Origin of the sequence: Micromonospora sp. WMMC250 (genome assembly GCF_027460215.1) — a bacterium.
GTDB classification, from domain to species: Bacteria; Actinomycetota; Actinomycetes; order Mycobacteriales; family Micromonosporaceae; genus Micromonospora; species Micromonospora taraxaci.
The window spans coordinates 2635951-3096302 of record NZ_JAPZBJ010000002.1 but is presented as its reverse complement, the minus strand read 5'-3'; the positions used below and the strand labels follow the sequence as shown (position 1 = coordinate 3096302).

At 71.1% G+C, this 460352-nt stretch carries 415 protein-coding genes, 2 pseudogenes and 2 riboswitches (2 of these 419 only partly in view); of the genes and pseudogenes, 223 read left to right on the top strand and 194 right to left on the bottom strand.

The genetic code is table 11. The features are described 5' to 3' along the window. Positions 1-732, bottom strand: the 5' portion of a protein-coding gene (locus tag O3438_RS13485) for a prolyl oligopeptidase family serine peptidase (protein ID WP_269680304.1). Its footprint begins 534 nt before the window's first position; 732 of the gene's 1266 nt are visible here — the first part of the coding sequence; its start codon is at positions 730-732; its stop codon lies off the left edge, out of view. Between the two features lie 214 nt (positions 733-946). Between O3438_RS13485 and O3438_RS13480 the strand changes: the two genes are divergently transcribed. Further along, positions 947-1630, top strand: a complete 684-nt coding sequence (locus tag O3438_RS13480) for a hypothetical protein (protein WP_269680303.1) — start codon at positions 947-949, stop codon at positions 1628-1630. A 120-nt stretch (positions 1631-1750) separates the two neighbouring features. After that, positions 1751-1951 (top strand): hypothetical protein, encoded by a 201-nt coding sequence (locus tag O3438_RS13475; RefSeq protein WP_269680302.1) that lies wholly within the window; start codon positions 1751-1753, stop codon positions 1949-1951. Positions 1952-2011: 60 nt separating this feature from the next. Here O3438_RS13475 and O3438_RS13470 read toward each other — a convergent pair whose 3' ends face one another. The 3 genes from O3438_RS13470 to O3438_RS13460 form a co-directional block, all read right to left on the bottom strand. Continuing rightward, positions 2012-2245, bottom strand: coding sequence for a holin (locus tag O3438_RS13470; RefSeq protein WP_088990712.1), 234 nt, complete (start codon positions 2243-2245; stop codon positions 2012-2014). 150 nt (positions 2246-2395) lie between these two features. Then, positions 2396-3223 carry an SAM-dependent methyltransferase gene (locus O3438_RS13465; RefSeq protein WP_269680301.1) on the bottom strand — a complete coding sequence of 276 codons (828 nt, stop codon included), beginning with the start codon at positions 3221-3223 and terminating at the stop codon, positions 2396-2398. A gap of 162 nt (positions 3224-3385) precedes the next feature. After that, positions 3386-4078, bottom strand: a complete 693-nt coding sequence (locus O3438_RS13460; RefSeq protein ID WP_269680300.1) for a TetR/AcrR family transcriptional regulator — start codon at positions 4076-4078, stop codon at positions 3386-3388. A 53-nt stretch (positions 4079-4131) separates the two neighbouring features. Here O3438_RS13460 and O3438_RS13455 point away from each other — a divergent pair, with 53 nt between their 5' ends. Then, positions 4132-5250, top strand: a complete 1119-nt coding sequence (locus O3438_RS13455) for an FAD-dependent oxidoreductase (protein WP_269680299.1) — start codon at positions 4132-4134, stop codon at positions 5248-5250. Between the two features lie 34 nt (positions 5251-5284). On the opposite strand, the gene O3438_RS13450 is transcribed toward O3438_RS13455, so the two are convergent. From O3438_RS13450 to O3438_RS13440, 3 genes are all read right to left on the bottom strand, one after another. Further along, on the bottom strand, positions 5285-5671 hold the full coding sequence (locus O3438_RS13450; RefSeq protein WP_269680298.1) for a hypothetical protein: 387 nt from the start codon (positions 5669-5671) through the stop codon (positions 5285-5287). A gap of 65 nt (positions 5672-5736) precedes the next feature. Further along, positions 5737-6159: a (4Fe-4S)-binding protein gene (locus tag O3438_RS13445; RefSeq protein WP_269680297.1), complete on the bottom strand. Its 423-nt coding sequence runs from the start codon at positions 6157-6159 to the stop codon at positions 5737-5739. After that, a complete protein-coding gene (locus O3438_RS13440; RefSeq protein ID WP_269680296.1) occupies positions 6152-6478 on the bottom strand; it encodes a GNAT family N-acetyltransferase in 327 nt (108 codons plus the stop codon). Before O3438_RS13440 ends, O3438_RS13445 begins: the two co-directional genes overlap by 8 nt. 229 nt (positions 6479-6707) lie before the next feature. Between O3438_RS13440 and O3438_RS13435 the strand changes: the two genes are divergently transcribed. After that, positions 6708-7427 (top strand): hypothetical protein, encoded by a 720-nt coding sequence (locus tag O3438_RS13435; RefSeq protein WP_269680295.1) that lies wholly within the window; start codon positions 6708-6710, stop codon positions 7425-7427. 80 nt (positions 7428-7507) lie between these two features. On the opposite strand, the gene O3438_RS13430 is transcribed toward O3438_RS13435, so the two are convergent. Then, the gene (locus tag O3438_RS13430; protein WP_269680294.1) at positions 7508-8020 is read right to left on the bottom strand and encodes a MarR family winged helix-turn-helix transcriptional regulator; all 513 of its coding nucleotides are present in this window, start codon (positions 8018-8020) and stop codon (positions 7508-7510) included. A gap of 85 nt (positions 8021-8105) precedes the next feature. On the opposite strand from O3438_RS13430, the gene O3438_RS13425 reads away from it, so the two are divergent. Then, positions 8106-8696: an NADPH-dependent FMN reductase gene (locus O3438_RS13425; RefSeq protein WP_269680293.1), complete on the top strand. Its 591-nt coding sequence runs from the start codon at positions 8106-8108 to the stop codon at positions 8694-8696. Between the two features lie 182 nt (positions 8697-8878). Here O3438_RS13425 and O3438_RS13420 read toward each other — a convergent pair whose 3' ends face one another. Further along, on the bottom strand, positions 8879-10078 hold the full coding sequence (locus O3438_RS13420) for an MFS transporter (RefSeq protein ID WP_269680292.1): 1200 nt from the start codon (positions 10076-10078) through the stop codon (positions 8879-8881). A gap of 92 nt (positions 10079-10170) precedes the next feature. Between O3438_RS13420 and O3438_RS13415 the strand changes: the two genes are divergently transcribed. The 4 genes from O3438_RS13415 to O3438_RS13400 all read left to right on the top strand — a co-directional run bounded on the left by O3438_RS13415 (position 10171) and on the right by O3438_RS13400 (position 12392). Further along, entirely contained in the window at positions 10171-10791 is a 621-nt protein-coding gene (locus O3438_RS13415; protein ID WP_269680291.1) for a CGNR zinc finger domain-containing protein, read from the top strand. 269 nt (positions 10792-11060) lie between these two features. Next, positions 11061-11318, top strand: a complete 258-nt coding sequence (locus O3438_RS13410) for a hypothetical protein (protein WP_269680290.1) — start codon at positions 11061-11063, stop codon at positions 11316-11318. Between the two features lie 262 nt (positions 11319-11580). Beyond that, on the top strand, positions 11581-11901 hold the full coding sequence (locus O3438_RS13405; RefSeq protein WP_269680289.1) for an ArsR/SmtB family transcription factor: 321 nt from the start codon (positions 11581-11583) through the stop codon (positions 11899-11901). Then, positions 11898-12392: an SRPBCC family protein gene (locus O3438_RS13400; RefSeq protein WP_269680288.1), complete on the top strand. Its 495-nt coding sequence runs from the start codon at positions 11898-11900 to the stop codon at positions 12390-12392. The genes O3438_RS13405 and O3438_RS13400 overlap by 4 nt, the downstream gene beginning before the upstream one ends. Positions 12393-12528: 136 nt before the next feature. Here O3438_RS13400 and O3438_RS13395 read toward each other — a convergent pair whose 3' ends face one another. Then, positions 12529-13614 (bottom strand): hypothetical protein, encoded by a 1086-nt coding sequence (locus O3438_RS13395; RefSeq protein WP_269680287.1) that lies wholly within the window; start codon positions 13612-13614, stop codon positions 12529-12531. 268 nt (positions 13615-13882) lie between these two features. Between O3438_RS13395 and O3438_RS13390 the strand changes: the two genes are divergently transcribed. After that, positions 13883-16867, top strand: coding sequence for an MXAN_6230/SCO0854 family RING domain-containing protein (locus O3438_RS13390; protein WP_269680286.1), 2985 nt, complete (start codon positions 13883-13885; stop codon positions 16865-16867). Positions 16868-16903: 36 nt separating this feature from the next. Here the strand turns inward: O3438_RS13390 and O3438_RS13385 are convergent, their stop codons facing one another. Next, entirely contained in the window at positions 16904-17311 is a 408-nt protein-coding gene (locus O3438_RS13385) for a TIGR03618 family F420-dependent PPOX class oxidoreductase (RefSeq protein ID WP_269680285.1), read from the bottom strand. A 299-nt stretch (positions 17312-17610) separates the two neighbouring features. Here O3438_RS13385 and O3438_RS13380 point away from each other — a divergent pair, with 299 nt between their 5' ends. Next, a complete protein-coding gene (locus O3438_RS13380) occupies positions 17611-18840 on the top strand; it encodes a cellulose-binding domain-containing protein (RefSeq protein WP_269680284.1) in 1230 nt (409 codons plus the stop codon). Between the two features lie 120 nt (positions 18841-18960). On the opposite strand, the gene O3438_RS13375 is transcribed toward O3438_RS13380, so the two are convergent. Continuing rightward, positions 18961-19803 (bottom strand): MBL fold metallo-hydrolase, encoded by an 843-nt coding sequence (locus O3438_RS13375; RefSeq protein WP_269680283.1) that lies wholly within the window; start codon positions 19801-19803, stop codon positions 18961-18963. Positions 19804-20293: 490 nt separating this feature from the next. Between O3438_RS13375 and O3438_RS13370 the strand changes: the two genes are divergently transcribed. Then, positions 20294-20878 (top strand): CGNR zinc finger domain-containing protein, encoded by a 585-nt coding sequence (locus tag O3438_RS13370; protein ID WP_269680282.1) that lies wholly within the window; start codon positions 20294-20296, stop codon positions 20876-20878. 27 nt (positions 20879-20905) lie between these two features. Here O3438_RS13370 and O3438_RS13365 read toward each other — a convergent pair whose 3' ends face one another. After that, on the bottom strand, positions 20906-21496 hold the full coding sequence (locus tag O3438_RS13365) for a DinB family protein (RefSeq protein WP_269680281.1): 591 nt from the start codon (positions 21494-21496) through the stop codon (positions 20906-20908). A 96-nt stretch (positions 21497-21592) separates the two neighbouring features. On the opposite strand from O3438_RS13365, the gene O3438_RS13360 reads away from it, so the two are divergent. Next, positions 21593-22312: a VOC family protein gene (locus O3438_RS13360; protein ID WP_269680280.1), complete on the top strand. Its 720-nt coding sequence runs from the start codon at positions 21593-21595 to the stop codon at positions 22310-22312. Positions 22313-22325: 13 nt separating this feature from the next. Here O3438_RS13360 and O3438_RS13355 read toward each other — a convergent pair whose 3' ends face one another. Then, on the bottom strand, positions 22326-22934 hold the full coding sequence (locus O3438_RS13355) for a class I SAM-dependent DNA methyltransferase (protein WP_269680279.1): 609 nt from the start codon (positions 22932-22934) through the stop codon (positions 22326-22328). A gap of 113 nt (positions 22935-23047) precedes the next feature. On the opposite strand from O3438_RS13355, the gene O3438_RS13350 reads away from it, so the two are divergent. From O3438_RS13350 to O3438_RS13340, 3 genes are all read left to right on the top strand, one after another. Further along, positions 23048-23266: a hypothetical protein gene (locus O3438_RS13350; protein ID WP_269680278.1), complete on the top strand. Its 219-nt coding sequence runs from the start codon at positions 23048-23050 to the stop codon at positions 23264-23266. Positions 23267-23287: 21 nt separating this feature from the next. Next, complete coding sequence (locus O3438_RS13345; RefSeq protein WP_269680277.1) at positions 23288-23872, top strand: alpha/beta fold hydrolase; 585 nt, start codon at positions 23288-23290, stop codon at positions 23870-23872. A gap of 121 nt (positions 23873-23993) precedes the next feature. After that, positions 23994-25007 (top strand): LacI family DNA-binding transcriptional regulator, encoded by a 1014-nt coding sequence (locus O3438_RS13340; protein WP_269680276.1) that lies wholly within the window; start codon positions 23994-23996, stop codon positions 25005-25007. Here the strand turns inward: O3438_RS13340 and O3438_RS13335 are convergent, their stop codons facing one another. From O3438_RS13335 to O3438_RS13320, 4 genes are read right to left on the bottom strand one after another with little or no spacing between them, the layout of a single operon-like run. After that, positions 25008-26720 carry an amylo-alpha-1,6-glucosidase gene (locus O3438_RS13335; RefSeq protein WP_269680275.1) on the bottom strand — a complete coding sequence of 571 codons (1713 nt, stop codon included), beginning with the start codon at positions 26718-26720 and terminating at the stop codon, positions 25008-25010. Between the two features lie 32 nt (positions 26721-26752). After that, entirely contained in the window at positions 26753-27577 is an 825-nt protein-coding gene (locus O3438_RS13330; protein WP_145784663.1) for a carbohydrate ABC transporter permease, read from the bottom strand. Continuing rightward, positions 27574-28545, bottom strand: a complete 972-nt coding sequence (locus tag O3438_RS13325; protein ID WP_269680274.1) for a carbohydrate ABC transporter permease — start codon at positions 28543-28545, stop codon at positions 27574-27576. Before O3438_RS13325 ends, O3438_RS13330 begins: the two co-directional genes overlap by 4 nt. 17 nt (positions 28546-28562) lie before the next feature. Continuing rightward, the gene (locus tag O3438_RS13320; protein ID WP_269680273.1) at positions 28563-29801 is read right to left on the bottom strand and encodes a sugar ABC transporter substrate-binding protein; all 1239 of its coding nucleotides are present in this window, start codon (positions 29799-29801) and stop codon (positions 28563-28565) included. Between the two features lie 286 nt (positions 29802-30087). Here O3438_RS13320 and O3438_RS13315 point away from each other — a divergent pair, with 286 nt between their 5' ends. Continuing rightward, positions 30088-31923: an RICIN domain-containing protein gene (locus O3438_RS13315; RefSeq protein WP_269680272.1), complete on the top strand. Its 1836-nt coding sequence runs from the start codon at positions 30088-30090 to the stop codon at positions 31921-31923. A gap of 244 nt (positions 31924-32167) precedes the next feature. Beyond that, positions 32168-33688, top strand: a complete 1521-nt coding sequence (locus O3438_RS13310) for an arabinofuranosidase catalytic domain-containing protein (RefSeq protein WP_269680271.1) — start codon at positions 32168-32170, stop codon at positions 33686-33688. A gap of 82 nt (positions 33689-33770) precedes the next feature. Here the strand turns inward: O3438_RS13310 and O3438_RS13305 are convergent, their stop codons facing one another. Then, positions 33771-35105, bottom strand: coding sequence for an extracellular catalytic domain type 1 short-chain-length polyhydroxyalkanoate depolymerase (locus tag O3438_RS13305; RefSeq protein ID WP_269680270.1), 1335 nt, complete (start codon positions 35103-35105; stop codon positions 33771-33773). A gap of 269 nt (positions 35106-35374) precedes the next feature. Here O3438_RS13305 and O3438_RS13300 point away from each other — a divergent pair, with 269 nt between their 5' ends. The 3 genes from O3438_RS13300 (at position 35375) to O3438_RS13290 (ending at position 40143) form a co-directional block, all read left to right on the top strand. Next, positions 35375-36373, top strand: a complete 999-nt coding sequence (locus O3438_RS13300; RefSeq protein ID WP_269680269.1) for a PaaX family transcriptional regulator — start codon at positions 35375-35377, stop codon at positions 36371-36373. Between the two features lie 426 nt (positions 36374-36799). Next, positions 36800-38266, top strand: a complete 1467-nt coding sequence (locus O3438_RS13295) for an endo-1,4-beta-xylanase (protein WP_269680268.1) — start codon at positions 36800-36802, stop codon at positions 38264-38266. A 488-nt stretch (positions 38267-38754) separates the two neighbouring features. Next, on the top strand, positions 38755-40143 hold the full coding sequence (locus O3438_RS13290; RefSeq protein WP_269680267.1) for an RICIN domain-containing protein: 1389 nt from the start codon (positions 38755-38757) through the stop codon (positions 40141-40143). A 75-nt stretch (positions 40144-40218) separates the two neighbouring features. Here O3438_RS13290 and O3438_RS13285 read toward each other — a convergent pair whose 3' ends face one another. Beyond that, on the bottom strand, positions 40219-40989 hold the full coding sequence (locus O3438_RS13285; RefSeq protein WP_269680266.1) for a FadR/GntR family transcriptional regulator: 771 nt from the start codon (positions 40987-40989) through the stop codon (positions 40219-40221). Positions 40990-41134: 145 nt separating this feature from the next. Here O3438_RS13285 and O3438_RS13280 point away from each other — a divergent pair, with 145 nt between their 5' ends. The 8 genes from O3438_RS13280 to O3438_RS13245 all read left to right on the top strand — a co-directional run bounded on the left by O3438_RS13280 (position 41135) and on the right by O3438_RS13245 (position 49194). Then, positions 41135-42397 (top strand): ABC transporter substrate-binding protein, encoded by a 1263-nt coding sequence (locus O3438_RS13280; protein ID WP_269680265.1) that lies wholly within the window; start codon positions 41135-41137, stop codon positions 42395-42397. Positions 42398-42401: 4 nt separating this feature from the next. Beyond that, on the top strand, positions 42402-43382 hold the full coding sequence (locus tag O3438_RS13275) for a carbohydrate ABC transporter permease (RefSeq protein WP_269680264.1): 981 nt from the start codon (positions 42402-42404) through the stop codon (positions 43380-43382). After that, on the top strand, positions 43382-44209 hold the full coding sequence (locus O3438_RS13270) for a carbohydrate ABC transporter permease (RefSeq protein WP_269680263.1): 828 nt from the start codon (positions 43382-43384) through the stop codon (positions 44207-44209). The genes O3438_RS13275 and O3438_RS13270 overlap by 1 nt, the downstream gene beginning before the upstream one ends. 1 nt (position 44210) lies before the next feature. Next, positions 44211-45431, top strand: a complete 1221-nt coding sequence (locus O3438_RS13265) for a mandelate racemase/muconate lactonizing enzyme family protein (RefSeq protein WP_269680262.1) — start codon at positions 44211-44213, stop codon at positions 45429-45431. Between the two features lie 109 nt (positions 45432-45540). Next, entirely contained in the window at positions 45541-46566 is a 1026-nt protein-coding gene (locus O3438_RS13260) for a zinc-dependent alcohol dehydrogenase (protein ID WP_269680261.1), read from the top strand. Next, the gene (locus O3438_RS13255) at positions 46563-47324 is read left to right on the top strand and encodes an SDR family NAD(P)-dependent oxidoreductase (protein ID WP_269680260.1); all 762 of its coding nucleotides are present in this window, start codon (positions 46563-46565) and stop codon (positions 47322-47324) included. The genes O3438_RS13260 and O3438_RS13255 overlap by 4 nt, the downstream gene beginning before the upstream one ends. After that, positions 47321-48199 carry an amidohydrolase family protein gene (locus O3438_RS13250; RefSeq protein ID WP_269680259.1) on the top strand — a complete coding sequence of 293 codons (879 nt, stop codon included), beginning with the start codon at positions 47321-47323 and terminating at the stop codon, positions 48197-48199. Before O3438_RS13255 ends, O3438_RS13250 begins: the two co-directional genes overlap by 4 nt. After that, entirely contained in the window at positions 48196-49194 is a 999-nt protein-coding gene (locus O3438_RS13245; RefSeq protein ID WP_269680258.1) for an aldo/keto reductase, read from the top strand. Before O3438_RS13250 ends, O3438_RS13245 begins: the two co-directional genes overlap by 4 nt. A gap of 95 nt (positions 49195-49289) precedes the next feature. Here O3438_RS13245 and O3438_RS13240 read toward each other — a convergent pair whose 3' ends face one another. Then, the gene (locus O3438_RS13240; protein ID WP_269680257.1) at positions 49290-52838 is read right to left on the bottom strand and encodes a ThuA domain-containing protein; all 3549 of its coding nucleotides are present in this window, start codon (positions 52836-52838) and stop codon (positions 49290-49292) included. Between the two features lie 524 nt (positions 52839-53362). Between O3438_RS13240 and O3438_RS13235 the strand changes: the two genes are divergently transcribed. From O3438_RS13235 to O3438_RS13210, 6 genes are all read left to right on the top strand, one after another. Continuing rightward, positions 53363-54874: a sugar ABC transporter ATP-binding protein gene (locus O3438_RS13235; RefSeq protein WP_269680256.1), complete on the top strand. Its 1512-nt coding sequence runs from the start codon at positions 53363-53365 to the stop codon at positions 54872-54874. Continuing rightward, complete coding sequence (locus tag O3438_RS13230; protein ID WP_269680255.1) at positions 54871-55842, top strand: ABC transporter permease; 972 nt, start codon at positions 54871-54873, stop codon at positions 55840-55842. The genes O3438_RS13235 and O3438_RS13230 overlap by 4 nt, the downstream gene beginning before the upstream one ends. Positions 55843-55844: 2 nt before the next feature. Then, positions 55845-56828 carry an ABC transporter permease gene (locus tag O3438_RS13225; protein WP_269680254.1) on the top strand — a complete coding sequence of 328 codons (984 nt, stop codon included), beginning with the start codon at positions 55845-55847 and terminating at the stop codon, positions 56826-56828. Between the two features lie 13 nt (positions 56829-56841). Then, the gene (locus O3438_RS13220; protein WP_269680253.1) at positions 56842-58023 is read left to right on the top strand and encodes an ABC transporter substrate-binding protein; all 1182 of its coding nucleotides are present in this window, start codon (positions 56842-56844) and stop codon (positions 58021-58023) included. Between the two features lie 6 nt (positions 58024-58029). Beyond that, positions 58030-58881, top strand: coding sequence for a sugar phosphate isomerase/epimerase family protein (locus O3438_RS13215; protein WP_269680252.1), 852 nt, complete (start codon positions 58030-58032; stop codon positions 58879-58881). An 84-nt stretch (positions 58882-58965) separates the two neighbouring features. After that, positions 58966-61356, top strand: a complete 2391-nt coding sequence (locus tag O3438_RS13210; RefSeq protein WP_269680251.1) for an RICIN domain-containing protein — start codon at positions 58966-58968, stop codon at positions 61354-61356. 139 nt (positions 61357-61495) lie between these two features. Here O3438_RS13210 and O3438_RS13205 read toward each other — a convergent pair whose 3' ends face one another. Further along, complete coding sequence (locus tag O3438_RS13205; protein WP_269683638.1) at positions 61496-62494, bottom strand: family 43 glycosylhydrolase; 999 nt, start codon at positions 62492-62494, stop codon at positions 61496-61498. Between the two features lie 55 nt (positions 62495-62549). Further along, the gene (locus tag O3438_RS13200) at positions 62550-63575 is read right to left on the bottom strand and encodes a LacI family DNA-binding transcriptional regulator (RefSeq protein WP_269680250.1); all 1026 of its coding nucleotides are present in this window, start codon (positions 63573-63575) and stop codon (positions 62550-62552) included. A 410-nt stretch (positions 63576-63985) separates the two neighbouring features. On the opposite strand from O3438_RS13200, the gene O3438_RS13195 reads away from it, so the two are divergent. The 8 genes from O3438_RS13195 to O3438_RS13160 all read left to right on the top strand — a co-directional run bounded on the left by O3438_RS13195 (position 63986) and on the right by O3438_RS13160 (position 75420). Continuing rightward, complete coding sequence (locus tag O3438_RS13195; RefSeq protein WP_269680249.1) at positions 63986-65302, top strand: ABC transporter substrate-binding protein; 1317 nt, start codon at positions 63986-63988, stop codon at positions 65300-65302. Beyond that, on the top strand, positions 65299-66252 hold the full coding sequence (locus O3438_RS13190) for a carbohydrate ABC transporter permease (protein WP_269680248.1): 954 nt from the start codon (positions 65299-65301) through the stop codon (positions 66250-66252). The genes O3438_RS13195 and O3438_RS13190 overlap by 4 nt, the downstream gene beginning before the upstream one ends. Further along, positions 66249-67073 carry a carbohydrate ABC transporter permease gene (locus O3438_RS13185; RefSeq protein ID WP_145784610.1) on the top strand — a complete coding sequence of 275 codons (825 nt, stop codon included), beginning with the start codon at positions 66249-66251 and terminating at the stop codon, positions 67071-67073. The genes O3438_RS13190 and O3438_RS13185 overlap by 4 nt, the downstream gene beginning before the upstream one ends. 3 nt (positions 67074-67076) lie before the next feature. Beyond that, positions 67077-68228: a serine hydrolase domain-containing protein gene (locus O3438_RS13180; protein ID WP_269680247.1), complete on the top strand. Its 1152-nt coding sequence runs from the start codon at positions 67077-67079 to the stop codon at positions 68226-68228. Between the two features lie 465 nt (positions 68229-68693). Beyond that, positions 68694-71021, top strand: coding sequence for a glycoside hydrolase family 43 protein (locus O3438_RS13175; RefSeq protein WP_269680246.1), 2328 nt, complete (start codon positions 68694-68696; stop codon positions 71019-71021). Between the two features lie 174 nt (positions 71022-71195). Next, positions 71196-73619, top strand: coding sequence for a family 43 glycosylhydrolase (locus O3438_RS13170; RefSeq protein ID WP_269680245.1), 2424 nt, complete (start codon positions 71196-71198; stop codon positions 73617-73619). Between the two features lie 27 nt (positions 73620-73646). Continuing rightward, positions 73647-74279: a hypothetical protein gene (locus O3438_RS13165; RefSeq protein ID WP_269680244.1), complete on the top strand. Its 633-nt coding sequence runs from the start codon at positions 73647-73649 to the stop codon at positions 74277-74279. A 58-nt stretch (positions 74280-74337) separates the two neighbouring features. Beyond that, the gene (locus tag O3438_RS13160; protein ID WP_269680243.1) at positions 74338-75420 is read left to right on the top strand and encodes a hypothetical protein; all 1083 of its coding nucleotides are present in this window, start codon (positions 74338-74340) and stop codon (positions 75418-75420) included. Positions 75421-75482: 62 nt separating this feature from the next. On the opposite strand, the gene O3438_RS13155 is transcribed toward O3438_RS13160, so the two are convergent. Next, entirely contained in the window at positions 75483-76811 is a 1329-nt protein-coding gene (locus O3438_RS13155; protein ID WP_269680242.1) for a hypothetical protein, read from the bottom strand. 442 nt (positions 76812-77253) lie between these two features. Here O3438_RS13155 and O3438_RS13150 point away from each other — a divergent pair, with 442 nt between their 5' ends. Further along, complete coding sequence (locus tag O3438_RS13150) at positions 77254-78810, top strand: pectate lyase family protein (protein ID WP_269680241.1); 1557 nt, start codon at positions 77254-77256, stop codon at positions 78808-78810. Positions 78811-78950: 140 nt separating this feature from the next. Here the strand turns inward: O3438_RS13150 and O3438_RS13145 are convergent, their stop codons facing one another. The 5 genes from O3438_RS13145 to O3438_RS13125 all read right to left on the bottom strand — a co-directional run bounded on the left by O3438_RS13145 (position 78951) and on the right by O3438_RS13125 (position 82703). Continuing rightward, complete coding sequence (locus tag O3438_RS13145; RefSeq protein WP_269680240.1) at positions 78951-80261, bottom strand: radical SAM protein; 1311 nt, start codon at positions 80259-80261, stop codon at positions 78951-78953. Between the two features lie 61 nt (positions 80262-80322). After that, positions 80323-80727: a superoxide dismutase, Ni gene (gene sodN / locus O3438_RS13140; RefSeq protein WP_145784599.1), complete on the bottom strand. Its 405-nt coding sequence runs from the start codon at positions 80725-80727 to the stop codon at positions 80323-80325. 72 nt (positions 80728-80799) lie between these two features. Beyond that, positions 80800-81606, bottom strand: a complete 807-nt coding sequence (locus O3438_RS13135) for an inositol monophosphatase family protein (protein ID WP_269680239.1) — start codon at positions 81604-81606, stop codon at positions 80800-80802. A gap of 3 nt (positions 81607-81609) precedes the next feature. After that, complete coding sequence (locus O3438_RS13130; protein WP_269680238.1) at positions 81610-82125, bottom strand: hypothetical protein; 516 nt, start codon at positions 82123-82125, stop codon at positions 81610-81612. Positions 82126-82253: 128 nt separating this feature from the next. Beyond that, positions 82254-82703, bottom strand: coding sequence for an iron chaperone (locus tag O3438_RS13125; protein WP_269680237.1), 450 nt, complete (start codon positions 82701-82703; stop codon positions 82254-82256). 203 nt (positions 82704-82906) lie between these two features. On the opposite strand from O3438_RS13125, the gene O3438_RS13120 reads away from it, so the two are divergent. Both O3438_RS13120 and O3438_RS13115 read left to right on the top strand, forming a co-directional pair. Next, positions 82907-83668: a GNAT family N-acetyltransferase gene (locus tag O3438_RS13120; RefSeq protein WP_269680236.1), complete on the top strand. Its 762-nt coding sequence runs from the start codon at positions 82907-82909 to the stop codon at positions 83666-83668. Between the two features lie 38 nt (positions 83669-83706). Then, the gene (locus O3438_RS13115; RefSeq protein ID WP_269680235.1) at positions 83707-84435 is read left to right on the top strand and encodes a tetratricopeptide repeat protein; all 729 of its coding nucleotides are present in this window, start codon (positions 83707-83709) and stop codon (positions 84433-84435) included. A gap of 23 nt (positions 84436-84458) precedes the next feature. Here O3438_RS13115 and O3438_RS13110 read toward each other — a convergent pair whose 3' ends face one another. From O3438_RS13110 to O3438_RS13100, 3 genes are read right to left on the bottom strand one after another with little or no spacing between them, the layout of a single operon-like run. Further along, the gene (locus O3438_RS13110; RefSeq protein WP_269680234.1) at positions 84459-85160 is read right to left on the bottom strand and encodes an NADPH-dependent F420 reductase; all 702 of its coding nucleotides are present in this window, start codon (positions 85158-85160) and stop codon (positions 84459-84461) included. Between the two features lie 27 nt (positions 85161-85187). Next, entirely contained in the window at positions 85188-86216 is a 1029-nt protein-coding gene (locus tag O3438_RS13105; protein WP_269680233.1) for an LLM class flavin-dependent oxidoreductase, read from the bottom strand. Continuing rightward, a complete protein-coding gene (locus O3438_RS13100) occupies positions 86209-87258 on the bottom strand; it encodes an LLM class flavin-dependent oxidoreductase (RefSeq protein WP_269680232.1) in 1050 nt (349 codons plus the stop codon). Before O3438_RS13100 ends, O3438_RS13105 begins: the two co-directional genes overlap by 8 nt. A gap of 112 nt (positions 87259-87370) precedes the next feature. Between O3438_RS13100 and O3438_RS13095 the strand changes: the two genes are divergently transcribed. The 4 genes from O3438_RS13095 to O3438_RS13080 all read left to right on the top strand — a co-directional run bounded on the left by O3438_RS13095 (position 87371) and on the right by O3438_RS13080 (position 91880). After that, on the top strand, positions 87371-87862 hold the full coding sequence (locus tag O3438_RS13095) for a MarR family winged helix-turn-helix transcriptional regulator (RefSeq protein WP_269680231.1): 492 nt from the start codon (positions 87371-87373) through the stop codon (positions 87860-87862). A 159-nt stretch (positions 87863-88021) separates the two neighbouring features. Next, positions 88022-89983: an ABC transporter ATP-binding protein gene (locus tag O3438_RS13090; protein WP_269680230.1), complete on the top strand. Its 1962-nt coding sequence runs from the start codon at positions 88022-88024 to the stop codon at positions 89981-89983. A 92-nt stretch (positions 89984-90075) separates the two neighbouring features. Further along, entirely contained in the window at positions 90076-91221 is a 1146-nt protein-coding gene (locus O3438_RS13085) for a sensor histidine kinase (RefSeq protein WP_269680229.1), read from the top strand. Further along, positions 91218-91880, top strand: coding sequence for a response regulator (locus O3438_RS13080; protein ID WP_269680228.1), 663 nt, complete (start codon positions 91218-91220; stop codon positions 91878-91880). The genes O3438_RS13085 and O3438_RS13080 overlap by 4 nt, the downstream gene beginning before the upstream one ends. 42 nt (positions 91881-91922) lie before the next feature. Here O3438_RS13080 and O3438_RS13075 read toward each other — a convergent pair whose 3' ends face one another. Further along, positions 91923-92342, bottom strand: coding sequence for a DUF6223 family protein (locus O3438_RS13075; RefSeq protein ID WP_269680227.1), 420 nt, complete (start codon positions 92340-92342; stop codon positions 91923-91925). A 157-nt stretch (positions 92343-92499) separates the two neighbouring features. After that, positions 92500-93261 (bottom strand): hypothetical protein, encoded by a 762-nt coding sequence (locus O3438_RS13070; RefSeq protein ID WP_269680226.1) that lies wholly within the window; start codon positions 93259-93261, stop codon positions 92500-92502. A 345-nt stretch (positions 93262-93606) separates the two neighbouring features. On the opposite strand from O3438_RS13070, the gene argS reads away from it, so the two are divergent. After that, positions 93607-95196: an arginine--tRNA ligase gene (argS, locus tag O3438_RS13065; protein WP_269680225.1), complete on the top strand. Its 1590-nt coding sequence runs from the start codon at positions 93607-93609 to the stop codon at positions 95194-95196. 15 nt (positions 95197-95211) lie between these two features. On the opposite strand, the gene O3438_RS13060 is transcribed toward argS, so the two are convergent. From O3438_RS13060 to O3438_RS13050, 3 genes are all read right to left on the bottom strand, one after another. Continuing rightward, positions 95212-95553 (bottom strand): ArsR/SmtB family transcription factor, encoded by a 342-nt coding sequence (locus O3438_RS13060; RefSeq protein WP_269680224.1) that lies wholly within the window; start codon positions 95551-95553, stop codon positions 95212-95214. A gap of 226 nt (positions 95554-95779) precedes the next feature. After that, the gene (locus tag O3438_RS13055; protein ID WP_269680223.1) at positions 95780-96973 is read right to left on the bottom strand and encodes an endo-1,4-beta-xylanase; all 1194 of its coding nucleotides are present in this window, start codon (positions 96971-96973) and stop codon (positions 95780-95782) included. A 386-nt stretch (positions 96974-97359) separates the two neighbouring features. Continuing rightward, on the bottom strand, positions 97360-98181 hold the full coding sequence (locus tag O3438_RS13050) for a PIG-L family deacetylase (protein WP_269680222.1): 822 nt from the start codon (positions 98179-98181) through the stop codon (positions 97360-97362). A gap of 192 nt (positions 98182-98373) precedes the next feature. On the opposite strand from O3438_RS13050, the gene O3438_RS13045 reads away from it, so the two are divergent. After that, positions 98374-99282, top strand: coding sequence for an alpha/beta fold hydrolase (locus O3438_RS13045; protein ID WP_269680221.1), 909 nt, complete (start codon positions 98374-98376; stop codon positions 99280-99282). Positions 99283-99291: 9 nt separating this feature from the next. Here the strand turns inward: O3438_RS13045 and prfH are convergent, their stop codons facing one another. Both prfH and O3438_RS13035 read right to left on the bottom strand, forming a co-directional pair. Then, positions 99292-99927, bottom strand: a complete 636-nt coding sequence (gene prfH, locus O3438_RS13040) for a peptide chain release factor H (RefSeq protein ID WP_269680220.1) — start codon at positions 99925-99927, stop codon at positions 99292-99294. After that, positions 99924-101087, bottom strand: a complete 1164-nt coding sequence (locus O3438_RS13035) for an RNA ligase RtcB family protein (RefSeq protein WP_269680219.1) — start codon at positions 101085-101087, stop codon at positions 99924-99926. Before O3438_RS13035 ends, prfH begins: the two co-directional genes overlap by 4 nt. 168 nt (positions 101088-101255) lie before the next feature. Between O3438_RS13035 and O3438_RS13030 the strand changes: the two genes are divergently transcribed. Then, entirely contained in the window at positions 101256-101786 is a 531-nt protein-coding gene (locus tag O3438_RS13030; protein WP_269680218.1) for an adenylate kinase, read from the top strand. Between the two features lie 4 nt (positions 101787-101790). Here O3438_RS13030 and O3438_RS13025 read toward each other — a convergent pair whose 3' ends face one another. After that, a complete protein-coding gene (locus O3438_RS13025; RefSeq protein WP_269680217.1) occupies positions 101791-102513 on the bottom strand; it encodes a class I SAM-dependent methyltransferase in 723 nt (240 codons plus the stop codon). A 33-nt stretch (positions 102514-102546) separates the two neighbouring features. Between O3438_RS13025 and O3438_RS13020 the strand changes: the two genes are divergently transcribed. Beyond that, positions 102547-103302, top strand: coding sequence for an SDR family oxidoreductase (locus O3438_RS13020; protein ID WP_269680216.1), 756 nt, complete (start codon positions 102547-102549; stop codon positions 103300-103302). Positions 103303-103311: 9 nt separating this feature from the next. Here the strand turns inward: O3438_RS13020 and O3438_RS13015 are convergent, their stop codons facing one another. After that, the gene (locus tag O3438_RS13015; RefSeq protein ID WP_269680215.1) at positions 103312-105537 is read right to left on the bottom strand and encodes a hypothetical protein; all 2226 of its coding nucleotides are present in this window, start codon (positions 105535-105537) and stop codon (positions 103312-103314) included. A 170-nt stretch (positions 105538-105707) separates the two neighbouring features. Then, positions 105708-106670: an AraC family transcriptional regulator gene (locus O3438_RS13010; RefSeq protein ID WP_269680214.1), complete on the bottom strand. Its 963-nt coding sequence runs from the start codon at positions 106668-106670 to the stop codon at positions 105708-105710. A gap of 82 nt (positions 106671-106752) precedes the next feature. On the opposite strand from O3438_RS13010, the gene O3438_RS13005 reads away from it, so the two are divergent. The 19 genes from O3438_RS13005 (at position 106753) to mmsB (O3438_RS12915) (ending at position 132236) form a co-directional block, all read left to right on the top strand. Further along, complete coding sequence (locus O3438_RS13005) at positions 106753-107721, top strand: SDR family NAD(P)-dependent oxidoreductase (RefSeq protein WP_269680213.1); 969 nt, start codon at positions 106753-106755, stop codon at positions 107719-107721. A gap of 136 nt (positions 107722-107857) precedes the next feature. Continuing rightward, a complete protein-coding gene (locus tag O3438_RS13000) occupies positions 107858-108961 on the top strand; it encodes an FUSC family protein (RefSeq protein WP_269683637.1) in 1104 nt (367 codons plus the stop codon). 91 nt (positions 108962-109052) lie between these two features. Further along, complete coding sequence (locus tag O3438_RS12995; protein WP_269680212.1) at positions 109053-109577, top strand: hypothetical protein; 525 nt, start codon at positions 109053-109055, stop codon at positions 109575-109577. A 74-nt stretch (positions 109578-109651) separates the two neighbouring features. Further along, a complete protein-coding gene (locus O3438_RS12990) occupies positions 109652-110494 on the top strand; it encodes a DUF4097 family beta strand repeat-containing protein (RefSeq protein ID WP_269680211.1) in 843 nt (280 codons plus the stop codon). 31 nt (positions 110495-110525) lie between these two features. Next, complete coding sequence (locus tag O3438_RS12985) at positions 110526-111503, top strand: ATP-binding cassette domain-containing protein (protein ID WP_269680210.1); 978 nt, start codon at positions 110526-110528, stop codon at positions 111501-111503. Further along, complete coding sequence (locus O3438_RS12980) at positions 111500-112288, top strand: ABC transporter permease (RefSeq protein ID WP_269680209.1); 789 nt, start codon at positions 111500-111502, stop codon at positions 112286-112288. Before O3438_RS12985 ends, O3438_RS12980 begins: the two co-directional genes overlap by 4 nt. A gap of 805 nt (positions 112289-113093) precedes the next feature. Continuing rightward, positions 113094-114776: a ribulokinase gene (araB, locus tag O3438_RS12975; RefSeq protein ID WP_269680208.1), complete on the top strand. Its 1683-nt coding sequence runs from the start codon at positions 113094-113096 to the stop codon at positions 114774-114776. Further along, entirely contained in the window at positions 114773-115465 is a 693-nt protein-coding gene (locus O3438_RS12970; protein WP_208745067.1) for an L-ribulose-5-phosphate 4-epimerase, read from the top strand. Before araB ends, O3438_RS12970 begins: the two co-directional genes overlap by 4 nt. A 138-nt stretch (positions 115466-115603) precedes the next feature. After that, the gene (locus O3438_RS12965; protein ID WP_269683636.1) at positions 115604-116599 is read left to right on the top strand and encodes an ABC transporter substrate-binding protein; all 996 of its coding nucleotides are present in this window, start codon (positions 115604-115606) and stop codon (positions 116597-116599) included. Positions 116600-116772: 173 nt separating this feature from the next. Continuing rightward, positions 116773-118311 (top strand): sugar ABC transporter ATP-binding protein, encoded by a 1539-nt coding sequence (locus tag O3438_RS12960; RefSeq protein WP_269680207.1) that lies wholly within the window; start codon positions 116773-116775, stop codon positions 118309-118311. After that, the gene (locus O3438_RS12955; protein ID WP_269680206.1) at positions 118308-119378 is read left to right on the top strand and encodes an ABC transporter permease; all 1071 of its coding nucleotides are present in this window, start codon (positions 118308-118310) and stop codon (positions 119376-119378) included. Before O3438_RS12960 ends, O3438_RS12955 begins: the two co-directional genes overlap by 4 nt. Further along, a complete protein-coding gene (gene yjfF / locus O3438_RS12950; protein ID WP_145784528.1) occupies positions 119375-120364 on the top strand; it encodes a galactofuranose ABC transporter, permease protein YjfF in 990 nt (329 codons plus the stop codon). Before O3438_RS12955 ends, yjfF begins: the two co-directional genes overlap by 4 nt. Before the next feature lie 26 nt (positions 120365-120390). Next, positions 120391-121893, top strand: coding sequence for an L-arabinose isomerase (gene araA, locus O3438_RS12945; protein ID WP_088990628.1), 1503 nt, complete (start codon positions 120391-120393; stop codon positions 121891-121893). A 528-nt stretch (positions 121894-122421) separates the two neighbouring features. Beyond that, positions 122422-124539 (top strand): family 43 glycosylhydrolase, encoded by a 2118-nt coding sequence (locus O3438_RS12940; RefSeq protein ID WP_269680205.1) that lies wholly within the window; start codon positions 122422-122424, stop codon positions 124537-124539. 412 nt (positions 124540-124951) lie between these two features. Continuing rightward, a complete protein-coding gene (locus O3438_RS12935; RefSeq protein ID WP_269680204.1) occupies positions 124952-125938 on the top strand; it encodes a LacI family DNA-binding transcriptional regulator in 987 nt (328 codons plus the stop codon). 362 nt (positions 125939-126300) lie between these two features. Further along, a complete protein-coding gene (locus O3438_RS12930; protein ID WP_269680203.1) occupies positions 126301-127956 on the top strand; it encodes a glycoside hydrolase family 27 protein in 1656 nt (551 codons plus the stop codon). A 271-nt stretch (positions 127957-128227) separates the two neighbouring features. Beyond that, positions 128228-129370: a multiple monosaccharide ABC transporter substrate-binding protein gene (gene chvE, locus O3438_RS12925; RefSeq protein WP_269680202.1), complete on the top strand. Its 1143-nt coding sequence runs from the start codon at positions 128228-128230 to the stop codon at positions 129368-129370. A gap of 80 nt (positions 129371-129450) precedes the next feature. After that, on the top strand, positions 129451-130989 hold the full coding sequence (gene mmsA / locus O3438_RS12920; protein WP_269680201.1) for a multiple monosaccharide ABC transporter ATP-binding protein: 1539 nt from the start codon (positions 129451-129453) through the stop codon (positions 130987-130989). Further along, entirely contained in the window at positions 130986-132236 is a 1251-nt protein-coding gene (mmsB, locus tag O3438_RS12915) for a multiple monosaccharide ABC transporter permease (RefSeq protein ID WP_088990622.1), read from the top strand. Before mmsA (O3438_RS12920) ends, mmsB (O3438_RS12915) begins: the two co-directional genes overlap by 4 nt. 838 nt (positions 132237-133074) lie before the next feature. Here the strand turns inward: mmsB (O3438_RS12915) and O3438_RS12910 are convergent. Continuing rightward, positions 133075-134451, bottom strand: a complete 1377-nt coding sequence (locus tag O3438_RS12910) for a CBM96 family carbohydrate-binding protein (protein WP_269680200.1) — start codon at positions 134449-134451, stop codon at positions 133075-133077. Between the two features lie 353 nt (positions 134452-134804). On the opposite strand from O3438_RS12910, the gene O3438_RS12905 reads away from it, so the two are divergent. The 4 genes from O3438_RS12905 (at position 134805) to O3438_RS12890 (ending at position 139958) form a co-directional block, all read left to right on the top strand. Next, positions 134805-136007: an MFS transporter gene (locus tag O3438_RS12905; RefSeq protein WP_269680199.1), complete on the top strand. Its 1203-nt coding sequence runs from the start codon at positions 134805-134807 to the stop codon at positions 136005-136007. Continuing rightward, positions 136004-136987 carry a TolB family protein gene (locus tag O3438_RS12900; protein WP_269680198.1) on the top strand — a complete coding sequence of 328 codons (984 nt, stop codon included), beginning with the start codon at positions 136004-136006 and terminating at the stop codon, positions 136985-136987. Before O3438_RS12905 ends, O3438_RS12900 begins: the two co-directional genes overlap by 4 nt. Positions 136988-137106: 119 nt before the next feature. Continuing rightward, on the top strand, positions 137107-138633 hold the full coding sequence (locus O3438_RS12895; protein WP_269680197.1) for an alkaline phosphatase D family protein: 1527 nt from the start codon (positions 137107-137109) through the stop codon (positions 138631-138633). Positions 138634-138647: 14 nt separating this feature from the next. Further along, on the top strand, positions 138648-139958 hold the full coding sequence (locus O3438_RS12890) for a hypothetical protein (protein WP_269680196.1): 1311 nt from the start codon (positions 138648-138650) through the stop codon (positions 139956-139958). Between the two features lie 32 nt (positions 139959-139990). On the opposite strand, the gene O3438_RS12885 is transcribed toward O3438_RS12890, so the two are convergent. Continuing rightward, positions 139991-141181, bottom strand: a complete 1191-nt coding sequence (locus O3438_RS12885; protein ID WP_269680195.1) for a low temperature requirement protein A — start codon at positions 141179-141181, stop codon at positions 139991-139993. Between the two features lie 153 nt (positions 141182-141334). Here O3438_RS12885 and O3438_RS12880 point away from each other — a divergent pair, with 153 nt between their 5' ends. Both O3438_RS12880 and O3438_RS12875 read left to right on the top strand, forming a co-directional pair. Next, positions 141335-142498 (top strand): peptidoglycan DD-metalloendopeptidase family protein, encoded by a 1164-nt coding sequence (locus O3438_RS12880; protein ID WP_269680194.1) that lies wholly within the window; start codon positions 141335-141337, stop codon positions 142496-142498. Positions 142499-142562: 64 nt separating this feature from the next. Next, positions 142563-143909 (top strand): N-acetylmuramoyl-L-alanine amidase, encoded by a 1347-nt coding sequence (locus O3438_RS12875; protein WP_269680193.1) that lies wholly within the window; start codon positions 142563-142565, stop codon positions 143907-143909. A gap of 22 nt (positions 143910-143931) precedes the next feature. Here the strand turns inward: O3438_RS12875 and O3438_RS12870 are convergent, their stop codons facing one another. From O3438_RS12870 to O3438_RS12860, 3 genes are read right to left on the bottom strand one after another with little or no spacing between them, the layout of a single operon-like run. Beyond that, a complete protein-coding gene (locus tag O3438_RS12870) occupies positions 143932-144510 on the bottom strand; it encodes a TetR family transcriptional regulator C-terminal domain-containing protein (protein ID WP_269680192.1) in 579 nt (192 codons plus the stop codon). A gap of 52 nt (positions 144511-144562) precedes the next feature. Next, positions 144563-145228 carry a hypothetical protein gene (locus tag O3438_RS12865; RefSeq protein WP_269680191.1) on the bottom strand — a complete coding sequence of 222 codons (666 nt, stop codon included), beginning with the start codon at positions 145226-145228 and terminating at the stop codon, positions 144563-144565. 27 nt (positions 145229-145255) lie between these two features. After that, positions 145256-147664, bottom strand: a complete 2409-nt coding sequence (locus O3438_RS12860) for a PEP/pyruvate-binding domain-containing protein (protein ID WP_269680190.1) — start codon at positions 147662-147664, stop codon at positions 145256-145258. A 147-nt stretch (positions 147665-147811) separates the two neighbouring features. On the opposite strand from O3438_RS12860, the gene O3438_RS12855 reads away from it, so the two are divergent. From O3438_RS12855 to O3438_RS12845, 3 genes are all read left to right on the top strand, one after another. After that, positions 147812-148459 (top strand): M23 family metallopeptidase, encoded by a 648-nt coding sequence (locus O3438_RS12855; protein ID WP_269680189.1) that lies wholly within the window; start codon positions 147812-147814, stop codon positions 148457-148459. A 72-nt stretch (positions 148460-148531) separates the two neighbouring features. Continuing rightward, positions 148532-148762, top strand: a complete 231-nt coding sequence (locus O3438_RS12850) for a DUF2188 domain-containing protein (RefSeq protein WP_088990612.1) — start codon at positions 148532-148534, stop codon at positions 148760-148762. A 173-nt stretch (positions 148763-148935) separates the two neighbouring features. Continuing rightward, a complete protein-coding gene (locus tag O3438_RS12845; protein ID WP_269680188.1) occupies positions 148936-151944 on the top strand; it encodes a fibronectin type III domain-containing protein in 3009 nt (1002 codons plus the stop codon). A 169-nt stretch (positions 151945-152113) separates the two neighbouring features. On the opposite strand, the gene O3438_RS12840 is transcribed toward O3438_RS12845, so the two are convergent. From O3438_RS12840 to O3438_RS12825, 4 genes are all read right to left on the bottom strand, one after another. Next, positions 152114-153031: a hypothetical protein gene (locus O3438_RS12840; RefSeq protein ID WP_269680187.1), complete on the bottom strand. Its 918-nt coding sequence runs from the start codon at positions 153029-153031 to the stop codon at positions 152114-152116. Positions 153032-153107: 76 nt separating this feature from the next. Then, positions 153108-153653: a hypothetical protein gene (locus tag O3438_RS12835; protein ID WP_269680186.1), complete on the bottom strand. Its 546-nt coding sequence runs from the start codon at positions 153651-153653 to the stop codon at positions 153108-153110. 235 nt (positions 153654-153888) lie between these two features. Further along, positions 153889-154911, bottom strand: coding sequence for a DUF4331 family protein (locus tag O3438_RS12830; protein ID WP_269680185.1), 1023 nt, complete (start codon positions 154909-154911; stop codon positions 153889-153891). A 173-nt stretch (positions 154912-155084) separates the two neighbouring features. Next, positions 155085-156341 carry a family 16 glycosylhydrolase gene (locus O3438_RS12825; RefSeq protein ID WP_269680184.1) on the bottom strand — a complete coding sequence of 419 codons (1257 nt, stop codon included), beginning with the start codon at positions 156339-156341 and terminating at the stop codon, positions 155085-155087. A gap of 383 nt (positions 156342-156724) precedes the next feature. Here O3438_RS12825 and O3438_RS12820 point away from each other — a divergent pair, with 383 nt between their 5' ends. After that, the gene (locus tag O3438_RS12820; RefSeq protein ID WP_269680183.1) at positions 156725-157123 is read left to right on the top strand and encodes a hypothetical protein; all 399 of its coding nucleotides are present in this window, start codon (positions 156725-156727) and stop codon (positions 157121-157123) included. A gap of 22 nt (positions 157124-157145) precedes the next feature. Here the strand turns inward: O3438_RS12820 and O3438_RS12815 are convergent, their stop codons facing one another. The 3 genes from O3438_RS12815 to O3438_RS12805 form a co-directional block, all read right to left on the bottom strand. Next, positions 157146-158615: an aminotransferase class V-fold PLP-dependent enzyme gene (locus O3438_RS12815; RefSeq protein WP_269680182.1), complete on the bottom strand. Its 1470-nt coding sequence runs from the start codon at positions 158613-158615 to the stop codon at positions 157146-157148. Further along, positions 158602-160284, bottom strand: coding sequence for an ABC transporter ATP-binding protein/permease (locus O3438_RS12810; protein ID WP_269680181.1), 1683 nt, complete (start codon positions 160282-160284; stop codon positions 158602-158604). Before O3438_RS12810 ends, O3438_RS12815 begins: the two co-directional genes overlap by 14 nt. 111 nt (positions 160285-160395) lie before the next feature. Further along, a complete protein-coding gene (locus O3438_RS12805) occupies positions 160396-161016 on the bottom strand; it encodes a TetR/AcrR family transcriptional regulator (protein WP_269680180.1) in 621 nt (206 codons plus the stop codon). A 115-nt stretch (positions 161017-161131) separates the two neighbouring features. Here O3438_RS12805 and O3438_RS12800 point away from each other — a divergent pair, with 115 nt between their 5' ends. The 3 genes from O3438_RS12800 (at position 161132) to O3438_RS12790 (ending at position 162928) form a co-directional block, all read left to right on the top strand. After that, positions 161132-161848 carry an SDR family NAD(P)-dependent oxidoreductase gene (locus O3438_RS12800; protein WP_269680179.1) on the top strand — a complete coding sequence of 239 codons (717 nt, stop codon included), beginning with the start codon at positions 161132-161134 and terminating at the stop codon, positions 161846-161848. Between the two features lie 29 nt (positions 161849-161877). After that, positions 161878-162117 (top strand): tautomerase family protein, encoded by a 240-nt coding sequence (locus O3438_RS12795; protein ID WP_269680178.1) that lies wholly within the window; start codon positions 161878-161880, stop codon positions 162115-162117. Between the two features lie 139 nt (positions 162118-162256). Further along, positions 162257-162928: a maleylpyruvate isomerase family mycothiol-dependent enzyme gene (locus O3438_RS12790; RefSeq protein WP_269680177.1), complete on the top strand. Its 672-nt coding sequence runs from the start codon at positions 162257-162259 to the stop codon at positions 162926-162928. A 14-nt stretch (positions 162929-162942) separates the two neighbouring features. Here O3438_RS12790 and O3438_RS12785 read toward each other — a convergent pair whose 3' ends face one another. Continuing rightward, entirely contained in the window at positions 162943-163773 is an 831-nt protein-coding gene (locus O3438_RS12785; RefSeq protein ID WP_269680176.1) for an alpha/beta fold hydrolase, read from the bottom strand. After that, complete coding sequence (locus O3438_RS12780; RefSeq protein WP_269680175.1) at positions 163770-164354, bottom strand: TetR/AcrR family transcriptional regulator; 585 nt, start codon at positions 164352-164354, stop codon at positions 163770-163772. The genes O3438_RS12785 and O3438_RS12780 overlap by 4 nt, the downstream gene beginning before the upstream one ends. Positions 164355-164491: 137 nt before the next feature. On the opposite strand from O3438_RS12780, the gene O3438_RS12775 reads away from it, so the two are divergent. The 5 genes from O3438_RS12775 to O3438_RS12755 all read left to right on the top strand — a co-directional run bounded on the left by O3438_RS12775 (position 164492) and on the right by O3438_RS12755 (position 171568). Then, a complete protein-coding gene (locus tag O3438_RS12775) occupies positions 164492-165670 on the top strand; it encodes a glutathione-independent formaldehyde dehydrogenase (protein WP_269680174.1) in 1179 nt (392 codons plus the stop codon). 523 nt (positions 165671-166193) lie between these two features. Beyond that, entirely contained in the window at positions 166194-167741 is a 1548-nt protein-coding gene (mmsA, locus tag O3438_RS12770; RefSeq protein WP_269680173.1) for a multiple monosaccharide ABC transporter ATP-binding protein, read from the top strand. Then, on the top strand, positions 167738-169036 hold the full coding sequence (mmsB, locus tag O3438_RS12765) for a multiple monosaccharide ABC transporter permease (protein WP_269680172.1): 1299 nt from the start codon (positions 167738-167740) through the stop codon (positions 169034-169036). Before mmsA (O3438_RS12770) ends, mmsB (O3438_RS12765) begins: the two co-directional genes overlap by 4 nt. Positions 169037-169089: 53 nt before the next feature. Then, a complete protein-coding gene (locus O3438_RS12760; protein WP_269680171.1) occupies positions 169090-170193 on the top strand; it encodes a substrate-binding domain-containing protein in 1104 nt (367 codons plus the stop codon). Positions 170194-170305: 112 nt separating this feature from the next. Further along, entirely contained in the window at positions 170306-171568 is a 1263-nt protein-coding gene (locus tag O3438_RS12755; protein WP_269680170.1) for an ROK family transcriptional regulator, read from the top strand. Here O3438_RS12755 and O3438_RS12750 read toward each other — a convergent pair. Continuing rightward, on the bottom strand, positions 171565-171903 hold the full coding sequence (locus O3438_RS12750; RefSeq protein ID WP_269680169.1) for a hypothetical protein: 339 nt from the start codon (positions 171901-171903) through the stop codon (positions 171565-171567). The two genes, O3438_RS12755 and O3438_RS12750, sit on opposite strands and share 4 nt — an antisense overlap. A gap of 80 nt (positions 171904-171983) precedes the next feature. Continuing rightward, positions 171984-173594: a hypothetical protein gene (locus O3438_RS12745; protein ID WP_269680168.1), complete on the bottom strand. Its 1611-nt coding sequence runs from the start codon at positions 173592-173594 to the stop codon at positions 171984-171986. A gap of 160 nt (positions 173595-173754) precedes the next feature. Here O3438_RS12745 and O3438_RS12740 point away from each other — a divergent pair, with 160 nt between their 5' ends. After that, a complete protein-coding gene (locus tag O3438_RS12740; protein ID WP_269680167.1) occupies positions 173755-174843 on the top strand; it encodes a DNA glycosylase AlkZ-like family protein in 1089 nt (362 codons plus the stop codon). 69 nt (positions 174844-174912) lie between these two features. Here O3438_RS12740 and O3438_RS12735 read toward each other — a convergent pair whose 3' ends face one another. From O3438_RS12735 to O3438_RS12725, 3 genes are read right to left on the bottom strand one after another with little or no spacing between them, the layout of a single operon-like run. Further along, complete coding sequence (locus tag O3438_RS12735) at positions 174913-175902, bottom strand: ABC transporter permease (protein WP_269680166.1); 990 nt, start codon at positions 175900-175902, stop codon at positions 174913-174915. Further along, positions 175899-176789 carry an ABC transporter ATP-binding protein gene (locus tag O3438_RS12730; RefSeq protein ID WP_269683635.1) on the bottom strand — a complete coding sequence of 297 codons (891 nt, stop codon included), beginning with the start codon at positions 176787-176789 and terminating at the stop codon, positions 175899-175901. The genes O3438_RS12735 and O3438_RS12730 overlap by 4 nt, the downstream gene beginning before the upstream one ends. A 20-nt stretch (positions 176790-176809) precedes the next feature. Further along, entirely contained in the window at positions 176810-177217 is a 408-nt protein-coding gene (locus tag O3438_RS12725; RefSeq protein ID WP_269680165.1) for a GntR family transcriptional regulator, read from the bottom strand. A gap of 217 nt (positions 177218-177434) precedes the next feature. Here O3438_RS12725 and O3438_RS12720 point away from each other — a divergent pair, with 217 nt between their 5' ends. Continuing rightward, positions 177435-178703 carry an Nramp family divalent metal transporter gene (locus tag O3438_RS12720; protein ID WP_269680164.1) on the top strand — a complete coding sequence of 423 codons (1269 nt, stop codon included), beginning with the start codon at positions 177435-177437 and terminating at the stop codon, positions 178701-178703. Between the two features lie 146 nt (positions 178704-178849). On the opposite strand, the gene O3438_RS12715 is transcribed toward O3438_RS12720, so the two are convergent. Together O3438_RS12715 and O3438_RS12710 are read right to left on the bottom strand one after the other, a co-directional pair. Further along, entirely contained in the window at positions 178850-179122 is a 273-nt protein-coding gene (locus O3438_RS12715) for a hypothetical protein (protein ID WP_269680163.1), read from the bottom strand. 74 nt (positions 179123-179196) lie between these two features. Continuing rightward, on the bottom strand, positions 179197-180135 hold the full coding sequence (locus O3438_RS12710) for a hypothetical protein (RefSeq protein WP_269680162.1): 939 nt from the start codon (positions 180133-180135) through the stop codon (positions 179197-179199). Here O3438_RS12710 and O3438_RS12705 point away from each other — a divergent pair. The 4 genes from O3438_RS12705 to O3438_RS12690 all read left to right on the top strand — a co-directional run bounded on the left by O3438_RS12705 (position 180134) and on the right by O3438_RS12690 (position 184409). Continuing rightward, positions 180134-181390, top strand: a complete 1257-nt coding sequence (locus tag O3438_RS12705; RefSeq protein WP_269680161.1) for a hypothetical protein — start codon at positions 180134-180136, stop codon at positions 181388-181390. The two genes, O3438_RS12710 and O3438_RS12705, sit on opposite strands and share 2 nt — an antisense overlap. Positions 181391-181421: 31 nt before the next feature. Beyond that, positions 181422-182471, top strand: coding sequence for an NAD(P)H-dependent flavin oxidoreductase (locus tag O3438_RS12700; protein WP_269680160.1), 1050 nt, complete (start codon positions 181422-181424; stop codon positions 182469-182471). Between the two features lie 67 nt (positions 182472-182538). Next, on the top strand, positions 182539-183624 hold the full coding sequence (locus O3438_RS12695; RefSeq protein WP_269680159.1) for an SRPBCC domain-containing protein: 1086 nt from the start codon (positions 182539-182541) through the stop codon (positions 183622-183624). A gap of 128 nt (positions 183625-183752) precedes the next feature. After that, on the top strand, positions 183753-184409 hold the full coding sequence (locus O3438_RS12690; RefSeq protein WP_269680158.1) for a CG0192-related protein: 657 nt from the start codon (positions 183753-183755) through the stop codon (positions 184407-184409). A gap of 57 nt (positions 184410-184466) precedes the next feature. Here O3438_RS12690 and O3438_RS12685 read toward each other — a convergent pair whose 3' ends face one another. Next, positions 184467-186503 (bottom strand): glycosyl hydrolase family 28-related protein, encoded by a 2037-nt coding sequence (locus tag O3438_RS12685; RefSeq protein WP_269680157.1) that lies wholly within the window; start codon positions 186501-186503, stop codon positions 184467-184469. 219 nt (positions 186504-186722) lie between these two features. Here O3438_RS12685 and O3438_RS12680 point away from each other — a divergent pair, with 219 nt between their 5' ends. The 3 genes from O3438_RS12680 to O3438_RS12670 all read left to right on the top strand — a co-directional run bounded on the left by O3438_RS12680 (position 186723) and on the right by O3438_RS12670 (position 188645). Next, positions 186723-187802: an NYN domain-containing protein gene (locus tag O3438_RS12680; protein WP_269680156.1), complete on the top strand. Its 1080-nt coding sequence runs from the start codon at positions 186723-186725 to the stop codon at positions 187800-187802. Positions 187803-187979: 177 nt separating this feature from the next. Continuing rightward, positions 187980-188201, top strand: a complete 222-nt coding sequence (locus O3438_RS12675) for a hypothetical protein (RefSeq protein ID WP_030335934.1) — start codon at positions 187980-187982, stop codon at positions 188199-188201. Between the two features lie 261 nt (positions 188202-188462). Continuing rightward, positions 188463-188645 carry a hypothetical protein gene (locus O3438_RS12670; protein ID WP_269680155.1) on the top strand — a complete coding sequence of 61 codons (183 nt, stop codon included), beginning with the start codon at positions 188463-188465 and terminating at the stop codon, positions 188643-188645. Position 188646: 1 nt separating this feature from the next. Here the strand turns inward: O3438_RS12670 and O3438_RS12665 are convergent, their stop codons facing one another. From O3438_RS12665 to O3438_RS12645, 5 genes are all read right to left on the bottom strand, one after another. After that, positions 188647-189762: an acyltransferase family protein gene (locus O3438_RS12665; RefSeq protein WP_269680154.1), complete on the bottom strand. Its 1116-nt coding sequence runs from the start codon at positions 189760-189762 to the stop codon at positions 188647-188649. Positions 189763-189986: 224 nt separating this feature from the next. After that, positions 189987-190535 (bottom strand): DUF1062 domain-containing protein, encoded by a 549-nt coding sequence (locus O3438_RS12660; protein WP_269680153.1) that lies wholly within the window; start codon positions 190533-190535, stop codon positions 189987-189989. A 209-nt stretch (positions 190536-190744) separates the two neighbouring features. Next, on the bottom strand, positions 190745-191806 hold the full coding sequence (locus O3438_RS12655) for a Gfo/Idh/MocA family oxidoreductase (protein ID WP_269680152.1): 1062 nt from the start codon (positions 191804-191806) through the stop codon (positions 190745-190747). 102 nt (positions 191807-191908) lie between these two features. Further along, complete coding sequence (locus O3438_RS12650) at positions 191909-192574, bottom strand: response regulator transcription factor (RefSeq protein WP_269680151.1); 666 nt, start codon at positions 192572-192574, stop codon at positions 191909-191911. Next, on the bottom strand, positions 192562-193854 hold the full coding sequence (locus O3438_RS12645) for a sensor histidine kinase (RefSeq protein WP_269680150.1): 1293 nt from the start codon (positions 193852-193854) through the stop codon (positions 192562-192564). Before O3438_RS12645 ends, O3438_RS12650 begins: the two co-directional genes overlap by 13 nt. 148 nt (positions 193855-194002) lie before the next feature. Between O3438_RS12645 and O3438_RS12640 the strand changes: the two genes are divergently transcribed. Further along, the gene (locus O3438_RS12640; protein WP_269680149.1) at positions 194003-194770 is read left to right on the top strand and encodes a TetR/AcrR family transcriptional regulator; all 768 of its coding nucleotides are present in this window, start codon (positions 194003-194005) and stop codon (positions 194768-194770) included. Here O3438_RS12640 and O3438_RS12635 read toward each other — a convergent pair. Then, positions 194767-195588, bottom strand: a complete 822-nt coding sequence (locus O3438_RS12635) for an MmyB family transcriptional regulator (RefSeq protein WP_269680148.1) — start codon at positions 195586-195588, stop codon at positions 194767-194769. The genes O3438_RS12640 and O3438_RS12635 overlap by 4 nt on opposite strands. A gap of 131 nt (positions 195589-195719) precedes the next feature. On the opposite strand from O3438_RS12635, the gene O3438_RS12630 reads away from it, so the two are divergent. The 3 genes from O3438_RS12630 to O3438_RS12620 all read left to right on the top strand — a co-directional run bounded on the left by O3438_RS12630 (position 195720) and on the right by O3438_RS12620 (position 200117). Beyond that, complete coding sequence (locus tag O3438_RS12630) at positions 195720-196661, top strand: SDR family NAD(P)-dependent oxidoreductase (protein WP_269680147.1); 942 nt, start codon at positions 195720-195722, stop codon at positions 196659-196661. Between the two features lie 90 nt (positions 196662-196751). Continuing rightward, a complete protein-coding gene (locus O3438_RS12625; RefSeq protein WP_269680146.1) occupies positions 196752-197942 on the top strand; it encodes a low temperature requirement protein A in 1191 nt (396 codons plus the stop codon). Positions 197943-197948: 6 nt separating this feature from the next. After that, on the top strand, positions 197949-200117 hold the full coding sequence (locus O3438_RS12620; RefSeq protein WP_269680145.1) for a hypothetical protein: 2169 nt from the start codon (positions 197949-197951) through the stop codon (positions 200115-200117). A gap of 41 nt (positions 200118-200158) precedes the next feature. On the opposite strand, the gene O3438_RS12615 is transcribed toward O3438_RS12620, so the two are convergent. The 3 genes from O3438_RS12615 to O3438_RS12605 form a co-directional block, all read right to left on the bottom strand. Then, positions 200159-200554, bottom strand: a complete 396-nt coding sequence (locus tag O3438_RS12615) for a hypothetical protein (protein WP_269680144.1) — start codon at positions 200552-200554, stop codon at positions 200159-200161. Beyond that, on the bottom strand, positions 200551-201000 hold the full coding sequence (locus tag O3438_RS12610) for a hypothetical protein (RefSeq protein ID WP_269680143.1): 450 nt from the start codon (positions 200998-201000) through the stop codon (positions 200551-200553). The genes O3438_RS12615 and O3438_RS12610 overlap by 4 nt, the downstream gene beginning before the upstream one ends. A 355-nt stretch (positions 201001-201355) precedes the next feature. Continuing rightward, the gene (locus O3438_RS12605; RefSeq protein WP_269680142.1) at positions 201356-202234 is read right to left on the bottom strand and encodes an alpha/beta fold hydrolase; all 879 of its coding nucleotides are present in this window, start codon (positions 202232-202234) and stop codon (positions 201356-201358) included. 215 nt (positions 202235-202449) lie between these two features. Here O3438_RS12605 and O3438_RS12600 point away from each other — a divergent pair, with 215 nt between their 5' ends. Next, positions 202450-205767, top strand: a complete 3318-nt coding sequence (locus O3438_RS12600) for an AfsR/SARP family transcriptional regulator (RefSeq protein ID WP_269680141.1) — start codon at positions 202450-202452, stop codon at positions 205765-205767. A 112-nt stretch (positions 205768-205879) separates the two neighbouring features. Further along, complete coding sequence (locus O3438_RS12595; protein WP_269680140.1) at positions 205880-207454, top strand: Na+/H+ antiporter; 1575 nt, start codon at positions 205880-205882, stop codon at positions 207452-207454. 47 nt (positions 207455-207501) lie between these two features. Here the strand turns inward: O3438_RS12595 and O3438_RS12590 are convergent, their stop codons facing one another. The 4 genes from O3438_RS12590 to O3438_RS12575 form a co-directional block, all read right to left on the bottom strand. Further along, positions 207502-208248 (bottom strand): amino acid ABC transporter ATP-binding protein, encoded by a 747-nt coding sequence (locus tag O3438_RS12590; protein ID WP_269680139.1) that lies wholly within the window; start codon positions 208246-208248, stop codon positions 207502-207504. Further along, positions 208245-209018: an amino acid ABC transporter permease gene (locus tag O3438_RS12585; protein WP_269680138.1), complete on the bottom strand. Its 774-nt coding sequence runs from the start codon at positions 209016-209018 to the stop codon at positions 208245-208247. The genes O3438_RS12590 and O3438_RS12585 overlap by 4 nt, the downstream gene beginning before the upstream one ends. 39 nt (positions 209019-209057) lie before the next feature. Beyond that, on the bottom strand, positions 209058-209924 hold the full coding sequence (locus O3438_RS12580) for an ABC transporter substrate-binding protein (protein WP_269680137.1): 867 nt from the start codon (positions 209922-209924) through the stop codon (positions 209058-209060). Between the two features lie 275 nt (positions 209925-210199). Beyond that, positions 210200-210311, bottom strand: a riboswitch (SAM riboswitch). Between the two features lie 86 nt (positions 210312-210397). Then, complete coding sequence (locus O3438_RS12575; RefSeq protein ID WP_269680136.1) at positions 210398-212338, bottom strand: amino acid transporter; 1941 nt, start codon at positions 212336-212338, stop codon at positions 210398-210400. A 189-nt stretch (positions 212339-212527) separates the two neighbouring features. Between O3438_RS12575 and corA the strand changes: the two genes are divergently transcribed. Further along, the gene (gene corA, locus O3438_RS12570; protein WP_269680135.1) at positions 212528-213658 is read left to right on the top strand and encodes a magnesium/cobalt transporter CorA; all 1131 of its coding nucleotides are present in this window, start codon (positions 212528-212530) and stop codon (positions 213656-213658) included. A gap of 15 nt (positions 213659-213673) precedes the next feature. Here the strand turns inward: corA and O3438_RS12565 are convergent, their stop codons facing one another. Both O3438_RS12565 and O3438_RS12560 read right to left on the bottom strand, forming a co-directional pair. Continuing rightward, complete coding sequence (locus tag O3438_RS12565; protein WP_145784350.1) at positions 213674-213865, bottom strand: hypothetical protein; 192 nt, start codon at positions 213863-213865, stop codon at positions 213674-213676. A 178-nt stretch (positions 213866-214043) separates the two neighbouring features. After that, positions 214044-214559, bottom strand: coding sequence for a 2'-5' RNA ligase family protein (locus O3438_RS12560; protein WP_269680134.1), 516 nt, complete (start codon positions 214557-214559; stop codon positions 214044-214046). Between the two features lie 78 nt (positions 214560-214637). Here O3438_RS12560 and O3438_RS12555 point away from each other — a divergent pair, with 78 nt between their 5' ends. Further along, complete coding sequence (locus O3438_RS12555) at positions 214638-215147, top strand: mycothiol transferase (protein ID WP_269680133.1); 510 nt, start codon at positions 214638-214640, stop codon at positions 215145-215147. A gap of 15 nt (positions 215148-215162) precedes the next feature. On the opposite strand, the gene O3438_RS12550 is transcribed toward O3438_RS12555, so the two are convergent. Continuing rightward, positions 215163-216209, bottom strand: a complete 1047-nt coding sequence (locus O3438_RS12550) for an NAD(P)-dependent alcohol dehydrogenase (RefSeq protein WP_269680132.1) — start codon at positions 216207-216209, stop codon at positions 215163-215165. Positions 216210-216354: 145 nt separating this feature from the next. On the opposite strand from O3438_RS12550, the gene O3438_RS12545 reads away from it, so the two are divergent. Then, a complete protein-coding gene (locus tag O3438_RS12545) occupies positions 216355-216762 on the top strand; it encodes an SCP2 sterol-binding domain-containing protein (protein ID WP_269680131.1) in 408 nt (135 codons plus the stop codon). Then, positions 216759-218822: an amylo-alpha-1,6-glucosidase gene (locus tag O3438_RS12540; RefSeq protein WP_269680130.1), complete on the top strand. Its 2064-nt coding sequence runs from the start codon at positions 216759-216761 to the stop codon at positions 218820-218822. Before O3438_RS12545 ends, O3438_RS12540 begins: the two co-directional genes overlap by 4 nt. Before the next feature lie 19 nt (positions 218823-218841). On the opposite strand, the gene O3438_RS12535 is transcribed toward O3438_RS12540, so the two are convergent. After that, the gene (locus O3438_RS12535; RefSeq protein WP_269680129.1) at positions 218842-219345 is read right to left on the bottom strand and encodes a DinB family protein; all 504 of its coding nucleotides are present in this window, start codon (positions 219343-219345) and stop codon (positions 218842-218844) included. Positions 219346-219499: 154 nt separating this feature from the next. Between O3438_RS12535 and O3438_RS12530 the strand changes: the two genes are divergently transcribed. Then, positions 219500-220411, top strand: coding sequence for a DUF72 domain-containing protein (locus O3438_RS12530; protein ID WP_269680128.1), 912 nt, complete (start codon positions 219500-219502; stop codon positions 220409-220411). A gap of 18 nt (positions 220412-220429) precedes the next feature. Here the strand turns inward: O3438_RS12530 and O3438_RS12525 are convergent, their stop codons facing one another. Further along, positions 220430-220801 (bottom strand): hypothetical protein, encoded by a 372-nt coding sequence (locus O3438_RS12525; RefSeq protein WP_269680127.1) that lies wholly within the window; start codon positions 220799-220801, stop codon positions 220430-220432. 199 nt (positions 220802-221000) lie between these two features. Beyond that, positions 221001-221630: a hypothetical protein gene (locus tag O3438_RS12520; RefSeq protein WP_269680126.1), complete on the bottom strand. Its 630-nt coding sequence runs from the start codon at positions 221628-221630 to the stop codon at positions 221001-221003. A gap of 196 nt (positions 221631-221826) precedes the next feature. On the opposite strand from O3438_RS12520, the gene O3438_RS12515 reads away from it, so the two are divergent. Next, a complete protein-coding gene (locus O3438_RS12515) occupies positions 221827-221997 on the top strand; it encodes a hypothetical protein (RefSeq protein WP_167524891.1) in 171 nt (56 codons plus the stop codon). A gap of 42 nt (positions 221998-222039) precedes the next feature. On the opposite strand, the gene O3438_RS12510 is transcribed toward O3438_RS12515, so the two are convergent. The 3 genes from O3438_RS12510 to O3438_RS12500 form a co-directional block, all read right to left on the bottom strand. Then, positions 222040-222903, bottom strand: coding sequence for an alpha/beta hydrolase family protein (locus O3438_RS12510; protein ID WP_269680125.1), 864 nt, complete (start codon positions 222901-222903; stop codon positions 222040-222042). Positions 222904-223006: 103 nt separating this feature from the next. Next, the gene (locus O3438_RS12505) at positions 223007-224263 is read right to left on the bottom strand and encodes a hypothetical protein (RefSeq protein ID WP_269680124.1); all 1257 of its coding nucleotides are present in this window, start codon (positions 224261-224263) and stop codon (positions 223007-223009) included. 171 nt (positions 224264-224434) lie between these two features. Further along, on the bottom strand, positions 224435-225163 hold the full coding sequence (locus tag O3438_RS12500; RefSeq protein WP_269680123.1) for a hypothetical protein: 729 nt from the start codon (positions 225161-225163) through the stop codon (positions 224435-224437). 252 nt (positions 225164-225415) lie between these two features. On the opposite strand from O3438_RS12500, the gene O3438_RS12495 reads away from it, so the two are divergent. From O3438_RS12495 to O3438_RS12485, 3 genes are all read left to right on the top strand, one after another. Continuing rightward, complete coding sequence (locus O3438_RS12495) at positions 225416-227473, top strand: DNA gyrase/topoisomerase IV subunit B (RefSeq protein WP_269680122.1); 2058 nt, start codon at positions 225416-225418, stop codon at positions 227471-227473. Positions 227474-227505: 32 nt separating this feature from the next. Further along, on the top strand, positions 227506-229989 hold the full coding sequence (locus O3438_RS12490) for a DNA gyrase/topoisomerase IV subunit A (RefSeq protein WP_269680121.1): 2484 nt from the start codon (positions 227506-227508) through the stop codon (positions 229987-229989). A 234-nt stretch (positions 229990-230223) separates the two neighbouring features. After that, a complete protein-coding gene (locus O3438_RS12485) occupies positions 230224-230742 on the top strand; it encodes a TrmH family RNA methyltransferase (RefSeq protein WP_269680120.1) in 519 nt (172 codons plus the stop codon). 25 nt (positions 230743-230767) lie between these two features. Here the strand turns inward: O3438_RS12485 and O3438_RS12480 are convergent, their stop codons facing one another. From O3438_RS12480 to pseB, 7 genes are all read right to left on the bottom strand, one after another. Then, complete coding sequence (locus O3438_RS12480; RefSeq protein ID WP_269680119.1) at positions 230768-231403, bottom strand: alpha-ketoglutarate-dependent dioxygenase AlkB; 636 nt, start codon at positions 231401-231403, stop codon at positions 230768-230770. A 68-nt stretch (positions 231404-231471) separates the two neighbouring features. Beyond that, the gene (locus O3438_RS12475) at positions 231472-232533 is read right to left on the bottom strand and encodes a PseG/SpsG family protein (protein ID WP_269683634.1); all 1062 of its coding nucleotides are present in this window, start codon (positions 232531-232533) and stop codon (positions 231472-231474) included. After that, entirely contained in the window at positions 232530-233297 is a 768-nt protein-coding gene (locus O3438_RS12470; protein WP_269680118.1) for a glycosyltransferase family protein, read from the bottom strand. Before O3438_RS12470 ends, O3438_RS12475 begins: the two co-directional genes overlap by 4 nt. Next, positions 233294-235117, bottom strand: coding sequence for a class I SAM-dependent methyltransferase (locus O3438_RS12465; RefSeq protein WP_269680117.1), 1824 nt, complete (start codon positions 235115-235117; stop codon positions 233294-233296). The genes O3438_RS12470 and O3438_RS12465 overlap by 4 nt, the downstream gene beginning before the upstream one ends. After that, positions 235107-235955: a hypothetical protein gene (locus O3438_RS12460; RefSeq protein WP_269680116.1), complete on the bottom strand. Its 849-nt coding sequence runs from the start codon at positions 235953-235955 to the stop codon at positions 235107-235109. Before O3438_RS12460 ends, O3438_RS12465 begins: the two co-directional genes overlap by 11 nt. A 10-nt stretch (positions 235956-235965) precedes the next feature. Then, entirely contained in the window at positions 235966-237123 is a 1158-nt protein-coding gene (locus O3438_RS12455) for a DegT/DnrJ/EryC1/StrS family aminotransferase (RefSeq protein WP_269680115.1), read from the bottom strand. Then, complete coding sequence (gene pseB / locus O3438_RS12450; RefSeq protein WP_269680114.1) at positions 237120-238103, bottom strand: UDP-N-acetylglucosamine 4,6-dehydratase (inverting); 984 nt, start codon at positions 238101-238103, stop codon at positions 237120-237122. Before pseB ends, O3438_RS12455 begins: the two co-directional genes overlap by 4 nt. Positions 238104-238468: 365 nt before the next feature. Here pseB and O3438_RS12445 point away from each other — a divergent pair, with 365 nt between their 5' ends. Further along, positions 238469-240205, top strand: a complete 1737-nt coding sequence (locus O3438_RS12445; protein ID WP_269680113.1) for a hypothetical protein — start codon at positions 238469-238471, stop codon at positions 240203-240205. 103 nt (positions 240206-240308) lie between these two features. Here O3438_RS12445 and O3438_RS12440 read toward each other — a convergent pair whose 3' ends face one another. Further along, positions 240309-240818, bottom strand: a complete 510-nt coding sequence (locus O3438_RS12440) for a GNAT family N-acetyltransferase (RefSeq protein ID WP_269680112.1) — start codon at positions 240816-240818, stop codon at positions 240309-240311. A gap of 100 nt (positions 240819-240918) precedes the next feature. On the opposite strand from O3438_RS12440, the gene O3438_RS12435 reads away from it, so the two are divergent. Genes O3438_RS12435 through O3438_RS12420 form a run of 4 tightly spaced genes read left to right on the top strand, consistent with a single transcriptional unit; the run spans position 240919 to position 243610 of the window. Beyond that, positions 240919-241170: an acyl carrier protein gene (locus O3438_RS12435; protein ID WP_269680111.1), complete on the top strand. Its 252-nt coding sequence runs from the start codon at positions 240919-240921 to the stop codon at positions 241168-241170. Continuing rightward, the gene (locus O3438_RS12430) at positions 241167-242432 is read left to right on the top strand and encodes an AMP-binding protein (protein WP_269680110.1); all 1266 of its coding nucleotides are present in this window, start codon (positions 241167-241169) and stop codon (positions 242430-242432) included. Before O3438_RS12435 ends, O3438_RS12430 begins: the two co-directional genes overlap by 4 nt. Further along, the gene (locus O3438_RS12425; RefSeq protein ID WP_269680109.1) at positions 242425-243171 is read left to right on the top strand and encodes an SDR family NAD(P)-dependent oxidoreductase; all 747 of its coding nucleotides are present in this window, start codon (positions 242425-242427) and stop codon (positions 243169-243171) included. The genes O3438_RS12430 and O3438_RS12425 overlap by 8 nt, the downstream gene beginning before the upstream one ends. After that, entirely contained in the window at positions 243155-243610 is a 456-nt protein-coding gene (locus O3438_RS12420; RefSeq protein ID WP_269680108.1) for a hypothetical protein, read from the top strand. Before O3438_RS12425 ends, O3438_RS12420 begins: the two co-directional genes overlap by 17 nt. Positions 243611-244033: 423 nt before the next feature. On the opposite strand, the gene pseI is transcribed toward O3438_RS12420, so the two are convergent. After that, on the bottom strand, positions 244034-245086 hold the full coding sequence (gene pseI, locus O3438_RS12415) for a pseudaminic acid synthase (RefSeq protein WP_269680107.1): 1053 nt from the start codon (positions 245084-245086) through the stop codon (positions 244034-244036). Between the two features lie 133 nt (positions 245087-245219). Further along, entirely contained in the window at positions 245220-246395 is a 1176-nt protein-coding gene (locus O3438_RS12410; protein WP_269680106.1) for a glycosyltransferase family 2 protein, read from the bottom strand. Between the two features lie 309 nt (positions 246396-246704). On the opposite strand from O3438_RS12410, the gene O3438_RS12405 reads away from it, so the two are divergent. The 6 genes from O3438_RS12405 to O3438_RS12380 all read left to right on the top strand — a co-directional run bounded on the left by O3438_RS12405 (position 246705) and on the right by O3438_RS12380 (position 253052). Next, complete coding sequence (locus O3438_RS12405) at positions 246705-247916, top strand: acyltransferase family protein (RefSeq protein WP_269680105.1); 1212 nt, start codon at positions 246705-246707, stop codon at positions 247914-247916. Positions 247917-248009: 93 nt separating this feature from the next. Next, complete coding sequence (locus O3438_RS12400; protein ID WP_269680104.1) at positions 248010-248396, top strand: hypothetical protein; 387 nt, start codon at positions 248010-248012, stop codon at positions 248394-248396. Positions 248397-248527: 131 nt separating this feature from the next. Continuing rightward, on the top strand, positions 248528-249298 hold the full coding sequence (locus O3438_RS12395; protein ID WP_269680103.1) for a hypothetical protein: 771 nt from the start codon (positions 248528-248530) through the stop codon (positions 249296-249298). A gap of 285 nt (positions 249299-249583) precedes the next feature. Continuing rightward, positions 249584-249725: riboswitch (cyclic di-AMP (ydaO/yuaA leader) on the top strand. 232 nt (positions 249726-249957) lie between these two features. Then, complete coding sequence (locus tag O3438_RS12390; protein ID WP_269680102.1) at positions 249958-250806, top strand: C39 family peptidase; 849 nt, start codon at positions 249958-249960, stop codon at positions 250804-250806. Between the two features lie 134 nt (positions 250807-250940). Next, the gene (locus tag O3438_RS12385) at positions 250941-251687 is read left to right on the top strand and encodes an alpha/beta fold hydrolase (protein WP_269680101.1); all 747 of its coding nucleotides are present in this window, start codon (positions 250941-250943) and stop codon (positions 251685-251687) included. A gap of 60 nt (positions 251688-251747) precedes the next feature. Next, entirely contained in the window at positions 251748-253052 is a 1305-nt protein-coding gene (locus O3438_RS12380) for a hypothetical protein (RefSeq protein WP_269680100.1), read from the top strand. Positions 253053-253086: 34 nt separating this feature from the next. On the opposite strand, the gene O3438_RS12375 is transcribed toward O3438_RS12380, so the two are convergent. The 4 genes from O3438_RS12375 to O3438_RS12360 form a co-directional block, all read right to left on the bottom strand. Further along, positions 253087-254775, bottom strand: a complete 1689-nt coding sequence (locus O3438_RS12375; protein WP_269680099.1) for a CDP-glycerol glycerophosphotransferase family protein — start codon at positions 254773-254775, stop codon at positions 253087-253089. A gap of 33 nt (positions 254776-254808) precedes the next feature. Continuing rightward, positions 254809-256326 carry a bifunctional cytidylyltransferase/SDR family oxidoreductase gene (locus O3438_RS12370; protein WP_269680098.1) on the bottom strand — a complete coding sequence of 506 codons (1518 nt, stop codon included), beginning with the start codon at positions 256324-256326 and terminating at the stop codon, positions 254809-254811. 134 nt (positions 256327-256460) lie between these two features. Next, complete coding sequence (locus O3438_RS12365; protein WP_088991800.1) at positions 256461-257237, bottom strand: ABC transporter ATP-binding protein; 777 nt, start codon at positions 257235-257237, stop codon at positions 256461-256463. Positions 257238-257265: 28 nt separating this feature from the next. Continuing rightward, the gene (locus O3438_RS12360) at positions 257266-258159 is read right to left on the bottom strand and encodes an ABC transporter permease (protein ID WP_269680097.1); all 894 of its coding nucleotides are present in this window, start codon (positions 258157-258159) and stop codon (positions 257266-257268) included. 178 nt (positions 258160-258337) lie between these two features. On the opposite strand from O3438_RS12360, the gene O3438_RS12355 reads away from it, so the two are divergent. The 3 genes from O3438_RS12355 (at position 258338) to O3438_RS12345 (ending at position 263202) form a co-directional block, all read left to right on the top strand. Further along, entirely contained in the window at positions 258338-258976 is a 639-nt protein-coding gene (locus O3438_RS12355; protein ID WP_145784275.1) for a TetR/AcrR family transcriptional regulator, read from the top strand. Between the two features lie 124 nt (positions 258977-259100). Next, positions 259101-261212 (top strand): DUF6077 domain-containing protein, encoded by a 2112-nt coding sequence (locus tag O3438_RS12350; RefSeq protein WP_269680096.1) that lies wholly within the window; start codon positions 259101-259103, stop codon positions 261210-261212. A 226-nt stretch (positions 261213-261438) separates the two neighbouring features. Beyond that, positions 261439-263202, top strand: coding sequence for a CDP-glycerol glycerophosphotransferase family protein (locus O3438_RS12345; protein ID WP_269680095.1), 1764 nt, complete (start codon positions 261439-261441; stop codon positions 263200-263202). Positions 263203-263261: 59 nt separating this feature from the next. On the opposite strand, the gene O3438_RS12340 is transcribed toward O3438_RS12345, so the two are convergent. Beyond that, on the bottom strand, positions 263262-263600 hold the full coding sequence (locus O3438_RS12340; RefSeq protein WP_269680094.1) for a DUF952 domain-containing protein: 339 nt from the start codon (positions 263598-263600) through the stop codon (positions 263262-263264). 112 nt (positions 263601-263712) lie between these two features. Between O3438_RS12340 and O3438_RS12335 the strand changes: the two genes are divergently transcribed. The 3 genes from O3438_RS12335 to O3438_RS12325 all read left to right on the top strand — a co-directional run bounded on the left by O3438_RS12335 (position 263713) and on the right by O3438_RS12325 (position 266210). Beyond that, entirely contained in the window at positions 263713-264024 is a 312-nt protein-coding gene (locus O3438_RS12335; RefSeq protein WP_269680093.1) for a hypothetical protein, read from the top strand. An 83-nt stretch (positions 264025-264107) separates the two neighbouring features. After that, the gene (locus O3438_RS12330) at positions 264108-264764 is read left to right on the top strand and encodes a response regulator transcription factor (protein WP_088990531.1); all 657 of its coding nucleotides are present in this window, start codon (positions 264108-264110) and stop codon (positions 264762-264764) included. 9 nt (positions 264765-264773) lie between these two features. Beyond that, positions 264774-266210 carry a sensor histidine kinase gene (locus tag O3438_RS12325; RefSeq protein ID WP_269680092.1) on the top strand — a complete coding sequence of 479 codons (1437 nt, stop codon included), beginning with the start codon at positions 264774-264776 and terminating at the stop codon, positions 266208-266210. Positions 266211-266220: 10 nt separating this feature from the next. Here O3438_RS12325 and O3438_RS12320 read toward each other — a convergent pair whose 3' ends face one another. From O3438_RS12320 to O3438_RS12305, 4 genes are all read right to left on the bottom strand, one after another. Continuing rightward, positions 266221-267180, bottom strand: a complete 960-nt coding sequence (locus O3438_RS12320; RefSeq protein WP_269683633.1) for a TAXI family TRAP transporter solute-binding subunit — start codon at positions 267178-267180, stop codon at positions 266221-266223. Between the two features lie 74 nt (positions 267181-267254). Then, entirely contained in the window at positions 267255-267932 is a 678-nt protein-coding gene (locus tag O3438_RS12315; protein WP_269683632.1) for a hypothetical protein, read from the bottom strand. 163 nt (positions 267933-268095) lie between these two features. Further along, positions 268096-268893 carry a peroxide stress protein YaaA gene (gene yaaA, locus O3438_RS12310; protein ID WP_269680091.1) on the bottom strand — a complete coding sequence of 266 codons (798 nt, stop codon included), beginning with the start codon at positions 268891-268893 and terminating at the stop codon, positions 268096-268098. 53 nt (positions 268894-268946) lie between these two features. Continuing rightward, on the bottom strand, positions 268947-270599 hold the full coding sequence (locus O3438_RS12305; RefSeq protein WP_269680090.1) for a hypothetical protein: 1653 nt from the start codon (positions 270597-270599) through the stop codon (positions 268947-268949). A gap of 124 nt (positions 270600-270723) precedes the next feature. Here O3438_RS12305 and O3438_RS12300 point away from each other — a divergent pair, with 124 nt between their 5' ends. Then, complete coding sequence (locus tag O3438_RS12300) at positions 270724-271764, top strand: App1 family protein (RefSeq protein ID WP_145784254.1); 1041 nt, start codon at positions 270724-270726, stop codon at positions 271762-271764. Between the two features lie 117 nt (positions 271765-271881). Here the strand turns inward: O3438_RS12300 and glgB are convergent, their stop codons facing one another. Next, positions 271882-273984, bottom strand: coding sequence for a 1,4-alpha-glucan branching protein GlgB (gene glgB / locus O3438_RS12295; protein WP_269680089.1), 2103 nt, complete (start codon positions 273982-273984; stop codon positions 271882-271884). Then, on the bottom strand, positions 273972-276227 hold the full coding sequence (locus O3438_RS12290; RefSeq protein ID WP_269680088.1) for an alpha-1,4-glucan--maltose-1-phosphate maltosyltransferase: 2256 nt from the start codon (positions 276225-276227) through the stop codon (positions 273972-273974). The genes glgB and O3438_RS12290 overlap by 13 nt, the downstream gene beginning before the upstream one ends. A 117-nt stretch (positions 276228-276344) precedes the next feature. Here O3438_RS12290 and O3438_RS12285 point away from each other — a divergent pair, with 117 nt between their 5' ends. The 3 genes from O3438_RS12285 (at position 276345) to O3438_RS12275 (ending at position 278179) form a co-directional block, all read left to right on the top strand. Continuing rightward, positions 276345-276602: an AbrB/MazE/SpoVT family DNA-binding domain-containing protein gene (locus tag O3438_RS12285; RefSeq protein WP_269680087.1), complete on the top strand. Its 258-nt coding sequence runs from the start codon at positions 276345-276347 to the stop codon at positions 276600-276602. After that, complete coding sequence (locus O3438_RS12280; RefSeq protein WP_269680086.1) at positions 276592-277047, top strand: type II toxin-antitoxin system VapC family toxin; 456 nt, start codon at positions 276592-276594, stop codon at positions 277045-277047. The genes O3438_RS12285 and O3438_RS12280 overlap by 11 nt, the downstream gene beginning before the upstream one ends. 184 nt (positions 277048-277231) lie before the next feature. Further along, positions 277232-278179 carry an inositol-3-phosphate synthase gene (locus O3438_RS12275; RefSeq protein ID WP_269680085.1) on the top strand — a complete coding sequence of 316 codons (948 nt, stop codon included), beginning with the start codon at positions 277232-277234 and terminating at the stop codon, positions 278177-278179. Here the strand turns inward: O3438_RS12275 and glgA are convergent. After that, on the bottom strand, positions 278172-279383 hold the full coding sequence (gene glgA / locus O3438_RS12270; protein WP_269680084.1) for a glycogen synthase: 1212 nt from the start codon (positions 279381-279383) through the stop codon (positions 278172-278174). The two genes, O3438_RS12275 and glgA, sit on opposite strands and share 8 nt — an antisense overlap. Before the next feature lie 72 nt (positions 279384-279455). Between glgA and glgC the strand changes: the two genes are divergently transcribed. Both glgC and pgm read left to right on the top strand, forming a co-directional pair. Continuing rightward, positions 279456-280688 (top strand): glucose-1-phosphate adenylyltransferase, encoded by a 1233-nt coding sequence (glgC, locus tag O3438_RS12265; RefSeq protein WP_088990519.1) that lies wholly within the window; start codon positions 279456-279458, stop codon positions 280686-280688. Between the two features lie 31 nt (positions 280689-280719). Further along, positions 280720-282363 carry a phosphoglucomutase (alpha-D-glucose-1,6-bisphosphate-dependent) gene (pgm, locus tag O3438_RS12260; protein WP_269680083.1) on the top strand — a complete coding sequence of 548 codons (1644 nt, stop codon included), beginning with the start codon at positions 280720-280722 and terminating at the stop codon, positions 282361-282363. Between the two features lie 144 nt (positions 282364-282507). Here the strand turns inward: pgm and O3438_RS12255 are convergent, their stop codons facing one another. Together O3438_RS12255 and O3438_RS12250 are read right to left on the bottom strand one after the other, a co-directional pair. Continuing rightward, the gene (locus tag O3438_RS12255) at positions 282508-283431 is read right to left on the bottom strand and encodes an NAD(+)/NADH kinase (protein ID WP_442929722.1); all 924 of its coding nucleotides are present in this window, start codon (positions 283429-283431) and stop codon (positions 282508-282510) included. 133 nt (positions 283432-283564) lie between these two features. Further along, entirely contained in the window at positions 283565-286669 is a 3105-nt protein-coding gene (locus tag O3438_RS12250; RefSeq protein ID WP_269680081.1) for a M14 family metallopeptidase, read from the bottom strand. A 221-nt stretch (positions 286670-286890) separates the two neighbouring features. On the opposite strand from O3438_RS12250, the gene O3438_RS12245 reads away from it, so the two are divergent. From O3438_RS12245 to wecB, 11 genes are all read left to right on the top strand, one after another. Beyond that, complete coding sequence (locus O3438_RS12245; protein ID WP_269680080.1) at positions 286891-288294, top strand: hypothetical protein; 1404 nt, start codon at positions 286891-286893, stop codon at positions 288292-288294. 106 nt (positions 288295-288400) lie between these two features. Beyond that, a complete protein-coding gene (metK, locus tag O3438_RS12240; protein ID WP_269680079.1) occupies positions 288401-289588 on the top strand; it encodes a methionine adenosyltransferase in 1188 nt (395 codons plus the stop codon). Between the two features lie 73 nt (positions 289589-289661). Then, the gene (locus O3438_RS12235) at positions 289662-290816 is read left to right on the top strand and encodes a glycosyltransferase (RefSeq protein WP_269683631.1); all 1155 of its coding nucleotides are present in this window, start codon (positions 289662-289664) and stop codon (positions 290814-290816) included. Positions 290817-290822: 6 nt separating this feature from the next. Next, positions 290823-291935: a glycosyltransferase family 4 protein gene (locus O3438_RS12230; protein ID WP_269680078.1), complete on the top strand. Its 1113-nt coding sequence runs from the start codon at positions 290823-290825 to the stop codon at positions 291933-291935. A gap of 74 nt (positions 291936-292009) precedes the next feature. Further along, positions 292010-292642, top strand: coding sequence for a class I SAM-dependent methyltransferase (locus tag O3438_RS12225; RefSeq protein ID WP_269680077.1), 633 nt, complete (start codon positions 292010-292012; stop codon positions 292640-292642). 33 nt (positions 292643-292675) lie between these two features. Beyond that, positions 292676-293746: a hypothetical protein gene (locus tag O3438_RS12220; protein ID WP_269680076.1), complete on the top strand. Its 1071-nt coding sequence runs from the start codon at positions 292676-292678 to the stop codon at positions 293744-293746. Then, complete coding sequence (locus O3438_RS12215) at positions 293743-295023, top strand: lipopolysaccharide biosynthesis protein (protein ID WP_269680075.1); 1281 nt, start codon at positions 293743-293745, stop codon at positions 295021-295023. The genes O3438_RS12220 and O3438_RS12215 overlap by 4 nt, the downstream gene beginning before the upstream one ends. A 136-nt stretch (positions 295024-295159) precedes the next feature. Beyond that, positions 295160-296200, top strand: a complete 1041-nt coding sequence (locus O3438_RS12210) for an SDR family NAD(P)-dependent oxidoreductase (RefSeq protein ID WP_269680074.1) — start codon at positions 295160-295162, stop codon at positions 296198-296200. Further along, entirely contained in the window at positions 296194-297321 is a 1128-nt protein-coding gene (locus tag O3438_RS12205; protein WP_269680073.1) for a polysaccharide biosynthesis C-terminal domain-containing protein, read from the top strand. Before O3438_RS12210 ends, O3438_RS12205 begins: the two co-directional genes overlap by 7 nt. Further along, positions 297318-298556, top strand: coding sequence for a glycosyltransferase family 4 protein (locus O3438_RS12200; RefSeq protein ID WP_269680072.1), 1239 nt, complete (start codon positions 297318-297320; stop codon positions 298554-298556). Before O3438_RS12205 ends, O3438_RS12200 begins: the two co-directional genes overlap by 4 nt. Then, the gene (gene wecB / locus O3438_RS12195) at positions 298553-299677 is read left to right on the top strand and encodes a non-hydrolyzing UDP-N-acetylglucosamine 2-epimerase (RefSeq protein ID WP_145784209.1); all 1125 of its coding nucleotides are present in this window, start codon (positions 298553-298555) and stop codon (positions 299675-299677) included. Before O3438_RS12200 ends, wecB begins: the two co-directional genes overlap by 4 nt. Positions 299678-299742: 65 nt before the next feature. Here the strand turns inward: wecB and O3438_RS12190 are convergent, their stop codons facing one another. From O3438_RS12190 to O3438_RS12155, 8 genes are all read right to left on the bottom strand, one after another. Continuing rightward, positions 299743-301608 carry a nucleoside-diphosphate sugar epimerase/dehydratase gene (locus O3438_RS12190; protein WP_269680071.1) on the bottom strand — a complete coding sequence of 622 codons (1866 nt, stop codon included), beginning with the start codon at positions 301606-301608 and terminating at the stop codon, positions 299743-299745. 127 nt (positions 301609-301735) lie between these two features. Next, positions 301736-302374, bottom strand: a complete 639-nt coding sequence (locus O3438_RS12185; protein ID WP_269680070.1) for an acetyltransferase — start codon at positions 302372-302374, stop codon at positions 301736-301738. Then, positions 302371-303519 carry a DegT/DnrJ/EryC1/StrS family aminotransferase gene (locus O3438_RS12180; protein WP_269680069.1) on the bottom strand — a complete coding sequence of 383 codons (1149 nt, stop codon included), beginning with the start codon at positions 303517-303519 and terminating at the stop codon, positions 302371-302373. The genes O3438_RS12185 and O3438_RS12180 overlap by 4 nt, the downstream gene beginning before the upstream one ends. After that, positions 303516-304172, bottom strand: coding sequence for a sugar transferase (locus O3438_RS12175; protein ID WP_269680068.1), 657 nt, complete (start codon positions 304170-304172; stop codon positions 303516-303518). Before O3438_RS12175 ends, O3438_RS12180 begins: the two co-directional genes overlap by 4 nt. A 257-nt stretch (positions 304173-304429) precedes the next feature. Continuing rightward, positions 304430-306559 (bottom strand): acyltransferase family protein, encoded by a 2130-nt coding sequence (locus O3438_RS12170; RefSeq protein WP_269680067.1) that lies wholly within the window; start codon positions 306557-306559, stop codon positions 304430-304432. A gap of 211 nt (positions 306560-306770) precedes the next feature. Continuing rightward, complete coding sequence (locus O3438_RS12165; protein WP_269680066.1) at positions 306771-307202, bottom strand: hypothetical protein; 432 nt, start codon at positions 307200-307202, stop codon at positions 306771-306773. A gap of 23 nt (positions 307203-307225) precedes the next feature. Continuing rightward, positions 307226-308107 carry an aminoglycoside phosphotransferase family protein gene (locus O3438_RS12160; protein WP_269683630.1) on the bottom strand — a complete coding sequence of 294 codons (882 nt, stop codon included), beginning with the start codon at positions 308105-308107 and terminating at the stop codon, positions 307226-307228. 328 nt (positions 308108-308435) lie between these two features. Continuing rightward, a complete protein-coding gene (locus tag O3438_RS12155) occupies positions 308436-310865 on the bottom strand; it encodes a Tex family protein (RefSeq protein WP_269680065.1) in 2430 nt (809 codons plus the stop codon). Positions 310866-311020: 155 nt separating this feature from the next. Here O3438_RS12155 and O3438_RS12150 point away from each other — a divergent pair, with 155 nt between their 5' ends. Further along, positions 311021-312532: a deoxyguanosinetriphosphate triphosphohydrolase family protein gene (locus O3438_RS12150; RefSeq protein ID WP_269680064.1), complete on the top strand. Its 1512-nt coding sequence runs from the start codon at positions 311021-311023 to the stop codon at positions 312530-312532. An 88-nt stretch (positions 312533-312620) separates the two neighbouring features. On the opposite strand, the gene O3438_RS12145 is transcribed toward O3438_RS12150, so the two are convergent. The 7 genes from O3438_RS12145 to O3438_RS12115 all read right to left on the bottom strand — a co-directional run bounded on the left by O3438_RS12145 (position 312621) and on the right by O3438_RS12115 (position 320894). Then, complete coding sequence (locus O3438_RS12145; RefSeq protein ID WP_269680063.1) at positions 312621-313763, bottom strand: MBL fold metallo-hydrolase; 1143 nt, start codon at positions 313761-313763, stop codon at positions 312621-312623. Between the two features lie 113 nt (positions 313764-313876). Further along, entirely contained in the window at positions 313877-314881 is a 1005-nt protein-coding gene (locus O3438_RS12140; RefSeq protein WP_269680062.1) for a serine hydrolase, read from the bottom strand. 113 nt (positions 314882-314994) lie between these two features. Then, complete coding sequence (locus tag O3438_RS12135; protein ID WP_269680061.1) at positions 314995-315924, bottom strand: SDR family NAD(P)-dependent oxidoreductase; 930 nt, start codon at positions 315922-315924, stop codon at positions 314995-314997. A gap of 55 nt (positions 315925-315979) precedes the next feature. Beyond that, positions 315980-317164, bottom strand: coding sequence for a zinc-dependent alcohol dehydrogenase (locus tag O3438_RS12130; protein WP_269680060.1), 1185 nt, complete (start codon positions 317162-317164; stop codon positions 315980-315982). 343 nt (positions 317165-317507) lie between these two features. Further along, the gene (locus O3438_RS12125) at positions 317508-318275 is read right to left on the bottom strand and encodes a succinate dehydrogenase/fumarate reductase iron-sulfur subunit (RefSeq protein ID WP_269680059.1); all 768 of its coding nucleotides are present in this window, start codon (positions 318273-318275) and stop codon (positions 317508-317510) included. Next, entirely contained in the window at positions 318272-320209 is a 1938-nt protein-coding gene (locus O3438_RS12120) for a fumarate reductase/succinate dehydrogenase flavoprotein subunit (RefSeq protein WP_269680058.1), read from the bottom strand. The genes O3438_RS12125 and O3438_RS12120 overlap by 4 nt, the downstream gene beginning before the upstream one ends. A 1-nt stretch (position 320210) precedes the next feature. Further along, positions 320211-320894 (bottom strand): succinate dehydrogenase cytochrome b subunit, encoded by a 684-nt coding sequence (locus O3438_RS12115; RefSeq protein ID WP_145784178.1) that lies wholly within the window; start codon positions 320892-320894, stop codon positions 320211-320213. A gap of 83 nt (positions 320895-320977) precedes the next feature. Between O3438_RS12115 and O3438_RS12110 the strand changes: the two genes are divergently transcribed. Next, positions 320978-321910, top strand: coding sequence for a LysR family transcriptional regulator (locus O3438_RS12110; protein WP_269680057.1), 933 nt, complete (start codon positions 320978-320980; stop codon positions 321908-321910). A 40-nt stretch (positions 321911-321950) separates the two neighbouring features. Here the strand turns inward: O3438_RS12110 and hrpA are convergent, their stop codons facing one another. Next, a complete protein-coding gene (hrpA, locus tag O3438_RS12105; RefSeq protein ID WP_269680056.1) occupies positions 321951-326021 on the bottom strand; it encodes an ATP-dependent RNA helicase HrpA in 4071 nt (1356 codons plus the stop codon). A gap of 149 nt (positions 326022-326170) precedes the next feature. Between hrpA and O3438_RS12100 the strand changes: the two genes are divergently transcribed. Further along, positions 326171-326557: a cytidine deaminase gene (locus O3438_RS12100; RefSeq protein ID WP_269680055.1), complete on the top strand. Its 387-nt coding sequence runs from the start codon at positions 326171-326173 to the stop codon at positions 326555-326557. Positions 326558-326569: 12 nt separating this feature from the next. Here O3438_RS12100 and O3438_RS12095 read toward each other — a convergent pair whose 3' ends face one another. Further along, complete coding sequence (locus O3438_RS12095) at positions 326570-326929, bottom strand: YciI family protein (RefSeq protein ID WP_269680054.1); 360 nt, start codon at positions 326927-326929, stop codon at positions 326570-326572. Positions 326930-327045: 116 nt separating this feature from the next. Here O3438_RS12095 and O3438_RS12090 point away from each other — a divergent pair, with 116 nt between their 5' ends. From O3438_RS12090 to O3438_RS12070, 5 genes and pseudogenes are all read left to right on the top strand, one after another. Further along, the gene (locus tag O3438_RS12090) at positions 327046-329019 is read left to right on the top strand and encodes a multicopper oxidase family protein (protein ID WP_269680053.1); all 1974 of its coding nucleotides are present in this window, start codon (positions 327046-327048) and stop codon (positions 329017-329019) included. 60 nt (positions 329020-329079) lie between these two features. Then, a complete protein-coding gene (locus tag O3438_RS12085; RefSeq protein WP_269680052.1) occupies positions 329080-330120 on the top strand; it encodes a FecCD family ABC transporter permease in 1041 nt (346 codons plus the stop codon). Continuing rightward, on the top strand, positions 330117-331244 hold the full coding sequence (locus O3438_RS12080; RefSeq protein ID WP_269680051.1) for a FecCD family ABC transporter permease: 1128 nt from the start codon (positions 330117-330119) through the stop codon (positions 331242-331244). Before O3438_RS12085 ends, O3438_RS12080 begins: the two co-directional genes overlap by 4 nt. A 19-nt stretch (positions 331245-331263) precedes the next feature. Beyond that, positions 331264-332028: pseudogene (locus O3438_RS12075) on the top strand (ABC transporter ATP-binding protein); the annotation flags it as partial. A gap of 206 nt (positions 332029-332234) precedes the next feature. Beyond that, complete coding sequence (locus O3438_RS12070; RefSeq protein WP_269680049.1) at positions 332235-333182, top strand: ABC transporter substrate-binding protein; 948 nt, start codon at positions 332235-332237, stop codon at positions 333180-333182. Positions 333183-333705: 523 nt separating this feature from the next. Here the strand turns inward: O3438_RS12070 and O3438_RS12065 are convergent. Continuing rightward, entirely contained in the window at positions 333706-334350 is a 645-nt protein-coding gene (locus O3438_RS12065) for a hypothetical protein (RefSeq protein WP_269680048.1), read from the bottom strand. 140 nt (positions 334351-334490) lie between these two features. After that, on the bottom strand, positions 334491-335795 hold the full coding sequence (locus tag O3438_RS12060; RefSeq protein WP_269680047.1) for an MFS transporter: 1305 nt from the start codon (positions 335793-335795) through the stop codon (positions 334491-334493). A 52-nt stretch (positions 335796-335847) separates the two neighbouring features. Here O3438_RS12060 and O3438_RS12055 point away from each other — a divergent pair, with 52 nt between their 5' ends. Together O3438_RS12055 and O3438_RS12050 are read left to right on the top strand one after the other, a co-directional pair. Further along, positions 335848-336906 carry a LacI family DNA-binding transcriptional regulator gene (locus O3438_RS12055; RefSeq protein WP_269680046.1) on the top strand — a complete coding sequence of 353 codons (1059 nt, stop codon included), beginning with the start codon at positions 335848-335850 and terminating at the stop codon, positions 336904-336906. 103 nt (positions 336907-337009) lie between these two features. After that, positions 337010-338122 carry an acyltransferase family protein gene (locus O3438_RS12050; protein WP_269680045.1) on the top strand — a complete coding sequence of 371 codons (1113 nt, stop codon included), beginning with the start codon at positions 337010-337012 and terminating at the stop codon, positions 338120-338122. Here O3438_RS12050 and O3438_RS12045 read toward each other — a convergent pair. After that, positions 338100-340613 (bottom strand): DEAD/DEAH box helicase, encoded by a 2514-nt coding sequence (locus O3438_RS12045; RefSeq protein ID WP_269680044.1) that lies wholly within the window; start codon positions 340611-340613, stop codon positions 338100-338102. The genes O3438_RS12050 and O3438_RS12045 overlap by 23 nt on opposite strands. A 104-nt stretch (positions 340614-340717) precedes the next feature. Beyond that, the gene (trmB, locus tag O3438_RS12040; protein WP_442929594.1) at positions 340718-341425 is read right to left on the bottom strand and encodes a tRNA (guanosine(46)-N7)-methyltransferase TrmB; all 708 of its coding nucleotides are present in this window, start codon (positions 341423-341425) and stop codon (positions 340718-340720) included. Between the two features lie 130 nt (positions 341426-341555). Between trmB and O3438_RS12035 the strand changes: the two genes are divergently transcribed. Both O3438_RS12035 and O3438_RS12030 read left to right on the top strand, forming a co-directional pair. After that, positions 341556-342305 carry a hypothetical protein gene (locus tag O3438_RS12035; protein ID WP_269683628.1) on the top strand — a complete coding sequence of 250 codons (750 nt, stop codon included), beginning with the start codon at positions 341556-341558 and terminating at the stop codon, positions 342303-342305. 226 nt (positions 342306-342531) lie between these two features. Then, on the top strand, positions 342532-343197 hold the full coding sequence (locus tag O3438_RS12030; protein ID WP_269683627.1) for a class F sortase: 666 nt from the start codon (positions 342532-342534) through the stop codon (positions 343195-343197). Positions 343198-343325: 128 nt separating this feature from the next. Here the strand turns inward: O3438_RS12030 and O3438_RS12025 are convergent, their stop codons facing one another. Continuing rightward, positions 343326-343550, bottom strand: coding sequence for a GntR family transcriptional regulator (locus O3438_RS12025; protein ID WP_269680043.1), 225 nt, complete (start codon positions 343548-343550; stop codon positions 343326-343328). A 238-nt stretch (positions 343551-343788) separates the two neighbouring features. On the opposite strand from O3438_RS12025, the gene O3438_RS12020 reads away from it, so the two are divergent. Continuing rightward, positions 343789-343992 (top strand): hypothetical protein, encoded by a 204-nt coding sequence (locus O3438_RS12020; RefSeq protein ID WP_269680042.1) that lies wholly within the window; start codon positions 343789-343791, stop codon positions 343990-343992. A 260-nt stretch (positions 343993-344252) separates the two neighbouring features. Here the strand turns inward: O3438_RS12020 and O3438_RS12015 are convergent, their stop codons facing one another. Further along, the gene (locus O3438_RS12015) at positions 344253-345128 is read right to left on the bottom strand and encodes an alpha/beta fold hydrolase (protein WP_269680041.1); all 876 of its coding nucleotides are present in this window, start codon (positions 345126-345128) and stop codon (positions 344253-344255) included. 313 nt (positions 345129-345441) lie between these two features. Here O3438_RS12015 and O3438_RS12010 point away from each other — a divergent pair, with 313 nt between their 5' ends. Continuing rightward, on the top strand, positions 345442-346410 hold the full coding sequence (locus O3438_RS12010) for a zinc-binding dehydrogenase (protein WP_269680040.1): 969 nt from the start codon (positions 345442-345444) through the stop codon (positions 346408-346410). Positions 346411-346432: 22 nt separating this feature from the next. Here the strand turns inward: O3438_RS12010 and O3438_RS12005 are convergent, their stop codons facing one another. The 3 genes from O3438_RS12005 to O3438_RS11995 form a co-directional block, all read right to left on the bottom strand. After that, positions 346433-346753 carry an antibiotic biosynthesis monooxygenase family protein gene (locus O3438_RS12005; RefSeq protein ID WP_269680039.1) on the bottom strand — a complete coding sequence of 107 codons (321 nt, stop codon included), beginning with the start codon at positions 346751-346753 and terminating at the stop codon, positions 346433-346435. Positions 346754-346816: 63 nt separating this feature from the next. After that, a complete protein-coding gene (locus O3438_RS12000; RefSeq protein WP_269680038.1) occupies positions 346817-347614 on the bottom strand; it encodes an exodeoxyribonuclease III in 798 nt (265 codons plus the stop codon). Between the two features lie 37 nt (positions 347615-347651). Continuing rightward, positions 347652-348572, bottom strand: a complete 921-nt coding sequence (locus O3438_RS11995; protein WP_269680037.1) for a proteasome assembly chaperone family protein — start codon at positions 348570-348572, stop codon at positions 347652-347654. 420 nt (positions 348573-348992) lie between these two features. On the opposite strand from O3438_RS11995, the gene O3438_RS11990 reads away from it, so the two are divergent. From O3438_RS11990 to O3438_RS11980, 3 genes are all read left to right on the top strand, one after another. Then, positions 348993-349838, top strand: a complete 846-nt coding sequence (locus O3438_RS11990) for a peptidase M23 (protein ID WP_269680036.1) — start codon at positions 348993-348995, stop codon at positions 349836-349838. Between the two features lie 106 nt (positions 349839-349944). Further along, positions 349945-350091, top strand: a complete 147-nt coding sequence (locus tag O3438_RS11985; RefSeq protein WP_165435705.1) for a hypothetical protein — start codon at positions 349945-349947, stop codon at positions 350089-350091. Between the two features lie 49 nt (positions 350092-350140). Next, entirely contained in the window at positions 350141-350896 is a 756-nt protein-coding gene (locus O3438_RS11980) for an EcsC family protein (protein WP_269680035.1), read from the top strand. Positions 350897-350912: 16 nt separating this feature from the next. Here the strand turns inward: O3438_RS11980 and O3438_RS11975 are convergent, their stop codons facing one another. Together O3438_RS11975 and O3438_RS11970 are read right to left on the bottom strand one after the other, a co-directional pair. After that, positions 350913-351764 (bottom strand): GDSL-type esterase/lipase family protein, encoded by an 852-nt coding sequence (locus O3438_RS11975; RefSeq protein WP_269680034.1) that lies wholly within the window; start codon positions 351762-351764, stop codon positions 350913-350915. A 121-nt stretch (positions 351765-351885) separates the two neighbouring features. Further along, a complete protein-coding gene (locus O3438_RS11970; RefSeq protein WP_269680033.1) occupies positions 351886-352479 on the bottom strand; it encodes an antibiotic biosynthesis monooxygenase in 594 nt (197 codons plus the stop codon). A gap of 121 nt (positions 352480-352600) precedes the next feature. Between O3438_RS11970 and O3438_RS11965 the strand changes: the two genes are divergently transcribed. From O3438_RS11965 to O3438_RS11945, 5 genes are read left to right on the top strand one after another with little or no spacing between them, the layout of a single operon-like run. Further along, the gene (locus O3438_RS11965) at positions 352601-352864 is read left to right on the top strand and encodes a DUF6343 family protein (protein WP_088990477.1); all 264 of its coding nucleotides are present in this window, start codon (positions 352601-352603) and stop codon (positions 352862-352864) included. A gap of 12 nt (positions 352865-352876) precedes the next feature. Beyond that, the gene (locus O3438_RS11960) at positions 352877-354292 is read left to right on the top strand and encodes an NADP-dependent succinic semialdehyde dehydrogenase (RefSeq protein ID WP_269680032.1); all 1416 of its coding nucleotides are present in this window, start codon (positions 352877-352879) and stop codon (positions 354290-354292) included. 42 nt (positions 354293-354334) lie between these two features. Beyond that, positions 354335-355300: a TIGR03885 family FMN-dependent LLM class oxidoreductase gene (locus tag O3438_RS11955; RefSeq protein ID WP_269680031.1), complete on the top strand. Its 966-nt coding sequence runs from the start codon at positions 354335-354337 to the stop codon at positions 355298-355300. A 39-nt stretch (positions 355301-355339) separates the two neighbouring features. Further along, a complete protein-coding gene (locus O3438_RS11950) occupies positions 355340-356911 on the top strand; it encodes a Na+/H+ antiporter (protein WP_269680030.1) in 1572 nt (523 codons plus the stop codon). Further along, on the top strand, positions 356908-357165 hold the full coding sequence (locus O3438_RS11945; RefSeq protein ID WP_145784090.1) for a UBP-type zinc finger domain-containing protein: 258 nt from the start codon (positions 356908-356910) through the stop codon (positions 357163-357165). The genes O3438_RS11950 and O3438_RS11945 overlap by 4 nt, the downstream gene beginning before the upstream one ends. Here O3438_RS11945 and O3438_RS11940 read toward each other — a convergent pair. From O3438_RS11940 to O3438_RS11925, 5 genes are all read right to left on the bottom strand, one after another. Continuing rightward, positions 357141-358415 carry an MFS transporter gene (locus O3438_RS11940; protein WP_269680029.1) on the bottom strand — a complete coding sequence of 425 codons (1275 nt, stop codon included), beginning with the start codon at positions 358413-358415 and terminating at the stop codon, positions 357141-357143. The genes O3438_RS11945 and O3438_RS11940 overlap by 25 nt on opposite strands. Before the next feature lie 101 nt (positions 358416-358516). After that, positions 358517-358750, bottom strand: a complete 234-nt coding sequence (locus O3438_RS11935) for a hypothetical protein (RefSeq protein ID WP_269680028.1) — start codon at positions 358748-358750, stop codon at positions 358517-358519. A gap of 68 nt (positions 358751-358818) precedes the next feature. Beyond that, positions 358819-359436 (bottom strand): HNH endonuclease signature motif containing protein, encoded by a 618-nt coding sequence (locus tag O3438_RS34185; RefSeq protein ID WP_332367458.1) that lies wholly within the window; start codon positions 359434-359436, stop codon positions 358819-358821. Next, positions 359412-360068: a DUF222 domain-containing protein gene (locus O3438_RS34180; protein WP_332367457.1), complete on the bottom strand. Its 657-nt coding sequence runs from the start codon at positions 360066-360068 to the stop codon at positions 359412-359414. Before O3438_RS34180 ends, O3438_RS34185 begins: the two co-directional genes overlap by 25 nt. A 112-nt stretch (positions 360069-360180) precedes the next feature. Further along, complete coding sequence (locus tag O3438_RS11925) at positions 360181-361095, bottom strand: hypothetical protein (RefSeq protein ID WP_269680027.1); 915 nt, start codon at positions 361093-361095, stop codon at positions 360181-360183. A gap of 248 nt (positions 361096-361343) precedes the next feature. Between O3438_RS11925 and O3438_RS11920 the strand changes: the two are divergent. Beyond that, positions 361344-361991 (top strand): annotated as a pseudogene (locus O3438_RS11920) (HAD family hydrolase); the annotation flags it as partial. Between the two features lie 61 nt (positions 361992-362052). Here the strand turns inward: O3438_RS11920 and O3438_RS11915 are convergent. Further along, positions 362053-364662 carry a glycoside hydrolase family 9 protein gene (locus tag O3438_RS11915; RefSeq protein WP_269680025.1) on the bottom strand — a complete coding sequence of 870 codons (2610 nt, stop codon included), beginning with the start codon at positions 364660-364662 and terminating at the stop codon, positions 362053-362055. A 260-nt stretch (positions 364663-364922) separates the two neighbouring features. Between O3438_RS11915 and O3438_RS11910 the strand changes: the two genes are divergently transcribed. Then, positions 364923-365648 (top strand): PP2C family protein-serine/threonine phosphatase, encoded by a 726-nt coding sequence (locus tag O3438_RS11910; RefSeq protein ID WP_269680024.1) that lies wholly within the window; start codon positions 364923-364925, stop codon positions 365646-365648. Between the two features lie 9 nt (positions 365649-365657). Here O3438_RS11910 and hrpB read toward each other — a convergent pair whose 3' ends face one another. From hrpB to O3438_RS11895, 3 genes are read right to left on the bottom strand one after another with little or no spacing between them, the layout of a single operon-like run. Then, positions 365658-368201, bottom strand: coding sequence for an ATP-dependent helicase HrpB (gene hrpB, locus O3438_RS11905; protein ID WP_269683626.1), 2544 nt, complete (start codon positions 368199-368201; stop codon positions 365658-365660). A gap of 28 nt (positions 368202-368229) precedes the next feature. Next, complete coding sequence (locus O3438_RS11900) at positions 368230-368430, bottom strand: DUF397 domain-containing protein (protein WP_088990465.1); 201 nt, start codon at positions 368428-368430, stop codon at positions 368230-368232. A 40-nt stretch (positions 368431-368470) separates the two neighbouring features. After that, a complete protein-coding gene (locus tag O3438_RS11895; RefSeq protein ID WP_269683625.1) occupies positions 368471-369295 on the bottom strand; it encodes a helix-turn-helix domain-containing protein in 825 nt (274 codons plus the stop codon). A gap of 183 nt (positions 369296-369478) precedes the next feature. Here O3438_RS11895 and O3438_RS11890 point away from each other — a divergent pair, with 183 nt between their 5' ends. The 3 genes from O3438_RS11890 to O3438_RS11880 are packed head-to-tail and all read left to right on the top strand — an operon-like array spanning position 369479 to position 372251. Then, positions 369479-370105 carry a GOLPH3/VPS74 family protein gene (locus O3438_RS11890; protein ID WP_269680023.1) on the top strand — a complete coding sequence of 209 codons (627 nt, stop codon included), beginning with the start codon at positions 369479-369481 and terminating at the stop codon, positions 370103-370105. 47 nt (positions 370106-370152) lie between these two features. Next, positions 370153-371664: an APC family permease gene (locus O3438_RS11885; RefSeq protein ID WP_269680022.1), complete on the top strand. Its 1512-nt coding sequence runs from the start codon at positions 370153-370155 to the stop codon at positions 371662-371664. Beyond that, a complete protein-coding gene (locus tag O3438_RS11880) occupies positions 371661-372251 on the top strand; it encodes a GNAT family N-acetyltransferase (RefSeq protein WP_269680021.1) in 591 nt (196 codons plus the stop codon). Before O3438_RS11885 ends, O3438_RS11880 begins: the two co-directional genes overlap by 4 nt. Positions 372252-372347: 96 nt before the next feature. On the opposite strand, the gene O3438_RS11875 is transcribed toward O3438_RS11880, so the two are convergent. Beyond that, entirely contained in the window at positions 372348-373172 is an 825-nt protein-coding gene (locus O3438_RS11875; RefSeq protein ID WP_145784061.1) for a SigB/SigF/SigG family RNA polymerase sigma factor, read from the bottom strand. Between the two features lie 405 nt (positions 373173-373577). Here O3438_RS11875 and O3438_RS11870 point away from each other — a divergent pair, with 405 nt between their 5' ends. Then, positions 373578-374297: a hypothetical protein gene (locus tag O3438_RS11870; RefSeq protein ID WP_269680020.1), complete on the top strand. Its 720-nt coding sequence runs from the start codon at positions 373578-373580 to the stop codon at positions 374295-374297. On the opposite strand, the gene O3438_RS11865 is transcribed toward O3438_RS11870, so the two are convergent. Beyond that, positions 374246-375835, bottom strand: a complete 1590-nt coding sequence (locus O3438_RS11865; RefSeq protein WP_269680019.1) for a phospholipase D family protein — start codon at positions 375833-375835, stop codon at positions 374246-374248. The genes O3438_RS11870 and O3438_RS11865 overlap by 52 nt on opposite strands. A gap of 135 nt (positions 375836-375970) precedes the next feature. Here O3438_RS11865 and O3438_RS11860 point away from each other — a divergent pair, with 135 nt between their 5' ends. Next, the gene (locus O3438_RS11860; protein ID WP_269458274.1) at positions 375971-376099 is read left to right on the top strand and encodes a hypothetical protein; all 129 of its coding nucleotides are present in this window, start codon (positions 375971-375973) and stop codon (positions 376097-376099) included. 100 nt (positions 376100-376199) lie between these two features. On the opposite strand, the gene O3438_RS11855 is transcribed toward O3438_RS11860, so the two are convergent. Both O3438_RS11855 and O3438_RS11850 read right to left on the bottom strand, forming a co-directional pair. After that, on the bottom strand, positions 376200-377186 hold the full coding sequence (locus O3438_RS11855) for a pirin family protein (protein ID WP_269680018.1): 987 nt from the start codon (positions 377184-377186) through the stop codon (positions 376200-376202). Positions 377187-377195: 9 nt separating this feature from the next. Continuing rightward, complete coding sequence (locus tag O3438_RS11850) at positions 377196-377678, bottom strand: MarR family winged helix-turn-helix transcriptional regulator (protein ID WP_269680017.1); 483 nt, start codon at positions 377676-377678, stop codon at positions 377196-377198. Positions 377679-377835: 157 nt separating this feature from the next. Here O3438_RS11850 and O3438_RS11845 point away from each other — a divergent pair, with 157 nt between their 5' ends. Next, positions 377836-378369, top strand: a complete 534-nt coding sequence (locus O3438_RS11845) for a GNAT family N-acetyltransferase (protein ID WP_269680016.1) — start codon at positions 377836-377838, stop codon at positions 378367-378369. 200 nt (positions 378370-378569) lie between these two features. On the opposite strand, the gene O3438_RS11840 is transcribed toward O3438_RS11845, so the two are convergent. Beyond that, on the bottom strand, positions 378570-379058 hold the full coding sequence (locus O3438_RS11840; protein ID WP_269680015.1) for an FBP domain-containing protein: 489 nt from the start codon (positions 379056-379058) through the stop codon (positions 378570-378572). Between the two features lie 60 nt (positions 379059-379118). Here O3438_RS11840 and O3438_RS11835 point away from each other — a divergent pair, with 60 nt between their 5' ends. Together O3438_RS11835 and O3438_RS11830 are read left to right on the top strand one after the other, a co-directional pair. Continuing rightward, the gene (locus tag O3438_RS11835; protein WP_269680014.1) at positions 379119-379688 is read left to right on the top strand and encodes a TetR/AcrR family transcriptional regulator; all 570 of its coding nucleotides are present in this window, start codon (positions 379119-379121) and stop codon (positions 379686-379688) included. A gap of 33 nt (positions 379689-379721) precedes the next feature. Then, positions 379722-380309, top strand: a complete 588-nt coding sequence (locus O3438_RS11830; RefSeq protein ID WP_269680013.1) for a DUF1684 domain-containing protein — start codon at positions 379722-379724, stop codon at positions 380307-380309. A 51-nt stretch (positions 380310-380360) separates the two neighbouring features. Here O3438_RS11830 and O3438_RS11825 read toward each other — a convergent pair whose 3' ends face one another. Continuing rightward, positions 380361-380942, bottom strand: coding sequence for a general stress protein (locus tag O3438_RS11825; RefSeq protein ID WP_269680012.1), 582 nt, complete (start codon positions 380940-380942; stop codon positions 380361-380363). 119 nt (positions 380943-381061) lie between these two features. Between O3438_RS11825 and O3438_RS11820 the strand changes: the two genes are divergently transcribed. Both O3438_RS11820 and O3438_RS11815 read left to right on the top strand, forming a co-directional pair. After that, the gene (locus tag O3438_RS11820; protein ID WP_269680011.1) at positions 381062-382894 is read left to right on the top strand and encodes a glycoside hydrolase family 15 protein; all 1833 of its coding nucleotides are present in this window, start codon (positions 381062-381064) and stop codon (positions 382892-382894) included. Positions 382895-382980: 86 nt separating this feature from the next. Further along, positions 382981-383481, top strand: coding sequence for a metallophosphoesterase family protein (locus tag O3438_RS11815; protein ID WP_269680010.1), 501 nt, complete (start codon positions 382981-382983; stop codon positions 383479-383481). A gap of 135 nt (positions 383482-383616) precedes the next feature. Here O3438_RS11815 and O3438_RS11810 read toward each other — a convergent pair whose 3' ends face one another. After that, positions 383617-383832: a DUF3072 domain-containing protein gene (locus O3438_RS11810; RefSeq protein ID WP_269680009.1), complete on the bottom strand. Its 216-nt coding sequence runs from the start codon at positions 383830-383832 to the stop codon at positions 383617-383619. 310 nt (positions 383833-384142) lie between these two features. Between O3438_RS11810 and O3438_RS11805 the strand changes: the two genes are divergently transcribed. After that, positions 384143-385081: an NAD(P)/FAD-dependent oxidoreductase gene (locus tag O3438_RS11805; protein ID WP_269683624.1), complete on the top strand. Its 939-nt coding sequence runs from the start codon at positions 384143-384145 to the stop codon at positions 385079-385081. Between the two features lie 8 nt (positions 385082-385089). Here the strand turns inward: O3438_RS11805 and O3438_RS11800 are convergent, their stop codons facing one another. The 3 genes from O3438_RS11800 to O3438_RS11790 form a co-directional block, all read right to left on the bottom strand. Next, positions 385090-386385, bottom strand: coding sequence for a cation:proton antiporter domain-containing protein (locus tag O3438_RS11800; RefSeq protein WP_269680008.1), 1296 nt, complete (start codon positions 386383-386385; stop codon positions 385090-385092). Between the two features lie 106 nt (positions 386386-386491). Then, entirely contained in the window at positions 386492-387172 is a 681-nt protein-coding gene (locus tag O3438_RS11795; protein ID WP_269680007.1) for an HAD family hydrolase, read from the bottom strand. A gap of 29 nt (positions 387173-387201) precedes the next feature. Continuing rightward, positions 387202-389340 (bottom strand): ATP-binding SpoIIE family protein phosphatase, encoded by a 2139-nt coding sequence (locus O3438_RS11790; RefSeq protein ID WP_269680006.1) that lies wholly within the window; start codon positions 389338-389340, stop codon positions 387202-387204. A 199-nt stretch (positions 389341-389539) separates the two neighbouring features. On the opposite strand from O3438_RS11790, the gene O3438_RS11785 reads away from it, so the two are divergent. Then, positions 389540-390349: a mechanosensitive ion channel family protein gene (locus O3438_RS11785; RefSeq protein ID WP_145784022.1), complete on the top strand. Its 810-nt coding sequence runs from the start codon at positions 389540-389542 to the stop codon at positions 390347-390349. A gap of 87 nt (positions 390350-390436) precedes the next feature. Here O3438_RS11785 and O3438_RS11780 read toward each other — a convergent pair whose 3' ends face one another. Next, positions 390437-390790, bottom strand: a complete 354-nt coding sequence (locus tag O3438_RS11780) for a DUF6401 family natural product biosynthesis protein (protein ID WP_269680005.1) — start codon at positions 390788-390790, stop codon at positions 390437-390439. 163 nt (positions 390791-390953) lie between these two features. Here O3438_RS11780 and O3438_RS11775 point away from each other — a divergent pair, with 163 nt between their 5' ends. Further along, a complete protein-coding gene (locus O3438_RS11775; RefSeq protein WP_269680004.1) occupies positions 390954-391403 on the top strand; it encodes a hypothetical protein in 450 nt (149 codons plus the stop codon). Here O3438_RS11775 and O3438_RS11770 read toward each other — a convergent pair. After that, the gene (locus O3438_RS11770; protein ID WP_088990443.1) at positions 391400-391609 is read right to left on the bottom strand and encodes a hypothetical protein; all 210 of its coding nucleotides are present in this window, start codon (positions 391607-391609) and stop codon (positions 391400-391402) included. The two genes, O3438_RS11775 and O3438_RS11770, sit on opposite strands and share 4 nt — an antisense overlap. Positions 391610-391767: 158 nt before the next feature. Between O3438_RS11770 and O3438_RS11765 the strand changes: the two genes are divergently transcribed. Further along, entirely contained in the window at positions 391768-393063 is a 1296-nt protein-coding gene (locus O3438_RS11765; RefSeq protein WP_269680003.1) for an MFS transporter, read from the top strand. On the opposite strand, the gene O3438_RS11760 is transcribed toward O3438_RS11765, so the two are convergent. The 4 genes from O3438_RS11760 to O3438_RS11745 form a co-directional block, all read right to left on the bottom strand. After that, a complete protein-coding gene (locus tag O3438_RS11760) occupies positions 393021-393281 on the bottom strand; it encodes a hypothetical protein (protein ID WP_145784010.1) in 261 nt (86 codons plus the stop codon). The genes O3438_RS11765 and O3438_RS11760 overlap by 43 nt on opposite strands. Before the next feature lie 109 nt (positions 393282-393390). Next, positions 393391-393852 carry an SRPBCC family protein gene (locus tag O3438_RS11755; RefSeq protein ID WP_269680002.1) on the bottom strand — a complete coding sequence of 154 codons (462 nt, stop codon included), beginning with the start codon at positions 393850-393852 and terminating at the stop codon, positions 393391-393393. A gap of 51 nt (positions 393853-393903) precedes the next feature. Next, the gene (locus O3438_RS11750) at positions 393904-394320 is read right to left on the bottom strand and encodes a DUF2795 domain-containing protein (protein ID WP_088947320.1); all 417 of its coding nucleotides are present in this window, start codon (positions 394318-394320) and stop codon (positions 393904-393906) included. 91 nt (positions 394321-394411) lie between these two features. Continuing rightward, complete coding sequence (locus O3438_RS11745) at positions 394412-395398, bottom strand: YihY/virulence factor BrkB family protein (protein ID WP_269680001.1); 987 nt, start codon at positions 395396-395398, stop codon at positions 394412-394414. A 166-nt stretch (positions 395399-395564) separates the two neighbouring features. On the opposite strand from O3438_RS11745, the gene O3438_RS11740 reads away from it, so the two are divergent. Continuing rightward, positions 395565-395966, top strand: coding sequence for a ChaB family protein (locus O3438_RS11740; RefSeq protein ID WP_269680000.1), 402 nt, complete (start codon positions 395565-395567; stop codon positions 395964-395966). A gap of 54 nt (positions 395967-396020) precedes the next feature. On the opposite strand, the gene O3438_RS11735 is transcribed toward O3438_RS11740, so the two are convergent. After that, a complete protein-coding gene (locus tag O3438_RS11735; protein WP_269679999.1) occupies positions 396021-397454 on the bottom strand; it encodes an aldehyde dehydrogenase family protein in 1434 nt (477 codons plus the stop codon). A 72-nt stretch (positions 397455-397526) separates the two neighbouring features. Here O3438_RS11735 and O3438_RS11730 point away from each other — a divergent pair, with 72 nt between their 5' ends. After that, on the top strand, positions 397527-399134 hold the full coding sequence (locus tag O3438_RS11730; protein ID WP_269679998.1) for a phytoene desaturase family protein: 1608 nt from the start codon (positions 397527-397529) through the stop codon (positions 399132-399134). Positions 399135-399208: 74 nt separating this feature from the next. Here the strand turns inward: O3438_RS11730 and O3438_RS11725 are convergent, their stop codons facing one another. The 3 genes from O3438_RS11725 to O3438_RS11715 form a co-directional block, all read right to left on the bottom strand. Then, positions 399209-399976 (bottom strand): polyprenol monophosphomannose synthase, encoded by a 768-nt coding sequence (locus tag O3438_RS11725; RefSeq protein ID WP_269679997.1) that lies wholly within the window; start codon positions 399974-399976, stop codon positions 399209-399211. Positions 399977-400144: 168 nt separating this feature from the next. Next, positions 400145-401146 (bottom strand): SDR family oxidoreductase, encoded by a 1002-nt coding sequence (locus O3438_RS11720; RefSeq protein WP_269679996.1) that lies wholly within the window; start codon positions 401144-401146, stop codon positions 400145-400147. A gap of 2 nt (positions 401147-401148) precedes the next feature. Then, a complete protein-coding gene (locus O3438_RS11715) occupies positions 401149-401571 on the bottom strand; it encodes an SRPBCC family protein (RefSeq protein ID WP_332367456.1) in 423 nt (140 codons plus the stop codon). A 172-nt stretch (positions 401572-401743) separates the two neighbouring features. Here O3438_RS11715 and O3438_RS11710 point away from each other — a divergent pair, with 172 nt between their 5' ends. From O3438_RS11710 to O3438_RS11675, 8 genes are read left to right on the top strand one after another with little or no spacing between them, the layout of a single operon-like run. After that, positions 401744-403429, top strand: coding sequence for an HAD-IIIA family hydrolase (locus tag O3438_RS11710; protein WP_442929592.1), 1686 nt, complete (start codon positions 401744-401746; stop codon positions 403427-403429). Beyond that, a complete protein-coding gene (locus tag O3438_RS11705) occupies positions 403426-404400 on the top strand; it encodes a glycosyltransferase (protein WP_269679993.1) in 975 nt (324 codons plus the stop codon). Before O3438_RS11710 ends, O3438_RS11705 begins: the two co-directional genes overlap by 4 nt. Further along, entirely contained in the window at positions 404385-405602 is a 1218-nt protein-coding gene (locus O3438_RS11700; protein WP_088990430.1) for a glycosyltransferase, read from the top strand. Before O3438_RS11705 ends, O3438_RS11700 begins: the two co-directional genes overlap by 16 nt. Continuing rightward, the gene (locus tag O3438_RS11695) at positions 405599-406291 is read left to right on the top strand and encodes a D-sedoheptulose-7-phosphate isomerase (protein WP_269683623.1); all 693 of its coding nucleotides are present in this window, start codon (positions 405599-405601) and stop codon (positions 406289-406291) included. Before O3438_RS11700 ends, O3438_RS11695 begins: the two co-directional genes overlap by 4 nt. Positions 406292-406307: 16 nt before the next feature. Beyond that, the gene (locus tag O3438_RS11690) at positions 406308-407762 is read left to right on the top strand and encodes a PfkB family carbohydrate kinase (RefSeq protein ID WP_269679992.1); all 1455 of its coding nucleotides are present in this window, start codon (positions 406308-406310) and stop codon (positions 407760-407762) included. Further along, complete coding sequence (locus O3438_RS11685) at positions 407759-408460, top strand: SDR family oxidoreductase (protein ID WP_269679991.1); 702 nt, start codon at positions 407759-407761, stop codon at positions 408458-408460. The genes O3438_RS11690 and O3438_RS11685 overlap by 4 nt, the downstream gene beginning before the upstream one ends. Then, positions 408457-409410, top strand: coding sequence for a glycosyltransferase family 9 protein (locus O3438_RS11680; protein WP_269679990.1), 954 nt, complete (start codon positions 408457-408459; stop codon positions 409408-409410). The genes O3438_RS11685 and O3438_RS11680 overlap by 4 nt, the downstream gene beginning before the upstream one ends. Beyond that, positions 409394-410377 carry a DNA topoisomerase IB gene (locus tag O3438_RS11675; RefSeq protein WP_269679989.1) on the top strand — a complete coding sequence of 328 codons (984 nt, stop codon included), beginning with the start codon at positions 409394-409396 and terminating at the stop codon, positions 410375-410377. The genes O3438_RS11680 and O3438_RS11675 overlap by 17 nt, the downstream gene beginning before the upstream one ends. Positions 410378-410530: 153 nt before the next feature. On the opposite strand, the gene O3438_RS11670 is transcribed toward O3438_RS11675, so the two are convergent. Together O3438_RS11670 and O3438_RS11665 are read right to left on the bottom strand one after the other, a co-directional pair. Next, the gene (locus tag O3438_RS11670; protein WP_269679988.1) at positions 410531-411565 is read right to left on the bottom strand and encodes a helix-turn-helix domain-containing protein; all 1035 of its coding nucleotides are present in this window, start codon (positions 411563-411565) and stop codon (positions 410531-410533) included. 8 nt (positions 411566-411573) lie between these two features. After that, the gene (locus tag O3438_RS11665) at positions 411574-412335 is read right to left on the bottom strand and encodes a TetR/AcrR family transcriptional regulator (RefSeq protein WP_269679987.1); all 762 of its coding nucleotides are present in this window, start codon (positions 412333-412335) and stop codon (positions 411574-411576) included. An 82-nt stretch (positions 412336-412417) separates the two neighbouring features. On the opposite strand from O3438_RS11665, the gene O3438_RS11660 reads away from it, so the two are divergent. Beyond that, the gene (locus tag O3438_RS11660; RefSeq protein WP_269679986.1) at positions 412418-414007 is read left to right on the top strand and encodes an MFS transporter; all 1590 of its coding nucleotides are present in this window, start codon (positions 412418-412420) and stop codon (positions 414005-414007) included. Here the strand turns inward: O3438_RS11660 and O3438_RS11655 are convergent. The 4 genes from O3438_RS11655 to O3438_RS11640 all read right to left on the bottom strand — a co-directional run bounded on the left by O3438_RS11655 (position 413997) and on the right by O3438_RS11640 (position 417463). Next, entirely contained in the window at positions 413997-414500 is a 504-nt protein-coding gene (locus O3438_RS11655; RefSeq protein WP_269679985.1) for a hypothetical protein, read from the bottom strand. The two genes, O3438_RS11660 and O3438_RS11655, sit on opposite strands and share 11 nt — an antisense overlap. An 88-nt stretch (positions 414501-414588) precedes the next feature. Then, positions 414589-416220, bottom strand: coding sequence for a RecQ family ATP-dependent DNA helicase (locus O3438_RS11650; protein ID WP_269679984.1), 1632 nt, complete (start codon positions 416218-416220; stop codon positions 414589-414591). A gap of 77 nt (positions 416221-416297) precedes the next feature. Further along, the gene (locus O3438_RS11645; RefSeq protein WP_269679983.1) at positions 416298-417248 is read right to left on the bottom strand and encodes a TIGR03557 family F420-dependent LLM class oxidoreductase; all 951 of its coding nucleotides are present in this window, start codon (positions 417246-417248) and stop codon (positions 416298-416300) included. Between the two features lie 89 nt (positions 417249-417337). Then, positions 417338-417463, bottom strand: coding sequence for a hypothetical protein (locus O3438_RS11640; RefSeq protein ID WP_255421242.1), 126 nt, complete (start codon positions 417461-417463; stop codon positions 417338-417340). 216 nt (positions 417464-417679) lie between these two features. On the opposite strand from O3438_RS11640, the gene O3438_RS11635 reads away from it, so the two are divergent. Next, positions 417680-419170, top strand: coding sequence for a glycoside hydrolase family 3 protein (locus O3438_RS11635; RefSeq protein WP_269679982.1), 1491 nt, complete (start codon positions 417680-417682; stop codon positions 419168-419170). An 83-nt stretch (positions 419171-419253) separates the two neighbouring features. Here the strand turns inward: O3438_RS11635 and O3438_RS11630 are convergent, their stop codons facing one another. Together O3438_RS11630 and O3438_RS11625 are read right to left on the bottom strand one after the other, a co-directional pair. Next, complete coding sequence (locus O3438_RS11630; protein WP_269679981.1) at positions 419254-419541, bottom strand: GNAT family N-acetyltransferase; 288 nt, start codon at positions 419539-419541, stop codon at positions 419254-419256. Beyond that, entirely contained in the window at positions 419538-420764 is a 1227-nt protein-coding gene (locus O3438_RS11625; protein WP_269679980.1) for a cysteine desulfurase-like protein, read from the bottom strand. Before O3438_RS11625 ends, O3438_RS11630 begins: the two co-directional genes overlap by 4 nt. A gap of 76 nt (positions 420765-420840) precedes the next feature. On the opposite strand from O3438_RS11625, the gene O3438_RS11620 reads away from it, so the two are divergent. From O3438_RS11620 to O3438_RS11590, 7 genes are all read left to right on the top strand, one after another. Further along, positions 420841-421206 carry a hypothetical protein gene (locus tag O3438_RS11620; protein ID WP_269679979.1) on the top strand — a complete coding sequence of 122 codons (366 nt, stop codon included), beginning with the start codon at positions 420841-420843 and terminating at the stop codon, positions 421204-421206. Positions 421207-421266: 60 nt separating this feature from the next. Continuing rightward, complete coding sequence (locus tag O3438_RS11615; RefSeq protein WP_269679978.1) at positions 421267-422088, top strand: DUF1206 domain-containing protein; 822 nt, start codon at positions 421267-421269, stop codon at positions 422086-422088. Between the two features lie 83 nt (positions 422089-422171). Further along, positions 422172-423359 (top strand): mechanosensitive ion channel family protein, encoded by a 1188-nt coding sequence (locus O3438_RS11610; protein WP_269679977.1) that lies wholly within the window; start codon positions 422172-422174, stop codon positions 423357-423359. A 308-nt stretch (positions 423360-423667) separates the two neighbouring features. Then, the gene (locus O3438_RS11605; RefSeq protein ID WP_088990414.1) at positions 423668-424102 is read left to right on the top strand and encodes a phage holin family protein; all 435 of its coding nucleotides are present in this window, start codon (positions 423668-423670) and stop codon (positions 424100-424102) included. Next, the gene (locus O3438_RS11600) at positions 424099-424461 is read left to right on the top strand and encodes a DUF3618 domain-containing protein (protein ID WP_269679976.1); all 363 of its coding nucleotides are present in this window, start codon (positions 424099-424101) and stop codon (positions 424459-424461) included. Before O3438_RS11605 ends, O3438_RS11600 begins: the two co-directional genes overlap by 4 nt. Then, positions 424458-424730 carry a DUF4235 domain-containing protein gene (locus tag O3438_RS11595; RefSeq protein WP_088990412.1) on the top strand — a complete coding sequence of 91 codons (273 nt, stop codon included), beginning with the start codon at positions 424458-424460 and terminating at the stop codon, positions 424728-424730. Before O3438_RS11600 ends, O3438_RS11595 begins: the two co-directional genes overlap by 4 nt. 286 nt (positions 424731-425016) lie before the next feature. Then, positions 425017-425220 carry a cold-shock protein gene (locus tag O3438_RS11590; protein ID WP_030338233.1) on the top strand — a complete coding sequence of 68 codons (204 nt, stop codon included), beginning with the start codon at positions 425017-425019 and terminating at the stop codon, positions 425218-425220. A gap of 104 nt (positions 425221-425324) precedes the next feature. On the opposite strand, the gene O3438_RS11585 is transcribed toward O3438_RS11590, so the two are convergent. After that, positions 425325-425519 (bottom strand): hypothetical protein, encoded by a 195-nt coding sequence (locus O3438_RS11585; protein ID WP_269679975.1) that lies wholly within the window; start codon positions 425517-425519, stop codon positions 425325-425327. A gap of 88 nt (positions 425520-425607) precedes the next feature. Continuing rightward, positions 425608-426591 (bottom strand): aldo/keto reductase, encoded by a 984-nt coding sequence (locus O3438_RS11580; RefSeq protein ID WP_269679974.1) that lies wholly within the window; start codon positions 426589-426591, stop codon positions 425608-425610. Positions 426592-426674: 83 nt separating this feature from the next. Here O3438_RS11580 and O3438_RS11575 point away from each other — a divergent pair, with 83 nt between their 5' ends. Beyond that, positions 426675-427523 carry a trans-aconitate 2-methyltransferase gene (locus O3438_RS11575; protein ID WP_269679973.1) on the top strand — a complete coding sequence of 283 codons (849 nt, stop codon included), beginning with the start codon at positions 426675-426677 and terminating at the stop codon, positions 427521-427523. Then, positions 427520-428542 (top strand): adenosine deaminase, encoded by a 1023-nt coding sequence (locus O3438_RS11570; protein ID WP_269679972.1) that lies wholly within the window; start codon positions 427520-427522, stop codon positions 428540-428542. The genes O3438_RS11575 and O3438_RS11570 overlap by 4 nt, the downstream gene beginning before the upstream one ends. Positions 428543-428792: 250 nt before the next feature. On the opposite strand, the gene O3438_RS11565 is transcribed toward O3438_RS11570, so the two are convergent. From O3438_RS11565 to O3438_RS11555, 3 genes are all read right to left on the bottom strand, one after another. Next, entirely contained in the window at positions 428793-430193 is a 1401-nt protein-coding gene (locus O3438_RS11565; RefSeq protein ID WP_269679971.1) for a HAMP domain-containing sensor histidine kinase, read from the bottom strand. Between the two features lie 29 nt (positions 430194-430222). Next, positions 430223-430912: a response regulator transcription factor gene (locus O3438_RS11560; protein ID WP_088990407.1), complete on the bottom strand. Its 690-nt coding sequence runs from the start codon at positions 430910-430912 to the stop codon at positions 430223-430225. Between the two features lie 227 nt (positions 430913-431139). Further along, positions 431140-432081: a DUF1775 domain-containing protein gene (locus O3438_RS11555; protein ID WP_269679970.1), complete on the bottom strand. Its 942-nt coding sequence runs from the start codon at positions 432079-432081 to the stop codon at positions 431140-431142. A gap of 176 nt (positions 432082-432257) precedes the next feature. Between O3438_RS11555 and thrS the strand changes: the two genes are divergently transcribed. Beyond that, positions 432258-434267 (top strand): threonine--tRNA ligase, encoded by a 2010-nt coding sequence (gene thrS / locus O3438_RS11550; protein WP_269679969.1) that lies wholly within the window; start codon positions 432258-432260, stop codon positions 434265-434267. Between the two features lie 44 nt (positions 434268-434311). Here thrS and O3438_RS11545 read toward each other — a convergent pair whose 3' ends face one another. After that, the gene (locus O3438_RS11545; protein WP_269679968.1) at positions 434312-435040 is read right to left on the bottom strand and encodes a D-Ala-D-Ala carboxypeptidase family metallohydrolase; all 729 of its coding nucleotides are present in this window, start codon (positions 435038-435040) and stop codon (positions 434312-434314) included. Between the two features lie 178 nt (positions 435041-435218). Here O3438_RS11545 and O3438_RS11540 point away from each other — a divergent pair, with 178 nt between their 5' ends. After that, positions 435219-435731, top strand: coding sequence for an HIT family protein (locus tag O3438_RS11540; RefSeq protein ID WP_269683622.1), 513 nt, complete (start codon positions 435219-435221; stop codon positions 435729-435731). A gap of 34 nt (positions 435732-435765) precedes the next feature. Here the strand turns inward: O3438_RS11540 and O3438_RS11535 are convergent, their stop codons facing one another. Further along, complete coding sequence (locus O3438_RS11535) at positions 435766-435927, bottom strand: hypothetical protein (RefSeq protein ID WP_269679967.1); 162 nt, start codon at positions 435925-435927, stop codon at positions 435766-435768. Positions 435928-436030: 103 nt separating this feature from the next. Here O3438_RS11535 and O3438_RS11530 point away from each other — a divergent pair, with 103 nt between their 5' ends. After that, positions 436031-437089 (top strand): aldo/keto reductase, encoded by a 1059-nt coding sequence (locus O3438_RS11530; RefSeq protein ID WP_269679966.1) that lies wholly within the window; start codon positions 436031-436033, stop codon positions 437087-437089. 427 nt (positions 437090-437516) lie between these two features. Here the strand turns inward: O3438_RS11530 and O3438_RS11525 are convergent, their stop codons facing one another. Continuing rightward, the gene (locus tag O3438_RS11525; protein WP_269679965.1) at positions 437517-439673 is read right to left on the bottom strand and encodes an elongation factor G-like protein EF-G2; all 2157 of its coding nucleotides are present in this window, start codon (positions 439671-439673) and stop codon (positions 437517-437519) included. A 251-nt stretch (positions 439674-439924) separates the two neighbouring features. On the opposite strand from O3438_RS11525, the gene pgsA reads away from it, so the two are divergent. From pgsA to O3438_RS11490, 7 genes are all read left to right on the top strand, one after another. Continuing rightward, complete coding sequence (gene pgsA, locus O3438_RS11520; protein ID WP_269679964.1) at positions 439925-440554, top strand: phosphatidylinositol phosphate synthase; 630 nt, start codon at positions 439925-439927, stop codon at positions 440552-440554. Between the two features lie 43 nt (positions 440555-440597). Continuing rightward, positions 440598-441530, top strand: a complete 933-nt coding sequence (locus O3438_RS11515) for a phosphatidylinositol mannoside acyltransferase (RefSeq protein ID WP_269679963.1) — start codon at positions 440598-440600, stop codon at positions 441528-441530. Between the two features lie 114 nt (positions 441531-441644). Continuing rightward, positions 441645-442805 (top strand): glycosyltransferase family 4 protein, encoded by a 1161-nt coding sequence (locus tag O3438_RS11510; RefSeq protein WP_269679962.1) that lies wholly within the window; start codon positions 441645-441647, stop codon positions 442803-442805. Positions 442806-442886: 81 nt separating this feature from the next. Beyond that, positions 442887-443390, top strand: coding sequence for a hypothetical protein (locus tag O3438_RS11505; RefSeq protein WP_269679961.1), 504 nt, complete (start codon positions 442887-442889; stop codon positions 443388-443390). Between the two features lie 134 nt (positions 443391-443524). Then, on the top strand, positions 443525-444442 hold the full coding sequence (gene pdxS / locus O3438_RS11500) for a pyridoxal 5'-phosphate synthase lyase subunit PdxS (protein WP_145783934.1): 918 nt from the start codon (positions 443525-443527) through the stop codon (positions 444440-444442). A 7-nt stretch (positions 444443-444449) separates the two neighbouring features. Then, on the top strand, positions 444450-445052 hold the full coding sequence (gene pdxT, locus O3438_RS11495; protein ID WP_269679960.1) for a pyridoxal 5'-phosphate synthase glutaminase subunit PdxT: 603 nt from the start codon (positions 444450-444452) through the stop codon (positions 445050-445052). Between the two features lie 259 nt (positions 445053-445311). After that, on the top strand, positions 445312-446064 hold the full coding sequence (locus tag O3438_RS11490) for a YebC/PmpR family DNA-binding transcriptional regulator (RefSeq protein ID WP_145783932.1): 753 nt from the start codon (positions 445312-445314) through the stop codon (positions 446062-446064). 320 nt (positions 446065-446384) lie between these two features. Here the strand turns inward: O3438_RS11490 and O3438_RS11485 are convergent, their stop codons facing one another. Next, positions 446385-447041: a TetR/AcrR family transcriptional regulator gene (locus O3438_RS11485; RefSeq protein ID WP_269679959.1), complete on the bottom strand. Its 657-nt coding sequence runs from the start codon at positions 447039-447041 to the stop codon at positions 446385-446387. Between the two features lie 57 nt (positions 447042-447098). On the opposite strand from O3438_RS11485, the gene O3438_RS11480 reads away from it, so the two are divergent. The 3 genes from O3438_RS11480 (at position 447099) to O3438_RS11470 (ending at position 449004) form a co-directional block, all read left to right on the top strand. Then, positions 447099-447929, top strand: coding sequence for an SDR family NAD(P)-dependent oxidoreductase (locus O3438_RS11480; protein ID WP_269679958.1), 831 nt, complete (start codon positions 447099-447101; stop codon positions 447927-447929). A gap of 58 nt (positions 447930-447987) precedes the next feature. After that, positions 447988-448311, top strand: a complete 324-nt coding sequence (locus O3438_RS11475; protein WP_269679957.1) for a nuclear transport factor 2 family protein — start codon at positions 447988-447990, stop codon at positions 448309-448311. Positions 448312-448377: 66 nt separating this feature from the next. Next, on the top strand, positions 448378-449004 hold the full coding sequence (locus O3438_RS11470) for a DUF402 domain-containing protein (protein ID WP_269679956.1): 627 nt from the start codon (positions 448378-448380) through the stop codon (positions 449002-449004). A gap of 12 nt (positions 449005-449016) precedes the next feature. Here the strand turns inward: O3438_RS11470 and O3438_RS11465 are convergent, their stop codons facing one another. Beyond that, positions 449017-450078, bottom strand: coding sequence for a helix-turn-helix domain-containing protein (locus O3438_RS11465; protein ID WP_269679955.1), 1062 nt, complete (start codon positions 450076-450078; stop codon positions 449017-449019). A 250-nt stretch (positions 450079-450328) separates the two neighbouring features. On the opposite strand from O3438_RS11465, the gene O3438_RS11460 reads away from it, so the two are divergent. Beyond that, positions 450329-451396, top strand: a complete 1068-nt coding sequence (locus O3438_RS11460) for a peptidoglycan-binding protein (RefSeq protein ID WP_269679954.1) — start codon at positions 450329-450331, stop codon at positions 451394-451396. Positions 451397-451571: 175 nt separating this feature from the next. Here O3438_RS11460 and O3438_RS11455 read toward each other — a convergent pair whose 3' ends face one another. The 7 genes from O3438_RS11455 to O3438_RS11425 all read right to left on the bottom strand — a co-directional run bounded on the left by O3438_RS11455 (position 451572) and on the right by O3438_RS11425 (position 457919). After that, positions 451572-452633 (bottom strand): ABC transporter permease, encoded by a 1062-nt coding sequence (locus tag O3438_RS11455; protein WP_269679953.1) that lies wholly within the window; start codon positions 452631-452633, stop codon positions 451572-451574. After that, entirely contained in the window at positions 452630-453523 is an 894-nt protein-coding gene (locus tag O3438_RS11450) for an ABC transporter ATP-binding protein (protein WP_269679952.1), read from the bottom strand. Before O3438_RS11450 ends, O3438_RS11455 begins: the two co-directional genes overlap by 4 nt. A gap of 80 nt (positions 453524-453603) precedes the next feature. After that, positions 453604-454299: a response regulator gene (locus O3438_RS11445; RefSeq protein WP_269679951.1), complete on the bottom strand. Its 696-nt coding sequence runs from the start codon at positions 454297-454299 to the stop codon at positions 453604-453606. Beyond that, complete coding sequence (locus tag O3438_RS11440; RefSeq protein WP_269679950.1) at positions 454296-455627, bottom strand: sensor histidine kinase; 1332 nt, start codon at positions 455625-455627, stop codon at positions 454296-454298. Before O3438_RS11440 ends, O3438_RS11445 begins: the two co-directional genes overlap by 4 nt. Positions 455628-455805: 178 nt before the next feature. After that, the gene (locus tag O3438_RS11435; protein ID WP_269679949.1) at positions 455806-456753 is read right to left on the bottom strand and encodes a permease prefix domain 1-containing protein; all 948 of its coding nucleotides are present in this window, start codon (positions 456751-456753) and stop codon (positions 455806-455808) included. Then, the gene (locus O3438_RS11430; protein ID WP_088990384.1) at positions 456750-457091 is read right to left on the bottom strand and encodes a PadR family transcriptional regulator; all 342 of its coding nucleotides are present in this window, start codon (positions 457089-457091) and stop codon (positions 456750-456752) included. Before O3438_RS11430 ends, O3438_RS11435 begins: the two co-directional genes overlap by 4 nt. A gap of 258 nt (positions 457092-457349) precedes the next feature. Then, positions 457350-457919, bottom strand: coding sequence for a hypothetical protein (locus O3438_RS11425; RefSeq protein ID WP_269679948.1), 570 nt, complete (start codon positions 457917-457919; stop codon positions 457350-457352). 122 nt (positions 457920-458041) lie between these two features. Between O3438_RS11425 and O3438_RS11420 the strand changes: the two genes are divergently transcribed. Further along, positions 458042-459433: a serine/threonine-protein kinase gene (locus tag O3438_RS11420; RefSeq protein WP_269679947.1), complete on the top strand. Its 1392-nt coding sequence runs from the start codon at positions 458042-458044 to the stop codon at positions 459431-459433. A 17-nt stretch (positions 459434-459450) separates the two neighbouring features. Here the strand turns inward: O3438_RS11420 and O3438_RS11415 are convergent, their stop codons facing one another. Next, the gene (locus tag O3438_RS11415) at positions 459451-459999 is read right to left on the bottom strand and encodes a hypothetical protein (protein WP_269679946.1); all 549 of its coding nucleotides are present in this window, start codon (positions 459997-459999) and stop codon (positions 459451-459453) included. Between the two features lie 41 nt (positions 460000-460040). Next, on the bottom strand, positions 460041-460352 hold the 3' portion of the coding sequence (locus tag O3438_RS11410) for an RNA polymerase sigma factor (RefSeq protein ID WP_269679945.1). The gene runs 234 nt beyond the window's last position; the window shows 312 of its 546 coding nt (coding positions 235-546); the start codon falls outside the window, past its right edge — the gene reads right to left on this strand; it ends in the stop codon at positions 460041-460043.

The window sequence follows — 460352 nt, the reverse complement described above, 5'->3', positions numbered from 1 at the left end:
CGGGGTGGCGAAGCCCAGCGCCCCGCGGTTGGCGCGCAGCGTGGTCTCGTTGTCGTAGTAGTCGTCGGGCAGTGACGCACCCTCACCGGCGCCGTGCAGCCAGAGGATCAGTGGCCGACGGCCGTGGTGGGTGGAACGCTCGGGGGAGTACAACCGGTACTTCATACCCGAGCCCGAGACGTGGTGGCTGAAGGCGTCCACCTCGGGGTTCGACAGCCGCCCCTGCCCGAAGCGGGTGATGGTGAGCGGCGAGCCGTTACGCCGGACGAGCGGGGTGTTCTGCGTGATGGTGTAGACGAGGTCCAGCTGGACGTTACGGCCCCTGCTCAGGATGTAGCCGAGGGTGCCGCCACCGGGTTGACCTTCGGCGTGGCTCAACTCCAGCACGATGTTCCCGCGCCGGTCGAGCCGGGCGGCGGTCACCGTGCGGTCCAGGTCGTACTCACTGAAGATCAGATCGCCGGGAGCGATCGGGATCGGGCTGGTGGCCTTGGCGTGCACGCTGAACGTGCCGGGGGTGAGCCCGGCGGGGTCGATCGGCCCGAGCCGGCCGGTGTCGAGGGTGACCGAGGTGACCTGCTCACCGCCGTCGAGCGTTCTCGCGTCCAGAGTGAAGCTCACCCGGCTCTCGTGGTGGCCGCCGGCGAGGGCGGCGGAGCCGGGCAGCGCCAGGCCGATGGCGGCACCGGCGCCACCGGCCAGGACGGTGCGGCGAGTGACAGACGCGGACATGCGGGCCCCCGACCTAAGGATCTCGATGTTCATCGATGGCCTTTCAACCTAGCCCGACAAAGATCCGCCGGCAACCGGCGCCGCCGAGAGTGGTCAGGGTGCCCCGGCTCGTCGGATCAGTCGGGAGGGTGCCCTTGTCGATCACCGGCAGCGAGCGGAGATGCCGGACGATCAGGTAGTCATGCATTTCGTCTGGGGGTGCCACCATGGGGCCGTGGAACACGAGGCGTTCTATTCGACCACGGCGCAAGTCCTACCGACGATCATGATTGCCTTGGCGGTGGAGGCGAATCTGTTGCTGCAGCGACAGCGGAAGGATCTCGAGGATGCGCACGGCGCGCTTGCCTCCGAGTACGAACAGGCAAAAATGAGAGCCGAGGCTGAACGTGAGCGCCAGCATCCGACCTCGCGTGGGACCAGTGGTAGCACCGTGGGCGCGGGCCGAGCCAGCGTAGGCATCCCCTCGCTTCCGGCACCGTTTTACGAGCATCACAAGAGGCTGTACGAACAGCAGAAGAAGATCTTCAGTAATCATCAGGCGGCGCTGGAGCGGCAGCGCAACGTCGCCATCGTGACCGGCCTCGTGTTCCTGATCGGCGAGATGGCCGCAGTCTCAGCTCTCCTGCTCGGGCCGGGCACGGTGATACCCGTAGAAAGCCGCCTCACAGTGGGGCAATTGTGCGTCCCCTTCGCTGGCTTCGCCATCGTGGCGCTGTCCATCAGCGTTATTGTCCTGCCGGTGCTGCGGTTCCCCAAGCATGACGATCTCACCGCCCCGTATTGGAGATTGAGTCAGAGCGCATCGTTCAGCGGCGCAAAATTTGCACCCCCTGGCCGCGCGAGCGTGGACAGGGGCCTTGTCCCTGCACCGGAAAAACCTGGTGGCGGTCCTCCCTAAACCTGATCCGGCGCGACCACCGTGTTCGTGCCGCTGGTCCACGTCAGATGGACTGCCGACCAGCGGCGCGGATCTTGAAATATCGTTGTGTGCGGTCGCGTCCCCGCGAGGGTGGTGGACGTGACGGATGTGCTGAGGGTCCAGGACCTTCGCCGGGTTTGCGGCAAGCTGCTGGATGTCGTGGCGGAGTTGCATGCGCTCCTGCGCCGGTCGGCGGACGACGACGTGCTGGTGCTGTGGCACGACCTGCAGCACCTCGCCGGCGTCCTGCGCCTGCTCGCCTACCTCGACCTGCCGACTGTCGACGCTGACGACAGCTGACGCTGAGACGTCCCCGCAGGCCGAGGCCGGCGGGGACGAACCGTTCGCAGCGACGTGAGGTTACTGTTCGGCACCGACAAGGCTGGGGGAGTCGCCCTCTCCCGAGACCTTCGCACTCACCAGTGAGGTGAGCACCGACAGCACCGCGGCACCGGACGCGATGCCACCCGCCGCAGCCCAGTCCGCCTGCCAGGCGTTGAACACGACGTCGGCGCCCCAGTAGAGCAGCAGACCCTGTGCGGCACTCTTCACCGCCCGCTCGGCGGTGGCCTTCCAGAACTTCGTGGTGAACATTGTGCTGCCTCCATGGGTAGGTTCCTCGGCTGGTCCATAAGCCAAGAATGCCTGCTCAGGAGGGGTAAGTGCTTGTCGTCTTTCCGGGCTCGCGGCTCGTCCGTCGGCGGGGAGCACCCCGCCGACGGACGTCACCGGAAGGCGAAGCGCCTACGGTTTGCGCGCGAGGAGGCCAACGAAGGTGTGATAGGTGTCGGTCTGCGTCGGAGCGGGTGCATCAGGCTCCGGACGCCACTCGGCCAGCGGCACCAGCCCTGGTTCCAGCACCGTCAGCCCGTCGGCGAACGAGAGGATCTCCTCGTCCGTACGCCAGCGGCCGGTGCCCAGCGACTCGTTGAAGACCCGCTCGACCTCGCGGGCCTTGCGGGAGCCCTCCGGGTCTCGCTCACCCGGGTCGCGGAAGTGGGAGATCGCTACGTAACTGCCGGAGGGCAGCGCCTCGATCAATTCCGCTGCCACCGCTCGCGGGTCCTCGTCGTCGCCGAGGTGGTGCAGGATCGCGAAGAGCAACAACCCGATCGGCCGGTCGAAGTCGAGGAACCGACGTACGTCCGGATGGTTGAGGATCTCCTGCGGCGTCCGGATGTCCGCCTGGATCACCGTGGCGGTGCCCTCCGCGGCGAGCAGAGCCCGCCCGTGCGTCAGGACGATCGGATCGTTGTCCACGTACACCACCTGAGCCTTCGGGTTCTGCTCGGTGGCGACCTCGTGCACGTTGCCCTGGGTGGGCAGCCCTGATCCGATGTCGAGGAACTGGTCGATGCCCGCCTCGCTGACGAGGAAGCGGATCACTCGACGCAGGAAGGCCCGGTTGGCCTGGCCGGCTGCCGGCCCGTCTGGCGTGATCCGCAGCGCGTGCTCGGCGACCTTCCGGTCGACCTCGAAGTTGTCCTTGCCACCCAGAAAGAAGTCATAGACCCGTGCCACGCTGGGAATGCGGGGGTCGATGCCGGGGGGGACCGCTTTGTCGCGGGTCACAGGCGTCTCCATTCGATTCGGACCAGCGCAGGCTGAGGTCTGCGGGGCGGCGGTGCCGGTGCTGCGGCGAGTGTAGCGATCGGACGGTCTGAATTTCCGCCCTGCCTGGTACCGCTCCCAACAAACAGTTCCCTGCGCAGCGGACTCGTGCCGGGCTGACCGTCACGCTCGGGGTGGGGTGATCTTCGCGGCTACGGCATCGAGCACCCACTCCAGGCCGGCGGTGAAGGACGTCTCGGCATCCACGTGCGTGCCGTCGTGCACAGCCCTGGCCAGCGCCGGGAAGCGGCCCGTGGCGAGCATCCTCGTCACATGGGGGCCGGAGGCGCGTTGCCAGTCCTGCTTGGACAGACCCGTGGCGCGCTCGGCCCGAAGGTTCGCGACCTCGCGCCTGATCGCGCCGGTGAAGTAGGCGCTGACGGTCTCCACGGCCCGCATGACGGTGTCGATGTCGGCGAGCCCGTCGAGGGTGGCCAGCGTTGCCTCGGTCACGGCGAGGGCGTTCGGGCCGAGGGCCGGGCGGCCGCCGAGCAGGTCGGCCAGCCAATTGTGTCGAAGGGCGGTCTGCCGGGTGCGGTGTGCGAGGACGCGCAGCGCCTCCCGCCAGTCACCGGGTTGCTCCCCGGGAAGGATCTCGGAGTAGATCTCGTCGACCATCAGGTCGAACAGTTCGTCCTTGGTGGCGATGTACCCGTACAGCCGCATGGGCCCGGCGCCCAGTCGGGCGGCGACCTTGCGCACGGACACCGCATCGAGGCCGTCCTCGTCGGCCAGCGCGATGGCGGCGGCGACGATCCGCTCCCGGTCGAGCGGCACGAGTCGGTTCGGCGGCTCCGGCCGGTCCCACACAGTCATGATCACACCCGTTCTGTTGCCAGGCATCGTATGGGCCGATACGGTGTATCGACATGAGACAGCGTATCGCCGTCGTCGGCGGCGGCCCCGGCGGACTCGCCTTCGCCCGAGTCCTGCACCGCCACGGTCACCCGGTCGCTGTCTTCGAGCGCGATCCCGCCCCCGATGCCCGTCCTCCCGGTGGCACGCTCGACCTGCACGAAGGGCTGGGTCAGCTCGCGTTGGACAAGGCGGGTCTGCTGGCGGAGTTCCGAGGGCTGTCCCGCCCCGAGGGGCAGGCCATGCGCATCCTGGACACCGACGGCACGGTCCTACGCGACTGGCGACCGCGCCCGGATGGCCGGGCCAATCCCGAGATCGACCGCGGGCAACTCCGTGACCTGCTGCTCGGCCCACTGGACGTCCAGTGGGGTCGGGGCGTGACCCAGGTGGTGCCAGGGGTCCGGGACGGCGTGGTGGTGCACTTCGCCGTCGGACGACAGGAGACGTTCGACCTCGTTGTCGGCGCTGACGGCGCCTGGTCGCGGGTCCGCCCGGCGGTCTCGTCGGCGACGCCGCACTACACCGGCGTCACAGTTGTCGAGACCTCCCTCGACGACGTCGACACCCGCCACCCCGCCCTTGCCCGGCTGATCGGCGACGGCGCCCTGGGTGTGTACGGGGTGAACCGGGGGCTCGTCGCCCAGCGCAACAGCGGCGGCCACGTCAAGGTGTACGCCCAGTTCCGCGCACCGCTGGACTGGCACACGCACGTGGACCTGGCAGACGGCGAAGCCGTGCGAGCGAGCCTGCTGGCTCTGTTCGACGGCTGGGCCGCTCACGTACTCGACCTCCTCCGCCACGGGACGGCGTTCGTGCACCGCCCCCTCTACGTCCTTCCCGTGTCCCACACCTGGACCCACACCCCCGGGGTGACGCTGCTGGGCGACGCCGCCCACCTGATGCCCCCGCTGGGGGCCGGTGCGAACCTCGCGATGCTGGAGGGCGCCGAACTCGCCGAGTCCATCGCCACCGGCGCTGACGACCTGGACGAGGTCGTCCGCGCCTTCGAGGAGCGAATGTGGGTGCGGGCCGGCCAGTGGGCGACGATCACGGCGGCCGGCCTGGAACGCCTCGTGAGCCCGAACCCGGCCGAAGCCCTCGCCCTCTTCGATGAGGTCCAGCCCTCCTGAGCGCCGCCCGTGCGGGCCGACAGCGCAGTGCGGATCAGCAGGTTCGCGGCTGCCACGTCACCTTCGTCACGAACATGGGCACGTAGAAGTTCCCTCCGCCGGGGCGAACGCACTCCGCGCCGGTGTGGATCGTCCCGAGGTAGTTGTAGGACCACGTGATCTCGGCGTTCCGGGACGTGTGGTTGTAGTAGTTGAAGGCCGGGACGTTGCCGGACCACTCGCTGCTGGTCACCAGGGACGGCGTCGCGGTGGGGCCCTCCGCCGGGTGGTCCCAGTTGGGCCAGACGCAGAACGTGCCCTGCGGGCAGTTCCCGGGCAGCCAGCCTCCGTCTGCTGCTTGGGCAGATGCCGCCGAGGCGGCGGGGGCGGTGGCCAGCACACCTGCGACGGCTGCGGCGAGAGCGATGGATGTCAACGGCACGATCTACCCGCTTCCATAGATAACAATGGATGGATGTAGAAGCTACCGTGTGGAAAGTTGAGCCGTCAAGCAATGGGGTCGACTCGACGGTCCGGTCGGGTGCGGCAGGCGTTGTCGCAGGATGGTCGCCTGGACGACCGGCCGCAGGCGCAGAGAGCCATCCGGGTCTCCCGGCCGCGGCCGGTCACCGTCAGGTCGCCGTGCAACAGGATCGGTCCGCCCTCCACGGTGGTGACGACTGTCGGGTGGGGCGGGGACTCCTCTGCGCCGTTACGAAGGGCGTACCGCAACGCGCCACTGGGGCAGCGTTCCACCACCTCGGCGACCGCGGCCGACTCGGCGTTGTCCGGGGTGATCCACGGGCGCGCCCTGACGTCGAAGACCTCCGGTAGCCCGCGCAGGCACTCGGCGAAGTGCAGGCAGCGGCGTCCGTCGAAGGTGACGGTGATGTTGGCCCCGTGGTACGACTTCGGCTGCGGGTCACCCATCGTGCCCACCCAGCACGATGCGCTGGTGGGCGCCGGCGCGGACCAGGTCCTGGTACTCCGGGTGCTTACCGATGAACCTCGCGTAGAACGGGCACAGCGGCAGCACTCCGAGGCCCCGGCTGCGGATGTCGTCGAGGGAGTGGCGGGCGAGGGTGCTGCCCAGGCCTCGTCCCTCGTACTCGGGCGCGATCTCGGTGTGGATGAAGGCGATCGACTGCCCTTCGGCGTAGTACACGGCGAAACCGGCGAGTTGGTCGTCCACCGTGATCTCGTAGCGGTGCCGCGCGGGATTGTCGTGCGTGTCGACGTTGTCGTTCACTGGTTCTCCTTTCGTGGGCTCAGCCGAACCAGATGTCTCCGATGTGGCCGTCGCAAGTGCGGCGGCGATCGTCGGGGCGGGAGGATCGCCCTCTGGCGCTATTACATGAAGTTTCACATATTGCTGCCACCCTACCCGGCACACGGGGATCCACGGAGATGGCCCTGGCTCGGATCAGGGCGCAGCCGTACCGGTGCCACTCCTGGACGCCGCAGGTCACAATGCCGGCATGGGTAGATGGCAGCGCCCGTACTCCCTGGACGCCGCGACCGGCTTCGCGATGGTGGGCCTGGTCGTGCTGGTTGGTTTCGCCACGTTCCTGTCGATCATGTACGTACGCCAGCGACCGTTCCCCCTGCCCGTCGCGATCCTGTTGGGGGTGTGGCTGGCAGTCTGCCTCGCCGTCGCCGTACGGCAGGCGATGCTCGGGGTCTACGTCAGCGCGTTCGGTATCCGGTCCAGGACCCTTCTGCGCACGACCACGGTGCCCTGGCGGTCGGTGGCGTCCATAGACAGCGGCATCGCCACCATCGCGGGCCTGGACATGGGTCGCTCGGCGATCATCATCGAGCGAACCGACGGCGTGCCGATCCAGACCGCGCTCCAACGCGGTGACCTGCTGCGGCCGTTCACGTTCCGACCCGAGTTGGGGCGATTGGCCACCTGGCCGGAGCACTACGACGAGATCCTGGCGACGCTTCGGGCTCACCACGGTGACGCGCAGCCCCGGCCTGGCGCACCAATCGGCGGGTCGACGCTGCCTCTCGCTGGCGGTGCCGGACCGACGAGCCCGTCCGCCCGAGTGCGCCGGCAGCGCACCGCCAGCAGTGTTCCCGGTGCTGATCAGCGGCGGGACATCCACGCGCTGGCTCGGCAACATCAGCGTGGCGCGCTCACCGACGCCGAGTACGCGGCGGCGCTGGCGAAGATCCAGCGCGCGAACGGTTGAACTGCGACGCGCTCTACGCGACGGCGCCAGGTGCTGCCGCGAACTGGGCGGTCAGTCAGTGACATGCGAGATGGGGCGGGTCACTCCGGCGGGCGGATGGCCTTGCGGATCGTTGGCGGAAGAGGCAGGTCCGTCGTGCCGAGGGCGGCGACGATGCGGTCGGCCGTGTTCTGGAGCTCCCGCAGGCCGGCGGCATCCAGACCGTCGAAGAGCAGTTTGCGTACGGTCGCCACGTGTGCGGGCGCGGCCAGCTTGACCGTTTCCCAGCCCTGCTCGGTGAGGACGGCGTTCGTGTAACGAGCGTCGTCGGGATCCGGCCGGCGCAGAACCAGGCCGCGCTTCTCCAGCCGGGCGATCAGGTGGGAGATCCGGGACAACTCTGCCCCGGTGAGGATGGCGAGATCACTGAGGCGCAGCGTGCGGTCGGGGCGATCGGACAGGCCGGCCAGGGCGTAGTACTCCAGATGGCTGAGTTGGGCGTCGCGCTGCAACTGCACCTCCAGCGCGACCGGCAGCACGACCGCGACCGCGTGCAGAGCGCGCCAGGCGCGCATCTCGTCCGCAGTCAGCCAGGTCGGGTCTTCGGTCGCCACGGTGTCGAGTCTAACGTCACATGAAAGTTCATGTACCAGCCTGCTAGCGTCTTACATGAAACTTCATGTAACCGAAGGAGTAGACATGTCCACCCTCAAAATCGGTGTGATCCTCGGCAGCACGCGTCCCGGCCGCAACGGCAAGGTCGTGGCCGACTGGGTGCTGGCCCAGGCTGCCGGTCGCACGGCCGCCGAGTACGAGCTGGTCGACCTGGCCGACTACCCGCTGCCACACCTGGACGAGCCGGTCGGGGCGAAGGCGGGCCCAAGCCTGTACTCGAAGGACCACACCAAGGCGTGGGCCGCCAGGATCGCCGAGTACGACGGCTACGTGTTCGTCACCCCGGAGTACAACCACTCCACCTCCGGCGTCCTCAAGAACGCGATCGACTTCCTCTACCACGAGTGGACGAACAAGGCGGCCGGGTTCGTCAGCTACGGGGCCGTCGGCGGGGCCCGGGCCATCGAGCACCTGCGCGGCGTGCTGAGTGAGCTGCAGGTGGCGCACGTTCAGCAGCAGTTGAGCTTCTCGATGTTCACCGACTTCGAGAACTTCGCCGACTTCAAGCCGGCCGAGATGCACGCCGGCAGCGCCCAACTGCTGTTCGACCAGTTGGAGAGCTGGGCCGGAGCGCTGCGCATCATCCGCGAGGCCGCGCTCTCGCCGGCAGCCTGATCCGGCGGCCGGCCGACGGCGTTGCGGTCTCGCCCCTGATACGGCAGCCGTATCCGGGGCGAGCCCGCGCCGTGCCGGATCGCCGCCTCGGCTCGACCGTCCTGACGGGACACGCCCTGGTTGCCGGCGCCGTAGGTCCGCGCCCAGCCGGTGCCGGCGGATCGGCATTCCGGAAATGGTGGTCACTGCGCCATCTGGATCGACTCCGTCTGGCGTCGTCCTTCCAGTGCGGCGGGCGTCGGCCGGACGAGTCGTTCGCCGAGGGCCAGCAGCAGGGCGACGACGCCGAGCAGGGCGCCGATCAGGACCGCGGCTCGCACACCGTGGCTCGGTAGGACGAGTCCGCCGAGGAACGCGCCGGCGGTGATGCCGACGTTGACCGCGGCGGAGACCGTGGCGGCGGCGAGGTCGGAGCGCCCGGGCGCCACCTGCAGCACGAGGCCGCCGAGCGCTGCGGTGAAGGCGGTGAACGCCAGGCCGGCCAGCGCGATCAGAGCGACGGACACCGAGGGTCGGTGACCGAATGCGTACAACCCGAGCAGCGCCGCCGACTGCACCGCGACGGTGATCAGCAGAGCGTTCCACGGGCTGCGGTCCAGCAGTGGGCCGATGGCCAGGATGCCGAGCACGCTGGCGATGCCCCGCGCGAACAGGATGGCCCCGACGGACGAGGCGGCGAATCCGCTGACCTCGGTGACGAACACTGCGACATAGGTGTACGCGGCGATGGCCCCGGCGGTCGCCAGGACCGCCACCGCCACCAGCAGCCAGAAACGTCGGGCGTCGGGCGCCGCACCTCGGGCGGCGTGTCCCTCTTCCGGCCGCGTCGAGGGCAGCAGCGCGGCCACCACGGCGAGCACGAGCGCACCAAGCCCGGCCACCGCCAGGAAGGAGGCTCGCCACCCAGCCCGCTCGCCCAGCCAGGTGCCCGCGGGCACCCCCAGGGCCAACGCGACGGTGCCGCCGGCGAACACGACGGCGACCACCCGCCCGCGTAGCGCGGGCCGGAACAGCTCAGCCGCGGCCGGCACCACCACGGCCCAGAACAGCGCATGGGTGGCTGCGGTGACCATCCTGGCCGCCAGGAGCAGCGTGAAGGTGCTCGTCAGCACCGTGACCGCCGTGCTGAGGACGAAGCCCGCCAGAAGCGCCGACAGCAGCCACCGGCGAGGAACCCGCCGGACCAGGGCCGTCAACGGGACCGAGGCGACCATCACCACCGCGCCGTACGCGGTCACGAGCATGCCCACCTGCGATGGCGAGACGGCCAGGTCCGTCGCCATCGGGAGCAGCAGCCCGATCGGCAGCGCCTCGGCGGTGGTGTAGAGGAACGTTCCGCCGGACAAGCCGATCAGCGCCCCCACTGCCCGAGCACGACCCATCAGACCCTCCCGATGTTACCGGTTAAACCGTCTACGATGGAAACAGGCTAGTGGCGTCCTTCGATGGTGGTCAACTGGTAAAGTGGGTTTCGATGGAAACACTTGCGGGCGTCACGCGGATGCGCCTGGTGGGCGGCGACCTCGCCCTGGATTTCCTCAACACCCGTACCGGTCCGCCCGTCGGCCCCCCTGACGACGACGTGCTGACCGGCTACCCGGAGCTGGTCGCCTGGGGCGTGTACGCGGGCGCGCTCAGCGAGCCGGAGGCGAAGGCGTTGCGCCGGCGGTCCCGCGACGATCCGGCCGGCGCCCAGGTCGCCTTCACCCGATCGCTGCGCGTCCGCGACGACCTCGACGAGGTGTTCCGAGCCGTGGCCGCCGACCGCGACCCGAGCACGGCAGTGCTGGCCCGGCTGCGAGACGACGAAGCCGACGCGCTCGGTCACGCACGGCTCGATCGAGGGCGCGCGTTCACCTGGACCTGGCAAGACGACAGGACGCTCGCCCGGTCGCTGCGGCCGGTGGTGCACGCGGCGGTCCAGCTCCTGACCACCGGCGCGCTGGACCGGATCAAGGGGTGCGGAGGCTGTCGCTTCCTCTTCCTCGACGAGAGCAAGAACCGCAGTCGCCGCTGGTGCAGCATGGACGACTGCGGAACGTCCGAGAAGATCCGCCGCTACGTCGCCGCCCGGCGTACCCGTGCGACGGGCTGAGCTGTGCCGGGCGTGGATCTCCAGGAGTGGGGCCGGTTGCTCGTCCTGGGTGTGACCCGACGACGAGACTGCCCGAGTTGACCCCGTGTCGGCAGGGCGGATACCCGTTCGGCGGAGATCCCCCTGGCGGATCATCGCGAGGGCGTCGCCCAATGTCGTGACCCGAACCGTGCCCACCCGTGCAAGCCTTACTTTCACGAACTTCGATGCCTTGGGCCCGGCTCGGTGTGGAGCCGCTGTGCGCCCCGGCAGTGACGTAAGGAGGCTCCGTGCGCGGACGCAGATGGAAGACCCTGTTGGTGACGATGGCGCTCGCACTGGGTGGACTTGTCGGAGCCGCCGCCACTCCGGCTGCGGCGGATCCGCCGGGCGGCACGCTGCGCGGCGTCTACTACGACGGCCAGTTCTGCAACAGCTACGGCAGCGAGGGCGCCCGGACCGGCCTGTGGAGCTGGTACTACTGCGAATACCGCCAGTCCGGCCCCACCGGTCCCGGCTTCTACTTCCTCTGGACCTTCACCTACTAGGCAGCGCTCCACGCCGGCGCCTCGAGCCGCCGGTGGTGTGGAAGTGGACGTACCCCCGTCATGGCCGCCCTGGGCGGGCCGCACGCGCCGCCGCCCCGGCGCGCGCCGGCCGCTGTGGCTGACGCTGTGGCGCGGAGCACCCGAGACCGGCCGGACCCGGATAGCGGGGCGAGATGGCATGGGCTGCTCGTGGTCGCCGGGAGCGGCAGGCCGTTGAGCGATTCGTCTTGACGACGGCAACCGTAAGTCGTAGCTTACGTTCGTGGTGACTTACGGAGCGCACCCGGGGTGGGAGGCGCTGGGCGACCCCAGCCGACTCGCCATCGTCCAGCGCCTGGCAGATCGGCCCCTTGCCGTGGGGGAGCTGGCAGACGAGCTGCCGATCAGTCGGCCAGCCGTGTCACAACACCTCAAGGTGCTCAAGAGCGCCGGCCTGGTCGTCGACCAGGCACGGGGAACCCGGCGCGTCTACCGGCTCAGTCCGGTGGGACTGGCTGCGCTGCGGGACCAGCTCGACACGTTCTGGCGTCGGGCTCTGCACGGATATCAGGACGTCGTTGAAGAGACCGAGGAGAACTCGTGACGCAATCCGCTACGGCAGTGGTCCGCCGACACATCGTCGTCAAGGCGTCGATCGAACGGGCCTTCACGGTGTTCACCGAGCGGTTCGGTGACTTCAAGCCGCGCGAACACACGCTACTCGACGTTCCGATCGTCGAGACCGTCTTCGAGCCCCGGGTCGGCGGTTTCATCTACGACCGGGGCACCGACGGCAGTGAGTGCCGATGGGCCCGCATCCTCGCGTACGAGCCGCCGACCCGGGTCGTCTTCAGTTGGGACATCGGGCCCACCTGGCAGATCGAAACCAATCTGGACCTCACCAGCGAGGTCGAGGTCACCTTCGTCGCCGAGACGCCGGACCAGACCAGGGTCGAGCTGGAGCACCGGCACATCGACCGGCACGGCCCCGGCTGGGAGTCGGTCCGGGACGGGGTCGACACCGATTCCGGATGGCCTCTCTACCTCGACCGGTACCAATCACTTGTCCTTGAGGGGGCGGCCGACGACGCGTGATCGCGCCGCTGCACTCCGCACCCACTGTGGAGTTCGTCGACAGGAGCTGGGTGCGGGCCGGGTTCGTCCGGTGGCGCGTCGTGCGCCGCCGCACCGGCGGTGACCTGTGTACGGCCACCGCCGACGCGGCCCGGCGTCAGAGCCGGGAGGTGAAGGTGGCCAGGAAGCGGTGCGGGGTGACCGCGCCGGTGTTGTCGAAGCAGATGACGTCGACGTCGGCGTTCGTGGTGTACGTCCACGGTTGGGTCAGGTGGCAGTAGTTGCTGCCGGCGCCCTGCGCCACGACCTGGGCGTGGGTCTCCTTGAGACCGATCTGCGGGAAGGTCGCCAGGTAACGGCCGGAGGGCACCAGCGGCGCAACCGTGTTCGCGCCGACGCCGAGCACCGAGTTGTCGTTGGTCGGACCGCCGACGGCGGTGCCCAGGTAGCCGAAGTACGACGGCGGGCCGAGGGAGCCGATCACCGGCCGTCGACGGTGGTACGAGAGGGCGAAGTCGGTGTTGACGAACGCGCCGGCCTGGTCGTAGCAGAAGACGTACACCTGCACGTCGCTGCCGACCGCGCTCCAGGAGTAGACCTTGCACCGGCGGGGTCCGGCGTTCGGCTGTACGGCGGTCACCTGCACGTTTCCGGCGAGCACACCGGCCAACCCCACCCCGGGCAGCCGCACCAGGTACTGCCCGACGCCCACCGGCCCGACCGCGTTCACCGCACCTGTGGAGTTGTACGACTGCACCAGCGCTCCGCCGCTCCACTGCGTGTACGCGTGGGAGGTGCCGACCGGCAGCACGCCCGAGCTGGTCGTCCAGAGCACCGTGAACGGGGTGTCGTCGCGGGTGCCGCCCGGCTTGTGGCACTGCACGTCGACGATCTCGTCGGCGCCGGACTGGAACCAGCGGACCACCTCGCAGTAGTGCCCGGTCCGGTTCACCGGGGTCACGTGCGGCACGCCACGCGAGCTGGCACCCACCTGCGGGAAGCGAACCTGGAAGCGGCCGGGTGCGAGCTTGATGCCGTCGGCCCAGGCGGCCGGGAACGCGGTCTTCCAGCTACCCCACTGCCGGCTGGTGTCCAGCACGGTCCAGACCGCGACGGTCGGGTCCTTGACGTACGCGAACCCCCAGCGATCGGCGGTGGCCGCCGCGGCCGGTGCCGTCGGCGCGAGTGCGCTGGCGGCCAGGACGGCCGCCAGTGTTGCGGTGACGAACGATCGGAGACGCATGTGTTCCTCCATCTGACAGGGACGTGTCGGAGAGGAGTGTGCGTCTGGTGACGTCGCGGTCACAGTCGGCTACCACGTGAGTCGGTGTCGGGTGTACGGCACGATCGTCCGGACCGTCCTCGGACTCGTAATCGGGGTGACGTGTCCGCCGTGCTCCCCATAGGATCTTGCCCGCGGTGGGCGGCTCCCCGCGGTGCTTCCTTCTCACTTCTCCGGCGAACTAGCGTCGCGACCCTCCGCCCACCGCTTCCTTGGGGAGGACGCGAGCATGGATGCGCTGGCAGTGGTGCTGCTGCGCCGTACCGCCCGGGTTTCGGTGGTGGGCTCGGGCGGCGCTCCTGCGGACGGCGCCGCGTGGGTGGCCGCCCTTGAGGCGGACCTGGCCGATCGCGGCTGGTTGCTGCGGCAGGACCTCCGTGCCGGGGCGACGAGGCTGCCACCGGCGGTGCGGATCCGGTGGGCCGACTGGCTGCTGGCTACCGTCGACGAGCTGGTCGGCGCGGACCGTCCCCTGCTTCCCCTCTACCGTTCGTTTCCCAACACCCCGCGCGATGTCGAAGCGGTCTACGTGCGGCGGCTGCTCACCCACCTGTTCGCCGTGCCCGACGCGCCCTGCGTGCTGTGTGGCCGCGAGAACGTGGGCGAGCCCCTCGACCCGTGCGGTCACCTCGTCTGTCCGGCCTGCTTCCCAGCGGAGCAGGTCACGGGGTGCGCGGTGTGTGGGCGTCGGCTGTCGGCGGACAACACGTACCTCACCATCGTCGAGCCTTCGTCCCCGGTACGCAGCCGGCCGCGGCGGGTCGGCACGCCGACTGAGGACGCGGACGAGCGCACCGTTCGCGACGCGCCGCCGCTCCCGATGCGGATCGCCGGGCTGGAGGTGGACCCGATCGGTGCCGCGATCCGGATCAGGGACCAGCTCGTCGGTCAACCTGCCGCGCTGAGCGAGACCGACCGGGCCGACCTGAAGGTGCTCGTCGACGCCACCGCGCCGGGCCGCCTCGACTGGCTGCCCGACGTGGTGCCAGCCCGGGAGACCCTCGCGCAGGTCATCGCCTGGGCGCTGCATGCCGCGGCACTCACCCCCGGCTACCGCGACCTGGTCGACGCCGCCGCCCGACGGTGGTCGACGGCGACGGATGCGGCGCGGACGCTGTGGGCGTACTCCGGTGGGGACCCGGGGCTCGTCCTGCCCCGACGGGACGACGAGCCACCGGGCGCGACGGGGCGTCCGTCGCGTGAACCGGCCGTGCCGGTGCCGGTCGCCCGGGTACGGGCGCTGCCCAGGCCGTTGCGACGCGCGGTTCTCGCGCACCTGGACGCGCTCGGTGCCGTGGTCGCGGCCGAGGATCTGCGCCGGCACCCGACGGTGTGGAAGCGCCTCGGGGAACGGCTGCACCCCTACGAGAACGTCGCCGCGCATCCGGCCGCCGCCGTCGCCTTCGCCACGCTGCGCGGCACCCGCGCCGCCGTGGAAAGCGCCCTCGGCGTCGCGATGGTGACCTCCTGCGCCCGGGCGCCCCGGCACCTCCTTCTCACCGACCACTTCGACGGCACCGCGTCGGTTCGGGTGCGGACCCACGCGTCACTGGTGGAGGAGGCGCTGGCAGCCGGCGACGTGGTCGAGGCCGCGCGGCTGCTCACCGAACGTCCGGGCGAGCTGTGGCGTCGGCTCGACCACCTGCTGCGGGCGGCGGGCGACGACCCGGCGGCGCAGGCGGCGATCGAGGAGGCCGCGCGCAGCACGGCGGCCCGGGTGGCACCGGGCGTGCTCGCCTCGGCGGCAGCCCAGCTTGCCGGCCGCGACGACACGACGACGGCGACGGACGCTCAGCTCGCGGCGACCGCGCGGGCGCGGGCGGCGGCAGCGCAAGCCCGTGCGTCGGCGAAGGCCACCACCGAGTCGGCGTCCGTCGGCGGCCTGGGTGACGCCCTGCGCGCCGCGGCGCTGCGCATCGGCCGTGACGGGCCGGCCGTCCTGCGGGAGGCGTTCCGGTCCGGCGCCCGGACGCCCGCCCCGGCCGAGGAACCAACCGCAGACGAGGCCGCCGGGGCGGCAGGCATCGTCGGTGGCCGGCCGGGCCCCGGGATGCCCCGGCGCGTCTTCTTCCCCCGCGGCAGCGTCGTCACGACCTGGACCGAGCCCGAACGGCGGCCGACGCTGCCGGCAGCGGCGATCACCGGTGTACGCGAACTCGTCGACGGTGAGCTTGCCACCAGAGCCGCCCGACTCGGCCGGTACGACGTGGCCGTGCTCGACGCCGCCCTGGCCGAGGTGCCCGCCCCGATGCGGGAACGGGCCGCCTCGACACAGTTGGCGGGATGGCCCCGGGGCAGCGTCCGGGCGCTGCCCGACGCCGAGGTGCTGCGGCTCTTCCTGCACTGGGAGGAACCTGACGCCACCCGTGTCGACCTCGATCTGTCCTGCGTGTTCTTCGACCAGGACTGGCAACGGGTCGGCCACTGCGACTACACCCAGCTGCGTTTCGCCGGTGACGGCGCGATCCACTCCGGAGACCTCACCTCCGCCCCGGCCCCCCTCGGGGCCACCGAGTACCTCGACCTCCACCTGAACCGTCTGGTCGAGCACGGTGTCCGCTACGCCGCGCCGACCCTGCTCAGCTACAACGCGGTTCCGTTCGAGAACCTCACCGAGGCGATCTCCGGTGTCATGCTGCCCCTCACCCGCGGTGAGCAGTTCGACGGTTCCCGGGTGGCGCAGCGGTTCGACCTGCGCGGCAACGCCCGCATGCTGCTGCCGATGGTCGTGGACCTGCGTACCCGACGACTGCTCTGGACCGACCTGACCCTCAACGGCCGTGGCGACAACCACAGCGTCGGGCGGCACGGCGACCAGCTCGCCCGAGCCGCCGCCGACCAGTGGGAGCACTTCCTCGGCGGCCACCGCCCGACGATCCTCGATCTGTTGGCGTGGCACGCGGTCGGACGCGCCGATCGGATCCTGGTCGGCCACGCCGACCACACCTACACCGAGGTGCCGGCGGACGCCGCTGCCATTCGGGCGGCGGCAGTGGCGAAAACGGGAGGGACGCGGCAGCTACCAGACCTGGCCGACCGTACGGTGCTGGCCGGTGTCGTCGATCCGGAGGCCCTCGATCGGCTGATTCCCCGCCTCGGCGCCCCAGCCCCGGTGGCGTCCGGCTCGACGGTCGTGACCGTGACCGGCACACCCGACACGTACTGGAGGGTGCTACGCGCCGTCGACCTACTGGGCCAGCTCGGCGCCGGGTGAGGCCGGTGCGGGCCGGGGTCTGGCACGGGATGCGGCCTACTGCGCCGTGCCGGCGAGCAGCCACCGCCGGACCTGGATCTCCAGCAGCACGCGCTCGCCTCCGGGGCTGACCTGCCGGCCGACGTCCCATCCGTCGTACTTGCCGGCGAACGCCTCCACGACCGTGTTCGGGAAGTCGTCTCGGTGCACCCGGGCGGTGCCCTCCGCCACCACGGGGGCGTCGCCGCCTTCCAGGGCCAGGGACACCCGTGGATCGGCCGTGATGTTGCGGACCTTGACGTTGCGGCTGCCGGAACCGATCCACCAGGTGCCGTGGACGTAGACGAACCAGACCGGCGTCAGGTGTGGGGAGCCGTCCCGCCGCAACGTGCACAGCCAGACGTTCGGCTCTTGCGCCAGGCGTGCCTGGACGTCCGTCGGTGGGGTGGTGAGTGGTTCGGTCACCCCACCAGTCGATCACGACCGGAGTCGGTGGGCCAGCGAGGGCCGCGATCGAGGCGGCGGGCGCTTGATTAGATAGAGGTCTGTGAATAGATTGGGTGCGGGCGCCGCCGGGGTCCGGGTGATCGGGCCGCCGGCGGCTGAAGGTCCAACCCCGAGCCGGGCATTTCGGTCGTACGCGCCGACCAGCCGCTGTGGCGCACCGCTGCGCCGCACCCACGGTGCGTTGCCGCGCCTCGTCCGTCCAGGACGCGCGCCGCCGCGCCGCCTTCCCAGAGCTCGATGGCAGAAGGACCTCTCTCATGACGATTCTCCGCGCCCGCCCCGCCCTGACCCTGGCGGTCGTCGCCGCGCTGGCCGCCGCCGCCAGCGTGACCGGCTCAACCCTGCTCACCGGTCCGGCGACGGCAGCCCAGGGCTGCCGGGTCGACTACACGGCCAACCAGTGGCCCGGCGGATTCACCGCCACGGTCAAGATCGCCCCGGGGGACACGGCCGTCTCCGGTTGGACCGCCACTTGGACGTACGCCGGGGACGAGCGCGTCACGAACGGCTGGAATGCCACGGTCAGCCAGTCCGGATCGACGGTGACCGCCCGCAGCCTGTCGTACAACGGCAGCATCCCGGCCGGTGGCTCGACCGAGTTCGGTGTGCAGGGCACGTACGGCTCCAGCGGTGGCACGCCGACCGGCTTCACGCTGAACGGCGTACCGTGCAACGGCGCCACACCACCTCCGACGACGCCGCCTCCGACGACGCCGCCTCCGACCACACCGCCTCCGACCACACCGCCTCCGACGACGCCGCCTCCGACCACGCCACCCCCGACGACGCCGCCACCGGCCGGGTGTGCCGGCGCTGTGCTCTGTGACGGCTTCGAGAACCAGACCGGGTCGACGCCGTCCGGCGACTGGGCCGTGGTGAGCCCGGACTGCTCCGGCGCCGGCACGGCCACCATCGACACGGCCACCACACACAGCGGCAGCCGCGCGGTGCGGGTCAACGGCGCGGCGGGCTACTGCAACCACGTCTTCGTCAGGTCCACGAAGAACCTCGGCAGCGTGGGCAGTGTCCGGTACGGCCGGATCTGGATGCGGCACACCACCGCCCAGCCCACCGAGCACACCACGATGGTGGCGATGGCGGACTCCGCCGACGGCAACAAGGATCTGCGGCTGGGCGGCCAGAACGGCGCGTTGCAGTGGAACCGCGCGTCCGACGACGCGACCCTGCCCGAGCAGAGCCCCGCCGGGGTGGCGCAGAGCCTGCCGCTACCCACCAATCGGTGGGTGTGCGTGGAGTTCATGGTGGACGGGCCGGCCGGTCAGCTCCGTACCTGGGTGGACGGCACCGCCGTCACCGGGCTGACCGCGGACGGCACACCGACGCACGACATCGACGGCCAGTGGTACAACCGCACCTGGCGTCCGCAGCTCACCGACCTGAAGCTGGGCTGGGAGAGTTACGGCGGCGGAGCCGACACCCTCTGGTACGACGACGTCGCGCTCGGGTCCAGCCGCATCGGCTGCTGATCTTCCCTGTTGCCCGCACCGCGTCGCTGTTCTGTTGAGCGGTATACCTCAGAGTCATATTTATGCCTCTGAGGTATACCGCTCATTACCGCATCCGCCCCGACAGGAGCGGCCGACTTGTCACTGCGGGGCGGGCTGCTTCGCCCGCTGCGCGGCACTCCACAGCGAACCCGGGTTGATCCGACGCGGATGCCTCTCGAGCATCGCGCGGTACAACTCCTCGGCGGTCGTGGTGTCGGCGTCGAACTGGTTGAACTCGCGAAGGTAGGCCGCCGTCTCGGCGAGGATCCGGGGATCGTCGGGCCGGTCCGGATTCTTGTGGGCGGCCACCACAGCGGCCGGGTCGAGCTCACCGAGCCGGTCGAGCGTCTCGGCCCACTCCCGACGCGTCGCGGTGGTGCTCTCGGCCAGGTACGGGTGGGTGTCGTTGTACGCGACGTCGCCGGCCGCGATCAACCGGAGGGCCGGCACCCAGACGACTGTGCTTCCTGTCGTATCGGTGAAGCCCGTCTCGACGATGTCCAACCGCTGTCCTTCGAGTTCGAGGTGGTCGTCACCGAGCGGCTCCGGGACAGTCAGCCGGTCCGGGATCTGCCCCGGGAACAGGCGCTGCCAGAACGAGGTCAGCATGTCCGGCGTCACCTGGGCCTCGGCCCCCGCCACCGTCGCGTCGGTGCCCACCGCGCGTACACCGGGAAACGCCTGCGCGATCTGGCCCAGGCCGAAGAAGTGGTCGCCGTGGCCGTGGGTGACGTAGACGTGGGTCAGCCGGCGCCCGAACGACCGGACCCAGTCAATCAACTGCTGGTTCTGCTCCGTTGTGACGAAGGTGTCGATCAGCACCGCGTCCTGCTCACCCATCACGAGGGTCGCGGCGTTGCTGACCCAGAAGAGGTCCTCCGGGCCGTACGGCAGGTCCCGCGTCAGACCCGGCCGGCGTATGTGATGAACGGCGTACTGCATGAGGATCCTCCAGGGATGATGGTGTGGTTCAGGTGGTCTGGGGTGCGAGCCGTGCCACGGCGTCCTCGGTGATCCGAGTGGTGTCCCGGGTCGGATCGTCGTTGGGGTTCATCAGGTTCTGCCTTCCGCTGTCGGATGTGCGTCCGGTCCGGATGCGGTTGGGCGCCGACTGGTTCGAGGAGTCGACTTGACTGCGAGGTGCTTCACACCGCGCGCGGCCGTCCTGTCGGCGGGACATCGCGGCGGTGGAGTGCGGTCCGCGACCCTCGTGGGCCGGAGAGTCGAAGACGCTGTCGGCTCGGACCTCGCCTGTTCGGCCAACTCGGCCAACTCGGCGAGTTCAGCGTAGATCCGGGTCAGCCGACCGCGCGGGGTGTTGCGAATCCGGTAATTATCTAATGGTGAATGACCATTACGTTCTATCGCCCGAGACCGACCCTGTAAAGGTCTTTGTTATCTAGGTCATTTCAGAGGGGGTAGTCTTCTGCGGATGGCCACGAACCAGAGTCCGAATCCGGAACCGGCCGACCCGCGGATCCCCGCGTCGGCAGCCGCGGTCGTCGACCTGCTCAACTCCCGGCCACACGCCACACCGGCCCTGCCGGACACCCTTGACGACCCCGGGCGGGCGGGCGAGATCCTCAGCCCGTTCGACCCCGCCGGGCACCGCGTCCCGGCCCCCGAGCGGATCGAGCGGGTCCGCGCTGTCCGTGATCATCTCGTGGCCGTGCTGGCGGCTGGCACACCGGCACAAACCGCCCAGGCGTGGGCGCTACTGACCGAGGACGGGAGCGAACTCACCTTCCAGCAGACCTTCACGGCTGCCGGACCACAGCTTCAGCAGGTGGCCGGCGATCCCGTCGTCGGCCGGATCGTGCTCGCCGTCGCCGACCTCGTCACGGGGGACACCTGGTCGCGGCTGCGCATCTGCGGTAACGAGAGGTGTGCCCACGTCTTCTACGACACGACCCGCAGCCGCACCCAGCGCTGGCACTCCTACGAGGTGTGCGGCAACCGCACGAACGTCGCCGCCTACCGCGCCCGCGCCCGCAGCGGCCGTGCCAGCGACGGGTAGGTCGGCGCCGCCGCCGCGCCGGGCGGGCTAGCCGAAGCGGTCCGCCAGTTTCGTCAGCTTGCTGACGTACGCCGGCCAGTCGTAGCCGTCGGGGACACCGGCGCTGTCCGGCCGCCGGCCGATCACCGCGTCGTGCTGCTCGCGCATCACGTCCATGTGACCGGCGTGCCGGGCGAGGTCGCACGTCACGTGGATGATGATCTGGTGCAGCGTGGTGGCCTGCCTGCCGGGCTGCCACCAGGGCACCTGCCCCGGCGCGTCGAGCGGAAGTTGGTCGATCGTCTGGTCGGCGAACATCCCAACCCGGCGATACAGGTCGATGAGCCCGTCCTTCGTCTCGTCCTCGCGGGCGTACCAGTCCGCCTGCGGGTCCTCGTCGAAGGCGTGTATCGGCACGAGATCCTCGGGCGTCGGGAACTCGCGCCCGAAGGTGAGCCCGAAGTAGCTCGCTTCGACGTTGAGGCAGTGCTTGAGGGCACCGAGCAGGTTGTTGCCGGTCGCGGTACGCGGGAGCCGGGCATCGCGTTCGCTCAGCCCTTCCAGCTTCCAGATCAGGGCCCCGCGTATCTCCTTGAGGTAGTGGTGCAGCGCAGCCTTCACATCGCCCGGGTCAGACATGCCGGCCAGTCTCCCGGATCAAAGGCCAGGCCGCTGACCCGTGACCGAGTCGTAAATGCGTTGGTGGCGTGCCGGGGCGATACCTACCATCCGGTGATGCGTTCGCACCTACTGGCAGTCACCGTCGAGTCCGCCGATCCGGTTGCTGCGGCGCGGTTCTGGGCCGCTCTGCTGAATCGGGACGCCGTCGAGGACGCCGGCGGCGTGCTCCTGCCCGGCGACGACACCCAGCTCGGCCTCCGGTTCGTGCCGGGCCGCCCGGGCCAACTCGGCGCGAACCGCATGCACCTGCACCTGACCAGCGCCGATGTCGACGAGCAACAGCACACGATCGCGACGGCGCTGAAGCTGGGTGCCGACCACCTCGACGTCGGGCAGCTGCCCGAGGAGGGGCACGCGGTTCTGGCCGATCCGGCGGGTTACGCGTTCTGCGTGATCGAGCCCGGCAACTCCTACCTCGCCGGCACCGGCTTCCTCGGTGAGCTGACCTGCGAGGGCACCCGGGACGTGGGCCTGTTCTGGAGCAGGGCGCTGGGTTGGCCGCTGGTGTGGGACCAGGACGAGGAGACGGCGATCCAGTCACCGCGCGGCGGCACCAAGATCGCCTGGGGTGGCCCGCCCGTGGCGCCGAAGAACGAGCCGAACCGGCAACGCCTCGAACTCGTCCCGACCGCCGACGACCAACAGGCCGCGGTCGACGAGTTGGTTTCCCTCGGTGCCACTCGACTCGACGTCGCCGAGGACGGCGCGGTCGTGCTGGCGGATCCGGACGGCAACGAGTTCCGCGTGCGGGGTGCCGGTCACCGCGCTGCGTGACAACGCGTCCGGCTCAGCTGTTTCCCGCGACCGCCGCGAAGGCGGTGTGCGGGCGCTGGTCGCCCTTCCTGGGCCGTCGGAGGCGTTCGACCTCAACGAAACCGGCCCGGGTGAGTCGTTCGGAGATCTCGTCGACCGGCCAGCGGTAGGCGGTCACGACCTTGTGGTCGAAGGGGCCGACCTCGTCGTGGTCGAACATGCCGAGCACCAGCGGTCCGCCCGGGGTCAACGCCCGCCGGAACTCGACGAGCACCCCGTCGAGTTCCTCGGGCGGCAGGTGGATCAACGAGTACCAGGCGAGGATGCCGTCGACCGAGCCGGTGACGACGTCGAGGCTCTCCAGCGATCCGCTGTGGAACTCGACGTCCGGGTGGGCCGCCCGCGCGTGGGCGAGGAACTCGGGGACGAGGTCGATCCCCGTCGCGTCGACGCCCAGCGACCGGAGGTAGCCGGTGAGATGGCCGGGGCCGCAGCCCAGGTCGAGCACCCGGCCCGTCCGGCCCGCCAGGTGTCGCCTGATGAAGGCGAGGTCGTCGGGGTCCACCTGCTCGCGCGTGCCGAACAGCCCGATGTACAGATCCGCGACGGACGCGTACGCCTGCCGGACCTTGTCCCTGTCCACCCCGGCACTATACGAGTCCCGCACCGTCTGCTCGGTGCGCCGGGGCCGGCCGGGACGCGGGCACCACGCCGGCGACCCGTTTGCGGGACGCGCGCGTCGGGCAGAGAAACACCATGACGAATGGACGGGGCAAAGCAGTCGGCGGTTACTTCCTGCGACTTCTCGGCGGAGTGCTGGTCATCCTCGGCATTCTGGGGTTCTTCAGCAGTCTGGCGCAGGGCAATCCGGTCGGGTTGATCCTCGCCGTCATCTTCGTCGCCGGCGGAGCGGTCATGCTCAAGCGCTCCGGCGGGGCACGCCGACCGGCCTCCACGACACCGGGTATGCGCTGACACAAGGCGGGGAGGATCGTCATGCCGGGACGCACCCAGGTTCTGTTGATCCAGGGCGGCGGCACCGGCGTGCACGACGAGTGGGACGACAAGCTGTTCGACAGCTTGAGTCGGGAACTCGGCGACGCCTACGAGGTCCGCTACCCGCGTATGCCCGAGGAAGCCGACCCCGGTTACGCCTCCTGGAGCGTGGCCATCCGGCGGGAGATCGCTTCCCTGGACGACGGGGCGATCGTGGTGGGCCACTCGGTGGGCGGGACGATCCTCGTCAACACGCTCGCCGAGCGGCCGCCGGAGCGGCAGCTCGGGGCGATCGTGCTGGTCGCCGCCCCCTTCGTCGGCGCGGGCGGCTGGGACGCGGGTGAGTTCGAGGTGCCGTACGACCTCGGTGCCAGGCTGCCGCGCGACGTGCCGGTGCACGTGTTCCACGGCCTCCGGGACGAGACCGCCCCACCGTCGCACGCCGACCTGTACGCCGGCGTCATCCCGCAGGCGCGGCTGCATCGGCTGCCCGGCCGCGATCACCAGTTGAACAACGACCTGGGCGAGGTGGCGCGGGTCGTCGAGGGTGCCGCCCACGGGTCTGCTGAGCAGCCTCGTCGCTGACGGCGGCCAACCTGCACCCGGCCCGCCCGGGCCGACAATTGGCGAGCTCGCTGTGGATATGCTCGTCCGCGAAGCCTGGCGCGTCCCCGTTCCGGGGCAGGATGTGATTCGAGGGCGGTCCATGAACATCGGCGAGATCGCCCGCCGGGCGGGGGTGTCCCGCAGCACCGTGTCGTACGTGCTGAGCGGGAAACGGGCCGTGTCGGAGGCGACCCGGCAGCGAATCCAGGCCGTCATCGACGAGCTGGACTACCGGCCGAACGCCAGCGCCCGTGCGTTGAAGGAGGGGCGCACCCGCACCCTCGGCCTGGTCATCCCGCCGGCGAGCCAGCGGCTGACCGACATGCAGTTGGGTTTCGTGGCCAGTGTCGTCGAGGCGGCAGCCCGCCACGACCTCGATGTGCTGCTGTCCCCGTCCGGCGGCGACCACGACAGGTCGTTCGAGCGGATCGTCACCGGGCGTCGGGTCGACGGGGTGATCCTGATGGAGATCCGACTGGAGGACGACCGGGTGACCCGGCTGTCCAAGGCCGGGCTGCCGTTCGTCACGATCGGTCGGACGGCCGAGCCGCACGGCATGAGCTGGATCGACATCGACTACGCTGGCCTGATCGCCCGGTGCGTGCACCACCTGGCCGACCTGGGGCACCGGCAGGTGGCACTCGTGAACCGCTCCGCCGAGTTGGTGGCCGCGGGGTACGGCCCCAGCCACCGCGCGCTGGCCGGTTTCCGGGCGGCTGCGGCGGAGCGCGGCCTGGTCGGCGTGGAGGTCTGCTGCGGCGACGACACCGCCTCCGGCGAGGCGTGCGTGGAACAGTTGCTCGCGACGCATCCGGACGTTACCGCTGTGGCGACGATCAACGAGGCCGCCCTGCCCGGGATGCAGCGGGCGTTGACCAGCGCCGGGATGTCGGTGCCGGGTGACTTCTCCGTCACCGGGGTCGCCGCCCAGCACTGGGCGGAGGATTTCCGCCCCCCGTTGACCGCCGCCGACGTGCCGATGGTCGAGATGGGTGCCGAGGCGGTGTCGCTGCTGTTGGAGACCATCGCCGAGCGCGGTGCCGTGCCACGGCACCGCCTCTACACTCCGCCCATCTCGTTGCGGTCCAGCACCGGCCCGGTTCCGGCGCGCTGACTACCCGCCGGTGCCACGCCGTTGCTCCTGGGCGGCCGCCAGGATGAGGTAGCTGCTGGCCGTCCAGGTGTACGCGCGGTCCCGGAGCCCGGCGCCGGTCTCGGCGTCGAAGTTCTCCGCGAACCCGGACTTCTCGCACAGGGCGAGGAACCGTCGACTGATCTCGTCGGCGATCCTGGTCTGCCCGGCCCGCCGCAGGCCGTCCTCGACCAGGACTGTGGAGGGTGCCCAGATCGGGCCACGCCAGTAGCCGTCGGCAAGGTAGTGGGCCGAGTCGGTTGGTTCGGTGGCCAGTCCGTGCGTGGTCAGGTGTGTTTCGGCGCCTCGCGCCAGGGCGGCGGCGACCGGCGCGGGCAGGTCGGCGCCGAGTGCGATGGGCATCAGGTCGAGCAGGCTGCGGCTCGCCCGCCGCTGACCGGTGTGCGGGCTGCGGGCCAGGAACCGTTCGCCGTCCCACAGGTCGTGCAACATCGTCGCGCAGATCCGGTCGGCCTCCCCGGACCACTGCTCGGCGGGCTCGCCCAGTTCGACCGCGAGGTCGGCCAGGCAACGGAGCTGGGACACCAGGAACGCGGCGAGGTCGGCCGTCTGGAGGACCCGGTCGCCGTCGAAGGTGGTCGCGTTGTCCCAGCCGCTGTCGTTGCCGTGCTGGTAGTGGGGCAGGTCCTGACCGGGCGCTCGACGCGCGTCGAGCCAGAACCGGGTCCAGCGGGCCAGCCGGTCGTACGTCTGGGCCAGCGCCGTCCGGTCCGGCGGCTGGGGAAGGAGTCGACGCAGGTGTCGCAGCGCCCAGCCGTGGATGGGGGGCTTGACGTAGTTGTGCAGGACCTCGGAGTGGGTGACCGAGTCGGGTAGTGCGCCGGCCTCGTCCTGGTGGTCGAAGGGCAGGTGGAACTGGTGCCAGGCCAGTTCCGGTTCGCCGGCGGCCAGGGCGATCGCGTTGAAGCAGTGGTCCCAGCTCCACACCTTGTCCATCCAGTGCTTGGACATGAGGACGGCCGGGCGGGTGACGAAGCCTGCCGGGGCCACGGTCGCCGACCACAGGACGTACGCGGCCAGTTCGGCGGCCGGCGTGTCCGGGCCACGCCACGGGGCGATCGCGTCGACGAACGCGGTGAACTCCGCCGTCCGGTCGCGGCACAACTGCGCGAACGGCACGGACCCGTCGTACCGGCGGCGGGCTGTCGCGTACTCCTCGATCGCGATTTCCCACTGTCCGTCGGCGGGGAGGTCCAGGGACCGGTCGGCGGTGCCGAGCGCCTCCACGCCGTCGGTCCGCGCGAGGGTGCCGGAGAGCACCGTGACCCGGTAGCGGCGACCGGTCTCGTACGAGGTGAACACGTGTGACCCGTCGACCGGGTCGAGGTACAGATAGGTGCCGCTGAACGGGGTCAGGGTGCCGGCTGCCGCGGCCACCCGCAGACCGAGCCGTCGGCCCCGGATCCGCAGGGTGTCCGGCCCGTCGTAGACGGCCTCGATCCGGTCGGCGCCGTTGCGCCAGGTCAGCAGCGTGGGTGTGGCGACGATGGTGGTGTCGGCGACGGTGGGGGCGAGACGCAGGACGGGGTGCAGGCCGGTCTGGTGTGAGACCAGGTGCAGATCGTCGGCGTACGTCTTCTCGGCTACCACCGGGGAGATGTTGAACCAGGATCCTCGGTAGCTGAACGGGATGTCCTGGATGGGGAACTCCGGACCGGACGGGGCGACGGTCATGGGTGGCGGGTGCCTTTCTGTGGTGCGGGTGGTCAGTCCTTGACGGCGCCGGCGGTCACGCCCATCGAGACGTAGCGCTGGGCCAGGACCAGCAGCACGGCGGCGGGGATGGAGGCGACGACAGCGGTGGCCATGATGGCGTTCCACTGTTGGTTGTTGTTGCCGATGTAGTGGTAGATGCCGAGGGTGATCGGCTGGTGGTCGCCGCCGCCGGTGAGGGTCGAGGCGAAGATGAAGTCGGACCAGGACCACAGGAACGCGAACAGCGACACCGTGACGATCGAGTTGCGGCTGACCGGCAGGACGACGGACCAGAAGGTTCGTAGCCGGCTGGCGCCGTCGACCACCGCGGCCTGGAGCAACTCGTCGGGGATGCCGGACATGAAGGCCGTGAAGATCAGGACGGCGAACGGCACCGCGAGTGTCGTGTCGGCCAGGATCAGGCCGGGCAGTGTGTTCAGGACGCCGAGGCTGAGGTAGATGGCGTAGAAGCCCATCGCCATGATGATTCCCGGGATCATCTGGGCGATCAGCAGCACGAAGCTCAGCGCCGGGCCGCCGGGTGGTCGGAGCTTCGCCAGCGCGTATCCGGCGGGGGCGGCCAGCGCCACGGTCAGCGCGACGGTGCCGAGGCCGACGAGAAAGCTGGTGCCGAGGTAGGGCAGCTGTTGGTCGAGCACCGCTCGGTAGCCGTCCAGGGTGCCGTTGGTGGGGATCAGGTGCGGGGGACTGGCCCGCATGTCCTGGTCCCGCGTGAACGACACGTTGATCATCCAGTAGACGGGGAAGAGCATCAGCCCGGTCAGCACCAGACCGACTCCGGTCTTCCACCAGGCGCGCGGCGTGGAGGTGGTCATCGTAGGTGCTGCCTTCGCTCGATGCGGATGTAGACGAGCCCGGCGATCAGGGCCATCACGATGAGCAGGTTGCCGACGGCCGCGCCCGGCCCGAACTCGGGCAGCAGGTTGCCGAAGCCGAGCCGGTACGACCAGGTGGCGAGCGTCGCGGACGAGCCGGTCGGTCCGCCCTTGGTCATGATCCAGATGATGTCGAAGACCTTCAGGGTGTAGATCAACCCGAGCAGCAGCGTGATCGCGGAGACGGGGCGCAGCAACGGAAACGTGATCGACCAGAACCGTTGCCACCCTGTCGCGCCGTCGAGGGCGGACGCCTCGTACACCTCGGCCGGGATCGCCTGTAGGCCGCTGTAGAGCACCACCAGGTTGAACGGGATGCCGATCCAGATGTTCGCGATGATCACCGAGGTCAGCGACCAGCCCGGCGAGGTGAGCCAGTTGACCGGGTCGACGCCCACCACTGCTAGCGCGGAGTTGACCAGGCCCGAGTCGCTGTTGAGCAGCCACGACCAGGTCGACGCCGAAACGATCAACGGCAGCAGCCACGGTACGAGGAACAGCGCGCGCAGTGTGCGCGACAGCGGGAAGTGCTGGTGGAAGAAGAGCGCGAGGGCCATGCCGATGGTGAACTGGAAGGCGAGCGACGCGCCGGTGAAGATCACTGTGTGCGTCAGCGTCGGCACGAAGGCCGGATCGGTCAGCACCGTCCGGTAGTTGTCCAGACCGGCGAAGGGCGCACCGCCCTGCACGAACGAGCGGACGGTGTACTCCCGCAGGCTCAACTCGATGTTGCGGTAGAGCGGGTACGCGTAGAAGGCCGCCAGGTAGAGGGTCACGGGTGCGAGGAAGCCCCAGGCCAGCCACCGGCGTGGCCGGCGAACTCGGGGCGGGGGAGACCCGGGCGGTGCGGCGGTCGCCGCCTCACCCGGGCCCCGTACGTCGGTGGAGGTCTCTGTCGTGGGGACCATGCTGTCGCTTCGGCGCCTTACCGGTTCGCGGCGGCGGCCTGCGCTGCGGCCAGCGCCTCCTGGGGGGACTTCCCGCCACTGAGGGCGGCCTGCACCGCGGTCCACAGTGACTCGGAGATCTTCGGGTACTTCGTGCCGAGGTTGTCGCCGGTGCGGCCCTTGGCGGCCCGGACCGCCTCGACCCAGACCTTGAGCTTGGGGTCCGCGGTCGCCTGCCGGTCCTGGACGGCGGCGACGGGTGCGACGTAGGAGAGCGTGGTATCGGTGGTGAGAAGGTTGTCGGCACTGGTCAGGCAGGTCACGAGCTTCTGCGACGTGTCGTACCGTCCGGTGTTCTTCTGCACCGGGATGGAGACGAACTCACCGCCGGTGGGCGCCGGGGCGGGCCCGCCCGAGCTGGCCGGGATCGCGATGGTGCCGTACGCGAAGCCGAGCTTCTCCGCGTTCGCCAGCTGCCAGGTGCCGTTCTCGGCGAAGGCGTAGTCGCCGGTGGCGAACTCCTGCCAACTCGTCGTCTGGGTGTTGTTGATGACCGAGTTCGGAGCGTGGCCCTGCTTGAGCCAGTCCGTCCAGAGGGTCAGCGCGGCCACCGCCTGCGGGGAGTCCAGACCGGTCAGTTGGGCACCGGAGCCCCAGAACCAGGGCAGGAACTGGAAGCTGCCCTCCTCGGTGCCGATCGCGGAGAAGGTGATGCCCTTCTTCCCCTTGGCCTTGACCTTGCCCAGCGCCTCGTTCAGCGACGTCCAGTCCTTGACGGCGGTGGGGTCGACACCGGCGGCGGTGAGTACGTCCTTGTTGTAGTAGAGGGCGAGGGTGTTCGCGCCGATCGGCACCCCGTACGTCTTGCCCTCGCTCTGTCCCGCGCCGAGCAGGTTCTTCTCCATGGCCGACACGTCCAGCTTGTTGTCGTCGGTGGTGGTGAGCGCGCCGGCCTCGGCCAGTGTCGAGATGACCGGGTTGTCGACGATCAGCACGTCCGGCGAGTTGCCCTGCTGGGCGGCGAGCAGCGCCTTGTTGGTCAGGTCGGTGGTGTCGTAGCCGGTCCGCTCGACAGTCACGCCCGCCGAGGTGCCGCACTTCTTGAGCAGCGCGACCCACTCGGAGTCGTCGGCGAACTGTGGATAGGGGTCCCAGACGAGGTAGGCGCCGCCGTCGGCGGACTTGTCCGAGGATGACGAGCAGGCGCTGCCGGCCGCTGCGACGAGGGCTATCACGGCGACGGCGGCCAGGCGCCGCCGACGACTGAGTCCGGTCATGTGGTGCCTCACTTCGAGTCGATCGTCAGGGGTGGGGTGGTGTGACAGTCGCGGGCCGAGCGGAGCCCGGCCATGAGGCGAATCGATTCGACGAATCGGTTCGCACGAAGATAAGACGGTCCGGATCCGGTGGTCAAGAGACTGGCGGCCGAGCGCGGAAACATGGTCTTCATGCGGCTGTCAATTCATTGACACGGTTCAGTGCCCGGTCCTACGATCCGTGCGAATCGATTCGCAAGTGCTGCCCTCCGGAGAGCGTCCCCCACGCCCCACCAAGGAGCCGCCCGTGAAAACCCCGTCCCGTGGCAGGTCAGGACGAGCCGGTGCGATCGTCGCCCGACTCGTGGTCGGCCTGCTCGCCGCCACGACCGCCGTCGCCGTCGCCCCGTCCCCTGCCCAGGCCGCCGACGAGTCGATCAGTGTCAACTTCTCCTCGACCAGCGGTGCGCCGACCTACCGCGCCTCCGGCTGGATCTACGGCATGACCGAGAACGCCAGCGGTCCGGCCGACCACTTCTACCGGGACGTCAAGTTCCAGTACATGCGTGCCGGCGGCGCGCAGCTTCCGGGGAGCGGTTGGGTCGGCGGGACCTACGACCGCCGCTGGAACTCCACACTCGCCCAGGCGCGTCGCACCAACGCCCTCGGCGGGCAGTTCATCATCCTGCCGCACGACCTGTGGGGTGCCGACGGCGCCGGGATCTCCCGCTTCCCCGGCGACAACGGCAACTGGACCGACTACGACAACTTCCTCACCCGCCTGATCGGCGACGTCCGGGCGTCCGGGCTGTCGGTGCAGTGGGACATCTGGAACGAACCCAACATCACCATCTTCTGGAACCGCCCGATCTCCCAGTACCTCGAACTGTGGCGCCGCACCTACCAGCGCATCCGGGCGGAGTTCCCCAGCCAGCTCATCGTCGGGCCGAGCTGTGCCTGCGTACCGTCGACCAACCACGCCTTCTGGAACCAGTACCTGGACTTCGTCCGCTCGACCAACACGGTGCCGGACATCGTCAGCTGGCACTCACTGCCGGGCGACCCGGTCGCCAACGTCGCGGCGGCCAACGCCACCCTCGACCCGCGCGGCATCGCCCACCCGCGTCCGTACCAGATCAACGAGTACGGTGCCCCCGACGAGCAGAACCCGGCCGACGGCGCCTGGTACATCGCTCGTCTCGAACGGGCCCGGGCGGACGGCCTGCGGGCGAACTGGGCCAGCGGGGGCAGCCTGCACAACGACCTCGGCAACCTGTTGATCCGCAACTCGGCCGGTCAGCACCAGCCCAAGGGTGAGTGGTGGAACTACCGCTTCTACGCCTCCCAGACCGGACAGATCGTCGGGGTGACCCCGAGCCAGTCGTTCGACGCGTACGCCACGAAGGATTCCGGCTCGGCGAAGGTCCTGGTCGGTGGTGGTCGGACCACCGGGAACCTGACCGTCAACCTGCAACGCCTGGACACGACCAGCGGCATCGTGCAGAACAACCAGGTCCGGGTGCTCACCCAGCGCATCCCGCACAACAACGGCGGCGCCGTGCAGGGGCCGGTCACGGTCTCGAACAGCGTGGTGAACGTGTCCAACAACAACGCCACGGTGACTCTGCCGTACTCCAACCAGACCGACACCTACACGCTCACGGTGCTGCCTCCCTCGGAGGCTGGCTTCCAGTCGGTGGCCGTGGCGCAGCACTCCCAGCAGTGCCTGAACAACGTCGGCCTGAGCACGGCCGACGGCAACGTCCAGCAGCAGAACTACTGCGACGGCGGTGACCAGCAGCTCTGGAACTTCCGGCCGGTCGCCGGGGTGGCCAACACGTACACGGTGGTCAACCAGCAGAGCGGGAAGTGCCTCGACGTCAGCGGCGTGTCCACCGCCGACGGCGCGGCCGTGCACCAGTGGACCTGCCTGAACAGCTCCAACCAGCAGTTCGCGCTGCGCAAGGTGACCTACTCGGGTAACGACTCGCACGACTACCAACTCGTCGCCCGGCACAGTGGCAAGTGCGTGGATGTCAACGCGGTCTCCACGGCGGCCGGCGCGCTGGTCCACCAGTGGACCTGCCGAGCGGTCAGTCAGGGCAGCCCGTTGAACCAGACGTGGCGACTCCTGGGGCGGTAGCTGTCTCGGGAGAGGTGATGCGCTGGCCGCTCGTCGGGTGGTCAGCGCATCTCCCACCCACCGCATTCATTGACATGAATAAAACAAAGATCCTACCATTCGTTGCGAATCGATTCGCCGACACCACCCTCGCCCGTGGCGCGTCGACCATCCGCACCTCCGCGACTCCGAGGAGTACCTCGTGCGAACCCCGTCCCCCGGAGGGCCAGGAACGGCCCTCGATCCCATCCCGAGACGCCGCCGCGTGCGACGTCTGACAGTTCTGGCCGTTGCCCTGGTCGGCGTCCTCGTCGGCTACGGCACCACGCCAACCACCTCACCCTTCGCCGCCGAAGCCGCCGCAGCCGTGTCCGCGGCGATCGAGCCCGGGCAGAGCACCACGATCGTCGGCACCCAGTCCGGTCGCTGCCTGGAGGTGCCGAACTCCAGCACCACCAACGGCACCCAGACCCAACTCTGGGACTGCAACGGCAGCGCCGGCCAGACCTGGACCTGGACGTCGAGCAGACAGCTCACGGTGTACGGCAACAAGTGCCTGGACGCCAACGGTCGGGGCACCGCCAACGGCACGCAGGTGATCATCTGGGACTGCAACGGCCAGAACAACCAGCAGTGGAACGTCAACAGCAACGGCACCATCACCGGCGTGCAGTCCGGGCTCTGCCTAGACGCCAATGCCGCCGGCACGGCGAACGGGACCAAGCTCATCCTCTGGGGCTGCAACGGCGGCGCGAATCAGCAGTGGGCCTCGCCGAGCACTCCGCCGACGACCCCGCCGCCGACCACCCCGCCGCCGAGCGGCGCGCGCCCGTGCGACATCTACGCCTCCGGCGGCACGCCGTGCATCGCGGCGCACAGCACGACGCGGGCCCTCTACGCGGCGTACACCGGCAACCTCTACCAGGTGCGTCGCTCGTCGGACAACACGACCCGCAACATCGCGGTGTCCGGCGCCGGCGGCACCGCCGTCGCCGCGACGCAGGACTCCTTCTGCTCTGGCACGACCTGCGTGATCACCGTCGTCTTCGACCAGTCCGGGCGCGGTAACGACCTCTGGTACCAGGGCTCCAGCGTCGTGCCGGGCTCGCCGCAGAGCAAGCCGGCGATCGCCACGTCGGAGTCGCTGACCGTGGGTGGGGCGAAGGCGTACTCGCTCTACATCAACCCGGGCAACAGCTACTGGCGCGACGGGCACCTCACCGGAGTGCCGACCGGAGCCGCGCCCGAGGGCATGTACATGGTCACCAGCGGCACCCACGTCAACAGCGGCTGCTGCTTCGACTACGGCAACAGCGAGACGACCAGGAAGGCGGACGCCGCCGGCGCGATGGACGCCATCAACTTCAGCAAGCAGTGCTGGTTCGGCGGCTGCTCGGGCTCCGGCCCCTGGGTGCAGGCGGACCTGGAGTGGGGCCTGTTCCCGGGCGGCAGCCAGACGTGGAACCCGAACCAGCGTGCGTTCACCAGCAAGTTCGTCACCGCGACGCTGAAGAACAACGGCACCACCCGCTTCGCGATCAAGGGCAGCGACGCGCAGTCCGGCAGCCTGTACACGCTGTATGACGGCTCGCTCCCGCCGGGATACAGCCCGATGAAGAAGCAGGGCGCGATCATCCTGGGCAGTGGTGGTGACTGCTGCAAGCCCGACGGTGGCGCGAACCTGAGCGCCGGCACCTTCTACGAGGGGGCCATGGTCGCCGGCTACCCGTCCGACGCGACCGAGAACGCGGTGCAGGCCAGCGTGGTGGGCGCCGGTTACCGCTGACCCGGCGACGCCGGAACGAGTCGTGCGCCGGTCACCACGGAGGTGGTGACCGGCGCACGGTTTCGTCGACGTCGGCCCGGTCTCAGGCGACAGTGCAGGGCGCGCCGTTGAGGGCGAACGCGGACGGTCGGGCGTTGTTGCCGCTGTGGCTGGCCTGGAAACCAATGGTCACCGAGCCGTTGACGGGGATGCCCCCGTTGTAGGCGACGTTGCGGGCCGTCACCTGCCCGGAGTTGGGCGAGTAGGTGGCGTTCCAGCCCGAGGTGATGGTCTGCCCGCTGGGCAGGGTGAAGACCAGGGACCAGCCGTTGAGAGCGCTGGTGCCCGTGTTGGTGATGGTGATGTTCTCGGTCAGGCCGTTGTTCCAGGCGTTGACGGCGACGGTCACCCGGCACGCGCCGTTGGTCGGCGGCGGCGTGGTCGGTGGCGGCGTGGTCGGCGGCGGGGTGGTCGGTGGCGGGGTGGTCGGTGGCGGCGTCGTGGGGTTGGTCAGGCCGAAGAACTGCAGGGCGGCGGCGGCCATACCGCCGGACGGCAGGCTGTGCCCGGCGCCCTGGATGCTGTACGCCTCGACCTGGACGGTGCCGCTGGTGTCGGCGTACCGACGCCGGTTCCAGTTGGCCTGGGGTGTGTCGGTCGAGGTGGGTGTCTGGCTCAGGCCGAACACGTTCGTCCACTGCTCGATCGTCTCCTGCAACAGCGAGTACGGCACGAGGGTGTCGTTGGTGCCGTGCCAGAGCTGCACGCGTGGACGGGGTCCGGCGTAGCCGGGGTACGCCTGGCGCACCGCGTCGCCCCACTGTTGCGGTGTGCGGTTCATGTTCCCGCCGGTGCACTGGCTGCTGCCGGGCGGGTAGTCCGCCGCGTTGGCGAAGCAGTTGAACGGCACGCCCATGAACGCGGCGCCGGCCTTGAACACGTCGGGGTAGAGCGCCAGCATGTGGTTGGTCATCATGCCGCCGGACGAGCTGCCGGTGGCGTAGACCCGGTCCGGGTCGGCCGCGTACTGCTGCTGCACGTACCGGATCATGGAGATGATCGAGACCGGGTCACTGCCCCCGCCTCGCCGCTTCGCGGCGTCCGACCAGGTGTCGAAGCAGTTGCCGAAGCCGGCCTGCTGGGTGGCGGACGGGTAGATCACGATGTAGCCGTAGCGGTCGGCGAGGCTGGCGAACTCGCTCCCGGAGTAGAACCCGGGGCCGGATCCGCCGCAGCCGTGCATGGCCACCACCGTCGCCGGCTTGGCCGGGCGGTTGTCCGGCACGTAGACGTGCATACGCATCCGCCCCGGGTTGTCCCCGAAGCTGGTCACCTCGGTCAGCGACGCCGCGTACGCGGCTCGGAACGAGGGGACCACCAGGCCGGCCGTCACCAGTGGCACGGCGAGCGCGAGCAGCAGTTTTCTCTTGATTGTCAACGGACGACTCCTTCGATTGCCGGTGCGGCTGGGATTGGTGGCGCGATTCGGTGGCGGGTGCGCCCGGTGCCCGCCTGATCACGCCTGCCCGCTACCTGTGGTCTGCCCTGTCCCTGCCCGGCTCCGGGCGGCATTGCATGGCAATTAGTGTTCCCCTCGGGCCGACAAGTGTCAATCGAAGTCTTTCTATCGTCTGTCGATCCCGGGAGCCGGCAGCGCGGTGCTCCGTCTACAGTCGTCACACCGTCCCTGAAGAGCACGGAGCGCCTGTGGCAAGCCCGTTCGACATCGACGAGATCTATCCGGACGACGGAGATCACGAGCTCCGGCTGCCCCGGCGGCAGGCGGGCAACTCACCCCAGGGGGTCGCCGTGACCCTGCTGGCGGACTACACACTGCGGACCCGCGTCCCACTCCCGTCCGCCGCCATCGTGGCGTTGCTCGGGGAGACCGGCGTGACGACGGCCGGTGCGCGCACCGCGATCAGCCGGCTGGCCCGCCGCGGGGTGCTGGAGGGCAGTCGACTGGGACGCCGCAGCTCGTACCGGCTCAGCCGCGGCGCGGCCGCAAGCCTGTCCGCCGGAGCCCACTGGATCCTCACCTCCACCACCTCGACGGTGCCATGGGACGGGTGCTGGACGGTCGTCGCCTTCTCGCTGCCACAAGAGTTGAGCGGGCAGCGGCGGGCCCTGCGGGCCCAGCTGCGGTGGCTCGGCTACGCGCCGTTGTACGACGGGCTGTGGATCTCGCCGCGCGACCTGAACGCCCCGGCTCGTGCCCGTCTCGACCAGCTCACCCTCGGTGCCGTGACGGTCTTTCGCGGGCGGCAGACCCCCCTCGGGTCGGCCATCCACCGTCCCCCGATCGAAGCCTGGGACATCGAGGCGATCAGCCGGAGCTACGACGCGTTCCTCCGGCGCTGGACGCCGCTGCTGCCCGCTGTGGTGTCCGGGGAGGTCGACGGTGCCGCCGCGGTGCGGGCCCGTACCGAGGTCATGGACACCTTCCGGCGGTTCCCCGTACTCGATCCGCAGTTGCCGGTGGAACTCCTTCCCGAGGGGTGGCTCCGGCGGCCGGCGCAGGAGTTGTTCGCGGCCGTCTACGACGGCCTCGCCGCGCCGGCCGAGCGACACGTCCGGGCGGTCGTCGCCCGGTTCGCCGACGGCACGCAGCCCAGCATCCGGGCGCACACCACCGCCGACATGCTTGCCGGGGTACGCCTCGAGGCGAGCCTGGCGGAGCGGGGGCACGGCGGCGTCGCCGGCTGACGGCGGCCCGGTGGGCGCACGGCCGCCCGATCGCTGTGAGCGATAACAGAAGCACCCTCAGGCGTGTCTCGGTGGGCCGGTTCGTCCGGTGGTTTCGCGGCCGGTGACGGAGATCCCCGCAGGCGGTCGGTGGTGCGCGGGGCGAGGTGTTCCGGAGCGTCGGCGTGAACGGCTCGTTTCGTCTTGACGAACGGCATGTTATCGCTCACCCTCGATATCGAGGTTTATCGTTTCGTTGGGTTCACCGGGCGAGCCCTGCGGGTCGTACCTCGAACCCCGGCGTCCCCTCCGGGCGGGCGGACGTCACCTCAGGGCTCCCGGCAGTGCCGGCGTATGCCTTCCCCGACCGCGTGCGCCGCACCGGGCGACCGTCCTGATCGACGTGGCACATCACCACCACCGATGCACCCACTGAAAAGGAACGACATGAAATCACGCAGAACGTTGCTGGCGGCGGCGACCCTCGCCGTCGCCCTCACCACCGGCATGACAGTGGCGCTGACTCCCGCAGCCGGCGCCGGCACGACCCTGAAGGCGGCCGCCGCCGAGAAGGGCCGCTACTTCGGCGCCGCGGTCGCCGTCAACAAGCTGTCGACCAGCGCGTACACGACGATTTTGAACCGTGAGTTCAACAGCGTCGTGGCCGAGAACGAGATGAAGTGGGCGTCCAACGAGCCGCAGCAGGGGGTGTTCAATCACTCCAGTGGTGACCGCCTGGTCAGCCACGCGCAGGCCAACGGCATGAGCGTGCGGGGTCACACGCTGTTGTGGCACGCGCAGCAGCCCGGCTGGGCGCAGGGCATGTCGGGCAGCGCGTTGCGCAACGCGGCGATCAACCATGTCACGCAGGTGGCGACGCACTACCGGGGGAAGATCTACGCCTGGGATGTGGTGAACGAGGCGTTCGCCGACGGTGGTTCGGGTGGGCGGCGTGACTCGAACCTGCAGCGGACGGGCAACGACTGGATCGAGGCGGCGTTCCGGGCGGCGCGGGCGGCGGATCCGGGTGCGAAGTTGTGTTACAACGACTACAACACCGACGGGATCAACGCGAAGTCGACGGGGATCTACAACATGGTGCGGGACTTCAAGTCCCGTGGTGTGCCGATCGACTGTGTGGGCTTCCAGTCGCACCTGGGCACCTCGTTGGCGTCTGACTACCAGGCCAACCTGCAGCGCTTCGCCGACCTCGGCGTGGACGTGCAGATCACCGAGTTGGACGTGATGACCGGTGGCAACCAGGCCAACATCTACGGCGCCGTCACCCGCGCCTGCCTGGCTGTCTCACGGTGCACCGGCATCACCACGTGGGGCGTGCGCGACTGCGACTCGTGGCGTGGCTCGGACAACGCGCTGCTGTTCGACTGCAACGGCAACAAGAAGGCCGCGTACACCGCCGTGCTGGACGCCCTCAACGGCGGCTCCACCCCGCCCACCACGCCCCCGCCGGGCTCCGGGGTGGACACCAGTGCCTGGTACGTGTTGCTGAACCGGAACAGCGGCAAGGCCCTGGACCTGTACGCCTCGGCGACCAACGACGGCGCGCGGATCAGCCAGTGGTCGCGGAACAACGGCGTCAACCAGCAGTGGCAGTTCGTGGACTCGGGGAGCGGCTACTACCGGCTGAAGTCCCGGCACTCCGGCAAGGTGCTTGACGTCAGCGGCTTCTCGACCGCCGACGGCGGCGCGATCGTGCAGTGGTCCGACCTCAACGGCACGAACCAGCAGTTCCGGATCGCCAACTCGTCGGACGGATACCTGCGTCTGCTCAACCGCAACAGCGGTAAGGCTGTCGAGGTGCAGGGCGCGTCCACGGCGGACGGCGGCAACATCGTCCAGTACGCCGACTGGGGTGGCACCAACCAGCAGTGGCAGTTGGTCCGGATCGGATAGCGACCGGACGAGTCAGGTGACAGGACGGCGGCCCGCCCCCACCCGGGGCGGGCCGCTGCTTGTGCCCGCTGGGGAGGTGCCGCTCGCCCGATCGACGCCACCCCACCGTCCATCGACTGTGAGCGATAACAAGAGCTACGTCAAGTCACTGCCCCGTCGCGGCGCGAAGCTCGCAAGGCTGCTACCAGCACCCATGCTGCCGACCGTGGAGAACCTCGTGAAATCGATGCCAATCGTTTGACGTATGACGTCGTTAACGCTAATTTTCACCCGCGGACCACTGGCTGCCCGGAGCCGGCCGGGCACCGCGTACCCGACGCGGGCCTGCTCCACATTCGGTCCGTGGCCTGGGCCACGGTCGCTCGGCGGCGGCCGCATCTCGTTCGCAACCCCGCAAACGTGCTGACGCCACCACCAGTCGCCGGCACGCACCCCAGGGCACGCGCGTGCGTTCTGCTCGTGGGTCGCCCCGATCTAAGGAGTGGACCATGAAGGTCATCGGTGAGGCCCGTCCCGCCTCCCCACCACGGCATCGCTGGCGGTCAGGGTTGGCCGCGGCGGCGGCAGCGGTCATGGCGGCCAGCGCGCTGGTCGCTGTCAACCAGACACCCGCGGCGGCTGCCACGGTGGACACCAACGCCTGGTACGTCCTGGTCAACCGCAACAGCGGCAAGGCGCTGGACCTGTACGCCTCGGCGACCAACGACGGCGCGCGGGTCAGCCAGTGGACCCGTAACAACGGGGCCAACCAGCAGTGGCAGTTCGTGGACTCGGGGGGCGGCTACTACCGGGTGAAGTCCCGGCACTCCGGCAAGGTCCTCGACGTCAGCGGCTTCTCGACCGCCGACGGCGGCGCGATCGTACAGTGGTCCGACCTCAACGGGACCAACCAGCAGTTCCGCCTGGCCGACTCGGACGGCGGCTACGTCCGACTGATCAGCCGGCACAGCAGCAAGGCCGTCGAGGTGCAGGGCGCCTCCACCGCCGACGGCGGCAACATCGTGCAGTACGCCGACTGGAACGGCACCAACCAGCAGTGGCAGCTCGTCCGCACGGACGGCGGCACGACCCCGCCACCGACCGGTGGCAGCGGGTGTGGCAAGGCACCGACGCTGTCCAGCGGCACGCACACCATCCAGAGCAACGGCAAGAGCCGGACGTTCACCCTGCGGGTGCCGGCCAACTACAACAACAGCAACCCCTACCGGCTGATCTTCGCGTTCCACTGGCGGGGCGGCACCATGCAGGACGTCTCCTCCGGCGGCACCAGCGGAACGCCGTGGTCCTACTACGGTCAGCAGGAGCAGTCGAACAACAGCGCGATCCTGGTCGCGCCCCAGGGCTTCGGCAACGGCTGGGGCAACTCCGGCGGCGAGGACATCGTCTTCGTCGACGACATGATCAGCCGGATCGAGAGCAGTCTCTGTGTCAACCCGCGGCAGCGGTTCGCCCTCGGCTTCAGCTGGGGCGGCGGCATGAGCTACGCCATCGCCTGCGCCCGCGCCACCGTGTTCCGGGCAGTCGCCGTCATCTCCGGCGGGCAGATCAGTGGGTGCAGTGGCGGAACGCAGCCCATCGCGTACTTCGGGCTGCACGGCATCTCGGACAACGTCCTGAGCATCGGACAGGGGCGGTCGCTGCGCGACACGTTCGTGCGCAACAACGGGTGCACCGCCCAGAACCCGCCCGAGCCGGGGGCGGGCAGCCGCACCCACATCACCACCACCTACTCGGGCTGCCGGTCCGGGTACCCGGTGCAGTGGGCCGCGTACGACAACGGCCACATGCCGGGCCCGGTGGACGGCACGTACGCCGAGAGCGGCATCACGACCTGGACCAAGGGTGAGATCTGGAGGTTCTTCTCGCAGTTCTCCTGACCCCGGTCGCCGGCGAGGCCGGCGCTGACGTCGGCGGCAGCGTCCGCTCCTGTGCCCGGGGGCGTGCGCTGCCGCTCAGCGTTGCAGTCGAACCGGCTTGCCCGAACCGCTGCGGCGGACCAGCCACGCCTCGGTGATGTGGGTGAACATCGCCTCGGCGGCGCCCTCGGAGTCGTGTGCGGCGATGCGCTCGTAGATCCGCCGGTGACCCTGGTTCGACGCCACGCACAGCGAGCGCTCGGTGCGACCCATGTAGCTGGCGGTGTTGATGACCTGGCTTTCCAGAGCGCGTACGACGCCGCGAGCGATGCGGTTGCCGGACGCCTGCATGATCGTGTCGTGGAAGGCCCGGTCGTGTTCGTGGTACGTCACGTGGTCGTCGACCAGGTCGTCCATCCCGTCCACCATCTCGCGCAGGCGGTCGATGGTCTCGGCGTCGGCGAGCCGGGCGGCGACGTTCGCCATGTCGGATTCGAGCACCCGTCGGGTCACGACCAGATCGTCGAGGATCGCGAGGGTGTCGTCCTCGGCGATGGTCGCCGCGAGGACGAGTTCGTCGAGCATGTCCCACTGTGACGGTGGGGTGACCATGGTGCCGGCGCCCTGGCGGACCTGCACCAGCCCCTTCTCTTGGAGGATCTTGACGGCCTCGCGGACGACGGTCCGGCTCACCGAGAAGGTCTCGCAGAGGATCGGCTCCGGAGGCAGGGACGTCCCCGACGGGTGTACGCCACGGACGATGCGCTGCACGAGCTCGGCGGTGACCGCCCGGGCGAGGTTCGTCGGTCGACGGACCCATGCCGGGGCCGCCGGATTGGTCAGGGCTGTCTCCTGAGCTGGCGTCATGTCCCCTCCGAATGACCCGCCGTGGCACGACGTCCTCGCCAGTCTACGGCCGAGTATTGACGTCACACGTCATACGAGTTACTTTCCGATCAACGATGGCAGACGGCAGCGCCGTCGGCCACCCCACTTTCAGAGGTGACAACTCATGAGACAGCGCGCAATATGGTCGGCCGTCTTCGTTGTTGGACTGGCCCTGACCGGCTGTGGAAGTGCTAGCGACTCGAGCTCGTCCAAGAGTTCCGAGGGCAAGTTGGTGGTGTGGGACTGGAAATCCGGCGAGCCGTTCGCCAAATCGTATCTGGACAAGGCGAAGGCCGACTTCAAGAAGAAGCACGCGGACGTCGAGGTCGAGTTCGTCGCGCAGCCCTTCGACCAGTACTACACGTTGCTCGGTGCGGCGATCCAGTCCGGTAAGGGCCCGGACGTCATGATGTTCAACGGCGGCGGCCAGATCCGCGACCGGGTGGACGCGCTGGTGCCGATCACCGACTACGTGGCCGAGGACAAGCAGCGGCTGGCCGGCTGGGACGCGTTCACCAAGGACGGCAAGGTCTACGGCGGTCCGGTGACGCTGCAGGGCTACCCGATCTACTACAACAAGGACATCTACCGGAAGGCCGGCCTCGACCCGGCCAGCCCGGCCACCACCTGGGACAAGTTCGTCGCGGACTGCGCCGCCGTCTCCAAGGCCGGCTCCAGGTGCTTCGCCCTCGGCAACAAGGAGGGCGTCGGCATCCAGTTCTGGCTCTCCAGCATGGGGTCGGTGACCCTCACCGCCGCTGAGTACGACGCCTGGATCACCGGCAAGCGCGACTGGAACTCGCCCAACGTGAAGCGGGTCTTCGAGCTCTGGAAGGAGACCGGGGACAAGAAGATGAACACCGACGGGGCCAACTCGACGGCGATGTTCAACGACTCCTTCGCGGCCTTCCAGTCCGGCAAGGCCGCCCACGTCATGGGCCTCATGTCGGACGTCGGGCACTGGAAGTCCTTCAACGAGTTCCTCACCCCGGAGAAGCTCGGCGTCATGAAGCCCCCGGTCGTCACCGCCGGCACCACGCCGAGCCTGCCGTACGACGGTGGCATCGGCTACGCCGTCGCCAAGTGGACGAAGGACCCGAAGGTGGCCGCCGATCTGGTGCGCTCCCTGACCTCGGCCGAGGCGTTGAAGGCGTTCTACGCCGACGCCGGCGCGATCGCCGCCGACATCACGATCGACGTGTCGCAGGCCGGCCCGGCCGCCTCCACGATCGTCAGCGAGCTGAAGACCGGCAAGCCGGCTCTGCACGTCGCGCTCTCCTCGAAGACGATCGACCTGATGGGGCGCCTCTCCCAGCAGCTGCTCAGCGGTTCGATCACCGTCGACGAGGTGGTGAAGCAATTGGCCGCTTCCGACCAGGCGGGCTGACCTCGTGTCGATCGGAAACACGCAACCGTCGGTCCGCCTGGCTTCGGCCGGGCGGGCCGGCGGCCCGGCGGTCACACCCCCCGCGCACCGCGGTGGCACGCGTTCCCGCCGCACCCGTGGCGGCCTGGGGGCCGAGCGCTACGCCCCCTACATCCTTGTTGCTCCGGCCGTCCTGATCATCGTGGCGCTGCGGCTCTACCCGCTGATCCTCGGAGTCAACTTCTCCTTCACCGGCGACGGTGACAAGAACGGGGAAGCGGTCGGTTTCGGCAACTACCAGGAGTTGTTCTCCGACCCGCTGTTCCGCACCGCGTTGGGCAACGTCGGCCTGCTGGTGTTGCTGCTCCCGGTGGCGGTGGCGATCCCCGGTCTGCTCGCCACGTTCATCTACCTGCGGGTGCCGGGCCACCGTCTCTACCGCAGCGTCTACTTCTTCCCCGCCGTGCTCTCACCGGTCATCGTCGGAGCGATCTTCAACCTGCTGCTCGCCTTCGACGGCCCCGTCAACGCCGTCCTCGGCGCGGTCGGGGTCAACCCGGTGGACTGGCTCGGTAACCCTGACGTCGCGATGTTCGTGGTGGTGGGCGTACACATCTGGGCCACCTTCGGGATGGCTCTGGTGGTGTTCCTCGCCGGCTTCGCCACGCTCGACGCCGCGCTGCTGGACGCCGCCCGGGTGGACGGCGCGTCGCTGCGGCAGGTCGTCTGGCACGTGATCGTCCCGAGCCTCTCGCGGACCATCCAGTTCGTCTTCGTGACCACGATGATCGGGATGCTGACCTCCATGTTCGGGTTGCTGTTCGTCATGACCAGCGGTGGCCCGGAGGGCTCGACGTACCTGCCGGAGTACTACATCTGGATCCAGCAGGGCCAGATGAACCGGCCGGCGCTCGCGTCCGCAGCGTCCACGATCCTCTTCACGATCATGCTCGTGGTGGGCATGTTGCAGATCAAACTGCTCGAACGATCGGGAAAGGTGGACTGATGTCCCGCGTCCGACTGGGACGGTGGATGGTCGCCATCCCGATGTCACTGCTCGCGGTGGCGACGATCTACCCCCTGCTCTTCACCGCCAACGTGGCGTTGAAGACCCGGCGGGACTACATCCTGGACCGGTTCTCCCTGACCAGCACCCTGCAATGGGAGAACATCAGCACGGCGTGGACCAGCGTCGGCATGGGCCGCTACTTCGTCAACTCGCTGGTCGTGGTGACGTCGTCGGTGCTGCTGCTGCTCCTGCTCGGGTCGATGGCCGGCTTCGCGCTGAGCCAGTTGCGGTTCCGTGGCTCGTCGGCGTTGTTCCTGGGCTGCCTGGCGGGGCTCTTCATCCCGTTCCAGGTGATCATGGTGCCGCTCGCTCGGATCATGGCCGACACCGCGCTGATCGACACGTACCCGGGTCTGATCCTCGTCTACGTGGCCCAGTTCCTGCCCTTCACCGTGTTCCTGATGACGAGCTACTACAAGGGCATCCCACCGGAGATCGTCGACGCCGCCCGGATCGACGGCAACACCATCTACGGCGTGTATCGCCGGATCATGCTGCCCCTGGGCACCCCCGCGCTGCTGTCGGTGGGCATCCTCAACGCCCTGTTCTGCTGGAACGACGTCCTCATGGCGCTGGTGATGATGCCCTCGGCCGAGAACCGGACGCTCATGATCGGGGTGACCTCGTTGCGAGGGCAGTACTCCGACAACATCCCGACGTTCGCGTCCGGGGTGCTGATCGCCGCGATACCCGTCCTGTTGGTCTACCTGTTCCTCCAGCGCCAAATTGCCGACGGCGTCGCCGCCGGTTCCACGAAGGGTTGACATGCGGATCACGGGATTTCGGACGCTCACCACGGTCCAGGAATGGGGGCGCCCCGTCGGCGACGCCAACGGCGTGTTCGCCGACGGGGTGGTCCCGATCTCGATCGTCCTCGTCGACACCGACGAGGGCATCACGGGCGTCGGCCTCGGGCCGCACGTCGAGATCGAGCGGATCTTCGCTGCGATCGAGGGCGAAGACCCCCGTGCGGTGACGACCCTGTACGACCGCATGTTGCGGCACACGTTCAAGGCCGGCCACGCGGGGCCGGTGTTCGGCACCATCGGCGCTCTCGACACCGCGTTGTGGGACATCAAGGCGCAGGCCGCCGGTGAGCCACTGTGGCGGCTGCTGGGCGGACGGGACCGGCGGGTCAACGCCTACGCCTCCGGCCTGGACATCGGGCTGACCGACGACGAACTCGTCGCGGCGTACGAGGTCTACGCCAGCCACGGCCTGCGCGCCGCCAAGCTCAAGGGTGGCCTCGACATCGAGCGGGACCAGCACCGGCTCGGCCTGGTCAGAGACGTCCTCACCGAGGCCGGGCACGGCCGGCGAGCGGGTCTGATGCTCGACGTCAACGAGGCCTGGACCCGGAAGCAGGCCGTGCGGCACGTCTGCGAGATCGAACGCTCCCTCGACCTGATCTGGATCGAGGAGCCCGTCCGACGGTGGGACGCCGAGGGTCACGCCGCCGTCAGTCGGGGAGTGCGCGCGTCGGTGGCCACCGGGGAGAACCTGACCGGGCTCGAACAGTATCGCCCGCTGATCGCCGCCGGCGCTGTCGACGTCGTCCAGATGGCCGCCGTCTGGGGGGTCACCCACTTCCTGCGGGTGTCCGCCCTGGCCCACGCGCACGACCTGCCGGTCAGCCCGATCGGCAACAGCCCGGTCGGGCTGTTGCACGCCGCGACCTCGGTGCCGAACCACCTGACCAGCGAGTTGCAGGACATTCACCGACCGGTCGGTGTCTCCATCGACCTGCACGTCGAGGACGGCGCCTTCATCCTCGGCGACTCACCCGGGCTGGGCGTCCGCGTCGACGAGGAGCTGATCCGGGTCGCCAACCGCCGCCCGCAGGCGCAGACGGCCGACACCCCCAACGTACGGCCGGAGCTGGCCGGCCGCTGGTTGCTGGCCGGCGTGGACGGTATCGTCGCCGGCCATCCGGTGCCCGTCGTGTCGCTGAACTCGCACAACGAGGTGGCGCCCACCGGGCGGTAGTGAGCTGAGCACCACAGAAGGAGGAGCGTGGGTGCACCGCCGCGGCGGTGCACCCACGACCATGCTCGGTCGGCACGACCGACGTACCGACCGTCGAGACGGAGGATCGATGAAGGCAGTCGTCTACCGGGGGGCGCGTGACCTCGGAATCGAAGACCGCGAACCGGCGCCACCCGGTCCCGGAGAGGTGCGGATCGACGTGGCCTACACCGGAATCTGTGGCACCGACCTGCATATCTACCACGGCGACATGGACGCCCGGGTCGGTGACTCCGCGATCATCGGGCACGAGATGTCCGGGCGTGTCGCGGCGGTCGGCGCTGACGTCGACGGCGTGACCGTCGGCCAGCCCGTCACCGTGATGCCGACGCGCCCGTGTGGACGGTGCGCGGCCTGCCGGCGCGGCACCTCGCACATCTGTCACGCCATGAACTTCCTCGGTATCGACTCACCCGGCGCCATGCAGTCCTCCTGGAACGTGCCGGCGGAACTGGTCCTGCCACTGCCCGAGGAACTGCCGCTCGACCACGCCGCGCTCGTGGAGCCGGTCGCGGTCGCCGTGCACGACGTCCGGCGGGGGAAGGTCTCCGCCGACGACCAGGTGGTCGTGGTCGGCGGTGGGCCGGTAGGGGTGCTGATCGCGACCGTCGCGCAGAGCCGGGGCGCGCGGGTGCTGCTGGTCGAGCCGGACCCGTACCGGCGTGAGGTGGCGGGCGCTGTCGGGATCGAGGCCGTCGACCCGGGGGCGACCGACGTCGTGGCTCTCGTCGGCGACCGTACCGACGGAGCGGGCGCGGACATCGCCTTCGAGGTGTCCGGCGCTGCCGCCGGTGTCACCACGGCTGTCGACGTGCTCACCACCCGGGGCCGGTTGGTGATGGTGGCGATCCACAGCAGGCCCCGCGAGGTGAACCTGCACCGGTTCTTCTGGCGCGAACTGGAGCTCCTCGGCGCCCGGCTCTACCAGCGGGACGACATGGAGGAGGCGATCCGGCTGGTCGCCTCGGGCGCGATCCCGGCAGGACAGCTCATCTCCCGGGTCGAACCGATCGACGCGGCCGCCGCCGCCTTCACGGCGCTCGAAGGTGGCGGCGTGATGAAGGTGCTGCTCGACGTACAGGGAGGTAGCAGGTGACCGCGCTGTTCGACCTGTCCGGTAAGACCGCGGTGGTCACCGGGGCCCGGCGGGGCATCGGTCTCGCCATGGCCGAGGCCCTGGCCCTGGCCGGTGCCGACATCGTCGGCGTCTCCGCCCAGCTCGAAGCGAGCGGCAGCGAGGTCGAGGCCCGCGTGCGGGCCGCCGGTCGACGGTTCACCGCGCTGCGGGTTGACCTCGGCGACCGGGCGGCCGTGCACGGCCTGGCCCGTGACCTCACGGCTCTCGGACCGGTCGACATCCTGGTGAACAACGGTGGCACTATCGCCCGTACTCCGGCCGCGGAGCACCCGGACGAGATGTGGGACCAGGTGATCGAGGTGAACCTCAGCAGCCAGTTCGTCCTGAGTCGGGAGATCGGCCGGACGATGGTCGAGCGCGGCCGAGGGAAGATCATCTTCACGGCGTCGCTGCTGAGCTTCCAGGGCGGCATCACCGTCCCCGGCTACGCCGCGTCGAAGTCGGGCGTCGCCGGCCTCACCAAGGCGTTGGCCAACGAGTGGGCCGCCCACGGGGTGAACGTCAACGCCATCGCACCCGGCTACATCGCCACCGACAACACCCAGGCGCTGCGCGACGATCCCGACCGCAACCAGGCGATCCTCGGTCGGATCCCGGCCGCCCGGTGGGGCCGCGCCGACGATCTCGGAGGCGCCACAGTGTTCCTGGCGTCGGCCGCGTCCGACTACGTCAACGGGATCGTGCTGCCCGTCGACGGCGGTTGGCTGGGCCGATGACCGGCGGGCAGGGGCCTCGACGAGCCGGGATCGTCGACGCGCACCACCACCTCTGGGTCCGCGCACGGCACCCCCAGACGTGGATCGACCCGGTGACGATGGCGGCCATCGACGCCGACTTCGAGCCCGCTGACCTCGCGCCGCCGGCCCAGGCGGCCGGGGTCACCGCGACAGTGGTGGTGCAGTCCATCGCCTCCGAGGCGGAGACGGTGGACCTGCTGGGTATCGCGGCCGGGGACACCCTCGTCCGCGGGGTCGTCGGCTGGGTGGACCTCACCGCCACCGACGTCGTCGCCCGCATCGACCGCCTGCGGGCCGCACCGGGCGGCGACCGCCTCGTCGGCATCCGTCACCTCGTGCAGAGCGAGACCGACCCGGCGTACCTGGACCGTCCGGACGTCCGGCGGGGGATCGAGGCGGTGGGCGCGGCGGGCCTGGTGTACGACCTGCTGGTCCGCCAGCACCAACTGGACATGGCCGCGCGCCTGGCGCACGACCTGCCGGAGGTGAACTTCGTCCTCGACCACCTGGGCAAGCCAGCGCTGGGCCGTCCGGAGATGACGGAGTGGACCCGCGGCCTGCGGGCGCTGGCGGACGCACCCAACACCACGGCGAAGATCTCCGGTCTGGTGACCGAAGTCGATCGGTCGCCCTGGACACCGGGAGACCTCCGACCGGCCGTCGAGGCCGCGCTCGACGCGTTCGGGCCGGACCGACTGATGTACGGCTCGGACTGGCCGGTCTGCCTGCTCGCCAGCTCGTACGCGCGGTGGGTCGAGGCGCTGGCGGAGTTGCTGGGCGGTCACGACGAGGCCGACCAGGCACCGATCTGGGCCGACACGGCATGCCGCGTCTACGGGCTGGAGGCGTCGTGAGGGTACGGGAACTGCCGCTCCGTCCGCAGGTACGCCTCACCGAGCTGGGCTTCGGTGCGGCGCAGGGCGGCAACCTGTACCGGACGACGACGGACGAGGAGTTCGCGTCGGCGGTCGACACGGCGTGGGAGGCGGGCGTCCGGTACTACGACACCGCTCCGCACTACGGGCTGGGGCTGTCCGAGCGTCGACTCGGCGCCGCCCTGCGTGACCGACCACGTGACGAGTACGTCGTGTCGACGAAGGTCGGGCGACTCCTGGTGCCGTCCCCGCAGGACGCGCACCTGCGGGACTCCGACGGGTTCGACGTCCCGGCCAGCCACCGGCGGGTCTGGGACTTCAGCCGCGACGGCGTCCTCCGCTCGATCGAGGCCAGCCTGGAGCGGACCGGGCTGGACCGCGTGGACGTCGTCTACCTCCACGACCCGGACGACCACTGGGAGCAGGCCGCACGCGAGGCCGTACCCGCCCTGGTCGAGTTGCGTGACCAGGGCGTCGTGGGCGCGATCGGCGCCGGCATGAACCAGTCGGCGATGCTGGCGCGGTTCGTGCGGGAGACCGACGTCGACGTGCTGATGTGTGCCGGGCGGTACACCCTGCTGGAGCAGGGGGCGGCGGACGACCTGTTGCCGGCCGCCGGCGACCGGGGTGTGGGCGTGGTCATCGCGGGCGTCTACAACTCGGGGCTGCTGTCGCGGGAGCGGCCGCCGGCCGACGCCGTCTACAACTACCAGCAGGCTCCGAGGGAGCTGATCCAGCGGGCGCGACAGATCGCGGCGGTCTGCCAGACGTACGGGGTGACCCTGCCGCAGGCGGCGCTCGCCTTCGTCCGCAGGCATCCGGCAGTGGTGTCGACTGTCGTCGGTGTGCGCGACGGCGCACAGGTGACCGAGACGATGCGGCGGTTCGAGACCGTCGTACCCGAGGAGCTCTGGGACGCGTTGGCGGCGGCCGGGCTGCTCGCCGCGCGGCCCGGCCCGGACGAGGCCGCGTAGCGCGGCTGGGAAAAGGCGTCCCGGCCGGGACCGGCTCCGATCATCGGATACCGGTCCCGACCGGGACGTCGTTCGTTACCGCGACAAGCCGCGGGTCAGAGCGCGGTGAACCGCCACTGCTGGTTCGTCGCGTTGGTGCAGTTCCACTGCAACACCCGGGCGCCGTCGGCCGTGGAAGCGCCGTTGACGTCCATGCAGAGCCCGCTCAGCGCACTCTTCACCGTGTACACGCCGGAGGTTCCCGTCGCGGTGGCGGTGAACTTCTGCTGGTTGCCGTTGTTGCAGGTGGCCTGCTGGAGGAAGGCACCCGCCGCGGTCGAGCTACCGATCACCTCGACGCACTTGCCGCTGTGCACGGCCTTGAGGTAGAGCGCGCCGTTACCGGCGTCGACCGCCTGCCACCTCTGGTTGTTGCCACCGGTGGACGCCCACTGGGTGATCTGGGCGCCGTCGGCGGTGGAGACACCGCTGACGTCCAACAGCTTGTTGCTGTGCTGGGCGGTGACCGTGTAGGTCTTGCCCGCCAGGCCGGTGCCGGTTCCGGTGCCGGGCGTCCCGACGCCGTTGCCGCCGAAGGTGTGCGAGTCCAGGTCGAACGAGTTGTTGGCGTTCTTGAACACCATGTAGAGCGTGTGCGTCCCGCCGAGGGCGGCGACGCTCACCGGAGTCGTGGACTGGTAGTTGTCCCAGCCACCCGTGCTGGGCACCGTGGTGGTGGCCAACAGGGTGCCGGTCGGCGAGTCGGCCCGCAGCTCGATCGACCCGCCGCCGGAGGGCGACGACAGCCGGTAGCTGACCGTCGAGATCCCCGACAGGTTCATCGGGGTGAACGCGATCCAGTCGTTCGAGGAGATGTCACCGATGCGCTTGGTGCTCTCCGCGGCTGCCTGGTCAACGACCCGGATGCCGGACTGGCTGCTGAAGTACTCGGACTGCTTGTGCTTCGGCTGCAGGATCGCCTGTGCGGTGCCGGTGAGCGGCGCCCCACCGCTGGGGCCACCGTTGTCGGTGTACCGGGCGTTCAGCACGTAGAACAGGTTGGCGCCATCGGGGTGTCCGCCGAGCAGGTCGGTGGAGATGGTGCCCGAGCAGCCCGGGTACTCGGTGGTCTCGTGGGCGTGGTCGTCGTGACCCAGCGCCGGGTTGAGGAACACCTTCGAGCAGTCGACGGTGCCGCCGTCCGGGTCGGTAACGGTGATCTGGTACGGCACCTTGTCACCGAAGGTGAGCATGCCGCCGTTGCCCGGTGTGGTGATGGTGAGCACCGGCGCGCTGTTGCCGACGGTGATCGGGACGTTGGCGAAGCCGGTCTTGCCGGTGCTGTCGGTGACCTTCAACTGGGCGGTGTAGTTGCCGTTGGAGGTGTACACCTTCGACGGGTTGGCCGCCGTCGAGGTGGTGCCGTCGCCGAACGTCCACAGGTAGCTCAGCGTGTTGCCGTCCGGGTCGGACGTGCCGGCGCTGCTGAACTGGACGGTCAGCGGTGCGCTGCCACTGGTGGGCGTGCCGGTGGCCTTGGCGATCGGTGACCGGCCGCCCTGGTTGTAGTCGATCCGGTAGAGCCCGGAGTCGCTGTTGCCGCCGCCGAAGTTGGTGCCCCACTCCAGCAGGTAGAGCGAGCCGTCCTTGCCGAACTCCATGTCCATCGGCTTGTTGAACCGCACGTTGGGCAGGAACGGGTTGGTGCGGGTCACCGCCGAGGAGGAGTCGAAGTGCACCTCCTTGACGTAGTTGCGCGCCCACTCGTAGAAGAAGTGCACGCCGTCGTAGTAGGGCGGGAACTTCGTCTCGGAGGGGTTCGCCGCGTCGTACCGGTAGATCGGCCCACCCATCGGAGCGGAGCCGCCGGAGCCGAGCTCGGGGAAAGTCGTCGAGGCGGGGTAGCCATACCAGATGTTCGGCATGACGACCGGCTTCAGGCTGGTCAGACCGGTGTTGTTCGGCGAGTTGTTGACCGGGGCGGAGCAGTTGAACTTCGCGCCGACGACGCCGGTGTCCGGGTTGAACGGGGCGTACGGCTGGTTGTTGCCGTGGCAGAACGGCCATCCGTAGTTGCCGGCCTGCTTGATCACGTTGAGCTCGACCAGGCCCTCCGGGCCGCGGTTGGTGGTGGGCGGGTTGCGGTCCGGGCCGTAGTCGGCCAGGTAGACCCAGCCGTTGGCCGGGTCGATGGAGAAGCGGAACGGGTTGCGGAAGCCCATCGCGTAGACCTCGGGCTTGGTCTGCGCGGTGCCCTGGGGGTAGAGGTTGCCCGACGGGATGGTGTAGCCACCGTTGGCCGAGGGCCGGATGCGCAGCAGCTTGCCCCGAAGGTCGTTGGTGTTACCCGCGCTGCGCGCGGCGTCCAGGTTGGACTTGCCCGACCGCCAGTCCAGCGGGGCGTAGCCCTGCCAGTTCGGGTCGAGGTTCGGCGGCGTGTCGTCGCCGGTGCCGATGAAGAGGTTGCCGTCCGGACCGAACTTGATGTAGCCGCCGGTGTGGCCGGGCTCCGGGAACGTCCGGTCCCGGTACGCGGGGATGTCGATGATCGTCACGCCGCTGGACGTGTTCAGCGTGTCACCGCTGACCGTGTAGCGGGAGACCCGGTTGACGTCGGTGCTGCTGCTGGCCGGCGAGTGGTACAGGTAGATGTAGCCGTTGGTGGCGAAGTTGGGGTCCAGCGCTATGCCGGTCAGACCGTCCTCGCCGCCGGTGTAGACGCTGAGCGTGCCGGCGGTGACGGTGCTGTTGGTGGAGGGCTTGAAGATCTTCACCTGGCCGCCGCGCTGGACGTAGAAGACCCGGCCGTCCGGTGCCACACCGAGCGCCATCGGGTCGACGGTGTTGTCGTCGAGCGTGCGCTTCTCGAAGTTGCCCCAGACGGTGCCGCCGCAGTCACCGGCGGCGTTGCCGGCCGCCCACTTGATGCCGCCGAGCACGTGATTCTGGAAGTTCGCCTCGCTGTAGGAGCCGATCGCGTGGCCCATCGCGGTGGCCCACACCCGGCCGCCGTTGGTGTTGCGGCACCAGGAGATCGGATGATCCGGGCCCATCGCCCGGGATCCCGGGTTGTACGTGCGCTCGTCGGCGGTCACCAGCACGTGCACGTTGCCGCGCGGGTTGGCGTCGAAGTTGTACCACTCCTCGCTGCGGGTCCACCGATCCGGCAGGCTGGCCGTCGACGGGTGCTTCTTGTCGGCGACGATGGCGGTGCCCTGGAGCACGCCGGGGGAGTGCTCGGGCATGTGGGCGCCAGCGTTGATGGTCTGGTCCCACCACGGGTATTCGCCCTCGATGCCCATGTCGGTGGCGTTGTGGATGGCGACGATGCCCTTGCCGCTGGCAAGGTAGCCCTCCACCGCCTGGCGCTGCGCCGCCGAGGTCCAGACCATGCCGGAGGTCTGGAGCATGACGATCACGTCGAAGGTAGCCAGGTTACTGGCGGTGAAGACGCTGGAGTCCTCGGTTGCGACCACCTCGAAGTTGTTCGCGGCGGCCTGCTGTTGGATCATGCTGATCCCGGCGGGGATCGAGTCGTGGCGGTAGCCGGTGGTCTTGCTGAACACCAGGGCGCGGAAGGCCGGAGCGGCCGACGCGGGTGGGGCGAGTCCGAGCGCCAGCAACAAGCCGGCGATCACTGAGATGAGCAATGTGTTGCGACGCATGCCGTCTCCTAGGTTGGGCGGGTGGTGGGGGTGTGACCACGAGCACCACGCTGCGTCAGGTTGTGCCTGCACGCGCGGGTGGGCGTGGGCGGTCTGGTCTGTCCTCATGCCGTTCGCCGCAACGGCAGTCAGACCCGCGGGACATCACCCAGCGTGACGGTCGCCGTGGTTCTCGTCCCGTGGTCCACGAGGTCAGGATGAGCTAGAGATCCATGACTGTCAATTAATGAAGTGACGTCCGACGTTCTGCCCGGTTGACGACGGCCGCCATCGACTGCCCCGCTGCGGCATCGCTGCCGGTCTGGCTGCCGGACCTGGCAATCGGCCCCGGTCGAGGATTGCGGACCAGCATCCAAACATCTATCTTCATACGTGTGATGTTTCGTCGATGTCAAGGGAATGTTCGCGATAGAAGAACGTAAGCATCCATCGGTACCTACGAAAGTTCGATGGCTGCCGCCACGAAGTCGCCGTAGCGTTTGATCGAATCTTGTTGATGACTACTGTCTGTGAGGGCTTTCGGAATGTCAGACCCACGGCCGGTGCCGTTACTCAACCTCCGGGGCATCGGCAAGTCCTTCCTTGGCGTACGGGTTCTCGACGATGTCGACCTGGACGTCGCGCCGGGCGAGGTGCACGCCGTGGTCGGCGAGAACGGCGCCGGTAAGTCGACCCTCATGAAGATCGTCTCGGGTGGGTACGCCCCGGACGAGGGCACTGTCGAGTTCGCCGGCGAGCAGCGCACGTTCCGTGGACCGCGCGACGCGCAGCGGGCCGGCGTCGGGATCATCCACCAGGAGTTCAACCTTCTCCCGGAGCGCACCGTCGCGGAGAACGTCTACCTGGGGCACGAGCCGGTCCGTCGCGGGCTGGTCGACCGTCGGGCGATGCTCGACCGCACCACCCAGCTCCTCACCTCGATCGGCGAGACCGCGCTGCCGGCGGACGCCCGGGTGGGCCAGCTCGGCGTCGCACAGCAGCAGGTCGTCGAGATCGCCAAGGCGCTCGCCCTGGACGCCCGCCTGCTCATCATGGACGAGCCGACCGCCTCGCTGGCCGACCACGAGGTGGAGCTGCTCTACGGGTTGGTGCGCCGACTCCAGGAACGAGGAATCGGCCTGCTCTACGTCTCGCACCGGCTCGCCGAGGTCTTCGACCTGTCCAGCCGGATCACCGTCCTCAAGGACGGTCGCCGCGTCACCACCGTGGACACCACGGCCACCAACGCCGACGAGCTGGTGCGCCACATGGTCGGCCGGGAGCTGTCCAGCTACTACCCCGACCGGGCCGCCCCCGAGGACCGCGGCCCGGTGCGGCTCAACCTCCGGGACGCCGGCAACCGCAAGCTGCACGACGTCAACCTCCAGTTGCGCGCCGGTGAGGTGCTCGGCATCGGCGGCCTCCAGGGCTCCGGGCGTTCGGCGCTGGCCCGCGCGATCTTCGGGGTGACCCCGTTCACGACCGGTGACGTCACCGTCGACGACCGACCGGTCCGGCTGCGCTCGCCCCGCACCGCGATGCGGGCCGGCATCGCGTACGTCACCGAGGACCGCAAGGGCGAGGGGATCGTGCCCCGGCAGTCGGTGCTCGACAACGCGCTGCTCGCCAGCCGCGCTGTCTTCGCGGCCCGGTCCGGCCGGGCGGCCCGCACGCAACGCCTGCGCGAGCTGCTCGCCGCCGTGGAGGTCCGCTCCGCCGGCGACGACCAGGAGATCCGCTTCCTGTCCGGCGGCAACCAGCAGAAGGTCGTACTGGCCCGCTGGCTCGCGCTCAACCCGCGGATCCTGCTCTTCGACGAACCGACCCGGGGGATCGACGTGGGCGCGAAGTCCGCCATCCACGACCTCGTCCGCAGCCTCGCCCGCGACGGCGCGGCCGTGCTGATGATCTCGTCCGACCTGCCGGAGCTGCTGGGAATGAGCGACCGCATCGTCGTCATGCGCGACGGGCGCGTCGCGGGCGAGCTGCCCGCCGGCGCGACCGAGGAGGACGTCGTCGCCCTGGCGGTCGGCACCGTACGGGAGGCCGCCGCATGAGCGCCCTGTCGCTCCTTCCGGCCCGCCGCCCCGTGCCGGGCGTCTTCGTGGCCCTGTTCCTCACCCTGGCGATCGGCTGGCTGGTCGTCCTCGTCGACGGCGGTCAGCTCTTCAACCAGTCCACGACGGTGAGTCTGCTGCACGTCGCGGCCGGGCTCGGGCTCGTCGCCGTCGGTCAGACCCTGGTCATCCTGGGCGGCTCGCTCGACCTGTCGGTGGCGTACGTGATCAGCCTCAGCACACTCGTCGCCGCCGAGACGATGAACGGCAGCGACGGCGCGCTGGTGCCGGCGATCGGCCTGGCGCTCGCCGTGAGCGCGGGCATCGGGCTGCTCAACGGGTTGCTCGTCACCAAGTTCCGGGTCAACGCGTTCATCGCGACGCTCGGCGTCGGGCTGCTGCTCAAGGGCTACCTCGACAACGGGTACGACGGCCCGGCCGGCACCACCTCGCCCTCGCTCGTGCAGTCCCTGGGCTACCAGCGCGTCGGTCCGGTGCCGGTGTCGTTCCTGCTGCTGCTCTCCGTGACCGCCGCAGCCTGGTTCGCGCTCTCGCGGACCCGGTTCGGGCACCACCTGGTCGCCGTGGGCGGCGACCCGGAGGTGGCCCGGCTCTCCGGTGTCCGCAACGACCGGATCCTCGTCACCGCCCACATGCTCTGCTCGATGTGCGCGGGGCTGGCCGGCATCTACCTCGCCAGTCGGCTCGGCTCGGGTGCGCCCCGGGTCGGCACCGAGGGCCTCTACGACCTGGAGTCGATCGCCGCCGTGGTGATCGGCGGGACCGCCCTCGCCGGTGGTCGCGGCGGCGTCATCGGCACCCTCGGTGGGGTGCTGCTGCTCGCCAGCATCGACTCCATCTTCAACCAGCTCGAGGTCGACGCCTTCTTCAAGCAGGTGATCCGGGGCGTCATCATCATCGCCGCGGTCGCCGTCTACGCCCGCAGGGCCCTGCGAAAGGCGTCCTAGCCATGCAGACCGTCCAGTCCCGTTCGCTGCCGCTGCGGCTCCCCCGGGTGCGCCCCGGTGGTGTCCTGCCGATCCTCGTGATCCTCGGGGTGCTGTTGGTGCTCGTCGGCATTCGACAGCCCGACTTCCTGGCGCCCCCCTCGCTGATGTCCTTCCTCGGCCGCTCGGCGCCGATCATCCTGCTCGCCGCCGGCCAGTACTTCGTGATCGTCTCCGGCGAGTTCGACCTGTCCGTCGGCTCACTGGTCACCGCGCAGGTGGTGGTCGCCGCCCGACTGATCGACGGCGACCCCGGCCGTACCTGGCCGGTGGTGCTGCTCCTGCTCGCCTTCGGGGCGTTCGTCGGCCTGGTCAACGGCCTCGTCACGACGCGGCTGCGGGTGCCGTCGTTCATCACGACCCTCGGCATGTTCCTGATCCTCTTCGGGGCGGTCTACCTGTGGTCCGACGGCGCCCCGAAGGGTGCGCTCTCCGAGGAGTTCCGTCGGTTCGGCCGGCGGGCCTTCGAGGACGTGCCACTGCTCGGCCGCGTGCCGTACGCGCTGCTGGTGCTTCTGGTCCTGGCGGTGGTGGCCGTGCTGCTGATGCGGTCCGACTTCGGGCGCACACTGGTCGCCGTCGGCGACAACCCGCGCACCGCCGAGTTGAGCGGCGTACGCGTCTGGCGTACCCGAACCCTCGCCTTCATCCTCAGCGGCCTCGCGGCGGCGGTGGCGGCGATCCTGCTCGGCGGCTACAGCGGGGTGTCGTTCCAGGCCGGGTCCGGCCTGGAGTTCGGCGCCATCACCGCCGTCGTCCTCGGTGGGGTCGCGTTGGGCGGGGGCCGCGGCGCTGTCGTCGGCGCGATGCTCGGCGCGCTGACCCTCGAACTGCTGTTCGCCCTGATGAATTTCTACGGCGTCTCCGGCGCCCTCAGGTCGGCCGTCCAGGGCGGGATCATCCTGCTCGCCGTGGCGGTCTCCGCAACGCGTTCTTCGTCGAGATAAAAGAGGAGCCATAGTGCGACGTTCCCTAGCGGCGCTGGCCGCTGTCACCCTGCTGTCCCTCACCGCGTGCGCCACCGACGAACCGGCCGCGAGCCCCTCGGGGAGTGCCCCGGCCGCGGGATCGGGCACCGGTGAGCAGTCGAAGTTCTTCGTGCAGGCCGACTACGACGCCGAGCTGGCACTGCTGACCGCCACTGCCACCGGGCCGGCCGACAAGCCGTGGGAGCAGGCGCTCAACCCGAAGATGGTGGACACCGCCAAGTTCAAGAAGAACGGGCCGCACAAGATCTGCTTCTCCAACGCGGCCCTGAACAACCCGTGGCGGCAGGTCGGGTTCAAGACCATGCAGGCCGAGGTCGAGGCGCAGAAGAGCCGCATCAAGGAGTTCGTGCACGTCGACGCCGAGGGCAAGGACCAGAAGCAGATCGCGGACATCAACGACCTGCTCGGCAAGGGCTGCGACGCGCTCATCGTCTCGCCGAACACCACCGCGACGCTCACCCCGGCTGTCGAGGCGGCCTGCAAGGCGGGCCTGCCGGTGGTCGTCTTCGACCGCGGCGTCAACACGAAGTGCCCGGTGACCTTCATCAACCCCATCGGCGGGTACGGGTTCGGCCACGTCGGCGCGGAGTTCGTCAGCCAGAAGATGAAGCCCGGCGGCAAGGTCCTCGCCCTGCGGATCCTGCCCGGCGTGGACGTTCTGGAGACCCGTTGGTCGGCGGCGAAGGTGGCGTTCGACAAGGCGAAGGTCGACGTCGTGGGTGTCGAGTTCACCGACGGCGACCCGGCCAAGACCAAGAAGATCGTCGACGACTACATCCAGCGGTACGGCACGATCGACGGTGTCTGGATGGACGCCGGAGCAACGGCCGTCGCGGCGGTCGAGGCCTTCCAGGACGCGGGCAAGCCGGTCCCGCCGATGAACGGCGAGGACCAGCTCGACTTCCTGAAGATCTGGAAGGACAAGCAGCTCACCGCGATCGCACCGACCTACCCGACCTACCAGTGGCGTACCCCGATCATCGCCGCCCTGCGGATCCTCGACGGCGAGCAGGTCTCCAACCCGTGGAAGCTGCCGCAGCCGACCGTCACCCAGGACAACCTGGACCAGTACCTCGACGCGAACATGCCGCCCCTGCACTACGCGATGTGCGGCTGCACCGACCTGCCCGGCTACCCGCAGCGCTGGAAGTAGGTTCCGATGTACGCCATCGGCGTCAACCCGTGGGTGTGGGCCTCGCCGGTCGACGACAAGGCCCTGGCCAGCCTGATCCCACGGATCGCGTCGTTCGGCTTCGACGCGGTCGAGTTGCCGATCGAGCAACCCGGTGACTGGGATCCGGTCCGTACCCGGGATCTGCTGGCCGAGCACGGCCTCGTCGCCGCCGGCGTCTGCGCGGTCACCCCGCCGGGGCGGGACCTGGTGGACGCCCCGCCGGCGGTCGTCGAGTCGACGGTGGCGTACCTCAAGGAGTGCGTCGCGAACGCGGCGGCCGTCGGCGCGGGATGCGTCGGCGGCCCCGTGTACGCCTCGGTCGGTCGGACCTGGCGGATGTCGCCGACGGCTCGCGCCGCCTGCTACGCGGACTTCCGGCGTGCCCTGGCGCCGGTCGCGGAGCAGGCGGGCGAGTGCGGGGTGAGCATCGGTGTCGAGGCGTTGAACCGCTACGAGACGAGCGTCGTCAACACGATCGAGCAGACGGTCGAGCTGATCGACGGCCTTCCGTCGAGTGTCGGCATCATGATCGACACATACCACATGAACATCGAGGAGGCCGACCCCTACGCGGCCCTCGCCGTCGCCGGGCGGCACATCAAGCACGTCCAGGTCAGCGGCTCCAACCGGGGCGCTCCCGGTGCCGACCACTTCGACTGGCCTCGGTTCTTCACCGTCCTGCGGGACACCGGTTACCAGGGCGCTATCTGCATCGAGTCGTTCACGGCGGAGAACGAGACCATCGCCACCGCCGCGGCGATCTGGCGTCCGCTGGCCCCCTCGCAGGATCGCCTCGCCACTGACGGCCTGCGCTATCTCCGGGAGATCCTCGGGTAGCCGCCCCGCCCCGCCCGCCACGCCTCCGCCCGCCCGCCGAGGCGTCCCGTCCCCCTGCCCTCCGCACGTCAGGAGTACCGTCCCGTGTCCCCTTCCCCTCAGCTGCGCCGGCTGCTGGCCGGCGCCTCCGCGACGGCGGTGACCGCAGTGGTCGCCGTGACCGTCGCGGCCACCCCGGCGGCCGCGGCCACCACCACCCTCTACGCGTCCCCGACCGGCACCGGCACCACGTGCTCGGCCAGCCAACCGTGTTCGCTGACCGCCGCCCAGGCCGCGGTGCGGACGCAGAACACCTCCATGTCCGGTGACATCGTCGTCGAGTTGGCCAACGGCACCTACCGGCTCACGTCGCCGATGCGACTGACCGCAGCCGACTCGGGCAACAACGGCTACCAGGTGATCTGGCGGGCCGCCGCCTCCGCCCGGCCGACGATCACCGGTGCCCGGGCGGTCACCGGGTGGTCGCAGGTCGACTCCGGGAAGAACATCTGGCGGGCCAACGTCGGCGCCGGGCTCGACGCCCGTCAGCTCTACGTCAACGGTGCCGTCGCCACGCGGGCGCGTACCGCGGTGAACCGCGCCGACTTCACCTTCACCACGAGCGGCATGCGGTTCAGCAACAGCGCGCTCAACTACCTGAACAACCTCGGCAACCAGAACCGGGTCGAGGTGGAGAGCGTCGGCTCGTTCACCGACCGGTACTCGCCGGTGCAGAGCATCAGCGGGAACTTCCTGACCATGCAGCAGCCCGCGTGGAACAACAACACCTTCGGGTTCGACACCCTCTCCAGCCCGCACCGCGCGGGCCCCTTCTACCTGACCAACGCGTACGAGTTCCTGGACTCACCGGGGGAGTGGTACCTCAACCCGAGCAACGGCCAGCTCAACTACATCCCGCTCGCGGGGCAGAACATGAGCTCCGTCAGCGTGGAGCTGCCGCAGCTCCAGTCCCTCGTCAACGTCGGCGGCACCTACGACGCGCCCGCCCACCACATCTCGTTCAGCGGGATCACCTTCACCGGCACCAGCTGGCTCGGCCCGAGCAGCAGCAACGGCTTCGCGGACCAGCAGACCGGCGCGCACATCACCGGCACGTGGTCCCGTCCGTCCGACGCGTTGACCTCCTGCCAGGCCGGCTGCCCGCAGTTCGAGGCCACCCGGCCGAACTGGAACCAGATGCCCGCCGCCGTGCAGGTCTCGGCCGCGAACACCATCACCTTCAGCGACTCCCAGTTCGTCAACCTCGGGCAGACGGCCATCGGCATCGGCAACGACGCCAACGCCCACGCCAGCGGCGTCGGCCTGGGCGCCAGCAACATCACGGTCACCCGCTCCGAGATCGCCCGCAACTCCGCCGGGGGCATCGTGGTCGGTGGTGTACGCGCCGACGCCCACCACCCCAGCGACCAGCGGATGGTCAACCGCAACATCACCATCAGCAACAACCGGGTGCACGACCTCGGCCTGGAGTACCGGGGTGTGGTCTCGATCCTGACCACCTACGTGAACACCGCGCTGGTCTCGCACAACGAGGTCTACAACATGCCGTACACCGGTCTGTCGGTCGGTTATGGCTGGGGCGCCAACGACGCCGGTGGCAGCCAGCACTACGCGAACCGGGGCCTCTACAACTACCAGCCGCGCTACACGACGGCGACCACGGCGGCCAACAACCAGGTCATTGGCAACTATGTGCACGACGTCATGCAGCAGATGACCGACGGTGGGTGCATCTACACGCTCTCGGCGAACCCGGGCGGCACCATCAACGAGAACTACTGCCTGCGCACCAACGGCTGGTTCGGGCTCTACTTCGACGAGGGCTCCCGCTACTACACCGCCCGCAACAACGTCTTCTCCAACACCGGTACCTGGGCCACCGCCAACTACTGGTACGCCGAGAACATGGGCAACTTCACCGTCACCAACAACTGGTCGACGAACAACAGCACGAACGTGACCAACGGTGATCGCGGCAACGTGGTCAACGGCAACGTCACTGTCTCCGGAGGCAACTGGCCGTCCGGAGCGCAGACGGTGATCAACACCGCCGGTGTGCAGAGCGGCGGCAGCACCAACCCGCAGAACGTGCAGATCGTGGGCGTCCAGTCGGGCCGCTGCGCCGAGATCGGCGGATCGAGCACGACCAACGGCACCCAGGCCCAGCTCTGGGACTGCATCAGCGGTGCCACCAACCAGCGGTGGACGCACACCGCCAGCCGGCAGCTCATGGTGTACGGCACCAAGTGCCTGGACGCTTCCGGTCAGGGCACCAGCAACGGCACCCAGGTGGTGATCTGGGACTGCAACGGTCAGGCGAACCAGCAGTGGAACGTCAACGCGAACGGCACGATCACGGGCGTGCAGTCGGGTCTCTGCCTGGACGCCAACGCCGCCGGAACGGCGAACGGCACGAAGTTGATCCTCTGGTCCTGCAACGGCGGGTCCAACCAGCAGTGGCAGCTCCGTAGCTGAGCTGACCGGGAGGTGTCCACGGTCCGGGCTGGGGCGACTGCCGCAGCCCGGACCTCGTGCGTTCACCGGTCGTCGGGTCGGCCGACCTCGACGCGGTGGGCGGCTCGACGCGCGGTGCCGTGTCCGGGGTGCCTCGCCGTCAGGTCGCGGCCAGCGTGCGCGCCGGGTCCAGCACCAGTCCGGCCGACGCGTCGAAACGTACCGGGATGGGGTCGGTGAGTTCCCCGACGAACGTCTCGTCGACGTGGTCGAGGAAACCGATGAGTGACCAGTCACCGGCGGGGCCGGGCACCAGCCGCGGCGCGTACAGGTGCGGGTGCGTGAACGGGCGGGCGGACGCGACGTCCCACGGGCCGCGGACGGTCTCGCCGGTCGCCACCCAGATCCGGTGGTCGTCGCGTCGGGCGCTGCTGGTGGCATCGGTGGAGAACAACAGCAGGGGCTGCCCGTCGACGACAGCTACCTGGGGCACCTCCAGGTGACCGAAGCCGGCCGGTGTCGACAGCGGCGGCTGCACGGTCCAGGTGAGGAGGTCGGTGGAGGTGGCGTGGCCGACGACGCCACGGGTGTTCGTCGGTCCCGTGTTGGCGCGCGCGGTGATGAGCATGTGCCAGCCCTCGCCGTCCGGGTCGGGGAACACCCACGGGTCACGCCAGGCCTGCTCGTACCACAGGTCCTTGTCGAGCAGCTCGTACCAGGTCGGGTCGGCCTGCACGACGGGCTCGGTGCCGTGCCGGTGCCAGGTGGTCAGGTCGGTGGAGACGGCGAGGCCGATGCGTTGCACGAGACCGTCCTCGGCGCGGCCGACCCCGGTGTAGAACAGGTACCAGCGCCCGTCCGGGCCGCGGACCGTGCAGCCGGTCCAGGTCGCCAGGTCGTCCCAGGCGGGAGTGTCGGCGGGGACCAGGGCGTCGGCGACCAGGTGCCACGAGTGCAGGTCCGACGAGACGGCGTGGCCGATCGTGGCGCGGCGGTGCCGGCGGTGCGGGTCGTGCAGGGCACGGGAGGCGCGGAGGAAGAACGCGTGCCAGAGGCCGTTGTCGTCCCGCGCGTACCAGCTGTCCCACACCCAGTGGTCGGGTAGACGAAGCATGGCGGGAAACGTAGCACTAAACCGTTTTAGCGTCGGCCCGGGCAGGGGTCGGTGCGGGTGGTCGGCCGGCCCGGAGGCCCGATGGTCCGGCGGGCCCGGGTCATTGCGCCGGAGGGGCGAGGGACTTCCGGCGCCGCAGGGGCATCGGCACGAGCGAGGGCTCGGTGTCGCCGCCGTCCAGGAGCAGCTCGACCGCTCGCCGCCCCATCTGCTCGTGCGGCAGCGCCGTGGTGGCCAGGCCGGGACGCAGCCAGGCGGCGATCGGATCGTCGTCGAACGAGATCACCGAGATGTCCTCCGGGACCGTCAACCCCGCCTCGCCGAGTGCCTGGTAGGCGCCGAAGGCCAGGCGGTCGTTCATGCAGATCACCGCGCTGGGCCGCGTGGACCGGTTCAGCAGACCGCGCATGGCGGCGTACCCGTGCTCGGGCAACCACTCGGTGCAGAAGCACTCGGCCAGGAGGGAGACGTCGGCGTCGGCCAGCGCCTGCCGGATGCCGTGCAGACGCGCCCGCGCGGCGAGCGAGACCTCCGGGTCCTCCTCCTTGAGCCGGTTGCGGCCGATGAGCGCGATGGCGTCGTGGTGGCCGAGTTCGAGCAGCGTGGTGGCGGCGGTGCGGCCGGCCCGGTCGTCGTCCGGGAGCACGCTGGGCAGGCCGTCGGAGCTGGTGGCGTTGAGCAGCACCACCGGACCGCCGAGGATGGCCGGAGGCACCGTCAGCCGTCGGGTGGCCATCGCCGCGTAGATCACCCCGTCGACCTGCCGGTCCAGCATCGCCTCGATGGCGTACTGCTCGAACGTGGCGTCGCCCTGCGTCTCGGTGATGAGCAGCACGTGGTCCCGCTCGCGGGCCGCGTCGAGGGCGCCCCGGATGAGGTCGCCGGCGAACCGCGTGGTGGCGACGATGTCGGAGACGAAAGCGATGGTGGCGGTCTTGCGGGTACGCAGGCTGCGCGCGGCGAGGTTGGGCCGGTAGCCGAGTTCCTCGGCGGCGGCGAACACGCGCTGGTGCGCCTCGGCCGAGAGTCGGGTGCCCTCCCGACCGTTGAGCACCATCGACGCGGCGGTTTTGGACAGCCCGGCTCTCCGCGCGACGTCGGCGAGTGTTGCTCTGTTGCTGCCCATCAGTCCTCCGAATCAGGCGCGGTGCCCTAGGCGCTGCTCCTGCCCATCATGATGCGTCGCCGCCCGAGATCTCGCGTCGGTCACGCCCGGAGTGGTGTGAACCCGACGTTTCCGCCCTGTTGCCAGGTTGTCCTTGACAGCTTCCCGTGCCACGCGCATGCTCTGCTAAATCAGTTTAGCGACCACTTCTGGTGCATCCAGAGGCGCCTTCGATGGCCGTGCCGGGGCCACGTGGTGACAGGTGCGGTGTCGTGCTCGGTCCACGGGTCGCGACGCGCACGTCGTCGCCGTCAGTCCGGCGCGGTGGTTCCGGTGGAGCTGTCGCGCGGTCGTGAGGCCGTGTGGCGGATGAATAGTCGAGGAGTCATGAAATGGCAGAATTGCTGACAAATCTTGCGCGACGGAGAACCGTGCTCCTCGCGTCGCTGCTGTCGGTCGGGATGGCCGCGACGGCGTGCAGCGCGCCCGGGGAGGACCGGTCGTCGGCCCCGAAGTCCGACGCCGCCGTGAAGACCGACCTCGGGACCGCGCCGATCACCCTGGAGATGTACGCGGAGACCGGCTTCCCCCTGGCCAAGGCACTGGCCGACGAGTTCTCCAAGCAGCACTCCAACGTCACGTTCAACATCCGCGAGGACCAGTTCACGGTGATCGTGGAGAACGCGCCACGGGTGATGGCCTCGGACAACTCACCCGACATCATCCGGCTCCCCACAATGGTCGACCTGGTGAAGGACGACCTGCTCAAGAACCTGGACCCGTACTTCACCGCATACGGGTGGGACAAGTTCCCCGCCTCGCAGCTCATGCAGTTGCGCGTCGGCGAGAACACCCGGGGCACCGGATCCCTGTACGGCATGGGGCTCGGCTACAGCGTCACCGGCGTCTTCTACAACAAGAAGCTGGCCGCCCAGGTCGGCATGACCCAGCCGCCGGCCACCGTCGCCGACTTCGAGCAGCTGTTGGCGAAGGCGAAGACCGCCGGGGTCCAGCCGATCATGCAATTCAACAAGAACACGGCGGGCATCAACTTCCCGCACCAGGCGTTGCAGAACCAGTTCGGCGACCCGACCCAGGTCGCCGACTGGATCTTCCAGAAGCCCGGGGCCACGTTCGACACTCCGGCCGCGCTGAAGGCAACCCAGACCATCCAGAAGTGGGCGCAGGCCGGTTACTTCCCCAAGGACGCCAACGCCATCGACTACGCGGGGATGGTGGGAGAGTTCCAGAAGGGCAACGGCCTGTTCATGTTCAACGGCGACTGGGAGTCGGCCAACCTGGACAAGGGGATGCCCGGCAACGTGGGCTTCTTCCTGTTCCCGACGGAGGCCCCCGGCGGCAAGCACGTCGCGATGTCCGCCCCGAACACCTTCGGCGTCTCCGCCAAGGCCAAGAACGCCGACGCCGCCGCCTTCTTCCTGAACTGGGTCCACACCAACGACAAGGCGCGCGAGATCGCGGTGACCGTCGGAGGCTCCAGCCCCGGCGGCCCGAGTGACCTCCCGGTGCCGGCCGCCGCCCCGAACACCGTCCTGGCCGAGACCCTGAAGGCGTCGCAGCAGCTCGGCGCGGAGAACGGCGCTGTGGACTTCACCGCGAACGCCACCGGTGGCATCTTCGCCGCCGCGATCACCCCGGAAATGCAGAAGCTGATCGCCGGACAGCAGACTCCCGAGGGGTACGTGAAGGCCGTCCAGGCCGAGTACGCGAAGGAACTGTCCCGATGACGTCTGCCCTCGGCAGCGCACCAACCGGACGGGACGATCGTCGCGTCCGTCCGACCCCCACGCGGGCCCACCGACTCCGGTGGGCCCGCGCGGCCGGGACCGGCTGGTTGTACGTCCTGCCCGCCCTGGTGATGTACGCGGTGTTCGTCCTCCGCCCGCTCGTCCTGACGTTCCAGTACTCGCTCTACGACTGGAACGGGATCGGGGTGGCCCGCTGGGCGGGTCTGGACAACTACGTCACCGTGTTCACCGACAGCGACCTGCTCAAAATCATCGGCAACGCCGTCGTCCTGATCGTCTTCTTCAGCTTCATCCCCGTCGCGCTCGGTCTGTTGGTGGCGAGCATGGTCCGCCGGATCACCACCGGCGCGTTCGGGACCGTCGTGCGGACCATCCTCTTCCTGCCGCAGGTCATTCCCCTGGTGGCGGCCGGCATCGCGTGGAGCTGGCTGCTCTCGTCGAACGGTCTGGTCAACCAGGCGCTGCGCGCGGTCGGCCTCGGTGGCGTCGCCCGCGCATGGCTCGGCGACTTCGACACGGCCCTGCCCGCCGTGGGCGTGATCGGGGCCTGGGTCCTGCTCGGCCTCTGCACGATCCTGCTGGTCACCGGCATGAGCAAGATCGATCCCGCGCTCTACGAGGCCGCCCGTCTGGACGGCGCGGGCCCGGTCCGTGAGTTCCTCGCCGTGACCCTGCCCAGCCTGCGCCAGGAGATCGGCGTCTGCCTCACCGTGACGATCATCGCCGCCCTGGCCAGCTTCGACATCGTCTACATCTCCACCAGCGGCGGTCCCGGCCTCCAGACCACCGTTCCGGGTCTGGAGATCTACCGGCTGGCCTTCTCGCAGCGTCAGGTCGGGCTCGCCTCCGCGCTCGCCGTCGTCCTCATGCTGCTGGTGCTGGTCTGTGTGCTGCCGATCCAGCGACTGACCCGAGGGGAGAAGCCGTGAACCTGAGCCGCCGTGAACAGGTGACCGGCCGCGTCTTCCTGATCGCCCTGATCCTCGTCACCCTGTTGCCGTTCGTCAGCATGCTCTCGGCGGCGTTGCAACCACGCGGCACCGTGCCCACCGGTCTGGCCTGGCCGTCCGACCCGCAGTGGGGCAACTTCGCCGACGCCTTCACCGCCGCCAACATGGGCGCCCTGCTGCGCTCCAGCCTGCTCATCGTGGCCGGCGTCGTGCCGGTGTCCGTGCTCATCGCCACCATGGCCGGGTTCGGGCTCGGTCAGCTCCGGGTGCCCGGCGGTCGACTCGTCTTCGGCCTGCTCCTGCTCGGTCTGACGTTGCCGTTCGAGGCCGTGGTCACCCCGCTCTACTACCAGATGCAGGACTTCGGCCTGCTCAACACGCGCTGGGCCATCATCCTGCCGCTGATCGGCCTCTACATGCCGTTCGCGGTGTTCTGGATGCGGGCGCACTTCACCAACGTGCCGGTCGAGCTGTCCGAGGCGGCCCGGGTGGACGGCAGCAGCACGTGGCAGATGTTCTGGCGGGTCCAGGTGCCACTGGCCCGGCCGGCCATCGCCTCGCTGACGATCCTCATGTTCCTCTGGACCTGGAACCAGTTCCTCCTCGCCATCGTCCTGGTCGACGACGCCACCAAACGCACCATGGCGGGGGCGCTCGGCGCGTTCCAGGGTCAGTGGGGCACGGACCTCGTGCTGCTGTGCGCCGGATCGCTGCTGATCCTCACGCCCACCCTCATCGTGTTCCTGATCTTCCAGCGACAGTTCATCAAGGCCCTGATCCAGGGGTCAGTGAAGGGGTAGGCAGTGCTCACACAGCCGCAGATCCACGGCCATGCCGACAAGGGCTACGGCCGCGTCGCCGACGTGTTCCGCGACAACTTCGCCACCCAGGGAGAGGTCGGCGCCGCCGCCACCGTCTACGTCCGCGGCCGCAAGGTGGTCGACCTGTACGGCGGGGTGGCCGACACGCGAACCGGGCGCCCCTGGGACGCGCACACGCCGGTCGTCGTCTTCTCCTGCACCAAGGGGATCCTGGCGATCTGCGCCTACCTCCTGGTCCAGCAGGGCAGGCTCGACCTCGACGCTCCGGTGACGCGCTACTGGCCGGAGTTCGGGCAGCACGGCAAGGCGGACATCCCCGTGCGGTGGCTGCTCACCCACCAGGCCGGCCTACCCGCGTTGGACCAGCCCTTGGCCCTCGACGAGGTTCTGGCGTGGGATCCGGTCATCAAGGCGATCGAGGCGCAGACACCGTTGTGGCAGCCGGGCACCGCGCACGGCTACCACTCGATGACCTACGGCTGGCTGGTCGGCGAGGTGATCCACCGCATCACCGGCCAGCTGCCCGGCGCGTACTTCGCCGAGGTCGCCGCGGAGCCGCTCGGTCTGCGTACCTGGCTCGGGCTTCCCGCCGCCGAGAGCGACACCGTCGCCTGGGGTCTGGCGCCGCCTCCGGACGCCGACCCGTTCGTCGACCCGGTCGCCGAACGTGGCATCACCATGGGAGGCGCCTTCGCCTTCCCCGCCGACGACGACGGTCTGGTCAGCTTCAACAACCCGGCCATCCGGGCCGCAGGCGTTCCCGGCGCGGGCGCGGTGAGCACCGCGGATGGTCTCGCACGCCTCTACGCGGCCTGCGTGTCGGATATCCAGGACGGCCCGCTGCTGACCACCGCGTCGGTGGACGACGCGGTGGTCGTCCGTTCGCGGGGCCAGCAGCGGCACGGCCCGCCGGACACCGGGCAACGCTGGGGGAGCGGCTTCCTGCTGCATTCACCGCCGGCCCGGCCACTGCTGGGCGAGCGCAGCTTCGGCCACGACGGCGCGGGCGGCAACCTGGCCTTCGCCGACGCCCAGCACCAGGTCGGATTCGGGTACGTGGTCAACCAGATGCGGGGGATGGGCGACGAGCGCGCCAACCGACTGACCGCAGCCCTCCGCACCTGCCTGACCTGACCCCCGAACCCCCGCTCACGCCCCGGCCGCCCCGGCCGCCCCGCCCCGGCCGCCCTCGCCCCGGTGATCATGACGTTACCGACCCGACATGCCGGGATCGATGACGGCAACCTCGTGATCACCGGGGCAGGGAGCGTGGGGGTGGGGCGGCATCGTCTTTTGTGGACGGGTTGTGTGGTGTTACGGGGACACTTCGGGCGCGTTTCATCGATGGTCTTGACAGCCCTTGTTAGCGATAACACGATGGCTTTCACGCCGCTCTCGCGTTTGGAGCTCGTCTTGGCCGTGTCGGTTCGCTCACGTGTCCTGAACTCCTCCCGAAATGTCACTGTGAACTGCCTGGATGGCATTTTCCGCCGTGTCGCCGAGGCGGCAACCCGCGTCGTGTTCTCGGTGCGGCGACGCCGCCTCCGTCCACTGTGCGCGTTCGCATCAGCTCTCTTCCTCGGCGCGAGCCTGTTGGCCGTGCCCGCCGTCGCGCACGCCGCGGAGGGGTGGTCGCCCCGCTCGTCGTACACCTCGACCGACACCGGCGCCGGCACGTACTCCGTGCCGCTGCTCAACGCCGACGTCCCGGACATCAGCGTCGAGCGTGTGCCGGCCGCCGAGAACGACGAGGGGCGGGACATCTACTACATGATCAGCACGACGATGCACCTGAGCCCGGGCGCGCCGATCATGAAGTCGTACGACCTCGTCAACTGGGACATCGTCAACTACGTCTTCGACCGGGCGAGCGTCGGTGACTCCTTCTCGCTGCGCAACGGCCAGAACTCGTACGGCCAGGGCCAGTGGGCGTCGTCGCTGCGCTACCACGACGGCATGTTCTACGTCGCCTTCAACACCAACAACCTCAACGGTGCCTACCTCTACCGCACCGACGACATCGAGAACGGCTCGTGGCAGCGCACCTCCCTCGGTCGCGGCCTGCACGACCCGTCGCTCTTCTTCGACGTCGACGGCACCCCGTACATCTTCTACGGTTCCGGCGGCACCAGCGCCGTCCGTCTCAACGCCGGCCTGACGGCGATCGAGCAGGACTTCCCGAACATCTTCACGGCGGGCAACTACGCCGGGCAGCCGTTCATCGGTGGCCTGTTCGAGGGAGCGCAGTTCTACCACATCGACGGCTGGTACTACGCCGTCATCATCACCTGGCCGTCGGGGCAGGGCCGCCAGGTCGTCATGTTCCGCTCCAAGGACCTGCTCGGGCGTTACACGTCGGCCGGTGGTGTGAACACCTACGAAGCGCGCGGGGTGCTCAACTCGAACGGCTTCGCGCAGGGCAGCCTGGTGCCGATCAGCCGCGAGGGCGGCCGGACCGACTGGCACGGCATGTTCTTCCGCGACACCTTCCCGATCGGCCGGATCCCGGCGCTCATCCCCGCCACCTGGCAGGACGGGTGGCCGACCTTCGGCACCAGCGGGGTCGTGCCGGTCAACGGCCTGTTCGACAAGCCGATCCGACTCAGCCCGGCGGAGGAGGCGTTCGAGCGTCAGAAGAGCATCGTCGCCTCCGACGACTTCGCCAACGACGCACCGCGCAGGGCGTACCAGGACGAGCAGTGGACCGTCCCGGCGCCGCTCGACCCGGCGGAGATCGCGCCCAACGGGTCGCGGCTGGACCTGGCGTGGGAGTGGAACCACGCCCCGGACAACAGGTACTGGTCGCTCACCGACCGCGAGGGTTGGCTGCGGTTGACGACCGGCAGCGTGGTCACCGGTCAGTACGTCTACACGAAGCTGTCCAACCGCGCCGAGCTGGCCTGGTTCGAGGAGGCCCGCAACACGCTGTCGCAGCGGACGTTCGGGCCACGGCAGTCGGTGCAGACGCGGATGGACGTCTCCGGGATGCGTGACGGCGACGTGGCGGGCCTCGCGGCGTACAACCGGGGGTTCTCGTACGTGGCCGTCAAGCGTGTCGGCGGCGTCAACACCCTCGGCGTCGTCAACAGGTCGCAGCCCTTCGCGGTCGACCTCGACCAGTCGACGCTGGAGGCGTTCATCCCGGGCACGACAGTGGCGCTCGGTGACGCGACCGAGGTGCAGGTGAAGGCGGACCTCGATTTCGCCTCACCGGTCGGCCAGTTGTGGACGACGTTCTACTACAGCCTCGACGGCGTGCAGTGGACCCGGTTGGGCAACCGCGTCGGCCCGCAGACGCTGGACGGCAGCCTCGCGCACTTCATGGGTCACCGGGTCGGCCTGTTCGCCTACGCGACGCAGGAGACCGGTGGACGGGTCGACTTCGACGACTACCTGCTCAGTGACACGCTGACCGCGCAGGGCCGGCCGCTGGACACCACCGCTCTCGACGCGGCCATCGCCCACGCCCAGACGCTCGACGCACGCCACTACCCGGCCGTCGCCTGGGCGGCGACTCAATCCGCCCTCGCGGCGGCGAGGTCGGCGCGGGCCGGACAACTGGGCACCCAGAACGAGATCGACGCGCCGGAGCGGGCCCTCAGCTACCAACTGGCCCGCCTCGGAGTGCTCGCGGCGTTGCCGGTGACCGTCAGCGCTCAGGTGCGCTGCCTGGGCGGGAAGGCGTACGTCGCGGTGCAGGCACGCAACGACGACGACGAGTCGGTCGGGATCACCGTGCAGACGCCGTACGGAGACCGGGCGTTCGCCGCTGTTGCCCCGGGGTCGAACGTCTACCAGTCCTTCCACACGCGTACCGCGTCGGTGGGTGCCGGTTCGGCGACGGTGCGGGTCACCGGTGTCGTCGGCGGTCGGGACGTGACCACCGTGCGCACCGCGCAGCACCCCGCCGCCACCTGCGGCGGATAGGCCACCGCTCGCCGGCCACCGGTCGGCGGCGCGGATCAGTTCACGTTCGGTGCCGCCGGCCACGGTCGAGCCGGTGGCGGCGGCGACCCCCGACGTCCGGACCACCCGAGGACGCACGACCACCGATCCCCCGTACACCGATGACCGCACGTCAGAGATGAAGGAGGACGTTTCGTGGAACAACGACTGCGACGAGCGACCCGAGGGAGGGTCGCGGCGATCGCGACGGTCGGTCTGATGCTGGCTGCCGGGCTCGTCACCACGGCGGCGCCGGTCCAGGCCGCCGACACCGACCTCGTCGTCAACGGCGGGTTCGAGAATGGGCTGACCAGCTGGTTCGTCAACAACGGGAACGCCACTGACAGCGCACAGCTCACGGCGACGTCGGACGCCTACTCCGGCGCGAACGCCGTCCTGGTCACCAGCCGGACCACCACCGGGTCCGGTCCGATGCAGGACCTCAGCGGCAAGGTGCAGGCCGGTCAGGCTTACACCCTGACCGCCCGGATCAAGTACGCGAACGAGAGCGGACCGGCGACGAAGCAGTTCTTCGCCACCATGCACTACGGCGGCGGCACCTACACCAACCTCGTCAGCGTGACGGCGACGAAGGGCCAGTGGGCGCAGTTCAACGGGACGTTCACCATCCCGGTGGGGCAGAGCGTCTCGACGGCGCGCCTGTTCTTCGAGACGCCGTGGACGAGCACCCCGTCCACCGACCCGGCTCTGCACCTCATGGACTTCACGCTCGACGACGTGTCGGTGGTCGGCGTCGCACCGCCCGCGCCGGCCTCCAAGACCATCGAGGTGGTCGGGAAGCTGCCTGGGGAGCACAACCCGTTGATCGGGCACAAGTTCGGCGCTGACGGCTTCGGCTTCGTGCACGACGGCCGGGTCTACATGTACCTGACCAACGACACCCAGGGGTACGCGCCGAACCCGAGCACGGGGGTGTCGCCGGGGATCAACTACGGCGACATCAACCAGATCACTGTCATCTCGTCCGAGGACCTCGTGAACTGGACCGACCACGGCGAGATCCAGGTCGCCGGCCCGAACGGGGTGGCGCCGTTCACCGCCAACTCGTGGGCGCCGGGGATCACCAAGAAGGTGGTCAACGGTGTGGAGAAGTTCTTCCTCTACTACGCCAACGGCGGTGGCTCCAGCAACGTGATCACCGGCGCGTCTCCACTCGGGCCGTGGACCAGTGAGCGCACGAGCACGCTGATCAACGGCAGCACCCCGGGTGCCGAGGATGTCGCCTGGAAGTTCGACCCGGCACCGTTCGTGGACGACGACGGTCAGCCGTACCTCTACTTCGGTGGCGGTCCCGCGTCGACGAGCATGCCGCCGGCCGAGCGGTTCAACAACCCGAAGAACCTCCGGGCGATCGAACTCGCCGACACCATGGTCGCGACCGAGGGGACCGCGGCGGTCGTGGACGCTCCGGTCGCGTTCGAGGCGGGTCACGTCTTCAAGCGCGCGGGCAGGTACTACTTCTCGTACTCGTCGCACTTCGGCGGCAACGACTTCGGTGGCAGTCAGCAACCGCTTCCCGGTTACCCCGGGGGCGGCCAGATCGGCTACATGATCTCCGACGACCCGATGTCGTGGCCGAAGGAGACCTACGCCGGCGTGCTCTTCCCCAACCAGTCGCAGTTCTTCGGCAGCGGCACCGGTGGCAACAACCACCAGTCGGTGTTCGAGTTCGAGGGCAAGTACTACTTCACCTACCACGCACCGACGTTGAACAAGCGCATCAACGGCAACACCACCCAGGGATACCGCAGCCCGCACATCCAGGAGCTGGCCTTCAACCCGGACGGCACGATCCAGCAGGTGGTGGGCACGTACGCCGGAGTGAACCAGGTCCGCGACTTCGACCCGTACCGGGTCTTCGAGGCCGAGACCTTCGGCTGGAGCAAGGGTGTCGCGACCGTGAACGTCGACGGCGGCTCCGCCCAGTTCGGCGGCACCGCGCCCAACCTGGCCGTCCGTGACATCGACAACGGCGACTGGACGGCGTTGTCGTCGGTGGACTTCGGTGACAAGGGCGCGCGGAGCGTGACGGCACGGGTGCGGGCCCTCGCCGCCGGTGGTCAGGTCCAGGTTCGGCTGGACGACGTCGCCGGGCCCGTCGTCGGCACGATCGCCGTCGACACCCCCGTCGGCCAGTGGGCCGAGGTGACCGCGCAGCTCGACGGCGTCAGCGGTGTGCACGACGTCTACCTCACCTACAGCGGTCCGGCCGGCGTCGACCTCTTCGAGGTCGACAACTGGGCCTTCACGGCGGCCACCCAGCCCGAACTGCCCGTCACGGTCACCGCCTCGACGCGGTGCGTGGGTGGCAGGGCGTATGTGGCGGTGCAGGCGCGCAACGACCACGACGCGCCGGTGGGGATCGCCCTGGAGACCTCGTACGGTCAGCGGTCGTTCGCGGCGGTCGCGCCAGGGGCGAACGCCTACCAGTCGTTCAACACGCGCGCCGCGTCGGTCCCGGCGGGTTCGGCGACGGTCCGGGTGACCGGGGCGATCGGTGGACAGGACGTGACGACGGTCCACACCGTGCAACACCCCGCCGGCACCTGCGGTGGATAACCCCTCACCGATGAGAACGGAGATCAGATGAACACAGACAAACGGCGGCGGATGCTCGCGGCCGGTGCCGTCGGCGCCGTCCTGGGCGGGGCCGCGGTGCTGCCGTCGCCCGCCCTGGCGGAACCCGGCGACGACGCCAGCGTGCAGGTCACCGTCGACATCGACGAGATCCGGGAACCGGGCGTTCTCGCCCTGTCGATCGCCGGGGACGCCGTCGCGCTGTCCGAGGACGGCTCGACCCTGCTGGTCCGTCAGTTCGTCGGCACGCTGCCGACGGTGACGGTCACCGACACCCGCGTCGCCGACGAGGTGCCCGACGGTGCCGGTTGGGCGGTGCTCGGCAGCGCGACCGCCTTCACGGGTGACTCCGGCCAGACGCCGATCACCGCCGACCACTTCGGCTGGAAGCCCCGCCTGCTCGACGGCGGGGAGACCGGCCTGGTCACCGAGGGCGAGGAGGTGGTGACCACCCTGGACGACGAGACCCTGCCGGGCAACAACGTCGGCCTCGTCGACCAGGAGCTGCTGGTCTCGGCCTTCGACTCCGAGGCGGTCGCCAGCGACTCGTACTCCGTCAACGCCGACCTCTATCTGCGGACCCCCGCGGAGGTCGCCGCCGGCGAGTACACCTCCACGCTCACGCTCTCCCTGTTCGAATAGTGGTGTGGCGGGGGCCCGGACCGGGCCCCCGCCGACCCCGTGCCGAAGGGCCGTCGCCATGACCGTCACCCCGCTGCGCCGGGCGCTCACCGTCCTCGCCGTCGCGACCCTCGCGGTGGCGTCCGCGCCGGCCGTACCGGCGGCGGCGGAGCCGGACCCGAAAGCCCTGACCTGGACGGTCCAGCCGGCCAGCCCGACCGGGCCGGACCAACGCCGGTGGGTCAACGCCAGCCTCGACCCGGGGCAGACCGTGACCGAGCACCTGGCGGTCCGCAACTTCAGCCGTACCGCTGTCGCCTTCTCGCTGAAGGCCGCCGACGGCTACCTCACCGACAAGGGCCGCTTCAACATGCTGCCGTCGGACCGTCAGTCGGTCGACGCTGGCACCTGGATCGACGTCCAGGGGAGGGTCACCGTCGGCCCCAACGCGACGGCCGTGGTGCCGTTCACGATCACGGTGCCCACCGGTGCCACGCCGGGTGACCACCCCGCCGGCATCGCCGCGACCGTCACCAGCAGCGGAGGCACCGTCAACGTCGAGAGCCGGGTCGGGTTCCGGGTCATGGTGCGGGTCAACGGCACCGCCCAGGCCGCGCTTGCCGTCCAGGACCTCAGCGCGACGTACACCCCGTCGTGGAATCCCTTCGCCGGCGGCACTGTCCGGGTCCGTTACACGTTGGAGAACGACGGCAACGTCTGGGTCGGTGGGACGAGCCGCGTGACCGTGTACGACCTTTTCGGACGGACCGACCACGACGCCACCAGTCAGGTCGAGGAGCTGCTTCCGGGCGGTAGGCGACAGATCGAGAGCCGGGCCGACGATGTCTGGGCGCCGGGCCGCGTCCGGACGACAGTCAGCACGTCGCCGATCCTGCTCGGTGACGCCCAGCCCGGCGCGGAGTTGCGCCAGGTGTCTGCCACCGTCACCACCTGGGCCGTGCCGTGGGCGCAGCTCGCGCTGCTGGGTCTTCTCGCCGCTCTGCTCCTGGGCCTGCGGGCGGTGGTCCGGCTCCGGCGACGCCGGCTGGCGGGGCTGCTCGCCCGCGCCCGGCAGGAGGGCCGGCAGGAGGCGCAGGATTCCGTGCTTGTCGGCGGTGCGCCCGCAGGTGCCGAGCCTGACCCGGGCGACGCCCCGCGATGAACCGCCGCGCGCCTGATTGACGCGCCCGGATCAGCGGCGAGACGTCACCCGGATCCGCACTGTCAGCTGCCGGCGGTTGCGGGCTTGGCCTGGCCGAGGAGCCACCGCAGGATGCTGCTGTCCTCGTAGGTCGGGCCGAACGCCGCGTGGTAGTCCGGCACCGAGAACGCGGCGTCGGCGTACTCGGTGTAGCGCACGAGGTCGGCGGTCTGCTCAGGGCTCTTGCCCCGGGCCTCGTACGCCTGCCGAAGCAGGGTCGTGGAGTTACGCGCGCCCGACACGTTGAGCAGGTGGTCGTGCTCGCCGTGCGTGATCCATACCGGCACCTCGGCTGCGGCGATGGCTGTCGCCTGCGTGGCGTTGACCGGGAAGCCGCCGGTCACCAGACCACCGGCGAACAGGTCCGGCCGCTTGGCGAACGCCGCCCAGAGCAGTTGGGAGCCGTACGAGACGGTGGTCGCGTACACCCGGCGGGTGTCCACGGCGAACTCGCCGACGAACTGGTCGAGTAGCTTGATCAGTAGGTCCGCCTCGGCGGCACCGCCGACCCGCTGGTGCTGGGGCGCCAGGACGATGACGTCCTCGGAGGTGCCGGTCCACTCCGGTCGCAGCCAGGCGGTCGCCGGGATGTCGGCGGCGAGTTGGACACCCAGGTTGTCGCCGTCCCAGCCCATCCCGTGACCGGGCAGGACGACCATCAGCGGGTACGTGCGGCCGGGCTGGTAGTTCTTCGGCAGGCGGTAGTGGTAGGGCAGCACCATGCCGCCGTTGAGGTACGAGCCGTAGGTGAACTCGTCGACGAGGTGGTTGACCGGCTTCTCGGTGACCGGCCGGGACTCGTGCGGGGTGGCCCGGGCGAGCACCGGGCCCTTGCCGGCCCCTCGGCCGGGCTGGGCGTGCACGTCCTTGCGTTGCACGACCCTGGTGGGCAGCTCGGGGTTGACCTTCACGGTGCAGAGGAACGTCGGGCACTTGGAGACGATGACCGTGTTGCCGCCGGTGTCGGCGCGGTCGAGTTCGACGATGACGTACCGGCCCGGCGTCGACCGGTGGTCGCTACGGGTGTCCGCGACCCCGTTGGTGTAGGTGTGCGTGACGGTCCGGTCGGCGAGCTTCGGCAGGTCCTCGATGGGGTTGAAGCGGAAGTTGTAGACGGTGTCGCTTACCGAGAACGTGCCGGTGTCGAGGGTGCGGGGGTTGACCGTCGTCCCGTACTCGATCGCGACGGCGGAGACCTTCTGGCCGTACGTGTAGACGGTGGTGATCGGGGTGATGCTGCGGATTCCGTCCTCGGGGCCGGTCTTGTCGCCAGGGCTGCCGTACGCCGTGCCGGAGGCGCTGGCCAGCACGAGGGTCGCGGCGAGCGGGATGAGTCCGTTTCGGAGTCTCATGCGAGTCCTTTCTCGGTGGTGGTGCGCTCAGCCGACGGCGGTCGCGCCGGGTGGAGGGTTTCGAGACCGCCGCTAAACTGATTTAGCAGAGCATCGACGGCGCGCCGTGCGGTGTCAATACTCGAAGGCGCAGGGCGCCCCCCAAGGTCGAGCCAGGCTGGACCTCCCGGCACTGCAACAAACCTGCAAGCGTCAACCCTTGCCTTTGCGGAAACCGCTTTCCTACGATTGCGTTACATCGATGTTTCCGTTAGAGGCCGGGCGGTCAGTGCTGACAGTGGTGCTGCGAGAGCCCGGTGAATCCCTGATTCCACCAGGGCATACACGACTTCGATGAATTCTTTCGTGATTCACATCCGCCTATTCATAAAGGTGTGGCGGTGGGGTCGCGACGACCGTCGAGGCGTCGCCGTGGGCGGAACGAATGCGAAGGTGAGGCGAGATGAGACGACCAGTCGCGTTGCGACTTCAGGCGGCGCTGGCCACGGCAGCCGTGGGGATCGTGGTCGGGGTTGCCGCCCTGCCCACTCCTCGGGCGTCGGCGGCGGTCGGCAGCGCCACCGGTTACGCCACCCAGAACGGCGGGACGACCGGCGGCGCGGGCGGTCAGACCGTGCGGGCCACCACGGGGACGGCCATCCACGCAGCCCTGTGCGGTCGGGCCAGTAGCAGCACGCCGATCGTCATCGAGGTGTCCGGGACGATCAACCACGGCAACACCAGCAAGGTCTCCGGGTCGAGCTGCAACACCGCGGCGGGCGTGATCGAGCTCAAGCAGATCAGCAACGTCACCATCCTCGGTGTCGGCAGCGGGGCCGTCTTCGACCAGCTCGGCATCCACATCCGCGACTCCAGCAACATCATCATCCAGAACGTGACCATCCGGAACGTCAAGAAGTCGGGCTCACCCACCTCGAACGGCGGGGACGCCATCGGCATGGAGAGCACCGTCCGCAACGTCTGGGTCGACCACGTGACCCTGGAAGCCTCGGGCGGGGAGTCGGAGGGCTACGACGGGCTCTTCGACATGAAGGACAACACCCAGTACGTCACGCTCTCCTACAGCATCCTGCGTAACTCCGGTCGGGGCGGCCTCGTCGGGTCCAGCGAGAGCGACCTGTCGAACGGCTTCATCACCTACCACCACAACCTGTACGAGAACATCGACTCGCGTACGCCGCTGCTACGCGGTGGCACGGCCCACATCTACAACAACCACTACGTGAGCCTGCACGAGTCCGGAATCAACTCCCGGGCCGGCGCCAAGGCCAAGGTGGAGAACAACTACTTCCGCAACTCCAAGGACGTCCTCGGCACCTTCTACACCAGCGAGCGCGGCTACTGGCAGGTCAGCGGCAACATCCTCGACAACGTGACCTGGTCCAGCCCTGGCAGCGAGACCTACCCGGCGGGCCCCAACCTGACGTCCACCACCACCGTCAACATCCCGTACCCGTACAGCCTCGACGCGGCGAGTTGTGTGCCGGAGACCGTCCGGCAGACGGTGGGCGCCAACACGGGCCTGCGGGTGTCGAACGGCAACTGCTCTCCGCAGACCCCGCCGCCCACCACGCCTCCGCCGACCACGCCTCCGCCCACGACGCCCCCGCCGACCACCCCACCGCCGTCCGGCGGGACAAACCTGAGCCTCGGCGCCGGTGCCGACGGTTCCAGCAAGGCGAGTGGGACGAGCTACGGCAACGTGCGCGACGGCGACATCACCACGTACTGGTCACCGGCCGGATCGACCGGCACGATCTCGATTAAGTGGGGCTCGGCCACCCGAGTGTCCCGGGTGGTCATCCGGGAGCCGTCCGGCACGCAGGGCTCGATCGGGTCCTGGCAGCTGGTCAACAACGACAACGGCGCCGTCCTGGCCTCCGGTAGCGGGGCGGGGTCGATCACCTTCTCCGCGACCTCGCTGAGCAAGATCAATTTCAAGATCAACAGCTCCGGTGGTACGCCCCGAGTCGCCGAATTCGAGACGTACGCCAGCTAGCCCGTGCCGACGTGCTGGTGAGCGGTATACCGCAGAGGTATGAATATGACTCTGCGGTATACCGCTCACTGCCGCATCCGCCCCCACCGAGGTGGCCGACGGTCACCGCCGGCTGTTGCCCGCGAACGCCTGCCTGCCGGTCAGGAAGCCTCGGCCGAAAGGGTGTCCATGAAGGAGCTGACCGAGAAGACGGCTCGACCGGGCCCCGCCGGGCCGTACCCGGGTGGGCTGGACAGCCCGTGGGCGTCCATCGTCGCCCGGTAGGCCCCCAGCAGACGGACGTGGTATTCGAGCGGTGCGCCTTCCGGGTTGGTCCGCCCGAGCGGTGTGGTGGGCTCCGGGCACCAGGTGGTGAACCTGGGCGTGATCCCGCGTGACATGAAGTACTCAAGCCCCTCGGTGGTGGAGTCGATCGCCTCGCCCACGCTCGTGAAGCCGTGCGGGGCGGCCATCTCGACGCCCGCCACGAAGTTCGGGATCACGTTGCGGGGGCCGAACACCTCGGCGGAGTCGAGGATGCGGCGGTGCCACTCCTCCCGGCCGACGTAGCGCTCCTTGCCGGGGCAGTACAACTCGAACAGCCGTTTGTCCCACACCTCGTAGTTGGGGTGGTAGATGCGGATCCCGTAGTCGTGGAAGCGCTGTACGTCGGCTCGGGGCAGCGCCTGGGCGACGACCTTGCCGATCCACCGACCCGGGAACCGCTCCTCGATCGCCTGCGCGTACCGGCCGTAGAAGTCCGCCTCGGCCAGCCCGTTGACCTGCGACGTGATGCTGCCGCCGGTCAACGTGTACGCCTGCGAGGCACGTTCGGTGTCGTACCGGTCGATGATCTCCAGGGCTTCCAGCACCTCGTCGACGGGTTTGACGCCGGTGTACGGCCGACCGGCCTGTTTGTGCTGCCGCCAGTTGTGGTTGATGTCGCAGTACTGGCACTCCTCCTTCGCGCCGAAGTACTGGCAGACCCGGAACGCGGTGAGATAGATCAGATAGCCCCACTGGATCGTCGGGGCGACCTCCATCACCGACTTTCCGTTGGCGAGCGTGTGGCGGTAGTAGGCCGGCATCGGGGGCAGCCCGACGTCGGCGATCGCCCGCCCGTCCAGGAACAGGCGCAGCCGGCCGTCGCTGTCGGTTCCGACGCGGTACGGCGAGCTGGGGTTGGTGCGGACCGACACGACAGTACGACGAAGCTCGTACGGACCCCCGGTGAGCACGATCTCCTCGGGCGGTCGGCGCAGCGCGGCGGTCCCCAACTCCGGAAGCGTCCGGTGGTCGAAGGAGAAGATGAAGTACGACTTCGGTTTGACGCTGCCGTTCTCGTTGTCGGTCAGCGCCGCGTCGTCGAAGGCGAGCCCGCCGCGCAGCAGGTCCTCCTTGATGACCGCCTCCCGCGGCACCTGCGGATAACGGCTCATCAGCTCTTCGACGAGATCGGTGCGCGACGCCATGCGGTCCTCCTGCAACGTGGTGCGCCGAACCGGGTGGCCGACGCCACCCGGTTCCGCCGGGTCAGCTCTGCTTGGTCTCCCAGAAGATCTTCGAGATCTCCTCGATCTTGCCGAGGAGTCGCTCGGCGACCTCCGGGTCGGCGGCGCCCTTCGCGCCGCCGGCGCCGGCCAGTTTGGTGGCCTCGTTGAAGAGGTCGTGCAGCTGGGGGTACTTCTCGAAGTGCGGTGCCTTGAAGTAGTCGGTCCAGAGGACCCAGAGGTGGTGCTTGACCAGCTCGGCGCGCTGCTCCTTGATGACCAAGGCGCGGGTGCGGAACTCCGGATCGTCGCTGGCCTGGTACTTCTCGGAGATCGCCTTGACCGACTCGGCCTCGATCCGGGCCTGGGCCGGGTCGTAGACGCCGCAGGGCAGGTCGCAGTGTGCGCTCGCGACGGTACGCGGGCGGAGAAGGCGTGGCAGGTGCATCAGATTCCCTCCGACAACGGGCTGAGGTGACGGACGGGAGGCTAAGACCTCAACCGTACTTCATGTCAAGCGTCACGTCGTAGCGGTGCGTTGCCTCCGGACGAGGGTCAGCAGGGCTGCGTGGGTCCGCTCGTCGGCGGCGACGACGAGGCCGTTCCCACCGGTGTGCAGCGGTTGGCCGTCGAGCCCGGTGACCACGCAACCGGCCGCCTGGCAGAGGGCGATTCCGGCCGCGAAGTGGACGCTGCGGCTCAGGTCGCGGCGGTCGGTCAGGTAGGCGGCGCGGCGACCGGCGGCGACCCAGGCCACGGCCAGGCTGGTGGAGACCACCCGTGGATGGAACTGGTCGATGAAGTCGTCGTCGGCGAGCATCCGGGCGGCCAGGAATACGTCCCGGCTGGGAAACGGCGGGTCGAGGTTGACGTCGACCAGCTTCGACTCGGCCGACGGAACAAGTCGCTCGTCCGTGCCGGCGCAGCGGACAGACGCGGCGCTGCCGTCGGTCCAGAACACCTCACCGCTGAACGGGTCCGCCGACGCGGCCACGGCGCTGCCCGTCCCGGTGTGCAGCGCGACGTTGACCGATACCAGCGTGGTGCGGGCGGCGTAGTTCAGAGTGCCGCAGAGCGGGTCGACCAGCCAGGTGCGTCCGTTTCCGTCAGTGCCCGTGCGCCCGCTCTCCTCACCCACCACGACGTCGTGCGGACGCGCCCCACGTAGGACGTCGAGGATGGCCTTCTCCGCGTCGATGTCGGCGGTGGTGGCGAAGTCGTTCCCGATCTTCATGAAGCGTGTCAGCGACGACCCGTATCGAGCGCGGACGACCGCGGCGCCAGCTTCCGCCGCCGCGATGGCCAGGGCGTGATCGGTGATCGGCACTCGTCACTCCGGCAGTTCGGTGATCGCGAACCGACTGACGACCGCCGTCATGATCATCGGGGCGTCGCCGTCGCACTGGTTGACCGAGACCGCGACCCATCGACCATCGTTGGGCGTCGGGCCCCAGACCGCCAGGTCGCCGTAGCAGTCCAGGTCGGACAGTGATTGGAAGAGCGTCGGCATCGGTGTGCCGGCCTGCTTCCGGAACATGGGTACGTGCATGGACACCCTGCGGTGCGGGCCCCAGCGGCGGTCCAGCTCACCGGTGACGAGGGCGAGGTTCGCCATCGCGGCATCCTCTGCCTCGGTCCAGTCGGCGCCGTACACGCCGACGAGGTCGTCGCTCTCCCAGAGCGGAATGATCTGGAAGCCCGCTCCCCGGGTGCGGGTCCACTCCCCGGTGGCCGGGTCTCCCTCGCTGACCGGTTCGCCGTCCGTGGGCAGCTCGGCGGCGAGCAGCGCCTCGATGTCGGACACCGCCCGACCGATGTCGAACGCCTGGCCTGCCTTCGCCGTCATCGGGCGACTCGTCTCACCGCTCGCCCGCGCCCCGTTGTCCGCACTGGCCGCCTCCCTCAGCTCCGATCACGATCATCGCGCACCTGAGGTCGGTCGTGCCAGAGCGGCTGCCCCGATGCCCGCAGAGATCAGGAGACCGCCGCCCGCACCAGAGTGGTGATCTTCTTCTCCACCTCGGGGCTCCAGTTCTTCAGCGCGTACGCCACCGGCCACAGGTCCCCGTCGTCGAGGTTGGCAGCGTCCTGGAAGCCCAGCGTGGAGTACCGGTAGTTGAACTTCCCGGAGTCCTGGAAGAAGACGACGATCTTGCCGTCCTCGTTCGCGTAGGCGGGCATGCCGTACCACGTCTTGGGCGACAGCTCCGGCGCGGCTGCGCTCACCGCCACGTGGACGCGCTCGGCGAGCGCGCGATCTTCCGGCTCCATCTGTGCGATCCGGTCGAGGACCGCCTGCAACCCGTCGGCCTTCTTCGCGCCCTTCCTGCCCTCGGCGCGCAGCTCGGCGGCGCGCTCCTTCATCGCGGCGCGCTCCTCGGCGGTGAAGCCGTCAGAATCGGTGGTGGTGGTCTTCGCGGCCATGCTCGGGCTCCCTCTCGTCGTCCGGCTCGGTGTCTGCCGGCTGCCTGGGAAAAGGCTAGGCCGGACGTACGTCCCGGGGCTTCTTGATTCCTGATCGGTGCGGCGCGTCGCGAACTGCCCGGATCGTCACGTTTGCTCACCTAAGAGGTCGCTGGCTAGGTTGGCGCTTTGGCAGGACGACCGTTCCATGGGGGAGACCAGGCATGAGCACCACCGCCGACCGGCTGGCGACCGCGTACTTCGACGCCATCGCGGCCCTCTGCCAGGTGACCCCGAAGGGCTGGTACGCCGAGCGGGGCACCGCCCGTGCGGGGATCACCCACGCCGGCCTCGCCTCGCTCAACGGGGTCTTCGACCTGACCACCGACCCGGATCTCGAGTCGCTCGACGAGTTGGCGACCGAGGTCGCCAGGCAGATCCCGCACTGGTCGATCATCGTTCGGGGTGCGGCGAGCGCCGCGGTCGTCGACCTCGCGGCCCGGCACGGGCTGCGGGGACGCAGCGTCATGCCCTTCCTGGCCTGCGCCACTGACGACATCGCGTTCCGGCCCGACCCGCCCCGGCGGACTCCGGTGCGTCGGGTTGGTGCCACTGAGAACGACACGTACACCGACGCCCTCACCGAGAGCTTCGAGGCGCCCGAAGGCGCCTTCGGCTCGTTGATGGGCGGTGCGGTCCTCGACACCGACGGCATCACCGGCTACCTGGCGGAGGAGTCCGACCGTCCCGTCGGCACCGCCCTCGGAATGCTGACTTCCGGCGTGATCGGCGTGTTCAACATCGGCGTCGTACCGTCCGCCCGGGGTCGTGGCCTCGGCCGCACGCTCACCGAAACGGTGCTGCGCGATGGCATCGCGGCCGGCGCCGACGCCGCCTACCTGCACACCAGCCCGATGGGCCGACCGCTCTACGAGTCGATGGGATTCGTGCTCGTGGAGAACTGGACGATGTTCGCGACCCAGTGACGGCGCGAGCGAACTGTTTTCTGATGGGGGAGAAGGCCATGAGCTTCAGCGAGACCGTGCGTGCGGCCTTCCGGCGAGGCGAGACCGACGCCGTGGTGCGCATGAGCGAGGCCGAGATCGAGCGGGCGCAGGCGGCCGGCGACCCGGCAGGTGAGGTGGAGGCCCGCTACAGCCTCGCCCGGGTCGCCATCCGTGGAGGTGACCTGCCGGGCGGGGAGGCCCGCGCGCGGGAGGCCCTGGAGGTGGCGCTGCGCTCCGGCGACCGCCGCCTCGAGGAACGGCCGAGGCACGTGCTGGCCGGCGTCGCGCGGATGTCCGGCGACCTGGCCCGCGCCCGGGACCTGTATCGGGAGAGCATCGCGCTCAACGAGATGCTCGGCCAACCCCAGACGGTCAACTCCGAGTACCACAACCTGGCGTTCTGCGAGCTGGGGCTGGGCAACCTCGATGCGGCGAGGACACTGTTCGCCGAGAACCGCGAGCGGGTGTTCCGCAACGCCTGGGCCGACTTCGTGCCGTACGTCTGCGTCGCCGGCGCCGCGCTCGCGTCGGCCGAGGGCGACCACTCGCGGGCGGCGCTGATGATCGGTGTCACGGACGCGGCGTTCGCGGCGATCGGCCAGGTGCCGGACCCGGACGACGCGGCCGACCTCGCCACGATGCGCGCCGCCGCGATCGAGGCCCTCGGCGCCGCCGCGTTCGACAAGGAGTACGCCGAGGGCCAGCGCCTCGACCCGCAGAGGGCCTTCGGGTACGACCAGAGCTGACCGCAGGCGATCCCGGCCGCGCCCTACGACGGCTCCCGGGCGGCGGCGATGATCCGTCCACGCTCCGACTCCGGGAAGCGGTCGAGCATGGCCCGCGCGTCGTCGGCGCTCACGTTCGCGCCGAACAACTCGCTGCCGGGTTCGAGGCGTACCCCCTCGCCCAGCGGGCCGGCGACGACCGGATCGAAGCCGAGTGCGTCCACCAGGGACGCGACGGCGCTGACGTCGGTGGTGTCGTCACCGGCGATCACGATGGCCTTGCGGTCGGTCGTGCCCGCCGGCCGGGCCCCGTCCTCCAGGTCGTGGTAGCCCATGTGGTTGAACGCCTTGACGACGCGTGAACCGGACAGGAAGGCCTGCACGGTCTCACTCGACGACGTACGCGGGTCGGTGAGGTCGTCGCGGATGCCGTCGATCTCCCACCAGTAGTTCATCGCGTCGACGACGAGCTTGCCGCGCAGTGTGTCGACGGGGATGCTGCGGTACTTGCCCAGGGGCAGGGCGAGGATGACGACGTCGGCGCGTGTCGCGGCGTCGAGGGCCGTGGTGGCCTCCGCCCCGGGGGCGAGGACCTCGACGGTGAGCGCGATCTTCGCCGGGTCGCCGGAACCGGCCACCAACACCCGGTAGCCGGCGGCGACGGCGAGGCGGGCCAGTACCGTTCCCACCTTGCCGGCCCCGAGGATGCCAAGGGTCGTGGGCCGGCTCCGGTCGTTGTCGTTCATGTCGTCCTCTCGGTGCTGACGGGCTGATCAGGCCAGGATGTCGCGGACCATCGGGATCACCCTGGAGCCGTACAGCTCCACGGCGCGCATCCGGGCGCTCGCCGGTTGTGCGCCGGCCGAGTAGATGAGGTCGAACCGGCCGACACCGAGGCTGCGGATCGCACGGGCCATCCGGCGGGCCACGGTTTCCGGGGAGCCGATGTAGAGGGAGCCGTTCTCCACCTCGGAGTCGAACTCCTGCCGGCGGATCGGCGGCCAACCCCGCAGTTTGCCGATGCGGTCCCGCATGACCCGGTAGTGCGGCCAGTAGATCTCCTTGGCCTCCTCGTCGGTGTCGGCGATGAAGCCGGGCGAGTGCATGCCGACCGGGTGCGCGGTCGTGCCGAGCTGGTCGGCCGCCCGGCGGTACAGGTCGATGTAGGGCGCGAACCGCTCGGGGGCGCCACCGATGATGGCGAGCATGAGCGGGAGGCCGTACTGGGCGGTGCGGACCACCGACTGCGGCGAGCCACCGACGCCGACCCAGGTGTCCAGGTGACCCGACTCGGTCTTCGGGAAGACGTCGGCGTTCTCCAGTGGCGCCCGCAGGGTGCCGCTCCAGGTCACCGGCTTCTCGTCCAGCAGCTTCACGAACAGTTCGATCTTCTCCTCGAACAGCGTGTCGTAGTCGCGCAGGTCGTAGCCGAAGAGGGGAAACGACTCGGTGAACGAACCGCGACCGAGGATGACCTCGGCCCGACCGTTCGACAGCGCGTCGACGGTGGCGAAGCGCTGGAACACGCGAACCGGGTCGTCCGAACTCAGCACTGTCACGCCGGAGGCCAGCCGGATCCGGGACGTACGGGTGGCGATGCCGGCCAGGACCGTCTCCGGCGTGGAGACCGAGTACTCCGGCCGGTGGTGCTCGCCGAGGGCGATGACGTCGACGCCGAGTTGGTCGGCGAGCACCGCCTCGTCGACGACCTGCCGGATCGCCGCGGCGTGGGAGACGAGCTTGCCGGAGTCGTCCTGCGGTACGTCGCCGAACGTGTCGAGGCCGAACAGAACGTCAGACATGGGTGGGCTCCTTTGCCAACAACTCGCGGACCCGCGGAGCGACCTCGCTGCCGAGCAGTTCGATGGTGCGCGCGCGTGCGTCGCGGGGGAGGTGCATGATGTCGTACTTCAGGTCGAAGCGGCTCAGCCGCAGGTCGCGGGCGACTCTGGCGATCTTCTGCGCCACCGTCTCGGGCGATCCGACGAAGAGCGCCCCGTGGTCGATTTCCGCCTCGTAGCGTGCGCGGTCCGGTTTGTAGAAGCCACGCTCCCGGGCGAGCGCCGCCGCGACCGGCTGCCAGTACCGCCACCACGTCTCCACCGCCTCCTCGTCGGTGTCGGCGACAAGGCCGAGAGAGTGCTGCCCGATTGGCTGCGGGGTATGCCCGAACTGTTCGAGCGCCTTGGTGTAGAGGTCCACGTGGCCGGCGAACCGCTGCGGTCGCCCGCCGATGATCGCGAGCATGAGCGGGAGGCCGTGTCGGGCGGCGCGGACCACCGAGTTCGGGCTGCCCCCGACGCCGATCCAGGTCGGGATGCCGCCGGGTTGCATCCGGGGGTGCAGGCGCTGGTCGACCAGTGCGCTTCGCACCGTTCCGGACCAGGTGACGGGTTCGTCGCGCTGGAGACGGAGGAAGAGATCCAGCTTCTCCTCGAACAGTCGCTCGTAGTCGGTCAGGTCGTAACCGAACAGCGGGAACGATTCGGTCGCCGAGGCGCGGCCGAGGACCATCTGGGCGCGGCCGTTCGAGACGGCGTCGAGGGTCGAGAACTCGTGGTACAGGCGTACCGGATCGTTCGTGCTGAGCACCGTGACCGAGGTGCCGAGACGGATCCGGTCGGTCGCCGTGGCGGCTGCCGCGAGCAACACGGGTGTCGCGGAGTCGTTGTGACCTTCCCGGTAGTGCTCACCCAGGCTGAACACGTCGAGTCCGACCGACTCGGCGAGTCGGGCCTCGGTCACGAGCAGCCGTACGGTCTCGGCGTCGCTCAGGACGCGGTCGCCGTCGGTGGCCACCTCGCCGAACGAGTTGAGCCCCAGCTCGAAGTCTGCAGCTGCCATCGTCTCCTCCTCGGTGCTCTCGCAGCCGGCGATCCACGGAAGCAGACCTACCGGTTGACGTGTCAATGATGCTAACTTGGCGATTGACGCGTCAATTCCCGGGGAGAGTGAGATGACGGAGACCACACCCGGTCGGCGGGCCGGCCGCCAACTCCCGACCGCCGAGGAGTTGCGGATCTGGCGGACCTTCATCGAGACGACGGCAGCGCTGAGCTCCCGACTCGAATCCCGTCTCCAGGGCGACTCCTCGCTCTCGACCGGGGACTACGCCGTGCTCCTCGCTCTCAGCGAGGCGGAGGGGCAGTCGATGCGGTCGTCCGAACTCGCCGCACACATCGGGTGGGAGCGCAGCCGCCTGTCCCACCACCTGGGGCGGATGGAGCGCCGTGGTCTCATCCGCCGCCAGGAGTGCGCGACAGTGCCCCGCGGGGCGGAGGTGCTGCTCACCGCGACCGGTGCCGAGGCGTTCGGAGGGGCCACCTTTCCGCACCTACGCGCCATCCGCGAGCTGTTCGTCGATGCCCTCACGCCGGATCAGATCGTCGCGGCGGGCGAGATCGCGGCAGCGCTCAAGAGGAATCTCGACGCCCTCGACAAGGAGTGACCGAGGGTCCGACGGCACGACCTGGATCACCGCGAACTGACTGCGAGTGATCATCTGATTGCCGAGAGCGACATCAGGGTGGTCCAATCCTCCAGAAACCGCCACTCCGGCCGCCGACCGGCGGACTGGCGACGGCTGCGCCGCTCGGGAGGTACGCCCATGATCGAGACCGCCACCGCAGGAACCCGACCGACTCCACCGAGCCAGCGGGCGGAGTCGGTGCTGCCGGAGTTACGCGAGATGTGGTGGGAGACGGGGGTGCGGGCGCGGGCGGAGGCCGGCGTCTTCGCCGTGTTCGCGGAACTGCCCAGGCTCGTCCGGACAGCGCTGGGCATCAGCTGGCGCGCGGACCGGCTTCGTACCGGCGTGGTGGCCGCCGCGACGGTCGGCGCGGGGGTGATGGCGGCCTTCGGGTTGTTGGCCACGCAGCGGGTCCTCGTCGAGTTGTTCGCCGGCGGGCCGACCGCCGACAAGGTCCGGGCGGCGTTGCCCGCACTGGCCGTGCTGGCGGCGACGGTCGCGCTCCGCGCCGGCATGGGCATCGCCACCGGGTACGCGCAGAACGGGCTGACGCCCCGGGTGAGCCGCGAGGTGGAGCGGGGGTTGTTCGAGGTGTCGACGGCAGTCCGGTTGGAGGCGTTCGACGCTGACGCGTTCGCCGACGACATGGAACGCGCCTCCCGGGGGACCGAGTCGACGATCGGGTTGGTGCAGGCGTCGATGAACCTGCTCGCCGGGTTGGCCGGGCTCCTGGCCGTGGCGGCCGCCGTCGTCATCATCCACCCGTTGCTGCTGTTGGCGCTGGTGGTCGCCACGGTGCCCAACGCCTGGGCGTCGCTGCGGTCCGGGCACCTGCGGTACCGGACGTACACCGCCGGGTCGGTGCGTCGGCGTCGACTGTGGTTGCTGCACAAGCTGATGGCCGAACGCGCCTCGGCGCCGGAGCTGCGTTCGTACGGGCTGCGCGGATTCCTGCTCGACCAGTACGACCGGGTGATGCGGGTGGAGACCGACATCCAACTCGCTCTCGCCCGCCGGGTCACCACGACCACCACTGTCGGGGCACTCATCGGCGGTCTCGCCACCGGCACCGTGTACGTCCTGCTCGGGTTGCTGCTCCTGGACGGGCAGATCCCGCTCGCCGCCGCGGCGACCTGCGTCATCGCGGTGCAGTCCGCCCAGCGATCCCTGGCCATCGCCACCTTCCAGGTCGACCACGTCTACACCGAGGGGCAGCACTTCGGGGACTACACGGGCTTCATGGCGCGGGCCGTCGCGTACCTGCCGAAGGCCACCCGACCCGGTGCCGCTGCGGACGCCGAACGGTTGCGGGAGTTGAGCGTCCGGGGCGTGAGTCTGCGCTACCCCGACCGGGACACCCCGGCCGTGGACGACGTCACGTTGCGGATCACCGCGGGGCAGACGGTCGCGTTCGTGGGGGAGAACGGCTCGGGCAAGACGACCCTCGCCGCGATGATCGCCGGTCTCCGCGTACCCAGCGAGGGCACCATCGAGTGGAACGGCCGACAGCTGTCGGACTGGGACGTCGACGGGCTGCGCGGTCGGATCGCGGTGGTGACGCAGGAATACCACAAGTGGCCGTTCACCGCCGCCACCAACATCGCCATCGGCGACGTCGAGACCGAGGCACGGCAGGAGCGCATCGAGGCCGCCGCCGCCCGCGCGGTGGCCCACCACATGATCAACGAGCTGCCCCACGGGTACGAGACACTGCTCGACCGCACCTTCGCGCGTGGTCAGGATCTCTCCGGTGGGCAGTGGCAGCGCATCACCGCAGCCCGTGGCTTTCTGCGCGACGCCGAACTGCTGATCATGGACGAGCCGTCCTCAGCGCTCGACCCCCGCGCCGAGGACGCCCTGTTCCAGGCCATCCGTGACCGGCGAGGTCGCGCCACCACGATCCTCATCACGCACCGGCTCGCGAACGTCCGGCACGCCGACCGGATCTTCGTCCTGCACCACGGCCGGCTGGTCGAGGCCGGCACGCACGACGGCCTCGTCGCCACCGGCGGTCGGTACGCCGAACTGTTCGCCCTCCAGGCCGCCGGTTACGACACCGGCCCGGCCGGGGATCCCCGGCCGCCCTCGGCCTCCCGCTGACCACCAACACCGGCGCGGACGGGCCGTCTCCTCGGGCGCACCGAGCGGTTCGGCGGTTCTCCGCTGTTCGTGGGGAGGTTAGGCTGCGGTCCATGTCGGGGTCGCGGTGGCGTGGTCGACCGGCGGACACAGCCCTGGTGCTCGCCGTCGGTCTGGTCGCCCTTGTCGGCCTGGTGGTGCAGTCGCGTGGCATCGACACCGTGGCCGAATGGGCCGCACTGCCGGTGGTGCTGGCCTCCTCCGCCGCGCTGTCCGTCCGCCGTCGCCATCCGGTGCCGGTGGGCCTCGTGGCGCTCGCCGCCGTCGGCGCGTACGGGGCGTTGCTGCACAAGCCCGGCCCGATCATGGTGGTGTTCGTCGTGGCGCTCTACACAGTCGTCGACGAGGGCCATCTCCGGGTCGCCATCGGTCTGGGTCTCGCCTCGGTGATCGCCTTCGCCGTCGCGGACAGCTACAACCGATCCCCGGACACCATGAACGGGGCGACGCTGCTGCACGCCGGTTGGCTCGTCGCGGTCATCGTCGGGGTCACCCGTAACCGCCGGGCCTACCTCGCGGAAGCACAGGCCCGGGCAGTGGCGGCCAAGCAGCGGACGGAGGAGGAAGCGCGGCGACGCGCCACCGAGGAGCGACTACGCATCGCGCGCGAACTGCACGACATCCTCGGCCACCACCTCTCGCTGATCAACGTCCAGGCCAGTGCCGCCCTGCACCGACCGGACCCCGCCCGGTCCGAGCAGGCGCTCACCGCGATCAAGGAAGCCAGCAAGGAGACGCTGCGGGAGTTGCGAACGACGCTGGGGGCGCTACGGCAGGAGGGCGACGCGCCGGTCGTGCCCGCTCCGGGCCTGCGCCGCCTCGACGATCTGATCACGACGGTCGGGCGTTCCGAGGTGGACGTCCGAACCGAGTTCGCGGAGGTCGGTTCGCTGCCGCCGGAGGTCGACCTGGCGGTGTACCGGATCGTCCAGGAGGCGCTCACCAACGTCACCCGGCACGCCGGGGCCACCACCGCTGTGGTCCGGGTGCGATCCGACAGTGGCGACGTGCTGGTCGAGGTGGAGGACGACGGCACCGGCGCGCCCGGTGCGCCGGGCAGCGGGATCCTCGGCATGCACGAGCGGGCCCGCGCGCTCGGCGGCTCAGTGACCACGGGTACGCGGCCGGACGGCGGATTCCGGGTCCACGCCCGCCTGCCGCTGCGTCCCCGTCCGTCACCGGCCTCGGAGCCGGCATGATCCGGCTGCTGATCGTCGACGACCAGACCCTGGTACGCGCGGGCTTTCGTTCCATCCTGGACGGTGAGGACGGCATCGAGGTGGTCGGCGAGGCGGCCGACGGGTCCGAGGCGGTGCGCCTCGCCGCGCAGCTGCGCCCGGACGTCGTCCTCATGGACATTCGGATGCCGGTGCGGGACGGCCTCGCCGCCACCGGGGAGATCGTCGCGAGCACCGAAGCCCGTGTGATCATCCTGACCACGTTCGACCTGGACGAATATGTCTACGGTGCGTTGCGGGCCGGCGCGAGCGGCTTCCTCGTGAAGGACACCGAGCCGGCGGAGTTGATCCACGGGGTCCGGGTGGTCGCCCGGGGCGACGCGCTGATCGCGCCGGCGATCACCCGCCGACTGATCGCCGAGTTCGCCACCCGGGCGACGCATCCGGACCCCAAACCGCGGTTGGGCGTGCTCACCGAGCGGGAGCGCGAGGTGCTGGCCCTGGTCGCCGCGGGCCTGTCCAACGACGAGATCGCCGCACGGCTGGTGCTCAGCCCGGCCACCGCCAAGACGCACGTCAGCCGGATCATGACCAAGTCGCAGGTGCGGGACCGCGCCCAGTTGGTGATCCTCGCCTACGAGTCCGGCCTGACCGTTCCCGCCTGGCTGGCCCGCTCCTGACCCGGCCTCAGACGCTCAGCCGGCCTCCGAACTCAGCCGGCCTCAGACGCTCAGTTGGCCGGTGCGGCGCGAGCGGGCCAGGGCGAGCCCACCGAGGACCACGCCGGCCACCCCGACCACCAGTGCCACGAAGGCACCACCCCGCCCGTTGCCGGTGCCGACACCACCGTCGGAGGTGGCCACCACCAGCGCCCCGAGAATTAGACCGAGCAGACCCGACGCCAGGGCCAGCACGCCCCCGAGTCGTCCGGATCCGGTGCCGACGCGACTGGCCGGGCGGGCCAGGGCCAGCCCACCGACGACGGTGCCGACCAGCCCCAGCAGGACCGCCACTGTGGCACCGAGCCGCCCGGAGCTCATGGTGAGAGCCGTGGCGGCGGTGGGCTGGACGGACATGTGCGCGGCCGGCTCGACCGCCGGCGAAGCGGTCACGGCGGCGGCGAGCAGATGGTGGATGGACATCATGTTTCCCCTTGGGTCGGCAGGTCGGGTGACACGCAGCAGCGTATGAACGGGAGTGCGTGTGAGTCGTCATGCCGGAGATGCTGATGGCCCTACCACCGCGGATGTATGCCCGCCCACCGCCGTACCGCGGTGGTTGTCGTCGACCGGGCGCGGGTCACCCCTGCCAGGTGTCGATGGTCTTCGCGCCGTCGCGGACGACCCGGTCCAGGATGGTGGCGTTGCCGCTGGTGCCCTCCCACCCCTGGTCGTTGAAGACCGTCACCGCCTTGCCGACCCGGGCCACGGCGATCTGGCTGGACGCGGTGTCGCCGGTGCGTTCTCCGTTCAGGCTCGTCTCGGCCCAGGTGCGGGTCAGCAGGAGCGCCTCGTCGCCGACGCCGGTCAGCGCCTCGCTCTTGACGGTGACCCGGTTCCCGGACTGGTCGTAGGCGGGGCACGCCTGCACGTCGGTACGCAGACGTCCCAGGTACGCCGACGCACCGTCGCCGTCGAAGGTGAAGATGACCTGGTGGATCATGCCCTGCGGCGTGTTGGTTTCCGGCTCGCCGGCCCTCTTGTAGGTGACCGTCATCGCGGCGCTCGCCGTGACCTGCCGACCCCCGGTCCCGAACTCGTTGCCGCACATCGTCGGTAGGGCATCCGTCACCGGCGTCGTCCGCCGGGGGGACTTCCGCAACTCGGACGGCAACTCGACGAAGGCCGACGTCGGGATAGTCGCCGGAGTGCCGGCGCTCGGCGTCGGCGCGTCGGTCGGGTTCGCCGAGGCCGAGGCTAGCGTCGGCGCCGCCATCGACGGGGTCGACCCCGGAGGGTCCTCGGTGGACGTGCAGGCGGCCAGTGCGACGCCTCCCACCAGCGGGATCAACGCAAGGACGCCGCGCGTACGGATGGTCGACGTCGTTCGGTGTCGGCTCATGATCCTCCCTTGGTTGGCCCGAGCACTTCCCTGCGAGGAGCCGGCCGAAACGACTACACGCCGCTGTTGGACGGTAACCGGACCTGCCGAAACCGGGGTGCCGCCACACCGGGACAACCGTTAGGCTGCTGCCATGACCAGCGTGATCGTGCCCTGCACCGGAGCGTCGTGCGACGTCCTGGTTGGTGTGCGACGCCGGCGATCCGTCGCCCGCCCGCGCTGACCTGTTCTCCTGCGACCGGCGGATCGAGCCGCCGGTCATCGACCGGTCGTTCCCGGTCCGCCCGCATCTCCCCGTTCGACGGCTCGCGTGACAGCGCGGGCCCGAGTGAGATCGGCGTACTCATGGATCTTGAAAGGTTGTTGTCCGACCGGCTGGCACCGGCGTTCGCGGAGGTGGCCGGTGGCCCGGTCGACCCGCTCGTGCGGCGGTCTCCGCGCGCGGACTTCCAGTCCGACGCGGCGCTGGCGCTGGCCCGGCGGCTCGGTCGGCCGCCGCGCGACATCGCCGCCGCGGTCCTGGAGCGCGCGGTGCTCGACGACGTCTGCGCCTCGGCGGAGGTCTCCGGGCCGGGTTTCCTCAATCTGAGGATCGCCGACCGCGCACTGGCCGACCTGGCCGCCGGGCTGGCCGGCGACGCCCGCCTCGGGGTGCCGTCCACGAGCGCACCGCAGACCGTGGTGGTCGACTACTCGGCGCCGAACGTGGCCAAGGAGATGCACGTGGGGCATCTACGCTCCACGGTCATCGGCGACGCGGCGGTACGGCTGCTGGAGTGGCTCGGGCACCGGGTGGTGCGGGCCAACCACCTGGGTGACTGGGGTACGCCGTTCGGCATGCTCATCGAGCACCTGGCCGACCTCGGCGAGGCGGAGGCGGCGCACGAACTGTCGATGGGTGACCTGGACGCCTTCTACCGGGCGGCCCGGCGGAAGTTCGACGCCGACGAGGCGTTCCGGGAACGGTCCCGGTCGCGGGTGGTGGCACTGCAGGGTGGCGACGAGCGGACGCTACGGCTGTGGCGGTTGCTGGTGGAGCAGTCCGAGCGGTACTTCCTGACCGTGTACGACCTACTCGACGTGACGTTGTCCGCTGGCGACTTCCTGGGCGAGAGTGCCTACAACGACCGGCTCGCCGGTGTCGTCGACGACCTGGACGGGCTGGGGCTGTTGACGCCCAGCGACGGGGCCGACTGCGTGTTCCCACCCGGGTTCGTCGGACGCGGCGGGGACCCGTTGCCGCTGATCGTGCGCAAGAGCGACGGTGGGTACGGCTATCCGGCAACCGACCTGGCCGCGTTGCGGCAGCGCACAGTCGAGCTGGGCGCGACCCGGCTGGTGTACGTCGTCGGGCTGCCGCAGCGGCAGCACTTCGCGATGGTGTTCGCCGTCGCCCGGGCCGCCGGTTGGCTGAGCCCGCCGGCTCACGCCGAACATCTGGGCTTCGGTTCGATCCTCGGCGCCGACGGGCGGATGCTGCGCAGCCGGGCCGGTGAGTCGGTGAAGCTGGTCGGGCTCCTGGAGGAGGCGGTGGCCCGCGCCAGCGACCTGGCACGGAGCCGAAACCCGGAGCTGGACGCCGAGGCCGCCGCCGAGATCGGTCGCGCCGTCGGCATCGGTGCGATCAAGTACGCCGACCTGGCCACCGATCGGACGAAGGACTACGTCCCCCTGCCGGCAGAGCGGGCGTTGACGGTCGAGCTGCTCGGTTTCGCCGGGGTGGTCACCGAGGTGGAGCGGACCCTCGAATTCCACCGACTCGCCGGTTACCTGCACCGGCTCGCCACGGCGTTCAACGCGTTTTACGAGCACTGCCCCGTGCTACGCGCCGAGGACGACGTGCGGGAGAGTCGGCTGTTGCTGGCCGAGCTGACCGCCCGGACGCTTCGGCAGGGGTTGCACCTGCTCGGCATCCGAACCGTCGAGCGGATGTGACGAGGCGGCGCCCGGTCAGCGGGCCCTCTTCGTCGCCCGTTTCCGGGGCGGCGTCAGCAGGTCGGCGATCTGCGCGATGGCGGAGGGCACCAGGCGGTAGTACGCCCAGACCCCACGCTTGTCGCGCTCCAGCAGGCCGGCCTCGGTGAGGATCCGCAGGTGATGACTCACCGTCGGCTGGGAGAGGTTGAGCGCGCCGGTGAGGTCGCTGACGGAGGCCTCACCGTCCGGCGCCGACTGGATCAGGCTGAGCAGCCGGAGTCGCGCCGGATCGGCGAACGCCTTCAGCACCCCGGCGAGTCGCTCGGCATCGGCCCGCTTGATCGGGTCGCCGGTGAGCGGCGAGATGGCAGGCATGGCAGTTTTCGCAGTTCCCACGCCTGCCATAGTGACACCAAAACCATCAATAAACCGGTAGAACCGGCACCAGTACCCCCGATGGCGTCCGGATGGCGCAACGGTCCGGCCGAACGTGAGTCGAACGCCGACGTCCGTGGTGAGGTAGGGACCGTGTGGGGCTCCGCCGCGCCCCACACGGTCCCTACGCCGACGCACGTGTCGCCGGATCATCCGGGCCGTCGGGTCAGCGGCGCGGCTTGGGTGCGATCCGAGGCAGCACGTACGGCGGCCCAGCAAAGATCAGGTCGGACTTCAACTCGTTGTACGCCCGCTTGGGCTGGTAGTTCTCGTCGTAGATGGTGGCCAGGCCCTCCGGCGGGTCGTTGAACCAGTCCGGCACCCAGGAGTACTTGTCGCTGAAACCCCAGACCGTGTACGACAGGCAGCTCCGCACGGCGAGGCACGCCTTCATCAACACGCTGAAGTTGGCGGCCGACGCCTGCAACCGGGGGTTGATCTCCTCCGAGTTGCCGGCCCGGACGGCCTCCGTCATCTGACTACGGACGTCGACCTCGGTGAACGCGGTGGCGACGCCGAGCCCGCTGAACTTCTTCAACGCGGCGGTCACCTGGAGGGTGTCGAAGTTGCCGTACTGGGTGCCCAGGTGGCCCTGGGCGCCGACGCCGTCGATCGGGACGCCCTGGGCACGCAGACCCTTGGTCATGTCGTAGACGAACTGCGTCTTGTCGTCGGCCGGGTTGCCGGAGCCGAAGGCCTCGATGTTGTAGTCGTTGTAGAACAGCAGGGCCTTGGGATCGGCCGCCCGCGCCCAGCGGAACGAGTCGGCGATGTAGCCGGGCCCGAGGTTCTGCGCCCAGAAGCCCTTGTAGTGCAGGGTCGACGGGGTGTCCCACGGGTCGCTGACGGCCTCGTTGACCACGTCCCACTGCCAGATCTTGCCCTTGTAGCGGTTGACGACGGTGGTGATGTGCTTGCGCAGCAGCTCGCGCAGCTCCTGCTTGCTGATCGAGCCGTCGGCGACGCCGCTGGTCAACCAGGCGGGCAACTGGTTGTGCCAGACCAGCACGTGACCGCGCACGCTCTGCCTGTTGCGCTTGGCGAACTCCACGAACTGGTCGGCCGCCGCCCAGTTGTAGGTGCCGCGGGTGGGCTCCAGGACCTCCCACTTCATCACGTTCTCGGCGGTGACCGAGGCGAACTCGGAGGACGCCAGCGCGCGGTACTGCGGGTCGCCGGCGTCGTTGAGGGCATCCATGTTCACCGCGGTGCCGAGGTGCAGGCCGTGGCGCAGACCCAGGGCGCCGAGGCTCTGCGCCGTCGGGTCGTATGGCCGGCTCGCGGTGGCCGGCACGGTGTTCAACGCCGCGACGGTCGCGACGGCGACCACTCCGACGGTGGTCCACTGTCTCAGCTTCATGTGCCTTCCCTTCCAGACCCTTGATCGACAAGTGTCGATCAATAAGGTGCGGGTCCGGTCATGGCGGATAAGGAGCGGATTCGGGGCGGAGCGGCCGGGCGCGGCCGGAGGGCCGGTAGTTCCGGCCGGTGACCGGAAACCTGCTCGAAACGTTAAGGCCGTCTATGTCCGGGCGTCAACGCTGAAAACTTCCGGAAATTCGTCATATGACCTGCGCGGGCTTGCGCAACAGCATCGCGAAACTTCCGGTGGCTGTGGGCGCGCTGCTCTCGGCGCCCTATCGGTCGGTCCGATACCGTCGCCCAGGTGATCGAGCGACGCAGACAGGAGCACCGGCCGGTCGGCCGACGATGCCCGACGTCGCTACGGGAGCTGATCCGCGCTGGTCAGCGCAGGCCGGCGAAGAGGTCGTCCTCGGGGGTCGGCGCGCCCGTCCGGTCGCTGACCCGCACGAAGGTCTCCACGCCCATCAGCTCGGTGAACCGGTCGCGGCCCAGTTGCAGGAAGAAGATGTTCTCGGTCTGACTGGCGTGGGCGGCCAGCGCGTCGAACTTCTGCCCGCCGTAGCTGTTCGCATCCACCCAGGTGGTGATCTCGTCGTCCGGCAGGCCGAGCGGCGGCACCGCCTCGTCCGGCTCGGCCCAGTCGACGCCGAGCTCCCGCATGACCCGGCCGAACTGCTCGAACGCCGTACGCGGCACGGTGGTCCAGTAGACCTTCGCCGGACTGTCGGTCAACTCGACGGCCGCCATCGTGATCCGGTGTGCCTGGATGTGGTCCGGGTGGCCGTAGAAACCGTTCTCGTCGTACGTGACGATGACATCGGGCTGGTACTGCCGGATCAACTCGGCGAGCCGGCCCGCCGCCTCCGCCACCGGCGTCGTCCAGAACGCGCCGGGCTGGTCGTTGGTCGACCACCCCATCATTCCCGAGTCGGCGTAACCGAGCGTCTCCAGGTGGCTGACCTTCAACACCGCGCAGCTGGCCGCCAGCTCGGCCCGACGCATCGCCACAACGGCGGCCGGATCGTGCCCCGGGTCGCCCGGCTTGACCCCGCCCGGGCCGTCGCCACACCGCCCGTCCGTGCAGGTCACGAGCACGGTCGTGACCCCCTCGTCGGCATAGCGGGCCAGCACGCCGCCGGTGCTCGTCGCCTCGTCGTCGGGGTGGGCGTGCACCGCCATCAGGGTCAGAGGTCGCTCAGCCATGCCATCACCCTACGGTCACGCCCCGACGGCCCGCCGAGCACTGCCGGACCTCGCCCGCGAGCGGGGCCCGCATCCTACCCAGCCCGGCACCGGCCCAGCGAAGCTTGGGCAATCCGCCGTCCGGTACGGCGCGGGCTCCTACAGTCGACAGGACCAGCAGCTCAGAGCAGGTCCGACACGGGAGAGAGGTCGATGACGGTGGCCGGTGCGGGATCGTTCACCGACGTGCGGCAGATCGATGCCGGTGTCCTGAACGTGGGGTACGTGGACGCCGGACCGCCCGACGGCCCCGCCGCGATCCTGCTGCACGGGTGGCCGTACGACATCCACAGTTTCGTCGACGTCGTACCGCTGCTCACCGCCGCCGGTTACCGGGTCGTCGTGCCGTACCTGCGGGGCTACGGCACCACCCGTTTCCTCTCCGACGACGCCGTGCGAAACGGCGAACCGGCCGCCATGGGGCTCGATCTCGTCGCGCTCATGGACGCCCTGCACATCGACAGCGCCAAGCTGGCCGGGTTCGACTGGGGTGCGCGGACGGCGGACGTCGTGGCCGCGTTGTGGCCCGAGCGTTGCCAGGGCCTGGTCTCGGTGAGCGGTTACCTCATCGCCGGCCGGGAATCGGGCCGGGCGCCGTTGCCGCCGAAGGCGGAACTGGCGTGGTGGTACCAGTACTACTTCGCCACCGAGCGTGGCCGGGAAGGCTACGACAAGAACCGTCGTGACTTCAACAAGCTGATCTGGCACACCGCCTCACCACAGTGGACGTTCGACGACGCGACGTTCGACCGCAGCGCGACGGCGTTCGACAACCCCGACCACGTCGACATCGTGGTGCACAACTACCGGTGGCGGCTGGCCCTCGCCGACGGCGAGCCACAGTACGACGAGGTGGAGCAGCGCCTGGCCACGCAACCGAAGATCACCGTACCCAGCATCTCCCTGGAGGGGGACGCCAACGGTGCGCCGCACGTGGAGCCCAGCGTCTACGCCAAGCAGTTCACCGGGCGCTACGAGCACCGGACCATCGGCGGCGGTGTCGGGCACAACCTGCCGCAGGAGGCGCCGCAGGCGTTCGCGGACGCGGTGCTGGAGGTCTGACGGAACCGGTCACCGGGTGCGGCCCGGCCGCTGCGGCTCCGGACGCTCCACGCGGACGGGATCGCCGCGGACGAGGTCGTCGTGGATGCGCCAGCGGGCGGTGGTGACGGCACGTCGTGCCACCTCGTCGCCGTGCTCGACACGTTGCCGCAGCAGGTTCAGGGCGATCCGCCGGTTGAGGCTGAACTGCCGCTCCTCGTCCACGACCACGACGATGCCCGAGGGGCGGTGCGTCGCCCGTACCGCGGTGCTGGCCTTGTTGCGGTGCTGGCCGCCGGGTCCTCCGGTGCGGCAGCCGACGATGTCGACATCCGCCTCCGAGAACGTCGTCGGCACCGCGTCGAGGCGGGGTCGCTGGGCGGTGACGTACCAGTTCTTGCGACCGGTGCTCGTCCGGTAGGGGCTGGGGGCCTGCCAGCACAGCGTGCCGGTCCACGAGGCGGCGAACGCCTCCGCGTCGACACCGGAGATCTGGATGAGCACCGACCGGTGGGTGCCGGGCCGATCGCCGGGCACCGCCTGCACCTGCTCGATGGTCACTCCTCGACGGGTGCCCTCCGCGGTCAGGCGGTACAGGAGCTGGGTCAGCGCCCAGGCGCATTCCCGTGGGCCGCGCCCGGCGGACAGCAGCAGGAGCACGCTCACGACCGCCCCCGCCCACCACGGTGGCCCCGCCGGTCGGTCCGGGTCGTCGGCCCGAGGTCGGCCGTCTTGTAGGTGACCAGCGGAATCGTGCTGGCGACCGGCGTGGCCAGTCGGTGCTCGACGAGGTCGGCGATCACCTGCTCGATGCGCTTGTACGCGGTGGGCGCCTCCTCGAAGAGGAGCTGACGGTCACCACACACCACAAGTGAACCCAGCGGCGTGCGGCGTAGCTCCTCGACCGTGTGCTTGGCACGACCCCGCCGCAGCGCGTCGGAGCGCGACATCTTGCGGCCGGCGCCATGTGCGACGGAGAAATTGGCGTCCGGACCGGCATGGGCGGCCACCAGGTAGGACGGTGTTCCCCGGGTGCCGGCGACCAGGACGTCGCGGCCGTCACCCGGTGCTGCGCCCTTGCGGTGCAGGTAGACCCCGTCGCGGATCTCGACCAGGTTGTGGCACTGGTCGACGATCGGATCGGCGGGTTCGGCCCCCAGCGCGTACGCGACCCGGGCGGCCAGGACCCGGCGGTTGAGCGAACCCCAGCGCACCGCGTCGTCGTGCATCGCCAGGTAGGCGGCGGGATCGGGAGCGGCACCGGCGCCATGGGCCTCGGTGTGCGTCCGCAGGATCCGCTCGCCCAGACCACGGGAACCGCTGTGGACGACGAGCACCAGATCGTCCGCGTCGACCCCGAGACGAGCCGCGTGGCCCGGGTCGAGGACAGGCCCGACCCGGGCCAGCTCGACGAAGTGGTTGCCACGGCCGACCGTCCCGAGACCGTCGAGGTGACCGGCCGGGACGTCGCCCTCGACGACCGCCCAGGCCGGGTCGTCGGCGTCGAGCGTCCGATCGAGGTCGGGGAACCGTGCGGCCAGCCGCTCCGGTACGGCCCGCTTGAGCTTGATGGGGAACACGGCGATGCCGCAGCCGATGTCGGACCCCACCAGGAACGGGTACAGCACCGTCGACGCCATGGCCGCACCGATGGGGGCGCCCTTGCCCGGGTGTAGGTCCGGCATTCCGGCAACGTGAATCATGCCGTCGAGGGCGGCCACCTGCTGGCACTGGGCGAGCGCGTCCGACTCGATCCAGCTCGTGGACGACGCGAACACCGTGACGGTGGCGGGGTTGGACGAGGGCAGAGACTGGTGCTGGATCAAGGAGAGCTCGCTTCTGACCGAGAACGTGGCAACGGACGAGTCACGCCGCCCGGGAAGGTGTCACCGGGGGCGGAGGGGGAGTGGGTCCGTCAGTACGTCATGGAGGTCACTCTCGCGGAGCGCGCCGCGTCCGACAAACGATTTTTCCTCGCGTCGTACGCTGCCGCGATGAGCCCACCGCGTCGCATCCTGATCTACGGGGTGTACGGCTCCGGCAAGTCCACCCTCGCCGCACGGATGGCCGAACACCTCGGGCTGCCCTGGTATCCGGTGGACGACCTGCTCTGGGAGCCGGGCTGGGTCGAGGTGCCCGTCGCGCGGCAACGCGGTCGGATCGAGGAGATCTGCCGGCGGGACCGCTGGATCGTCGACGGGGCGTACCACGGCTGGCGGGACGTACCGCTGGCCCGCGCCGACCTGGTCGTCGGCCTGGACTACCCCCGGTGGTGCTCGTTCGGGCGGTTGCTGCGGCGCACCGTCCGCCGGGTGCTGACCGGCGAGGAGATCTGCAACGGCAACCGGGAGACGCTGGGCAGCGTGCTGTCCCCGGACTCGATCCTGGTGTGGCACGTGACGGCGTTCGGTCGGGCGCGACGGCGGATGCGCGCCTGGCAGACCGACCCGTCCGCGCCGCCCGTGGTGTTGCTGCGCTCACCGGCGGAGCTGGACGACTGGCTGGCCACCCTGCCCGGCCGCTGACGGATCAGGCCGGCCAGGTCGCGCGCCCGTGGACGCAGGGCGAGGAGGGGCCGTTGCTGGTGGCCGGGAAACGGAACCGGCGCACCTCGTCGACCACGAAACCAGCTGTCGTGATGGCGGCCAGGGTGTCCCGGCCGGTGTGGCAGCCGGCGAACAACCTCGGCCACACCGTCGCGTCGAGCAGCCTCTGGGCCCGGTGCAGGCCGCTCTGCCTCTCGGCCGCGACGTGTTCGAAGAACCGCAACCCGCCGCCGGGGCGCAGCACCCGGCCTGCCTCGGTCAACGCGCTCGCCTGGTCGGGCACTGTGCACAGCACCAACGCGACCACGGCGGCGTCGAACTCGCCGGCCCCGGCGGGCAGCCGGTCGGCCAGACCGTCGACGACGGTGACCGGCACCGGTGCGGTCGACGCCGCGCGTTCGGCGGCGGCCCGCAGACGCCGTTCCGGTTCGACAGCGACGACCTCGGTCACCGACGGCGGATAGTGGGGGAACATCCGCCCGTTGCCCGCACCGATCTCGATCACCCGGCCGGACAGGCCGGCGACCAGGTCCCGCCGGTAGGCCGCCGTGCCGGCCCGGTCCATGGCGACGCTCAGCCGTTCGTAGACGCGGGCGAACACCGGGTGCGACACCTCGGCCACGGCCACCTCCAGGTCTCCGTCGAACTGTTCTCCGGCGATTGTCCTGCACCGGTGCACGCTTTCCGTCTTACTGGGTTGCAGCACGACTCAACCCATGCGGAAGGACGTGGTTCGACCATGAAGATCGTCGTCATCGGGGGCAGCGGCCTCATCGGTTCCAAGCTCGTGGACGACCTCCGCGCCCAGGGCCACGAGGTGGTGCCGGCATCGCCGAAGACCGGCGTGAACACCCTGACCGGCGAGGGCGTGGCCGATGCGCTCACCGGTGCCGACGCCGTCGTCGACGTGTCGAACTCGCCGTCGTTCGAGGACACTGCCGTGCTGGAGTTCTTCGAGACGTCCACCCGGACGCTCCTCGCCGCCGCGTCGGACGCCGGGGTGGGCCACTACGTGGTGCTCTCCATCGTGGGGTGCGACCGGATCCCGGACAGCGGCTACATGCGGGCGAAGGTCGCCCAGGAGAAGCTCGTCGTCGCGTCCGGAACCCCGTACTCGATCGTGCACGCCACCCAGTTCTTCGAGTTCCTCCAGGGGATCGTCGACGCCGGCACGGACGGCGACACTGTGCACCTCGCCCCGGTGCTCATCCAGCCGATGGCCGCCGACGACGTCGCGGCCGCAGTGGCCGAGGTCGTGGTCGGTGCGCCGACGAGCGCCGTGGTCGAGATCGCCGGCCCGGAGCAGTTCCGCCTCGACGACCTGGGCCGAGACCTCCTCGCCGCCCAGCAGGACTCTCGGTCGGTGGTGGCCGACCCGGACGCCCGCTACTTCGGCGCGAAGCTCGGCGAACGCTCCCTCGTTCCCGCCGACGGCGCCCGCCTCGCCGGTACGCGTCTCGACGACTGGCGGGCGCGGGCGAACACCGGACGGTGACGTGGTCCGCTACGTCGCCGTGCCGGGCGGGTCGGCCCGCTCACCGAGGCGCCGCACCAGCTCCCGGGCCGCCGCGGTGAACGGCTCCTCGGACTCGCCCGGCCAGTGCCCACGGATGGGTGGGGGGACGCTGTCACTGGGCGGCGTCACCACATCGCGCGGGTCGCGGTACCGGCGATCCACCCGGGCGGCCGGGTCGCCGACATCGCCCGGCGCCGGTGTTCGCCGCGCCGAGAAGATCCAGCCGCCGATGGGGTCGGTGTCACTCCAGAGGTTCACCCACCGCCAACCGACCCGGCGGCCGATCTCGTGCAGCGCCACGTCGTCGACGTACGCGGGGAAGAGCCGCGCGTAGAGGCGGCGCAGCGGCGACCCGTGGGTGAGCAGGGCGACCCGGTCGCCGACGTGTGGCGGCAACTGGAGAATCGTCGCGGCGAGCAGGACCGAACCGTGGCTGTGCCCGGTGAGCAGCACCGTGTCCCCGCGCTCGACGAGGTACGTGATGCGACGGGCCAACTCCGGCACGGCCCGCTCGGAGTAGCAGGGCGGAGCGAACGGGTGGGCGGCCCGAGGCCAGAAGGTGCCCAGGTCCCAGAGGACGCCGATGTGCCGGCGGAACGGGACGGTCCGGTAGGCGAATATCCCCCCGATGATCAGACCGAGGATGACCGCCGCGATCACCCAGCTTCCGAACGCGATACCGAAGGTGATCGCGTCCGCCGGCAGCCCGAGGTTCCGTTCGAGGACGTCACTGGGAAACTCCCCCAGCAGGCCGACGGTGGTGGTGGCCGTGGTGAGCCCGGCGAGGCACCCGTAGAACACGGCCAGCGGCACCAGCTTCTCGGTGAAGCGGGCCCGGGCTATCGCGTCCCGGACCTGCCGCAGTCGGGGTCCGGCCTCGGCCGGCGCCTGGGGGTAGTCGCGTGCCACGATCGCCGCCGCGGCGCGACGCCGACCGCGACGGGTGATCAGGACGACGAGGCCGGCGACGACCAGAGTGGCCAGCAGCGCACGGAGGAAGCCGTAGATCACCCACGTGTACGCCCGGGGTGGGCCGGTGGCGATGCCCTCCCCGGTCGGCACGTCGCGGTCGAGGAAGTCCGCCACCCGGTAGACCAGCTCGGCGGAGTACGCCACGGCCAGACTGATCCCGGTTGCCGCGATGACGAGAGCGCCCAGCCCGAACAGTGGGGTGCCACCGCGTTGCCGGTGGCAGAGCAGGACCACGCCCAGCACCACCAACAACGCCGTCTGTACGGCGAACAGAGCGGCCAGTGTCGTCTCGTACCCGGGAAGCCCATGTCCGTCGTCCCACCGGTGTGGCCCGGTCAGCAGGTGAGCCAGGACGGCGACGGTCACGACGACGGCGACGGTCCGGAGCGTACGGGTGACCCGGTCGAGCCGGTGATCGTCGGCGGCCCGGTCGATCAGCGGCGGCGTGCACAGCAGGCCCACGCAGCCCGCCAGGATCACGGCGGTCGCCACCGTCAACGCGACGGTGACCCCGGTGGCTCCACTCGCGCTCCGGGCCAGCAGCACGGTGAGGTCCAGTGTCGCGAACGCGGCGGCGACGTGGATGGCGCGCAACCGGCCCACCAGAGGCTCGGCGTCCCACTGGCCGACCGTGCCGAGCCGTGACCCGCCGATCCCCTGATCGGGTGCGCGAAAAGCCTCGAACGTCCGCCCTGGGCGGTTGCTGATCCGCCAGATCAGGCCGATCGCGGCGACCGGCACCAACGCGACCAACGCCAGTTGCGCTCCGACCGGCCGCCCTCCCAGCCAGGACAACCAGCTGCGCCCCTCCAGGCAGCGCGTCGAGGGCAGGCACTTCCAGCCCACCAGATCCAGGGCGACGCCGGCGACGGCGAGCACGTACAGCATGGTGAGGGTGAGCGCCAGCAGTCGGCACAGGGACTTGACCACCGCTTCGGAACCGGGGCTCGCCGGGCGCATCCAGGTCGCGACGTTGACGAGCATGAACGGCAGCAGGAAGACCACGGCGAGGGTACGGGCGACGGTCCCGGAGGGCAGATCACCCCAGCGGTACGCCTCCAGGGTCACGCCGCGCGGGGCGGTGGTGTCCGAGCCCTGTGGTCGCGGCCGGTAGAAGCCACCGTTCTGGTCGCCCGCCACCTGTGCCGTCTGCTGCAGGTCCAGCACCTGTGCGGCGCTCGCGCCGGAGACGCCGTGCACCCGCAGCTCCACGACGTCGCGGGGACCGTCCGGCCCGCTCAACCGTGCTGATCCATGCGACGTCCCCCCGCGGGCGCTCGGCCACCCCGTGTCCCACGACCCGACCGGAGCGAGCCTCGCGGTCAGGAGCCCAGGCCGTCGCCCCGGCGACGGCGGACCGGTCTACCCGATCCGGACGGGATCAACCGCAGCGGACGAAGAGGAGGTGCCGCTCACTCGACACCCCGACCGGTCGCCGCCGGTTCGCGTCCGCCGGTCTGGGCCGTCCTCGCCACCTCGGTGCGGTAGGCGCGCGGCGAGAAACCGGTAGCGCGCTTGAACGCCACGCTGAGGGCGCTCTCGGAGCCGTAGCCGACAGCCTGGGCGATGCTGGCGACGGTGTCGGAACCGCGGCGGATACGGTCCGCCGCCAGTTCGATCCGCCAGCCGGTCAGGTATTCCAGCGGTCCCATGCCGACGACCCTCTTGAAGCGGGCGGCCAGTGTCGACCGGGAGACGGCGGCGGTCCGGGCGATGGCGTCCACCGTCCACGGCTGCGCGGGACGCGCGTGCAGCGCCCGCAGCGCGGGGGCGATCACCGGGTCGGCGAGGCCGGCCAACCAGCCGGAGGTGAGTTGGGGGTCGCGGGCCAGGTGCAACCGCAGGACCCGGATCAGCAGGACGAGCGCCAGGTGCTCGGCGACGAGCGTGGACCCGAGTCGTGTCTGCCGTAGTTCGGCGTCGATCTCGCTGAGCGCCCACTGGACGGTGGTGGCCTCCGGGGTGTCGGCGGGCACGTGGATGACCGGCGGGAGGCTGTCGAGCAGGAGGCTGCGTGCCCGTTCGCCCAGGGAGAACGCGCCGCCGATGAGGAAGACGTCGTCGCCGGCACCGACGTGCGCCACACCGCCGTCGGCGGCGGCGAAGAGTGGGTACGCGGGCTCGACGGGCACGTCGGGATCGCTGAAGAGGGTGTAGGCCACCGGCCGGGTCAGCAGGAAGCAGTCCCCTTCGTCGAGGCTGATCGACTCGGCGTCACCTGGGACCCGCAGGGAGCACCGGCCGCGGCGGACGGCGTTGAACTTGGCCCCGGCCGGCGCGTCGAAGGCGACGGCCCAGCGCCCGCCCGCCACCAGGCCGGCGGAGAGGTGGCTCGAAGCGCCCAGCAACGCCAGGACATCTTCGAGGGGATCCATCCCGGCCTCCTGGACGCTCACTAAAGTATGAAGGACCATAGACTATAGGCAGTCCGACTCCGATGTTCCTAGCCTGGGTTTCATGACAGCGAACCCACGCCTCACCACCCCGTTCACCGCCCGCAGCACCGCCGCCGAGATCCTCGACGGTGTCGACCTGACGGGGCGTCGGATGATCGTCACAGGGGGAGCCTCCGGCATCGGCGTCGAGACGACGCGCGCGCTGGCCAGGGCCGGCGCCGAGGTCACCATCGCTACCCGTGATCCCCGACGCGCCGACGCGCTCGTCGAGGAGTTCGCGTCGCAGGCCACCCGGGGCGCGGTCAGCGCGTCCGCGCTCGACCTCGCCGACCTGGCGTCGGTCGACGCCTTCGTGGCGGGCTGGCAGGGTCCGCTCGACGTGCTGGTCGCCAACGCGGGGATCATGGCGATCCCGACCCGGCAGCTCACCGCCCAGGGTTGGGAGCTTCAGCTCGCGACCAACTACCTCGGCCACTTCGCGCTCGCCCGGGGGCTGCACGACAACCTGCGGGCCGCTCGGGCGGCTCGGGTCGTCGTGGTCAGCTCCGGAGCACACCTGGCCGCGCCGTTGGACTTCGACGACCCGCAGTTCGAGCGGCGCCCGTACGACCCGTGGTCGGCGTACGGCCAGTCGAAGACCGCCGAGGTCCTGCTCGCGGTCGGCATCAGCCGCCGGTGGGCGAAGGACGGGATCACCGCGAACGCGCTCAACCCCGGGTACATCTTCACCAACCTCCAGCGCCACATCGACGACGACACGATGCGCGCGATGGGTGCCATGGACGAGGCGGGGAACCTCGTCGAGGCGGATTACTACAAGAAGCCCGACCAGGGCGCGTCGACGACCGTGCTGCTCGCCGGCTCGCCCCTGCTCGACGGCGTCAGTGGCCGGTACTTCGACGACAACCAGGAGGCGGAGGTCGTGCCCGGCGGCCCCGACGCCACCGGCGGGGTGGCTGCCCACGCCATGGATCCGGCTGCCGCCGACCGGCTCTGGGCGTACGCCGAGGAGGCGCTCGCCTCGCGCTGAGCGCGGCCGGCGTCGGGAGGATTGATCCGACCAGGGCGGGGTAGGTGCCGCCATGGTCGCTGCCGGTCGGCGCGGAGCGGACGAGGGTGCTCCGGCCCGCGCCGGCGACGACGCCACGGGTGGTCTGGCGGGCACGATGGCGCGGATGCGGGGCCGGGCGGCGGCCACGGTGCGCGACCGGGCCCGTCGGGTACGGGCCGTGGGCGGTCTGGCGGTGCAGGCGGGGCTGGCGGCGGCGCTGTCCTGGTTCGTGGCGCACGAGCTGCTGAACATCTCGCAGCCGGTGTTCGCGCCGATCAGCGCCGTCTCGACCCTTGCCGCGTCGGTCGGTCAACGGCTGCGTCGGACCATCGAGCTGATCCTCGGGGTGACCGTCGGGGTCCTGATCGGCGATCTGTTGCTCGTGGTGATCGGCACCGGGTGGTGGCAACTCTGCCTGATCGTCGTGCTGGCGATCGTGGTCGCGTTGTTCCTCGCCGGCAGTGCCGCCGTGGTGATCCAGGCCGGCGCGACGGCGGTGCTCATCGCCACGCTCAGCCCGTCGATCCGAGACCTGGAGATTCCTCGGTTCATGGACGCCCTGGTCGGGGGAGGGGTGGCGCTGCTGGTCACCGCTGTACTCCTGCCGTTGAACCCGCTTCGGGTACTCAACCGCGCCGCGCGGCCGGCGCTCGACCTCCTGGTCACCCAGTTGGAGGCCACCGCCGGCGCGTTGGCGGAGCGCGATGCCGCTCGTGCCCGCACCGCCCGGGGCGAGCTGCGGCAGAACGAGGGCCAGCTGAAGGCGTTCGTCGAGGCGACCCAGGGCGCCCGGGAGGCCAGCACCCTGTCGCCGGTGCACTGGCACCAGCGGCGCGGGCCGGTGGGCCGCTACGCGCAGGCGGCGGAGCCGATCGACCGGGCGATGCGCAACAGCGGGACGTTGATCCGTCGAGCGGTGACCCTGATCGAGGACGACGAGCCGGTTCCGGAGTCGCTGCCGCGGGCGGTGGCCGATCTCGCCGAGGCCGTGCGCGTCCTGAAGCGGCAGTTCGCCGCCGGCGCTGAGCCGGACCGGGCGCGGGAGCAGTCGCTGCGGGCGGTGCGGATGGCCGGTCGGGCCTACCGCGAGGGCGTCGGCTTCTCCGGTGCGGTGGTGGTGGCGCAGGTCCGCACCACTGTCAGCGACCTCCTGGTGGCCACCGGGCTGACCCAGGAAGAGGCAAACCGGCTGGTCAGGCGCGCGTTCGGGGATCTTTGAGGAACGGCGGAAACCGTTCGTCGACCAGTCTGGCACCATCCTGAGCCATGAAGGGTTGCGCCCTGAGCCAAAGTGGTGTCATGATGGTGCCATGGAGCTGAGGTCGTACGTCGAGAACCTGCGTAACGAGTTCGCCGTGGCCGCGGAGGGCGTCGACGCGGACGGCCGCGCGCTGGCCGAGCGGCTCTTCACCCAACTGGAGGCGGCCACCCGTCTCACCCTGCTGGAGGCACTGTCCGACGCGGCCGACGAGATCACCCGCGACCTCGCGCCGGGCTCGGTGCACGTCCGCCTGCGCGGGCGCGAGCCCGACTTCGTGGTGACGCCGGCCAGCCCGCCGGTCGACGAGGTGCGCGAGGTCAGCGCCCCGCCGACCCTGCCGGCACCACCGCCCGCACCTGAGGGCGAGGAGGGTGGCACCTCGCGGATCAACCTCCGCCTTCCCGACCACCTCAAGGCCAGCGTCGAGGAGGCCGCCGGGCGCGCTGGGCTCTCCGTCAACGCCTGGCTGGTACGCGCCGTCGCCGGCGCCGTCGGCGCGGGCGACACCGAACGCCGTACCCCCCGCCGGCCGGAGCCGCGCTCCGGTCAGCACTTCACCGGCTGGGCGCGCTGACCCCGTCGTACCCCTTCTTCCTCCGCGCCGCCGACCAGCGGTGACAGTCACCGACCACCTTCCGGGAGACCGCCATGCCTGTTTTCGAGAGCCCAGAGCCCATCTCCGTCCAGATCGAACTGCCCGTCGGGGACGTCTGGATCAGCGCGACCGACCGCACCGACACGGTGGTGACGGTGCGACCGCGGGACCCGTCGAGCAAGGCCGACGTGAGCACCGCCGAACAGGCCACCGTCCAGTACGACGCCGGAAAGCTGCTGATCAGGGTGCCGAAGACGTGGCGGCGCTACGGCTTCGGGTCCGGCCCGTCGGTCGATGTCCTGATCGAGCTACCGACCGGGTCGCGGGTGCACGCCGAGTCGTCGTGGGCGGCGTTCCGCTGCGAGGGCCAACTCGGCGAGTGCCGCATCAAGACCGGCAGCGGGATCCGCCTCGACGAGACCGGGCCGCTGGACATCGACAGCAGTCACGGCGAGGTCGCCGTGGAGCGGGTCGTCGGCTCGGCGCGGGTGAAGGCGTCGTCCGGCAAGGTGCGCCTCGGCACGGTCGACGGACCCGTCGAGATCAAGAACTCCTCCGGCGACTGCTGGATCGGCCGCAGCGGCGGCGACGTCCGGGTCAACACCGCGTACGGCGACATCACCCTCGACGCGACGACGGCCTCGGTGACGGCACGCACCGCCTACGGCAACCTCCGGCTGGGCGAGGTCGTCCGGGGTGCGATCGACCTGAACACCTCGTACGGGGCCATCGAGGTCGGCATCCGGCGCGGGACGGCCGCCTGGCTCGACGTCAGTTCCAAGCACGGTCGCGTGCACAACGCCCTGGAGAGCACCGACAGCCCGGCGCAGACCGACGAGACGGTCGAGGTCCGGGCGAACACCTCCTACGGCGACATCATGATCCGCCGCGCCTGACCCGCCACCCCCAGACCGCAAAGAGGAGACCATGACCAGCTCCACGAAGCCCGCGATCGTCGCGACCGACCTGCGGAAGTCCTACGGCGACAAGGTCGTGCTGGACGGCATCGACCTGATGATCACCGAGGGAACCATCTTCGCGTTGCTCGGCCCGAACGGCGCCGGCAAGACCACCACCGTGCAGATCCTCTCCACCCTGGTCGACGCCGACGGCGGGCAGGCCCGCGTCTTCGGTCACGACCTCCAACGGAATCCCGACGCGGTACGCGAGCTGATCGGGGTCACCGGCCAGTTCTCCGCCGTCGACAACCTGCTCACCGGCCGGGAGAACCTGAACCTGATGGCGGACCTGCGCCACCTGGACAAGACGTCCGGCCGGCGACGGACCGACGAGCTGCTCGGCCAGTTCGACCTGGCTGCCGCGGCGGACAAGCCGGTGTCGACGTACTCCGGTGGGATGCGCCGACGGCTCGACCTCGCCATGACCCTGGTCGGTGAGCCCCGCGTCATCTTCCTCGACGAGCCGACCACTGGCCTCGACCCGCGTAGCCGCCGCGCCATGTGGGAGATCATCCGCAACCTCGTCGCCGAGGGCGTCACCATCCTGCTCACCACCCAGTACCTGGAGGAGGCCGACCAGCTCGCCGACCGCGTCGCCTTCCTCGACCACGGCCGGCTGATCGCCGAGGGCACGCCGCGCGAGCTCAAGCGGCTCATCCCCGGAGGCCACGTCGTGCTGCAGTTCGCCGACCAGGAAGGGCTCGCCTCGGCCGCCCGCGCGCTACCGGTCGCCAGCCGGGACGACGCCGCGCTCACCCTCCAGGTGCCGAGCGACGGCGGGGTCGGGGCGCTGCGGTCCCTGCTCGACCAGCTCGACCGCGCCTCGATCACGGTGGCCGGGCTCTCCGTGCACACCCCCGACCTCGACGACGTCTTCCTCACCCTCACCGGTCAGCCCGACACCCGCGCCGGCCGACCCGATCACGAAGGGGCCTCCACGCGATGAGCACCATCTCCCTCGCCGTCCGTGACTCGAGCACGATGCTGCGGCGCAACCTCCTGCACATGCGGCGCTACCCGTCGATGACCTTCCTGCTCATGGGCATCCCGATCATCATCCTGCTGCTCTTCGTCTACGTCTTCGGCGGCACGCTCGGTGCCGGGCTGGGGCCGTCCGGCGGCCGGTCCGAGTACGCCAACTACGTCACCCCCGGCATCCTGCTCATCACCGTGGTCAGCGCGGCGCAGGGCACCGCCATCTCGGTCGCGATGGACATGACCGAGGGCATCATCGCCCGGTTCCGGACGATGGCGATCTTCCGGCCGTCGGTCCTCACCGGTCACGTCCTGGGCAGCCTCGTGCAGACCCTGCTCAGCCTCGCGGCCGTCATCGGCGTGGCGTTGCTCGTCGGGTTCCGACCCACCGCCAACCCGGTCGAGTGGCTGGCCGCCGTCGGTGTCCTCGCCATGGTCACCTTTGCGCTCACCTGGCTGTCGGTCGCCCTCGGCCTGGTCAGTGACAGTGTCGAGACGGCCAGCAACCTGCCCATGCCACTGATCCTCCTGCCCTTCCTGGGCAGCGGGTTCGTCCCGACCGAATCCATGCCCACAGTGGTCCGGTGGTTCGCCGAGTACCAGCCCTTCACGCCCGTCATGGAGACCCTGCGCGGCCTGCTCCTCGGCACCGGGATCGGTGCCAACGGGATCATCGCGGTCATCTGGTGCGCCGTCATCACCGTCGCGTGCTTCTTCTGGGCCAAGACCCTCTACAACCGCAACCGGGCCGCCTGACCAGACCGGCGCTCCGCCACCGGACCACCCCCGCACCGCATCATCGCCACCGCGCCGGCAGCCGGCGGCTCGGCCCACCGGGTCGGGTCGCCGGCTTTCCGTGTTCGCGGGGCGCCCACTCCGCCTGCCGGCGGTGCCCGCTCCGCCTGCCCGCTCCGCCTGCCCGCTCCGCCTGCCCGCTCCGCCTGCCCGCTCCGCCTGCCGGCCGGTGCCCGCATGATCGACTCGGGTTCCGGGAAGTCGGTCTGTCGCAGCGCCTCGGATACCGCGATGTCACGGAGCACGAGTGGATCAACCAGGCCTCGCGGCCATGGCCGCGCCCGACGTGCGCCTTTGCGAGCGGACGGACCCGGGCGACCACAAAACGTCGAATGTTATCGATAACACGACGGTCGCGCTGCCCCGCGGGATCCGCCGAAATGCTCAGCTATGAGCCAACGCGGTCGACTGCGGCCGTTTCGCGGATCTGACCGTCGAACCGGGGCGCCTCGATGATGTTATCGCTGACATCATGATCGAGCGCGACACTGTCGCAGTCGGATGATCGACTCGCGGCGTCCGGCCGGCCGTGCCTGTCGCCCGGCCTGCCGAGGTGCCTCCGATCGACGCCCGGTCCGCGCGGCACTCCGTTCGAGGCCTGCGTGCCGTGGTCGGTATCGCATTTTGTGCGTTTTGCACCCATCCGTTATCGACGCGCCCCAGTTGGCCCGCCTTCGCTGTTCCGTTACGGAGCTGTTGCGAGTGGATGTCTTGACGAGGGTTGATGTGAGCGTTAACACTATCCCCGTTAACGGTGGAGGTGAACATGAACCGTGTGGACGGAGCAGGCGACCGCTATGTCGTCGGTGTCGACTACGGCACCCTGTCCGGGCGAGCTCTGGTGGTCCGTGTCGGTGATGGTGCCGAGTTGGGGACCGCGGTGCACGAGTACGGCGACGGAGTTATCAGCACGGCACTCCCGGGAGGTCGACAGCTACCCCCGGACTGGGCCCTGCAGAACCCGGAGGACTACCGCGACGTGCTGCGGTATGCCGTTCCGGCGGCGTTGTCAGCTGCCGGGGTGGATCCTGCCGCGGTCGTCGGCATCGGCATCGACTTCACCGCCTGCACGGTGCTGCCGACCAGCGCCGACGGCACCCCGCTCTGCGAGGACCCCGAGCTGCGCGATCGACCGCACGCCTGGGTGAAGCTGTGGAAGCACCACGCCGCGCAGCCGCACGCCGACCGGATCAACGCGCTGGCCCACGAGCGGGCAGAGCCGTGGATCGGCCGGTACGGCGGCAAGATCTCCGCCGAGTGGCAGTTCGCCAAGGGGCTCCAGATCCTGGAGGAGGACCCTGAGGTCTACCACCGTGCCGAGCGCTTCATCGAGGCGGCCGACTGGATCGTCTGGCAGCTCTGCGGCACCGAGACCCGCAACGTCTGCACGGCCGGTTACAAGGGCATCCTGCAGGACGGCCAATACCCTTCCGAGGGCTTCCTGACCGCGCTCAACCCCGGATTCGGCGACTTCGTGGCCAAGTTGGACGGCCCGTTGCTGCCCCTCGGCGCCCGAGCCGGCTCGCTCACCGCGCGCGCCGCCGCCTGGACCGGCCTGCCGGAGGGGATCGCGGTGGCCGTCGGCAACGTCGACGCGCACGTCACCGCGGCGTCCGCGCAGGCGGTGGAGCCCGGCCGGCTCGTCGCCATCATGGGCACCTCGACCTGCCACGTGGTCAACGGCGCGGACGTCGCCGAGGTGGCCGGGATGTGCGGTGTCGTGGACGGCGGCATCAGCGCCGGCGCATGGGGTTACGAGGCCGGGCAGAGCGGTGTCGGGGACATCTTCGGCTGGTTCGTCGAGCATGCTGCCCCGGCCGGCTCCGACTCCCACGAGCGCCTCACCGAACTGGCCGCGAGTCAGTCCGTCGGCGCGCACGGCCTGATCGCGCTGGACTGGTGGAACGGCAACCGGTCCCTGCTGGTCAACCACGACCTGAGCGGGATGATCGTCGGGATGACCCTGGCCACCCGGCCGCAGGACATCTACCGGGCGCTGCTGGAATCCACCGCGTACGGCACCCGGATGATCATCGAGGCCTTCGTCGAGGCCGGCGTCCCGGTCAACGACCTGGTGATCGCCGGTGGTCTCACCAACAACGCGCTGCTCATGCAGATCTACGCCGACGTGACCAGGCGACCGCTGAACATCATCGCCTCGGCGCAGGGACCGGCACTGGGATCGGCGATCCACGCCGCCGTCGCCGCCGGAGAGTTCCCCTCGGTCCACGAGGCGTCGCAGGCGATGGGTCGGGTGCACGAGGCCGTCTACCGCCCGGACCCCGAGCGTGCCCGCGCCTACGACGCCCTCTACGCCGAGTACCGGGCGCTGCACGACCACTTCGGTCGCGGTGGCAACGACGTCATGATGCGCCTGCGGGCGATCCGTAACGCGGCGGTCGACAGCGCCGCGACCACACCCGAGACCGTGTTGGAGGTGGTCGCGTGAACGCCGAGGTGACCCGACAGATCCGCGAGCTGCGCGAGACCGTCGCGCGCCTGCACGGCGAACTGACCCGGTACAACCTGGTCGCCTGGACGTCCGGCAACGTCTCCGCGCGGGTTCCCGGCCAGGACCTCCTGGTGATCAAGCCGAGTGGGGTCAGCTACGACGACCTCACCGCGGACACGATGGTGGTGTGCGACCTCGACGGCGTTCTCGTCGAGGGCGACTTCGCCCCGTCCAGCGACACCGCCGCCCACGCCTACGTCTACCGGGCCATGCCCGAGGTCGGCGGTGTGGTGCACACGCACAGCTCGTACGCCACCGCCTGGGCCGCGTGCGGGGAGTCGATCCCCTGCCACCTCACGGCGCAGGCCGACGAGTTCGGCGGGGAGATCCCGATCGGTCCGTTCGCGCTGATCGGCGGCGACGACATCGGCAAGGGCATCGTCGCCACGCTCTCCGGTCACCGCTCGCCCGCGGTGCTGATGCGCAACCACGGCGTGTTCACCATCGGCCGCGACGCCCGCGCGGCGGTCAAGGCGGCGGTCATGTGCGAGGACGTGGCCCGTACCGCGCACCTGGCCCACACCCTCGGCCAGCCGGTTCCGATGGCACAGGCCGACATCGACGCCCTCTACGACCGCTACCAGAACGTCTACGGTCAACAACCAGTCGCACCGGCGGGTTCCTGACTCTTCCCCGATCATCGGGACCCGCCGGTCTGCACCACCACGCACCAGCACGCACCACCCGCGTACGCCGTTCTTCGGGTTCTTCGACGGCCGACGCGGTTACCCACCACATCCAGCCAAGGAGATTCGATGGGAAAGATGCGAACGCAGTCCGTTCGGTGGCGCGCTGTCGCGGTCCTCGCCAGCGCGTTGCTGGTCGGCGGCGTGGCGGCCTGCGGCAACAGCGACACCGGCGGCGGCGGGTCCAAGGACGACGGCAAGATCACGATGGGCTTCTCCCAGGTCGGCGCGGAGAGCGGGTGGCGTACCGCGAACACCACCTCGATCAAGGAATCCGCTACCGCTGCGGGCATCGAGCTGAAGTTCGATGACGCGCAGCAGAAGCAGGAGAACCAGATCAAGGCGATCCGCAACTACATCCAGCAGAAGGTCGACGTGATCGCCTTCTCGCCGGTGGTGGAGTCCGGCTGGGACACCGTGCTCAAGGAGGCCAAGGACGCCGGCATCCCGGTCATCCTGACCGACCGCTCGGTCGACTCGGCCGACAAGACGCTGTACAAGACGTTCCTCGGCTCGGACTTCGTCAAGGAGGGCCGTCTCGCCGGTGAGTGGCTGGTCGAGCAGAAGAAGACCGCCTCGGGCCCGGTGAACATCGTCGAGCTGCAGGGCAACACGGGTGCGGCACCGGCGAACGACCGCAAGAAGGGCTTCGGCGAGGCGATCGCCGCCAACCCCAACCTGAAGATCATCGCCTCTCAGCCGGGTGACTTCACGCGGGCCGGTGGCAAGCAGGTCATGGAGCAGTTCCTCAAGGCCAACCCGAAGATCGACGTGCTGTTCGCGCACAACGACGACATGGGCCTGGGTGCGCTGGAGGCGATCACCGCCGCCGGCAAGGTGCCGGGTAAGGACATCACCATCATCACCGTCGACGCGGTCAAGGACGGCATGCAGGCTCTCGCCGACGGGAAGTTCAACTTCATCGCGGAGTGCAGCCCGCTGCTCGGCCCACAGCTGATGGACCTCGCCAAGAAGGTGCACGCCGGCGAGGAGGTGCCGCCTCGGATCGAGACCGAGGAGACCACCTTCACCCAGGAGCAGGCCAAGGAAGCGCTGCCCAACCGTAAGTACTGATCGACGCCGGGGTCGCCGCGCTCGCGTGGCGGCCCCGCCGCGTCGTCCCCTTACCCGCAACGGACCGGGCATGGCCCGCGACCACCCCGTGCCACGCCCGCCCGGACGACCGGGCGGGCGCACGGGAGCGCAGCGGCCCTTCCGTGTCGACGACCCAGAAGAGGTCTGATGGGATGACGGATAGCCGTCCGGTCCTGACGATGACCGGGATCAGCAAGTCCTTCCCCGGGGTGCGCGCACTCCACGACGTCAACTTCCGGCTTTTCCCCGGCGAGGTGCACGCCCTGATGGGCGAGAACGGCGCCGGCAAGTCGACCCTCATCAAGGTGCTGACCGGCGTCTACGACACCGACGGCGGCACGATCACCCTCGACGGTCAGCAGGTGTCCTTCAGCGGACCGATGCAGGCGACCGCCGCCGGGGTGAGCACGGTCTTCCAGGAGGTCAACCTCTGCACCAACCTGTCGGTGGCGGAGAACATCTTCATCGGCCGTGAGCCCCGGCTCCTCGGCGCCGTCCGCTGGGGAGAGGTCCGCCGCCGGGCCCGGGAGCTGCTGACCCGCCTCGACCTCGATCTCGACGTCAGCGCGCCACTGGGCTCGTACTCCCTGGCGATCCAGCAGATGGTCGCCATCGCCCGCGCGATCGACATCAAGGCGCGGGTGCTGATCCTGGACGAGCCGACGTCCAGCCTCGACGCCGGTGAGGTGGCGCAACTGTTCCGCATCATGCGGCAACTGCGCGACGAGGGCATCGCCATCCTGTTCGTGACCCACTTCCTCGACCAGGTCTACGAGATCGCCGACCGGATCACCGTGCTGCGCAACGGTGGTCTCGTCGGCGAGTACCTGACCGCCGAGCTGCCCCAGCTCTCCCTCGTCGAGAAGATGATCGGCAAGGAGCTCGACGTCCTCGAGGGCATCGAGGAGCACTCCCGGCGGGACCTGGCCGCCGTGGAGGAGGGCACCCCTCTGGTGTCGGTGTCGGAGTTCGCCCGGAAGGGCGCGGTGGAGCCGTTCAGCCTCACCATCCACGCCGGTGAGGTGGTGGGCCTGGCCGGACTGCTCGGCTCCGGTCGTACCGAGGTGGCCCGGTTGTTGTTCGGCGCCGACCGGACCGACGGTGGTCAGGTCGCCGTCGACGGCGCGGCGAGCAGTCTGCGTACCCCCGCCCAGGCCATCGAGCAGGGCGTCGGTTTCTGTTCGGAGAACCGCCGTGCGGAGGGCATCGTCGCGGACCTGTCGGTCCGCGAGAACATGATCCTCGCCATGCAGGCCGCCCGTGGCTGGCTGCGACCGATCCCGCGCCGCCGTCAGGACGAGCTGGTCGACAAGTACATCAAGGCGCTCAGCATCCGGCCCGCGGACCCGGAGGTGCCGGTCCGCAACCTGTCCGGCGGCAACCAGCAGAAGGTGCTGCTGGCCCGGTGGCTGATCACCGAGCCACGGCTGTTGATCCTCGACGAACCGACGCGGGGCATCGACATCGGCGCGAAGACCGAGATCCAGAAGCTGGTGACCCAGTTGTCCGACGGCGGGATGGCGGTGCTGTTCATCTCCGCCGAGCTGGAGGAGGTGCTGCGTCTCAGCCACAAGGTCGCGGTCATGCGGGATCGGCAGATGGTCGCCCAGTTCGCCAACGACGAGAGCCTGGACGCCGACCGCATCATGCAAACCATTGCCAGTGGGTCCCTCCAGGAGGCAGACCGATGAGCGCCACCATGGGCCGCTACCGGGCGGTGACCGGTCACCGGCTGTTCTGGCCCGCCGCCGTGCTGGTCGTCATGCTCGCCGCGAACACGATCTACCGCCCCGGGTTCCTGTCCATCGAGCTCAAGGACGGGCACCTGTACGGCACGCCGATCGACATCCTGCGCCTGAGCGCACCGTTGATCCTCGTCGCGCTGGGCATGACGCTCGTCATCTCGACCGGGGGCATCGACCTGTCGGTCGGCTCGCTCTGCGCGATCAGCGGCGCGATCGCCTGCATGTACATCAGCAAGCAACCCGACCAGAACAGTCTCTCGGTGGTGCTGACCGCGTTGGCGTTGGCGTTGGCGATCTCACTGGTGCTCGGCGCCTGGAACGGGGTGCTGGTGGCCGTGATCGGGATTCAACCGATCATCGCCACGCTGATCCTGATGGTGGCGGGCCGTGGCCTCGCCCAGCTGATCACCCAGGGTCAGATCATCACCATCAACTCGGGGCCGTTCCGGGCGATCGGCCTGGGCCACCTGCTGACCCTGCCGCTGGCCATCTTCATCGCCCTCGCCGCGGCGCTCGTCGTCGCCGGGTTCACCCGCCGCACCGCCCTCGGCATGATCGTCGAATCGGTGGGCGGTAACGCGGAGGCGAGCCGACTCGCCGGCATCCGTTCCGGCCGGGTCATCTTCCTCGCGTACGTGATCAGCGCCGCCTGCGCCGCGGTCGCCGGCTTCATGATGACGGCCAACGTGTCGAGTGCCGACGGCAACGCGGTCGGTCTCTGGGTGGAGTTGGACGCCATCCTCGCTGTCGTCATCGGCGGCACGTCCCTGGCGGGAGGCCGGTTCTTCCTCAGCGGCACGATCCTCGGCGCGCTGATCATCCAGACCCTGACCACCACCGTGTACGCCATGGACATCTCGCCGCAGACCTCGCTGCTGTTCAAGGCGGTCGTCGTCATCGTCGTCTGCCTCGTCCAGGCGCCGGCCTTCCGGGCCCGGTTCGCCCGCCGTCGGCGCAACGTCCCGCCGCCCACCACAGTTGCCGACAAGCCGAAGGAGCAGGTGCCGGCATGACCACTGGATCGCTCACCGCTGGGCGTACCCGGTTCCGGCTGCCACGGCGGCAGATACCGGTCCTGGCCACGCTCGCCCTGCTGCTGGTCATGTACGGCATCGGCGTGTCCCAGTACACGGCGTTCTCGAACGTCCAGGTCATCTTCAACGTGTTCATCGACAACAGCTTCCTGCTGGTGGTCGCGATCGGGATGACCTTCGTGATCCTCACCGGGGGTATCGACCTGTCGGTCGGTTCGGTCGTCGCGATGACGGCGATGGTGTCGGCGTGGCTGCTCCAGGAGGGTCTGCCGGCGGCGCTGGTGCTCGTCATCGCCCTGCTCATCGGGCCGACCCTCGGTCTGCTGATGGGCTGTGTCATCCACTTCTTCGAGATCCAGCCGTTCATCGTCACGCTCGCCGGGATGTTCTTCGCCCGGGGCATGTGCACGTTCATCTCCGACTCGTCCATCCCGATCACCGACGGGTTCTGGACCAGGATGTCGCAGGAGCGCATCGGCGATCCCCGGGGCAACTTCGTGTCGATCAGCGTGCTGATCGCCTTCGTCGTGGTCGCCGTCGCCGCGTACACGCTGGCCTACACCCGGCTCGGCCGCAACGTGTACGCCATCGGCGGCAATCCCCAGTCGGCCCTGCTGATGGGTCTGCCGGTGGGGCGGACCCGGATCGCGGTCTACACGATCAGTGGTCTGTGCTCGGCGATCGGCGGGATCCTGCTGTCCTTCTACACCCTGTCCGGCGCGCCGTTGATCGCGGTGGGCATGGAGCTGGACGTCATCGCCGCGGTCGTCATCGGTGGCACGGTGCTCACCGGGGGCGGCGGCTACGCCTTCGGCACTGTGCTCGGCGTGCTCGTCCTGGGCGTGATCCAGACCCTGATCACCTTCGACGGGAGCCTGAACTCCTGGTGGACCAAGATCGTGATCGGCGGCCTGCTGTTCGCGTTCATCCTCCTTCAGCGCCTCATCGGAATCCGTTACAAGTGACCGTTCCTCTCCTGGAAGGCAACCCCATGGCACCACACAACGCACCCGAGATCTGGTTCCTCACCGGCAGCCAAGGCATGTACGGCGAGGAGACGCTCCGGCAGGTCGCCGAGCAGTCTCGCCAGATCGCGGCCGCGCTCGACGACTCGCCGCAGATTCCCGCCCGGGTGGTCTGGAAGCCCGTCCTGACCAACAGTGGTGAGATCCTGCAGGTCTGCCGGGACGCCGCCGCCCAGGGCGCCATCGGGGTCATCGCGTGGATGCACACCTTCTCGCCGGCGAAGATGTGGATCTCCGGGCTCGACGCGTTGCAGACGCCGCTGCTGCACCTGCACACGCAGGCCAACGTCCTGTTGCCGTGGAACGACATCGACATGGACTTCATGAACCTGAACCAGGCCGCCCACGGCGACCGTGAGTTCGGGTACATCCAGACTCGTCTCGGTGTGGCCCGCAAGACGGTCGCCGGGCACGTCAGCGACCCGCGGGTGAGTGCCCGGGTCGGTGCGTGGGCCCGTGCCGCGCTCGGCTGGTCGGCGATGCGGTCGCTGCGCCTGGCCCGCTTCGGCGACAACATGCGCGACGTGGCGGTGACCGAGGGCGACAAGGTCGAGGCGGAGCTGCGGTTCGGGGTGTCGGTCAACACCTACGGCGTCAACGACCTGGTCGAGGTGGTCGGTCAGGTCACCGACGCGCAGGTCGACGACCTCGTCAAGGAGTACGAGGACACGTACCGCGTCGCCGCGGAGCTGCTGTCCGGTGGCGAGCGGCACGACTCCCTGCGGTACGCGGCCCGGCTGGAGCTGGGCATGCGGGCCTTCCTGGACGAGGGTGGTTTCCGGGCCTTCACGACGAACTTCGAGGACCTCGGTGGCCTGCGTCAGCTGCCCGGCATCGCCGTGCAGCGACTGATGGCCGACGGTTACGGCTTCGGCGGCGAGGGGGACTGGAAGACCTCGGTGCTCGTCCGGACCCTCAAGGCGATGTCGGTGGGCGTGGACGGCGGAACGTCGTTCATGGAGGACTACACCTACGACCTCACCCCGGGCGAGGAGTTGGTGCTCGGCGCCCACATGCTGGAGGTCTGCCCGACGATCGCGTCCGACACGCCGAACGCGGAGATCCACCCGCTGAGCATCGGCGGGCGGGAGGACCCGGTCCGGCTCGTCTTCGACGCGGCACCCGGCCCGGCGGTCGTGCTCGGCCTGGCCGACATGGGCGAGCGCTTCCGGCTGGTCGCCAACGAGATCGACGTGGTCACCCCGCCGCAGCCGCTGCGCCGGTTGCCGGTGGCCCGCGCCGTCTGGCGCCCGCGACCGGACCTGCCGGCCTCGGCCGAGGCGTGGATCACCGCCGGCGCACCGCACCACACGGTGCTGTCCCAGGCGGTGGGGGTGGAGGAGTTGCACGACCTGGCCGAGATGAGCCGTACCGAGCTGGTCGTCATCGACGCCGACACCCAGACCCGCCGCTTCGCCGACGAGCTGCGCTGGAACCAGGCCTACTACCGGCTGGCCCGCGGCTTCTGAGCCCTGCCGCCGGGGCGTGATCGACCCGGGCCCTCGACGGCCCGGGTCGATCACGCCCATGCTCTTCCGCACCACCTGCCCGGCCCCCGAACACATGGGGTTGATCCACTCGGCTTCCTTGAAAACGCGGTATCCGCCCGGCGCGGACGGCCCGACATCAATGAACCCGAGTGGATCACGATCTCGCGGCCTTCTCGCGCCCCGGCGGACTCTGCCCGCTCTTCTCGCGCCCCGGCGGACTCCGCCCGCTCTTCTCGCGCCCTTCGGCGGCCCGTGCGTCCGCTCGCTCGCCCTTCCATGTTTCAGCTTGACTACGGTCTTGTTATCGATAACAGTAAGCATCAACAGAGTTCGATTCCTGCGCCGTGCCGGCTCTGATCCGCGCGCCTCCCCGTCGAGGTCGAACGATCTCCGGGACGTGGCGAAGGGTGCTGTTAGCGATCACATCAGCGGGATGGCCAGCGGGCCGACCAGCGATGCGGATGCCGGCTGAGAACGTCCGGCACCTCGGGCCAGCTAAGGAGGATCATGATTTCCACGGGACAGGTTCCACGGGGAGCGGCGCGCCGGCGCGGGAGGTTGTCACTACTCGCGGCCTCGGTGGCGGTGGTGATCGGGGCGGCTCTCGCCGCCGTCGCCCCGTCACCGGCCTCGGCGGCGACAGTGGACACCAGCGCCTGGTACGTGTTGGTCAACCGCAACAGCGGCAAGGCCTTGGACGTGTACAACCTGGCGACGAACGACGGTGCCCGGATCACCCAGTGGACCCGTAACAACGGCAACCAGCAGCAGTGGCAGTTCGTCGACTCCGGTGGCGGCTACTACCGGGTGAAGTCGCGGCTCTCCGGCAAGGTGCTCGACGTCTCGGGCTTCTCCACCGCCAACGGCGGCAGCATCGTGCAGTGGAGCGACACCAACGGCACCAACCAGCAGTTCCGGTTGGCCGACTCCGACGGCGGCTACGTCCGGCTGATCAACCGCAACAGCAACAAGGTGATGGAGGTGCAGAGCGCCTCGACCGCCGACGGCGGCAACATCGTGCAGTACGACGACTGGAACGGCGCCAACCAGCAGTGGCAGTTCGTCCGCGTCGGCGGCGGGACCGACCCCACCACTCCGCCGCCGACGACCCCGCCGCCGTCGAACGGCACCTTCTCGAACCCGGCAATCTGGCAGGACTTCGCCGACGTCGACATCATCCGGGTCGACAACGTGTACTACCTGACGTCGTCCACCATGCACTACTCGCCGGGCGCGCCGGTGCTGCGCTCGTACGACCTGGTGAACTGGGAGTTCGCCGGGCACGCCGTGCCCCGGCTCGACTTCGGCTCGAAGTACGACATGAGTGGCGGTAACGCGTACGTCGACGGGATCTGGGCGTCGACGTTGAACTACCGGCCGAGCAACCGGCAGTACTACTGGGCCGGGTGCATCGACTTCGCGCAGACCCACATCTACACCGCGTCTGCCGTCGACAGCACCTGGAGCAAGCACACCACCATCCCGAACTGCTACTACGACGCCGGCCTGCTGTTCGACGACAACGACACCCCGTACGTCGCGTACGGCAACGGCACCATCAGCGTCGCCCAGCTCTCCGCCGACGGGAAGTCCCAGGTGCGCGCGCAGCAGGTGTACCAGACGCCGTCGAGCATCGGCACGCTGGAAGGGGCCCGCTTCTACAAGCGCAACGGCGCCTACTACATCTGGCTCACCCGCCCGGCCAACGGCCAGTACGTGCTGAAGTCGACGAACGGCCCGTTCGGCCCGTACGAGCAGCGGCAGGTGCTCCTCAACCTGCCCGGTCCGATCTCCGGTGGCGGCGTGCCGCACCAGGGCGGGCTGGTGCAGACGCAGAACGGCGACTGGTACTACATGTCCTTCGTCGACGCGTACCCCGGTGGTCGGATGCCCGCCCTGGCGCCGATCACCTGGACCGGCGACGGTTGGCCGGTGCTGCAGACGGTGAACGGCGCGTGGGGAAGCACGTACCCGAAGCCGAACCTGCCCGCGCCGCCCCGAGCGGTCAAGCCGCTGACCGGCACGGACACGTTCGCCGGCACCACACTCGGCCCGCAGTGGGAGTGGAACCACAACCCCGACAACAGCAAGTGGTCGGTCAACAACGGGCTGAACCTGCAGACCGCTACCGTCACCGGTGATCTGTACAAGGCGCGCAACACGCTGACGCACCGCATCCAGGGCCCCACCTCGACAGCCACCATCGAGTTGGACTACTCCACGATGCGCGACGGTGACCGCACCGGTCTGGCGGTGCTGCGCAACTCGTCCGCCTGGATCGGAATCAGACGGGACAACGGGTCCACCCGACTGGTCATGCAGAACGGCCTGACGATGGACGGCAGTTGGAACACCACGAGCACCGGCAGCGAGGTGGCGAGCACCAGCGTCTCGGGTGGCCGGATCTGGTTGCGGGCCAACGCCGACATCAGACCGGGATCCGGCCGGCAGGCCCGCTTCTCGTACAGCACGGACGGGGTCAACTTCACCTCGTTCGGCAACGCCCTGACCCTGGCGAACAACTGGCAGTTCTTCATGGGCTACCGGTTCGCCATCTTCAACCACGCGACCCAGGCGCTCGGCGGCGCGGTCACCGTGCGCCGGTTCGACCTGACAACACCGTGACACCGCTCACACCACCGATGGTCTGACCAGCGGCGCTGGCAGACACGTGCCCGCCGGCACGTCGAGTCGGCGTCACCGCTGGTCCTCGCCGGCCTGCTCCGCGCTCTGTCCAGGGGCGCAGGGCAGGCCGGCGTGCCATCGCGCATCGACGGAGTACGACATTCGGTCGCGTACTCCAGGCGGGGGTTGGGATTGTGCGTCACTGCCGCGTTGCGCAGTCCACCGACAGGCATGCCGTGTTTGAGGCAGTGGCTGGCGTAGACTGTCGGCGATCCAGCGCTGGTCACCTGGGATTCAGCACCGGCGTGGTGGCTGAGCGAGGGGGATCGGGCCGGGCCGCTCCAGTCGACGTCGACGGGCCGCGGGCCGGAGATGTAGCGGGGGGAGCGAAATGGCCGTCCACGGTCCCGCGATGACGGATGTTGCTCGTCTCGCCGGTGTCTCCCATCAGACGGTGTCGCGGGTGCTCAACGGGCACCCCAACGTCCGTGAGCAGACCCGGCTTCGTGTGCGGGCGGCGATCGCCGAGCTCGGCTACCGCCCCAACGGTGCGGCACGCGCGCTGGTGACCGGTCGATCGCAGGTCATCGGCGTTGTCGCACAGAACACCACGCTCTACGGTCCGGCATCCCTGCTGGCAGCGTTGGAGCAGACCGCCGCCCAGGAGGGTTTCGCGGTCAGCGTCGGCAGCGTCCGCAACCTCGACCACCGGTCCATCTCGGCCGCCGTCGAGCGGCACCTCTCGCACCGGGTCGCCGGCATCGTGGTCATCGCGCCCGTCGAGTCGGCCGGGGAGGCGCTGGAGCGTCTACCGAAGGACGTCCCACTGGTCACCGTCGACGGTGACCCGAGCCGGCCGGTGCCGTTGGTGACCGTCGACCAGGTGGCGGGCGCCCGTGCGGCGACCCAACATCTGCTCGACGCGGGGCACCGCACCGTCTGGCACGTCTCGGGGCCGTCCGACTGGTTCGACAGCGTCGGTCGGATCGACGGATGGCGGGAGGCGCTGCTGGCCGCCGGCCTGGTGCCGCCGCCGCTGATGCCGGGGGACTGGTCCGCGTCCTCCGGTTACCGGTGCGGGCAGATGTTGGCGCGGATGCCTGAGGTCACGGCGGTCTTCACCGCCAACGACCACCTCGCGTTGGGCGTGCTGCGGGCGTTGCACGAGTTCGGCCGACGGGTGCCCGACGACATCAGCGTGGTCGGCTTCGACGACGTGCCGGAGGCGGCGTACTTCATCCCGCCACTGACCACCGTCCGTCCGGACTTCGACGCGGTCGCGCGGGCGAGTCTGCAGATGCTGCTGAGCCAGATCGAATCGGGCACCGGTGGCGCGTTGCGGCAGACGGTCGCTCCGACCCTGGTCGCCCGCGAGAGCGTCGCCCCACCGCGTCGCTGACCGCTCGGTGCGCCGCGTCGTCGGCGACCGGGGCCCCACTCGTTCGTAGGCGACCGGGGCCCACTCGTTCGTTGACGACTCGTTCGTTGACGACCGGGCCGCCGCGTCGCTGACGACTGGGCCCCACCGCGTTGTCGACCTGGGGGTCCGCGTCGCTCCGGCCGATAAGACCGCACTCAATCGCTATGCGATCTTGGTCATCGATGGGCGGCAATGCAATGCGGTCAAGGTATTGAACCTCGTGAAATGTGACCGTAACATGATGGTCGTCTCTGTTAACGCTAACAACAATTGGCGTCCAGCTATCGGCCCATCGACCGGAGATCGTAGTCAGGGGCGGGCGCCACCGACAAGGAGGCTCGATGAACCGCATCACTCGAGGTCGACGCTGGGGGAGCGTACTGGCGGCCGGCCTGCTCGTAGCCGGCGCCCTGGTCGGCCTCCGCGCCCCTGCGGCGCAGGCGCTCGACAACGGCGTGGCGCGTACCCCGCCGATGGGTTGGAATTCGTGGAACTCGTTCGGTTGCAACATCAACGAGGCGCTGATCCGCAGCACGGCCGATGCGATCGTCAGCAGCGGGATGCGCGATCTGGGCTACGAGTACGTCGTGGTCGACGACTGCTGGTTCAACCCGAACCGGGACTCCTCCGGCAACATCCAGGGCGACCCGACCCGTTTCCCCAGCGGGATGAAGGCGCTCGGCGACTACCTGCACGCCCGGGGTCTGAAGTTCGGTCTCTACCAGGTGCCCGTCGACAAGACCTGCGCGCAGTACTTCGGCGCCTACCCCGGGGCCACCGGTAGCCGTGGTCACGAGGTGCAGGACGCCCGCCAGTTCGCGGCCTGGGGTGTCGACTTCCTGAAGTACGACTGGTGCTCGCCGGAGGGCAGCATCAACGACCAGGTGGCCACCTTCGCCAAGATGCGCGACGCGCTGGCCGCCACCGGCCGACCGATCGTCTACAGCATCAACCCCAACAGCATCCACGCCAAGACCGGCCCGCAGCGCAACTGGGGCGACGTGGCCAACATGTGGCGCACCACCGAGGACATCACCAACGCGTGGGACACCGGCCAGACCAACGGCTACCCGATGGGCATCCAGAACATCATCAACGTGACCGTTCCGTTGGCCTCCTACGCGCGCCCGGGTGGGTTCAACGACCCGGACATGATGGAGGTCGGTCGTGGCGGCATGAACGACACGGAGATGCGCAGCCACTTCGCGATGTGGGCGATCATGGCGTCGCCGCTGATCGCCGGGAACGACGTCCGGAACATGAACGCCGCGACGCAGACCATCCTCAAGAACGCCAACCTGATCGCTATCAACCAGGACTCCCTCGGGTTGCAGGGGACGCAGGTGTCGTTCGACGGTACGCGTCGGGTGCTGGCCAAGCGCCTCGCCAACGGTGACGTCGCCGTCGCCCTGTTCAACCAGGGTGGCTCGACGACGACGATCTCCACCACGGCCGCGGCCATCGGCAAGTCCGGCTCGTCGTTCACCCTGGTGGACGCGTGGACCAATGGCTCCAGCTCCAGCAGCGGCACGATCAGCGCCAGCGTCCCCGCGCACGGCACTGTGGTGTACCGGGTCAGCGGTGGCGGGACGACCCCGCCGACGACGCCGCCGCCGACCACGTCGAGCGCGTACGCCAGCGCGGCCTCCAACCGCTGCCTGGACGTGCCGAACAGCAACACCGCAAACGGCACCCAGCCGGTCATCTGGGACTGCAACGGCCAGGCCAACCAGCGCTGGGCGCGTAACGGTCAGACCCTCCAGTCCCTCGGCAAGTGCCTGGACGCCCCGGCGAACGCGGCGGCCGGCTCCAAGGTGCAGATCTGGGACTGCAACGGCGGGACCAACCAGCAGTGGAACGTCAACGCCAACGGGACGATCAGCAACGTTCAGTCCGGGCTCTGCCTGGACGTCAACAACAACGGCACGGCCAACGGCACCACGGTGATCCTGTGGAACTGCACGGCGGCGGCCAACCAGCGGTGGTCGCAGCGGTAGTTGACTGAACCGCCGCTTCTGTCGGTGCCCGTGGACGACTAACGTCGTCCGCGGGCATCGGCGTGTGGAGCGTCGACCGACCCGGAGAGTTGCCGCACCCTCACTCCTGGTCGATTGACCGCATGGCTACGCTCGCCTGGATGCTCCGTTACGAGACCGTGACACCGGTATTTCGGAGTAGGTGTTGACGCAACCTATGTGAGCGCTAACACTACCCGAAAGATGACAGTTGCCCCGGCAGTCGGCGGGGGAGTCCAGAGAGGAGAACCCCGTGCGCAGGAAATTCCTGGTTGCTCTCGGCAGCGCGGCGCTGGCGCTGAGCCTTGCGGCGTGCAGTGGCGAGGGAGCGGGCAGCGGCGGCGACAAGAGCGGCGAGAAGCCCAGCGACCTGACCATCGGCGTGTCGATGCCGACCCAGACCTCCGAGCGGTGGATCGCCGACGGCAACGCGGTGAAGTCCAAGCTTGAGGCCAAGGGCTACAAGGTCGACCTCCAGTACGCTGGCGACGACATCCCCACGCAGTCGCAGCAGGTCGACCAGATGATCACCCAGGGCGCGGACGTCCTGGTGATCGCGGCGATCGACGGCACGGCGCTCAACAGCCAGCTGCAGGCCGCCGCCGCCGCGAAGATCCCGGTCATCTCCTACGACCGGCTGATCCGCGGCAGCAAGGACGTCGACTTCTACGTCAGCTTCGACAACTACAAGGTCGGCGTCGCCCAGGGCACTGCCCTGCTCGTCGGTCTCGGTCTGCTGAACAAGGACGGCTCGAAGGGCACCGCCAAGGGCCCGCTGAACGTCGAGCTCTTCGCCGGTTCGCTGGACGACAACAACACCCAGTACTTCTACGGCGGTGCGATGGACACGCTGAAGCCGTTCATCGAGGACGGCACGCTTGTCGTCAAGTCCAAGCAGACCACCCCCGAGCAGATCGCCACCCTGCGGTGGCAGCAGGAGACCGCGCAGAAGCGGATGGAGAACCTGCTGACCTCCAGCTACAACGACGGCGCGAAGGTCGACGGCGTGCTGTCCCCGTACGACGGCATCTCCCGGGGCATCATCACCGCCCTGCAGAACGCCGGCTACGGCACCGGCGCGAAGAAGCTCCCGGTCGTCACCGGCCAGGACGCGGAGATCGCCTCGATCAAGCTGATCAACGACGGCGTGCAGAACTCCACCGTCTTCAAGGACACCCGACTGCTCGCCGAGCAGGCCGTCAACGCGTCCGAGGCGTTCCTGCAGAAGAAGCAGCCGCAGGCCAACGACACCCAGACGTACAACAACGGCGTCAAGGTCGTCCCGGCGTACCTGCTGCCGATCGCCACGGTCTACAAGGACGACATCAAGGCCACGCTGATCGACTCGGGCTACTGGACGGCGGAAGAGGTCGCCGCCGGCCAGGCCAAGAAGTAAAGCCACTCGTCGGGCCCGGCGGTCTCCGCCGGGCCCGACGCCGTGGCGTACCGCGTCCGACCTGACAGAGGACAGTGACCATGGACGACACCATCCTTGAGATGCGCCGCATCACGAAGACCTTCCCCGGCGTGACCGCGCTGGAGGACGTCACCCTCGCCGTCCGTCGTGGGGAGATCCACGCCATCTGCGGGGAGAACGGCGCCGGCAAGTCAACCCTGATGAAGGTGCTGTCCGGCGTCCACCCGTCCGGCTCGTACGACGGTGAGATCCTCTTCGACGGCAAGCCGATGCAGTTCCGGGGCATCCGCGACAGCGAGGCCAACGGCATCGTCATCATCCACCAGGAACTCGCCCTGGTGCCGTACCTGTCGATCGCGGAGAACATCTACCTCGGCAACGAGCGGCGTGGCCGCAGCGGGCTCATCGACTGGAACCTGGCCAACGCCGAGGCGGCAAAGCTGCTGGCGTCCGTCGGGCTGCACGAGAACCCCGTCACCCCGGTCATCCAGCTCGGCGTCGGCAAGCAGCAGCTGGTCGAGATCGCCAAGGCGCTGTCGAAGCAGGTGAAGCTGCTCATCCTCGACGAGCCGACCGCCGCGCTCAACGACATCGACTCCGCTCACCTGCTCGACCTGCTGCGGGCACTGCGCGACCAGGGCATCACCTGCATCATGATCTCGCACAAGCTCAACGAGATCATGGCCATCGCCGACTCGACGACAGTCATCCGGGACGGCCGCACTGTCGAGACCCTCGACATGAAGTCCGGCGACGTGACCCAGCAGCGGATCATCCGGGGCATGGTCGGGCGTGACCTGGACAGCTTCTACCCCGACCGTGAGTCGTCCCCCGGCGAGGAGGTCCTCCGCATCGAGGACTGGACGGCGCGGCACCCGGTCCAGGACCGGATGGTCGTCGAGGGCGTCAACCTGTCCGTGCGCGCCGGTGAGGTCGTCGGCATCGCGGGTCTGATGGGCGCCGGGCGCACCGAGCTGGCGATGAGCGTGTTCGGTCGGTCGTACGGGCGCGACATCAGCGGCCGACTGTTCGTACGCGGGAAAGAGGTGCAGGCGCGTACCGTCGCCGAGGCCATCGACAACGGCATCGCGTACGTCACCGAGGACCGCAAGCACTACGGCCTCAACCTCATCGACGACGTGCGGCGCAACGTGTCCGCCGCCGCGCTGGACCGCCTGTCCCGGTTGGGCTGGGTGAACGGCAACGAAGAGATCAAGGTTGCCGAGGCGAGCCGCCAGGAGATGAACATCCGGACGCCCAGCGTCATGGCGGTGGTCGGCAAGCTCTCCGGCGGCAACCAGCAGAAGGTCGTGCTGTCGAAGTGGCTGTTCACCGACCCGGACGTGTTGATCCTGGACGAACCCACCCGGGGAATCGACGTCGGGGCCAAGTACGAGATCTACACGATCATCAACCGGCTGGTGGCCGCCGGCAAAGCAGTGATCGTCATCTCCTCCGAGCTGCCGGAGCTGCTCGGGATGTGCGACCGCATCTACACCCTCGCCGCCGGCCGGATCACCGGTGAGATGCCGGTGGCCGAGGCGACTCAGGAGAGCCTCATGGAGCTGATGACCAAGGACAAGGAGCTCGTCGGATGACCGACATCAAGACCCCTTCGACGGAGCGCCCGACGCCCCCGGACAGCGCGCCCGCCGCCGCCCTGCACAGCGGGACGAGCGACCTACGCGCGTTGGTGTTGAACAACCTGAGGCAGAGCGGGATCTACGTCGCCCTGGTCGTCATCGTCGGGCTCTTCGCGATCCTGACCGACGGGGTGCTGCTGAGCCCCGGCAACATCACCAACATCGTCCTCCAGTACTCGTACATCCTGGTGCTCGCGATCGGGATGGTCATCCTGATCATCGGCGGCCACATCGACCTGTCGGTCGGATCGGTCGTCGCGCTGACCGGAGCGGTCTCCGCCGTCCTGGTGATCCAGCAGGGTCACCCCTGGTGGATCGGCGTTCTGGCGGCACTCGCCGTCGGCATCGCGGTCGGCGCGTGGCATGGCTTCTGGGTGGCGTACGCCGGCATTCCGGCCTTCATCGTGACCCTGGCGGGCATGCTGCTGTTCCGGGGTCTCACCCTGCGGGTGCTCGACAACATCTCGCTGTCGCCGTTCCCGGCCGAATACCAGAAGGTCGCCGCGGGCTTCCTCAACGGCCTGCTCGGTGGCAACGGCTTCGACGCCTTCACCTTGCTGATCGGCGCCGTCGCGGTGGCCGGCTACGCGGTGAGCGGTTTCCGCACCCGTGTGGCGCGCATCCGCTACCAGCAGCACGTGGAGTCGTTCCCGCTGTTCGTCGCCCGGGTCGTGCTGGTCGGCGCTGTCATCATGTACTTCGCCTGGCAGCTGGCCCACGCCCGTGGTCTGCCGATCGTGCTGATCATCCTCGCGGTCCTCGTGCTGGTCTACGGCCTGGTCACCCGGCGTACCGTCTTCGGTCGCCAGGTCTACGCGATCGGCGGCAACCTGTCGGCGGCGGCGCTGTCCGGGGTGAAGGTCCGGACCGTCAACTTCTGGATGTTCGTCAACATGGGCTTCCTGGCCGCCGTGGCCGGCGTCATCTACTCCTCGCGGTCCAACGGCGCCCAACCCGCCGCCGGCAACATGTTCGAGCTGGACGCGATCGCCGCGGCCTTCATCGGCGGCGCGGCGGTCACCGGTGGCGTGGGCACCGTCGTGGGCGCGATGGTCGGCGGTCTGATCATGGCGGTGATGAGCAACGGCATGCAGCTGATGGGCATCGACCAGTCGACCCAGTCGGTGGTGAAGGGTCTTGTCCTGCTCGTCGCGGTCGCCTTCGACGTCTACAACAAGCGTCGGGCCGGCACGGCACGCTGACGCCTGGACCGTACGCACGTGTGTGCCCCTGCCCGCTCCGCGGGCGGGGGCACACGTCGCTTGGCGGCGTGCCGTCCCTTGCGGTGCTGTTCCTCCAGCGGCGCCGAGGCTGGCCGTGGGATGCCGGAACTGGCTCGCCGGGCTCGGGTCCACCCTTCCCGGTGCGGCGCTGTAGAGCTGCCCCACACATGGGCCGCGACCCCGCTAAGGGCTCGACCGGGACCGGCCCTGCGTTGTGTCGCGGTCGTCGCGCGTGCGACCGGCACACCTTCGGCGTGGGTGGCATTCCTGTGTTGTGGGCGGATGGTCCTGGTTCCCGTGGGGCGTCACGCCCGTCCGGTGGTCCAGGGCTGGCCCGTCGTGGTCGTCCGGGCTGGCCTGCTGTGCGTATGTCCGGGGCTGGCCTGCCGTGGGTCCGTCCGGGCTGACCCGCCGCGCCGGCTGTTGGGCTGACCCGCCGCGCCGGCTGTTGGGCTGACCCGCCGCGCCGGCTGTTGGGCTGACCCGCCGCGCCGGCCGTTGGGCTGACCCGCCGCGCGGCCGTCGGGCCGACCCACCGTCCGGGTATCCGTGGACGGGCCCACCGTTTGGCCGTCGAGGGGCTGGTTCGGTAGCGACCGGCAGTTGAACCGCGACCGCCCCACATCTGGGGCAGGTCTACAGCGAGCCGCGCAAGTCATCACTGCCCACCGCTACCCGGGTGTGGGGCGCTCACCGGACTTCCAAGCACGGGCTCGAGGTCGTCAGGCCCGAGGGCATTTCGTGGGCCGCAGAGTCGTGGAGGGAGGGGCGGGAGGGGATCCCGCTGCACCGCGAACGGTGCAGCGGGATCGCGCGGTCAGTGGCAGTTGCCGGTGCCGGTGTCGCTGTACGTCTGCCCGGCCACCGGCACGAACTGCCAGTCGTAGCTGCCGGAGTGCAGGGTGAACTTCAGGACGCCCCACGCTGAGCTGTTACGCGCCTCGCTGTTCGGCTGGATCGTGCCGAAGCCGTAGTGGCTCGCGCCACCCATGCCGGCGACGAAGCTGCGCAGACCCCGACTGGCGTCGGCGCCACCGGAGGGGTTCATTGGCGCGAACCGCTCGTACACGTGATTGTGTCCCCACACCACGACGTCGGCGTTGTAGTCGTAGAGCGCCTGGTACAGCGGGCGCGTCGACGTCGACGGCGCGTGGTTGGAGCTGGACGTGAACAGCGGGTGGTGCCAGTACGCCAGTGTGCACGGTTTGCTGGTGGCGGCCAGGTCGGCACGCAGCCACTGCTCCTGCGTCGATCCCGCCGACATGCTGATGTTCGAGTTCAGCGACACGATGTGCCAGTTGCCGAGGTCGAACGAGTAGTAGCCGCGGCCGCTCGGGCCGGCGGACGTACCGAAGTAGTTGTAGTAGCCGGTTGCGCCCGACGTGTTGTAGTCGTGGTTGCCCGGCGACGGGCGGGTGCGGCTCTTGTGCCGCCCCCAGGTGGGCTCGTAGTAGTTGCTGAACTGCGATGCGGTGCCGCTGTCATAGACGTTGTCGCCGGTGGTGAAGACCGTGCCGGAGATGGTGTCGAGCAACGCGGCGGTGGCGCTGTCGCCGGAACCGGAGTCGGCGATGTCACCCGCGCCGACGAACACCGGGTCGCCGGAGGGCGGGGTGGTGGTCCCGGTGGTGACCACCAGTTGCGGGGCGTCCGCGCCGCTTTCGCGGGTGTCGTAGTACGCGCCGTCGCCGCTGGCGGAGGTCGCACCGAAGCTGTACGTGCCGTTGCCGGTCACCGCAGCGGTGACGTCGACCTCGTACCAGGTGTTGCCGCTGACCGCGCCGACCGTGCCGAGCGTGGCGCCGTCGATGGCCGGCTGGTTGTTCCAGGTGGTGCCGGTCTCCGACCAGGTCGTGTTGGACATCCGGCGGAACGTGCCACCGGCGTCGCTGCCGCTGTTGCCGCTGATCGTGCGCAGCCGCAGCTTGGCGCTGGTCACCGTGCCGCTGACGCCGTTCACGGTGAAGCGCAGGAACGACCGGCGTACGGGTGAGTTGTCGACCACGATCTGCGTGGACGTGCCGTAGTTGGTGGAAGCCGTGTCGCTCTGGACGTAGGTGTCGGCGACCGGCGTGAACGTCACGCTCGCCGCCGCCGCCGAGCCGGCGCCGGTCACGACGACGGCGGCGGTCGCGGCGAGGACCACCGTGACCACCCCCAGCGTCACCGACGGACGGGGGAATCGAATGTCCATCCAGGACTCCTTCACATCGTGGGAAGAGCGCAAGGAATGTAGGAGAGTCGACGGTCCGGAGGGCCACGGTCGTATGAACAGTACGCTCAGGCAGTGAAACATCTCGATGTTTGTCGTATGTTCACCCGACGCACGCCTGGCGGTCCCCGACAGACCCTTGCCGCCTCTCCGCCCAGTCGCCACGATGGCTGACCGTCAGCTACCGACCTGAGGAGATGCTCGTGTACCTGTCGACCGTCTCCCGACCGGTCGCCGACCCACCGGAATCGGGGCCACCGCAACCGGGGCCACCGCAACCGGGGCCACCGCAACCGGGGCCACCGCAGTCGGGGCCACGGCGCCGACGGTTCGCGATGGTCAGCGGCAACGTCGTCGCGCTCGGCACGGTCAGTCTGATCACCGACGTCTCTGCGGAGATGGTGGCCGCCGTCCTCCCGCTCTATCTGGTGCTGGGTCTGCAACTCAGCCCGGTGGCGTTCGGCGTGCTCGACGGCGTCCACACTGGCGCGACAGCGCTCCTGCGGGTCGTCGGTGGTTACGCCGCCGACCGGTTCCAGCGGCGCAAGCTGATCGCGGGTATCGGCTACACCCTCTCGGCGGTCGCGAAGCTCGGGCTTCTGCTCGCCGGCCGGTCGATACCGGCGATCGGCGCCGTCATCGCCGCCGACCGGCTCGGCAAGGGTGTCCGCAGCGCCCCACGCGACGCCCTGATCACGCTGTCCACCCCACCGGAGGCGTTGGGTCGGGCGTTCGGGGTGCACCGGGCGATGGACAGCTTCGGAGCGTTCCTCGGGCCGCTCGCCGCGTTCGCGGTTCTGCTGGTCGTCGGTCAGTCGTACGACGCGGTGTTCGTCACCAGTTTCTGCGTCGCCGCCCTGGCGGTGGTCGTCCTCGTGCTCTTCGTCCGGGAGCGGCCACCGGGCGAGGTGAAGAAGGGCGAGCCGAAGGTCTCCGTCCGGGAGGCTCTCGGGCTGTTCCGTGGCGGACCGGCCCGTCGACTCGTGCTGGCCGCGGCGATGCTCGGGCTGGCGACGATCGGCGACGGATTCGTCTACCTGTTGTTGCAGCGTCGGGAGGATCTCGGCCTGCGCTGGTTCCCGTTGCTCGCGGTAGGCACCAGCCTGGCCTACCTGCTGCTCGCCGCCCCGCTCGGTGTCCTCGCCGACCGGATCGGCCGACTGCCCGTGGTGATCGGCGGCTACGTCGCCCTCGGCGCGACGTACCTGCTGCTGGCCGGCCCGGTCGACGGCTGGCCGCTGATCGTGTTGACGCTGACGCTCTACGGCGCGTTCTACGCGGCCACCGACGGCGTTCTCATCGCACTCGCCGGGCCGGTCCTGCCGGCGCGACTGCGGACCACCGGGATCGCTCTCGTGCAGACCGGGCAGGCCCTGGCGTACCTCGTCTCCTCGGTGCTGTTCGGTCTCGCCTGGCAGGTGTTCGGGCCGGAGACCGCGATCCGCGCGGCGGCCGCAGCCGTCGCCGGGGTCCTGGTCCTCACGCTGCTCCTGCTGGTCTCCCCGTCCCGCCTCAGCATTCGGAAGGTGCCCCGATGACCGCGATGTCGACCCGGGCGAAACTCGGCGTGGTGATCACCTCGGCGATGTTGCTGGGTGGTGTGGCGGCCGGCTACGTGGCCACGGCGGCGGAAACCCCGCCGACGCCGCCTCCCGCCGCCGGCGACCAGGCGGTCACCCTGACATCCGGGCCGCGCCTGCTGGCGCTCACCGACCGGCACGTCTCGACCGTCGCCACGGCCGACCCCGCCGGGCCGCGTACCGTCTCCGGTCTGGAATGCCTCCGGGTGTACGCCGCCGCCGGCACCGGTGTCTGCCTGAAGCCGGAGACCGCGTGGTCGTACCAGATGGTCGTGCTCGACGCCGCGTTGCGCGAGACCCGGACGATCAGCGTGCCGGGTCTGCCGAACCGGGCCCGGGTCTCGGCCAGCGGACGGATGGTCTCCTGGACCACGTTCGTCGGCGGCGACTCCTACACCTCCAGCGGCTTCTCCACCCGCACCGGAATCCTCGACACCAGCAGCGGTGCCACCGTCGCTTCGCTGGAGGAGTTCGCGATCACGAAGGACGGTCGGCGTTACCGCCACCCGGACGTCAACTACTGGGGTGTCACCTTCACCGCCGACGACAACCGCTTCTACGCGACCATGTCGACCGGGGGCAGGAGGTACCTCGTCCGGGGTGACGTCGCTGCCCGCACCGTCGAGACGGTGAAGGAGAACGTCGAGTGCCCGTCACTGTCACCGGACGGCACCCGGCTCGCGTTCAAGGAGGCCGTCGACGCCGATCCGGCGAAGGGTTGGCGGCTCTCGGTCCTCGACCTGGCGACCATGCGGGTCACCGCGACAGCCGAGACGACGAGCGTCGACGACCAGGCCGCCTGGCTCGACGGCGGCACGCTGGCCTACACGCTGCGGCAGGACGACGGTCGACCGGACGTGTGGAGCGTACCGGCGGACGGGTCCGGCGCGCCGAAGCTGGTGATCCCCGGCGCCGAGTCGCCGTCTCCGCTGACCTGACGCTCCGGCCTCGTCGGGCGGTCAGGACACCTGACCGCCTTGGCGCGGACAGCATTCCGTCATGTGGGATTTCGCGCCGCACCCATCGCCGTTCATCGACGTTCTCAAGGCTGCTGACCATGACAAGGCTCAGCCGTCGCATATTCGTCCTCAGTGGACTCGCCGCCGCCGGAGTGGCGGTGACACCCCGTCGGGGTGCCCGCGCCGCGGTGCCGTACCCCTTCAAGCTCGGTGTGGCGTCCGGTGACCCGGCACCCGACAGCGTGGTCCTCTGGACCCGGCTGGCACCGTCGCCGCTCAACGCCGACGGGCAGGGCGGCATGGCCAACGCCGACGTGACAGTCGAGTGGCAGGTGTCCACCACCGACCGGTTCACCTCGCTGGTCGCCTCCGGCTCGGTGGTCGCCCGCTACGCCGACGCGCACTCGGTGCACGCGATAGCGGGTGGGCTCGCCGCCGACTCCGACTACTACTACCGGTTCCGGGCCCAGGGCCAGATCTCCCCGGTCGGACGGACCCGGACCGCACCGGCGCCCAGCTCCTTCGGCCGCGACCTGGTGATGGCGTTCGCCTCCTGCGCGCACTACGAGGCCGGCTACTACACCGCGTACCGGCGGATGGCCGAGGACAACCCCGGGCTGATCCTGCACCTCGGGGACTACATCTACGAGGGTGGCGTCAACACCTCCGCGGTGCGGCAGCACGTCGGCGCCGAGATCGTGTCGCTGGCCGACTACCGCCGCCGGTACGCGCTCTACAAGTCCGACCCGGACCTGCAGGCAGCGCACGCGGCGGCACCCTGGCTGGTGGTGCCGGACGACCACGAGGTGGAGAACAACTACGCCAACATGGTCCGCAACGACAGCAGCCCCACGCTCACCGCCGCGCAGTGGACCGCCCGGCGGACCGCCGCGTACCGGGCCTACTACGAGAACATGCCGCTGCGACCCGCCTCCGCCTCCAGCGGCAACAGCATCCCGCTGTACCGACGCGTCCGGTGGGGGCAGCTCGCCACCTTCCACATGCTCGACACCCGGCAGTTCCGCGACGACCAGGCGTGCGGCGACGGCTGGAAGGTGTGCGCGGATGCGGACCTGACCTCCCGGTCCCTAACCGGGGCGACCCAGGAGGCGTGGCTGCTCGACGGGTTGGCCCAGCACTACGGCACCTGGGACATCCTCGGCCAGCAGGTCTTCTTCGCCCGGCAGTTCGACGCCGCCGGGGCGGCCAGCATGGACGCCTGGGACGGCTACCGCGCCTCCCGCAGCCGCATCCAGACCGGCTGGCAGCAGCGCGGGGTACGCAACCCGCTGGTGCTCACCGGCGACGTCCACAAGTCGTGGGCGAACGAGCTCAAGGCCGACTACGCCAACCCGTCGTCAGCGACCATCGGCACCGAACTGGTCTGCACCTCGATCACCTCCGCTGGCAACGGCACCGGCAGCACCACCATCCCCAACGCGGCGACCAACCCGCACCTGAAGTTCCACTCGGACCGGCGAGGCTACGTGCGTACCACGATCGGTCGCAGCCAGGTCCGCGCGGACTTCCGCGCGCTGAGCTCGGTGACGGAGCACGGCGCGGCGGCGTCCACGGCGGGTTCGTTCGTGATCCTCGACGGCCAGCCCGGCCTCCAGGCCGGGTAAGGGAGAGCCACACCATGACCGCGATCACCGCACTGCTCACCGCATCCCTGTTGGTCCCGAACCTGGCACCGGCCCCGACCGCCATGACCGCCGAGGCGGTCACCTGGACCACCGCGAACAGCGTCGCCACCGGCGACCAGGACCTGCCCTCCATCGCCATGAACCGCAACGGTCAGGTCGCCGTGGTGTGGGAGGACGACCGGGACAGCACCGCGCCCGAGGACGACACCCACAGCGAGATCTACCTGCGGCTGTTCCGCGACGGCACGCCCGGCTACGAACTGAAGCTCTCCAACGGTGGCACCAGTGGGGCCGCCTGGCGGCACGTCAGCCCCGACGTCGGGCTCGACGACAAGGGCAACGCCGTGGTGGTCTGGGCCGCCGACGGCGACGGCAACGGCGTCTACAACATCCAGTACCGGGTGGTCTCGCCGACCGGGGCGGTGCTCGGCTCGGGCCAGGCGAACGCCTCCGACGCCGGGCAGCAGATCTGGCCGAAGGTCGGCGTCGACCCGGACGGCGCGCCCACCACCGCGGCGGTCGGCTTCACCGTCGTCTGGGAGGACGCGCAGGGAACCGCGCCCGCCACCGTCAAGGCCGCCGGCTTCACCGCGCCCACCACCAAGGGGTACGAGGTGACGGCCTCACAGACGACCGGAACGCACCACCGCCCCGACGTGGCGGTGTCGGCGTCCGGGGAGGCACTCGTGGTCTGGGACGAGGACGCCGACGCGAACGGGTCGTACAACATCGGGTTGACCCGGCTGGCCCGGTCCACCGGCGCGGTGGTGCTGTCCCGGCGGACGGCCAACGCGCAGAGCGGCGGCCAGCAGCGGCGTGCCTCCGTCGCGGCGAACGTCGCCGGTGACTTCACCGTCGGCTGGGAATCCGACCACACCGGCACTCGGGGTGTCTGGGCCCGGTCGTTCACCGCGGCCGGCGCGGCCCGCCACGGGGAGGTCGAGATCTCCACCGGCACCGGCGCCATCGCGCCCAGCGTGGGCATCGACGACCAGGACAACGCCGTGGTGGGCTGGAACGTGTCGGGCGCCGACCCGGACGTCTGGGCCCGGGGACTCAACCCCGACGGCACTGTCGACGGCCGGCTGGCGGCCCAGGCGTTGAGCCAGACCACGACCGGGCGCCAGGAGCACTTCGCGCTCGCCGCGTCCCCCTGGGGTGAGGTGAGCGTCTGCTACACCGACGACAACGACGGGAACACCTTCGACCAGGTGCTCCTCGGCCTCGGTACGACGAACTCCACCTGGCTGATGTCCGCCGACGAACTGCGCCGACTCAAGGCGCGGGGCACCCCGACCAACTGAGTCGGTACCCCCGCCGGCGGGCGGGGGTACCGTCAGTCGGTCCGCGTCTGTCGCTCGTACACGACCACTGCGCCGAGGAGCGCCGCGAGCAGTCCGAGGGCGGCCAACGCGGGGAGGACCCGGGCCACGGGCACCAGCAGGAGCAGCACGACGACCGCGACGAGGTGGCCCGGCGGCGTACGCACTGTCAGTCGGAGGAACAGGAAACGGCCGGCGAGATAGAGCGCCACCCCGCCGTAGAGCACTGTCGCCGGGGCCCAACCCATCGATACGGCGTTGTCGTCGCCTGGTCGTGACTCGTCGGCCAGACCGTCGAGACACAGGTGGATGCCCAGGGCGAAGGAGACGACCCCGGCGACCATCGGCAGGTGCGCCAACGTGTACGCGTCCGACGCCAACTGTTGGCGGCGTCGGGAGCGCGGCGAGGCCGCCGTCAGCGCCTCGGCGGCGGCCGGTGCGCCGCCCACGAAGTAGAGCCACCACAGGCACACGGTCGCGGCGAAGCTGAGCACCGAGGCCAGCACCACCGGCCAACCGATCACGACGGGACCCACGCCCGCGCCGGCCGACAGCAGGGACTCACCGAGCACGATGATCAGCACCAGGCCGTGACGTTCGGCGAAATGTGACCCGCTGCGGACCTCGCCGAAGCTGGCGGCGGTGGCGATCCGGCCGCCGCCGTAGTCGACGAGGAACGCGACTGTCCACAGCACGGTCTGCGCGGTCCCACCGAGGACGGCTCCCAGCAGCAGCGGGATCCAGGCGAGGCTGGTCGTCACGGCGAAGCGCCAGGCCTGCCGACGGTACTGCGGGTTGCCGGACGAGGCGTAGAACATCAGGGTGAGGTGCAGGCCGCGGACCACGAGGTAGGCGATGGCCAGGGTGAGCGGCGGGCTCAACGCGCCGTCGTGGCGCTGCCAGGCCTCCGGGATCACCAGCGCGGCCACGAAGATGGCGGCCATCGCCGCGAGCATCCCGGCCAGCACGAGCCCGGTGTCCGCGCGTACCTGGTTGCCGAGCCACGCGTAGCAGCTCCACGCGTACCAGAACCAGAGCAGGAGCAGCAGCCCCTGGTACAGGGTGAGCGGCCCCAGCGATTCCGCCATGAAACCGATCAGTCGGGTCAGCGCGAACACCAGGACCAGGTCGAAGAAGATCTCGAAGGTCGTGGCCCGGTGCGCCTCCTCGACCAGCACCGGCCGGGACCGGAGGGCGCGGCTCATCGGCTCATCCTCGCCGGTCCGTCACCCTGCCCGATGGCCGATGCGCAAAATCGGGGCCTGTAGAAAACCTTCGACTGTCGCGTTGACTTCGATGGTTTGCTACACAACAATCGGCGTCAACATTTACGTTCATCTCTTTATTGGGAGGGCGCGATGAGACACGGTCGACGACTGGCCGGCGGCACCGCCGCGGTCCTGCTGATGGTCACGGGTCTGATCGGGGCCGCGCCCAGCGCCGCCTCCGCAGCCGTCAGCCCCGCACTCACCGAAGCGGTGACCACCAAACTGCTCGGCACCGCCCAGATGTCCACCGCCGCGCGACCGGAGACCCGGGTCACCGTCAGCCGCACCAGCGGCCGGTGGGCGTTCGGCACCGCCGTCGCGCTCGCACCCCGCCAGGAGGGCGCGCACCCGACCGGCTCGATCTTCATCGCCCGATCCGAGCGCGCCGGCTGGCGGATCGCCTTCGACGGCGAGGCCGCCTTCAGCGCACTGGCCTCGGAGTCGCCACTGACGACCAGCCGGGAGAAGGACGTGCTCACCACCACCCCGACCCCGATGTACGCGGGCGGGGACTACCGGACCGGTATGGCCCTGCCGTTCGGTGTGGGCCAGACGTGGACGCTCACCAGCGGCCCGCACGGCTGGGGCGGAAGCGAGTCGCCGTACAGTTCGGTGGACCTGGCCGGTGGTGACCAGGTGGTTCGCGCCGCCCGGGCCGGAGCCGCGTACACGATGTGCCAGGGGTGGATCAGGGTCATCCACGACCGGGGCTACTCGACCGACTACTACCACCTCTGGAACAGCATCTCCGTCAACGGCGCCAGCGTCGGCCAAGGTGCCGTCCTGGGCAACACCGGCACCGATGTCACCTGCGGCGGAGCCGCCTACGGCCGGCACGTCCACTTCGGGCTCCGACAGAACAGCGCGTACGTGCCGATCGCCGGGCACGACATCGGCAAGTGGGTGCTGGCCAACGGCGCTGCCGCCTACCAGGGCGGGGCGCGGCACGGCTCGGCCTACGCAGGTGCCGGCGGTGGCCTCTACAACTACGGCGCGCTCGGCTTCAACCAGGGGGTCGTCGACGCGAACGGCGGCGGAGCGCTCACCCGCCGTGCCGGCCCGGGGACCGGCTACGGCTCGCTCGGCTCGGTGGCCGACGGCGCCACCGTCACCATCTCCTGCTCCGCAAACGGCACCTCCCACACCGGGCGGTACGGCACCACAGCGCTCTGGAACCGGTTGAGCGACGGCAGTTGGGTGTCCGACGCCTACCTGTCGACGGGAGTGAACGGGCCGGTCAACGGCTGGTGCTGACGAGCCCGCCCCGAGGTCGGCGGTCTCCACGGGCCGCCGACCTCAGTCACCCCAAGGAGCGTTCATGTCCGTTCGAGCCGTGCTCACCCTGACCACCGCCCTGACCGGAGTCGTCGTCGGCGCGTCACCAGCCGTCGCCGACCCCGTCGGCACAACAGCGGCGGCCGCCCCGCTGGCCACCGCGTTCGACACCGCCGCCGCACGGTACGACGTACCGCGCGACCTGCTGGTGGCACTCGGGTACGCCGAGTCGCGCCTGGACTTGCACGGCGGCGCACCGAGCGCGGCCGGCGGGTACGGGCTGATGCACCTGGCGAGCAACCCCGAGGTGCGCACCCTGGACGAAGCTGTCACGCTCACCCGGCTCAGTCCGGCGGCGCTGCGGACCGAACCGACGGCGAACGTCCTCGGGGCCGCCGCCGTGCTGCGCTCGTACGCCGATCAGGCCGGCCTCACCGCCGCGGCCCGCGACGACGTCAACGGTTGGCACGCACCGCTCGCCCGTTACGGTGGCGCCCACGACCCGTCGGTCGCGCGGCTCTACGCGGACAGCGTCTACGACCTGTTGCGCACCGGGTTCGCCGGGAGCGGCGAGGCGGTGGCGGGCCGACCGGTCGCGCCGCGCCGGGGCGGCCTGGAACGCGCCGGTGGGGTCGGCACCCTCAGCACCGACTACGGGCCGGCCGCGTGGGCACCGGCCAGCACCAGCAACTACACGGTGGCCAGTCGACCGGGCAGTCACCAGGTGAACCGCATCGTCATCCACACCGCGCAGGGCTCGTACTCCGGCACCGTCGGCTGGTTCCAGAATCCGGCCGCCCAGGCCAGCGCGCACTACACGTTCCGGTCCTCCGACGGGGCTGTCACCCAGTCGGTGCGGGAGAAGGACATCGCCTGGCACGCCGGCAACTGGACGTACAACACCCAGTCGATCGGCATCGAGCACGAGGGGTACGTCGACAACGCCGCCTGGCTCACCGACGCGATGTACCGCGCCTCCGCCGCGCTCACCCGCAGCCTCGCCACGAAGTACGGCATCCCGAAGGACCGTGCGCACATCATCGGGCACAACGAGGTGCCCGGCGCGACCCACACCGACCCGGGCCCGAACTGGAACTGGACCTACTACCTGCAGTTGGTCAACGGTGTCACCGGCGTCGGCTCCGGCACGGTGAGCACCAGCGCGAGCACACTGAACGTCCGATCCGGCCCCGGCGCCGGCTATCCCGTCGTCGGCTCGGTCGCCGACGGCGCCACAGTGGCCGTCTACTGCCAGGCCGTCGGCAGCACTGTCAGCGGCCCGTACGGTACGACGGCCGTCTGGAACCGGATCGGCACCAACCGCTACGTCTCCGACGCGTACGTGCTCACCGGCTACGACGGGTACATCCCGAACGTGCCGCGCTGCTGAGGCGCGGCACGACCACTACCGCTCAGGCGGCCGATGAGCCGAACAGCAGGTCCAGGTGGGCGTCGAGCGCGCCCAGCGCCTGCTCGGCGGTGTACTGGCCGCCGAGCAGGTACACACCCAACCCCTCCGTCAGCGCCAGCAGGCCGGCCGCGGCGGCGTCGCCCCGGCCGGCGGGCAGGACGCCGGCCACGAACTCGGTGAGCTGCCGGGTGCCCTCACGGAGGCCGGTCGCGGCGACCGGTCGCACCGCCGTGTACGCGAGGAACGCGAGCGCCACCCGCCCGTCGTCGCGGGTGTGCTCGTCGAGGGGCAGCAGGGCGGCGAGCAGGGTCCGCAGCAGCAGCCGAGGCGGCGGGTTCTCGCCCAGCCGGGAAACCGCGTCGGTGACCCGGACCTGGCTGCGCTCGCGTACGACGCTCAACGCGAACGCCATCATCTCGTCCTTGGTCCGGAAGTAGTGCTGGACCATCCCGGCGGACACACCGGCCGCGGCGGCCACGTGTCGGAGGCTGACGGCCTCCAGCCCCTGGTCCGCGGCGACCCGCATCAACGCGTCCGCGATAAGGGTGCGTCGCTCCTGGTGATCGACCTTTTTGGGCATGGCCTCGATCGTTTCACAGTGGGTGACCCGGACACCCCGCCAGCGGCGGTGGTTACCGGCTGACGGTGGTGCTCGCCGGGGTGCCCCGGGCGCTGCGCAGGAGGCCGTCGGGGTCGTCGGCGTACAGTCGCAGCTCGTTCGTCGGCACCGATCCACCCCTGGGTAGGTCGAAGGTCATCGGCCGGCGCAGCAGGACGTCGATGCTCGTCTGGCTGCCGACCGAGACGGACACCACCTGCCGGTCGCCCTCCTGTTCGACCTGCACCGACCTGCTCGACGGCAGCGAGCGGTAACGCTTGCGCAGCGCCTCGACGTCCGTCCACGGGACGAAGACGTCGATGCCGGAACTGAGCCGGACCCGCAGGCCCCGGTCGCCCACGACGTGGGGGTGGAGGGTCATGCTGGCGTACAGGCCGATCATCCAGAGCAGACCCCAGATGCCGAGGCCGAGCACGATCCACCGGGCGGGCCGCCAGGGCACCACGTGGGTGACGACGACATCGAAGATCGGGATTTCAACGACCGACAGGCCGATGAAGATGCCCAGGATCGGCTTGACCACGCCGAGGTAGCCGAACGGCTCGTCGCCGGCAGCCAGCGGCAGCGGGCGGCGTCGCGCCCACACGTACAGGCTGCGCCACGTCGCGGCCTCGGCCTGCGCCGCGCGACGCAGCAGCGGGCCCACCCGCGCCCTGTTCAGGGCCTTCGTGTCGCTCATCTCGTCCTTCTCGGTAGCTGTCGGCGGTCAGTGCGGCGTGACGGTGCCGGCGGCGCCGTCCACTGTGACGACCTGCCCCGTGCGGATCGTGCGGGTGACGTCGGGGACGCAGATGACGGCGGGGATGCCGTACTCACGGGCCACCGTCGGGCCGTGCGCCATGATCGCGCCGGTCTCGGTGACCAGCGCCGCGGCGGTGAGGAACAGCGGCGTCCAGCCGGGGTCGGTGGTCGCGGCCACCAGGACGTCGCCGGGCTCGATGTGGGCGGTGCGCGGGTCGTGGACGACCCGGGCGGGGCCGGTCACCCGGCCCGCCGACGCGCCCACGCCGGTCAGCGTCCCGTCGGCGGCGGGCGCCGCCGGCAGGACGGCCTCGACGTCCGTGCCGTCGGAGAGCAGCGCCACGGGCACCGCCGCCCGCCGTAGTTCCCGCCGGTGCACGGCCCGTCGGGCGGTGACTGTCGCACGCGGATCAACCCCCTGGTGTACGACGTCGTGCACCTCGTCGAGAGTCAGGAACATGATGTCGTCGGGCTGGTCCAGCAACCCGGAGTCGTGCAGGTCGGCCCCGATGAGCAGGAGCTGACGGCGGGTCTCGCGCAGGGGGTGGAGCCCGGCGAACTTGCCGGCCTCGCGCAGGCCCGCCAGGGACCGTGCGCGGCGTAGCAGGAAGGCGGCGACGGTGCCGCGCACCGGCCGGCGGCGGCGGGCTCGCCGGGTCAGCTCCTCCAGAGCTGTCTCCGCAGCGGAGGCGGCCCGTTGGAACCGGCGGTCGGGGGCCTGCTGTGGATCGGTGACCCGGAGGTAGTTCGCGACCGCCGCGAAGACCGGAGTGGGGTCTTCCTCCCAGCGCGGTACGCCGAGGTCGACCTCGGCTACGCCCCGGTGGCCGTAGACGTCCAGGAAGGCGGTCATGCCGATGTCGGGCAGGGTCCCGCGCAGGTGGCGCGCGGCCAACTCGGCCGGCGGGGAGTCGAGGAGGAGCTGCCGGTGGTCGCCCGCGCTCTGGGCGAGCCGCCACAGGGCCAGGTCCATCTCGATGGTGACGTTGTGCGGCATGCCGCCCAGCACGGTGTGGATCTCGTCCGGGCCGGCCAGACCCTTGAGCAGAGCGGCCGGCAGCGCGGCGGCGAGCATCCCCGCGACGATCGGCCACATGATCGCGTCGGCGGTGTCGTCGGCGTCGGCGTCGCGCGCCTGCACGAAGCGCAGCCGGTCGGCGGAGGAATCCAGGTCGGCCGGGGCGGCCGATCGTGTCCTCATCTGCTCGATCGCCTCGAACATCCGGATCCGCGCGGAGTCGGGACGGGCCAGGGCCCGCAGGATCCCCACCACCGCGCGTCGGGCCGTCCGCAGCGACGCGGCCGTCGGGGCTCCGCCGCGCGTGACGCCGCCGCTGGTCGGGGCGAATCGGGGATCGGCCAGCACGTGCTGCATCACCGCCTGGGCGCGTGGCCCGAAGTCGACAGCCAGCAGCTTGACCAGCCGCTTGCGCGACGACCGGTCGCGAGCCAGGTCGGTCAGGTCACCGTAGAGCCGGCCACCGATGTCGACGATCTCGACCCGTACCCCCAGCGACGCCAGCATGGCGGCGATCTGTGTCCGCAGGGTCGACATGCCCATCGGGGTGACCGGTTGCCGCATGCCCTGGACGTGACCGAACTCCAGGTAGACCCGGGGGAGGGGTTTGTCGGTGGCGGGCGGCTGTGGAAACAGGCTGGTGATCGGTCGGGACTGGAGGAGCCACTGGACGTCGTGCGCGTCGATCGCCCACTCGATGTCCTGCGGGCAGCCGAAGTGGGTCTGGAGTCGCTCGCCGGTGGCGCGCAGATCGGCCAGGTGCGCGGACGTGAGGCATCCGGTGTCGTCCCGGGCGACACCGTCGAGGACGTAGTGGTCCACCGTCGCCGCGCCGTCCACCACTGTCGTGCCGACACCCGGAGCCGCGTCCACCGCCATCTCGTCGCGACGTCCGGTGAGCGGGTTCGCTGTGAACAGCACCCCGGCGGCCCGGGGCGTGATCATGCGTTGCACCACGACGGCCATCCGCACCTGCCGATGGTCGATCTGGCGGGCGTCGCGGTAGGCGGTGGCGCGGTCGCTGTGCAGCGAGTCCCAGCACTTCTCGATGGCGGCGACGAGCTGGGTGGTGCCGACCACGTCGAGCACCGTGTCCTGCTGTCCGGCGAAGCTCGCGTCGGGCAGGTCCTCCGCGGTGGCGCTGGACCGCACGGCGACCGGGCCCGCCCCGAGCCGCTCGTACGCGGCGGCGACCTCTGCGCTGGGTATCACGCCGAGCCGGTACGCCTCGGTGGTGACGCAGAAGCCCTCCGGGACCCGTTCGCCCCGCCGGATCAGCTCGCCCAGCCCGGCGGCCTTAGCGCCGACCAGGTCGAGCATCTCGCCGGTCACCTCGGACAACGGGATCACGTGCATCGTCGAGCCCACTCTCGTTGCAATACGACTGTATTGCTGTCGACCGTAGCTCGTTTACGATGCGACTGCAATGCATCCGACTCCAGGCTGCCTGTCCGGCGACGACCCGGAGGCGCGAGGTTGTCGGCGTCTGCCATGCTCGGGCCGGTGACGACCGGCCGCCCCGCCAGAGCCCGCACCCACCGCCGCCCGCGAAGCCGCATCCTCCTCGTCCTCCTCGCGCTCGTCGCGGTGGCAGCCGTCCTCGGCGTCGCGGTGGTCGTGGTGCCGATGCTGCGACCGGCGGGTCCGCGCCCGCTGTTCCAGATGCCCGTCGCCTGCGACGAGACCTGGCAGCTCAGCACCTATCCCGGGCACGACGACTACGACGTCGACTTCTTTCCCATCGAGGGCGAGGCGTGGGGGCGCCCGGTCCTCGCGTCCTATGCCGGAACGGTCACCGTGGCCGGCATCAACGGGTCGCTCGGTGGTCGCACCCCGGAGAACCCGGAGGGCCCACGCGGGCGCGGCGGCGGTTACTGGGTGAAGATCGATCACGGCGGCAAGTGGGAGACGCAGTACCTGCACCTGCTCGAACCACCGCTGGTCCAGGTCGGTCAGAAGGTCGCCCGGGGCGAACAGATCGGGAAACTCGGCAGCACCGGCAACTCCGGTGCCCCGCACCTGCACTACGAGCAGCGGCGCGGCTGGGAGAAGGTCGAGACCTACTTCGACGGTGAGCCGTCGGGGATCACCACCGACGACCGTGAACAGATTCTGCGGCGGGTGAGCAACAACTGCCCGGCCGTCTCGTGAGGACGGCGGTTTGCCCGGCGCGTCTCGGGGCACTGATTCGGTGAACAGTTCGGACGCAGGGAGGAGCTGGCCATGGCCAAGGGTGACGTCGACACGTACCACGAGGACGGGCAGTGGAAGAACAAGCCGGAGGGCAACGAGCGGGCCAGCAGCACGCATGACGTGAAGGCCGACGCGCAGGCCCAGGGCCGTGAGATGGCGGCCGACCGGGGCGTCGAACACGTGGTCAAGAAGCAGGACGGCACCATCGGGGAGAAGAACACCTATCCCCGCAGCCGTGATCCCCGGGACATCGAGGGCTGACCGCCCCTCGTCTCCGTTTTCTGCGGACCGACCCCCTCGGCAGGAGCCGACGGGGGTCGGTCCGTTTCCGTCGAGACGACGTCGGTCTCCGGCTGTTATCCGCGTACCGAAAATATGGGTGTTTTGGGGGGTTATAGTCCGAATCGGGACTGAAGTGATAGCTGGGAGTGGGCATGTCGTTGTGGGGCCGGTGTCGTCCGGCGAGTGCCGGTGCGCTGGTCGTCGTCCTGATCGCGGGCGTGCTCGCGTTCGGGCCACTTCCGGCGTCGGCGGCTGGCTCCGTCCTGTTCGACCAGCCGTTCCACAACAACACCGCCAACGGCATCGGCGCCGTGGCGGTGCCCGCCGTGCCCGGCACCTCCGGCACCAACGCCGCCTGCCTGAGCGCCGCCGGCAACACCACCATCGGGCCGCTGCTGAGTTGCACCACCTCCACCGACCCGCAGGGCGCGGGCAAACTGCGCCTCACCCCCGCCACCACCAACCGGCAGGGCGGGGTGTTCAGCGCGGTGAGCGTGCCCACCTCGCAGGGCCTGCACCTCACGTTCAACACATACCAGTACGGCGGTACGTCCCCGGGCGCGGACGGCCTCGCCTTCGCGTTGGCAGCCGTCGACCCGGCCAACCCGAGGTCGCCGTCGACCCTCGGCCCGTCGGGCGGATCGCTGGGCTACTCGGCGGCGTTCGCGGGCGTGTCGTCGGGCCTCTCCAACGGCTACCTGGGCGTCGGGCTGGACGTCTTCGGCAACTTCAGCAACAGCACCTACCAGGGCAGCGGCTGTACGAACCCGCCGTACATCTCGACCACCGGTGGGCGGGTCCCCGGCCAGGTCGTGGTCCGTGGACCGGGCCGCAACGGCGTCGGCTACTGCGCCATCAACAGCACCGCCGGCAGCACCTCGGCGCCGGCCATCCCGCTGCGGGCCAGCACCCGGGCCGCCTCCGTGGTGCCGGTCGAGGTCGTCATCAACACCACAGCGTCGCCGTACACCACCGACACCGGCATCACCACACCCGCCGGCCAGTACCGCATCAGATTCACCCCGGTCGGAGGGCAGGCACGACTTCTGGAGGGCGTGCTCCCCGTCGTGTCGCCCAGCCTGTACCCGTCGCCGACCTGGCTGAACGCCAACGGCTACCCACGGCAGGTCGCCTTCGGCTGGGTGGGCTCCACCGGCTCGGTCACCGACTTCCACGAGGTGGACGAGGCCCGGGCGGTCAGCTTCAACCAGGTGCCGGACCTGAACGTGTCGCAGACCAGCGCGGTCGGGGCTTCCCCGCAACCCGGTGACCCGGTCACCTACTCGATCACCGCGGGGGTCGACGCCGGTGCCACCGAGACGGCACCGATCTCGGTGACCCAGACCGTCCCCACCGGTGTCGTACCGCGCGCCGCCTACGGGTCCGGCTGGGTCTGCGGCGCACCGTCCGGGCAGACCATCACCTGCACCAACAGCAACGGCCCCTTCGCCGGCGGAACCTCGCTGCCGCCGATCACCGTCGTCGCGACCGTCACCGGCACCGGTGTCACTCCGGCGCAGATCCAGACCGCGACCGTGGCGACCTCGTCGTCGATCGACGCGAACCCCGGGCTCGCCACCGGCACCACCCCCGTCGCGCCCGCGACCGCACCGACCGGCGTCACCGTCACCCCGGCCCAGAGCTCGATCTCCGGCGGCATCCCGGTCACCGTCGGCGGCGGCAACCTCACCGGCGCGACAGCCATCACCATCGGTACGGTCGCCGAGCAGCAGGCCGGCACCTCGGTGCTGCTGCTGCCCTGCACCTCCGGGCCGGCCCCCGGCTGCTTCACGGTGAACGCGAACGGCACGCTCGCCATCTCCTCCATGCCCGCCCGATCCAGCCCGGGGACGGTCACTGTCAGTGTCGTCACCCGAGGGTCGGCCGGCTCGGCGAACTACGTCTACGCGTCCACCCCGGGCACCCCGGCCACACCCACCGCCGTCGCGGGCGTCACCAGCGCCACGGTGACCTGGACCGCGCCGGCCAGCAACGGCAGCCCGATCACCAGCTACCTGATCACCCCGATCCGGGACGGTGTCACGCAACCGACGCTGACGTTCGACGCCTCGACCACCAGCCGCACCCTGACCGGCCTGACCGCCGGTTCCTCGTACGCCTTCCGGGTGGCTGCGGTGAACGCGTTCGGCGCCGGCGCGGCCAGCCCGGCCTCGGCGGCGGTGGTTCCGTACACCCTGCCCGGCGCCCCGACGGTCACCTCGGTCACCGCGGGGACCACCGCCGCCAGGCTGAGCTGGACCACCCCGGCCAACGGCGGGTCGGCGATCACCGGATACACGGTGACGCCGTACCTCGGCGGTGTGGCGCAGACCCCGCAGACCTTCACCGGGACCGACACGACCCAGACCGTCACCGGGCTGACCGGTGGCGCCACCTACACCTTCCGGGTGGCGGCGATCAACGCCGCCGGCACCGGTCCACAGTCGGCCGCCTCCGCGGCGGTGACCGTCAACCCGGCACCGACGCTGACCTTCGCTCCGCCACCGCCCGGCAAGGTCTACGACCCGTACCAGTACCAGCTCACAGTGGCCGGCGGCACGGCTCCCTTCGCCTGGTCGGTCAGTGCCGGGAGCCTGCCCACCGGGTTGACCCTCGACCCGGTCACCGGCCTGCTCTCCGGCACACCCACAGTGTCCGGGACGTTCCCGTTCACCGTGCGGGTGACCGACTCGTTCAACCAGTCCGCGACCCGACCGGTCGAGCTGGTCGTCAACCCGCTCGGTGGCCTCTCCATCAGCGTTCCGGCGATCTCCACACTGGGCGCTGTCACCTCGGGTGCGACAGGTGTCTCGGGCCAACTCGGCCCGGTGACCGTCACCGACGACCGGGGACCGTTCTCCGGGAACTGGGTCAGCGTCGTCTCCAGCACGAGCTTCACCACGGGTTCCGGTTCGGGCGGGGAGACCATCCCCAACAGCAGCATCACGTACGCCTCCGGGGCCGCCCTGGCCGCCACCGGCGTCGGTACCTTCGTCCCGCAACCCGGCGCCGTGCTGAACACCCCGCGTACGGCCGCCCAGTGGACCGGCCAGACCGGCGGTGCGAACTCCGCCACCTGGAACCCCACCCTGTGGGTGACCCTCCCGGCCGGGTTGGTGGTCGGCGACTACGTGGCGGTCGTGACGCACTCGGTCATCTGACCGCCCCACCGCCCCCACCCCCATCCCCGCCCTGCTCGATCATGGAGTTGTGGTGGGTGACAAAGGGCATGTCCGGGCGTGAGGTGAGCACCACAAGTCCATGATTAACTCCGTTGACGAGAGACGCCCGGCCGTTCCTCGGAACGGCCGGGCGCGGTCTCGGGGGTGCTCAGGCCAGCCGTTGCCGGCGGACGAGATACCAGCCGCCGAGGATGACCAGCACCAGCACGGCGATCGCGCCGACCGCGTAGACCAGCCAGCTCGGCCCGGCGGACGTCGCGACGGTCATCGGCGCGGCGACGGGCAGGCTGATCTTCCCGGTCGCGGTGCGTTCCACGGTGCCGCTGACGAGTTTCGCCTGCACGTCCCAGGTTCCGGCGGGGAGCGCCTGGTTGACCTCGATCCGGACCTGGCCGCTCTGGCCGGGCAGGATCGTCACACCGTTGGTCACCTTGAACGGGCCGGCCCGGACCGCCGCCTTGCTCATCGACAGGGTGCCGGTCATGTCCAGCGCGCGCTGGCCGGTGTTGCTGACAGTCGCGGTGACGACCGGGAACTCGCCGATCCCGGGTTCGGCGGCCAGCCCGTCGATGCGGAAGTCCGTCGGTGGCTCTCCACCCGGACCGACGTCCAGGTAGACCCGGATGCCCACCCGGTGGATCTGGGTGACGTTGCCGGTGCGTTCCTTCGCGCTGGTGACCTGCGCCCAGATCGCCGCGTACCGCTCGCCCTTGGAGGCGTTCTTCGGCACGGCTATCTCGACCTCGACCGGTCGGCGCTCGCCCGGGTCCAGCACCATGGTGGCGGTCTTCAACCGGATCCAGCCACTGAGTTCGTTTCCCGTACGCCCCTCCGGCACGGTGAAGGCGTTGTTCTCCACCGACGCCGCCCCGGAGTAGAAGTCGATCTCCTGGGACTCACCGGAGGAGTTCAGCACCTCGACCCGCCGGTTGATCGTCGTCCCGGGCTTCAGGTGGTCCACGATGTAGACCTGGGCACGGGGGTCCTGTGCGCGGCTGGCGGGGATGTCGAGCATGCGGATGCTGATCGCGGCTTCCTCGGCGGGTTCCTGTCGGTGCTCCCGCACGGCAACGGCTGGCGCCGCCGAAACCCCGAGCGCCACGAGGGCGACCGAGGCCAGCAGCGCCAGCCGGCCGAGCGGGTCAGACCACCGAATGTGTCACCGTCCCGGTGTAGACACCCTGGACGGTGCCGACGGGCACGTTCACCACCAGCGTCGGGTTCCAGGTGGCGAAGTTGTTGCCCGTGCCGCCGGTGTGGGTCATCGCCGTCCGGGGCACGTTGATGATCACCTGCTGGGCTGCGGTCGGCTGGCCGGGCGTGAAGGTGCCGCCGCCGGCCGTCGCTGTCGCGGGACCCGACCAGTAGAGGACGTTGATGTTGGGGATCGTCTCTCCCGAGCTGCCGCCGCCGGTGGTGAAGTCGGTGGAGATGACGCTGGCCGTCCAGTTGGGGGTGAGCGACCCGCGCTGGTCGAGCACCGTGACCGGGCCGAGCTGCCCGGTGATGGTCGAGCCCTCGACACCGTGCCCGATGTTCGCCGACGCCGGTACGGTGATCGACAGACCGCCGGCGGCGTCGACGGTCAGGGTCACGATCGTGTCGCCGGTCGTGTCCGCGGCGGCCGGTCCGGCGAGCGCGACAACGGCGGCGACGCCGGCCATGCCCGCGAGAAGTTTCCTGCCCATCGAATCTCCTTATCCTCGAATCGCCCATACGACGCCTTCAAAGAGTAACTACGCAAATCGCCCAGAGATGGGCAAACAACTCGCAGGTCACCCGGTCGCCTGGCAGTCGTGAGCGGGAAGACGTCGATCGCCCGCCGGTCGTTACGACGGCGGGCGATCGTGACCGGCGCGACGAGCCGATCCTGCGGGCGAAGCGGACCGAGTGTCGGAGCCTGGCCCGTTGCGTCGCGGACCGTCAGGCCGGCACGACGTAGGGGAAGCTGTTGGCCCGGGCGGCCTTGGTGACCTGCGGGGTGAGACCCGAGGTGGTGCCGGTGTTGAGGACCAGCGAGAACATCACCTCGGGGGCGTTGTCGGCCAGGGCGCGTCCGTTGCGGACCGCGAAGCCGTAGTTCGCGGCCGTGCCGACCGTGTACGACAGGAGGTCCGGGTAGAGCTGCCGGGCGACGCTCCAGCCGTACGCCTGCGGATCCGGTGCGGTGCCGTTCGCCGCGACGACACCCGCGACCGCGTTGGCGATCTCCTCGCCGTCCTCGGCGAGGTCGCGACTGGGGTGGCGGAAGTTGGCGGGGTTCGAGAAGTCGGTGTCGTGCGGCCAGAAGATCGGCCACATCATGGGGTGGCCGGCGCGGTTGATCTGACGCCAGCCCCCGGCGTCGGTGGCCAGCAGGGTGCGACACCACACGCCGATCTCGGTGCCGTCGCGCAGCAGGGGCTCGTCGTGGGACACCTCCAGGACGATCGACTCGACGGTCGTGCCGGCGAAGCTGTTCTTGGCCTGGTCGACGCGCCACGACGATCGGTCCACGGCCGACCCGTCCTTGACCGCGCCGTTGATGATGGCGAGTTCGTCGAGGTCGACGAAGAACGGGTCGGTGATCCGCCCGGCCCAGATCCGGACGTTGGTGCCGGTCGACATCTCACCGGTCCGTCCCTCGGCGACGGGAGTGCCCATCGCGGCGTCGTCGCGGGCGTCCGATCCGGTCAGCTCGTACAACTGGAAGGCCTGCTTGCCGTCGCCGTCGAGTTCACCGAAGACGAACCGGTAGGTCAGGTCCTCCATCTCCGTGCCGTTGACGTGGATCTTGAATTCGTACCGGCCCTCGGCGTGGAAACCACGCTTGATATCAGCCCTGGTCACCGAGCTGTTGACGTCCATGACGAACACCGTGGCGCGATCACCGTTGAAGACGAAGAGGTCGTCGATGTAGAGCTGACCGCCCTGGGCGGCGAGGGGGGTGTCGAGATGGTGCGACATGAACTCACTCCCGCAACGGCCGGAATTCTGGATTGATCCGAACGTAGTGGGCGTGGGTTCGACCGGAGCGGGGGTTGGCTCGCGATTCACCCGGGCGGCGGAGCGGTCCGCGCAAGGGCGGTGGGCCGCCCGAGACTGTGCTCGAACGGCCCACTCCTCGCGGTGTCGGTGCCTCAGATGCGAGACCACTTCTGGTTGGCCGCGCCCAGGCAGTCCCACAGGTGCAACTTGCCGCCGTTGTTGGGGTTGGCCTCCCGTACGTCCACGCACTTGTTGGCGTTGAGGTTGACCAGGTCGCCGGACCCGTTGAGGGTGAAGCGTTGGGCCGTGTTGCCGTTGCAACTGACCAGGTTGACCTCGGTGCCGTTGGCGGTGCCGGCCCAGGCGGGGTCCATGCACTTGCCCATCGCGCGGACGGTCCCGTCGGAGGCGAAGGTCCACGCCTGCGCTGCGGTGGTGTTGCAGTCCCAGATCCGCAACTTGGCACCCTCGACCGGGTTGGCGCTGGGGATGTCGATGCAGCGACCGCTCTGCGCGCCCCGGATCCGGCTGGTGCCGGGTGCGGGATCGCCTCCGCCGGAGGTGTAGCTGGACACCCGGACGTAGTCGACGAGCATCTGCTGCGGGAACTGCGTCGAACCGTCGGGGTAGCCGGGCCAGTTACCACCGACCGCGACGTTGAGGATCATGAAGAAGGGGTGGTCGAACACCCAGCGGTTACCGCCGAGCCGCGCGGGGTCGACCCGGTGGTACTGCACCCCGTCCAGGTACCAGGTGATGACGTTCGGCTCCCAGTCGACCCGGTAGGTGTGGAAGCCGTCGGCGAGAGGGCTGCCCAGGGTGCGACTGCCGGTGATGCCGCCGCCGCCGGAGTAGCCGGGCCCGTGCACGGTGCCGTACACGGTGTTGGGCTCCCGGCCGATGTTCTCCATGATGTCGATCTCGCCCGCGTCGGGCCACCCGCCGCCGGTGCCGAGCATCCAGAACGCCGGCCAGATGCCCTGACCACGCGGGATCTTGATCCGTGCCTCGAACCGGCCGTACGTCTGCGTGAAGGTGGCCGCCGACAGCAGTCGGGCCGACGTGTACTCGCAGCGCCCGTAGTGGCACTGGTAGTTGGCGGGGTTGTCCCGGCGGGCGGTGATCACCAGGTTGCCCTGGCCGTCGTGGACGGCGTTGCTGGTGCTGCTCGTGTAGTACTGCCGTTCGTTGTTGCCCCAGCCGCCGCCGCCGATGTCGAACCGCCACTTGTTCTGGTCGACGGGCGTGCCGGCGGGGGAGTTGAACTCGTCCTGCCAGCTGATCGGGCCGATGGCGGCCTCGGCCCGATCGGGCTGCGGCGGGACGACGAGTGCCACGGTGGTGGTGACCAGCGCGGCTGCCGCGAGTACGAGTGGTCGGAAGCGGAGTCTGGGGCGGGCTGTGAACACGGGAGGCTCCTCAGCGTGGGGGTGACGGAGGCGTCGTGACGAAGAGGGCGGAGAGCGCTCTCCAAAATGAAGCATGTCGATGTCGAGTCCTTTCTGTCAAGAGTGTTTCCAATATGACAACCGTCCGTTACCGCCCGATGCTGGCCAGTGAGCGGCGGGATGTCGGAGTGCGGCGAGGGCACCGGGTTCGTCGATGTCTCCGAGGTGGACGGCGGTAGCACATCGACGGCGCTCGGAAACCCCGACCGTTACTCGATGGCGGTCGAATCGACCCTTCCTATTGCCGTGGGCCGTCCAACCGGGACAGGATGGCGAGGCGTGCGGGAAACCTCCTCGTAACCTGCGCGCTGCTGGTCTCTGTCACAAGGAAGTGGGAGTCAGTCATGAGCGACGCGTCGACGGCGCTGGGTGTGCGCCTCTATCCGGACCTGGTCGAGCACGGTGGTCTGGCCCCCGCCCTCGTCGAGACCGCCACCCGCCACGGGCTCGACATCGGCCGGGTGAGCGCCCCCGACCAGGGGCGCAGCCGGTTCACCTGCGCCGAACTGCACTCCGACCAGGGCGTGGTCTGCGTCAAGCTGGGCTCACAGGCCCGATACTTCATGATCGACCTGCGGGTCTCCGGCGAGGTCCTCGCGCGCGGCGACGTCATGGACCTGTTGCAGGTCGCCCAGGTGGCCGCGGCCTGGCGGGCCGGGCTGCCGTTCACCGAGCTCACCGCCCGGTTCCCGTTCATGGAGGAGATCAAGCACCGCCCGACTCCGGTGGCCCAGGTCAGCTAGGGCACGCTGACCCGCGCTGCCGTCAGCAGCGCAGTCGGGGTGGCAGAGGTGACCCCACCCCGACGTCACGGTTCAGGTACGTCGACTGCACGAAGGCGACGAAACGCTCCGCGTCGGTCGCGGTCGACGCCAGCCCGAACGAGACGCGTACCGCGCCGCCCGTCGGCAGACGCAACGCGTCGAGATACTGGTCGATCGTGTCGACCCGCGCCAACAGCCGCTGCCGCACCGACTCCCTCCTGATCCCGAACGCGCCCTCACCCGCGCCCGGATTGCAGAAACAGCCGGTACGCAGCGAGAACCCGGCAGCTGCGGACTCCCGTGCGACGAGCCGCTCGTCGACCAGGGTGCCGTCCGGGTGGCGGAGGTTGAACGCCACAGTGCCGCCGCGCCCCGCACCCGTCGTCGGCCCGTACACCTGCACCAGGGGCCCGCCGGTGTCGTGCCGCAGCGTGGTCAACCGCTCCAGCAACCACTCGGTGAGCAGGGCGACGCGGGTGTGGACGAGGTCGACGCCGATCGAGTCGAGCCACCGCAACCCGAACTCCACGTCCGGGATGCTCAGGAAGTTGAGCGTGCCGTCCTCGAACGCCGACTCGTCGTCCGTCGACCGGTGCCAGTCGCCCTGCACGCTGACCGCGCGGATGGTGCCGCCGGCGAACCACGGCCGGCGCAGCCGGGCCAGGGCGTCGCGGCGGGCCAGCAGCGCGCCGACCCCGGTGGGGTAACCGAAGAGCTTGTACCAGCTCAGGCACACGAAATCAGGCCTGACGACGCTGAGGTCCAACCGGTTCGTCGGCGCGAACGCGGCGGCGTCGAGCAGCACGTCGTACCCGCGCTGGTGCGCCACCTCCACCCAGTCCAGCGGATGCTGCACGCCGGAGAAGTTGCTCTGCGCCGGATAGGCGAACAGACCCCGACCACCGGGCCGACCCCGCCGGGCGGCGAGGCCGCCCCGGTCGGCATCGAGCACCGCGACCAGGTCGGACTCCGCGACCCGCAGGTCCGGCCCGCTCAACGGTACGTAGCGCGTTGTCGCGCCGGCCGACCGGGCGTACTCGCGGACACCGTTGACGGAGTTGTGGTTGTCCCAGGTCAGCACCAGTGACCCGCCCCGACGGAAGTCGTACGCCTCGCCGACCAGCCGACAGGCGCCGCTGGCGTTCGGGGTGAAGACGACCGCGTACTCGGCAGGATCCGCGTGGAAGAAGTCGAGCACCGCGCGCCGGGCCGACTCCACCAGCGAACCCGCCGCGCTGCTGGTGGGATTCTCCGAGTGCGGGTTGCCGTACAGGCGGGCGAGCAGCCGATCGTGGTGCTCGCGTACCTGGGCCTGCGCCGCCACCCCCGCCCCGGCGTAGTCGAGGTACACCTGCCCGTCCCGGTCCAGGTGGTGGTACTCGGTGGCCCGCAGGTCGTCAATGCGGCTCGTGGCGGAGTATCCGGGCCACGCCGTCGGCGAGGTGGGCGCTGCCGGCTCACGGGTTGCCACGGGAGTCCCTCCGTGCCAGCACCGCCCAGGTGGCGCTCAGGAAGAGCACCACGAAGCCACCGAGCACCAGCCAGTTCACCCACACCGGCCGGGAGAAGCTGTCGCCGTACGTGGTCAGCAGCGGCGGGCCGAGCGGCGAGCCGCCGTCGCGCCAGAGCCGCTCCACCCCGGCGGTGTGCCCCAGGGCCTCGAACGCCCACCGGTTCGACATGGCGAAGCTGAGCCACTGACCACCGACCGCCATGGCCGGCACCGGCAGGATCGCGCCGACGAACAGCACCTGCGGGAAACACAGCATCGGCAGCATGAGCGTCGCCTGTGCCGCGTCGGACACGGCCGCCGAGCACAGCAGACCGAGGGCGAGCGCGGCCGTCGAGGAAAGCAGCAGGGTCGCGTACAGGGCGGCGAAGTCGCGGCCGTCGACAGGTGGCAGCCGGTCGATGCCGCGCAACACCCCGAGCAGGGCCAGGTCCACCAGGGCCAGCAGCGGCAGCAACACCGCGACCTTCCCCATCAGGTACGGCACCAGCCGGACACCCGCCAGCCGCTCCCGACGCAGGATGGGTAGCTCGGTGCAGATCTGGAGCAGCCCGTAGGTCAGCCCGAAGAAGAAGCCGCCGAACGCGATCCAGAACAGGATCATCACCGTCACCGTGGGGCTCGGCCGGCTCGGCTCGAACGCTCCCGGACGGAAGAGCAGCGCGAACATGCCGAGCACCATCAGCGGTGAGCCGAGCAGGATCGCCAGCGTCAGCCGGTTGCGGACGACGATCTCCGCGTTGCGTGCGGTGAGGACGGACCACTGACGCAGCCGGCCGACGGGCGCCGGCGCGCCGCCGTCACGGGCGTGCGCGGGGCGGGCTGCTGGTTCGACGTCGCGCCGCTGCGCGGCGAAACGGTCGGGCCACTGGGCCGGGTGCGTCGCCTCGTCGAGACGGAGGTGCACCTCGACGAGGGACCGCAGGCCGAAGAACTCCCGGGCTGCGGCGGGGGCGCCGCTGAACGCCAGGCGCCCGCCGGGGGTCAGCACGACCACCCGGTCGCAGTGGTCCACGTCGGTGATCTGGTGGGTGGTGAGCACGACCGTCGTCCCCGTGTCGGCGAGGGTGCGGAGCACCTGGAGCAACTCCACGGCGATCGCCGGGTCCAGCCCGGAGGTGGGTTCGTCGAGGAGGAACACGCCGGGCCGGGTGAGCAACTCGACAGCGATGCTGGCGCGTTTGCGTTCACCCCCGCTGAGCAGGCCCACCGGTGTGTCGGCCCGTTCGCTGAGTCGCAGCTCGGCGAGCACCTCGGCGACCCGGTCGCCGACCTCGGCCGTCCCGGTCGCGGAGGGGAGGCGCAGGCGGGCGGCGTACCGCAGGGTGCGGGCCAGGGGCAGTTCCCGGTGGATGATGTCGTCCTGCGGGACGAAGCCGATGACGCCGGGGTCTGCCGTGCCGTCGTACGTCACGACGCCCGCTGTCGGTCGCCGTACGCCCCCGAGCAACTCCAGCAGTGTGGTCTTACCGGCGCCACTGGCACCGATGATCGCGACCAGTTCGCCCGGCGCGATGGCCAGCGACACGTCGTCCAGGATCTGGCGACCGCCTCGGGCGCTCTGGCCCAGCCCGTTGGTGGTGATGCCGACGCCGGTGCGCGGGGGAGTCGTGGTCTGCTCGGTCGTCATGTCGGGTGCCCGATCGGGTCGGTGAGGGTCCGCCTGGATATCGTGCCTCGCCGATGTTACTGAGTGGCCCGGTCGGTGTGCCGGCCTGATCGGTCAGCGCTGTCCGCCCACTCAGTCGATCGTGGTCCGTGCCTCCGCCGGCACCTGGAGGAGATCCAGGCAGTTGCGCCACAGCGTTTCCAGCTGGGTCGGGTCGTTGAGCAGCTTCGCGAGCAGGACCCGTCCCTCGATCTGGGCCACGATGGAGCGGGCGGCTTCCCGGACGTCGACCGACGGGCCGGCCAGGCCGCGTTCCTTCGCCTCGACGACGACCTGCTCGATGAGGGTGATCTGCTCCTCGAAGATCTCCTGGAGCCGACCGCGGATCTCCTCGGCCTGGTTGCTGAGTTCGAGGGCGAGGTTGCCGAACAGGCAGCCGGCGACGACCCCGGAGTTCTGTTGGCCGAGGCGCTGGATCTCCTCGGTCGCCACGAACAGGTCCCGCAGCCGGCGTAGTGGGTCGTGCTCGGCGCCGAGCAGTTGCTCCCACTGGCGACGCTGGGTGACCCAGTGCTCGTCGATGACGGCGCGGGCGAGAGCCTGCTTGGATTCGAAGAAGTAGTAGAAGCTGCCCTTCGGCACTCCGGCCGTCGCACAGATCTCGGCCACGCCCAGGGCCGAGTAGCCGCGCTGCTCGATCAGCGTGGCGGCAGCGTCGAGGATCTTGTTCCGCGCGTCACTGGTCCGTCCCATGCTTTGACGATACACGACCGGTCGGCTAGCTTTTAGTAGACCAGTCGTCTAGTGGTCATCCGGTCGGGCCTCCAGGTCCGACCCCCAGGGCTTCGGCCAGTCAGGAAGGGTTCCCATGAACACCAGCCAGGTACAGAAGGTCGTCGTGGTCACCGGCGCGTCCCAGGGCATCGGCGCCGGCCTCGTGGACGCCTACCGCAAGCTCGGCTACGGCGTGGTCGCCACCTCGCGCTCGATCGGCGCGTCCGACGACCCGCAGGTCGTCACGGTCCGGGGCGACATCGCCGACGCCGACACGGCCCAGCGGGTGGTGGACGCCGCCCTCGACCGTTTCGGGCGCATCGACACCCTGGTGAACAACGCCGGCGTCTTCGTCGCCAAGCCGTTCACCGACTACACCGACGAGGACTTCGACCAGGTGACCGGGATCAACCTCGCCGGGTTCTTCCACCTCACCCGGCGCGTCATGCCACACCTGCTGGCCAGTGGCGCCGGTCACATCGTCAGCATCACGACCAGCTTCGTCGACCAGCCCAACTCGAACGTTCCGTCGGTGCTCGCGTCGCTGACCAAGGGCGGCCTCAGCTCGGCCACCAAGTCCCTGGCCATCGAGTACGCGGGTCGCGGTGTGCGGGTCAACGCCGTCGCGCCCGGCGTCATCAAGACCCCGATGCACCCGGTCGAGACGCACGAGACGCTCGCCGGCCTGCACCCGGTCGGCCGGATGGGCGAGACCAGTGACGTGGTCGAGGCCGTCGTCTACCTCGAGTCCGCCCCGTTCGTCACCGGCGAGATCCTGCACGTCGACGGTGGCCAGAACGCCGGCCACTGACCTGACCCGATCCCGGAGAGGAGCAGACGATGCCGATCGTCACCATTCAGATCACCCGCGAGGGCAGCACACCCGGCACGTCCGCGGCGACCGCCGAGGAGAAGGCCGCCCTGATCAAGGGCGTGAGCGAGGTGCTGCGCGACGTCCTGAACAAGCCGTTGACGTCGACCTTCGTGGTGATCGACGAGGTCGCGACCGAGAACTGGGGTCGTGGCGGCCTGCCCGTCGACCAGTTCCGGCAGCAGCAGAGCGCCCAGGCGTCCGAGTAGACCCGGCCCTTCGCCGGTGCGGCCCAGTCTCCGCACCGGCGAGGGCGGGCCCGGGTCGTGAGCCGGACGCGAGGGACAGTCTCGGACGGACGCGGTCGGCATACTGACCGAGTTCACTGTCCTAACGGGGAGGACTCCGATGACCACACCGTCCGCCGGCCCGCCAGATCCCACACCCACCGACCTCATGGTCATGATCAGCGACGAACGGCGACGGGCCGCCGACCTGATCGACGCGCTGACGCCCGAGCAACTGGGCGTCCCGAGTCTGTGCGGCGCATGGACCGTCCGGCAGGTGGCCGCCCATCTCGTCGCCCCCTTCGCCGCTCGCCGCCGGTGGTTCCTACCGCTGCTGCTACGGAGCCGTTTCAATCTGCACGCCGCCAACGCCCGGCTGGCCGAGATGGTCGCCCGCCGACCGGCCGACGAGATCTCGGCGCTGCTGCGCGAGAACGCCTCGACGCCGTACCGGGCACCCCGGGTCGGCTTCTTCGGTCAGCTCACCGACCTCCAGGTGCACGGACAGGACATTCGCCGCCCGCTGGGCCTGCCGCACGACCTGCGTCCCGATCGGCTCCGGGCATCGCTGGACTTCCTGGTGCACCGACGCGCGATCGGTTTCTTCGTGCGTAAAGGTCACACCGACGGCCTGCGGTTCGAGGCGACCGACCTGGGCTGGGCATCAGGGGAGGGGCGAGTGGTCCGGGGCGCGGCAGAAGCGGTGATGCTCGCGCTGACCGGTCGCTCCGTCGTCCTCGCCGAGTTGTCCGGTGACGGCGTCCCGATACTGCGCGACCGGTTGGCCCGCTGAGCGTCGCGCTCGGGCTATCCCGAGACCTCCGCGAAGAACTGCCGCAGCGCGTCGGCGAAAAGGTTGGGTGCCGTCATGGTCGCGAAGTGCGACTGGCCGGGCCAGACGACGTGACGCGCCGTTGGCATCGCCGCCGCCAGGGCGTCGACAGTGGTGGGCATCGGCTCCCACGTGTCGGCGCCCGCCAGCAGGAGCGTCGGCACACTGATCGAGGACCACCGTGCGATGTCCGTGCCGTCCGCGGCGAGGGCTTCGAGATCGTGCAGCCAGCCGATCGCCGAGCGTCGGGCCTCGACCGGATCCGGCGTCCGATCGCCGGCCGAGGCGGCGAGGGCGGCGACGATCTCGGCCGGAACCCGTGTCACGTCGTTCAACGCGGCTGCCATCGCCGTGGTGTCGTCGCGTTCGAAGGCGGAACGGTACCTGTCGAGCAGCGGTGCGATCCCTGCTCCGGCGGCGTAGAGCGGAGGCTCGAAGACGGCCAGCGAACGTAGGTTGCGGGGGTCGGCCGAGGCGGTGTGCAGTGCCAGGGTCGCGCCGTAGGACGCCCCGACGAGATGGACCGGCTCGCCCGAAGGGCGGTGTGCTGCCTCGATGACGGCCAGCAGGTCGACGGTCTCGTCCGCGAAGTACTTCGTGCCCGGCGGGACGTCGCTGGGGCCGTATCCGCGCCGGGCCGGCATCCACACCGTGTGATCCCGAGCGAGATCGTCCGCGACGGCGGCCCACGAGTGCAGCCCGCCACCCGAGCCGTGCACGAGGACGACGGGATCCCCGGCCCCGAGACGCCGCACCACCAGACGGGTCCCGTCGGGGGATTCGACGGTCAGGTCGTCGCTGTTCACTTTTGCTCCCGGGTTCCGGTCGGCCAGTTGTTCAGTGTGGTGTGCACGGCGTCGAGAAGCGAGTGCCAGGAGGCGTCGAGAGGGCGGGGATGCCCGAACCCGTCGACGGTCTCGATACTCGTGAAGCCGTGGAGGGTGCTGCGGACGAATCGGATCGCGTCGGTCAGCGCGGGTTCGTCGAGCCCGTAGCCGCGCAGCATCGCGTAGCTCAGCTCGATCAGGCGCAGGTGCCCGACGGAACTCGTGCCGATCTCGGGCGGCAACGGAAGCTGGGTCGCCGCGTACTGCCCCGGGTGGGCGAGGGCGAACGCGCGCCAGGCGTCGGCGAACGCCTCCAGTGCGTGGCGGCCCGAGCGACCGGCCACGGCGATCGCGAGTTCGTCGGCGAACCCGGCCGCCGCCCGTACCGCGACGTGCTCGATCAACGCGTCGCGACTGCGGACGTGCACGTACAGAGCGGCGTCGGAGACCCCGAAGTGTCGAGCGACGGCCGCGACGGTCAGTCGTGCCAGGCCGACCGCGTCCGCCAGGTCGGCCGCGGCGGCGGATACGCGCTCGCTGGTCAGACCCTGTCGCGGCATGTGGATCCTTTGGCTGGCTAGGAATCAACTTAGGAGCCCTAAGATAGCACCGCCCCGATCGCAGCCGGCCGGCCCGGTGGCATGAACGGCGCGGTGGGGGGAAGACCGGCCATCCGTCGCCGAACAGGAGGGCCGGGATGAGAGCCGTCGTCTACGCCGACGTGCGAACCGTCGCCGTGCGGGAGGTGCCCGACGCGACGCTGGAGGCGGAGACCGACGTGCTCGTGCGGATCACCTCGACCGCTCTCTGCGGCACCGACCTGCACATGTACGACGGACGAACCGGCGCGCAACCGGGGCTGGTGCTCGGTCACGAGCCGCTGGGAGTGGTGCAGGAGGTGGGCAACGCCGTGCAGACCGTCCGGCCGGGCAGCCGGGTGGTGATCCCCACGCATCTGTTCTGCGGGACGTGCGTGATGTGCGCGCGGGGGTTCTCTGCGGCCTGCCTACGGGCCCGGGCCGAGGCGCCGGGCGCGGCGTACGGCTACGCCGGGATGGGTCCGTACCGGGGTGCCCAGGCCGACCTGTTGCGCGTGCCGTGGGCCGACGCGAATTGCGTGCCGGTGCCCGGCGAGCCGGGGGACGAGTACGAGGACGACTTCGTGCTGCTCGCCGACGCGTTCGTCACCGGGTGGCACGCCGCCGCCACCCTGGCCGGGGTCGAGGCCGGGGACACGGTGGCCGTATTCGGTGCGGGCACCATCGGCCTGCTAAGCGCCTACTCGGCGTTGCTGAGAGGTGCCCGCGTCGTCTACTGCGTCGACGGAGTCGACGCCCGGCTTGACAAGGCCGGCGAGATCGGCGCGGTGCCGATCGACTTCCGCCGGGGTGACCCGGTCGAGCAGATCCGTGCCGACCGGGCCCGGGCCGGGTTGCCGCTCGGCGAGGAGAAGCTGGGCGGAGTGGACAAGGTGATCGACGCGGTCGGGTTCCAGGCTCGCGACCGGGAGCACCCCGAGCGGGAGCGCCCGGACCAGGTCATCGCCGATGCGGCCCGGCTGGTCAACCCGGTCGGGGCGATCGGGGTGGCCGGCGTGTACCCGGACAGGGACCTGCATCCCGCCTCCGGCGCGGACGGCCACGAAGACCTCGTCGCGCCGTGGGGGGCGCTGTTCAGCAAGGGCGTCACGGTCCGGTTCGGCCGCACCCACGACCGCCGCTACACGGTGCTGCTGCGGGACCTGGTCGTCGCCGGTCGTGCGCGGCCCAGTGTCGTCGTGACCCACCACGGCACCCTGGCCGACGCGCCGGAGCTGTACCGCCGTTTCGACCGTCGGGAGGACGGCGTGATCAAGGCGGTGCTGCGCCCGGACTGACCGCACCGATCGGCCCCGAACCGGCCTTAAGGGGCGTTAGGTCGCGGATCCCTCGCCTGGTGACGGGTGCATCGAGACGACAGTCGTCGATGCGGCCCTTTGGGAGAGGCGTGGGTCACACCACCTGCCGCCGGGTCCGGGGGTGTCCCGGAGGCGTTGTCGACGTCGCCGCCCGATCAAGATCATTCGATGGCGTCGAGCGCGCGGATGCGTCGACGGTCGTCAGGTTGCTGCGGATCATGCCTGGTGGCGGCCTCTGTCAAGGGGTAGCAGGCTCCGGGTGGGGCGTCGCTATCATTTGACAACGTTGCCACCGGCACGCGAAGGTGCCCGGAGGGGCTGCGGGGGCGGCTGTGACGGGCGAATACTGCGCTACGTCTATATTGCCGGATTGTTACATTTTCAACAGGCCCTCGCCTTGCGGATGACCCTTCGGCCGCAATACGTTGCCGTCAACAACAAAACCAAGTGAAGGTTCAACCTTCCGGAGGCAACCGATGACGTTGGCGAGGTGGTACGAGCTATGAGCGACGTGCCGATCCTCCTTGAGATGCGCTCCATCACCAAGGAGTTCCCCGGAGTCAAGGCCCTCTCCGACGTCAACCTGGTGGTTCGCGCCGGCGAGATCCATGCCATCTGCGGCGAGAACGGTGCGGGCAAGTCCACGCTGATGAAGGTGCTCAGCGGGGTCTACCCACACGGCAGCTACGACGGCAAGATCGTCTACCAGGGGTCGGAGAGCAAGTTCTCCGACATCCGGGCCAGCGAGAACGCCGGCATCGTGATCATTCACCAGGAGCTCGCGCTCATTCCGGGCATGTCGATCGCCGAGAACATCTTCCTCGGCAACGAACCGCGCAAGCGGGGCGCTATCGACTGGAAGGCCGCGAACCGGATGGCGCTGGACCTCATGGCCCGGGTTGGTCTGGAAGAAGACCCGGACACCCTGGTCAAGGACATCGGCGTCGGCAAGCAGCAGCTCGTGGAGATCGCCAAGGCGTTCGCCAAGGACGTCAAGCTGCTCATCCTGGACGAGCCGACCGCGGCGCTGAACGAGGCCGACTCCCGGCACCTGCTGGACCTGCTGCGCGGGTTCCGCTCCCGCGGCATCACCTCGATCATGATCTCGCACAAGCTGAACGAGATCGAGGCGATCGCCGACCAGATCACCATCCTGCGCGACGGCCGGACCGTGGAGACCCTCGACGTCAAGGCGGACGGGGTCGACGAGGACCGGATCGTGCGGGGCATGGTCGGTCGCGAGCTGAGCAGCCGGTTCCCGGACCACACCCCGAAGATCGGCGACGTGTTCTTCGAGGTCCGCAACTGGAACGTCCGGCACCCGATCTCCGCCGAGCGCCAGGTCTGCAAGAACGAGAGTTTCGTGGTGCGCCGCGGCGAGATCGTCGGCTTCGCCGGTCTGATGGGCGCGGGCCGCACCGAACTCGCGATGAGTGTCTTCGGCCGCTCCTACGGGGTGTACGAGTCGGGCACGATCATCAAGGACGGCAAGGAGATCGTCCTGAAGTCGGTGGCGGACGCCATCGACAACGGGCTCGCGTACGTCAGCGAGGACCGCAAGGCGATCGGCCTCAACCTGCTCGACGACATCAAGACGTCGACGGTTGCCGCCAAGCTGTCCAAGATCTCGCACCACGGCGTGCTGAACGAGGTCGAGGAATACCAGGCGGCCGAGTCCTACCGCAAGGAGCTGCGGACCAAGGCCCCCACGGTCGACGAGGGTGTCTCGAAGCTCTCCGGTGGCAACCAGCAGAAGGTCGTGCTGGCCAAGTGGATGTTCACCGACCCGGACCTGCTGATCCTCGACGAACCGACCCGCGGCATCGACGTGGGTGCGAAGTACGAGATCTACGGCATCATCCAGCGGCTCGCCGACCAGGGGAAGGGCGTCGTCGTCATCTCCTCGGAGCTGCCTGAGCTGATCGGGCTCTGCGACCGCATCTACACCGTGTTCGAGGGCGCCATCACGGGCGAGATCGCCCGGGCGGACGCGACCCCGGAGACCCTCATGAAGCAGATGACCTCGACGAAGAAGTTGGCCACCCGATGAGCCGTATCAAGGACCTTCAGAAGAACCTGTTCGGAGGCACGACCTCCAACGCCCGTCAGTTCGGGATGATCTTCACCCTCGTGGCGATCGTCGTCCTGTTCCAGATCCTGACGGACGGCCTGACGCTGCGATCGGACAACCTGATCGCACTGTTCCAGCAGAACTCGTACATCCTGATCCTGGCCATCGGCATGCTCATGGTGATCGTGGCCGGGCACATCGACCTCTCGGTCGGCTCGGTCGCCGCCTTCGCGGGCATCCTGGTGGCCAAGTCGATGGCCGAGTGGGACCTGCCCTGGCCCGTCGCCATCCTGTTCGGCCTCGCGATCGGCGCGATCATCGGCGCCTGGCAGGGCTTCTGGGTGGCGTACATCGGGGTGCCGGCGTTCATCGTGACCCTGGCCGGCATGCTGCTGTTCCGTGGTGGCAACCAGTTCATCGGTAACGCCAACACGATCCCGGTGCCGGAGGGCTTCCGGGAGATCGGCTCCGGCTTCTTGCCCGAGTTCGGTCCGAACACCGGCTACAACAACGCGACGCTGCTCCTCGGCCTGGCCGCGGCGGTAGCCGTGGTGTGGCGGGAGCTCCAGGCCCGCAAGACCCGTCGGGCGATGGACGCCGACCCGGCACCCATGTGGATCTCGATCCTGCGGATGGCCGTCATGGTCGGGGTGATCGCCTTCGCGGCGCTGCGCTTCGCCAGTGGTCGCGTCGGCACCAGCTTCCCGATCTCCGGCATCATCCTGGTGCTCCTCGTGATCGCGTACTCCTTCTACACCCGCAACACGGCCGGTGGCCGGCACATCTACGCGGTGGGCGGCAACTCCCGGGCGGCCGAGCTGTCCGGCGTGAAGCTCAAGCGGGTCAACTTCTTCGTCATGATGAACATGTCCGTCCTGGCCGCGCTGGCCGGCATGATCTTCGTGGCCCGTTCGGCGGCCTCCGGCCCGCAGGACGGCAACGGCTGGGAGCTGGACGCCATCGCCGCCGTCTTCATCGGTGGCGCGGCCGTCTCCGGTGGTATCGGCACCATCAGCGGCTCGATCGTCGGTGGTCTCGTCATGGCCGTGCTCAACAACGGCCTCCAGCTGATGGGCGTCGGCACCGACCGGGTTCAGATCATCAAGGGCCTGGTCCTGCTGCTGGCCGTCGCGATCGACGTCTACAACAAGAGCCAGGGACGCTTCTCCATCATCGGGAGCCTGATGCGGCCGTTCCGCCGCGAGGACTCCGCCCCACCCGCCTCACCGCCGGACGCGGAGCGCGAGCCCGCCAAGGCAGCGGTGTCCGGCTGACGGCCACCGAACTCTCACCACCCGTCTCACATCCAGAAAGGCAAGTCCTCACCATGCGTAAATTCTTTGGCACGTCGGTGGTCGCGGTCAGCGCCGCCGCCATGCTGGCCCTCGCGGGCTGCGGCTCCGGCCGCGACGGCGACAGCAACTCCGGCGGCGAGGCCGCCAAGGGCTTCGCGGCGAACTCGCTGATCGGCGTGGCCCTCCCGGCCAAGACCTCGGAGAACTGGGTCCTCGCCGGTGACCTGTTCACCAACGGCCTCAAGGAGGCCGGTTTCCAGGCTGACGTGCAGTACGCCGGCGCGTCGACCACGGTCGCCGACCAGCAGGCCCAGATCACCGCCATGACCACCAAGGGCGCCAAGGTCATCGTCATCGGCGCGACCGACGCCGCGCAGCTGTCGACCCAGGTCGCCGCGGCGCACGCCGCCGGTGCCAAGGTGATCGCGTACGACCGCCTCATCACCAACACGCCGGACCTCGACTACTACGTCGCGTTCGACAACTTCAAGGTCGGCCAGCTCCAGGGCCAGGCCCTGCTGGACGGCATGAAGGCCAAGAAGCCGAACGGCCCGTACAACATCGAGCTGTTCTCCGGCTCGCCGGACGACAACAACGCCGGTGTCTTCTTCAACGGTGCGATGGACGTGCTCAAGCCGGAGATCGACAAGGGCAACGTCGTCGTCGCCTCGGGCCAGAAGGACGTCAAGCAGACCGCCATCCAGGGCTGGAAGGCCGAGGGTGCGCAGGCCCGCATGGACCAGCTGCTGACCTCCACCTACGGCAGCAAGGAGCTGGACGGCGTCCTCTCCCCGAACGACACCCTGGCCCGCGCGATCCTGACCTCGGTCAAGGGCGCTGGCAAGCCGACCCCGGTGGTCACCGGTCAGGACTCCGAGGTCGAGTCGGTCAAGTCGATCGTCAAGGGCGAGCAGTACATGACGATCAACAAGGACACCCGCAACCTGGTGAAGGAGACCATCAACATGGTCAAGGCTCTCCAGGCCGGTAACGCCCCGCAGGTGAACGACACCAAGTCCTACAACAACGGCAGCAAGGTCGTCGACACGTACCTGCTCCCGCCGGTCGCCGTCACCAAGGCGAACGCGGCTGAGGCGTACGCCAACGACCCGAAGCTCGCGCCGCTCACCAAGTAATCACCGCACGGTAGGTAGTAATGCCGATGGGTCCCGGGTCTTCACTACCGGGACCCATCGTCGTCTCCGCACCCCCGCGCCCATCGGCTTCGACCCGGAAGGAGGTCTGACCGTGGCAGCACCAGTCCGGTCCAGGCCAACCGGCGTCGGTCGTACCACCGAATCGCCGCTTCCGGCGGTCCCTGGCGCGAGCCAGGAGGAGATCCGGCGGCAGAACCTCGGCGCCGTCCTGCGCTACGTACACCTGCACGGTCCGACGTCCCGGGCCGAACTGACCAGCCAGCTCGGCCTCAACCGCAGCACCATCGGCGCCCTCGCCGCCGACCTGGTGGCCAGCGGACTGGTCACCGAGGGGGCGCCGGCGAGCGTGCGCCGCGCCGGGCGGCCGTCGCTGGTGGTCAGTCCCCGCTCCGACCGCGTCTACGCGCACGCCCTGAGCATCGACGCGGACCGGTTACGCGCCGCTCGGGTCGGTCTCGGTGGGCAGATCCTGGACCTGCGGGAGATCCCGCGACTGAGCGGAACGTCGGCGATCGACGCCGTCCGGCCCCTCGCCGACCTGGTCCGTGACATGGAACGATCCGTGGCCCCCGACGCGCTGCTGGTCGGTGGGGCGGTCGCGGTCACCGACGCCACCCGCGAGCCGGACGGCAGGATCCGGATCGCCGGCGTCGACGAGACGCTCGGTGTCGCCCTGGAGGCGGAGTTCAGCGCCGGCCCGGGTTTCGTGACCGGCGACCTGGCCGACATCGCGGCCCTGGCCGAGCAGGTCCGGGGCGTGGCGACGGGCATCGACGACGTCATCTACCTGCACGGCGACCTCGGCATCAGCGCCGGCATCATCGTCGGTGGTCGGCTGGTGATCGGCCACCGGGGCCACAGTGGCAAGGTCGGTCACATGGTCGTCAACCCGAACGGTCTGCCCTGTGGCTGCGGGTCCCGTGGCTGCTGGGAGACCGAGATCTCCGAGGCCGCCCTGCTGCGGCACGCCGGCCGGGACCCGAGCGACCGCGCGGCGGTGGCCGAGGTGCTGCGCGCGGCGGCGGACGGCGACCGGACCGCCGGCGCGGCGGTCGCGCAGGTCGCCGACTGGCTCGGCTTCGGTGTGGCCAACCTGGTCAACGTGGTCAACCCGGACGCTGTGGTGTTCGGGGGGTCGCTTCGCGACATCTTCACCGCCGGCGCGGACGTGGTCCGTGAGCGGCTGGACACGATGCCACTGCCCGCCTCCCGCGAGTACCTGCGGTTACGTGCGGCGGCACTCGGCCGCGACGCCGTCCTGATCGGCGCCGCCGAGTTGGCGTTCGACAAGTTGCTGGCCGACCCGCTCAACGTCGGTGTCGCCGGCCAGACGGATCCCGCCGACCCGACCTAGGGGAGCTCCCGCACCACGCTGGTGCCGCTGCCCGGCCGGGACTCCCAGGTCCACCTCTCGCGCAACTCCAGGCGGCCGTCGGCCGACGCGCCCACCTCGGTCACGCAGCGCCCGGAGGACGTCTGCCCCTCGGTGTTGAGTTGGACGTAGCGGAACTCCAACCGGTCGGCCTCCCGGGTGCCGACGAGGTAGCCCCGTCGGATGGAGCCGCCCGCGTACTCGGCCCACACCTCACCGGCCCGCTCGTGGTACGTGAAGACCGTCTCGGCGCTCACCTCGCCGGCCACCACATCCGTCAGCGCGGCGAACCGCCGGCCGTCCAACGAGATCGTCATGCCACGACGCTAGTCGATCCGGGATTCACGTCCGGCCGGGCAGTGCCCCCGGTGGCCGCCGCCACCGGGGGCGCTGTCGGTCAGCCGCCGGGACGCAGCACCCGGCCGGGGCCGGCGGCGTTGTCGGAGGCGGCCTGGGTGCGCTGCGCTCCGGTGACACAGACGTCGTCCCCGATGAACGCCTCGCGCCACACGTAGCCGGCGACGCAGGTGTGCGGGCCGTACGGGCCGCTGACCCAGCGGCTCGCGGCGACCGCGTTGTCCGCGAGCACCTGGGACCGGGTCGTGCCGGTCACGCAGACGTAGTCGGACTGGTCGGCGTCGCGCCACACGTACCCGCTGACGCAGGTGTTGGGGCCGGACACCAGCCGGGCCGGGTTACGACGGGACGCGGCGGCGGCGTTGTCGGAGGCGGCCTGGGTGCGCTGCGCCCCGGTGACACACACGTCGTCCCCGGCGTACGCCTCGCGCCACACGTAGCCGGCGACGCAGGTGTGCGGGCCGTACGGGCCGTTCACCCAGCGGCTCGCCGCGGCGGCGTTGTCCGCCCACACCTGGCTGCGGGTGGCTCCGGTGACGCAGACCAGGTCGCCCGCGCGGGCCTCGCGCCAGACGTACCCCTGGAGGCAGCGGTTGACCACGTCGGTGGTCACCGTCACCGAGGCGGCGTTGCCGGAGAGCCAGTTCACGCCGATCTGCACGCCGCCCGCGTTGAGTGACTGGGCCGGACCACCGCCGGGGCCGGTGCGCAGCAGGGTGGGCGTGCCGTTGCGGACCTCGTGCAGCAGCACCGTGTCGGCCGGGATGCCGGCGCTCCAACCGGTCTTCCGGCGGAACTCGACAGTGTAGTAGTGGAACAGGTCGGCCGGGTCGAACGGAATCCGGATCAGCTGCGGGCCGCTCGCGGCGGGCACCTCCAGCGGTGCCAGGGTGAGGCTGCGGGAGCCGACCCCGTCGGCGCCCATGGTGAAGATCCGGTTCTTCGGTAGCCAGCCCAACTCGTCACGGTTGGGGCCGTTGAGCCCGACCGCGCTGGTGCCGTAGTTCGCGGTGCCGAAGGCGTAGATGTGCATCGCGCTCATCTCGTCCCACGGGTCGTCGTACTCGCCCGGCTGGGACCACGACGCGTTCTGGTAGGTGGTGTCGTTGGAGAACGAGTGGCCCAGGTTGTAGCCGTGCAGCATCTCGTGCGCGGCGAAGCCGACGTTCCAGGCGCCCGGGTCGAGCAGCACCCGACCACCGGCCGCGCCGGAGTCGACCCAGTCGTTGAGCATGACCGCGATCCGGTTGCCGGCCGGCACCGCGTAGCCGGCGGCGGCTGCGGTGTCCACGCAGCGCTGGGTCCGGGTCCACCTGTCGATCGACCCGAACTGCGCCAGGGTGTACGGCATCGTGTACCAGCCCCGCACCACCGAGCCGGCCAACGACACCCGACCGCCGGACTGGTCGGCCAGGTAGTCCGCCACCCCGCCGGTGCCGACGCCGGTCGCCGTGAGGAAGTTGGCGAAGTGCGACGGCGGCTGTGGCTCCGCCGGCTTGTCGCTGAACTTGCACAACAGCACCGACCACGGGGTGGCGTTGCGGATCGGGCTGGCGGACGCCGGGGTGGCCGGCAGTGCCACCGCCCCCAGCACGGCGCAGGCGAGTGCCACTGCGGACGCGGCGACCCGACGGAGGACTCTGGACTTCACGCGTACGCTCCCATCGCTGCGGCCCACCGGACGCGGGCCTGCGGTCCACATCGGAGCACTGATCGTGATCGGACAGACGCGTTCAGTCGCGTTGGCGACGGGCTGGAATCCGACTGCGCTGGTCAGCGGCATGTCGGTGCTCGGCGTTAGGCTCGCCGGCGTGGGCGTGCACCAGCTCGATCGCGCGCAGGCACGACGGATCGCCGTGCGGGCCCAGTTGTTGGCCGCCCCGCGCCCGACCGACCTGCTCACTGTGGTGCGGCACCTGACGCTGCTGCAGATCGACCCGACGGCTGCCGTCGCGCCGAGCGCCGACCTGGTCTGCTGGAGCCGGCTCGGCTCGTCGTACCAGCCCGCGCACCTGCGTCACGCCCTCGAACGGGACCGGACGCTCTTCGAGCACCAGGCCATGCTGCGACCGATGGACGATCTGGGGCTCTACCTCGCGGCGATGGCCGCCTGGCCCGCTCACGAGCGGCAGCGCGAGTGGCTGCGCGCGAACGACTCGTTCCGGCGGGACGTGCTCGACCTGCTCGGTCGCTCCGGGCCACTGCTGTCCCGCGACATCCCGGACACCTGCGCGGTGCCCTGGCCGTCGTCGGGGTGGACCAACAACCGCAACGTCACCCAGATGCTGGAGTTCCTGGTCGCCCGCGGCGAGGTGGCGATCTCCGGTCGTCAGGGCCGGCAACGGCTGTGGGATGTCGCCGAGCGGGTCTATCCGGCCGGCATCCCCGTCGTGGCGTTGGAACAGGCGCTTCGGGTCCGTAACGAGCGCCGGCTACGCGCGTTGGGCATCGCCCGGGCGAAGACACCGGTCCTTCCGGGGGAGCCGGCGGAGGTCGGCGACGCCGGCGAGCCGGCGGTGGTCGAGGGGGTCCCGGGGGTCTGGCGGGTGGACCCGGCCGCTCTCGGGCAGCCGTTCACCGGGCGTACGGCGTTGTTGTCGCCGTTCGACAGGTTGGTGCACGACCGGGTCCGTCTCGAAGAGCTCTTCGAGTACGAGTACGTGCTGGAGATGTACAAACCGAAGGCCAACCGGCGCTGGGGCTACTTCGCGTTGCCGATCCTGCACGGCGACCGGCTGGTCGGAAAGGTGGACGCCACGGCCGACCGCCGGCGCGGCACGTTCACCGTGCACGCCGTCCACGAGGACGTCCCCTTCACGCCGCAGGTGAGCCGCGCCGTGCACGACGAGCTGCGCGACCTGACGTCCTGGCTGTCGCTGACCCCGGAGGGCCTGCGCTGACGGGTGATCGCCGAGGCCCCCGCGCCCCGACGAGCACCCGTCGCTGTCCACGCGATCAGACGTCGCTGCCTACGCGATCCGGCGGACCCGGCGCACCGCCAGGTAGAGCAGCAGCAGGGCGAGGGCGACGAAGATGCCCGTCTCGATGCCCTGGAACAGCCAGAACCGGTCGGCCGGCTGGTAGAGCTGCCAGTTGTACGCGCCCGGTTCGAGGCCCAGCTCGGCGCCGCAGACCCGACCGTCCGGCCCCTTCCCGCCCGGCGGGCACTGGATCCGGGTGTCCTCCGCGATCATCGTCCCGTCCGGGTTGCGGACGCCCTGGGTGAGGATCCAGTCGCCCCGGCCGATGTCCGGCGGCCCGTCCCCCTCGATCGGGAAGGTCTGGGTCTGGGCGGGCTGGTAGCGCGGCCGGGCCAGGATCTCCACCGCCGCCCGCACACCGATGAACCCGGCGAGGGTGATGCCCATGGCGGGCAGCATCCGCTTCCAGACGGTGCCGGCGAAGATGCCCAGCGCCACGGCGAAGAGCGTGTAGCCGATCGGGACGATGCCCTGCAGATCGAAGACGATCATGCCGAGGCGACCCTCCTGGGCGGCGTGGGTCAGCGGCTCCACCCACCAGGACATGCCCAGCCCGTAGCCGATCGCGAGGAGCAGCACGGCGGCTCCGACCAGCCCGAACTTCGTCAACGCCCAGCGGGTGCGGCCGACGCCCTGGGTCCAGACGAACCGGTGGGTGCCCTGCTCCACCTCCCGGGCGACCAGCGGGGCGCCCCAGAACAGGCCGACCAGCACCGGCAGGGTGATCAGCAGGACGGCCAGCAGGTTGAGGCTGCCGTACTGGTTGCTGAAGCGGTGGAAGCCCGCGTCGCAGGCCTCGCGGGTCGTCGCGGCGACGTCGGCACGGGCAAGCTGGACGACGCAGTCCGCCAGCCCGAGGTCGGCGAAGGTGTTCCGCATCGACAGGCCGATCGGCACCAGGAGAGCGGCGAGCGCGGCGAACCCCAGCACTGTGTAGAACGCCTGCTTGCGGTGTTGCCGCCAGGTCAACCAGATCATGCTGCTACCCCCCACTCGCTGTGACTGGTCTGCGCGGTGCCCTCGGCGAGGTAGGCCAGGACGACGTCCTCCAGGCTCACCTCGCGGATCGTCCAGGCCGGATCGGTGACCGGCCCGTCGGTGCGGACCAGCAGTGTCGACTGCCGATCGGTGTGGCTGGCCCGGACGACGGCGGCGACGCCCCCGATCGGGCCGCCGTCGTGCCGTGGGCCGACCAGTTGGCGGTGCTCGGCGACCAGGTCGTCGACCGCGCCGGTGAGCTGCACCTTGGCGGCGTTCAGCACGATCAGGTAGTCGCAGACGCGCTCCAGGTCGGCCAGCAGGTGCGAGGAGAGCAGGACCGTGGTCCCGGAATCCGCGACGCTGCCCATCAGCGACTGGAGGAACTCACGCCGGGCCAGCGGGTCGAGACTGGCGACCGGCTCGTCGAGCAGCAGCAACCGGGGCTGCTTGGCCAGCGCCAGGGCCAGCGCCACCTGGGCCCGTTGCCCGCCGGACAGCTTGCCGACCTGTCGGTCCGGTGGAATGCCGAGCTGCGCCAACCGGGTGCGGGCCAGGTGCGCGTCCCACCGCTTGTTCAGCTTGCCGCCGGCGACGACCAGCTCGGATGCCGTGAAGTCCCGGTAGAGCGGGGTGTCCTGGGCGACGAAGCCGATGTCGGCGAGGCCGTCGGTGTCGCCGTACGTCGACCGGCCGAACACCCGTACCGTGCCCGCGTCGGGCTTGAGCAGCCCGACGGCCAGGTGCAACAGGGTGCTCTTGCCCGCACCGTTGGGCCCCACCAGCGCGGCGATCCGGCCGGCCGGCAGGTGCAGCGAGCAGTCCCGCAACGCCCAGGTGCTGCCGTACCGCTTGCCCAGCCGGTCAGCCTCCAATACATGGTCCATTCTCTGTCCTCTCGTTGCGCTCATGCGGGTTCCTTCTGCGGGGTGTCGTCGGCGAGGGTGGCGCGCAGCGTGGTCTCCACCAGGGCGATGACGTCCTCGGCGGTGAGGCCGGCGGTCTGTGCCCGGTGCAGCCAGGCGACCAGGTCGTCGCGTAGCTCGGCCTGGTTGGGCAGGGACGCGCCGGCAAGGGTGCGCTGGACGAACGTGCCCACCCCGGGTCGGCCGCCGACCAGACCCTCGATCTCCAGTTCCCGGTACGCCTTCAGCACCGTGTTCGGGTTGATCGCCAGGGATTGGGCGACGTCCCGGACCTTCGGCAACTGGTCGCCCGGTGTCAGCAGACCGACCCGCAGAGCCTGTTTCACCTGCTGGACGAGCTGCATGTAGGTGTTCACCTTCGACCGGCTGTCCAGTACGAACTCGATCACTCGCGATGATCCTTCCTGTTGTCCTACGACAGTAGGACTAATAGACAGCTTCACCGGCACGGCGACTGCTGTCAAGGCCGGCCCTGCCCGGCCCGGCGCGTCACAGGCGCTGTTCGGCGTGTCGACCCTGTGGCACCCGCAGGCCAGAGGTTGGCCCGCACGGGTCACCGGCTCGGGAAGGAACAGGCAGCGATCCAGGCGGAAGGGGAGGTGTGCGATGGTCACCAAGGAACTGACGACGACGAAGGCCACTCCACTACAGGTGGCCCGCGCGCGTGGCCGCGTACGCGGGCGACTGATCCTGCTCGGCCCGGCGTTCGTCGCCGCTGTCGCCTACGTCGACCCGGGCAACTTCGCCACCAACTCCGCCGCCGGCGCCCGTTACGGATACCTGCTGGTCTGGGTCGTGGTGGTGGCCAACCTGATGGCGATGCTGGTGCAGACCCTCACCGCGAAGCTGGGCCTGGCCACCGGTCGCAGCCTGCCCGAGTTGTGCCGAAAACGCCTGCCGAAGCCCCTCAACAAGGCCATGTGGGTGCAGGCCGAGATGGTCGCCATGGCCACCGACCTGGCCGAGGTGATCGGTGGCGCGGTCGCTCTGTACCTGCTCTTCGGCATCCCCCTGCTGCCCGGCGGGATCATCATCGGCGCCACAGCGTTCGCCGTGCTGGCGCTGCGCTCGCGAGGCTTCCGCGCCTTCGAGATCGCCATCGCCGTGGGGCTCGGCGTCATCGTCCTGGCCTTCGCGGCGAACCTGCTCGCCGCCGGTTCCGACCCGGGCTCCGCCGTGGCCGGCCTGGTGCCTCGACTCCAGGGCACCGACAGCGTGCTGCTGGCCGCCGGCATCCTCGGTGCCACAGTCATGCCGCACGTCATCTACGTGCACTCCGCGCTGACCCGCGACCGCATCCCCGCCACCGACGACACCGAGCGGCGGATCCTGTTCCGTGGTCAACGCACTGACGTGCTGCTCGCCCTGAGCGCGGCCGGCGCGGTCAACCTCGCCATGCTGCTGATCGCCGCCGCCAGCTTCCGGGGTGGTGGACCGGGTGGCGCGGACAGCCTGGAGGGTGTGCACGCCGGGCTCGGTGAGACCATCGGCACCGCCGCGGCGTTCGGGTTCGCCATCGCCCTGCTGGTCTCCGGGCTGGCCTCCACGAGCGTCGGCACCTACGCCGGCGAGGTGATCATGCAGGGCTTCCTGCGGCGGCGGATTCCGCTGCTGCTGCGCCGGCTGGTCACCCTCGTGCCCGCGCTGGCCGTGCTCGCCGTCGGCCTCGACCCCACCCGCGCACTCGTGCTGTCCCAGGTCATTCTCAGCTTCGGCATCCCGTTCGCGCTGATCCCGGTGGTCGCCTTCACCCGTCGCCGGGACCTCATGGGCAACCTGGTCAACCACCCGCTCACCACGGCCGCCGCGTCCCTGGTGGCGGTCTTGGTGGTCGCACTGAATGCCTTCCTGCTCTGGCAGGTCGTCGCGGGCTAGACCGGCCGGCAGACACCGGTCGAGTGCGCCGCCAGGGTCACGGACGTCCGTGGGAGCGTTATGACTGTGAGTCATATTTATGACCCACAGTCATAACGCTGTCCGCAGCGTGTCGGGTCGGCCCGTGGCCGGCGGCAGTGGGTGCGTCAGGTGCGACGGCCCTCGTCGCGGGTCGGGATCTCCTGGCGCTGTTCGAGGGCGTCGGCCGGGTTGGCGTCGGCCGGCAGCGACGTCACGTCTTCGAGCGCGCCCGCCGGCAGGGCGCCCTGCTCGGCCAGGTCCGCCTCGGACGCCTCGGGGTCGACGTCACCCGACACCCGGTCCGGCGGCCCGTAGTCCACGGCGCTCTGCCGTTGCTCCTGGGCATCCGCCTCCGGAGGAGGGAACGTGTCGTCCTGATCATCCCGGTACGTGCTCATCGGAGCCTCCTGCCCGGCGTGTCTCGACATGCCGCCGGGCCACTGCCTACCCGCGGTTGCCCGTCGCACGCTTGCTACCTCTCCCGGCGGGGCGCGGCGGCCAGTCCCAGCCCCAGCAGCGCGCACACCGAGCCGACCAGGAAGAGCAGTGACGCGGCCGGCTGACCAAGCCACTCCCAGAACGGATGCCAGGCCGGGTGTGGCTCGCCGCGGTGGTGGCGCAGCAGCGACGGGACGGCCAGCAGCACCGGCAGCCACCACAGCGCCACGGCCACGCCCAGCAGGACGCGCACGGCGCTGCCGCGCTCAGCGGAGCGGCGGCTGGCCCAGGCGAAGACCCACCACCCGGCCACCGTACCCAGCAGCGTGCCGAGCACCCCGGCGGGAACCACCAGCGGCGGTGGCGCGCGGTGCAGCTCGACCGCCAGGTAGGAGGCGTCGGCGGCGGTCTGCGACGAGATCGAGGCGTTCAGGATGGTGTCACCGCGTCGAGCGACCATCGTGGTGTCCGTGATCGCGAGCGGGGTGGCGCACAACTTGTCCGCGCAGCTGATGCCCTCGGTCACCTGCGGGTCGTACACCGTCCAGCCGGCACCGGAGAGGCGGTCCCGGGCCACCGCGACGATCTGCTCGGCGGGCACCGGTGGCGCGCCGAGGGCGGTGGCGCTGGTGGCGCTCTCCTGGTACTCACCGCCGTCACCCAGCACCAGTGTCTTCACGGTGCCCAGACGCAACGCGTGCCCGTAGACGACGAAGAGCGCCGGCGGGGTGTCGATCTCGCCGAGGTCGTGGCCGGGAAAGGCCACGGTCAGGATGGTGCTGGCCTCGGCCCGGTCGGGTTGCGGCCGGGACGTCTCCCAGGCGGCCCGGCTGGCCGACGCGCCGGTGAAGAGGCCGCACACGACAGCGGCGAGCGGCACCCAGACGACAGCCGCGCCAGTGCTCGGACGGCCCAGGCGGTGGAGGAGCCGCCGCCCGAACGGGCGGGCCGCGGAGGTGTCGGTCCCGGGCATGATCATCCCTTTGATCGAGAACGAGGCGGAGCGACGGTACATCGACCAGGGGTATGGACGCGTACCCGCGACTGCCGCCGTCGGTGGTCGGGATCGGACAAGATGGGCGGGTGGCCGGGGCATGGCCGCGACGAGGAGGATGGCGATGCGGGTACGCGGGCGGTTGAGCGGGGGACGGCGCGCCCGGGTGGGGGCGGCGCTGGGGGCCTTGCTCACCGGCGTGGTCGTACCGACGGTGGTGCTGACCCCGGGGGCGGCGGTCGCGGCGGCGGTCGGCACGCCGGTGTGCCAGATCCGCGACGACCGGCTCCGCGAGCTCTCCGGGATGGTCGCGACCGACGACGGGTACGTGGTCGTCAACGACGGCGCCGACGACGAGGCCCGCCGTCGGATCTTCTTCCTCGACCAGCGGTGCGCTGTGGTCCGGGCGGTCTCCTACCCGTCCCGACCCAGGGACACCGAGGACCTGGCCGTCGGCCGGGACGGCACCGTCTGGGTCGCTGACATCGGCGACAACGACCGTTCGCGTACAACTGTCGGGGTGTGGCGGCTCGCACCGGGGGCGGAGCGGCCGGTGCTGCACCGGATGACCTACCCGGACCGCCCGCACGACGCCGAGGCGTTGCTGCTCGACGCCGACGGCCAACCGATGATCATCACCAAGGGTGGCAGCGGCACCGTCTTCCTGTACCGCCCGACCACCGCGCTACGAGCGGGGGCGACGACGCCGCTGGCCCCGGCCGGCCAGGTGACCCTCCCGACGACGACGACGAGCAACCCGTTCTCGTTTCTCGGGCGGGGTGTGGTCACCGGCGCGGCGACCGCGCCGGACGGGCGTCGGGTAGTGCTGCGCACCTATGCCGACGCCTTCGAGTACGACGTCCCCGATGGGGATGTGGTCAAGGCGTTGACGTCCGGCACCCCCAGGACCACACCGTTGCCGGACGAACCCCAGGGCGAGTCGATCACCTACAGTCGCGACGGTGGGTCGCTGCTCACCGTCTCCGAATCCGCCGACCAACCGCCGGGTACCCGTCCGACGATCCTGCGCTACCCGGCCACGGCCGAGCCGGCACCGACAACGGCCCCGACGGGCTCCGCCGGCCCGGTGTCGCCCACCGACGTCCGCCCGATCGCCGAGGACACCATCGGGCCGGGCGGCCGGATCTGGCCGCTGGTCGCCGGCGCCGGGACACTGCTGGCCCTGCTCGGGCTGGCCGGTGTGCTGCGGTGGAGGCACACCGCACGCCGCTGAGCGGACCGCGCGGTGCGGCAGGATGAGTCCCATGTCCACGCTGTCCACGCTGCGTCACCCGATCATCGCCGCTCCGATGGCCGGCGGCCCGTCCACGCCCGCGCTAGCGGCTGCCGTCTCCGCGGCCGGTGGGCTGGGCTTCCTGGCCGCCGGGATGATCGACGCCGACCGGCTGGCCGCCGACGTCGCCGAGGTCCGCGCCCGCACCGACCGGCCGTTCGGGGTCAACATCTTCCTGCCCGACCCGGGCGACGTCGACGAGGCCGCCATCCGGGCGTACGCCGAACGGCTCACCCCGCAGGCCGCCCAGCGCGGCGTCAGCCTGGGCGAGCCGGTGGGCGGCGACGACGCGTACCCGGAGAAGCTGGCCGCCCTGCTCGCGGACCCGGTCCCGGTGGTGTCCTTCGTGTTCGGGCTGCCCGACCGGGCGGCGGTGGCCGCCCTTCGTGAGCGCGGCACCGAGGTGTGGGCCACCGTCACCCGCCCGGAGGCCGCCACGGCCGCCGCCGACCTCGGTGTGGACGCGGTCGTGGTGCAGGGCACCGAGGCCGGTGGGCACCGCGGTGGCCTGCCGGACGACGACGACTACGCGCTGCTGCCGTTGCTCCGGCTGACCGCCGCCCGCTGCGACCTGCCACTGGTGGCGGCCGGGGGCGTCGTCGACGGCCCCGCGCTGGCCGCCGTGCTGGCTGCCGGCGCCACCGCCGCGCAGCTCGGCACCGCCTTCCTGCGGTGCCCGGAGGCGGGCAGTTCGCCGATGCACCGGGAGGCGGTGGCCAGTACCGCGCCCACCGCGCTGACCCGGTCGTTCACCGGCAAACGAGCCCGGGGCGTGACCAACGACTTCCTGCGCCAGCACGACGCCGCGGCACCGGCCGGTTACCCACAGGTGCTGCACCTGACGCGCCCGCTGCTCGCCGCCGCCCGGCGCGACGGGGACGCGTCGGTCGTGAACGCGTGGGCCGGGCAGGCGCACACGCTGGCCCGGGACCTGCCGGCGGCCGAGGTCGTCGCCGACGTGAGCGCCGGTGCCCGGGCGGCCCTCGCCGCGCTGACCGAGCGGTCGACCCGCTGGGGATGACCAGGGCGCCGGCCACCGGCCCGGGCGGGCGGGGCAGGACGGGCGGGAGACCCGTTAGAGTCTCGCCGTGATCGAGATCGGCGCGCAGGTCGAGCTGTCCCACCCACCCGAGCGGGTCTGGCTGGCATTGACCGATCGGGAGTTGCTCGGCCGGTGGTTCGCCGATGCCGAGACGCTGGAGGGCGTACCGGATCGGCTGTCGCTGCGCACCGCCGGGTTGCCCGGCTTCGGGGCCGACGTCGAGGTCGAGGTGACCGACCGGCAGGAGCCGGACCGCCTCGTGCTGGCCTGCGACGAGGCCGGCCGGCTCAGCGAGGTGACCTGTGACGTCACGGCCACGACGCAGGGTTGCCGGCTGGAGGTGCGGGAGGTCACCACGCACGGCGGGTGGTCCGTCGAGCAGCAGAAGCCACGCGAGCAGCAACTCCGGCAGGCGCTGACCGTACGACTGCCGGCCATCCTCGACTGGCTCGCCTTCCAGCAGGTCGACCTGCGGCGCGGCGACGCCGGAATGACCACCGAACTGCCGCTGGTCGGCGCGTCCCGCAACGGGCCGGCCCGCGCCCGTCGACGGACGGTGGCCGCCGTGCTGGTCGGGCTGGCTGTCCTCGGCGGATCGGCGGCGTGGGTGGCGCTCCCGGTCGGCGGCAAGCAGAGCGCCGCGCCTCCCGCGCCCGCGTCCCCGTCGCCGTCCGGGACGGCGGTCGCGGTCGCCACCACCCCACGCGCGACAGCCTCCGTGCGTCCGTCCCGGACGGCCACGTCGCCGACCGTCCGTCCGAGTCGGACTCCGTCGGTGAAGCCGACACCGACAACCACGGCGGCGGTGCCATCACCTCCGCCGCCGTTGACCGCCCGTTACGAGACCGACTCCAGCCGGCTGTTCGGCTACACCGGCGAAGTGGTGGTCGGTAACCCCGCAGCCACTCCAGCGGCGGGTTGGGTCGTGGTGGTCACCTTCGCCGACGGCAGCACCGTCGACGACGTCGAGGGTGCGGAGTCGCGACAGGACGGCAGGTCGATCACCTTCACCGGCGGAGCACTGCCGGCGGGCGGGTCACAGACGATCCGCTTCGACGTACGCGACAACCGGCCCAAGGCCCGGGCGCCGGAGAGCTGCACGGTGGGCGGCAACCCGTGCGCCGGCCTCTGACCTGAGGCCTGTTTCACAAGAACTGGCCGGCCTGCGGCGAGTCCGGACGAAACCGCGCCTTGCCGGATCGCCGCCCGGACTCCGCCTCGGCTCGACCGCCCTTGTGACACAGGCCTTAGGCTGCGGTCATGGCACTGCTGCACCGGGCCACACTGCGCCCCACGAAACTCGACCTGCTGGCGGCCTGGCTGCCGGACCAACAGTGGTTCGCTGGGCGCGTCGGCGCCTCCGGCACGCTGACCGCCGCGGACGTGGTGAGCCGGGGCGCGTACCGCTTCGACGACCCGGCCGGTGCGGTCGGCATCGAGACGATGCTGGTCGGCACCGCCGACGGGCCGGTCCACCAGGTTCCGCTCACCTACCGCGCCGCGCCCCTCGACGGGGCCGAGGACTGGCTGGTCGGCACCACGGAACACTCGGTGCTGGGCACCCGCTGGGTGTACGACGGCTGTGGTGACCCGATCTACGCCACAGCGCTCGCCCACGCGATTCTCACCGGCGCCGGTCAGGCGGAGCAGTACTTCGAGGTCGACGGCCGGCGCGAGGTGCGCGAACCGACGATGACCATCGTGGTCAGCGGCGCCGGCGAGGCCGAGGTGCCCGCCATCGGTGCCGTGCGCCGCGTGGTCGACGAGGACCGCACGCTCATCGACACCGACGCGGTCGAGATGGTCGTCGTCCACCGGCCGGGCGCCGAGGCGGACAGGCCGGCCGGGGCGATGTTGGGCGGCAGCTGGGACGGTCAGCCGACGACCGTGCCGCTGGCGTACGCCAAGCTGCTCTGACCTGCTTGTTCTGTGTGTGCGGTGGGCGGCCCGCGACGATCGGGCCGCCCACCGCGTTCACCACCGCGCGGGAGGCGGAGGCGGCGACACGGGCGGCCGGTCGTCGCAGGTGATGGTGTTGGGCAGCAGCCACGGCGCGAGCCAACCGCCGTCGTTGCCGCCGAGGTCGGTCAGTGTGAACTCCGAACCGGCCGGGGTGAAGTGGAACGAACCGCAGTTGTTGACGCCGACCGCGCCGACGTTGCGCGCGTCCACGTTGGCGAACGAGGCGGACCCGGCGGCGCGGGCGCTGACCACCGAGGTGCCGGTGCCGTCGACCCGGATGTCCCGGAATTTCACGTTGCTGATCGAGTAGAGGTCCTTCACCGGCCAGTCGCTGACCAGCATGATCGCGTTGTACGTGTTGTCGAGGTACGCGTCGCCGGTCACCTGGATGTCCGCGTCGATGCTGCGGTCCAGCGCGAAGATCCAGATCGCGCCGAGGCCGATGTTCCAGTTCAGCTCGTACGTGCCGGCGCGGGCGGTGGTGTTGTTGGTGATGCGTAGGTGCCCGGTGAACGGCTCCGCGCCGAAGCGGGATCCGGCGTGGATGCCGCTGCCCTCGCGGACCGGGTCGGCGACGAGGTTGTGCGACACGGTGGTGTCGGTGCCGCCGTAGATGGCGATGCCGTTGGCCAGGGTCGGTGACTGCACGGTGTTGTGGTCGAAGGTGTTGCGGGCGTTCGCTGTCTTCTCCGACCACATCGCGAGGCCGTCGTCACCGGTGTTGCGGACGAAGTTGTGCGCGACCAGGGAGTCGGTCACTCCGGTGTGGAAGTTGAGCGCGTCGGCGATCTGGTCGACGATGATGGTGTTGGTGACCCGGACGTTGCGCATCGGCCCGTCGAACCACACACCCACCTTCGTGTGGTGCAGGTAGAGCCCGTCGATGGTCGAGTCACTCATCGCGCCGCCGATCGCGTTCACCTGATCGGTGTCGATCCGCTCCCGGACGTCGCCCTCGATGGCGAAGCCGGAGAGGTGGACGTTGCGGCTGCCGCCGTCGGCGGCGTCCCGGCCGTAGAACCCGACGCCGGTGTGCACCGACCCGTCCGGGGCGGGTGTGGGCAGGGCGACCTCGCGGCCCTTGATGATGGTGTGCCAGTTGCCGGCGCCCTCGATGGTCACGTCGTCGACGATGACGTGCCGGTTGACCTGGTAGGTGCCCGGCGGGATGTAAACCTTCAGGTGGGTGCGCCGGGCGAAGGCGATGGCCTTGTCCAGGGCGTCGGCGGAGTCCCGCCGGCCGGTCGGGTCGGCCCCGAACGCCAGCACGTTCGCCGCGAGCAGCCGGACCCGCGGCGGGGCGACCAGTTCGGAGTCGAGCAGGTCGATGACCGTCCAGGCGGCCGGGCTGCCGGGTGGCGCGGTGAGCCGGATCCGGTCGCCGGCCCGGTAGGTGCGTCCGAGCAGGAGCCGCTGCTCGTCGTAGAAGTGGGTGGGCCGGAACGGGGTGGTGATGCTCGGGTACGGGGTGGTGGCCGCCGGCACGCACTGGCACTCGGTGATCCACCAGTCCGGGTGCAGCAGCCCGGCCTGCGGGTCGTTGGTGAACGGGTACTGGTTGTAGAGCCACGAGTACTGCGACGTGAGCGTCATGGTGCGCACGTGCTTGCCGTTCGCCGCGACCTGTAGCGGCGCGGTGATCCCGCCGCCCTGCGGGGCGTCCGGGATGCTGTATCGCACGGTGATCCCGTTGGCCGCGCTGGGCAGGACGAACTCGACGTACTCCCCGGGGGTGAGGCGGACGGCCCGGCGGCCGGAGGCCTCGGCGGGCAGCGTGTAGGCGGACCGGTCGGGGCCGATGATCTCGCCGGTGGTGCGGGCGTTCTCGGCCTCCTGTTCGAGGAAGCCGACGTTCGCGCCGCGCCCGGCGACCAACGCCGGGTCGAGGGCGGCCCGGGTGACGACGGGTGTCGCGCCGGGGGAGGCGGTCGGTCGGGCGACGGCCACGCTGGGGGTGACGACCAGCAGGGTGAGGCCGGCCGCGAGCGCGGCTGCGGTGGCGGCCGGACGGCCGGGGCGTCCCCGCGCCGGCATGATGGTCCGAAACATCGGTGACCCTCCTGGGTGGATGGTGGTGGGAGGCCCGCCGGGCGCCCCCGACGCCCGGCATTGATCGTCATGATGTCAGCACTAAACACCAGGCTGCAAGGTCGCAAGCGAGCAATGAAAAGAAGCGACAATTAGGCCGCAAGAATTGGACGGTTGTCGAGTTGAGGTGGCGCGCGTCGTCTGCCTCGACCAGCTCACGCCGGGCGTAGGCTGACCCTCGTGGATCAAGAAGACCGGATCGCCCTGTTCCTGGACTACGAGAACCTCGCGCTCGGCGCGCGCGACCACCGCGGTGGCGCGGACTTCGACTTCCGGCCGATCGCCGACGCGCTCGCCGAACGAGGCCGGGTGGTGGTTCGCCGGGCGTACGCCGACTGGTCGTACTTCGACGAGGACCGGCGGATGCTCACCCGGTCGCACGTCGAGCTGATCGAGATCCCGCAACGGATGGGCGCGTCCCGGAAGAACGCCGCGGACATCAAGATGGCCGTCGACGCCATCGAGTTGGCGTTCGAGCGCGACTACATCTCCACCTTCGTGATCTGCAGTGGGGACAGCGACTTCACACCGCTGGTGCACAAGCTGCGCGAGCTGAACAAGCGGGTCATCGGTGTCGGGGTCGAGGGGTCCACGTCGGCGCTGCTGCCGCCGGCCTGCGACGAGTTCCTCTACTACGACCGGTTGGAAGGTGTGGACATCCCGCCGCCCCGCAGCCAGCAGGCGCGTCCCACCCGCCCTGTCGGCGCGAACCAGCGCCCGCCCGAGCCCGAGCCCGAGGTGGACCGTCGACCCGCCGGTGAGGAGCCCGGCCGGGACGTGGACACCCTCGCCGTGCTGGTCGCCCAGACGGTCGCCGGGTTGCAGGGCAGCGCCAACGGCGAGGTCACCGCGTCCCGGCTCAAGCGCACCCTGCTGCGCAAGGACCCCACGTTCAGTGAGTCCGACTACGGTTTCCGCACCTTCAGCGAACTGCTGCGCCACCTCGCCGAGCGCACAGTGGTCGAGCTGGCCGAAGGGCCCGCCAAGGGCGACCCGGAGGTCTCCCTGCCCGAGCACGGTGACCGGGAGGTGGCCTTCGGCCTGCTCCGGGGTGTCGTGGCGGACCTGGGCAGTGGCGGCAACCCGGTGGCGCTGTCCGGGCTGAAGAACCAGGTACGCCGCGCCCGTCCCGACTTCAGCGAGAAGAAGCTCGGCTACCGCAGCTTCCTCCAGTTCTGCAAGGCCGCTGCCACCGCCGGCGTGCTGGACCTGCGCTGGAGCCCCGAAGCCGACGACTACCTTCTGACAACCCAGAGCTGACCCCTCCTGCGCGAGGGTGAGGGTTTGCTGATTGGCAAGTCAGCGGCGAAAAAACCACCCGTTGTGGTTTCGAACCGTCAACGCTTGACCCGAATTACGCCTGGATTGTCGCTCTTGCCCCGGTCCGGGCATACCTGCGCCGTACCCTCTGCGCGGGAATTGCTATACGGTCGGCGAATGAAGGTGGAGGAGCACTGGTGGAACGGAGACACGACCCCGCGCGGGCGCAGGGACGTGTACATCCGTACTGACGGGCAGGGTTGGGAGGTCCGCGCCCAGATTGGTGGGGCGTCGGGTCGTGAGCGGGTGCAGCAGTGCCCCAGCCGGGCCTCGGCGGCCATCCTCGCCGACGCCTGGCGCGGCACCCACCCATCCTGGCGCGAGCTGAAGCAGCGCTGATCCGGCACCGGGCCGGGTCGGCAACGCTCCCGGGCTCCCCCAGCCCGGCGCGCGCGCCGACCGGCCCGGCGCTCGGCACACCGGACCGCCAGCCGCTCAGCGGCCGATAGTCGATCTCCTCGATCAAGTGATGAGAAATAGGTCCCGCAGGGCGGATTCAGCTATTTTCCATCACTTGATCAAGGCTTGGCGGCGGGCTCGTGTCTCTGCCCTCAGGTCGGGTACACGGAGGTCTGCCGGTCGCGCCCGATGGAGGTCCCCATGTCGCAGGGTCCCGCTGAGGAGAACCCCAGGCTCGACGAGGAGGTCCGGGAGGCCGAGCGCCGGCTCGTCAACCTCACCGCCTCGTCGGACGACGTGCTGGACGACGACGACGCGCTGACCGACGACGACGCGCGAGCTCCGGACGAGGCACCCTCCGAGGGGAACCCCCACCAGGAGTGACTCAGGGGCGGGGAACCGCCCCGTGCCCGTGTACGCCGGCCGTGACCCGCTCCCGCCGGTGCGCGCCGCGGGGGCGGATGGACGACGCCGTTTCCTGCCCGCGACCCACTGCCAACTCGTTGCCGCGCGACCGGAGGAACGGTCGTTCCAGCAGGTGGTAGCTGAGGGCGGTGCCTCCCAGGGCGATGCCGATGCCGATCACGCCGACCGCAATGCTGGGCAGGCCGAGCCAGTTCCTGCTCAGGAGCACGATGGGGAGGGTGTGCCAGAGGTAGAGGCTGTAGCTGATCCGCCCGGTCGCCACCAGCGGTCGCCAGGACAGCAGCCGATCCGGGCCCGCCGGGCGGGCCGCATAGCCGGAGAGGATGAACAGCACGGCACACCCGACGGTCAGCGGGAGTGCGACGAGGCGGTAGGCCGGCGAGTAGGGATCACTGCCCAACGCCGTCCATAGTGCGACGAACGTGAACGCGGCCACCAGGACCGGACGGTCGCCGATCCGGAGCCGGGGAGTCCAGCCCTGGGTCAGCGGGAAGGCGATGGCGGCACCGACCAGCAATTCGCTGGTGTGGGCGAGGGGGCCGTAGTAGAACCACCAGCCCGGCTGGACGGCCGCGACGAGGTAGGCAGCCCCGGCGGCCAGCAGCGCGAGGCGTGCGGCGCGGGCCGCCGGCATGCGGCGGAGCCATAGCACCGCCAGGGGCCAGAACAGGTAGAAGTACCACTCCACCGAGAGAGACCACGTCATCGAGAAGGGGTCGATCGGGGTGCCCCCCAGTGTGACCCACAGCGACGTGGCCTGGACCGCGGCCACGAGACCGTGGCGCAGGGACGTCTCCGGGGAGAGGGCGCTGTCAGGCAGGAGCCAGGCCAGCGCGGTGATGCCCACCAACGCCCCGACCAGCGGTGGGTAGAGCCGTCGTACGCGGTTCCGTAGGAAGCTTCCGTACGGCGGCATCCGCTTGACCAGCAGCGTGGTGATGATGAAGCCGCTGAGGACGAAGAAGAGGTCGACTCCGATGTAACCGCCCTCGAAGCCGGGGAGCCGCTGGCCGATCCAGTGGACCGCGCACACGGCCAGGATGGCGATGCCACGGATGCCGTCGAGGTGGTCCACGCGACCCCTCGCACCAGGTGTGCTCCGCGGGGACTCGAACCTGGTGACCATGACATCGTTCACCGATGGAGAATTGCATACTTGTCCGGTATTGTGGCGGTTATGGGCTTTCTGTCCATTGGTGACTCTGTCCGTCAGCTCAAGCCCCGGCGCAGACGTCGACACGGGCTGCGGGGCCTGCCCGGCCGGTAGCTGCCGGACAGGCCCGTCGTCCGGGCAGGGGTTCAGCGTTTGAGCGTGAACGTGAAGTCGCCGGAGAGCCTGCCGCTCAACCGGACCGCCGAAACGATCATCCCTTCCCTGATCAGTCGGTCGACCTCGCCGCGCGACAGAGCACAACCGTCGGCGATCAGTCGTACCGGCCGGACCGGGATCCGTGCCGCGAAGCGGACGACCACGTCGATCACGTCGTGGTCGAGGTGAACCGATCCGTCGGTGTCCAGACGCCAGGCGTCGGTCCAGTCGAGGTCGAACCGGTTGCGGCGCTGCACGACCGGGTCCTGGAGGAGTTCAGCGGTCAGCCCGCTGTCGTTGTCGTGCAGCCGGTCCAGCATCTCCGGACGGATGGCGCGCACCGTCGTCCGCTCCAGGACGGTGAGCTTCGCCGTGACCCCGCAGGCGGTGCAGAGCGCGAGGAGCCAGACATCGATGAGTTTGTGATTGGCGTTGACGCGGAACCTGCCGCTCGGCCGCAGTCGCTCCGACGCGCAGGCGTGGCAGCGACGGCGGACGAGGGGCAGGCAGGTGGGCACGACGGCCCAGTTGATGAGCACAGAAGTACACCGGTTCCAGTGAGAAAGTCCGCAGCAAGAAAAAGCGCGGCGCACAGGGCGCGACGCGCGACAGATCAGCGCTCGGGAAATCTCACAGGGTGTACAACGGCACGTCCTTGCCTAGACGACCTGGTTGCGCAGCACGGTAACGGCGGACGACGCCGCCGCTCCACCGGTTTTCGCGCGCGCCTCCAGGTCGCCCGGCGACGTCAGGCGGTCGGGACCGGCAGCACCACGCCCTCGGCCGCCGACCGGTGCGCCAGCTCGATCAACTCGACGGTGGCGACCGAGTCGCGTGGGTCCACCGGCATCGGCGTGCCGTCGCGCAACGCCGCCGCCACCTGCGCGTAGAAGTTCTGGTACGACCCGGGTTGGGTGGTCACCGTCCGCAGGTCACCGTCGACGCCGAGCATGCCGTACCGCTCCGGCGGGACCTCGCCCCAGCCGGGCTGGTCCGGCCGGCCACCGGCGTGCAGCGCCGCCTCCTGCACGTCCAACCCGTACGTCGTGTAGCCGGCCCGGTCGCCCAGCACCCGCAGGCGGGGCCCGAGCTGGGCGGTGATCGCGCCCATCCAGAGGTGCGAGTGCACCCCGTTGGCGTGGGTCAACGCCACGAAGGCGTCGTCGTCGACGGCCGCGCCGGCGCGGCGACGGTCCACCTCCGCGTAGACGCGGTCGACCCGACCGAAGAGCTGCACCGCCTGGTCGACGAGGTGCGCGCCCAGGTCGAAGAGGGCGCCGCCGGCCTCCTCGGGACCGGCCAGCTCCCGCCAACCCGGCTTGATGGTCGGACGGAAACGCTCGAACCGGGACTCGAAGCGCAGCACCCGCCCCAACTCGCCCTGCTCCACCAGGCGGCGGGCGGTCAGGAAGTCACCATCCCAGCGCCGGTTCTGGAACACCGTCAACGGCACCCCACGCTCGACCGCCTCGTCGACGAGCGCGCGGCCCTCCGCGGCCGTCGCGGCCAACGGCTTGTCCACCACGACCGGCAGCCCGGCCGCGAGCGCCGCGCGCGCCATCGGCACGTGGAGCCGGTTCGGCGTCGCCACCACGACCAGGTCCAGATCATCAGGGGTACGCCACAACTCGTCGGCGTCGTCGACCAGGCGGGCGTCCGGGAAGTGCTGCCCGGCCTGCTCGCGCCGCTGCGGATCGCGGGTCACGATGGCGTCGAGCCGCAGCCCGGGCGTCGCGGCGATCAACGGTGCGTGGAACACCCGACCCGCCAACCCGTACCCCAACAGACCAACCCGCAGCGCCTCCGCCATGCCCGTGCCCCCATCTTCCTGGTCCGCGCCCCGATGCGGCGGCGGTACCGCGGAGAGAATCTACGCCCCGAGCGGGTCGCAGTGATCTCGACCCGGTGCTGGTCAGGCCGTCGGGTCGGCCCGTAGGTAGGTGAGGACCGCGAGCACCCGACGGTTGGTGTCGTCGCTCGGTGGCAGGTCGAGCTTGAGCAGGATGTTGCCGACGTGCTTGCCCACCGCCGCCTCGGTGACGTGCAGCCGGGAGGCGATCGACGCGTTCGAGCGGCCCTCGGCGAGCAGCGCCAGCACCTCGCGTTCCCGGGCGGAGAGCGCGGCGAGCGGGTCGCGCGGGCGGTGCAGGAGTTGCCGGACCACGTCCGGGTCGATCGCCGTGCCGCCGGTCGTGACCCGACGCAGTGTGTCGACGAACTCGGTGACCTCGGCCACCCGGTCCTTGAGCAGGTAGCCCACCCGCTGGCCGTCGCCGCTGTCCAGCAGCGCCGCCGCGTACCCCGTCTGCACGTACTGGCTGAGCACCACGACCGGCAGCTGGGGTTGCTCGGCGCGTAACGCGACGGCCGCGCGTAGTCCGTCGTCGCGACGCCCGGGTGGCATCCGGATATCGGTCAGCACGAGGTCCGGCTCGTGCTCGCGGACCGCGTCCAGCAGTTCCGGCGCGGAGCCGACGGCGGCGTAGACCGTGAAGTCGAAGCGGGTCAGCAACACGACAAGGCCCTCCCGCAGCAGCACCTCGTCCTCGGCGAGCACCACAGTGGTCAGCGACGACACGGCAGCTCCACCCGGACCACTGTAGGCCCACCGGGCGGGCTGGACAGCAGCAGTCGGCCGTCCACGGCGGCGACCCGGTCGGCGAGACCGGTCAGGCCCGTACCCAGGCTCGGGTCGGCGCCGCCCCGACCGTCGTCGGACACCTCGACCACCAGGTCGCCGCCGGTCCGGGTGAGGCGAACGTCCGCGTGGGTCGCCCCGGAATGCCGGACCACGTTGCCCAGCGCCTCGGACACCACGAAGTACGCGGTGGTCTCGACGATCTCCGGTAGCTCGCCGTCGAGGTCGGCGCGGACGGTGACAGCGACTGTGGACGCGTCGGCCAACTCCTGCGCGGCGCCGGCCAGGCCGAGGTCGGTGAGGCTCTGCGGGCGGATGCCGTGCACCAGTTGCCGCAGCATCACCATCAGACCCCGGGCCTGGTCGTGGGCCACGGCGAGGGGTCGGGCGGCGGGGGAGTCCTCGGGGACGTCCAGCCGGGCCAGACCCAGTTGGAGGGTGAGGCTGGTCAGCCGTGGCTGCGCGCCGTCGTGCAGGTCCCGCTCGATCCGGCGCCGCTCGGCCTCGTACGCGCCGACCAGGCGGGTACGGGAACGGGCGACCTCGCGCAACGCCGCCGCGTCCACCGGCCAGGCCAGCGCCCAGCGGGCCACGGTGGCCTGGACGGCGGTGAACAGACCGGCCGCGTAGCAGAGGACCGGCAGGAGCAGCACACCCACTATCGCGTACGGGACGGCCTCACCGGTGGTCTCGATCGGCTGCCAGATCACCACCGGATTGTTCGGGTCGCCGGCCAGCCAGGGGCTGGTGATCAGCCCGAGGTCGAACACCAGCAGCAGCAGGAACACCCAGTACGTGATCGGGGTGACCCCGCCCAGCCAGAAGAGGTACGCCACCTCCCGCCATCCGGCGGCGGTGCGGTAGCGGGCGACCAGGCCCGGCCACGGCGACGGAGGCAGCGGGCGGCCGTCCACGAGGCGCAGTCGCCACCGCTCGACGGCGGCCACCGGGAAGCTGACGATCGGCGCCAGCGCCAGCACGGAGAGGCTGCCGACCGCCAGGAACAGCATGAGCGCAACGCCCGGCGGGCGGTCGTGCAGCAGCAGCCCGTTGACGGCGGCGAGCAGGGGTGCGCCGACGATGAGTAGCCCGACGGCGAGCACGCCCGCGATCGGCACGGTGCTGACCAGGTAGGCCAGCGCCCGCCAGGGCCAGGCGGAGACCAGCCAGTCGCGGCGGCGCAGCGCCTCGGCCAGGTGGGAGGGACGTTCCGGGGTCATGCCACAGACGCTAATCGTGGGCGACCGGCCGCCCCAGCCGTCCAGATCCACTCTTCGGGGTAGGTCCAGCACTACCTGTGGACGGGTGGCCGCGCCTCGCGTCCGGGTGGCGTACGGCGTACGCCCGCGTTGTTAGGATGGCCGCACCATGGCGAGTGAGCGCAAGGCGACCGCGGACCCGGCCCGGAGCCTGGCCATCCTCTGGCGCACGACGGAGCCGGCCAGCCGCAGCGCGGGGCCCGGGCTCAGTGTCGATCGGATCGTCCGGGCCGCGATCGACATCGCCGACGCGGAGGGTCTCGACGCGTTGACCATGCGTCGGGTCGCCGAGGCGCTGGGTGTCGGCACCATGTCGGTCTACACCTACGTGCCGGGTAAGGCCGAACTCGTCGCCGTCATGGTCGACAGCGCGTACGGCGAGATGCCGCGCCCGACCGTCGAGGGCGACTGGCGGGCCCGGCTGGACCGGATCGCGCGCGACAACCTGGCGCTCTACCAGCGGCATCCCTGGATGTTGCGGGCCGAGACGACCCGACCGGTGCTCGGCCCGCACCTGGTGGCGAAGTACGACTACGAGCTCGGCGCGGTCGCCGACATCGGGCTCAGCGACGTCGAGATGGACGCGGTGCTCACCCTGGTGCTCGGCCACGTGAAGAGCGCGGCACGGGCCGCCTCCGAGGTGGTCGACCTGGAACGCGAGACCGGCATGACCGACGGCCAGTGGTGGCAGTCGCACGCGCCCTGGCTGGAGACGTTCCTGACGGCGGACGCCTACCCGACCGCCTCCCGGGTCGGCACCGCGGCGGGCCAGCAGCACGGCGCCGCGTACGGCCCGGAGTACGCCTTCGAGTTCGGTCTGCAACGCGTCCTCGACGGGATCTCGGTGGTGGTCGCCGAGCGGGCGGCCGCCGGCTAACCCGGCACCGCTGGCACTGCCAGCCGGGCCAGGGTGCGCGCCGACGCGCTGCCCGGCTCGGCGTGGTAGACGACGAGCGACTGGGTGGTGCCGCTGATCGTGAACTTCTCGTAGCGCAACTCCAACTCGCCCACCCGCGGATGGTGGAACACCCGCGATCCACCGCCGGCGCGGGCGCTGACGTCGTGTCGAGCCCACAACCGGCGAAACCGTTCGCTGCCGGCCGTCAGCTCGTCCACCAGCTCGGTGAGCCGGGGGTCGTCCGTCTCTGTGCCGACCTGCGCGCGCAGTCCGGCCACCGCGTTCGCCGCGACCGCCGTGAGGGCGGGGTAGAGCGCCGGCACGCTCGGGTCCAGGAAGACCGCGCGCAGCAGGTTCACCCCGGCGCTGAAGATGGGTGCCAACGCGGTCGCCAGGGGGTTGGCGAAGAGCACGTCCAGATACCGACCATGCACGAACGCCGGTGTCTCGGTCCACGCCCCGACCAACTGCCGGACTCCCGCCGGCACCCGCTCCGGCCGACGCGCCGGGCGGCGGGTCGGGACCGGTGCGCCGAGGCGGTGCAGATGCGCCGTGGCCTCCGCGTCCAGCAGCAGCGCGCGGGCCAGCGCGCCGAGCACCTGCGCCGACGGGTGCCGGTCCCGACCCTGCTCCAACCGCAGGTAGTAGTCGGCGCTGATGCCGGCGAGCAGGGCCGCCTCCTCACGACGCAGGCCGGGCACCCGCCGACGGCCGTGCGCCGGCAGCCCGACGTCGCCCGGCCCGATCAGCTCGCGCCGGGCACGCAGGTACTCGCCGAGCGGGCCGGCCGTGCTCACCAGCCCATCGTAGGAGCGGTGACCGGCCGCCCATCCTGGTCCTGCCACTACCAGGAAAACCAGGACCCGGACACCGCCCGATGGTTGGGTGACAGTGGTCGGCGTACGCGTGATCGGGAGATGGGACAGAGATGACTGAGCGAATCGTGACCCCGTTCGGGTTCGCCTCGACCGCCGACGAGGTCATCGCCGGGGTCGACCTGACCGACAGGCGAGCCGTCATCACCGGAGGGGCCGCCGGGATCGGCGTCGAGACCGCCCGCACGTTGGCCGCCGCCGGCGCCGAGGTGGTGCTCGGAGTACGCCGGGTCGCCGCCGGTGAACAGGCCGCAGCCGACATCGCGGCCGGTATCGGCGCGGACCGGGTCACCGTCCGCGAACTGGACCTGGCCGACCAGGATTCGGTACGCCGGTTCGTCGCCGACTGGGACCAGCCGCTGCACATCCTGGTCAACAACGCCGGGATCATGGCGCTGCCGGAGTTGGAGCGCACCGCCGAGGGCTGGGAGATGCAGTTCGCCACCAACTTCATGGGGCACTTCGCGTTGACCGTCGGCCTGCACGACGCGCTCGCCGCCGCCGGAGGCGCCCGGGTCGTGTCGGTCAGCTCCAGCGGCAACCTGTTCTCCCCGGTGATCTTCGATGACCTGCACTTCGCGTTCCGCCCGTACGACCCGTTGCTGGCGTACGGGCAGTCCAAGAGCGCCGAGGCGTTGCTCGCCGTCGAGGCGACGCGCCGCTGGTCCGGCGAGGGCATCTACGCCAACGCGTTGAACCCCGGCGCCATCGCGACCGGCCTCCAGAAGCACACCGGTGGGCTGCGGACCCCGAAGGAGCGGCAGAAGACCCCGCAGCAGGGTGCCGCGACCTCGGTGCTGCTCGCCGCGTCCCCGCTGCTCGACGGCATCGGCGGTCGCTACTTCGAGGACTGTGCCGAGGCCGCGGTCGTCACCGAGCGGCCGGCGGACTACAGCGGTGTGGCCGCGTACGCGGTCGACCCGGGCAACGCCGAGCGGCTCTGGGACGTGGCGTCGGACCTGATGTCCCGGCCCACCGCCACCACCGCCCGCTGAGGACGACGGCCGGGCCTCGGGGAACGCGCCCGGGCCCGGCTGCCCAGGTGGTACGACTGGGGCGGCAGTTGACGTCAGGGAAGGCGGGCGATGACGAACGGGCTTGCCGACCGGCTGCTCCAGCGCCGTGAGAATCCCCGCCGGACGTCGTTCCTGGAACTCTTCTTCGACCTGGCGTTCATCTTCGCGCTGACCCGGTTGTCCCGGGCGTTGCTCGACGACACCAGCATGGTCGGCGGCTTCCGGGTGTTGATCCTGTTGGCGGCGCTCTGGTGGGTGTGGTTCGTGACCGCCTGGTCGGCGGACTGGTTCGACCCCCGTGCCCCGCTGATCGTCGTGCTCCTGCTCTGGGTGATGTTCGGTGGTCTGCTGATGGCCGCCGCCGTGCCCACCGCCTTCGACGCGCACGCCCTGGTGTTCGCCGTCGCCTACGTCGCCATCCACCTGGGCCGCGGGGCGCTGTTGCTCCCGGCGCTGCGGGGGCATCGGCTGCAGTCGCGCAGCGCGCGGGTGGCGATCTGGTTCGCGATCTCCGGCGTGCTCTGGATCGCCGGGGCGTTCGTCGCCCCGGCCCGGGAGATCCTCTGGGCGCTCGCCCTGCTGCTCGAGTACGCCCTCGCGCGGCTACGCTGGCCCTTCCCGTGGCTCGGGCGCAGCACCTGGACCGAGCTTCAGGTGAACGGAGAGCACCTCTCCGAGCGCTACCAGCAGATCTTCATCATCGCGTTGGGTGAGCTGATCCTGATCGCCGGTGTGACGTACAGCGGTTCCGGCATGGACCGGGAGAGCACCGTGGCGTTCGCCCTTGCCTTCGTGACCGCGGTGGCTCTCGCCCGGCTCTACCTGGTGCCCGCCGGCACGCGGTTGGGCGCCGCCGTCGTGGCGGCCGGGCCGCCGGGCAGCATGCTGGCGCTCAAGGCCGGTTACCTGCACCTGGTCATGATCGCCGGGGTCCTGGCCACCTCGGTCGCCATGGAGATGACGATCGACGACCCGGGCGCCCGCGACAACGGACAGTTGGCCGTGGGCGTCATCGGCCCGGCGCTGTTCCTCACCGCCCGGATCCTGCTGGCGGCCGCTGTCGACAGCGGCCTGCCCTGGGCGCGGCTGGTCGGTGTGCCGGCCCTCATCGTGGCCGGACTGGCGACCTGGCAGTTCCCGCAGGTCGTCAGCAGTGGTGTGGTCGCCGGGGTGTTGCTGCTGATCGTCCTGGTCGACGCGATGCCCGTCCTGTGGCAGGCCCGCGGACGTCCCGATGCCGCCGGTCGGCCGGCCCGGTAGCTGTCGATGCCGAAGGAAACGGGGCAGCACGGCGACCCACCGCGCGAGCGGAGCGTGGTGGAGTTGCGGGTGCACGGTGTGTCCGGGGCGGAGCCCGGGGTCATTCTCGGTCAGGCGCCGACCCGGCAGGTCTTCGGCGACGACAGGGGCGGTTTCCACCGCGCCGAACGGTCCGACGGCGGCGGTCCGGACGGGGTGACGCTCGAGGCGTACCGCTGGGGTGACCTGCCCTCGGGCACGGTGGCCCGGACCCTCTCACTGGTCTTCCTGCTGCCGTTCATGCTCAGCAACCTGGCGGTGTGGATGCGGCCCACGGATCGCCGCAGCGCCGCCGGGGTCACCGTGCTGTGCCGGCTCCTCGCCCTCGACCTCACAGTGCTGTACGTCGTGTCCGTCGCCGGGGTCGCCCTCGACCTGCTCGCCTGGCGGTGTCTCGGCGCGACGCGCTGCCGGGGACCCTTCGACGCGGTGGGCGGGCTCGACGGGCATCAGGTCGGGTTGCGGCTGGCAGTCCTGTCGCTCCTGCCGATCGCCGCCGTGGCGTTCCTCCGGCTGCTCGGCACCCGCCGGCCCCGCCCGACCAGCAAACCCCTGTGGGTCGTCGAGCCACTGGTGGGACGCCTGCGGGCGCTTCACGTGGCCGCCGCGCTCGCCATCCTCAGCCTGATACTGCTCGCGGCCCGTACGGCAGGCGGCGCGACGGCCGTGACCGCGGTGCTGCTGGCGCTCAGCGTCGCGGTGCTGCTGGCCTGCGCCGGACTGCTCGTCGTGCCCGGCCTGCTCGATCGGGCGGCGATGACGTGGATGGTGACCCGGACCGCCACGACGCTGCGCGCGGTGGCCATCTGCCTGACCGCGGCCACCCTCGCCGCCGTCGTCCTGGACGAGCGGGCCTGGCCCTCGTCGGCCGCACTGCCCGGCTACGACACCATCGCGACCTCGGCCCTGCTCGGGGAGATGACGCTGCTGGCGGCGCTGAGTGCGCTGGTGCTGTGGCATCACGGGCCCGGGGACCGTCACCGCGCGCTGTCGCGCGGGTCGGGCGCAGCGGTGGTCGCGGCCTTCGCTGTCGGCTCGGGCGGCGTGTTCTCCGCAAATCTCGTCTACCAGAGCGGGAACCTGCTGGACGGCTACCGTGGCGACGGCGGACCGCCGCTGCCGTACCAGTGGACGATCCTGGCGTTCTTCCTGCACGTCACCGCCGGCGTCGTGCTGTGCGGGGCGCTGACCCTGCTGAGTCGGCGACGCCGTCGCCGCGCGGCCGCGGCGGTCACGGCGCGCGACTTCCCGACCGTGCCGCCCGAGGGCGTCGGGCGGCTGCACCAGGTGACGAGGGCGGTCGCCCGCGCGCGGTTCGCCGAGTGGTTGGGGCTTCTCGCCGTGGCGTGGGCGGCCCTCACCGCGATCGGACTGGCCACCAGTCTGTTGCGGCTGTTCGACCTGACACCCGACGAACTGGCGACGCGGTTTCTCGGGCTTCCGGTGGGAGTGGTGGGCATGGGGCTCGCCCTGGGCAGCTACTTCGCGGCGGCGGTGGTGGTCGCCCTGCTCCTGGGTGGGGTGTTCGCCTACCGGACGCCGTGGTTCCGCCGGCACGTCGGCATCCTGTGGGACCTGGGTACCTTCTGGCCCCGGGCCGCGCACCCGTTCGCGCCTCCGGGCTACGCCGACCGGGCGGTACCGGAGCTGGCGCACCGGATCACCCAACTGACAGAGCGGCACGACGGGGTGCTGCTCTGTGGGCACAGCCACGGGTCCGCGTTGCTCGCTCTCGCTGTGCTGCGGCTGCCTCCGCGCGTCCGTGCGCGGGTGGCGCTGCTCACCTACGGATCGCCGCTGGACCGCCTGTACGCCCGGATCTTCCCCGCCTACCTGAACGAGGAGGTGCTGCGGCAGGTCGGGGAGCGAATCGACTGGCGATGGCTCAACCTCTGGCGGGACACCGACCCCATCGGTGGCTGGATGTTCGCCGCCCATCGGCCCGGTGATCCACCCCCGGACCCGACCGATCCGGCGGGTCGGGTCGACCGGCGGTTGCGGGATCCGTCGGACCTGCTGCCAGCCCCGGGGGAGCGCTGTCCGCCGCCCGTGCGGGGGCACCACCCGGGCGAGTCCGACGCCGAGTTCCGCGCGGCGGTCGATGAGCTTCGCGCCCGTATCCAGGGCTCTCCCTGAGGCCCGTCACTGCCGGTCTGTCGCGCCGGGGCCGCGCGTGGTCAGCGCTCCTCGGTCGCTCTGTCGGTCTCCGCCACCGTCGCGCGGATCTTCCGTAGGGTGGCGTCCGGGGCTCGGATCGCGGCCCGCCAGCGGTCCAAGGTCCGGGTGAGCACCCGGACCACGAACTGCAACTGGTTGACCTGCTCGCGGAGCACGCCCAGCTCGGACCGCGCGCTCAACGCCTCGCCCTCCAGCTGGGTGATCCGGGTCTGCAACGGCTGCACCAGGGTGAGAGCGGCCTCGGTGAGGGTGTCGGCGGCGTCGGCCTTGAACTTGCCGCGCTGCACCACGACGGTGGCGATCGCGGCGAGGCCGGTGCTGCCACCGAGGATGCCGAGCACACTGAGCGCCAGCTGCACCCAGTGGGGTGCGGCCGGCGCCGGGGAGGTAATCACGTGACACCTGCCTGCAGGGGTTCGTAACCAACTATTTCGCAAGCTCGGGCCAGGCGGCGCAGGTCGACGGCGATCTGCGTGGCCCGCCAGAGCGATCCCACCGTCACCGCCATGACGAACGACGTCGCGACGATGGATTGTCGACCCGACATCGCCACCAGGGCCACGGCGTACATGCCGGTGATCGTGCCGAGCACCAGCACCGACGCGAGTTCGAGGCCGAGCCCGGTGGAGAGCCGGCCGGGCCACAGGATGCCCAGCAATCCGCCCACGCCCACCGCGATCAGCCCCAGCTCCCACGCGACCTGGATGGGCCCGGGCATGGCCGTCTGCACGGAGGTCGGCCGGACGTCGAGGGTCAGCATCAGTACGCCACACACGGGTGCGGCGGTCAGGACAGCGATTTCGTACGGTTGGTGTCGGGATCGGATACGGAGGGTTCCCACGGCAACTCCTTGGTCGAGGGCCGACCTCCCGCAGCGGCCTCACGGGCCGGTGCCGTCCGATCGCGACTGTGGAGCGGCACGCCGACGCTGGTGCGGTGCGGATGGACGGTCGTAAGGCGAGGAGATGAAGCGACTCGACGTCGTTGGCTGCCGGTATCTGCCTGTGTATCACCGATGACCGGTTCTCGTCCACTGCGTGTCACGTCGCATTACCGCAGGTCAGGGCCCATTCGTGCCCGGTTGCCGTGGGTCGGGCCGGGTGGAGCGCGACGGCCCGGCCGTGCCGCCATGGTCCCCACTGGGGTGTCGCAAATCTTACCCAGGGTGATGGCGGTGCGGCCGGGCCTCCGATCGGTCAGCGGTCGAGCAGAGCCCGCAGCATCCGGACCACCTCGGCCGGTGCCTCCTCCGCCATGAAGTGCCCAGAGGTGACCGTCCGGTGCTCCAGGTCGGGCGCCCAGGCCCGCCACACCCCGGCCGCGTCATATCCCAGCGCGGCCCCCCAGTCCTGCTGGAGCACCGTCACCGGCATGCGCAGCTGGTTGCCCGCCGCCCGGTCGGCGCTGTCGTGGGCTACGTCGACGCCGGCCGACGCCCGATAGTCGGCGACGATCGACGTGACCGCGTTACGGGACGCACGCAGGTAGGCCGCCCGCACGTCGGCCGGTAGGGCCTCCGGATCACGGGTCCAGACGTCCAGGAAATGGCCGAAGAAGGCGTCCGGGCTGCCGCCGATCAACTCCTCGGGCAGCCCGGGTGGCTGTGCCATGAGGTACAGGTGGAACGCGACCGCCGCGGAGGTGCCGTGCAGCACGTCCCACATGTCCAGGGTGGGCACCACGTCGAGCAACGCCAGCCGGCTGATCGCCGCCGGGTGGTCCAGGCCGGCGCGGAAAGCGACGAGCGCACCCCGATCGTGGCCGGCCAACGCGAACCGTTCGTGACCGAGCGCGCCGGCCAACGCCACGACGTCGGCGGCCATGGTCCGCTTGGCGTACCCGGTGCCGTCGGTGTCGACGGGCTTGTCGCTGTCGCCGTAGCCGCGCAGGTCGGGGCAGATGACGGTGTGGTCGGCGGCCAGGTCGGCCGCGACGTGCCGCCACATCAGGTGGGTCTGCGGGAAACCGTGCAGCAGCACGACAGCTGGTCCGGAACCGCCGACGGCGACGTTGAGCGTCACACCGTCGGCGACGGTCACGCGCCGGTAGTCGAATCCGTTGATCCTGGGGTCCACGGGAGAACCTCTCTGCTGAGCAGTGCCGGCGGGGGCGATGGCCCCGCGTCGTCGTACGTCGTCGAGCCTTCTCCGCGCTGATCAGCAAGCGGTCAGCGTCGGATCAGCACCGGCCTGCCGACGGCGGGCCCGGACGAAACCGCGCCTTGCCGGATCACCGCCCGGGCTCCGCCTCGGCTCGACCGCCCCCGTGAAACAGGCCCTAGATTGGTGCCATGACCAGGCAGCCGACCGCACCGGACGCGGTGACCTTCGGCGTCCTCGGGCCGGTGACCGCCGTCACCGAGCGTGGCCCGGCACCGCTGCGTGGGCACCGGCAGCGCCTGGTGCTGGCCCGGCTGTTGATCGCCCACGGAAGGGTGGTGCCGGTGCGGCGTCTGGTCGACGACCTGTGGGAGGTCGCGCCGGACGGCGCGGTGGGCGCGATCCGGACCTTCGTCGCCGACCTGCGCCGGGCCCTGGAGCCCGACCGGCCACCGCGGCAACCGCCCCGGATCCTGGTCACCGAGCCACCGGGGTACGTGCTGCGGGTCGCCCCGGACGCGGTGGACGCCGGCCGGTTCGAGGCAGCCGTCGGCGAGACGGGTCCACTGCTCGCGGCGGGACGCCCCGGGCAGGCCCTGACCGCCCTGGACGACGCACTCCGGCTCTGGCGGGGCCCCGCGTACGCGGACTGCGCGAACGAGGTCTGGGCGGTGGCGGAGATCAGCCGACTGGACGAGTTGCGCATGCTCGCCGTCGAGCGGCGGGCGGAGGCGCTGTTGGCACTGGGTCGGCCGGACGAAGCCGCCGCCGACCTGCCGGCTCACCTGGCCAGCCATCCGCTGCGGGAGGACGCCTGGCGGTTGCTCGCGGTGGCCCGGTACCGCGCCGGTCGGCAGGGGGACGCCCTCGCTGCGCTTCGCGAGGCGCGCAACGTCCTGGTGACGCAGTTGGGCGTGGATCCCGGGCCGGAGTTGCAGAGGCTGGAAGCCGACGTCCTGGCCCAGGCGCCGCATCTCACCCCGGCCCTCGACGACGCCGCCACCCCCAACCTCCGGCAACCCGCGGCACCCGGTCCGCCGCCTGGTCCGACGCCGCAGCGTCCCTTCGTCGGCCGGGCAGTGGAGCTGGACCGCCTGCGGCACGCCGCCGAGGCCGCGCTCCGGCGCCGCACGCCCACCCTCGCGCTCATCGGCGGCGACCCGGGCGCCGGAAAGACCGCGATGGCCGAGACGGTGGCGCGGCAGCTCGCCGCCGAGGGCTGGACCACCGCGTGGGGACGCAGCCCGGAGTACGAGGGAGCACCGCCGGCCTGGCCGTGGACCCAGGTCACCGACGCGCTCACCGGGCTGGTGGAGGCCTCCGGTCCGACCGACGCACCGGGCAACCCCACCGGTGGGCGGTTCCGTCGGCACCGGGCGGTCGCCTCGTTGGTCGCGGCGGTCGCCGACCGAGGGCCGCTGCTCGTGGTCCTCGACGATCTGCACCGCGCCGACGGTGACACCCTGGACCTGCTGACCGCCCTGCTCACCGGTCCACACCCGGCCACCGGGCCGGTGCTCGTTCTCGGCACCTACCGCGCCACCGAGATCAGTCCGGAACTGACCGCCGCCCTGGCTCGCGTCGCCGGGCTGGAACCGACCCGGGAGTACCTGGCCGGCCTCTCCGCGTCGGCGACGGGTGAGCTGGCCCGCGCCGTCGTCGGCGCGGCACTCGCCCCGACCACCGCCCAGTTGATCCACGACCGTAGCGGAGGCAACCCGTTCTTCGTCCGCGAGCTGGCCCAGCTGTACGCGAGCGAGGGGGAGGCCGCACTGGCCTCGGTGCCGCCCGGCGTGCGCGACGTGATCCGACACCGGCTGGCGCAGCTACCCACACCGACGCGCACCGTGCTGCGGCAGGCCGCCGTGCTCGGCCGGGACCTCGACCTGGAGATCCTCACCTCCCTGGCGGGCGACCCCGCAGTCGTGCTGGACGCCGTCGACCGCGCCCTGCAGGCCGGTTTCCTCGCCGAGCGGGAGCCCGACGGTCAGCTGCGCTTCACCCACATCCTGGTCCGCGACACGCTCTACGCCGACCTGTCCACACCGCGCCGCGCCGCGTGGCACGCGACCATCGCCGAAGCGCTGCGACAACGAGATCCGGTCGAGCCCGCCGCGATCGCGCACCACCTGCTTCGCGCCGGTGGGCGGGTCGCCGCCGGTCGCGCCGGCGCGTACGCCCGCACGGCTGCCGAGCAGGCCGAACGGGGCGGCAACCCGCACGAGGCGGCCCGCCTGTGGCGACAGGTGATCGAGGCGTACGACCGTGCCGGCGGCGTCGAGCAGCGTGAGCGGTTGACCGCCCTGCTCGGTCTGGGGCGCGCGCTGGCCGTGACCGGGCGGCTGGCCGAGGCGAGAGGGCGACGTGCCGAGGCGATCACCGCCGCCGAGTCGGTCGGCGATCCGCTGCTGATCGAGGAGGTGCTGGCCGGTTTCGACGTACCCGCCATCTGGACGCGCAACGACGACGACAGGCTCTCCGGGCACATCGTCCGAGCCGCCGAGCAGGCCCTGAGCGCTCTCGGCCCGACCGGCTCGGCGCGGCGCAGCCGCCTCCTGAGCACCCTTGCGTTGGAACTGCGCGGCACCACCACCGACAGCGGTCGCCGGGCGGCGTACGAGGCCGAGACCCTCGCCCGGACGGTCGGCGACCCCGGGTTGCTGGCCTTCGCGCTCAACGCCCGCTTCATGCACACCTTCCAGCGCGTCGGCCTCGCCGCTGGGCGGGCCCGCATCGGTCGCGAGTTGGTCGACCTGGCCGCTCGGCACCAGTTGGTGACCTTCGAGGTGCTCGGCCACCTCGTGCTGGTCCAGTCGTACTGCGCGTTGGCCGACCGACCCGCAGCCGACGAGCACGCCCGTGCCGCCGATCGACTCGCCGAGCGGTACGAGCTGCCGTTGGTCGCGGTGTTCACCAGGTGGTTCGGCGCGCTGCGCCTGGCTCTCGACGGCGAGTCGGCCTCGGCGGCGGACGCCTTCCACGCGGCGGCCCGTCACCTGCCCGCGGATGGTATGCCGGGCCTGACCCGTGGGCTGCTCCCGCTCGCGCTGCTCGGCCTGCGGCTGGCCGAAGCCGCCGACGGCGGGGCCGACGGTCTCGACCGACCGATTCCGGGCGGGGCGGGCTGGGCGACCATGGACTGGGGGCCGCACGAGCCGTGGGTCCGGCCGTTGCTGCTGCTCGCCGACGGTGACCGGGACGCTGCGGCAGCGGCCGTGCGGGCACTTCCGGAAGGCCCGCACGACCTTCTCCGGGAGGCGCGCCTCTGCCTCGTCGGTCGGGCGGCGCGTGCCCTCGGTGACCGGGTCACGATGGATCGGGTCCACGCCGAACTGCTGCCGGCGGCGGAGGAACTGGCGGCCGGCAGCGGTGTGCTCACCGTCGGCCCGGTGGCCGGGCACCTCGCCGCCCTGGCCGACGCACTCGGCCGCGTGGAGGAAGCGGCCGCGCATCGCCAGGTCGCCCGCGCGGTCAGCGCCCGGGCCCGGACGGCCACCCCCGCACGCTGATCGCGGTCGCCGTCCACGGCGACTTGCCGATTCTCCTCGGAACGCGTCGGCGGGTGCGGTCAGATGGGAGGACCGGCGCGTCCGCCGCCGGCGACGATCGAGGGGGTACGCCGTGCAGGCGCTCGTCATGATCGTGGTGCTGGGCGTCACCGTCCTGATCGGCACCACGCTCGGCGGACGGTACCGGGTGGCTCCGCCGGTCCTGCTCATCGCGTTCGGGGTGCTGCTCGGCCTGACGCCCCCGCTGTCCGAGGTGACCCTGGAACCCGACCTGGTGCTGCTGATCTTCCTGCCGGCGATCCTGTACCGGGAGAGCCTCACCATCAGCCTGCGCGAGATCCGGGCCAACCTTCCGGTGATCGGGTCGCTCGCCGTGGTGCTGGTGGTCCTCACCATGGTCACCGTGTCGTTCACCGCGCAGGCGTTCGGGGTGAACCCCGCCGCCGCCTGGGTGCTCGGCGCCGTCCTCGCCCCGACCGACGCCGCTGCTGTCACCGGGCTCGCGAAACGGCTGCCCCGAAAGCTGCTCACCACCCTGCACGCCGAGAGTCTGATCAACGACGGCACCGCCCTAGTGGTCTTCGCGGTGGCTGTGGGTCTGCTCGTGCACAGCGCGGACCCGGGCGCGCTGGGCATCGGTGAGGAGTTCGTCGGCGCCAGCGTCGGCGGCGTACTGGCCGGTGTGCTGGTGGGGGTGGGCGTGGTGCTGGTCCGCAAACGGCTCGACGACCCGCTTCGGGAGGGCGCGTTGAGCGTGCTCACGCCGTTCGCCGCGTTCCTGCTGGCCGACGCCGTGCACGCCAGCGGTGTGCTGGCGGTGGTGGTCGCCGGCCTGGTGCTCTCCTACGCCGGTCCACGGGTGATCCGCGCTCGCTCCCGGGTGCTGGCGTACGCGTTCTGGGACCTGTCCACGTTCCTCATCAACGGTGGGCTGTTCGTCCTTCTCGGCACGCAGATACCCCGCGCGGTGCGGGGCATCACCAGCACCTCACCCGAGCGCGCTCTGGTGATCGTGCTCGTGGTGACGCTCGTCGTCATCGGCACCCGGCTGGCGTTCGTCTACCTCACCTCGCAGATCGCCAGGCTGCGACGTCGCCGGATCATGGACCCGAGCCAGGGGCCCTCGGCCTGGCGGGTGGGGACCGTCGCCGGTTGGTCGGGGTTCCGGGGCGCGGTGTCGCTGGCTGCCGCCCTGGCCGTACCGACGGTGACCGTCGCCGGTCAACCGGTGATCGAGCGCGACCTGATCATCTTCGTCACCGCGCTGGTGATCGTGCTGATCATGCTGCTCCAGGGCACCACCCTGCCGCTGGTCGTGCGCTGGGCGGGGCTGGTCGGCGACCCCGAACGCGTCGACGAGGCCCGGCATGCCCGGCGGCGGGCCACCGAGGCGGGCCTCGCCGCGCTGCCCCAGGTGGCGGCCGAGATCGGCGCGCAGGAGGAGTCGGTCCATCGGCTCCGAGCCGAGTACCAGAGGCACCTTGAGGACCTCAACGAGAGCGGGGGGAGCACCGCCGAGGAGCGCCGCCTCGAACGTCGGCTGCGCCTGCGCGTCCTCGCCCACAAACGTCGGGAAGTCACCCGCCTGCGCGACAACCGGGAGATCGACGACCTAGTGCTCCAGGAGCTCCAGGCCGCCCTGGACAACGAGGAGATCCGGCTGCTGGGGCGCGGACCCAACGAGTGACCGCCGACGTGCCGCCGCGGCTCAGAGCAGCTGGGAGCCGCCGCGGCTCAGAGCACCTGGGACAGGAACCGGCGGAGCCGAGGATGCTCGGCCCGTTCGAAGACCGCCTCGGGCGGGCCGGCCTCCAGCACCACGCCCCGGTCCATGAAGGCGACGGTGTCGGCGACCTGCCGGGCGAAGCCCATCTCGTGGGTGACCACCACCATGGTCATGCCGGCGGCGGACAGGTCGGCCATCACCCCGAGCACGCCCTTGACCAGCTCCGGGTCGAGCGCCGAGGTGGCCTCGTCGAAGAGCATCACCTCGGGCCGCAGCGCCAACGCCCGGGCGATCGCCACCCGCTGCTGCTGACCGCCGGAGAGTTGAGCCGGACGGGCGTCGGCCTTGCCGGCCAACCCGACCAGGTCCAGTTGGGCCCGGGCCACGGCCTCCGCCTCGTCCTCGCCGAGCCTGCGGAGCCGGCGCAGCGCGAGGGTGACGTTGCGCAGCACGCTCATGTGCGGGAACAGGTTGAACTGCTGGAAGACCATGCCGACCCGCTGCCGCAGGCTGTCCGGGTCGTCGGCCAGCACGCTGCGCCCGTCCAACAGCACGTCGCCGCGGTCCGGCTCGATCAACCGGTTGATGGTGCGCAGGAGGGTGGACTTGCCGGACCCGGACGGGCCGATCACGCAGGCCGTCCCCCCGCGCGGCACGGTGAGGTCGACGCCGCGCAGCACCCGATTCGGCCCGAAGGCGAGGTGCACGTCCCGTACGTCGAGGCTGACCGAGGTGGTGGTGGTGTCGCTGGTCATCGCCGGTCTCCCAGGACAGTGGCGGGCAACGGGAGGTCGTCGTCCTCGTCGGTCGGCGCGACGGCTGGCCGTCCGTGGCGCAACCGCCTGTCGATCCAGTTGACGACGTGTGTCAGCGGAACTGTCAGCGCCAGGTAGAAGAGCCCGGCCAGGAGCAGCGCGGACTCGTTGCCGGTGGTGGCCGCGTAGTCCTGCCCGATCCGGAACAGCTCCCGCTGGCTGGCCACCAGGCCGAGGAAGTAGACCAGGCTGGAGTCCTTGATCAGTGCGATGAGCTGGTTGACCCAGGCCGGCAGGACCCGCCGGATGCCCTGCGGAATGATCACCAGCCGCATCGCGTCGCCCCAGGAGAAGCCGAGCGCGCGGGCGCCCTCCAACTGGGCGGCCTCCACCGACTGGATGCCGGAGCGGAAGATCTCCCCGATGTACGCGGCGGCGATCAGCGACAGCGCCAGGATCCCCAAGGGGTAGGGGTCAGGTCCCCAGACCTGCATGCCCAGCGGTGCCAGCCCGACGCCGATCAACAGGATCGTCGCCGCGGCCGGCAGCCCCCGGAACACGTCGGTGTAGACCCGCGCCGGCCAGCGCAACCACCGGCTGCGGGAGATCCCGGCGACGGCCAGCAGTAGGCCCAGCACCGAGCCGAGCAGGGCGGCGGAGACCGCCAGGATCAGCGTGTTCGGCAACCCGACGGTCAGCATCTCGGGCAGCGCCTCGCCCATCGCCTCCCAGTCGAAGAACGTCTCCCACAGGGTGCTCAACGGATCCATCGGTCGTCTCCCCTACCGTCCTGCTCGCTCGTCACCGGTTCAGGACGCGGCCGACGCCGACGCCGACGGTGCCACCGTGACCGCTCCGCTGCCCGGCTTGAAGTCCGCCGGGATCGGTCGGCCGGGGTAGTACTGGGACTGCAACCGGTTCCAGGTGCCGTCCGCGATGACCTCGTCGAGAGCCTTGTTCAGCGCCTCGCGCAGCTTGTCGCCGCCCTTGGCGACGGCGTACGCGGTCGGTGCCGGGCTGAGCTGCTTGGCCGCCACGGTGATCTTGCCGTTGCTGTCGGCGGCCGACTTCTCACCGATCTCCGCCGGGGCGATCCACGCGTCGGCGGTGCCGGCCTTGAGCTGGTTGATCGCGCCGTTGTAGTCCGGCACCCGCACCGGGTCGAGCTGCTTTCCGGTGGCGTAGTCGTCCTGCACGGTGCCCTGCACCACCACGACCCGCTTGCCGGCGAGCTGGTCGAAGCTGGTGATCGGCGAACCGGCCGGGACGTCCAGGCCGAAGTAGCCGAAGTCGTAGCCGTTGCCGAAGTCGACTGTCTTCTTCCGCGCCTCGGTGATGGTGATCGAGGAACTGCCGACGTCGAACTTGTGGTTGTTGACCTGGGAGAGCAACGCGGAGAAGTCGGTGCCGACGAACTCGACCCGGAGGCCGAGCTTGCCGGCCACGGCGGTCAGCAGGTCGTTGTCGAAGCCGGTGAACTTGCCGTCCTCGAGGTACACGTTCGGCGGGGCGTCGGTCAGGGTGCCGGCCCGCAGCACGCCCGGCTGCGCCAGGCCGTACGGGTTGGCGCTGGTGTCGGACGAGCTGTCGCCGCCGCAGGCGGTGAGCGCGGTGGCGGCCAGGACGGCGGCGGCGCCCAGGGCGGTGGCACGGGTCAGGGCAGGAAGAAGTCGCACGGGTGTCTCCGAAAAGGTCGCGTCCCGGCACGCACGGATGTGCGTCGCCGGCGGTGCGCCCGATGGGCGTACCGGTGAGGGAGGTTCGGGAGGAGGGCTGCGCTAGTGCGTGGTGCCGCGACGACACGCGGCGCTGCACATTCGCATCATGTCCACGTGCCGCCGCCGGGTCAGTGCCGGCGAGGGCCGACCGGCGCGGACGTCCGCGATGTCGGTCGGTGAAGTGCTGCTGAGGATGCGCATGGTTCTCCCGGGTCTGTGCTGACCTGGGTGCCAGGCCACGCTTGCACCGACGTCCTGTCGGTGCCTGGTCTTCACCCGGGGCACCCCACCGCGGAGGAGGGTTGCCGGCCAGCGAGCCGGGGCTTCGCGCTGGCGCTCATGACCTGCGCCGAGGCTAGCAGCAGGCACGGGTGGATCGTCCAGTCGTTATGACCACGCTCACCAGGGGAGATGGGTGGCCGGCGCTCCCGTCAGCCGGCGTGCACGTGTGGGCGTCGGCGCGGATCGGGCTCGTGACGACGCAGGATCTCCCGGGTGACCGAGGCGATCTCACCCTGCCCGAACGCCAGGTAGCGCAGGACGTTGCGGCCCGGGCCGCCCTCGGTCCACTCGAAGTAGATGTGGGGGCGCCGACGGGTCCGGTCGCGGATCTCCAGCAGCAGGGCGGCGAGTGCGTTGGGCACCGCGGAACTGGTCAGGCTGAGTACCGGGAAACGGCCGGCAGCCAAGCTGCCGGTCACCACCAGCTCGGTCTCGAAGTCCGACGGGTCGGTGACGCGCACCTCGACGAAGAGCACGTCGCTGTCGTCGGGGAAGTCGTTGTCCGCCATGGTCTGCGCCAGCTTGGCGCGGTACTCCGCCGCGCCCCGGCCGTCGGGTTCGTGGGCGATGAGGCGGATCCGCCGCCCGTCGCGCCCGTCGATCATCCGGGTCGCGACCGGGTCCAGTTCGACGTGGTCGACCCGCAGCTCGAAGGCGCGGGACAACCGGGAGAGCAGCGAGACCACGATGATCCCGCCGATGAAACAGGCCGCGATCTTGACGCCGTCGGGACGTTCCACCACGTTCGCCAGCGTGGTGTAGACGAAGATCACCGCGATGGTGCCGAACGCGACAGTGCGGCCGCGCTGCCGGTGCCGCACCGCCGCGAGGGTCACCGCCGTCGTCGCCGAGGTGATCAACACCAGGACCCCGGTGGCGTACGCGCCGCCCTGTGCGTCCACGCTGGCCTCGAAGACCACCGTGATCAGGAACGCCACCGCCGTGAAGACCAGCACCAGTGGCCGGACCGCCCGTGCCCAGGTCGGGGCCATGCCGTAGCGGGGCAGATAGCGGGGTACGAGGTTGAGCAGCCCGGCCATCGCCGACGCCCCCGCGAACCAGAGGATCCCGATGGTGGACAGGTCGTAGACGGTGCCGAACACCTCCCCGAGATGCGCGTGGGCCAGGTAGGCCAGCGCCCGGCCGTTCGCCGGCCCGCCGGGCTGGAACGCCTCCGGCGGGATCAGGATCGTGGTCGTCACGCTGCTGGTGATCAGGAAGACGCTCATGGTCACGGCGGCCGTGGTGAGCAGGCGGCGAGCGCCCCGGATGCGGCCCAGCGGTCGCGCCTCGGAGTCCTGCGGGTCGCCGCGCACGCTCGGCATCACGGCCACGCCGGTCTCGAAGCCGGACAGACCCAGCGCCAACTTCGGAAAGACCAACAGCGACAGGGCGACCACCATCCACGGATCACCGTGTCCGGTGGTCAACGTGGTGGTCCAGTCCTCGACCGCGCTCGGGTGCGTCACCACCCGCCACAGCGCGTCGGCCATCACCACCGCGTTCAGCGTCAGGTAGAGCGCGACCAGGACGACGGCGATCCCGATGGCCTCGGTGAATCCCTTGAGGAACACCGCGCCGAGCAGCGCCACGAGCAGCAACGTGAGCAGCACCTCGTGTCCCTTGAGCCCGCCGGGCCAGAACGGATTCTCGTCGATGTGCGCGGTGGCGTCGGCGGCCGAGAGGGTGATGGTGATGATGAAGTCGGTGGCCGCGAAGCCGAGCAGCACCAACACCAGCAACTTGCCCGGCCAGTAGCTCAGCAGGCGTACCAGCATCGCGATGGAGCCCTCGCCGTGCGGGCTCTCCGCCGCCACCCGTCGGTAGACCGGCAGCGCGCCCAGCAGGGTCACCAGCACCAGCACCAGGGTCGCCACCGGCGAGAGCGCCCCGGCGGCGAGCGCCGCGATGCCCGGCTGGTAGCCCAGCGTCGAGAAGTAGTCGACACCGGTCAGGCACATCACCTTCCACCAGGGGTGGTGCCGGTGCTCCGGTGGGCGTCCGTGCGGCCCCTGGTGCTGCACGGGCTCCTCGGCGCCGGCACGCAGCAGCCAATCCCGCAGCCGGCCCGCGCGCTTGTCGACCTCCACCGGCGCGTCCCCCGTCAGTCCCGCCCCTGGTAACCGTGAGTATCCGCCCGCGGTGGGGTGCCCGTCCGCCGGTGCGGGGAACCCACCCCGCGTCACACCGGGTTTCGGGCGCGGGACAGGGGGGAAGCAGCGGCCCCCGGGGTGGCGGGAGTCGTGCCGGACCGGGCGTCACCGGGGAGGGGACAGGGCATGGTCGGTGGCCGTCGCTTCCGCCCCGGTGGGGGCTTCGGTCGTCAACTCGACGAGTACGAGACCAGGGTCGGCGTGCCACCGCCCTCGGAGTCCCCCACCAGGCCCACCGGTGGCCTGGTGGACAGCGCCGTCTACATCCGTGGACACCGGTTCGCCTCCCCGTCCGGCCTCGCCGAGACGTACCGCTGCCTGCAGGAGCAGGACGGCGCGATGGCCTGGATCGGGTTGTACCGGCCCGACATCGAGCAGATCACCTCGCTGGCGCGGGAGTTCCGCCTGCACGACCTGGCGGTCGAGGACGCGATCAACGCCCACCAGCGACCCAAGCTGGAACGCTACGGGGAGACCCTGTTCGTGGTGCTGCGCGCCGCCCGCTACGACGACCTCCGGGAGGAGGTCGAGTTCTCCGAGCTGCACCTGTTCATCGGGCCGGGTTTCGTGGTCACCGTCCGGCACGGTGAGGCGCCGGACCTGGCCGCGGTGCGGCGGCGCATGGAGGTCGAGGCGCAGATGCTCGCCCGGGGCCCCGAGGCGGTCCTGTACGCGATCCTCGACCAGGTCGTCGACGGGTACGCGCCGGTCGTGGCCGGGTTGGAGAACGACATCGACGAGATCGAGACCCAGGTGTTCGGTGGTGACCCGAACGCGAGCCGGCGCATCTACGGCCTCAGCCGCGAGGTGATCCAGTTCCAGCGCGCCGCGCGACCCCTGCTCGCGGTGCTCGACGCGCTGGCCGACGGCGCGGGCAGTGCCGACACGGACGAGGAGCTACGCCGCTACCTGCGGGACGTCACCGACCACCTGACCCAGGTGGTGGAACGGGTGGACGGGTTCCGGCACCTGTTGCAGAACATCCTCACCGTCAACGCCACACTCGTCTCGCAGCAGCAGAACGAGGAGATGCGGAGCCTCACGGCGGCCAGCTACGCGCAGAACGAGGAGCTGAAGAAGGTCTCGTCCTGGGCGGCGATCCTGTTCGCTCCCACGCTCATCGGCACCGTGTACGGCATGAACTTCGTCCACATGCCGGAGTTGCACTGGCGCTTCGGCTACCTCTTCGCGCTGCTGTTGATGCTGCTGGTCTGCGGCACCCTCTATCTGATCTTCAAGCGGCGCGGCTGGCTGTGAGCCGCCCGCTGAGGATCACTCGATGCCGCGCAGGATGTGCCGTTCGTCCTCGACGTCGTCGTCGCCGGCACTGATCCGGCCGAGCAGGACGGCGGCGGCCCAGATCGTCAGGGGCGTGGCCGCCCCGGTCATACCGCCGGCGGTCCGGTCGTCCCGGCTCTGGCTCCGCTCCGCTCGCGGTGGCCTGCGCTGAGCCTGCATAGGCACTGCCCCTCCTCGTCGAAGCCGCCGTGGGCAGCGCGGCGTGACCCCGCGCCGCCGGCCGGGCGAAACGCGCTCGGCGGGACGGCATCTACGTCGAACCATCCCACGTCAGGCCGCATAACCACCGCTTCTTTTCGGTTTCCCGACTGTCGCCCGCCAAACCGGACATTTTCGTCGAGGGTCAGGGCAGCGGGTGGGCGATGCCCCGCGCGTGGTCGGTGAGGGCCGCCCCGACCACTGTCGCGGTCAGCGGCAACACCTCCAGACAGCGGCGCACCGCGGCGGCCATCAGCGCGTTCGGCACCCGCATGGAGAGCGTGCAGTGCGGCACCCAGCGGCCCGGCTGGTAGTGCTCGGCCAACGGGATGCCGGCTGCGGCGAGCCGGTCGTGGACCGTGCGGTGGTGGGCCAGGAGCTCCGGGGTGGGCGTCGGACCGAGCCAGAGCACCCGACCGACGAACTGGCCGGCGTGCTGGAACTCGATCCGCAGGGGAGCGGCCACGACAGTCCCGTGCAGGGCCGCGGCGACCTGTTCCGGGTCGAACCGGGGCGCCACCGCCAGTGAGACGTGCGGACGGTGACGTTGCTCCAGCAGGGAGCGCATGCTCTGCACGCCCTCGGTCTCCAGCGCGTCCCACAGCACCCGGATCCGGCGGGTGGCATCCGGATCCAGGTACAACTCCACCGCCGCGACCATTTGATCACCGTAGCGGCCGAGGTTTGGGCGACCGCGCTCGGCGGTACCTGAGCGCAGACCGAACAGGAGGCGTACCCGGTGGACGTGAGTGATCTGCTGACCGAGACGTACAACCGACTGCCCGACCTCGTCCGTGCGGCAGTGGACGGCCTGAGCCCGGAGCAGCTACACCACGAGCCGGCACCCGGCCACAACTCGATCGGCTGGCTGGTTTGGCACCTCACCCGGGTGCAGGACCATCACGTCGCCGAGGTGCTCGACGCCGAGCAGATCTGGGTGGGAGGCGACTGGGCGGCCCGGTTCGGCCTCACCGCCGACCCCGACGACACCGGCTACGGGCACTCGCCGGCGCAGGTCGCGGCGGTGCGGCCGGAGAGTGCGCAGGCGTTGATCGACTACTACGGTGCTGTCGCCTCGCGTACCGGGACGTTCCTGGCCGGCCTGCGCCCGGCCGACCTGGACCGCGTCGTCGACGAGGCGTGGGACCCGCCGGTCACCCTCGGCGTCCGGCTGGTCAGCGTCGCCGAGGACGACCTGCAACACGTGGGTCAGGCCGCCTACCTGCGCGGACTGCTCGAAACCGGCTGACCGCTCCCGGCCGGCTCACGGCACGATCACGGCCCGGCCCTCCAGCGTGCCGTCGCGCATCTGCCGGTACGCGTCGAGCGCGTCCTCCAGCGCGAAGTGGGTGGTCGTCGGCCGGATCAGCCCACGGACGCCCAGGTCGAGCACCTCGACCAGTTCCGGGCGGCTACCCCAGTAGGTGGTCGCGATGCTCACCTCGTACGGCACGGAGAAGAAGGACACCGCCAGGGTGCCCCCGCCGAGACCCACAATGGTCAGGTCGCCCACCGTGCGGGCCGTCGCCACGCCCAGGGCGAGGGTGGCATCGGTGCCGACGAAGTCCAGCACCACGTCGGCGCCCCGACCGCCGGTGGCCTGCCGGATCTCCTCGGCGGCGCTCGGACCGGAGGTGATCGTTCGATCGGCGCCACACTCCTCGGCCAGCCGTAACGCCTCGGGGCGGTTGTCCACCGCGAGCACGCGGGCGGCGGTGGTGGCCTTCAGGATCTGTACGCCCACGTGCCCCAGCCCGCCGACTCCGATCACCACGGCCGTGCTGCCGGGCGGTAACTTTGGCCAGGAGCGGCGAATCGCGTGGTACGGGGTGAGCCCGGCATCGGTCAGCGGCGCGGCGTCAGCCGGATCCAGCCCCTCCGGCAGGGGTACGACGTGCCGCGCGTCCGGGACCAGTTCGAACTCGGCCATGCCCCCGTCCAGTCCGAGCCCGCCGCCGCCGCTCGGCACCGGCGCGCCGGACGGGTTTTCGCAGTACGTGTCGACACCGACCCGGCACCGGGCGCAGGTGCCGCAGCCCCACGCGCCGAAGACGGCCACCGGTTGCCCGACGGACAGCCCGGTCACCCCGTCGCCGAGGGCGTGCACCCAGCCGGCGTTCTCGTGGCCGAGGGTGAATGGTGGATTCCAGGGCATGGTGCCGGGCTCGAACTCGTCCATCAGGTGCAGGTCGGAATGGCAGGCGCCGGCACCGCCGATCCGGACCACCACCTGACCCGGCCCAGGAGTCGGGTCGGGGACCTCGACCAACTCCGGCGTCGACCTCCAGTCCTGCAACCGCAGCGCGCGCATCCGGTGCTCCCTCGCTCGACAGAGTCGGCGGCTGCCCCCTTCGCAGCGGCCCAAACTGGCCGGCGGTGCGCCTCACCCGTTTCGGGTGAACCGGCCTCACCCGGGCGCGGGCGATCCTGCGGAGAACCGTGGGGGAGGGGACCTGATGGGCGCGACGGCGGAGCAGTACCTGCAACAGTTGGACGACGGTCGGCGCCCCGACCTGCCGGAGACCACAGTGGGAACGCTGCGGCTGGACGTGCGCAGCGACGGCTGCACCGACCACTGGTACCTGCGCGTCGCCGACCAGCACGTCCAGGTGACCCGCTCGGCTGACGACGCCGACCTGGTGGTCCGCGCCGACCGCTGGGTGTTCGACAGCATGGTCAACGGTGAGCTGCATCCCGGCGCGGCGATGCTGCGCAACGAGCTGACGATGCAGGGCGACATGCGCCTGCTGCTGGTGCTGCGGCGAATCTTCGCGGGGCCGGCCGGCGCCCGCCACCCTCGGGAGCTGGGTCGGGCCGCCCTGGCCCGTCGGACCGCCACGGCCGCTCGGGAGGGCCGATCGTGAAGCAGGAACTGCTGCACGTCATCGCCGGCAACGTGTTCGCCAACAGCGACGCCCAGGGCGACATCGAGGCCGACGCGCGCACACCAGTCGGTCTCTTCGCGTACGACACGCGTTTCCTGTCCCACTGGGTGCTCACGATCGACGGCGAACGGATCAACGCGCTGTCCCGCGACGACATGACGTACTTCGAGACCCGGTTCTTCCTGGTCCCGGGCGCGGCGAGCCACTACGTCGACGCCGACGTGTCGATCATCCGGCACCGCTCGATCCACGACTGCATGCACGAGAAGATCACTGTGCTCAACCACTCGGCGGAACCGGCCGAGTTCACCGTCCGAGTGGAGATGGGCAGCGACTTCACCGACATCGCCGAGATCGGCCACCTGCGGCAGCGGGTCGTCGAGATCACCCCGGACTCGGCCGGACGCCAGCTCGTGCTGCGCTACCAGCGGCAGCGGTTCGTCCGCCAGACCACAGTGCAGAGCACGGTCCCGGTCGACGTGGACGAGGAGGGAATGACGTTCCGGATCCGGGTCGCCCCGGACGGCAAGTGGGAGACCGACCTGCACGTCGCCATGAACATGGGCGGCGAGGGCGGCCAGGACGTACGCGCCTCCCTGGAGTCGCACCAGCGGGCCGTGCGGGGCGGGATGCGCGAGGACCTGGCGAACTGGATGGAGCAGGCCCCGACGCTGGTCGCCGAACGCGACGGGTTGGAGGAGATGTACCGGGGTGCCCTGGCCGACCTGGCGGCACTGCGGTACAAGCCGTGGTCGTCCCCTGAGCGGGTGCCGATCGCCGGTCTGCCGTGGACGATGTGGTTGTGCGGACGGCACAGCATCATCACCTGTCTGCAGACGATGGCGTTCACCCCCGAGCTGACCCCCGCGACGCTGCGGATGCTGGCGTTCCTCCAGGGCGCTCAACTCGACGACGACCTGGACGAGGAGCCGGGCAAAATCCTGGCCCACCTCCGCTACGGCGAGTCCGGCGCGTTCGGCGACCGGGCGAACGCGTTGTACTACGGCGCGGCGGACACCACCCCGCTCTTCGTGATCCTGCTCGACGAGTACGAGCGCTGGTCCGGTGACGCGGCCCTGGTGCACGAGCTGCGCCAACCGGCCCGCATGGCGCTGGACTGGATCGACGAGTACGGCGACCTGACCGGCGACGGCTACGTGCGCTACCAGCGCCGCAACGAGCGCAGCGGCGCGGTCAACCAGTGTTGGAAGGACAGCCCGGACGCGATCACCGATGCGCACGGCCGCCAACCGGCTTTTCCCCGCGCCACCTGCGAGTTGCAGGGCTACGCGTACGACGCGAAGAGGCGTGGCGCTCGGCTGGCGCGGCACTTCTGGGGCGACCCCGCCTACGCCGACCAGCTGGAGCGGGAGGCCGCAGCGCTCAAGGAGCGCTTCAACCGGGACTTCTGGCTGCCACACCAGGAGTACTACGCGTTGGCGCTCGACCCGTACGGCGAGCCGGTCGACGCGCTGTCGTCCAACATGGGGCATCTGTTGTGGAGCGGGATCGTCGCGGACCACCGCGCCGGGGCCGTCGCCGAGCACCTGGTCGGGTCGCGGTTGTTCGGCGGTTGGGGGGTGCGAACCTTCGCCACCGGGCAGCGTCCGTACAACCCGATGGGGTCACACCTGGGCGCGGTGTGGCCGGCGGACAACGCCCTGATCGCCGCCGGGTTGCGCCGCTACCGGTTCGACGCCCAGGCGGCCACGATCACGGCCGGTATCTTCGACATGGCGCACACCCTCGGTGGGGCCGTGCCGGAGATGATCGCCGGCCACGATCGGTCTCTGACGAAGTATCCCGTCCAGTTGCCGGCCGCCGGTCGCCCGCAGGCGTGGTCGTCAGGGGCGCTGCTGATGCTGCTGGGCACCATGTTGGGGTTGCGACCCACCGGGGACAACCTGCTGGTCAACCCTGCCGTGCCGGAGGGCTTCGGTCGGCTGGAGCTGCTCGACATCCCCGGCCGCTGGGGTCGCTCCGACGCCTACGCCAGGGACCGGACCACGGCGCACCGGCCCGGTGCCCGCCTGCGCTGAGCGGCCGGGCAACCGCGTGTCAGCCCATCGTCCGGGCGCCGTCGATCGACTCCCGCAGGATGTCGGCGTGCCCCGCGTGCTGGGAGGTCTCGGCGATCAGGTGCAGCAACACCCGCCGAACCGTCCAACTCGCACCCGGCTCGAACCAGGGCGCCTGCGGCAGCGGGTGCGCCGCGTCCAGGTCCAGGGTGGTGAGCAGCTCGTCGGTGTGGTCAGCCACCTCCTGGAAGCGCTCGACGAGCCCGGCCAGGGTCTCGCCCGGCGCCATCCGGAACTGACCGACCCAGTCGATCTCGGCGCGCTCCATCTCCTCCGCGCCGCCCACCGCGAAGAGCATCCAGCGGTGCTCGACGTTGGTCACGTGCTTGACGAGGCCACCGAGGCAGAGCTCGCTGGCGGTGGGGCGGGCCGCCGCCTGCTCGTCGGTGAGCCCGTTGACAGTGTGCAGGAGGAAGCCCCGATGCTTGCGCAACGTCTGTAGCAGGTCGGCTCGCTCGCCGGTGAGCTGCTCGGTGCTGGTCATGGTGACACCCCTCGTCGCTGTGCGGTCGAACCTCGGAAACCCGCTCGGTGTCACAGTAGGACGGGGCACCGACACTTCCCGGACTCGACACCCCAGCCCAGCGGACACCCGCCAGCGGTTGCCGATCCGCGTCCGTGGCTGTCCACTGAATGACATGGGTGTCATCAAGGTGGGCACGTCGTCCTGGGCGGACCAGTCGTTGCTGCGCTCCGGGTGGTACCCGCGCTCGGCCAGCACGCCGGCCCGCCGCCTGGGCTTCTACGCCAGCCGTTTCCCACTGGTCGAGGTGGACACGTCCTACTACGCGGTCCCGGTGCCCGAGACCACGCACGGTTGGGTCGACGCCACCCCGGACGACTTCACCTTCGACGTCAAGGCCTTCAGCCTCTTCACCGGCCACCCGACGCCGGTCGCCGCGCTGCCCCGGGACCTACGCCCGGCCGCCGGCCCGAGCCGGATCCGCCGACGTGACCTGCCGCCGCAGGCGTACGACGAGCTGTGGGCCCGTTTCCGCGCGGCCCTCGACCCGATCGCGGCGGCCGGCAAACTCGGCGCGGTGATGTTGCAGTTCCCGCCGTGGCTGGTGCGCAGCGCTGCCGCCGAGCGTCGGATCGTGGAGCTGGCGCAGCGCTGCCGGCCGTGGCGGGTCGGCGTGGAGCTGCGGCACCGCTCCTGGTTCGACGGCCCGGCGACACCGGACACTCTGGACCTGCTGCGCGAACACGACCTGTCCCTGGTCTGCGTGGACATGCCGCAGGGGCACCCGTCGTCGGTGCCGCCGATCCTGACCACCACGGCGCAGCCGGCGATCGTCCGGTTCCATGGCCACAGCGAGGCCTGGGGCGGTGGCGACAAGCAGGAGAAGTTCCGGTACGCGTACGCCGAGGGCGAGCTCGCGCACTGGGCCGGGCTGCTGGCCGAGTTGGCCGCCGAGGCGGACGACCTGCACGTGCTGTTCAACAACTGCTGCGCCGGCCAGGCACAACGTGACGCCACCCGGCTGGCGCAACTGCTCACCGAGACGATGATCGACGACCGGGAGCGGGCCACGTCGGCCACCGGCTGACGGCCTCCGGCGCTCGGCTCAGGAGCGCCGGCCCCGGGTGCGCAACGCGTCCTGCGTCGACTCGCCGATGTCGGCGTCGTCCGGGAAGGTCCGTCCGCTGGGCGCCGGGTCGGGTGGGGCGCCCGGTCCGGCCATCGGTGTACGGGTTGGTTCCACCGAGCCGAAGCCGTGCCGTCCGGCCCTGTCGCGTCGGTCCGCCGGTGCGCCCGCGCGTCGTTCCCCGCGCCGTCCCCCGGGCACCGCGGTCTCCTCGCTGCCCTCGTCCATCGGCGAGTCCTCGTCGGTGCCCCAGGGCGCGTCGGCGTCGAAACCGTCGCCGGTGCCCCACGGCTTCACCGCCTCCGGCTCCAGCCGGTCGTTGTCGCCGCCGCGTCCGCTGTCCGCCGCCATGGCCACCCCGCTCGTCGGTCCGCCGCCGTCGGCGGACGATGTGCCGTCCCTGCGCGTCCGCCGACAGCGGCGAACCGACGGGACGCTGTGCCGTCGTGCGCGTCCGCGCGGGCGATCGTCGTTCACGCCGACGAGCCCGCGTAGGGCCGGAGAGTGTCCCGCCGTCGAGGTGGCGGCGGGACGCCCACCGGCCCGACGTTCAGCGTCCGGCCATCGCCATCGGCCGCTTGCCGTTGCTCATCCCGGCCATCTTGATCATGGTCTTCGAGGCGCCCCTCATCCCACCGGCCCGCCCGAGCATCCCCCGGAACACCTGCCCCGGCTTCTGCTGCTCGCCCATGTACGCGGTGACCACCACCAGGGTCCCGGTCAACGCCGGAATGGCCCACTGGAGCAGCTTCATCTGTCGCTGCGAGGAGGCCACACTCGCCGGCGTCTGGTGGTTCGGCTCGGTCGCGCCGCTCACCGACGGACCACCGGCCTTCTCCAACCGCATGCCGACCAGTCGGCTGTAACCGGTCACCGCCAGCGCGCCGATCGTCAACGCGGTCTTGATGGCGCTGGCCCGGCCAACACCGGACTGGGCCGCCACCCGTGGGCTCTCGGTCACCAGTTCGCCGACCGCGCCGGCCAGGTGGGCGCCGATCGCCGCCGCGTTGACCGGGGTCCACTTGGACCAACCCGCCGACGCGACCGGGAGTCGCTGAGTCGAGTCGCTGATCTTCGCCGCTGCTCCGTTGACGCCGAAGGCACCCATGAGGGAGCCGCCGAACCAGGCCGCCAGGCCCAGATCGTGCATCGAACGCAGTGCCGTGTGCCGTTCGGACATGTGATCCCCTTCCGCCGTGTCGGGCGGTGCGGCTTACCCGCCGCTCGGGCGGCTAACCCCGCCCCGGGCGGGCCGATCCACGTCGTACCGGCAGGTGGGGGACGTTGCGGGCGTCGGCGGGTCGCCTCGCCCCGGCAGGAGTCCTTCCCGCGATGGCGGGTACCTCCGCAAGCGACGCCGACGAGAGGGGAACGCGATGTCGCAGCCGGACGAGAGCCGGGAGAAGACCCCCAAAACAGACGCCGTGCTCATGCACCCCGACAACGACCCGCACCGGAACACCGCGGAGGTCGCGCCACGAAAGGACCACGCCGCGATCCAGGTGGAGCGCGACGACGAGCTGGTGCCACTGGACCAGGACGAGTGAGCCGTCCGGCCGGGTCGTCGCACGGCGACCGGCCGGCGCGTCTCAGCGGGGCGGCAGGTCGCCGACGAACTCGGCGATCCGCCGCGCCAGCGACGCGCCGGCCCGGACCCAGGTGAAGTGGTCCAGTGGCGCGCCGGCCTGCTCCACTGTGTAGCGTTCCCGGGTCACCGGAGCGCCGGTGAGCTTCGCGCAGAGATAGTCCATGGTCTCGTGCGGGGTGAACTGGTCGTCGTCCACGCTGACCGCGAGCACCGGGGTTCGCACCGCGCGTACCGCCGCCTCGGTGTCCGTACCGTCGAGGCGCGGGAACCGGCCGGTCCGCGCGGTGTGGGCCCAGTCGCGGATGACGCCGCGTGCCTGCCGGCCGCCGAAGCCCCAACCCGGCCAGACCCCCAGCAGCGCCGCGGTGGCGGCGATCCCCTGGGTGTACGGCAGCACGCCGAGGCCCCGCGGGCCCGGGTAGCTCCGCCAGTACGGGATGCCGACAGCGATCAACGCCAACCCGTCCACCTCGTCGCCGCCGTGCAGGGCGAGATGCAGCAGCGCGGCCTGCCCGCCGAGGGAGTGCCCGACCAGTAACCGGCGGCGTCCGTCCAGTCGTGGCTTGAGCGCCGCCAGGACGGCGTCGACGTCGCCGGCCAGCTCCGCGTAGCCGTACCGGTCGGCGCGGCTCGGCGCGGGGGTGCTCGTGCCGGTGCCGCGCAGGTCGGCGACGACCACGGCCAGCCCGGCGGCGCGCAGTTCGGCGGCGAAGGGCCGGTAGTAGCGGGCGCGGACCCCCATCGCGGGCCAGATCACGACCACCGGCGCGTCCGTCGCGCCGGGCGGATCCGGATAGACCTGCACACCCAGCCGGCCACCGTCGACGTCGACGAACTCCTGCGCGTATTCCGGGTCCCCGTTCATCGGCCCAGCTTACGGCCCGACGTTACCGGCAGGTAGCCCACGGCGGTCGGACGCGACGGAGGGCTCCGCCTGGTGGCGGAGCCCTCGCCGATGGCGAGCCGGCTCAGGAGACGGAGATCGTCCCGTTGCTGGAGCGTACGCAGGCCACCGACCGGGCGCCGGTGGTGGCGGCGCCACTCAGGCACTGACCGAGCACCTGGTGGCCGGTGGCGTTCGGGTGCCACGACTCCTGGCAGGTCTGGAAGTAGCTCACGCAGGTGTTGGCGATCCGCTGAATCGCGATCTTGTCCTTGCCGGAGAGGCTGGTGACGAAGGTCCCGGTCGCGCCGTCCTGGAGCCGGATCGGGGTCGCCAGCGCGCCCGACGGGCTGCTGGTCTGCTCACACAGCCGGGCGCCGTTGAAGGCCTGCTGCACGTTCAGGTACACCAGGTCGTCGGCCGGGAACTCGGCGGCCAGGGTGTCCCGGGTGGACTTCACGATGGTGCCCAGGCCCTGCGAGAAGCGGTGGCCCGGGGCGAGGCTGGCCCGGTGGATCGGGCAGCCGGCCGCGTACCGCTCGGCGCCCAGGTCACGGAACTTGTCCCGGGTGTCGTCGCGGCTGTCCTCCTCGTGGAACTGCGGGTTCAGGTCCAGCGGCAGAGGGTTCGTGTAGTCCTGGAACACCACCCGGTGCTGGCCGTCCGCGTCCACCTGGTCCAGGGTGGTCAGGATCTGGCGTACCGCGGCGGTGGTCTCCGCGGTCGCGGCGCTGAGCTGCGCGGCGGTGGCCAGGTCGGCGTCGCTGCACGGCTTCTGCTCCACCGGGCCGTTCAGATACGCCCAGAACTCCCACCAGCCGGTCCACGCGTCGGCGATGAAACGGTTGGCGCACTTCTCCGCGACGCTGCCGAACGTGAACGAGCTGTTGTTGGAGCCCAGGCCGATCAGCACCAGGTCGATGTCCTGGGTCTGCGCGACGGCGCGGAGCTGGTCGAGCTGCGCGGCGACGGTACGACCGTTGGTGCGCGCCTGCGACGCGTTCGCGATGTCGTGTGGCTGGCCGCCGGAGCAGGCCAGGTTGAACCGGTTCTGGATGCCCGGCAGGTTGGCCTGGTTGAGCGAGGCGTTCGCCGAGCGGTGGCAGAAGAACGCGTTGTTGTTCGCCGCCGTCCAGCCGGGGAAGCCCTGCGTGACCCCGTTGGCGTCGACCACCGGGGTGTACGCCCCGGCACCCTCGCCGCTGATGAAGCTGTCCCCGAGCGCCACCGCGGCGGTGGGCAGCGCGGCGGACGCCGGTGCGGGCAGCGCGACAGCTGTCGACAGCGCTGCCATGGCGATCGTCAGTCCCGCGGCGAGCGCGGTACGTCGGAACCTGGGCATGGGGCCCCCATCCATCGAAAGATGAAAGATTCTCTGAGAGCGAGATCACATCACCCTCGTGCAACGGGCGTCAATGGCCCGTAACAGATTCGTTCGATGAAAGACACGCACGCGAACGCGGGCCCGCCTCGCCGAGGCAGACCCGCGTTCGCCGGGTTTGGGGATGCCGGCCTAGCTGCCGGCCGGGCCGCCGCGGCGCTTCAGCACCATCGCTCCGGCGACGTTCAGACCGACACCCCACAGCAGCAGTACGCACAACCACTGCGCCCACCGCAGCAGGCTCATGTCCCCGGAGAGCAGGTTGCGCACGCTGCCGAACGGGGTCAGCCACGGCTGCGCGGCCGGCACGCCGCTCAGCAGCGCGAACAGACCCAGCGGCAGCACGATCGTGGCGACGAACGCGACCACCGTCGACCGCAGCAGCAGGCCCAGCCCGGTGCCGACCAGACCGGCGACGATCTGCACCAGCACGCTGCCCACCGCCACCGTCCCGGCGTGCCGCCACGGCTCGTCGGCGACGTCGGCCGGAGTGAGGGCCAGCGTCGCGGCGCAGATCAGCACTCCGGCGACGGCGATGACGACGGCCGGCAACCCCACCGCGAGCACGCTGGGCAGGACCCGGACCGGGCCGGGCTGGGCCGGCGGCCCCGGTCGGAGGCCGAGGTCGGCCCGCCCCCGGCGCAGGTCGCGGACGAGAAGGATGCCGAAGAGCGGTGTCACCACGGACATCAGGCTCTGCACGGTCTCGGAGAGCGCGGCGAACGTCCGGTCGGCGGGAGCCGCCGCCGCGACCAGCGCCACGGCGGCGAGCAGGCCCGCGAGCACTGTGCCGGCGAGCAGCCAGCGCCGGGCACGCGTGCCGAGGGAGCGCCGCAGAGCCGTACGTGTCGTCTCGTCCACCTCGACCGCCTCCTGACCCGTGCGCTCGATCGGCCGCGATCGTCGTGAGCGTACCGGCGACTGTCTCTCTGCGTGGTCCCATGATCACCCGGAGGCTGTTTCCTGGCTCACGTCCGCGCACCGACGCGCGGCGGGTCGCGCGGGGCCTCCGACAGTTGTCCTAGCCTCGGGCTAGGCTCGCTGCGGCGCGCCACGCCGGCTGATGTCGCCGGTGACCGGCTGCACACCGCCGAGACCGGGGAGTACGACCAGTTGACCGCAGAGCCTGACACCCTGTACGGGGCCGATGACCTCACCCACCTTGAGGGGCTGGACGCCGTCCGCAAGCGGCCCGGCATGTACATCGGTTCCACCGACAGCCGTGGCGTGGGTCACCTCGTCAACGAGATCCTCGACAACTCCACCGACGAGGGTGTCGCCGGTCACGCCAGCATCGTCGAGGTGATCCTGCACGCCGACGGCTCCGTGCAGGTCGACGACGACGGCCGGGGCATCCCCACCGACGTGCACGCCAAGTCCGGCATCTCCGGCGTCGAGCTGGTGCTCACCCGGCTGCACGCCGGCGGCAAGTTCGGCGGCTCCGGCTACAAGACCTCCGGCGGTCTGCACGGTGTGGGCGCCTCGGCGGTCAACGCGCTCTCGCGCCGGTTCGACGTGACAGTCCGCCGCGGCGGCAAGATTCACACGATGTCGTTCCGGCACGGCGTGCCGGGGATCTTCGACGGCGACGGGCCCGACGCGCCCTTCACCGCCGGGCCCGGGCTCCAGGTCGTCGGCGCCGTGAAGCGCGGGCAGCGCACCGGCACCTCGATCCGCTGGTGGCACGACGCCCGCTACTTCGAAACCGGCGCCGCGCTCGACGTCGACGCGGTCCGCATGAAGCTGCGCAACACGGCGTTCCTCGTGCCCGGAGTGACATACCTGCTGCGCGACCTGACCGGCGAGACGCCCGTCGAGGAGCGGTTCCACTACCCCAACGGGCTCAGTGACATGGTGGAGTTCCTCGCCCCGGCCGGCGACCGGCCGGTCTCCGGCACTCTGCTGGTCAACGGCGAGGGCACCTACCGGGAGAACGCCGCCGACGCCAACGGCGTCATGCAGTCCAACGTGCAGCGCCGCGCCGAGGTCGAGGTGGCGTTCCGGTGGGGCACCGGCTACGAGCGCACCGTCGAGTGCTTCACCAACACCATCCGCAACGCGCACGGCGGCACCCACCGCAAGGGCTTCGAGCGGGCCCTCGTCCGCTCCCTCGCCGACGCGGTCCGCAACACCCGCGGCCTACTCAAGGCCAAGGAGGAGCCGCCCACCCTGGACGACGTCCTGGAGGGGATGACCGCCGTGGTGCACGTGCGCATCCCGGAGCCACAGTTCACCTCCCAGACCAAGGACGAGCTGTCCACCACCGGCATCACCAAGGTCATCCAGAGTCTGGTCGACGCCCACGTCAAGGCCTGGCTGGAGGACCGGCGCACCAAGGCCGAGGCGCGCACCGTCCTGCAGAAGATTGTCGACGCGGCCCGGGTCCGGCTCACGCAGAAACAGCAGAAGGACGCCGCCCGGCGCAAGACCGCCCTGGAGGGCGCGTCCATGCCGCCGAAGCTGGTCGACTGCCGCGCGACGGGCATCGACCGCAGCGAGCTGTTCATCGTGGAGGGTGACAGCGCCCTCGGGACGAGCCGCATGGCGCGCTCGTCGGAATACCAGGCGCTGCTGCCGATCCGAGGCAAGATCCTGAATGTGCAGAAGGCCAACCTCCAGCAGGTACTGGACAATGCCGAGTGCGCCGCCATCGTGCAGGTCCTCGGTGCCGGCTCGGGGCGCACGTTCGACCTCTCCGCGCTCCGCTACGGCCGCGTGCTGATCATGGCGGACGCCGACGTGGACGGTGCCCACATCCGTACGCTGCTGATCACGCTCTTCGCCCGCTACATGCGCCCGCTGATCGAGGCCGGTCGGCTCTACGCCGCGATGCCGCCCCTGCACAAGATCACCACCAGGGGGCGTAATCCGCAGACGGTCTACACCTACACCCAGGTCGAGATGGAGACGACGGTCCGCAAGCTGGAGAAGGCCGGCAAGCAGATCGTCACCCCCATCCCGCGCTTCAAGGGTCTCGGTGAGATGGACGCCGACGAGTTGTGGGACACCACGATGAACCCGGCCACCCGCGCCGTCCGCCGGATCACCCTCGACGACGTCGACGCCGCCGAGCGGATCCTCGAACTGCTGATGGGCGAGAAGGTCGAGCCGCGCCGCAACTGGCTGATCGACTCCGCCGACCGGGTCGACCGGGAAGCGATCGACGCATGATCACCTGTTGTGTTCTAGGGGAGAGCTGAGTCATGGCACGCCGCAAGGAAAACAAGGTCGACCTCTCCTCGTTCGACCAGGCCGGCGCCCGGGTCTTCGACAACCCGCTGGTCACCGAGGTCTCCGACTCCTACCTGGAGTACGCGTTCTCGGTCATCCACTCCCGCGCCCTGCCCGACGCCCGCGACGGCCTCAAGCCCGTGCACCGGCGCATCCTCTGGTCGATGTACGAGCAGGGCTACCGACCCGACCGAGGGCACGTGAAGTCTGCCCGAATTGTCGGAGATGCGATGGGAAAGTACCATCCGCACGGCGACACCGCGATCTACGACGCGATGGTCCGCCTCGCGCAGGACTTCTCGCTCAACGTGCCACTCATCGACGGACATGGAAATTTCGGATCCCCAGACGACGGTCCGGCTGCCAGCCGTTACACGGAAGCCCGGATGTCCCGCGAGGCCATGCTGCTCGTCGGTGAGCTGGGCGAGGACACCGTCGACGTCGAGCCCAACTACGACGGCTCGCTGACCCAGCCGACGGTGCTGCCGGCGGCCTTCCCCAACCTGCTGGTCAACGGCGCGTCCGGGATCGCCGTCGGCATGGCCACCAACATGATCCCGCACAACCTCGCCGAGGTCGTCCAGGCCGCCCGCTGGCTGATCAACCACCCGGACGCCACCCTGGACAAACTCATGGAGTTCGTCCCCGGCCCCGACCTGCCCACCGGTGGCGTGCTGCTCGGCCTCGACGAGGTGCGCCGTGCCTACGAGACCGGGCGCGGCGTGGTGCGGATGCGCGGCAAGGTGGAGATCGGCCCGATCGAGGGCAGCCGGGGTCGCCAGGCGATCACGGTGGTCGAGCTGCCCTACGGCGTCGGCGCGGAGAAGGTCATCGCGGCGATCACCAACGAGGTCACGAAGACGAAGCGACTGACCGGCATCGCCGACGTCAAGGACCTCACCGACCGGGAGAGCGGCACCCGCCTCGTGGTGGAGTGCAAGGTGGGCGTCAACCCGCAGGCGCTGCTCGCCGACCTCTACCGGCTGACCCCGTTGGAGCAGTCGTTCGGCGTCAACAACCTGGTCCTGGTCGACGGGCAGCCGCGCACGCTGGGGCTGAAGGCGCTGCTGGAGGTCTTCCTGGCCCACCGGTACGAGGTGGTCACCCGGCGCACCACGTACCGCCGGCGGAAGCGTCAGGAGCGACTGCACCTGGTCGACGGTCTGCTGATCGCGCTGCTCGACATCGACGAGGTGGTCCGGCTGATCCGGGGCAGCGACGACGCGCAGGCCGCGAAGGACGGGCTGATGAGCCGGTTCGGTCTCTCCGACATCCAGGCCACCTACATCCTGGACACTCCGCTGCGCCGGCTGACCAAGTTCGACCGGATCGAGTTGGAGACCGAACAGGAGCGGCTGCGCGCCGAGATCGCCGAGCTGAGCAAGATCCTCGACGACGAGCGGGTGCTCCGGAAGGTGGTCTCCGACGAGCTGGCGGCGGTGGTCAAGCAGTTCGGCACCGAACGGCGTACGACACTTGTCGACGGTGACCTGAAGGAGGTGCTGGCCGCGTCCGCGCCGGCCGGCCCGCTGGAGGTCGCCGACGACCCCTGCCAGGTCATCCTGTCCGCGACCGGTCTGGTCGCCCGGACGGCGGCCGAGTCGGAGGAGAGCGCCGAGGGGCGCCGACGCAACGGCCGGGTCAAGCACGACACGGTACGCGCCATCGTGCACTCCACCGCCCGTGGTCGGGTGCTGCTGCTGACCAGCGCAGGTCGGGCCTTCAAGGTCGACGTCCTGCCGCTGCCGGTGTTGCCCGAGCAGGCCGGCACCGTGTCGCTGCGGGGAGGCATGTCCGCGGCGGAGTTGGTGCCGCTGGAGGCGGGGGAGACCGTCGTCGGCCTGGCCCCGCTGGGCGGGCAGGCGGAGGGCTCACCGGGGCTGGCCCTGGGCACCCGGCTGGGCGTGGTGAAGATCTGCGCTCCGGAGTGGCCGGTGCGTTCCGACGAGTTCGAGGTGATCGGTCTTCGCGACGGCGACGAGGTGGTCGGGGCGACCTGGCTGACCGACGGCAACGAGACGCTGACCTTCGTCACCTCGGACGCGGCACTGCTGCGCTTCTCCGCCGGGCTGGTCCGTCCGCAGGGCCTCAAGGGCGGTGGGATGGCCGGCATCAACCTGCCGACCGGGGCGCGGGTGGCGTTCTTCGGGGCGGTGCGTACCGACGACCCGGGGCATGGTGAGCCGATGGTCGTCACCTCCACCGGAGCGACGGTCAAGGTGACGCCGTTCAAGGCGTACCCGGCGAAGGGCCGGGCGACCGGCGGCGTGCGCGCGCACCGCTTCCTCAAGGGTGAGACGGACGTGGCGGTCGCCTGGGTGGGTCCGCGCCCGGTCGGCGCGACCGGCACTGGTGAGCCGGTCGAACTGCCGGCGGCCGACCCCCGCCGCGACGGCTCCGGCTTCGCGGTGATGCTCGGCCCGACGGTGGTAGGCCACCTGATCGAACGCGACTGACCGCCCCCAGGCGTGCCCGACGCGCCTGGCCTCACGATCCGCGCAACGTCGGGGATGTTGCTGCCTCTGACGTGCCGGAGACAGCAACGTCCCTGACGCTGTGCGGATCTTGGTCTTGGGCGGGGGTCGGCCCGGACGTTAGGATGAGGGTTCTGTTGTCGACGATGGCCCGGGTGCGCCGCCAAGCACCTCACACATGAACTCTCTCCTGTCCGGCGGAGTCGCCGACGCGGCGTGAGCGCCGCCATCCGGGTTCGGCCGCCGCGCGAGGTGCGCGCCGCCCGCCGAGCCCGTCAACACCGCTGCTGGGGGCACCTGATCGCCGCTCCACTGTGGCCGCTACACGGTGCGAATCTGGGTACTCTGCTGCGGACCTGCGACGCGGTCGGCGCCTGCCTGGCGGTGCCGCCGTTCCGGTGGGTGGACGAGGCCCTCGCCCGCGGCAACACGCTGCGCCGGCCGGGCTGCGTCCACCGGGTCGGCAGTCCGCTGCGGTGGTTGGCCGCCGAACGGGCCGGTGGCGCCCGGATTCTCGGGGTGGAGTTGGCCGACGAGGCCGTCCGACTCGGTGACCTGCCTGCCGCGCGGGGGCGCACCGTGGTGCTGCTCGGACATGAGTCGAGCGGCATCCCGCCTGAGGTCCTCGACCAGTTGGACGCGGCCGTGGAGATCCCCATGATCGGGCATGGCCAGAGCCTGAACGTCGCCGTCGCCGGCTCGCTGGTCCTCTACAAACTCGCCGGCATGCTCTGAGGGCGCGTTTCGAACGAGAGGGCAGTCAGGCGACGTTGTGGGGGCGGAACTGGACGCTGACCCGGGGGCCGACCGGGCGGGTGGTCTTCGGGATGGCGTGTTCCCAGGTGCGTTGGCACGAGCCGCCCATCACGATCAGGTCGCCGTGGCCGACCGGGAAGCGCAGGCTGTCGCCACCGCCGCGTGGGCGGAGCAGCAGGGGGCGGGGTGCGCCGAAGGAGACGATCGCGACGACGGTGTCGGTGTGTGCGGAGCGGCCGATGGTGTCACCGTGCCAGGCCACGCTGTCCCGACCGGAGCGGTAGAGGCACATGCCGGCGGTGACGAAGGGCTCGCCCAGTTCCGGCGCGTAGTGCCTGGTCAGTGCGGCCCGGGCCTCGGTGAGCACCGGGTGCGGCAGTCGAGCGTCGGCGTCGTACCAGCAGAGCAGGCGGGGCACGTCGACCTCGTTGTCGAACATGGTGCGTCGTTCGGCCCGCCAGGGCACCTCGGTCAGCAGGGTGTCGAGGACCGTGTCGGAACCGTGCACCCAGCCGGGAAGGTGGTCGACCCACGCGCCCCGGCTGAGCTGGTGTCGGCGGATCTGGCCGGGCAGCCGCCCGACTGTCGGCCCGGCGTCGGTCAGGTCGAGCATCGACGGCTGATAGGCGGCCTGCGTCATACGGCCACCCTAGCAGCACTTTCGTACACCAGTGCTAGTCGGACGTCGCGCCGCCGACCTGGAGTCGATCACAGCGTCGCGGCGGTAGGTGGGCGGACGGCGTCGAACACCGCGTCCACGACCCGCGCCCGGCCCTGCCCGTCGACCGTCGACCACGCCTGGCCGGCGAGGGTCGCGCGCCGCCGCGCCGAGCTGAGCAGCCCGTGCAGGGTCCGCGCGGCGGCCGCACGGGCGGCCCGTCCGGCGACTCCGGCGGCGGTCAGCTCCGGCAGCTCGCCGAGCCCGGCGGCCAGACCGTGCCGCACCACGCGGGCGTACGACTCGCGTTGGTTGTCGACCACGCAGACCAGGGCGGCGGGTGCGCCGAGGCAGCAGAGTTCCCAGGTGGACGTGCCGGCGGCGCTGACCACCAGGTCGGCCTGGGTGATCAGGGTCGGCAGCGAGGTGGTGGGCGGAACCGGTCGGACGACCTGCCCACGGCCGGGGGCGACGTCCTCCACCTCGGCCTCGACCTCCGGTCGGCCGACGATGACCGTGAGGTCCATCGGATGGCCGGTGGCCACCAGCACCCGGGTCAGCACCGGGGCCGCGCCGACGGCGTCCGTCCCGCCGAAGAAGGCCAGCACCCGGGGGCGGCTGACCGCCGTGGGGGACGGAGGGACCGGTGGTCGGGCGGTGATCACGGAGTCGCGCAGCAGGGCGTACCCGCTGCCGGCGAGCAGCCGTCCGGGCAGCTCCGGTAGCTGCGCTCCGAAGTTCTGGTCCAGGTAGAGGTCGGCGACCTGACCTCGGCTGTCCCCGTCGATCACGGCGAGCGTAAACACACCCGCGTCGCGGAGGGCGCCCGCCCCGGCGGCGTCCAGTTCGTAGGAGTCGAGGACCATCACGTCCAGCTCGTGTCGGCGGGCTGCCTCGACCAGCCCGTCCGGTGTGTCCGGGCCCGGGTGCAGGGGGATGCCCCGTGCGGCGAGTTCGGCGGTGGCCCAGCCGAGCCGTTCGACGGTGCCGAACACGGCCACGTGGGCGCCTCGGGCCAGGAACTCCTCGGCGAGCGCCAGGCAGCGGACGAGGTGGCCGACGCCTCGTCGTGGCCCCGCGTCGCAGCGCAACCCGACCCGTAGCGTGCTCAGGACTCCTCCAACCGCTTCTGCCGTACGTCGGCGTTGAGCGCCCGCAGGTGGGGTTGCCCGTCGAGCCAGTCGGTGAGCTTCGACAGCGGCACGCTGACGTCACCGAAGTGGTCGACGATGGCGCTGACCAGTGCCCAGTCCTGCTCGGTGTCGAGGGTCAGCCGAAGCCCGGAGCGGTCTGGGGTGAGCGTCACGCCGAGCACCCGGAACAGCTCCGGATGGGTGTACGCGTACGACGTCACGTGCACCCGGTGGTGGTCGGTGGCGAGCCGGCCGACGGTGCGCAGCGTCTCCGCCCGGATGATCTCGACGTCCAACCCTCGGGGCAGGGTACGCGCGATCGACGTGCTGGTGTAGTCCAGCCCGGGGACCGCCCGGTACACCGACGCGACCAGGGTGATGATCTCCGGGTCGAGCAGCGGGCAGTCGGCGGTGAACCGCATGACGGCATCCCCGGGGTGCGCCGCGAGCGCACCCAGGAACCGGTCCAGCACGTCGTCGACCGGCCCTCGGTGGCACGGCACGCCCAGCCGTTCGCATTCGGCCACCACGTCGTCGTCGATGGTGTCCGTGCTGGTCGCGACCACCAGGTCGGTCAGGACGCCGCTGTCGGCGGCGGCCCGGACCACCCGGCCCAGCACGGAACGCCCGGCGAGGGGGCGGAGCACCTTTCCGGGCAGTCGGGAGGACCCCATTCGCGCCTGCACGATGCCGGTGATCCGGGGTGCCGCGTCGGTGTGGTCCGCCGCCGCCGTCCCGGTCACTGCTGCTCCTCCTGCTTCGGCGCGAGCACGGCGGTGGCCCGCCGTTTCGCGGCCCGGGCACCCCGCTTGGCCAACCGTGCCGGGGTGATGGCGAGCCGGCCGACCCGGTAGCTGATCGAGCCGCTGAGCAGACCGATCGTCGTTTCGGCTCGGCGCAGCGCCCGTTCCCGCGAGGTGAGCAGCTCCTCGGTCCACGCGGTCAACGCGGCCAGCCGGGTGATCTCCTCGCGCTGGCGCAGCCACGCCTCGCGGAGCTGCTGGTAGCTGCGCGAGCCGATCGGCGGATCGGTCGGTGCGACGGTCCGCAGGTCGGTGGCGAGGTTGATCCTGCCGTCGAGGTCCAACCCGTGCAGGGCGGCGGCGATGGCGGCCTCGGTCTCCACCGCCTCGGTGACGGTCGCGCGGTCGAGGTCGCGACCGGCGAGGCCGCCGAGCACCACCGTCAGACCCGGGACGTCGAGGGTGGACGACCACGGGTGGGCATACCCGCCGGTGAGCAGACCGGCGGCGAAACGCCACAGGCCGCGCGCCAGCACCACGTCGGCCGGCAACGCGCCGGTGGCCCGCCAGCTCGGGTCGAGCACCGCGTACCGCTCGCCGTCGACCACCACGTTGTCGGTTCCGGCCAGCGCCGCCGCCCCGGCGATCCGGCCGTCGCCGTCGGCCTGGTCGGCGAGCCAGCTCGCGTACCCGTGCAGCAGCGTGCGCACTGTCGCCAGGTCGCGGCGCAGGGCCGCATCGAGCAGCAGGGTACGCAGCAGCCGGCCGGACGGCACCGGCCCGGACAACGCGTCCGCGTCCCGGTACGCGGCCTCGCGGCTGGCGAACGGCGCGGCGGCCGCAACGCGCGTGCCGGTGGTCGGGGTGAGCCCCCAACGCCAACCCGACGGGCCGTGCAGCACCTCCGACACGCCGATCCCGGGGCGGCCGGTCTGTATCAACGCCACCGGCAGGTCGACGTCGGCGGCCGGCGGATGGTCCCCGGTGTGGGCGGGTCGGTGGGCGAGCACCAGCCAACCCGGCGCGAGGTCGGCGGCGCGTCCGGCGTGCAGCGCGTCCACCGCCAGCCGCGCCGGGTCCTGGAGCACGGTGTCCCTCGTGGAGCCGCCCGCACAGGCACCGTGCAACACGGCGTCGAAGAGGCCGGATCCGGTGTCCCGGTCGAGGTGGTCGGCGTCGAGCAGGGCGGTCGGGCTGCCGGCATCGGGGTACGCGGCCCAGCACGCCGTCGGTCGCAGCCCCGCCTCGGTGAGCCGGTCACGGAGCTGGTCGCGGTTGGCCGGGTGGCCGCGGTCCAGCACTCCACCGATCGTCCAGGCGGAGTCGTCCCGGGACGCGTACCAGGGGGTGGTGGAGACGAGTCGGTGCAGACCGAGCGGGTTGTCCAGGCGCAGGAGCAGCGCGCCACCGGGCCGCACGGCGGCGACCAGTCGCGCCAGCACGCCACTCCAGCCGAGCCGGGTGCCCTCCACCGACTCCACCGGGTCCAGGCCGGCGGCGGCGATCACCACGTCGTACGTCTCGTCGTCGGGCAGCCCGGCCGGACCACCCACCACCACGTGGGCGGCCCGGGGGGCCAGCGCCACCGCGTCCGGGTGGCTGCGGAGCAGGCAGGTCACCTCGGCACGGCCCAACTGGTCGAGCAGGGCCGGGTCGTGCGGCCCGGCCAGCAGGACCCGGGCGCCGGGAGGTACGAGCCGGGCGGCGAGGGCGGCGAGGGGGCCACCCTCGGCCAACCGCTGCTGCGGCAGGTCGGACCAGGCCAGCATCTCGCCGCCCGGCAGGGTGATGCGGCCGGCGGGTGCCGTCTCAGTCGTCACGGTCGTCCTCTTCCTCCTGGAGGTTCGCCCAACCGAGCAGCTCGCGCAGCTCGGCCGGCGCGCAGCGGTGGTCGATGCCGAGCTCGGAGTGTGCGATGTGGACGGCCGTGGGCAGATCGACAGCGGTGCCGTGCAGCTCCGGCCACTGGCGGCGGATGCGGGCGGTGCCGCCGAAGGTCGGGTCCTCGTTGGACAGGATCATCGGGTCGCCGTAGACCGCCGGCTCGCAACCCGCGGCGATGCCGTAGAAGATCGCGCTGGTCAGCCGGTTGGATGCTACCCGCCGGTGCCGACGCAGCTCGGTCAGTTGCTTGTCGAGGAACTCCGGGTCGGTGTCCTTCCACCAGTGCCCCCGGTAGCCGTGGCAGATCACCCGGAACCCGGCCCGTTCGTAGAGGCGGCGGACGTTGCGCATCCGGTACTCGTGCCAGTAGAGGCAGACAGTGACCGGGCCCGGCTCGGTGGCCTGGATGAGGGCGATCAACTTACGGTGGTCGCCCTTGACGTGCTGGCCCTCCCAGCCGTGGAACGGGTACCAGATGGTGCCCTCCCGCTCCTCGGCCGGCGGGTCCTCGGGGCGCATGGCCAGCAGGTAGGTGAACGGGGCCCCGATGACGACCACGTTGCGGCGGCCCACCGACCAGGCCCGTCGGCGGGTCTGCTCCGACCAGAGCAGGCTGGGGGTGCGGTCGGCGTACGGGTGGCCGGGTGCCAGGCCGTCACCGATGTTCCAGCCGTGCTGCACGTACCCGTTGATCCGCGGTGGGTGCCGGTCGCCGAGGCCGGCGTAGCGGGCCAGCACGTGCGCGTGACCGTAGAAGTGGTTGGCGTGGTGCATCAGGTTCCCATCAGGCGGCGGTACGCACCGAGCCGGCCCGCAGGGCCGCGGTCAGCGCGTCGATGACGCGATCCTGGTCGGCGTCGCTGAGCCCCGGGTAGAGCGGCAACGACAGCTGCTGCGAGTAGAACGACTCGGCCACCGGGCAGGACCCGCGTCGGTAGCCCAGGTCGGCGAAGACCGGGTGCCAGTGCACCGGGACGTAGTTGACCTGGACGCCGATGCCGGCGGCCCGCATCCGGTCGTACACCTCGCGGCGACGCCCGTCGAGCACGCGGATCGGGTAGAGGTGCCAGACCGGGTCGGCCCACGACTTCCGGTTCGGCGGCAGCACACCGTCCAGGTCGGCCAGTGCCTCGTCGTAGCGGGCGACCAGCGCGGCCCGGCGCGCCTTGAACTCGCCGAGGCGGCGCAGTTGACTGCGACCCAGTGCGCACAGCACGTCGGGCAGACGGTAGTTCAACCCGAACTCGTGCACCTCCTGGTGCCAGCCGCCCTCGTCGGGATGGCGGAACTCGGCGCGGTCGCGGACCAGGCCGATGGTGCGGAAACGGCGGGCCCGCTTCAGCACGGCCGGGTCGAGCGCCGCGACGGCGCCACCCTCGGCGGTGGTCAGGTTCTTCGTCGGGAAGAACGAGAAGGTGGTCAGGTCGGCGAGTGAGCCGACCGGTCGCCCGCGGTACGTGCCGCCGATCGAGTGCGCCGCGTCGGCGAGCAACAACGCGTCGGAGCCCACCATCGACGTCCGCAGCGCGTCGTAGTCGGCGGGGTGGCCGGCGTAGTCGACGGCGGCGACGACCCGGGTACGCGAGGTGACGGCGTCGGCTGCCGCTGCCGGGTCGAGGCAGAAGGTCTCGTCCTCCACGTCGGCGAACACGATCGTCGCGCCGAGGGCGGCGGCGCTGCTGGCCGTCGCCACGAACGTCATCGGCGAGACGACCACCTCGTCACCCGGTCCCACCCCGGCGGCCGCGTACGCCACGTGCAGCGCCGCCGTGCCGTTGGAGACGGTGGTGACGTCCACTCCGCCGGTCCACCGGGCGAGGTCGGCCTCGAAGGCGTCCACCTGCGGGCCGGTGGTGAGCCAGTCGCCGCGCAGCACGTCGGAGACGGCGGCGATGTCCTCCTCGGTGACCGACTGCCGGCCGTACGGGAGCATCCCCGTCATGCGGTGATGCCGAGCATGTCGCGCAGTTGCTCGACGGTGAGCCACTCGTCGTTGGTGTCCGACTGGTAGGCGAAGCCGTCCGGGACCGGGTCGCAGTCGACCGGCGGCTGGTATCCCCAGGTGGCGATGGTCGGCTGGACGATGAACCGGCCGTCGGCGCGCAGCGTCCGCCGGCTGTCGTCGGGCGCGATCATCTCCTCGTGCAGCTTCTCACCCGGGCGGATGCCGACCTCGTGGGTGGTGGCGTCCGGGGCCACGGCCTCGACCAGGTCGAGGATGCGCATGCTCGGGATGCGCGGCACGAACAGTTCGCCGCCCTGCATCTGGTCGAACGAGTCCATGACGAACTGGACGGCCTGGTCCAGGGTGATCCAGAAGCGGGTCATCCGCTTGTCGGTGATCGGCAGGCTCTTGCCCTCGGCGGCGAGGCGGCGAAACAGCGGGACGACCGAGCCGCGGCTGCCCACCACGTTGCCGTAGCGCACCACGGCGAACCGGGTGGGGTGCTGGGCGGCGTAGTGGTTGGCCGAGACGAACAGCTTGTCGCCGACCAGCTTCGTCGCGCCGTACAGGTTGATCGGGCTGGAGGCCTTGTCGGTGGAGAGCGCGATGACCTTCCGTACGCCGGCCTCGATCGCGGCGTCGACGACGTGCTGCGAGCCGGTGATGTTGGTGGCGATGTACTCGGAGGGGTTGTACTCCGCGGTGTCCACCTGCTTCAGGGCGGCGGCGTGCACCACGTGGTCGACACCGTGCATGGCCCGGGTGAGGCGGTGCCGGTCCCGGATGTCGCCGATGAACCAGCGCAGCCGCGGGTCGTCGCCCAGGTGCTGACGCAGCTCGTACTGCTTGAGTTCGTCGCGGGAGAACACCACCACGCGGGCGGGGTCGGCCTCGGTGAGGATGTGCTGGAGGAAGGTCCTGCCGAAGGAACCCGTTCCCCCGGTGATCAGAATGGACGATCCATTCAACTCACTCAATTTGGTGCTCCCGTGTTCGTGGATGAACGAGCGGCCCTCGGCCGGCCGACCGGGGTGCGACGCTAACGACGGCGGGTTAACTCCTCGGCGCTCGCCGGTGAACCACGACCCCTGCTCCCGTGAATGCCGGGCACCGCGCAGGCGAACACTTCCGTCCGGACCGCTACCGGCCTGACCAGTCCGGTTCCGGCCGTTACAGTGGCCGCGCGGGAGACTCGGCAGCCCTCCTTCGCAGCCGCTTCCCGCGTTCACCCCACGTCCGCACCGCCTGGTGCGGGCGGTTCATCCCGAGCGTCACCGACGCGGGCCCACCTGCCCGCAGAGTCCGTGCGGGCCCGATCCGGCTGGCAGTTCTGGAGGCGTTGATGGCATCCGGTAGCGACGTGATCGAACGGCCGGAGGTGGTGGCGGCGACACCGGACACCGCACCCGCTCGGCGCTGGGTGGTGCCGCTGGTGCTGGTCGTCGGTTGGGTGCTCAGCGTCGCCTGGCGGATGTGGTTGTCCCGGCACGTGGTGTTGCCGATCGCGCACACCGACGAGGACAGCTACCTCAACACCGCCCGTGCTCTGGCCGGCGGCCCGGGCGGCTTCAGCAGTGAGAACGACCTGCTGCGTCGGGTCGGCTACCCGATGCTGATCTCGCCGGCGTTCCTCGGGGACCGGGACTTCTCCGACAGCTACCGGATCGTCCAGCTGATCAACGCGATGATCAACTCGACGCTGCTGCCGCTGGCATACCTGCTCGGTCGCCGCCTGCTCCGGCTGCCCCGGTCGTACGCGCTGCTCGGAGCTGTCGCTGCCGCGACCCTGCCGGCCACCGCCTTCTACGCCGGCGTCGCCATGATCGATACGGTGATGGCGCCGCTGGTGGTCGCCTGGCTGCTCGTCGTGCACCGCTGGATCGAACGGCCCGGGCTGCTCGCCGCCGCCACCGTCGGTCTGCTGGCCGGCGGTTTCCACCTGCTGCACTCCCGGGGCCTGGCGATCGTGGCGGTGCACGTCGGGTTGGTCCTGCTGCTGTTCGTCCGCCGTCGGATCAGCCCGTCCGCGGTGCTCGCGGCGCTGCTGCCGGTGCTCGCCATGGCGCTGGTCAACGCGGCGGCCATCCGCTACCTCGGCGACAAGGTCTACCTGCTGGGCAGCACCCCGGGCGGTGGCACGGTCGAGGCGGTCGCCTCCCCGCAGGGCGTGGTCCGGGTCAGTGCCGCCGTCGCCACCCAACTCTGGTACCTCGTGGTGATCACATTCGGAATGGCGGGAGTGGCCTGGGCCTCCGCCGTACGGGAGCTGTGGCGGCCCCGGCACGGCGACGCGACCCGCTGGACGATGGGCGTGGCGTTGGTGGTGACCGTCGGGGTCGCCGGCGGAGCGTCGGTGATCCTGGCCGGCATCACCGGTAAACCGCTGGACGCGATCTACGGCCGCTACGTGCAGATGCTGGCGCCGTTCTGGCTGCTGGTGGGTCTCGGGGTCGTCCTCACCGCCGGCCGCCGGGTGGTCCTGCGTCGGGCGGCGGTCGCGGTGGCCCTCCTGGTCGGCGGCGGCGCCCTGATCGCCGTCCGGCTCGCGTACGTGGCCAGCCGTGGCCACCAGCTGCGCTACGGCGGGTTCAGCGCACCGGACCTGGTGGCGTTGACCGGTGGGTGGCGGGAGATGCGACCCGTGGTCGGGTCCCTGGTCGGCATCGCCGGCTGTCTGCTGCTGGTCGCCACCGTCCTGGTTCCCCGGCTGCGGATGCCGATGCTCGGCGTGCTCGTCGTGGCCAACCTGGTGACCATGCAGGTGATCGACCAGCGCATCGTGCGGCCCGCCGTCGCGAGCACCGCGCCGACTCCCTCGGTGGCCGACGTCGGGGTACGCCCCGGCGAGCGGGTGTGGGCCTCGACCGGCGTGCACTACGTCCTGCGGTTCAACCTCAGCCACCAGGTCACCTGGACCGACGTTCGCTGGTTCGGCCTGGGGCAGCCGCCGGCCGCGGCGCAGGTGGTGTTCGCCCGCTGGGCGCCCGGCCAGGCCGACGACTGGGACGGCACGTCGTACGGCTTCGTCCGGCTCGGCGGCAACCCGACGCAGCACTGGGCGGCCTGGCGGCGCGCCTGACCCACCCCGCACCCGGTGGACAGCACCGTTCGTGAACGGCGGATGTCCACCGGGAGCATGGCCGGTTAATGAATTTCGTCGGGCCTGGGAATTTGTGCGGCAATCAGCGCTGACGGCGGTCCGCCCGGGCCAGGGAAATCGGGATCACCGTGATTTCCCGACCGTCGGACAACTCCTGCCGGGGAGTGCCCTCGACGAATCGGAAACGTCGGTTCATCTGTCGTACGACGGTATTGTGGCCGAGCACCTCGCCGTCGAGACGGTCCAGGTGCAGCCCGTCGAAGGCGTACTCCACGGCCTCCCGCATGACCCCCAGCCAGGCGGGCAGCGTCTCGCCCCGCCCGTCCAGCCCCTCGGCGTCCAGATAGAAGCCCCACGCTCCCGTTCGAGGGCCCTCCAACCGCAGGTCGAAGAAGGTGACCACCCCGCAGGGTCGGTCGTCTCGGACGTACACCAGAACCCGCCGGGACGGGTCGTCCCGGACCGCCGACCACCACCGGGCGTGCTCCTCGGCGGTGATCTCGTGGCTGGTTTTGCTGACCTGACGGTTGGTTTCCTGATTACGCCAGGACAACATCAGGTGAACGTCGTCCGCTGTCGCTTCGCGCAGCACGTGCGTCTCGCTTTCTTATCTGTTCACGCCAGTTCTCGGCACCCTACCCGGGCCTACCGGCACATCGGATACGCATTCGTTGGGTTGTAGACTCCGGCGCATGAACGAATTGAGTCGCGCCCAGATTCGCGACCTCATGGCTCAGGTGCTCGAAAACCAGGACAAGCAACTGCCCGCGGACGACGCGGCGCAATTGCGCGAGATCGGGTTCCGGTCGCTGGACTTCTCCGAGCTGGCCCTGCGGGTGGAGGACGAGACGGGGGAGGAGCTCAACTTCGACGCACCCGGCCTGCGCGGCATCGCCACCGTCGGGGATGTTCTCGACTTCCTCGTCGAGCTGCAGCACCAGTGACCGTCGCGACGGCGGGCCACCGGCCACCGGCGGGCCCGGAGCCGGCGGGCGTCGACAACCGGCTCGTCGTCGGCGGCGCCACGCTGACCTGGCGCACGCTGCCGCTGCCGGTCCTCCCCGACCCCGGCGCGGTGCTCGCCCACTCCGCGGTGCACGCGCTCACCGCCGCTCGGCAGCACGCCGTGTACGGCACCGAGCTGCTGCTCAGCACCGCGAGTCGGGTCGACGCGGCGATGCGTGCAGAGCTGCTCGACGCCGGCTTCACCGTCAGCGTCCTCGACGACGACGGTGCGCACCCGAGTGTCCCGGCCCGGCCGCGAGCCGCCGAACCCGGCCGGCTCTGGCTGCTGACCTCGGGTTCGACCGGGCGTCCCAAGCGGGTCGGGCACACCCTCGACTCGTTGACCACGGTGCGGGCCGACCAGCCCGATCGGACGTGGCTCTGCCCGTACGCCCCCGGCACGTACGCCTGGTGGCAGGTCGTCACCCTGTCGTTGACCCAGCCCGGCCAGCACCTGGTGGTGGTCGAGCCCGACGAGCTGGACGACTGGCCCACCGTCGGCGCCGCGCACGGCGTCGACGCCGCGTCCGGCACCCCCACCTTCTGGCGTCGCACCCTCTACCGCGACGCCGCCGGGTTGGCCCGGGTGCCGTTGCGACAGATCACCCTCGGTGGCGAGCCGGTGGACCAAGCCATCCTGGACCAGCTCCGGGACGTCTTCCCGGCCGCCCGGATCTCCTGGATCTACGCGTCCTCCGAGGTGGGGGCGTCCATCGTGGTGCACGACGGGCAGGCCGGGTTCCCGGTCGACTGGCTGGACCGGGAGACTCCGGGCCGCCCGACGCTCTCGGTGGTGGACGACGAGTTGGTGGTCACCTCCCCGTTCCACGGGGCGGGGCTGGCCGGCCCGGTCCGCACCGGAGACCGCGTGCAGGTGCGCGACGACCGGGTGCTGATCACCGGCCGCCTGGACTCCGACGAGATCAACGTCGGCGGCAGCAAGGTCTCCGCCGGCGTGGTCCGCGGTGTGCTGGCCGAGCATCCGGCGGTGGCCTGGGCCCGCGTCACCGGCCGCCGCGCGCCGGTGCTCGGCCGGATGGTGGTCGCCGAGGTGGTCCTCGCCCCCACCGAGCACCCGGACACCGCCGAGGCCGCGCTGGTCCGCTGGTGCGCCGACCGACTTCCCGAGTACGCGGTGCCGCGCCGGATCCGCGTACTGACCGAGATTCCCGTCAAGGAGACCCTGAAGAGCGATGTCTGACACCCAGCTCGTCCCACCCAGCTCCGTGGTCCTCGTCTCCGGCGGCTCGCGCGGGCTCGGCCTGGCCATCGTCACCGACCTGCTCGACGCCGGCGTACGGGTGGCCGCGTTCGCCCGCACCGTCACCCCGGAGCTGGAGAAGCTCGCCGCCGAGCACCCCGACTGGGTGCACGTCGGCTCGGTGGACGTCACCGACCTGCGCGCCGCGCAGAGCTTCGTCCGCGTGGCGGAGGAGCGGCTCGGCCCGATCGACGGCATCGTCAACAACGCCGCGATGGGGCAGGACTCGCTGCACGCGCACACCGCCACCGACGACATCGCCCGGATCATCGAGACCAACCTGACCGCCCCGCTGCAACTGACCCGGCTGGTGATCCGCCGGATGCTCGCCAAGGGACTACGCGGGCGGATCGTCAACATCACCTCGATCTGCGGGCAGCGCGGGTTTCCGGGCCTGGTCGCGTACTCGGCCACCAAGGGCGGCATGGACGCCGCCACCCGCTCGTTGGCGCGGGAGCTGGGCGGCCGGATGCTGGTGAACTCGGTCGCCCCCGGTTTCTTCGCCTCGGAGATGTCCGCGGTGCTCGGCCCGACCCAGCTCGACCAGATCGTGCGCCGCACGCCGACCGGCCACCTGACCGAGCCGGAGGAGGTCACCCCGGTGGTACGGATGCTGCTGCGCGAGCACACCAACATCAACGGCCAGGTCATCGTGGTGGACGGTGCCGCCGCCATCTGACCTGGACCGGCGGGCCCGGCCCCGCCCGGTGTCGGGCCTGCTGGCCGCCGCGGGGCGGCATCTGCGCGTCGGCGTCCCCGCCGACCTGACCGACGCGGTGACGCGCAGTCACCTCGACGACGGCCGTTGCGTCGGCTGGTACGGCCCGACGACGCCTGGGTGGCGGGTGGCGATCGACGCGGAACGAGCGGACGCGCCGGTGCCTCCCGCGCTGGGCCGCCGGTTCGGGGTGGAGGACTTCTGGGCGCGGTGGACCCGCGCCGAGTGCTGCTGCAAGCTGGCCGACGTCCCGGTCGCGGCCTGGTGGCGTCTCCACGGCCTGGGTACGCCGGCCGACGGGTCGGCGGTTTGGCGCACCCTGCGGGTGGCCGACCTGGTGGTAACCGTAGGCTTCGCCCCCGCACCCGGCTCCGTGGCGGCGAGTCGGCTGGACCGCTAGGGCCTGTTTCATAAGAACTGGCCGGTTGCCGTCCGGACTCCGCCTCGGCTCGACCGCCCTCATGAAACAGGCCTTAGGTGGCGACTCGCCGCCACGACCGCTGCGTGGCGACGTGCCGCCGCGTGTGACGTCCGGCCTGCCGTTGGTACCGGCGCAGCCTGTAGAGCTGCCCCACAGGTGGGGCAGGCGCGCGGGCTCGCGGGTCGTTGGCTTCGCAGCTCGTCGCAGCCCTGAACGACGGAGCTGCATCCTGGTGGTTGCTGGTGGGAGCCGTGTTGCCCGCCCCATATTCGGGGCAGCTCTACAGGCACCCAGCCAAGTCCCGCCGGGCCGGACCGCACCCGCTCGCCTCCGCCGCACCGGGGCTGGGCTGCGCGCGCTGCTCAGCCCAGCCAGCGTCGACAGCCCAGCCTGCGTCGGCGGTCAGATCAGGGCCCAGCTCAGCGGGGTGCCGCGCGGGACGTCGGTGGTGAAGGTGCGACCCAGGACCCGGTCGATCTCCACGGGAGCCAGCCCGCCGGCCGGCCGGATCGAGCGAACATTGTGGACAGTCACCGGGTCGCCGGCCCGTACGTCCTCGACCACGAACAGCGAACGGCGGAACCGCAGACCCTCCCGCTCGGCCGGGGTCGGGCCGATCGTGGTGCCACCCATGGCCGCGTACGCGCGACCGGACTCGGCCACCAGGGCCGTCAGCTCCGCCGGGTTCAGGGAGAAGTCCGAGTCCACGCCGCCGTCGGCCCGGTCCAGCGTGACGTGCTTCTCGATGAAGCAGGCGCCGAGCGCCACCGAGGCGACCGCCACCCCGATGCCGGGCGTGTGGTCGGACAGCCCGACCGGCACGTCGAACGCGCCGGCCAGCACCGGAATGCGGCGCAGGTTGCTGTCGGCCGGCGGCGCCGGGTAGGAAGCGGTGCAGGCCAGCAGGACGATGCCCGCCGCGCCACCGTCCCGGGCGGTCCGCACCGCGGCGTCGATCTCGGCGACCGTCGCCATGCCCGTGGAGATCACCATCGGCTTGCCCGTGCTCGCCACGAGTCGGATCAGCGGCAGGTCGACCAACTCCGAAGAAGCGATCTTGTACGCGGGCGCGTCCAGCGACTCCAGCAGCTCCACGGCAGTCGCGTCGAACGGCGACGAGAACACGGTCAGGCCGCGCTCGCGGGCCCGCTCGAAGATCGGGGCGTGCCACTCGTACGGGGTGTGCGCCCGCTCGTAGAGGCGGTACAGGTTCTCCCCGCCCCACAACTCGTGCCCGTTGGAGATCCGGAACGCTGGGGTGTCGACGTCGATCGTGATGGTGTCCGGCCGGTACGTCTGGAGCTTCAGCGCGTGCGCCCCGCTCTGCGCCACCGCGTCGACGATGGCCAGCGCCCGGTTCAGATCCCCGTTGTGGTTGCCGGACATCTCGGCGACCACGAACGGTCGTTCCCCGGCACCGACCGCGTGCGGTCCGATCTTTGTTGTCGCCGTCATTCCGACCTCTGCTCAGGTACGCCCGCACCGTGGTGCGGTGGTGCTGTCGTCGTCCGCCCGGCGGGTGGACGACCTGGAAAACCAGGGCGCCGGGAGCCGACCCGGCTCCCGGCGTGTGGTGCGGGGGCGGCGTTCACTGCCGGCGGCTCCCGGCCAGCGCGTCGTGCCGCTGGGCGGTCGTGACGACCTCGCCGTCACCTGTCGTCGCGGTGCCCGCCCCTCGCCCCGGGTCGTCGTCGGCGGTGACCGAGCCGGAACCAGAGTCGACGCCGCCCGCCGGGCCGGTGCGACGCAGGCGACCGGCGACCCGGTGCGCCTGGCGCAGAGCCGAATACGCCAGCCAGTCGCCGCGCCCGACGAGGCGGTGCTTGAGCCCGGTCACGCCGGGCGGCAGCGGATAGCCACCGGCGGGCAGGTACCGGCGGTAGTGCTCGGCGGCCCGGTGGAAGAAGTCCCGCCGCAGGTGTGGGTGCAGGCGCCCGTCGTTGCCCACCACCACCAGATAGTGGTTGATCATCAGCTGGAACAGTTCGGCCTGCAACCGCTCGTCCGGGTGCTTGCGGGCGACCCAGTCCAGCAGCCGCTCGTACTGGGCGAACGCGTCGAAGTGCCGGCCGCTGCGGGTGGAGGTGATCGCGCCGTGCCGACCCTGCCGGTACAGGTAGCACACCCGGTCCAGCACGGAGATCTTCTCGGCGCCGATGAGCAGGGGGTGGCTGAACGGGATGTCCTCGTACCAGCCGGGGAAGAAGCGCAGCTCCAACTGGTCCAGGAAGTCTCGCCGGACCACCTTGTTCCAGGCGGTGTGCTGCACCCGCAGCAGGTGCGGCTGGTCGTCGAGGCGTGTCACGCCGGGGATGCCGCGCAGCAGGTGACTGCTCGCGTCGACCTCCCGGCGGCCGTCCTCGTGCACCCGCAGGTGATCCAGCATCAGCACGTCGGGCTCGTGCTGGCGCAGCCGGTCCAGCACCGCGGGGATCGTGCCCGGCGGCAACCAGTCGTCGCTGTCGACGAACCAGACGTACCGGCCGGTGGCCACGTCGAGCCCGGCGTTGCGGGCCAGGCCCAGGCCCACGTTGCTGCTCAGGTGCACGACGCGGACACCGTCGCGGCCGGCGGCGTAGGAGCGGAGCATGTCGCCGCAGCCGTCCGGGGAGGCGTCGTCGACGGCGATCATCTCGACCGCGTCCGACTCACCCGCCGGGATGTCGGCCCGGATCGACTCCAGGCACTGGTACAGGTATGCCTCGACGCCGTACACGGGCACGACGATGCTCAGCAGCGGTGCGTGCGTCGGCTCATTGACCACGCCCGCCACCTTTGACGGTCAGGGTGGCCGAACCCGGAACCTGACGTGACCGCCGATGGTGGAGTCCCTGAACTCCCCCCGAGCGGGAGGTTAACGGCGGCCGGCCCGCAGCCCACCGATCTGGCCACCGTGGCGTGCCCGTAGCGCCGTCGGCGGGCGGGACACGTCCGGTTCACCCGGGAGTGACCCGGTAGGGTGCCTCGGTGCGGCCCTGCCGGGCCGTCGCGGGCGTCGCCGTCGCGTCGTCCGACGCCGCGCCGAGGAGGATACGGACGTGCTGGTGACCCTGCGGATCTTCAGGATCCCGGCATGACCAGCGCCGCTGCGGTGTCGACCGCCCGGCCCGCCGGCACGCCCGCCCGGCTGCCCTCGCTGACCGGGCTGCGCTGGATCGCCGCGTTGCTGGTCTTCGGCTTCCACGCCGGCACCATGCGGATCATCGCCGAACCGGACTACAAGGCGGTGGTCGACGCGCTGTTCACGCTCGGCCTGTCCGGGGTGCAGTTCTTCTTCATCCTCAGTGGTTTCGTGCTGGTCTGGTCGGCCCGCGTCGGCGACTCCCGGCGCACCTTCTGGCGGCGGCGGGTTGCCAAGATCTACCCGAACCACGTGGTGCTCTGGGGTGCGGCCCTGCTGGTCGCCTGGTGGTTCGCCGACCCGGTCCTGCCGGCGGTCGCGCTGGAGAACCTGCTGCTGTTGCAGGCGTGGGACCCGCGCATGGGTTGGTTCTACAGCGTCAACACGGTGAGCTGGTCGCTCTCCTGCGAGTTCTTCTTCTACCTGTGCCTGCCCCTGGCGCTGCCGCTGCTACGCCGGGCCAACCCGAAGCTGCTCTGGGTGCTGATCGTGGCGCTGCCGCTGCTGATCCTCGCGCTCTGGCCGGCCCAGCAGTTGGTGCCGGAGGTGAGCCGGTGGTGGTTCACCCAGATCTTCCCGCCCGTACGGTCACTGGAGTTCTGGTTGGGCGCCGTGGCGGCCGAGCTGATGCGGCGGGGTCTCTGGCGCGGCCCGGGGCTCACCGTCGCCAGCCTGGTCTTCGTGGGCACCTGGGTGGCGGCCGCGCAGTGGATCCGCGCGGAGTTGTGGACCACGCTGCTCGCCGTCGCGTACCTGCTGGTGATCACCGCCGCCGCGGACGCCGACGTGCGGGACAGGCGCTCACCGTGGCGGTCCCGTCCGCTGGTCTGGCTCGGGGAGGTCTCGTTCGCCTTCTACCTGGTCCACGTCCTGGTGATGACGAGTGTGCTGCGGTGGAGCGGTGACTGGGGGACCGGGTTCACGGGCTGGCGCGGACCGGCAGTGGTGCTCGGCTTCCTGGCGGTGAACCTGGTCCTCGCCGGGCTGCTGCACCGCTTCGTGGAGACGCCGATGATGCGTCGACTCGCACCGCGCCGCCCGGCCCGGTCGGCGTCCGTTCCGCGGCAACGCGAGGCCGGTCCCGCCGCCGCCGACCCGCCGGCCGACGCCGCCGGGGAGAGCGGGCAGACCAACGACCCATCACGGTACGTCGACTCGCGCTGACACCGTCCACCCTGCTCAGTGGGGTTCGGCGCGGCGTGCGACGACACGCCCGTGGTCGGTGCGTCAAGGTCGGCACGACGGTAGCGTGAGGTCGTGCTTCCGGTCGCGTTCACCTGTCCGCTGTGGTGGGTGGCGCGCTGGGCGACGCGGGTGCTGACCAGCCTCGCCGTCGTCGCGGCCCTGGCGCTCGGCGCGGGCCCGGCCTCGGCCGCCGTGCCAACCCCGTTTGCCCTCGGATCACTCCCGGCGACCTGCCCGTCCACCTGCGCACAGGGGGCGGTGCACGAGGCGCAGGCGGCGACCGGGGAGCCCGTCGAGGAGTCCTCCCCAGCGTGGTCGGTCGACCCGCAATCGGCTCCGCCCGGCGCCCAGGCCGCCGCACCGACCGGCCCGCGGCCGGTGCGCGTGGCCGACTCCGACCGGCTGCCCCTGGTCCACGGCCCGAGCAGCCGGGCACCCCGGGCGCCACCCGGGCGCTGAGTGACCGGGACGAGCGTCCCGCCCGCCGCGCCTGTCGACCCACCAGCTCCGCGCCCCGCCGGCCCGTGCTCCGCCCTGGCCCGGTGGCGGTGGGGCTCCCCATCGCATCGCTCTCTCCCGAGGTGCCGACCATGGAGACCGCTGTCTTCTACCAGTTCGTGACCGAGGTGCCGCAGGCCGCCGCCATCTGGTCCACCCTGTTCCTGCTGGCCCTGGGCGTACTCGCCCTGCTGGTGGCCCGCCCCGAGCGGGAAACACCCCCGGACGACCCGCACACGGCCGCCCTCACCGCTCGTGAGGTGGCCGCCGCCGAGGCCGCCGACATGCGCCGGTACGCCGAGGAGGTGGCGGTCGCCGCGACCGGGGCGGCCCGGACCGCGCAGCGGCGACGTGCTGACTGGTTGACCGCTCAGGAGGAAATGGAACGGGCCTGGGCCGCGTACGACGAGGCGGACACCGCCGCCCGTCGCTTCGCGGGCGCCGAGGCGCTGCCCACCCCGCAGACCCCCCACACGCCGGCCGAGTACGCCGCCCGCGAGCGCTACCTGCACCGGGCCGCGATGACGGCGTACTGGCGGGGTGACCTGAGCATGGCGCAACTCGGCGACGTGTTCGCGCACCGGCGCGGCTGGGATCCCCGGCGGCACCCGGTCGAGCAGGAGGTGCTGCTCAGCCGGACGATCCGGGACACCCGGCTGGCCGACTACCAGGCCGCCGCATTCCGGGAGCGGGCTGCCTGGCGGGACGCGGAACTGGCTGCCGACTCAGCGCGAGCACTCGCGACGGAGAGCTGCGCGGCGGCGGCCCGGCTGCGACCGAACCCGCTGCCCGCGCGGCGAGCGGTGACCGGTGCGTTCCGACCCGCTCTGGTGGCGCGGTGGCGGCCGGCGCGGGCGAGTTGAGCCCGATCCGTGACGTGAGCCGGCTCACGCCGACCGGAATTCGGGCGTCCGGCACGATCGGCGCGAATCTTCCGATGAATCTGGTCGCATTCTCGGCGGCCTGTCCGGTTGTCGACCGTAGGCGTCACCGTAACCGCTTGTCCCATCGAGTCACGTCATCGGCAATACGCGCAGAAATTGCCGCTCCATTTCAGGTTTACGCAGGTGGTGCTGGCTTGGCAGGGGTGCGGACGGGCCAGTACTGTCGTCCCGTCCGGTGCGGTAACCGATCGCAAGAGGCGACGCCGCGCCGACCCGCTCAATCGTGATGAACGAACCGGGGACCCACCAGTAAGTCCGGGGTGAATCCGCGAGCCAGAGCCCGCGGTAGGGCGATCTTCCCGCCCGAATCCGTCAGCTAACCCGGTAGGCGGTGTCGGAAGGAGTTCCATCCTCGTGCAGCACCTTTCCACCCCTCGGTTGTTCCCTCGCCTCCACGGCGCAGCGGTGCCCCCGCTCATTCGTCCAGTGACGGTGAGCTGACCCCCGGGTCATCGCCTAACCGCCCGGCCACGCCGGGCGTTCCCCTGAGCGGTTCACCATCCGCGGACCACGGTCCGCGCGCTGGCGCCTGCCCGGATACCGGTCCGGTCGCCGGTGTGCCGCTCTCCCCCCGATCCGTGGAGGACCCCGTGAAGCACACCCTGCAGCGTCAGCTCCGCCGTTTCGCCACCGAGCGCCCGTACCAGATCGTTGCCGCCTCGGCTGCGGCCCTCGCGATCGCCACCACCACCGGCGCCCTGCTCACCACCGCCGACGACGCACCCGCCGGCCAGCGCACCGCGACCACTGTCGCCGAGATGCGCAGCGACGTCGCCGCCTCCCGCGGCGAGGTGCGTGAGGCGTCCCCGTCGGCAAGCGCCGCGCCGAGCACCGCCGCTCCGGCCACCACCGCCGCGTCGCCGGCGGCCAAGGCCAAGGCCAACCCCGACCTCACCCGTAAGCCGACGCCGCCGAAGCCGCCCGCGACCAAGGTGCTGGACTACGACTACGAGGCGCAGAACACGTACTACAACTGCGGCCCGGCGGCCACCCGGAACGCCCTCAGTGCCGCCGGTATCGACCGCACCCAGGAGGAGCTCGGCGCCGAGCTGGGCACCACCGAGATGGGCACCAACTCCGCCGAGGACACCACCCGGGTCCTCAACGCCGAGGTGAAGGGCGCCCCGTACCGGACCCGGATGTTCGCCGGCGCCCCCAGCCCGGCCCAGATGGGCCGGCTCCAGGCCGACGTCGTCAAGGCCATCACCGACGGCCGTGGCGTGGTCGCGAACGTCGTCGGCGACGCCGTCGACACCGACGGCGGTTACCACTCCTACGGTGGCGGTCACTACATCGCCGTCGTGGGTTACAAGGACAACGGCCGTACCGTCCGGATCGCCGACTCGGCCAACGCGGCCGACCCGTCGTACTGGATCACCACCATCGACCTGGCCAACTGGATCGCCAGCCGGGGCTACTCCGCCTGACCCAGGCACGCTGACCGCCGCGGGCGTCGTCCCCCACAAGGGGCCGACGCCCGCGGCGTTTCCGTCGGTGCCGGCAGCGTCTCCCGGGAGGGACGACTCTCGTACCGGGCCGTGAACCGTGGGAGACTGCGGCCGTGGTGGATGAATCGGGTGGTCAAGCCGGTCGCGGGCGGGTCCTGCTGCTCCTGCACGGAATGGGCACGACCGGGGACGTCTGGTTGCCGTGGGCGCCGCTGCTGGAGCAGCGCTGGGCGGGGCGGTGGCTGGCACCGGACCTCGCCGGCCACGGCTGGGCGGAGCCGCTGCCGTCGTACACCTTTGCGGGGTTCGCCGACCGGATAGCGCGCGGCCTGGCGCCCGGCGACCGGCTCGTCGTGCTCGGGCACTCGCTGGGTGGGGTGGTCGGTCTCGCGCTGGCCGCCCGCGCCGCCGGGACGCCCGTGGACGCCGTGGTCGGGCTGGGCATCAAGGCCGTCTGGTCACCCGACGAGCTGACCCGCGCCGCTGACCTCGCCGCCCGCCCGGTCAGCTGGTTCGCCACCCGCGCCGAGGCCGCGCGCCGCTACCTTCGGGTGTCCGGCCTGGCCGGCCTGGTCCCGCCGGACCATCCGGTGGTGGACGCCGGCCTGCGTCAGGTCGACGGCCGGTGGCGCCTCGCCATGGACCCGACCGCGTTCGCCGTCGGTGAGCCCGACCTGGCCGCGCTGCTGGCGGCGACCGACGCGCCGGTCGTGCTGGCGCGCGGGGAACACGACCCGATGGTCAGCGACGAACAGCTCAAGGAGTACGGGGTCCCGGTCGCCACGTTGCCCGGTCTCGGCCACAACGCGCACGTGGAGGACCCGGCGGCCGTGCTGGCGTTGCTCGACCCGTACCGCTGAGCGGTCCCGAGCGGAAATATCGGTCGTGCGGCCGTCTCTCCGACGCCTACATTCGCCCGGATGCCTGCCATTGATCCGTCCCTTGTGGTCGACGTGAGCCTGAATGTCGTCGACGCTCGACTCGACGATGCCGCGCGTCGGTGTCGGTCCCTGGTCGCCTCGCTCGGCGCGGTGGGTCTGGTGGCGTCCCGCACCGACGCCGACGGTCCCCGCGACGGGGTGAACGTCGACCTGACGCTGATGCCGTCCGTCCCGTCCGCTCCGGGCGCTGAGGCGGTGCGTCACCTGGCCGCGCCACTGCTGACGCGCTTCCGATGGAGCCGTGGCGATCTCGAGGTGGACGAATCGGCGGCCGGTCACCCGATGGGTTTCGCCGCCGGTCGGGAGCGGACGACCGACGGCGTGACGCCGATCTGTGTGTCCATCCGCGCGGCCGCCGACACCGAAGGCGAGTGGTGGGACCCGCCGGAGTGGCTGCCCGCCGACGAGTCCATCGTTCCTGTCCGGCGACGGGTCAGGCGGCTGCCGGCGGCGGCGTCCGACGACGACGTGGTGGCCCGGGTGCACGCCCGGCTGACCGCCCCCGATCTCGACACGGCTCTGGCCCGCTGCCTTCCGCTGCTCGGGCGGCCGGACGTGTGGTCCGTCGACCTGCGACAGATGGCGACCGACGACGGCGTCTGGAGTCTGGCCCTGCTCCTGGTGCTACCTCTGGTCGACGTGTCACCGCAGGCTCCCTTCGGGGCCGGTGTGGCCGCCGTGGCCGCCGAGTTCGGGTTGCCGTCGGGGCACCTACGCAGGTCACCGCTCGGAACGTGGATGGTGGCGGCGATGGAGACGACCCGGCCGCTCGGCGACGCGCCGGCGGTCGAGGCGCTGTACGTGCGGACCGGAATCGACCCGTTCGACCCGGGGCCGGTCGACCGGCCGGTGGAGACCCGGGAGATGGTGCTCCGAGGGCGGGACGAGGACGGTCCGGACGAGGCCGAGTTGATCCGCGCGATCGAGGAGGCGTTGCGCGACGCCGTACGTGTCCTGCTGGTGGTCGACGTCACCGACCCGGTCGCGGACGTCAGGGCCGTGGTCCGGGGCCTCTGTCGAGTCGAGGACGATGACATCGATTCCACCAGCACCGAGATCCTGGCCGACGGACGGCTGCGGATCGTCGCCCACCTCGGGGCCACGTTGATGACCGCCGAGGAAATCGTGGAGGTCGTCGTCGCATCGACGGATCTTCGCCCCTGGGTACGCTCGGTTCCCGAGTCGGCCGACGGCCTCGCGACCGCCGAATGGATTGCGCCGGCCGACACTCGCGGGGCCGTCCGGGTCGAGGTCACGGCAGGGTACCGGCTCGGGCTCAGCTAGCTGTCGGCCGTCCTGCCCGGCCCGACCGGCCGGGTCAGGCGAGAGGGGAGAGCTGCGGCGACCGCTCGGCCGCGGTGTCCGGTGCTGACGTCAGCTCGCGGCGGGCGGCGTTCAGGAAGGCGTCGGCGTACGACTCGGCGGGGAAGTCGCCCAGGTAGCGGCGGCGGGTGGCCCACCGCGCCTCAGCCAGCGGGTCGGTGTCCAACAGATCGGTCAGCACACCATCCATGTTGGACAGGTCGCGGTGCAGCACGTACCCCGAGCCGGCCAGCGGGAAGCGCTCCACGAACCGGTCGCCCTCGCCACCCATGTCGGTGACCGCGTACGGCTTGCCGGAGTAGAGGTAGTCCGAGATCACCCCGGACACGTCGGAGACCAACGCGTCGGAGGAGTTGACGCATTCGGTCAGGCTCAGCTCCCGGGCCGCCGCGCCGAACACGTGCTGCCGTCCGCTGCGGGCCCGGTCGGCGGCCAGCAGCTCGGTGAGTCGGCCCAACTGGCGCGCCGACGCCGGGTTCTGCGTCGTGTACGGGTGGGCCCGCAGGATCACTGTCGCGCCGCGTTCCAGCAGCCGCCGCAGCAGTTGCTCGGCCACCGGCAGCGAGCAGTAGTCGGCGTCGGCGTGGTGCCCGGTCCAGGTGGGGGTGTAGAGCACAGTGGGATGGGCCAGACCCCGCGCCGGTTCCTGGCGAACCTGGATCGACTCGACCTGTGGGCGGCCGACCACCACGAACTTGTCGGCGGGAATCTGCACCCCGGCGCGGGCGTATCTGTCGATCGCGGCCGGCCCGGCCACGAAGATCCGGTCGAAGATCCCGGACACCGGGTTGGCGCTCGGTGCCTTGTCGCTGTCGCCGTGGTGCAACTGCACGTGGGTGAGCTGGGTGAAGCGGATGCAGTGGCTGTTCTTCGCCCCGTGGTTGACGTAGAACGCCGCCCGCAGACTCGGCACCAGTGCCTCGTCCATGGCCCGCAGGGTCGGGCAGTAGACCACCGGAGCGTCGGTGGCCGCGGCGATCGGTGCCAGGAACTCCGGCTCGCGAAGCATGACCAGGAACGGGCGGCCGATCCGTTCCAGGTACGGCAACCACATGGTGACCTGGTATTCGGAGCCGGGCGGCGCGGAGAAGTAGAGCACGAACTCCGGCTGGTGCCGACGCAGCGCACGGCCCACCGCGCCACCGCCGGCGCCCGGCCGGAACCGCCGCCGGGCCAGGTCCAGTGCGACAGCCCCGACGCCCGCACCGACCAGCAGGCTGGCGACCAGTGGCACCACGGCCGGCACTGTCAGCGCGGCGGCGAGGGCCACCACGGCGAGCAGCCCGAGCAGCGCGGTGCCGAGCTGGTCGGCGACCACCGGTGTCCAGGTGCGCACCGGTAGGTTCGCCGTCCGCATCTCCAGGTTGCCGGCGGTGCGCAGAGGCCCCACCAGCAGCACCAGCCCCAGCAGGACCAGTGCGGTGGCGACCAACGCCAGGTCGACACCGTCGTCCAGCCGACGCCAATAACCCACGAGGACGGCTGCGGCGGTCAGCGTCGTCTCGGCGACGAGGTCGGCGCCGGGCCGGACACGCTGCTCCACGGCCGACGCGACCACGGCCGCGACAGCCAACGCCAGGCCCGAACCAGTGGCGTCGGTGAGCGCCAGCACGACGAAGGCCAGGACGGCCAACCCGGTGCTCAGGCAGCGGGCAGCCAGCTTACGGACCAGGTCGCCGCGCATGTCGCTCCGTTCGTGGTTCCGCAGCCGCAGGCGTCAGTTGACCGACGCCACGTCGGCCGACGTCTCGACCTGACCCGGCCCACCCTGCGTCGGCACGCTTGGCGTCACCCCGTCACCGGGCGCCCGGCGCACGTCGATGACCTGGCCGGTCAGGTCGGAGATCAGCACGTCCAGGGACGACTGGGCGACAGCCTCCGCGGCGAGCAGCGTGTGCTCCGGCTCCTCGCCGAAGGCCCGCGTCCGCATCGGGGTGGCGGTCCGCTCCGGGTTGATGCAGTTGACGCGTACGCCGACGTCGGCCCACTCGTCGGCGAGCGCCTGGGTGAGGTTGACCAGGGCGGCCTTGGTGGCCGAGTAGAGCGCGTAGCGGGCCCGGCCCCGGGTGTAGGAGCTGGACGTGTAGAGCAGCAACTGACCCTTGGTCTGCTGTAGGTAGGGCAGCGCCTGGCGGGCGATCGTCACCGGGCCGACGAAGTTGACCTGGAGCACCCGGTCCATGGTCTCCTCGTCCATCTCGGCGAGTTCGCCCCGCTCCAGGATCCCGGCGGTGACCACCACGTGGTCGATCCGACCGGTGGCCTCGAACGCGGTCGTCAGCGCGGCCTCGACGTCCTCAGCCCGCTCCACGTGGGTGCCGGTGCTGGAACGGCTGAACGGGAAGACCTGGGCGCCGAAGCGACGGGCCAGCTCGGTCAACTCGTGGCCGATGCCGTAGCTGCCGCCGAACACCACGATGGTGCGGCCGGTCAGCTCCTCGCTGTAGCTGCGGTGGTCGGTCAGCCGGGGCGCCTGCGCCGCGGCGAGCTGGAAGAGCTTGTCGGCCAGGTGCACGTCGACCGGGTGGGTGACCTTGATGTTCTCGTCCGAACCGTCGATCACCTTGATCGGGGTGCCGGGGAGGTAGCGCAGCACCACGCCGCAGTCGTCGGTGGCGGCGAAGTTCGGGTCACCCTCGGCGATCCGGTACGCCTCACGGATCGTGGGGGAGCGGAACGCCTGTGGGGTCTGCCCCCGGCGCAGCCGGGACCGCACCGGGATGTCGGTGATGCAGTCGTTGTCGTCCACCTGGATGATCGTGTCCGCGGAGGGGATGGCCACGTCCACGGCGTCGTAGGTCCAGAGGGCGTTGACGCACTCCCGCACGATCCGGCCGCTGAGCAGCGGGCGTACCGCGTCGTGGAAGAGGATGTTGCAGTCCTCCGGGCCGACCGCGTCCAGGGCGATCCGGGTGGTGGCGTTGCGGGTGTCGCCACCCTCGATCACCTTGGTGACCTTGCGCAGGCCGGCCTTGTCGACGATCTGCTGGGCGTCGTCGACGTGACCGGTCGCCATCAGCACGATGATCTCGTCGATCTCGGGCGCCGCCTCGAAGACCGCCAGGGTGTGCTCGATGATCGGCTTGCCGGCGATCTTCAGCAGCTGCTTCGGGATGCCGAGGCCGAGCCGGGTCCCGGTGCCGCCGGCCAGAACCACGGCCACCGTCCGCGAGGGCCGCCATGGCGTCGGGGTCTCCGCTGCGGCGTCCGGGCCAGTGGTCTGGTCCTGCGTCATTGCCGGATCCTCACTCTCAGGGATGCGTTAACGGAAAGTTCCGCCCGAGCGGCGACGGGATGAACCTTAACGCGCGGACCGCGCCGCCCCAACGCGGGCGACGCGGTCCGTGGCGTCGTGTCGATGCCGAGGCGCTACTTGCTGTTGGCGTACGCCTCGTAGGCCCGGACGACCTCGTCGGTGGGGCCGTCCATCCGCAGGACGCCCGATTCCAGCCAGATCGTCCGCTCGCAGGTGTCCCGTACTGAGGAGAGTTGGTGGCTGACCAGGAACACCGTGCCCGCGCCCTCGCGCAACTCCCGCACCCGCTGTTCGCTGCGCTTGCGGAAACCCTTGTCGCCGGTGGCGAGCGCCTCGTCGATGAGCAGCACGTCGTGCTTCTTGGCGGCGGCGATGGAGAACCGTAGTCGGGCCGCCATACCGGAGGAGTACGTCCGCATCGGCAGGCTGGCGAAGTCGCCCCGCTCGTTGATACCGGAGAACTCGATGATGCCCGCGGCCTGCCGGGCGACGTCGTCGGGATGCATGCCCATGGCCAGGCAGCCGAGGGTGACGTTCCGCTCGCCGGAGAGGTCGTTGAGCAGGGCGGCGTTCACGCCCAGCAGCGACGGCTGCCCCTGGGTGTAGATCGCGCCCCGGTTGACCGGCAGCAGCCCGGCGATGGCCCGCAGGATGGTGGACTTGCCGGAGCCGTTGGTGCCGATCAGCCCGATCGCCTCACCCCGGTACGCGGTGAAGGAGATGCCCTTGACCGCGTGCACCTCCCGGATGTTCGGCGCGGAGGTGCGCTTGACTAGTCGGCGCAGCGCGGCGACCGGTGTGGTGCCGCCGCCGGCGCCCTGGTGCACCCGGTAGATGATGTGCGCGTCGTCGACGACGACGGTCGGGATGCGCTCCTGCGTCGGCGTCATCGTCGCGGTCGCCTCGATGGGCGTGTGCTCAGCCACGGCCGTACTCCTGTTCCCCGCGCCAGAAGTAGATGAACCCGCCGATCCCGGCGACCAGGGCCCACCCGGCCCCGACCAACCAGAGTTGGGTCAGCGACTCGTTGAGCAGCGGCGCCTCCTCGAGCAGCGCGTACCGCGCCAGCTCGATGTAGACCAGCAGTGGGTTGTACTGCACGACCGTCGTCGCCCAGGCCGGCAGCCGCTCGAACAGGCTGACGCTGTAGAGGACGCCGGAGCCGTACATCCAGGTGCGCAGGACGAACGGCATGACCTGCTTGAGGTCGCTCGCCTTGGAACCCATCCGGGCCACCAGCAGCACCACGCCGGCGTTGAAGATCGCCTGCAGGAACAGGGCCGGGATCAGCAGCAACCACTCCAGCGTGATCGGCTCGCCGGTGACCAGCACGATGCCGATCAACACCACCATCGAGGCCAGCAGTTGCTGGAACTGCGTCAACGTGGTGGACAGCGGCAGACTCGCCCGGGGGAAGTGCAGCGCCCGGATCAGCCCCAGGTTGCTGCTGATCGCCTGGGTGCCGGCCAGGACCGCGCTCTGGGTGAAGTTGAAGATGAACAGCCCGGTGGTCAGGTAGGCGATGTAGTTCGGCATGTCGTTCTGTGCCAGCACCACCCCGAAGATCAGGTAGTAGACCGCCGCGTTGGTGAGCGGGGTGAGCACCTGCCAGAGCTGACCCAGCTTGGCGTTGCTGTACGAGGCGACCAGCTTGGCGTTGGCGTACGCGGCGATGAAGTGGCGGTACGCCCATAGTCGGCGGCTGTACTCGACGACGCTGGGGCGCTCACCGGCGACCCGTAGCCCGTGTCGAGCGGCCAGCTGCGCCTGGGTCAGGCCCGTGTCGGGGTCGACCAGCGCGGTGGTGGCCATGGAAATGGCGCTCCGATCTCTGTGCAGACGGGGTGGCTCGCGACGATGGAATCCTAGTGGGAGATGTGCGCGGGGCGCCGCCTCGTCGCTGCGTGGACAGTAGTCCGAAACACGTCGGGACGCAACCGTATCGTCGTTGCGTTACGCTGGTCCCCGTGACCTGCGATAAGAGCCCTGGATGACGACCGAGAAGAGGCGGGCCCCGGCCGGAGCGGCGGTGCTGCGCGACGAGATCACCGCGGCGATCCGGCGTGCGCTGATGCAGGAGCTCGCCGCCGTCGGCTACGGCCGGCTCTCCATCGAGGCGGTGGCCCGCCGGGCCGGCGTCAGCAAGACGGCGATCTACCGGCGGTGGAGCTCGAAGCTCGACCTGGTGTTGGAGATCGTCGCCGCGGCGGCACACGGCAAACTGCCGGCGCTGGACACCGGCACCCTGCGCGGCGACCTCGCCCTGCTGTTCCAGGCGGTGGCGCACGCGCTGCGGCACCCGCTGGCGTCGCAGATCATCCCGGACCTGCTGGCCGAGGCCGCCCGCAACCCGAGCATCGACGAGACCCTGCGTCGGGTGCTGCACGCGCGTCAACAGGAGATCGGCGGTCGCCTGGTCACCCGCGCCGTGCAGCGCGGTGAGCTGCCCGCCGACACCGACCCGGACGCGGCGATCGACCTGATCGTCGGCCCGCTCTACTGGCGGCTCGCCATCGCCCGCCTGCCGCTCACCGACAGCTACCTCGACAACCTGGTCGAGTCGGTGGCCGCCGGGCTCGGCGCCGACAGCGTCCTGCCCCGACCCCGGCCGGCCCCGATCCCGGGTTGACCAGGCGTCCGACACTCGGTCGCCCGCAGCATCGGTCTGGCTGTCCGATTCCGCTACGCTGCCCCCTTGACACCCGGCTGTCACCACGCCGAAACCCTGGTCCGCCCGACGAGTAAGGACGCCCGTGGCCACCGTCGACAGCATCGCCGTAGCGCCCGCCGATTCGGATCCGACGTCCGGAGCGGAGCAGGCAACCCGGCCCACCGACCGTCGGACCGTGGCGTCCCGGATACGCGCACTGGTCGCCGACGCCCCGGCGCTGCTCACCGACGGGGCGGTGATGGCGTTCGCGCTCTTCACGGTCCTCTACCACGCGGCCTTCCTGGGTGACCTGCGTCCGTCGGTGACCTTCCGGATCTGGCTGGTCGCCTGCGTACTGTTCGCGGTGGTGGCCCTCGTGCGTCGCCGCCGCCGTTCGGCCGCCGCCACGGCACCCGCCACCACCGCTGCCGGCGAGGAGGACGAGCCGGCCGTGGAGCGGCCTGCCGTCGACCGCCGCCTGCTGATCGGGGTGCTGGTCGCCGCCGCCGTCGCGGCCGTCTCCGCCGGTGTGGCCGCGACCGGGGTCAGCCTCACGTGGTGGATTCCGGCGATCGCCGGTCTGCTCGCCGCAGTCGGCGGGATCCTGCTTGTCCGCCGGACCTGGCTCAGCGGTCCGGTCCCCACGCCGGTCGCCCCGGTGCCCACCGTGGGGCAGTCGACGTACGCGCTGGTCATCTCGGTGCTGGTCGGAATCTCCTCGTTGTTCATGGCCCGCAACACCCCGGACGACGTGTACTACGTCGGCAAGTCGGTCTGGATCGCCGAGCGCGACCTGATCCCGATCAACGACTTCCTGTTCTCCGAGAACGTGCTGCCGGCCATGGGCTCGCAGCCGCCGATCCCCTCGATCGAGGTCTTCGACGGTGCGTTCGCCAACGTCGTCGGCATCCACGCCAGCTCGGCCCTCTGGTACGTGCTGCTGCCGATCATGGCGGTGCTCGCCGCGCTCGCCCTCTGGCGGCTGACGCACCGGTGGGCCCCGCGTCGCCCGGTGCTCGCCTTCACGGTGGCCATCGCCTACCTGTACCTCGTCGCCGGCGGTGACGCCGCGCTGGGCACGTTCCACCTTCCTCGGCTGCACGAGGGCAAGGGCATGTTCGTCTCGGCGGTCATCCCGCTGATGTGGCTCTACCTGACCGAGTGGTTCGACAACCGGTCACGGCGCAGCCTGGTGCTCATCGTGGCGCTCTCGATCACCGCGATCGGCCTCACCAACACCGCGGCGATCATCCTGCCGATGCTGGTGGGCGCCGCCGGCTTCGCCATGCTCCTGGTCGGGCGCTGGAAGGCCGCCGTCGTCGCCGCGGTCGCCGCTCTCGCGTACCCCATCGGCTCGCTGGTGGTCTCGCGGCTGCTGCTCGGCGGGATGGCCGCGGAGGGCGCGGACGACGCCTTCTTCAACGCGGTCTTGACCTACCGGAGGACGCTGTTGTTCGGCGTGGTCGGGGTGATCAGCGGTCTGGCGCTGTGGTGCGGGGCACTGCTCGCCCGTCGGCGCACCCCGGCGCTGCTCATCGCCGGCGCCACCCTGGCGCTGAGTGTGATGTTCGTACCCGGCGTGCTGGAGCTGATGAGCGCGTTGAGCGGTATCTCGGTGGTGCTCTGGCGCGTGCCGTGGCTGCTCGCCCTGCCGACGCTGATCGGTCTGCTCTGCACCGTGCGCGTGCCGGCGCCGACACCGACGCTGCGGCGCGCGGCGGCCGGCGGGGTCGCGGTGCTGCTGGTTGCCGCGTTCGCCCTGTTCGCGACTCCGATGTGGTCGCCGAAGAGCTGGGTCGAGGTGCACGAGCGGCCCACCTGGAAGCTTCCTCAGCAGCGTCAGAAGATCGCGTTCTGGATCAAGGAGTTGGACCGCCCGGAGGGCATGCTGCTGGCCCCGAAGGTGATCATGCGCACCACGCCGATCGTCACCAGCGAGGTCCGGGTCGTCCTGCCCCGCGACTTCTACCTCGTCGAGTACGACCTCAACTCGCAGTTCGCCAAGGACCGGTTGCTGCTCGCCGGCTTCGCCGACGGCGTCAGCGCCCCGACGCCGGCCGAGCTGGCGCCCGCGCTGGACCGCCTCGACGTGGGCACCATCTGCGTCTACAAGGGCAACCAGTACGCGCGCGACACCGCGCCGCAGCTCGGCTACCAGGAGTTCGCCGCGCGCAAGGCGCCCGGGGCGATGATCTGCTTCCGGCGGATCGCCTGAGCGGACCCCTGTCGAGCAGCCCGACCCAGGGATGGGTCGGGCGCACCCAGGCGCGGAGCTTTGCCCGAAATGGTGCCGGATACCCGAGTGACGCTCGGGCGTCCCCTCGCGTTAAGGTCGCAGTCACGCGCAGGGCGGCTGCGGTCGACCCGCCGCGCGACGGGGGAGTGGCGTCGATCCATTCACGGGCACAGCCCGCAAGCAATCTCGTAGGGAGCGAACTCTTTTGTTCGGCACGTTGACAGGACGCCTCGGAGTGGCCGCCCACAGTGCCCTGCTGGTGCTGGCCTACCTCGTCATGCTCGTCGGTGGTGTGTTCGGCTGGATCAGCCTGTTCGCCGTCGCCGGGCTCGCCGCCGTCATCGGCGAGTTCGCCGTCGCCCGCTGGTCGCCGTCGTCGCACCTGCTGCTGGAGAAGGTGGGCCTGCACTGGTCGTACCGGCAGCTCACCCGGGACCTCGCGGCCGTCCTGCTCGTCGCCGCCGAGGTGCGGCTCAGCGGCGGGGAGCTGACCCTGCTGCTGGCGCTGCCGGCCGCGGTGTGGGTCGTGTCCGTCTTCGCCGGCGCGCTCTCCGTCATGATCGAGCGTCGTAACCCGCTCTCCGCGATGGTGCGCAACATCGACCTGGGCGAGCTGCGCTCCCCGCACCAACTGCCGGCCTGGGTGGCGGCGGTCACCGGCGACCGGATGCCCCTGCTCAACCTGCTGCTCGTTCCGGCCGCCGTGGTCGCGGCCGTACGGCACGATCCGACGCCGTTCTTCGTCGCCGCCGCAGTGGCGGTCGTGGCAACCGGTGTGGTGGGTGCCATCACCGCTCTGACCTGGTTGCGAGGCCGGGGCCAGGGCACCGGGCAGGGCCTGGTGCTGCCCGCCGTCCAGCGGTGGATGGACACCTACCGACCCGAGGTGGCGCTCTACTTCGCAGGCCCGGCCAAGGACGTCTACCAGGCCAACATGTGGCTCGCCCCGGCCGAGGCGCTCCAACAGCGCGCCGTGGTCCTGATGCGCAGCCGCGACGCGTTCCTGGAGCTGGCCGACACCCGGCTGCCGGTGATCTGCGTACCGGCCGGTGTCGACTTCATGAACCTCGACCTGCGCGGCATCCGCGCGGCGCTGTACGCAGCGAACGTCGGCGCGAACATCCACATGCTTCGCGAGCCCACCACGAAGCACGTCTTCGTCGGGCACGGTGACAGCGACAAGCAGGCCAGCGTCAACCCCTACAGCAAGGTGTACGACGAGGTCTGGGTCGCCGGGCTGGCCGGTCGCGAGCGGTACGCCCGGGCCGGCGTGGGCGTGCTCGACTCGGACATCGTCGAGATCGGCCGGCCGCAGCTCGCCGGGGTGCACACCTTCGGCGCCGAGTCGGTGGACCGGCCGTTCACGGTGCTCTACGCGCCCACCTGGGAGGGTTGGCTCGACGACGACCCGTACCACACCTCGCTGGTGCTGATGGGTGAGCGGATCGTCAAGGGACTGCTGGCCACGAACCCTCGGCTGCGACTGGTCTACAAGCCGCACCCGCTCACCGGGTCGCGGTCCAACAAGGCCAGGGCCGCACACGAGCGGATCGTCGCGGCCATCCGCGCCGCCGGCGGCGACGCGGACGCGTCCTCCTTGGACGGCACCGCGCACCTGGTGGTGACCGGTCGTACGCCGGCGTTGTTCGACTGCTTCAACCAGACCGACCTGCTGATCAGCGACGTGTCCAGCGTGGTCTCCGACTTCGTGCAGAGCCAGCGCCCGTACGTGGTGGCCAACCCGGCCGGTCTGTCCGAGGACGATTTCCGCCGGGACTACCCGACGGCCCGGGCCGCGTACCTGCTCTCGAAGGACTGCGGCGAGCTGGAGAAGATCGTGTCGGTGACGCGGGCCGGCGACGACCCGATGACCGAGGCCCGCCGGGAGCTGAAGACCTACCTGCTCGGCCCCGCCGAGGCGAACCCGATGGACCGGTTCCAGGAGGAGATCAGCCGGCTCTGCCGCTGAGTCCGCACGGATGGCGTTGCGCGCCCGGCCCGACACCTGTCGGGTCGGGCGCGACCGTGTCAGCCCAGAAGAGCGGCGACCGCCTCGGCGACCGGGGTGTCCGCGGGCAACGCCTGCGCCGCCACCACCGCGGCGACCGGCAGTGGACCGTACACGTGCGGGAAGAGCTGTCCTCCGCGCGACGGCTCCCACCGCAACGCGTCGCCCAGCCGGTCCTCCGCCACGCTCAGCAGCGTCAGCCCGGTCGCGCCGGCGAAGTGTCGCCGTGCCGTCTCGACGACCTGGTCGCCGCCGGAGAGGTGGATGAAACCGTCCTGCCGGTCCAGGGCGGAGCCGGTGAAGGCGCCGGCGGCGAGGGCGTCGTCCCACTCGGTGCTGGACAGCAGTTTGTAGATCATCTCGGTAGCCTACGGCGCTGCCGTGGGCGCGCCGAGGCGGTTTCCCCGGTACCGCCGCGCCCGTCACCCTCGGCCGGGCATGCTCAGGTCAAGGCCGCGGAGGGGATGGGCGATGCAGAGCTACGACGACGACTGGACCGACAGCCAGCGCGCGCTGTACGACGAGTGCTACCGGGCCGGCGGCGAGTGGGCCGAGGACCCGGACACTCCGTCCGACGACGTCCAGCACGTGATCAACCTGGCCGAGGCGGACGACGACGCCTTCCAGGATGCCGAGATCGACTATCCGCCCCTGGTCGACGCGGTCACCCAGGCCGGCGGCGTCACCGTGACGAGCGTGCCGGCCAGCCACGAGGACCCGGGCTTCCGTGGCTTCACCGACGGCGTCCGGGACGCCACCGCCGACGACGTCTTCGGCCTGTAACCGCACATCGCGGTAGGCGGCCTCCCGCTCCGCGCCCCCTTCTGCCACCATTCGCAGAACGGTTGCGACGGACGGAGGCACGGGTGCGGATCCTGCTGGTGGAGGACGACCGCCGGGTCGCCGGTGCGCTCTCCTCCGCCCTGACCCGCCGTGGATACGAGGTGGAGCACGCGGCCACCGTCGCGGCCGCGCTCTCCGCAGCCCCGTGTGACCTGGTGTTGCTCGATCTGACCCTGCCCGACGGCGACGGCACCGACCTGTGCCGGGAGCTGCGCCGCCGCAGCAGCCAGCTCGGCATCATCGCGGTGACCGCGCGGGGTGAGGAACGGGACCGGGTGCTCGGTCTGCGCCTCGGCGCGGACGACTACGTCGTCAAGCCGTTCTCGATGGTCGAGTTGCAGGCCCGGATCGAGGCGGTGCTGCGCCGGGCCGCCAACGCCGCGCCGGAGCGACACCTCATCGAGGCCGGGTCGGTACGCATCGACGTGGCCGCCCGGACGGTGACCGTGGACGGCCGCGCCGTCACCCTGACCCGCAAGGAGTTCGACGTCCTGCTCTCGCTGGCCCGCCAGCCCGGGGTGGCGGTGCCGCGCGATCGCATCCTGCTCGACGCGTGGGGCACCACCTGGGCCGATCGGCACACTGTCGAGGTGCACGTCGGGTCGCTGCGCGGCAAGCTCGGTGACGCCCGCTTGGTGGAGACCGTCCGCGGCGTCGGCTACCGGCTGCGGGACGCGTGAGGGGCTGACGTGCGCCGTCGACTGGTGATCAGCTACCTGCTGCTGATGGTCCTCGTCCTCATCGCGCTGGAGACACCGCTGGCCGCCACCATGGCCAGCCGGGAGACCGAACGGGTGCGTGCCGACCGGCTCGCCGACGCCACCCGGTTCGCCTCGCTGGCCGGCCCGGCGTTGCGCGACGGTGGGCCGGGCCCGATCGAGTCGGAGCTGAACAGCTACGACAACCTGTACGCGATCGGTGTGGCGGTCGTCGACCGGGACCGCAGCACCCCGGTCTCGTCGCCGGGGTGGCAGCCCAGCCCTGCGACGGCGATGGTTCTGGACATCGCGCTGTCCGGGCAGCAGACCAGCGCGCCCGAGTCGGTCTGGCCCTGGACGACCGACCCGGTGGTGGTGGCCGCGCCGATCAACGACGGCGGTGAGGTGCTCGGCGCGGTGGTGATCGCGTCGCCGTCCGGCCCGATCCGCCGAGCTGTCGCCGCGTGGTGGCTGCTGCTCGCCCTGGCCGGTCTGCTCGCCGTGCTGGCCTGCGTGCTCACCGCGTTCGGGCTGGCCGGTTGGGTGCTGCGCCCCGTCACCGAACTGGATGCCGTCACCCACGAGATCGCCAGGGGCGATCGGGGCGCACGGGTGCAGCACCGCCTGGGCCCTCCGGAGCTACGCCGCCTCGCGACCAGTTTCAACCACATGGCCGACGTGGTGTCCGACGTGATGGACCGTCAGCGCGCCTTCGTCGCGCACGCCAGCCACCAACTGCGCAACCCGCTCACCGCGTTGCGGCTGCGGGTGGAGGAGCTGGGCCCCAGCCTCACCGACCCGGACGGCCGGTCCGAGCACCAGCTGGCCCTTGAGGAGACCGACCGGCTGGCGTTGGTGCTCGACGCGCTGCTCACCCTCGCCCGGGCCGAACGGGAGGAGAACGAGCGGGTCACGGTGGACGCCGCCGCGGTGGCCGCGTCCCGGGTGTCCGCGTGGGCGCCGCTGGCCCGGCACCGTTCGGTCGCGCTGCGGTTGGCCACGAGCGACGCCCCGGTGTACGCCCAGACCGTGCCGACCGCCGTCGACCAGGCGCTGGACGCGTTGATCGACAACGCGGTGAAGTTCAGCGGGGCGGGGGGAGCGGTCACGGTGACCGTCGACCGCCGCGACGACGGGGTGTCCCTGGAGGTGCGGGACTCCGGCCCGGGCATGACCGAGAGTCAGCTCCGCCAGGCGACCGAGCGGTTCTGGCGAGCGCCGGACGCGCAGAACGTGGACGGCGCGGGGCTGGGCCTCACCATCGCCGCCGTGCTGGTGGACGCCTCCGACGGACGGCTCACCATGCGCCCGGGGGAGTCACGCGGGCTGGTCGCCGCCCTGTGGTTCCCGGCGGCGGAGCCCGACCCGGCGGCGGAGCCCGCGGACGAGGAACCGGCCGCCGACCTGCGGCCCGCCCCGGCGCGCTGACGGCGGCTCGTCAGGGCTTGGCCGCCCGGTACCAGTTCGCGGCCCCGGGGTGCAGCGACAGCGGCGCGGTGACGATCGCCGACCGAGGGCTCATCCGTCCCGCCGCCGGATGCGCGGCGGCCAGTTCGGCCCGGCGTTCCATCAACAACCTGGTCACCTCCCGGACCAACTGCTCCGGCAAGTCGGCCCGGACGATGAGGTAGTTCGGGTCGGCGACGGTGGTCACCGCGTCCACCCCGTACACCGAGCGGGGGATGTCCCGGGAGACGTAGACCTGGCCGTAGCGGTCGCGCAGCGGCTCGGTCCACTCGCTGAGGTCCACGATCCGGGTGGCGCTGCGCCAGGCCAACTCCTCGATGCCCCGTACCGGCAACCCGCCGGAGAAGAAGAACGCGTCGATCCGCCCGGACCGCAACGCCGCCACCGAGTCGTCCAGACCGAGTCGTTCCCGACGGATCTCGTCGCCGCCGAGGCGGGCCACCTCCAGCAGCCGGGTCGCGGTGATCTCGGTGCCCGAGCCGGGTGCGCCGACGGAGACGCGGCGGCCACGCAGGTCGGCGACCGTGCGGACCGGGCCGCCACCCGTGGTGACCAGGTGCAGCTGGTCGTCGTACACCCGGGCGATGGCCTCGACCGTCGGGTTCTCCGCCGTGGTGGTGGGCAGCACGTCGGCCTGGGTGAAGCCCAGCTCGGCCGCGCCCGAACCGACCAGTTGGACGTTCTCCGCCGACGCGGCGGTGATCACCACGCTGGCCCGCACGTCGGGCAGGTCCCGGTTGAGGATGGCCGCCAGCGACTGGCCGAACGCGTAGTAGACGGCGGTGGGGCTGCCGGTGGCGATCCGGATCGTCGTCGGCGCGGTCGGAGCGTCCCGGCATCCAGCGGTCAGGGCCGCGGTCAGGGCCGCGGTCAGCAGCACCGTCAACAGGGCCGCCCACCCGGCGCGGTGGCGTCCGGGCCGGCGGGACAAGGTACGACTCACGCGGTGCACTGTGCGCCGTCGGGCCCGTGCGCGCAAGCCCTCCGTCGGTGCGCTGGGCGGGATCAGTAGGGCGGGCGTCCTGCCGTCGCCGCGGCCACGGCCCGAGTCGTCGGCGGAGGCGTGACGGGCGTCGTCGCCGGCCCGCGCGCCGGCTCCAGGGCCGCGCTGCTCAGGATCCGCGCCCGGTCCGGGCCGTCGTTCACGCTGACCAGGAAACAGCCGGTGCCGGGGCGGAGCCGGGCCGGCACGTCCAGTACCGCCGCGCTCCGGATCAGCACCGCGGCCAGCTCCCGGTCGGTGAGCCGCACGCCGAGGATGTGCCGGCGGACGTGCCGCCCGGCGGCCAGCAGCGCCGAGCGCCAGGCCGCCGCCGAGAGCCGGGTCGCCAACCGCCGGCGTGCCGGCGAGGCCCCGGGCAGCGGTCCGCCGAGCAGCTCACGCCGCCCCTGCCACCAACCCGCGTCCACCACCCGGGTGTACGCGCCCCGGTGTTCCTGGGGCACCCACAGCCGATGCAGCTCGTAGCGGCGGCGCAGACCTCCGACGGCGACCTCGTGGGTGACCGGGATGTCCAGCCGGGCGAGCAGTTGCCGCATCCGTTGTGCCGCGTCCTCCCGGTTGAACTCCACCCCCGACGCGTACGCCGGGAGTGCCGTGCTCGACCGGGCGGTGGCCGGGGGCGGCGTGCAGCGCAGCAGGCAGGCGGCCTCGAACGCGTCGCCCAGAGTCAGCCAGTCCATCGGAGACGGCAACGTCGGAGGGCGGGGCCGGTCGAGCACTGCGGGTTCGGAGGTCAACGGAGGCTCCCTCGTCGGAGTCTGGGTGTCCCTACCGTGGCCCCTGCGCCCCCGTAACGGAACTGCTCCGGCCCAGCCTTGAGCAAATCTTGCGGCTGCCGACCCGTCAGAGGTCGGTGACCACCAGATCCACCTGCCGTGCCCGCCCGGGCGCGGGGGTCTGCTCCACGACCGTGTGTTTCAACTCCCGCAACGCGGCGACCAGTTCGGTGGCGGTGCGCGGTCGAGCGCCGGCGAGGAGGAGGTCACGCACCAGACGCCCCTTGGTCGCCTTGTTGAAGTGGCTGACCACCGAGCGGACCGGCACGCCGTCGACCTCCCGCTCGTGCAGCACCCGCACCGTGACGGTCCGTTCGGCCAGCTTCCCGCGCGGCGACCAGGTGGCCGCGTACGCGCCGGAGCGCAGATCCAGCACCGGGCCGTTGCCGGCGGCGGCGTCCAACACCGGCGCCAGCTCGGTGCGCCAGTACGCCGACAACGCCCCCACGTCCGGCAGGCGAGCGCCGATGGGGCAGCGGTACGGGGGGATCCGGTCGGCCAGCCGGACCACGCCCCACAAACCGGAGCTGATCATGATCGACCGGCGGGCCGCCCGCTGCGCCGTGGCCGGCAGCGAGGCCAGGTCCAACGCCTCGTAGAGCACCCCGGTGTAGAGCCGCTCGGCGGGCGCGGTGGCTGCCTCCCGCAGTCGGGCGTTGCGGCGCAGCTCGCCGAGCTGACCCTCGCTGAGCCCGAGCGCCGCCCGCGCGGCTTCCACGTCCGGCCCGGCGCAGAGCGCCACCAGCGCGTCGAGCACCCGCTCCCGGGCCGGGTTCAGCTCGGGCAGCGACACCCGGTCCGGGGACCAGCGCCGTCCGGTGCCGGCGTCGGCCTTCCCCTCGGAGGGCGGCAGCAGGATGAGCATGGGTCTCCTCGGGCGGTGCAACGGCGGCAGCCCGGTCAGCGTACGACCCGCCACTACCGCCAGGGGCGCACCGGGGTGTCGGGGTGGTACACGCGATACCCACCGACCTCGCGTACCGGTGCGGCATCGGCCCGGTCGGCCAGCAGCCGGCGCAGCCTCCGGTCCATCGGCGAGCCGACCTCCGTCACGTAACCCGGCCGTTCGGCCCGCCCGACCTGCCGCCAGTACGGCAGGTAGCGGTTCTGCCCGGGGGACAGGTCGCCGTCGAGCACCCCGCAGACCACCGTCTCGTTCGTGTTGAAGATCAGCCGGTTGCAGGTCCAGTAGTCCCCGTACACCTGGTGGGGACCGTTGGCCCGCAGCGCGGCGGCCAAGTCCCGGGCCTGGCGCTCCTCGGTCCGGGACGCCGCGGTGCCGGTTGCCGCGAAGAGCACCGTGATCAGCAGCGCGGTCGCGGTCAGGGCGGCCAGCACGGCGGTGGACAGCGCCCCGGCGAGCCGTCCGAGCGCGCCGACAGTGCCCCGCCAACAGGCGACCGCCACCACCCAGAGCGGCCAGAGCACCGCCGGCAGCGACAGTTGCAGCACCGACAGGTACCGGGCATTGTCCAGCGGGCTGGTCGCGGCGAGCGGGCTGCGCACGTACGACAGAAGTGTCAACGCGGCGCCGACGACCAGCGCGAGCTGCACGACCGGCCCGACCCGCGCCCCACGCGGCCCCGCAGCCGCCCGGCCGGTCTGCTCCCCGCGCGGCTGGGCCGCCCGGCGGTACGCCAGCGCGGCGAACACCGCGCCGGCCAGCAGCAGCACCGGATACAGCACCCCGAACCACTGTTGCCACCGACCGCAGCCGTCCACCGGGCAGAGCCCGTGCGCCAGCGGCACCCCCTCCAGCAGTCCGCCCCGAATCCGGTCGGACCACGGCGGCAGCGGCCCGGCCTTGGTGCTGATCTCCCGGAACACCGACAGCGAGTCGTCACCCGGCCCGGCCCGCAGGTTGTCGACGATCATCGGTGCCACGCCGACGGCGACCCCGGCCACCAGCAGCAGACCGGACCAGCCGAGCAGTTCCCGCCGCACCGCCCAGACCAGGGCCAGCCCGGCCACCGCCAGGTACGGCAGGATCAGCCAGTCCGACCAGAGGGCCAGCCCGACGAGCAGGCCGAACGCGGTGACGGCGAGTCGTCGGCGGTGGATCGTGCCGGCGGCCAACCCCACCGTGATCAGCAGCATCACCAGCACCGCCGGCTTCACCTCGGGTCGACCGCCGACCACTGTGAGCTGGTCGCGCACCACCCGCTCGCCTCCGAGCACGAGCAGGCCCACGACGAAGGTGGCGAACCAGGGCGTGCAGATCCGGCGGGTCAACCGGTGGATCAGATAGAGGAACAGCGCGTACAGCGCGAGCATCGGCAACCGCAGCACCGGCCAGCTCGGCCCCGCCACTGCCACCAGGGGCGCCGCCAGGTACGACTCCACCATCCCCATGTAGTGCTGGCCGTAGAGGAAGACCGGGCGTTCCCGGCCCTGCCCGATGTGTAGTGCGGCAAGGCCGAACGTGGCCTCGTCGCTGTTCGACACCGGCACCGTGAACACCGTCAGGACCAGCCGGTAGACCACACCGGCCACCCCGAACAGCAGCGCGACGAGCGCCGGCCGGTCGAGTCGCGGACGCCATCGCCCACGGTGCTGCTCTGGTTGCGACACGACCAACGCCCCCGTCGTCGTCCCGACCGGAGTGTTTCACGTTCCGCCGGGCCGCCGAGGTGGATCGGCGCAGTCGGAGGCCACTCGCGTGGCCGTGGCTGTCGGCGTGTGGCAGGGTTGGCGCGTGCCACCCACTCCCGCCGGCCAGCTGGCCGTTCCGAACCTGCACCGGGCTGCGCGGATCGAGGACGCCGTTCACCAGCTCGTGCAGCGTCGCCTGCGGCGCACCGGCTGGCGGGTCAACATCGTCGCGTACACCGGCTACGGCGCTCCGGGCTGGGTGCGGGTGATGTGCCGGGTGCTGCTGGGACGTCCGGACACCCGCCAGCGGGGTCGGCTGGACAAGGTCCGCGGCTGGCGCAGCTTCACCACGCTGCCCAACAAGCACGTCACGGTGACCATCGAGGCGGGCGGGGTGCGGCACGAGACCCAGGCCGACCGCAGCGGCTTCGTCGACACACTCGTCGAGGCCGACCTGCCGCCCGGCTGGGGCACCGTCCGCCTCAGCGTCCCGGACGCCGAACCCGTCGACGCGCCGGTGCGCATCCTCGACCCGGAGGTCAAGTTCGGCATCCTCTCCGACATCGACGACACGGTGATGGTCACCGCGCTGCCCCGGCCGCTGCTCGCCGCCTGGAACACGTTCGTGCTCGACGAACACGCCCGAGCCGCCGTGCCCGGCATGGCGGTGCTCTACGAGCGGCTGGTCACCGCGCACCCGGGCGCACCGGTCTTCTACCTCTCCACCGGCGCGTGGAACGTCGCACCCACACTGACCCGCTTCCTGTCCCGGCACCTCTACCCGGCCGGGCCGCTGCTGCTCACCGACTGGGGCCCGACCGCCGACCGCTGGTTCCGCAGCGGCATGGAACACAAGCGGTCCACCCTGGCCCGGCTGGCCAAGGAGTTCCCCGACGTGCGTTGGCTGCTCGTCGGCGACGACGGCCAGCACGACCAGGAGATCTACCGGGAGTTCGCCGCCGCCCACCCGGAGAACGTCGCCGGGGTGGCGATCCGCCGCCTCTCCCCGACGCAGTCGGTGCTGGCCGGCACCCTGCCCGCCCCGGCCGGACGCCCGTCGTCGGGGCCGGTGGGGCAGAAGTGGCTCTCCGCGCCCGACGGCGCCGGCCTCTGGCAACTGCTGCGCGACGCCGGCCTGGTCTGACGGCCGATTCCTGCAAGGTGCCGCACTGATCAAGTGATGAGAAATAGGTCAGGAAGGATCCTGGCACCTACTTTTCATCACTTGATCGAGGTGAGTGCATCGTTGTCGGGTGGCGCGTCAGCCCCGGCGGAGCCAGACCACGCCCAACGGCGGGACCTGGAGGGCCGCCGACGCCACCATCCCGTGCCACGGCACGTCCTCGGCCCGTACCTCGCCCAGGTTGCCCACCCCCGACCCGCCGTAGTGGTGCGCGTCGGTGTTCAGCACTTCGGTCCACGTCCCGCCGGCCGGCAGGCCGACGCGGTAGTCGTGCAGGGGCTGGGCGGAGAAGTTCGCCAGGCAGACCAGCGTCGAGCCGTCCGGGGCGATCCGGACGAACGACACGGTGTTGTTGGCGACGTCGTCGCCGGCGATCCAGCGGAACCCGGCCGGTTTGGTGTCCTGCGCCCAGAGTGCCGGGGTGTCCCGGTAGACCCGGTTGAGGTCGCCGACGAGCCGTTGCACACCGGCGCGGGCCGGGTCGTGGAGCAGGTACCAGTCGAGGCCGCGCTCCTCGCTCCACTCCCGGTCGTCGGCCAGCTCGGAGCCCATGAAGAGCAACTGCTTGCCCGGGTGCGCCCACATGTACGCCAGCAACGCGCGGACGTTCGCCAGCCGCTGCCAGGTGTCGCCGGGCATCTTGCCGGCCAGGGAGCCCTTGCCGTGCACGACCTCGTCGTGGCTGATCGGCAACACGTAGTTCTCGCTCCAGGCGTACGCCAGGGAGAAGGTGAGCTGATGGTGGTGGTGCTGGCGGTAGATCGGGTCCTTCGAGGTGTAGAGCAGGGTGTCGTGCATCCAGCCCATGTTCCACTTGAACCCGAAGCCCAGCCCGCCCTCGGCGGTGGAGCGGGTGACCCCCGGCCAGGCCGTCGACTCCTCGGCGATCATGACGACGCCGGCGTGGTGCTTGTAGACGGTCGCGTTCACCTCCTGCATGAGCGCGATGGCTTCCAGGTTCTCCCGACCGCCGTACTGGTTGGGCGCCCACTCACCGTGGTTGCGGGAGTAGTCCAGGTAGAGCATCGAGGCGACGGCGTCCACCCGCAGCCCGTCGACGTGGAACTGGTCGCACCAGTAGAGCGCGTTGGCCACCAGGAAGTTGCGCACCTCGCTGCGGCCGAAGTCGAAGACGTACGTACCCCAGTCGGGGTGTTCGCCACGGCGCGGGTCGGGGTGTTCGTAGAGCGGCGTGCCGTCGAAGCGGGCCAGGGCCCACTCGTCCTTGGGGAAGTGCGCGGGCACCCAGTCGAGGATCACGCCGATGCCGGCGGCGTGCAGCCGGTCGACGAGGTAGCGGAAGTCGTCCGGGTCGCCGAAGCGGGACGTCGGCGCGAAGTAACCGGTGACCTGGTAACCCCAGGAACCGCCGAACGGGTGCTCCATGACCGGCAGGAACTCGACGTGCGTGAAGCCCAGCCCGGTGACGTACTCGGTGAGCTGTTCGGCCAGCTCGCGGTAACTCAGGCCGGGTCGCCACGAGCCGAGGTGGACCTCGTAGACGCTCATCGGCTCCTGGTGCGGCTGCCGTTCGGCCCGCCGGGCCAGCCAGTCCGCGTCGTTCCACCGGTACGTCGAGTGGTGCACCACCGAGGCGGTGGCCGGGGGCACCTCCGCGTACGCGGCCAGGGGGTCGGCCTTGTCCCGCCACTGCCCGTCGGCGCCGAGGATCCGGTACTTGTAGCGGGCACCGACGCGGGCGTTGGGCACGAACAGTTCCCACACGCCGGTGGAGCCGAGCGACCGCATCGGCCAACCGTCGTCGGGCGCCCAGCCGGTGAAGTCACCGATCACCCGGACGCCGCGGGCGTTGGGCGCCCACACGCTGAACGCGACGCCCTCGTCGAAGACCCGGGCGCCCAGCGCGTCCCACAGCCGCTCGTGCCGGCCCTCGCCGATCAGGTGCAGGTCCAGCTCCCCGAGCGTCGGCGGGTAGCGGTACGGGTCGTCGTACGCGGTGCCGTCGACCTCCACCCGGTAGTCGAGCACCGTGCCGTCGACGGTGGCCTCGAAGACGCCCACGTCGTGCACCCGCTTCATCGGGTACCGCTCGTCGCCGACGAGCAGCACCACGTCGCCGGCGCCCCGGCGCAGCGTGCGGATCGTCGTCGAGGAGTCGGCGGGGTGCGCGCCGAGCACCGCGTGCGGGTCGTGTGTCGCGCCGGAGATCAGCTGGTCCATCGGGCGTCCTTCGGTGCGGCATCGGTCGGTGCCGGGGCGGACCGGCGGGCGGTCGACCCGCGCGGAGGGGTCGGAACGGGGCCGGACCGGCGGGGCGGGGTCGGCACCGGGGTCGTCGGCGCGGCGGTCGTCGGGGCCGGGGTGGTCGGCGCGGCGGTCGTCGGGGCCGGGGTGGTCGGCGCGCCGGTCGTCGGGGCCGGGGTGGTCGGTGCGGTGCCGCCGGAGAGGTCGTCGGGCACGTCGGCGACGGTGAGGTCCGCCGGTTCGGCGCCCGCCGGTTCCGGCGCGGTCGGCCGGGTCGGGCGGCGCACTGTCAACACGTGCGCCGGTTGCAGGTACGGGTCGAGCCGTACCGCGTTGCGTTGACCCCAGTCGTAGCTGGTGCCGGTCAACTCGTCGTGCACCGTGAACCGCTCGTGCCAGTCGAAGCCCAGCGCCGGCATGTCCAGCGTCGTGTTGCCCCACTGCACCTCTCGCGAGTCGAACGAGCAGACCACGATGACGGTGTTGCCGGTCTCCGGGTCGTGCTTCGACCAGCACAGCAACGCTGGGTTGTCGATCTCGTGGAACCGCAGGTTGCGCAGTTGGTGCAGCGCCGGATTGTCCCGGCGTACCCGGTTGAGGGTGGTCAGGAACGGGGCCAGCGAGCGGCCCTGCGCCTCGGCGGCGGCCCAGTCCCGGGGCCGCAGCTCGTACTTCTCGTTGTCGAGGTACTCCTCGGCACCCGGGCGGGCCACGTGCTCGAACAGCTCGAAACCGGCGTACATTCCCCAGGAGGGGGAGAGCAGCGCGGCCAGCACCGCCCGTATCTTGAACATCGGCGGGCCGCCGTGCTGCAACGACTCGTGCAGGATGTCCGGCGTGTTCGGCCAGAAGTTCGGCCGCATGTAGTCGGCCGACTCGACCAGTTCCTCGCAGTACTCCCGCATCTGCGCGGCCGTCGTGCGCCAGGTGAAATAGGTGTACGACTGCGTGAAGCCGATCTTGCCGAGGCCGTGCATGATCGCCGGGCGGGTGAACGCCTCAGCCAGGAACAGCACGTCCGGGTCGACCGCCTTGACCTCGGCGATCAGCCAGTGCCAGAAGTCGAACGGCTTGGTGTGCGGGTTGTCCACCCGGAAGATCCGGATGCCCTCGCCGACCCAGTGCAGCACCACCCGCAACACCTCGGCCCGGATGCCCTCCGGGTCGTTGTCGAAGTTGACCGGGTAGATGTCCTGGTACTTCTTCGGCGGGTTCTCCGCGTACGCGATGCTGCCGTCGGCCCGGGTGGTGAACCACTCCGGGTGCTCCGTCACCCAGGGGTGGTCCGGCGCGCACTGCAACGCCAGGTCCATCGCGACCTCCAGGCCCTGCGCCTGGGCCGCCTGGACGAAGGCCCGGAAGTCTGCCGGCGTACCCAGGTCGGGGTGGATGGTGTCGTGGCCGCCCTCGGCGGCGCCGATCGCCCACGGCGAGCCCACGTCGGTCGGCCCGGCGGTGAGCGCGTTGTTGCGGCCCTTGCGGTTGACCCGGCCGATGGGGTGGATCGGCGGCAGGTAGAGCACGTCGAAGCCCATCGCCGCCACCCCCGGCAGCCGGTCGGTGGCGGTCGCAAACGTGCCGGACCGGTCTTGTGTCGCCCCTTCGGAGCGGGGGAAGAACTCGTACCAGGCGGAGAAGAGCGCCCGCTTGCGGTCAACCCAGATCGAGTACGTCTCACCGGCGGTCACCAACTCCCGCACCGGGTGCTCCCAGAGCAGGTCGGCCAGTGCGAGCGCCGGGTCGACCCGCTGCGGCAGCGGCAGGTCGGTCTCGGCGAGCGCGGCGAGCGCGTCGGCGACCCGGGGCCGGTCGGCGGCCGGGACGAGGTCCCGGGCGGCGGCGAGCACCCGCGCGCCCTCGGCCAGGTCGTTGGCCAGGTCGGCCGGCCCCTGCCCGGCGGCGATCTTCTTGGTCACCGCGTTCTGCCAGGTGAGGTACGGGTCCTGGAACGCCTCGACGGAGAACGTCCACGCGCCGACGGCGTCCGGCGTGATGACGGCGTGCCAGCGATCCTGGCCGGGTTCACCGGGGCGCATCCGGGTGAACGGCAGTGTGGTGCCGTCGGGGCCAGCCCACACCACGTTGCAGCCCAGCGCGTCGTGCCCCTCCCGATAGGCGCGTGCCGACACCGGAACAGGCTCGTCGACCACCGCCTTGGCCGGGTACCGCCCGCACGAGACGACGGGGGAGACGTCTTCGATCGGGAACCGTCCAGTCACCCCGCCAACCTACTGCGCGAGATCCGTTCGCGCGCGGGCAAGCACCCCCGTCCGCTCTCCAGCGGTCGCCGGCACGGATGTCCCGCACCGAAACGTGTCACGTATCGTTTGTATTACGTGACGGAGGTTCAGAGCATGCGGTTGAACAGCAAGGGCCAGGTGACTATCCCGGCAGCTCTTCGGGCGCGATACAACCTGCACGAGGGCGACGAGGTCGATGTGGTCGAGGACGCTGGGGCCCTCCGCATCGTGCGCGTGCACGGTGCCGACACCCGTGGGGAGCGTCTCGTCCGCCACATGCGGGGTCGGGGGAGCGCCAAGGAGACCGAGCACATGTCCACCGAGGAGCTGATGGAGTTGCTGCGTGGCGAGTGAGCGGCTTCGCGCAGTGCCGTCGCGTCCATCCGACGCGACGACGACCCTGGTCGACACCAATGTGCTGCTGGACATCCTGACCGATGACCCCAAGTGGGCGGAGTGGTCCGGGGCCGCCCTCGCCGAAGCCCGTGACGCGGGCAACCTGGTGATCAACCCCATCGTGTACGCCGAGGTGTCGGTCCGTTTCGACCGCATCGAAGAATTGGACGAGGCGTTGCCGGCTGGGGACTTCCTTCGCGAGGAGCTTCCATACCTCGCGGGCTTCCTCGCCGGCAAGGCTTATGAGCGGTACCGGAAGCTGGGCGGCACGAAACGGTCACCGGTAGCCGACTTCTACATCGGCGCGCACGCGGCCGTGTGTCGATACAGCCTGCTGACCCGTGACGGGTCGCGATACCGCACGTACTTCCCGACCCTGACGCTGACCACACCAGACGATTGACCGCCGCGAGGTCGTGACCCGGGCCTACGGCCGCTGCCGTGGCCGCTGCCCCGACCGCCGGAAAGATCGACACGTGTTCAAGGAAGAAGCGGTATCGACGCGAACCGGATACGCCGGTTTCCAGAAAGCCGAGTGGATCTAGACCGGGCGGCTCACCACACCTGCGGTGACGTAGCCTCCGGCCATGATCAAACGGGTGAAGGTCGCGGTTGTCGGTGTCGGCAACAACACGTCGGCACTGGTGCAGGGGCTCGCCCTTTATCGCCAGAGCGGCAGCCTGGTCGGGATCCGCAGACCGGTGATCGACGGGCTCGGGGTGGGCGACATCGACATCGTGGCGGCCTTCGCCACCTCCGCGGAGAAGGTCGGTCGGGACCTGACCGACGCGATCTTCCTGCCGCCCAACAACTTCCCCCGGCTGCCGTGCGACCTGCCCAGGGCAGATGTGCCCGTCACGAAGGGCCTCGTCGACGCGAGCGAGGTGCGGCGGGTGGCGGCGGCGCTGGCGGGAGCGGAGGTGCTGCTCTACTCGGCGCCGAGTGGCCGACCGGCGACCGCCCAGGCGTACGCCGAGGCAGCTCTCACCGCCGGTGTCGCCTTCGTCAACACCACCGCCGACCCGGTCGCCCGCGATCCGCGCCGGATGGAGAGGTTCGAGGCGGCCCGCCTGCCGCTGATCGGCGACGACCTGGCCAGCCAGTTCGGCACCTCGGTGGTGCACAACGCGCTGCTGCGGCTCCTGAAGGAGCGGGGCCTCACCCTGGTCAGCTCCTACCAGGTCAACCTGGGCGGCACCGAGGACTTCCGCAACCTGGTCGAGAACCCCGACACCAAGAAGCGGTCCAAGCTCAACGCCCTGTCGGACGACGCCGACAACGTCGAGGTCGCCCCCCTCGGGTACCTGCCGCACCTCGGGTCGCAGAAGGTGGCGCACCTCAACGTCGAGGCCCAGGGCTGGGGCGAGACCTCGGTGAGCCTCGACGTGAAGCTGAAGGTGCACGATCCGAGTGGCGCCGCGGGCGTCAACATCGACCTGATCCGCATCGCCGCCAGCGCCCTGCGGAACGGGCGTGGTGGTCACTGTGCCGAGGCGACGTCGTTGCTCAAATCGCCGCCGGGAACGGCTAGCTGAGGTCGGCGCCGACCGAGCGGTAGACCTCCAGCGTCTGCCGGGCGATGGAGTCCCAGGAGAAGTGCTCCACCGCGCGCCGGCGACCGGCCAGACCGAACCGCTCGGTACGTGTCGGGTCGGCGAGCAGGGTGTTGATCGCCGCCGCCAGGTCCGCCACGAACGTCTCCGGCCGCAACGGGGTTCCGGAGCCGTCGGTGGCCTGCTCGATGGGCACCAGCAGACCCGTCTCGTCGCCGGCCACGACCTCGGGGATGCCGCCGGTGGCGGTCGCCACCACTGCGGTCTCGCAGGCCATCGCCTCCAGGTTGACGATGCCCATCGGCTCGTAGACCGACGGGCAGACGAAGACCGTCGCGTGGGTGAGCACCTGGATCACCTCGGGCTTGGGCAGCATCTCGGCCACCCAGACCACTCCGGAGCGGTTGGCCCGCAACTCGGCGACCAGCCCCTCCACCTCGGCGGCGATCTCCGCCGTGTCCGGCGCGCCGGCGAGCAGCACGAGCTGTGTGTCCGCCGGCAACTCCCGGGCGGCGCGCAGCAGGTACGGCAGCCCCTTCTGCCGGGTGATCCTTCCCACATACACCACGCTGGGACGGGCGGGGTCGATGCCGAGGCGGTCGAGCACGTCGGTGTCGTGGTCCGGTGCGTACTGCACGGTGTCGATGCCGTTGTAGACCACCCGGACCTTCGACGGGTCGATCTGCGGGTAGGCGGTCAACACGTCGGTGCGCATCCCCCCACTGACGGCGATCACCGCGTCGGCGGACTCCATCGCGGTCCGCTCGATCCAGGACGATAGCGCGTAGCCGCCGCCGAGCTGCTCTGCCTTCCACGGCCGCAGCGGTTCCAGGCTGTGCGCGGTCACCACGTGCGGCACCCCGTGCAGCAGTTTCGCGGTGTGTCCGGCCAGGTTCGCGTACCAGGTGTGGCTGTGCACCACGTCGCTGCCCGCGGTGCCGGCGGCCATCTCCAGGTCCACGCCCATGGTCCGGAGCGCGGCGTTGGCACCGGCCAGGCCCTGCGGTTCGGGGTACGCGGTGACGCCCGGCTCGGTGCGCGGCTGGCCGAAGCAGTGCACGCGGACGTCGGTGCGGCGGCGCAACTCCCGGGCCAGGTACTCGACGTGCACGCCCGCTCCGCCGTAGACCTCCGGCGGGTACTCGCGGGTGAGCAGATCGACGCGCAGCGGGGTGGGTTCCGTCATGACCCCGCACCCTAGTGCAGAAGAGTCCCCGTACGAGTGGTGAAGTGCGACGCGGGTGGATAGCGTCGTGGCATGGCTGCCAAGGTGCTCGCGATCGTCCTGGCGGGTGGGGAGGGCAAGCGCCTGATGCCACTCACCACGGATCGGGCCAAGCCGGCCGTCCCGTTCGGCGGGATGTACCGCATGGTCGACTTCGTCCTCTCCAACCTGGCCAACGCCGGCTATCTCAAGATCGTCGTGTTGACCCAGTACAAGTCCCACTCCCTCGACCGGCACATCACCAAGACCTGGCGGATGTCCACGCTGCTCGGCAACTACGTCACCCCGGTGCCCGCGCAGCAGCGTCGTGGCCCGTGGTGGTTCGCCGGCTCGGCCGACGCCATCTACCAGAGCTTCAACCTCATCAACGACGAGCAGCCCGACTACGTGATCGTCTTCGGCGCCGACCACATCTACCGGATGGACCCCCGGCAGATGGTGGAGGACCACATCGCCTCCGGCGCGGCGGTGACCGTTGCCGGCATCCGCCAGCCGCTGTCGATGGCCGACCAGTTCGGCGTCATCGAGGTCGGCGAGGACGGCAAGCGCATCCGGGCGTTCCGCGAGAAGCCGACCGACGCGGTGGGTCTGCCCGACGCGCCGGACGAGATCTACGCCTCGATGGGTAACTACGTCTTCACCACCCGCGCGCTCTGCGAGGCGGTCGAGCGCGACGCGGAGGACAAGACCAGCAAGCACGACATGGGCGGCAGCATCATCCCGATGCTCGTCGAGCGGGGCGAGGCGAACGTCTACGACTTCCGCGACAACGAGGTGCCGGGCAGCACCGACCGCGACCGCGGCTACTGGCGGGACGTGGGGACGCTCGACTCGTTCTACGACGCGCACATGGATCTGATCAACGTGCACCCCGTCTTCAACATGTACAACTTCGACTGGCCGATCTACACCGAGCAGCTGCCGTGGCCGCCGGCGAAGTTCGTCCACCAGTGGGGTGAGCGGGTCGGCCGCGCGGTCGGCTCGATGGTCTCCCCGGGCGTGGTGATCTCCGGTTCGCTGGTGGAGAACTCGATCGTGTCGCCGAAGGTGCGGGTGCACTCGTGGGCGCACGTCGAGGGCTCGGTGCTGATGGAGGGTGTGGAGATCGGCCGGCACGCGGTGGTCCGGCGGGCCATCCTGGACAAGAACGTGTTCGTTCCGGAGGGCGTCGAGATCGGCGTCGACCTGGAGAAGGACCGGCAGCGCTACACCGTCTCCGACAACGGCATCGTGGTGATCGGCAAGGGCCAGAAGGTCGAGCCGTGACCGACCCGCACACACCGAGGAGGATCCCGCAGTGACCCACCCCCGTGCCGGCCAGCCCGCCGAGCCCGCCGACCTGGTCGACGTGCCGCGCCTGGTGACCGCCTACTACGCCGAGCACCCGGATCCCGCGGACCCGGCGCAGCAGGTCTCCTTCGGCACTTCCGGCCACCGCGGCTCCAGCCTGCGTAACGCGTTCAACTCCGACCACATCCTGGCGGTCACCCAGGCGCTCTGCGACTACCGCCGCGAGCAGGGCCTGGACGGGCCGCTGTTCCTCGCCCGGGACACCCACGCGCTGTCCGCGCCGGCCGCCGTGGACGCGTTGGAGGTGCTCGCCGCCAACGGGGTCACCGTGCTGGTGGACAGCCGCGACGGCTACACCCCCACGCCGGCGTTGTCGCACGCCATCCTCACGCACAACCGGGGTCGGACCAGCGGTCTCGCCGACGGCATCGTCATCACCCCGTCGCACAACCCGCCCGACGACGGCGGCTTCAAGTACAACCCCACCAACGGCGGTCCGGCCGACACCGACGTCACCCGGTGGATCCAGGACCGGGCCAACGCGATCCTCGCCGCCGGGCTCAAGGAGGTCCGCCGGATCACCTACGCGCGGGCCCGGGCCGCGGACACCACCGGGGAGTACGACTTCCTCGCCCACTACGTCGACGACCTGCCGGCGGCGATCGACATCGACGCGATCCGCGACGCCGGGGTGCGGATCGGCGCTGACCCCCTCGGTGGGGCGAGCGTGGCGTACTGGGGCGAGATCGCCGATCGGCACCGGCTGGACCTGACAGTGGTCAACCCGACGGTGGACCCGACCTGGCGGTTCATGACCCTGGACGGCGACGGCAAGATCCGGATGGACTGCTCCTCGCCGAACGCGATGGCGTCGCTGATCGCCGCCCGTGCCGATTTCCAGATCTCCACCGGCAACGACGCCGACGCCGACCGGCACGGCATCGTCACCCCCGACGCCGGCCTGATGAACCCCAACCACTACCTGGCGGTGGCGATCGGCCACCTGTTCCGTACCCGTACCGAATGGGGTCCGGCCGCCGCCGTGGGCAAGACGCTGGTCTCCTCGTCGATGATCGACCGGGTCGCCGCGGACCTGGGCCGACCGCTGCTGGAGGTGCCGGTCGGCTTCAAGTGGTTCGTGCCGGGCCTGCTCGACGGGGCGGTCGGCTTCGGCGGTGAGGAGAGCGCCGGGGCGTCGTTCCTGCGCCGCGACGGTTCCACCTGGACCACCGACAAGGACGGCATCCTGCTCTGCCTGCTCGCTTCCGAGATCCTGGCCACCACCGGGCGGAGCCCGAGCGAACACTGGGCGGAGCTGGCCGAGCGCTTCGGCGCTCCCTCGTACGCCCGGATCGACGCCCCGGCCACCCGGGAGCAGAAGGCCGTGCTCGCGAAGCTCAACCCGGACCAGGTCACCGCCACCGAGTTGGCCGGTGAGCCGATCACCGCGACTCTGACCACCGCCCCCGGCAACAACGCCCCGATCGGCGGCCTGAAGGTCAGCACCGAGTCCGGCTGGTTCGCCGCGAGGCCCTCCGGCACGGAGGACGTCTACAAGATCTACGCCGAGTCCTTCCAGGGCCCGGAGCACCTGAAGAAGATCCAGGAAGAAGCCAAGACCCTGGTAGACCAGGCCCTGACCCAGGCCTGACGCCCCCGCCCCCCCGCGCGCCCGCCCCGGGCCCGCCCCCGGGCCCCGCTCACGGTGATCAAGAGGTTTGCGTCACGACACGCCGGTCGGCATGACGCAAACCTCTTGATCACGCCGCAGGGCCGGTGCGGTGGGGGTCGGGTTTCAGCAGGGTGGGGGGTCGGCGGGTGGGGGGAGTTCCTGGCTGCGCCGGCGTAACTCCTCGGGCAGCAGTTCGCGGAGCTGCTCGGGGAGGAACGGCAGGTCGAGCAGCGTCATCTTCAACTGGTTGCGCTCCTGGTAGCGCAACGGGTCGAAGCGGACCACCAGACCGGCGTCGCGGCGGTACGAGATGTCCACCGCCCCCTCGGTGGCCGCGTCCCGGAACACCAACCCGTCCATCTCCACCACGACCGGCGACGAGTTGGGCTGCAACTCCAACCGGATCTTCTCGTCCGGCGAGAGCACGACCGCCCGGGAGATGCCGGCCATCGGCGCCGCCGGCGTGATGACCACCGAGTCCGCCGCCGGGGAGATCAGTGGACCACCGGCCGCGTAGCTGTACGCCGTCGAGCCGATCGGGGTGCTGACCACCACGGCGTCGCTGCGGTAGTAGCCGTACTGCTGGCCGTCGATGGCGAGCGTGACGCTGACGAAACCGGCGCCCGGCTGGCGGACCAACGCGATGTCGTTGAACGCCACGACGTCGTCACCGCACACGTCGCAGGCGAGGCACGCGTGCGACTCGACGGTGAAGTCCCTCGACAGCAGCCGGCTCAGCGCGTCGGGCAACTCCGGCGGTTCGATCTCGACCAGAAACCCCAGACGACCCAGGTGTACGCCGAGCACCGGCTTCGGGTCGCGGACGGCGGAGCGCAGCGCACCCAGCATGGTGCCGTCACCGCCGATGCTGATCAACGCGTCGGCGCGGACGGGGACCTCGCCCTCCGGCAACGGCTCGACGCAGGACGGGACGCGGTGCTGGTCCTCCTCGCGCACGAACAGCGTCTTGTGGTGGCGGGTCGCCCACCGTTCGATGATTTCGACCACCTCGGTGACATCCCGGGTGGGGTGCAGCACAAGTCCCAGCCCCGACACCCGTACAGCTCATCACATCGGTGCGGGGCGCACCCGGCGTACGCCGAAGGTGCGCCGGCGGCCCACCCGGCCTGCGCCGAAGGTGCGCCGGCGGCTCGTCGACCGCCGGCGCACCTCGCCGCCGTCAGGGGCGGGGTTGACCGGTGAGGTGGGTCAACGAACGGGCGACCAGGTCGTCCCGGGCCGCCGGGGAGAGGCCCTCCAACCCGAAGCCCAGGTACACCGTGTCCCCGGTGACCACCACCGAGCCCTCCTCGAACGCCTGCTGGCTGCGCGACCAGTCGTTGGCGTTGCCACCGGACCCGGCCGGAGGCCCGGCGACCGTCCAGCCGCCCAGGTCGGCGGACTCGAACGAGGTCTCCGCCACCGTCGACCCGTCGACCACCACCCGGGCGTCGTCCAGGAAGACCCCGAGGCCCTGCGTGGCCCAGTCCGAGGCGTACGTGATCGACACCTCGACCTGCTTGCCGGCGTACGCGGTCAGGTCGACCACGAACTCCTTCCAACCGCTCGACGTCCCGGTCGCCGCGTTCCAGCTTCCGGTGCTACCGCTGGGGGAGCAGCCCGCGCCCTGGTAGTGGGCGAGGAACGGGTGCAACTCGTCCCAACCCGAGACGCAGCTCTCCCCGGTGACCGTGCTGGTCTTGCCGTTGACGTCCGGCAGTGTCGTCCAGTTGTCGCTGCCCACCTCGTGGGCCTCGACGAAGAGGAAGTCCCAGTTCTGCTCGATCTCGTACGAGGTGAAGAAGCGCAGCTCTCCGCTGGTCGCCCCGCTGAGGTCCACAGTGCGGGTGAGCCGCTTGTACGACTCGTCGGCCTGCCCGCTGTGCAGGTACCACTCACCCGTACGCGGGTCGAACGGCGCGCCACCCGGTCGGGTCCAGCCCACCGGCGCGGAGCTGGCGAACTGCGGGAACTCGTCCGGCGGCAGGAAACTCGACGTGGTCAGGAACGACGCGGTGTGCCCCTGGTTCTCCGCCGAACCGGCCGCGTTGAGCTGCCCGTCGAAGCCGGTGAACGCGCCGTCACGGCCGGCGACCGGGAACGGTTCGCCCTCCGGCGAGGTGCCGCCGTCGCTGACGTAGGTGTGCGCGCCCAACCAGTACTGCTGGAAGTCGTTCAGCAGCGGCAGGCAGGTGAGGTCGTCGGCGTTGGTGCACTCCGGCGGCGCGTCCGGGTGGTAGACGTACGAACCGTTGGCGCCCTGGGCGAACAGCGCGTACTGGCCGCTGACCAGGAGCTTGCCACCCTCGTTCAGGTAGTCCCGGACGGCCAGTTCGGTGTCCAGCGCCGCCTTGGCCGCGGTGCCGGCGACCTGGCCGGGCGAACGCATGATCACGTCGTCGCCGGTCTCCCACACCACTGCCTTGTAGTGCGACAGCACCCCGAGCGGGTGCGGTGCCCTGCGGCCCATCACGTCGAAGTCGTACACGTCGCTGCTGCGCCCGGCGGCGCTCAACGACGCCGCGATCTCGTCGGCGTACTTCGCGGAGGTGCCGGTCTGCGCCGGGCTGAGACCGGTGACGTCCTCGGCGGCGAGGACCAGCACGTCACCGCCGATGTCGCTGTGCACCCGGTAGGTGAAGTGAACGCTTGCGACCACCCCGGACCGGGGTTTGTTGCCGGTGAACCAGACCTCCACCCGGTCTCCCGGTTTCGTGCCGCCGACCGTCCCGCGTAGCTCCGCGTAGTAGTCGTCGTGCGTGCCGCCGTACCGCTCGCCGCCGCGCCACTCGCGGACCGCGACGGTCTTCGGTCGCCCGCCGTTGACCGTGTAGTGCATCTTCACGTTCTTCAGCGCCCGCCGGGTGATGGCGGCGACCTGCTGGGTGCGCCCGTACGAGGTGTCGAAGGCGTCCACCACGAAGTCCGGGGTGCTCCGGCCGACCACCGACACCGGCTCGTCCGGGTCCGCCGCCGACTTGGCCACGGCCAACGCGAACGGCAGGTTCTTGCTCACCTCACCGGCGATCAACGTCTCGTCGTCGGGAAAGATGAAGCCACTGACGCAGTCCTCCGGACGCCACTCGTCGTCCGGGTCCACCGCCGAGGCGGCCTCACAGGTGGACATCTCCGGGGTGAAGCCCAGCGTGCCGTACCGCACGGTGGCGTGGCTGTCGGTGTCACCGTTGGTCGTGTACAGCTCGGCGGAGATGTCCGGGTCGTACCCGGGCACCGCCGGGTGCGCGTCGTCCCCGGCCATCGCCTTGTAGATCTCGTCGTCCGGGGTGGGAGTGCTCACCTGCCAGCCGAGGCCGTAGAGCAGCAGCTCGGCCGCCGAGTGGTAGTTGACGAAGAACTCGAACCCGACCCGCTTGAAGAGTTGGTCCAGGGCCTTGGTCTCCGGCTCCGAGTTGGGGCCCGGGCCCCGGTAGGTCTCGCTGTTCGGCTCCGGTGACGAACCCTCGTTGTCGTACCCCCACTTGTAGCTGAAGTTGCGGTTGAGGTCCACGCCGTCGCCGGAGGTGATCTGTCCGTCGCCGTTGTTGTCCCGCAGGTTCTTGCGCCACAGTCGGTTGCCCGAGGTGAAGGTGAAGTCGTAACCGTCCGGGTTGGCCACCGGCAGGAACCACAGCTCGGTCGTGTCCAGGAGTTTCGTGATCTCCTGGTCGGTGCCGTAGCTGTCCAGCACGTGGTGCATCAACCGGCGGGTCATCTCCGGCGTGATCCACTCGCGGGCGTGCTGCGCGCCGGCGTAGAGCACTGCGGGCCGCTTCCCGTCCGCGACGGTCCGCGCGTTCTTGGTGACCTTCACGGCGACGATCGGCTGACCCTGTTGGGTGCGGCCGATCGTCTCCACCTTGGTCAGCTTGGGATAACGGGCCGCGGTGGCGTTCAGCTCGTCGCGCAGACCGCCCGGCTCCCCATAGGGTCGGAACGCCGTCCAGCCCGCCGCCGCCTGCTCGCGCAGCGCCTGCGACGCGTCCTTGCCGCGCACCTTCTTCACCGACAACGGGACGCCCTGGTCGGTCAGCCGCTTCGCCTGCCGGCGACTGAGCACCGTCTCGACTGTCGTCTTGCCGGTCGAGTCCGTCTTCGCGTCGTGGCCGAGGTCGACCCCCGCCGCGCGTAGCTGGTCCCGCTGTTTTGCGTCGACCGTGCCGACGTAGACCTCCAGGCCGTCGCGGGCGCCCGGTTCGGACGGTGGCTTCGCGCTTGCCGGCGGGGTCAACGCCAGTGCGCCGAGCAGGGTGACCACGCTGGCGATCGCCAGTCGTCTCGGTCTCATCGCGCCTCCTTGGGTGAAGGACCTGTAGGCGCGAGCCTTCTGCTGGGGGGTGATCGATGTCAATAGGTCGAGAGGTGCGAGGTAGCTGGCCGTGTCGGTGTCGCTCCCTCGCGTGACGACCCGGGGGTGGAGGGGGTCGGGTTGAGGGTGCGGGCATAACCGGCGGGCCAAGAATGTGAATCAGGCATCGAGCGGTAGCGGTTCCGATACGCTCCGCTCCCATGGGGACAATCCATGCACCGGTCAACCGTTCGGCGTCGCACGCGCGCCCGCGCGCCGACGGGGTGCCCCAGTTCATGCGGAACCTGGCCACCGGTACGGCGTGGCTGGTGGCCGGTGCCGCCTGCTTCGTTCTCAACCCGGCCCTGGCAACCGATTGGCACCGCGAGGCCACCATTGCCCTGAGTCTCCTCGCCATCCTCTTCGGCACCTGGGTCTTCTGGCGGCATGGAGGCACGCGGATCACGGCGGTGGGGATCTACAACCTCGCCTTCGCGGTCTTCGTCGGGTTCGGCGGCTTCTACCACAGCATCAAGAACGTGGCGACCGATCCCGGTATCCCGTTGTTCACCACCGTCGCCGTCTGCTTCTTCGGTCATGTGCTCACCTGGATGCTGTTCTGGGGTGACGGCGCGCCCTCCAAGGCCCGGTCCGACGCCGCCCGGGTGGACGCGGGCACCGCGGGGTGGGCGTTCACCTTCGGGCTGGTCCTCCTCGCCGTCGCCGTCATCGCCTCGCTGGTCGACGCCGAGACCGAGTTCACGGCGAAGCCGGTCGGCTTCGTCGGCGTCGTGTTACTGGCGGCGGGCCTGCTGCGTGGCCCACTCGGTCGGTGGAAGGTGCTGTGCGGATCGGTGTGCGCCGTCGCCTTCACCGTCTACTTCTTCTATCTGTTCAACGGATTCGGCCGCATCGTCCTCGGGTCCCTCGCCCTGGCCCTGCTCGTCGTCCTGGCTCACGGCGACCGGCGGCGTTACACCAAGGGGATCGTGATCCTCGGTGGAATTCCGGCCCTGTTGTTTCTCGCCGCGCTGCGCGCCGGCGGGGCAGCCTCGGACGTGGACAGTGACGGCTTTGGATCGGCCGTCAGCCCGATGTCCGCGTTCGCCGAACTCTGGCAGATGAACACCATCGGTCTGCTGCCCCGGGGGTGGGGCGAGACCTTCTTCGCCGCCGCGGTCGCCCTGGTGCCCCGCGCGTTCTGGCCCGACAAACCAGTCGGCTTCGGTTACGAGCTGGTGCCTTACCTCGCGCCCGGGCTGGCCGGCACCGGCCATTCCGTGGCGGCCCTCTGGTACGGCGAGTGGCTGTTCAATTTCGGTGTCGTCGGCATGGCGGTGATGATTCCGGTGACCGGTCTCGCCGTGTCCGCCATCGACCGGTTCCTGGCTCGTGCATCGGCCCGGCCGCTGACCACGCCCACGGCGCTCGGCCGGTACGTCGGCGGAGTTCTTCTCGCCGTCGGTCTCTTCGATCTGGTCTGGGTGGGTGGGTTCACCTACATGACCCGTACCGGGCCCCGGTTGGTGGTTCTGGCCATGTTGGTCATCGCGACGGCGTGGCTTGCCCGCCGTCCGACCGAGCCGGAATCGATGTTCGAGACGATCGCCCGCGCCCGTCGGTGATGCGCCGACATTGAGCGTCCGGCCAAGTAACTGATCGTACGGCACATCGTTGTTTCATTGCGCCAGCGCTTGCCGTAATGAGCATTCCTAACCAGGGGGAGTAATTGTGTCAGGCCGCCTTTTCACGTCCGAGTCAGTCACCGAGGGGCATCCTGACAAGGTTGCTGACCAGGTCAGCGACGGCATCCTGGACGCGTTGCTCACCATCGACCCTCGTAGTCGGGTCGCCGTGGAAACTCTCCTCACCACCGGACAGGTGCACGTTGCCGGCGAAGTGGCGACGACGGCGCAGGTGGACATCCCGGAGATCGTTCGTCGGCTGATCGTCGATATCGGATACGACTCGTCGGCCAAAGGATTCGACGGCGCCTCCTGTGGCGTGAGCGTCTCCATCGGTAAACAGTCTCCGGACATCGCCCAGGGTGTCGACAGCGCGATCGAGGTGCGGTCTGGCTCGTCCAGCGCGTTGGACACCCAGGGTGCCGGTGACCAGGGCATGATGTTCGGCTTCGCCTGCTCGGAAACTCCCGAGTTGATGCCTCTGCCGATCGCGCTCGCGCATCGACTGGCGCGCCGACTCGCTGCCGTCCGCAAGAGCGGCGCGATTCCCTACCTTCGTCCCGATGGAAAGACGCAGGTCACCGTCGAGTACGAGGGCATGCGTCCGGTTCGTCTGCACACTGTGGTCGTCTCCAGCCAGCACGCCCCGAACATCGCGTTGGATTCGCTGCTCACGCCGGACATCCGTGAACAGGTCATCGCCCCGGAACTCGACGGTCTGGACCTGGACACGGACGGATACCGGCTGCTGGTCAACCCGACCGGTCGATTCGAGGTCGGTGGACCGATGGGCGATGCCGGTCTGACGGGACGGAAGATCATCGTCGACACCTACGGCGGTTACGCCCGGCACGGCGGTGGCGCGTTCTCCGGGAAAGACCCGTCCAAGGTAGACCGGTCCGCTGCCTACGCCATGCGGTGGGTGGCCAAGAACGTCGTGGCCGCGGGTCTGGCCGAGCGCTGTGAGGTACAGGTTGCCTATGCCATCGGCAAGGCGCACCCCGTCAGCCTCTCCGTGGAGACCTTCGGCACGGAGAACGTGCCCGTGTCGACGATCAGCAGGAGCATCACCGAGGTCTTCGACCTGCGGCCGGCAGCCATCGTCCGTGACCTGGACCTGCTCCGCCCGATCTATCGACAGACCGCGGCGTACGGACACTTCGGCCGTGAGCTGACGGACTTCACCTGGGAAAGTGCCAGCCGTGCGATCGCCCTCAAGTCCAGTGCCCTCTGAGCACGACTACCGGGTGCTGGCTACTTCGGCGTACTTCGAACCAGGTTATCGTGCCGGCGGTCCGGTGCGATCCATGGTCTGCATGGTCGACGGGGTGCCGTCGGACGTGCGCCTGACGCTGGTCACCAATGATCGTGATCTCGGTTGTCGGACGCCATATCCGGGGCTGTCCGGACGGTGGACGACCCGGTCCCGGTCCCGGGTCTTCTATCTGAACCGCCGTAGCCCGCTGCACTGGTGGCGCATCTGGCGTGCTCAGCGGTCGGCTGGCCCGTTCGACCTGCTCTACGTCAACAGCGTCTGGCAGCCGACCTTCTCGTTGCTGCCGGTGCTGGCGACCATCGTGGGGCTGGTTTCCGCGAAGCGGATCCTCATCGCGCCGCGCGGAGAGTTCTCGCCGGGGGCGCTCGGTATCCGGTCGCACAAGAAGCGGCTGTTCCTGGCCCTCTGGCGTCGACTCCTGGGACGGCGGGACGTCCTCTGGCATGCGACGAACGATCGCGAGGCGGCGCACATCCGCGCCCTCGTTCCCGGAGCGCGGATCGTGCTGCGGGAGAACCAGACGCTGCTGCCGGTGGACCCGGCACCGCCGGTGGAGCACGACGACGATCGCCTGCGACTCGTCTTCCTCAGCCGCATCACGCCGATGAAGAACCTCGACATGGTGCTGCGGGCCCTGACGACGATCAGCCGCCCGCTGAGTCTCGACATCCACGGGCCGGTGGACGACCCGTCGTACTGGCGGGAGTGTCAACGGCTGTGCGACGAGCTGCCTGCCACCGTGACGGTCCGGTACCGCGGTCCGGTGCCTCCGGCCGAGGTCCGCGCCACCTTCACGCGCTACGACGCCTTCGTGCTGCCGACCCGCGGGGAGAACTTCGGGCACGTCATCGCCGAGAGCCTGTCCGCCTCGTGCCCGGTGGTCTGCTCGGCGGAGACACCCTGGACCGACGTCCTCGAAGGCGGCGGCGGTGTCGTCCTCCCGGCGCTCTCCCCCGCGGAGTTGAGCCGGGTCATCGAGCGGATGGCGGCCGACGGCGTCGCCGAGCGTCACGCGAGGCGGGTCGCGGCCGGCGTGGCCTACCGCGCCTGGCGGGCCCGGCAGGCCACGCACAGTGTGGTCGATCTCGTCCGCACTGACACGTTCGCCGACGTGACCGGCCCGCCGCCGCAGGGGCGTGCTGGCCGCGTACCGAGCGGCACGACCGCCGTGCGGGAGAGGAGCTGACGCATCGTGGCGGAGGTGCTCTTCATCGTGGAGGTGCCCACTCCATACCGGAATCCGGTGCTCGACCACCTGCACGTCGCGGGTCTCGATCTGCACGCTCTCTATCACCGGGACGACGCGGATCGTGGCTGGGGCGCGGCAGTGCCGGCTCATCCGCACGAGGTGGTCGATGGCGGGACGGTGTCGAGGTGCGTGGCCCTGGTGCGCGCCGCGCTCCGCCCCGACCTGAAGGTCGTCTGCTGTTTCGGCTACGCCCGGCTCGCGAACGTCCTCGCCGTGCTCACCGCCCGGCTGCGCGGTGCCCAGGTGGTGCTCCGGTCCGACAGCAACTGGCTCGACGAGCGCCGACGGCCGGCAGTGCGGCGATGGGGAAAGCGGCTGCTGCTGCGGGCGATCCTCGGGCGGCGAGCCCGGGTGTGGACCGTGGGAGCGCAGAACGACAGGTACTGGGCGGAGTACGGCTTCGGCAACCGACACCTGATCCCGTTCGGTCTGCCCAGGCCGCCCGTCGCGAGCCCGGAGCAGGCCGCGGCGCTGCGGAAACGACACGCCCTCGGCGACGGGCTCGTCATCCTGTTCGTGGGGCGACTCGCGCCAGCCAAGGGACTGGACACGCTGCTGTCCGCTTTCGCGGCGTTCGCCGATCCCGCTGCGCGGCTGGTGATCGTGGGGCAGGGGCCGCAACGGTCAGTGGTCGACCGCGCGGCTGCCGCCGATCCGCGTATCCGGGTCCTGGGCGCGCTGCCGCAGGACGAGCTCGGTCCCGTCTTCGCGGCGGCCGACCTCTTCGTCCTGCCGTCGCGCTACGAGCCGTGGGGTCTCGTTGTCGCGGAGGCGCAGGCCAACGGCGTGCGGGTCGCTGTCAGCGACGTCGTCGGATGTCATGCCGATCGCGTCACCACCGACAACGGTTGGGTGTTCCCAACAGACGATGCCGACCGCCTCGCGGAGGTGTTCGTCGAGGCACGCGACCTGAGCAGCCGGTGCCGGCTCCGCGTACCGGCGACCCCGGCCTTCAATGCCGGCCCCGCCATGGCCGCTGAACTCGTGGCGATGGGTGCCCGGGTGACATCGAGAAGGGCACGTCCGGTGCCGGAATACGAGAACGAAAGGTGTTGAGTGCGATGAGACGTCCGTCGGTGATGGACAGGGTTCGCGCGCGTGTCCCCGGCGTACCACGGAGCGGGCGGGAGGTGCTCACCTCGCTGCAGGTTCTGTCGACGCTCAGGGCGAAGGGTTGGCACCGGTCGGTCTCCGGCGGGGCGCCGAGCGGCTCGGACGGCGGGCCACGCCCCTGGTTGACCTACGGGGCGATGCACTGGCTCGCCACGCACGTCGGCGCCGATCGCCGGGTGTTCGAGTACGGTGCCGGCTCTTCGACCGCATGGTTCGCGGACGCGCTGCGGGTGCGGGAGATCGTGGCCGTCGAACACGACGCCGACTGGTTCCGTCGGGTTCCGCAACCCCGCCACGGTCGGATCCTGCACGTGCCCTGCGACGGGACCTGGTGGGAGGCGGACGGGTCCGCGCCCTACGTGCGGGCGATCGAGGAAGGCGCGCCCTGGGACGTGATCATCATCGACGGGATGGCGCGGACGACCTGCTCCCGTCTGGCGCATGAGTACCTGACGCCCTCAGGGCTGGTGGTACTCGACGACACAGATCGCCCGACGACACGTCCGGCCGACGACGCCCTCACCGCCCAGGGTTTCGGCCGGCTGGACTTCTGGGGCTTCAAGCCCGGGTTGGGTGTCGACGCGTGTACGACGGTGTTCAGCCGCGATTTCAACGCGTGGATGGTGCCGGCGACAGACGCCGTCCGCTAGTGCTGACCGCTCGGATGGAAGGAGGCGCCGGGAATGGCTGAACGGGTACTGATCGTGTCGCAGGATCACGAGGGGCACCGGTTGATGTACGTGCGCCTCCTCGCGTCCGCTGCCCTGGATCGCGGGGACAGTGTGGTGCTCGCCCTCACCCGGTCCGGCCTCCGGTCCACGGAACATCGGCTGCACCTCGCCGAGGTGGCCGACCGCTGCCGACAGGTGGTGGTGGCGGATCCGCCGCTGACCGTCAGTGGTGTGCGCCGGCAGGCGATGCGGTACGGCTGCACGAGGGTCATGGTTCCCGACGGCGACCGGTTCGCGATCCGGCTCGGGATGCGGGGCTGGCCGCCGGGCCCGCCGGTCGTCGTGCTGGTCACTCAGGACCCCCGCTGGAACACCAACAGCCGGCCGTCGGTACGGGCCCGGTTGAAGACGAAGGATCTCATCCTGCGGCGTACCGAACGGCTTCCCGGGGTCCGGCTGCTGTACCTGTCGGACCACTCGGTAGCGGGCCGGAAGGCCCGCTCGGCCGTCGCGCCCGACCCGGTGTTCTTCGACGCGGAGGACCAGGACCCGACCGCCCTGCGCGGCGCGTTCGGTGTCCCCGAGGATCGGTTCGTCTTCCTCGTGGCGGGTAAGGTGTCGGCCCGCAAGAACCTGCCCCTGGTGCTCCGCAGCCTGCTGCGACTGGCGGACCGGCCGGTGGCGCTGTTCGTGTGTGGGCAACTCGACCCGTCGGTGCGTGCGGAGGTGCAGCCGCTGCTCGACAGGGCCCGAGCCGCAGGGCTGCCGGTGATTGTGGACGACCGGGTGCAGACCGATCACGCCATCAACTGCGCGGTGCAGGCCAGCGACTGTGTCATGGTGGCGTACTCCAGCGACCAGCCCAACTCGATGATGGTCAAGGGCATCCGGGCAGGCCGGCAGGTGGTCGTCGCGGGATCCGACCAGTTGGTGACCTGGGCGCGGCATCTCGGGCTGAGCGTCTGCGGACCACTGACCGAGGAGTCCGTGACCGGGCTGATGGAGAAGGCGATCGCCGCGCCCACGCCCGCCCCCCGGGTGGATCTGGGCAGCGACGCGTTCGTCGAGGCATTCCTTCCATGATCGGCCGTGGCGGCCTCGCGGCGCAGACCGTGATCCTGGTCGTCGCGGGAGCCGCCTCACAGGCGCTGTACGCGGTCCTCGTCGCCCTGGTGGCGAATCGGGCGGGCCCAGCCGCGTTCGGCCTGGCGGCCGGCGCGATGGGCGTCGGTGGGATGTTGGTCGGAGTGGTGGACTTCGGCTTCAACGCCTTCTCGTTGCGGGAACTCGCCGCCGGTCGGATCACCGAGGAGAGCTATTGGAACCGGCTGCGGGTGCTGTTCGCCGTGGCCGTCGCCTGCGCACTCGTCATCTCGATGGCGGCACTGGCGACCCCGTGGCCGGAACTCGGTCTGGTGGTCGCCCTGGTCCTGCTCAGCCGGACGGCGATCAACGGCGTCGTGGTGCCGCTACGGGCTGCCCGTCGGGTGACGAAGGTCGCCGCTGTTCTCCTGTTGGAGCGCTTGGTGGCGCTCGTCCTGGCGGTGGTGCTCCTGACGACCACCGCGGTCGGTGCGCTGCCGACGCTGTGGTGGTCACTGGTCGGTGGGGCGTTCGCCGCCTGTGCGGCCGGCGTCCTGCTCGGTGGCCCGCCCCGACTTCGCTGGGTGCCCACCGGCCTGACCGCACCGTGGCGGGCGACGGCGGGCTACGGCAGGTTCTCGTTGGCCGTCAGTGCCACCTCGCTGGACGTCACGTTGCTCGCGGCGACCGGTGGCAGCGCGCAGGCGGGCATCTACAGCGCGGTGTCCCGATGGACCCAGCCCGTCCAGTTCTTCGCCCAGGCGTACTCGTCCGCCGCCGCACCGGCCATCGCGCAGGCTTCCTCCTCCCGGGTCGCGTTGCAGGCGGTGCGCAGATCCCTCTGGCTGCTCTGTGGAGCAGTCGTCACATGTGCCGCTCTCGTCCTGCTCGCACCCACCGCGGTCTCCCTGGTGCTCGGTGTCACCTACCGGCAGTCCGCCGACGTGTTGGTGGTGCTGTCGATCGGTGCCGCGGTGGTGGTGGTGAACCAGCCGCTCGCGACGTTCCTTCAGGCCCGGGGCCACGAGAACGTGGTGGGGATCTGCACGGTCGGCACGGTGTCGCTCCAGTTGGTCGGGGTCTGTGTGACAGCCGGCCCGTTCGGTGCGCAGGGCGCCGCCTGGTCGTACGGGGTGGGTCAACTCACGTTGACCGTCCTGCTCGGCGCTTACGCGTCGCTGCTGGTCCGGCGGCATCGACGCGACGCTGCCGACCAGTCCACCCCGGGCGCGCGTGAGCCCGTGCTGGTTGCGGACGCTCGGGGCACCGGCACCTGACCCGCCTGGTGTGTCGACATTAGTCCCTTTGGTGACGTTTCAAAGCGTCCTGCTCGCTCGTTGGGCCGAGTGCGGCCATTGACACCGCCGGCAGCTGCCGGCTGGACGCGAGCCATCAGTAACGAACGGAGCGGCAGTGACTTTTTTGACCACTGGACGGCGGGTCCTGATCACCGGCGGAACGGGTTCGTTCGGCCGGACGATGGTCCGCCGACTTCTCGATCGGGACGTCGCTGAGGTCCGGGTGTTCAGCCGGGACGAGGCCAAGCAGGACGAGATGCGCCGACTCCTCGGCGACGAGCGGGTCCGCTACTACGTCGGGGACGTACGTGACTACGACTCGGTGCTGCGGGCCAGTCGCGGCATCGACCACGTGTTCCACGCGGCCGCCCTCAAGCAGGTGCCCTCGTGCGAGTTCTTCCCACTCGAGGCGGTGCGGACGAACATCCTCGGCAGCGCGAACGTCGTAGAGGCGGCCGAGCGCAACGGCGTTGGCTCGGTGGTGGTGCTGAGCACGGACAAGGCCGTCTACCCGGTCAACGCGATGGGCATGAGCAAGGCGATGATGGAGAAGGTCGCGCAGGCGCACGCCCGCAACAACCCGAACAGCGCCACCACCGTCTCCTGCGTCCGGTACGGCAACGTCATGTATTCGCGTGGCTCCGTGATCCCGCTGTTCATCGAGCAGATCAAGGCCGGGCGGGCGCCGACCGTCACCGACCCGACGATGACCCGTTTCCTGATGTCCCTCGGCGAGTCGGTGGAGCTGGTCGAGCACGCCTTCCAGCACGCCCGCCCGGGTGACATCTTCATTCGCAAGGCGGCCGCCTGCACGATCGGTGACCTGGCCGAGGCGGTCTGCGAACTCTTCAACGTGCCGGCGAAGCTGGACGTCATCGGCGTCCGGCACGGCGAGAAGCTCGACGAGACGTTGGCCAGCCGCGAGGAGTTGACGCAGGCGGAGGACTTCGGCGAGTTCCTCCGGGTGCCGCTGGACGCCCGCGATCTGAACTACTCGCTCTACGTCTCCGAGGGGGAGTTGGACGGAGAACCCGTCGAGGACTTCAACTCGTCCAACGCGCCACGGCTGGGCGTACCGCAGATCATCGAACTGCTGAGGCGGTTGCCGGAGGTCCGCGCGGAGCTGGCCCTGCGGGACCCGGTGCTGGCGTGCTGAAGCTGGCGTTGACCGGAGGCGGCGGATTCCTCGGCTGGCACGTGCGGGTGCTCCTGCGGGCGCTCGGCTGGCCGGAGCCGGTGATCATCACGCGTGCGGACCTGGTCGACCCTCGTGTCGTCGGCGCCAAGGTCAGCGGTGTCGACCGGGTGCTGCACCTGGCCGGCGTGAACCGCGGCGATCCGACCGAGGTCGCCGAGGGTAACCGCCGTCTTGCCGCGCAACTCGCCGCCGGCCTGCGCGTCGCCGCGGATCCGCCGGCCTGCGTCGCGTACGCGAACTCGGTGCAGGCCGGCAACGGCACGCCGTACGGCGACGCCAAGGCGGACGCCGCGCGGATCCTCGCCGACACCGGCGTGCCACTGGAGGACGTACTGCTGTCCAACCTCTACGGCGAGCACGGCCGCCCGCACTACAACTCGGCGGTGGCGACGTTCTGCCGCGTGCTCGCCGAGGGTGGGCGGCCGGAGGTCCACACCGATCGTGAGATCGCCCTGGTGCACGTGACCGACGCCGCGGCCCGGCTCGTCGGCGTGCTGGCGGGTGGTTCCTGGGATCCGGCCATGCCCGCGTTGCGGGTGGGCGTCCGTGAGCTCGCCGAACGTCTGGCCGGGTTGGCCGCCACCTACCGCACCGGTGAGATCCCGGTCCTGACCGACCGGCACCTCGTGCGGTTGTTCAACACCTACCGGTCGCACTGCTTCCCGGCGCACTTCCCGCTGGCACTGCCCCGCCGCGCCGATGCCCGCGGCGAGCTGGTGGAGACGGTCAAGGTGCACGGTGGCGCGGGGCAGACGTTCAGCTCCACCAGTCACCCGGGCGTGACCCGGGGCGAGCACTTCCACCTGGCGAAGGTCGAGCGGTTCGTGGTGTTGCGTGGCACCGCTGAGATCAGCCTGCGGCGGGTCTGTGACACCGACGTGGTGCGCATTCCGGTCTCCGGGGACGCGCCGGTCGCCGTCGACATGCCCACCATGTGGGTGCACAAGCTGGTCAACACCGGTGACGACGAACTGGTCACCCTGTTCTGGACCAACGAGCTGTTCGACCCGGCGCGTCCGGACACCTGGCCGGAGCCGGTGGAGTCACGGATTCCGAAGCCAGCGGTGGTCGCCGCGTGAGGGTCGGCCTGGTCAGCCAGTGGTATCCGCCGGAGGGTGTGTTCATCCCGGGCAATCTGGCAGAGCACCTGAGCGCGCGCGGCCACCACGTCCGGGTGCTCACCACCTACCCGAGCTACCCGCACGGGCGGCTCTACCCGGGCTGGCGGCAACGCTGGCGGCATGTCGAGATGCAGGGGGCCGTCGCGGTGCGACGGGTTCCCGCGTACCCGAGCCACGACACGTCGGCGCTGCGCCGAGCGGCCAGCCACATCACGTTCGGTGTGAGCAGCGCGCTCGCCGGCCCGAGCTGGCTCGGTGGCGTCGACGTCACGTACGTCTACCACCCACCGCCCACGGCGGTCGCCGCCGCCGCGCTCGTCCGGGCCGCCCGGCGTACGCCGATCGTCCTGCACGTGCAGGACATGTGGCCTGATTCGGTAGTGCATTCCGGGATGTCCCCGACCGGTCTGACCGGACGAGCGGTGGCGGGCGGTCTGGACGTCCTCATGCGCACGGCGTACCGATTGGCGGCCGCGATCGTGGTGATCTCACCGGCGATGGCGGCCCTCGTGGTGGAGCGGGGCGCCGATCCGAGCCGTGTGCGTGTGGTGTGGAACTGGACCGACGACCTTCTGTTCCGGCCCGTGGCACCGACGGACGCGGCCCGCGCGACGCTCGGACGACGCGACCGCTGCACGGTGATGTTCACCGGCAACCTCGGTCTGCTCCAGGGCGTGGACACGGCGATCCGCGCGGCGGCCGCCGTCCGGGACCGGGTGGACCTGGTGCTGGTCGGTTCGGGTGCCTACGAGGACGAGGCCCGCCGGCTCGCCACCGAGTTGAACGCGGACAACGTCCGCTTCGTCGGTCGCCGCCCGCCGACGGAGATGGCCGAACTGTACGCGGCGGCCGACTGGCAGCTGGTGTGCCTGCGTGATCTGCCGGCGCTCCGCGGCACCGTCCCGTCGAAGTTGCAGGCGGCTTTTGCCTGCGGCGCTCCGGTGATCGCCGCCCTGGGCGGCGACGCCGCCGCTCTCGTGGAGTCGACCGGAGCCGGCCTGGTGTGCCCACCGGGGGACTGGGCGGTCCTCGCGGACCGTCTGCGGCAGGCGGCCGACACGGCTGCGGCCGAGCGCCTCGCCATGGGTCAGCGGGCCCGCCGGGCCTACCAGGAGCGCATGTGCGTGCGGGTCGGCGTCGACCAGTTCGAGGACATTCTGACGAAGGTGGCAGCAGGGAAAGGACGGCCATGACCCGTGTGATGACGCTGGTGGGTACCCGGCCGGAGATCATCCGGCTCTCGCGGGTGATGGCGAGGCTGGACGACGTGGTGGAGCACGTGCTGGTCCACACCGGCCAGAACTGGGACAGCTCGTTGTCCGAGATCTTCTTCAAGGAGTTGCGTATCCGGGAACCGGACCGGTTCCTGCGCGTGGACACCTCGACGCTCGGCCGGGTGCTCGGTGGCGTACTGGTCGGTGTGGAGGAGGCCATTGCCGAGGTGCGACCGGACGCGTTGCTCGTGCTCGGCGACACCAACAGCTGCATCGGCGCGCTGATGGCCCGCCGGCTGCGGGTGCCCGTCTACCACATGGAAGCCGGCAACCGCTGTTTCGACCTCAACGTCCCGGAGGAGACGAACCGACGTCTGGTGGACCACGTCGCCGACTTCAATCTCGTCTACACGGAGCACGCCCGGCGGAACCTGCTGGCCGAAGGGCTGCACCCGCGCCGGATCCTGCACACCGGTTCCCCCATGCGCGAGGTGCTCGAGCACTACCGGATGGACATCGAGGCCTCGACGATCCTGCGTCAGCTGGAGCTGACGCCTGGCCGGTACTTCCTGGTCAGCGCACACCGCGAGGAGAACGTGGACAGCCCTGACCGGTTGGCCCGGTTGCTGGAATGCCTGCGCGCGGTTCGTGACCGCTGGCAGTTCCCGGTACTCGTGTCCACCCACCCCCGGACCCGCAAGCGGCTGGAGTCGTTGGCGCCCGGCGCAGCGGCGCTGGACGGGATCGCCTTCCACGAGCCGTTCGGTCTGCTCGACTACGTGCACCTGCAGACGAAGGCCTTCTGCACGCTGTCGGACAGCGGCACGATCAGCGAGGAGTCGGCGATCCTCAACTTCGCCGCGGTGACGCTGCGGGAGTCGATCGAACGCCCGGAGGCGTTGGACGCCGGCGGCATCATCATGACCGGTCTCGACCCGGATGGCGTGGTGGAGGCGATCCAGGTGACAGTCGACCAGGTCCACGCCGAGGGAGTGCCCTGTCCGGTCGACTACCAGGTCCGGGACACCTCCCGGCGGGTGGTCGACTTCATCCTGTCCACCGTCCGCAGGCACCACGACTGGGCGGGCATCCGCCGCTGACCGTCGGGACAGGCAGCGGGCCCGGCGACCTCGGTCGCCGGGCCCGCTGAGTCTTGCGGCTCGGCCTAACGGGCCAGCGGCACGTGGATCGTTCCCGGCCTGGTGCTCGCCGGTGTGCACAGCGCCGCCAGGTGGGCGATCAGCTTCTCCGCGTCGTCGTACGGGTCGAGTCCGCCCACGTCGAGCGGGTCGAGCGCCGGCACTGTGACGTGTGAGATGAGCGGGTGCAGCGGACGGTCGTCGACCTCGCCGGTTCCGAGCAGGTCCTCGTGAAGTTTCTCGCCGGGCCGAAGCCCGGTGTAGACGATCGGCACCCGACTGTCGGCCTGCTCGGCCATCTGCCTCGCCAGGTCGGCGATGCGTACCGGCGCGCCCATGTCCAGCACGAGGGCCTCGCCGTCCCGGCCGATCTCGGCGGCCTGGAGCACCAGCCGCACCGCCTCCTCCAGCGTCATCAGATAGCGGGTGACGTCCGGATGGGTCACCGTCAACGGATTGCCCGCCTCGATCTGGCGTTGGAACGCGGTGATCACCGAGCCGCGGCTGCTGAGCACGTTGCCGAAGCGGACACTGAGGAAGGTGCCGGGAAACCGGCCTGCGGCGTGGGCGGTCAGCCGTTCGGTGATCCGCTTGGAGTAGCCGAGCACGCTGATCGGGTCGGCGGCCTTGTCGGTGCTGATGTTGACGAACTTGGCGACGTCGCGGCACGCGTCCAGCACCGAGAGCGTGCCCCACACGTTTGTCATCACCGCTTCGCCGGGGTTGCGTTGCAGGAGCGTGAGGTGCTTCAGCGCCGCGGCGTGGAAGATGACGTCCGGTCGGCGCTCTCGGATGATGCGCCGGACACGCTCGTCGTCGCGCAGGTCGGCGAGGATCAGCTCGGGGCCGTCGAGCATGGCCCGCCCGTTCAGCGACATCTGTAGGGCGTGCAGGGCGGACTCGTCGCGGTCGAGCATCATCAGCTCGCCGGGGTCGGTCTTCAGAACCTGGCGGCACAGCTCCGAACCGATCGAACCGCCGGCGCCGGTGACCAGCACCCGCAGACCGGCGAGGCCGTCGCCGCTCAGCGGCAGGTCGCCGACCACCTGCCGACGCCCCAGCAGGTCACTGATCTGCACGTCCCGTACGTCGGTGACGGTGATGCGGTGGTCGACCAGTTCGCGGACCGGGGGCAGCACCTTGAAGGCGGCGCCGGTCTGCAGGGTGGCCTCGCGGATCTGGCGGATCAGCGCGGCGTCGGCGCTGGCCACCGAGAAGATGACTGTGGTGGCGCCGGTGCGACGGACCGCCTCGGCGAGGTCCGCCCGGCCGCCCAGCACGCGGACACCGCCGAAACGCAGGTTGCGCTTGTCGGGGTCGTCGTCCAGCGCGCCGACCGGCAGGTACCTGCCGCGTGGGTCGCCGATCATCGCGCGCAGTAGCCCCTGACCGGCATCGCCGAGGCCGAACAGCAGCACCGGCGTGGCGGAGCGCACGTCTGGCCGCATCGCGAGGTCGTGCCGGTGCCGGTACGCGGAGCGGGCGGCGAGCATCAACAGCAGCGTCAGCGAACCGCCGATCAGCGGGGTGCTGGCCGGCACCGGTCGGTCGGCCGACGGCAGCAGCCCGATCAGCAGAACGGCGATGGGGGTGGCGACGTTTCCGGCGAGCCCTCGCACCTCCTGGAGGCTGCCGAGTGGGTGCCGGCCAGAGTGGAGCCGGCGCACCGCAGCGACAGCCACGTAGATCAGCGCCGCGATGCCGCCGACGCCTGCTGCGCGGCTCAGCTGCCCGGCCGGCGGGTGGAATTCGTAGCGGGTCCAGACGGCGGCGACGAAGCCGCCTACCCACGCTGCGGTGTCGGTGGCGAGGAAACCCAGGGCGCGGCGGCGCGCCCGGGCCCGACGGACCCGTTGTTCGGCAGGCTCGGTCCTATCGGTGTCTTGCGGCATGTTTGCTCCCGTCTACGACCGATTAGCCCCGCACAGCAGGGGTTTGAGGCTCTTTATCCTTTTTACACTTTTATTGGATGTTTCGCGGAGTAACTGGCTGGTGGCGGGCGGTCGCGGGCCGATCAGGTCAGCGCGCCGGCACGCCCTTGACCACCACGCCGTCAGGCACGTCCCGCACCACGCAGGCGCCGGCGCCGACGGTGCTGTCCCGACCTATCCGAAGGCCCTGCAGCACCGCCGCCGTCGTCCCCACCAGCACGCCCTCCGCCAGGTGGCAGTCACCGGAGATCGCGGCGAGCGGGTTGACCGAGACGAAGTCGGCAAGCACCGAGTCGTGCCCCACAGTGGTGTTCTGATTGAGATGGACGTGCCGGCCCACCGTCACGTTGGTGGTGATGCGGGCGCCCGCGAAGACGACCAGGCCGGGCCCGTGCCGCGTGTCCGGCCCGACCGTCGCGTCCGGGTGGACGAGACTGCCGGCTGGAGTGCCGTACGCGTCCACCCGCGCGGCGACGGCTCGTCGCACCTTCGGGTCACCGATCCCGATGACGTGGTGGAGATCCGCCGGCGCGTCCCGTAGCCACGCGAGCCCACCCAGGTAGGGCACCTCCAGGCGCTGCACCCGCTTGAGGTTCTCCTCCGACGGCCGGTCGTCGACGAAACCGACCAGGTCCCACTGTCGCGCTCCGGCGGCCGCGGCCGCCCGCGCGATAGCCAGTGCCTCCCGGCCGTGGCCGCCGCAACCCACGATGACCAGTGGCGTCACCCGGAGACCGCTCCCGTCCGGACGGCCAGGAACCCTTCGATCGCGCCGAACACCGTGGCGATCTGCTGCTCGGTGAGGCCGCTGCCGCTGGGCAGGGTCAACCCCTCGGCGAAGAGATCGTCGGCCGCCCCGGTGAGCAGGCTCTCGAAGTCGGCGTACGCGGGCTGCCGGTGCATCGGCTTCCACACCGGCCGCGTCTCGATGTTCTGAGCGGCGAGGTGTGCGGCGAGATCAGCGGCCCGCCAACCGGAGCGCTCCGACCGCACCCGGATGACGGTCAGCCAGCAGTTCGATTCGACGTCCTCGGCACCGACCAGTTCCACCCCGGGCACCGAGGCGAAGAGCTTCGCGTACCGGTCTCGCAGCAGGCGACGGCGGCCGATCATTCGGTCGAGCCGTGCCAGCTGGGCCCGGCCCAGTGCGGCCAGCAGGTTGCTGAGGCGGTAGTTGTAGCCGGTCTCCCGGTGCTCGTAGTGCGCCACGGGCTCCCGGGCCTGGGTGGCCAGGTGGCGGGCGCGGGCCAGCAGCGGAAGGTCGTCGGAGACGACCATCCCGCCGCTCGAGGTTGTCATGATCTTGTTGCCGTTGAACGACAGCGCGGCGACCTGGCCGAATGAGCCGGCCGCCCGGCCATGGTCCGTGGCGCCGAGCGCCTCCGCTGCGTCCTCGACGACCGGCACGCCCGCATCCCCGCAGACCGGCAGCAACGCCGGGTAGTCGGCGCAGCTACCGAACATGTCGACCGGCACGACCGCGCCGACCCGCTCGCCGCGGGCGCGCAGCCGGTGCAGCAGCTCGGTCAACAGTGGCACGTCGATGTTGCCGGTGCGCGCGTCGCAATCGACGAAGACCGGCCGGGCGCCGGTGTAGCGCACGGCGTTCGCGGTGGCCACGAAGGTCAGCGTCGGGACGACGACAGCGTCACCCGGTTGGACGCCCACCCCGAGCAACGCCAGGTGCAGCGCTGCGGTGCCGGAGCTGACCGCGACCGCGCCGCGGGTCCCGACCCGCGCCGCGACCTCGTTCTCGAAGGCATCCAGATCGGGACCGACGGGTGCGACCCAGCCGGACCGCAGGGCCGCGACGAGGTACGACTCCTCCAGGGGGCCGACGTCGGGATGAGAGAGGTGCACTCGGTCCGTCATCGGCGTTCGCCCTGCCGTACCGTCACCGCGGCGCGACGCCCCGTCGGGACGGTCCCCAGCGGTGCGGTGGCCCCGGCCGGACTGCCGAGGAATGTCGGAGCGGTGGCCACGCCGGCGGCCGAAATCCCCTCGCGACGCAGCACGGTGCGGACCGTCGCCGCCAGGATCGTCAGGTCGAGTGCGAGGCAGCGGGTGTCGACGTACTCCACGTCGAGGTCGAACTTCGTCTCCCAGCTCAGCCCGTTGCGGCCGCGCACCTGCGCCAGGCCGGTCACGCCCGGCCGCACCTCGTGCCGGCGGGCCTGGTGAGGGGAGTAGCGGGATAGGTACTCCGGCAGCAGCGGGCGGGGGCCGACCAGGCTCATCTCGCCCCGCAGCACGTTCCAGAGCGTGGGCAGCTCGTCCAGGCTGGTGGCACGCAGCCACCGCCCGAGCGGCGTCAGTCGGTCGTCGTCCTCGACAAGGCCGAGGCGCGGGTCGGGCGCACGCATCGTGCGGAACTTGATCAGCTCGAACGGGTCGCCGTGCCGGCCCGTGCGGAGCTGGCGGAACAGCACGGGACGCCCCAACCCGACGGCGACCAGCAGCGCCACCGTGGCGATCACCGGCACCAGCAGTGCGAGCAGGATGACGGACGCGACGACGTCGATCACCCGCTTGCCGCGATCGGGTCGAACCGTTCGCTGAGGATCTTCGACGGTACTGACGCCCAGAACCGGCATCTTCCACCTCCCGCTCGGACAAATGCCTCTTATGGGTCTAGCAGCTATGCGAGTGCGATACAGCGCAAACAGTCATAGTCAGTGCTGATCCCGTCGGAACAACGCGGACCGGGACGGGAGGACACGGGTGTGTGAGCTGGTGGCCAGGGGAAACGGCGCTCCGGCACGCGCTGCCGACCGGCGGCGCGTCAGCTCCCGCGCTTGAGTACGGCGGCGAGCGCGCTGTCGAGCCGAGGGGCCAACGTCCGGGAGTAGGTGGCGGTGAGGTGGTTGCCGTCCCGGTAGACCAGCACACCACCGATGACGGGCGCGCAGCGGTCGGTGGGGCATATGGCGTCGTTGAGGTTGACGAGATGCACGCCCTGTTGACCCTCTGCCGCCTGCTCCTGGGCTACGCCTCCACCGGCCGCCAGCACCTCGTCCCGGGACGGGGCGCACCGGGTGAGCTTGTCGGGGTTGGCCGAGACGCATTCGACGGGGTCTCGACGGTGGTACGGCGTGTCGCGGAGCACCGCCACCGGGATCTTGACCTCGGTCATCTCCCGCCAGGTCTCACGGAGACCGTCCGCCAACGTTTCGTTGACCCGCTGCGTGATCGGTTTGCCGTCACGCACCGGGAGATAGAGCGAGTTGCTGACCAGCAACAGGTCGGGTGGATCGGCGCGTAGTTGGTCGCGGACACGCTGGTTCCACTCGGTGCAGCTCTCGTACGGCCGCCCGGCCAGTGCCACCTCTGCCTTGAGGAACGGGCACGAGGACTTGGTGTGCGAGACCACCCGCCACTTCTGCTTGGCAGCGACCTCCTCGAGGGCGGGCAGCCACTGCGCGGCATGGGAGTCGCCGGCGAGTACGACGGTGAAGGCCGAGTCTCGGACGCCGTAGACGCACGTCAGCGGATTGCTGCTGTTCTGCTGGACGTGACAGCCCGTTCGCGCGGTGGTCGGCAGATCCTTCGGTGCGACCAACGGGTCCGGGACGATGGACGCGACCCGGTCGACGGGCCTGCCCGCCTTGTCACCTCGGGGTGACTGACCCAGGGCCGCGGCACCGGGCGGTCCGACGGGCGTGGCGCTCGCCGACGGGCTGGACCCGGCCACCGGTGGCAGCGCCGAGACGGGTGGGGGCGGCTGTGCCGCGGGCCAGACGGTGAGTTGGAAGAGGAGCCCGGCGATCACGGCCGCGCCCGTGCACGCGGCCCCGACGCGCAGCGCCTGCGCCGGTTGCCATTGCAGCGTTTGCGACCGACGAATCGGGTTCTCGACGAAGTGGTAGGTGAGGACCGCCGGCACGATCGAGGCCGCCACCACGGCCAGGCGCGCGGTCGCGCTCAACTCGCCGAACTGGTAGTCGGCGATGACCAGTAGCGGCCAGTGCCACAGGTAGAGCGAATAGGACAGTGCGCCGACCGCGCGCATCGGCGGCAGGCTGAGCAGCCCCGCCGGCCCGGCGCGGCCGGCCGCCACCGCGAACGCGATGACCGCCGCCGTGCCGCCGGTCGGCAGCAACGCGATGTACCCGGGAAACGCTGACGTGGCGTCCAGTAGGAACGCCGAAGCGACAACTGCGGCGAGGCCGGACCAGGCGAGCAGGACTGCCAGCACGCGTGGGGTGCGATGCAGCAGTCCGCCGGCGATGGCCACCGCGCCGCCGAGCGCGAGTTCCCAGAGCCGAGTCGTGGTCACGAAGTACGCCGGAGCGGAGTCGGTCGACGTCAGGTGGATCGACCAGGCGAAGGACGGCACGGCCACGACGGCGAACCCGAGCATCAGCACGCCCCGGCGGAGCCGTCGCCGGCCGCCGAGGACGGCCAGGCCGAGCAACAGCAGCGGCCAGAAGAGGTAGAACTGCTCCTCGACGCTGAGTGACCAGTAGTGTTGCAGGACGCTCGGGGCCTGGTCGACGAACATGTAGTCGACGGACTGCTCGGCGAGCCGCCAGTTCATCACGTACAGGGCGCTGCTCACCACATCCCACGCGGTGTTGGAGTAACGCACCCTCGGCAGGAACAGGTACGTGAGCAGCAGAGTGACCAGCAGCACCAGCCCGGCGGCGGGCAGCAGCCGCTTCGCGCGTCGGGCGTAGAAGCCGAGCAGCGAGATGCGCCCGGTGCCGTCGAGTTCGGTGACGAGCAGACCGGTGATCAGAAATCCGGAGATCACGAAGAAGACGTCCACGCCGATGAAGCCGGCGGGGACGAACTGACTTCCGGCGTGCCCGGCCAGTACCAGGATGACCGCGAGAGCACGTAGCCCTTCGATGTCGCCCCGGAAGGACGTCGCCCGCGCTGGGGCCGTCGGCCGGCTTCGTGTCTGCGTCATCGTCCCACCCGAAAATAGAGTGTTATTCCTTTTTCACGTCGAAACAGAGCCAACGTCCGGTATGGTTCCCGCTGCGGATAAACGAGGCGGGCCGCGCGAGGGTGCGCTCAGCAGGCAGCCCGGGTCAGCGCGTGGGCTGTCCCGTCCGTCGAGCGAGGGCATGCCGACGGCGCCGTCGGCCGGCCGGGCAAGTGGTGACGTGACGCGGGTGTCAGCCGTCAGTACCGGCGTCCAGCCGGCGGGCGAGCAGGGTCCGCAGCGGGATCGACTCCCCGTCCCGGCCGCCCTCGCCGACGATCAACGGCGCCGGGCTCGGCTCGGTCTGTGCGCCGAACAGCCGGGCCCGCAGACCTCCCGGCACTGTGAGCAGGTGGAACCGACCGTCCACGTCGACCGCTCGACTGCGGGCCTGGTCCACGTACCACCCGGACAACCCGGTCCGGTACCAGCCACGACCGTCGTAGGAGCGCGCGACGAGCCGGGTCGGGCGCAGCCCTCGTCGATTCGCCTCGGCCACGAACCAGGCGACGATCTTCGCGGCCTCGGCGTGCTCGGCCTCCCGCCGGCGGGCGTCGGCCGCCGCGTGCGCCAGCACCGCCTGCCGCTGCTGGTCGCGCCACGTCCGGCCGTCCGGCTCACTCACGACGTCGACGGTACGCGATGGGCCTATTCGAGTACGGCACGCAGTGTGCGTCGGGCGATCGCGGCCATCACCGGGTTCGTCCGGACGTAGTACGGAAGCGCGTTGATCGCCTGCTCCAGCGCCCAGCCGCGCCCGCGCTCCCAGGTCGCGTCGTCCACGCCCAACGCCCGCCGGTACGTCTCCCGTGACCCGGCGTCGAACAGGTTCCACGCCGGCATCAGGTCCACCGCCGGGTCGCCCACCGTGACCGTCTCCAGGTCGATGACGGCAGCCAGTCGACCGTCCCGGACCAGCAGGTTGCCCGGCATCAGGTCAGCGTGGATCCACCCGTCGGTGTCGTGGCGCGGGACGTCGCGGCAGCGGTCCCACACCTCGGCCAGCCGAGCGGTGTCGGTCAGCGCGCCGCTGACGGAGAGGGCCGTCCGCACCCCGGCGTCCTGCGCGAGCAGCGGGCCACCCCGACCCGACCCGGACCAGACCCGACCGCCGGTGTCGACTGCCCGCAGCGCGGTCACGACGCCGGCCAGGTCACGGGCGAAGCCGTCCAGGTCGTCGACCCCGCCGGGGTGGATCGGTTCGCCGGCGATCCAGCGGTACGCCGTCCACGGCCCGGGGTACCCCTCGCCCGGGCCGCCGACGCCGAGCGGGTCGGGCACGGCGACCGGCAGGTGCGCGGCGAGCATCCGCGCGTGCTCCTGCTCACGTTGAAGCTCGGCGCGCAGTGCCGGATCGGCGCTGGGCCGCAGGGGGAACCGCAGCACGACCTCCGAACCGAGGCGGAACAGGGCGTTTACCGTGCCGGCCGAGGGAAGTGGACGCACCGGCAGACCCCGCCACCGGGGAAACTGATTGGCCACCAGCGCGGCGACCACCTCCACCGCCACGTCGACCTGATCCGCGTGCATCTTCACCGCGAGATCATCGCCCCGAACCCCGCGAGCGCACGAGCCGATTTCACCCGCCCGGCCCCACTGCTCGCTCTCGCCGCCGGCCCCACTGGTCGCTCTCGCTCGCCCCCGGGGTTGCTGCGATCGCCCTATGGAGCTGAATCGTCTGCGACATCAACCAGCGATCACACCGTGATTCGTCTACGGCATCAGCTCGAAAGGGCCCGCCACCCCCGTTGACCTCCCGGGTCACCCGGCCCCGGCCACCACGCGGCCCCCCGATCACGCAACCACGTGATCGAGGGGCCGAGGTGTCGGAGGCCGAGGACGTCGGAAGGCTGAACAGTCAGGCCAGCCCGGCGCGGCGTAGGGCCTCTGCCATCGCGTCGTTGGCCGGCGTCGGGCCGCCGCCGCGACCCTGCTGCTGGCCGCTGCGACCCTGCTGCTGACCGCCGCGTCGACTCTGGCCGCCGCGCTGGTCCTGCGGACCACGTCCACCCTGCTGGCCGCCACGACCACCCTGCGGTCCGCGCTGCGCCGGGCCGCCGCGACCCTCCTGGCTCGTCCGGCCACCACCACCGGTGACGGCGGGCTCGTCCTCCAGGCGCAGGGTCAGCGAGATGCGCTTGCGGGGTACGTCCACGTCGAGCACCCGGACCTTGACCACGTCACCGGACTTCACCACCTCGCGGGGGTCCTTCACGAACGTCCGGGACATGGCCGAGACGTGCACCAGGCCGTCCTGGTGCACCCCGACGTCGACGAACGCGCCGAACGCGGCCACGTTGGTGACCACGCCTTCGAGCACCATGCCGGGCGTCAGGTCGCTGATCTTCTCCACGCCCTCGACGAAGGTGGCGGTGCGGAACTCGGGCCGAGGGTCGCGGCCCGGCTTCTCCAGCTCGGCCAGGATGTCGGTGACGGTGGGCAGACCGAACCGCTCGTCGACGAAGTCGGTGGCCCGCAGCCCGCGCAGGATCCCGCTCTTGCCGATCACCGAGCGGAGGTCCTGACCGGTGCTGGTGAGGATCCGGCGCACCACCGGGTACGCCTCCGGGTGCACGCTCGACGAATCCAGCGGGTCGTCGCCGTCGGGGATGCGCAGGAAGCCGGCGCACTGCTCGAACGCCTTCGGCCCGAGGCGCGCCACCTTCTTCAGCTCGGTACGCGACCGGAACGGCCCGTTGGCGTCCCGGTGCAGCACGATGTTCTCGGCCAACCCGGCCCCGATCCCGGAGACCCGGGTCAGCAGCGGCGCGGAAGCGGTGTTGACGTCCACCCCGACGGCGTTGACGCAGTCCTCCACCACCGCGTCCAGCGACCGGGACAGCTTCACCTCGGACAGGTCGTGCTGGTACTGCCCCACTCCGATCGACCGTGGGTCGATCTTGACCAGTTCGGCGAGCGGGTCCTGGAGCCGCCGGGCGATGGAGACCGCGCCGCGCAGCGACACGTCCATCCCGGGCAGCTCCTGCGAGGCGTACGCGGACGCGGAGTAGACCGACGCGCCCGCCTCGGAGACCATCACCTTGGTCAGGTTGAGCTGCGGATACTTCTTGATCAGGTCGCCGGCCAGCTTGTCGGTCTCCCGCGAGGCGGTGCCGTTGCCGATCGCCACCAGCTCCACCCCGTGTGCCCCGGCCAGCCGGGCCAGGGTCTCGATCGACGCGTCCCACTGCCGACGGGGCTCGTGCGGGTAGATGGTGTCGGTGGCGAGCACCTTGCCGGTGGCGTCCACCACGGCCACCTTCACGCCGGTCCGCAGGCCCGGGTCCAGACCCATGGTGGGCCGGGTGCCGGCCGGCGCTGCCAGCAGCAGGTCCCGCAGGTTCGTCGCGAAGACCCGTACCGCCTCCTCCTCGGCCGCCTGCCACAACCGCAACCGCAGGTCCGCGCCGAGGTGGATGAGGATGCGGGTGCGCCACGCCCACCGCACGGTGTCGGTCAGCCAGCGGTCCGCCGGGCGACCGGCGTCGGACACCCCGAACCGTCCGGCGATGGCCGCCTCGTACCGGCTGGGCCCGGTCGGTACGGCGTCCGCGTCGCCGGCCTCCTCCGGATCCATGGTCAGGTCGAGCACGCCCTCCTTCTCGCCCCGGAACATGGCCAGGATCCGGTGTGAGGGCAGCTTCGGGTACGGCTCGGAGAAGTCGAAGTAGTCGGCAAACTTCGCGCCGGCCGTCTCCTGACCGTCGCGTACCCGGGAAACGAGGCGGCCCCGCGACCACATCTGCTCGCGCAGCGTGCCGATCAGGTCGGCGTCCTCGGCGAAGGTCTCGATGAGGATCGCCCGTGCGCCCTCCAGCGCGGCGGCGGCGTCCGCGACACCCTTGTCCTCGTCGACGAACCCGGCCGCGGTGGCCCGCGGGTCCTGGGTGGGGTCGGCCAGCAGCGACTCGGCCAGCGGGGCCAACCCGGCCTCGCGGGCGATCTGCGCCCGGGTTCGCCGCTTGGGCTTGTACGGCAGGTAGATGTCCTCCAGCCGGGACTTCGAGTCGGCGGCCATGATCTGCGCTTCCAGCGCCTCGTCGAGTTTGCCCTGGGTGCGGATCGACTCCAGCACCGCGGCCCGCCGCTCGTCCAGCTCGCGCAGGTAGCGCAGCCGCTCCTCCAGGGTGCGCAGCTGGGTGTCGTCGAGCAGGCCGGTGGCCTCCTTGCGGTAGCGGGCGATGAACGGCACTGTGGCGCCGCCGTCGAGCAGCTCCACGGCCGCCCGCACCTGACGCTCGGCCACGCCGAGCTCGTCGGCGATCCGCTGATGAACAGACTGGGTCACGATCTCGATCCGCCTTCGGGAGTGGGTACCGGTTGCATTCTGCCGGGCGGCCCCGGTCGCTGTCGCCGCGCCCGGCCGGGGCGGCAGACCGAACCGCCGCGCCCGGCCGGGTGACCCGGCGGCGGTCCCTCCCGGCCTGCGCTAGCGTGGCGATCATGGAAACACCTGCGGAGCCGCGCGCCCGGCGGCTCTTCGGCGGCAGCGCCCGAGCCCTCGGCGACCTGACGGCCAACCCGTTCCGCGCCGACCGGGACCGGATCGTCGGCTCACCGTTCTTCGCCCGCCTCGGCGGTGTCACCCAGGTGATCAGTCCGGTCGGCTCCGGGCTGCTGGTGCACAACCGGCTCACCCACAGTCTCAAGGTCGCCCAGGTGGCCCGGGCGATCGCCGAGCGGCTGACGGCCGACGACCGGTGGTGTGACCTGCTGGACAAGCTCGGCGGCCTCGACCCCGACGTGGTGGAGGCAGCGGCGCTCGCCCACGACCTCGGTCACCCGCCGTTCGGGCACCTGGGGGAGCGGGTGCTGGACCGGCTGGCCCGCCAGCGCCTCGGCCTGGCCGACGGTTTCGAGGGCAACGCCCAGTCGTACCGGATCGTCACCAGCACCGAGATCCGCGGGGCGGCCACCACCGGGCTGGACCTGACCGCCGCGGTCCGCGCGGCGATGCTGAAGTACCCGTGGACCCGGCTGGACCACCCCGACCCGCACCCCCGCACGATGGACCCGCCGCCGCGCGGGGCCACCCCGCCACCTGACGACCCGGAGAGCGGCTCGTCGAAGTTCGGCGCGTACCGGACGGAACTCGACGACCTGCGCCAGGCCCGGGAGCCGTTCGCCGGCCGCATCCCGGACTGGCAGCAGACCGTGGAGGCGTCGGTGATGGACACCGCCGACGACATCGCCTACGCCATCCACGACGTGGAGGACTTCTACCGGGTCGGTGTGCTCCAACAGGGTTCGGTCTCCGCCGAGCTGATGGCGTGGCAGCGCGAGAGTGGGCACTTCCGGGCGATTACCGACGCGGCGCTGGCCACGTCGGCGCGGCGACCCGGGGCGGCGATCGAGCGGTTGCGGCGGCAACTGCACCGCAAGGACGCCTGGATCGCCGACGACGACGCGTTCGCCGCCGCCGTCGAGCACGTGCGCGAGGAGTTGGTCGACGGGCTGCTGGCGATGCCGTTCGACGGCTCGATCGAGGCCGAGCAGTACGTGGCGCGGTTCTCCGCCCGCTGGTCCACCCGCTTCGTCGAGGCCATCACCGTGACCGACCAGCCGTCGGTGCGGTCCGGGTTCGTGCTGCTCGGCTGCGCCCAGTGGCACGAGGTGCAGGTGCTCAAGTTCGTCCACCACCGGTTCGTGCTGGCCCGCCCGGACCTCGCCCTGCACCAGCGCGGCCAGGCCCGGCTGCTGGGCACGCTGGTCGAGGCGCTGTGGGAGTGGCTGCTCGACCCGGAGGAGGAGTCGCGGCTGCCCCGCCGGCTGCACGACCTGGTCGAGTTGGCCGAGGCCGAGCTGCACCCGCGCATCCCGGACCGGATCGGCCGCGCCCGGGGGCGCGCCATCGTGGACTTCGTCGCGCAGCTCACCGACGGGCAGGCGGTGGCCATGCTGGACGCGCTCTCCGGCCGCTCCGGCGCCCTCTGGACCGACGCCTTCGTGCTCTGACGGGCTGTCTCAGGCGATGTCCGCTTTTGCCTGAGGTCAGGCGAATCTCGCTTTGCCTGAGGTCAGGCGAATCTCGCTTTGCCTGAGGTCAGGCGATGGCCTGCCACCAGCCGTCGACGGCGGGCGGCTCGTCGACCACCACCCGCTCGCCGGGGCGGGGCACGGCGAGCCGTACGTCGCGGGCCTTCGCCTCCGCCCACAGCCGGTCGACCGGCTCGGACCAGTCGTGCAGGGCCAGGTTGAACGTCGCCCAGTGCACCGGGACGAACAGCCCGCCGCGCAGGTCGACGTGGGCGTCGACCGCCTCCTCGGGGAACATGTGGATGGTCGGCCAGGCCCGGTCGTACGCGCCGATCTGCATCAGTGTCACGTCGAACGGCCCGTGTTCGGCGCCGATCGCCGCGTACCCGTCGAAGTAACCCGAGTCACCGGTGTAGAAGACCTTGCGGCGGGCCCCGGCCACCACCCAGGAGCTCCAGAGCGTGCCGTCGCGGCGCAGCCCCCGGCCGGAGAAGTGCTGGGCGGCGGTCGCGGTGATCTCCAGCCCGGCGACCCGGTGCGACTCGGACCAGTCCAGCTCGATGATCCGCTCGGCGGGTACGCCCCAGCGGTCCAGGTGCGCCCCCACCCCGAGCGGGACCAGGAACGGCGCGGACTGCCCGGCGAGCAGCGCCCGCACGGTGGCCATGTCGAGGTGGTCGTAGTGGTCGTGCGAGATCAGGATGGCGTCCAGCGGCGGCAGCTCGTCGATGCCCACCGGTGGCTCGTGCAACCGGCGAGGACCCACCAGCCCGGAGGGGGAGCACCTGTCGCTCCACACCGGGTCGAGCAGCACCCGCCTGCCCTCGATCTCGATCAGCGTCGAGGCGTGCCCGTACCAGACGATGTTCAGCTCGTCGGCGGTGTCGGCGGCGTCCGTCGTGCCCGGCCGCAGCAGCGGCACCGGTGTGGTCGGGTGCCGCTTCTGCTTGCCGAAGATCAGCTCGCGGACCAGGTTGCGGCCCGGCTCGGCGACCATCGTGCGGGTGCCGGCCTGGTTGTGGAAGGTGCCGTCGCGGAACTGGGGCGAGCGGGCCGCCCGTTCGGCGCGGGCCCCGCTGAGCCGGCCGCCGAGGGCCGCCGGCACGTCCCGGGCGACCCAGGCCAGGCCGGCGAGCGCGGCCAGCCCGGCCACGCCCCGCATCCGCCGTCCGAGTGACCGTTCGACGTCAGTGCTCTGCGCTCGTGCCATTGCCGTCCCTCCGACGTGTCCGCCCTACACGGTAGTCACACGGACCGGCCCGTGCCTCGGCGGTCGCCAGGCCGGGTCGGTCACCGCCGGCGGCGACCGACCCGGAATCGCGGTCAGCCGCCGTTGCTGGGGCGCGGGGCGGTGATCCGGAACGTCCTGCCGACGCCCGCGATCCGGTCCACGGCGGCCAGGAACTTCGGGCCCATGGCGGCCCGGGCCTGCACGGCCGGGTGGGTGGCGCCGAAGTCCTCCGGGTTGGCCTGCCCGTCGGCGAAGAGCGCGTACGTGAGCACCGCCGCCCCGGAACGGTCGAAGATCACTCCGGCCTCGTGCCGGGCGTCGGCGAACCAGCCGGCCTTGGTGGCGATCCGCGCCCGGTCGTCCGACGACATCGTGCGCCGGATGCCGTCGGTGAACGCCACCGGAGAGCGCAGGAGCCCCAACAGGTACGTGGTCGAGGCGGGGGAGAGCAGCGTGCCGGCGACCAGGGCGCGCAGCAGGTCGTGCGTCTCCCGGGGGGTGCTGGTGCCGAGGAAGAACCGGTTCGGGTTGGCGACCGGCTGGACCTGGGTGTTCGGGAAGCCCTTGGCCACCAGGATGGAGTTGATCTCGGCGGCCGGGGCGACCAGACCGCACAGCCGGACCGCCGTGTCGTCCGAGACGGTCAGCAGGTTGGCCAGCACGTGCCCGAGGGTGACCAGGCTGGGGTACGCGCCGTCCAGGCTGAAGATGCCGTCACCGCCCGGCACGACGATCGCCGCGGACACCTCGACCTGCTGGTCCAGGGTGAGCAGCCCCCGGTCGACCTTGTCCAACACCGCCGTGGCGACGGCGATCTTGTTGACGCTGTACGCCTCGATCCGCCGGTCCGCGTCAGCCTCGACCGCTACCACCGGCGAGCCGGCCGGGTCGGCCACGCTGACGTACGCCTGCCAGTTGCCGCCGGCCTCGACGCTGTGCTTGCCGAAGACGGCGGCCACCCGGCGGGCGGCCCGGGCGGGAGTGGTCGGGGAGGCCTCGGTGCTCTCGGCGGCGCTGGCCGTGCCGGCGGCGCCCAACACTGTTCCGGCGGTGGCCACAGTGCCCAGTCCGAGTGCCGCTCTGCGGTTCAGTCGCATGGTGAATCGTCTCCCCGGTCGTGGTGTGCCTGAGCGCTTGCTGGCCCACCACCCTAGGCGAGTTGATCGACGCACGATGCCCCCGAACGCAGTCCCGAACAGTCCCGAACAGGTCAGCCGAACCGTCGGCGTAGCACCGCGCCGACCGGACCGGGCACGTGTCGGGCGAGTTGCCGCAGGTCAGGCAGATGACCGCCGCGGACCGCCTCGCCGGCCGGGTTCGGCGTGAAGACCGAGCCGTCGTGCGCGGCGACCGACCGTCCACTGAGGCCAGCCGCCCGCATCAACGGCCCGACCAGAATGTCGTAGACCCCCGGCAGTACGGTGAAGCCGGCTCGCAACAGCACGTTGAGGCGGCCCACGGAGACCTCCCGTCGGGGTCGGTCCACACAGTGCACGATGGCCCGGGCCACCCGCTGCGGGCTCGCCACCGGTGGCGGAGGTCGCCCGATCCGACCCAGGTAGTTGGCCGCCTGCTGATACACGGGAGTGTCCACGCTGCCCGGGTTGACCAGGGACAACCGGATCCGCGGGCTGTCCCGCAACTCCTGCTGCACGGTCCGAAGCAGACCCTGCAACCCCCACTTGCTCGCCACGTACGCGCTCATGTACGGGGCGGTGATGTGCCCGAGCACCGAACCGGTGACGACCACGGTGCCGGCCCCGGCCGCCCGGAAGTGCCGCAGCGCCACCCGCACCGACTCGGCGGTGCCGAGCAGGTCGGTCCGGACCACCTGGTCGAAGACCCGCCCGGGCAGCTCGTCGAAACGCCCGTAGGCCATCACCGCAGCCGTGTGCACCCACACGTCGACGCGACCGAACCGTTCCAGTGCCGCGTCCAGGAGCGCGTCCAACGCGCCCGGCTCGGTGACGTCGGTCGGCACGGTCAGCACGTCGGCGGCGCCGCACTCCCCGCGTACCTCGGCCAGGGTCGTGGTGGCGCGGGCGGCCAGGACGAGACGGTCGCCGCGCTCGGCGAACGCCCGGGCCGTCGCCCGCCCGATCCCGCTGGTCGCGCCGACGACCACCACCACCCGGCTCACGGCACCGGCTGCATTCGTGACTGCGGGGCTCGCAACCCCGGCTCGCTCCTCGCACTCATGGTTCGAGCACGACCTTGATGCAGCCGTCCTCCTTCTTCTGGAACATCTCGTACGCCTGCGGTGCCCGAGCCAGCGGCACCCGATGGGTACGCAGGTCCTCGACGCCCAGTGGGTCGTCGTCGCCGGAGAGCAGCGGCAGGATCTCGTCGGTCCACCGGCGCACGTGGCACTGCCCCATCCGCAGTTGGACGCCCCGGTCGAACATCTCCATCAGCGGCATCGGGTCCGCCTCGCCGCCGTACACCCCGGAGACCGACACGGTGCCGCCACGGCGAACCCCCTTGACCGCCGCGTGCAGGACGGACAACCGGTCGATGCCGGCGCGGTCGGTCATCGTCTGGGCCACCTTGTCGGGCAGTAGTCCGACGGCGGCGTGGGCCAGCTTGCCCGCCGGCGAACCGTGCGCCTCCATCCCGACCGCGTCGATCACCGCGTCCGGGCCCCGCCCGTCCACCAGGTCGATCAGCGCGCCCGCCACGTCGGACAACTCGCGGACGTCCAGCACCTCGATGCCGTGCCGGCGGGCCAACTCCAACCGCTCCGGCACCAGGTCCAACCCGATCACGCGGCCGGCGCCCAGATGGCGACCGATCCGTGCGCAGAACTGCCCCACCGGGCCCAGACCGAAGACGGCCAGGGTGCCGCCGGGTGGGGTGTCCGCGTACTTCACCGCCTGCCAGGCGGTCGGCAGGATGTCGGACAGGTAGAGGTAGCGCTCGTCGGCGCCGGTCTCCGGGATCTTGATCGGCCCGAAGTGGGCCTGCGGGACACGCAGGTACTCGGCCTGCCCGCCCGGCACCGAACCGTAGAGCGAGGTGTAGCCGAACAGGGACGCGCCCTTGCCCTCGCTGGTGACCTGGGTGGTCTCGCACTGCGCGTAGAGCTGCCGCGAACACATCCAGCACCTGCCGCAGGCGATGTTGAACGGCACCACCACCCGGTCGCCGGGCTTGAGCCCGGTCACCTCCGACCCGACCTCCTCGACGATGCCCATCGGCTCGTGGCCCAGCACGTCACCCGGCTTCAGGTACGGACCGAGCACCTCGTACAGGTGCAGGTCGGAGCCGCAGATCGCGGTCGAGGTGATCTTCACGATCGCGTCGGTCGGCGCCTCGATCCGAGGGTCCGGCACCTCCTCGACCCGTACGTCCCGCTTGCCCTGCCAGGTCAGTGCCTTCATGTCCCTCGTCCCCTCTCAACGCCGTCTCAAGGGACTGCTACCCGGCGTCGAGCGCTTGAACCGGACTGCGAGGGCTGTCTGCCTGATCGACTCGCGTTCCTTGACGTCGCGGTATCCGAGCGGATTGACAGGCCGACTTCCTGAAATCCGAGTGGACCATGAAGCGCGCGGCGCGGATCGGAAGATGCGGCGTACCCCATTGGGACCGGAACCTGCGGGCGAGCCGTGACCGAGGTCAGGGGCTGGGGCGGCCGTCCCAGCCCCCACCACCGCAACCCCGGGGCCGAACAGCAGACCGCCGTACCCCGGGCTCGGGGTACGGCGGTCTGGCGGGAGTTGCGGCTCAGGAACCGGGGGTGTTGTCGGCTCCGCCCTTGGCGGTGGCCGTGAGGTAGTCGCGGTTGAGCCGGCCGATGGTGTTGAGCGGGATGCCCTTCGGGCAGGCCGGGGTGCACTCACCCGCGTTGGTGCAGCCGCCGAAGCCGGCCTCGTCGTGCGCGTCGACCATGCCGATCACCCGGGTGTACCGCTCCGGCTGGCCCTGCGGCAGCAGCGAGAGCTGGGTGAGCTTGGCGGCGGTGAAGAGCATGCCGGAGCCGTTCGGGCAGGCCGCGACGCAGGCGCCGCAGCCGATGCAGGCCGCCGACTCGAAGGCGGCGTCGGCGTTGGCCTTGGCCACCGGGGTGGAGTGGGCCTCGGGCGCGCTGCCGGTCGGCGCGGTGACGTAACCGCCCGCCGCGATGATCTTGTCGAAGGCGCTGCGGTTGACGACCAGGTCCTTGACGACCGGGAAGGCGCTGGCCCGCCACGGCTCGATGTCGATCGTCTCGCCGTCCTTGAACTGCCGCATGTGCAGCTGGCACGCGGTGGTGCCGCGCTGCGGCCCGTGCGCGTCACCGTTGATCATCAGGCCGCACATGCCGCAGATGCCCTCGCGGCAGTCGTGGTCGAACGCCACCGGGTCCTCGCCGGAGAGGATCAGCCGCTCGTTGAGCACGTCGAGCATCTCCAGGAACGACATGTCCGGGGACACGTCGTCGACCGGGTAGGTCACCATCCGACCCTTGTCCTCAGGGCCCTTCTGGCGCCAGATGCGCAGGGTCAGGTTCACTTGTAGCTCCGCTGCGTGGGGTGGACGTATTCGAAGGTCAGGTCTTCCTTGTGCAGCACCGAGGGTTCGCCGTCGCCGGTGAACTCCCAGGCCGCCACGTACGCGAACCGGTCGTCGTCGCGCTGCGCCTCGCCGTCGGGGGTCTGGTGCTCGGCCCGGAAGTGGCCGCCGCAGGACTCCTCACGGTGCAGGGCGTCGATGCACATCAGCTCGGCCAGTTCGAAGAAGTCGGCGACGCGGCCGGCCTTCTCCAGCGACTGGTTGAGTTCCTCGCCGGTGCCGGACACCTTGACCCGCTGCCAGAACGCGTCGCGCAGGTCGCGGATCTCGCCGATCGCCTTACGCAGCCCGGCCTCGCTGCGCTCCATGCCGCAGTGTTCCCACATGATCTGGCCCAGCTCGCGGTGGAACGAGTCCACGGTCCGGTCCCCGTTGACAGCGAGCAGCCGCCGGATGCGGTCCTCGACGTCGGTGCGCGCCTCGATCGCCGCCGGGTGGCTGGCGTCGACAGTGTCGAGAGGGCCGGAGGCCAGGTAGTTGGCGATGGTGGTGGGCAGGACGAAGTAACCGTCGGCGAGGCCCTGCATCAGCGCCGAGGCGCCGAGCCGGTTCGCGCCGTGGTCGGAGAAGTTCGCCTCACCGATCACGAACAGGCCGGGGATGTTCGACTGGAGGTCGTAGTCGACCCACAGGCCGCCCATCGTGTAGTGCACGGCGGGGTAGATGCGCATCGGCACCTCGTACGGGTCCTCGCCGGTGATCCGCTCGTACATCTCGAAGAGGTTGCCGTACTTGGCCTCGATGGCCTTGCGGCCGAGCCGGTTGATCGCGTCGGCGAAGTCGAGGTAGACGCCGAGCTTGGTCGGGCCGACGCCCCGGCCCTCGTCGCACACGTTCTTGGCGGCGCGGGAGGCGATGTCGCGGGGGACCAGGTTGCCGAAGGAGGGGTAGATCCGCTCCAGGTAGTAGTCCCGCTCGTCCTCGGGGATCTCGCGAGGGTTGCGGTCGTCGCCCTTGGCCTTCGGCACCCAGACCCGGCCGTCGTTGCGCAGCGACTCGCTCATCAGGGTCAGCTTCGACTGGTGGTCGCCGGAGACCGGGATGCAGGTCGGGTGGATCTGCGTGTAGCAGGGGTTGGCGAAGTACGCGCCCTTGCGGTGTGCCCGCCAGGTGGCGGTGACGTTGCAGCCCTTGGCGTTGGTGGAGAGGTAGAAGACGTTGCCGTAGCCGCCGGAGGCGAGCACGACGGCGTCGGCCATCTCGGTGCTGATCTCGCCGGTGACCATGTCCCGCACGACGATGCCGCGGGCCTTGCCGTCGACGATGACCAGCTCCAGCATCTCGTGCCGGGTGTTCATCTCCACGTTGCCGAGGCCGATCTGCCGCTCCAGCGCCTGGTACGCGCCGAGCAGCAGCTGCTGGCCCGTCTGACCCCGGGCGTAGAAGGTGCGCTGCACCTGGGCACCGCCGAAGGACCGGGTGTCCAGCAGGCCGCCGTACTCGCGGGCGAACGGCACACCCTGGGCGACGCACTGGTCGATGATGTTCACCGAGACCTCGGCGAGGCGGTGCACGTTCGACTCGCGGGAGCGGAAGTCGCCGCCCTTGACGGTGTCGTAGAACAGCCGGTGCACGGAGTCGCCGTCGTTGCGGTAGTTCTTCGCCGCGTTGATGCCGCCCTGCGCCGCGATGGAGTGCGCCCGGCGCGGGCTGTCCTGGTAGCAGTAGGACTTGACGTGGTAGCCCTGCTCGGCGAGGGTCGCCGCGGCCGAGCCGCCGGCGAGACCGGTGCCGACCACGATCACCGTCATCTTGCGGCGGTTGGCCGGGTTGACCAGCTTGGCCTCGAAGCGCCGGGTCTCCCAGCGCTTCTCGACCGGGCCGGCGGGTGCCTTGGTGTCGGCGATCGGGTCGCCCTCGGTGAAGAGTTCCATGTCAGGACACCAATCCGGTGAGTACGGCGAACGGGACCACCAGGTATCCGGCGCAGAGCAGCACGGCGAAGACCAGAGCCGCGACGCGCGCCCGACGCTCGCCGCGCGGGGTCTGCTGGCCGAGGCTGCGGAACGCGCTGAACGCGCCGTGGCGCAGGTGGAAGCCCACCGTGACGATGGCGAGCGTGTAGAAGAGCGTGACGTACCAGCGTTCCGGCGCGAAGTCGGCGACGACGTTGCCGTACGGCTTGCTCTCGTTTCCGACCGGGTTGAGCGTGCCGGTGGTCAGATCCAGCAGGTGGTAGATCACGAAGAGCAGGATGATCACGCCGCCCCAGCGCATGGTGCGGGCCGCGTAGCTGCCGTTGACCTTCTTGCGGTGGGCGTACTTGACCGGGCGGGCGGCGCGGGCGCGGCGGGCCAGCACGGTGGCGGCGACGATGTGGGCGACGACCGCCACGACCAGCACGGTGCGCAGGATCCACAGGAACCAGACGCCCGGCAGCAGTGGCTTGCCGATGTCGCGCAGCCAGTGGGCGTAGTGGTCGAACGAGGTCTCCCCCGTGAACACCTTGAGGTTCCCGAGCATGTGGGCGATCAGGAACAGCGCCAGCAGGATGCCCGTCACCGCCATGACGGCCTTGAGGCCGACGTTGGAGCGGATGGGCGACCGAGTTTTCGTCATTACCACGAGACCGACGCTAGGAGCACTTTGATCAGTCGTCCAATGCATCAAACTCGTAGTGTTGATAGCCGTAAGCTATGTAGATGCAGCTCCATCAGCTTCGGTACTTCGTCGCGGTGGCCGAAGTACGACATTTCACCCAAGCCGCCGACATCGTGGGCATCACTCAGCCTTCTCTCAGTAAGCAAATTCACGCTCTGGAGGCCGACCTCGGGGCACCGCTGTTCGAGCGGGTAAGGGGCAACATCGCGCTCACCGCGGCGGGTGAGGTGCTGTTGCCCCTGGCCACCCGGATCCTCGCCGACGTGGAGACCGCGACCCGCGAGGTCCAGGAGCTGGTCGGGTTACGTCGCGGTCGCGTCCGGCTCGGGGCCACCCCGAGTCTGGCCACCTCGCTCGCCCCGCCGGTGCTCCGCCGGTTCCGCGACGCGCACCCCACCATCGACCTGCGGGTGGAGGAGGGCGGTTCCCAGGACCTGGTGCGAGACCTGCTCCGCGGCGATCTCGACCTCGCGTTGATCATCATGCCGGCGCAGGGCGCCGACCCCGGGCTGCGGGTCGACCCGATCCTGCGGGAGAGCCTTGTGGTGGCCTCGGTCGACGAGGTGCCGACCGCCTCGGCAACCGGCGAGCTGCGCATCACCGACCTGCGCGACCTGCCGATGGTCATGTTCCGGGAGGGCTACGACCTGCGCGACGCCACCATCCAGGCGTGTCGCGAGGCCGGGTTCGAACCGAGCTTCGCTGTGGACGGCGGCGAGATGGACGCAGTGCTCAGCTTCGTCGAGGCCGGGCTCGGCATCGCGCTGGTGCCGGGCATCGTGCTGGCGCGCCGACCGGGCGTGCGGATCACGCCCCTCGCCCCGCCCGGGGTGCGGCGGACCATCGCGGTGGCCCGCCGCCGCGACGTCGTGCCCACCCACGCGGGCCGGGAACTCCGGCGGATCCTGCTCGACTACATCCAGTCCGCGATCGACCGGGGCGAGCTGCCGCCCGGCGTCGAGCCGCTGACCTGACGAGACCAGCCCGCCGGCCGCCGCCGCGGGCCCGGCCTCGTCAGCGACCCTCCGCGTCGTCCATCGCGCGGTAGATCCGCTGCTCCGAGACGGGGTACGGGGTGCCCAGCGCCTGGGCGAACACGTTCACCCGCAACTCCTCGATCATCCAGCGGATCTGCCGGACGGCGGTTTCCTGCCGGCGGGCCGGCGGCAGGTTGGCGAGCAGGTCCGCGTACTCCTTCTGCACCGTCGCGATGCGGTCCTGCTGCTGGCGGTCACGCTGCGGGTTGCCGCCCAGCCGCTCCATCCGGCGCTCGATGGCGCTGAGGTAGCGCAGCAGGTCGGGCAGCCGCGCGTACCCCGTCTCGGTGATGAACCCGGCGTGCACGAGCCCGGCGAGCTGGCTGCGGATGTCGGCCAGCGCGGCCACCACGGCGAGGTTGCGGGTGGCGCCGAGGCGCTGCTCGACGGCGTAGGCGGCGGCGAGGACCTTGCGGACCCGGTCCATCACCTCGACCACCGTGTCGACCAGGTCGGCGCGGACCTTCTCGCGCAGCGCGGCGAACCCGTCGGCGTCCCACGCCGGGCCGCCCGCCGCGCCGATCAGCCGGTCGATGGCCGCCCCGGCCGCGTCCTCGATCAGCTCCTGCACGCCGCCGTGCGGGTTGCGGCTCAGCGCCAGCTTCGCCGCGTTGTCCAGCCGGCCCTGGAGGAACCGCGCCGGGGACGGCACGGTGAGCCGCAGCAGCCGACGGGTGCCCGCCCAGTGCGCCGCCTCCGCCTCGGCGGGGGAGTCGAACACCTTCACCCCGACCGTCGCGCCCTCGTCGACGAGCGCCGGGTACGCGGTCACCGCGTAGCCGGCACGGACCTGCTCGATGGTCCGGGGCAGGGTGCCGATGCTCCACTCGCGCAGCCCGGTACGGGCCACCTCCGGCGCGGCGGCCGCCACCACCTGGCGTACCTCCTGGCGAAGTTGACGTTGCAGGGCCGGCAGGTCCTTGCCCTCGGCGACCGGCTTCTCGTCGGCGTCGAGCACCCGGAAGGTCACCCGCAGGTGCGCGGGGAGCTTGCCCGGCTCCCAGGCGTCGCTAGGGACGGTGACACCTGTCATCCGGCGCAGTTGTCGGGTGAGCGCGTCCAGCAGCGGCTCCTCGCCCGGGGTGATCGCGGCGAGGGCGGCGCGGGCGTAGTCCGGCACCGGGACGAAGTTGCGGCGGATCGCCTTGGGCAGCGTTCGGATCAGCGCGATCACCGTCTCCTCGCGCAGCCCCGGCACCTGCCAGTCGAAGCTCTCCGCCGGCACCTGGTTGAGCAGCGGCAGGGGAATGTCGACGGTGACGCCGTCGGTCGGGGTGCCCGGCTCGAAGCGGTACGTCAGCGGCAGGCTCACCCCCTGGGTCAGCCACTCGTCCGGGTAGTCGCCCTCGTCCACCCCCGCGCGGCCGTCGTTGACCAGCACGTCGCGGGTGAAGGTGAGCAGGTCGGGCTGCTCGCGGCGGGTCTTCTTCCACCAGCTGTCGAAGTGCCGGCCGGAGGACACGTCGGCCGGGATCCGCTGGTCGTAGAAGCCGAAGATGGTCTCGTCGTCGACCAGGATGTCGCGGCGTCGAGCCCGGCTCTCCAGCTCCTCGATCTCGGCGAGCAGACGCTTGTTGTCCGCCCAGAACTGGTGGTGGGTCTGCCAGTCACCCTCGACGAGGGCGTGCCTGATGAACAGCTCCCGGCTCAACGTCGGGTCGATCCGCCCGAAGTTGACCTTGCGCGAGCTGACCAGCGGGACGCCGTACAGGGTGACCTTCTCGTAGGCCATCACCGCGGCCTGCTTCTTCTCCCAGTGCGGCTCGCTGTAGCTGCGCTTGACCAGGTGTTGCGCCAGCGGCTCGACCCACTCCGGCTCGACCCGACCGGCGATGCGCCCCCACAGCCGGGAGGTCTCCACCAGCTCGGCGGCCATCACCCACCGCGGCGGCTTCTTGAACAGCGCCGACCCGGGGAAGACGGCGAACTTCGCGCCCCGCGCGCCCAGGTACTCGTGCTTCTGGGCGTCCTTGAGGCCGATGTGCGACAGCAGGCCGGGCAGCAGGGACTGGTGCACCTTCGGGGTGTCGATCTCCTCCGGCAGGTCCGCGCCGCCGCGCCGGCCCGCACCCCGGCCGGCGTCCGCGCCGTCGGAGGTGTCGCGCGCCGGCCGTCCACCGCGCCGGTCGTTCTCGGCCGGGGTACGCAGCACCTGACGTAGTTGGCTGACGATGTCCTGCCACTCGCGGATTCGCAGGTAGTTCAGGTACTCGGCCTTGCACATCCGGCGGAACGCGCTGGAGGACAACTCGCGCTGCTGCTCGCGCAGGTATCGCCACAGGTTGAGGTAGGCGACGAAGTCCGACTCCTTGTCGGCGAACCGGGCGTGTGCCTGGTCGGCCTGGGCCTGCTTCTCGGCCGGCCGCTCGCGCGGGTCCTGGATGGACAGCGCGGCGGCGATCACCAGCACCTCGGTGGCGCAGCCGTTGCGCTCGCCCTCGACGACCATGCGGGCCAGACGGGGGTCGACCGGGAGTTGGGCGAGGCGTCGGCCCAGGGCGGTGAGCCGCTTCGCCGGGTCGGCCTCGGTCGGGTCCAACGCGCCGAGTTCGTGCAGCAGGTTGACACCGTCGGTGATGTTGCGCTTGTCCGGTGGGTCGATGAACGGGAACGCGGCGAGGTCGCCGAGCCCGATCGCGGTCATCTGGAGGATGACCGACGCCAGGTTGGTGCGCAGGATCTCCGGGTCGGTGAACTCGGGCCGGGACAGGAAGTCCTGCTCGTCGTAGAGGCGGATGCAGATGCCGTCCGACGTACGCCCGCACCGGCCCTTGCGCTGGTTGGCCGACGCCTGCGAGATCGGCTCGATCGGCAGCCGCTGCACCTTGAGCCGGCTGGAGTAGCGGGAGATGCGGGCGGTGCCCGGGTCCACCACGTACTTGATGCCCGGCACCGTCAGCGAGGTCTCCGCGACGTTGGTGGCGAGCACCACCCGGCGTGCGCTGTGCGCGGCGAAGACGCGGTGCTGTTCGGCGGAGGACAGCCGGGCGTACAGCGGCAGGATCTCGGTGCCGAGCAGCGACCGTTTCTTCTGCACCAGCTTGCCCAGCGCGTCGGCGGTGTCCCGGATCTCGCGTTCCCCGCTGAGGAAGACCAGGATGTCGCCGGGCCCCTCGGAGGCCAGCTCCTCGACGGCGTCGCCGATCGCCTGGATCTGGTCGCGGACGTTCTCCTCGTCGCCGTCGCCGTCCTCCTCGCCCTCGGCGACCTCCAGCAGCGGGCGGTAGCGAACCTCCACCGGGTAGGTGCGCCCGGAGACCTCGACCACCGGCGCCGGCACGCCGTCGGGCTCGTCGGCGGTGGGCGGCCCGACGAAGTGCCGGGCGAACCGGTCGGTCTCGATGGTCGCCGAGGTGATGATCACCTTGAGGTCGGGTCGGCGGGGCAGCAGCTCCCGCAGGTACCCGAGGATGAAGTCGATGTTGAGGCTGCGCTCGTGCGCCTCGTCGATGATCAACGTGTCGTACTGGCGCAGCATCCGGTCGGTCTGCAACTCGGCCAGCAGGATGCCGTCGGTCATCAGCTTGACCAGGCTGCGTTCGCTGACCTGGTCGGTGAAGCGCACCTTGTAGCCGACCACGTCACCCAGCTCGGTGCCCAGCTCGTCGGCGATCCGGTCGGCCACCGTCCGGGCGGCCAGCCGCCGGGGCTGGGTGTGCCCGATCAGGCCGTGCACCCCGCGTCCCAGTTCCAGGCAGATCTTCGGTAGCTGGGTGGTCTTGCCGGAGCCGGTCTCGCCGGCCACGATCACCACCTGGTGATCGCGGATAGCTGCGGCGATGTCGTCCTTGCGCTCACTGACCGGCAACCCCGCCGGGTACGTGATCACGGGCACCGCCGCTCGCCGGGTGGCGAGCCGCTGCTCGGCCCGGGCCACCTCGGCGGCGATCTCGGCGAGGGCCGCTTCCCGGCGCTGCGGGTCGCGCAGCTTGCGGGCACCGTCGAGGCGTCGCTGGAGCCGGCGCTGGTCGCGGAACATCAGAGGGGTGAGGCGGCGGTGCAGCTCGCGGACCGGGTCGGTCGCGACGGAGGCGGTTGGATTCTGCATGTCGTGCCCAAGGATAGGCAGCCCGACGGCGCACCGCCCCTGGGTTACCGCGCTGCCGGCTCTCCGACGGTCACCTCCCGTCCCGGGACAGCCGGGAGCGGGCCCTAGAGTTGGCGGCCGACGTCGAGCGCTGGGGGAGCCGAATGGACATGCGCGACACCGACCGTGCGTTGGTGCAGGCCGCCACGGCGGTCGCCAAGCTGCGGTGTCGCAGCCAGCACCACACCGTCGCCTCGGCCGCCCGGAACGCCGACGGACGGGTCTTCACAGGGGTGAACGTCCTGCACGCGACCGGAGACGTCTGCGCCGAGCTGGTGATCATCGGCACGGCCGCCACGCAGGGCGTCACCGAACTGGAGACGATCGTCACTGTCGCCGACCGGGGCCGCGAGGTGACCGCGCCGTGTGACAGGTGCGTGCGGGTGCTGCGGGACTACTTCCCGGCACTGCGGGTGATCATCGGCCCGGTGGACGACCCGCGGGTGGTCCCGCTGGAGGACCTGGCGACAGCGGCCGGGGACGGCACGGCCCGCTGACCGGCTCCGGCGTCAGTCGCCGGAGGCCGCCTCCAACATCGACCGGGGCACCGGCACGCCCTCGAACCGCAGGTTGCCCTCCGGAAGCAGCCACGTGGTGACCTGCGCGAGCAGGCGACCGGCGCGTACGGCCGGGTCGTTGGCGTAGAGGGCGCGGGCCTCGTCCGGCGCGATGGACAGCACGACGAATCCACGGAGGTGCTCGTCGTCGCCGTGCAGGAACGGGCCGGCGGCGAGCACCAACCCCTGTTCCACGAGGCCCGCCTGGTGGGCGAGGTGTGCGTCCTGGAGCCGATCGATCGCGTCCTGCGGCAGCTCCGGCGGATCCGACGGTCGGACCAGGAGCACGACCGTGTGCTGGTCGAATCGCATGCTCCCACCCTATGACGTGAATGTCCCTCTTCTGGGTGTCAACCGCCATCTGTCCGTCCTGCGCCGGTCCGCGAAACTCATTCTCTTTCTGGGGAGAGGGCGTTGGGAGGCGCGGCATGGTCAGCAGGCGACAGGTGCTCGCGGCGGGTGCCGCCGGCGGTGCGGCGGCTCTGATTCCGGCGGGCTGGGCGGCCTCGGGGCGGGCGCTGGCGGCGATACCACCTCTGGACGCCGGCGACATCCCGAAGTACGTCGCGCCACTGCGGATCCCACCGGCCATGCCGGCGGTGGCGACCGGGCCCGAGCGGGACGAGTACGTGATCGCGGTCCGACAGTTCCGCCAGCAGATCCTGCCCCGCCCCTGGCCGCGCACCACAGTGTGGGGTTACGGCTCCACCGCGCACGCCGGCAGCTTCGGTTGCCCGGCGCCCACGATCATGGCGCGGGTGGGTCGACCCGTCCGGGTGACGTGGGTCAACCAACTCGTCGACGACCGGGGCGACCACCTGCCACACCTGCTGCCGGTGGACCCCACAGTGCACTGGGCCAACCCCGCCGGTGGGATCGACCACCGGGACGGCCACGGCCGCCCGGACGGCAGTCGGCTGGGGTACCGGGGGCCGGTGCCGCAGGTGGTGCACCTGCACGGCGCGCACAGCGCGCAGGAGAGCGACGGGCACTCCGAGGCGTGGTACCTGCCGGCGGCCCGCGACATACCCGCCGACTTTGCCCTGACCGGCGGCGCGTACGCCGAGTTCCGGTCCCGGTTCGCCGAGCGGTACGAATTACGCTGGGCCCCGGGCTCGGCGACCTTCGAGTACGACAACGACCAGCGGCCCTGCACCCTCTGGTACCACGACCACACGCTGGGGCTCACCCGGGAGAACGTCTACGCCGGGCCGGCCGGGTTCTACCTGCTCGGCGGGGACGACCTGCCCGACGGGGTGCTGCCCGGCCCGGCGCCCGGCCGCGACGACCCGTCGACCACCGGGTACCACGACATTCCGCTGATGATCCAGGACCGCAGCTTCACCGCCGACGGTGACCTCTTCTACCCCGGGGGCTACTCGTCGCACCCCGACGGGCCGGTCTGGGTGCCCGGGTTCTCCGGCTCCACCATGGTGGTCAACGGCCGCACCTGGCCCACGTTCACCGTGCAGCGGCGGCGCTACCGGTTCCGGTTGCTCAACGGCTGCAACAGCCGTTTCCTGCTGCTCAGCGTGGCCGCGAACGCCACCGCGCGACCGGCCCGCCCGGTGCTGCCGGTCTGGCAGATCGGCAGCGACGGCGGCCTCCTCCCGGAGCCGGTGCCGCACGAACGCGTGGCGCTCGGCCCCGCCCAGCGGGTCGACGCGATCGTCGACTTCACCGACGTGCCGGCCGGGACCGAGCTGTACCTCGTCAACGAGGGCCCCGACGGGATGTACGGCGGCGGCCGACCCGGGGTGGACTTCGCCCCGGCCGACCCGCGCACCACAGGTCAGGTGCTGCGTTTCGTGGTCACCGACGCGACCGGCGCGGACCCGAGCGTGCCGCCGGAGCAGCTGCGACTGCCGTCGCACCCGAGGCTCGGCGCCGCCCAGCGCGTACGCCGGCTGTCGCTCAACGAGCGGAGGTCCGGCGAGTCGACGATCATGCTGCTCGGCGTCCTCGACGAGCGCGGCCGGGGCCTACCGCTGCGCTGGAGCGATCCGCCGACCGAGCAGCCCGCCCTCGGCGACACCGAGGTCTGGGAGGTGCGCAACTTCACCCGGCACGTGCACCCGGTCCACCTGCACCAGGTCCAGTTCGAGCTGCTCGGCCGTGGGCATTCGGGCGGCGTGCGGCCAGACCCGGGGGACCGGGGGTGGATGGACACGGTGCTCGCGTACCCGTGGGAGGTGACCCGCATCAAGGCGCGCTTCGACCGGCCCGGCCGGTACGCCTGGCACTGTCACCTCCTCGAACACGAGGACAACGAGATGATGCGACCGCTGAACGTGCTGCCGCGCGGTGCGGCGGCCGCCGGTGACGGCGGTTCGGCGACCGGTGACGGTGGGGCGGCGAGCGCGCCGGCCGGGCCCGGATCGGCATCGACGCCTACCGGTTAGGTCCCTTTCCGCAGGTCGGCTAAGGTTAGGCGAACCTAAGCCCGATCGTGCAGGAGATTCGTGACCGCCCTCGCCAGCCGGCCGACCCGGAGTCGGGCCAGCACTCGTACCGGGCGTCGGGTGGCCGTCACCGCCGGAGCCGCGCTGGTCCTGTTGCTCACCGTGCTGGCCAGTTTCGCGTTCGGCAGTCGGCAACTCGGCATCGACCAGGTCTGGCACGCCCTCGTCGCACCCGACGGCGGAGACGCCAGCACCATCGTCCGTGAGCTGCGGATGCCGCGTACCGCCCTCGGCCTCGCCGTCGGGCTCGCGCTCGCGGTCGCCGGCGTGCTGTTCCAGGCGCTCACCCGCAACCCCCTCGCCGAGCCCCGCATCCTCGGCATCAGCGCCGGCGCCTCGTTCGGGGTGGTTCTCGCCATCTCCGTGTTCGGCATCAGCACGCTCGCCGGGTACGTCTGGTTCGGCATCGTCGGGGCACTCGTCGCCGGGCTGCTGGTCTTCGCCATCGCCACCCGGGCCCGCGAAGGCGCCAGCCCGGTCACCCTCGCGCTCGTCGGCGCGGCGCTCGACGCCAGTCTCGCCTCCGGGGTGTACGCGCTGCTCAGCATCGACGCCCGCACCTTCGAGGAGTACCGGTTCTGGGTGGTCGGCGGGCTCTCCGGCCGGGACCTGTCGGTCAGCGCCCAGGTGCTGCCGTTCGTCCTCGCCGGGCTGGTGCTGGCCGCCCTGGTGGCCCGAGGTCTGGACGCCCTGGCCCTCGGCGACGACGTCGCGCGAGGTCTCGGCCACCGCATCGGCCTGGTCCGCCTCGGCGGTGGCATCGCCGCCGTGCTGCTGACCGGGGCCGCGGTCGCCGCCGCCGGCCCGGTCGCCTTCGTCGGGTTGGCCGTGCCGCACCTCGCCCGCGCACTGGTCGGCGCCGACCACCGCTGGACCCTCGCCGTCTCCGCCCTGCTCGGGCCCGCGCTGCTGCTCGGCGCCGACATCATCGGCCGGGTCGTCGCCCCACCCGGCGAGATACCGGCCGGCATCGTCACCGCCCTGATCGGCGCGCCGCTGCTGGCCGTGCTGGTCCGGCGCGCCCGGGTGGTGACCGCATGACCGCCACCCAGCGCCCGTCCGCCACTGTCGGTCCGCCGCACCCCTCCGCTTCGGGTGGCCCTTCCGCTTCGAGTGGCCCCGCCGGCGGGCAGGCGCGGCTGGCCGGACGGTCGCTGCTGCGGATCGGTCCGGTCAGTCTGCTGATCCGCCGCCGGGCGGTGCTGGTGGCCGCCGTGCTGACCGTGCTTCTCCTGCTGGCCGTCGTGCTCAGCCTCTCGCTCGGCACCCCGTACGTCGCACCGGCCGACGTGCTGCGTGCCCTCTCCGGGGCCGGCACGCCGTACGACCTCGTGGTCTTCGATCTTCGGCTGCCCCGGGTCGTGCTGGCGGCGGCGGCCGGCGCGGCCTTCGGCGTGGCCGGCACGCTCATCCAGAGCGTGGCCCGCAACCCCTTGGCCAGCCCGGACGTCATCGGCATCACCCAGGGTGCCGGACTCGCCGCGACGGTCGCCCTGACCAGCGGAATGGCGGCGGTGCTGGTGGCGCCCACCGCGTTGGTGGGCGGGTTGCTCGCGGCGGTGCTGCTGTTCGCCCTCGGCGCCCGGCACGGGCTGGCCGCACAACGGTTCGTGCTCGCCGGTGTGGCGGTCGCGTTCGCCTTCCGGGCACTCACCGAAGTCGTCATGCTCACCGCCGATCCGATCGACGGTCTCCGCGCGCAGATCTGGCTGATCGGCACACTGGCCGGCAAGGGCTGGACCGAGGCGGCCTGGATCGCCGGCACGATGCTGGTGCTGCTGCCGGTGCTCGCCTGGGCCGGCTGGGCGTTGAACAGCACCGCCCTGGACGACGACACCGCCCGGGGTGTCGGGCTGCGCCCGGTGGCCCGCCGGATCGGCCTGGCCGGCACCGGCGTCCTCGTCGCCGCGATGGTCACCGCCCAGGTCGGCGCCGTCGACTTCGTTGCCCTGGTCGCCCCCCAGGTGGCCCGTCGGTTGGTACGCGCCGAACGGCCACCGCTGGTCTGCGCCGCGCTGCTCGGCGCGTTGCTGCTGGTGCTGGCCGACCTGGCCGGCCGACGCCTGTTCGCGCCCACCCAACTGCCCGCCGGTGTGCTGACCGCCGCGATCGGCGGCCCGTACCTGATCTTCCTGTTGCTGCGCGGCCGGCGGCGGTCGTCGTGACGCCTCAAGGAGTCGTGTGATGCTCTCCACCCGCGACCTGGTCGCCGGCTACGACGAGCGGACGGTGCTCGACGGGCTCGACCTGGACCTGCCGACCGACGCGTTCACCGTGATCGTCGGCCCGAACGCGTGCGGCAAGTCCACCCTGCTGCGCACGATGGCCCGGCTGCTCAACCCGCGCCGAGGCACGGTGCTGCTGGAGGGCACCGCGATCCGCGACCTGCCGACCCGGGAGGTCGCCCGCCGCCTCGGCGTCCTGCCGCAGAGCCCACTGGTGCCCGAGGGCGTCACGGTGGCGGACCTGGTCGGGCGCGGCCGGCAGCCCTACCAGCGCTGGTGGCGGCAGTGGTCGTCGGAGGACGGCGCGGCGGTCGACCAGGCGATGGCCCTGGCCGACGTGACCGACCTGGCCGACCGGCCGGTGGACAGCCTCTCCGGCGGTCAGCGGCAACGCGTCTGGATCGCCATGACGCTCGCCCAGGACACCGACGCCCTGCTGCTGGACGAGCCGACCACCTTCCTCGACCTGGCCCACCAGGTGGAGGTACTGGACCTGCTGCACCGGCTGCGCGTCGAGCGGGGCCGCACCGTCGTCGCCGTGCTGCACGACCTGAACCAGGCCGCCCGCTACGCCGACCACCTGGTCGCCATGCGCGCCGGCGCCGTGGTGGCCGCCGGACCGCCCCGGGAGATCCTCACCGCCGACCTGGTCCGCGACGTCTTCGGGTTGGCCTGCGTGGTCGTTCCCTGCCCGGTGACCGGCGCGCCGCTGGTGGTGCCCGCCTACACCGGCGGCTCGATTGACGCATCCGCCGTCGGCGCTGCTGCTGCCGGGGCCGCACCTGTCGCCGGGGCCGCTGCCGCCGGCGGCGCTGATGCCGCCGGCGCGGCAGACCGTGATTCGTCGACGGCGTCCGTACCGGACGCCCGGCCCACCACCGGTGACGCGGCCACCCCGCTCGCCGACTCGTACCCCTCGAAAGGACTCTGATGCGTCGTCTCGTCGCCGCTCTCGCCGCGGCCGCCGCCCTCGGCGTCGGACTCACCGCCTGCGGTGAGAGCGACCCGGTCGCCGGCTCCACCACCGGGGAGACCCGGGAGATCACCCACGCCATGGGCACCACCAAGGTCCCGGCCGAGCCCAAGCGCGTCGTCGTGCTCGACACCGACAAGATCGACACGGCGCTCTCGTTGGGCGTCACCCCGGTCGGCGCCGCCACGGCCGGTGAGGCCAAGAGCTGGCCCACCTACTTCGGCGCGGACAAGCTCGCCGGCATCAAGGAGGTCGGGGTGCTCGCCGAGCCCGACCTGGAGGCGATCAACGCCCTGAAGCCGGACCTCATCCTCGGCAGCAAGTTCCGCCAGGAGAAGTTCTACGACGAGCTGGCCGCCATCGCGCCGACGGTGTTCACCGACAAGGTGGGCATCACCTGGAAGGAGAACCTCCTCCTGGACGGCAAGGCACTCGGACGCGAGCAGCAGGCCAAGGACCTGCTCAGCGCGTACGAGAAGCGGGCCAAGGACTTCGGCGCGACCCTCGGTGACCCCGCCGCCCGCAAGGTGTCGATCGTGCGGTTCCTGCCCGGCAACATCCGGGTGTACGGCCCGGACTCGTTCTCCGGCATCGTCATCGGCGACACCGGCCTCGGCCGCCCCGACCGGCAGCTGCTCGCCACCAAGGAGGACAAGCGCTTCGACCTGGTCAGCCCCGAGCGCGTCAACGAGGTCGACGGCGACGTCATCTTCGTGACCGCGTACGGCGACAAGGCCGCAGCCGAGCAGAGCAAGGTGACCGGCGGCACCCTGTGGAAGGGCCTGAACGCGGTCAAGGCCGGCAAGGCGTACCCCGTCTCCGACGAGGTCTGGATGACCGGCATCGGCGTCGGCGCCGCCAACAAGATCCTCGACGACCTGGCCAAGTACATCCCCTCCGCCTGACCCAGGCCCGCGCGTTCCCGCACCGTGCCCCGCCGGAGGGCCCACGGGCGCGTGCCGGCTCCAAGTACGGTGCGCACCGTTCATGATCGTGCTCCATCGATGAAGTAGTGGCCTCCCGGTCGAGGGAGGCCACTACTTCCATGTTTGAGCGTGATCATCGTCAACGGGTGGAGCGGGAGCGTGCGTAGGTCGTTGCGGGTCAGGAGGCCTCGCGAGACGGCAGTCGAGCCACGGAAGACCCGACCACGCAGTTGCGGCGGCCGACGAGGAGCTCTTGGCATGAGCCCAGGCTGGTCGATCAGCCCCGCGCCACGCTGCCCCTGGGGATAACCACTGTCTCCGCGTGGGGCTCGTGCGCGCATCGTCCCCATGATCGTGCTCGAACGTGGATGTAGTGGCCTCCCAGGCAGGCGAGGCCACTACATCCTGGGTCGAGCACGATCTTGCTGAGCCGCCAAGGGGTCGAGCGGCCGAGGAGTGGGTGCGGCGTGCGCGGACGGGATCGGTGGAGAGGTGTTGAGGGTTAGGCGGCGGTGGACCAGATGGCGCGGAAGGCCGCTGCTTCGCCGGACAGCCATCGCTCGATCTGGTCGGGCTTGGCGTCGGCGGGCATGTGGTGGGCCTGGCCGCGACGGACGTCGACCAGGACCGGCTCGGCGTGCGGGAGCACGGCGTCCATGTGGCGGGCCATCAGGTGCAGGGTGGCGAGCACCGACTCCTCGCTCGGGGGAGTCTCGTCGAAGTGCAGGCGGATGGCCTCGGCGCGACCGTCGGAGTGGCGTACCCCGAAATGGGGGTTGATCTTGACGGGTAGGTCGCCCAGCATGGCCAGGGCGTCGCGAGTCTGCGCGAGGTCGACGGCGGCCGGCTCGCCGAGGGAGTGCAGCCAGGCCGTGGCGCCGGGGACCAGCGCCTGGTAGAGCGGGCGCCAGCGTGGCTTGACTACGTCGACCACCCCGGTCAGGTGCGTGCCGCCGGTGTGGAAGGCGATGTCGGCCTTGAGCGCCTTGACGAACTGGCCGTGCGGGTTGAAGCCGGACCGGCTCGCGCGCTGCTTGCGTAGCCCTCCGACGAAGGTCGCCTTGGTGGGGCCGGTGCGGTCGACGTAGCGGGTGAAGCCGAGCAGGGTGGCGTAGGGGGTGAGAGGGGTGGAGGTGGGCGCGGTCATGGGCGTCCTCCCAGGTCAGGAACCCGATTAGTACATACATTCTAATCGACACCCCTGACATCGCCCAGCGATTCTGGACGTCGGAAGTTGTCTCTCCGAGGGCCCCTGACAGGAGTCGTCCGGCGGCGACCCGACCCGGGTTACCGGACCGCCCGTGGCAGCGCGCCCAGCACCAGCGCGGCGCCGACCGCCATGATCGCGAAGACCATCACCATTCCGAAGGCGTCAGTCAGGGGCCCCACCACGATGGGCGCCGAGATGGCACCGACCCGGGACAGCGCCGACACCATGGACGCCGTCCGGGCCGGGGGAATGCGGTGCCGCACGCTGAGCTGGTCGGCCGATCCGAACAGCAGGGGGAAGGCCGGCCCCGCCCCGAAGCCTGTCATGGCGACCGCCGCCAACGCCCACCACGCCGGCGCGCCGACGAGTGTGCACACCAGGCCGACGCCCACGGCCGTCGTCATGGTGGCGCCGCTGATCGCCGCGACCCTCGCCTGGCCGACCCGGGACACCGCCGCGTCCAACAGCAGGCGGGAGGCCAGCAGGCCGGCGCCGAAGAGCACCGGTGCCGCGGCTGCCACCTGCGGTGTCGCGTCGAACCCGCGGCTCAACAGGAGCCCGGTCCACTCCTGCCCCGGGCTCTCCACGTAGCTGGCGGCCACCGCCGCGAGCCCCAACACCGGCAGCACGTACCGCAGCCGACCGAGGGAACGCTCCGCCGGTCGCGCCGGGCTGTCGCCTGTCGGGGCTGGCGTGGACGGGCTGTCGCCTGTCGGGGCTGGCGTGGACGGGCTGTCGCCGGTGGAGGTCGGCTCGGACCGGCTGTCGGCCGGCGGGGTCGGCCCGGTCGGGCCTTCGGTCACCATCCCCTTGCGGCCGAGGGCGATCGCGAGCTGGGCGACCAGCGCCACCGTGGCGGCGACGCCGACGTGCAGGGACACCGGCACCCGGAGCCCGGCGGCGACCATTCCGAGCACGCCCGCGCCGGCCAGTGAGAGCGACCAGGTGGCGTGCATGCGGCCCATCAGGGTCGTGGCGCGGTGCTGCTGCACCCGGACCGCGAAGGCGTTCATCACCACGTCGTGCGCGCCGTCGAGGATGCCCAGCAGCAGCAACGCCCCGCCCAGCAGGACCAACTGCGGTGCCCACGCCACGCCGACGGCCAGCAGCGCGTAACCCGCCCCGGCGAGCAGCGTGGCCGACCGTTCGCCGACGGCGCGGGCGAGCAGTGGGGCGACCAGCGAACCGAGCAGCCCACCGATCGCCGCCGCGAAGAGCACCACGCCGAACTGCGTCTCGCTGGCGGACACCCGGTCCGCGATCTCGGGAAAGCGGGTGAGCAGGCTGCCGTAAAGTGCGCCGTTGACCGCGAAAGCGACCGCGGGCACGCGCCAGTCGCTGCTGGTGTGGTCGTCGAGGCCGTCCACGACATCGACGCCCATACGGCTAACTTATACGTATCAGAGGACCGGCACAACGCAGGGAGGGGCTCCAGTGCCCAGCGGCTCACCCCCACGGATGCGGGACGTCGCGCGAGCGCTCGGTGTCAGTCAGGCCACGGTGAGCAACGCCTTCAACCGGCCCGACCAGCTCAGCCGCGAGCTGCGCGACCGGATCCTGGCCGCGGCACGGGACCTCGGCTACCCCGGCCCCGACCCGATCGCCAACACCTTCCGTCGAGGGCGGACCGGCGCGATCGGGCTGATCATCCACGAGCCCCTGCAGTACCTCTTCGAGGACCCCGCCGCCCGCCTGACCATGGCCGGCGTCGCCCGGGTCTGCGGCGAGCACGGCTCGTCACTGGTGCTGGTGCCCCGCGCCGAGCCGGGTCTGCCGGACGTCGTCCCCACCGCGCTCGTGGACGGGTTCGTCGCCTTCTGCGACCCGCTGGAGCCCGAGCGACGGGAGCTGCTGCGGGCTCGACGGCTGCCGGTCGTCGGGCTGGACGCCCCCGTGTCACCGGGAGAGCCGTACGTCGGCATCGACGACCGGGCCGCGGCCCGCGCGGCGGCGTCCCACCTGGTCGCCCTCGGCCACCGCCGGATCGGCGTGATCAGCTTCGCGCTGGCCCGCGACTCGGAGACGACTGTGGTGCCCGCCGGGCTCGACGCTCCCACCGGGTACGTCGCCAACCGGGCCAGACTGGACGGCTACCGGGACGCGCTCGGCCCCGCGCTCGGCGACGGCGGGATCGTCGTCGTGGCGGCGCGTGGGGTCGAGGAGGCCGACGGGGCCGCCGCCGCGGTGCCCCTGCTCGATCACCCCGAGCCGCCCACGGCGATCCTGGCGATGAGTGACCGGTTGGCGCTCGGCGTCGTCGCCGAAGCCACCCGTCGTGGCATCGACGTTCCCGGTGACCTCTCCGTCGTCGGCTTCGACGACGTGCCGGCGGCGGCCGCGGCCAGTCCGGCTCTGACCACGGTGCGGCAACCGCACGACCGCAAGGGCGAGGAGGCGGTACTCATGCTCCTGCGGCCGGCGTCCACCCGTCAGGCCCTGCTCCTGCCGACCGAGGTCGTCGTCCGCGCCTCGACGGCGCCACCCCGGACGTAGGGCGCTCATCACGAGGGACCGGCGGACACTTCTTCGAGAACTTGACCGAAACGCCCCATTTGCGGAGCTAATGTGCCCTGTGACCATTATCTGGGCGCCCAGGATGATCGATCCGGGGCGCCGTGCCGGGGCGCGATCCGTCCGGTCGGCCGAGTCCGCGGCCGACCGGGATCGCTACCTGGACCTGCTGAGGACGGTCGCGTTGGGACGTGTCGTGCTCTACCACGTCACCGGCTGGATCTGGCTGAGCCTGCTGGTGCCGGCGATGGGTCTGATGTTCGGCATCGCCGGTTCGTTGATGGCGGCGTCGCTGGACCGGCACGGCCCGTCGGCCGTCGTGCGGCGGCTGCGCCGGCTGCTCCTGCCATTCTGGGCCTTCGGCGCGATCACCCTGGTCGTGTTGTCCCCCGGGTGGCGGCCACTGCCGACCGGCGTCGCCGGCTGGGCCGAACTCCTCTGGTGGGTGCTGCCCCTGCGGGTCCCCCCGGTGGGCGGACCGACCTGGGCCTGGGCGTTCCATGTCGGGCTCTGGTACGTCGTCACCTACCTGTGGTTGGTGCTGCTGTCACCGCTCCTGCTGTGGGCGTTCCGCCGCTGGCCCTGGCCCAGCGTCGGCGTTGCCACCGCTCTCCCGGTCGGCATGCACCTCGCCGGGGTCCGCACCGGCTACTTCGTCGCCGCCTACCTGTCCTGCTGGTTGCTGGGCTTCGCGCACCGCGACGGCCTCCTGCGGCAGGTCCCGTGGCGCTGGTACGGCTGGCTGGTCGCCGGCCTGGCCGGGGTCGGCGGAGCGTGGGTCGTCGGGGCCATGGTGACCGGTCGGGCCGGCGACCTCAGCCACATCGCGGGTGGCACCACGTTGTGGTCGATGGCCGTCGTGGCCGCGCTGCTGAAGATCCGGCCCCGGCTCGTCGGCACGTCGCCGTTCGGCCGGACCCTCCAACTGGTCAACGCGCGGGCGGTCACCATCTACCTCTGGCACATCCCGGCCAGCCTCGGGATGTTCCTGCTGCTCGCACCGGTGCTCGCGTACACCTCGGCCTTCTCGATCGCACTGCGGCTGACCGGGGTGTGCCTCCTGACCGGCGGCGCGGTGCTGCTGCTCGGCTGGATCGAGGACGTCGCCGCCCGGCGTACCCCGGCGCTTCTTCCCGGGCCGGTCCACCCCCGACGGTCCGTCGGGGGCAGACACCTCAGAGTTGGCCGACGTCGGTGATCCGGACGACCGCCGCGCCGACCTCGTCCGAGGCGGCCAGGTCGACCTCGGCGCTGATGCCCCAGTCGTGGTCGCCGTCCGGGTCGTCGAAGATCTGCCGCACGGTCCACCGCTCCCGACCCTGCTCGATCATCAGCAGCGCGGGCCCGCGGGCGTTCGGCCCGACCCCGATCGAGTCGTACGCCTCGAAGTACGGCCCCAACGCGTCGGACCACGCGTCGTAGTCCCAGCCGTCCTCGGCGTCCAACTCGGCCAGCAGGTCCCAGCGGCGCAGCGCGGCCAGCTCCACCCGGCGGAACAACGCGTTGCGCACCAGCACCCGGAATGCCCGCGCGTTGCGGGTCACCGCCGGAGGCCGGTCGATCAGCGCCGCGTGGGCCTGCGCGACCTCGGCGACGTCGGACGGGTTGCGCAGCCGCTCCCACTCGTCGATCAGGCTGGAGTCGACCTGGCGGACCAACTCGCCCAACCACTCGATGAGGTCGATCAACTCCTCGGTCTTGGCGTCCTCGGGCACCGTCTGCCGCAGCGTCTTGTACGCGTCGGCCAGGTAGCGCAGGACGAGGCCCTCCGAGCGGGTCAACCCGTAGAACTGCACGTACTCGGTGAAGGTCATCGCCCGCTCGAACATGTCGCGGACGACGGCCTTGGGGGAGAGCTGGTGGTCGGCGACCCAGGGGTGACCCTGCCGGTACATCTCGTACGCGGCGTTCAGCAGCTCGTCGAGGGGCTTCGGGTGGGTCACGTCCTCGAGCAGTTCGAGGCGGGCCTCGTACTCGATGCCTTCGGCCTTCATCGCGGCGACCGCCTCACCGCGCGCCTTGAACTGCTGTGCGGACAGGATCTGCCGGGGGTCGTCGAGGATCGACTCGATGACGCTCAGCACGTCGAGGGCGTACGACGGGGACTCGGCGTCGAGCAATTCGATGGCCGCGAGCGCGAGCGGGGACAGCGGCTGGTTGAGCGCGAAGTCGAGCTGGAGGTCGACGGTGAGGCGGATCCGCCGGCCCGTCTCGTCCGGCTCGGGCAACTCCTCGACGACCCCGCCCGCCCGCAACGCCCGGTAGATGGCGATCGCCCGGCGGATGTGCCGACGCTGCGCGGCGGCGTCCTCGTGATTGTCGGTGAGCAGGTGACGCATCGCGCTGAACGCGTCCCCGGGCCGGCCGATGACGTTGAGCAGCATCGAGTGGCTGACCTGGAAGCTGGAGGTCAGCGGCTCCGGCTCGGCGTCGACGAGCCGGTCGAAGGTGGGCTGACCCCAGCCGATCGAACCCTCCGGTGGCTTCTTGCGGACCACCTTGCGCCGCTTCTTCGGGTCGTCCCCGGCCTTGGCGAGGGCCTTCTCGTTGTCGATGACGTGCTCGGGGGCCTGCACCACGACCCGGCCGATGGTGTCGTAGCCGGCCCGACCGGCCCGCCCGGCGATCTGGTGGAACTCCCGGTTTTTGAGCAGCCGGGTACGGACGCCGTCGTACTTGGACAGGCCGGTGAACAGCACGGTGCGGATCGGCACGTTGATGCCGACGCCGAGGGTGTCGGTGCCGCAGATGACCTTGAGCAGGCCGGCCTGGGCGAGGGTCTCCACCAGCCTGCGGTACTTGGGCAGCATGCCGGCGTGGTGTACGCCGATGCCGTGCCGGACCAGCCGGGAGAGCGTCTTGCCGAAGCCCGCGGTGAACCGGAAGTTGCCGATCGCCTCGGCGATCATGTCCTTCTCGGCGCGGGTGGCGACGTTGACGCTGGTCAGCGCTTGGGCGCGTTCCAACGCGGCGGCCTGGGTGAAGTGCACCACGTACACCGGGGCCTGCTTGGTCTCCAGCAGTTCCTCGAGCGTCTCGTGCAGCGGCGTCATCGCGTACGAGAAGATGAGCGGGACCGGCCGCTCCGCCGAACGCACGACGGCGGTCGGCCGCCCGGTGCGCCGGGTCAGGTCGTCGACGAACCGGGTGGTGTCCCCCAGGGTGGCGGACATCAGGATGAACTGGGCCTGCGGCAACTCGATGATCGGCACCTGCCACGCCCAACCCCGGTCGGGCTCGGCGTAGAAGTGGAACTCGTCCATGATCACTTGGCCGACGTCGGCCTTCGTGCCTTCGCGCAGCGCCAGGTTGGCCAGGATCTCCGCCGTGCAGCAGATGATCGGGGCGTCGGCGTTGACGCTGGCGTCGCCGGTCAGCATGCCGACGTTCTCGGCGCCGAAGACCTCGCAGAGCGCGAAGAACTTCTCCGACACCAGGGCCTTGATCGGCGCGGTGTAGAACGTCGTCCGGTTGTCGGCGAGAGCCGCGAAGTGCGCCGCGATCGCCACCAGGCTCTTACCCGAGCCGGTGGGAGTGTTCATGATCAGGTTGGCGCCGGAGACGATCTCGATGACCGCCTCCTCCTGATGGGGGTAGAGGTCGAGGCCGCGCTCCTTCGCCCAGCCGGCGAACGCGTCGAAGAGGGTGTCGGGGTCGGCGCTTCTCGGTAGCGCGGCGGTGAGCGTCATAGCCTGTCCATGGTGCCTGGATCATGCCCCGGTACGCCAACCCGGGCCCCGCCGACCCCTCCACGGGGTGGTCTTCGCCCGTCCCGGTGCGGCGCCGCCGCCGGTCAGCGCCGGCGGTAGATCAGGTCCGCGACCGGTCGGCCGGCCGTGATCGCCCGCCGCTCGAACTTCGTCACCGGGCGGTGCGCCGGACGTGGCGCGAAACCGCCGTACGCGTCCACCAGCTCCGGATCCGCATCCAGGGTCTCCCGCATCGCCTCGGCGTACTCGGCCCAGTCGGTCGCACAGTGCAGCGTGCCGCCGGAACGCAGCCGGGACCGCAGCAACGCCACGTGCGCCGGCTGGATGATCCGCCGCTTGTGGTGGCGCGTCTTGGGCCACGGGTCCGGGAAGAAGACGTGCACCGCGTCCAGCACACCCTCGGGCAAGCCTCTGACCAGGGACAACGCGTCGCCCTCCGCCACCCGTACGTTGCGCAGGCCCCCACGCTCCACCAGGTCGAGCAGGTTGGCGATTCCCGGCGTGTGCACTTCGACCGCCAGATAATCTCGGTCCGGGTCGGCGGCAGCCATCGCGGCAGTGCTGTCACCCATGCCCGAGCCGATCTCCAGCACGACCGGGGCCCGGCGACCGAACAGGTCGGGCAGGTCCACGGGCACGACCGGTCCGTCCGGCACATCCAGGCCGTACACGGGCCAGAGCCGGCCCAACGCGTCGGTCTGCCGGTCGCTCATCCGACCCCGACGGGGGTGGAACGTGCGGATCGTCCGGCTCGCGGGCGGGACGGCGGGGTCATGGTCGGTGGTGGTCACAGCGACCCGAGCGTACGCGACGCCGTCGTCGGATCGGATGTGATGTGCGACCGGAAATGAGAGGATCCAACTGGTACGGCAGGTCGGGTGCTCCGCTGCCCGACACGGCCGCACGGCGTCGAGAGGGGGCATCGTGACAGTGACCCGTGGCGGCGTGATCCTTTCCGTGCTGACCCTGCTCGCCGGCCCTCTGCTCGCTGCGCCTCCGGCGCTGGCTGCCTCCCCCTCGGGTGCCGCTCCCGCGCATGCTGCCGCTCCCGCGCATGCTGCCGCTCCGGTGCTTGCTGCCGCTCCCGTGCTTGCTGCTTCTCCGGTGCTCGCGGTGCCCGAGTCTGTCGTTGCGGTGCTTGCCGTTCCTGCGGCTGGTGCCGCGGTGCCTGCCATGGCCCAGCACGCCGCCGCGGCCGCGCCGCAACCTGGAGGGCCGCCGGGTGGCACGCCTCAACCGGCGCCGGTGGACATCTTCGTCGAGGTGAGCCCGAGCACTGTGCAGCCCGGCTATCTGGTCGGCATCCGGGCCAGTTGCCGGGACAACTCGGTGGGTGCCACCGTCGTCTCGGACGCGTTCGGCGCGGTCGGCGTGCAGCCGCAGCGCGGGGTGCTCACCGCCGCGCCGATGGTGCGCGAGCGCACCCGTCCCGGCAACTACCGGGTCAAGCTGGAGTGCCGGGACGGCGAGACCGCCTCGACCATGCTCCAGGTGGTCAAGAAGGTGCCGTCCCAGCCCAGTCGGGGTCCGGCCACCGGCTTCGGTGGTGGCGCCGGTGGAATCACCGGCAGGCTGCTGTTGCCGGTCGGCGCGGCGCTGACCATCACCGGGCTGGTCCTCGCCGTAGTGGCGCTGCGCCGGCCGCGTCTGGTCCGTGGCGCTGGGCGCTGAGCCGGCCATGGAGATCTTCCGACCCGCGTCGCCGCCGCCCGGTCCCCGCCCGTCGTCGGGTCCCCGCCCGTCGCCCGGCCCGCACCCGACGCGCGACGACCGTTCGCCGACTGACGACCGCTTCGACGACCGGCTCCCGCGCGACGACCGCTGGCCGGGGGACGACCGCTTCGACGACCGCCCTCTGCCTCCGGACGACAGCCCGTTCGTCCCCGAGCGTCCGACTGTGGCTGCTCGACCGCCGACCGCCGTCGCGCCCCGGCGCAGCCGGCCCTCGGGCCGTAGCCCCTGGTCCGTGCCGCTGGCCGTGGTGCTGGTCCTGGCCGGGGTCTTCGCCACCGGGGCGGGGCTGGGTCGCTCGGTCGGGCCGTTCGACTTCGCTCCGGCCGGCGGCGACCGGCCGCCGCGCAGCGAGTCCGTCGGGTTGTCGGCCAGTCGGCCGGTGCGCCTCAACGTCCCGTCGATCAAGGTGGCGGCGCCGGTGGAACCCGTCGGGCAGGCGCGGGACGGCTCGATCGCCGTACCGCCGTTGGAACGGCACAACGAGACCGGCTGGTACGACCGTGGGCCGACGCCCGGCGAGCCCGGCCCGGCGGTGATCGTCGGGCACGTGGACACCAAGACCGGCCCGTCGGTCTTCTACGACCTGGGCAAGCTGAAGCCCGGCGACCTGATCGAGGTGGCCCGCGCGGACGAGTCGGTGGTGGTGTTCCGGGTCGACACCGTGGAGCACTTCCCGAAGGACCAGTTGCCCGCCGAACGGATCTACGGCCACGACGGGCCCCCCGGTCTGCGGTTGATCACCTGCGGTGGGCAGTTCATCGGCGGACGCACCGGCTACGCCGACAACGTCATCGCCTTCGCCACCTTCCAGTCCTCCCGCAAGCCCTGAGGCCACGCTCCGGCGCTTGATCCACTCGCCTTCGCCGATGTTGGGGTATCCCCGCCGCCCGGACACCCCCAGTTCGGCGATCCCGAGTGGATCAGGCCCTGAGTGGGTGGCCCCGATGGGTGGGGGCGCTACTCGGCCTCGGCGACGAACACGCCCTGGCCTTGCTGTCCGTAGACGAGGTTGCGATCATGCAGCTCTTTGACGGCGCGGTACGCGGTTGACCGCGCGACGTTGTAGATCTCGCCGATCTCCGACACGGATGGCAACTGGTGCCCAGGTCGGTATTCGCCGGAGCGGATCTTCTGCTCGATGTCGTCTGCGACGCGGCGGTAGTGCGGTGGTCTGGTTGGCATGATCGACTCTCCTGGACTTCAGCGGAGATCATGCTTCCAGTCCACGCGTGAACAGGACAAGGCGACGATCCAGCAAACTGGATACAGTGAGAACCTGACTACACTGAGACAGTGGATACAGTGAGATAGTCGGGTAGTTCTGGACTTCAGCACTCCGAGGTATCCGGCGTCCCCGGGGAGCATGACGTCGCGCTCTGTCCCCGGGGCAGCTACTTCGGGACGCGTGGAGGTGTCGCACATGCCCATCGACGAGCCGGTGTCCAGGGCGACGGAGTTATTCGTGGCGAAGCGCGTGCTCGACGCGCATTGGACCCGGGTGGTCGATCGGCCCTGGCAGGCACATGGCTGCCGAGAGTGCCGAGGTCGCGGTGACTGTTCGCAGCTCGATTGGTCGCTGGAGCTCCTGGCGGACGTCGCCGCAGTCATGTTCCAGAAACAGTGACCACTCGGCTCCGCAGTCTGCCGGCGACCCTGAACGCCCTTTGCCCTCTCCAGTCCCTCCACAGGTCCTGAGGCCGCGCCGCGGCGCTTGATCCACTCGCCTTCGCCGAAGTCGGGGTATCCCAGCGGCCCGGACACCCCCAGTTCGGCGAACCGGAGTGGATCAAGCTCCGGGGCGCTCTGTGGGGTGTAGCGGCCGGCTCAGTGGATCAAGCTCCGGGTGAGCGGCCTTGGGGATGGTGGACTGGTATGTGCCGGGCGTCAGTGCAGGAAGTCGAGGAGTTGGTTGCTGGTCTCGTCGGGGGCCTCTTCCGGGATGAAGTGCCCGACCGGCACCGGCTCGCCGCGCACGTCGTCGGCCCACTCCCGCCAGATGGCGAGCGGGTCGTCGTAGAGCTTCGCGACCTGGCCGTGCCGGCTCCAGAGGAACAGCACCGGGCAGGTGATCTTCCGGTTCCCCCGGTCCGCCTCGTCCTGCTGGTAGTCGAGCGTCGCGGCCGCGCGGAACTCCTCGCAGATCGCGTGCACCGTCGCGGGGTCGCGGAACTGCTCGACGTACGCCGCCCGTACCTCGGGAGGGAAGGCGTCAGTGACCTCGGGCCAGGTGTCGAGCATGAAGTCGACGAGCACCGCGGGCGCCGCGTCGATGAACTGCTCGGGCACCGGCGCCGGAGCCGCCAGGAAGGACCAGACCCAGTAGGAGAGGCTGAACGCCTTGTCGGCGCGGTTGTAGACATCCCCGACGGGGACGACGTCCATGACGGCGAGCCGGGTGACGACGTCCGGTTCGTCAAGCGCCAGACGGTACGCGCAGCGGGCCCCGCGGTCGTGGCCGACGAGCCGGAACTGCTCGTGGCCCAGGCGTCGCATCACCTCGATCTGGTCGCGGGCGATGGCGCGCATGCTGTACGGCTCGTGATCGGCGGTGCTCGGCGGTTTGCCGCTGCCGCCCCACCCCCGCAGGTCGGTGGCGACGACCGTGTACTTCTCGGCGAGCCGTGGCGCGACCTGGTGCCACATGAGGTGCGTCTCGGGAATGCCGTGCAGCAGCAGGACGGGCGGCCCGCTTCCGCCTCGGCGTCCGTGGATCCTCGCGCCGGGCGTGTCGATGTCGAATTCTTCGAACCCGTCGAACACGATCAGGTCCCCCCGCGCCGTGGGATGCGCCCTGAACGAACGGTGTGGAATGGCTGGCAGGGCGACTGGTGGCCGACTACCGCTCGGTCTGCCTCGACGCTATCAACGGCGACAGCCGATCCGGCGCGGTTCGGCTGCGGTGGCTCGGGTCCGTCTGTGGGGTGCGGCGGTGCTGCTGCGACATCCCCGTGAACTCCGCCATCGATCCTCCGACTTTCCGCTTGACTTCAACCAGCATTTAGGTCTTAGCGTCGCTGACACGAGGTATGGAAGCGGATCCGAAGCACTGGACCGCGGCTGATCGGAGACATGCGTGCGGGCGATCCAGGTTTCTGAGTACGGGCGTCCAGAGGTTCTGGTCCTGGTGGACCTGCCCGATCCGCAAGCCAGGGAGGGGGAGGTCATCGTTCGCGCCGAGGCCGTGGACACGATCTACGTCGAGACTCAGATCCGCGGTGGCTGGGGTGAGATGTTCGGTGTCACCCCGCCGTACGTACCGGGCGGCGCAGCGGCGGGAACGGTGGTTTCCACAGGTCCAGGCGTCTCTGCGTCCTGGCTTGGCCGCCAGGTCGTCGCGGGTGCCGGGACGCGGGGTTCGTACGCTGAACTGGTTCGGACCGGCGTCGACCGGTTGGTGCCGGTCCCCGACGGACTGAGTCTGCGGGAAGCGGCTAGTCTCGCACACGACGGCGTGACCGCCATGGGCATCATCGACGGTGTCGGCGTCAAGCCGGGCGACCGGGTCCTGATCCTGGGGGCCGCGGGCGGCATGGGAACCCTGCTTGTCCAGCTCGCGCACCGTCTCGGTGCGCAGGTCGTGGGGGCGGCCCGTGGGGCGGACAAGCTGACACTGGTACGGCGGCTCGGCGCCGACGCTGTCGTCGATTACGCCGGTGACGGATGGACCGACGCGGTACGCGAAGCTTTCGGCGGGCGGTCGGTCGATGTGCTGCTGGACGGGGTCGGGGGGAAACTCGGCACCGACGCCTTTCAGTTGGTGGCCCACGGCGGGCGGGTCTCGGCCCACGGGGCGGCGAGTGGCGAGTTCGCCACGATGGATCTACCGAGTGCGCGGGCGCGCGGCATCGACCTGTACGGCATTGCGAACGTTCAGTTCCAGGCGCCGGAGATGGTGCAGCTTGCGGGCCGAGCCCTGACCGAGGCGGTGGAGGGGCGGATACGCCCGGTGATCGCGCGCGAGTATCCACTGCGTTCCGCGGCTGAGGCTCACCGCGCGATGGAGGCGCGCTCGATCCCGGGCAAGGCCCTCCTCATTCCGTGAGGCGAGTGACGGACCGCTGCGATCAGGTCGGCTCGGGGACGTGCAGCGCCACCTCGAACTCCAACAGGCTGGCACCGGTGGAGACCGGGGGACGAGGCTTGTCGCCGGGGGCGGTGGCGTGGGCGGCGCGCGACGGGCCGGCGGCCCATGCCTGGAACGCTTCTTCGCTCTCCCACTTCGTGTAGACGAAGTAGCGGGTCTCGCCGGCCACGGGGCGGAGTAACTCGAAGCCGAGGAAGCCGGGGGAGTTCTCCACAGCTCCGGCCCGTGCGGCGAACCGCTTCTCCAGCTCCGCGCCGCCACCGGGCGGGACCTCGATAGCGTTGATCTTCACGACTGCCATCTGCCCACCCTAGCCACCCGGGGCAGAGCCCATCGCCGCCGGCGGCAGAAGGACAGCGCGAGGTCAGAACGTCTCGACCGCCGGGACCAGGTCGGCGTCGACGACGATCGGCGCGTGGTCGGAGGGGCCCTTGCCCTTGCGGGCCTCCCGGTCCACGTACGCCGAGCGGACCGCTCGGGCGAACGGCGCGGACGCGTACACCAGGTCGATTCTCATGCCCTTGTTCTGGTGGAACATCCCGGCCCGGTAGTCCCAGTACGTGAAGGGGTGTGGCCCCTTCATGGGGGTGGGCACGACGTCGCTGAGGCCCAGGTCGCGCAGCGCGGCGAGGGCGGCCCGCTCGGCCGGGGTGACGTGCGTGGAGTGGGTGAAGACGGCCGGGTCCCAGACGTCGGCGTCGGTCGGGGCGACGTTGAAGTCACCGCTGACCGCCAGCGGGAGCCCGCCGGCCAACTCCGTCTCCAGCGCGTCGCGCAGCGCGGCGAACCAGGCCAACTTGTACGCGTAGTGCGGGTCGTCCGGCGTTCGGCCGTTCGGCACGTACACCGACCAGACCCGGACCCCGTCGCAGGTCGCCGAGATGGCCCGGGCCTCCGGGGCGGGGAAGCCGGGCTCGCCGGCGAACCCGACACGGACGTCGTCCAGCCCGACCCGGGACAGGATGGCGACCCCGTTCCACCGGCCGTCGCTGTGACTGGCCACGCGGTAGCCCAACGTGCCCACCTCGGCCACCGGGAAGGCGCCGTCGGGGCACTTGGTCTCCTGCAGGCAGACGACGTCCGGCCCGGTGTCGGCCAGCCACTCCAACAGTCGGGGTAGGCGGGCCTTCACCGAGTTGACGTTCCAGGTCGCCAGGCGCATGCCTCCAGCCTGCCGCATCCGCCGCCGCTACGCCGGGTCAGCCGGCCGGGGTGTCGCCGGGACGGGTCTGTTCGGCCAGGAACCGTTCGAGTTCCGCGCCGAGTTCGTCGGCCGTCGGCAGTGGTCCGGCGTCCGGGGCGAGCAGGCTCTTCTCGCCCCGACCTCGGGCGAACGCGTCGTACTGCTCCTCCAGGGCCTGGACCAGGGCGGCGGCGTCGTCGGTCTGGGCGACCTGCCTGTCGATCTCCACCCGAACCACCTCGGCGGCCGAGCGCAGCCCGTCGCCGGGCAGCAGCAGGCCGGTGCTGCGGGACACCGACGTGAGCAGCACCTCGGCGGCGGCCGGGTATTCGGTCTGCGCCACGTAGTGCGGTACGTGGGCGGCGAAGCCCAGCGCGTCGCGACCCTGCTGACCGAGGCGGAACTCCAGCAGGTGGCCGACGCTTCCGGGCACCTGGACGCGTTGCAGCCAGGGCTCGTAGCCGGAGATCAGTTCCGGGCGGGTGGCGTGCGCGGTCACCCCGGTCGGGCGGGTGTGTGGCACCGCCATCGGGATGGAGTTGAGCCCCACGGTGAGCCGGACGTCCAGGCGGGCGGCGAGCCCGGCGACGGCGGCCACGAAACGCTCCCACTGTAGGTCCGGCTCGGGGCCGGTGAGCAGCAGGAACGGTGTCTCGTCGTCGTCGTGCAGCAGGTGCAGCTCGAGCGAGGGGGCGTCGATGCTTTCCCAGTGGTCCTCGACGAAGGTCATCACCGGTCGTCGCGATCGGTAGTCGAAGAGCTGGTCGACGTCGAAGGTGGCGATCGGCCGACCCTCCAGCGAGGTGAGCAGTTGCTCGCGCGCCAGCCGGCTGGCGTTGCCGGCGTCCACGAACCCGGTGAGGGCCTGGATCAGAACCGGTTGCCCGAGGTCGGGCAGATCGTCGGTGAGCTGGTAGAGCTCGTGTGGGTCGAGCACCGGTGCGGACCTCCCTGAAATGTGCCTGCGGGGCGCCGTCGCGACGAAGGGCACCCGTTCGGGCAACGTACCCGCCATCCTGGCGCATTCCTGCTCCGGGCGGTCCGCCGCCCGGGGGATGGGCGTGACCGGACCAATCAGCTGTTTTCACCGCGAGGCGGGTCCGGTGGACCGATCGGTGGAGGTCCGGTTCAGCCCAAAGGCCGAGTTTGTCGATCATGTCGGGTCCGAGGGTCGGATGTGTCCGCCTGTCCCCGGCCGGGCGGGCCTGCGGGGAATGCCGCCTTCATCCGGTACGCGAGGTCCCTTCCTCGGTCGGGTCGACCCGACCCTGTCGTCCACCGGAGGGGGCCGGATGTGTGGCGATCACCACGTGATCACCGTGCGTGATCGGCGTTTCCGCCTGCCTAGCCTCGGTTGATGCGTGACGACGGCACCCTCGACGACCCGTACGCCCCGAGTACGCCCACTGCCGATACGGAGGATGGCACCTCAGCCGAACGGACAACCGCCGCGAGCCGGCTCCGGGCGTACGCCCGCGACCTGACCGGTCGACGCCGGGCGCAGGTGGCGCTCGCCACCGGGGTGGTGTGCTGCCTCGGCCTCGCCGCCGTCGCGCAGATCCGGGACGACAGCGCGGACGCCGCGACGCGGGACGCGTCGCCGTCCACCTCCGAGCTGGCGCAGCGCGCCGAGCAGCAGACCGCCTCGCGTGGCCTCGAGAGAGCGGCTGCCCCGAGCGCATCCGCCACGGCGACCCCGGCCGACCCGGACACCAGCGCTCCGGCCCGCAAGGCCAAGCCGACCCGCCCGACCCGCCCGGCTCCTGTCGCCGGCCTGGACCGGGCCCAGATGGACAACGCCGAGGCGATCGTCCGGACCGGCCGCACGATGGGGGTGCCCCGCCGCGGGCTGGTGATCGCGGTGGCCACCGCCATGCAGGAGAGCAACCTCTACAACGTGGCCAGCGGCGTGCTGCCCGAGTCGCAGGACTACCCGCACCAGGGCGTCGGCTGGGACCACGACTCGGTCGGGCTGTTCCAGCAGCGGTCGAGCAGCGGTTGGGGCCCGGTGGGTCGGCTGATGGACCCGGAGTTCGCCACCCGGCAGTTCCTCGCCGCACTGCAGCAGGTGCCCGGCTGGGAGGGGATGCGACTGACCGACGCCGCCCAGGCGGTGCAGGTGTCCGCGTACCCCGAGCACTACCAGCAGCACGAATGGCGGGCCACCCGGGTCGTCGACGCCATCGTGCCGGCGGGGCGGTAACCTACCGACCACTGTGGACGGTGAGGGTTGAGGCTGTCGCATCCCGGGTACATGTGTTGCGGGTTACGGGTACACATGACAGAGGGATCATCGACAGGAGGACGCCATGTCACTGATGCAGCGAATCACCACGTTCCTCAGATCGCCGAAGGGGCAGCAGTTGGTGGAGCGAGGCCGTCGGGAGATGGCCAAGCCGGCCAACCAGCAGAAGCTCAAGGGGCTGGCGGCCCGGCTGTCCAACCGCCGCCGCTGACCGCTCCATCGGCCGCCCTGTCCGCCATCTCCACCCCTGGGGAGACCCGGTGACCGACACCCCACCCGTCGGCGGCCAGCCCGCCGCCCCCACTCCGCAACCGTCCGCCGGCCTGCCGGCCGAGCCGGTGGACGCCCCCGAGGGTCCACCGGCCCGTCTGTGGGACCGGATGCGCGACGACCCGCAGTACGCGCCCGAACACCTCGCCCTGGAGGCCGTACGCCGGCTCGGGCCGGAGGCCGTGCAGTGGGCCGCCCGGGCCCGGGCCGAGCAGCCCGGCGTGTCGGCCGACGTCCTCGCCGACCAGGCGGCCCGCAAGTTCGTCAACCTGGCCCGGCTGTCGGGCGCGGTCTCCGGAGTGGCCGGGCTGCCCGGGGCGGTGATCGACGTGGGCGTGCTGGCCTGGACCCAGGCGCGGATGGTGCTGCACATCGCCGCCGCCTACGACGTCGACCCGCTACACGGCGACCGGGCCACCGACCTGCTGGTGCTCCAGCGCGTGCACAAGGTCGCCGAGAGCGCTCGGCTGGCTCTCGGCGTGGCCGCCGGCCGGGAACGCGCCGACGCGCTCTTCGGCCTGGGCGGCCAACGCCCGCTCGGTCGGGTCATGCTGCAACTCGGCGTCCGGTTGGCCCAGATGGCCGGTGTCCGGGCCGCCAAGCGGATGGTCGCCAAGGTCATCCCCGGCGCCGCCATAGTGCTCGGCACCTGGGCCAACTCGTCGGCCACGAAGGACCTCGCGAAGCGATCTCGGGCCCTCTACCGGTCCCGGGGCATCGGAGTCCCGGAGCCCCGCCAGCGCTGAGGGTCGGCCGGGCCGGTCAGTTCGCCAGGCCGGAGGCGCGCCAGGTGACCTCGGCGATGCGGCCCTGGCCGGTGGCGTTGGGGTGGAACCAGTCCAGTGGGTTGAGCAGGTCCAGAGTGAACCGGACCTTGTGCACCGCGCCGCCGTCGTGCCGGCAGCGTGAGCCGTACGCCCGGCAGGCCGCCACCAACTCGGTGTTGTACGCCTGGATCCGCTCCCGCACGGCGGCCCGGCGAGCCCGGTCAGCCGGGGCCGTCGAGGTCGCCTCGGCCAACAGGGACGGGCAGATGCCTCGTCGCCACGCGCGAACCGCCCGGGAGTCGCCGTGCCCGACCTCCCAGAGCCGGTACAGGTCGGGAATGCTCACCACCAGCACCCGGGCCTTCGGGCGCCCGGTCTTCAGCACCCGTAGGCCCCGGTCGACGTCGGCACGGAACTCGGCGACCGGCGTCATCGCGTCCACCCCGCCCCGGCAGACGTCGTTGGCGCCGATCAGCACCGTGACGTAGTCGGGGCGGTCGCGTACCGCCGCCTGGGCCTGGCCTTCCAGCGCGTCCGCGCGGGCGCCGGGACGGGCATGGTTGTACGTCCGGTCGCGGATCGCCGAATTCTGTTCCAGCAGCCGCCGGTAGTGGCTCTGCACCCGCAGGCCGTCCCCGGTCGACCAGGAGTTGCGTTCGCACGACGTCAACACCAGGCAGGACGCGAAGCCGGTGGTGATCGAGTCGCCGAGCGCGGCGATGCCACCCGGCCCGCTCGACGGCGGGGCGCTCTTGGTGGGGCGGGGTGTCGCGGAGGTGCCACCCTCGCAGGCCAGCGCCACCAGCGCCGCGGTACAGGCCAGGGCGGCGACCCAGCGTCGAGGCATGACGTCTCCCGTTTCCCGCAGCACAGAGCGACAGCGCGGTAACTCTATGCGTAGGACGGGGTTTGTCGCGAAGTTGCTGTCGGCTATGCGGCAGAGTGCCGACGCGGACGCTGTCGGGGTGCTATAAACCCCGCCGGGGTGCCCGCTGGCCGTGCAGCCACCAGTGCAACGCCCGGGTGATCCGGGGCAGCACCAGGTACGTCATCAACGGGGTCAGGCAGAGCGTCATCAGCAGCACCCGCGCCGCCAACGGCACCGCGCCGAGGAAGTGACTCGTCAGCAGTGTGGCGCTGAGGCTCAGCGGGAAGAACGCCAGCCAGATGGTCACCGCCTGCTTCCACCTGGGCGGCGACGTCGGTGCGACCGGTGCGACCAGGTCCACCGAGTGCTCCGACGGAGGGTCGAACCACCCCTCGATACCGGTACGCCGCTCGACCCGGGTGTGCTCGACGATGCCCTGCGCCGAGCTGAGCCACCAGTGCCGCTGCGGAGACTCCTCCCACCGGCGCAGCGTCTCGGCGTCGGCGAAGCGGTAGAGCATGTGCCACTCCGGCGAACCCGGGCCGCTCTGCACCCAACCGGCGCCGAGGAACCCGGGAAACGCCTCGGCCAGCGCGGTACCGGCCCGCATCCAGGCCACCATCTCGCTGGACCGGGCCGGATCGACACGACGGGCGATGGCGACGGTCACCGGCACGGCGAGGGTCATTGACATGCGCCCATCCTGCGGTCGGCGGGGCCGCGGGCGCGAACGGATGTAATCGAGCACACCAGCCATCGGGGGTGGGAGCGCGCACCGCCGGTTAACCCGGCCGATCGGGGGTAGGTGCGGGGGTATGACGAGATCGCAGCCCCGGCGCGCCCGTGGCACGGTCGGCCACGCGTACAGCGCGCTGAACCTCCGGCTCACCCTCGCCGGCTTCGGGCTGGTGATCATGGTGGTCTTCGCGGTGTTGGCGTTCTGGGCCGGCATCGCCTGGCTCGGCGTGGTCTGTGCGATCTTCGCTGTGGTCGCCGTGGTCGACCTGGTCGTGATCCAGCGCCGCCGCGCCGCCCGCCGCCGCGAGGAGCCGGGCGTACGCCACTCGTTGTTCGAGTGACAGGAGGACGAGATGCCCCACATCGCCACCACCAACCCCGCCACCGGACAGGTGCTCAAGACCTACGAGGCGATGTCCACCGAGCAGCTCGACGGTGCCATCGAGCGCACCCACCTCGCGTACCAGCAGTTGCGGGCGACGACGGTCGACCAGCGCGCCGGGTGGATGAACGCCGCCGCCGACCTGCTCGACGCCGAGCGCGACGAGATCGCCCGGATCATGACCACCGAGATGGGCAAGACCTACGCCTCCGCGCAGGCCGAGGTGACCAAGTGCGCCACGGCTGCCCGCTTCTACGCCGAGAAGGCCCCCGCCTTCCTCGCCGACGAGCCGGCCGACTCCGCCGCCGTCAAGGCGACCCGGGCGTTCGTCCGCTACCAGCCGATCGGTGTGGTGCTCGCGGTGATGCCGTGGAACTTCCCGCTCTGGCAGGTGATGCGTTTCGCGGCGCCGGCGTTGATGGCCGGCAACACCGGTCTGCTCAAGCACGCCTCGAACGTGCCGCAGACCGCCCTGCTGCTGGAGGACGTGTTCCGGCGGGCCGGCTTCCCCGAGGGGGCCTTCACCACGGTGCTGGTCGGCTCCGACGCCGTGGACCGGATCCTCAGCGACCCCCGGGTGCGCGCCGCCACGCTCACCGGCAGCGAGCCGGCCGGTCGGTCCATCGCGCAGATCGCCGGACGAGAGCTGAAGAAGACCGTCCTGGAACTCGGCGGCAGCGACCCCTTCGTGGTGATGCCCTCCGCCGACGTGGACCGCGCCGCCGAGGTGGCCACCACCGCCCGCTGCCAGAACAACGGCCAGTCGTGCATCGCCGCGAAACGGTTCATCGTGCACACCGACGTGTTCGACGCCTTCGCGGAGAAGTTCGCCGCGAACATGGCCGCGCTGCGGGTCGGTGACCCGATGGAGGCGAACACCGACGTGGGTCCGCTCGCGAGTGAGCGGGGCCGCGACGAGGTGCACGCCCAGGTCCGCGACGCTGTCGACAACGGCGCCACGGTGCTCTGCGGCGGCGAGCTGCCGGGTGGCGACGGGTGGTTCTACCCGCCGACGGTGGTCACCGACCTCACCCCGCAGATGCGGATGTGGTCGGAGGAGGTCTTCGGTCCGGTCGCCGGTCTGTTCCGGGTCTCGTCGTACGAGGAGGCGATCGAGGTCGCCAACGGCACCAGCTTCGGGCTCGGCTCGAACGCCTGGACCCGGGACCCGGACGAGCAGGAGCGCTTCGCCACCGACCTGGACGCCGGCAACGTCTTCGTCAACGGCATGACCACGTCCTACCCGGAGTTGCCGTTCGGAGGGGTGAAGAACTCCGGTTACGGGCGGGAGTTGTCAGCGCTCGGCATGCGGGAGTTCTGCAACACCAAGACGGTCTGGGTGGGCGAGGGCGTCGCCTCGGCCGGCGCGGGGGCCCACGCGGAATAGCGCACGCATCAGCCGACGCCGACGTGGGTAGGAAGTGCGCCCATGACGACGTTCGGATTCCACGCCTCGCATGAGCAGATCGGCCCGCGTGCCCTCCTGGAGGCGGTGATGCACGCCGAGCGGGCCGGCTTCGACGCCGCCATGTGCTCCGACCACTTCTCCCCGTGGAGCGCCCGGCAGGGCGAATCCGGCTTCGCCTGGTCCTGGCTGGGCTCCGCGTTGCAGGCCACCGGTCTGCCGTTCGGGGTGGTCAACGCACCCGGCCAGCGGTACCACCCGGCGATCATCGCGCAGGCCATCGGCACCCTCGGCGCGATGTACCCGGGCCGTTTCTGGGCGGCGCTGGGCACCGGCGAGGCCAGCAACGAGCACATCACCGGCGACCCGTGGCCGCGCAAGGACATCCGCGCCGCCCGGCTGCGCGAGTGCGTGGACGTGATCCGCGCGCTCCTGGCCGGCGAGGAGGTCAGCCACGACGGCCTGGTCCGGGTGGACCGGGCCCGGCTGTGGACCCGCCCGGAGCAGCCGCCCGCGCTGGTCGGCGCCGCCGTCAGCGTGGCCACCGCCCGCTGGTGCGCCGAGTGGGCGGACGGGCTGATCACCGTGAACGCGCCGGTGGCGCACCTGCGCGAGATGATCGACGCCTACCGGGACGCCGGTGGGCGCGGGCCGCTGCACCTACAGGTGCACGTCTCCTGGGCGCCCGACCAGGCGCAGGCCGAGGCCATCGCGTACGACCAGTGGCGCAGCAACGTCTTCGCCCCGCCGGTCTGCTGGGACCTGGAGACCGCCGAGCACTTCGACGTGGTCTCCGCCGACGTACCGGCGCAGCGGGTCGCCGAGGTGGTCAACGTGTCGGCCGACCTGGGCCGGCACGTCGGCTGGCTGGAGGAGTACCTGGAACTCGGCTTCGACCAGATCGCCCTGCACCACGTCGGGCAGGAGCAGCGCGGGTTCATCGACGCGTTCGGCAGCGAGGTGCTGCCGAAGCTGCGCCCGGCCGGCTGATCGAGGCTCGGATCCGCCGGACCCCTAGGCTCGTACCCCATGGAAAGCCTGTTTCCGGTCGTCGTCTTCCTGGCGATCGCCACCCTGGGCGCCGCGTTGGCCCGCCGGCTCGGCCTCCTCGCGCCGATCGTGCTGGTCGTGCTCGGTCTGGCGCTCTCGTTCGTGCCGGGCTTCCCGCAGGTGCACCTCGAACCCGAGTTGGTGCTGATCGGCATCCTGCCTCCGCTGCTCTACGTGGCAGCGCTGGAGACCTCGGTACCGGCGTTCAAGAACAACATCCGGCCGATCCTGCTGCTCGCGGTCGGCCTGGTGCTGTTCACCGCGTTCGTGGTCGGGTTGGTGCTGCACCTGCTGCTGCCGCAGTTGCCGTTCGCGATCTGCCTGGCCCTCGGCGCGGTGGTCGCCCCGCCGGACGCGGTGGCCGCCACGGCCGTGGCCCGGCGGGTCGGCCTGCCCCGCCGGGTCGTCACCATCCTGGAGGGGGAGAGCCTGGTCAACGACGCCACCGCGCTGGTGCTGCTGCGGGTCGCGACGATGGCCACCGTCGGCTCGGCGGTCGGCACCGCCGACGTCGCCATCGAGGTGCTGCGGGCCACCGGTGGCGGCATCCTGATCGGGGCGCTCGGGGCGGTGGTCTTCGGGTTCCTGCACCGGCGGATCACCGACCCGTTGCTGGACAACGCCCTGTCGTTGATCATCCCGTTCGCTGTGGTGTTCACCGCCGAGCACCTGCACGCCTCCGGGGTGGTCGCGGTGGTCGTCACCGGCCTGGTGCTCGGCCACAAGCTGCCCCAGTTGCTGTCGGCGGCGTCCCGGTTGCAGACCGGCGCGTTCTGGCGGCTGGTCCGTTTCCTGCTGGAGGGCCTGGTCTTCCTGCTGGTCGGGCTCCAACTGCGGGAGGTGCTGCACGACCTCGACGAGCCGATCGGCTCGCTCGTCCTCATCACGTTCGCGGTGCTCGCCGCCGTCTTCCTCACCCGGTTCGTCTGGCTCTTCCCGGCCACCTACCTGGCCCGGTTGGTGCCCCGGGTCCGTCGCCGCGACCCCAGGCCGTCGCCGAAGTTCCCGATCATCATCGGCTGGGCCGGGATGCGCGGCGTGGTGACCCTGGCCGCCGCTCTCGCGTTGCCGCTGACCCTCGCCGACGACGAGCCGTACCCCCGGGCGTTGTTCATCTGGTTGGCCTTCGCGGTGATCGTCTTCACACTCGTCGGCCAGGGCGCCACGCTACCGTTGGTCGCGCGTCGGTTGCGGCTGCCACCGGACGACCCGGTGCAGGACGCGCTGTCCGCCGCCGGTGTCCAGCAGCGGGCCAGCCGGGCCGCCCAGGACCGCCTCGACGAGTTGGCCGACAGCGCACCGGAAGCGGTGGTGGACCGGCTGCGTCGAGCGGTGGAGGACCGGACCAACATGGCGTGGGAACGGCTCGGCGGCACCGACCGGGAGACCCCGTCGCAGGCGTACGGTCGGCTGCGGCAGGAGATGATCGACGCCGAACGGGATGTGTTCCGGGCTGCCCGGGACTCCGGTCAGATTCCTGAGGAGGTGCTGGTGCGGGCCTATCGTGACCTGGACCTGGAAGAGTCGTTGCTGCGGGAGGTCGAGAAGTGAGTTGTGAGCACCTGACCGAGGCGGGTGCCGTCGAGGCGCGCACCCCCGACGAGTGCGCGGACTGCGTCGCCGTCGGCGACACCTACTGGGTGCACCTGCGTACCTGCCTGAGCTGCGGGCAGGTCGGCTGCTGCGACTCGTCGCCGAACCAGCACGCGAGCAAGCACTACGCGTCCACCGGGCACCCGGTGATCCGCTCGGCGCAGCCCGGCGAGGCGTGGCGCTGGTGCTACGTCGACGAGGAGATCGGCTGACCGCTGGCCGGAAGCGGCTCGGCGCGGTGCGCCAGCGCCTGTCGGGTCAGCGGTGGCACCGCCAGACCGGTGACCGCGAGCAGCCCGGCCAGGGCCAGCCAACCGATCGGGCCTCCGTCGAGGATCAGCCAGGTCAGCAAGGCCGGCCCGGCCGCGCGGGCCAGCCCGGCGAGCAGTGCGTCGACCCCCTGGTACGCGCCGATGGCGGCCGGGGCGGCGAGGTCGTAGGCCAGCGCCGCCCCGGCACCGCTGTGCCACAGGTCGCCCACCGTGTACACCACCGTCGCGAGCAGTAGCAGGCCGACCGCCAGCGCGGTGGGCACGACAGCGGTCGCGGCCCAGAGCAGCATCCCGGCCGCGAGCACCAGGCCGGCCCGCCGCATCGTCGCCGCCGCCGGCACCGCGTGCCGGGCGCTCCCGCTGAGCCGTACCGCGAAGAGCACCGTGAGCAGCGTGTTGACCAGCAGCACGGCCGCGACCGTCACCGGAGGCGCGTCGGTGCGGGTCACCACCCACAGCGGCAGGATCAGCGTCAGCGCGACACCGTGCAGGGAGAGCACCGCCGAAGCGCCGGCGACCGCCAGGAAGCGCCCGTCGCGCAACGCGCGGCCCGGTCGCGGACGGACCGGCCGTCGGACCGGCGGATACGACGGCAGTCGCATGATCAGCGCCGCCGACACCAGGTAGGTCGCGACGTTGCCGAGCACCAGCAGCCGGTACGCCCACCCGGTGTCCGCCACCAGCACGAACGCGGCCACCCCCGCGCCGAGCGTCACGCCCAGGTTCGCCACCGCGCGCAATGTGGCGAAGGCGTGCACCCGGCCCTCCGGCCCGCCGACCGCGGAGACCAGCGCGGCACGGACCGCCAGGTTGCCGGAGACCAGCAGCGCGTCCACAGTGGCCACCAGCAGGAAGATCGGAAACGAGCCGACCAACAGGTACGCGGCGGCGACAGCGGCCTGGGCCAGTTGGAGGACCGCGCGCAGCGCCCGGGGATCACGCCGGTCGGCGAGCCCACCGAGCGGCACACTCGCGGTGAGCCCGACCAGGCCGGCGACGGTCAGCCCCAGCCCCACCTCCGTCGGTGTCAGCCCCACGAAACGGGTCAGGTAGAGCGCCGCAGCGGTCACCCACAACCCCGTGCCGACAGTGTTGGCCAGGGTGGCCAGCGACAGCGTGCGCAGCCGACCGGGCGGCGGCAGCGGCGATATCGACCGCCAGCGGCCGCGAAAGCCTGCCCGGGTGCCCATTCATCGACCCTAGAGCCGCTGCCCGCACGCCGATGCCCCGCAGAGTGCGGCCCCCGTCACAGTCCGTGGCCGGTTCGTCTGGGTCAGGTCCGTCGGCCGTCCTACCCGTCCGTGCGGTAGGAACCGATGAACCAGGCACCTGATCTGACATCTATCGGCTTGTCGACCCAGGGCTGCACGATGGCGGCGACGTCCGAGGTCACCGGCCACGTATCCACGACCCACCCCTGCGGCGTCACGTCGACGTGGGCACGCAGTGGCTCAACGACGTCCGATGGCATAACCCACGAACCCTCCAGCGAGTTGTCCGCGCCGAACTCCTCGACCACGTTCACGACCAGCACCATCCCAACCTAGCCACGACCGGTAACCTCCCGACCGGTCGGTCGTGGGCAGGGGACCGTCACGTCCGTCGGTGGTATCGGTTGCGGCGGGGGAGCTGGTCGGGGTCGAGCCAGGCCGGCGGGACGAACTCCGGGTGGCCGTCGCCGCCGAGCCGGACCGCCCACTCACCACGGTGGAGGTGTCGGTGATGGTGGGCGCAGAGCAACACGGAGTTGGCCAGGCTGGTGCCGCCACCGTCGACCCAGTGGCGGATGTGGTGGGCGTCGCACCAGCGGGGCGGGCGGTCGCAGCCCGGGAAGGCGCAGCCGCGGTCGCGCAGGACCAGGGCGCGTCGCAGCGGGCCGGTGATCAGTCTGCGTTGCCTGCCCACGTCGAGAGTCTGGCCGCGGCCGCCGAGAACGGCCGGCAGGATCGCCGCGTCGCAGGCGAGGCGACGTACCGTCTCCGGGGTGATCCCTGGCCCAGTGTCGAGGGTGCTGGCGGCAAGCTGCCGGGTCAACACGTCGAAGCTCGTGGTGACGACGACCTGGGCGGCCCCGCCGCCGTGCTCGGGTAGCTCGTCGGTGCGCAGGGCGAGCCGGCAGAGGTCGGCGAGCGCGTCGTGGCGGCGTTGCCCGGCACAACGCGGATCGTCCGGACCGGACGGCGCGGTCAGGGGGTCGAGCGCGGCACGCAACAACCGGCCGTTTCGGCATCCAGATTGCCGGACAGGCGCAGCCGCCCGTCGCGCCGTTCAGACAGTGTGAGGTGACGATCCTGGCCGGCTCGACGCGCCTCGGCCTCCAACGCCGCCCGTGACGCGGCATCGGCGACCTCCGGGGCGACGTGGTCGAGGACCCGGGTGCCCACCTTGCGCAGCAGCGCTGGCTCGAACTGCCCGGCCCACTCGACCAGGACACCAACCGCTTTCTCGGCCGCCTCGGCACCAGCGGCCGTGTGCACAGTGCGGACCGTGTCGCCGATGACCCGGGCCTGCCCGACGCTGATCTCGCCGCTGGCCAGCGCGGCGCTCACCCCGGGCGCTCCAGCGTCGAGCGCGGCGGCGAGATCGACCAGCCGACGAGCGGCGGAGACGTTCAGCCGCAACCGGTCCCGCAACCACACCGCCGTCGATGACGCGCCCTGGGTCAGGGCCGTGCCACGGCCGTCCAACTCACGCACCAGGGCCAGTTGCACGGCCGCCAGGCGCTGCTCGAGCCGGTGCGCGGTGTCGAGTGCCGCGACGAGGTCGTGCTCTGGAAGAGCCCACGCCGAAGCGTCGAGGCAGTCGGCGACTGCCGCCTCTGCCTGCGCCAACCCCTCCAACATGGACCGAGAATAGAACAGGTGTACGACACTTTTGCCGCCTGGCGCGGGCACCTCAGCGCGTCGAGCAAAGGCCTGACGGGGTTACGAGGTCTGAGCCCCGCGCAATCCCGCCTCAGTGGGCCACGTGGCCGGCGAGGCGTTCGGTCGCGAGGCAGGAGATGAGGCAGCGTTCCTTGGCGTCGCCGCTCAGTCGGGCGGTCCAGTCGGTGAGGCCGCCGTCGCCGATCTCCAGGTCGCCGTCGAGGAGGCTGATCCGTAGGGCGCAACCGGTGTAGTAGCCGCGACCACGTGTGCGCTCCGGCTCGTCCACGAGCGGCACCGCTCCCTCGTCGACCACCGGTCGGACGGTGTCCGCGAGCCGTTCCCGGACGACGACGTCGTCGAGGGTCGTGACGTGCAGCTGCGGCGTGGCCGCCGGCACCAGCTCGGCGAGGACCGTCTGCCAGTAGGTGAGGTGCCGGATCAGCAGTCGGGCCTGGGTGCTGCCCGAACCGGTGTCCCGGGCGCTGGACACCAGGGCGAAGAGCCGGAAGTGCGACGACGCGCCGCTGCCGAAATCCTGTGCCCGCAGCACGCGATGGGCGGCGGCCAGGTGCACCTCGTCCTGTTGACGGCGACGCACGGCGGCCTCGATCGCGAGGGCGTTGGTGGGGTCGCTCAGCACCTCGCTGGCCCGCATCGTGGTGACGATTCTGTTCTGGCTGCCCGGCGCGACCGCCGAGCAGGCGCCCACCGGCACGACTGGCGACAACTCCACCCCGGAGACGTCGGAGGGCAGCAGTTGCCACATCCGGGCCTCTACCCGAGCGAGTACGCGCGGCTCCGCGCCGGCTGGGCGGACGAACCGGTCCTCGCGCCAACGGCGTACCACCTCGGACGGACGCACCATCGCCGCCCGGTCGCGGGCCACGCCCAACAGCAGGCTGCGCAGATCCGCGCCGGACAGCCCGGCCAGTGCGGCCCGCGTTCCCGCCGGCATCGCCGCCCACACACGACGCTCCGCCGCGGTCAGATCACCGTCGTCCATGCCCCACCGTGGCCCACACGAGGCGGCGGTTCCACCAGGTTTGGCGTGCGCGGTTGGTGAATCGTCTACGACATCAGCTCGAAAGCACCCGACACAAGAACTGCATGGTCGACCCGCAGCCCGCAGCCCGCAGCCCGCAGCCCGCAGCCCGCAGCCCGCAGCCCGCAGCGGGGAGCGGGGAGCGGGGAGCGCGAGATTCGATTGCCATTTATGCTCCGCCCGGAGCTGCACCAGGACGGGGGTCACGAATGATCAATGCGGTCTTCTTCGATGTCGGCGGAACGATTCTGGACGAGTCCCGCGAGTTCGCGGCATGGGCGGACTGGCTCGGCGTTCCACGACACACGTTCTCGGCGGTCTTCGGTGCGGTGATCGCCCGAGGGCTGGACTACCAGGAGACGTTCCGAACCTTCCGCCCCGACTTCGACCTCGCCGCCGAGCTCGACCGTCGGGCGACCGCCGGCCAGCCGGAGACGTTCGGTGCGGAGGATCTCTATCCGGACGCGCGAGGGTGCCTGACCGCGTTGCGGGACCAGGGTCTGCTGGTGGGCCTGGCCGGTAACCAGCCGGCCCACGCCGAGGCGACCCTGCGTGCTCTCGGCCTCTCCGTGGACGTGATCGGCACGTCGTACGGTTGGGGTGTGGCGAAGCCGTCGGCCGCGTTCTTCGAGCGGGTCGTCGTCGAGGGTGGCGGCGACGCGTCGTCGATCCTGTACGTCGGCGACCGGCCCGACAACGACGCACGACCGGCCCTGGCGGCCGGGATGAAGGCCTGCCTGATCCGGCGCTCGCCGTGGGGGCACATCCTGGACCTCCCGGCCGTGGCCGAGCAGTGCCTGTTCCGCATCGACTCGCTCGACGACCTGCCGGATCTGGTCGCCGCGCACAATGCGGCACCCGTTCAGGGCGGGACCCTGGGTGGCCGCCCCGGGGGAAGAGCGGCCACCCAGGAAGACGTCAGCTCAGCGAGCAGGCCGCCCCGTTGACGGTCACCAGGCCGGGGCTCGGGTTGGCGCCCCCGGTGGTCGTCGCGTTGAAGCCGAACATCACCGAACCACCCGGTGCGATCTTGGCGTTGTGCGACTCGTTTCGTGCGGTCACCGTCGCGCCGGACTGGGTGACCTTCGCCAGCCACGCCTCGCGTACCCGCTGGTCGCCCGTGAACGCGAACCGCACGTTCCACCCGTTGACGGCCGTGGCGCCGGTGTTGCGGACGGTCAGCTGGGCGGTGAACCCGGTGCCGCCCTGCCAGGCGCCGTAGTTGGTGTAGGCCACCGAGCAGGTGGTGGCCGGCACCGCGCCGGAGTCACCCTGGTCGGCCAGGAACGAGGCGATCCAGGTCAGCGCCGAGTTCCAGTTGATCGCGACCTCGTTCGTCGAGTACGAGTTGATGTCGTCGACGTAGCAGAACATCGGCTGGCAGCCGGCCAGCAACTTCGCCACGAACGGGTCCTGGAGGGCCGCGTTCGGGCCACCGGCGATCGAGCCGGCCGGCGGCCGGGGCATGCTCGGATCGAGCTGGTGGCCGAAGATGCGACTGTGCTGGTTCTGCGCGGCGTGCTCGCCCCAACCGGTGACGTAGGAGATGTTCAGCGCGTTGCGACCCAGGATGTAGTCCATCGCCTGCACGGCGCCGTCGCGGTAGACGGGATTGCGGGTCAGGTCGAACGCGGTGGCCAGCACGACGGCGTTGTTGATGACGTTGCTGTTGCCGCCCCAGAAGTAGCTGTTGGCGTCACCGGGCATCGGCAGCCCGTACGCCTGCCGGCGCAGCTCGGCGAGGTACGTGTCGGCGGCGGCGGTGACCGACGCGCGGACCCGGGCCAGGTCGGCGGCGGGCAGCCCATTCGGCACGGTGGCCAGGTCGAGGCGGCCCAGCGCGGCGACGCTCTGCCAGCCGAAGCCGCGCGCGTCGAACACGTTGCCGGTGTGGTGCGGCGACGCGGTCAGGTCGGTCAGGTAGGTCTGCGCCCCGGTGGTCAGGTACAGCTCGGCCGCCGCCCAGTAGAACTCGTCGGTGACGTTGCTGTCGTCGTACGCGCCGCCGCCGGTGCCGTCGGTCGGGCTGGCGTACACCGCAGGGTTGGCCTTGGCCGCGCTGTAGGCGGTCTTCGCCGCGGTGGCGCAACGGTTCGCGAACGCCGCGTCGTACGGGGCGAACAGGCGCGCGCACTGGGCGGCGGTGGCGGCCATGTTGAGGGTGGCCGCTGTCGACGGCGGGTGCAGCTCGCGCGGCTGCGGGTCGTCCTGCGGGGCGAGCGGCAGCCCGGTCCAGTTCTGGTCGTGGATCTTGTGGTGGACCATCCCGGCGAGCGGCTTGCCGGCCGGCACCTGCATGCGCAGCAGGAACTCCAGCTCCCAGCGGGCCTCGTCGAGGATGTCCGGTACGCCGTTGCCGCGCTCGGGCACCCGCAGGGTGCTGTCGCCCAGCGCGGCGCCGCCGTCGGCGGTGGCCGCCGTCTTGGTCCGCTCGAAGGTGCTCAGCAGCTGGTAGGTGGCGATGCCGCCGTTGACCACGTACTTGCCGTGGTCGCCGGCGTCGTACCAGCCGCCGCGCACGTCCAGCGAGTAGTCGCAGACGCCCGGCTGGCAGGGCACGCTGGTGTCACCCTGGTTGGGTGCCACGCCGAGGTGACCGGCGGGGCGCGCGTACTCGTCGCCGATCAGGTCACCGTCGATGGCGATGCCGCTGCGCTGGGCGTAGAAGAACTGCAACGAGTCGGAACGCAGCTGGTCGTAGAGCGTGCCCGAGATGTCGAACGGGTGGCTGGTCTCGCCGTCCACGGTGAGCGTGAGCCCGCTGGCCGGGGTGCGGTAGCTGGAGAAGTCGACGGTGTGCACGTTCTGCCCGGAGGCGGCGTCGACACCGCGGGCGGTGGTGGTGCCGCTGGCCACGACGGCGCCGGCGGCGGAGCGCAGCTGCCAGGGCAGCGCCGCGGTGGCCTCGGTGACGACAGTGGCGTTCTTCGGACCGCCGGGCAGGTAGCCGACCTGGTTGACGCGGACCCGTGGCCCGGTGTCCGGCACGTACGGTTCGGGCGGCTCGCCGCCGCGCAGCGAGACGTCGTCCAGGCAGATGGTCTGCGCCTGGGCGGCACCACCGACCTGGAAGATCAGTTGGGCGTTGGGGTTGTCGTCCGGCACGGTGAAGGTCTGCTCGACCCGCTGGAGGGTGCCGGTCGCGGTGGCGTCGACGGCCGCGTACGTGGTGTAGGGGGCGCTACCGAGTTGCAGCACCGCCTTGACGGCGGCACCGGGTGTGGCGGAGACGGAGAAGCCGAGGGTGTATTCGGCGCCGGCGATCAGCGGCACGCCGTCCTGGCCGATGCCGGCGTCCCACGGGTTGGCCAGGCCGCCGGCGACGGTGGTGCAGAGCTGCCCGTCGGTGACCGCGAGCGCGCCGGTGCCGAAGGAGAACCAAGGGCTCACCCCTTCGCTGAAGTCGCCGTTGTCGATCTGCTCGGGGGCGTCCGGTGGTGGGTCGGCGTGGGCCGCGCCGGCGCCAGCGCCGGTGAGGGCCAGAGTGGTCGCCGCTGCCAACAGGAGGCGGCGTCGGGATGACGTCACGGGGAGTCCTTCCGGGACGGAAACGGGACGGTGGTGGCGACAAGAAGCTGGGAGCGCTCCCAATATCGGCTCGATGTTTCCAGCGTCGGTAGACGATGTCAATTGATCCGGTTGGATGGGTTGTGGCATCCGACATGGGCGGTCGGGCGCGGCGGCGCACCGGCACGCCACGTCACCAAGACGTGAGATTGGCCGCGCCACGCGCCGTCGTCCTGATCTCCTAGAGACAACTGCGCCCTCCGCCTGGCAGGCTGCCTCCCATGACCCTGAAGCTGCGTTCCGTGGGAACGAGCGACCGTGGGCTGATCCGCAGCGGAAACCAGGACGCCCTGCATGCCGGCACCTGGCTCGTCGCCGTCGCCGACGGTATGGGCGGAATGGCCGCCGGCGACCTGGCCAGCGCCCTCACCATCGACGCCGTCGCCCCGCTGGACGTGGAGACACCCGAGGACGCCCTGGTCGCCGCGCTCGAAGGTGCCATCGCCCTGGCCACCTCCCGCATCCGGCAGGCGGTCGCCGAGGACCCCGAGCGTCAGGGCATGGGCACCACACTGACCGCTCTGCTCTTCGCCCGTACCGGCAGCTGCCTGGCCCTCGCCCACGTCGGTGACTCCCGGGCCTACCTCTTCCGCGACGGCGTGCTCAAGCAGGTCACCCGGGACGACACGTTCGTCCAGATGCTGGTCGACCAGGGCGTGATCACCCCGGACCAGGCCAGCAGTCACCCGCGGCGCGCCGTGGTCACCCAGGCGTTGCAGGGCGACGAGGTCTCCCCGTCGTACGCGACGATGGTGCCCCGGGCCGGCGACCGGTGGTTGCTGTGCAGCGACGGTCTCTCCAACGTCGTCCGCCCGGACACCCTCACCGAGGTGCTCAGTGGTTACCCGGACCGGTCGGAGTGCGTCGGCAAGCTCATCGACCTGGCACTGCACGCCGGCGCACCGGACAACGTCACGGTGGCGGTGGCCGACGTGTCGGAGGAGTAGGGGCGACGGTCAGCGCCGGCGGGGGGTGGCGTGCCGGGTGGGCGTCGCCGTGCCCGGGTCCTCCGGCCACGGGTGCCGTGGATAACGTCCACGCAACTCGGAACGGACCTGCGGATAGCCGGTGCGCCAGAACGAGGCCAGATCGGCGGTGACCGCCACCGGACGGCCGGCGGGGGAGAGCAGGTGCAGCAGCACCGGCACCCGCCCGTCGCCGACGCGTGGCGCCACCGACCAGCCGAACGTCTCCTGGAGTTTCACACCGAGCACCGGCGCGGCCGGGTCGGTGTAGTCCACCCGGATCCGTGAACCGCTGGGCACCTCGATCCGCTCCGGGGCCACCTCGTCCAGTCGGGCGGCCTGCGCCCAGGGCAGCAGCCGGCGCAGCGCCGACGTCACGTCCGCCCGCGCCAGATCGGCGCGACGCCGGGCGGCCGCCAACTCCGGCCCCAACCAGGTGGGTGCCGCGTCGAGCAACGCCTCGTCGCCGACGTCCGGCCACGGGTCGCCCAGGTGGTGCCGGAGGAACACCAGCCGCTCGCGCAGCGCCCGCGCCGCCGGCGTCCAGGTCAGCAGCCCCAGGCCCTCCTGACGGAGGCCGGTCAGCAACGCGGCGGCCACCTCGGCCCGGTCCGGCCGCTCCAGCCGCCGCTGGACCAGCTCGATCGCGCCCAGGCGGGTCACCTCCCGCGCCACCACGTCCCCGTCGGACCAGCCCACCTCCCGATCGGTGCGCAGCAGCGGACCGGCCGCCTCCCGGGCCGTCGCCTCGTCCACCGGCGAGGCCCGGCGGATCCGCGCCGCCGACGCGCCGGGCGCGCGGTCCGCGACGGCCACCGCCAGCCAGTCGGCACCGGCCAGCCCCGAGCCGGCCGCCAGGTCCGCGGCGGTCCCGCCGGTCATCAGGTACGCCGACCCGCCCGGCCGCCGCACCCGGGCCAACCGTTCCGGGTACGCCAGACCGACGAGTAGCCCGGCGGCGAGATCGTCGCTCAGCGCGGTGGCCCGGCTCGCGGCACCGGCTCCGGATCGGCCGTCGCCGGCGAGGCTCTCGATGGGCAGCGCGGCGCGCAGTCGTCGTACCTCGGTGCGCCAGCGGGCGGTCGCACCCGCGTCGACACCGGCGCGCAGCCGACGCCAGCCGGCCACCAGGTCGTCGCCGGGGCCGGCGGTGCTCTCCTCGGCGAGCAGGGCGACCACCTCGGCCGCCCGGTCGGCGCCGACCCGACCGGCGCCGTCGAGCAGCGCCCGGGCCAGCCGGGGGTGCGCTCCGGCAGCGGCGATCGCGCGTCCCCGAGCGGTGATCCTCCCCTCGGCGTCGACCGCGCCCAGGGTGCGCAGCGTGTCCCGGGCCACCGCCATCGCGGCGGCCGGCGGCGGGTCGGGCAGCGCCAGTCCGACACCGTCCGGCCGACCCCAGGCGGCCAGCTCCAACGCGAAGCCGGTCAGGTCGGCGGTGGCGATCTCCGGCTCGGGCCGTGCCGGCAGTCGTTCGTGGGTCGCCGCCGACCAGCACCGGTAGACGTACCCGGGAGCCTCCCGGCCGGCCCGGCCCGCGCGTTGGGTGGCGGCGGCCCGGGAGACCGGCACGGTGACCAGCGCGCCCAACCCTCGGGCCAGGTCGATGCGGGGCACCCGGGACAGACCCGCGTCCACCACGACCCGCACGCCCGGGACGGTCAGGCTGGTCTCGGCCAGGGCGGTGGACAGCACCACCCGCCGTCGATCAGCCGGACGCAGGGCGGCGTCCTGCTCGGCGCCGCGTTGCCGACCGTGCAACGGCAGCAGCGCGACAGCGTCGCGCAGGTCGGCCAGCCGGCCGGTGACCGCGGCGATCTCGCCGGCCCCGGGCAGGAAGACCAGCACGTCTCCGTCGCGCTCGCGCAGCGCGCGCCGGACGGTGGCGGCCACGTGGTCCAGCAGCGCCCGGTCCACCGGCCCGGCCCCCGGTGGGGCGATCGGGCGTGCCGGCGGCGACCAGATCCGCGTGACCGGGTGCAGTGCCGAGTCGGCCTGTACGACCGGGGCCGGTGTGGGCCCGCCGAGCAGCGCGGCGAACCGTTCGGTGTCCGGGGTGGCGGACATCGCCAGCAACCACAGGTCCGGCCGGAGGGTGGCCCGCGCCTCCACGGTGAAGGCCAACGCGAGGTCGGCGTCGAGTTGTCGTTCGTGGCACTCGTCGAGCAGCACGGCACCAGTGCCGGGCAGCTCCGGGTCGTGGTGCAGCCGTCGCAGCAGGAGGCCGGTGGTGACCACCTCCACCCGGGTGTCCGGCCCGACCCGCCGTTCGCCGCGGACCGCGTAGCCGACGCGTTCGCCCACCCGCTCGCCGAGCAGCTCGGCCATCCGTCGGGCGGCGGCGCGGGCCGCCACCCGACGGGGTTGGGCGATCACCACCCGACCGGTGACCCGGTCGGCGACGGCCAGCGGCGCGAGGGTGGTCTTGCCGGTGCCCGGCGGTGCCACCAGCACGCCGGTGCCGGCGGTGTCGAGTGCCGCGACCAGCGCCGGCAGCACGGGGCGTACCGGCAGGTCCACTGTTACGTCGGAGAGCACGGCCCAGTCTCGCACCGGCGGAGACGCCTCAGCGGCGACGGACCTCGCTCACGCCGGACACGAAGGCCCGCCAGGCGGCCGGGCCGAAGGCGAGCACCGGACCGGAACGGTCCTTGCTGTCGCGTACGGCGATCTGACCGTCGGCTGTCGCGACCTCCACGCAGTTGCCGTTGCCACTGCTGCGCGTGCTGGTGCGCCAAGCCGCTCGGGTCAGGTCGTGCGCCGTCATCCGGGTACCTCTCGTCTGCGTCGGCGTGCCGCCGAAGCGGTCACGCAAAGTTACGAGAAGCATGCTCAAGACGGGTCAAGGACGCCGTCGGATCGAGCGCCATCCGGCACAGCTCCTCGTGCAGAAGGCTATACCCGAGCACCTGGTCGGTCTCCTCCAGAGCCAGCCCCATCGTGAGGTTATCCAGGTAAACCACGGACGCGTCGGCGGCATCGGCGAAGTTGAGGATCACGTACGGGGTGCTCATCGCGGGGTGGCCGCCGGCCGCGAACGGAAGTACCTGAATTGTTACGTTCGGTAACTGCGCGATCCGGCTCATGTGGACCAACTGTTCGGCCATCACCGCGGCGCCGCCGACCGGGCGCAGCAGCACCGCCTCGTTGAGCACCACCGAGAGCTGGACCGGGTTCTCGCGGCGCAGGACCTCCTGCCGGTGCAGCCGGGCCGCGACCTTGCGTTCCAGGCCGTCCTCGCCGGCGGTGCGGCGGAAGATCTCCCGGGCGTACGCCTCGGTCTGCAGCAGCCCCGGCACCGACTCGGCCTCGTACGTGCGCAGCGCCGCCGCCTCGGCCTCCAGCCCCACGTAGAACTCGAACCACTCGGGCAGCACGTCGCTGTAGTTCTGCCACCAGCCGCGTTGCTGTGCCCCTCGGGCGATCTCGATCAGGGCCTCCGCGTCCGAACCGGTGACCTCGTAGAGGGCGAGGGCGGCTCGGACGTCGCGCGGTTTGATGCCGATCTGCGCGGTCTCGATCCGGGAGAGGTTGCTCTTCGACATGTCGAGCTGGCGGGCGGCCACGTCGAGGGTCATGCCCGCGCGTTCCCGGAGCTGGCGAAGCTCACGGGCGATGCGTCTGCGGCGCACGGTCGGGCTGGCGGCGGGTCGGTTGGTGGGGGTGGCGGTCACTGTCCGAGTCTGACAGACCAAGATCCGCAGGTCGCGCCTGCACGGAGTGCAACTTTCAAATCTGGGAGTTGCGTTGCAATAGCTCTCGGTGCATCCTTTCCCGGTCGCGATCACTGTGGACACACCTGTGCGGGAGGGCCGTTGCTCATCGCCGACGAGTTCTTCCTGATCGCACACAACGACAGTCGTGGCAAGGCCAAGCTGCACCCGGCGGCGACCGGGCTCGGGCTGGCCAGCGGGCTGCTCGGTGAGTTGCTCCTCTACGGACACATCACCGTGTCGGCCGGGCAGGTCACCGTCATCGACCGTCGCCCGCCCGCGGACGCGCTGGCGCACACGGTGCTCGACCAGCTGATCGGCGAGCCCCAGCACCAGGAACTGCGGACCTGGCTCAGCTTCCTGGCGCAGAGCGCGACGACCTCGGTGGGGGAGCGGCTGGCCCGTGCCGGCGTGCTGCGCCGCCAGGAGAGTCGCCGGTTGCTGCGCACCTCGGTCACCTACCTGCCGATCGACCTCAACGCGGTGGCCTGGCCGGCAACCCGGCTCCGCGCACTGCTGGACCGGCCCGACCCGCCGAACGTGCCGGACGCGTTGCTGCTCGGCCTCGTCGCGGCCGCCGGGCTGACCCGCGAAGTGCTGTGGAGCGCCGGCCCGCGCGCCCACCACCGGCTGAACGTCCTCATCCCCGCGCTGCCGGCGCCGCTGAAGGAACTGGTCGGGCACACCGAGGCCGCCGTCGGCGCCGCCGTGCTGCGCGGCATTCCCTGATTTCCCCGGTAACCCCTACCCTCCCCCTCGACGACCGGAGTAGTCGTATGCCCCCGACATCGACAGTCGACCGACCCAGCAACGTCTCCGACGCCCTGGCCCGAGGCCGCCTCGGCATCCCTTCGGTGATCTTCTTCGTGCTCTCCGCGGCCGCGCCGCTGACCGTGGTGGCCGGTGTCGTCACCACCGGCTACGGCGTCATCGGGGTGACCGGCATCCCGCTGGCCTTCCTGCTGGTCGCCGCCGTGCTCGCCCTGTTCTCGGTGGGCTACGTGGCGATGTCGCGGCGGGTGGAGAACGCCGGTGCCTTCTACGCCTACATCTCCCGAGGTCTCGGCCGCCCGGCGGGCGTGGGCGCCGCCTGGGTCGCGTTGATCGCGTACAACGCGCTACAGGTCGGGTTGTACGGCACCATCGGCGCGGCAGCCGAGCCGGTGCTGGACCGGATCTTCGGTGGGCATCCGCACTGGGCGGTCGTGGCCCTGGTGGCGTGGGCGTTGGTCGGCCTGCTCGGTCTGCTCCGGGTGGACATCAACGGTCTGGTCCTGGCCGCGCTGCTGGTCGCCGAGATCGTGGTGATCCTCGTCTTCGACCTGGGTCAGATCGGCAACCCCGCCGGTGACCAGGTCAGCTTCGCCAGCTTCTCGCCGGACAACCTCTTCGTGCCGGGGGTCGGCGCGGTGCTGGTGCTGGCGATCCTGGGCTTCGTCGGCTTCGAGTCCGCCGTGGTCTTCAGCGAGGAGAGCAAGGACCCCAAGCGGACGGTGCCGCTCGCGACGTACCTCTCGGTGGCGATCATCGCCGGGCTGTACGCGCTGTCGTCCTGGACCATGACGGTCGCCGTGGGGCCGGACAAGATCGTCGCCGAGGCCGGCGGGCAGGGTGTCGAGCTGATCTTCAACCTGGCTGCCGCGCACCTCGGCGACACCGTGGTCACCATCGGGCAGGTCCTCTTCCTGACCTCCGTGCTCGCCGCGATGATCTCGTTCCACAACACCACGGCCCGCTACACCTTCGCGCTCGGCCGGGAGCGGGTGCTGCCGGCGGTGTTCGGGCAGACCTCGGCCCGAACCGGTGCGCCCCGGGCGGCCTCGCTGGCGCAGAGCGCCCTCGGCCTGGTGGTCATCCTGGTGTACGCGATCAACGGCTGGGAGCCCGTGGTCCAGTTGTTCTTCTGGGGCGGCACCACCGGCGGGTTCGGCGTACTGCTGCTGATCGCCACCACCTCGGTTGCCGTGATCGCCTACTTCGCCCGTTCCCCCGGCGGCGAGAACGTCTGGCGACGGGTCGTCGCGCCCGGTCTGGCCACCGTGGTGCTCTTCGTGATCATCTGGTTGGCGGTGTCGAACTTCGCCAACCTGCTCGGCGTCGCGCCGGACTCCACCCTGCGGTGGGCGTTGCCCGCCGTGTACCCGGTGGCCGCCCTCCTGGGCGTCTGCTGGGGGCTGGTGCTGCGCGGCAACCGTCCCGACACGTACGCCCGGATCGGCCTGGGCGCGGCGAGCAGTGCCGCAGTCGTCACGCCGTCGGCGCAGCCCACCGCGGAGGCGACCCGATGAGCGTGGTCGTCGAGCGGCTCGGGCCGGAGGAGACCGCCCTGGTGGCGGGTCGGATCGCCGAGGCGTTCACCGTGCTGGAGGTGACGTACTGGCTGGTGCCCGACGCGAGCAAGCGGGAGGCCGTGTTGGCCGGGGACTTCGAGATCCTGGTCGACCACGCCATGCGGCACGGCATGGTGCACTCCACCGAGGACCGGGCGTCGGTGGCGGTCTGGCTCCCGTCGGTCGGTGAGCCGGCGCCGCCGCCAGCGGACTACGACGCCCGACTGGCCGCCGCCTGCGGCGAGTGGACCGACCGCTTCCAGCACCTCGACGAGCTGTTCGCGGCGAACCACCCGCACCCCGACCACCACCACCTGGCCTTCCTGGCGACCCGACCGGACCGGCAGGGGCAGGGGTTGGGGAGCGCCCTGATGCGGCACCACCACGCCTGGCTGGACGCCAACGGGATGCCCGCGTACCTGGAGGCGAGCAGCCCGCGCAGCCGGGACCTGTACGCCAGACACGGCTACCTGGCCGGGGAGCCGTTCCGGGTGCCCGACGGCACGCCGTTCTGGCCGATGTGGCGGGAGCCGGCGGGGAACTGACCGCATCGTCCCGCACGCACTGTCACGCTCGCGTGACAGTCTGAACAGAAGTAGAGGGCCGGGTCCACGGACCCGGCCCTCCGCTTCGTCAGGTGCTCAGTACGTGCCGTCCAGCTGGCCGCGCAGCTTGGTCAGCGCCCGGGTCAGCAGCCGGGAGACGTGCATCTGCGAGACACCGATCTGGTCGGCGATCTGCGACTGGGTCAGGTTGCCGTAGAAGCGCAGCGTGAGGATCTTCTGCTCGCGCTCGTCGAGGGTGGCCAGCGCCGGGCCGAGGGCGACCCGCAGCTCGGCCAGCTCGAACTCGTTGTCCTCGCCGCCGAGCATGTCGCCCAGCTCGGTGGCCCGCTCGCCGTCGCCGGTCGGGGTGGACAGCGACACCGCGTTGTACGCGCGGGCGCCCTCCAGGCCCTCCAGGACCTCTTCCTCGGTGAGCTTGAGGTGGGCGGCGATGTCGGCGACCGTCGGCGAGCGGCCGAGGGTCTGCAGGAGTGAGCTGTTGGCGTCGGAGATGGCCAGCCGCAGCTCCTGGAGCCGGCGGGGCACGCGGATGTCCCAGGTGCGGTCCCGGAAGTGCCGCTTGAGCTCGCCGATGATGGTGGGGATCGCGTAGCCGGCGAAGTCGACACCGCGGGAGGGGTCGAACTTGTCGATCGCCTTGATCAGGCCGACCGCGGCGGTCTGGGCCAGGTCGTCGGTCGGCTCGCCGCGCCCGCTGTAGCGGTGGGCCAGGTGGTTGGCCAGCGGCAGCCAGGCCTCGATCGCGCGGTCCCGCAGGGCGGCGCGCGACGGGTGGTTGGCGGGCAGCGCCGCCATGGCGTTGAGCAGGTCGGCGGCGCTGTCGGTGAGAGCGCGCGGGTCAAGCTTTGCGGGTGCCTTCACGGCGGTGCTCTGCTGCTCAGTGATCGTTGGCGCGGTCATGGGTGGTCCTCCCTGCACCTCGTCCGCGGACAAAAAAGGTGTGACTCTTTGGTTTAGCTTTCTATGGGCCGTTCGGGAGTCACCTTAACCTGATCGTCTCGCAGAAATCTAGCCGAAAGGCTGATGTACTTAAGGTGTGTTGAGTAACAAAAGACGTAAATCCGGCATTAGACGGTCTGGCTGTGAGGATCGTGACCCGTTATACGGCTGCGCTTCGCCACCCGGTAATCCCTCCGGCCTGACCGACCGGCCGTCGTCTCTCGCCAACCGGTCAACATGAAATCCGACATCAGGGCAGGAGTGTCGCCTATCCGTCGTTGTCCCGCTGGCGGGACCGGCCGTAGCGTCGCCTTACACACCCGGTTCGGAGGCACCGTGCTCGATCCAGCCGCTCCCCAGCTCGTCGTGAACAGTCGAACGCTCTACTTCAGCTGGCTGCCGGCGGACCCGGACGCTGTCGCCGCACTGGTTCCGCCGGGGCTGTGCCCCCGCCCCGACCGTCAGGTGTTCCTCAACCAGTACATCGTGGATGACGAGACACAGACCTCCGGCTTCGGCGCGTACTCGCTGACCTACCTCGGGGTCTCACTGGTGGGCGTGGACGCCCCCGGTGGCCTCAACCCGGGGGGCTGGTGGAGCCACTACGTCGCCTCCAGCCGGCGGGTCCGTGAGTACGCTGCCGCCCGTGGCGCCCCGGTGCTCTCCGGGCGGACCAGGATCGAGGTCAGCGGCGAGGACCTGCTCTCCGAGACGGAGATCGACGGGACCCCGTTGATCCGGGCCCGCTGCCGGGTGGGCGAGACCGGTCACGTGATCAGCAGCGGGCACCACCGCTACTTCACCCGTCGTGACGGCCAACTCCTCAGCTCGGCGTACCCGTTCGTCGCCGAGCCGGTCGCCCCGTTCGAGATCGAGTCGGTGGAGTTCCTCCAACCGGGGCACCCGATCTACGCGCTCCGCCCGGCCAATCCGCTGACCATCGGCTTCGGCTACTACTCGCCGCGTTCCTCGTTCGCCTATCCCGGCGGGTTGACAGTGCACCCGGTCGCCGCGCCGGAGCCGACCCGACCCGTTCACCAGGTGCCGGCCAGCCTCGCCCGCAGTGGCCTGCCGTCCGGGTCATAGACCAGCCGGTACACCGGCAACGCCCAGGCCCTGGTGAACCACGGCAGCCGCTCGGGGCGGTGCGGGCGCAGCCGTCCGGGCGGCCGGTCGCCCACCTGACCGCCGTCGTACCACTGCTGGAGCGCGTCGGCGGCAGCGGTGACGGCCGCGACGGCGTCCGCCGGGTCGAGCAGGTCGGCGTCGTCCGCGCCGTCCGGGTCACGATCCAGGTGCTCGCGCAAGAGCCGTAGCCGCACGTCCCGGGCGAAGACCCGAGCGCCGTCCCCCTGACCTGCGGGATCGGTGGGCTCCCGCTGGTCGCGGGTCTCGTCGAGCACGGCGCAGGACAACTCGCTGTCGTGCGTCCATGACCGGCGGTTGAAGTTGTCGCTGCCCACGCTGGCCCACACGTCGTCGACGACACACACCTTCGCGTGCACGTAGACCGGGTCACCGGAGCGGTTCTCCACGTCGAAGACGTGCACCCGGTCCGGTGCGGCGCGCTCGCACAGCGACAGCGCCTGCTCCCGCCCGACCATGTTCGGTGGCAGCGCCAACCGGCCGTCCACATCCGGGTATCGCGGCACCACGGCGACCAGGTGCAGATCCGGGTTGTCCCGCAGCGCGTGCGCGAACAGGTCCGCGACCTCGGCGGACCAGAGGTACTGGTCCTCCAGGTAGATGAGTCGACGGGCGCGGCGTACCGCCTTGGTGTAACCCCGGGCCACGGTCCGCTCGCCGTCGGGCGCGAACGAGTAGCGGGGGCGGACGGCGGGGTAGGTGCGCAGCACCTGGATCTGGTGCGGACCGCAGGGCGGTGGATCGGCCGGTTGCTCGGGCAGCGGATCCGGGCGCAGGTCCGCGCCGCGCAGCCGGTCCCGCAGGTAGGCCATCGGGTTCTCCGAGTCCAGCGGCATCGGGTCGGTCCAGCGTTCCCGGAACAGCGTGTCCAACGCGCCGACCACCGGACCGCGTACCGCGAGCTGGACGTCGTGCCAGGGCGGGGTGGGCCCGTAGCGGGGGGACATCTGTACCGGTTGCGGGTCGCCGTGGTGATCGGCGTCGTCGCGGCGGCTGTGGCACAGGTCGATCCCGCCGGCGAACGCGATGTCCCGTTCCGGCGCGTCCGGGTGCCGCAACACCACGAGTTTCTGGTGATGCGAGCCGCCGCGCCGGACCCGCTGGTCGAGCAGCACCTCCCCGCCGGCTGCCGAGATCGTCTCGCTGAGGTCGCGGTTCTCCGCCTCGCTGTAGGCCAGCACGTCGAGGTGCGAACGCCAGATCAGCCCCTTGACCACCACGCCACGCTGGGCGGCCTGGGCGAAGAGTTGGGCCACGGTCGGGCCGTCCGGGCGCAGCCGCTGGTCCGGGTCACCCCGCCAGTCGGTGAAGAACAGGTGGTCACCCGGGCCCAGGGCCTGCACCTCGTCGACCAGCCGGTCGAAGTACGCGGCACCGTGAATCAACGGCTCAGCGAGGTTTCCCGTGGTCCAGACGGGTAACCCAGACACCGGGTTGGCGCGTTCCTCAGCGGTGAGAAACCAGTCCTGCAACGGCACCGTCCAGCCCCCCTGGAGGTCGGCTACGTCCTCACGGTAGGACGAGCGACCCCGGTCCGCACGCCAGGCCGACTGACCAGTGACCTGGTCAACGCCATCGAAGAGCGACGCGACGACAGCCGAGGAGGCCACACCATGCCCCGCGACACGACGAATCCCGTGACCGAGGACCGCGAGCCGGCGGTGGAGAGCGAACGGGGTGCGCTGGTAGCGGTGTTGCTGATGGTGATTCTGGGCGTCGCCGGGATATTCGCGGTCTCCTGAGGCGGCGCCGACGCCCCGACGGTGTTCGCGGGAGCGTCGGCGCCGATCGCAGTGGTGACCTGCCGTCAGGGCGGGCCTGACGAAGCCGGCACGGCTCGCGTCAGGGCCGGTTGCCCTGGCCGCCGGTGTGCGGCAGCCGCTCGCTGGGGATCACACCGAGACGACCGGCCTGGAAGTCCTCGAAGGCCTGGATCAGCTCGTCCCGGGTGTTCATCACGAACGGGCCGTACTGCGCCACCGGCTCCCGGATCGGCTGACCTCCCATGATGTAGAGGTCGAGCGCCGGGGTGTTGCTGTCCTGTGCGACGTCGGCGCCGAATCGCAGCGCGTCACCCGGACCGTGCACCGCGAGCTGGCCGGTGCGCACCGGCCGCCGGTCGGTGCCGACAGTGCCGCGCCCGCCGAGCACGTACACCAGGGCGTTGAACTCGGGCTGCCAGGGCAGGTCGACCTGAGCGCCCGGCTGCACGGTGACGTGCGTGATGGTGATCGGGGTGAACGTCGAACCCGGGCCGCGGTGCCCGGCGATCTCACCGGCGATGACACGGATCAGCGCGCCGCCGTCGGGCGTGGTGAGCAGTGCCGACTCACCGCCCCGGATGTCCTGGTAGCGGGGCGGGTTCATCTTGGCCGAGCGGGGCAGGTTGACCCAGAGTTGGGTGCCGTGGAAGAGGCCGCCGCTCATCACCAGGTGCTCCGGCGGCGCCTCGATGTGCAGCAGGCCGCTGCCCGCCGTCATCCACTGGGTGTCGCCGTCGGTGATGGTGCCGCCACCGCCGTGCGAGTCCTGGTGGTCGAAGACGCCGTCGATGATGTACGTGACCGTCTCGAAGCCCCGGTGCGGGTGCCACGGTGTTCCTTTCGGCTCACCCGGCGCGTAGTCGACCTCGCCCATCTGGTCGAGGTGGATGAACGGGTCCAGGTCGGTGGTCGACACCCCGGCGAAGGCGCGACGGACCGGGAAGCCCTCGCCCTCGAAGCCGCTGGGCGCGGTGGTCACCGTGCGGACCGGACGGAAGGTGGTGGACTCCTCCAACCGGGGCAGGCGGGGGAGGACGAGAACGTTGTCGACGGTGATCGCGGGCATCGAAGGCTCCTAGCTCGTGGCATGGGTGGTCGAACCGGACCGGGACGCCCGCAGGCGGTCACCGATCCGGCCGAAGACCCGGGTGAGGCAGGCGACCTCGGCGTCGTCGAGGTCGTCCATCAGGTGGGTGCGCACCGACGCCAGGTGGTGCGGTGCGGCGTCCCGAAGTGCGAGCAGCCCGGCGGCGGTGAGGACCGCCTCGCTGCCGCGTCGGTCGTCCGGGCAGGGTTCCTTGCTGACCATGCCGCGGCGCTGCATCGAGGAGATCTGGTAGGTCAGTCGGCTCGGCGAGAAGATGAGTCGGCTGGCCAGCTCACCCATCCGCAGTCGCTGCCCCGGTGCCTCGGAGAGCAGGACCAGCACGTGGTAGTCGGCGAAGCTGAGGTCGCTCTCGGCGCGCAGGTCTTCTTCCAGCTGGGTGTAGAGACGCTGGCTGGCCTCGATGTAGGCCCGCCAGGCGGCCTCTCGGGTGCTGTCCAGGCTCTCGGTCATGCGGTCGACGATAGCACTAGTTCAAAATTTAACTAGCGCTCTTGCGCGTTGCCTGGATCACCTTTGCGGCGTGCGGCGCGTGTTTGGTGCAGCTTTTAAGTAAGTGGTCGACAATGCGGCGGCGCGACCGGTACGCGATGTGTCAGACTCCGGCCTCGTGGAACACGTACAACTCACCACCGACGACCTGCTGCTTCGTCCCTGGCGGGACGAGGACGCCCCGGCGGTGCGCGACGCCCTGCGCGACCCGGCGATCGCCCAGTGGAACCCGCAGGGCGGCGGCCCGATCGACGACGAGGTCGCGTTGTCCTGGGTGCGCCGTCGCGCCGACTGGTCCGCCGGGGACCACGCCTCGATGGCGGTGACCTCGGCGGTCGACGGCGGCCTGCTCGGGTCGGTGTCGCTGCACCGCATCCACGACGGCGACGCGTCCATCGGCTACTGGACGGTGCCGGCCGCCCGAGGGCGTCAGGTGGCGGGCCGCGCCGTCCTCCGGCTCACCGACTGGGCGTTCGCCGATCTCGGGCTGCACCGCGTGGAGTTGTGTCACGCGGTGGCCAACCCGGCCTCCTGCCGGGTGGCCGACCGGGCCGGCTACCGGGCCGAGGGGACGCTGCGCGAGTCGTACCGGTACGGCGACGGCCGCCGCTACGACGAGCACCTGCACGCCCGCCTGGCCACCGACCGCTAGCCGCGGGCCGCGCTCCGGGGCGCCCTCCAGGTCTGAGGCGAGGAGTGCAGGTCCCTGCCGTGCCTGTAGACCTGCCCCGCAGGTGGGGCAGGCGTTGGTGTGGTGGGGCATGGCACGGTGTGTAAGGGGTGGACCAGATATGGGGCAGCTCTACAGGTCGACACCAGTGCGGCCCGGGCTGCGCGGACAGGTGCCAGCCGTCACCCGGTGACCTTGGAGAGGAATGTCGCGAGGGCGCTCCGCACGCGGTCGATCCGCTCCGGCAGGGGCAGAGGCTCGGGCGCGGGGGGCCCGGCGTGCTTCTTGCCCCGCAGGTAGAGCGAGCAGGCCAGGTCGGAGCACAGGTACGTGCCGACGGAATCACCCTGCCGCCCGCTTGGGCCGGCCTTGGGGGCGGTCATCAGCGAGACGCCTCCGCCCAGGTGGGTGGTCAGGCAGAACGAGCACATGCTGTGCCGCACACGCCCCGTCTGGTGCGTGGCAGCCCGCAGCACCACCCCGGCCAGCCCGTCGTCGGTCTCGGCCACCAGATAGGCCCGCTGTGGCGCGGAAGGGTCCCGCCAACCGAGAAAGTCGAGGTCGTCCCATGGACGCATCTCAAGATCATTGGGTACGGCCAGCCGCTTCGCCTCGCCCCGACTGCAGTTGACGAAGGATGAGCGGATGACGGATTCGGTCAGGACCAACATAGGTTGTAGCCTAGCCCTCCTAGGCAAGTGATTATTGAGGATAGGTTGGGAGTGTGCTGCATGGCACGTGCCGGGGTTACCGCCGAGCGCCTCACGCTGGCCGCCGCCGAGCTGGCCGACGAGGTGGGCGTCGAGAACGTGACGGTCGCCGCGCTCGCGCGCCACTTCGGGGTCAAGGACGCCAGCCTCTACTTCCACATCAAGAACGCCCGGGACCTGCGCGTCCGGATCGCCCTCCTGGCCCTGGCGGAACTGGCCGACCGGGTCGCCACCGCCCTCGCCGGACGCGCCGGCAAGGACGCGCTGGTGGCCTTCGCCAACGCGTACCGGGACTACGCGAGGCAGCACCCGGGCCGCTACGCCGCGATGCAGATCGACCTCGACCCGGAGACCGCCATGGCGAGCGCCGGCCCCCGGCACGCGGAGATGACCCGGGCCATCCTGCGCGGCTACCACCTCGCCGAGCCCGACCAGACCGACGCGGTGCGGATGATGCACAGCACGTTCCACGGGTTCGTCAGCCTGGAGAAGACCGGAGGCTTCCGGCACACCCCCCGTACGACCGACGACTCGTGGACCCGCACGTTGGACGCCCTCGACGCCGTCCTGAGCAACTGGCCGTCCCGGTGAGCGGCCCCGCCGCCACGACATAGGCTCGACGGCGTGGATCATCTTGAGCTGGCCGACTGGCGGGAGCGGGTGGCCCGGCTGTACCTGTCCGACGTCGACCTCACCGGGTTCCGGGCGCAGCGCGACGAGCTGTTCGCCACCCACCCGCAGAGTCCCATCCCGCCGGCGGAGCGCGCCGACTTCACCGGGGTCCGCTACTTCCCCGCCAACCCGGACGCCGTGGTGGAGGCACCGCTGCGGCCGGCCGGCGGCGAGCTGCGGATCGACACCGGCGGCCCGGACGGGGTGGTCGCGTACCGGCGGGTGGCGGTGGCCGAGACGCCGTGGGGACCACTGACCCTGTGGTGGATCGAGGCGTACGGGGGTGGACTGTTCGTCCCGGTGCGCGACGGCACCTGTGGGCAGGACACCTACGGGGGTGGGCGGTACCTCACCGACACCGTGAAGGGCACCTTCGGTCGGGGCGTCGAGCTGCTGCCCGGCGGTCGGGTCCGGCTGGACGGCAACTACCTCTACAACCCGAGCTGCGCCTACGACGACCGCTGGGCGTGCCCGCTCGCACCGCCGGAGAACCGGGTCGCCGTCGACATCCGCGCCGGCGAGCTGGCGTACCACGACTGAACGGCCGCCCGCCCCGAGCGTTGCCGGGACGGGCGGTCGTCAGGTCGTGGCTCAGCGGGCGTTCGCGCCCGGCACCTGCATGCGGGCCAACAGCTGACGGGCCTGGTCGGCGAGCTGCGCGTCGACGATCACCGCGTACTGCCCGGCGCGCAGCGAGCTGGCCGAGGTGAAGTCGCGCTGTCCACCGGTCATGGCGTGGGCGACCGCGCCGAACACGGCACCCCAGATCGCGCCGATGACCAGTCCGACCAGGATCACCGCCAACCAGTTGCCGACGGTGAAGATGCCGAACAGCAGACCGATGAAGAGCCCGAACCAGGCACCGGTGCCCGCGCCGAGCAGGCCGGCGCGGCCGGTGGTCATCCGCCCGAGCACCGTCTCCACAAGCGTGAGGTTCGTGCCGACGATGGCGCTGTGTTCCACCGGGAAACGGTTGTCGGCCAGGTAGTCGACGACCCGCTGTGCGGCCGGATAGTCCGGGTACGAGCCGATCGTCACTGTCGGCGGACCGGCCTCCGGCCCGTGGCCGTCGCCGGCCGGTGTCGACGGCCGGCCGGCCGGGCCGGACGGAAGCAGGTCGCCACCCTGTGTGCCGGGCCGCCACGCGGCGGTCGGCCCCGAAGCTGACGTCATGAGCATCCTCCCTCGTCAGCTTCCGGGGTTCCCGCCCACGGCCGCCGGTAACGCCGGCCGGCGTGCTTCGGCCGCTGCAGCCTGGGGCATGGGTCCGACCAGCCCGGGTAGGTACGCGGGTGCAGAGCGGACAGATCAGCGACTACGGCTTCCTCGCCGACGGGCGCAGCGCGGCGCTGGTGGACCACACCGGCTCGGTGAACTGGTGGTGCCCGGGCCGGTTCGACGCCCCGTCGGTGTTCGCGCGGCTGCTCGACGACGGCGCCGGGCACTGGTCGATCCGTCCGGAGGGCGACTACACGGTCGAACGCCACTACCTCGACGACACACTGGTGCTGCGGACGGTCTTCCGCACCGCACACGGGGAGGTGGCGCTCACCGACGCGCTCGCCTTCGAGCCCGGCGCTCGTGGTCACGACATCGGCGTGAATTCGCCGCAGGTGCTGGTCCGCTCGGTCGAGGGGCTGTCCGGCGAGGTGCCGATGCGGTCCTCCTACCGGCCGCGCTTCGAGTACGGCCGCACCATCGCGTACCTGGTCGAGCGGGACGACATGTTGGAAGCCATCGCCGGCGCCGCCCGGCTCACCCTGCGGTGCAGCACGGTGGGATTCACCCCAGGCGACGGCGAGGCCACCGCGACGTTCACCGTCCGCGCCGGCACGACACACAACTTCACCCTCGGGTACGCCCCGACCTACGACGCGCCGTTGCCCGAGGTGCCGGACGCCGACCAGACCATCGCCGACACCGTGGCCGGCTGGCGGTCCTGGGCCGACGAGCACGAGTACCAGGGCCTCTACGCCGAAGAGGTGCGGCGCAGCCGCCTGGTGGTGCAGGGCATGACGTACGGGCCCAGCGGCGCGGTGGTGGCCTCGGTGACCACCTCACTGCCGGAGAAGCTCGGCGGGGACCGCAACTACGACTACCGCTACGTCTGGGTACGCGACTTCAGTCTCACCCTTCGGGCGCTGTGGCGCTCCACGTGCGTTTCCGAGGTGCAGCGGCAGTTCGCGTGGCTGGGCCGGGCGATGGGCCGGGTCGACGACAAACCGGTGCCCATCATGTACGGGGTGCTGGGCGAACGGGACCTCACCGAGCACCGACTGGAACAACTCGGCGGGTACCGGGACAGCCCGCCGGTGGTGATCGGCAACGACGCCTGGCAGCAGCGGCAGACCGACATCTTCGGCGAGACGATGGATGCCGCCTGGTTGATGCGCGACAGGTTGGTGCCGCTGGATCAGGAGGTACGCCACGTCCTGCGGGTGCTCGCCGACCAAGCCGCGAGGGACTGGAATCTGCCCGACGCGGGGATGTGGGAGGAGCGTGGCGTCGAACACCACCACGTGTCGTCGAAGGTGCAGTGCTGGGTCGCGCTGGATCGGGCGGTCCGCTTCGGTGACCGGCTCGGCGATCCGCAGGACGTGGCCCGTTGGGCGGCTGCCCGCGACAAGGTCCACGCGGAGGTGCTCGATCGCGGGTGGAACGAGCGGATCCAGGCGTACACCGGAAGTTTTGAATCCGACGAACTGGACGCCTCGGTGCTGGTGATGCCGCTGGTGGGGTTCCTCCGGGCCGACGACCCACGGATGCGTTCGACGATCGACGCGGTGGAGGACCGGCTGTCGCACGACGGCCTGTTGCGGCGCTGGGACGGCGACCCGGCCGGTTTCCTCATCTGCTCGTTCTGGCTGGTGTGCTGCCTGGCGCTGGCCGGCGACCGCGACCGGGCGCACACGCTGTTCAAGGAGCTGGCCGGGCGGGTCAACGACCTGGGCCTGTTCGCCGAGCAGATCGACCCGCTGACCGGCGAGCAGTTGGGCAACTTCCCCCAGGCGTTCTCCCACATCGGCCTGATCAACGCCGCCGGCGTGCTGACCGACGTCGAGCGGGACCCCGCATTGCGTGGTCTCGGCATGCCACCGGCGCACTTCAGTCCGGCGCGCTCCTGAACCGCCGGCTGCCGGCGCGCGTCACCGGGCCGACGGCCGGGGCGCGTCACCGGGCCGACGGCCGGGGCGCGGGGGAGAATGCCGGCATGCGGTTGGTGCTCACGGCGGACACCCACGTACCCAAGCGGGCACGGGACCTGCCCGGCCCGCTCTGGGCCGCGATCGAGGCGGCGGACGTCGTGATCCACGCCGGCGACTGGGTGGACGAGGCCCTGCTCGACGCCATGACGGCGCGTTCGCGCCGACTCGTCGGGGTGTACGGCAACAACGACGGGCCGGCGCTGCGCGCCCGGCTGCCGGAGGTGGCCCGGGTCGACCTCGACGGCCTACGGGTCGCCGTGGTGCACGAGACCGGCCCACGGACCGGCCGCGAGAAGCGGTGTGCCGCTCTCTACCCCGACGTCGACCTGCTGGTCTTCGGGCACTCGCACATTCCGTGGGACACCGAGGCGCCCGGTGGGCTGCGCCTGCTCAACCCCGGGTCACCCACCGACCGGCGCTCCCAACCGCACGCCACCTACCTCAGCGCCACGATCAGCGCCGGCCGCCTGACCGAGGTGACGCTGCACCAGGTCACCCGCGACTGACCACCCGACCTGCGCAACGTGCCGTCCCGCGCCGCCCCGCGGCGTCCCGCGCCGTCGATCATGGAGTTGTGGTGGGTGAGAAAGTGCCTATATCCGGATCAATTCGGTCACCACAACTCCATGATCGACGGGGTCCTACTGGCCTCGGCCGGTTCGGGCCTGGAGTTCGTCGATCTGCTTGGAAGCCTCGGCCTTGGTCAGGTCGGCCGGGATCTCCGCGTTCGCCTCCCGGGCCAGGGTGCCCAGGTAGGACTCCTGAGCCGCGGTTGGCGGCTCGTCGCCGGTGACCCACTCGTCCGGGTCCTTGATCGCGGCGTTCTGGTCGACCTGCTGAGTCTCGCGGTCCGTCATCGTCATCACCTTTCCTTCGAACAGGTGTGCCAGTACCCCGATCATCGGCGGTTCATGCCCCCCCGGTTCCGCCCCACCCCGACACCGGCCCCCCGCGCGCCCGTCCCGGGCGTTCGTCGCCAAGATCCGCGCAACATCAGGGATGTTGCTGTCTCCGGTGGGTCTGAGACAGCAACATCCGGGAAAGTGCGCGGATCTTGGGCGCGGGGCGCGGGGCGCGGGGCGCGGGGCGCGGGGCGCGGGGTGTGGGGCGAAATCCTGGTCGTCGTCTGCCGCCTACGATCATCGGATGACGGTGGACCGGTCGGGTGTGGTGGTGGTCGGAGCGGGCATCGCCGGGATGGCCTGCGCTGTGGAACTGGTGCGCGCCGGGGTGCCCGTGCAGGTCCGGGAGCGGGGGCACGTGTGCGGGGGCCGGATGGCCAGCAAACGCTTCGGCGGCCGTCCCGCCGACATCGGCGCCGCGTACTTCACCGCCGACGACCCGGACTTCACCGCAGTGGTCGAGCAGTGGCGCGCCGCCGGCCTGGTCCGCGAATGGACCGACACCTTCCAGTCGTACGACCGCGACGGACGTCGGGACGTGCCGGGGCCGATGCGCTTCGCCGCGCCGCGCGGGCTACGGTCGCTTGTCGAACACCTGGCCAGCGAGGTGCCGGTGACCGTCGACCGGTTGGTGCTCACCGTCGAGCCCGGGCCGACGGTAGACGGCCAGCCGTGCGCGGCGGTCGCCCTGGCCATGCCCGGCCCGCAGGCCGCCCTGCTGCTCGACCCCGCCCTGGCCGACGCGACACGAGTCGTGCAGGCGCAGGGCTGGTCGCCGACGATGGCCGCGGTGCTGCGCTTCCCGAGCCGCCGGTGGCCGGACTTCCGGGGCGCGTTCGTCAACGACCATCCGGTGCTCAGTCTCGTCTGCGACGACGGTGACCGGCGTGGTGACGGCGCTCCGGTGCTCGTCGCGCACACCGTCGCGGAGTTCGCCGCCGGTCACCTGGCCCAGCCCACCGGGGCCGGACCGGCCGTCGAGCAGGCCGTCCGCGACCTCCTGAGCCTCCCCGAGCAGGCCGTCGACGTGCACGTGCACCGCTGGACGTACGCGAAGCCGGTCGCCGACACCGCCGGTGCCACCCACCACATCGACGCCGACGGGATCGGCCTGGCCGGCGACGCGTTCGGTAAGCCGCAGGTCCAGACCGCCTGGCGTTCCGGCCGGGACCTCGGCCGTGCCCTGGTCGCCCGCCTGACCTGAACAGGTCGTCAGGAGTGCCCGGCCGCCGCGACGGGTCGGGCCTCGCTGTCCCGCTCGGCCGGGTCGGACGTCCGCTCGCCCTCCCGGTCGAGCAGTTGCATGACGGGTGTCGCCGTGATGCCGTGCACCACCACGGATACGAGCACCACCAGGCCGACGGTCGCCCAGAGCAGCTCGGCCTGCGGGAAGTCGGCCTTCGTGGTGGCGTACGCGAGGTAGTAGAACGAGCCGACGCCTCGGATGCCGAACGACGAGATGACCCAGTGCTCGGCCGGCTTTCCCGGCGCTCCGCGCAGCGACAACCAACCGAACAGCGGCCGGATCAGGAAGACCAGTGCCAACCCGACGGCGGCCGCCGACCAGGTCAGTGGGATGAGCAGGCCACCCACGATCGCGCCGCCGAGCAGCAGCAACAACACCAGGGTGAGCAGCCGTTCGACCTGCTCGGCGAAGTCGTGCAGCACCGAGTGGAACTCGTGGGTCCGCTCGGCGGCCCGGATCGCCCGGGCGGCCACGAACACCGCCAGGAAGCCGTACCCGCCGACCACCTCCACCAGCCCGTACGCGAGGAACGTGGCGGCCAGCGCCAGGAAACCTTCGGCGTGCCGGGCCAGCCGCAGCTTGCTGGGCGCGCGGAAGAACAACTTGCCCAGCAGCCAGCCGATGAGGAGACCGCCGCCGACCCCGACGCCCACCTTCCACAGCACGTCCACCGTGAACCACTCGACGAACCACTCGCGGGGGGCGAGGCTGGTCGAGGCGATCGCGATGGCGGCGTACACGAACGGGAACGCCAGCCCGTCGTTGAGCCCGGCCTCGGAGGTCAACGCGAAGCGGACCTCGTCCTCGGAATCCTCCACATCGGTCGGCTCACCCACCTGCACGTCGGCGGCGAGCACCGGGTCGGTCGGGGCCAGCGCGGCCCCCAACAACAGGGCGGCGGCCGGTACCAGCCCTGCCCACCACCACCCGAGCAGGGTGACCGCCGCGATGCACAGTGGCATCGCGATCGCCAACAGCCGCCAGGTGGACGACCACCGCCGCCAACTCAACGGTCGGTCGATCTTGAGCCCGGCGCCCATCAGCGCGACGATGACGCCGATCTCGGTGAGGTGGGTCGCCAGTTCCGGGTGGGCCAGCGGGTCGGGCGTCGGTAGTCCCACCGGCAGCAGGAACACCAGCATGCCGAGGGCGAGGAAGGCGATCGGCATGGACAGTGGACGCTGCTCCAGGACCCGCGGGAGGATGCCCGCGAGCAGAGCGCCCACACCGACCAGCGCGAACGCCACATCTACCGGCTCCACGGCACCACCTTTCGGCCGCACCCGCGAGGCGCGGGCAGGTGGTGACAGACCTTGCCCCGCAAGGCCTCCCGCTATGCGTGGACCGGCGGGCGAACCGGAGTGACACTCATCCTCTGGGTCGGGAGAGCGGTGACTCCGCCAACTCGCTCAGCAACGCGGCCGGGTCGTCGTACACCGCCACCGCGCCGGCGCCGGCCAGCTCGCCCCGGCTGGTGCCGCCACAGGTCAGCCCCACGCACGGGATGTCCAGCTTGCCGGCCGCGACGACGTCCCACACCGAGTCACCGACGAAGACCACCCGCTCCGCCGCCAACCCGGACTGCTCCAACGCCGCGACCAGGATGTCCGGAGCCGGCTTGCTCTGCTCCGCGTCCGCCGAGGAGGTGATCGTGTCGATGACGTCGTCGGCGGCCAGCGCCCGGCGCAAGGCGCCGACCTCCGGTTCCGACGCGGAGGTGGCGAGCACGATCCGCATCCCTCGCTCCGCGCAGGCGCGCAGCAGGTCGGCGGCCCGGGGCAGTGGTGTGAGCCGCTCCCAGTACTCGGCGTACAGGGTGTCGTGCGCGTCGCGCAGCCTGGAGTCGGCGTCGCGGTCCCGCTCGGGGCCGAGCAGGTGGTCCAGGAGCTTGTCCGAACCCATCCCGATCGAGCGGTGCACCACGGCCATCGGCACCGGCTGGTCGGTCTGGCGCAACGCCTCCCACCAGCTCACCGTGTGCAGGTAGGTGGTGTCGACCAGGGTGCCGTCGACGTCGAAGAGGACTCCGGCGGGTGTGTCGGTACGCATGGGCGTCCTCCTACCCGGTCGGGCGGTCTTCAGGCGGCGTCGGCGTTTCGGATGCGGATCTCGAACCAGACCGTGGAGCCGCGGACCGACGGGTCGGTGCCCCAGGCGTCGCTGAGCTCCTCGATCAGGCCCAGACCGCGCCCCCGACTGCTCAACGTGTCGGTGCGGGCCCGGGTCACGGTGCCCCGGGTGCCGGAGTCGGCGACCGAGACGAGCAGCCGTTCGGGGCTGAGGTCGATCTCCACCCGGGCGGCCGTGCCGGCGTGCAGCAACGCGTTGGTCGTCAGTTCGCTGGTGCACAGCACCGCCGCCCCGATCACCGACTCGGCCACCCGCCAGTCGGTGAGCTGACCGGTCATCCAGTGTCGGACCCGGCTGGGCGCGGTCGGCTCCGCGGGCATCTCCATGCTCGCCGACCGGCTCGGCTTGAGGGCGTGTTCGACCGCCAGTACGGCCACGTCGTCCTCGGTGCCGCCCGGCACCGCCGCGGTCGCCACCGCGCAGAGGGCGCGCGGGTCACCGCTGCCGGCCTTCGCGACGGCGTCGCCGAGGGCGGTCAGCCCTGCGGTGAGGCTGTGCCGCCGGCGTTCCACCACCCCGTCGCTGAACAGCAGCAGGGTGTCACCGGGGCGGAACGGGACCGTCACGGTGCCCGGCCGGCCGCCCAGACCCAGCGGAGGTCCGGCGGGAACGTCGAGGTACTCGGCGTGTGAGCGGCCGTCCGGGTCGCCGCGACGGATCAGCGGGGCGGGGTGCCCGCAACTGGCCAGGGTCAGCTCCCGCCGTTCCGCGTCGATCACCCCGAACACCACTGTGACGAAGAGTTCGTGTGTGCCGGCCTCCACGCCCAGGCTGCTCACCAGCCGGTCCAGTCCGGCCAGCACGGCGTCCGGCGCGGAATCGGCCAGAGCCAGCGCGCGCAGCGCGGCCCGGACCTGTCCCATCCGCGCGGCGGCCTGCACGTCGTGGCCGGCGACGTCGCCCAGCACCACGCCGAGCGCGCCGTTGGGCAGCAGGAAGGCGTCGTAGAAGTCGCCACCGGCGGCGTTGCCGTCGACCCCCGGGTCGTAACGGGCCGCGATCCGCAGCCGGGGCAGGTCCGGCAGATGCTCCGGCAGCATGCTGCGCTGCAACAACTGGGCGGTGCCGTGCTGGGTCTCGAAGCGGCGGGCCCGCTCGGCGGCCTGACCGATCAGCTCGGCCGAAGCGGCCAGCAGCGCCCGCTCGGCCGGCGACCAGGTGTGCGGGATCTGGTAGCCGACCGCCAGCCCGCCGCGCACCACCGAGGTGCCCAGCGGCAGGGCCGCCACCGAGCGGACCTTCTGGTCGTGGCGGTCCACAGCGGTGTCCCGCAGCGGTTGCCCGTCCCGGACGAACGACGGGCCACCGGAGCGCGCCGCCTGCACCACGGGCGACGACCAGTCCGCCGGCGCGCGCCGCCAGAGCGGGGGGAGTCGCTCGTCGGCCTCGTCCAGCAACTCGCCGCGCACCCGGCGCACCATGCGCCAACCACCGCCGCCCTCGTCGACGACGAACGAGGCCTGGTCGGGGTCGAACGTGGTGATCGCGTACCGCAGCGCCACCCGGGCCACGTCGTCGAGGGTGAGCGTGCCGGCGAGCGCCGCGGCCACCTCGCTGAGACTCTGCAACTGCTCGGTGACGTGAGTGGTCTCGGCCGCGACCGTCAACACGCCGACGATCCGCCCGAGGCTGTCCCGTACCGGCGAGTATCCCCTGGTGAAGACCGCCTGCTCCACGGTCGCGGAGTGCCCGCGGACCAGGGGCAGCGTCGACTCCTTCTCCAGGAACGGCACGCCCTGCCGGTAACAGCGCTCGATGACCGCGCCGACGCCCGGGAGCGCCCAGATCTCCGCGAACACCTCGGCGGCCGGGCGACCGAGAGCGCTCGGGTGCTTGGTGCCCAGCAACTCGGCGTAGCCGGCGTTGTAGAGCAGCACGAGGTCGTCGCCGTACGCCAGCGCCATCGGCATCGGTGAGGCGGCGATCAGCTCGACCACGGCCCGGACCGCCACGTCCCAGCCTTCCGGTGGGCCCAGCGGGGTGCCGGCCCAGTCGTGGGCGAGCACGGCAGCGACCGCACCGGACCCGGTGGACGCACCCGGGCCGGGAGTTGCTGGCGTGGGGACTCGCCCGACCGTTCCTGGCATGTCCGCAGCCTAGTCGGCCGGTGGGAAAAGGCATCCGATCATGGCCGTGAGCCGTCGCAGTCCCCGGCCCCGGGGGACGTTCGGGCAGTTCAGGACACCTGTCGGGTGGCTTGTCGCAAAAATGTCGGCGCTCTGCGCGGACTGCCGCACCGGTTGCCGGGTATGCGCCCGGCGCAGTCCATGCGACAGGAGGGACATCATGCTGAAAACCCTCGCGGTCCGGCAGGCCGACATCGGCGATGCCATCGCCGACACCTGGAGGTCAGTGCTGCTCTTCATCCCGAAGGCAGTGGCCTTCATCGTCATCCTCGTGGTCGGCTGGCTCATCGCCAGAGCCGTCCTCAAGATCGTGGATACGGTGCTGGAACGGGTGCGCTTCGACCAAGCGGTCGAACGCGGTGGTATCAAACGGGCCCTGGAGAGAACGAAGTACGACGCCAGCGACATCCTGGCCAGACTTGCGTACTACGCCGTACTGCTGTTCACGCTCCAGTTCGCCTTCGGAGTCTGGGGACCCAACGCGATCAGTGACCTGATCAGCGGCGTGGTGGCCTGGCTGCCGCGTGCGTTCATCGCGATCGTCATCGTGGTGGTGGCGGCCGCGATCGCCAACGCCGTCCGGGATCTGGTCACCGGCGCGCTGGGAGGGCTCTCGTACGGCAAGGTGTTGGCCGACCTGACGGCGATCTTCATCATCGCTCTCGGTGTGATCGCTGCGCTGAACCAGGTGGGTATCGCCACGACTGTGACGACCCCGGTGCTGATCGCGGTGCTCGCCACGGTGGCCGGCATCCTGATCGTCGGTGTCGGCGGTGGTCTGGTCAAGCCGATGCAGAACCGTTGGGACGGTTGGCTGCGTCGGGCGGCCGAGGAGGCCCGGGCGGTGCAGCAGCAGCGTCAGGCGAGCACTGCCGGGCGCAGCGACGTGGAGCGGCAGATGGCCGACCGCGGCGGGGACCGCACCCAGGCCATGCCTCGGGTGGACGAAGCCCAGCAGTACCGCTCGTAACGGGCGCAACGGCACGGCTGGTGGGGAGGGCGTTCCGCGGACGATGCGGGACGTCCTCCTCGCGCCGTGACCGGGCTGCCCCGCGGATCAGGCGCGGTCGAGCGAGCGGGCCAGCGCGCAGACGGCGAGCAGTCGGGTGAGCAGCCACTCCGGGTGACTCCAGTCCACCGGCCCGTCCGGCGGTGTCCACCCGTGCTCCAGGGCAGCCGCGCGGACGCCCTCGGCGTAGCCGGCGAGCATCGCCGGGCTCAGCGGTTGGCGGTCCCCGTCGAGGCTGTCCCGTACGGCGGCCGCGTGCTGGTCGACGAGGGCGAGCAGCCCCGGTCGCGCGGCGGCGGCGGCCAGCCCGACGGTGCCGACGGAGACGGTGAGGGCGGCCAGGGTGGACCGCGCCGAGTCGACGGCGGTACGGGAGGCGACCCGGGTGAACGGCACACGCATGGTGACCGAGGCTAACCGACCGGTGACCGCCTCGACCTCGGCCGCTCGGCGGATGTCGGCAGCGCCACTGGGCGAACCGGCGCTGACCGTGGGGGTTGATCCGGCACAGACGGGGCAGCAGGAACAGCACCCGCGAACGGCGGCATACGGCACGGAGGCACCGATGGAACAGCACGCGGACGGACCTGACGAGCGGCACCGGCGGCCAGCCGGCGTGAGCGACGCGACGGTCGCGGCGCTCGGCAAGCTCAGCGAGGCGCTGGAGTGCGTGGAGCGGGCCCGGGGGCATCTGTACTCGATGCACCAGTTGATCGGGCACGCCGACCTGATGCTCGACGACGCGGTGGAGCAGTTCCGCGCCGCCGGGCATCCGCGGCTCGCCGAGCGGATCGGCACCGAGTTGCGGGGCCGCAACGTCATCGCCGGGCGGTGGACGTTCCAGATCGTCGAGGACTTCGACGACGGCTACCACGCGCTGTTCCGGGAGCTGGACCAGCAGGCCCGGGACGAGTTGGTGGGCGGGCGACGGCACCTCTACGAGGCGGAGATGAAGGAGCGCCGCCGCAGCCCGGGTCGGCCGGGGCACGAAGCCCGGCCGGGCGGAGAGGGTTAGTCGCCTGTCGCGTCGGCCGGCCGACGCCGTGCCGCGTCGTCGGCGATGATCACGACGGCCACCATCAGTGCGACACAGAGGCTGAACAGCCACGACTCGTCGGCGACGAGCCAGGCGGACACGGGCGCCTGCAGCGCGGCGAGCAGGAAGCCGAGCCAGGCGAGCCGGCGCTGACGCGGGGAGAGGACTCCGGAGCCTTGATGCATCCCGGAATTCTTACGCGAACACGCCGGATTGCCGTCCTCCGATCGGCCGATTCTGGATGAGCTGTCCGTTTTCTCGACCGTCCGGACACGACTTCTTTCCGTGGCGGGCACCCCGGCGCCGACCGCGCTAGGGTGCCTCTGCGGCAGGATGGTGCCTCGTGTCCACCACACCACCACGCCCCCGCGCTTCGCTGCTCCTGCTGGCCTACCTCGGGTTCGTCAGCCTCGGTCTACCGGACGGCCTGCTCGGCGTGGGCTGGCCCTCCATCCGGGGCGACTTCGACGTACCGACCGAGGCGGTCGGTTGGGTGCTCACCGCCGGCACTGTCGGTTATCTCACCTCCAGCGTGTTGGCCGGGTTCACGCTGGCCCGGGTGGGCGTGGGCGCCCTGCTCGCCGGGAGCACCCTACTGGCCAGCCTGGCGCTGACCGGCTATTCACTGAGCCCCGTGCTGGCCGTGCTGGTGGGCTGTGCGCTGCTGCTCGGGCTCGGATCGGGCGCTGTCGACTCCGGGCTCAACGCGTACGCGGCCGGAGCGTTCGGGCCGCGGCACATGAACTGGCTGCACGCCTTCTTCGGCCTGGGGGTGGCGATCGGCCCGCTGATCATGACCGGTGTGCTCAGCGCCGGGCTGGCCTGGCGCTGGGGGTACGGCATCGTGGCCGCCGCCCAGCTCGTCCTCGCCGTCGCGTTCGCGCTCACCGTGCGGGCCTGGCAACGCGGCGTCCCGGCCGCCACCGCGGTCGACGGCACCGCGCCGGACGCCGCCGGCACCGCGCCCGCCGCGTCGGCGGTCGTCCGGGTAACGGTCCGGGAGACGCTGCGGCTGCCGGCGGTCTGGTCCGGGACGCTCGCCTTCGCGCTGTACGTGGCCATCGAGGTGTCCACCGGTCTCTGGGCGTTCCTCCTGCTGACCGAGGGGCGCGGGCTGAGCGCGGCGGTGGCCGGCGGGTGCGTCTCCGCGTACTGGGGCAGCCTCTTCGTCGGTCGGATCGTGCAGGGTGTGGTGGCCGAGCGGCTGGGTTCGACAGTGGTGCTGCGGGCCAGTCTGGCCGGTATGGCAGTGGGGGCCGCGCTGATCGCGATCCCCGGGCCGGCGGCGCTGGCGGTGCTCGGTCTGGTCGTTGTCGGTTTCGCCGCCGCGCCGGTGTTCCCGCTGCTCACGCTCACCACGGCCGACCGGGTCGGCCCGGCGCACACGGACCGGGCCATCGGACTGCAGATCGGCGCGTCCGGCATCGGCGCGGCGCTCGTCCCCGCCGCGCTGGGCGTGCTGATCGGCAACACGTCCGTGCAGGTGCTGGGATCGGCCCTGCTGGTGCTCGCGCTGGGGCTGATCGCGCTCTACGAGTGGGGTGCGAGGCGACCGTCCGCCGCTGTGGCGCTGCCCGCCCAGCCCGACGGGGAGGATCAGACGTCCGGGCCGGTCCGCCCGGTGGTGGACGGGCGGTAGGCGCGCTGCGGGTCGGTGGCCTCCCGGGTGTTGCCCTGGGCCTGCCCCTCGCGGTCCGACGCGGCCGGTCCGTGCCCGAACGCGGCCTCTTCGCCCGCGTCGTTACCTGTCACGTCGTCGGCCTGCCCGTCGAGGCTGGAGCCGGACACGGCCCGTTCCAGCTCTTCCAACGGAAGTCGTTCCTCGTCCCGCCACACCCTGATGTTGTCGTCGGTCATGCTCTCAGCCGTACCCGGGCGCGATGATCGCAAACGGTGTCGCCTGGCCGGGCTCCGACACGCCGATGGCCGCCGGAGATCCGGCGGCCATCGGCGAAGCTCTCCAGCGTCACGGCTGCGGACGGTCCACCGACCCGCGCCAGGCGCCGGTCTCCTGACCGCGCCGCTCGATGTACGTCTTGAAGCGCTCCAGGTCGCCCTTGGCGCGACGGTCGACGATGCCGAGCTTGTCGCCGGCCTGCTCGACCACCCCGTGTGGCTCGAACTCGAGCTGCAGGGTCACCCGGGTCTTGTCCGCGTCGAGCCGGTGGAAGGTCACCACGCCGGCCTGCTGGGTGCCGTCGGTGGAGCGCCACGCGACGCGCTCGTCCGGAAGCTGTTCGGTGATCTCGGCGTCGAACTCGCGCTTCACCCCGGCGATGTCCACCTTCCAGTGGGTCATCGTGTCGGAGAGCTGCCGGACCTCCTGCACACCCTCCATGAACTCGGGGAACTCCTCGAACTGCGTCCACTGGTCGTACGCGGTGCGTACGGGCACGGAAACCTCGACATGTTCGGTTACGCCACTCATCAGAGAACCTCCTTCAGTCGCTAATGGTCGTCGGATCGGGGGGCGACCCGGTCACCAGCGAGTTGTCTCATTCTTGTTGCCGAGCGCGGCCCACACCTCGGAAACGGTCTGGTAGACGGTGCCCTCGGGCAGTCGCTCCAGTGCCGCCACGATGTCGTCCGGCGCCTCGTTCTCGCGGGCGCTGGCGATGAGCACCAGGCGGTCGCCCGGCAGCGCGCTCATCGAGATGAACCGGCCGAGCCGGCTGCGCTGCTCGACGTCCGTGGAACTCATTCCCTGCGGGGTGCCGGTGCGCAGGTCGCCGGCCGGGGCGGTGGTCGTCTCCGGCTGGTCCTCGCCAGCCGGTTCCGGCACCCGCGACTCGTCGACCCGAGAGCCGCCGGTCCCCGGCCCCTGCACGAGGCCGCTGACCTCCTGGCTCATTTGTTCGTCGATCCTCGGTCCGTGCTTGCTGTTGCCACGCTCCATGCCTTCTGCGCTACCCGGCACCCCGCCCGCTAAACCGGCACCGGCCCTCGGTCCGGCCGGGGGCCGGACATCCGGGCCGGAAACGGAGGGCTTAGTCGCCGGCCGGCCTGCGTGGTGGCAGCACCGGGTCGTCCGGGTCCTGGTCGCCGGCCTGCAACCGCCGTCCGCGCTGCACCTCGGCGTTGATCTGCACACCCAGCATCAACGCGGAGTTGCTGAGGTAGAGCCAGACCAGGAAGGCGATGGCCGCGCCCAGGCTGCCGTAGGTGGTGTCGTACGAGCCGAAGTTGGCCACGTAGAGGCCGAAGCCGAAGGAGACCGCCACCCAGGAGACCAGGGCCACCGCGCCGCCGGGAGTGAGCCAGCGGAACCGGGGCTGGCGTACGTTCGGCGCGATCCAGAACAGCAGGGACAGCAACACCATCATGATCATGGCGAGCACCGGCCACTTGGCCACGTTCCACACCGTGCGGGCCAGATCGCCGGCGTTGATCAGATCGCCGACCGCGTCGGTGACCGGGCCACTGACGATCAATGCGAGGGCGACCACAGCGAGCAGCACCAGGGTGATCGCGGCGAGCCCGATCTGCAACGGGCGCAACTTCCAGACCGGGCGACCCTCGTCCACCCCGTACACGGCGTTGGAGGCCCGGGTGAACGCGCCGATGAAGCCCGACGCGGACCACAACGCACCCAGCAGGCCGAAACTCAGCAGCAGCTTGGGGTTGCTCTGGTCGACCACCACCGACCGGATCACCCCGACCACGCCGCCCTCCTCGTCGGCCAACACCGAACCGGCGCCGACCTGGTTGGCCAGGTCGACCACCGTGTCGACGGTCTGCTCGCCGGAGGAGACCAGACCGACCAGGGCCACCACCACGATGGCGGACGGGAAGAGCGCGAGGACCCCGTAGTAGGTCAGCGCGGCGGCCCAGTCCGAGCAGTTGTCGTTGACGAAGTTCTGCACGCTGCGGACCAGCACCCCACGCCAGGTCCGCCAGCTCAACTGCCGCATCCGTCGAGGAACCCGGGGGTGCCGTGCACCGTCGAGCGTCGTACCGGGCTCCATCGTCGTCATGCCCGCTCCCTGCCGCACCGGCCACCGGATGACCGGTCGTCCGGTCAGGCCTGGCCCGCCGGTACCCGCACCGGGAAATCGACAAACCCGACCGCCGCACGCGGCCGTTTAGGCCGGGACGCCGGGGGAACCTGAGGGGGATCCGAACGACGCGGAGGAGGACGACATGCCCGGGCGCGAAGACCTGCCCAGCACGCTGCGACGCTCCTCGGACAAGGCGCAGCGCACGTGGGAGAAGACGCACGACTCGGCGGTTGAGACCTACGGTGAGGGGGAGCGGTCGCACCGGACCGCGTTCGCCGCGGTGAAGCACCAGTTCGAGAAGGTGGGCGACCACTGGGAGCCGAAGGGACGTAAGGGCCCGAGCGACCAGCAGGCCGCCGGTGGCGGACCGGAGCGGCGCGCACCCACCGCCGGTGGGGTGGACGCCAACGCGACCAAGGACCACCTGATGTCGGTGGCCCGCGAGCTGGACGTACCCGGCCGATCCAGCATGAACAAGCCGGACCTGGTCAAGGCGATCCAGAAGGCCAACGACCGGGCCACCCGCAAGGCTCGCGGCGACTGACCTGCCAGACGACGGCACGGGCGGACGCACCACCCCTGCGTCCGCCCGTGCCGTTCACCAAACGCCTCCGCCCGGCGCCTCGATGTGCACCGCCTTGGTGGCGGTGAACTCGTCCAGCAGCTCCGGGCCGTACCCGAAGCCCTGCCCGCTGGCGCGACGCGGATGCGCGGCGCCGCCCGGAGCACCCCCGAACACCGCGTTGACCTTGACGGTGCCCACCGGCAGTTCCCGCCAGGCCCGCTGCGCATGGCTCATCGACGTGGTCAACACGGTGGCGGCCAGCCCGTACGGGGAGTCCGCGGCGCAGCGCAGCGCCTCGTCGAACGAGTCAACGACCACAACGGGCGCGACCGGCCCGAACGTCTCCTCCCGCACCAGCGGCATGTCGTGCCGGCAGTCCGTGACCACCGTGGCCGGGTAGAACGCCCCCGGCCCGTCCGGCACCTCGCCTCCGACCCGCACCTGTGCGCCGCCCGCCACCGCCGCCGTCACCTGCCCGTGCACGTGGTCGCGGTGCCGCCGGTCGACCAGCGGGCCCAGTTCGGTGCCCGGGTCCCGGCCCGGCCCGACCCGCAGTGCCTCGGCGTGCCGCGTCAGGGCGGCCACGAAGTCCCCGGCCACCTCCCGGTGCACGTAGATCCGCTCCACCGCCACGCAGATCTGCCCGGCGTTGGCGAACGCGCCGAGCGCGGCCTGACCGGCCGCCCACTCCGGGTCGACGCCCGCGTCGACGACCAACGGATCACTGCCCCCGTTCTCCAGGAGCACCTTCGCGCCGGTGCGGGCCGCGGCGGCGGCGATCGCCCGACCGGTCGCCGTCGAGCCGACGTGCGCCACCACGTCGACGTCCTGCGCGGCCAGCGCCGCACCGACCTCCGGGCCGCCGGTGAGCAGGGACAGGACACCGGCCGGCAGAGCTTGGTCCAGCGCCCGGGCCAGCAGCCAACCCGTCGCCGGCGCACGTTCGCTCGGCTTGTAGAGCACCACGTTGCCGGTCACCACTGCCGCGCCGAGCAGACCGCAGGACACCGCCACCGGGTCGTTCCACGGGGTGATCGCGGCGACCACACCACGCGGCTGCGGGGTCAGGAAGTCCAGCGCGTCGGCTCCACCGTTGAGGGTCCGCCCGCCGCGCAGCGGGGCGAGCTCCGCGTACTGTCGCAGGGTGCCGATGCCCGCCTCGACGCCACCGCGGGCGTCCGCCAACGGCTTGCCCATCTCCGCCGTGACCGCCTCGGCCAGCTCCTCGGTGGCCGCCTCCACCGCGTCCGCGGCCCGGTGCAGCGCCGCCGCCCGTTCGGCCGGCGCGGTCGCCGCCCACTGCGCCGCCGCGTTCCGTGCCGCCTGGGCCGCCTTGCCGACCTCGTCGGCAGTGGCCACCGGCACCGTGCTGACCGGCGTACCGTCCGCCGGATCACACACCACCAGCTCACCGCCGTCGCCGCCCGCGCCCCACACCCCACCCACCAGCTGCGCAACCGTGTACATGCGGCGCTGGATGCCCGGGCCTCGGCGAGACAAACGCGTTTCGCCCGGTTGCACGCCGGGTAGGCGGATCGGATGACCACCACCGCCGTACAGAGCGCGGACGCCGTCATCGTCGGGGCCGGCCACAACGGCCTGGTGGCGGCCAACCTGCTGGCCGACGCCGGCTGGGAGGTGGTGGTGCTGGAGGCCACCTCCGCGCCCGGTGGCGCGGTCCGCTCCGCCGAGGTCACCGCCCCCGGCTACCTGAGCGACCTCTACAGCTCGTTCTACCCCCTGGGGTACGCGTCACCGGTGCTGGCCGACCTCGACCTGGGTCAGCACGGACTGTCCTGGCGGCATGCGCCGGACGTGCTGGCGCACCTGCTGCCGGACGGACGGGCTGCGGTGATCAACCGGGACCTGGACGTCACGGCGGCGTCGCTGGAGCAGTTCGCCCCCGGCGACGGCAAGCGCTGGCTCAACGCGTACACCGACTGGCTCGACGTGGCCGAGCCGATGCTGGACGCGATCACCTCGCCGTTCCCGCCGGTCCGTGGCGGGTTGGGTCTGCTGCGTCGCCTGCGGGTCGCCGGCGCGCTGCGACTGGCCCGGCGCCTGGTGGTGCCGGTGCGCAAGCTCGGCGACGAACTCTTCGACGGTGCCGGCGGGCCGGCCCTGCTGGCCGGCTGCGCGCTGCACACCGACCTGTCCCCGGAGGAGGCCGGCTCCGGGGTGTACGGCTGGTTGCTGGCCATGCTCGGCCAGCAGATCGGTTGGCCGGTGCCTGAGGGCGGCGCCCAGCAGATCACCAACGCGCTGGTGGCTCGGTTGCAGGAGCGCGGCGGGGTGATCCTCTACGGCGCCCACGTCGACCGGGTGCTCACCGCACGGGGCCGGGCCATGGGGGTCCGCACCGTCGGCGGCGCGCTGTGGCGGGCCCGACGGGCCGTCCTCGCCGACGTGCCGGCGCCGGCGCTCTACCTCGACCTGGTCGGTGCGGCGGCGCTGCCGTCACGGCTGGTGGAGGACCTGGCGCACTTCCGCTGGGACGGTTCGACGCTGAAGGTGGACTGGGCGCTGTCCGCGCCGATGCCCTGGATCAACCGGGAGCTGGCCGGCGCCGGCACCGTGCACCTGGGCGCGGACCTGAACGGGTTGACCCGGTACGCGAGCGAGCTGGCCCGAGGCGAACTGCCCCGTGACCCGTTCCTGCTGCTCGGGCAGATGTCCGTCGCCGACCCGAGTCACTCCCCGCCGGGCACCGAGTCGCTCTGGTCGTACACCCACCTGCCGTTTCGTCGGGACTGGCGGGCCGAGGACGTCGCCGGTCACGTGCAGCGCATGGAGGACGTGTTGGAGGCGGCGGCACCGGGTTTCCGGCAGCTCGTCGTCGGCCGGCACGTGGCGGGCCCGGCCGACCTGGAGAAGGGCAACCCGAGCCTGGTCGGCGGCACCCTCGGCGGTGGCACCGCCGCCGCGTACCAACAGCTGTTCCTGCGCCCGATCCCTGGCCTGGGCCGGGCGGACACGCCGGTGGACCGGCTCTTCCTGGCCAGTGCGTCGGCGCATCCCGGCGGTGGGGTGCACGGCGCTCCCGGCGCGAACGCGGCCCGCGCGGCGCTGGCCCGTGACCGTGCCCTGACCGGCCGGGCGTACGCCGCAGCCATCGCAACAGCCCACCGCGCTGTCTACCCCGACTGACCCGCCCGACCCGGGCCCCCTCACCCCCGCCGCCGCCCGCCGGGGGTGAGGGTGGGGCGGGGGGCGGGTGGGTGTCAGTTGGTGATGTTGCGGTGCTTGCTGCGCAGGCGGAAGGGCATCAGGGCGCTCTCCACCTTGGTCGCGGTGGTCATCTTGGACGCGCCCTCCTGGCGCTCCTCGAAACGAATCGGCACCTCCAGGATGGTGTGCCCCAGCTTGGTCGCCAGGTAGTGCATCTCCACCTGGAAGCTGTAGCCGTTGGACTGCACCCGGTTCAGGTCGATGTTCCGCAGCGCGTCGGCCTGCCAGATCTTGAAGCCGGCGGTGAGGTCGCGGATGCGCACCCGCAGCAGGGTGTGCACGTAGAGGTTCGCCCAGCCGCTGAGGGCCCGGCGGTACAGCGGCCAGTTCTCGTCCAGCTCGCCGCCCGGCACGTAGCGGGAACCGATCACCACGCTGGCCTGGGTGGAGAGGAGCGCGCCCAGCATGCCCGGCAGCGCCTCCGGCGGGTGCGACAGGTCGGCGTCCATCTGCGCCACGTACTCGGCGCCCCCGTCGAGCGCCCGTCCCATCCCGTCGACGTACGCCCGGCCGAGGCCCTCCTTGCCGGCGCGGTGGACGACCTCGATCCGCTCCGGGTGCTCGATGGCCAGCTTGTCGGCCACGTCACCGGTGCCGTCCGGGGAGTTGTCGTCGGCGACGAGGATGCGCAGGCCGGGCAGCGGCAGTGCGAGCAGCCGCTCCACAAGCGTGGGCAGGTTTCCCGCTTCGTTGTAGGTGGGAACGACGACGGTCAGGCGTACGTCCCGCCACGGCGACGGCAGCTGCACAGGCTCGATCATGCGGGCATCCTCGGTTTGCGGACATGGGGCTCAAGGAAAGGGTATCCAGTTGTCACGTTCGGGTTGAAGAGGCACCCCTTCCGGGCGTTGCGGGAGCGGGTGGCACGCGGTGTCCGATCGTGGGTCCACCGGTCGCGGGGGTTACCAGGCCACCGCCCGCGAAGACCCTCAGCGCCTGCGTCGTGTGACGGCGGCGAGGGTCAGTGCCGCGACGGTGAGTGCGATCCCGGTCAGCGCCGGCTTGTGGGTGCCGACCCACAGCGCCGCCGAACGGTCGCGGGCCCGGTCGGAGAAGATGCCCGCCGCGCCCCGGTCCGCCTCCTGGTCGCCCGGATGGTCGAGATTGTCCCGCCAGGTGGCCGGATCGATCTCCTCGCCGGTCTGCTGGCTGTCGTAGCCGTCGCGGGCCAGCTTCCGGTCGAGCAACCCGGGGAACAGGATGTCGGCCAGCCGGGCCTGCCACGTCGGGCCGCCCACGTTCAGCTCACGGGTGCCGCGCTCGGCGGCCCAGACGACGGCCCGCGCGGCCAACTCCGGCGTGAAGATCGGCGGTACGGGCTGCGGATGCCGGGGCAGCCGCGTACGGACCCAGGAGAACTGCGGCGTGTTGACGGCGGGCAGCTGCACCATCGACAGCTTCACCCCCGGGCAGTCGTGCAGCAGTTCGGCGCGCAGCGAGTCGTTGAAGCCCTGCACCGCGTGTTTGCTCGCGCAGTACGCCGACTGCAGGGGGATCCCCCGGTAGGCCAACGCGGAGCCCACCTGCACGATCGTGCCCCGCCCGTGCGCCCGCATGTGGCGCAGCGCCGCCAGGGTGCCGTGCACAGTGCCCAGGTAGGTGACCTCGGTGACCCGCCGGAACTCGCGCGCGGGGATCTCCCAGGCGGGCGCGAACACCGAGGCCATCGCGTTGTTGATCCACAGGTCGACGCCGCCCCACCGGTGCACCACGTCGTCGGCGGCCTGCTGCACCGCACCCGCGTCGGCCACGTCGACCCGGTAGGCGCGTACGTCGGTCGCGCCGCGCAGTCGACACTCCCGCTCGGCGGCGACGAGACCGGCCTCACCCCGTGCCAGCAGCGCCAACCGGGCGCCCCGAGCCGCGTACGCGTGTGCGATGGCCCGACCGACACCGGCGCTCGCGCCGGTCACCACCACGGTCTGCGTCACTGTCACCCCTTCTGTCGGGTGGCGATGTCGGCCAGCCGGTCCAGCGTCTCCCGGTTGCGCAGGTGCAGCACCAGGTCGTTGAGCTTGTTGTGGAGCCACCGCAGCGGGCCGGCGGCGAAGTCCTCACCGATGCGCACCCGGGTGGCGTCGTCGCCAACCGGTTCCAGCGTGAAGGCCACAATCGCCTCACCCGCCGGCCAGAGCCCGGCCTTGAGGACGAGTCGGTGCGGCGGTTCGCAGACCAGCACCGTCGACGCGTCCTGCAGTGAGAACGGCCATGGCCCGGCCCGGTGGTGCAGTTGGCTGCCCACCCGGGGCCAGGCGTCGTCGACGTCGCGCATGTGTGCCGTGCCGACCACCCAGTCGCTGTACGTCCACCCGTCGGCCAGCACGTCGAACACCTGCTGCGGGGGAGCTTCGATCACTTTCTCCACAATCGCCACTGGATTCCCATACCCGCGCCTGGGCGGTGCTAACGACCGGCGGGTTAGCTTCTCCGGCACGGCGGGTAAGGCCGACGCGGGGCGCCGCTGGCGGCGCTGGCCCACCCCCTCGCCGACGACGTTTACTCCTCGGGGCGCAGGGAACCCGCCGGCTGTGCGACAGGACCAGGAGGATCGGTATCAGCGCAGGTCAGCCCCGGTTTACGCCGCTGCTGACCGCGCCGGTTCCGCCGGGTTGCGTGGTCCCGCCGGAAGCCTCCGACCCGTCCTGTACGACGCGGTGCTGCTGGACCGCGACGGCACGCTGATCGAGGACGTTCCGTACAACGGCGACCCGGAGAAGGTGCGACCGGTGCCCGGAGCGCGGGCCGCGCTGGACCGGTTGCGGGCGGCCGGGCTGCGGCTGGCGGTGGTCACGAACCAGTCGGGTCTGGCCCGGGGCTATTTCACCGGGGAGCAGATGCGAGCGGTGCACGCCCGCGTCGAGGAGTTGCTGGGCCGGTTCGACGCCTGGCTGGTCTGCCCGCACGACGACGAGGACCGGTGCGACTGCCGTAAGCCGGCACCGGGCCTGGTGCACGCCGCTGCCCGTCAACTGGGCACCACCGCCTCCCGGTGCGTGATGGTGGGCGACATCGGCCGGGACGTCGCGGCCGCGCTGGCCGCCGGCGCGACGGGCGTCCTGGTGCCCACTCCGGTGACACGACCGGAGGAGATCGCCGCCGCCGGATGGACGGCCACCGACCTGCCGGCGGCGGTGGACGAGATCCTGCGCCGGCAACAGGCCGTGCTGCCGACCGCCCCGCCCGGCGAGCCGGTGCGGACCGCGTTGGTGGTCCGGTCGGACTCGGCGGGGGACGTGCTGGTGACCGGGCCGGCGATCCGCGCCGTCGCGGCCGGGGCGCAGCGGGTGGTGCTGCTCTGCGGGCCGCGGGGCCGTGCCGCCGCCGACCTGCTGCCCGGCATCGACGAGATCATCGAGCACCCGCTGCCCTGGATCGACAGCACGCCGGCCCCTGTCGACCCGAAGGACATGCGGAGCCTGATCGCCCGCCTCGGCGCGGTCGGCGCCGACCAGGCGGTGGTCTTCACCTCGTTCCACCAGTCCGCACTGCCGCTGGCACTGCTGCTGCGGATGGCGGGGATCGGCCGGATCGCGGCGATCAGCGACGACTACCCGGGCTCGCTGCTGGACGTCCGGCACCGGGTGCCGGTGGGCGTCCCCGAACCCGAACGCGCCCTCTCTCTCGCCGCCGCCGCCGGCCACCGGCTGCCCGACGGCGACGAACCGGTGCTCCGGCTCCGCCACGACGTCGTGGCGGAGCGCCCGTCCGATCTTGGCGACCCGGGGTACGTGGTGCTGCACCCCGGCTCGGCCGCGTCGAGCCGGGCCTGCCCGCCCGAGGTCGCGACGAGGATCGCCGCGGCACTGAGCGCCGCCGGGCACCGGGTGCTGGTCACCGGCGGCCCTGACGAACGTGTTGTCACCGCACGGGTCGCGGCGGCCGGTGGCACCGACCTGGGTGGACGAACCGACCTGGCCGGCCTGGCCGGGATCGTGGCGGACGCCAGCGCTGTCGTCGTCGGCAACACCGGTCCGGCGCACCTGGCCGCCGCCGCCGGTGTGCCGGTGGTGAGTCTCTTCGCGCCGACCGTCCCGTTCGGTCAGTGGGGCCCCTACCGGGTGCCCACCGTCCGGCTCGGCGACGCGAACGCGCCGTGCCGGGACACCCGGGCCGCCAGCTGCCCGGTCCCCGGCCACCCCTGCCTCAACGACGTCGACCCGGACGCTGTGGTCGACGCGCTGCGGATGCTCAGCGTCGGTGGTGGTGGCCGATGAACATCCTGCTCTGGCACGTGCATGGGTCCTGGACCACATCGTTCGTGCACGGCGGCCACCGCTATCTGATCCCCACCACACCCGACCGCGGGCCGTACGGCCTCGGCCGGGCCCGCACCTACCCCTGGCCGGACAACGCGGTCGAGGTCACCCCGGAGGATCTGCCCGGCGCCGACGTCGACCTGGTCATCCTGCAACGACCGGAGGAGATCGACCGGGCGCAGGAGTGGCTGCGGCGCCGCCCGGGCCGCGACCTTCCGGCGATCTACGTCGAACACAACACCCCCAAGGGCGACGTACCCAACACGCGCCACCCGATGGCCGACCGCGACGACCTGCTCATCGCCCACGTCACCGGGTTCAACCAGATCTTCTGGGACACCGGCGCCACCCGCACCACAGTGGTCGACCACGGCATCGTCGCCCCCACCGTCTCCTACACCGGGGAACTCGACCGGCTCGCCGTGGTGATCAACGAACCGGTCCGGCGTGGCCGGGTCACCGGCACCGACCTGCTGCCCCGGTTCGCCGAGATCGCCCCGCTGGACGTCTTCGGGATGGGCGTCGCCGGTCTGGCCGACCACCTCGGACTGCCCGCCGACCGACTCACCAGCCACGACGACGTGCCCCAGCACCGGATGCACGCCGAGCTGGGGCGGCGGCGGGCGTACCTGCACCTGTGCCGGTGGACGTCGCTCGGGCTGAGCCTCATCGAGGCGATGGCGATCGGCATGCCGGTCGTCGCGCTCGCCACCACCGAGGCGGTGATGGCGGTGCCCCCGGAGGCCGGAGCTCTCGCCACCCGGACCGACACCCTGCTCGACGCCGCCCGCCGGTTCATCGACGAACCGGCGACCGCACGTCAGGCCGGAGCGGCGGCGCGGACCGCCGCCCGCGACAGGTACGGCCTCGACCGTTTCCTCGCTGACTGGGACCGGCTGCTGGAGGAGGAAGTATGCGGATCGCGATGATCTCGGAGCACGCCAGCCCGCTCGCCGTCCTCGGAGGGGAGGACGCCGGCGGCCAGAACACGCACGTCGCGGAGCTGTCCGCCGCTCTCGCCGCCGCCGGGCACGAGGTGCGGGTCTACACGCGCCGGGACGCGCCCGACCTGCCGGTGACCGTCCGCAGCCCCGACGGGTACGACGTGGTGCACGTGCCCGCCGGCCCGGCCGAACCGGTCGCCAAGGACGCGCTGCTGCCGCACATGCGGGAGTTCAGCCGTTGGTTGACCGAGCGCTGGCGGGGCGGGGAATGGGTGCCCGAGGTGATCCACGCGCACTTCTGGATGAGTGGCCTGGCGGCGCTGACCGCCGGGCGGCAGACCGGGGTGCCGGTGGTGCAGACGTACCACGCGCTGGGCACTGTGAAGCGCCGCTACCAGGGTGTGCAGGACACCAGCCCGGCCCGGCGGGTGTCCTACGAACGCGAGTTGGGCCGTTCGGTGGACCGGATCGTCGCGCAGTGCCGCGACGAGGTGGGCGAACTCGTCCGGATGGGTGTGCCCCGGTCCCGGATGACAGTCGTTCCCTCCGGGGTCAACCTCGCCACGTTCGCCCCGCTCGGGCCGGCCGCCGACCGGGAGCCGGGTCGGGCCAGGATCCTGACCGTGGGTCGGCTGGTCGAACGCAAGGGCTTCCAGACCGTGATCCGCGCGATGGCGCTGGTCGCCGACGCCGAGTGCGTGGTCGTCGGCGGCCCGCCCGAAGGGCTGCTCGAAACGGACCCGTACGCGCGGCGGCTGCGGGCCCTCGCCGAGTCGTGCGGGGTGGCCGACCGGGTGCACCTGGTCGGCGCGGTGCCCCGGGAGGAGATGGGCCGGTGGTACCGCTCGGCGGACCTGCTGGTCGCCGCACCCTGGTACGAGCCGTTCGGGTTGACCCCGCTGGAGGCGATGGCCTGCGGGGTGCCGGTCGTCGGCACCGCCGTCGGCGGCATCCGGGACACCGTGGTCGACGGGACGACAGGTGACCTCGTACCGGCGCGGGACCCGCACGCGCTGGCCGGCGCGATCCAGGGGTTGCTCGACGACCGGATCAGGCGCTTCGCGTACGCCACGGCGGCCCGCGAGCGGGCGCGGACCCGGTACTCGTGGGCGGCGACCGCCGAGCGGCTGGTGGAGGTCTACAGCGAGGTGGCCGCCGTCCGCCGGCCGACGCGGGTGGTGGCCTGATGCCGGCGGGCAGCCTGCTCGACACCCACCTGACGAACCTCGCGGCGGCGCTGGTGCCGTACCGGCGGTGTGAGTCGCAGTTGGCGCGCTGGGGCGCCGACCTGGCCCATCGGCTGGTCACCGGGGGGCGTCTGCTGGTCGCCGGCAACGGCGGCAGCGCCGCGGAGGCCCAGCACCTCACCGCCGAGCTGGTCGGCAAGCTCCACGACGACCGCCAGCCGCTGTCGGCGATCGCGCTGCACGCGGAGACGAGCGCGCTCACCGCGATCGCCAACGACTACGGCTACGACGACGTCTACGCCCGGCAGGTGCGGGCCCACGGTCGCCCCGGGGACGTCCTGTTGCTGCTCAGCACCAGCGGGGCCAGCCCCAACCTGGTCCGCGCCGCGCAGGCCGCCCGCGACGTCGGCGTGACCAGTTGGGCGCTCACCGGGGCCGTCCCCAACCCCCTGGCCGACGCCTGTGACGACGTGCTGGCCGTCGTGTCCGCTGACACCCAGGTCGTGCAGGAGCTGCACCTCGTGACCAGTCACCTTCTCTGCGAGTACCTGGAACAGGAGTTGCCCGCCGCGTTGGCCGCGGCCGACGCGGCGGCGATCGTCCGCCACGTGCCGGGGGAGGCCGGGTCGGTGCGCGCCGGGGTCGACGTGGTGCTCGACGGTGGGGCCGCACAGCAGGTCGACGCGTGAGGATGAGGAGGCAAGCGTGAGGGGACCCGTGGTGGTGCTCGGCGACACCCTGCTCGACCGAGATGTGGAGGGGGTGGTGAACCGTCTCTGCCCGGACTCCCCGGTGCCGGTGCTCGACGAGACCTCGGCCGTCGACCGGCCCGGTGGCGCCGGTCTGGCCGCGGTGTTCGCCGCCGCGCAGGGCGCCGAGGTGGTGCTGGTGACGGCGCTCGCCGACGACGCCGGCGGCGCCCGACTGAGCGCGCTGCTCGCCGCCGCCGGCGTGCAGGTGTACCCGCTGGCCCTGCCCGGCGCGACACCGGAGAAGATCCGTCTCCGGGCTCGGGGCAGGGTGTTGCTGCGCCACGACCGCGGCGGTGCGTCCGGGGAGCCGGGTGAGCCGTCCGAGGAGGTCCTGCGGGTGATCGGTTCGGCGTCGGCGGTGCTGGTCAGCGACTACGGCCGGGGGGTGGCCCGGCAGCCCGCGCTGCGCGACGCGTTGGCCGCGACCCGTGCGCCGGTGGTGTGGGATCCGCACCCGCGTGGCCCGGAGGCGGTGCCCGGTGTGCACCTGGCCACCCCGAACGAGTCGGAGGTACGGGAGCTGGTCCCGGCGGTGCCCGGCGCGTCCCGGTTGGCCACCGCGTCCCGCGGGGCGCAGGGGCTGCGGCGGCGCTGGCGCGCCGGTGCGGTGGCGGTGACGTTGGGCGGTGACGGGGCGCTGCTCTGTCATGCCGGGTCGACGCCGCTCGTGGTGCCGACCCCGGGCAGCGCCGAGGGGGACACCTGCGGGGCCGGCGACCGGTTCGCGGCCGCCGCGAGCCTCGCGTTGGCCGAGGGCGCGTTGGTCTCCGAGGCGGTGCAGGTGGCGGTCGCCGAGGCGTCCAGGTTCGTGGCCGGTGGGGGAGTGGCCGCGGCGCTGCCGTCGGATCTGGCACCGGCGAGGAGCGCGCCGGGTCGGGAGGTGTTCCGGTCGCTGCCGAGGGGCGGCGTGGCGGGCGAGCCGGTGGGCGTCGCCGCGGTCGCCACGCTCCTGCGGGAGGTACGCGCCGCGGGCGGCACCGTGGTGGCGACCGGCGGCTGCTTCGACCTTCTACACGCCGGGCACGTGGCCACCCTGCAGGCCGCCCGACAGCTCGGTGACTGCCTGATCGTCTGCCTGAACTCCGACGCCAGCGTGGCCGGGTTGAAGGGCCCGGATCGGCCGGTGATGTCCGAGGGTGACCGCAGTCGGGTGCTGAGCGCACTCAGCTGTGTCGACGCGGTACTCGTCTTCGACGAGCCGACCCCGGCGGCGACGCTGTCCTGGGTACGCCCGGACATCTGGGTGAAGGGCGGCGACTACGCCACCGGCGGCGGGGACGACGCCACCGCACTGCCGGAGGCGGAGGTCCTGCGCCGGTGGGGCGGGAACACAGTCGTGGTGCCCTACCTGGACGGTCGGTCCACCACCGACATGATCGTTCGTACGCTCGCGGAGCAGACCCGATGACCGCCACGCGGTCCGGGGACGGGCCGACGGTCCTGGTCACCGGGGGCGCGAGCGGGCTCGGCGCGGCGGTGGTCGCGGCGGTGGCCGCGTCCGGTGGCCGGCCGGTCGTGCTGGACCGGCAGCCGCCGGCCGACGGGGTGTCCTGGACCGAGTGCGACCTGGCCGACACACGGGCCGCGGAGGTGGCCACCCAGCACCTCGCCGAGCAGGCCGGTGGTCTGGACGCGGTGGTCACCGCCGCCGGCATGGACGTGCCCGGTCGACTCCTCGACGTGCCGGGCGAGACCTGGGACCGGATCGTCGCTGTCGACCTGCTGGCCACGGCGGCGGTGATCCGGGCCGCGTTGCCGTTCCTGCTGACGTCCCGGGGCCGTATCGTCACGGTCGCCTCCACACTGGGAGTCAAGGCGGTCAGTGACGCCACAGCGTACTGCGCGGCGAAGTTCGGGGTGGTGGGCTTCACCCGTGCCCTCGCCGCCGAACTCGCCGGGCAGGTCGGTGTCACCCTGCTCATTCCGGGCGGGATGCGAACGGCGTTCTTCGACGAGCGCGACCCGCAGTACAAGCCCGGCCCGGACGCGATCCTCAACGATCCCGTCGACACCGCCGCCGCGATCATGTTCGCGTTGAACCAACCGCCCGGCTGCGCGGTGCGGGAGCTGGTGGTCTGCGCCGAGCAGGAGACGTCGTACCCGTGATCCTCGTGCTGCGCGCCCTCGGCGTCGGCGACCTGGTGACAGCGGTGCCCGCCGTGCGGGCGCTGCGCGCCGCGTACCCCTCTCGGGAGCTGGTGCTCGCCGCGCCCGCCGGGCTGGCTCCGCTCGTCGACCTGGTCGGCGGCGTGGACCGGCTGGTGGACACCTGCGGGCTGGACCGGCCTGTCCGGGTCGGGGCGGCCCCACAGGTCGCCGTCAACCTGCACGGGCGCGGCCCGCAGTCGCACCGGTTGCTCGCGGCCACCCGGCCCGGACGGCTGCTCGCCTTCGCCGACCCGGACGGCGACCACGCCGACGGTCCGCAGTGGTCCGACGACGAGCACGAGGTGGACCGGTGGTGTCGGCTGCTGTCCTGGTACGGCATCCCGGCCGACCGGGCCGACCTCGGCCTGCGCCGGCCCCCGTCGGCCGGGCTGCCCACCGGTGTGACGGTGCTGCATCCCGGCAGCAAGGTCCCGGCCAAGCGGTGGCCGGCCGAGCGGTTCGCCGCGCTGGCCAGGGCGTTGACCGACCAGGGACACCGGGTGCTGCTCACCGGGTCGGCCGACGAGCGGGCGCTGGCGGCCCGGGTGGCCGAGGGCGCCGGCCTGGGGTCGGACGCGGTGCTGGCCGGCCGGACCGACCTCGGCACGCTCGCCGCGCTGGTGGCCGACGCCCGGCTGGTGGTCAGCGGGGACACCGGCGTGGCCCACCTGGCCACCGGGTACGGCACCGCGTCGGTGGTCCTCTTCGGGCCGGTGCCACCGGCGCGCTGGGGACCGCCGCCGGACCGGCCCCGGCACCGGGTGCTCTGGGCCGGTGAGGGGGATTGGCCCAGGTGGGACGGGGTAGGAAGCCACCCGACGATGGCGGCCCTGCGTCTCGACGAGGTGTTGGCCGCCGTGGCTGAGGTGGAGAGGGTGGTGCGGGTCTCCGGTGCGGTTGCGGCGTAGTGACCCGGGTCGACCGGGGTACGGGCGGCGTCGGCGCGGTCGGGGCTGGCACTTCGTCGACCCGACCGGTGCTCCGGTCCGGGACGAAGAGGTCCTGGCCCGGCTGCGGGAGTTGGTCATTCCTCCGGCCTGGCAGGACGTCTGGATCTCGCCGTACCCGAACGGCCACATCCAGGCGATCGGTATCGACGCGGCCGGGCGCAAGCAGTACGTCTACCACCCGCGGTGGCGGGAGAAGCAGGACGAGGCGAAGTTCGACCACATGCTGGAGGTGGCCCGTCGGCTTCCGGCGCTGCGGGAGCGGGTGGGGCGTGACCTGGACGGCCGGGGGTTGAACCGGGACCGGGTGCTCGCCACGGTGGCCCGCCTGCTGGACATGGGGATGTTCCGCGTCGGCAGCGACCAGTACGCGGCCGGCGACGACCCGACGTACGGGGTGTCGACACTGCGCCCCGAGCACGCGCGGTCCCGCGGCGGCTGCGTGGTCCTGGTGTTCCCGGCGAAGGGCGGCATCGAGCAGGTACGCCGGATCGAGGACCCGGAGTTGTGCCAGGTGCTGGTCAATCTGCGCCGTCGGCGTCGGCGGGCGGACCGGCTGTTCGGCTACTGGGATGGGCGGGACTGGCGGGATGTGCGCAGCGACGAGGTGAACGGCTACCTGCGCGACGCCAGTGGTGGGGAGATGACCGCCAAGGACTTCCGCACCTGGCACGCGACGGTGCTCGCCGCCACCGAGCTGGCGACCGCCGCTCCGGCACGGTCGGTGACCGCCCGGCGCAGGGCGGTGGTCGCCGTGATGCGCGCGGTGGCCGAGCTGCTGGGCAACACTCCGACGGTGGCTCGTGCGTCGTACGTGGATCCTCGGGTTGTCGACCTCTACCACGACGGGGTGGTGGCGTCGGTGGATCCGAAGGCGTCCCGCGAGGAGGCCGAGAGGGTCGTCCTGGAACTGTTGGAGAAGGCCTGACCGGCCCCGCCTACGATCCTGGGGGGAAGTGGCGGGGCCGGAGACTCGGGCCTGATCGGGCGGCCACCGGGCGGCCGCCCGCCGCGCTCAGGCGGCGGGCGCCTCGCCACGGCCCCCGTTGGCGGCCCACCGCGAGCGGTCGGCCACGTGGTGTCAGTCTGCCCGCCTCGAGTTGACCACGGACGCCGCGCTGTTGACGATCCGCGCCGGATGCGAGGCGGCGTCGCGATGTTCCTGCGGGCTCACCCCGTAGGCTGCCCGGAACGCCCGGCTGAAGTGGGCTTTGTCGGGAAACCCCCACCGTGCCGCGATGGTCTGCACCGGTTGGTTGCGCAGCGCCGGGTCGGACAGGTCGCGTCGGCACCGGGTCAGCCGCAGATCGCGGATGTACGACGCCACTGTGGTCTCCTCGGCCTCGAACAGCCGATGCAGGGACCGCACCGAGATGTGGTGGGCGTCGGCGACGACCCCGGGGCTGAGCGTCGCGTCGCCCAGGTGCCGGTGGACGTACGCCTGCACCTGGGCGAGCAGTGCCCGGCGGCGCACCTCGGTGGGTACGGCGTCCTCGGCGACCAGGTGTCGGCCGAGCATGGTGGTGGCCAGGTCGAGCCCGACCGCGCCGAGTCGGCTCGCGTCGGCGGCATGGTACTGCTCGGGGTGCCTGGTCACCTGCAACAGGAACTGCGCGAGCAGCGCCCCGATACCCTCGCTGCCGGACATCCGTCCGCCGTAGAGCGTGGCCATCCGCTGCGGCGGCAGCGGCAGCGCGGCGTGGGGGATCAGCGTGATGATCGAGGTCGCCTGGTCCCGTTCCGGTTCCGTCGCATGGTGGCAGACGTCGTGCGGTCGGGACCCGTCGTAGAAGGTGAACTCGCCGGCCAGGATCTCGCTGCGGCGGCCGTCCTGGCTGGACGTGCCGATGCCGCCGGTGGTGTAGGCGAGGATGTACAGCTCCGGGTCGGACCGGCGGACCAGCTTCTGGGTGCGGGTGGCGTCCAGTGACGGGTACCGGTATTCCACGAGTTGGATCGGACCGAGCGAGATGAAGTCGGCGCGGGCGGCGAAGTCGCCGGCGTGCGCGGACTGGATGCGCAGTGGCGCCGAGGTGCGTGCGACCAGGTCCAGCCACATCCCGAACCGCTCGCCCGGGGGCAGGACTGTGGTGTCGATGGTGTCTCTCGGTAGCATCAGGTGCCTCAGCCCGCTCGACGGTCGATGAGTGCCTCGACGCCGTCGAGGATCCGGTCCAGGCCGAAGACGAACTCGTCGTCCGGGTCGTCGTCCTGGTTGATCACACCGGCGCTCAGCACGCGGTGCAGCGCCGGGAAGCGGGCCGGGTCGATGAGCCGGGCCAGCATCCGGCTGTAGGCGGGCATCATCTCGCTCGGCGCGACGCCGGATGCCTGGGCGCCCTCGGCCATCTGCGACGTGAGCGTGGCCTCGTTGCGGACGTACCCGGTGATCAGGAGCAACGTCGACATCTTCTCGCCCTCGGCGAGGGTGGTGCCGTCGAGGCAGCGCAGCCCGTCCTCCAGCCAGCCGAGTTGCTGCGGGGTGATCGGCGGGCCGCTGATCGGCACGTGCAGCAGCCAGGACCGGCGTCGCAGCACCTCGTGCTCGGCCCAGGCCCACCGGGTCAGACCGGCGCGCCAACCATCCTCCGGCGCGGGCGGGCCGGGCGAGGGGCCGTAGCCGGTGTCCACCATGAGCAGCAGCAGCTCGTCCTTCGAGCCGACGTACCGGTAGAGGGCCATCGTGGCGGCGCCCAACTCCTTGGCCACCCGGCTCATCGAGACGGCCGCCAGCCCGTCGGCGTCGGCCACGCGTACGGCGGCGTCCACGATGGTGGACACGCTCATGCCCGGCCGGGGGCCCTTGGGTGGTCGTTCCCGCAGACCCCAGGCGCTCTCGATGGCCGGCGGGAGTGCTGGCCCGCTGTCGTCTGTCTGTGCCGCCACTTTTCCTCCTTGCCTCGCCATCCTAGTTCTGCGTATGGTCTACGCATTACAGCGTACGTCATACGCAGAAGGAGAAATGATCATGACGACCACCACCACACCGGCACCGCGAGCGGGCCGGCGGGAGTGGACCGGCCTCACGGTGCTGATGCTGCCCCTGCTGCTGGTCTCGATGGACGTGTCGGTGCTCTACTTCGCCGTCCCGTTCATCAGCGCGGAGTTGCGCCCCACCGCCACCGAGCAGCTCTGGATCTTCGACATCTACGGCTTCGTGCTGGCCGGGCTGCTCATCACCATGGGCGCTCTCGGCGACCGGATCGGCCGACGTCGACTCCTGCTGATCGGCGCCACCGCCTTCGGGGCGGCGTCGCTGCTGGCCGCGTACGCCGACAGCACCGCGACGCTGATCGCCGCACGCGCCCTGCTCGGCGTCGGCGGTGCCACCCTGATGCCCTCGACGCTCGCCCTGGTGCGCAACATGTTCCACGACGCCAAGCAGCGCGGCACCGCCATCGCCGTCTGGACCGCCACCCTCACCGGCGGCATCGCGGTCGGCCCCGTGCTCAGCGGCATCCTGCTGGAGCACTTCTGGTGGGGCTCGATCTTCCTGATCAACATTCCCGCCATGCTGATGCTGCTCCTGCTCGCCCCGCTCCTGGTACCCGAGTTCCGCAACCCGGCGACCGGGCGGTTCGACCTGGTCAGCGCGGCGCTGTCACTCGGGACGCTGCTGCCGGTGATCTACGGCATCAAGGAGATGGCCCGCGACGGCCTCAGCCCGGTGCGGGTACTCGCCATCGTCGGCGGACTGCTGGTGGGCGCGCTCTTCCTGCACCGCCAGCGGACCCGGGCGTACCCGATGGTCGACCTCAGGCTGTTCCGCCGTCGCGGCTTCGGCGGGGCGCTCGCGGTCAACCTGCTGGCGATGTTCGCCATCGTCGGCTTCGCCATCTTCACCACCCAGCACCTCCAGCTGGTGCTCGGCCTGAGCCCGCTGCGGGCGGCACTGTGGAGCCTCGTGCCGTCGCTTGCTGTAGGCGGAGTCGCACCGGCCGCCGCCGCCCTCGCCCATCGCGTCGAGCGGGCGTACCTGATCGGTGCGGGATTCGGGATCGCCGCGGTCGGCTTCGTGGTGTTGACCCAGGTCACGCCGGATACGCCGCTGTGGCTGCTCCTGGCCGGCGCCAGCGTCTACGCGGGTGGCCTGGTGATGGTGATGTCCCTCGTCACCGAACTGGTCCTCGGCGCGGCGCCGCCCGAGCAGGCCGGCGTCGCGTCGGCGCTGACCGAGTCCAGCAGCGAGCTGGGTGGTGCGCTGGGAATGGCGATCCTGGGCAGCGTGGGCGCGGCTGTCTACCGCCGCGAGATCGTCGACGGCCTGCCGGCCGGGCTGCCCGCCGACGCCGGTGACGCGGCCCAGGAGACGCTGGCCGGTGCGCTCGCCGTCGCGCAGGGGCTGCCGGCGGAGCTGGCCGAGGTGGTGCGCCACGCCGCCGCTGTCGCGTTCACCGACGGGCTGCACCTGGCCGCGTACGCCGCCATGGCGGTGATGCTGCTGGGCGCGGTCACCGCGCTGGTCGCCCTGCGCGGTGTCCGACCGGCCGACTCCACGGCACTGGCCGCCGAGTCGACCGGTCCGGCCGACCCTTCGCTGTCGTCGGTCAGTCGTTGAGCACGTGCGCGAGCCGGTCGCGGAAGCGCCGCTCGGAGTCGCTGACGGATTCGCCGCCGATGCCCAGCAGTCCACCGCTGGACGCGGCGCCCACCACCTGCTCGGCGATCTGCACGAGCCAGTGCTTGTACGCGCCGGCCTCGCCCTCGTCGACACGGGCGGCCAGCAGCGCGGCGGCCTCGCCGGCCCGCAGCAGCACGTCGTCGATCAGCGCGCGGGGGTCGTCGGGCGCGATGACCGGCAGCTCCGCCCCGGCCTCCGGGTCGCCGACCCGGGTCACGATCTCACCGGCCACGGCGGCGACCAACGGGCTGGCCGACTCGCGGCCGGCAGAGATGGTCTCCAGGCCGGCTGCGGTCTCCGCCATGGTCCGGCGGGTGCCGTCGGACTCGGCGGCGCTCGCCGCGGTCAGCACCGACTGCGGCAGGCCGACCAGCAACCCCCACTCCCCGTCGGAGAAACCGAAACCGGTGTACGCCGGCTGCTCGATCACGGCAATGCCCCTTCCGCCCTGCTCTGCTTGGTCAAACGGTGCTCTGATCGGTCGATCCACCGGGCCCGACACGGGCGCCCGGGTCAGGCTAGTCCAGGGTCAGCAGGCCCTGTTCGGACACCACGCGCACCGACAACGTCTTGTACCCGACCTCGTCGAAGAGAACCGTCATCTTGTCGTCCTCGTAGGAGAGCACCAGGCCCTGGCCCCACTCGGGATGACGCACCCGGCTGTGCACCGGGAACGGGCCGACAGCACCCTGGTCGGCGATGCTGGTGCCGTTGTGGCAGTTGTCGCAGTGGCCGCAGACGTCGGTCATCTGCTCGCCGAAGTAGGCCAGCAGGGTCTGCCCCCGGCAGGCGTTGGTCTCGGCGAAGGCTCGCATCATGTCGGTGCGGGATCGGGTGACGGTCTGCTGACGCTCCGCCTCGGCCAGCGCCGCCGTGGCGGCGTCGGTCGGCGTGGGGGAGTAGCGCGGGGCGCCGACGCGCTGGCGGGCGCGTGGCTCGGCGGCACCGACCTGCTCCAGCAGGGCGAGATACTGGCCCAGCTTGCGCGGCCCGAGGCCGGTGGCCTCGCGCAGCTCGGTCTTGGTGGCCGGCTTGCGACGCAGCAACGCGGCCAGGTCGCGCAACTCGTCGACGTCGGGTAGGCCGCCGCTGAAGAACCGTTGCAGACCCACGTCCTCGGCCCGCCACAGCAGCAGCACCCGGGCCGGTTGCCCGTCGCGACCGGCCCGGCCGATCTCCTGGAAGTAGCTGTCCGGCGAGTCGGGCAGCGCCATGTGCACCACCCAGGCGATGTTGGGCTTGTCGATGCCCATCCCGAAGGCCGAGGTCGCCACCATGATGGGGACCTCGTCGGCGAGGAACGCCTCGTGCAGCTCCGCGCGCGCGCCGACCGGCATCCCGCCGTGGTACGACAGCGCCGGGAAGCCGGCGTCGGTCAGCCGGGCGGCCAACTCCTCCGAGGAGCGGCGGGTCGGCACGTAGATGATCCCCGGCCGCCCCTCGTCGCGCAGCAACGTCATCAGACGCCGCCACCGGTAGTCCTCGTCCGGGCAGTGCGCCACCTCCAGGAAGAGGTTGGGCCGGTCCAGCCCGGAGATGACCACGTCCGGATCGCGCAGGCGCAGGCGGGCGATGATGTCGTCGCGCACTGGTGGGGAGGCGGTGGCGGTGAGCGCGACCACCGGCGGCCGACCGAGGCCCTCGATGAGGTGCCCGAGCGCCAGGTAGTCGGGGCGGAAGTCGTGCCCCCACGCGGAGATGCAGTGCGCCTCGTCGATCGCCACCAGCGCCGGCTTCAGCGATGCGACCTCGGCCATCCGGTCGGGGTTGCTGAGCTGCTCCGGGGTGATGAAGAGGAACTCGGCCCGGCCCTCGCGGACCTCGGTGATCGCCTCGGCCTGCTGGGCGGCCGACTCGTTCGAGCTGATCCGCACCGCCCGCAGCTCCGGGCGCTGCCGTTCGTTGAGGGCGGCGATCTGGTCCTGTTGGAGCGCCAGCAGCGGGGAGATCACCACGGTGGGGCCGGGGATCAGGCTGGCCGGGATCTGGTAGATGGCCGACTTGCCGGCACCGGTGGGCAACACCACCAGGGCGTCACGTCGCTTCATCACCGCGCGCATGGCGGCCAACTGGTTGGGCCGCAGCGCCTTCCAGCCGAAGAGGTTCCGGGCCGCGCGGCGCAACGTCATCGAATGCGTGGACAGTTTCATCGAGGGCCGGAGGTACCCGAGCCCATGACCGCCGAAACGCACGCAGGCGATCATGGGCTGTCGAGGCTCTGGCCAAGTCAGCGCAGCCGGGGCAGGACCTCGCGCTGGTACAGGTCGAACAGGCCCTGGTAGTGCGGGCCGGTGTTGGCCACGTAGACCTCGTCGAAACCGGCCTTGGCGTACTTGTCGATCATCTCCAGGTGCGCGTCCACGCTGTTCCCGCAGACGAACGCCTCCTTCAGCATCTCCGGCTTGACCAGTTCGGAGGCCTGCTCGAAGTGTCGTGGTGAGGGCAGCACCTGGGACAGCTCGCCGGGCACCCCCGCGTTCGGCCACCGCTCGTACGCGATGCGCATTCCCTCGTCCTCGCTGTCCGCGTACGCCGCCTTGAAGCCGGCCTGGCACGGCTTGTCGCCGCCACCGTTCTCGCGGAAACGCCGGACCATCTCGCCGTCGGGCATGGTGCTCACGTAGCCGTCACCGATGCGTGCGGCGAGGTCGATCGCCTTCGGGCCGAAACCGGAGACGTAGATCGGCGGGGGAGTGTCGGGCAGCGTGTAGATCCGCGCGTGTTCGACCGTGTAGTGCTTGCCGTGGTGGTTGACGAATCCGCCGTCCCACAGCTCGCGCATCACCGCGACGGCCTCCTCCAGCATCTCCAGGCGGACGTCGGCCTGCGGCCAGGCGTCACCGAAGATGTGCTCGTTGAGCGCCTCGCCGGTGCCGACGCCGAGCACGAACCGTCCGCCGTGCAACACCGCGCTGGTCGCCGCCGCCTGCGCGATCACGGCCGGGTGGATCCGGACGGTCGGGCAGGTCACCGCGGTGGTCACCGGCAGTGAGCAGACCTGGCTGAGGGCGCCGATCATCGACCAGACGAAAGGGCTCTGGCCCTGGGCGTCGACCCAGGGGTGGTAGTGGTCGGAGATCCACAGCGCCTCGAAGCCGGCCCGTTCGGCACCCTGCGCCTGCTCCAGCAACTCGGCTGGCGTGAACTCCTCACTGGACAGAAAGTATCCGATCTTCATGGTCTCCCCTTCGGCGTGCGGTCCCGCTGTTGAGGGAAGCCGTACCCCGGGCGTGGTCGGCCACACCGGTCGGCCGGGGGCTCGTTCGTTCAGCGCCGGCCGAACATCGCGCGGATCGCGGCGAGCAGCAGCAGGGCGCCGACCACCAGGCCGAGCAGGCGTACGCCGGGGATGTCGGCCGGGCTCGTCGCGTCGGCCAGCAGGGCGGGGTCCATCCCCGCACTCTCCCCGGGGACCGGCCCTGAGGCAACTGTAAGGTTTATTGACTATTGAATCGCCCGGTGTGACCATGGCATGACCGCCTGCCGGTGGCGGTGCGCCGATGGCGCGCGAGAGATGGGGTACGGGGGCCGCATGAGCGAGCGCAACCAGCGGGTCGACGGGGGCGCACCGACGCCGGCGATGGAGACCGGTCGTCCTGAGGGGGCGGTGTGACCACTCCCGCCGGCCACCTCCCGGCGCTCGCCGCCGCCGTCCTGCAACCCGGGTTCGTCGGCACCACCCCGCCACCGTGGGTGTGCCGATGGCTCGGTGAGGGCCTCGGCGCTGTGGTGCTCTTCGCCCGCAACGTCGTCGACCCCGCACAGGTGGCGGCGCTCACCGCGACGCTGCGCGCGGAACGGCCGGACGTCATCGTCGCGATCGACGAGGAGGCCGGCGACGTCACCCGGCTCGAATCGGTGCACGGCAGCACCCGGCCCGGCAACTTCGCCCTCGGCGCGGTCGACGACCCGGAGCTGACCGAGGCGGTCGCCCGGGACCTCGGCGTCGAGCTGGCCGCGGCCGGGGTGACCCTCAACTACGCCCCGGACGCCGACGTCAACTCCAACCCGGCCAACCCGGTGATCGGCGTGCGCTCCTTCGGCGCCGACCCGGCGCTGGTCGCGCGGCACACCGCCGCCTGGGTACGCGGGCTCCAGGCCGGCGGCGTGGCCGCCTGCGCCAAGCACTTCCCGGGCCACGGCGACACCCGCGTCGACTCCCACCACGACCTGCCGCGCATCACCGCCGACCGGGACCGGCTCGACGCCTGCGAGCTGGCCCCGTTCCGGGCCGCCGTGGCCGCCGGCGCGCAGGCGGTGATGACCGGTCACCTGCTGGTACCGGCGCTCGACCCGCAGTTGCCGGCCACGCTGAGTCATCGCATTCTGGGCGGGCTGCTCCGCGACGAGATGGGCTTCTCCGGTGTGGTGGTGACCGACGCGATCGAGATGCGTGCCGTCGCCGACCGGTACGGCTTCGCCGGGGCGACCGTCCGCGCTCTGGCGGCGGGCGCCGACGCGATCTGCATCGGCGGCGAGCGGGCCGACGAGGAGGCGGCGCGTGAGTTGCGCGACGCCATCGTCGCCGCCGTCGTCTCCGGTGACCTGCCCGAGGAGCGACTCGCCGAGGCCGCCAAGCGGGTCGGCCAACTCGCCGCCTGGACGATGGCCGCCCGCACCGCGGGGCCGGCCGGGCGGCGCGACGCCGCCGACGTCGGGCTGGTCGCCGCCCGCCGCGCCGTCCGGGTCACCGCCTCCGGGAGCGCGACGGACGCGTTGCCGCTGACCCGCGCGGCGTACGTCGTCGAGTTCGAACCACTGCGCAACATCGCCATCGGCGCGGAGACCCCGTGGGGGATCGGCGCTCCGCTGGGCGAGTTGCTGCCCGGCACCAGCACGGTCCGCTACGCCGAGCCCGACGTGCCGGCCGACCCCGGTGCCGGAGCGGGCACCCGCCCACTGGTCCTGGTGGTCCGCGACCTGCACCGGCACGACTGGATGCGCTCCGCTGTGCACCGTGCGTTGGCCGCCCGGCCGGACGCGGTGGTGGTCGAGCTGGGCGTGCCGGAGCTGGTGACCGGGTCGGTGCACCTGGCCACCCACGGCGCCACCCGGGCCAGCGGCTGGGCAGCCGCGGAGGTGCTGACCGGTGCCCGCTGAGCTGACCGGTGCCCGCTGAGCTGACCGGCGCACGCTGAGCTGTCCGCGTCTGCTGACCGACGCGCGCCCGGTGGCGGCGCGCGTCAGGGCAGGTCGGCCACCAGGTCGGCGTACTCGGGGTGCTTGTCGATGAACGCCGCCATGAAGGGGCACTGCGGCACCACAGTGGCCCCCCGGGCACGGACCTCGTCGAGGGTGCCCCGGATCAGCGCGCCTCCCACGCCCTTGCCCTGGAAGCCCCGGTCCACCTCGGTGTGGGTGAAGACCAGGACCTCCCCGCGCATCAGGTACGCGGTGAAGCCGGCCAGCGCGTCGTCGACCAGGATCTCGAAGCGGTGCTTCGCCGGGTTGTCCTCGACCAGGGTGCTCATCCGGCCATTGTCCCCGCGGCGTCGGCCAGCGCGTCGAGTTCGGCGAGCAACCGGTCCACCTCGTCTGCGGTGTTGTAGTGGTAGATGCTGGCCCGCACCGCGCCACCGCTGTCGCGCAGCCCCATCATCTGGAAGTACTCGTAGGCGTAGTAGTCGCCGACGGAGAGACAGAACCCGGCGGCGCCCAACGCCTCCTGGGTGGCCCCCGGCGACATCCCGGCGACGCGGAACGAGACCGTCGGGCAGCGACGCGCCGGCGAACCGTAGACCGTGACGGCCGGCCGCTGCGCCAGCCCGGCGAGCAGCCGGTCGAGCAGTGCCTCCTCGTGCGCCTGCGCGGCGGCCAGCCCGGCCCGCAGCCGCGCCCGCCGGTCCCCGACCGCGTCCGGGTCCAACCCCGCCAGGTGATCCACCGCCGCCGTCACACCCGCGAGCAGCGGGAAGCTCGGCGTGCCGTACTCGAACCGGTCCGGCACCGCGTCCGAGGACGGCACCAGCTTCGCCGGGCGCAACGCCGCCCATCGGGCCGGGTCGGCCACCATCGCCGCCAGGTGCGGGCCGGACCACTTGTACGCGCTGGTCACCACCACGTCCGCGCCGAGCGACGCCAGGTCGGTCGGGCCGTGCGGAACCGAGTGCACCCCGTCGACGTAGACCAGTGCGCCGACGGCGTGCGCGATCTTGGCGATTGCCGGCACGTCCGGCATGGTGCCGATGGCGTTGCTGCCGGCGGTCACCGCTACCAGGCGGGTCCGCTCGCCGACCAGGTCGGCGTACTGGGCGGCGGGCAGTTCACCGGTGCCCGGGTCGACCTCGGCCCAGCGCACCGTCGCTCCGGCCGCCTCGGCGGCCTGCACCCACGGTCGGATGTTGGCGTCGTGGTCGAGCCGGGACACCACCACCTCGTCACCCGGACGCCAGCTCGCGCCGAGCGTGCGCGCCAGGGTGTACGTCAGCGCGGTGGCGCTCGGGCCGAGCACCACGCCGGACGGGTCGGCGCCGAGCAGGTCGGCGACCGCCGAGCGGGCCTCGGCCACCAGCTCCAACGACCGGCGGCCCGCTACGTTGGCGGCGCTGCGGTTGCCGACCGCCGACCGCATGGCGTCGGTGACCGCGTCGATCACACAGGCCGCGGTCTGGGTGCCGCCGGCACCGTCGAAGTGAACGAAACCCTCGGTCAGGGCGGGGTACGCGGCCCGGGTGCGGGCGATGTCGAACGGCATGTCCCGGACCCTAGCCGGGGCGGTTCCCGCGCTCGCTGCCGCCTCGGCGTCGCGGGCGTCTCGTACTCTTGGCGGGGTGACGAACCGACCCGCCACCATGCCCATGCCCACCGCCCGCCGCGTCGCTGGTCTCTTCGCCGGTCTGGCGCTCGGCCTCGCCGTGCTCGCCGGTTGCAGCTCCCAGGGCGCTTCCACCGACTGCGGACTGGACGCCTGCACTGTCACCTTCGAGCGAGGTGTCGAAGCGAGCACCACCATCCTGGGCGTCGAGGCCAAGCTGGTCGGCGCCGACGGCGACCAGGTGACCGTCGAGGTCGCCGGGGAGCAGCTCAGCCTCACCATGGGCCAGCAGGCCGCCGAGGCCGGCGGTTTCGCGGTCACCCTGGACAGCGTCACCGACCAGCAGGTCAAGATCCGCGTTTCCCGCAACCCGGGTAACTGACCCACGCCGGGAGGCGGTGGCCGACGTTTGGAAATCGTCGGAATCGGAGATTGTGACGCCATGTCACTCACCCGTAGCGCGCAAGCCACCGCCTCCCGAACGGCGGACAGCCGGTGGCTGGAACTTCTCGCCCGGGCCGGCTTCATCGGCTACGGCATCGTCCACCTCCTCTTCGCCTGGTTGGCGTTGCAGATCGCGTTCGGCACGTCGTCCGACGACGGCGACCAGTCCGGCGCGCTGCGTACCCTCTCCGAGCAGCCCCTGGGTAAGTTCCTGGTCATCGCCGTCGCCGTCGGCCTGCTCGCGATGGCGATCTGGCAGGCGTTGGAGGCCGCCAGCGGGCACCGCGCCGAGCGTGGCAAGGAGCGGGTCATGGAACGGGTCGCCTCGGCGGGCCGGACCATCGTCTACCTCTACTTCGCCTGGACCGCGTTCAAGGTCTTCAAGGACGCCTCGTCGAACAGCGCCGACCAGCAGGAGGCGCTGACCGGCAAGCTGATGACCTCCAGCGGCGGCCGTTGGCTTGTCGGCCTGGCCGGTCTGGTGCTCGCCGCTATCGGCATCGGCCTGGTCATCTACGGTGCCCGTAAGAAGTTCGAGAAGCACCTGAAGACCGGTGAGATGAGCCCGAAGACCCGCCAGTTGGCCCGCCGACTCGGCATGGCCGGATACATCGCCAAGGGCGTCGCGTACGGCATCGCCGGTCTGTTGATCATCGTGGCGGCGGTCAACTACGACCCGGAGAAGGCCCGTGGTCTGGACGCCGCGCTGCACACGCTGCGCGAGCAGTCGTACGGCATGTTCCTGCTGACCCTTGTCGCCCTGGGCATCGCCGCCTTCGGCGTCTACTGCTTCCTCCAGTCCCGGTACCGCAAGGTCTGAGCTGGTCGATACCACGGACATCGGGCACTCTTGGGCTTTTGCCCGGAGTGCCCGACGTCTGGTCGAAGGGAAGCAACGGAGCTGTGCAGAACTATCTCGAAACGGCCGTCGCCGCGCTCGTCGCGGCGGCGGTCGCTCTCTTCCTGGTCGAGGTCGTCCACCGGCTGACCCGGCGGTTCGGCCGTCGGTCACAGCTGCTGACCGAGCTGACCGATCACGCCCACCGCCCGTTCCAGGTCGCCGGGACGGTCCTGGCCGTGCAGTTCGCCGTCCGCTTCAGCACGGGGTACGCGGTCGGCGAGAGCTGGCGCCGCCTCTTGCTGCACCTGCTCGTCCTCGCCGTCATCGCCACGGTGGCCTGGTTGGTGGCCGCGCTGCTGGTCGTCGTGGAGGACACCGCGCTGGCCCGGTTCCGGGTCGACGTACCGGACAACCGGCACGCCCGGCGAGTCCGGACCCAGGTGGTGATGCTGCGTCGCCTGACCATCGCCGTGATCGTCATCCTGACCGTCGGCGTGATGCTGATGACGTTCCCCAGCGTGCGGGGCATCGGCGCGGGTGTGCTGACCTCGGCCGGTGTGGTCGGTGTGGTGGCCGCGCTCGCCGCGCAGAGCCTGCTGGGCAACGTCTTCGCCGGGCTCCAGCTCGCCTTCAGCGACGCCGTCCGGCTCGACGACGTGGTGGTCGTCGAGGGGGAGTGGGGTCGGATCGAGGAGCTGACCCTGAGCTACGTGGTCGTGCAGATCTGGGACGACCGGCGGCTGATCCTGCCCACCTCGTACTTCACCACCAAGCCGTTCCAGAACTGGACGCGTACCGAGTCGGCGGTGCTCGGCACCGCCGAGTTCGACGTGGACTGGGCGGTGCCGGTGCAGACCATGCGCGAGGAGTTGCGCCGCCTGGTCGAGGGCACCGAACTGTGGGACGGGCGGGTGTGCGTCCTGCAGGTCACCGACGCCACTGGCGGAATGGTCCGCATCCGTGCGCTGGTCAGCGCCGCCGACGCGGGCAGTCTGTGGGATCTGCGCTGCCTGGTGCGGGAGCACCTGGTGACCTGGATCCGGGACAACCGCCCGACCGCGATGCCCCGGGTGCGCACCGAGCTGGGTGACTCCACCAGCAACCTGCCCTGGCAGTGGGTGCAGCCGAGGCGGCCGGTACGCCGCCTGTCCGACACCGAGGCGCCCGACGACGCCCGTGTCTTCGGCGGCAGCGACGACGGCGACGCCCGCAGCGAAGCCTTCGTGGGCCCCGAGGAAACCCGCTCCTGACCCCCACCCCGGGTCCCCTTTCCCGTCGATCATGAAGTTGTTGCTCTGCCGCTCGGCGTGTCGTGGCAACAACTTCATGATCGACAAAAAGGGGCCGGGGGTGGGTGGGGTGGAGGGGGTGGGTGGGAGGTTTGGTCGGGCTTGGGTGGGGGATGTGCTGCCGGACGTCTCTGCACGATCGCGGCATCGGCCGGCGTGTTCGCGGCGCGGCGTGCGGACAACGCGGACGATCGGCTGCTCGGCGCGCTTTAGGATTGACGGGCGGCGACTCCGGGCATACAGCGCGGTGATGAGGAAAGGAGGACAGCATGGCTGACGTGGCGAACGCCCGCACATCCCACAACGGGAGCGAGCCCTCCACCGCCGAGTTGGTGCAACGGGCCACCGAACAGGTCTCCCGTCTGGTGCGGGACGAACTGGCGCTGGCCCGAGCGGAGTTGACCCAGAAAGGCAAGCACGCCGGCATCGGAATCGGCCTCTTCGGCGGCGGCGGTGCGCTGGCATTCTTCGGCCTGGGCGCGTTGGTCGCCACGGCGATCCTGCTGCTCGACCTGGTGTTGCCCGCCTGGGCCGCCGCGCTGATCGTGGCGGTGGCCTGTTTCCTGGTGGCCGGCATCCTCGCCCTGGTGGGCAAGAAGCAGGTCAGCCGTGCCGTCCCGCCCGTGCCGGCGGCGACGGTCCGCAGCCTCCGGGCCGACGTGGACACTGTCACCGCCGCGGTGAAGGACAGGGGGCGGCAATGACCGGCAACGGGACCGGCGACACGGAGGCGCTCCGCGAGGAGATCCGTCGCACCCGGGTCGAGTTGGGCGAGACGATGGAGGCGTTGGCCGCCAAGGCCGACGTCAAGGCGCGCCTGAAGGAGTCCGCAGGGCAGGCGAAGGAGCGGATGCGCGAGCAGGCGGCGCAGACCGTCGCCCGGGTCCGCGGGCAGGCCGTGCGTGGTGCCGGGATGGCGCGGGCGCAGGCCCACCACAAGGGTGAGCTGGTGCGTGACAGGGGCGAGTTGGTACGCCGCAACCCGGTGCCGTGGGCGGCCATCGCCGCCGGTGCGGTGGCCACCGTGGTGGTGTTGATGATCGTGCGGGGGAGGCGTAGGTGAGCAAGAGCATCAGCCGGGTCGCGTACCGGCCGGTCGGCGTGTTGTTGGGTATCGCCGCGGGCACGGTGGCCGGGGCGATCTTCCGGCAGGTCTGGAAGGTCACCGCGGGCGACGGTGAGGCGCCGAACGCGACGGACGAGGATCGCGGCTGGGGCGAGATCCTGGCCGCCGCGGCGTTGCAGGGAGCGATCTTCGCGGTCGTCCGGGCCGCCGTGGACCGGGGCGGCGCGGTCGGCGTCCGCCGGATGACCGGCTCCTGGCCGGACTGACCACAGCGACGTCGGCCCCCTTCCCGCATCGATGGGAAGGGGGCTTTCGCATGGGTTCGTACGCCGCCCAGCGGATCTCGGGCATCCGTCAGGTCACATGTCGGAGAAATTCGTCGGAGAGGTCGTGACAGACTTTTTGCGTACGTGATTTGCTGGTCCACGCTGTTGAGAGATGGCGTGGGTTGAGAGAAGTCTCCTTCGTGGGGCCACCTCAGGCGCCGCTGCTCGAAAACGGCCAATCGGCCGGACGGCGTGCACGGCCACCAGTTTTTAGAGGGAGATACACATGGCTCAGGGAACCGTGAAGTGGTTCAACGCTGACAAGGGCTTCGGCTTCATCACCGTCGATGGTGGGGGTGCTGACGTGTTCGTCCACTTCTCGGCCATCCAGACCAGCGGCTACCGTTCGCTGGAGGAGAACCAGCGGGTGGAGTTCGAGATCGCTCAGGGTCAGAAGGGCCCGCAGGCCGAGCAGGTTCGTCCCATCTGAGTGAGACGGCCGGCCCCCACCGGCCAGTGGGACGGCCCGGCCAGGGTCGTTGAAAGCCCTGCACCCCTTCCGGGGTGCAGGGCTTTTCCACGTGTTCGGGTTGCTCAGGTTCGGCGGCGTGAGCGCAGACCGAACCAGAGCACCACCAGCCCGGCCAGCGACACGAGCGGCCCGAGCACCGCCCAGACCCGCTCGTCGGTCATCAGGCTGCCACTGACGTAGCCGAGGCCCTGCACCGTCCACACCGCACCGATCACGACGGCCAACAGGCCGAGGGTGAGCGAAAGCCAGCCTCTCATCACGTCCCCTCTCCGCTGCCGGAGGCAGCGCGCCGCTCTCCAGCATCGCCGGCCGCGCGGCGCGGCGCGAGCACCCCGCGAGCGCGGGTCACCACCGGTCGTGCACCTGCGGGCGGATCAGCTCGTCGTAGATCTCGCGTACGGCTGCCAGCTGCTCGTCGGTCAGCGGCGACAGGGCCGCCGTCGCGGCGTTGCGTCGGGCCTGGTCGGCGTCGCGGGCACCGGGGATGACCACTGTGACGCCCGCCTGGTCCAGCACCCAGCGCAGCGCGAACTGCGCCATCGTGCGGTCGGCGTCGACCAGCGGCGCGAGCCGGCGGACGGCCGCGAGCCCCTGCTCGAAGTCGACGCCGGAGAACGTCTCGCCGACGTCGAACGCGGCGCCCTGCCGGTTGTAGTTGCGGTGGTCGTCGGCGGGGAACTGGGTGTGCTCGTCGTAGCGGCCGGAGAGCAGGCCACTGGCCAGTGGCACCCGGGCGATGATGCCCACACCGGCGGCCGCCGCGGCGGGCAGGACCTGCTCCAACGGCTTGTGGCGGACGGCGTTCAGGATGATCTGGACGCTCGCCACGCCCGGTCGGGCGATGGCGGTGAGGGCCTGGTCGCAGGTCTCGACGCTGACCCCGTACCCGGCGATGGCCTTCTCGGCGACCAGGGTGTCCAGGCCGTCGAAGACCTCGTCGGAGGAGAACACGGCGGTGGGCGGGCAGTGCAGCTGGACCAGGTCCAGCGTGTCCATTCCCAGGTTGGCCCGGGAGCGGTCGGTCCACTGCCGGAAGTTGGCCAGGGTGTACGCCTCCGGTCGCTGCTCGACGCGGCGGCCCATCTTGGTGGCGACGGTGAGCCCGGCGTCGGGCCGGGAGCGCAGGAAGCGGCCGATCAGTTGCTCGCTGCGGCCGTCGCCGTACACGTCGGCGGTGTCGAGGAAGGTGACTCCGGAGTCCACGGCGGCGGTGAGCACCGCCATCGCGTCGGTCTCGCTGACGGTGCCCCAGTCGGCGCCGAGTTGCCAGGCGCCCAGGCCGACCGCGCCGACGGTCCGGCCGAGCCGGGTGAAGCTGCGCTGTTCCATGCCCCGAGCCTAGTGATCGGGTTGCCGGCGTGCCACGCGAGCCGTACCGTAAAACAAAACGGACGTACGGTTTGGGGGGCGAGATGTGGGATCCGACGGCCTACCTGCGCTACGGCGACGAGCGATCCCGGCCCTTCTACGACCTCGTCGCACGGATCCCCGCCGCGCGACCCCGGGCCGTTGTCGACCTGGGATGCGGCCCCGGGCAGCTCACCGCCACCCTCGCCGAACGCTGGCCGACGAGCCGGATTCTCGGCCTCGACTCCGCACCCGAGATGATCGACCGGGCCGTCGCCCTGGGCGCTCCCGTCGACTTCGCGGTCGCCGACCTGCGCGACTGGCGTCCGACCGGCGACGAGGACGTGGTGGTCAGCAACGCCGCGCTCCAGTGGGTGCCCGGCCACCAGGAGCTGCTGCGCCGCTGGGCCGCCGAGCTGCCCGCCGGCGCGTGGCTCGCCATGCAGGTCCCCGGCAACTTCGACGCCCCGTCGCACCGCGCCCTGCGCGAGGTCGCCGACCGGCCGACCTGGCGCGGTGCGGTCGCCCCGCTGCTGCGCGCGGACCCCGTCGACGACCCGGCCGACTACGCGGCGTTGCTCACCACCGCCGGCTGTGCGGTGGACGCCTGGGAGACTACCTACGTGCACCTGCTGCCGGCTCGGCCCGCCGCCGAGCACCCGGTCCTGACCTGGATGGAGGGCACCGCGCTGCGCCCGGTCCGGGCCGCGCTGGACGCCGCCGGCTGGTCGGCGTTCCGCACCGAGCTGGGGGTACGGCTCACCGCCGCGTACCCGGTGCGGCAGGGTCAGGTGTACTTCCCGTTCCGCCGCGTCTTCGTCGTCGCCCACACCGGCGACCAAGACCTCGTCGCCCACACCGGCGACCAAGACCTCGTCGCCCACACCGGCGACCATGCACAGGAGAGCCAGTGACCGATCTGACCACCTTCATCGCCGGCCTGCCCAAGGTGGAGCTGCACGTGCACCACGTCGGTTCCGCCTCGCCCCGGATCGTCGCGGAACTGGCCGCCCGCCACGAGGGACGCACCCCGGTGCCGGCCGACCCCGAGGCGCTCACCTCCTACTTCGAGTTCCGCGACTTCGCGCACTTCGTCGAGGTGTACCTGAGCGTGGTGGACCTCATCCGCGACCCGGAGGACGTCTGGATCCTCACCCACGAGGTGGCCCGGGAGCTGGCCCGCCAACAGGTCCGGTACGCGGAGCTGACCATCACCCCGTACTCGCACGTGCGTCGGGGCATCCCCGCGCCGGCGTTCTGCGAGGCCATCGAGGACGCCCGCCAGCGCGCCCTGGCCGATTTCGGCCTGGAGCTGCGCTGGTGCTTCGACATCCCCGGCGAGGCCGGCCTGCCCGCCGCCGAGGAGACGCTGCGCATCGCCCTGGACGAGCGGCCCGCCGGGCTGGTCAGCTTCGGGCTGGGTGGCCCCGAGATCGGCGTACCCCGGCCGCAGTTCCGGCCCTACTTCGACCAGGCCCGCGCGGCCGGTCTGCGCTCGGTGCCGCACGCCGGGGAGACCACCGGGCCGCAGACGATCTGGGACGCGCTGAACGAGCTGGGCGCCGAGCGGATCGGGCACGGTATCTCCGCCGCCCAGGACCCGCAGCTACTGACCTACCTGGCCGAGCGGCAGATCGGGATGGAGGTCTGCCCGACGTCCAACGTACGGACCCGGGCGGTGGCCAACCTCGACGAGCACCCGCTGCGTCAGCTCGTCGACGCCGGGCTGCTGGTCACCATCAACTCCGACGACCCGCCGATGTTCGGCACCACCCTCAACGACGAGTACGCGGTGGCGGCCCGCCTCCTCGGGGCCGATCGCGAGGGCGTGGCCGGGCTGGCCCGTAACGCGGTGACCGCGTCCTTCCTCGACGCCGCCGGTAAGCAGAGGATCGCCGCCGAGATCGACGCGTACCTCGCCGGCGCCGCCTGAGTCGACGCGGCCGGGGTCGACGCGGCCGGGGTCGAGGGGGAGAGCAGGGCGCGCGGCGGGAGCGTGGGTGTGGGGGGACCTGAGACTCCCGCCGCGCGCGCGGCTTCACCGGCCGTGGGTGCGTGGTGCGCTCGACCGGTGAAACTGTTGGGTTCCTGCACTGATCCTGTCAGCCCACAACCGTTCCAGCTCGATCGTTAACCGCGATCTAAGGAAGACTTGCACCGGGGCACAACCCGGGCCGGCACTGTCACTCGTCGGTCGGGCGCTGGCGTGGCCAGCGCCGGCCGGTGGCCTTCGTGTCCCGGGCTTCCCGCGCCATCCGACCCACCAGGCCGAACCGGCTGACCTGACGGGGCGTCGCCTCCGGGTCGGCCAGCAGCATCACGACGCTGGCCCCGCCCAGCCGGGCGCGGTCGATGCTCACCGAGCCGTTGGCCTGCAACGCCACCCGCTTCGCGATGTCCAGACCGAGCCCGGTCGAACCCTGGTCGCTGGCCCCCCGGCGCAGCGCCCGGTCCGGGTTGGCGATGCCGGGTCCGGCGTCGTCGACCCGGATCGCCACGTAACCGTCCCGCCGCGACACGGCCACCTCGAAGGCGGTGCCCTGCGGTGTGTAACGGAAGACGTTGCCGATCACCGCGTCCAGCGCGGCGGCCAGTTCGGCCCGTGGCACCGGGGCGGGGATGCGCAACTGCGCGCCGTTCACCCGGTGCGGCCGGTTCTGGTCACCGGCCAGCGCCGCCCAGAACACCATCCGGTCCCGGACCACCTCGCTGACGTCGCACATCGCCGGCCCGGCCTCGTGCGCCACCGCCTTGCGGGTGGTCTTGATCAGCACGTCGATCTCACCCTCCAGGGTGACGATCGCCTGCCGGATCCGTCGAATGCCACGGAGCCGGTCCAACTCCGCCGGGCTGAACGAACCCACGCTGGTGTCGTCGGACTCCAACGCCTCCGCGTCCAACCGCAGCACCGTCAACGGGGTACGCAGACGATGCGACAGATCGGCCACCAGTTCCCGCTCGTCGGTGCGGGCCGCGTCGAGCCGGTCGGCCATCCGGTTGAAGGCGTGCCCGGCCTCGGCCAGTTCACGGGGACCGGTCGGCTCGACCCGTACCCCCAGGTCGCCGTCGCCGATGGACAGCGCGGCCTTGACCAGACCTCGGGTCGAGTCCACCGCGCGGGCGGCGACCCGGTCGACCACCAGCACCGCCGCCCCGGCCATCGCCGCGCCGACCGCGAACAGCAGCAACCAGGTGCCGCCGCCCTCGCCCAACGACGAGTCCGGGAGGAACACCTCGACCACCGCCGTCCGGTCACCGAGGACCACCGGGTCGAGTCGCACCACACCGCCGTCGACGTCGACGACCGACGACCGTCGGTCGGCTCGAGCCTGGTCCAGGTCGCTGCCGCCGGCCCGACCAGCGGACTCGTCCAACCCCAACCCGTGCACCACCGGCGGGAAGTCGGACCCCTCGGCGCTGGCCACCACGGCACGCTCGACGGCCGCCGGGTCGGTGCTCACCGCCAACGCGCCGGTCACCAGCGCACTGCGTCGGGCCGCGTCGGCGATCGCCTCGTCCCGGCTCTGCTCGCGCAGGCTGAGCCCGAGCGGGATCAGGAAGGCGAGCGCGACGAGACTGCACATGCCGGCCGTGAGCAGGGCCAGCGCCGTCCTCAGTCCGGTGCCACCAACCGGAATCCGACCCCCCGCACGGTGCGCAGGTAGCGCGGCTTCGCCGCGGACTCGCCCATCTTTCTGCGAAGCCAGTACAGGTGTACGTCGATTGTCTGGTCCTCGCCGACCGATGGCTGCCGCCATACCTCCTCCAAGAGTTCCCGGCGGGACACTACCCGCCCAGGTCGCGCGGCGAGATACGCCAGCAGGTCGAATTCTTTACGGGTCAGCGCCAGTGGCTCCCCGTCGAGCAGGGCACTGCGCTCGCCCACGTCCACCCGGAGCCCACCGACGCTGTGCACCGCCGGCTGCACCGTCCGGCTGGCCCGCCCGGCCCGGCGCAGCACTGTGGTGATCCGCGCGTCCAGGTGCGCCCCCGTGAACGGCTTGACCATGTAGTCGTCCGCGCCCGCGCGGAGCAGCTTCACCACGGACTGCTCGTCGTCGCGGGCGGTGGCGATGATGATCGGGACGTCGGTGATGCCCCGCAGCATCCGCAGCGCGTCCGAGCCGTCCAGGTCGGGCAGGCCCAGGTCCAGTACCACCAGGTCGGGTGTCTCCGCGGCGACCCGACGCAGCGCGTCCAACGCCGTACCCACGGCGTGCACGGCATGCCCACGATCGGTGAGGGACCGCAGCATCGCGCCGCGTACGACGTGATCGTCTTCGACCAGGAGCACGGAGGCCACGACAAGACCGTACTTGGCCTGGCAAGTTGATCGCGTTGCGGCGTACCCGAGGGGCGGGCCAGCTGGTACGACGATGTCGTTCACGCTGTTCGTCGATGCCCGACTGGTGCTCTGACGCCGCGCTTACCCGGCCGCCCAGGGGCGTCCTGGGCGTGGTCACCTCGGGTTTCCGGAAGTCGGGCCGTCCCCGCGAACGGGATGCCGCGGTTTCCGGAAACCCGAGTCGATCAACGAGAAGCGGGCACCGGTTCGGCCGGGGCTGCGGCTTCGGTCGGCGTCGCGCCTGCGGTCGGGGCTGCGGCTTCGGCCGGCGTCTCGGGTTCGTCGGAGCGGCGGCCGGTCACTTCGGCGAGGGTCGGGGGCTGGTCCGCCTTCCCGGTCGCCTCGGCGAGCGTCAGGGGCTCGGCCGGGCCGCGTCGGCGCCACCGGCTGACCAGCCAGCCGATCGCCGCACCGCCACCGAGCCCGGCGAGCAGGCCAGCGGCCAGCATCCCGTCGGCGCTGCCTGACTTCTCGTCGGCACCGCCGGCACGAGCGGCCGGGTCGTCGTCGGCGGCGGTGCCCGGACCGGCCGGCGCGCCGGGGGCCGGTGCGCCGTGGCCTCCGCCGTGTGCGGCCGGTCCGGCAGCGCCCGGGGCCGCCGGCAGCAGGGTCAGCACCGGGGCGCGGTGCGCGCCCGTCGCGTCCGCCCACCGGACCACGGTGCCGTCGGCGTACGTCTGGACGACCTCGAAGGTGAGCCGCTCCGCCTGCGGCATCGGTCCCATGGACAGCGCCAGCCGGGCCGGCCCGGACCCGCTCTCGCCGACCCGGACCCAGGTCACCGCCGTGGTCACAGTGCTCACCCCGGAGGAGTGGATTCCGGCCAGCGGCTTGTCCAGCGTGCGGGAGCTGAGCCGCGGCGCCCACCCGTCCACCGACATCGGGTAGACCTCGGCGATCGGCGCGTCGGCCGGCAACCGGACCTCGATCTGGTTCGTCTTCGTGCCGGCTCGATCCTCCGGCACGGTGAATTCGAGGCGTACGGCGTCGCCCTGCCGGGCCTCGGTCGGGGTGGTCGTCACGTCCGCCGCGGACGCCGCGCTGGGCCAGAACAGCAGCCCGGCGGCGGTCAGCGCGGTCACCGCCGCGATCCGCCGTCGGCGCTCGCCGCCGTGCGTGCTCGCCATCTCGTGCCCCCATCCGTGTTCGTGCGGCCGGCACCGGTTTCCGGCCACACCTGGTAGTTCGGATTCGGGACCCGAAAGGTTCAACGCGAGCCGTCCGGAAGGTGCCGGCGGCGCGACCGATAGCATCGGCAGGAGCCGAGGATCGGCACCGTTTCGTACCGCTTGGAGGAGTCACCGTGTCCGCACCCCGTACCCCCGCCGTGGCCGACCCCGTCGTCGTCGCCGCCGGGACGACGGCGGCCGACGCGGTGGCCGCGGCCGGACTGCCCGCGAACGGCCCCAAGGCGATCGTCGTGGTCCGCGACCCGCAGGGTCAGCTGCGCGACCTGGACTGGTCGCCGGCCGAGGAAACCGTCGTCGAGCCGGTCAGCCTGGACTCGCCGGACGGGCTCAACGTGCTGCGCCACTCCACCGCGCACGTCCTCGCCCAGGCCGTGCAGGACGTCTTCCCCGAGGCCAAGCTGGGCATCGGCCCGCCGATCGAGAACGGCTTCTACTACGACTTCGACGTCGACAAGCCGTTCCAGCCCGATGACCTCAGCAAGCTCGAGAAGCGCATGCAGGAGATCATCAAGTCCGGGCAGCGGTTCCGCCGCCGTCGCTTCGGCAGCCTGGACGAGGCGCGCGCCGAGCTGGCCGACGAGCCGTTCAAGCTGGAGTTGATCGAGGTCAAGGGCGAGGGCCTGGACACCGACGAGGTCATGGAGGTGGGCGGCGGCGAGCTGACCATCTACGACAACCTCGACGCCAAGGAGGACAAGGTCTGCTGGTCGGACCTGTGCCGGGGCCCGCACCTGCCGACCACCCGCCTGATCGGTGCGTTCAAGTTGATGCGTTCCGCCGCCGCCTACTGGCGCGGGTCGGAGAAGAACCCCCAACTGCAGCGGGTGTACGGCACCGCGTGGCCGACCCGGGACGAGCTCAAGGCGTACCTCAAGTTGCTGGAGGAGGCCGCCCGGCGCGACCACCGCAAGCTCGGCGCGGACCTCGACCTGTTCAGCTTCCCCGACGAGATCGGCTCCGGCCTGGCGGTCTTCCACCCGAAGGGCGGCATCATCCGCCGGGAGATGGAGCACTACTCGCGGCGGCGGCACGAGGAGGCGGGGTACGAGTTCGTCAACACCCCGCACATCACCAAGGCGCAGCTGTTCCAGACCTCCGGTCACCTGCCGTACTACGCGGACACCATGTTCCCGCCCATGCAGCTGGAGGGCGCGGACTACTACCTCAAGGCGATGAACTGCCCGATGCACAACCTGATCTTCAGGGGGCGCGGGCGGTCGTACCGGGAGCTGCCGCTGCGGATGTTCGAGTTCGGCACCGTCTACCGGTACGAGAAGTCCGGTGTCGTGCACGGCCTGACCCGGGTCCGGGGCCTGACCCAGGACGACTCGCACATCTACTGCACCCGCGAGCAGATGGCCGGCGAGCTGTCCACGCTGCTCAGCTTCGTGCTGGACCTGCTGCGTGACTACGGGCTGGACGACTTCTACCTGGAGCTGTCGACCCGGGACGACTCGCCCAAGTTCATCGGCGCGGACGAGGACTGGGAGGAGGCCACCGAGGCGCTGCGGACCGCCGCCGCGACCTCCGGTCTGGACCTGGTGCCCGACCCGGGCGGCGCGGCGTTCTACGGGCCGAAGATCTCCGTGCAGGCGCGGGACGCGATCGGCCGGACCTGGCAGATGTCCACCATCCAGGTCGACTTCAACCAGCCGGAGCGCTTCGGGTTGGAGTACCAGGCCGCCGACGGCAGCCGCCAGCGGCCCGTCATGATCCACCGGGCGTTGTTCGGGTCGATCGAGCGGTTCTTCGGGGTGCTCACCGAGCACTACGCGGGGGCTTTCCCGGCCTGGCTGGCGCCGGTGCAGGTGGTGGGCATCCCGATCCGTGAGGACCACACCGACTACCTGCACGGCTTCGTCGCGGCGCTGCGTGCCGAGGGGATCCGTGCCCAGGTGGACGCGGGCGACGACCGGATGCAGAAGAAGATCCGCACGGCGCAGCAGCAGAAGATCCCGTTCATGGTGATCGCCGGTGACGACGACGTGGCCGCCGGCACCGTCTCCTTCCGCTACCGTGACGGCTCCCAGCGCAACGGTGTGCCGGTCGCCGAGGCGGTGACCCACGTCCTCGACGTGGTCAGCTCCCGCACCAACATCGGCCCCTCGGCCGCCGCGGAATGACGCCCGGGTGCGTGCCCGGCCGACCGGCCGGGCACGCACCGGGGTCAGATGCCGCAGCTCGGCGCTGACCAGCCGCCGACGGCCGCAACGTGCGTGTGGTCGTTGTGGTCCGGGTAGCCGGGGCCGAGGATCTGCCCGAAGCCGTGGTAGCGGGCCTGCTGGGCCAGCCGGCAGAACGACGGCGACCCGACCAGGTCGACCCCGTCGCCGTAGAGGTGTCGGCTGTTCGACGCGCCACCGACCGCGCTGTTGCAGGCGTAGCTGCGGAAGCTGCTGCTGATCGCTATCGACACGTCACCGAGGGCGTGCCGCATGGCCTGGAGCTTCCACATCGAGACGAGCGCGTTGGCGCGGGCGGTGCTCGCCGAGACCGCACCGCCGGACCAGTCGCTGTTGCACTTGTTCAGCTCGGGGTAGCTGAAGTTGGCCGGTGTGCAGTCGTCGTCCTGGAGGGCGTAGAGCCGGTTGAAGGTCTGCGGGCCGGCGATTCCGTCCGCGGGCAGCCCGTACGCCTGCTGGAAGCGGATCACCGCCGACCGGGTGGCCGGGCCGAACGCGCCGTCGAGGCCGAGCACCGCGCCGTAACCGGGGTAGCCGGCGACGCGGATCTGGAGTTGCCGGACGTCCTCACCGGATGCCCCCTGGGACAGGGTGCGACCCCAGGTGTAGCAGCCGTCCGCCTGGGCGGCGCCGGTGGTGAGGGTGACGCCGGCCACTGTGGTGGCGGCGGTCAGGGCGAGTGCCGCGAGGAGCCGGCCGAGCCGTCGGATCATGTAACCCTCCATCAATGCATGGAAGTTTCTGGATGCATGGAATTTTCATGTTCTCCTGTTGATCCGTCAAGAACTTGCAGGGTGACGTTTTCCCGTCGCGCAGGTGTCGCGGCACACCTGCGGGGCTCCGTAGGATCGACTCGTGACAGGGGCGGAACGGCACACGGACATCGGCGGCATGGCGGACGGCCTGGAGCGGCTCTGGACGCCGCACCGGATGACCTACATCTCCGGCGAGGACCGCCCGGCCGAGGGCTACGAGAAACCGACCGGCTGTCCGTTCTGCCGGGCCCCCCAGCTGCCGCCGGAGGAGAGCCTGGTGGTGGCCCGCGGCGAGCACGTCTTCGTGGTGCTCAACCTCTATCCGTACAATCCAGGGCACCTGCTGGTCTGCCCCTACCGGCACGTCGCCGACTACACGGACCTGGACGTGCCGGAGACCACCGAGCTGGCGTCGTACACCCAGACCGCGATGCGGGTCATCCGCAAGGTGAGCAACGCGCACGGCTTCAACCTGGGCATGAACCAGGGCGGGGTGGCCGGCGCGGGCATCGCCGCGCACCTGCACCAGCACGTGGTGCCCCGCTGGGGCGGCGACGCGAACTTCATGCCGGTGATCGGGCGCACCAAGGTCCTGCCGCAACTGCTGCACGACACCCGCGACCTGCTCGCCCGCGCCTGGCCGTCCTGACCGTCGGCGCCACGCCAGGCCCGCGCCGGTCGGGCTAGTCGGCGCGCAGCAGCGAGGTCAGCTCCGGCCAGTTCTCCACCCGGTGTACGAGCGGCAGTAGCGCTCTGCGTGCGGCGACCTCCGCCGGGCGGGGTCGGAACAGGAATCGGTGCGGCACCGACGTCAGGTAGCCGAGCACCTCCAGCTTGTCGTCCACGAAGTGGGTCAGCCCGAGGCGCTCGGCGATCGGCGGCTCGCACCCACGATTCCGGCCCCGGGATCTGCTACGCCCCGACCCGTGGAGGTGGCACGATCGGCCGATGGCAGTCACGACACGGACGTTGGGACGCAGCGGCATCGAGGTCAGCGCCCTCGGTATGGGGTGCTGGGCGATCGGTGGCCCGTGGGCTGAGGGCACCCAACCGCTGGGCTGGGGCGCCGTCGACGACGACGAGTCGGTGCGGACGGTCCGTCGCGCCCTCGACCTGGGCGTCACCCTCTTCGACACCGCCGACACGTACGGCGCCGGGCACAGCGAGCGGGTGCTCGGCCGGGCGCTCGCCGGCCGCCGGGACGAGGCCGTCATCGCCACCAAGTGGGGTTACACCTTCGACGAGACGAGCCGACAGGCCACCGGTGAGGACGCGTCGCCCGCGTACCTGCGCACCGCCGTGACCGACTCGCTGCGCCGGCTCGGCACCGATCGGATCGACCTCTACCAGCTGCACCTCGCCGACCTGTCGGTGCCGCGCGCGCAGGCGCTCGTCGGCGGCTGCGAGGACCTGGTCGCCGAGGGCCTGATCCGCGCGTACGGGTGGAGCACCGACCGTCCCGACCGGGCCACCGCGTTCGGGCACGGCGCCGCCGGGGCCACCGCCGTGCAGCACACCCTGTCCGTCCTGCGGGACGCCCCGGAACTGCTCGCCGTCTGCGACAAGTACGACCTGGCCAGCGTCAACCGGGGCCCCCTGGGGATGGGGCTGCTCACCGGCAAGTACTCGGCCGGGTCGATCCTGCCCCACGACGACGTACGCGGGTTGACCCCCGGTTGGTTGGAGTGGTTCCGCGGTGGCCGGCCCGCGCCGGAGTGGCTCCGTCGGGTGGGTGCGGTTCGTGCGGCGCTCACCGCCGACGGGCGCACCCTCGCCCAGGGCGCGCTGGGCTGGATCTGGGCCCGCAGCGGTCGCACCATCCCGATCCCCGGCTGCCGTACCGTCGCCCAGGTCGAGGAGAACGCCGCGGCGCTGCACCGGGGCCCGCTGCCGCCGGACCAGTTCGTCGAGGTCGAGCGCCAGTTGGCGGCGTTGCGCGCGGCGGCGCTCCGCGACGCCGACCGCCCCCACTGGCCCCCACCCACCCACCCCACCATCCACCCCTGACCCGAGGCTCTGACCCTGCCGGTCGGGTTTGCGGTGCTGGTCGGCCTGCGCCAGTTGGAAACCCGAGGCGCGGATGGCATCGCGTCGCGGGTCGGGGTTCGTGCCACCCCGGATGTCTGTGTTGGCCGCTGTAGAGCTGCCCCGTTTCTGGGGCGGCGGCTGCGCACTCGGGCGTGGGGTGCGTCGACGCCGTGCTGAGGGCGCATCGTGTCGGCGGCGGTTTGGTCACCCCGCGGCGGACGGACAGCTCCGCCCCATATCTGGGGCAGCTCTACAGCACGTGAACATCTCGGACCCGTCGGGCCCGCCCCCGCCCCCACGCCGTGACCTTGCCGATCATGCCGGGGAGAAACCGGTCGGCCCGCGCCGAGCCGGGCCAGGGCCGAGCTGGTCGGCCAGGGGCCGAGCAGAGGCGGGGAGGGTGGGGTCAGGTGGTGTGTTCTTTGCGGATCTGGTCGGCCAGGTGGGCGGGCATCGGGTCGTGGCGGACGAAGTGACGGCGGAAGGTGCCGGTGCCGGCCGTCATCGAGCGCAGCTCGACGGCGTAGCGCAGCAACTCGGTGGCCGGCACCTCGGCGCGCACGAGGGTGCGGCCGTCGGTGTCGGGGTCGGGCTCGGTGCCGAGCACCCGGCCCCGTCGGCCGGACAGGTCGCCCATCACCGTGCCCACCGAACCGTCAGGCACCCGGATGGTGACCTCGTCGATCGGCTCCAGCAGTGCCGGCCGGCCACGGTCAGCGGCGTCGCGCAGGGCCAGCGCGCCGGCGGTCTGGAAGGCCGCGTCGGAGGAGTCGACGCTGTGCGCCTTGCCGTCGACCAGGGTCACCCGCAGGTCCACCACCGGGTGACCGGCGACCAGGCCACGTTCGAGTTGGGCGCGCACGCCCTTCTCCACCGAGGGGATGTAGTTGTGCGCCACCGCGCCGCCGACGACCCGGTCGACGAACTCGAAGCCGCTGCCCGGGGGCAGGGGTTCGACCTCGATGTCGCAGACCGCGTACTGGCCGTGGCCGCCGGACTGCTTCACGTGCCGGCCGTGCCCCTTCGCCGGCACCGTCAGGGTCTCGCGCAGCGACACCTTCACCGGCTCGGTGTCCAGTTCGACGCCGCCGGCCCGCAGCCGGTCGAGCACCACGTCGGCGTGCGCCTCGCCCATGCACCAGAGGACCAGCTGGTGGGTCTCCGGGTTGCGTTCCAGGCGCAGCGTGGGGTCGCCCGCGACGAGGCGGGCGAGGTTACGGGCCAGGGCGTCCTCGTCGGCGCGGCTGTGGGCGACGATCGCCACCGGCAGCAGCGGTTCCGGCATCTCCCAGGGGGCGATCAGCAGCGGGTCGGTCTTGGCCGAGATGGTGTCGCCGGTCTCCGCGCTGCCTGACTTGGCGATCGCGCAGAGGTCGCCGGCCACACAGAGCGGCACCTCGCGGAGGGTCGCGCCCAGCGGGGTGTAGATGTGCCCGACCCGCTCGTCGGCGTCGTGGTCGGGGTGCCCGCGTTCGGCCATGCCGTGACCGGAGACGTGCACCGTCTGGTCGGGGCGCAGGGTGCCGGAGAAGACCCGGACCAGCGAGACCCGGCCGACGTGGCGGTCGACGGTGGTCTTGACGACCTCGGCCACGAGCGGCCCGGCCGGGTCGCAGCTCAACGGCGGTCGGGGCGAGCCGTCCACGCCGGTCACCGCCGGCAGTTCGTGTTCCAGCGGCGACGGGAACGCGGCGGTCAGCACCTCCAGCAGCACGTCCAGCCCGACGCCGGTCTGGGCGCAGACCGGCACCACCGGGTAGAAGTGACCCCGGGCGACGGCCTTCTCCAGGTCGTCGATGAGCACCTCGTCGCTGATGTCCTCGCCGTCGAGGTAGCGGTCCATCAGGGTCTCGTCCTCGCTCTCGGCGATGATCCCCTCGATCAGCTCGTCGCGGGACTCGTCGATGGCCCGCTGGTGCTCCGGGTCGGGATCGCGGACGTCGGCGGGCAACCCGGCGCTGTAGTCGAAGACCCGACGGGTGATCAGGCCGAGCAGGCCCTCGGTGGACACGCCGTCGTCGCCGAGCATCGGCAGGTAGAGCGGCATCACGTTGTCGCCGAAGAGCCGCTGGCAGAGCGCCACCGTCTCGTCCACGTCGGCGCGGGGCTGGTCCAGTCGGGCGACCGCGACGGCGCGGGGCATGTCGACGGCGGCGCACTCCTCCCACAGCGCGACGGTGGCGGCGTCCATGCCGCCCGCCGCCGAGACCACGAAGAGCGCGGCGTCGGCGGCCCGTAGCCCGGCCCGCAGCTCGCCCACGAAGTCGGCGTACCCGGGGGTGTCCAGGAGGTTGACCTTGATGCCGTTGTGCAGCAGTGGTGCGCAGGACAGGCTGACCGAGCGTTGTTGGCGCACGGCCGCGGGGTCGTGGTCGCCGACAGTGGTGCCGTCGACCACGGAGCCGGCCCGGCCGATCGTCCCGGTCGCCGCGAGCAGGGCCTCGACGAGTGTCGTCTTGCCCGCTCCGGAGTGCCCGACGAGCACCACGTTGCGGACCCGCTCGGGCTCGGTCATGACCGGCGTGCCGCCGGTGGAGCCCTTATCCTGGTTCTTCTGCGCCATCGGGCGCACCTCCCTCAGCCGGTGGTGGGTGGCGACCGCCGCGCGAGGTGGAAGCGGCCCGGGGCGAGAGCGCGGCGATATCCTCCGGTGGTCTGCTGCACAGCGGGAACGGGACGGGTGGATGGGTGAGCTGGCTCACCCCCCGGCTCGATCTCACACCCGTTGCCGGGTAGGCACAAGCCTCTCGCAGGCGCGTCGGCGGGACCGGCCGTATCGGCGGAGCTGGGCGGACCGTTATCGTGGGGACCGCCATGGCGAAGATCTTCCAAGTGTCGGCCCGCGCGGGGATGACCCGCGTCGTCGAGCCGATTGCCCGTGCCCTTCTGCGCGCGGGCGTCACCCCCAATGCCGTCACCGTCGCGGGCACCGTTGGTGTGCTCGTCGGCGCGCTCGGCTTCGGTGCCCGAGGCCATCTGGTCGCGGGCGCGTTGATCGTCACCCTGTTCGCGCTCACCGACCTGCTCGACGGGACGATGGCCCGGATGAGCGGTGGCTCCACCAGGTTCGGCGCGTTCCTCGATTCGAGCATGGACCGGGTCGCCGACAGCGCCGTCTTCGGCGCGGTCGCATACTGGCTGGCCACCCAGGGCAACTACTCCGGGGTGGCCGCCGCGCTGGTCTGCCTGGCCGCCGGGAGCCTGGTCTCCTACGTCAAGGCCCGCGCCGAGGGTCTCGGCATGACCTGCAACGTGGGCATCGCCGAGCGCACCGAGCGGCTGCTGATCGTCGGCGTCGGCGGAATCCTCACCGGCGTCGGTGTCGATCCGGCGCTGGAGATCGCGCTCTGGCTGCTCGCCGCCGTGTCGATCTTCACGGTGGGGCAGCGGATGGCGCACGTCTACCGCCAGGCCCAGCAGCTCCAGCCGGACGGCCAGGCGTGAGCGGCGCGGTGGCGCGGCCCCGGACGACCGGCGGCCGGGCCGCGTGAACCTCACCGAGCTGGGCTACGTCGCCGGCTGGCGGGTGGTCCGCGCGCTACCCCGGCCGCTGGTCGCCACGGCGTTCCGGGCGGGCGCGGACCGCGCCCACCGACGCGGCGGCGGGGGTACGGACCGACTGCGCGCGAACCTGCGCCGGGTGGTCGGCCCGGAGCTGCCCGACGCCGAGCTGGACGATCTCGTCAAGCGAGGGCTGCGCTCCTACGCCCGGTACTGGATGGAGGCGTTCCGGCTGCCGTCGGTGAGCCGGACGCAGATCCTCTCCGGTTTCCGGCTCGACGGTGCCGAGCTGCTCGCCGCCGACGTGGCCGCGGGCCGGGGCGCCGTGGTGGCGTTGCCGCACGGCGGTAACTGGGACGCCGCGGGGGCCTGGGTGGCGGCCACCGGTTGGCCGATCACCACGGTCATGGAGCGGCTCAAGCCGGAGGGCGTCTACGAGCGCTTCATCGCCTTCCGGGAGAGCCTGGGGATGGAGATCCTGCCGACCCACGGCGGGCCGCGTCCGGCGTTCGAGGTGCTGCTGGACCGGTTACGCGCCGGCGCGGTGGTGCCGTTGCTGGCCGACCGGGACCTCTCCGCCCGTGGTGTGGAGGTGGACTTCTTCGGCGGGAAGACCAGGATGCCCGCCGGGCCCGCGCTGCTCGCCCTGCACACCGGCGCGCCGCTCTACGTGGCCTCGATGTGGTACGAACCCGACGCGGCCTGCGCGTCGCTCGCCGGCCCACTGCCGGTGCCGGGGCCCGAGGTGGGGCCTCTGGACGCGCGTGTCCGGTCGCTGACCCAGCTGATCGCCGACCGTCTGGCGGCGGGTATCGCCCGGCATCCGGAAGACTGGCACATGTTGCAGCGGATGTGGCTGGACCAGCGGACGGCGGGGGACGGCGCGGCGCCGCCCTCGTCAGCCTCCGGTCCGGCCTAGGGGGTGGTGGGCACGGTGAGCGTGCGGAACGCGGCGCGGCGCAGCCCTGCGGTCGTGAGCGAGGTGGGCACTGTGGGATGGTGTCCCACGGTCACGGACAGGGGGCGCTGACGCATGCGGATCGGCATCGTGTGCCCGTACTCCTTCGACGTTCCCGGCGGTGTGCAGAACCACGTGATGGACCTCGCCGAGGCGTTGATCGCCCTCGGCCACGAGGTCAGCGTGCTCGCCCCGGCCGACGAGGATTCGCCACTGCCGCCGTACGTGGTGTCCGCCGGCCGTGCCGTGCCGCTGCCGTACAACGGTTCGGTGGCCCGGATCGCGTTCGGCCCGGTCTCGACCGCCCGGGTCCGGCGCTGGATCACCAACGGCGACTTCGACGTGCTGCACGTGCACGAGCCGCTCACGTTGAGCCTGTCGTTGCTGGCCGTGCTCTCCGCGCGGGGCCCGGTGGTGGCCACGTTCCACACCGCGATGACCCGTTCCCGGGTGTTGGCGGCGGCGCAGGGTGTCCTCCAGATCGTGTTGGAACGGATCACCGCCCGGATCGCGGTCAGCGCGTTGGCCCGCAAGGTGCAGGTGGAGCACATGGACGGCGGCGCCGTGGAGATCCCCAACGGGGTGGCGGTGGCCAAGTTCGCCGACGCCGAGCCGTTGCCGGGCTGGCCGGGGGAGTGCGGCCCGGGTACGGGCGGCACGCTGGGGTTCCTGGGCCGGTTTACCGAGGCGCGCAAGGGCTTCCCGGTGCTGCGTGACGCGTTCGTGGCGCTGGCCGCCACCCGGCCCGGGTTGCGGTTGCTCGTCGCCGGCCCCGGCGACCCCGACGACCTGTACGACCAGTTCCCGGCCGATCTGCGTGAGCGCGTCACCTTCCTCGGCCTGGTCACCGAACCGGACAAGGCGCGCATGCTGCGCAGCGTCCACCTCTACGTGGCGCCCAACACCGGTGGCGAGTCGTTCGGCATGATCCTCACCGAGGCACTGGCCGCGGGTACGACTGTCGTCGCCAGCGACCTCGACGCGTTCCGGCGGGTGCTCGACGGTGGGCGCGCGGGTCGGCTCTTTCCCACCGGCGACCCGGTGGGGCTGCGCGACGCGCTGACCGAGCTGTTGGACGACCCCGCCGCGCGGACGACGTTGACCGCCTGCGGGGATCAGGTCGTGGCGAATTTCGACTGGCCGGTGGTTGCCCGCCGTGTTCTGGAGGTATACGCAGCGGCGATCGAGGCAACCGACGGGCGGGTCATCGACCAGGAATGGGTGGGGCTGGGCTGACCGCTGGGACTGACGGTGTCGTGGTAACCGGTCGACAGGCCTGACCGCACCCAATCGGAGCTGAAACGGAGCAGCACTACGATGCCGCACATGTGGTGGGTGGTGGCCGCGAGCGTGGTCGTGGGGCTGGTCGCGGCGTACCTCATCTGGACGGCCGGTCGGGTCGACAGGTTGCAGGGCCGCGCGGAGTTGGCGGCCCGGGCCCTCGACGCCCACCTGCTGCGCCGGGCGGCCGCGGCCGCGGTGCTGGCGGAGCGGCGTTTCGGCGTCGAGCTGTACGCGGCGGCCCGGATCGCCCTGGACGCCGGCCCGGACGAGCGCGAGGCGGCGGAGAACGACCTGACCCGGCAGTTGCGCGCGGTCCAGTTGGATCCGGACGATCCGGACTGCGGGGCGGTCGTCGCGGCCAGTCGCCGCCTGGCGCTGTCCCGGCAGGTGCACACGGATCTGGTCCGGGACGCCCGCTCGGCGCGGAGCCGGCCGCTGGTGCGGTTGTTGCGGATGGGGCGGGGTCGGGAGTGGCCGCGCTACTTCGACATCGACGACCCGACGCTGACGGTGCCCGCGGACGTCCCCGCCACCTGACCGGGGTCGCGCACGGCCGGTGATCAGTGCCACAGGGCAGGCCACCGGGGGTCTGATTGGCTGTCGGTGCGGCGTTGCACCGCACGTAGCATTTCTGCTGCCACCCCCAGAGTCCGTCCAAGGAGCGATGACCCGTGCCCGAAAACACCGCCTCGAACACCGGTACCGCCCCCGTCGTCGGCTCGGCCCGCGTGAAGCGTGGCATGGCCGAGATGCTGAAGGGCGGCGTGATCATGGATGTGGTCAACGCCGAGCAGGCCAAGATCGCTGAGGACGCCGGCGCCGTCGCGGTGATGGCACTGGAGCGGGTGCCCGCCGACATCCGCGCGCAGGGCGGGGTGTCCCGGATGAGTGACCCCGACATGATCGACGGGATCATCGAGGCGGTCTCCATCCCGGTGATGGCCAAGGCCCGCATCGGCCACTTCGTGGAGGCGCAGATCCTCCAGTCGCTCGGCGTGGACTACGTCGACGAGTCCGAGGTGTTGACCCCGGCCGACTACGCGAACCACATCGACAAGTGGGCCTTCACGGTGCCCTTCGTCTGTGGCGCGACCAACCTGGGCGAGGCGCTGCGCCGGATCACCGAGGGCGCGGCCATGATCCGTTCCAAGGGCGAGGCCGGCACCGGTGACGTCTCCAACGCCACCACGCACATGCGGAAGATCCGCCAGGAGATCCGTCGGCTGTCCTCGCTGCCGGCCGACGAGCTGTACGTCGCGGCCAAGGAGCTCCAGGCCCCGTACGAGCTGGTCAAGGAGGTCGCCGAGAGCGGCAAGCTGCCGGTGGTGCTGTTCACCGCCGGTGGGATCGCCACTCCGGCCGACGCCGCGATGATGATGCAGCTCGGTGCGGAGGGTGTGTTCGTCGGCTCGGGCATCTTCAAGGCCGGCAACCCGGCCCAGCGGGCCGCCGCGATCGTGAAGGCCACCACCTTCCACGACGACCCGGACGTGCTGGCGAAGGTCTCCCGTGGCCTCGGCGAGGCCATGGTCGGCATCAACGTCGACGAGATCCCGCAGCCGCACCGCCTGGCCGAGCGGGGCTGGTGACCGACGGATGACCGTACCCGTGATCGGTGTTCTCGCGCTCCAGGGCGACGTCCGCGAGCACGTGGCGGCGCTGGCCGCGGCGGGTGCGGACGCCCGCCCGGTGCGCCGTCCGGCGGAGCTGGACGCGGTCGACGGCCTGGTGATTCCCGGGGGCGAGTCCACCACCATCAGCAAGCTCACCGACATCTTCGAGATGCGCGAGCCGATCGACAAGCGGATCGCCGACGGCATGCCGGTCTACGGTTCCTGCGCCGGCATGATCATGCTGGCCACGGCGGTGCTGGACGGCCGACCCGACCAGCGGGGCTTCGCCGGCATCGACATGACAGTGCGGCGCAACGCGTTCGGTCGGCAGGTCGACTCGTTCGAGGCCCCGGTGGAGATCACCGGGGTGCCGGGGGAGCCGTTCCACGCGGTCTTCATCCGGGCGCCCTGGGTCGAGCGGGTCGGTGCCGGTGTCGAGGTGATCGGCACGGTGACCGGTGGCCCGGCCGCCGACCGGATCGTGGCGGTCCGGCAGGGCAACCTGCTGGCCACCTCGTTCCACCCGGAGTTGACCGGTGACCTGCGGGTGCACGCGTACTTCGTGGATCTGGTGCGGGCCGCCTGAGCGGTCGGGCGGGTCGCCCTCGGACCGGCGGGGCATGTTCTTCGGCCCCGGCTGGTTGTCCAGAGGGTCACCGGCGGCACCCCGGCGGGTGCCGGATGTGACACGCCCGGGTGTGAGCTCGGTAAGATTGCCGCGGTTCGGCAGGGCCGTCGCCCGGCGCGGCATTCCCGCGGAGCCGACCGGCCGCCGGACCGCCCGATGCGGCGCGTCGTCGGTGCGGCAGTCGATGCAGGCGTGGAATGACAGACGGAGGTAGAAGATGTCCGGCCACTCAAAGTGGGCGACGACCAAGCACAAGAAGGCCGTCATCGACGCCAAGCGCGGCAAGATGTTCGCCAAGCTGATCAAGAACGTCGAGGTGGCCGCGCGCACCGGTGGCGGCGACCCCTCCGGTAACCCGACTCTCTTCGACGCGATCCAGAAGGCGAAGAAGAGCTCGGTGCCGAACGACAACATCGACCGCGCCGTCAAGCGCGGCTCCGGCCTGGAGGCCGGCGGCGCCGACTGGCAGACGATCATGTACGAGGGGTACGGCCCGAACGGCGTCGCGATGCTGATCGAGTGCCTCACCGACAACCGCAACCGGGCGGCGACCGAGGTGCGCACCGCGCTGACCCGCAACGGCGGCTCGCTGGCCGACGCCGGCTCGGTGTCGTACATGTTCTCCCGCAAGGGCGTGGTGATCGTGCCCAAGGAGGGCACCAGCGAGGACGACGTGATGATGGCCGTCCTCGACGCCGGCGCCGAGGAGGTCAACGACCTCGGTGAGGCGTACGAGGTGGTGTCCGAGCCGACCGACCTGATCGCGGTCCGCACCGCCCTCCAGGACGCCGGCATCGAGTACGAGTCGGCCGAGTCCTCCCTCATCCCCAGCATGAACATTCCGCTGGACGAGGAGGGCGCGCGCAAGGTCTTCAAGCTGATCGACGTGCTCGAAGACTGCGACGACGTGCAGAACGTCTACGCGAACTTCGACGTCAGCGACGACGTGATGGCGGCCGTCGACGCCTGAGGGCGACAGCCCGCGAACGTGGCGGGCGCAAGAACGTAACGGAGGGGGCCGGTCACCGGCCCCCTCCGTTTTGGTACGACCAACCACCCGCCATGATCCACACCAGGTCGGCGACATCGCGGTATCCGAGCCCGGGGGATACCCCAACGTCGGCGAAACCGAGTCGATCAACCCCACACAGGCGGAAGTCCACCGGTCTGCACGCCGGCAGCCCACAACAGGGCGGACGAGGAATCCGGGGATCAAGGAGAGGCACCCTGAGCCACCGTGCACCTCGCCGGATCGCCGCCTCGGCTCGACCGCCCTTATGAAACAGGCCCTTAGCGGGCCAGGCGGTCCAGCAGTTCGCCGAGCAGCGCGTGTTCGCCAGGGGTCAGGTCGCCCGGGTCGTTGCCGACCAGCGCACGCAACGTCAGTGCGGCGCTGGCGCGCGTCGCGGCGGCGTCGGTGGAGGGCGTGTGCAGGACTCCGGCCAGCGCGGCCTCCCGGACGCGCACGGACAGCCCGAAATCCGGCTCGGGCTGGCTGATCAAGGTGAGCGTGATGCCGACGTTGGCGGCGAGCACCTGTTCGGCGGCGTCGTCAGCGGGCACCTTGAGCAGGCCCTGGGCGGCGGCGCCCGTGAACCGCTCGCGCAACGCGGCATGCGCGGGAGCGGTGACCACGCAGGGCTTTCCCGGCTCGACGCGGCCGTAGAGCAGCCCGTAGAACGACGGGTGCTCCAGCCCGAACCGCACGTGTCTGTCCCAGCCCTCGCGCAGGTCGTTCAGCGGGTCACCAGAACTCTCGACAGCTGTGTACTGGGTGAAGCCGTGGTTGACCACGGCGTCGATCAGGCCCTGCTTGCTGCCGAAGTGGTGGTACAGCGTGGGGGCCTGCACCCCGGCGCGTTCGCACACCGCCCGCGTGGACACCGTGCCGCCAGCCTGCAACAACTCCGCCGCGGCGAGCAGGAGTCGATCCCGTGCGTTCTGCATGTTGCTATGGTAGCTCATATAGCGCTACATTGGCCGCTATAGCGAGAGGGGAAGTCCATGAGGACGTGGTTCATCACGGGTGGAACGCCCGGAGGGTTCGGCCTGGTCTACGCGGAGGCTGCTCTGGAGCAGGGCGATCAGGTGGTGGTGACCTCGCGTCGGCCCGCCGAACTGCGAGAGTGGGCTGAATCGCACGGCGACCGGGTGCTGGTGCTCCAGCTCGACGTCACCGATGCCGACCAGGTGCGTGCGGCGGTCAAGGCGGCCGAGGAGCGGTTCGGCGGGATCGATGTGCTCGTCAACAGCGCGGGTCGTGGCTGGTACGGCTCGATCGAGGGTGCCCCTGACGAGACGATCCGCCGCACGTTCGACCTCAACCTGTTCGCCGTGGTCGAGATGGTGCGCGCGGTCCTGCCCGGTATGCGGGCACGCGGCAACGGCTGGATCGTGAACATGTCGTCGGTGGCGGGCCTCGTCGGCGCACTGGGGTTCGGCTACTACGCGGCGGCGAAGTTCGCTGTCGAAGGACTGTCGGAGACACTGCGCCAGGAAGTCGAGCCGTTCGGTGTGCGCGTGCTCGTCGTAGAGCCGGGAGCGTTCCGCACCAAGGCCTTCACCTACTTCCAGAACGAGGACGTCGACGAGGTCGTCGACGCCTACGTGCCGATGGTCGAGAGCGTCAAGGCGGCGTTCGTGGACCACGACGGCAAACAGGCAGGAGACCCTGTTCGCGGAGTGCAGGCCGTGATCAGCGCGATGAACGCGCCCGTCCCGCCGAAACGAATCGTGCTCGGCAACTCCGGCTACGACGTTGTCGTCGCGATGCACGAGAACGCACTCGCGGAGCTGCGCGCCAACGAGAAGCTCTCCCGAGGAGCGGACTTCTGACGCAGGGCCGTACCAGCACGCGTCCGCGTCCTGGCGATCGAGAAACTGGAGAGCAGCAATGAGCGACATCACTCTGCCCAAGGCCGTCGACACCTTCATCACGGCCACTAACGCGCACGACGCGAACGCGCTGGCCGCGGTCTTCGGCGACGGGGCCACCGTACGCGATGACGGGCAGACCTGGGCCGGCGAGGCCGAGATCCGCGAGTGGATCCAGGGGCACCTGATCACCCCCAAGGTCGTGCTCACGCCGACCTCGTTCGCGGACGACCGGCTGGTCGCCTCCGGGGACGGTGACTTCCCCAGCGGACCTCTGTCCTTCGCCCTCGTGTTTGATATCAAGGACGACCAGGTCACCGACCTCACGATCGAGCCCGTCTGACTCGTGACCGGCCGGGGCTGCCCCAGGGCTGCTCCGGCCTGAGCCCTCGGTGTGGAGAGTGCGGAGGTGACAGTGGTGGCGGACCGGTTCGCGCCCGGTGACACCGTGGTGCGGCGTGAGGTGCTGCGCGGCGAGGTGTGGTTCGCCTGCCCGACGATCTGCGTCGAGGACTCGCCCGACCTGCTCGCGCTCTACCTCCCGCCGGGTGCCGAGTTCGGCTTCCCGACGGCCGGCACCTTCCCGTGCGGGAGGCACCCGTGGGAGACCGCCGGGCACCGGTCCTGGTCGGGCCACGGCAAGTTGATGCTGCAACGCCCCGGTGAGGCGCACTCGATCGACGTGTTCTGGACGGGGCCGGGCCGCGACTTCGCCGGCTGGTACTTCAACCTTCAGGACCCGGTGCGGCGTACCCCGATCGGGGTGGACACCCTGGACCACGAGCTGGACCTGTGGTGGGGTGCGGACGCCGACCGGTACGTCTGGAAGGACGTGGAGTTGTTCGCCCAGCGCCTCGTCGAGGGGCGCTACCCGGGCATGGGTGACGCGATCCAGGCCGAGGGCGATCGGATCGCCGCGCTGCTCGACGCCGGTGAGCGGTGGTGGAACCCGGCGTGGGCGACGTGGCAGCCCGACCCGGCCTGGTCCGTGCCGCCGCTGCCGGTCGGTTGGGACCGGGTGCCCCCGGCCCGCTGAGCGGCCCTCGACTCAGCGGCCCGGCAGTGTGTCGACCAGGAACACCTGGTCCGCGCCGTTGGTGCACGGCTCGGCCAGCGCCTCGGCCGAGACCTCGGTGTCGTCGTCGCGCAGGCCGACGCACAGGTCGCCACCGGCCGGCCGGATGCGGTACGAGGTCGGCGTCGATCCGGTCGACTCGAACCGGAACAGTTGCGACGAGTTGCTCCTGCTGCAGTCCTGCCAGGGTTCCAGCAGGTTGCGTCCCGGGTCCTCGCCCCGAACGGTGAGGCAGCCGGGCCCGTGCGCCGGGTGGTTCCATTTGATGAAGTACAGCCCGTCAGCCACCGGCTCCAGGTAGGTGTCCGGCGGGGTGGCCTCCGTGCACGGACGCTGCACCGCCACCTCGCTCCGGTACTGGCCGGTGCGGTCCCGCCCCTCGGTGACACAGAGTTTCGGGCTGCGAGCGGGCCGGATCTGGCTCAGCCGTGCACTCGGCGCGATCGTCGGGCCGGCGCTGGCATCCGGTGCGGCCGGTGAACCGGAGCTCGCCGAGACGGTCGGCCCGCCCTGCGGCGCCGTTCGCGGCGTGTCGTCGGGTCGCTGGATCCAGACACCGACGCCCAGCGCGGCCAGCAGGGTGCCCACGAGGGGCAGTGCCAGTGGCAGGGGCCGCGCGAACCACCGGGAACGGGCAGCGTCTGCCGCGCTGCCATCGCTGGCTGGGCGGTCGGGCGCCGTGCCGTCAGCGGACGGGTAATCGGGTGCGGTGCGGTGCGCGGACGCCTGGTCGGGTGTGGGCGATTCCGGTGCGTAGGCGCCCACAGCGAGGCGGTGCCGCGCCCGCAGCCACGCCTCGACCTCGTCGCCGGCACCGCAGGCCCGGACGAAGGCGGCCACCACCTCGGGTCGCGGCAGCGTGTTCCGACGGACGACGTCCGCCGCGGTGCTGCGGGCCAGCACGTCACCGGCCGCCGCCGCGCGTTGCTCCAACTGGCGGTACGTGAGCCGCGACCGGTCCTTGAGTTGGCGTAGCAGGTCGACGAACTCGGCCGGGTCGGCCGCCTCGTCCGGTCGTAGTTCCCCCGTGGACATCGCCCGATTGTCCAGACCGTGCAGCCGTGGGGGCAAGCCGGGGTCCAGCGACTGTCCGAGATGGTCGGACAAAACCCGGACAGGTGGCCGTGAGCTGCCCGGACACCGCACGGGGGTGGCCGGGCCATTGTTCCGGCCAACGGCCTTCTCTAGCGTCTTCATCGATGGCCGCGCCGCTGACGGCGTACGGCCCACGGGTTCGGACCGCGACCGGTCCGGACCTGACGACACCAACGAACTGGGGGATTCGATGGATGACGCTGCCCTGGATCTGGCGCCGCAGGCGACCACCGCGGGGGAGTACGTCGCGTTGCTCCGAGACGTCCGTCGGCGCTCCGGCCTGACCTACCGGGAGGTCTCCCGCCGGGCCTCGGCCAGCGGACACTGGCTCCCGGCGAGCACGCTGGCCACGATGCTGGGGCGGAACACCCTGCCCCGGGAACGGACCGTCGTGGCGTTGCTGGCGGCCTGCGGTACGACAGCCGGCGAGGTCGAGCGGTGGTTGACGGTGCGGCGCGACATCGAGGCCCACCTCAGCGAGCGGGACCGTGTGGCGGTTCAGGACACGGAGACCACCCCGCCCGCCGACCCGGCCCCGCCGGCCCCGCCCGCCTCTCCGGCTCCACCGGCGGACCCGGCCCCGCCCGCCGGACCGGTCGCACCGGAGTTGGTGTCACCCGACACGCCCCGGCCGGCGCGTCGACGCCTCCGGCTGGCGGCGGTCGCGGTGCTCGCCGTGCTGACGGTCGGCGCGGCCGGGACGCTGCTAGCGCGCGCCAACCCCACGACGGACGACGCGCCCACCGACGACTGCCCGGTCGTCCTGCGCCAGGGCATGTACGGCCCATGCGTGCAGAGCCTCCAGGAAAGGCTGGTGGCGGGCGGACTGTTCGTGCCGGTGGACGGCTGGTTCGGCCCGGACACCACCAGCCGGCTGATCGCCTTCCAGGCACTGGGTGGCCTGCCGGTCAGCGGCACCGCCGACGGCAGCATGCTCGACGAACTGTCGGGCGACCTGGTGGCGGCCAGGTGGCCGGAGGAGCGGGTCGGGCGGTACGTGCGGAAGGCGTTCCCGGAGGATCCGTTAGCAGCGGAGCAGGTGGCGCGGTGCCTGTCCGGGCTCGACCCGTACCGGGTGGAGATCGCCGCGGACGGGTCACGGCACTGGGGGGTGTTCCAGTTCAGCGACGTGGAGCTGTCCCGCCTCGGCGTCGACCGTCGGACCGCGCTGGACCCGGTGTGGAACGTCCGGGCCGCACGGGACGTGTGGTCGCGTACCACCAGCTTTGAGCAGTGGAACTGCGCCCCGTTGCCGTGATGCAGCGGGTCGAACGTCTTGCGAGCCATGAAGAACCCCCCGGTCGCGGCGATGGCACTCACCCTAGGAGTGTTCGCGCTGTTCACGGCCACCGAACAGCGCACGGACCGGTCCCGTACGGCAGTGGGCGCCGGTGTCCGACCAGGACACCGGCGCCCGCGCGCGCACCGTCGGCTCAGCCGATCGTCTCCCGCTCCCGCCACGCGGTACGCAGGGAGGTCCGCCCGTTGGTACGCAGGAGCGACCCCTCGTACACCCGGGCGCCGGCGACCAGGAACGCGCCGGCGGCGAGGACCAGGACGACCAGCGAGACGAGCGGTTCCCAGCCGGCCGCGTCGCCGGCGAACAGCCGCAGCGGCATGGCGGTGGGCGACGAGAACGGAAGGTAGGACAGCACCCGCATCGCGGTGTCGTTGTCGCTCAGGAAGATCACCGCGAAGAACGGCAGCATGACGGCGAGCTGCACCGGCGTCGACACCGCGGCGATGTCCTCCTGCCGGTTGGCCAGTGCGCCGGCTGCCGCCCACATCGCCGCGAGCAGCACGAAACCGATCACGAAGAACGGCACGAACCAGCCGATCGCCGGGGCGAGCAGGGTGAGCAGTCCGCCGCTGTCGCCCATCTGCAGGCCGATCACCGCCACCACCGCGATCAACGCGATCTGCGCGAACGCGAGGATGGCGCCGGCCACGACCTTCCCGGCCAGCAGGGCCCGGACCGGCACGGCGGCGACCAGGATCTCCACGATCCGGGTCTGCTTCTCCTCGATGACGCTCTGCGCGATCTGCACACCAAACGTCTGCGAGGTGAGGAAGAAGACGAACGCGAAGACGAGGGGCACCAGGAACGCCACCACCGGGTCGACCGCGTCCGGGTCGAGCAGCTGCACGGGCGGCGAGCTGCTCAGCGCCTGGACCACGTCGGTGGGGATCTCGTCCATCGCGAGCACCTTCGGACCGGAGACCACTGCCGCGTCCACGTCACCGTCGCGGACGGCCTGCTCGGCGGCCCGGTCGTCGGCCACCACCCGGACGTCGAGCCCGGCGTCGCGCAGCGGGCCGGCGGCCTCCTGGGTGACGGCCACGCTGTCCGGCCCGCCGGAGAGCAGCGGCGGCAGGATGGTGCCGGCCGCGGCGATCAGCAGGAAGAACAGGGTGCCGAACAGGAACGTACGGTCGCGGAGCTTGACCCGGATCTCGCGTTCGGCGACCAGCCGGGTGGCCTGGGTGACGTTCACTGGGTGACCTCTCGGAAGATCTCGGTGAGCGAGGGGCTGACCGGGCGGAAGGCGCGGACCGGGCCGCGGGCGAGGGCCGCCTGCAACACCTGTTGTTCGTCGGCGCCGGCGGGCAGGTCGAAGACCACCCGCTGGCCGTCCAACTCGACCACTGTCACCCCGGGGTGGTCGCGGACCCATCCGGCGTCGCTCGCCACCACCAGCTCGAAGCGGGGCATCGTGTACGAGTCGCGCAGCTGCTGCCGGCTGCCGGCGGCCCGGATCACCCCGGCTCCGATGATCACCAGGTCGTCGCAGAGGCGCTCCACGACGTCGAGCTGGTGGCTGGAGAAGAGCACCGGCGCTCCGGCCGAGGCCCGTTCCCGCAGCACTGTAACGACGGTGTCGACCGCGAGGGGGTCGAGGCCGGAGAACGGTTCGTCGAGCACCAGCACCTCGGGGTCGTGCACCAGCGCGGCGGCGATCTGGGCGCGTTGCTGGTTGCCCAGCGACAGCGTCTCCAGCAGGTCGTCACCGCGTTCACCGAGCCCGACCCGTTCCAGCAGGGTGTCGGTGGACCGTCGTGCCGCGGCGGCGTCCAGACCGTGCAGCCGGCCCAGGTAGGTCACCTGCTCGCGGGTGGTCATCTTGGGGTAGAGCCCCCGCTCCTCCGGCATGTAGCCGAAGCGTCGACGGTCCTGCCGGGTCAGCTTCGTCCCGCCCCAGCTCACCTCGCCGGCGTCGGGCGAGAGCACACCCAGGATGATCCGCATGGTGGTGGTCTTGCCGGCGCCGTTGGCGCCCACGAAGCCGGTCATCCGCCCGGCGGCCACCTCGAAGGACACGTTGTTGAGCACCTGCCGGTCGCCGAAACTGCGGTCGACACCGTCGAGGCGGAGCGTTCTGGTCACGGATCCACGCTAGATCGAATACGCCTTCCCGCCGTCCGTCCGGCGGCTGAGCGGGCCGTCCGCCTCGCGGCGGACGGCTGTCAGCCCCCGGGCCGGACCACCCCGTTCTCGTAGGCGAACACCACCGCCTGCACCCGGTCGCGCAGGCCGAGTTTGGCCAGGACGCGGCTCACGTGCGTCTTCACCGTCGCCTCGCCCAGGTGGATGGTCGCGGCGATCTCCGCGTTGCTCGATCCGGCGGCGAGCAGCACCAGCACCTCGCGTTCCCGGGGCGTCAGCTCGGCCAGCGCGGCGTCGGCGTCCTGGCCCCGGTGGGCGGTGCCCGCCGGGTCGCCGGGGCGGGCGAACGTGGAGATCACCCGCCGGGTGATCTCCGGGGCGAGCAGGCCGTCACCCCGGGCCAGCACGCGGATCGCCTCGACCAGTTCCTCGGGCGTGCCGTTCTTGAGCAGGAACCCACTGGCCCCGGCCCGCAGCGCGGCGAACAGGTAGTCGTCACGGTCGAACGTCGTGAGGATCAGCACCGCGGGCGCACCGGGCCCGTCGGCGGTGATCTGCCGGGTGGCCTCCAGGCCGTCCATCCCGGGCATCTCCACGTCCATGAGTACGACGTCGGGGCTGGTGGCCCGGGTCATGCTGACGGCGCGTTCGCCGTCGGCGGCCTCACCGACCACCTCGATGTCGTCCTCCACCTCGAGGATGACCCGGAAGCCGGTGCGGACGAGGTGCTGGTCGTCCGCGAGAAGAACCCGAACCGTCTGATCGGCGGTGCTCATGCCCTGCCCACCCTGTCGGCGGTCAGGAGTCGCTCGTCGCCCGGCTGGTGCCGCGTGCCCGCCGCCGAGGCCAGGGGGAAGCGGGCGCGTACCCGCCAACCGCCGCCGGCGCGTGGCCCGACCTCCAGGTCGCCGTCGTGGGCGGTGACCCGTTCGCGCATGCCGATCAGCCCCAGTCCCTCGGTGTTGGTCCGGCCGCCGGTCCGTCCGTCGTCGGTCACGTCGACCTCCACCTCCCGGGCCAGGTACCGGACCCGTACGTCCAACAGACCCGCCCCGGCGTGCTTCAGGGTGTTGGTGACCGCCTCCTGCGTCACCCGGTAGGCCGCCTGCGAGACCGACTCGGGCAACGCGACAGTGTCGCCGTACACCCCGAGGGTTGCCGTCAGGCCCGCGACGCGGGCCCGCTCGACCAGCTCGCCGATCCGCTCGACACCGCCGGCGGCCGGTGGCGCGGCATCGACGCCGGTGGAGGTGGAGGTCCGCAGCACGCCGAGCATGCGACGCAGTTCGTCGACGGCGGTGCGCGCGCTCTGCTCGATGGCGGTGAGTGCGGTGCGGGCCTTGTCCTGGTCGCGGTCGAACACCCGGCGGCAGGCGGACGCCTGCACGCCCATCACCGACACGTGGTGGGCGACCACGTCGTGCAGTTCCCGGGCGATCCGGACCCGTTCGCCGAGCACGGCTCGTTCCCGGGCTTCGGCCTGGGACCGGCGCAGTTCCTCGGCCTGCTCGCGCAGCTCGTGCTCCCGCCGCGCGGCCACCCAGGACGTCTCGCCGAAGAAGTACGCGAAACCGAAGAACAGCCCGTTGACCAGCACGCCGCTGACCATCGCGGCGAGCACCGGGGGCACCGGCCCGACCGCGTCGGAGAAGGCGCCGGGCGGAATGTTCTGGGCCACCAGAGTGTAGGAGATGCCCAGCCAGGCGAACATCGTGACGATCACGCCGATCCGCAGTCGGCGGGCGAGACGACGGTTGCTGCTCCAGGCGCCAACGGAGTAGAGGGCGCTGAACAGGGCCCCCGAGGAGAGTTGGGTCTCCGGGGCGGACCGTGCCTGCGCGGCGATGAACGCCACCGAGATGACCAGCAGGATCGCGGCCGGCCAGCGCCGACGCCACACCAACGGCAGGGTCACCGCGACGGTCCAGAAGAGCTGTTCCAGTCCGGACGGTGGAGGGCCGAGCAGGAACATCCCGGCGCTGCGGGCCAGCGTGAGGCTGACCAGCGCCAGCGCGGTCACCGCCAGCCCGATCCAGAGGTCGTTGCGCCGCTGTTCGGCCGTCGGGCCCGGGCGGCGCCATTCCTCTCGAGATGCCTCGGTCATCCGGGAACGATGCCACGACCGTCTGCCCGCCCGCCGACCGGGCGGCCGGGATGTCGCTGCGCTCACTGCGCGGTCCGGTGCCGCTGCGCTCACGGCGCCGCCGGGGTGTCGCCGCGTCTACGCCGACGGGCGGCGGCCCGACGCGGGGTACGCGCCGGGCCGCCGCCTCGGGTGTCGCTCATGCCGCCTGCTGGCGCGTCTTGCGGGCGGTGTCGACCAGGTCCCAGACCACGACCGCCGCGGTACCCACCGCGATGGCCAGTCCGATGGCCTCCCGGTTGTCCGCCTCCGCGACCCAGCTCAGTCGCTCACCCAGGGCCGGGTTGAGCAGCCGGTCGGAGAGCGCCAGCCACGCCAGCGGCACCGAGAACGCCAGGTTGAGCAGCGCCTTGACGCCGAACAGGCCCCAGGTCCACCGGCCGATCCGGTACTTCACGACCTCGAAGATGACGCTGAGGACCAGCACCACGATCAGCGCCGGCAGCCAGAACGACCAGAGGGCCGGGTCGAGGAGCGGGATGTTCTCGCCGTCGGTGCCCCGAACCCAGGACCGGTAGTGCTGGAACGGCAGGTAGCCGATGGTCAGCACCAGCATGATCACGGACGCGATGGTGTCGGCGAGGGGGATGCCCCGGTGTGCCGGGGTGTCGGGCAGTTGGTCGACGGTCCACTCCGGCAGGGCCACCGGCGCCTGGGTGCGGTCGATGATGGCGAAGGTCAGGGTGAGCCAGAAGGTGATCTGGATGGCCACCTGCATGGCCACGACGAGGCCCGGCCCGATGGCGCCGAAGCCCTTTCCTTCGGCGGCCTCGACCACTGTGACGACCGTGCCGACGAGCGCCGGAATGAAGCTGAGCAGCAGCTTCAGCAGTCGCAGCCAGAGCAGGTAGTAGGTCGGGCCGATCAGCTGCAACCGGCGGTCGGCGTACCGGGCGGCCAGCCTGTCGGGGTCGCCCAGCTCGGTGAGCACCTCCCGCTCGGCGGTGGTGGCGTCCTGGCCGCCATCGGTCCGGCCCTCGATCATGTCGTCGATGGAGGCGCGCAGCTCGCTCGCGATCTCGTCGCGGCGCGGGGCGGGCACCGAGCGCAGGGTGGCGGCGAGGTAGCGGTCGGTCAGGGTGTTCATCTGTCCACTCCTTGGATCAGCCCGGTGACGGAGGTCTGCACGGCGGCGAGGTCGTCCAGTAGCCGGCTCAGCATCGACTCGCCCTCGTCGCTGGTCCGGTAGAACTTGCGCGGCCGGCTCTCCTCGGTGTTCCACTCGCTGGTCAGCAGCCCCTGGTCCTCCAGGCGGCGCAGCAGCGGATAGAGGGTGTTGGCGTCCACCGGGAAGCCGTGCTCGGTGAGCCGTTGTAGCAGTGCGTAGCCGTAGTCAGGTCGGCGTAGCGCGACCAGGCTGGCCACCACGACGGTGCCTCGACGCAATTCCTGTAGGTGCGTCCGTAGAACGTCCTCGCTAACCATGTGTCACACCATACTGTGTGGCACACAGTGTTGTCTACGGAGATAACGTCGCGTCTGCTGGGGGTGTCCGATGCGGCCCGCCTGCCCTGCGCGTCCCGCCCGGCGGAGACTGTTGTTCACCCCCCTTTGCTCTGCTGCTGCGGATGCGCCAGGGTGGTGCCGCAGGGTGGTGCCGCAGGGTGGTGCCTCCAGGGCAGCAGAGCAAAGGAGGCGAACGGGGCGCCCGGACCGCACCGAACGCCCCGCAGAAAGCCCTGGTCAGCAGGCCGTTCCCTGCCGGAAGTTGCGCTCGACGAAGCTGGCCGGCCCGACCTGGAAGTAGCCGACGCCCGGCCGGATCGGGTGCCCGGTGAACAGCTCCACCCGCGAGCCGACCCGCACCAGGTACGCCTCGGCGTCCCCCGCGTCGTTGCGGATCAGTGAACCCCGCCGCCCGTAGATCTCCTCCAGTTCGGCGAAGGACATGCCGACCGACGCCCCGGCGGGGGAGTGCGGCGGCGCGGTGGCCGTACCGACCTCCACCAGTCGGCCGTCGCGGAAGGCCAGGAGGATCACGCCGGCCCAGGAGCCGGTCGCGCCGGCGTGCACCACCCCGCCGCAGGCCGGCGCGGTCCAGTCGATGTGCCCGGCCGCGGTGAGCGCCGCCAGGCTGGCACCGATCCGGTACGCGCCGGCGCCCGCCACGCTGAGCACCTGCGGGTGCTGGTGCCCGACGGTCGGAGCGGAGCCGACCGGAGCTGCCGCCGCTGCCGGACCGGCGACGGTGACCGGGACGAGCGTGCCGAGCGTCAGCAGGGCGGCGGTGACGAGGATCGACTGTCGTTTCATGGCGTTCTCCTTCGGTGACGAGGTGTCCTGCCCTGTTAGTCACCGCGCCGGAGCCAACGGTTCGTGAGGTTCACGCCCGGTCCGGTCTACTGTGCAGAGAAACGCCGGCCGGGGGTGACACCGTGACGGCTCCGCTGCGGATCGGGCCCTACGCCGTCGAGCGACTGCTCGGCGTCGGGTCGTTCGCGACGGTCTGGTTGGGCTACGACGCGGTCCTCGACACCCGCGTCGCGATCAAGGTGCTGGCCGAGAACTGGAGCCACGACCTGCGGGTGCGGGAACGCTTCCTGGACGAGGCCCGGTTGCTGCGCCGACTGGAACACGAGCGAGTGATCCGGGTGCACACCGTCGGCGAGTTGCCCGACGGCCGCCCGTACGCGGTCCTGGCCTGGGCGGACCGGGGGAGCCTGCGGGACCGCCTGGCCGCCGGCGAGATCCCCGCGTCCTCGGCGCTGCGGCTGCTCGCCGAGGTCTGCGCCGGGGTCGCCGTGCTGCACCGACACGGCGTCGTGCACCGTGACCTCACCCCTGGCAACATCCTGTTCCGTTCCGTCGGCCCGGACGCCGAACAGGTGCTGATCGCCGACCTCGGCCTCGCGAAGGCGCTCGCCGCCGCCTCGGGGCTGACCGCCCGGGCCGGCACCCCCGGGTACATGGCCCCGGAGCAGGACGACCCGGGCGCTGTGGTCGACACCCGCGCCGACGTGTACGGGCTCGGCCGGCTCGGCATCCGACTGCTGGCCGTCGACCCGCCGGACGGGAGGCCGGCCGACCCCGAAGGGTTTCGGCGTCCCCCGCAGATCCGCCTCCGGACGGGCGTGCCACCCGCGGTCGCGGCCGTGCTCGTCCGGGCCACCGCGTACCAACCGGCCGACCGTTACCCGGACGCCTCCTCGCTGCACGACGCGCTGGCCCGCGCCTGCGCTTCGGCGGAGCGGGTGCTCGGTACGACCTGCCGGCGTCGGTACCTGTCGCGGCTGGTCGGGGCCGTCGTCGTGACCGTCCTCGTGGTGGGTGGGGTGAGTGCCGAGCCCGGCGGTGCCGGGTCGGGTCGGCCGGTCGTCGGCACGTACACCGCCGGGCCGCTCACCGTGGCGTTGCCGGCCGGCTGGTCGGCAACGGGAACCACCTGGGCCGGCCAGTTCGATGCCGGCGGCGAACCGGAACCGGCGCTGGTGATGTCGCCGCAACCTCGCCGCTGGGCCGCCGACCCCCGGCTGCCCGGCGCGTTCGTCGGTCTCTCCGCCGCCACGGCGGCCCGCACCACACCGGCCGGATTCCTGGCCGAGCGGACGCACGGGGAGTGCACGCCCGCCCCGGCTCGCACCACCCGCCAGGCGGGCGTCGAGTGGACGGTGGTGGCATACCGCTGCGAGCAGGGTCGGCCGCGGATCGTCGAATCCGCCGGCCTGCATCCCGGCCGGGCAGCCCTGGTGTACGTGCAGATCGTGCCACCGGAGCACGCCGCCTTCGAGTTCGTGGACGCCGTTCTCGCCGGAGTGCGGGTCGGCTAGGTACGCCCGGCGGCGCGCTAACGGACCACCACGGTGATGGTGTGCGCGCGGTCGTCCTTGGGGATCGTGACGGCGACGGTGCCGGGCCGAACGAACCGGATGTCCACCACCCCGGCCTCGTAGTGCTGCGAGACCAGCTCCGGCCGGTCCACCGTGACCAGGCCGGGCCCGATTCCCTGGATGCGCAGCACCGCGCCGGTGGCGAAGCAGAGCGACCGCAGCAGCTCCAGTTCGGTGTCGGCCACCGGCAGGTCGTAGCGGACCGCGCCGAGGCAGCTGCTGGTCGGTGTGGTCGGTGACGGAATCGGTCGCGGTGGCGTACCCCGGGTCCTGCTCGGCGCGGGCGGCATCGGCGCCTCGGCGGCCGGCGGCGGCCGAGTTGCCGACCGGCTGGTGCCGGGCGTCACCGACGGTGTGGGTGGAGACGCCACCGCCGACGTCGACGCCGACGGTCCGGGTGGCTGTACGGGCAGCGGCGAGACCGCGTCGCTGCCGCAGGCGGCGACGGCCACGGTGGCCGCGAAAGCGGTGACGACGCGGCGGGCGGCCCGGCGCAGCGGAATCACCCGGCCCTCCCTCCCCCCGATCGTCGACGCGTCTCGCGGACTCAGCCCGAGTTGGTGCCGAGCCGTTGTCGGACCTGGTGGCGGGCCAGGTGCAACCGCGACTTCACAGTGCCCACCGGCACGTCGAGCAACTCGGCGATCTCGGGATAGCTCAGCCCGAGAACGTCCCGTAGGGCCACGACCTCGGCGAGGTCGGGGCGGACGGCGTCGAAGGCGTCGAGCAGGTCGAGGCGGGTGCCCGCGACCACGCTCGTCCGTCGAGGGTCGGCCCTATCGGGTAGTGGTACGCCGTCGGCCTCCAACCGGCAGCGGCGGCGCAGTGCGCGGTACGTCGAGCGGGCCCGGTTGGCGGC

Bases quoted from the DNA above. Each gene is read 5' to 3' on its own strand.
- O3438_RS11880 (WP_269680021.1), top strand. From the start codon at position 371,661: ATGAGCGTGGTCGTCGAGCGGCTCGGGCCGGAGGAGACCGCCCTGGTG.
- O3438_RS12715 (WP_269680163.1), bottom strand. From the start codon at position 179,122: ATGAGCACGTACCGGGATGATCAGGACGACACGTTCCCTCCTCCGGAG.
- araB (WP_269680208.1), top strand. From the start codon at position 113,094: ATGAACCGTGTGGACGGAGCAGGCGACCGCTATGTCGTCGGTGTCGAC.
- O3438_RS11760 (WP_145784010.1), bottom strand. From the start codon at position 393,281: ATGACCGACGACAACATCAGGGTGTGGCGGGACGAGGAACGACTTCCG.
- O3438_RS12625 (WP_269680146.1), top strand. From the start codon at position 196,752: ATGACGAACGGGCTTGCCGACCGGCTGCTCCAGCGCCGTGAGAATCCC.
- O3438_RS12885 (WP_269680195.1), bottom strand. From the start codon at position 141,181: ATGAGCCGCGCCCTCCGGTCCCGGCCGGTGCTGGTCGAGGAGGCGCAC.
- O3438_RS12100 (WP_269680055.1), top strand. From the start codon at position 326,171: ATGCGCGACACCGACCGTGCGTTGGTGCAGGCCGCCACGGCGGTCGCC.
- O3438_RS12630 (WP_269680147.1), top strand. From the start codon at position 195,720: ATGACTGAGCGAATCGTGACCCCGTTCGGGTTCGCCTCGACCGCCGAC.
- O3438_RS13260 (WP_269680261.1), top strand. From the start codon at position 45,541: ATGAAGGCAGTCGTCTACCGGGGGGCGCGTGACCTCGGAATCGAAGAC.
- O3438_RS12275 (WP_269680085.1), top strand. From the start codon at position 277,232: ATGATCAAACGGGTGAAGGTCGCGGTTGTCGGTGTCGGCAACAACACG.
- O3438_RS13365 (WP_269680281.1), bottom strand. From the start codon at position 21,496: ATGTCTGACCCGGGCGATGTGAAGGCTGCGCTGCACCACTACCTCAAG.
- O3438_RS11825 (WP_269680012.1), bottom strand. From the start codon at position 380,942: ATGACGTCAGCTTCGGGGCCGACCGCCGCGTGGCGGCCCGGCACACAG.
- O3438_RS11435 (WP_269679949.1), bottom strand. From the start codon at position 456,753: ATGAACACCCTGACCGACCGCTACCTCGCCGCCACCCTGCGCTCGGTG.
- O3438_RS11990 (WP_269680036.1), top strand. From the start codon at position 348,993: ATGCGTGACGACGGCACCCTCGACGACCCGTACGCCCCGAGTACGCCC.
- O3438_RS13005 (WP_269680213.1), top strand. From the start codon at position 106,753: ATGACAGCGAACCCACGCCTCACCACCCCGTTCACCGCCCGCAGCACC.
- O3438_RS12515 (WP_167524891.1), top strand. From the start codon at position 221,827: ATGTCGCAGCCGGACGAGAGCCGGGAGAAGACCCCCAAAACAGACGCC.
- O3438_RS12700 (WP_269680160.1), top strand. From the start codon at position 181,422: ATGTCCACGCTGTCCACGCTGCGTCACCCGATCATCGCCGCTCCGATG.
- O3438_RS12365 (WP_088991800.1), bottom strand. From the start codon at position 257,237: ATGACGCCGACGCAGGAGCGCATCCCGACCGTCGTCGTCGACGACGCG.
- O3438_RS12455 (WP_269680115.1), bottom strand. From the start codon at position 237,123: ATGACGGGGATGCTCCCGTACGGCCGGCAGTCGGTCACCGAGGAGGAC.
- O3438_RS11460 (WP_269679954.1), top strand. From the start codon at position 450,329: ATGGATGACGCTGCCCTGGATCTGGCGCCGCAGGCGACCACCGCGGGG.
- O3438_RS11745 (WP_269680001.1), bottom strand. From the start codon at position 395,398: ATGACGACGATGGAGCCCGGTACGACGCTCGACGGTGCACGGCACCCC.
- O3438_RS12655 (WP_269680152.1), bottom strand. From the start codon at position 191,806: ATGGCGGAGGCGCTGCGGGTTGGTCTGTTGGGGTACGGGTTGGCGGGT.
- O3438_RS12775 (WP_269680174.1), top strand. From the start codon at position 164,492: ATGAGAGCCGTCGTCTACGCCGACGTGCGAACCGTCGCCGTGCGGGAG.
- O3438_RS11985 (WP_165435705.1), top strand. From the start codon at position 349,945: ATGTCACTGATGCAGCGAATCACCACGTTCCTCAGATCGCCGAAGGGG.
- O3438_RS13240 (WP_269680257.1), bottom strand. From the start codon at position 52,838: ATGCGTCGCAACACATTGCTCATCTCAGTGATCGCCGGCTTGTTGCTG.
- O3438_RS12070 (WP_269680049.1), top strand. From the start codon at position 332,235: ATGCGTCGTCTCGTCGCCGCTCTCGCCGCGGCCGCCGCCCTCGGCGTC.
- O3438_RS13325 (WP_269680274.1), bottom strand. From the start codon at position 28,545: ATGGTCCCCACGACAGAGACCTCCACCGACGTACGGGGCCCGGGTGAG.
- O3438_RS12590 (WP_269680139.1), bottom strand. From the start codon at position 208,248: ATGACCAGCGACACCACCACCACCTCGGTCAGCCTCGACGTACGGGAC.
- O3438_RS13380 (WP_269680284.1), top strand. From the start codon at position 17,611: ATGACGATTCTCCGCGCCCGCCCCGCCCTGACCCTGGCGGTCGTCGCC.
- O3438_RS11555 (WP_269679970.1), bottom strand. From the start codon at position 432,081: ATGGCGAGCACGCACGGCGGCGAGCGCCGACGGCGGATCGCGGCGGTG.
- O3438_RS12875 (WP_269680193.1), top strand. From the start codon at position 142,563: ATGTCCGTTCGAGCCGTGCTCACCCTGACCACCGCCCTGACCGGAGTC.
- O3438_RS12980 (WP_269680209.1), top strand. From the start codon at position 111,500: ATGAGCACCATCTCCCTCGCCGTCCGTGACTCGAGCACGATGCTGCGG.
- O3438_RS11860 (WP_269458274.1), top strand. From the start codon at position 375,971: ATGCCCCGCGACACGACGAATCCCGTGACCGAGGACCGCGAGCCGGCG.
- O3438_RS13085 (WP_269680229.1), top strand. From the start codon at position 90,076: ATGTCGGGGTCGCGGTGGCGTGGTCGACCGGCGGACACAGCCCTGGTG.
- O3438_RS13090 (WP_269680230.1), top strand. From the start codon at position 88,022: ATGATCGAGACCGCCACCGCAGGAACCCGACCGACTCCACCGAGCCAG.
- O3438_RS11650 (WP_269679984.1), bottom strand. From the start codon at position 416,220: ATGAAACTGTCCACGCATTCGATGACGTTGCGCCGCGCGGCCCGGAAC.
- O3438_RS12735 (WP_269680166.1), bottom strand. From the start codon at position 175,902: ATGATCTGGTTGACCTGGCGGCAACACCGCAAGCAGGCGTTCTACACA.
- O3438_RS11775 (WP_269680004.1), top strand. From the start codon at position 390,954: ATGGAACAGCACGCGGACGGACCTGACGAGCGGCACCGGCGGCCAGCC.
- O3438_RS13395 (WP_269680287.1), bottom strand. From the start codon at position 13,614: ATGCGTCTCCGATCGTTCGTCACCGCAACACTGGCGGCCGTCCTGGCC.
- O3438_RS11850 (WP_269680017.1), bottom strand. From the start codon at position 377,678: ATGACCGAGAGCCTGGACAGCACCCGAGAGGCCGCCTGGCGGGCCTAC.
- O3438_RS13370 (WP_269680282.1), top strand. From the start codon at position 20,294: ATGGCCACGAACCAGAGTCCGAATCCGGAACCGGCCGACCCGCGGATC.
- O3438_RS12190 (WP_269680071.1), bottom strand. From the start codon at position 301,608: ATGCCGCAAGACACCGATAGGACCGAGCCTGCCGAACAACGGGTCCGT.
- O3438_RS13225 (WP_269680254.1), top strand. From the start codon at position 55,845: ATGCAGACCGTCCAGTCCCGTTCGCTGCCGCTGCGGCTCCCCCGGGTG.
- O3438_RS12550 (WP_269680132.1), bottom strand. From the start codon at position 216,209: ATGCGCGCGCTGCGGTTGCAGGACTGGAGGTCGACGCCGGAGTTGGTC.
- O3438_RS12710 (WP_269680162.1), bottom strand. From the start codon at position 180,135: ATGCCCGGGACCGACACCTCCGCGGCCCGCCCGTTCGGGCGGCGGCTC.
- O3438_RS11725 (WP_269679997.1), bottom strand. From the start codon at position 399,976: ATGATCGAGCCTGTGCAGCTGCCGTCGCCGTGGCGGGACGTACGCCTG.
- O3438_RS12370 (WP_269680098.1), bottom strand. From the start codon at position 256,326: ATGACGCAGGACCAGACCACTGGCCCGGACGCCGCAGCGGAGACCCCG.
- O3438_RS12220 (WP_269680076.1), top strand. From the start codon at position 292,676: ATGGCTGAACGGGTACTGATCGTGTCGCAGGATCACGAGGGGCACCGG.
- O3438_RS13265 (WP_269680262.1), top strand. From the start codon at position 44,211: ATGCGGATCACGGGATTTCGGACGCTCACCACGGTCCAGGAATGGGGG.
- O3438_RS12480 (WP_269680119.1), bottom strand. From the start codon at position 231,403: ATGACGCAGGCCGCCTATCAGCCGTCGATGCTCGACCTGACCGACGCC.
- O3438_RS11815 (WP_269680010.1), top strand. From the start codon at position 382,981: ATGCGGTTGGTGCTCACGGCGGACACCCACGTACCCAAGCGGGCACGG.
- O3438_RS11585 (WP_269679975.1), bottom strand. From the start codon at position 425,519: ATGAGAGGCTGGCTTTCGCTCACCCTCGGCCTGTTGGCCGTCGTGATC.
- O3438_RS11955 (WP_269680031.1), top strand. From the start codon at position 354,335: ATGACGACGTTCGGATTCCACGCCTCGCATGAGCAGATCGGCCCGCGT.
- O3438_RS12535 (WP_269680129.1), bottom strand. From the start codon at position 219,345: ATGACCAGCACCGAGCAGCTCACCGGCGAGCGAGCCGACCTGCTACAG.
- O3438_RS12140 (WP_269680062.1), bottom strand. From the start codon at position 314,881: ATGCGACTGAACCGCAGAGCGGCACTCGGACTGGGCACTGTGGCCACC.
- O3438_RS11600 (WP_269679976.1), top strand. From the start codon at position 424,099: ATGACCGGCAACGGGACCGGCGACACGGAGGCGCTCCGCGAGGAGATC.
- O3438_RS13130 (WP_269680238.1), bottom strand. From the start codon at position 82,125: ATGACGGCGAAGGCAGGCCAGGCGTTCGACATCGGTCGGGCGGTGTCC.
- O3438_RS13280 (WP_269680265.1), top strand. From the start codon at position 41,135: ATGAGACAGCGCGCAATATGGTCGGCCGTCTTCGTTGTTGGACTGGCC.
- O3438_RS11925 (WP_269680027.1), bottom strand. From the start codon at position 361,095: ATGGACGACGGTGATCTGACCGCGGCGGAGCGTCGTGTGTGGGCGGCG.
- O3438_RS12110 (WP_269680057.1), top strand. From the start codon at position 320,978: ATGCAGCTCCATCAGCTTCGGTACTTCGTCGCGGTGGCCGAAGTACGA.
- O3438_RS11630 (WP_269679981.1), bottom strand. From the start codon at position 419,541: ATGAGCACCCTGGTCGAGGACAACCCGGCGAAGCACCGCTTCGAGATC.
- O3438_RS12505 (WP_269680124.1), bottom strand. From the start codon at position 224,263: ATGCCCAGGTTCCGACGTACCGCGCTCGCCGCGGGACTGACGATCGCC.
- O3438_RS12705 (WP_269680161.1), top strand. From the start codon at position 180,134: ATGATCATCCCTTTGATCGAGAACGAGGCGGAGCGACGGTACATCGAC.
- O3438_RS12685 (WP_269680157.1), bottom strand. From the start codon at position 186,503: ATGTTTCGGACCATCATGCCGGCGCGGGGACGCCCCGGCCGTCCGGCC.
- O3438_RS12935 (WP_269680204.1), top strand. From the start codon at position 124,952: ATGACGGATGTTGCTCGTCTCGCCGGTGTCTCCCATCAGACGGTGTCG.
- O3438_RS11540 (WP_269683622.1), top strand. From the start codon at position 435,219: ATGGCGGACGGCCTGGAGCGGCTCTGGACGCCGCACCGGATGACCTAC.
- O3438_RS11510 (WP_269679962.1), top strand. From the start codon at position 441,645: ATGCGGATCGGCATCGTGTGCCCGTACTCCTTCGACGTTCCCGGCGGT.
- O3438_RS12850 (WP_088990612.1), top strand. From the start codon at position 148,532: ATGGCCAAGGGTGACGTCGACACGTACCACGAGGACGGGCAGTGGAAG.
- O3438_RS12760 (WP_269680171.1), top strand. From the start codon at position 169,090: ATGCGTAAATTCTTTGGCACGTCGGTGGTCGCGGTCAGCGCCGCCGCC.
- araA (WP_088990628.1), top strand. From the start codon at position 120,391: ATGGCACCACACAACGCACCCGAGATCTGGTTCCTCACCGGCAGCCAA.
- O3438_RS13215 (WP_269680252.1), top strand. From the start codon at position 58,030: ATGTACGCCATCGGCGTCAACCCGTGGGTGTGGGCCTCGCCGGTCGAC.
- O3438_RS12080 (WP_269680051.1), top strand. From the start codon at position 330,117: ATGACCGCCACCCAGCGCCCGTCCGCCACTGTCGGTCCGCCGCACCCC.
- O3438_RS12900 (WP_269680198.1), top strand. From the start codon at position 136,004: ATGACCGCGATGTCGACCCGGGCGAAACTCGGCGTGGTGATCACCTCG.
- O3438_RS12145 (WP_269680063.1), bottom strand. From the start codon at position 313,763: ATGGCACGAGCGCAGAGCACTGACGTCGAACGGTCACTCGGACGGCGG.
- O3438_RS12995 (WP_269680212.1), top strand. From the start codon at position 109,053: ATGGAGCTGAGGTCGTACGTCGAGAACCTGCGTAACGAGTTCGCCGTG.
- O3438_RS13390 (WP_269680286.1), top strand. From the start codon at position 13,883: ATGGATGCGCTGGCAGTGGTGCTGCTGCGCCGTACCGCCCGGGTTTCG.
- mmsB (WP_269680172.1), top strand. From the start codon at position 167,738: ATGAGCCGTATCAAGGACCTTCAGAAGAACCTGTTCGGAGGCACGACC.
- O3438_RS12045 (WP_269680044.1), bottom strand. From the start codon at position 340,613: ATGACGCTCACCGCCGCGCTACCGAGAAGCGCCGACCCCGACACCCTC.
- O3438_RS11615 (WP_269679978.1), top strand. From the start codon at position 421,267: ATGTCACTCACCCGTAGCGCGCAAGCCACCGCCTCCCGAACGGCGGAC.
- O3438_RS12600 (WP_269680141.1), top strand. From the start codon at position 202,450: ATGACCAGGCAGCCGACCGCACCGGACGCGGTGACCTTCGGCGTCCTC.
- O3438_RS12955 (WP_269680206.1), top strand. From the start codon at position 118,308: ATGAGCGCCACCATGGGCCGCTACCGGGCGGTGACCGGTCACCGGCTG.
- O3438_RS12690 (WP_269680158.1), top strand. From the start codon at position 183,753: ATGGCACTGCTGCACCGGGCCACACTGCGCCCCACGAAACTCGACCTG.
- O3438_RS11755 (WP_269680002.1), bottom strand. From the start codon at position 393,852: ATGAGTGGCGTAACCGAACATGTCGAGGTTTCCGTGCCCGTACGCACC.
- pgsA (WP_269679964.1), top strand. From the start codon at position 439,925: ATGGCGAAGATCTTCCAAGTGTCGGCCCGCGCGGGGATGACCCGCGTC.
- O3438_RS11645 (WP_269679983.1), bottom strand. From the start codon at position 417,248: ATGAAGATCGGATACTTTCTGTCCAGTGAGGAGTTCACGCCAGCCGAG.
- yjfF (WP_145784528.1), top strand. From the start codon at position 119,375: ATGACCACTGGATCGCTCACCGCTGGGCGTACCCGGTTCCGGCTGCCA.
- O3438_RS12215 (WP_269680075.1), top strand. From the start codon at position 293,743: ATGATCGGCCGTGGCGGCCTCGCGGCGCAGACCGTGATCCTGGTCGTC.
- O3438_RS13200 (WP_269680250.1), bottom strand. From the start codon at position 63,575: ATGGGCAGCAACAGAGCAACACTCGCCGACGTCGCGCGGAGAGCCGGG.
- O3438_RS12130 (WP_269680060.1), bottom strand. From the start codon at position 317,164: ATGAAGGCACTGACCTGGCAGGGCAAGCGGGACGTACGGGTCGAGGAG.
- O3438_RS11835 (WP_269680014.1), top strand. From the start codon at position 379,119: ATGGCACGTGCCGGGGTTACCGCCGAGCGCCTCACGCTGGCCGCCGCC.
- O3438_RS12670 (WP_269680155.1), top strand. From the start codon at position 188,463: ATGTCGCAGGGTCCCGCTGAGGAGAACCCCAGGCTCGACGAGGAGGTC.
- O3438_RS12445 (WP_269680113.1), top strand. From the start codon at position 238,469: ATGGCATCCGGTAGCGACGTGATCGAACGGCCGGAGGTGGTGGCGGCG.
- O3438_RS13460 (WP_269680300.1), bottom strand. From the start codon at position 4,078: ATGACTGTGTGGGACCGGCCGGAGCCGCCGAACCGACTCGTGCCGCTC.
- O3438_RS12335 (WP_269680093.1), top strand. From the start codon at position 263,713: ATGCAGAGCTACGACGACGACTGGACCGACAGCCAGCGCGCGCTGTAC.
- O3438_RS12405 (WP_269680105.1), top strand. From the start codon at position 246,705: ATGACCAGCGCCGCTGCGGTGTCGACCGCCCGGCCCGCCGGCACGCCC.
- O3438_RS12510 (WP_269680125.1), bottom strand. From the start codon at position 222,903: ATGAACGGGGACCCGGAATACGCGCAGGAGTTCGTCGACGTCGACGGT.
- O3438_RS11735 (WP_269679999.1), bottom strand. From the start codon at position 397,454: ATGTACACGGTTGCGCAGCTGGTGGGTGGGGTGTGGGGCGCGGGCGGC.
- glgB (WP_269680089.1), bottom strand. From the start codon at position 273,984: ATGGACCAGCTGATCTCCGGCGCGACACACGACCCGCACGCGGTGCTC.
- O3438_RS13425 (WP_269680293.1), top strand. From the start codon at position 8,106: ATGTCCACCCTCAAAATCGGTGTGATCCTCGGCAGCACGCGTCCCGGC.
- O3438_RS11785 (WP_145784022.1), top strand. From the start codon at position 389,540: ATGCTGAAAACCCTCGCGGTCCGGCAGGCCGACATCGGCGATGCCATC.
- O3438_RS13075 (WP_269680227.1), bottom strand. From the start codon at position 92,342: ATGTCCATCCACCATCTGCTCGCCGCCGCCGTGACCGCTTCGCCGGCG.
- mmsB (WP_088990622.1), top strand. From the start codon at position 130,986: ATGACCGACATCAAGACCCCTTCGACGGAGCGCCCGACGCCCCCGGAC.
- O3438_RS11670 (WP_269679988.1), bottom strand. From the start codon at position 411,565: ATGCTACCGAGAGACACCATCGACACCACAGTCCTGCCCCCGGGCGAG.
- O3438_RS11425 (WP_269679948.1), bottom strand. From the start codon at position 457,919: ATGAAACGACAGTCGATCCTCGTCACCGCCGCCCTGCTGACGCTCGGC.
- O3438_RS12090 (WP_269680053.1), top strand. From the start codon at position 327,046: ATGGTCAGCAGGCGACAGGTGCTCGCGGCGGGTGCCGCCGGCGGTGCG.
- pseI (WP_269680107.1), bottom strand. From the start codon at position 245,086: ATGACGGCGACAACAAAGATCGGACCGCACGCGGTCGGTGCCGGGGAA.
- O3438_RS13060 (WP_269680224.1), bottom strand. From the start codon at position 95,553: ATGCCTGCCATCTCGCCGCTCACCGGCGACCCGATCAAGCGGGCCGAT.
- O3438_RS11565 (WP_269679971.1), bottom strand. From the start codon at position 430,193: ATGTGCAGTCTCGTCGCGCTCGCCTTCCTGATCCCGCTCGGGCTCAGC.
- O3438_RS11490 (WP_145783932.1), top strand. From the start codon at position 445,312: ATGTCCGGCCACTCAAAGTGGGCGACGACCAAGCACAAGAAGGCCGTC.
- O3438_RS11480 (WP_269679958.1), top strand. From the start codon at position 447,099: ATGAGGACGTGGTTCATCACGGGTGGAACGCCCGGAGGGTTCGGCCTG.
- O3438_RS12460 (WP_269680116.1), bottom strand. From the start codon at position 235,955: ATGCACCACGCCAACCACTTCTACGGTCACGCGCACGTGCTGGCCCGC.
- O3438_RS11430 (WP_088990384.1), bottom strand. From the start codon at position 457,091: ATGGTTAGCGAGGACGTTCTACGGACGCACCTACAGGAATTGCGTCGA.
- O3438_RS12845 (WP_269680188.1), top strand. From the start codon at position 148,936: ATGTCGTTGTGGGGCCGGTGTCGTCCGGCGAGTGCCGGTGCGCTGGTC.
- O3438_RS11900 (WP_088990465.1), bottom strand. From the start codon at position 368,430: ATGACGGCGCACGACCTGACCCGAGCGGCTTGGCGCACCAGCACGCGC.
- O3438_RS13160 (WP_269680243.1), top strand. From the start codon at position 74,338: ATGACCGTCACCCCGCTGCGCCGGGCGCTCACCGTCCTCGCCGTCGCG.
- glgC (WP_088990519.1), top strand. From the start codon at position 279,456: ATGGCTGCCAAGGTGCTCGCGATCGTCCTGGCGGGTGGGGAGGGCAAG.
- O3438_RS13150 (WP_269680241.1), top strand. From the start codon at position 77,254: ATGAGACGACCAGTCGCGTTGCGACTTCAGGCGGCGCTGGCCACGGCA.
- O3438_RS13470 (WP_088990712.1), bottom strand. From the start codon at position 2,245: ATGTTCACCACGAAGTTCTGGAAGGCCACCGCCGAGCGGGCGGTGAAG.
- O3438_RS12245 (WP_269680080.1), top strand. From the start codon at position 286,891: ATGGGGACAATCCATGCACCGGTCAACCGTTCGGCGTCGCACGCGCGC.
- O3438_RS12640 (WP_269680149.1), top strand. From the start codon at position 194,003: ATGGCGAGTGAGCGCAAGGCGACCGCGGACCCGGCCCGGAGCCTGGCC.
- O3438_RS11575 (WP_269679973.1), top strand. From the start codon at position 426,675: ATGTGGGATCCGACGGCCTACCTGCGCTACGGCGACGAGCGATCCCGG.
- O3438_RS13125 (WP_269680237.1), bottom strand. From the start codon at position 82,703: ATGGCCGCGAAGACCACCACCACCGATTCTGACGGCTTCACCGCCGAG.
- O3438_RS12375 (WP_269680099.1), bottom strand. From the start codon at position 254,775: ATGCGCGGCGACCTGGTCCGTAAGCTGGCTGCCCGCTGCCTGAGCACC.
- O3438_RS13110 (WP_269680234.1), bottom strand. From the start codon at position 85,160: ATGAACGACAACGACCGGAGCCGGCCCACGACCCTTGGCATCCTCGGG.
- O3438_RS13235 (WP_269680256.1), top strand. From the start codon at position 53,363: ATGTCAGACCCACGGCCGGTGCCGTTACTCAACCTCCGGGGCATCGGC.
- argS (WP_269680225.1), top strand. From the start codon at position 93,607: ATGGATCTTGAAAGGTTGTTGTCCGACCGGCTGGCACCGGCGTTCGCG.
- O3438_RS11660 (WP_269679986.1), top strand. From the start codon at position 412,418: ATGACGACCACCACCACACCGGCACCGCGAGCGGGCCGGCGGGAGTGG.
- O3438_RS13165 (WP_269680244.1), top strand. From the start codon at position 73,647: ATGAACACAGACAAACGGCGGCGGATGCTCGCGGCCGGTGCCGTCGGC.
- O3438_RS11445 (WP_269679951.1), bottom strand. From the start codon at position 454,299: ATGAGCACCGCCGATCAGACGGTTCGGGTTCTTCTCGCGGACGACCAG.
- O3438_RS12150 (WP_269680064.1), top strand. From the start codon at position 311,021: ATGGAAACACCTGCGGAGCCGCGCGCCCGGCGGCTCTTCGGCGGCAGC.
- O3438_RS11795 (WP_269680007.1), bottom strand. From the start codon at position 387,172: ATGCGTACCGACACACCCGCCGGAGTCCTCTTCGACGTCGACGGCACC.
- O3438_RS13030 (WP_269680218.1), top strand. From the start codon at position 101,256: ATGAGCCCACCGCGTCGCATCCTGATCTACGGGGTGTACGGCTCCGGC.
- O3438_RS11960 (WP_269680032.1), top strand. From the start codon at position 352,877: ATGCCCCACATCGCCACCACCAACCCCGCCACCGGACAGGTGCTCAAG.
- O3438_RS13270 (WP_269680263.1), top strand. From the start codon at position 43,382: ATGTCCCGCGTCCGACTGGGACGGTGGATGGTCGCCATCCCGATGTCA.
- O3438_RS13105 (WP_269680233.1), bottom strand. From the start codon at position 86,216: ATGTCTGACGTTCTGTTCGGCCTCGACACGTTCGGCGACGTACCGCAG.
- O3438_RS12910 (WP_269680200.1), bottom strand. From the start codon at position 134,451: ATGGACATTCGATTCCCCCGTCCGTCGGTGACGCTGGGGGTGGTCACG.
- O3438_RS12985 (WP_269680210.1), top strand. From the start codon at position 110,526: ATGACCAGCTCCACGAAGCCCGCGATCGTCGCGACCGACCTGCGGAAG.
- O3438_RS13350 (WP_269680278.1), top strand. From the start codon at position 23,048: ATGACGAATGGACGGGGCAAAGCAGTCGGCGGTTACTTCCTGCGACTT.
- O3438_RS11970 (WP_269680033.1), bottom strand. From the start codon at position 352,479: ATGTCAATGACCCTCGCCGTGCCGGTGACCGTCGCCATCGCCCGTCGT.
- O3438_RS13080 (WP_269680228.1), top strand. From the start codon at position 91,218: ATGATCCGGCTGCTGATCGTCGACGACCAGACCCTGGTACGCGCGGGC.
- O3438_RS12520 (WP_269680126.1), bottom strand. From the start codon at position 221,630: ATGTCCGAACGGCACACGGCACTGCGTTCGATGCACGATCTGGGCCTG.
- O3438_RS13330 (WP_145784663.1), bottom strand. From the start codon at position 27,577: ATGACCACCTCCACGCCGCGCGCCTGGTGGAAGACCGGAGTCGGTCTG.
- O3438_RS11685 (WP_269679991.1), top strand. From the start codon at position 407,759: ATGACCGCCACGCGGTCCGGGGACGGGCCGACGGTCCTGGTCACCGGG.
- O3438_RS12810 (WP_269680181.1), bottom strand. From the start codon at position 160,284: ATGACGACCGAGCAGACCACGACTCCCCCGCGCACCGGCGTCGGCATC.
- O3438_RS11640 (WP_255421242.1), bottom strand. From the start codon at position 417,463: ATGGACCCCGCCCTGCTGGCCGACGCGACGAGCCCGGCCGACATCCCC.
- O3438_RS12160 (WP_269683630.1), bottom strand. From the start codon at position 308,107: ATGCACGCGGATCAGGTCGACGTGGCGGTGGAGGTGGTCGCCGCGCTG.
- O3438_RS11750 (WP_088947320.1), bottom strand. From the start codon at position 394,320: ATGGAGCGTGGCAACAGCAAGCACGGACCGAGGATCGACGAACAAATG.
- O3438_RS13070 (WP_269680226.1), bottom strand. From the start codon at position 93,261: ATGAGCCGACACCGAACGACGTCGACCATCCGTACGCGCGGCGTCCTT.
- O3438_RS12965 (WP_269683636.1), top strand. From the start codon at position 115,604: ATGCGAACGCAGTCCGTTCGGTGGCGCGCTGTCGCGGTCCTCGCCAGC.
- O3438_RS12170 (WP_269680067.1), bottom strand. From the start codon at position 306,559: ATGACGCAGACACGAAGCCGGCCGACGGCCCCAGCGCGGGCGACGTCC.
- O3438_RS12890 (WP_269680196.1), top strand. From the start codon at position 138,648: ATGACCGCGATCACCGCACTGCTCACCGCATCCCTGTTGGTCCCGAAC.
- O3438_RS13050 (WP_269680222.1), bottom strand. From the start codon at position 98,181: ATGGCTGAGCGACCTCTGACCCTGATGGCGGTGCACGCCCACCCCGAC.
- O3438_RS13095 (WP_269680231.1), top strand. From the start codon at position 87,371: ATGACGGAGACCACACCCGGTCGGCGGGCCGGCCGCCAACTCCCGACC.
- O3438_RS11840 (WP_269680015.1), bottom strand. From the start codon at position 379,058: ATGTTGGTCCTGACCGAATCCGTCATCCGCTCATCCTTCGTCAACTGC.
- O3438_RS12315 (WP_269683632.1), bottom strand. From the start codon at position 267,932: ATGGACTGGCTGACTCTGGGCGACGCGTTCGAGGCCGCCTGCCTGCTG.
- O3438_RS12790 (WP_269680177.1), top strand. From the start codon at position 162,257: ATGACCACACCGTCCGCCGGCCCGCCAGATCCCACACCCACCGACCTC.
- O3438_RS11975 (WP_269680034.1), bottom strand. From the start codon at position 351,764: ATGCCTCGACGCTGGGTCGCCGCCCTGGCCTGTACCGCGGCGCTGGTG.
- O3438_RS13415 (WP_269680291.1), top strand. From the start codon at position 10,171: ATGGAAACACTTGCGGGCGTCACGCGGATGCGCCTGGTGGGCGGCGAC.
- O3438_RS12990 (WP_269680211.1), top strand. From the start codon at position 109,652: ATGCCTGTTTTCGAGAGCCCAGAGCCCATCTCCGTCCAGATCGAACTG.
- O3438_RS13230 (WP_269680255.1), top strand. From the start codon at position 54,871: ATGAGCGCCCTGTCGCTCCTTCCGGCCCGCCGCCCCGTGCCGGGCGTC.
- O3438_RS12005 (WP_269680039.1), bottom strand. From the start codon at position 346,753: ATGGCAGTCGTGAAGATCAACGCTATCGAGGTCCCGCCCGGTGGCGGC.
- O3438_RS11580 (WP_269679974.1), bottom strand. From the start codon at position 426,591: ATGGAACAGCGCAGCTTCACCCGGCTCGGCCGGACCGTCGGCGCGGTC.
- O3438_RS11705 (WP_269679993.1), top strand. From the start codon at position 403,426: ATGAACATCCTGCTCTGGCACGTGCATGGGTCCTGGACCACATCGTTC.
- O3438_RS12720 (WP_269680164.1), top strand. From the start codon at position 177,435: ATGGTCACCAAGGAACTGACGACGACGAAGGCCACTCCACTACAGGTG.
- O3438_RS11730 (WP_269679998.1), top strand. From the start codon at position 397,527: ATGACCACCACCGCCGTACAGAGCGCGGACGCCGTCATCGTCGGGGCC.
- O3438_RS13285 (WP_269680266.1), bottom strand. From the start codon at position 40,989: ATGACGCCAGCTCAGGAGACAGCCCTGACCAATCCGGCGGCCCCGGCA.
- O3438_RS13100 (WP_269680232.1), bottom strand. From the start codon at position 87,258: ATGGCAGCTGCAGACTTCGAGCTGGGGCTCAACTCGTTCGGCGAGGTG.
- O3438_RS13020 (WP_269680216.1), top strand. From the start codon at position 102,547: ATGAAGATCGTCGTCATCGGGGGCAGCGGCCTCATCGGTTCCAAGCTC.
- O3438_RS11605 (WP_088990414.1), top strand. From the start codon at position 423,668: ATGGCTGACGTGGCGAACGCCCGCACATCCCACAACGGGAGCGAGCCC.
- O3438_RS13000 (WP_269683637.1), top strand. From the start codon at position 107,858: ATGGCGCGGATGCGGGGCCGGGCGGCGGCCACGGTGCGCGACCGGGCC.
- O3438_RS11855 (WP_269680018.1), bottom strand. From the start codon at position 377,186: ATGCCCGCGATCACCGTCGACAACGTTCTCGTCCTCCCCCGCCTGCCC.
- corA (WP_269680135.1), top strand. From the start codon at position 212,528: ATGGTCGGTGGCCGTCGCTTCCGCCCCGGTGGGGGCTTCGGTCGTCAA.
- O3438_RS12730 (WP_269683635.1), bottom strand. From the start codon at position 176,789: ATGGACCATGTATTGGAGGCTGACCGGCTGGGCAAGCGGTACGGCAGC.
- O3438_RS11700 (WP_088990430.1), top strand. From the start codon at position 404,385: ATGCGGATCGCGATGATCTCGGAGCACGCCAGCCCGCTCGCCGTCCTC.
- O3438_RS11940 (WP_269680029.1), bottom strand. From the start codon at position 358,415: ATGGGCACCCGGGCAGGCTTTCGCGGCCGCTGGCGGTCGATATCGCCG.
- O3438_RS12835 (WP_269680186.1), bottom strand. From the start codon at position 153,653: ATGGGCAGGAAACTTCTCGCGGGCATGGCCGGCGTCGCCGCCGTTGTC.
- O3438_RS13320 (WP_269680273.1), bottom strand. From the start codon at position 29,801: ATGACCGGACTCAGTCGTCGGCGGCGCCTGGCCGCCGTCGCCGTGATA.
- O3438_RS12545 (WP_269680131.1), top strand. From the start codon at position 216,355: ATGGGCGCGACGGCGGAGCAGTACCTGCAACAGTTGGACGACGGTCGG.
- O3438_RS12000 (WP_269680038.1), bottom strand. From the start codon at position 347,614: ATGCGCCTGGCGACCTGGAACGTCAACTCGGTGAAGGCCCGCCTACCC.
- O3438_RS34180 (WP_332367457.1), bottom strand. From the start codon at position 360,068: ATGTTGGAGGGGTTGGCGCAGGCAGAGGCGGCAGTCGCCGACTGCCTC.
- glgA (WP_269680084.1), bottom strand. From the start codon at position 279,383: ATGACGGAACCCACCCCGCTGCGCGTCGATCTGCTCACCCGCGAGTAC.
- O3438_RS13045 (WP_269680221.1), top strand. From the start codon at position 98,374: ATGACGGTGGCCGGTGCGGGATCGTTCACCGACGTGCGGCAGATCGAT.
- O3438_RS13055 (WP_269680223.1), bottom strand. From the start codon at position 96,973: ATGAAGCTGAGACAGTGGACCACCGTCGGAGTGGTCGCCGTCGCGACC.
- O3438_RS11910 (WP_269680024.1), top strand. From the start codon at position 364,923: ATGACCCTGAAGCTGCGTTCCGTGGGAACGAGCGACCGTGGGCTGATC.
- O3438_RS12930 (WP_269680203.1), top strand. From the start codon at position 126,301: ATGAACCGCATCACTCGAGGTCGACGCTGGGGGAGCGTACTGGCGGCC.
- O3438_RS12050 (WP_269680045.1), top strand. From the start codon at position 337,010: ATGATCGATCCGGGGCGCCGTGCCGGGGCGCGATCCGTCCGGTCGGCC.
- wecB (WP_145784209.1), top strand. From the start codon at position 298,553: ATGACCCGTGTGATGACGCTGGTGGGTACCCGGCCGGAGATCATCCGG.
- O3438_RS12380 (WP_269680100.1), top strand. From the start codon at position 251,748: ATGCCTGCCATTGATCCGTCCCTTGTGGTCGACGTGAGCCTGAATGTC.
- O3438_RS12235 (WP_269683631.1), top strand. From the start codon at position 289,662: ATGGTCTGCATGGTCGACGGGGTGCCGTCGGACGTGCGCCTGACGCTG.
- O3438_RS12805 (WP_269680180.1), bottom strand. From the start codon at position 161,016: ATGGGACGGACCAGTGACGCGCGGAACAAGATCCTCGACGCTGCCGCC.
- O3438_RS13360 (WP_269680280.1), top strand. From the start codon at position 21,593: ATGCGTTCGCACCTACTGGCAGTCACCGTCGAGTCCGCCGATCCGGTT.
- O3438_RS11525 (WP_269679965.1), bottom strand. From the start codon at position 439,673: ATGGCGCAGAAGAACCAGGATAAGGGCTCCACCGGCGGCACGCCGGTC.
- O3438_RS13120 (WP_269680236.1), top strand. From the start codon at position 82,907: ATGAGCACCACCGCCGACCGGCTGGCGACCGCGTACTTCGACGCCATC.
- O3438_RS11875 (WP_145784061.1), bottom strand. From the start codon at position 373,172: ATGACCGCGCCAACGATCACTGAGCAGCAGAGCACCGCCGTGAAGGCA.
- O3438_RS13340 (WP_269680276.1), top strand. From the start codon at position 23,994: ATGAACATCGGCGAGATCGCCCGCCGGGCGGGGGTGTCCCGCAGCACC.
- O3438_RS12360 (WP_269680097.1), bottom strand. From the start codon at position 258,159: ATGGCCACCACCGCGCTGGTCGACCCCGACACGGGCCTGACCCAGGCG.
- O3438_RS12060 (WP_269680047.1), bottom strand. From the start codon at position 335,795: ATGGGCGTCGATGTCGTGGACGGCCTCGACGACCACACCAGCAGCGAC.
- O3438_RS11590 (WP_030338233.1), top strand. From the start codon at position 425,017: ATGGCTCAGGGAACCGTGAAGTGGTTCAACGCTGACAAGGGCTTCGGC.
- O3438_RS12120 (WP_269680058.1), bottom strand. From the start codon at position 320,209: ATGGAACTCTTCACCGAGGGCGACCCGATCGCCGACACCAAGGCACCC.
- O3438_RS12585 (WP_269680138.1), bottom strand. From the start codon at position 209,018: ATGGATCCGTTGAGCACCCTGTGGGAGACGTTCTTCGACTGGGAGGCG.
- O3438_RS11810 (WP_269680009.1), bottom strand. From the start codon at position 383,832: ATGACGGACCGCGAGACTCAGCAGGTCGACCAGAACGCCGCGATCAAG.
- pdxT (WP_269679960.1), top strand. From the start codon at position 444,450: ATGACCGTACCCGTGATCGGTGTTCTCGCGCTCCAGGGCGACGTCCGC.
- O3438_RS12895 (WP_269680197.1), top strand. From the start codon at position 137,107: ATGACAAGGCTCAGCCGTCGCATATTCGTCCTCAGTGGACTCGCCGCC.
- O3438_RS11885 (WP_269680022.1), top strand. From the start codon at position 370,153: ATGCCCCCGACATCGACAGTCGACCGACCCAGCAACGTCTCCGACGCC.
- O3438_RS12750 (WP_269680169.1), bottom strand. From the start codon at position 171,903: ATGACGATCTCGTTGGACGGCCGGCGGTTCGCCGCGCTGACGGATGTG.
- O3438_RS12115 (WP_145784178.1), bottom strand. From the start codon at position 320,894: ATGACGAAAACTCGGTCGCCCATCCGCTCCAACGTCGGCCTCAAGGCC.
- O3438_RS12940 (WP_269680205.1), top strand. From the start codon at position 122,422: ATGATTTCCACGGGACAGGTTCCACGGGGAGCGGCGCGCCGGCGCGGG.
- hrpA (WP_269680056.1), bottom strand. From the start codon at position 326,021: ATGCAGAATCCAACCGCCTCCGTCGCGACCGACCCGGTCCGCGAGCTG.
- O3438_RS11950 (WP_269680030.1), top strand. From the start codon at position 355,340: ATGGAAAGCCTGTTTCCGGTCGTCGTCTTCCTGGCGATCGCCACCCTG.
- O3438_RS13420 (WP_269680292.1), bottom strand. From the start codon at position 10,078: ATGGGTCGTGCTCGGGCAGTGGGGGCGCTGATCGGCTTGTCCGGCGGA.
- O3438_RS11475 (WP_269679957.1), top strand. From the start codon at position 447,988: ATGAGCGACATCACTCTGCCCAAGGCCGTCGACACCTTCATCACGGCC.
- O3438_RS11780 (WP_269680005.1), bottom strand. From the start codon at position 390,790: ATGCGTGTGCCGTTCACCCGGGTCGCCTCCCGTACCGCCGTCGACTCG.
- O3438_RS11790 (WP_269680006.1), bottom strand. From the start codon at position 389,340: ATGCCAGGAACGGTCGGGCGAGTCCCCACGCCAGCAACTCCCGGCCCG.
- O3438_RS12020 (WP_269680042.1), top strand. From the start codon at position 343,789: ATGCCCATCGACGAGCCGGTGTCCAGGGCGACGGAGTTATTCGTGGCG.
- O3438_RS11625 (WP_269679980.1), bottom strand. From the start codon at position 420,764: ATGCCGTTCGACATCGCCCGCACCCGGGCCGCGTACCCCGCCCTGACC.
- O3438_RS13435 (WP_269680295.1), top strand. From the start codon at position 6,708: ATGGGTAGATGGCAGCGCCCGTACTCCCTGGACGCCGCGACCGGCTTC.
- O3438_RS12960 (WP_269680207.1), top strand. From the start codon at position 116,773: ATGACGGATAGCCGTCCGGTCCTGACGATGACCGGGATCAGCAAGTCC.
- O3438_RS12620 (WP_269680145.1), top strand. From the start codon at position 197,949: ATGCCGAAGGAAACGGGGCAGCACGGCGACCCACCGCGCGAGCGGAGC.
- O3438_RS11545 (WP_269679968.1), bottom strand. From the start codon at position 435,040: ATGATCCGACGGCTCGGCCGGCTCCTCGCGGCACTCGCCCTGACCGCC.
- O3438_RS13335 (WP_269680275.1), bottom strand. From the start codon at position 26,720: ATGACCGTCGCCCCGTCCGGTCCGGAGTTCCCCATCCAGGACATCCCG.
- O3438_RS12905 (WP_269680199.1), top strand. From the start codon at position 134,805: ATGGTCAGCGGCAACGTCGTCGCGCTCGGCACGGTCAGTCTGATCACC.
- O3438_RS12395 (WP_269680103.1), top strand. From the start codon at position 248,528: ATGGAGACCGCTGTCTTCTACCAGTTCGTGACCGAGGTGCCGCAGGCC.
- O3438_RS12065 (WP_269680048.1), bottom strand. From the start codon at position 334,350: ATGACCGCGCCCACCTCCACCCCTCTCACCCCCTACGCCACCCTGCTC.
- O3438_RS11505 (WP_269679961.1), top strand. From the start codon at position 442,887: ATGCCGCACATGTGGTGGGTGGTGGCCGCGAGCGTGGTCGTGGGGCTG.
- O3438_RS12530 (WP_269680128.1), top strand. From the start codon at position 219,500: ATGGGTGTCATCAAGGTGGGCACGTCGTCCTGGGCGGACCAGTCGTTG.
- O3438_RS12870 (WP_269680192.1), bottom strand. From the start codon at position 144,510: ATGCCCAAAAAGGTCGATCACCAGGAGCGACGCACCCTTATCGCGGAC.
- mmsA (WP_269680173.1), top strand. From the start codon at position 166,194: ATGAGCGACGTGCCGATCCTCCTTGAGATGCGCTCCATCACCAAGGAG.
- O3438_RS13190 (WP_269680248.1), top strand. From the start codon at position 65,299: ATGACGTCTGCCCTCGGCAGCGCACCAACCGGACGGGACGATCGTCGC.
- O3438_RS12095 (WP_269680054.1), bottom strand. From the start codon at position 326,929: ATGCGATTCGACCAGCACACGGTCGTGCTCCTGGTCCGACCGTCGGAT.
- O3438_RS12340 (WP_269680094.1), bottom strand. From the start codon at position 263,600: ATGATCTACAAACTGCTGTCCAGCACCGAGTGGGACGACGCCCTCGCC.
- O3438_RS11485 (WP_269679959.1), bottom strand. From the start codon at position 447,041: ATGCAGAACGCACGGGATCGACTCCTGCTCGCCGCGGCGGAGTTGTTG.
- O3438_RS12880 (WP_269680194.1), top strand. From the start codon at position 141,335: ATGAGACACGGTCGACGACTGGCCGGCGGCACCGCCGCGGTCCTGCTG.
- O3438_RS13010 (WP_269680214.1), bottom strand. From the start codon at position 106,670: ATGGATCCCCTCGAAGATGTCCTGGCGTTGCTGGGCGCTTCGAGCCAC.
- O3438_RS12490 (WP_269680121.1), top strand. From the start codon at position 227,506: ATGGCACGCCGCAAGGAAAACAAGGTCGACCTCTCCTCGTTCGACCAG.
- O3438_RS12250 (WP_269680081.1), bottom strand. From the start codon at position 286,669: ATGAGACCGAGACGACTGGCGATCGCCAGCGTGGTCACCCTGCTCGGC.
- O3438_RS13155 (WP_269680242.1), bottom strand. From the start codon at position 76,811: ATGAGACTCCGAAACGGACTCATCCCGCTCGCCGCGACCCTCGTGCTG.
- O3438_RS13345 (WP_269680277.1), top strand. From the start codon at position 23,288: ATGCCGGGACGCACCCAGGTTCTGTTGATCCAGGGCGGCGGCACCGGC.
- O3438_RS13290 (WP_269680267.1), top strand. From the start codon at position 38,755: ATGAAGGTCATCGGTGAGGCCCGTCCCGCCTCCCCACCACGGCATCGC.
- O3438_RS12800 (WP_269680179.1), top strand. From the start codon at position 161,132: ATGAACACCAGCCAGGTACAGAAGGTCGTCGTGGTCACCGGCGCGTCC.
- O3438_RS12795 (WP_269680178.1), top strand. From the start codon at position 161,878: ATGCCGATCGTCACCATTCAGATCACCCGCGAGGGCAGCACACCCGGC.
- sodN (WP_145784599.1), bottom strand. From the start codon at position 80,727: ATGCACCTGCCACGCCTTCTCCGCCCGCGTACCGTCGCGAGCGCACAC.
- O3438_RS13115 (WP_269680235.1), top strand. From the start codon at position 83,707: ATGAGCTTCAGCGAGACCGTGCGTGCGGCCTTCCGGCGAGGCGAGACC.
- O3438_RS11440 (WP_269679950.1), bottom strand. From the start codon at position 455,627: ATGACCGAGGCATCTCGAGAGGAATGGCGCCGCCCGGGCCCGACGGCC.
- O3438_RS11530 (WP_269679966.1), top strand. From the start codon at position 436,031: ATGGCAGTCACGACACGGACGTTGGGACGCAGCGGCATCGAGGTCAGC.
- O3438_RS12435 (WP_269680111.1), top strand. From the start codon at position 240,919: ATGAACGAATTGAGTCGCGCCCAGATTCGCGACCTCATGGCTCAGGTG.
- O3438_RS11965 (WP_088990477.1), top strand. From the start codon at position 352,601: ATGACGAGATCGCAGCCCCGGCGCGCCCGTGGCACGGTCGGCCACGCG.
- O3438_RS12830 (WP_269680185.1), bottom strand. From the start codon at position 154,911: ATGTCGCACCATCTCGACACCCCCCTCGCCGCCCAGGGCGGTCAGCTC.
- O3438_RS12820 (WP_269680183.1), top strand. From the start codon at position 156,725: ATGAGCGACGCGTCGACGGCGCTGGGTGTGCGCCTCTATCCGGACCTG.
- O3438_RS11770 (WP_088990443.1), bottom strand. From the start codon at position 391,609: ATGCATCAAGGCTCCGGAGTCCTCTCCCCGCGTCAGCGCCGGCTCGCC.
- O3438_RS11740 (WP_269680000.1), top strand. From the start codon at position 395,565: ATGCCCGGGCGCGAAGACCTGCCCAGCACGCTGCGACGCTCCTCGGAC.
- O3438_RS12645 (WP_269680150.1), bottom strand. From the start codon at position 193,854: ATGACCCCGGAACGTCCCTCCCACCTGGCCGAGGCGCTGCGCCGCCGC.
- O3438_RS12180 (WP_269680069.1), bottom strand. From the start codon at position 303,519: ATGACGGACCGAGTGCACCTCTCTCATCCCGACGTCGGCCCCCTGGAG.
- O3438_RS12675 (WP_030335934.1), top strand. From the start codon at position 187,980: ATGAAGGTGGAGGAGCACTGGTGGAACGGAGACACGACCCCGCGCGGG.
- O3438_RS12560 (WP_269680134.1), bottom strand. From the start codon at position 214,559: ATGGTCGCGGCGGTGGAGTTGTACCTGGATCCGGATGCCACCCGCCGG.
- O3438_RS13375 (WP_269680283.1), bottom strand. From the start codon at position 19,803: ATGCAGTACGCCGTTCATCACATACGCCGGCCGGGTCTGACGCGGGAC.
- O3438_RS13145 (WP_269680240.1), bottom strand. From the start codon at position 80,261: ATGGCGTCGCGCACCGATCTCGTCGAAGAGCTGATGAGCCGTTATCCG.
- O3438_RS13455 (WP_269680299.1), top strand. From the start codon at position 4,132: ATGAGACAGCGTATCGCCGTCGTCGGCGGCGGCCCCGGCGGACTCGCC.
- O3438_RS12865 (WP_269680191.1), bottom strand. From the start codon at position 145,228: ATGAGCGACACGAAGGCCCTGAACAGGGCGCGGGTGGGCCCGCTGCTG.
- O3438_RS12780 (WP_269680175.1), bottom strand. From the start codon at position 164,354: ATGCCGCGACAGGGTCTGACCAGCGAGCGCGTATCCGCCGCCGCGGCC.
- O3438_RS13295 (WP_269680268.1), top strand. From the start codon at position 36,800: ATGAAATCACGCAGAACGTTGCTGGCGGCGGCGACCCTCGCCGTCGCC.
- yaaA (WP_269680091.1), bottom strand. From the start codon at position 268,893: ATGCTCATCCTGCTGCCGCCCTCCGAGGGGAAGGCCGACGCCGGCACC.
- mmsA (WP_269680201.1), top strand. From the start codon at position 129,451: ATGGACGACACCATCCTTGAGATGCGCCGCATCACGAAGACCTTCCCC.
- O3438_RS12355 (WP_145784275.1), top strand. From the start codon at position 258,338: ATGACGACCGAGAAGAGGCGGGCCCCGGCCGGAGCGGCGGTGCTGCGC.
- O3438_RS12860 (WP_269680190.1), bottom strand. From the start codon at position 147,664: ATGCACGTGATCCCGTTGTCCGAGGTGACCGGCGAGATGCTCGACCTG.
- O3438_RS12425 (WP_269680109.1), top strand. From the start codon at position 242,425: ATGTCTGACACCCAGCTCGTCCCACCCAGCTCCGTGGTCCTCGTCTCC.
- O3438_RS13250 (WP_269680259.1), top strand. From the start codon at position 47,321: ATGACCGGCGGGCAGGGGCCTCGACGAGCCGGGATCGTCGACGCGCAC.
- O3438_RS12025 (WP_269680043.1), bottom strand. From the start codon at position 343,550: ATGCCAACCAGACCACCGCACTACCGCCGCGTCGCAGACGACATCGAG.
- O3438_RS11465 (WP_269679955.1), bottom strand. From the start codon at position 450,078: ATGTCCACGGGGGAACTACGACCGGACGAGGCGGCCGACCCGGCCGAG.
- O3438_RS12525 (WP_269680127.1), bottom strand. From the start codon at position 220,801: ATGGCGGCGGACAGCGGACGCGGCGGCGACAACGACCGGCTGGAGCCG.
- O3438_RS13445 (WP_269680297.1), bottom strand. From the start codon at position 6,159: ATGGGTGACCCGCAGCCGAAGTCGTACCACGGGGCCAACATCACCGTC.